This window comes from Arthrobacter sp. B10-11, from assembly GCF_033142195.1.
GTDB classification, from domain to species: Bacteria; Actinomycetota; Actinomycetes; order Actinomycetales; family Micrococcaceae; genus Arthrobacter; species Arthrobacter oryzae_C.
The window spans coordinates 1-456,793 of the sequence record NZ_JAWMTH010000004.1; the positions used below are offsets into that span (position 1 = coordinate 1).

General features: G+C 66.2%; 407 protein-coding genes, 1 tRNA gene, 4 pseudogenes and 3 riboswitches (1 of these 415 cut by a window edge). Of the genes and pseudogenes, 221 read left to right on the forward strand and 191 right to left on the reverse strand.

Going from position 1 to position 456,793, the window contains the following annotated elements; genetic code table 11:
• The first annotated feature begins 820 nt into the window (after window positions 1-820).
• The 4 genes from RW112_RS13125 to RW112_RS13140 all read left to right on the forward strand — a co-directional run bounded on the left by RW112_RS13125 (window position 821) and on the right by RW112_RS13140 (window position 6,496).
• The gene (locus RW112_RS13125; RefSeq protein WP_011693739.1) at window positions 821-1,105 is read left to right on the forward strand and encodes an HU family DNA-binding protein; all 285 of its coding nucleotides are present in this window, start codon (window positions 821-823) and stop codon (window positions 1,103-1,105) included.
• Between the two features lie 135 nt (window positions 1,106-1,240).
• Window positions 1,241-3,412, forward strand: a complete 2,172-nt coding sequence (locus RW112_RS13130) for a cytochrome c oxidase assembly protein (protein ID WP_317782208.1) — start codon at window positions 1,241-1,243, stop codon at window positions 3,410-3,412.
• Window positions 3,412-5,445, forward strand: a complete 2,034-nt coding sequence (locus tag RW112_RS13135) for an NHL domain-containing thioredoxin family protein (protein ID WP_317782209.1) — start codon at window positions 3,412-3,414, stop codon at window positions 5,443-5,445. The genes RW112_RS13130 and RW112_RS13135 overlap by 1 nt, the downstream gene beginning before the upstream one ends.
• 223 nt (window positions 5,446-5,668) lie before the next feature.
• On the forward strand, window positions 5,669-6,496 hold the full coding sequence (locus tag RW112_RS13140) for a DUF559 domain-containing protein (protein WP_317782210.1): 828 nt from the start codon (window positions 5,669-5,671) through the stop codon (window positions 6,494-6,496).
• A gap of 143 nt (window positions 6,497-6,639) precedes the next feature.
• On the opposite strand, the gene RW112_RS13145 is transcribed toward RW112_RS13140, so the two are convergent.
• From RW112_RS13145 to RW112_RS13160, 4 genes are all read right to left on the reverse strand, one after another.
• Entirely contained in the window at window positions 6,640-7,632 is a 993-nt protein-coding gene (locus RW112_RS13145) for a hypothetical protein (RefSeq protein ID WP_317782211.1), read from the reverse strand.
• Between the two features lie 143 nt (window positions 7,633-7,775).
• A complete protein-coding gene (locus RW112_RS13150; protein WP_317782212.1) occupies window positions 7,776-9,515 on the reverse strand; it encodes a helicase HerA-like domain-containing protein in 1,740 nt (579 codons plus the stop codon).
• 9 nt (window positions 9,516-9,524) lie between these two features.
• Window positions 9,525-10,055 carry a GNAT family N-acetyltransferase gene (locus RW112_RS13155; protein ID WP_317782213.1) on the reverse strand — a complete coding sequence of 177 codons (531 nt, stop codon included), beginning with the start codon at window positions 10,053-10,055 and terminating at the stop codon, window positions 9,525-9,527.
• Window positions 10,043-12,031 carry an FAD/NAD(P)-binding protein gene (locus tag RW112_RS13160; RefSeq protein ID WP_317782214.1) on the reverse strand — a complete coding sequence of 663 codons (1,989 nt, stop codon included), beginning with the start codon at window positions 12,029-12,031 and terminating at the stop codon, window positions 10,043-10,045. The genes RW112_RS13155 and RW112_RS13160 overlap by 13 nt, the downstream gene beginning before the upstream one ends.
• Window positions 12,032-12,319: 288 nt before the next feature.
• Between RW112_RS13160 and RW112_RS13165 the strand changes: the two genes are divergently transcribed.
• The 6 genes from RW112_RS13165 to RW112_RS13190 are packed head-to-tail and all read left to right on the forward strand — an operon-like array spanning window position 12,320 to window position 17,931.
• Window positions 12,320-13,378: an amino acid ABC transporter permease gene (locus RW112_RS13165; RefSeq protein ID WP_317782215.1), complete on the forward strand. Its 1,059-nt coding sequence runs from the start codon at window positions 12,320-12,322 to the stop codon at window positions 13,376-13,378.
• Entirely contained in the window at window positions 13,375-14,217 is an 843-nt protein-coding gene (locus RW112_RS13170) for an amino acid ABC transporter ATP-binding protein (RefSeq protein ID WP_317782216.1), read from the forward strand. The genes RW112_RS13165 and RW112_RS13170 overlap by 4 nt, the downstream gene beginning before the upstream one ends.
• 11 nt (window positions 14,218-14,228) lie before the next feature.
• Window positions 14,229-15,278 (forward strand): transporter substrate-binding domain-containing protein, encoded by a 1,050-nt coding sequence (locus RW112_RS13175; protein ID WP_317782217.1) that lies wholly within the window; start codon window positions 14,229-14,231, stop codon window positions 15,276-15,278.
• The gene (locus tag RW112_RS13180) at window positions 15,275-15,442 is read left to right on the forward strand and encodes a hypothetical protein (protein ID WP_317782218.1); all 168 of its coding nucleotides are present in this window, start codon (window positions 15,275-15,277) and stop codon (window positions 15,440-15,442) included. Before RW112_RS13175 ends, RW112_RS13180 begins: the two co-directional genes overlap by 4 nt.
• Complete coding sequence (locus RW112_RS13185; RefSeq protein WP_317782219.1) at window positions 15,439-16,512, forward strand: LLM class flavin-dependent oxidoreductase; 1,074 nt, start codon at window positions 15,439-15,441, stop codon at window positions 16,510-16,512. The genes RW112_RS13180 and RW112_RS13185 overlap by 4 nt, the downstream gene beginning before the upstream one ends.
• A gap of 9 nt (window positions 16,513-16,521) precedes the next feature.
• On the forward strand, window positions 16,522-17,931 hold the full coding sequence (locus RW112_RS13190; protein ID WP_317782220.1) for an NtaA/DmoA family FMN-dependent monooxygenase: 1,410 nt from the start codon (window positions 16,522-16,524) through the stop codon (window positions 17,929-17,931).
• 106 nt (window positions 17,932-18,037) lie between these two features.
• On the opposite strand, the gene RW112_RS13195 is transcribed toward RW112_RS13190, so the two are convergent.
• The 4 genes from RW112_RS13195 to RW112_RS13210 form a co-directional block, all read right to left on the reverse strand.
• On the reverse strand, window positions 18,038-18,448 hold the full coding sequence (locus RW112_RS13195) for a VOC family protein (RefSeq protein ID WP_317782221.1): 411 nt from the start codon (window positions 18,446-18,448) through the stop codon (window positions 18,038-18,040).
• A gap of 9 nt (window positions 18,449-18,457) precedes the next feature.
• Window positions 18,458-18,916, reverse strand: a complete 459-nt coding sequence (locus tag RW112_RS13200; RefSeq protein ID WP_317782222.1) for a helix-turn-helix transcriptional regulator — start codon at window positions 18,914-18,916, stop codon at window positions 18,458-18,460.
• A gap of 91 nt (window positions 18,917-19,007) precedes the next feature.
• On the reverse strand, window positions 19,008-19,988 hold the full coding sequence (locus RW112_RS13205) for an ABC transporter substrate-binding protein (RefSeq protein ID WP_317782223.1): 981 nt from the start codon (window positions 19,986-19,988) through the stop codon (window positions 19,008-19,010).
• 178 nt (window positions 19,989-20,166) lie between these two features.
• The gene (locus RW112_RS13210) at window positions 20,167-20,868 is read right to left on the reverse strand and encodes a type 1 glutamine amidotransferase domain-containing protein (protein ID WP_317782224.1); all 702 of its coding nucleotides are present in this window, start codon (window positions 20,866-20,868) and stop codon (window positions 20,167-20,169) included.
• Window positions 20,869-20,975: 107 nt separating this feature from the next.
• Between RW112_RS13210 and RW112_RS13215 the strand changes: the two genes are divergently transcribed.
• The 10 genes from RW112_RS13215 to RW112_RS13260 all read left to right on the forward strand — a co-directional run bounded on the left by RW112_RS13215 (window position 20,976) and on the right by RW112_RS13260 (window position 34,665).
• Entirely contained in the window at window positions 20,976-21,782 is an 807-nt protein-coding gene (locus RW112_RS13215) for a hypothetical protein (protein ID WP_317782225.1), read from the forward strand.
• Window positions 21,783-22,087: 305 nt separating this feature from the next.
• Window positions 22,088-24,316, forward strand: coding sequence for a PxKF domain-containing protein (locus RW112_RS13220; RefSeq protein WP_317782226.1), 2,229 nt, complete (start codon window positions 22,088-22,090; stop codon window positions 24,314-24,316).
• Between the two features lie 197 nt (window positions 24,317-24,513).
• On the forward strand, window positions 24,514-25,503 hold the full coding sequence (locus RW112_RS13225; protein ID WP_317782227.1) for an LLM class flavin-dependent oxidoreductase: 990 nt from the start codon (window positions 24,514-24,516) through the stop codon (window positions 25,501-25,503).
• Between the two features lie 384 nt (window positions 25,504-25,887).
• Window positions 25,888-26,907, forward strand: coding sequence for a LacI family DNA-binding transcriptional regulator (locus tag RW112_RS13230; RefSeq protein ID WP_317782228.1), 1,020 nt, complete (start codon window positions 25,888-25,890; stop codon window positions 26,905-26,907).
• Window positions 26,908-27,004: 97 nt separating this feature from the next.
• Window positions 27,005-28,306 (forward strand): sugar ABC transporter substrate-binding protein, encoded by a 1,302-nt coding sequence (locus tag RW112_RS13235; RefSeq protein WP_317782229.1) that lies wholly within the window; start codon window positions 27,005-27,007, stop codon window positions 28,304-28,306.
• Window positions 28,307-28,319: 13 nt separating this feature from the next.
• Window positions 28,320-29,300 (forward strand): sugar ABC transporter permease, encoded by a 981-nt coding sequence (locus RW112_RS13240; RefSeq protein ID WP_317782230.1) that lies wholly within the window; start codon window positions 28,320-28,322, stop codon window positions 29,298-29,300.
• 1 nt (window position 29,301) lies between these two features.
• Complete coding sequence (locus RW112_RS13245; RefSeq protein WP_317782231.1) at window positions 29,302-30,243, forward strand: carbohydrate ABC transporter permease; 942 nt, start codon at window positions 29,302-29,304, stop codon at window positions 30,241-30,243.
• Window positions 30,244-30,246: 3 nt separating this feature from the next.
• Window positions 30,247-31,329, forward strand: a complete 1,083-nt coding sequence (locus RW112_RS13250; RefSeq protein WP_317782232.1) for a glycosidase — start codon at window positions 30,247-30,249, stop codon at window positions 31,327-31,329.
• Window positions 31,330-31,334: 5 nt separating this feature from the next.
• Window positions 31,335-33,431 (forward strand): hypothetical protein, encoded by a 2,097-nt coding sequence (locus RW112_RS13255; RefSeq protein WP_317782233.1) that lies wholly within the window; start codon window positions 31,335-31,337, stop codon window positions 33,429-33,431.
• A 133-nt stretch (window positions 33,432-33,564) separates the two neighbouring features.
• The gene (locus tag RW112_RS13260) at window positions 33,565-34,665 is read left to right on the forward strand and encodes a fused response regulator/phosphatase (RefSeq protein WP_317782234.1); all 1,101 of its coding nucleotides are present in this window, start codon (window positions 33,565-33,567) and stop codon (window positions 34,663-34,665) included.
• Between the two features lie 147 nt (window positions 34,666-34,812).
• Here RW112_RS13260 and RW112_RS13265 read toward each other — a convergent pair whose 3' ends face one another.
• Complete coding sequence (locus RW112_RS13265; protein WP_317782235.1) at window positions 34,813-36,036, reverse strand: transposase family protein; 1,224 nt, start codon at window positions 36,034-36,036, stop codon at window positions 34,813-34,815.
• Between the two features lie 244 nt (window positions 36,037-36,280).
• On the opposite strand from RW112_RS13265, the gene RW112_RS13270 reads away from it, so the two are divergent.
• A complete protein-coding gene (locus RW112_RS13270; RefSeq protein ID WP_317782236.1) occupies window positions 36,281-38,908 on the forward strand; it encodes a trehalase-like domain-containing protein in 2,628 nt (875 codons plus the stop codon).
• Here RW112_RS13270 and RW112_RS13275 read toward each other — a convergent pair.
• From RW112_RS13275 to RW112_RS13285, 3 genes are all read right to left on the reverse strand, one after another.
• Window positions 38,905-39,828: an AEC family transporter gene (locus RW112_RS13275; RefSeq protein ID WP_317782237.1), complete on the reverse strand. Its 924-nt coding sequence runs from the start codon at window positions 39,826-39,828 to the stop codon at window positions 38,905-38,907. The two genes, RW112_RS13270 and RW112_RS13275, sit on opposite strands and share 4 nt — an antisense overlap.
• A 178-nt stretch (window positions 39,829-40,006) precedes the next feature.
• A complete protein-coding gene (gene panD, locus RW112_RS13280; protein ID WP_305942670.1) occupies window positions 40,007-40,435 on the reverse strand; it encodes an aspartate 1-decarboxylase in 429 nt (142 codons plus the stop codon).
• A gap of 64 nt (window positions 40,436-40,499) precedes the next feature.
• Entirely contained in the window at window positions 40,500-41,435 is a 936-nt protein-coding gene (locus RW112_RS13285) for a LysR family transcriptional regulator (protein WP_317782238.1), read from the reverse strand.
• Between the two features lie 141 nt (window positions 41,436-41,576).
• Between RW112_RS13285 and RW112_RS13290 the strand changes: the two genes are divergently transcribed.
• Together RW112_RS13290 and RW112_RS13295 are read left to right on the forward strand one after the other, a co-directional pair.
• Entirely contained in the window at window positions 41,577-43,040 is a 1,464-nt protein-coding gene (locus tag RW112_RS13290) for an amino acid permease (RefSeq protein WP_317782239.1), read from the forward strand.
• Between the two features lie 334 nt (window positions 43,041-43,374).
• Entirely contained in the window at window positions 43,375-46,920 is a 3,546-nt protein-coding gene (locus tag RW112_RS13295; RefSeq protein ID WP_317782240.1) for a bifunctional proline dehydrogenase/L-glutamate gamma-semialdehyde dehydrogenase, read from the forward strand.
• A gap of 104 nt (window positions 46,921-47,024) precedes the next feature.
• Here the strand turns inward: RW112_RS13295 and RW112_RS13300 are convergent, their stop codons facing one another.
• On the reverse strand, window positions 47,025-47,405 hold the full coding sequence (locus RW112_RS13300; RefSeq protein WP_317782241.1) for a hypothetical protein: 381 nt from the start codon (window positions 47,403-47,405) through the stop codon (window positions 47,025-47,027).
• A gap of 229 nt (window positions 47,406-47,634) precedes the next feature.
• Window positions 47,635-48,489, reverse strand: a complete 855-nt coding sequence (locus tag RW112_RS13305; RefSeq protein WP_305942665.1) for a LysR substrate-binding domain-containing protein — start codon at window positions 48,487-48,489, stop codon at window positions 47,635-47,637.
• A 140-nt stretch (window positions 48,490-48,629) separates the two neighbouring features.
• Between RW112_RS13305 and RW112_RS13310 the strand changes: the two genes are divergently transcribed.
• Window positions 48,630-50,126, forward strand: a complete 1,497-nt coding sequence (locus RW112_RS13310; RefSeq protein ID WP_317782242.1) for an MFS transporter — start codon at window positions 48,630-48,632, stop codon at window positions 50,124-50,126.
• Here the strand turns inward: RW112_RS13310 and RW112_RS13315 are convergent.
• From RW112_RS13315 to RW112_RS13325, 3 genes are all read right to left on the reverse strand, one after another.
• Window positions 50,059-51,219, reverse strand: coding sequence for a N(5)-(carboxyethyl)ornithine synthase (locus tag RW112_RS13315; protein WP_317782243.1), 1,161 nt, complete (start codon window positions 51,217-51,219; stop codon window positions 50,059-50,061). The two genes, RW112_RS13310 and RW112_RS13315, sit on opposite strands and share 68 nt — an antisense overlap.
• Window positions 51,216-51,365 carry a hypothetical protein gene (locus RW112_RS13320; protein WP_305942662.1) on the reverse strand — a complete coding sequence of 50 codons (150 nt, stop codon included), beginning with the start codon at window positions 51,363-51,365 and terminating at the stop codon, window positions 51,216-51,218. Before RW112_RS13320 ends, RW112_RS13315 begins: the two co-directional genes overlap by 4 nt.
• 101 nt (window positions 51,366-51,466) lie before the next feature.
• Window positions 51,467-51,540, reverse strand: a tRNA-Gly gene (locus RW112_RS13325).
• Between the two features lie 266 nt (window positions 51,541-51,806).
• On the opposite strand from RW112_RS13325, the gene RW112_RS13330 reads away from it, so the two are divergent.
• Window positions 51,807-52,253: an SRPBCC family protein gene (locus RW112_RS13330; RefSeq protein WP_317782244.1), complete on the forward strand. Its 447-nt coding sequence runs from the start codon at window positions 51,807-51,809 to the stop codon at window positions 52,251-52,253.
• A gap of 26 nt (window positions 52,254-52,279) precedes the next feature.
• Here the strand turns inward: RW112_RS13330 and RW112_RS13335 are convergent, their stop codons facing one another.
• The gene (locus RW112_RS13335; RefSeq protein WP_317782245.1) at window positions 52,280-54,040 is read right to left on the reverse strand and encodes a CAP domain-containing protein; all 1,761 of its coding nucleotides are present in this window, start codon (window positions 54,038-54,040) and stop codon (window positions 52,280-52,282) included.
• A 189-nt stretch (window positions 54,041-54,229) separates the two neighbouring features.
• Between RW112_RS13335 and dcd the strand changes: the two genes are divergently transcribed.
• Window positions 54,230-54,805, forward strand: coding sequence for a dCTP deaminase (gene dcd, locus RW112_RS13340; RefSeq protein ID WP_305942659.1), 576 nt, complete (start codon window positions 54,230-54,232; stop codon window positions 54,803-54,805).
• A 135-nt stretch (window positions 54,806-54,940) separates the two neighbouring features.
• Here dcd and RW112_RS13345 read toward each other — a convergent pair whose 3' ends face one another.
• From RW112_RS13345 to RW112_RS13355, 3 genes are all read right to left on the reverse strand, one after another.
• Complete coding sequence (locus tag RW112_RS13345; RefSeq protein ID WP_317782246.1) at window positions 54,941-56,128, reverse strand: cation:proton antiporter; 1,188 nt, start codon at window positions 56,126-56,128, stop codon at window positions 54,941-54,943.
• A 5-nt stretch (window positions 56,129-56,133) separates the two neighbouring features.
• Window positions 56,134-56,616 carry a cation:proton antiporter regulatory subunit gene (locus RW112_RS13350; RefSeq protein WP_305942657.1) on the reverse strand — a complete coding sequence of 161 codons (483 nt, stop codon included), beginning with the start codon at window positions 56,614-56,616 and terminating at the stop codon, window positions 56,134-56,136.
• A gap of 64 nt (window positions 56,617-56,680) precedes the next feature.
• Window positions 56,681-58,084 carry an MFS transporter gene (locus tag RW112_RS13355; RefSeq protein ID WP_317782247.1) on the reverse strand — a complete coding sequence of 468 codons (1,404 nt, stop codon included), beginning with the start codon at window positions 58,082-58,084 and terminating at the stop codon, window positions 56,681-56,683.
• A 215-nt stretch (window positions 58,085-58,299) separates the two neighbouring features.
• On the opposite strand from RW112_RS13355, the gene RW112_RS13360 reads away from it, so the two are divergent.
• The 6 genes from RW112_RS13360 to mnhG are packed head-to-tail and all read left to right on the forward strand — an operon-like array spanning window position 58,300 to window position 64,842.
• The gene (locus RW112_RS13360; protein WP_317782248.1) at window positions 58,300-61,353 is read left to right on the forward strand and encodes a Na+/H+ antiporter subunit A; all 3,054 of its coding nucleotides are present in this window, start codon (window positions 58,300-58,302) and stop codon (window positions 61,351-61,353) included.
• Window positions 61,350-61,940, forward strand: a complete 591-nt coding sequence (locus RW112_RS13365) for a Na(+)/H(+) antiporter subunit C (RefSeq protein WP_305942654.1) — start codon at window positions 61,350-61,352, stop codon at window positions 61,938-61,940. The genes RW112_RS13360 and RW112_RS13365 overlap by 4 nt, the downstream gene beginning before the upstream one ends.
• The gene (locus RW112_RS13370) at window positions 61,937-63,601 is read left to right on the forward strand and encodes a Na+/H+ antiporter subunit D (RefSeq protein WP_317782249.1); all 1,665 of its coding nucleotides are present in this window, start codon (window positions 61,937-61,939) and stop codon (window positions 63,599-63,601) included. Before RW112_RS13365 ends, RW112_RS13370 begins: the two co-directional genes overlap by 4 nt.
• Complete coding sequence (locus RW112_RS13375; RefSeq protein ID WP_317782250.1) at window positions 63,598-64,143, forward strand: Na+/H+ antiporter subunit E; 546 nt, start codon at window positions 63,598-63,600, stop codon at window positions 64,141-64,143. The genes RW112_RS13370 and RW112_RS13375 overlap by 4 nt, the downstream gene beginning before the upstream one ends.
• Entirely contained in the window at window positions 64,140-64,418 is a 279-nt protein-coding gene (locus tag RW112_RS13380; protein ID WP_305942651.1) for a monovalent cation/H+ antiporter complex subunit F, read from the forward strand. Before RW112_RS13375 ends, RW112_RS13380 begins: the two co-directional genes overlap by 4 nt.
• Window positions 64,408-64,842, forward strand: coding sequence for a monovalent cation/H(+) antiporter subunit G (mnhG, locus tag RW112_RS13385; protein WP_317782251.1), 435 nt, complete (start codon window positions 64,408-64,410; stop codon window positions 64,840-64,842). The genes RW112_RS13380 and mnhG overlap by 11 nt, the downstream gene beginning before the upstream one ends.
• A 93-nt stretch (window positions 64,843-64,935) precedes the next feature.
• Here mnhG and RW112_RS13390 read toward each other — a convergent pair whose 3' ends face one another.
• Window positions 64,936-65,199, reverse strand: coding sequence for a DUF4235 domain-containing protein (locus RW112_RS13390; RefSeq protein ID WP_305942649.1), 264 nt, complete (start codon window positions 65,197-65,199; stop codon window positions 64,936-64,938).
• 151 nt (window positions 65,200-65,350) lie between these two features.
• Window positions 65,351-65,493, forward strand: a riboswitch (TPP riboswitch).
• Between the two features lie 75 nt (window positions 65,494-65,568).
• On the opposite strand from RW112_RS13390, the gene RW112_RS13395 reads away from it, so the two are divergent.
• The 7 genes from RW112_RS13395 (at window position 65,569) to RW112_RS13425 (ending at window position 73,206) form a co-directional block, all read left to right on the forward strand.
• Complete coding sequence (locus RW112_RS13395) at window positions 65,569-66,201, forward strand: ECF transporter S component (protein WP_317782252.1); 633 nt, start codon at window positions 65,569-65,571, stop codon at window positions 66,199-66,201.
• A 16-nt stretch (window positions 66,202-66,217) separates the two neighbouring features.
• On the forward strand, window positions 66,218-67,807 hold the full coding sequence (locus RW112_RS13400; protein ID WP_317782253.1) for an ABC transporter ATP-binding protein: 1,590 nt from the start codon (window positions 66,218-66,220) through the stop codon (window positions 67,805-67,807).
• On the forward strand, window positions 67,804-68,604 hold the full coding sequence (locus RW112_RS13405; protein ID WP_317782254.1) for an energy-coupling factor transporter transmembrane component T: 801 nt from the start codon (window positions 67,804-67,806) through the stop codon (window positions 68,602-68,604). The genes RW112_RS13400 and RW112_RS13405 overlap by 4 nt, the downstream gene beginning before the upstream one ends.
• A gap of 109 nt (window positions 68,605-68,713) precedes the next feature.
• A complete protein-coding gene (locus RW112_RS13410; RefSeq protein WP_317782255.1) occupies window positions 68,714-70,237 on the forward strand; it encodes a UDP-N-acetylglucosamine 1-carboxyvinyltransferase in 1,524 nt (507 codons plus the stop codon).
• A 106-nt stretch (window positions 70,238-70,343) separates the two neighbouring features.
• A complete protein-coding gene (locus RW112_RS13415) occupies window positions 70,344-71,570 on the forward strand; it encodes a glutamate--cysteine ligase (RefSeq protein ID WP_317782256.1) in 1,227 nt (408 codons plus the stop codon).
• 29 nt (window positions 71,571-71,599) lie between these two features.
• A complete protein-coding gene (locus RW112_RS13420) occupies window positions 71,600-71,923 on the forward strand; it encodes a hypothetical protein (protein WP_317782257.1) in 324 nt (107 codons plus the stop codon).
• Window positions 71,924-72,477: 554 nt separating this feature from the next.
• Entirely contained in the window at window positions 72,478-73,206 is a 729-nt protein-coding gene (locus tag RW112_RS13425) for a hypothetical protein (protein WP_317782258.1), read from the forward strand.
• A gap of 136 nt (window positions 73,207-73,342) precedes the next feature.
• On the opposite strand, the gene RW112_RS13430 is transcribed toward RW112_RS13425, so the two are convergent.
• Genes RW112_RS13430 through RW112_RS13440 form a run of 3 tightly spaced genes read right to left on the reverse strand, consistent with a single transcriptional unit; the run spans window position 73,343 to window position 75,291 of the window.
• Window positions 73,343-74,551, reverse strand: a complete 1,209-nt coding sequence (locus tag RW112_RS13430; protein WP_317782259.1) for an O-succinylhomoserine sulfhydrylase — start codon at window positions 74,549-74,551, stop codon at window positions 73,343-73,345.
• Window positions 74,552-74,962, reverse strand: a complete 411-nt coding sequence (locus RW112_RS13435; RefSeq protein WP_317782260.1) for a rhodanese-like domain-containing protein — start codon at window positions 74,960-74,962, stop codon at window positions 74,552-74,554.
• Window positions 74,959-75,291 (reverse strand): DUF1737 domain-containing protein, encoded by a 333-nt coding sequence (locus RW112_RS13440; RefSeq protein ID WP_411709918.1) that lies wholly within the window; start codon window positions 75,289-75,291, stop codon window positions 74,959-74,961. Before RW112_RS13440 ends, RW112_RS13435 begins: the two co-directional genes overlap by 4 nt.
• A 34-nt stretch (window positions 75,292-75,325) precedes the next feature.
• Window positions 75,326-75,440, reverse strand: a riboswitch (SAM riboswitch).
• A gap of 231 nt (window positions 75,441-75,671) precedes the next feature.
• On the opposite strand from RW112_RS13440, the gene RW112_RS13445 reads away from it, so the two are divergent.
• The 5 genes from RW112_RS13445 to RW112_RS13465 all read left to right on the forward strand — a co-directional run bounded on the left by RW112_RS13445 (window position 75,672) and on the right by RW112_RS13465 (window position 81,626).
• Entirely contained in the window at window positions 75,672-76,967 is a 1,296-nt protein-coding gene (locus RW112_RS13445; protein WP_317782261.1) for an NtaA/DmoA family FMN-dependent monooxygenase, read from the forward strand.
• Window positions 76,968-76,971: 4 nt separating this feature from the next.
• Window positions 76,972-78,573, forward strand: coding sequence for an aromatic amino acid ammonia-lyase (locus tag RW112_RS13450; protein ID WP_317782262.1), 1,602 nt, complete (start codon window positions 76,972-76,974; stop codon window positions 78,571-78,573).
• Window positions 78,570-79,604 carry a cysteine synthase family protein gene (locus RW112_RS13455; RefSeq protein ID WP_317782263.1) on the forward strand — a complete coding sequence of 345 codons (1,035 nt, stop codon included), beginning with the start codon at window positions 78,570-78,572 and terminating at the stop codon, window positions 79,602-79,604. Before RW112_RS13450 ends, RW112_RS13455 begins: the two co-directional genes overlap by 4 nt.
• Before the next feature lie 253 nt (window positions 79,605-79,857).
• A complete protein-coding gene (locus tag RW112_RS13460) occupies window positions 79,858-80,898 on the forward strand; it encodes an EAL domain-containing protein (protein WP_317782264.1) in 1,041 nt (346 codons plus the stop codon).
• 143 nt (window positions 80,899-81,041) lie between these two features.
• A complete protein-coding gene (locus RW112_RS13465) occupies window positions 81,042-81,626 on the forward strand; it encodes a DinB family protein (RefSeq protein WP_317782265.1) in 585 nt (194 codons plus the stop codon).
• Between the two features lie 89 nt (window positions 81,627-81,715).
• Here RW112_RS13465 and RW112_RS13470 read toward each other — a convergent pair whose 3' ends face one another.
• The gene (locus tag RW112_RS13470) at window positions 81,716-82,660 is read right to left on the reverse strand and encodes an aminodeoxychorismate lyase (protein WP_317782266.1); all 945 of its coding nucleotides are present in this window, start codon (window positions 82,658-82,660) and stop codon (window positions 81,716-81,718) included.
• A gap of 103 nt (window positions 82,661-82,763) precedes the next feature.
• On the opposite strand from RW112_RS13470, the gene cls reads away from it, so the two are divergent.
• Window positions 82,764-84,239, forward strand: coding sequence for a cardiolipin synthase (gene cls / locus RW112_RS13475; RefSeq protein ID WP_317782267.1), 1,476 nt, complete (start codon window positions 82,764-82,766; stop codon window positions 84,237-84,239).
• A gap of 1 nt (window position 84,240) precedes the next feature.
• Here the strand turns inward: cls and pabB are convergent, their stop codons facing one another.
• Together pabB and RW112_RS13485 are read right to left on the reverse strand one after the other, a co-directional pair.
• Window positions 84,241-86,325: an aminodeoxychorismate synthase component I gene (pabB, locus tag RW112_RS13480; protein WP_317782268.1), complete on the reverse strand. Its 2,085-nt coding sequence runs from the start codon at window positions 86,323-86,325 to the stop codon at window positions 84,241-84,243.
• The gene (locus RW112_RS13485) at window positions 86,322-86,870 is read right to left on the reverse strand and encodes a low molecular weight protein-tyrosine-phosphatase (protein WP_305942633.1); all 549 of its coding nucleotides are present in this window, start codon (window positions 86,868-86,870) and stop codon (window positions 86,322-86,324) included. Before RW112_RS13485 ends, pabB begins: the two co-directional genes overlap by 4 nt.
• A 161-nt stretch (window positions 86,871-87,031) precedes the next feature.
• Between RW112_RS13485 and RW112_RS13490 the strand changes: the two genes are divergently transcribed.
• Window positions 87,032-87,382, forward strand: a complete 351-nt coding sequence (locus tag RW112_RS13490) for a DUF3846 domain-containing protein (protein ID WP_317782269.1) — start codon at window positions 87,032-87,034, stop codon at window positions 87,380-87,382.
• Window positions 87,383-87,423: 41 nt separating this feature from the next.
• Here RW112_RS13490 and RW112_RS13495 read toward each other — a convergent pair whose 3' ends face one another.
• Genes RW112_RS13495 through RW112_RS13520 form a run of 6 tightly spaced genes read right to left on the reverse strand, consistent with a single transcriptional unit; the run spans window position 87,424 to window position 92,310 of the window.
• Window positions 87,424-87,810 carry a hypothetical protein gene (locus RW112_RS13495; protein ID WP_317782270.1) on the reverse strand — a complete coding sequence of 129 codons (387 nt, stop codon included), beginning with the start codon at window positions 87,808-87,810 and terminating at the stop codon, window positions 87,424-87,426.
• Window positions 87,811-87,818: 8 nt separating this feature from the next.
• Complete coding sequence (locus tag RW112_RS13500) at window positions 87,819-89,423, reverse strand: radical SAM protein (protein ID WP_317782271.1); 1,605 nt, start codon at window positions 89,421-89,423, stop codon at window positions 87,819-87,821.
• A 1-nt stretch (window position 89,424) separates the two neighbouring features.
• On the reverse strand, window positions 89,425-89,799 hold the full coding sequence (locus RW112_RS13505) for a hypothetical protein (protein WP_317782272.1): 375 nt from the start codon (window positions 89,797-89,799) through the stop codon (window positions 89,425-89,427).
• Window positions 89,796-90,554 (reverse strand): prolipoprotein diacylglyceryl transferase, encoded by a 759-nt coding sequence (locus RW112_RS13510; protein ID WP_317782273.1) that lies wholly within the window; start codon window positions 90,552-90,554, stop codon window positions 89,796-89,798. Before RW112_RS13510 ends, RW112_RS13505 begins: the two co-directional genes overlap by 4 nt.
• A gap of 24 nt (window positions 90,555-90,578) precedes the next feature.
• Entirely contained in the window at window positions 90,579-91,886 is a 1,308-nt protein-coding gene (locus RW112_RS13515) for a Y-family DNA polymerase (RefSeq protein ID WP_317782274.1), read from the reverse strand.
• Window positions 91,879-92,310: a translesion error-prone DNA polymerase V autoproteolytic subunit gene (locus RW112_RS13520; protein ID WP_317782275.1), complete on the reverse strand. Its 432-nt coding sequence runs from the start codon at window positions 92,308-92,310 to the stop codon at window positions 91,879-91,881. The genes RW112_RS13515 and RW112_RS13520 overlap by 8 nt, the downstream gene beginning before the upstream one ends.
• A gap of 187 nt (window positions 92,311-92,497) precedes the next feature.
• On the opposite strand from RW112_RS13520, the gene RW112_RS13525 reads away from it, so the two are divergent.
• Both RW112_RS13525 and RW112_RS13530 read left to right on the forward strand, forming a co-directional pair.
• Window positions 92,498-92,902, forward strand: coding sequence for an SHOCT domain-containing protein (locus RW112_RS13525; protein ID WP_317782276.1), 405 nt, complete (start codon window positions 92,498-92,500; stop codon window positions 92,900-92,902).
• 12 nt (window positions 92,903-92,914) lie between these two features.
• A complete protein-coding gene (locus RW112_RS13530) occupies window positions 92,915-93,496 on the forward strand; it encodes a dihydrofolate reductase family protein (RefSeq protein ID WP_317782277.1) in 582 nt (193 codons plus the stop codon).
• A gap of 10 nt (window positions 93,497-93,506) precedes the next feature.
• Here RW112_RS13530 and RW112_RS13535 read toward each other — a convergent pair whose 3' ends face one another.
• The 8 genes from RW112_RS13535 to RW112_RS13570 all read right to left on the reverse strand — a co-directional run bounded on the left by RW112_RS13535 (window position 93,507) and on the right by RW112_RS13570 (window position 98,787).
• Complete coding sequence (locus RW112_RS13535) at window positions 93,507-94,136, reverse strand: dihydrofolate reductase family protein (RefSeq protein ID WP_317782278.1); 630 nt, start codon at window positions 94,134-94,136, stop codon at window positions 93,507-93,509.
• A gap of 109 nt (window positions 94,137-94,245) precedes the next feature.
• On the reverse strand, window positions 94,246-95,655 hold the full coding sequence (locus RW112_RS13540) for an MBL fold metallo-hydrolase (protein ID WP_317782279.1): 1,410 nt from the start codon (window positions 95,653-95,655) through the stop codon (window positions 94,246-94,248).
• 116 nt (window positions 95,656-95,771) lie between these two features.
• Entirely contained in the window at window positions 95,772-96,155 is a 384-nt protein-coding gene (locus RW112_RS13545; protein WP_317782280.1) for a rhodanese-like domain-containing protein, read from the reverse strand.
• A gap of 11 nt (window positions 96,156-96,166) precedes the next feature.
• Window positions 96,167-96,529: a thioredoxin gene (gene trxA / locus RW112_RS13550; protein ID WP_317782281.1), complete on the reverse strand. Its 363-nt coding sequence runs from the start codon at window positions 96,527-96,529 to the stop codon at window positions 96,167-96,169.
• A 61-nt stretch (window positions 96,530-96,590) separates the two neighbouring features.
• The gene (locus RW112_RS13555; protein ID WP_317782282.1) at window positions 96,591-96,887 is read right to left on the reverse strand and encodes a rhodanese-like domain-containing protein; all 297 of its coding nucleotides are present in this window, start codon (window positions 96,885-96,887) and stop codon (window positions 96,591-96,593) included.
• A 33-nt stretch (window positions 96,888-96,920) separates the two neighbouring features.
• A complete protein-coding gene (locus RW112_RS13560) occupies window positions 96,921-97,262 on the reverse strand; it encodes a rhodanese-like domain-containing protein (RefSeq protein WP_317782283.1) in 342 nt (113 codons plus the stop codon).
• The gene (locus RW112_RS13565; RefSeq protein WP_317782284.1) at window positions 97,253-98,140 is read right to left on the reverse strand and encodes a sulfite exporter TauE/SafE family protein; all 888 of its coding nucleotides are present in this window, start codon (window positions 98,138-98,140) and stop codon (window positions 97,253-97,255) included. Before RW112_RS13565 ends, RW112_RS13560 begins: the two co-directional genes overlap by 10 nt.
• Window positions 98,137-98,787 carry a rhodanese-like domain-containing protein gene (locus RW112_RS13570; protein WP_317782285.1) on the reverse strand — a complete coding sequence of 217 codons (651 nt, stop codon included), beginning with the start codon at window positions 98,785-98,787 and terminating at the stop codon, window positions 98,137-98,139. Before RW112_RS13570 ends, RW112_RS13565 begins: the two co-directional genes overlap by 4 nt.
• Before the next feature lie 132 nt (window positions 98,788-98,919).
• On the opposite strand from RW112_RS13570, the gene RW112_RS13575 reads away from it, so the two are divergent.
• From RW112_RS13575 to RW112_RS13585, 3 genes are all read left to right on the forward strand, one after another.
• On the forward strand, window positions 98,920-99,177 hold the full coding sequence (locus RW112_RS13575; protein ID WP_317782286.1) for a metal-sensitive transcriptional regulator: 258 nt from the start codon (window positions 98,920-98,922) through the stop codon (window positions 99,175-99,177).
• 63 nt (window positions 99,178-99,240) lie between these two features.
• On the forward strand, window positions 99,241-99,660 hold the full coding sequence (locus RW112_RS13580) for a DUF302 domain-containing protein (protein ID WP_317782287.1): 420 nt from the start codon (window positions 99,241-99,243) through the stop codon (window positions 99,658-99,660).
• A gap of 167 nt (window positions 99,661-99,827) precedes the next feature.
• Window positions 99,828-100,100 (forward strand): hypothetical protein, encoded by a 273-nt coding sequence (locus RW112_RS13585; RefSeq protein ID WP_305943497.1) that lies wholly within the window; start codon window positions 99,828-99,830, stop codon window positions 100,098-100,100.
• A 167-nt stretch (window positions 100,101-100,267) separates the two neighbouring features.
• On the opposite strand, the gene RW112_RS13590 is transcribed toward RW112_RS13585, so the two are convergent.
• Window positions 100,268-100,963, reverse strand: coding sequence for a metalloregulator ArsR/SmtB family transcription factor (locus RW112_RS13590; protein ID WP_317782288.1), 696 nt, complete (start codon window positions 100,961-100,963; stop codon window positions 100,268-100,270).
• Between the two features lie 131 nt (window positions 100,964-101,094).
• Between RW112_RS13590 and RW112_RS13595 the strand changes: the two genes are divergently transcribed.
• Complete coding sequence (locus RW112_RS13595) at window positions 101,095-102,384, forward strand: MFS transporter (protein ID WP_317782289.1); 1,290 nt, start codon at window positions 101,095-101,097, stop codon at window positions 102,382-102,384.
• Window positions 102,385-102,398: 14 nt separating this feature from the next.
• On the opposite strand, the gene RW112_RS13600 is transcribed toward RW112_RS13595, so the two are convergent.
• The gene (locus RW112_RS13600; protein ID WP_317782290.1) at window positions 102,399-102,887 is read right to left on the reverse strand and encodes a MarR family winged helix-turn-helix transcriptional regulator; all 489 of its coding nucleotides are present in this window, start codon (window positions 102,885-102,887) and stop codon (window positions 102,399-102,401) included.
• 125 nt (window positions 102,888-103,012) lie between these two features.
• On the opposite strand from RW112_RS13600, the gene RW112_RS13605 reads away from it, so the two are divergent.
• The 7 genes from RW112_RS13605 to RW112_RS13635 all read left to right on the forward strand — a co-directional run bounded on the left by RW112_RS13605 (window position 103,013) and on the right by RW112_RS13635 (window position 112,481).
• Window positions 103,013-103,981 carry an SDR family NAD(P)-dependent oxidoreductase gene (locus RW112_RS13605; RefSeq protein ID WP_317782291.1) on the forward strand — a complete coding sequence of 323 codons (969 nt, stop codon included), beginning with the start codon at window positions 103,013-103,015 and terminating at the stop codon, window positions 103,979-103,981.
• 2 nt (window positions 103,982-103,983) lie between these two features.
• Window positions 103,984-104,877, forward strand: a complete 894-nt coding sequence (locus RW112_RS13610; RefSeq protein ID WP_317782292.1) for an amidohydrolase family protein — start codon at window positions 103,984-103,986, stop codon at window positions 104,875-104,877.
• A gap of 1 nt (window position 104,878) precedes the next feature.
• Window positions 104,879-106,102 carry an acyl-CoA dehydrogenase family protein gene (locus tag RW112_RS13615; RefSeq protein ID WP_317782293.1) on the forward strand — a complete coding sequence of 408 codons (1,224 nt, stop codon included), beginning with the start codon at window positions 104,879-104,881 and terminating at the stop codon, window positions 106,100-106,102.
• A gap of 134 nt (window positions 106,103-106,236) precedes the next feature.
• A complete protein-coding gene (locus RW112_RS13620) occupies window positions 106,237-106,692 on the forward strand; it encodes a MaoC family dehydratase (protein ID WP_003798928.1) in 456 nt (151 codons plus the stop codon).
• Window positions 106,693-106,747: 55 nt separating this feature from the next.
• A complete protein-coding gene (locus RW112_RS13625) occupies window positions 106,748-108,124 on the forward strand; it encodes an MFS transporter (RefSeq protein ID WP_317782294.1) in 1,377 nt (458 codons plus the stop codon).
• Between the two features lie 42 nt (window positions 108,125-108,166).
• On the forward strand, window positions 108,167-109,759 hold the full coding sequence (locus RW112_RS13630; protein WP_317782295.1) for a long-chain fatty acid--CoA ligase: 1,593 nt from the start codon (window positions 108,167-108,169) through the stop codon (window positions 109,757-109,759).
• Between the two features lie 130 nt (window positions 109,760-109,889).
• Complete coding sequence (locus tag RW112_RS13635; RefSeq protein ID WP_317782296.1) at window positions 109,890-112,481, forward strand: ATP-dependent Clp protease ATP-binding subunit; 2,592 nt, start codon at window positions 109,890-109,892, stop codon at window positions 112,479-112,481.
• 66 nt (window positions 112,482-112,547) lie between these two features.
• On the opposite strand, the gene RW112_RS13640 is transcribed toward RW112_RS13635, so the two are convergent.
• The 3 genes from RW112_RS13640 to RW112_RS13650 are packed head-to-tail and all read right to left on the reverse strand — an operon-like array spanning window position 112,548 to window position 116,151.
• A complete protein-coding gene (locus tag RW112_RS13640) occupies window positions 112,548-113,030 on the reverse strand; it encodes a DUF3237 domain-containing protein (RefSeq protein WP_317782297.1) in 483 nt (160 codons plus the stop codon).
• Window positions 113,027-114,784 carry a CocE/NonD family hydrolase gene (locus RW112_RS13645; protein WP_317782298.1) on the reverse strand — a complete coding sequence of 586 codons (1,758 nt, stop codon included), beginning with the start codon at window positions 114,782-114,784 and terminating at the stop codon, window positions 113,027-113,029. Before RW112_RS13645 ends, RW112_RS13640 begins: the two co-directional genes overlap by 4 nt.
• The gene (locus tag RW112_RS13650) at window positions 114,781-116,151 is read right to left on the reverse strand and encodes an MFS transporter (RefSeq protein WP_317782299.1); all 1,371 of its coding nucleotides are present in this window, start codon (window positions 116,149-116,151) and stop codon (window positions 114,781-114,783) included. The genes RW112_RS13645 and RW112_RS13650 overlap by 4 nt, the downstream gene beginning before the upstream one ends.
• Before the next feature lie 179 nt (window positions 116,152-116,330).
• On the opposite strand from RW112_RS13650, the gene RW112_RS13655 reads away from it, so the two are divergent.
• Entirely contained in the window at window positions 116,331-117,260 is a 930-nt protein-coding gene (locus tag RW112_RS13655) for a PaaX family transcriptional regulator C-terminal domain-containing protein (RefSeq protein WP_317782300.1), read from the forward strand.
• Between the two features lie 59 nt (window positions 117,261-117,319).
• Here RW112_RS13655 and RW112_RS13660 read toward each other — a convergent pair whose 3' ends face one another.
• Window positions 117,320-117,943 carry a LysE family transporter gene (locus RW112_RS13660; protein ID WP_317782301.1) on the reverse strand — a complete coding sequence of 208 codons (624 nt, stop codon included), beginning with the start codon at window positions 117,941-117,943 and terminating at the stop codon, window positions 117,320-117,322.
• Between the two features lie 108 nt (window positions 117,944-118,051).
• On the opposite strand from RW112_RS13660, the gene RW112_RS13665 reads away from it, so the two are divergent.
• The gene (locus tag RW112_RS13665; RefSeq protein WP_317782302.1) at window positions 118,052-118,807 is read left to right on the forward strand and encodes a hypothetical protein; all 756 of its coding nucleotides are present in this window, start codon (window positions 118,052-118,054) and stop codon (window positions 118,805-118,807) included.
• A gap of 34 nt (window positions 118,808-118,841) precedes the next feature.
• Here RW112_RS13665 and RW112_RS13670 read toward each other — a convergent pair whose 3' ends face one another.
• A complete protein-coding gene (locus RW112_RS13670; protein WP_305942596.1) occupies window positions 118,842-119,657 on the reverse strand; it encodes a methyltransferase domain-containing protein in 816 nt (271 codons plus the stop codon).
• Window positions 119,658-119,720: 63 nt separating this feature from the next.
• Window positions 119,721-120,302: a MarR family winged helix-turn-helix transcriptional regulator gene (locus RW112_RS13675; protein WP_317782303.1), complete on the reverse strand. Its 582-nt coding sequence runs from the start codon at window positions 120,300-120,302 to the stop codon at window positions 119,721-119,723.
• Between the two features lie 182 nt (window positions 120,303-120,484).
• Here RW112_RS13675 and RW112_RS13680 point away from each other — a divergent pair, with 182 nt between their 5' ends.
• Window positions 120,485-122,701, forward strand: coding sequence for an MMPL family transporter (locus RW112_RS13680; protein ID WP_317782304.1), 2,217 nt, complete (start codon window positions 120,485-120,487; stop codon window positions 122,699-122,701).
• A 121-nt stretch (window positions 122,702-122,822) separates the two neighbouring features.
• Here RW112_RS13680 and RW112_RS13685 read toward each other — a convergent pair whose 3' ends face one another.
• Entirely contained in the window at window positions 122,823-123,752 is a 930-nt protein-coding gene (locus tag RW112_RS13685) for an NAD-dependent epimerase/dehydratase family protein (RefSeq protein WP_317782305.1), read from the reverse strand.
• A gap of 159 nt (window positions 123,753-123,911) precedes the next feature.
• On the opposite strand from RW112_RS13685, the gene RW112_RS13690 reads away from it, so the two are divergent.
• From RW112_RS13690 to RW112_RS13740, 11 genes are all read left to right on the forward strand, one after another.
• On the forward strand, window positions 123,912-124,637 hold the full coding sequence (locus RW112_RS13690) for a TetR/AcrR family transcriptional regulator (RefSeq protein WP_317782306.1): 726 nt from the start codon (window positions 123,912-123,914) through the stop codon (window positions 124,635-124,637).
• Window positions 124,638-124,817: 180 nt separating this feature from the next.
• A complete protein-coding gene (locus tag RW112_RS13695) occupies window positions 124,818-126,149 on the forward strand; it encodes an extracellular solute-binding protein (RefSeq protein WP_317782307.1) in 1,332 nt (443 codons plus the stop codon).
• Window positions 126,150-126,261: 112 nt separating this feature from the next.
• The gene (locus RW112_RS13700) at window positions 126,262-127,188 is read left to right on the forward strand and encodes a sugar ABC transporter permease (protein ID WP_317782308.1); all 927 of its coding nucleotides are present in this window, start codon (window positions 126,262-126,264) and stop codon (window positions 127,186-127,188) included.
• A 2-nt stretch (window positions 127,189-127,190) separates the two neighbouring features.
• The gene (locus RW112_RS13705) at window positions 127,191-128,090 is read left to right on the forward strand and encodes a carbohydrate ABC transporter permease (RefSeq protein WP_317782309.1); all 900 of its coding nucleotides are present in this window, start codon (window positions 127,191-127,193) and stop codon (window positions 128,088-128,090) included.
• A 66-nt stretch (window positions 128,091-128,156) separates the two neighbouring features.
• A complete protein-coding gene (locus tag RW112_RS13710; protein WP_317782310.1) occupies window positions 128,157-129,692 on the forward strand; it encodes an alpha-N-arabinofuranosidase in 1,536 nt (511 codons plus the stop codon).
• A gap of 83 nt (window positions 129,693-129,775) precedes the next feature.
• Complete coding sequence (locus tag RW112_RS13715; RefSeq protein WP_317782311.1) at window positions 129,776-130,168, forward strand: hypothetical protein; 393 nt, start codon at window positions 129,776-129,778, stop codon at window positions 130,166-130,168.
• A gap of 301 nt (window positions 130,169-130,469) precedes the next feature.
• Window positions 130,470-132,338 carry a molecular chaperone DnaK gene (gene dnaK / locus RW112_RS13720; protein ID WP_317782312.1) on the forward strand — a complete coding sequence of 623 codons (1,869 nt, stop codon included), beginning with the start codon at window positions 130,470-130,472 and terminating at the stop codon, window positions 132,336-132,338.
• 2 nt (window positions 132,339-132,340) lie between these two features.
• Window positions 132,341-133,033, forward strand: a complete 693-nt coding sequence (locus RW112_RS13725) for a nucleotide exchange factor GrpE (RefSeq protein ID WP_317782313.1) — start codon at window positions 132,341-132,343, stop codon at window positions 133,031-133,033.
• 94 nt (window positions 133,034-133,127) lie between these two features.
• Window positions 133,128-134,114: a DnaJ C-terminal domain-containing protein gene (locus tag RW112_RS13730; RefSeq protein ID WP_317782314.1), complete on the forward strand. Its 987-nt coding sequence runs from the start codon at window positions 133,128-133,130 to the stop codon at window positions 134,112-134,114.
• 49 nt (window positions 134,115-134,163) lie between these two features.
• The gene (locus RW112_RS13735) at window positions 134,164-134,586 is read left to right on the forward strand and encodes a heat shock protein transcriptional repressor HspR (RefSeq protein ID WP_305942583.1); all 423 of its coding nucleotides are present in this window, start codon (window positions 134,164-134,166) and stop codon (window positions 134,584-134,586) included.
• A gap of 122 nt (window positions 134,587-134,708) precedes the next feature.
• Window positions 134,709-135,542 (forward strand): alpha/beta hydrolase, encoded by an 834-nt coding sequence (locus RW112_RS13740; protein ID WP_317782315.1) that lies wholly within the window; start codon window positions 134,709-134,711, stop codon window positions 135,540-135,542.
• 33 nt (window positions 135,543-135,575) lie between these two features.
• Here the strand turns inward: RW112_RS13740 and RW112_RS13745 are convergent, their stop codons facing one another.
• Window positions 135,576-136,523: a ketopantoate reductase family protein gene (locus RW112_RS13745; RefSeq protein ID WP_317782316.1), complete on the reverse strand. Its 948-nt coding sequence runs from the start codon at window positions 136,521-136,523 to the stop codon at window positions 135,576-135,578.
• 278 nt (window positions 136,524-136,801) lie between these two features.
• Between RW112_RS13745 and urtA the strand changes: the two genes are divergently transcribed.
• The 6 genes from urtA to RW112_RS13775 all read left to right on the forward strand — a co-directional run bounded on the left by urtA (window position 136,802) and on the right by RW112_RS13775 (window position 142,293).
• Entirely contained in the window at window positions 136,802-138,067 is a 1,266-nt protein-coding gene (gene urtA / locus RW112_RS13750; protein ID WP_317782317.1) for an urea ABC transporter substrate-binding protein, read from the forward strand.
• 46 nt (window positions 138,068-138,113) lie between these two features.
• Entirely contained in the window at window positions 138,114-138,998 is an 885-nt protein-coding gene (gene urtB, locus RW112_RS13755; protein ID WP_317782318.1) for an urea ABC transporter permease subunit UrtB, read from the forward strand.
• Window positions 138,995-140,167 carry an urea ABC transporter permease subunit UrtC gene (gene urtC, locus RW112_RS13760; protein WP_317782319.1) on the forward strand — a complete coding sequence of 391 codons (1,173 nt, stop codon included), beginning with the start codon at window positions 138,995-138,997 and terminating at the stop codon, window positions 140,165-140,167. The genes urtB and urtC overlap by 4 nt, the downstream gene beginning before the upstream one ends.
• A complete protein-coding gene (gene urtD / locus RW112_RS13765) occupies window positions 140,164-140,967 on the forward strand; it encodes an urea ABC transporter ATP-binding protein UrtD (RefSeq protein ID WP_317782320.1) in 804 nt (267 codons plus the stop codon). Before urtC ends, urtD begins: the two co-directional genes overlap by 4 nt.
• Window positions 140,967-141,659 carry an urea ABC transporter ATP-binding subunit UrtE gene (urtE, locus tag RW112_RS13770; RefSeq protein WP_317782321.1) on the forward strand — a complete coding sequence of 231 codons (693 nt, stop codon included), beginning with the start codon at window positions 140,967-140,969 and terminating at the stop codon, window positions 141,657-141,659. Before urtD ends, urtE begins: the two co-directional genes overlap by 1 nt.
• Before the next feature lie 247 nt (window positions 141,660-141,906).
• Window positions 141,907-142,293 (forward strand): hypothetical protein, encoded by a 387-nt coding sequence (locus RW112_RS13775; protein WP_317782322.1) that lies wholly within the window; start codon window positions 141,907-141,909, stop codon window positions 142,291-142,293.
• Between the two features lie 31 nt (window positions 142,294-142,324).
• Here RW112_RS13775 and RW112_RS13780 read toward each other — a convergent pair whose 3' ends face one another.
• Window positions 142,325-145,771 (reverse strand): DEAD/DEAH box helicase, encoded by a 3,447-nt coding sequence (locus RW112_RS13780; protein ID WP_317782323.1) that lies wholly within the window; start codon window positions 145,769-145,771, stop codon window positions 142,325-142,327.
• A gap of 178 nt (window positions 145,772-145,949) precedes the next feature.
• Here RW112_RS13780 and RW112_RS13785 point away from each other — a divergent pair, with 178 nt between their 5' ends.
• Both RW112_RS13785 and RW112_RS13790 read left to right on the forward strand, forming a co-directional pair.
• Complete coding sequence (locus RW112_RS13785) at window positions 145,950-146,798, forward strand: hypothetical protein (RefSeq protein WP_317782324.1); 849 nt, start codon at window positions 145,950-145,952, stop codon at window positions 146,796-146,798.
• A gap of 124 nt (window positions 146,799-146,922) precedes the next feature.
• A complete protein-coding gene (locus RW112_RS13790; protein WP_317782325.1) occupies window positions 146,923-148,896 on the forward strand; it encodes a glycoside hydrolase family 32 protein in 1,974 nt (657 codons plus the stop codon).
• A gap of 30 nt (window positions 148,897-148,926) precedes the next feature.
• Here RW112_RS13790 and RW112_RS13795 read toward each other — a convergent pair whose 3' ends face one another.
• Window positions 148,927-150,156 carry a pyridoxal phosphate-dependent aminotransferase gene (locus tag RW112_RS13795; protein WP_305942571.1) on the reverse strand — a complete coding sequence of 410 codons (1,230 nt, stop codon included), beginning with the start codon at window positions 150,154-150,156 and terminating at the stop codon, window positions 148,927-148,929.
• Window positions 150,157-150,221: 65 nt separating this feature from the next.
• Between RW112_RS13795 and RW112_RS13800 the strand changes: the two genes are divergently transcribed.
• Both RW112_RS13800 and ppsA read left to right on the forward strand, forming a co-directional pair.
• A complete protein-coding gene (locus RW112_RS13800; RefSeq protein WP_305942570.1) occupies window positions 150,222-151,040 on the forward strand; it encodes a pyruvate, water dikinase regulatory protein in 819 nt (272 codons plus the stop codon).
• 151 nt (window positions 151,041-151,191) lie between these two features.
• A complete protein-coding gene (gene ppsA, locus RW112_RS13805; protein WP_317782326.1) occupies window positions 151,192-153,597 on the forward strand; it encodes a phosphoenolpyruvate synthase in 2,406 nt (801 codons plus the stop codon).
• A gap of 66 nt (window positions 153,598-153,663) precedes the next feature.
• Here ppsA and RW112_RS13810 read toward each other — a convergent pair whose 3' ends face one another.
• A complete protein-coding gene (locus RW112_RS13810; RefSeq protein WP_317782327.1) occupies window positions 153,664-153,948 on the reverse strand; it encodes a hypothetical protein in 285 nt (94 codons plus the stop codon).
• Window positions 153,949-154,155: 207 nt separating this feature from the next.
• Between RW112_RS13810 and RW112_RS13815 the strand changes: the two genes are divergently transcribed.
• From RW112_RS13815 to RW112_RS13825, 3 genes are all read left to right on the forward strand, one after another.
• Complete coding sequence (locus tag RW112_RS13815; RefSeq protein WP_317782328.1) at window positions 154,156-154,815, forward strand: protein tyrosine phosphatase; 660 nt, start codon at window positions 154,156-154,158, stop codon at window positions 154,813-154,815.
• Window positions 154,816-154,945: 130 nt separating this feature from the next.
• A complete protein-coding gene (locus tag RW112_RS13820) occupies window positions 154,946-155,497 on the forward strand; it encodes a sigma-70 family RNA polymerase sigma factor (protein WP_317782329.1) in 552 nt (183 codons plus the stop codon).
• A complete protein-coding gene (locus RW112_RS13825) occupies window positions 155,490-156,221 on the forward strand; it encodes a hypothetical protein (protein ID WP_317782330.1) in 732 nt (243 codons plus the stop codon). Before RW112_RS13820 ends, RW112_RS13825 begins: the two co-directional genes overlap by 8 nt.
• 35 nt (window positions 156,222-156,256) lie before the next feature.
• Here RW112_RS13825 and RW112_RS13830 read toward each other — a convergent pair whose 3' ends face one another.
• Complete coding sequence (locus tag RW112_RS13830; RefSeq protein ID WP_317782331.1) at window positions 156,257-156,775, reverse strand: hypothetical protein; 519 nt, start codon at window positions 156,773-156,775, stop codon at window positions 156,257-156,259.
• A gap of 268 nt (window positions 156,776-157,043) precedes the next feature.
• Here RW112_RS13830 and RW112_RS13835 point away from each other — a divergent pair, with 268 nt between their 5' ends.
• Genes RW112_RS13835 through RW112_RS13845 form a run of 3 tightly spaced genes read left to right on the forward strand, consistent with a single transcriptional unit; the run spans window position 157,044 to window position 159,450 of the window.
• Window positions 157,044-157,544, forward strand: coding sequence for a sigma-70 family RNA polymerase sigma factor (locus tag RW112_RS13835; RefSeq protein WP_317782644.1), 501 nt, complete (start codon window positions 157,044-157,046; stop codon window positions 157,542-157,544).
• The gene (locus RW112_RS13840) at window positions 157,541-158,236 is read left to right on the forward strand and encodes an anti-sigma factor family protein (protein ID WP_317782332.1); all 696 of its coding nucleotides are present in this window, start codon (window positions 157,541-157,543) and stop codon (window positions 158,234-158,236) included. The genes RW112_RS13835 and RW112_RS13840 overlap by 4 nt, the downstream gene beginning before the upstream one ends.
• A gap of 41 nt (window positions 158,237-158,277) precedes the next feature.
• Window positions 158,278-159,450 (forward strand): pyridoxal phosphate-dependent aminotransferase, encoded by a 1,173-nt coding sequence (locus tag RW112_RS13845; RefSeq protein WP_317782333.1) that lies wholly within the window; start codon window positions 158,278-158,280, stop codon window positions 159,448-159,450.
• On the opposite strand, the gene RW112_RS13850 is transcribed toward RW112_RS13845, so the two are convergent.
• Both RW112_RS13850 and RW112_RS13855 read right to left on the reverse strand, forming a co-directional pair.
• Entirely contained in the window at window positions 159,447-159,926 is a 480-nt protein-coding gene (locus RW112_RS13850) for an SRPBCC family protein (protein ID WP_317782334.1), read from the reverse strand. The two genes, RW112_RS13845 and RW112_RS13850, sit on opposite strands and share 4 nt — an antisense overlap.
• A 32-nt stretch (window positions 159,927-159,958) precedes the next feature.
• On the reverse strand, window positions 159,959-160,765 hold the full coding sequence (locus RW112_RS13855) for a DUF1206 domain-containing protein (RefSeq protein WP_317782645.1): 807 nt from the start codon (window positions 160,763-160,765) through the stop codon (window positions 159,959-159,961).
• Between the two features lie 260 nt (window positions 160,766-161,025).
• Between RW112_RS13855 and RW112_RS13860 the strand changes: the two genes are divergently transcribed.
• Window positions 161,026-162,603, forward strand: coding sequence for a hypothetical protein (locus RW112_RS13860; RefSeq protein WP_317782335.1), 1,578 nt, complete (start codon window positions 161,026-161,028; stop codon window positions 162,601-162,603).
• A gap of 60 nt (window positions 162,604-162,663) precedes the next feature.
• Window positions 162,664-163,110 (forward strand): hypothetical protein, encoded by a 447-nt coding sequence (locus tag RW112_RS13865; protein WP_317782336.1) that lies wholly within the window; start codon window positions 162,664-162,666, stop codon window positions 163,108-163,110.
• Window positions 163,111-163,132: 22 nt separating this feature from the next.
• Here RW112_RS13865 and RW112_RS13870 read toward each other — a convergent pair whose 3' ends face one another.
• Window positions 163,133-163,540, reverse strand: a complete 408-nt coding sequence (locus tag RW112_RS13870; RefSeq protein ID WP_317782337.1) for a hypothetical protein — start codon at window positions 163,538-163,540, stop codon at window positions 163,133-163,135.
• A 6-nt stretch (window positions 163,541-163,546) separates the two neighbouring features.
• Window positions 163,547-164,518 (reverse strand): tRNA (guanosine(46)-N7)-methyltransferase TrmB, encoded by a 972-nt coding sequence (trmB, locus tag RW112_RS13875; RefSeq protein WP_317782338.1) that lies wholly within the window; start codon window positions 164,516-164,518, stop codon window positions 163,547-163,549.
• A gap of 141 nt (window positions 164,519-164,659) precedes the next feature.
• On the opposite strand from trmB, the gene RW112_RS13880 reads away from it, so the two are divergent.
• Entirely contained in the window at window positions 164,660-165,253 is a 594-nt protein-coding gene (locus RW112_RS13880; protein ID WP_317782339.1) for a class I SAM-dependent methyltransferase, read from the forward strand.
• Between the two features lie 31 nt (window positions 165,254-165,284).
• Window positions 165,285-166,619, forward strand: a complete 1,335-nt coding sequence (locus RW112_RS13885; RefSeq protein WP_317782340.1) for an MFS transporter — start codon at window positions 165,285-165,287, stop codon at window positions 166,617-166,619.
• Window positions 166,620-166,673: 54 nt separating this feature from the next.
• Here RW112_RS13885 and RW112_RS13890 read toward each other — a convergent pair whose 3' ends face one another.
• Window positions 166,674-167,867 carry an ABC transporter substrate-binding protein gene (locus RW112_RS13890; RefSeq protein WP_317782341.1) on the reverse strand — a complete coding sequence of 398 codons (1,194 nt, stop codon included), beginning with the start codon at window positions 167,865-167,867 and terminating at the stop codon, window positions 166,674-166,676.
• Between the two features lie 224 nt (window positions 167,868-168,091).
• Window positions 168,092-169,384 (reverse strand): MFS transporter, encoded by a 1,293-nt coding sequence (locus tag RW112_RS13895; protein WP_317782342.1) that lies wholly within the window; start codon window positions 169,382-169,384, stop codon window positions 168,092-168,094.
• 159 nt (window positions 169,385-169,543) lie between these two features.
• On the opposite strand from RW112_RS13895, the gene RW112_RS13900 reads away from it, so the two are divergent.
• Both RW112_RS13900 and RW112_RS13905 read left to right on the forward strand, forming a co-directional pair.
• Entirely contained in the window at window positions 169,544-170,017 is a 474-nt protein-coding gene (locus RW112_RS13900) for a MarR family winged helix-turn-helix transcriptional regulator (protein WP_317782343.1), read from the forward strand.
• Window positions 170,018-170,102: 85 nt separating this feature from the next.
• On the forward strand, window positions 170,103-171,566 hold the full coding sequence (locus RW112_RS13905) for an MFS transporter (protein ID WP_317782344.1): 1,464 nt from the start codon (window positions 170,103-170,105) through the stop codon (window positions 171,564-171,566).
• A 51-nt stretch (window positions 171,567-171,617) separates the two neighbouring features.
• Here RW112_RS13905 and RW112_RS13910 read toward each other — a convergent pair whose 3' ends face one another.
• The 3 genes from RW112_RS13910 to RW112_RS13920 form a co-directional block, all read right to left on the reverse strand.
• Window positions 171,618-171,956 (reverse strand): hypothetical protein, encoded by a 339-nt coding sequence (locus RW112_RS13910; RefSeq protein WP_305942552.1) that lies wholly within the window; start codon window positions 171,954-171,956, stop codon window positions 171,618-171,620.
• 183 nt (window positions 171,957-172,139) lie between these two features.
• The gene (locus RW112_RS13915; protein ID WP_317782345.1) at window positions 172,140-173,432 is read right to left on the reverse strand and encodes an MFS transporter; all 1,293 of its coding nucleotides are present in this window, start codon (window positions 173,430-173,432) and stop codon (window positions 172,140-172,142) included.
• A 26-nt stretch (window positions 173,433-173,458) separates the two neighbouring features.
• Entirely contained in the window at window positions 173,459-174,682 is a 1,224-nt protein-coding gene (locus RW112_RS13920; protein WP_317782346.1) for a M20 family metallopeptidase, read from the reverse strand.
• A gap of 143 nt (window positions 174,683-174,825) precedes the next feature.
• Between RW112_RS13920 and RW112_RS13925 the strand changes: the two genes are divergently transcribed.
• Window positions 174,826-175,857, forward strand: coding sequence for an Lrp/AsnC family transcriptional regulator (locus RW112_RS13925; protein ID WP_317782347.1), 1,032 nt, complete (start codon window positions 174,826-174,828; stop codon window positions 175,855-175,857).
• Here the strand turns inward: RW112_RS13925 and RW112_RS13930 are convergent.
• Genes RW112_RS13930 through RW112_RS13950 form a run of 5 tightly spaced genes read right to left on the reverse strand, consistent with a single transcriptional unit; the run spans window position 175,854 to window position 180,880 of the window.
• Window positions 175,854-176,465: a TetR/AcrR family transcriptional regulator gene (locus RW112_RS13930; protein ID WP_317782348.1), complete on the reverse strand. Its 612-nt coding sequence runs from the start codon at window positions 176,463-176,465 to the stop codon at window positions 175,854-175,856. The two genes, RW112_RS13925 and RW112_RS13930, sit on opposite strands and share 4 nt — an antisense overlap.
• Before the next feature lie 28 nt (window positions 176,466-176,493).
• A complete protein-coding gene (locus RW112_RS13935) occupies window positions 176,494-177,699 on the reverse strand; it encodes an FAD/NAD(P)-binding oxidoreductase (RefSeq protein WP_317782349.1) in 1,206 nt (401 codons plus the stop codon).
• A 14-nt stretch (window positions 177,700-177,713) separates the two neighbouring features.
• A complete protein-coding gene (locus RW112_RS13940; RefSeq protein WP_317782350.1) occupies window positions 177,714-177,908 on the reverse strand; it encodes a ferredoxin in 195 nt (64 codons plus the stop codon).
• Window positions 177,905-179,077 (reverse strand): cytochrome P450, encoded by a 1,173-nt coding sequence (locus RW112_RS13945; protein ID WP_317782351.1) that lies wholly within the window; start codon window positions 179,075-179,077, stop codon window positions 177,905-177,907. Before RW112_RS13945 ends, RW112_RS13940 begins: the two co-directional genes overlap by 4 nt.
• A gap of 51 nt (window positions 179,078-179,128) precedes the next feature.
• Window positions 179,129-180,880 (reverse strand): MFS transporter, encoded by a 1,752-nt coding sequence (locus RW112_RS13950; protein WP_317782352.1) that lies wholly within the window; start codon window positions 180,878-180,880, stop codon window positions 179,129-179,131.
• 253 nt (window positions 180,881-181,133) lie between these two features.
• On the opposite strand from RW112_RS13950, the gene RW112_RS13955 reads away from it, so the two are divergent.
• The 8 genes from RW112_RS13955 (at window position 181,134) to RW112_RS13990 (ending at window position 190,927) form a co-directional block, all read left to right on the forward strand.
• Window positions 181,134-182,144: a phosphotriesterase gene (locus RW112_RS13955; RefSeq protein WP_317782353.1), complete on the forward strand. Its 1,011-nt coding sequence runs from the start codon at window positions 181,134-181,136 to the stop codon at window positions 182,142-182,144.
• A 49-nt stretch (window positions 182,145-182,193) separates the two neighbouring features.
• A complete protein-coding gene (locus RW112_RS13960) occupies window positions 182,194-183,147 on the forward strand; it encodes a phosphotriesterase (protein ID WP_317782354.1) in 954 nt (317 codons plus the stop codon).
• Window positions 183,148-183,232: 85 nt separating this feature from the next.
• On the forward strand, window positions 183,233-184,390 hold the full coding sequence (locus RW112_RS13965) for an NAD(P)/FAD-dependent oxidoreductase (protein ID WP_317782355.1): 1,158 nt from the start codon (window positions 183,233-183,235) through the stop codon (window positions 184,388-184,390).
• A 5-nt stretch (window positions 184,391-184,395) separates the two neighbouring features.
• Entirely contained in the window at window positions 184,396-185,328 is a 933-nt protein-coding gene (locus tag RW112_RS13970) for an alpha/beta hydrolase (RefSeq protein ID WP_317782356.1), read from the forward strand.
• A complete protein-coding gene (locus RW112_RS13975) occupies window positions 185,325-186,293 on the forward strand; it encodes an MBL fold metallo-hydrolase (protein ID WP_317782357.1) in 969 nt (322 codons plus the stop codon). Before RW112_RS13970 ends, RW112_RS13975 begins: the two co-directional genes overlap by 4 nt.
• Window positions 186,286-188,028, forward strand: coding sequence for a CocE/NonD family hydrolase (locus RW112_RS13980; protein ID WP_317782358.1), 1,743 nt, complete (start codon window positions 186,286-186,288; stop codon window positions 188,026-188,028). The genes RW112_RS13975 and RW112_RS13980 overlap by 8 nt, the downstream gene beginning before the upstream one ends.
• On the forward strand, window positions 188,025-189,407 hold the full coding sequence (locus tag RW112_RS13985; protein WP_317782359.1) for an aromatic acid/H+ symport family MFS transporter: 1,383 nt from the start codon (window positions 188,025-188,027) through the stop codon (window positions 189,405-189,407). Before RW112_RS13980 ends, RW112_RS13985 begins: the two co-directional genes overlap by 4 nt.
• A gap of 104 nt (window positions 189,408-189,511) precedes the next feature.
• Window positions 189,512-190,927 (forward strand): MFS transporter, encoded by a 1,416-nt coding sequence (locus RW112_RS13990; RefSeq protein ID WP_317782360.1) that lies wholly within the window; start codon window positions 189,512-189,514, stop codon window positions 190,925-190,927.
• Here the strand turns inward: RW112_RS13990 and cycA are convergent.
• Entirely contained in the window at window positions 190,924-192,441 is a 1,518-nt protein-coding gene (gene cycA, locus RW112_RS13995) for a D-serine/D-alanine/glycine transporter (RefSeq protein WP_317782361.1), read from the reverse strand. The two genes, RW112_RS13990 and cycA, sit on opposite strands and share 4 nt — an antisense overlap.
• 415 nt (window positions 192,442-192,856) lie before the next feature.
• On the reverse strand, window positions 192,857-193,024 hold the full coding sequence (locus RW112_RS14000; protein WP_317782362.1) for a hypothetical protein: 168 nt from the start codon (window positions 193,022-193,024) through the stop codon (window positions 192,857-192,859).
• A 420-nt stretch (window positions 193,025-193,444) separates the two neighbouring features.
• Between RW112_RS14000 and RW112_RS14005 the strand changes: the two genes are divergently transcribed.
• Window positions 193,445-195,346 carry a DEAD/DEAH box helicase gene (locus tag RW112_RS14005; protein ID WP_317782363.1) on the forward strand — a complete coding sequence of 634 codons (1,902 nt, stop codon included), beginning with the start codon at window positions 193,445-193,447 and terminating at the stop codon, window positions 195,344-195,346.
• Window positions 195,347-195,438: 92 nt separating this feature from the next.
• On the opposite strand, the gene RW112_RS14010 is transcribed toward RW112_RS14005, so the two are convergent.
• The 5 genes from RW112_RS14010 to pulA all read right to left on the reverse strand — a co-directional run bounded on the left by RW112_RS14010 (window position 195,439) and on the right by pulA (window position 203,294).
• Window positions 195,439-196,089: an MBL fold metallo-hydrolase gene (locus RW112_RS14010; protein WP_317782364.1), complete on the reverse strand. Its 651-nt coding sequence runs from the start codon at window positions 196,087-196,089 to the stop codon at window positions 195,439-195,441.
• A 21-nt stretch (window positions 196,090-196,110) separates the two neighbouring features.
• Complete coding sequence (locus tag RW112_RS14015; protein WP_317782365.1) at window positions 196,111-197,130, reverse strand: aldo/keto reductase; 1,020 nt, start codon at window positions 197,128-197,130, stop codon at window positions 196,111-196,113.
• 80 nt (window positions 197,131-197,210) lie between these two features.
• Window positions 197,211-199,373, reverse strand: coding sequence for a putative bifunctional diguanylate cyclase/phosphodiesterase (locus RW112_RS14020; protein ID WP_317782366.1), 2,163 nt, complete (start codon window positions 199,371-199,373; stop codon window positions 197,211-197,213).
• 174 nt (window positions 199,374-199,547) lie between these two features.
• Window positions 199,548-200,198, reverse strand: coding sequence for a nucleoside/nucleotide kinase family protein (locus RW112_RS14025; protein ID WP_317782367.1), 651 nt, complete (start codon window positions 200,196-200,198; stop codon window positions 199,548-199,550).
• 21 nt (window positions 200,199-200,219) lie between these two features.
• The gene (gene pulA, locus RW112_RS14030; protein WP_317782368.1) at window positions 200,220-203,294 is read right to left on the reverse strand and encodes a pullulanase-type alpha-1,6-glucosidase; all 3,075 of its coding nucleotides are present in this window, start codon (window positions 203,292-203,294) and stop codon (window positions 200,220-200,222) included.
• Between the two features lie 197 nt (window positions 203,295-203,491).
• Here pulA and RW112_RS14035 point away from each other — a divergent pair, with 197 nt between their 5' ends.
• Window positions 203,492-204,577 carry a LacI family DNA-binding transcriptional regulator gene (locus tag RW112_RS14035; RefSeq protein WP_317782369.1) on the forward strand — a complete coding sequence of 362 codons (1,086 nt, stop codon included), beginning with the start codon at window positions 203,492-203,494 and terminating at the stop codon, window positions 204,575-204,577.
• Here RW112_RS14035 and RW112_RS14040 read toward each other — a convergent pair.
• Window positions 204,519-204,860 (reverse strand): DMT family transporter, encoded by a 342-nt coding sequence (locus tag RW112_RS14040; RefSeq protein WP_305943494.1) that lies wholly within the window; start codon window positions 204,858-204,860, stop codon window positions 204,519-204,521. The two genes, RW112_RS14035 and RW112_RS14040, sit on opposite strands and share 59 nt — an antisense overlap.
• Complete coding sequence (locus tag RW112_RS14045) at window positions 204,860-205,183, reverse strand: DMT family transporter (RefSeq protein ID WP_317782370.1); 324 nt, start codon at window positions 205,181-205,183, stop codon at window positions 204,860-204,862. The genes RW112_RS14040 and RW112_RS14045 overlap by 1 nt, the downstream gene beginning before the upstream one ends.
• Before the next feature lie 9 nt (window positions 205,184-205,192).
• Window positions 205,193-205,258: riboswitch (guanidine-III (ykkC-III) riboswitch) on the reverse strand.
• Window positions 205,259-205,365: 107 nt separating this feature from the next.
• On the opposite strand from RW112_RS14045, the gene RW112_RS14050 reads away from it, so the two are divergent.
• Window positions 205,366-205,815 carry a DUF5956 family protein gene (locus RW112_RS14050; protein WP_317782371.1) on the forward strand — a complete coding sequence of 150 codons (450 nt, stop codon included), beginning with the start codon at window positions 205,366-205,368 and terminating at the stop codon, window positions 205,813-205,815.
• Here RW112_RS14050 and RW112_RS14055 read toward each other — a convergent pair.
• The gene (locus RW112_RS14055) at window positions 205,789-206,916 is read right to left on the reverse strand and encodes a LacI family DNA-binding transcriptional regulator (protein ID WP_317782372.1); all 1,128 of its coding nucleotides are present in this window, start codon (window positions 206,914-206,916) and stop codon (window positions 205,789-205,791) included. The genes RW112_RS14050 and RW112_RS14055 overlap by 27 nt on opposite strands.
• A gap of 240 nt (window positions 206,917-207,156) precedes the next feature.
• Between RW112_RS14055 and RW112_RS14060 the strand changes: the two genes are divergently transcribed.
• Entirely contained in the window at window positions 207,157-209,127 is a 1,971-nt protein-coding gene (locus tag RW112_RS14060; protein WP_317782373.1) for a glycogen debranching N-terminal domain-containing protein, read from the forward strand.
• Here the strand turns inward: RW112_RS14060 and RW112_RS14065 are convergent.
• The gene (locus tag RW112_RS14065) at window positions 209,120-209,749 is read right to left on the reverse strand and encodes a HutD family protein (RefSeq protein WP_317782374.1); all 630 of its coding nucleotides are present in this window, start codon (window positions 209,747-209,749) and stop codon (window positions 209,120-209,122) included. The two genes, RW112_RS14060 and RW112_RS14065, sit on opposite strands and share 8 nt — an antisense overlap.
• Window positions 209,750-209,839: 90 nt before the next feature.
• On the opposite strand from RW112_RS14065, the gene RW112_RS14070 reads away from it, so the two are divergent.
• The 3 genes from RW112_RS14070 (at window position 209,840) to RW112_RS14080 (ending at window position 212,207) form a co-directional block, all read left to right on the forward strand.
• Complete coding sequence (locus RW112_RS14070; protein ID WP_317782375.1) at window positions 209,840-210,436, forward strand: phosphoribosylanthranilate isomerase; 597 nt, start codon at window positions 209,840-209,842, stop codon at window positions 210,434-210,436.
• Window positions 210,437-210,493: 57 nt separating this feature from the next.
• Window positions 210,494-211,576: an LLM class flavin-dependent oxidoreductase gene (locus tag RW112_RS14075; protein ID WP_317782376.1), complete on the forward strand. Its 1,083-nt coding sequence runs from the start codon at window positions 210,494-210,496 to the stop codon at window positions 211,574-211,576.
• Window positions 211,577-211,661: 85 nt separating this feature from the next.
• On the forward strand, window positions 211,662-212,207 hold the full coding sequence (locus RW112_RS14080; protein ID WP_317782377.1) for a YceI family protein: 546 nt from the start codon (window positions 211,662-211,664) through the stop codon (window positions 212,205-212,207).
• A 16-nt stretch (window positions 212,208-212,223) separates the two neighbouring features.
• On the opposite strand, the gene RW112_RS14085 is transcribed toward RW112_RS14080, so the two are convergent.
• Together RW112_RS14085 and RW112_RS14090 are read right to left on the reverse strand one after the other, a co-directional pair.
• Window positions 212,224-213,339, reverse strand: a complete 1,116-nt coding sequence (locus RW112_RS14085) for a serine hydrolase domain-containing protein (RefSeq protein ID WP_317782378.1) — start codon at window positions 213,337-213,339, stop codon at window positions 212,224-212,226.
• Complete coding sequence (locus RW112_RS14090) at window positions 213,330-214,346, reverse strand: magnesium and cobalt transport protein CorA (RefSeq protein WP_317782379.1); 1,017 nt, start codon at window positions 214,344-214,346, stop codon at window positions 213,330-213,332. The genes RW112_RS14085 and RW112_RS14090 overlap by 10 nt, the downstream gene beginning before the upstream one ends.
• Before the next feature lie 247 nt (window positions 214,347-214,593).
• On the opposite strand from RW112_RS14090, the gene RW112_RS14095 reads away from it, so the two are divergent.
• Both RW112_RS14095 and RW112_RS14100 read left to right on the forward strand, forming a co-directional pair.
• Window positions 214,594-216,030 carry a TrkH family potassium uptake protein gene (locus RW112_RS14095; RefSeq protein WP_317782380.1) on the forward strand — a complete coding sequence of 479 codons (1,437 nt, stop codon included), beginning with the start codon at window positions 214,594-214,596 and terminating at the stop codon, window positions 216,028-216,030.
• Between the two features lie 77 nt (window positions 216,031-216,107).
• Complete coding sequence (locus RW112_RS14100; protein ID WP_317782381.1) at window positions 216,108-216,509, forward strand: YccF domain-containing protein; 402 nt, start codon at window positions 216,108-216,110, stop codon at window positions 216,507-216,509.
• 26 nt (window positions 216,510-216,535) lie between these two features.
• Here the strand turns inward: RW112_RS14100 and RW112_RS14105 are convergent, their stop codons facing one another.
• Window positions 216,536-217,288, reverse strand: a complete 753-nt coding sequence (locus RW112_RS14105; RefSeq protein ID WP_317782382.1) for a 2-phosphosulfolactate phosphatase — start codon at window positions 217,286-217,288, stop codon at window positions 216,536-216,538.
• Window positions 217,285-218,154: a DUF4031 domain-containing protein gene (locus RW112_RS14110; RefSeq protein ID WP_305942525.1), complete on the reverse strand. Its 870-nt coding sequence runs from the start codon at window positions 218,152-218,154 to the stop codon at window positions 217,285-217,287. Before RW112_RS14110 ends, RW112_RS14105 begins: the two co-directional genes overlap by 4 nt.
• An 81-nt stretch (window positions 218,155-218,235) precedes the next feature.
• Between RW112_RS14110 and RW112_RS14115 the strand changes: the two genes are divergently transcribed.
• Window positions 218,236-219,183: an alpha/beta fold hydrolase gene (locus RW112_RS14115; RefSeq protein ID WP_317782383.1), complete on the forward strand. Its 948-nt coding sequence runs from the start codon at window positions 218,236-218,238 to the stop codon at window positions 219,181-219,183.
• 62 nt (window positions 219,184-219,245) lie between these two features.
• Window positions 219,246-220,853: an HNH endonuclease signature motif containing protein gene (locus RW112_RS14120; protein WP_317782384.1), complete on the forward strand. Its 1,608-nt coding sequence runs from the start codon at window positions 219,246-219,248 to the stop codon at window positions 220,851-220,853.
• Window positions 220,854-220,895: 42 nt separating this feature from the next.
• Here the strand turns inward: RW112_RS14120 and RW112_RS14125 are convergent, their stop codons facing one another.
• Window positions 220,896-222,230 (reverse strand): FAD-binding oxidoreductase, encoded by a 1,335-nt coding sequence (locus RW112_RS14125; protein WP_317782385.1) that lies wholly within the window; start codon window positions 222,228-222,230, stop codon window positions 220,896-220,898.
• Window positions 222,231-222,399: 169 nt separating this feature from the next.
• Between RW112_RS14125 and RW112_RS14130 the strand changes: the two genes are divergently transcribed.
• Genes RW112_RS14130 through RW112_RS14145 form a run of 4 tightly spaced genes read left to right on the forward strand, consistent with a single transcriptional unit; the run spans window position 222,400 to window position 225,525 of the window.
• On the forward strand, window positions 222,400-222,810 hold the full coding sequence (locus tag RW112_RS14130; protein ID WP_305942521.1) for a molybdopterin-binding protein: 411 nt from the start codon (window positions 222,400-222,402) through the stop codon (window positions 222,808-222,810).
• Window positions 222,807-223,613: a molybdate ABC transporter substrate-binding protein gene (modA, locus tag RW112_RS14135; RefSeq protein WP_317782386.1), complete on the forward strand. Its 807-nt coding sequence runs from the start codon at window positions 222,807-222,809 to the stop codon at window positions 223,611-223,613. The genes RW112_RS14130 and modA overlap by 4 nt, the downstream gene beginning before the upstream one ends.
• 2 nt (window positions 223,614-223,615) lie before the next feature.
• Window positions 223,616-224,470, forward strand: a complete 855-nt coding sequence (locus RW112_RS14140; RefSeq protein WP_317782387.1) for an ABC transporter permease — start codon at window positions 223,616-223,618, stop codon at window positions 224,468-224,470.
• Complete coding sequence (locus tag RW112_RS14145) at window positions 224,467-225,525, forward strand: ABC transporter ATP-binding protein (RefSeq protein ID WP_317782388.1); 1,059 nt, start codon at window positions 224,467-224,469, stop codon at window positions 225,523-225,525. Before RW112_RS14140 ends, RW112_RS14145 begins: the two co-directional genes overlap by 4 nt.
• Before the next feature lie 29 nt (window positions 225,526-225,554).
• Here RW112_RS14145 and RW112_RS14150 read toward each other — a convergent pair whose 3' ends face one another.
• Window positions 225,555-226,097, reverse strand: coding sequence for a carboxymuconolactone decarboxylase family protein (locus RW112_RS14150; protein WP_317782389.1), 543 nt, complete (start codon window positions 226,095-226,097; stop codon window positions 225,555-225,557).
• Window positions 226,098-226,435: 338 nt separating this feature from the next.
• On the opposite strand from RW112_RS14150, the gene RW112_RS14155 reads away from it, so the two are divergent.
• Window positions 226,436-227,221, forward strand: a complete 786-nt coding sequence (locus tag RW112_RS14155; protein ID WP_317782390.1) for a S1 family peptidase — start codon at window positions 226,436-226,438, stop codon at window positions 227,219-227,221.
• Window positions 227,222-227,395: 174 nt separating this feature from the next.
• Complete coding sequence (gene clpB / locus RW112_RS14160; protein ID WP_317782391.1) at window positions 227,396-230,065, forward strand: ATP-dependent chaperone ClpB; 2,670 nt, start codon at window positions 227,396-227,398, stop codon at window positions 230,063-230,065.
• A gap of 24 nt (window positions 230,066-230,089) precedes the next feature.
• On the opposite strand, the gene RW112_RS14165 is transcribed toward clpB, so the two are convergent.
• Window positions 230,090-230,704 (reverse strand): septum formation family protein, encoded by a 615-nt coding sequence (locus RW112_RS14165; protein ID WP_317782392.1) that lies wholly within the window; start codon window positions 230,702-230,704, stop codon window positions 230,090-230,092.
• A gap of 389 nt (window positions 230,705-231,093) precedes the next feature.
• On the opposite strand from RW112_RS14165, the gene RW112_RS14170 reads away from it, so the two are divergent.
• Together RW112_RS14170 and RW112_RS14175 are read left to right on the forward strand one after the other, a co-directional pair.
• A complete protein-coding gene (locus tag RW112_RS14170) occupies window positions 231,094-231,327 on the forward strand; it encodes a DUF3073 domain-containing protein (RefSeq protein WP_043484564.1) in 234 nt (77 codons plus the stop codon).
• A gap of 319 nt (window positions 231,328-231,646) precedes the next feature.
• Window positions 231,647-232,438 carry a VOC family protein gene (locus RW112_RS14175; RefSeq protein ID WP_317782393.1) on the forward strand — a complete coding sequence of 264 codons (792 nt, stop codon included), beginning with the start codon at window positions 231,647-231,649 and terminating at the stop codon, window positions 232,436-232,438.
• A 70-nt stretch (window positions 232,439-232,508) separates the two neighbouring features.
• Here the strand turns inward: RW112_RS14175 and purM are convergent, their stop codons facing one another.
• From purM to uraD, 5 genes are read right to left on the reverse strand one after another with little or no spacing between them, the layout of a single operon-like run.
• Window positions 232,509-233,681 carry a phosphoribosylformylglycinamidine cyclo-ligase gene (gene purM / locus RW112_RS14180; protein WP_317782394.1) on the reverse strand — a complete coding sequence of 391 codons (1,173 nt, stop codon included), beginning with the start codon at window positions 233,679-233,681 and terminating at the stop codon, window positions 232,509-232,511.
• Window positions 233,678-235,327 carry an amidophosphoribosyltransferase gene (gene purF / locus RW112_RS14185; protein WP_317782395.1) on the reverse strand — a complete coding sequence of 550 codons (1,650 nt, stop codon included), beginning with the start codon at window positions 235,325-235,327 and terminating at the stop codon, window positions 233,678-233,680. Before purF ends, purM begins: the two co-directional genes overlap by 4 nt.
• 47 nt (window positions 235,328-235,374) lie before the next feature.
• Window positions 235,375-235,725: a hypothetical protein gene (locus RW112_RS14190; protein WP_317782396.1), complete on the reverse strand. Its 351-nt coding sequence runs from the start codon at window positions 235,723-235,725 to the stop codon at window positions 235,375-235,377.
• Between the two features lie 32 nt (window positions 235,726-235,757).
• Entirely contained in the window at window positions 235,758-236,099 is a 342-nt protein-coding gene (uraH, locus tag RW112_RS14195) for a hydroxyisourate hydrolase (protein ID WP_028272621.1), read from the reverse strand.
• The gene (gene uraD, locus RW112_RS14200; protein ID WP_317782397.1) at window positions 236,096-236,593 is read right to left on the reverse strand and encodes a 2-oxo-4-hydroxy-4-carboxy-5-ureidoimidazoline decarboxylase; all 498 of its coding nucleotides are present in this window, start codon (window positions 236,591-236,593) and stop codon (window positions 236,096-236,098) included. The genes uraH and uraD overlap by 4 nt, the downstream gene beginning before the upstream one ends.
• 277 nt (window positions 236,594-236,870) lie before the next feature.
• Here uraD and RW112_RS14205 point away from each other — a divergent pair, with 277 nt between their 5' ends.
• Complete coding sequence (locus tag RW112_RS14205) at window positions 236,871-238,127, forward strand: GAF domain-containing sensor histidine kinase (protein WP_317782398.1); 1,257 nt, start codon at window positions 236,871-236,873, stop codon at window positions 238,125-238,127.
• Window positions 238,114-240,690 (forward strand): OpgC domain-containing protein, encoded by a 2,577-nt coding sequence (opgC, locus tag RW112_RS14210; RefSeq protein WP_317782399.1) that lies wholly within the window; start codon window positions 238,114-238,116, stop codon window positions 240,688-240,690. The genes RW112_RS14205 and opgC overlap by 14 nt, the downstream gene beginning before the upstream one ends.
• Here opgC and RW112_RS14215 read toward each other — a convergent pair.
• The 3 genes from RW112_RS14215 to RW112_RS14225 form a co-directional block, all read right to left on the reverse strand.
• Complete coding sequence (locus RW112_RS14215) at window positions 240,687-241,493, reverse strand: IclR family transcriptional regulator (RefSeq protein ID WP_317782400.1); 807 nt, start codon at window positions 241,491-241,493, stop codon at window positions 240,687-240,689. The two genes, opgC and RW112_RS14215, sit on opposite strands and share 4 nt — an antisense overlap.
• Before the next feature lie 89 nt (window positions 241,494-241,582).
• Window positions 241,583-242,839: an aminopeptidase P family protein gene (locus RW112_RS14220; RefSeq protein ID WP_317782401.1), complete on the reverse strand. Its 1,257-nt coding sequence runs from the start codon at window positions 242,837-242,839 to the stop codon at window positions 241,583-241,585.
• A gap of 61 nt (window positions 242,840-242,900) precedes the next feature.
• A complete protein-coding gene (locus RW112_RS14225; RefSeq protein ID WP_317782402.1) occupies window positions 242,901-244,304 on the reverse strand; it encodes an MFS transporter in 1,404 nt (467 codons plus the stop codon).
• A 423-nt stretch (window positions 244,305-244,727) separates the two neighbouring features.
• Here RW112_RS14225 and RW112_RS14230 point away from each other — a divergent pair, with 423 nt between their 5' ends.
• The 3 genes from RW112_RS14230 to RW112_RS14240 are packed head-to-tail and all read left to right on the forward strand — an operon-like array spanning window position 244,728 to window position 248,817.
• A complete protein-coding gene (locus tag RW112_RS14230; RefSeq protein ID WP_317782403.1) occupies window positions 244,728-245,870 on the forward strand; it encodes an S-(hydroxymethyl)mycothiol dehydrogenase in 1,143 nt (380 codons plus the stop codon).
• A complete protein-coding gene (locus tag RW112_RS14235) occupies window positions 245,867-246,487 on the forward strand; it encodes an MBL fold metallo-hydrolase (RefSeq protein ID WP_317782404.1) in 621 nt (206 codons plus the stop codon). The genes RW112_RS14230 and RW112_RS14235 overlap by 4 nt, the downstream gene beginning before the upstream one ends.
• Before the next feature lie 5 nt (window positions 246,488-246,492).
• Window positions 246,493-248,817, forward strand: a complete 2,325-nt coding sequence (locus RW112_RS14240; protein WP_317782646.1) for an FdhF/YdeP family oxidoreductase — start codon at window positions 246,493-246,495, stop codon at window positions 248,815-248,817.
• Here RW112_RS14240 and RW112_RS14245 read toward each other — a convergent pair.
• Window positions 248,756-250,453, reverse strand: coding sequence for an alkaline phosphatase D family protein (locus tag RW112_RS14245; RefSeq protein ID WP_317782405.1), 1,698 nt, complete (start codon window positions 250,451-250,453; stop codon window positions 248,756-248,758). The genes RW112_RS14240 and RW112_RS14245 overlap by 62 nt on opposite strands.
• A 33-nt stretch (window positions 250,454-250,486) precedes the next feature.
• The gene (locus RW112_RS14250) at window positions 250,487-251,851 is read right to left on the reverse strand and encodes an alpha-amylase family protein (RefSeq protein ID WP_317782406.1); all 1,365 of its coding nucleotides are present in this window, start codon (window positions 251,849-251,851) and stop codon (window positions 250,487-250,489) included.
• A 161-nt stretch (window positions 251,852-252,012) separates the two neighbouring features.
• On the opposite strand from RW112_RS14250, the gene RW112_RS14255 reads away from it, so the two are divergent.
• Window positions 252,013-252,255 carry a hypothetical protein gene (locus RW112_RS14255; RefSeq protein WP_317782407.1) on the forward strand — a complete coding sequence of 81 codons (243 nt, stop codon included), beginning with the start codon at window positions 252,013-252,015 and terminating at the stop codon, window positions 252,253-252,255.
• A 112-nt stretch (window positions 252,256-252,367) separates the two neighbouring features.
• On the opposite strand, the gene RW112_RS14260 is transcribed toward RW112_RS14255, so the two are convergent.
• Entirely contained in the window at window positions 252,368-254,875 is a 2,508-nt protein-coding gene (locus RW112_RS14260) for an FAD-dependent oxidoreductase (RefSeq protein WP_317782408.1), read from the reverse strand.
• Between the two features lie 38 nt (window positions 254,876-254,913).
• Window positions 254,914-255,909 carry a formyltetrahydrofolate deformylase gene (gene purU / locus RW112_RS14265; RefSeq protein WP_411709907.1) on the reverse strand — a complete coding sequence of 332 codons (996 nt, stop codon included), beginning with the start codon at window positions 255,907-255,909 and terminating at the stop codon, window positions 254,914-254,916.
• A 297-nt stretch (window positions 255,910-256,206) separates the two neighbouring features.
• On the opposite strand from purU (RW112_RS14265), the gene RW112_RS14270 reads away from it, so the two are divergent.
• Window positions 256,207-256,329, forward strand: coding sequence for a hypothetical protein (locus tag RW112_RS14270; RefSeq protein WP_317782409.1), 123 nt, complete (start codon window positions 256,207-256,209; stop codon window positions 256,327-256,329).
• Window positions 256,330-256,358: 29 nt separating this feature from the next.
• On the opposite strand, the gene RW112_RS14275 is transcribed toward RW112_RS14270, so the two are convergent.
• From RW112_RS14275 to RW112_RS14300, 6 genes and pseudogenes are all read right to left on the reverse strand, one after another.
• Complete coding sequence (locus RW112_RS14275; RefSeq protein ID WP_305942498.1) at window positions 256,359-257,159, reverse strand: IclR family transcriptional regulator; 801 nt, start codon at window positions 257,157-257,159, stop codon at window positions 256,359-256,361.
• Between the two features lie 287 nt (window positions 257,160-257,446).
• Window positions 257,447-257,548, reverse strand: a pseudogene (locus tag RW112_RS14280) (formate dehydrogenase accessory sulfurtransferase FdhD); the annotation flags it as partial.
• Window positions 257,549-257,624: 76 nt separating this feature from the next.
• A complete protein-coding gene (locus tag RW112_RS14285; RefSeq protein ID WP_317782410.1) occupies window positions 257,625-258,896 on the reverse strand; it encodes a molybdopterin molybdotransferase MoeA in 1,272 nt (423 codons plus the stop codon).
• Between the two features lie 12 nt (window positions 258,897-258,908).
• Complete coding sequence (gene fdhA / locus RW112_RS14290; RefSeq protein WP_317782411.1) at window positions 258,909-260,126, reverse strand: formaldehyde dehydrogenase, glutathione-independent; 1,218 nt, start codon at window positions 260,124-260,126, stop codon at window positions 258,909-258,911.
• Between the two features lie 417 nt (window positions 260,127-260,543).
• On the reverse strand, window positions 260,544-262,871 hold the full coding sequence (locus tag RW112_RS14295; protein WP_317782412.1) for an FdhF/YdeP family oxidoreductase: 2,328 nt from the start codon (window positions 262,869-262,871) through the stop codon (window positions 260,544-260,546).
• 12 nt (window positions 262,872-262,883) lie between these two features.
• The gene (locus RW112_RS14300; protein WP_317782413.1) at window positions 262,884-263,756 is read right to left on the reverse strand and encodes a methylenetetrahydrofolate reductase; all 873 of its coding nucleotides are present in this window, start codon (window positions 263,754-263,756) and stop codon (window positions 262,884-262,886) included.
• 190 nt (window positions 263,757-263,946) lie between these two features.
• Between RW112_RS14300 and RW112_RS14305 the strand changes: the two genes are divergently transcribed.
• Entirely contained in the window at window positions 263,947-264,624 is a 678-nt protein-coding gene (locus RW112_RS14305; RefSeq protein WP_317782648.1) for a GntR family transcriptional regulator, read from the forward strand.
• Here RW112_RS14305 and RW112_RS14310 read toward each other — a convergent pair.
• The 4 genes from RW112_RS14310 to purU (RW112_RS14325) are packed head-to-tail and all read right to left on the reverse strand — an operon-like array spanning window position 264,621 to window position 269,607.
• Window positions 264,621-265,493, reverse strand: a complete 873-nt coding sequence (locus tag RW112_RS14310) for a bifunctional 5,10-methylenetetrahydrofolate dehydrogenase/5,10-methenyltetrahydrofolate cyclohydrolase (protein WP_317782414.1) — start codon at window positions 265,491-265,493, stop codon at window positions 264,621-264,623. The genes RW112_RS14305 and RW112_RS14310 overlap by 4 nt on opposite strands.
• Window positions 265,490-266,116 carry a cyclodeaminase/cyclohydrolase family protein gene (locus RW112_RS14315; RefSeq protein ID WP_317782415.1) on the reverse strand — a complete coding sequence of 209 codons (627 nt, stop codon included), beginning with the start codon at window positions 266,114-266,116 and terminating at the stop codon, window positions 265,490-265,492. Before RW112_RS14315 ends, RW112_RS14310 begins: the two co-directional genes overlap by 4 nt.
• 32 nt (window positions 266,117-266,148) lie before the next feature.
• The gene (locus tag RW112_RS14320) at window positions 266,149-268,638 is read right to left on the reverse strand and encodes an FAD-dependent oxidoreductase (RefSeq protein ID WP_317782416.1); all 2,490 of its coding nucleotides are present in this window, start codon (window positions 268,636-268,638) and stop codon (window positions 266,149-266,151) included.
• 54 nt (window positions 268,639-268,692) lie between these two features.
• Window positions 268,693-269,607, reverse strand: a complete 915-nt coding sequence (gene purU, locus RW112_RS14325; protein WP_317782417.1) for a formyltetrahydrofolate deformylase — start codon at window positions 269,605-269,607, stop codon at window positions 268,693-268,695.
• Between the two features lie 121 nt (window positions 269,608-269,728).
• Here purU (RW112_RS14325) and RW112_RS14330 point away from each other — a divergent pair, with 121 nt between their 5' ends.
• Window positions 269,729-270,409, forward strand: coding sequence for a GntR family transcriptional regulator (locus RW112_RS14330; protein WP_317782418.1), 681 nt, complete (start codon window positions 269,729-269,731; stop codon window positions 270,407-270,409).
• 218 nt (window positions 270,410-270,627) lie between these two features.
• On the opposite strand, the gene RW112_RS14335 is transcribed toward RW112_RS14330, so the two are convergent.
• The 3 genes from RW112_RS14335 to RW112_RS14345 form a co-directional block, all read right to left on the reverse strand.
• Entirely contained in the window at window positions 270,628-272,568 is a 1,941-nt protein-coding gene (locus tag RW112_RS14335; RefSeq protein ID WP_411709908.1) for a BCCT family transporter, read from the reverse strand.
• A 630-nt stretch (window positions 272,569-273,198) separates the two neighbouring features.
• Window positions 273,199-273,771, reverse strand: coding sequence for a GNAT family N-acetyltransferase (locus RW112_RS14340; RefSeq protein ID WP_317782420.1), 573 nt, complete (start codon window positions 273,769-273,771; stop codon window positions 273,199-273,201).
• 53 nt (window positions 273,772-273,824) lie between these two features.
• Window positions 273,825-275,114: a LuxR C-terminal-related transcriptional regulator gene (locus tag RW112_RS14345; RefSeq protein WP_317782649.1), complete on the reverse strand. Its 1,290-nt coding sequence runs from the start codon at window positions 275,112-275,114 to the stop codon at window positions 273,825-273,827.
• A 185-nt stretch (window positions 275,115-275,299) separates the two neighbouring features.
• Between RW112_RS14345 and hxlB the strand changes: the two genes are divergently transcribed.
• From hxlB to RW112_RS14360, 3 genes are all read left to right on the forward strand, one after another.
• Window positions 275,300-275,902 (forward strand): 6-phospho-3-hexuloisomerase, encoded by a 603-nt coding sequence (hxlB, locus tag RW112_RS14350; protein WP_317782421.1) that lies wholly within the window; start codon window positions 275,300-275,302, stop codon window positions 275,900-275,902.
• A gap of 47 nt (window positions 275,903-275,949) precedes the next feature.
• Window positions 275,950-276,573 (forward strand): 3-hexulose-6-phosphate synthase, encoded by a 624-nt coding sequence (gene hxlA, locus RW112_RS14355; protein WP_317782422.1) that lies wholly within the window; start codon window positions 275,950-275,952, stop codon window positions 276,571-276,573.
• A 485-nt stretch (window positions 276,574-277,058) separates the two neighbouring features.
• Window positions 277,059-277,625: a hypothetical protein gene (locus tag RW112_RS14360; RefSeq protein ID WP_317782423.1), complete on the forward strand. Its 567-nt coding sequence runs from the start codon at window positions 277,059-277,061 to the stop codon at window positions 277,623-277,625.
• 232 nt (window positions 277,626-277,857) lie between these two features.
• On the opposite strand, the gene RW112_RS14365 is transcribed toward RW112_RS14360, so the two are convergent.
• Window positions 277,858-278,529, reverse strand: coding sequence for a GntR family transcriptional regulator (locus RW112_RS14365; protein WP_317782424.1), 672 nt, complete (start codon window positions 278,527-278,529; stop codon window positions 277,858-277,860).
• A gap of 157 nt (window positions 278,530-278,686) precedes the next feature.
• Between RW112_RS14365 and glyA the strand changes: the two genes are divergently transcribed.
• From glyA to purU (RW112_RS14400), 7 genes are read left to right on the forward strand one after another with little or no spacing between them, the layout of a single operon-like run.
• Window positions 278,687-280,054 (forward strand): serine hydroxymethyltransferase, encoded by a 1,368-nt coding sequence (glyA, locus tag RW112_RS14370; RefSeq protein ID WP_317782425.1) that lies wholly within the window; start codon window positions 278,687-278,689, stop codon window positions 280,052-280,054.
• Window positions 280,051-281,271, forward strand: coding sequence for a sarcosine oxidase subunit beta family protein (locus tag RW112_RS14375; protein ID WP_317782426.1), 1,221 nt, complete (start codon window positions 280,051-280,053; stop codon window positions 281,269-281,271). The genes glyA and RW112_RS14375 overlap by 4 nt, the downstream gene beginning before the upstream one ends.
• A gap of 27 nt (window positions 281,272-281,298) precedes the next feature.
• Window positions 281,299-281,736, forward strand: coding sequence for a sarcosine oxidase subunit delta (locus RW112_RS14380; protein ID WP_317782427.1), 438 nt, complete (start codon window positions 281,299-281,301; stop codon window positions 281,734-281,736).
• Entirely contained in the window at window positions 281,733-284,696 is a 2,964-nt protein-coding gene (locus RW112_RS14385) for a 2Fe-2S iron-sulfur cluster-binding protein (protein ID WP_317782428.1), read from the forward strand. Before RW112_RS14380 ends, RW112_RS14385 begins: the two co-directional genes overlap by 4 nt.
• Window positions 284,689-285,324: a sarcosine oxidase subunit gamma gene (locus tag RW112_RS14390; RefSeq protein ID WP_317782429.1), complete on the forward strand. Its 636-nt coding sequence runs from the start codon at window positions 284,689-284,691 to the stop codon at window positions 285,322-285,324. Before RW112_RS14385 ends, RW112_RS14390 begins: the two co-directional genes overlap by 8 nt.
• Window positions 285,324-286,697: an L-serine ammonia-lyase gene (locus tag RW112_RS14395; protein WP_317782430.1), complete on the forward strand. Its 1,374-nt coding sequence runs from the start codon at window positions 285,324-285,326 to the stop codon at window positions 286,695-286,697. The genes RW112_RS14390 and RW112_RS14395 overlap by 1 nt, the downstream gene beginning before the upstream one ends.
• Window positions 286,698-286,700: 3 nt before the next feature.
• Window positions 286,701-287,600, forward strand: coding sequence for a formyltetrahydrofolate deformylase (gene purU, locus RW112_RS14400; protein WP_317782431.1), 900 nt, complete (start codon window positions 286,701-286,703; stop codon window positions 287,598-287,600).
• 267 nt (window positions 287,601-287,867) lie between these two features.
• Here the strand turns inward: purU (RW112_RS14400) and RW112_RS14405 are convergent, their stop codons facing one another.
• Window positions 287,868-289,442 (reverse strand): PucR family transcriptional regulator, encoded by a 1,575-nt coding sequence (locus RW112_RS14405; RefSeq protein ID WP_317782432.1) that lies wholly within the window; start codon window positions 289,440-289,442, stop codon window positions 287,868-287,870.
• Between the two features lie 108 nt (window positions 289,443-289,550).
• On the opposite strand from RW112_RS14405, the gene RW112_RS14410 reads away from it, so the two are divergent.
• Together RW112_RS14410 and RW112_RS14415 are read left to right on the forward strand one after the other, a co-directional pair.
• Entirely contained in the window at window positions 289,551-291,104 is a 1,554-nt protein-coding gene (locus tag RW112_RS14410; RefSeq protein WP_317782433.1) for a cytosine permease, read from the forward strand.
• 14 nt (window positions 291,105-291,118) lie between these two features.
• On the forward strand, window positions 291,119-292,084 hold the full coding sequence (locus tag RW112_RS14415) for a polysaccharide deacetylase (protein WP_317782434.1): 966 nt from the start codon (window positions 291,119-291,121) through the stop codon (window positions 292,082-292,084).
• Between the two features lie 168 nt (window positions 292,085-292,252).
• On the opposite strand, the gene bcp is transcribed toward RW112_RS14415, so the two are convergent.
• The 7 genes from bcp to RW112_RS14450 all read right to left on the reverse strand — a co-directional run bounded on the left by bcp (window position 292,253) and on the right by RW112_RS14450 (window position 299,795).
• Window positions 292,253-292,732, reverse strand: coding sequence for a thioredoxin-dependent thiol peroxidase (bcp, locus tag RW112_RS14420; RefSeq protein ID WP_317782435.1), 480 nt, complete (start codon window positions 292,730-292,732; stop codon window positions 292,253-292,255).
• 74 nt (window positions 292,733-292,806) lie between these two features.
• Window positions 292,807-293,493, reverse strand: coding sequence for a winged helix-turn-helix domain-containing protein (locus RW112_RS14425; protein ID WP_317782436.1), 687 nt, complete (start codon window positions 293,491-293,493; stop codon window positions 292,807-292,809).
• A gap of 11 nt (window positions 293,494-293,504) precedes the next feature.
• Window positions 293,505-294,848, reverse strand: coding sequence for an allantoinase AllB (gene allB, locus RW112_RS14430; protein WP_317782437.1), 1,344 nt, complete (start codon window positions 294,846-294,848; stop codon window positions 293,505-293,507).
• Window positions 294,841-296,031, reverse strand: a complete 1,191-nt coding sequence (locus RW112_RS14435) for a glycerate kinase (RefSeq protein WP_317782438.1) — start codon at window positions 296,029-296,031, stop codon at window positions 294,841-294,843. Before RW112_RS14435 ends, allB begins: the two co-directional genes overlap by 8 nt.
• 2 nt (window positions 296,032-296,033) lie before the next feature.
• Window positions 296,034-297,824 carry a glyoxylate carboligase gene (gene gcl, locus RW112_RS14440; protein WP_317782439.1) on the reverse strand — a complete coding sequence of 597 codons (1,791 nt, stop codon included), beginning with the start codon at window positions 297,822-297,824 and terminating at the stop codon, window positions 296,034-296,036.
• Between the two features lie 166 nt (window positions 297,825-297,990).
• Complete coding sequence (locus RW112_RS14445) at window positions 297,991-298,869, reverse strand: 2-hydroxy-3-oxopropionate reductase (protein WP_317782440.1); 879 nt, start codon at window positions 298,867-298,869, stop codon at window positions 297,991-297,993.
• Window positions 298,870-298,994: 125 nt separating this feature from the next.
• Entirely contained in the window at window positions 298,995-299,795 is an 801-nt protein-coding gene (locus RW112_RS14450; RefSeq protein WP_317782441.1) for a hydroxypyruvate isomerase family protein, read from the reverse strand.
• 343 nt (window positions 299,796-300,138) lie between these two features.
• Here RW112_RS14450 and RW112_RS14455 point away from each other — a divergent pair, with 343 nt between their 5' ends.
• The 7 genes from RW112_RS14455 (at window position 300,139) to RW112_RS14485 (ending at window position 307,753) form a co-directional block, all read left to right on the forward strand.
• Window positions 300,139-301,137: a LacI family DNA-binding transcriptional regulator gene (locus tag RW112_RS14455; protein ID WP_317782442.1), complete on the forward strand. Its 999-nt coding sequence runs from the start codon at window positions 300,139-300,141 to the stop codon at window positions 301,135-301,137.
• A 203-nt stretch (window positions 301,138-301,340) separates the two neighbouring features.
• Complete coding sequence (locus tag RW112_RS14460) at window positions 301,341-302,702, forward strand: ABC transporter substrate-binding protein (RefSeq protein WP_317782443.1); 1,362 nt, start codon at window positions 301,341-301,343, stop codon at window positions 302,700-302,702.
• 2 nt (window positions 302,703-302,704) lie between these two features.
• Window positions 302,705-303,637 carry a sugar ABC transporter permease gene (locus tag RW112_RS14465; RefSeq protein ID WP_317782444.1) on the forward strand — a complete coding sequence of 311 codons (933 nt, stop codon included), beginning with the start codon at window positions 302,705-302,707 and terminating at the stop codon, window positions 303,635-303,637.
• On the forward strand, window positions 303,634-304,533 hold the full coding sequence (locus tag RW112_RS14470) for a carbohydrate ABC transporter permease (protein WP_305942461.1): 900 nt from the start codon (window positions 303,634-303,636) through the stop codon (window positions 304,531-304,533). Before RW112_RS14465 ends, RW112_RS14470 begins: the two co-directional genes overlap by 4 nt.
• 64 nt (window positions 304,534-304,597) lie before the next feature.
• A complete protein-coding gene (locus RW112_RS14475; RefSeq protein WP_317782445.1) occupies window positions 304,598-305,701 on the forward strand; it encodes a Gfo/Idh/MocA family oxidoreductase in 1,104 nt (367 codons plus the stop codon).
• A gap of 1 nt (window position 305,702) precedes the next feature.
• On the forward strand, window positions 305,703-306,452 hold the full coding sequence (locus RW112_RS14480) for a ThuA domain-containing protein (RefSeq protein ID WP_317782446.1): 750 nt from the start codon (window positions 305,703-305,705) through the stop codon (window positions 306,450-306,452).
• A gap of 44 nt (window positions 306,453-306,496) precedes the next feature.
• Window positions 306,497-307,753, forward strand: coding sequence for a Gfo/Idh/MocA family oxidoreductase (locus tag RW112_RS14485; RefSeq protein ID WP_317782447.1), 1,257 nt, complete (start codon window positions 306,497-306,499; stop codon window positions 307,751-307,753).
• Between the two features lie 124 nt (window positions 307,754-307,877).
• Here the strand turns inward: RW112_RS14485 and RW112_RS14490 are convergent, their stop codons facing one another.
• A complete protein-coding gene (locus tag RW112_RS14490; RefSeq protein ID WP_317782448.1) occupies window positions 307,878-308,054 on the reverse strand; it encodes a CsbD family protein in 177 nt (58 codons plus the stop codon).
• A gap of 147 nt (window positions 308,055-308,201) precedes the next feature.
• Here RW112_RS14490 and RW112_RS14495 point away from each other — a divergent pair, with 147 nt between their 5' ends.
• A complete protein-coding gene (locus RW112_RS14495; RefSeq protein WP_317782449.1) occupies window positions 308,202-309,065 on the forward strand; it encodes a hypothetical protein in 864 nt (287 codons plus the stop codon).
• Window positions 309,066-309,072: 7 nt separating this feature from the next.
• Here the strand turns inward: RW112_RS14495 and RW112_RS14500 are convergent, their stop codons facing one another.
• The 3 genes from RW112_RS14500 to RW112_RS14510 form a co-directional block, all read right to left on the reverse strand.
• A complete protein-coding gene (locus RW112_RS14500; protein WP_317782450.1) occupies window positions 309,073-309,627 on the reverse strand; it encodes a mucin-associated surface protein in 555 nt (184 codons plus the stop codon).
• Window positions 309,624-310,757 carry a serine/threonine-protein kinase gene (locus tag RW112_RS14505; protein ID WP_317782451.1) on the reverse strand — a complete coding sequence of 378 codons (1,134 nt, stop codon included), beginning with the start codon at window positions 310,755-310,757 and terminating at the stop codon, window positions 309,624-309,626. Before RW112_RS14505 ends, RW112_RS14500 begins: the two co-directional genes overlap by 4 nt.
• A 185-nt stretch (window positions 310,758-310,942) precedes the next feature.
• Window positions 310,943-311,344 carry a hypothetical protein gene (locus RW112_RS14510; RefSeq protein WP_317782452.1) on the reverse strand — a complete coding sequence of 134 codons (402 nt, stop codon included), beginning with the start codon at window positions 311,342-311,344 and terminating at the stop codon, window positions 310,943-310,945.
• A 421-nt stretch (window positions 311,345-311,765) separates the two neighbouring features.
• Here RW112_RS14510 and RW112_RS14515 point away from each other — a divergent pair, with 421 nt between their 5' ends.
• Both RW112_RS14515 and RW112_RS14520 read left to right on the forward strand, forming a co-directional pair.
• Window positions 311,766-312,005 (forward strand): hypothetical protein, encoded by a 240-nt coding sequence (locus tag RW112_RS14515; protein WP_317782453.1) that lies wholly within the window; start codon window positions 311,766-311,768, stop codon window positions 312,003-312,005.
• A gap of 153 nt (window positions 312,006-312,158) precedes the next feature.
• A complete protein-coding gene (locus RW112_RS14520) occupies window positions 312,159-313,562 on the forward strand; it encodes a cation:dicarboxylate symporter family transporter (protein ID WP_317782454.1) in 1,404 nt (467 codons plus the stop codon).
• A 3-nt stretch (window positions 313,563-313,565) separates the two neighbouring features.
• Here the strand turns inward: RW112_RS14520 and RW112_RS14525 are convergent, their stop codons facing one another.
• Together RW112_RS14525 and RW112_RS14530 are read right to left on the reverse strand one after the other, a co-directional pair.
• On the reverse strand, window positions 313,566-316,253 hold the full coding sequence (locus tag RW112_RS14525; RefSeq protein WP_317782455.1) for a Tat pathway signal sequence domain protein: 2,688 nt from the start codon (window positions 316,251-316,253) through the stop codon (window positions 313,566-313,568).
• 186 nt (window positions 316,254-316,439) lie between these two features.
• Entirely contained in the window at window positions 316,440-317,321 is an 882-nt protein-coding gene (locus tag RW112_RS14530; RefSeq protein ID WP_317782456.1) for a helix-turn-helix transcriptional regulator, read from the reverse strand.
• Window positions 317,322-317,461: 140 nt separating this feature from the next.
• Here RW112_RS14530 and RW112_RS14535 point away from each other — a divergent pair, with 140 nt between their 5' ends.
• Entirely contained in the window at window positions 317,462-318,652 is a 1,191-nt protein-coding gene (locus RW112_RS14535; RefSeq protein WP_317782457.1) for an MFS transporter, read from the forward strand.
• Between the two features lie 14 nt (window positions 318,653-318,666).
• Here RW112_RS14535 and RW112_RS14540 read toward each other — a convergent pair whose 3' ends face one another.
• The 4 genes from RW112_RS14540 to RW112_RS14550 form a co-directional block, all read right to left on the reverse strand.
• Window positions 318,667-319,032: a VOC family protein gene (locus RW112_RS14540; protein ID WP_317782458.1), complete on the reverse strand. Its 366-nt coding sequence runs from the start codon at window positions 319,030-319,032 to the stop codon at window positions 318,667-318,669.
• A 251-nt stretch (window positions 319,033-319,283) separates the two neighbouring features.
• Window positions 319,284-319,886: a hypothetical protein gene (locus RW112_RS14545; RefSeq protein ID WP_317782459.1), complete on the reverse strand. Its 603-nt coding sequence runs from the start codon at window positions 319,884-319,886 to the stop codon at window positions 319,284-319,286.
• A gap of 183 nt (window positions 319,887-320,069) precedes the next feature.
• Window positions 320,070-320,453: a DUF416 family protein gene (locus RW112_RS20880; protein WP_411709909.1), complete on the reverse strand. Its 384-nt coding sequence runs from the start codon at window positions 320,451-320,453 to the stop codon at window positions 320,070-320,072.
• On the reverse strand, window positions 320,450-321,208 hold the full coding sequence (locus RW112_RS14550; RefSeq protein ID WP_317782460.1) for a DUF4241 domain-containing protein: 759 nt from the start codon (window positions 321,206-321,208) through the stop codon (window positions 320,450-320,452). The genes RW112_RS20880 and RW112_RS14550 overlap by 4 nt, the downstream gene beginning before the upstream one ends.
• A 132-nt stretch (window positions 321,209-321,340) precedes the next feature.
• On the opposite strand from RW112_RS14550, the gene RW112_RS14555 reads away from it, so the two are divergent.
• The gene (locus RW112_RS14555; RefSeq protein WP_317782461.1) at window positions 321,341-322,261 is read left to right on the forward strand and encodes a 2-hydroxyacid dehydrogenase; all 921 of its coding nucleotides are present in this window, start codon (window positions 321,341-321,343) and stop codon (window positions 322,259-322,261) included.
• Window positions 322,262-322,317: 56 nt separating this feature from the next.
• Here the strand turns inward: RW112_RS14555 and RW112_RS14560 are convergent, their stop codons facing one another.
• Complete coding sequence (locus RW112_RS14560) at window positions 322,318-323,175, reverse strand: aldo/keto reductase (RefSeq protein WP_317782462.1); 858 nt, start codon at window positions 323,173-323,175, stop codon at window positions 322,318-322,320.
• 132 nt (window positions 323,176-323,307) lie between these two features.
• Here RW112_RS14560 and RW112_RS14565 point away from each other — a divergent pair, with 132 nt between their 5' ends.
• Window positions 323,308-324,189, forward strand: coding sequence for a helix-turn-helix transcriptional regulator (locus tag RW112_RS14565; RefSeq protein ID WP_317782463.1), 882 nt, complete (start codon window positions 323,308-323,310; stop codon window positions 324,187-324,189).
• Here the strand turns inward: RW112_RS14565 and RW112_RS14570 are convergent.
• The gene (locus tag RW112_RS14570) at window positions 324,158-324,928 is read right to left on the reverse strand and encodes a nuclease-related domain-containing protein (RefSeq protein ID WP_317782464.1); all 771 of its coding nucleotides are present in this window, start codon (window positions 324,926-324,928) and stop codon (window positions 324,158-324,160) included. The two genes, RW112_RS14565 and RW112_RS14570, sit on opposite strands and share 32 nt — an antisense overlap.
• A gap of 122 nt (window positions 324,929-325,050) precedes the next feature.
• Between RW112_RS14570 and RW112_RS14575 the strand changes: the two genes are divergently transcribed.
• From RW112_RS14575 to RW112_RS14605, 8 genes are all read left to right on the forward strand, one after another.
• Window positions 325,051-326,337 carry an MFS transporter gene (locus RW112_RS14575; RefSeq protein WP_317782465.1) on the forward strand — a complete coding sequence of 429 codons (1,287 nt, stop codon included), beginning with the start codon at window positions 325,051-325,053 and terminating at the stop codon, window positions 326,335-326,337.
• Window positions 326,297-326,674 carry an ArsR/SmtB family transcription factor gene (locus RW112_RS14580; protein ID WP_305942434.1) on the forward strand — a complete coding sequence of 126 codons (378 nt, stop codon included), beginning with the start codon at window positions 326,297-326,299 and terminating at the stop codon, window positions 326,672-326,674. Before RW112_RS14575 ends, RW112_RS14580 begins: the two co-directional genes overlap by 41 nt.
• Window positions 326,675-327,210: 536 nt before the next feature.
• A complete protein-coding gene (locus RW112_RS20885) occupies window positions 327,211-327,660 on the forward strand; it encodes an HIT family protein (protein WP_411709910.1) in 450 nt (149 codons plus the stop codon).
• Window positions 327,661-328,040: 380 nt separating this feature from the next.
• Complete coding sequence (locus RW112_RS14585) at window positions 328,041-328,964, forward strand: hypothetical protein (protein WP_317782466.1); 924 nt, start codon at window positions 328,041-328,043, stop codon at window positions 328,962-328,964.
• Between the two features lie 91 nt (window positions 328,965-329,055).
• Window positions 329,056-330,246 carry a hypothetical protein gene (locus RW112_RS14590; RefSeq protein ID WP_317782467.1) on the forward strand — a complete coding sequence of 397 codons (1,191 nt, stop codon included), beginning with the start codon at window positions 329,056-329,058 and terminating at the stop codon, window positions 330,244-330,246.
• A gap of 328 nt (window positions 330,247-330,574) precedes the next feature.
• Complete coding sequence (locus tag RW112_RS14595) at window positions 330,575-330,802, forward strand: ANTAR domain-containing protein (protein ID WP_317782468.1); 228 nt, start codon at window positions 330,575-330,577, stop codon at window positions 330,800-330,802.
• Between the two features lie 12 nt (window positions 330,803-330,814).
• On the forward strand, window positions 330,815-331,210 hold the full coding sequence (locus tag RW112_RS14600; RefSeq protein ID WP_317782469.1) for a hypothetical protein: 396 nt from the start codon (window positions 330,815-330,817) through the stop codon (window positions 331,208-331,210).
• A gap of 108 nt (window positions 331,211-331,318) precedes the next feature.
• Entirely contained in the window at window positions 331,319-331,639 is a 321-nt protein-coding gene (locus tag RW112_RS14605; RefSeq protein ID WP_317782470.1) for a YegP family protein, read from the forward strand.
• Between the two features lie 7 nt (window positions 331,640-331,646).
• On the opposite strand, the gene RW112_RS14610 is transcribed toward RW112_RS14605, so the two are convergent.
• Window positions 331,647-332,495: a PhzF family phenazine biosynthesis protein gene (locus tag RW112_RS14610; RefSeq protein ID WP_317782471.1), complete on the reverse strand. Its 849-nt coding sequence runs from the start codon at window positions 332,493-332,495 to the stop codon at window positions 331,647-331,649.
• Window positions 332,496-332,655: 160 nt separating this feature from the next.
• Here RW112_RS14610 and RW112_RS14615 point away from each other — a divergent pair.
• Window positions 332,656-333,466: pseudogene (locus RW112_RS14615) on the forward strand (SDR family oxidoreductase).
• Here the strand turns inward: RW112_RS14615 and RW112_RS14620 are convergent.
• The 5 genes from RW112_RS14620 to RW112_RS14640 all read right to left on the reverse strand — a co-directional run bounded on the left by RW112_RS14620 (window position 333,463) and on the right by RW112_RS14640 (window position 335,763).
• Entirely contained in the window at window positions 333,463-333,657 is a 195-nt protein-coding gene (locus RW112_RS14620; protein WP_317782472.1) for a hypothetical protein, read from the reverse strand. The pseudogene RW112_RS14615 and the gene RW112_RS14620 sit on opposite strands and share 4 nt — an antisense overlap.
• A 238-nt stretch (window positions 333,658-333,895) precedes the next feature.
• Window positions 333,896-334,333: a hypothetical protein gene (locus RW112_RS14625; RefSeq protein ID WP_317782473.1), complete on the reverse strand. Its 438-nt coding sequence runs from the start codon at window positions 334,331-334,333 to the stop codon at window positions 333,896-333,898.
• Between the two features lie 87 nt (window positions 334,334-334,420).
• Window positions 334,421-334,741, reverse strand: a complete 321-nt coding sequence (locus tag RW112_RS14630; RefSeq protein WP_317782474.1) for a DMT family transporter — start codon at window positions 334,739-334,741, stop codon at window positions 334,421-334,423.
• Window positions 334,738-335,094, reverse strand: coding sequence for a DMT family transporter (locus RW112_RS14635; protein WP_317782475.1), 357 nt, complete (start codon window positions 335,092-335,094; stop codon window positions 334,738-334,740). The genes RW112_RS14630 and RW112_RS14635 overlap by 4 nt, the downstream gene beginning before the upstream one ends.
• A 30-nt stretch (window positions 335,095-335,124) precedes the next feature.
• Complete coding sequence (locus RW112_RS14640; protein ID WP_317782476.1) at window positions 335,125-335,763, reverse strand: isochorismatase family protein; 639 nt, start codon at window positions 335,761-335,763, stop codon at window positions 335,125-335,127.
• Window positions 335,764-335,897: 134 nt separating this feature from the next.
• Between RW112_RS14640 and RW112_RS14645 the strand changes: the two genes are divergently transcribed.
• From RW112_RS14645 to RW112_RS14660, 5 genes and pseudogenes are all read left to right on the forward strand, one after another.
• On the forward strand, window positions 335,898-336,848 hold the full coding sequence (locus RW112_RS14645) for a GlxA family transcriptional regulator (protein ID WP_317782477.1): 951 nt from the start codon (window positions 335,898-335,900) through the stop codon (window positions 336,846-336,848).
• Between the two features lie 123 nt (window positions 336,849-336,971).
• Window positions 336,972-337,124: pseudogene (locus tag RW112_RS14650) on the forward strand (IS110 family transposase); the annotation flags it as partial.
• 86 nt (window positions 337,125-337,210) lie between these two features.
• Window positions 337,211-337,711 carry a hypothetical protein gene (locus RW112_RS14655; protein ID WP_317782478.1) on the forward strand — a complete coding sequence of 167 codons (501 nt, stop codon included), beginning with the start codon at window positions 337,211-337,213 and terminating at the stop codon, window positions 337,709-337,711.
• The gene (locus RW112_RS20890) at window positions 337,680-337,781 is read left to right on the forward strand and encodes a hypothetical protein (protein WP_411709919.1); all 102 of its coding nucleotides are present in this window, start codon (window positions 337,680-337,682) and stop codon (window positions 337,779-337,781) included. The genes RW112_RS14655 and RW112_RS20890 overlap by 32 nt, the downstream gene beginning before the upstream one ends.
• Before the next feature lie 38 nt (window positions 337,782-337,819).
• Complete coding sequence (locus RW112_RS14660) at window positions 337,820-338,203, forward strand: hypothetical protein (protein WP_317782479.1); 384 nt, start codon at window positions 337,820-337,822, stop codon at window positions 338,201-338,203.
• A 114-nt stretch (window positions 338,204-338,317) separates the two neighbouring features.
• Here the strand turns inward: RW112_RS14660 and katG are convergent, their stop codons facing one another.
• From katG to RW112_RS14675, 3 genes are all read right to left on the reverse strand, one after another.
• Window positions 338,318-340,612: a catalase/peroxidase HPI gene (gene katG / locus RW112_RS14665; protein WP_317782480.1), complete on the reverse strand. Its 2,295-nt coding sequence runs from the start codon at window positions 340,610-340,612 to the stop codon at window positions 338,318-338,320.
• Window positions 340,613-340,778: 166 nt separating this feature from the next.
• Window positions 340,779-341,102, reverse strand: a complete 324-nt coding sequence (locus RW112_RS14670) for an antibiotic biosynthesis monooxygenase (protein ID WP_317782481.1) — start codon at window positions 341,100-341,102, stop codon at window positions 340,779-340,781.
• Between the two features lie 71 nt (window positions 341,103-341,173).
• A complete protein-coding gene (locus RW112_RS14675; protein ID WP_317782482.1) occupies window positions 341,174-342,241 on the reverse strand; it encodes an LLM class flavin-dependent oxidoreductase in 1,068 nt (355 codons plus the stop codon).
• A gap of 161 nt (window positions 342,242-342,402) precedes the next feature.
• On the opposite strand from RW112_RS14675, the gene RW112_RS14680 reads away from it, so the two are divergent.
• From RW112_RS14680 to RW112_RS14690, 3 genes are all read left to right on the forward strand, one after another.
• Entirely contained in the window at window positions 342,403-344,151 is a 1,749-nt protein-coding gene (locus tag RW112_RS14680) for an ABC transporter ATP-binding protein (protein ID WP_317782483.1), read from the forward strand.
• Window positions 344,148-346,145, forward strand: a complete 1,998-nt coding sequence (locus RW112_RS14685; RefSeq protein WP_317782484.1) for an ABC transporter ATP-binding protein — start codon at window positions 344,148-344,150, stop codon at window positions 346,143-346,145. The genes RW112_RS14680 and RW112_RS14685 overlap by 4 nt, the downstream gene beginning before the upstream one ends.
• Before the next feature lie 167 nt (window positions 346,146-346,312).
• Window positions 346,313-347,197, forward strand: a complete 885-nt coding sequence (locus RW112_RS14690) for a hypothetical protein (protein ID WP_317782485.1) — start codon at window positions 346,313-346,315, stop codon at window positions 347,195-347,197.
• 459 nt (window positions 347,198-347,656) lie between these two features.
• On the opposite strand, the gene RW112_RS14695 is transcribed toward RW112_RS14690, so the two are convergent.
• The 3 genes from RW112_RS14695 to RW112_RS14705 form a co-directional block, all read right to left on the reverse strand.
• Entirely contained in the window at window positions 347,657-349,927 is a 2,271-nt protein-coding gene (locus RW112_RS14695; RefSeq protein ID WP_317782486.1) for a S8 family peptidase, read from the reverse strand.
• Between the two features lie 314 nt (window positions 349,928-350,241).
• Window positions 350,242-351,231, reverse strand: coding sequence for an ATP-binding protein (locus RW112_RS14700; RefSeq protein WP_317782487.1), 990 nt, complete (start codon window positions 351,229-351,231; stop codon window positions 350,242-350,244).
• Window positions 351,232-351,579: 348 nt separating this feature from the next.
• A complete protein-coding gene (locus tag RW112_RS14705) occupies window positions 351,580-351,963 on the reverse strand; it encodes a hypothetical protein (RefSeq protein WP_411709920.1) in 384 nt (127 codons plus the stop codon).
• A 1-nt stretch (window position 351,964) separates the two neighbouring features.
• On the opposite strand from RW112_RS14705, the gene RW112_RS14710 reads away from it, so the two are divergent.
• The 5 genes from RW112_RS14710 (at window position 351,965) to RW112_RS14730 (ending at window position 360,798) form a co-directional block, all read left to right on the forward strand.
• Entirely contained in the window at window positions 351,965-352,144 is a 180-nt protein-coding gene (locus RW112_RS14710) for a hypothetical protein (protein ID WP_411709913.1), read from the forward strand.
• Window positions 352,145-352,264: 120 nt separating this feature from the next.
• Window positions 352,265-352,570, forward strand: a complete 306-nt coding sequence (locus tag RW112_RS14715; RefSeq protein ID WP_317782488.1) for a hypothetical protein — start codon at window positions 352,265-352,267, stop codon at window positions 352,568-352,570.
• 238 nt (window positions 352,571-352,808) lie between these two features.
• Complete coding sequence (gene metH, locus RW112_RS14720) at window positions 352,809-356,459, forward strand: methionine synthase (RefSeq protein ID WP_317782489.1); 3,651 nt, start codon at window positions 352,809-352,811, stop codon at window positions 356,457-356,459.
• Window positions 356,460-356,958: 499 nt separating this feature from the next.
• A complete protein-coding gene (locus tag RW112_RS14725) occupies window positions 356,959-358,338 on the forward strand; it encodes an MFS transporter (RefSeq protein ID WP_317782490.1) in 1,380 nt (459 codons plus the stop codon).
• Window positions 358,339-358,638: 300 nt separating this feature from the next.
• Window positions 358,639-360,798 (forward strand): glycogen debranching N-terminal domain-containing protein, encoded by a 2,160-nt coding sequence (locus tag RW112_RS14730; protein WP_317782491.1) that lies wholly within the window; start codon window positions 358,639-358,641, stop codon window positions 360,796-360,798.
• 210 nt (window positions 360,799-361,008) lie between these two features.
• Here the strand turns inward: RW112_RS14730 and RW112_RS14735 are convergent, their stop codons facing one another.
• Together RW112_RS14735 and RW112_RS14740 are read right to left on the reverse strand one after the other, a co-directional pair.
• Window positions 361,009-362,373 carry an MFS transporter gene (locus RW112_RS14735; RefSeq protein ID WP_317782492.1) on the reverse strand — a complete coding sequence of 455 codons (1,365 nt, stop codon included), beginning with the start codon at window positions 362,371-362,373 and terminating at the stop codon, window positions 361,009-361,011.
• Between the two features lie 117 nt (window positions 362,374-362,490).
• Complete coding sequence (locus RW112_RS14740; protein ID WP_317782493.1) at window positions 362,491-366,357, reverse strand: hydantoinase B/oxoprolinase family protein; 3,867 nt, start codon at window positions 366,355-366,357, stop codon at window positions 362,491-362,493.
• Window positions 366,358-366,801: 444 nt separating this feature from the next.
• Here RW112_RS14740 and RW112_RS14745 point away from each other — a divergent pair, with 444 nt between their 5' ends.
• A complete protein-coding gene (locus RW112_RS14745) occupies window positions 366,802-367,575 on the forward strand; it encodes an N-carbamoylsarcosine amidohydrolase (RefSeq protein ID WP_317782494.1) in 774 nt (257 codons plus the stop codon).
• A gap of 208 nt (window positions 367,576-367,783) precedes the next feature.
• Window positions 367,784-368,596, forward strand: a complete 813-nt coding sequence (locus RW112_RS14750; protein ID WP_317782495.1) for an IclR family transcriptional regulator — start codon at window positions 367,784-367,786, stop codon at window positions 368,594-368,596.
• Between the two features lie 99 nt (window positions 368,597-368,695).
• Here RW112_RS14750 and RW112_RS14755 read toward each other — a convergent pair whose 3' ends face one another.
• Genes RW112_RS14755 through RW112_RS14765 form a run of 3 tightly spaced genes read right to left on the reverse strand, consistent with a single transcriptional unit; the run spans window position 368,696 to window position 373,049 of the window.
• Complete coding sequence (locus RW112_RS14755) at window positions 368,696-369,592, reverse strand: IclR family transcriptional regulator (protein ID WP_317782496.1); 897 nt, start codon at window positions 369,590-369,592, stop codon at window positions 368,696-368,698.
• Window positions 369,593-369,606: 14 nt separating this feature from the next.
• Entirely contained in the window at window positions 369,607-372,495 is a 2,889-nt protein-coding gene (locus RW112_RS14760) for an ATP-binding cassette domain-containing protein (RefSeq protein ID WP_317782497.1), read from the reverse strand.
• Window positions 372,492-373,049 carry a hypothetical protein gene (locus tag RW112_RS14765; RefSeq protein WP_317782498.1) on the reverse strand — a complete coding sequence of 186 codons (558 nt, stop codon included), beginning with the start codon at window positions 373,047-373,049 and terminating at the stop codon, window positions 372,492-372,494. Before RW112_RS14765 ends, RW112_RS14760 begins: the two co-directional genes overlap by 4 nt.
• Window positions 373,050-373,162: 113 nt before the next feature.
• Here RW112_RS14765 and RW112_RS14770 point away from each other — a divergent pair, with 113 nt between their 5' ends.
• Window positions 373,163-374,443 (forward strand): wax ester/triacylglycerol synthase domain-containing protein, encoded by a 1,281-nt coding sequence (locus RW112_RS14770; RefSeq protein WP_317782499.1) that lies wholly within the window; start codon window positions 373,163-373,165, stop codon window positions 374,441-374,443.
• A 91-nt stretch (window positions 374,444-374,534) separates the two neighbouring features.
• On the opposite strand, the gene RW112_RS14775 is transcribed toward RW112_RS14770, so the two are convergent.
• From RW112_RS14775 to RW112_RS14795, 5 genes are all read right to left on the reverse strand, one after another.
• On the reverse strand, window positions 374,535-376,115 hold the full coding sequence (locus tag RW112_RS14775) for an APC family permease (RefSeq protein ID WP_317782500.1): 1,581 nt from the start codon (window positions 376,113-376,115) through the stop codon (window positions 374,535-374,537).
• Window positions 376,116-376,239: 124 nt separating this feature from the next.
• Window positions 376,240-377,895 carry a GMC family oxidoreductase gene (locus RW112_RS14780; protein ID WP_317782501.1) on the reverse strand — a complete coding sequence of 552 codons (1,656 nt, stop codon included), beginning with the start codon at window positions 377,893-377,895 and terminating at the stop codon, window positions 376,240-376,242.
• Window positions 377,896-379,434, reverse strand: coding sequence for an aldehyde dehydrogenase family protein (locus RW112_RS14785; RefSeq protein WP_317782502.1), 1,539 nt, complete (start codon window positions 379,432-379,434; stop codon window positions 377,896-377,898).
• Between the two features lie 97 nt (window positions 379,435-379,531).
• Complete coding sequence (locus tag RW112_RS14790; RefSeq protein ID WP_317782503.1) at window positions 379,532-380,158, reverse strand: TetR/AcrR family transcriptional regulator; 627 nt, start codon at window positions 380,156-380,158, stop codon at window positions 379,532-379,534.
• 114 nt (window positions 380,159-380,272) lie between these two features.
• A complete protein-coding gene (locus RW112_RS14795) occupies window positions 380,273-381,856 on the reverse strand; it encodes a phospholipase D family protein (protein WP_317782504.1) in 1,584 nt (527 codons plus the stop codon).
• 149 nt (window positions 381,857-382,005) lie between these two features.
• Here RW112_RS14795 and RW112_RS14800 point away from each other — a divergent pair, with 149 nt between their 5' ends.
• Both RW112_RS14800 and RW112_RS14805 read left to right on the forward strand, forming a co-directional pair.
• The gene (locus tag RW112_RS14800) at window positions 382,006-382,998 is read left to right on the forward strand and encodes a helix-turn-helix transcriptional regulator (RefSeq protein ID WP_317782505.1); all 993 of its coding nucleotides are present in this window, start codon (window positions 382,006-382,008) and stop codon (window positions 382,996-382,998) included.
• Window positions 382,991-383,872: an SDR family oxidoreductase gene (locus RW112_RS14805; RefSeq protein WP_317782506.1), complete on the forward strand. Its 882-nt coding sequence runs from the start codon at window positions 382,991-382,993 to the stop codon at window positions 383,870-383,872. The genes RW112_RS14800 and RW112_RS14805 overlap by 8 nt, the downstream gene beginning before the upstream one ends.
• Window positions 383,873-383,933: 61 nt before the next feature.
• On the opposite strand, the gene RW112_RS14810 is transcribed toward RW112_RS14805, so the two are convergent.
• The 6 genes from RW112_RS14810 to RW112_RS14835 form a co-directional block, all read right to left on the reverse strand.
• A complete protein-coding gene (locus RW112_RS14810; RefSeq protein ID WP_317782507.1) occupies window positions 383,934-385,475 on the reverse strand; it encodes an FAD-dependent oxidoreductase in 1,542 nt (513 codons plus the stop codon).
• Entirely contained in the window at window positions 385,472-386,929 is a 1,458-nt protein-coding gene (locus tag RW112_RS14815; protein WP_317782508.1) for an FAD-dependent oxidoreductase, read from the reverse strand. The genes RW112_RS14810 and RW112_RS14815 overlap by 4 nt, the downstream gene beginning before the upstream one ends.
• A 30-nt stretch (window positions 386,930-386,959) precedes the next feature.
• Complete coding sequence (locus RW112_RS14820) at window positions 386,960-388,345, reverse strand: flavocytochrome c (protein ID WP_317782509.1); 1,386 nt, start codon at window positions 388,343-388,345, stop codon at window positions 386,960-386,962.
• A gap of 93 nt (window positions 388,346-388,438) precedes the next feature.
• On the reverse strand, window positions 388,439-389,272 hold the full coding sequence (locus tag RW112_RS14825) for an SDR family NAD(P)-dependent oxidoreductase (RefSeq protein WP_317782510.1): 834 nt from the start codon (window positions 389,270-389,272) through the stop codon (window positions 388,439-388,441).
• A 2-nt stretch (window positions 389,273-389,274) separates the two neighbouring features.
• Window positions 389,275-389,649, reverse strand: coding sequence for an NIPSNAP family protein (locus tag RW112_RS14830; RefSeq protein WP_317782511.1), 375 nt, complete (start codon window positions 389,647-389,649; stop codon window positions 389,275-389,277).
• 3 nt (window positions 389,650-389,652) lie between these two features.
• A complete protein-coding gene (locus RW112_RS14835; protein ID WP_317782512.1) occupies window positions 389,653-391,062 on the reverse strand; it encodes an MFS transporter in 1,410 nt (469 codons plus the stop codon).
• A gap of 180 nt (window positions 391,063-391,242) precedes the next feature.
• Between RW112_RS14835 and RW112_RS14840 the strand changes: the two genes are divergently transcribed.
• Complete coding sequence (locus RW112_RS14840; RefSeq protein WP_317782650.1) at window positions 391,243-391,998, forward strand: IclR family transcriptional regulator; 756 nt, start codon at window positions 391,243-391,245, stop codon at window positions 391,996-391,998.
• A gap of 63 nt (window positions 391,999-392,061) precedes the next feature.
• Here the strand turns inward: RW112_RS14840 and RW112_RS14845 are convergent, their stop codons facing one another.
• Complete coding sequence (locus RW112_RS14845; RefSeq protein ID WP_305942398.1) at window positions 392,062-392,985, reverse strand: LysR family transcriptional regulator; 924 nt, start codon at window positions 392,983-392,985, stop codon at window positions 392,062-392,064.
• A gap of 192 nt (window positions 392,986-393,177) precedes the next feature.
• Here RW112_RS14845 and RW112_RS14850 point away from each other — a divergent pair, with 192 nt between their 5' ends.
• Window positions 393,178-393,618 carry a CBU_0592 family membrane protein gene (locus RW112_RS14850; protein ID WP_317782513.1) on the forward strand — a complete coding sequence of 147 codons (441 nt, stop codon included), beginning with the start codon at window positions 393,178-393,180 and terminating at the stop codon, window positions 393,616-393,618.
• A gap of 77 nt (window positions 393,619-393,695) precedes the next feature.
• Entirely contained in the window at window positions 393,696-394,484 is a 789-nt protein-coding gene (locus tag RW112_RS14855; RefSeq protein WP_317782651.1) for a GOLPH3/VPS74 family protein, read from the forward strand.
• Window positions 394,485-394,506: 22 nt separating this feature from the next.
• Here RW112_RS14855 and RW112_RS14860 read toward each other — a convergent pair whose 3' ends face one another.
• The gene (locus RW112_RS14860; protein ID WP_317782652.1) at window positions 394,507-395,247 is read right to left on the reverse strand and encodes an IclR family transcriptional regulator; all 741 of its coding nucleotides are present in this window, start codon (window positions 395,245-395,247) and stop codon (window positions 394,507-394,509) included.
• A 181-nt stretch (window positions 395,248-395,428) separates the two neighbouring features.
• Between RW112_RS14860 and RW112_RS14865 the strand changes: the two genes are divergently transcribed.
• From RW112_RS14865 to RW112_RS14900, 8 genes are all read left to right on the forward strand, one after another.
• Window positions 395,429-395,932, forward strand: coding sequence for a tripartite tricarboxylate transporter TctB family protein (locus RW112_RS14865; RefSeq protein WP_317782514.1), 504 nt, complete (start codon window positions 395,429-395,431; stop codon window positions 395,930-395,932).
• Between the two features lie 2 nt (window positions 395,933-395,934).
• Window positions 395,935-397,437: a tripartite tricarboxylate transporter permease gene (locus RW112_RS14870; protein ID WP_317782515.1), complete on the forward strand. Its 1,503-nt coding sequence runs from the start codon at window positions 395,935-395,937 to the stop codon at window positions 397,435-397,437.
• A gap of 52 nt (window positions 397,438-397,489) precedes the next feature.
• Window positions 397,490-398,497, forward strand: coding sequence for a tripartite tricarboxylate transporter substrate binding protein (locus RW112_RS14875; RefSeq protein WP_317782516.1), 1,008 nt, complete (start codon window positions 397,490-397,492; stop codon window positions 398,495-398,497).
• Window positions 398,498-398,528: 31 nt separating this feature from the next.
• Window positions 398,529-399,158, forward strand: coding sequence for a methyltransferase (locus RW112_RS14880; RefSeq protein ID WP_317782517.1), 630 nt, complete (start codon window positions 398,529-398,531; stop codon window positions 399,156-399,158).
• 21 nt (window positions 399,159-399,179) lie between these two features.
• Complete coding sequence (locus tag RW112_RS14885) at window positions 399,180-399,968, forward strand: NAD(P)-dependent oxidoreductase (protein ID WP_317782518.1); 789 nt, start codon at window positions 399,180-399,182, stop codon at window positions 399,966-399,968.
• A gap of 81 nt (window positions 399,969-400,049) precedes the next feature.
• On the forward strand, window positions 400,050-401,387 hold the full coding sequence (locus tag RW112_RS14890; RefSeq protein WP_317782519.1) for a TRAP transporter large permease subunit: 1,338 nt from the start codon (window positions 400,050-400,052) through the stop codon (window positions 401,385-401,387).
• Between the two features lie 13 nt (window positions 401,388-401,400).
• Window positions 401,401-401,658 carry a hypothetical protein gene (locus RW112_RS14895; protein WP_317782520.1) on the forward strand — a complete coding sequence of 86 codons (258 nt, stop codon included), beginning with the start codon at window positions 401,401-401,403 and terminating at the stop codon, window positions 401,656-401,658.
• Entirely contained in the window at window positions 401,655-402,644 is a 990-nt protein-coding gene (locus tag RW112_RS14900; RefSeq protein WP_317782521.1) for a cyclase family protein, read from the forward strand. Before RW112_RS14895 ends, RW112_RS14900 begins: the two co-directional genes overlap by 4 nt.
• Before the next feature lie 17 nt (window positions 402,645-402,661).
• Here RW112_RS14900 and RW112_RS14905 read toward each other — a convergent pair whose 3' ends face one another.
• Both RW112_RS14905 and RW112_RS14910 read right to left on the reverse strand, forming a co-directional pair.
• Window positions 402,662-403,399, reverse strand: coding sequence for a VOC family protein (locus RW112_RS14905; RefSeq protein ID WP_317782522.1), 738 nt, complete (start codon window positions 403,397-403,399; stop codon window positions 402,662-402,664).
• Window positions 403,400-403,459: 60 nt separating this feature from the next.
• Window positions 403,460-403,999 (reverse strand): TspO/MBR family protein, encoded by a 540-nt coding sequence (locus RW112_RS14910; RefSeq protein ID WP_317782523.1) that lies wholly within the window; start codon window positions 403,997-403,999, stop codon window positions 403,460-403,462.
• 356 nt (window positions 404,000-404,355) lie between these two features.
• On the opposite strand from RW112_RS14910, the gene RW112_RS14915 reads away from it, so the two are divergent.
• From RW112_RS14915 to RW112_RS14940, 6 genes are all read left to right on the forward strand, one after another.
• Window positions 404,356-405,384, forward strand: a complete 1,029-nt coding sequence (locus tag RW112_RS14915) for a TerC family protein (RefSeq protein ID WP_317782524.1) — start codon at window positions 404,356-404,358, stop codon at window positions 405,382-405,384.
• A complete protein-coding gene (locus RW112_RS14920; protein WP_317782525.1) occupies window positions 405,381-405,707 on the forward strand; it encodes a winged helix-turn-helix domain-containing protein in 327 nt (108 codons plus the stop codon). Before RW112_RS14915 ends, RW112_RS14920 begins: the two co-directional genes overlap by 4 nt.
• A gap of 148 nt (window positions 405,708-405,855) precedes the next feature.
• The gene (locus RW112_RS14925) at window positions 405,856-406,740 is read left to right on the forward strand and encodes an aminoglycoside phosphotransferase family protein (protein ID WP_317782526.1); all 885 of its coding nucleotides are present in this window, start codon (window positions 405,856-405,858) and stop codon (window positions 406,738-406,740) included.
• Window positions 406,741-406,798: 58 nt separating this feature from the next.
• A complete protein-coding gene (locus tag RW112_RS14930) occupies window positions 406,799-408,277 on the forward strand; it encodes an HNH endonuclease signature motif containing protein (protein ID WP_317782527.1) in 1,479 nt (492 codons plus the stop codon).
• A gap of 66 nt (window positions 408,278-408,343) precedes the next feature.
• Window positions 408,344-409,054, forward strand: a complete 711-nt coding sequence (locus RW112_RS14935) for a hypothetical protein (protein ID WP_317782528.1) — start codon at window positions 408,344-408,346, stop codon at window positions 409,052-409,054.
• 211 nt (window positions 409,055-409,265) lie between these two features.
• Window positions 409,266-409,643, forward strand: coding sequence for a GAF domain-containing protein (locus tag RW112_RS14940; protein WP_317782529.1), 378 nt, complete (start codon window positions 409,266-409,268; stop codon window positions 409,641-409,643).
• Between the two features lie 977 nt (window positions 409,644-410,620).
• On the opposite strand, the gene RW112_RS14945 is transcribed toward RW112_RS14940, so the two are convergent.
• The 3 genes from RW112_RS14945 to RW112_RS14955 all read right to left on the reverse strand — a co-directional run bounded on the left by RW112_RS14945 (window position 410,621) and on the right by RW112_RS14955 (window position 412,959).
• Window positions 410,621-411,448 (reverse strand): PRC and DUF2382 domain-containing protein, encoded by an 828-nt coding sequence (locus RW112_RS14945; protein ID WP_317782530.1) that lies wholly within the window; start codon window positions 411,446-411,448, stop codon window positions 410,621-410,623.
• Window positions 411,449-412,093: 645 nt separating this feature from the next.
• Complete coding sequence (locus RW112_RS14950; protein WP_317782531.1) at window positions 412,094-412,405, reverse strand: putative quinol monooxygenase; 312 nt, start codon at window positions 412,403-412,405, stop codon at window positions 412,094-412,096.
• An 80-nt stretch (window positions 412,406-412,485) separates the two neighbouring features.
• Window positions 412,486-412,959, reverse strand: coding sequence for a GNAT family N-acetyltransferase (locus RW112_RS14955; RefSeq protein ID WP_317782532.1), 474 nt, complete (start codon window positions 412,957-412,959; stop codon window positions 412,486-412,488).
• A gap of 124 nt (window positions 412,960-413,083) precedes the next feature.
• On the opposite strand from RW112_RS14955, the gene RW112_RS14960 reads away from it, so the two are divergent.
• On the forward strand, window positions 413,084-413,782 hold the full coding sequence (locus tag RW112_RS14960; protein ID WP_317782653.1) for a GOLPH3/VPS74 family protein: 699 nt from the start codon (window positions 413,084-413,086) through the stop codon (window positions 413,780-413,782).
• Between the two features lie 28 nt (window positions 413,783-413,810).
• Here the strand turns inward: RW112_RS14960 and RW112_RS14965 are convergent, their stop codons facing one another.
• Both RW112_RS14965 and RW112_RS14970 read right to left on the reverse strand, forming a co-directional pair.
• Window positions 413,811-415,079 (reverse strand): amidohydrolase family protein, encoded by a 1,269-nt coding sequence (locus RW112_RS14965; RefSeq protein WP_317782533.1) that lies wholly within the window; start codon window positions 415,077-415,079, stop codon window positions 413,811-413,813.
• Between the two features lie 98 nt (window positions 415,080-415,177).
• Complete coding sequence (locus RW112_RS14970) at window positions 415,178-416,629, reverse strand: DUF3100 domain-containing protein (protein WP_317782534.1); 1,452 nt, start codon at window positions 416,627-416,629, stop codon at window positions 415,178-415,180.
• Window positions 416,630-416,797: 168 nt separating this feature from the next.
• Here RW112_RS14970 and RW112_RS14975 point away from each other — a divergent pair, with 168 nt between their 5' ends.
• The 4 genes from RW112_RS14975 to RW112_RS14990 all read left to right on the forward strand — a co-directional run bounded on the left by RW112_RS14975 (window position 416,798) and on the right by RW112_RS14990 (window position 421,546).
• Window positions 416,798-418,288 (forward strand): amidohydrolase family protein, encoded by a 1,491-nt coding sequence (locus tag RW112_RS14975; RefSeq protein WP_317782535.1) that lies wholly within the window; start codon window positions 416,798-416,800, stop codon window positions 418,286-418,288.
• Between the two features lie 189 nt (window positions 418,289-418,477).
• Window positions 418,478-419,818, forward strand: a complete 1,341-nt coding sequence (locus tag RW112_RS14980; protein WP_317782536.1) for an amidohydrolase family protein — start codon at window positions 418,478-418,480, stop codon at window positions 419,816-419,818.
• On the forward strand, window positions 419,815-420,801 hold the full coding sequence (locus RW112_RS14985) for an ornithine cyclodeaminase family protein (protein ID WP_317782537.1): 987 nt from the start codon (window positions 419,815-419,817) through the stop codon (window positions 420,799-420,801). Before RW112_RS14980 ends, RW112_RS14985 begins: the two co-directional genes overlap by 4 nt.
• A gap of 76 nt (window positions 420,802-420,877) precedes the next feature.
• On the forward strand, window positions 420,878-421,546 hold the full coding sequence (locus RW112_RS14990; RefSeq protein WP_317782538.1) for a GntR family transcriptional regulator: 669 nt from the start codon (window positions 420,878-420,880) through the stop codon (window positions 421,544-421,546).
• A 150-nt stretch (window positions 421,547-421,696) separates the two neighbouring features.
• On the opposite strand, the gene RW112_RS14995 is transcribed toward RW112_RS14990, so the two are convergent.
• The 5 genes from RW112_RS14995 to RW112_RS15015 all read right to left on the reverse strand — a co-directional run bounded on the left by RW112_RS14995 (window position 421,697) and on the right by RW112_RS15015 (window position 427,856).
• Entirely contained in the window at window positions 421,697-423,073 is a 1,377-nt protein-coding gene (locus tag RW112_RS14995; RefSeq protein WP_317782539.1) for a DUF3100 domain-containing protein, read from the reverse strand.
• The gene (locus tag RW112_RS15000; protein WP_317782540.1) at window positions 423,070-424,296 is read right to left on the reverse strand and encodes a M20 family metallopeptidase; all 1,227 of its coding nucleotides are present in this window, start codon (window positions 424,294-424,296) and stop codon (window positions 423,070-423,072) included. Before RW112_RS15000 ends, RW112_RS14995 begins: the two co-directional genes overlap by 4 nt.
• Before the next feature lie 56 nt (window positions 424,297-424,352).
• Window positions 424,353-425,900 (reverse strand): aldehyde dehydrogenase family protein, encoded by a 1,548-nt coding sequence (locus RW112_RS15005; RefSeq protein ID WP_317782541.1) that lies wholly within the window; start codon window positions 425,898-425,900, stop codon window positions 424,353-424,355.
• A gap of 44 nt (window positions 425,901-425,944) precedes the next feature.
• Window positions 425,945-426,892, reverse strand: coding sequence for an NAD(P)-dependent oxidoreductase (locus tag RW112_RS15010; protein WP_317782542.1), 948 nt, complete (start codon window positions 426,890-426,892; stop codon window positions 425,945-425,947).
• Window positions 426,893-426,956: 64 nt separating this feature from the next.
• Window positions 426,957-427,856 carry a MurR/RpiR family transcriptional regulator gene (locus tag RW112_RS15015; RefSeq protein WP_317782543.1) on the reverse strand — a complete coding sequence of 300 codons (900 nt, stop codon included), beginning with the start codon at window positions 427,854-427,856 and terminating at the stop codon, window positions 426,957-426,959.
• Window positions 427,857-428,001: 145 nt separating this feature from the next.
• Here RW112_RS15015 and RW112_RS15020 point away from each other — a divergent pair, with 145 nt between their 5' ends.
• Window positions 428,002-428,670, forward strand: a complete 669-nt coding sequence (locus RW112_RS15020; protein ID WP_317782544.1) for a GOLPH3/VPS74 family protein — start codon at window positions 428,002-428,004, stop codon at window positions 428,668-428,670.
• Here RW112_RS15020 and RW112_RS15025 read toward each other — a convergent pair.
• Complete coding sequence (locus RW112_RS15025; protein ID WP_317782545.1) at window positions 428,660-429,070, reverse strand: VOC family protein; 411 nt, start codon at window positions 429,068-429,070, stop codon at window positions 428,660-428,662. The genes RW112_RS15020 and RW112_RS15025 overlap by 11 nt on opposite strands.
• Window positions 429,071-429,215: 145 nt before the next feature.
• Here RW112_RS15025 and RW112_RS15030 point away from each other — a divergent pair, with 145 nt between their 5' ends.
• Window positions 429,216-430,001: an alpha/beta hydrolase gene (locus tag RW112_RS15030; RefSeq protein ID WP_317782546.1), complete on the forward strand. Its 786-nt coding sequence runs from the start codon at window positions 429,216-429,218 to the stop codon at window positions 429,999-430,001.
• Between the two features lie 4 nt (window positions 430,002-430,005).
• Here the strand turns inward: RW112_RS15030 and RW112_RS15035 are convergent, their stop codons facing one another.
• The 10 genes from RW112_RS15035 to RW112_RS15080 form a co-directional block, all read right to left on the reverse strand.
• Window positions 430,006-430,434 carry a hypothetical protein gene (locus tag RW112_RS15035; protein ID WP_317782547.1) on the reverse strand — a complete coding sequence of 143 codons (429 nt, stop codon included), beginning with the start codon at window positions 430,432-430,434 and terminating at the stop codon, window positions 430,006-430,008.
• Window positions 430,435-430,689: 255 nt separating this feature from the next.
• Window positions 430,690-432,183: an aldehyde dehydrogenase family protein gene (locus tag RW112_RS15040; protein WP_317782548.1), complete on the reverse strand. Its 1,494-nt coding sequence runs from the start codon at window positions 432,181-432,183 to the stop codon at window positions 430,690-430,692.
• A 22-nt stretch (window positions 432,184-432,205) separates the two neighbouring features.
• Window positions 432,206-433,093, reverse strand: a complete 888-nt coding sequence (gene dapA, locus RW112_RS15045) for a 4-hydroxy-tetrahydrodipicolinate synthase (protein ID WP_317782549.1) — start codon at window positions 433,091-433,093, stop codon at window positions 432,206-432,208.
• 65 nt (window positions 433,094-433,158) lie between these two features.
• On the reverse strand, window positions 433,159-434,553 hold the full coding sequence (locus RW112_RS15050; RefSeq protein WP_317782550.1) for a protoporphyrinogen/coproporphyrinogen oxidase: 1,395 nt from the start codon (window positions 434,551-434,553) through the stop codon (window positions 433,159-433,161).
• A gap of 156 nt (window positions 434,554-434,709) precedes the next feature.
• The gene (locus tag RW112_RS15055; RefSeq protein WP_317782551.1) at window positions 434,710-436,047 is read right to left on the reverse strand and encodes an MFS transporter; all 1,338 of its coding nucleotides are present in this window, start codon (window positions 436,045-436,047) and stop codon (window positions 434,710-434,712) included.
• 264 nt (window positions 436,048-436,311) lie between these two features.
• Window positions 436,312-437,037: a cache domain-containing protein gene (locus RW112_RS15060; protein WP_317782552.1), complete on the reverse strand. Its 726-nt coding sequence runs from the start codon at window positions 437,035-437,037 to the stop codon at window positions 436,312-436,314.
• Window positions 437,030-437,806, reverse strand: a complete 777-nt coding sequence (locus RW112_RS15065) for a FadR/GntR family transcriptional regulator (protein WP_317782553.1) — start codon at window positions 437,804-437,806, stop codon at window positions 437,030-437,032. The genes RW112_RS15060 and RW112_RS15065 overlap by 8 nt, the downstream gene beginning before the upstream one ends.
• 295 nt (window positions 437,807-438,101) lie before the next feature.
• Complete coding sequence (locus RW112_RS15070) at window positions 438,102-438,485, reverse strand: RNA-binding S4 domain-containing protein (RefSeq protein ID WP_305942358.1); 384 nt, start codon at window positions 438,483-438,485, stop codon at window positions 438,102-438,104.
• A gap of 59 nt (window positions 438,486-438,544) precedes the next feature.
• The gene (locus RW112_RS15075) at window positions 438,545-438,844 is read right to left on the reverse strand and encodes a DUF4193 domain-containing protein (RefSeq protein WP_305942357.1); all 300 of its coding nucleotides are present in this window, start codon (window positions 438,842-438,844) and stop codon (window positions 438,545-438,547) included.
• Window positions 438,845-438,935: 91 nt separating this feature from the next.
• Window positions 438,936-439,859, reverse strand: coding sequence for an AraC family transcriptional regulator (locus tag RW112_RS15080; protein ID WP_317782554.1), 924 nt, complete (start codon window positions 439,857-439,859; stop codon window positions 438,936-438,938).
• Between the two features lie 277 nt (window positions 439,860-440,136).
• Between RW112_RS15080 and RW112_RS15085 the strand changes: the two genes are divergently transcribed.
• From RW112_RS15085 to RW112_RS15125, 8 genes are all read left to right on the forward strand, one after another.
• A complete protein-coding gene (locus tag RW112_RS15085; RefSeq protein ID WP_317782555.1) occupies window positions 440,137-441,489 on the forward strand; it encodes a sugar ABC transporter substrate-binding protein in 1,353 nt (450 codons plus the stop codon).
• Between the two features lie 20 nt (window positions 441,490-441,509).
• Window positions 441,510-442,478 carry a carbohydrate ABC transporter permease gene (locus tag RW112_RS15090; protein WP_305942354.1) on the forward strand — a complete coding sequence of 323 codons (969 nt, stop codon included), beginning with the start codon at window positions 441,510-441,512 and terminating at the stop codon, window positions 442,476-442,478.
• A complete protein-coding gene (locus RW112_RS15095; protein ID WP_317782556.1) occupies window positions 442,475-443,389 on the forward strand; it encodes a carbohydrate ABC transporter permease in 915 nt (304 codons plus the stop codon). The genes RW112_RS15090 and RW112_RS15095 overlap by 4 nt, the downstream gene beginning before the upstream one ends.
• Before the next feature lie 35 nt (window positions 443,390-443,424).
• Window positions 443,425-444,486: an NAD(P)-dependent alcohol dehydrogenase gene (locus tag RW112_RS15100; RefSeq protein ID WP_317782557.1), complete on the forward strand. Its 1,062-nt coding sequence runs from the start codon at window positions 443,425-443,427 to the stop codon at window positions 444,484-444,486.
• A 2-nt stretch (window positions 444,487-444,488) separates the two neighbouring features.
• On the forward strand, window positions 444,489-445,439 hold the full coding sequence (locus tag RW112_RS15105) for a carbohydrate kinase (protein WP_317782558.1): 951 nt from the start codon (window positions 444,489-444,491) through the stop codon (window positions 445,437-445,439).
• Window positions 445,440-445,442: 3 nt separating this feature from the next.
• Window positions 445,443-446,921 carry a mannitol dehydrogenase family protein gene (locus RW112_RS15110; RefSeq protein WP_317782559.1) on the forward strand — a complete coding sequence of 493 codons (1,479 nt, stop codon included), beginning with the start codon at window positions 445,443-445,445 and terminating at the stop codon, window positions 446,919-446,921.
• A gap of 87 nt (window positions 446,922-447,008) precedes the next feature.
• Window positions 447,009-448,034 carry an LLM class flavin-dependent oxidoreductase gene (locus RW112_RS15115; protein ID WP_317782560.1) on the forward strand — a complete coding sequence of 342 codons (1,026 nt, stop codon included), beginning with the start codon at window positions 447,009-447,011 and terminating at the stop codon, window positions 448,032-448,034.
• 215 nt (window positions 448,035-448,249) lie between these two features.
• Entirely contained in the window at window positions 448,250-448,648 is a 399-nt protein-coding gene (locus RW112_RS15125; protein WP_317782561.1) for a DUF6221 family protein, read from the forward strand.
• A gap of 84 nt (window positions 448,649-448,732) precedes the next feature.
• Here RW112_RS15125 and RW112_RS15130 read toward each other — a convergent pair whose 3' ends face one another.
• Complete coding sequence (locus RW112_RS15130; RefSeq protein WP_317782562.1) at window positions 448,733-448,906, reverse strand: CsbD family protein; 174 nt, start codon at window positions 448,904-448,906, stop codon at window positions 448,733-448,735.
• Window positions 448,907-449,099: 193 nt separating this feature from the next.
• Between RW112_RS15130 and RW112_RS15135 the strand changes: the two are divergent.
• The 3 genes and pseudogenes from RW112_RS15135 to RW112_RS15145 all read left to right on the forward strand — a co-directional run bounded on the left by RW112_RS15135 (window position 449,100) and on the right by RW112_RS15145 (window position 451,784).
• Window positions 449,100-449,688 (forward strand): annotated as a pseudogene (locus RW112_RS15135) (adenylate kinase).
• Between the two features lie 143 nt (window positions 449,689-449,831).
• Window positions 449,832-450,047: a hypothetical protein gene (locus RW112_RS15140; RefSeq protein WP_317782563.1), complete on the forward strand. Its 216-nt coding sequence runs from the start codon at window positions 449,832-449,834 to the stop codon at window positions 450,045-450,047.
• Between the two features lie 138 nt (window positions 450,048-450,185).
• Entirely contained in the window at window positions 450,186-451,784 is a 1,599-nt protein-coding gene (locus RW112_RS15145) for an HNH endonuclease signature motif containing protein (protein WP_317782564.1), read from the forward strand.
• Between the two features lie 52 nt (window positions 451,785-451,836).
• Here RW112_RS15145 and RW112_RS15150 read toward each other — a convergent pair whose 3' ends face one another.
• Window positions 451,837-452,409 (reverse strand): MOSC domain-containing protein, encoded by a 573-nt coding sequence (locus RW112_RS15150; RefSeq protein ID WP_317782565.1) that lies wholly within the window; start codon window positions 452,407-452,409, stop codon window positions 451,837-451,839.
• A gap of 104 nt (window positions 452,410-452,513) precedes the next feature.
• Between RW112_RS15150 and RW112_RS15155 the strand changes: the two genes are divergently transcribed.
• The gene (locus RW112_RS15155; protein WP_317782566.1) at window positions 452,514-452,891 is read left to right on the forward strand and encodes a nuclear transport factor 2 family protein; all 378 of its coding nucleotides are present in this window, start codon (window positions 452,514-452,516) and stop codon (window positions 452,889-452,891) included.
• A 69-nt stretch (window positions 452,892-452,960) separates the two neighbouring features.
• Here the strand turns inward: RW112_RS15155 and RW112_RS15160 are convergent, their stop codons facing one another.
• Both RW112_RS15160 and RW112_RS15165 read right to left on the reverse strand, forming a co-directional pair.
• Window positions 452,961-454,223 carry an alkaline phosphatase family protein gene (locus RW112_RS15160; RefSeq protein WP_317782567.1) on the reverse strand — a complete coding sequence of 421 codons (1,263 nt, stop codon included), beginning with the start codon at window positions 454,221-454,223 and terminating at the stop codon, window positions 452,961-452,963.
• A 14-nt stretch (window positions 454,224-454,237) separates the two neighbouring features.
• The gene (locus RW112_RS15165; protein WP_317782568.1) at window positions 454,238-455,890 is read right to left on the reverse strand and encodes an alkaline phosphatase D family protein; all 1,653 of its coding nucleotides are present in this window, start codon (window positions 455,888-455,890) and stop codon (window positions 454,238-454,240) included.
• A gap of 268 nt (window positions 455,891-456,158) precedes the next feature.
• On the opposite strand from RW112_RS15165, the gene RW112_RS15170 reads away from it, so the two are divergent.
• Window positions 456,159-456,793, forward strand: the 5' portion of a protein-coding gene (locus RW112_RS15170; RefSeq protein WP_411709921.1) for a phosphatidylinositol-specific phospholipase C/glycerophosphodiester phosphodiesterase family protein. 205 nt of this gene lie beyond the right edge of the window; 635 of the gene's 840 nt are visible here — the first part of the coding sequence; it begins with the start codon at window positions 456,159-456,161; its stop codon lies off the right edge, out of view.

A 456,793-nucleotide genomic window follows, 5' to 3' on the forward strand; every position in this document is an offset into this window, starting at 1 on the left:
CTGCACCCGGGAGGGTGTGGGAGAGTAGGTCACCGCCGGACAACCATTAAAGCTCAGGCCCCGACAAGGAATGTCGGGGCCTGAGCCATTTAACACCCGCTCCCGGGACCCTCTCTCACATCCTGCACCCACACCCGGGACCCTCTCTCACATCCTGCAACGAATCCCTGGACCCTCTCTCACATCCTGCAACGAATCCCGGGACCCTCTCCCAGTACCCGCACCACTCCAGGGACCCTCTCCCACCCGGACCGGAACACGGCACAACCCACCCGGCCCGCCCGCCGTCGAACACCGGCAGGAACTGAGAGAACGTCCGGGGAAACCCGGCAGGAACTGCGAGAGCGTCCGGCGGAAACCCGACAGCAACTGCGAGAGCGTCGCAGGGGAAGCCCGGCAGCAACTGCGAGAGCGTCCGGCGAAACCCGACAGGAACTGCGAGAGCGTCGCAAGGGGAGGCCGGAAGGCTAGGGAAGGTGCCACGCCGTCCCCGCCCCCGACCCCGGCGGCTGCCGCGCACCCCCGACGCCCGACCCCACCGCACACCGCGACCCCCGGCCCCCGACTCCGGCGCCAGCCCGGCAGCAGCGCCGGCCCGCCCGGTACCCGACCGCCCCTCCTGGCGGGAGCTTGGACGGCCGTCCGCTGATGGCGAAAAACGGGGCCAAAAGGCCTCAAAACCGGTGATTTACCTCAAAAAATGGCGGAAACACGCGGAATTTGCGGACCTGACCGCGGCAAGCTGGTAAGTTTTCGAACAGTGGCTTGTGCGCATGCCGCGTTCAGGCTCCAGAAATCATGACCGTCCAGGAGGACATAAATGGCTAAGAACCGTAGTGAACTTGTTGCAGAGGTAGCAGGCAAGGCCGGCACCAGCCAGGCAGCCGTCAACTCCGTACTCGATGCACTGTTCGAGGTTTTCGAGACCTCTGTCGCCGCGGGCGAGAAGATCACCATCCCGGGCTGGCTCGCAGTTGAGCGCACCGACCGTGCAGCCCGTACCGGCCGCAACCCGCAGACCGGCGAGACCATCCAGATCGCCGCTGGCCACAGCGTCAAGCTGACCGCTGGCTCCAAGCTGAAGGCCGCTGTCTCCAAGAAGTAGCATCCGGCGTCCAACGCTCGAAAGGGAGCGGCAACCTGAGGGTTGCCGCTCCCTTTGCGTTAACCCGCCCTCCAGGGAGCCTTTTGGCGCAGCCGCCGATTCGCGGCGCAGGCACCCGTAGCGGACAATGGATAGGTGCCCTCAGCAGCAAAATCCCGCCCCACCCATCCTCAGCCTTCCCCCACGCCGGGAAAGACTGGGGTGTCCGGCGGTGCGGCGGGTATTTCCCGGCCGTGGCAGTTCGCCGGCCTTGCGGCGCTCATGCTGGGCCTCGCAGCAGCCCTCCTGTTCTCCGGAGCGGCCGCCGCACGCGAGGTGTCCGATCCCGGGGCGCTGATCCGCTGGGGCCTGCCCGTTAGCAAGGCCCTCCACAACGTCTCCCTGGCCACGGTGATCGGCGGCCTGATCTTCGCTGTCGGCATCCTCCCGCGTAACGCCGCTGGTTCCCGCGCCAAGGACTCCAGCGCGCCCGAGCACCCGGCATTCTCACGTGCCCTGGCTGTGGCTGCGGGGGCAGGTGCTGCGTGGACGCTGTCAGCGATCGCAGTGCTGGTGCTGACCTACTCCGACGTGGCTGGCCAGTCGCTCTCCGGGGATGCCGAGTTCACCCGCGCGCTGGTCTATTTCATGACCGACATCGAGACCGGCCGCGCCTGGCTGGCCGTGACCATTGTGGCCGCAGTGGTGACCACTGCCCTGTTCGGGGTGCGGTCCCTCACCGGCCTGACCATCACGCTTGTGCTGTCGCTGGTGGGAATGGTCCCGATCGCCCTCATCGGCCACTCCTCAAGCTCCAGCGACCACGAAGGGGCCATCAACTCCCTTGCCCTGCACCTGGTGGGCGTATCCGCGTGGGTGGGCGGCATCATCATGCTCGCCGTCCTGTCGGGCATGCTGACCGGCGCCAAAGCCGGCGCTGGCGCCAAAGCCAACGCAGGCGGCAAAACCGACATCACCGAGCCCACGCTCCGCCGTTTCTCCTCGCTTGCGGGGTTTGCGTTCATCCTGGTCTTTGCGTCCGGTGTGATCAACGCGAGCATCCGGATCACCAGCTGGAATGACCTGCTGGGATCCGCCTACGGCCAGATGGTCCTTGCCAAGGCCGCGGCCACGCTGTTGCTGGGCGGCATCGGCCTGATGCACCGCCAGTGGGTCATCCCGCAGCTCAACCGCAAGGGCGCCGCCCTGTCCTCGCGGCGCGTACTGTGGCAGCTGGTCATCGCGGAACTGCTGATTATGGGCGCGACGTCGGGAATCGCCGTCGCGCTGGGCCGTTCCGCCCCGCCGCAGCCCACCACCTTCGCCCCTGATGCCTCACCGGCGTTCATCCTCTCCGGCTACGAACTGCCGCCTGAGCTGACTCCGGAGCGCTGGCTGACCGAATGGCGGCTGGACTGGCTTTGGATCGCCGTCGCTGCCTTCGGCCTGGTCTCCTATTTCCTCGGTGTGGCCAAGGTCCTGCGCCGCGGCGACAAATGGTCCTGGTTCCGCAGCGTCAACTGGGTGATCGGACTGGTGGTGCTCACCTACATCACCTCGGGCCCGCCGGCAGTCTACGGCCGCGTGCTGTTCTCCGCGCACATGGTGGACCACATGGCGCTTACTATGGTGGCCCCGATCTTCCTGGTGCTCGGTGCCCCGGTGACGCTGGCGCTCAGGGCACTGCCGGCTCGCGGAGACGGCTCGCGGGGCCTGCGCGAATGGCTGCTGTTGTTCGTACACTCCAAGTTCTCCCAGCTGGTCACCCACCCGCTCTTCGCCGCGGCCAACTTCGCCGGTTCGATCGTTCTGTTCTACTACTCGGACGCGTTCGGCTATGCCATGCGCGATCACGTGGGCCACGAACTCATGAACCTGCACTTCGCCCTAACCGGCTACATCTTCGTGCTGACCATGATCGGCACGGACCCGCTGCCCCGCCGCGCGCCGTACCCCATGCGGCTGTTGCTGCTGCTGGCCACCATGGGCTTCCACGCCTTCTTCGGGGTAGCGATCATGGGCGGCACCAACCTGCTGGCCGCTGACTACTTCGGCAACCTGGGCCGGACCTGGGGACCCTCCGCGCTGCTAGACCAGCAAATGGGCGGCGCAGTCGCCTGGGGGATCGGCGAAGTACCCACGCTCCTGGTGGCCATCGGCGTCGCCATTATGTGGTCCCGTTCCGATGCGCGGGAGTCCAAACGGTCCGACCGCGCGGCGGACAGGAATAACGACGCCGATCTCACTGCTTACAACGATATGTTTGCCAAGTTGGCTGAACGCGACGCCAAGCTGGCTGAACGCAACTCAAAGCTGGAAGGACGCTGATGAGCGAAACCGTACGCACCCACCTCCGGGTCCGCGCCTCCGAACTGGTGGGCCGTAACTGGCTGAACACCGGCGGGAAGTCCCTGGACCTGGAAGCCCTGCGCGGCAAGATCGTGCTCCTGGACTTCTGGACCTTCTGCTGCATCAACTGCCTGCACGTCCTCGATGAGCTGCGCCCGCTGGAGGAGAAGTACTCCGACGTCCTGGTGACGGTGGGCGTGCACTCGCCGAAGTTCGAGCACGAGGCCGACCCCGTTGCCCTCGCCGCCGCCGTGGAGCGCTACGAAATCCACCACCCCGTCCTGGACGACCCCGAGCTGGAGACCTGGAAGGCCTACACGGCCCGCGCCTGGCCCACCTTGGTGGTCATCGATCCCGAGGGCTACATCGTGGCGCACCTTTCCGGTGAAGGCCACGCGGACGGCCTGTCCGTGCTGATCCCGGAACTCATTGCCCAGCACGAGGCCAAGGGCACCCTGCACCGCGGCAACGGCCCCTACGTTGCCCCGGAGCCGACGTCGGGCACGCTGCGCTTCCCGGGCAAGGCCCTCTTCCTCCCTGCCGGCCGCGGCGCCCGCTCCAACGGAGCGTCAGGCGCGGAAGCTTCCGACGGCGGGACTTCCGACGGTGCCGCGCCCGACGCCGGTTCCTGGCTCGTCACGGATACCGGCCACCACCGCCTGGTGGAGCTGGACACGGACTTCCACACGGTGCTGCGCACCTACGGTTCCGGAACGAAGGGCTACGCCGACGGCCCCGGCGCCGACGTCGACTCCGTCAAGCCCACCGCACAGTTCAACGAACCGCAGGGTCTGGTGCTCCTGCCGGAAGACGTGGCAGCGAAGACGGGCTACGACGTCGTGATTGCAGACTCCGTCAACCACCGCCTGCGGGGGCTGTCCCTCGCAGACGGAACCGTCACCACGCTTGCCGGCAGTGGCGTGCAGCGCCTGCTCGAGACCGGGCCGGCGCGGGTGGACGAGGATGCGGCCGGATTCACCGGACGACTCAGCGACCATCCCCTGGACGTCGCGCTCAGCTCGCCATGGGATGTTGTCTGGTCCGCCAAGCTCGACGCCGTGGTGGTCGCCATGGCCGGTGTCCACCAGATCTTCAGTTTCGACCCGGTTTCCGGCGCGGTGTCCATCCTGGCAGGAAACGGGCTCGAGGGACTCCTTGACGGACCCGCCCATGAGGCCTGGTTCGCCCAGTCCTCCGGCCTGGCCGAGGACGCCGACGGCAACATCTGGGTGGCGGACTCGGAGACCTCCGCACTCCGCAAACTGGTCATCGACGACGACGGTACGGTCACCGTGGAGTCAGCCGTCGGCAAGGGCCTGTTCGACTTCGGCTTCCGCGACGGACCGGCCGCCGAGGCGCGCCTGCAGCACCCGCTCGGCGTCACCGTGCTGCCGGACGGCTCCGTGGCGATCGCCGACACCTACAACGGCGCCGTGCGCCGCTACGACCCCGCCACCGGAACGGTGTCCACCCTTGCCCGGGGACTGTCCGAGCCGTCCGACGTGATTGTGGACCACACGCACACCGCCGGTTCCGAGCCGCTGCTGGTGGTGGTGGAAGCCAACAAACACCAGCTGATCTATGTGCCCATCCCCAAGGAAGCGCAACAGGTGGACGAGGGCGCGGTGCAGACACACCGGCCCAAGAGCCCTGTTGCCCCCGGGACGCTGGAGCTCACCGTACGCTTCACGGCGCCCACCGGGCAGAAGCTCGACGACCGCTGGGGCGACCCCACGCAGCTGAAGATCTCCTCCACCCCGCCCGAGTTGCTGGTGGCCGGCGGCGGAACGTCGGTGGGCCTGCAGCGAACGCTGGAGCTCTCCTCCGACATTCCCGACGGCGTGCTCCACATTACGGCGCGCGCGGCGGCCTGCGACGGCCCCGAAACGGCCGACGGCGAGATCCCGGACCACGCTGCCTGCCACCTGTACCAGCAGGACTGGGGCATCCCTGTGGTGCTGCAGGCCGACGGCGACACCGAGCTGGTCCTGGACCTCCGCGGCATGGACTGAGCTCCTCCTTAACCACCGCTGAAGACTGCGGCGCGTGACCAGGCGTCACGCGCCGCAGCCTTTTGGCGTTAAGGAAGCCTGCAGACGCCGCGGATCCAAGGCGACGTTGACGGTCCGACCGCAAGAGTCTGCAGGGCGTGACGCCGGATGCGGACGCGGCGGATTTCCACATAGCCTTGTCCGCAGCTGCCTAGTGGGCTCCAGGCGCGTGCAATATGGCGGCATGGATGTGAAGTCAGCGCTTGCCGCGTGCGGGGGCGCGGCGCGGCGGCCCGTTCTTGCCCGGCTCGGCGTTGACGATGCTGCGCTGCGTCGGGCTGTACGGGCTGGCATACGACAGCCTGCCCGCGGGCTCTATGCGCTCCAGACGGCCAATCCGGACACGGTGGGCCTGCTCCTGCGCCGCCAACTCCTCACCTGTGTCAGTGCCGCGCCCTTCTATGGGCTGTGGACGCTGGGCCCGTCAGCCCCGGCCCATGTGTATCACCCACGGGGCGATGCGTTCGACGGTGACGTGCCGCACGGCGGGCTGCTGCTGCCACCTCACCCCACCAGGCCCGTAGCGTCTCTCGGCGACGTCCTGATCCACGCCCTACGGTGTTTGCCGCTGCGGGAGTCGCTGGTCATGGTGGAATGTGCCGTGGGACGCGGAGACATGACCTTGGAGTTTCTCCGGCACCGTCTGCCCGGGCGCAGGAACGGCCGTGCCCGCGAGGTCCTGCAGTGGGTGGACCGCGGGGCGGACTCGATGCTGGAAACCCTGGCACGGACGTGCTTCCGGCAGGCCGGGATCCAGGTCGAGGTTCAGGTATATATCGACGGCGTCGGGTACGTGGACCTGTTGCTGGATGGCTGGCTCGTGATCGAGTTGGATGGGCGCCAGCACGGCGAATGGACCCAGGTGAAGAAGGACCAGCGCCGGAACAACCGGTCTGTTGTGAAGGGCTACACAGTGCTTCGCTACTACTACGCCGACGTGGTCCACAGCCCTGGACAAATGCTGGCCGAAGTTCTCGCGGTGCTTGCCGGGCACCGTCGTGGGCAGCCCTGAACTGCCGTCACTGCACGCATGCTTTTGAGCCGCTAAGGCAGGAAGTGCCGCGGGATTCCGGGCAGATGTGCTCCGCCTCAGGGTGAAAGTCTGCGCTGCGTGACGCGTGACGCGTGACGCGTGACGCGTGGCCACGACGGCGCCTAGTAGCTGAGCAGCGGGGTGACCCTGATGGTGTCACCGTCAACGTCCAGGCGGGTGGTGAAGCTGAAGTCGTGTTCCACATCCAGATTGGTCACGGCGCCGGTGAACAGGTCGGTTTGCTGCGCCTTCAGCCGGGCCTTTCCGTCCAGCGGGGCCACCACCCAGCGGCCGCCGAACGGCTCAATGGACACCTTGGGGTACTCACTGATGCTCCAGTCGATGGTCCCCAGCGTCACCCGGTTGAAGGTGGCGTGGTAGAACGGGCAGTCCGGCTGAAGCTTTTGCTCCTTCACGGCCCCCGCGGCGCAGGTGTCCAGGAATTCCTTGACCTTGGCCCCCACCGCGTCCTTCAGTGCCGGAGTGGCTTCCGTCAGGAGGCTCAGCGGGGCAGTCGGCACGTCGCGGCCGGACACGGTGGCGCGGCTGGCCGGGGCCGAGAAGAATTCGCCGTTCAGGCTGGCCTCGTACTCGCCGGGATAGAACACGGCAAAGGAATTGCGGCCGTTGGGCATGTTCACAGGGATGCCGTTGAGGGTGGCCTGGTTGGAGTTGACCACCGTGACATCCAGGACGGGCAGCGCGGCGGGCACGAAGGCCCACTTGTTGAAGAAGAGCCACTCGGTCCCGGTCCGCTCCAGCAGGAACTCGGTGCTGAGCCGGCTGCCGTCAATGGAGTACTCCATGGGCACCATGACCTGGTTTCCGGCCCGCTCCTGGGTCTCGCCGAACTTCACGTTCGTCACCCGGGAGGCGGCGGTTTGCAGCGCCGTTCCATCCAGCATGGCGGCATCGCTGTCCGGCACGGAGGCGCGCAGGAGACCGAGTGCTTTTTCGCCTTCGCCCTTCTGCAAGGCGTCCAGGTATTCACGGACGGGCTGCTCGGGACTCGCCACGGAGGCGTTCACCAGGTTCACTGCCACGACGGCTCCGGCGATGGCAAGCATAAGGCCCAGCAGCCACCCGGCCGCGATCCTCACCAACGCTTGACTCATCTGCACGCACCTTACGTTACCTGCAAGGCGCGCGAAAGCAGGTGTAGCGGATGCCCCGCATGACGCTTGTGAGCCGTTGTCAGACAGTCCGACGGCGGGTTGCCGGCCCCCGGGACCACCCCGCCATGTACCCCGCCGAACTTCTAGCGGCGGCGCCTGGAGGAGGTGCCGAACACGCCCCGCAGCAGCTCGCGGCCCAGCTGCGTACCGAGGGACCGCGCCATGCTCTTGAGGCCGCCGCCGAGGGCACCGCCCAGGGCTCCGGCCAGGTCGTCCACCATGCCTCCGCCTGATTCCTGCCGTGACGGGGGAGCCTGGCGCCCTCCGCTGCGGGGCCGTTCCGGCTCCGGAGCAGGCCTGCTGCTGGGGCGCCCCAGGATCTCTTCCTCGATGCGGCGGGCATCGGCGTCGATCGCGTCACGGTCCACGGCTCCCGGAACGGGGCTGCCGGGAAGCGGGCTGCCGGGAACAAAAACCTCCGCGGCCGGCGTCGGAGGCTGGCCGGGGGCTGCCGCTCCGGTGGGCGCGGCAGCTTTCCCTGAGATCTTCTCGTAGGCGGAGACGTTGTCCACCGCGGTGCCGTACTTGACGAGCAGTGCGGAGCCGGCAACGGTGCTCTTGACGAGTTCCTCGGTGCTGGGGCCCATGACCGATTCCGGGGCCCGCAGCCGGGTCAGGGCCACCGGGGTGGGCGCGCCTTTCTCATTCATTACCGTGATGACGGCTTCGCCAATGCCTGCCGAGGTGAGGGTTTCTTCGAGGTCGTAGTCGCTCATGGGGAAGGTGGATACTGTTGCCTTCAGGGCCTTGGCGTCTTCCGGTGTGAACGCGCGGAGGGCGTGCTGGATGCGGTTGGCCAGCTGCCCCAGGACATCGGCCGGCACGTCCTTCGGCGTCTGGGTGACGAAGAAGATGCCCACGCCCTTGGACCGGATGAGCCGGACAGTGGTGGTGATGGCTTCGAGGAAGGCCTTGGAGGCATCGTTGAACAGCAGGTGGGCTTCGTCGAGGAAGAAGACCAGCTTCGGTTTGTCGAGGTCCCCGGCTTCGGGCAGGTCCTCGAAGAGGTCCGCGAGCAGCCACATCAGGAAGGTGGAGAACACCATGGGCTTGGTCTGCAGCGTGGGCAGCTCCAGGCAGGTGACGACGCCGCGGCCGTCAGGGGCCGTGCGCAGCAGTTCGGCGGTGTCGAATTCGGGCTCGCCGAAGAAGGCCTCCATGCCCTGGGCCTCCAGCGTCACCAGTTCGCGGAGGATGACGCCGGCCGTCGCCTTGGAGAGGCCGCCCAGCGCCTCGAGCTCGTCCTTGCCCTCGTCCGAGGTAAGGAACTGGATGACGGCCCGGAGGTCCTTGAGGTCGATCAGTTCCAGGTTGTTCTTGTCCGCAAAGTGGAAGATGAGCTGCAGGCTGGATTCCTGCGTGTCGTTCAGCTCCAGAATGCGCGAGAGAAGAATCGGGCCGAAGGAGGTGATGGTGGCACGGACGGGGATGCCGTTGCCGTCTCCGCCGAGCGCCAGGAACTCCACGGGAAATGTCTTGCCTGACCAGGCCTGGCCGATGCCGTCAGTGCGCGCCTTCAGCTTCTCGCTGCCCGCGGCAGCGGTGGCCAGCCCGGAAAGGTCCCCTTTGATGTCGGCGAGGAACACCGGAACCCCGGCCGTGGACAGCTGCTCCGCCATCATGTGGAGCGTCACGGTCTTGCCTGTGCCCGTTGCGCCGGCCACCAGCCCGTGCCGGTTCATCATGGAAAGCGGCAGCCGGACGGGCGCGTCCTTGTGGACTTCGCCGTCGACGATCGCGGCTCCCAGCTCGATGGTGGCGCCTTCCAGGGTGTAGCCCTTCTGGATGGTGGCGACTTTATCTGCGGTGGATTTGATGGCCATGCCGATAGCTTAGCCGCGGGGCTCCAGATCTTTGCTGAATGCCAGGAACTTGATGGTTTCCGGATCCGCCGCCAGGTCGAACAGCGGCTCGTATCCCGAGTTCAGGTAGAGGTGCTTGGCCTCGGGCTGCCGCGGGCCCGTGGTCAGGTACACCCGGCTGTAGCCGCGGCGGGCGGCCAGCGCCTCGAGTTCGGCCAGGACGAACCGGGCCAGGCCGCGGCGGCGGTGGGCCGAGTGCGTCCAGATGCGTTTGAACTCTGCCGTCTCCGGACCGTGCCGCCGGAACGCCCCGCCGGCCACGGATTCGCCGTTTTCCTGGACGATCAGCAGTGCCCCGCCCGGTGCGGCGAATTCGGCTGCCGGGTAGCGGTTGAGCTCCTCGGCGGCCGCTTTCCGACCGAACAAATCGCCGTACCGGGAGTCGTACTCGCGGGCGAGTTCGTCCAGCAGCGGCCGGACCCGGGGGTCATGCATGGGCAGGTTAAGCACGGTCAGTGCCGACGCCTGCACGCGCGGCGGCGGGATGATCAGTTGTTCCATGATTCAGCTTTTCCCGCGGCGGACGGGACAGCCGCTGCTTCAACACCACTGCGTCCAACTCCACTGAGTTCGACTGCACCGCCCGGATCCCCCGCCAGCACGCCCAGGATCCGCCGCGCCAGCGCATCGTTCTCCCGGAACGGCGCGGCGTTCGTTCCGGGGCGGGCAAAGGCACCGGCGCCCCAGCCGGAGGTGTTGGGCCCGACGGCGAACAGGGTGCGGTTCGGTTCGCCCAGCGGGCTGACGAGCTCGTTGGCGGCGGACACCAGCAGCCGGCCCGTCGCGTGGAGGCCGTCGGCGGTGAGGACTGTCTGCTCGCTGCCGAGCCCTGAGCTGTGCAGGTGCTGCAGCAGCGGATTCAGGGAGCCTGCCACTGCCGGGGCGGGCAGCCGGGCCTCGATCAGGGCCTTGGCCGAGACGCGCACCCGGCCCCTGGCGGCCATAGCCACAAACTGTCCGGATGCCTTGTCGGCGGTGATTTCCAGTCCGGGGCCGAGGAACTGCAGCAGCCCTGCCCGGTGGAGCGCCAGCAGCTCCCGCAGGCGCTGCGGCGGAGGACCGGAGTCCACGAAGCTGAAGAAGCCGTGCCACCAGCCGTGCACCGCCTGCTGGGACCGCGCATTGAGCCGCTCCGGCGGCACCAGCCTGCCCAGGTCCATGTACACCTTGAGCAGCGCGATGAACAGGGCGAGCGTCTCCGAGTGGTCCGGGCTGGTCCGCAGCCGGAGGTCGTGCTCGATGTAGGCCGCGACGGCGCGCTGCACGTCCTCGGGCCCGGCGGTGTCCAACCCCGCAAGGGGGTGGTCCAGCTGCTCGAAGTCCAGGTGGAACTCCCTGTCCGGCACCGACTCGAGCACCAGCCGTTCGCGTTCGGGGCTGTACCAGTCCAGCCCGGCGAAGCGGTCCGAAAACTCGTCCCAGCCGATGCTCACGCGTTCGGGGTAGCCCGTGAAGAGCTCGCGGTAGTAGCCGTAGCCTGCGTCTTTGGCGATCAGCGGCCACAGATGGGTCCGGAAGTCCAGTTCGCCGTGCCGCGCCAGCAGGTCCTGGACGACGGCGGCCGTGAAGAACCGGGGATCTCCGGCCGCTTCGCCGCGGAGGGTGGAGGAAATCTTGGAATGGTACGGAACCCCGCGCCGCGAACCTGCCCAGAGCCGCGGTTCCGCGCCGGACGGAACGTACGCCAGTCCGCCGTCGGGCGTTTCCTGGAACCGGCCGCCCCGCCCCTCCGTCAGCAGGACCACCAGGTCCACGAACGCGAGCCCCATGCCCGAGACGATCACGTCCTGGCCGGGGGCCAGCGCTGAATAGTCGACGTCGGTGGTGTAGCTGGGTGCCGCGTGGAACCCGCCGTGCCGGGCAGCAAAGCCGGCAAGGCCGGCGGACGCCTCGTCCGGCAGCGAATCAGTGTGCCCCAGGGCGGAAACCACGACGTCGGCGGCAACCGTAGCGCCGCCGCCAAGCCGCACGCGGTACCCGCCGGCGCCGTCGGCATCGATCCGGACTGCGGTGTCGCGGTGCACGGTGACCCGGACGTCCGGGCCAAGCGCGGCAACAGCCCGGCGGAAGAACCACTCAAGGTAAATGCTTTGAAGCTGGCGCGTGGGGAACGTGGCGCCGGTCAGCGCACGCAACTGACGCTGCAGCTCCGGCGTGAGCGGGGGGACGTCCGGGATGGTGCCGTGGAGTACGCCGGCAGCCCAGTCGGCGAGCCCGGGACCGTCGGAGGACGGGCCGGCGCAGGCGACGGAGGTGTCGGTGAACATGGTGATGTCCGCCGCTGCGGAGTTGAGCAGCAGGCCGGGGTGCTGGTCGAAGCGCCAGATCCTCCCGGAGCCCGGAGCGTGGGGCTCAATGACATGGATGGACAGCGGGCGGGCGAACAGCTCCGGCTGGTTGGCCGCGAGGCGCTCCAGGATGCCGGCTGTCCTGGGACCGCCGCCCACAAAGGCCACGGAAGGGATGTTCGCTGGCACGGCTGGCTCCTGTTCAGGCGGGACGGGTTCAGGCGGGACGGCCGGGGACCGGCATTTCGTCTCATGCTAGGCAAGCGCCCAGTGGCCGGTCGAGGCTCCGTTCACAGCCGTTCACGCCGCGTAACGCCGCGTAAATCCGCGCAAGAAAACGACTCATGACGCCGTGAGAACCCCCGTGAACCAATGCAACATGCCGCCTTGCTGCGGGTTTCCGGCGTCCCTAGATTTGCTGCCAACCCGACCTGGAATTCCGATCCGGGAAACCGACAAGAAGAAGCGAGGTGGCGCATGAGTTCGACAGCAACCCGGGCAGCGCAGTCCGCAGCAGGGCCGGCGTCCGCCGGTACTGACGGTAGTGTCCCCCCTGCCGGCCCGTCCGGGGAACCGGAGGTCCGCCCCGTGCCCGAACCCCGGCAGGCCGCCACCGATTACGCCGAGTACCGGCTGGTCCCGTCCCGCCACCCGTGGCGCTGGGTGGGCACGGCAGTGGTGGCGCTCGGCGTCGCCGCGGTGGCCTGGTCCCTGGCCACCAACCCGCGCTGGGAATGGGGCGTGGTGGCCCAGTGGTTCACCGCGCAGTCCGTGGTCAACGGGCTCCTGGAGACCCTCAAGCTCACCGCCATCTCCGGTGCGCTCGGATTCATCCTTGGCTTCGTCCTCGCCCTGATGCGGCTTTCCGCGTCGCCGCTGCTGGTTTCGGTGTCCTGGACCTTCTCCTGGATCTTCCGCTCCACCCCGCTCCTGGTGCAGATGCTCCTCTGGTACAACCTGGGCTACCTCTACGAGAAGATCAGCCTGGGGATTCCGTTCACCGACGTCCGCTTCTTCGAAGTCCAGACCACCACCCTGATCAGCCAGTTCGCGGCAGCAGTCCTCGGCCTGACCCTGAACCAGGCGGCATATTCGGCCGAGATCATCCGCGGCGGCATCCTCTCCGTGGACCAGGGCCAGCTGGAAGCAGCCGCCGCGCTGGGCATTCCCGCCTGGCGCCGCTCCACCCGGATCGTCCTGCCCCAGGCCATGCGGGCCATCCTGCCCACCGCCTTCAACGAGATCATCGGCCTGGTGAAGGGAACCTCCATTGTGTACGTCCTGGCGTACTCGGAGCTGTTCTACACCGTCCAGGTCATCTACAACCGCACGCAGCAGGTCCTGCCGCTGCTGCTGGTGGCCACGCTCTGGTACGTGGTGATCACCTCCGTGCTCAGCGTCTTCCAGTACTACATCGAACGGCACTATTCGAAGGGCGCCGTGCGGACCCTCCCGCTGACTCCGCTCCAGAGGGCCCGCCGCTTCTTCGCCACGCACGCCGCCGTCACCGACAACCGAGCAAGGAGCACCCGATGAGCACGGCCGTCGCCGCACCCGAACATCCAACGGCACCCGCAGCAACCCGCGGGCTCGTGGAAATCACCAAGGTCCGGAAATCCTTCGGAACCACTGAAGTCCTTAAAGGCATCACCCTGACGGTGGAGCCGGGCGGCGTGGCCGTCATCGTGGGGCCGTCCGGGTCCGGCAAATCCACGCTCCTGCGCACCATCAACCACTTGGAAAAGGTGGACGGCGGCTTCATCGCGATCGACGGCGAACTGGTGGGCTACGAGGTCCGCGGCAAGCGTCTCCATGAACTGCGCGAGAAGGACATCCTCAAGCAGCGCACCGAGATCGGGATGGTGTTCCAGAACTTCAACCTCTTTCCGCACCTCACCGCACTGGAGAACGTGACCGAGGCCCCGGTGGTGGCACCGCGTTCCGGCAAACCCCGCCTGACCAAAGCCGAAGCCCGTGACCGCGGCCTGGAACTGCTGGACCGGGTTGGCCTCAAAGACCGCGCCGATGCCTACCCGCGCCAGCTCTCCGGCGGCCAGCAGCAGCGTGTGGCCATCGCACGGGCACTGGCCCTGGACCCCAAGATCCTCCTCTTCGACGAACCCACCTCCGCGCTGGACCCCGAGCTCGTCAACGAAGTCCTGGATGTGATCAGGGAACTGGCCACGTCCGGGACAACACTGATCATCGTCACCCACGAAATGGGCTTCGCCCGCGACGTGGCGGACACCGTGGTCTTCATGGACCAGGGGCAGATCGTAGAACAGGGCGCACCCCAGGACATCTTCACCAAACCGCAGGAAGAGCGCACCCGGAGTTTTTTCTCCAAGGTCATCGAACCCGCCTTCAACATCTAAAGGAACTCCCCATGGCACCCTCCACCTTCCGGCACACCAGCAGCGGACGAACGCGCACGCTGGCGGCACTGCCCGCCGTCGTCCTCCTCGGAACTCTCTCCGGCACCCTGGCGCTGAGCGGCTGCGCCGATCCGGGGGCAGCCGCTTCCGCGGGCGCAGCATCCGGCAGCCCGGGGACGACGGCGGTCCGCAACGGCGTCGTCTACAACACCTCGCCGGACCAGCAGCGGATCCGGGCTGAGAAGGATGCGGCGCTCGCCGCCCAGGTGCCCGAGCTGATCGGCAGGGACGGCAAGCTCACCGTGGCCACCACCGCCGGGTCCATCCCGCTGTCCTTCCACGCCACGGATGACAAGACGCCCATCGGCTCCGAGCTGGACATCGCCCAGCTGGTGGCGGACAAGCTGGGACTGGCGCTCGACATCCAGGTCACTTCCTGGGAGAACTGGCCGCTGAAGACCCAGTCCGGCGACTTCGAGGCCGTCTTCTCCAACGTGGGCATCAACGCAGCCCGGGTGAAGCTGTTCGACTTCGCGAGCTACCGGGCCGCCTACATGGGCTTCGAAGCCAAGAAGAGTTCGATCTATGACATCAAGGGCGCGGACGATATCTCCGGCCTGAAGATCTCGGTGGGCTCCGGAACCAACCAGGAGAAGATCCTGCTTGCGTGGAACACGGAACTCGAGGACAAGGGTAAAGCCCCGGCCATCCTCCAGTACTACTCCTCCGACGCCGACACCATCCTGGCGCTGTCCTCGGGCCGCACCGACCTGAACATTGCGCCCTACCCGTCCACGGCGTACCGCGAGAACACCCGGGACGACCTGAAGATCGTGGGCAAGGTCAACGCCGGCTGGCCGTCCGAAACCCTGGTGGCCGCCACCTCGCTCAAGGGCAACGGGCTGGCGCCGGTCATCACGGAGGCGCTGAACTCCGCCATCAAGGACGGCTCCTACGGCAAGCTGCTGGAACGCTGGGGCCTGTCCGAGGAAGCCCTGCCGGAATCCAAGACCGTCACCGAGGCAAACTTCGGGACCGCCCAGGCAGGGAAAACACAATGAAATTCCAGGTCCTCGACATCCTGGATCGGACGCCTCCGTCACCGTCACCGCCAACCATGACAACTACAGGAGCGATCATGCCCGCGTCTACGCCGGCCGAGAACCGGCTCCCCGTACCGGTCGAAGCCGGCGAGCAGACCCCCACCGAACGTCAGGAAGCATGATGGGCAACGCAAACAACACCGACTCCAACAACACCGCCGGAGGCCGGGGTTTCCTGGCGCTGGAACTCGACGGCGTTGCCGGGGGAGCTTCGGCGCTCGCCGCCGCCGTGCTGGCCGCCGAATCGGCTGGTTTCCACGCCGTGACATTCCGGGACTCCCCGGCGGAAGGGCGGCTGAACGCGCTACAGCGTGCCGCATACGCTGGCCCCCTGACCCGGCAGATCGCCCTGATTCCGGAAGTGGACACGGCGTACACGGAGCCTTTCCACGTCTCCACCCAGCTGGCCAGCCTGGACTACGTCAGCGGCGGCCGGGCCGGCTGGATCGCCACCGCGGAGGACGACCCCGCGGCTGCCGCCGCCGTCGGACGCCTTCACATGACGGGTGACGGCCTGGTGCAGGAGGCCGGTGCCGCCATCGAGGTGAGCCGCAGGCTGTGGGATTCCTGGGAGGACGACGCCGTGATCCGCGACGTCGCCAGCGGCCGCTACCTCGACGCCGGAAAGCTGCATTATGTCGACTTCAACGGCCCCGGATACTCGGTCAAGGGCCCGTCCATCATTCCCCGTCCCCTGCAGGGCCAGCTGCCGGTATTGGTTTCGGCGTCCCTCGTGGGCGACGGCCTGATTGAGCCGTCGGCCGTGGACGCGGTCCTGGTCACAGCGCCCACACCCGAACTACTCGCGGAAGAGGTCCGTGACGTGCGGGAACGGCTGGGCGGCCGGGCGCCCGCCGTCGTCGTGGAGCTCGACGTCGTGCTGGATGCCCGCGGGCAGGACGCCGCCCAGCGGCTCGGGGGAGTGGAACCTGACGGTGCACAACGGGCACGTTTCGCCGGACCGGCAGCCGAACTGGCCGATCTGTTGAGTGAAGTGCTGGAAGTGGCCGACGGCGTCCGGCTGCACCCGGCCAGGCTCGATATTGACCTTGAGGAACTGGCCCGCCTGGTGCTGCCGGAACTCCGGCTCCGGGGTGTGCTCGCCCCGGTGCCGCAGGACGGCACCTTCCGGGACCTGCTGGGCCTGGAACGTCCAGCCAGCCGCTACGCCGCAACCGCCGCCGGAAACTAGGGGAAAACCATGACACAGCACAGCCGTGCTAAATACCAGCCGAGCGGAAAGCTCCAGTTCGGCATCTTCTTCCAGGGCGTGAACTCAGGGACCATCTGGAAGGCGGCCGAATCCGGCTCGCAGACGGACTTCGAATCATTCCGGCGCATCGCCCAAACGGCCGAACGGGGCCTGTTCGCCGCGTTCTTCCTGGGTGAAGGCCTCCGCCTCCGCGAGCACCTCGGCCGGCCGCATGAGCTGGACGTTGCCGGACGCCCCGATGCCCAGGCCATGCTCGCAGCGCTGGCCGCAGTGACCTCCAACATCGGACTCGTTGCCACCCAGAACACCACGTACAACGATCCCGCTGACCTGGCGCACAGGCTGTCCTCACTGGACCTGCTCTCGGGCGGACGCGCGGCCTGGAACATCGTGACCACGGACAACGCCTGGACAGGCGCCAATTTCCGCCGCGGCGGGTACCTGGACCACGCCGACCGCTACACGCATGCCGAAGCCTTCGTGGAGACCGCCAAGCGGATCTGGGACTCGCATGACCCCGAGGCCGGGCAGTGGCGGCGGGTGGTGCACAACGGGAAGCACTACACCGTGGACGTCACTCCGCGGCTGCGTCGCAGCGCCCAGTACCGGCCCGTGCTGTTCCAGGCTGGCGACTCCCCGGAGGGCCGGAACTTCGCCGCGCGGCAGGCCGACGTCATCTTCTCTGCCCACCCCAAGCTCGACGACGCCCTGGACTTCCGGCGCGACATCGTGGAGCGGACGCTGAACGCAGGACGCGGGGCGAACGACGTCAAGATCATGCCCGCCAGTGAGTTCATCCTTGCCGCGACACCGGAGGAAGCCCGGGACAAGAAAGCCTGGGTCCGCAGCCTCCAGATCGGTCCGCAGCAGGCCATTGCCTACCTTGAACAGTTCTGGGGGCGCGAGCTGGGAAGCTATGATCCGGACGGTCCGCTGCCGGAAATCGATCCGATGGTGGAGGAAACCTCCGAGACCCGCGGCAGCGGCTTCCACGGGGCCAAGGCGCGGCAACTGGCCGACCAGTGGCGGGCCGAAGCCCAGGAAAAGGGACTGTCCATACGCCAGTTCGTCTCCGCCAAGACCAGCCGCGTGGATGCGACCTTTACAGGCTCCTATGCCGAAGTGGCTGACCGGCTGGTGGATTACGCCCGAACCGGGGCAGTGGACGGCTTCAACATCTCGCCGTGGCTGATCCCCACCGGCCTGGACGACCTCGTCAACCACCTGGTGCCCGCGCTCCAGGAACGCGGTGTCTATCCCACCGAATACGCGGGCAGCACTCTGCGGGAAAACCTGGGGCTGGCGGCACCGGAGCGTCCCGGGGCTGACGTGGCTGCGGAGTCAGCCCGCACGGAGTCGGCCCCTTCGAAATCTGCACCCTCGGGATCGAGGGTCTGAGCCGATGCGCGGGGCAGTGTCCGGCACGGACGGGGGAGATGCTGACCGGGAGTCAGCTGCGGACACCATCAGGCTGCAGCTGACTGTCTGGCAGCAGTATCTCTAGTCAGTCCTTCGGCGCCTGGTTGATCCGCACCATGTTGCCCGACGGGTCGCGGAAGGCGCAGTCGCGCGGACCCCACGGCTGGTCGATGGGCTCCTGCAGGACCTCGGCGCCGGAGGCGCGCACCTTTTCAAAGGTTGCGTCGAGGTCATCGGTGCGGAAGACGAGCATCGGCAGGACTCCCTTAGTCAGGAGCTCCTGCATCATGTCCCCGTCCTCCGGGGACCGGCCGGCGTGCGGTTCCGAGAGCACGATTTCCAGGCCGGGCTGGTCCGCGCTGCCGAGCGTGATCCAGTGGAATCCTACGGAGGCCACGTCGTTGCGCAGTTCGAGGCCGAGGGCATCGCGGTAGAAGGCGAGGGCCTTCTCGGTGTCATCGACAGTGATGTTGCAGTACTGGAGTGAAATGTTCATGCCACCAAGCTATTCGGCCGGCGCCGGCTCCGCTTCTCGAATCCTGCTCACTTGTCCGCCAGCGCCCGTGCTGTGCCGGGCAGGTCGTGTGCGGATCTTTGCCACGCACGCGGGCATGGCCTCCACCGCGCTGTGTTCGCGGGCCCGGTAGGCGCTGGGCGTTTCCCCCACGAGCTCCGTGAACCGGGAACTGAAGGATCCCAGCGAAGTACAGCCCACCGCCATGCAGGCATCGGTGACGGTCATGCCGCCACGGAGCAACGCCATGGCCCGCTCAACCCGGCGGGTCATCAGGTAGCTGTAAGGGGTTTCGCCGTAGGCGGCCCGGAACTGCCGCGAGAAATGGGCCGGTGACATCAGTGCTTTCCGCGCCATAGTGGGCACGTCCAGGGCGCGGGCGAAGTCCCTGTCGATCAGGTCGCGCGCCCGGCGCAGGTGCGCAAGGTTGGCAAGCTCTTGCGGGGTCATGCCATGAGCGTACGCCGCGGTGCGGACGTTTGCCACGACGAAGTGCAGGGCAGCCGCCGCTGCCCTGCACATTCCCCATTGAAAGCCCGGGCTACTTTTTGGGCAGTCCCGCTGGGTTTAGCTCCGACTTCTGGACGGCCTCCGCGGTGAGGCCCCAGCGGTCCAGGATCTTGGCGTAGCTTCCGTCTTCGATCAGGTGGTTCAGGCCCGCCTGGGCTGCGGCGGCAAAACCGTTGCCCTTCTTGGTGGTGGCAGCGATGCTTGCCTTAAGCGGCCAGCCGCCGTCCACCAGCCCGACCAGCTTGGTCTTGGCGTCGGAAGCCGCCTTGAAGACCGCCGTCGCATTCGGCCCGAACGTCAGGTCCGCCCGGCCGGACTGGAGGGCGAGCGAGGAGGCGGAGTCGTCGTCGTAATACTGGAACTCCACCGGGGCCAGGCCGTTCTTCTTGTTCTCCTCATCCCAGCGCAGCAGGATGGATTCCTGGTTGGTACCCGAACCCACGATCACCCGTTTTCCGGCAACGTCCGGCGCGGATTCAACCTTGGTGATGGAGCTGTCGCTCTTCGCGTAGAAACCCAGCTTGTCGTCGCGGTAGCTGGCAAAGTCGAACTTGAGCTTCCGCTCCTCAGTCACCGTGACATTGGACAGCACGGCCTCATACTTGCCGGACTCCACGCCGAGGGGCCAGTCGGCCCACGCGGTGGGAACGATGTCAGCTTCCAGTCCCAGCGTCTGGGCCAGCGCGACGGCGATATCCACCTCGTTGCCCACCGGCGTCTTGTTGTCCGTGGCGTAGACAGCCAGCGGTGCCGCGAACGGGCTGACGGCGACTGTCAGCTTGCCATCCTTCTTGATGGCTTCCGGCACCAGCGCCGCGGCTGCCGGGTCCACGGCAGCCGCTACGCGGTCCTGCTGCGGCGAGAGGTTGAACTGCTTGACGCCCGCGGCGGACGTGGCCGGCCCGGACGCCGGAGCCGCCGCCGCGCCGGGGTCGGAGCACCCTGCAAGCCCCAATATCGTTGTGGCGGCCAGCGCCGCGGTGACGCCGGGTTTGAGTGCAAAACGGGCCATGGTTTCCCCTTCGGGGTGTCGGATTTCCTGCTTGTGGCAGCAACTATCCGGCAGCGGGAAAACCCGGTCAAAGCGCGTTGAAACCCTTCGATACAGGGGGTAATCGGGGTTAATCCGGCGTCCGCGGACGTCACGGAACCTACGGCCGTGACGCTGCGGCCCGTCGGGGGAAGCCGGCTTACTCCACGAGGGCCTTGATGACTTCCTTCGCCACGTCCTCGCTGGACTGCGGATTCTGCCCGGTGATCAGGTTGCGGTCACGGACCACGTTGGAACCCCAAGCGGCGCCGTTTTCCACGATCGCTCCCTTTTCCTTCAGCACATCCTCGACGAACCACGGGGTATTGGGTCCGGTGCCGCCGTTGAGTTCCTCCTCATTCGTGAACACGGTGAGGCGGCGTCCCGCGAAAGTGAACTTCCCGTCGTCGTCAACGGCGCTGAGGAGGCCCGCCGGGCCATGACAGAACGGGGCGATGACCTTGCCGGCCTTGTCGGCCTCGGCCAGGATGCGGCCCAGATCGGCGTCCTGGTACAGGTCCGCCATGGGGCCGTGGCCGCCCGGCATCACCACGGCGTCGTAGGCGGCGGGGTCGACGTCGGCGAGCACCAGCGGCGCGGAAAGCTCGGCGTCGATGCTGGCCAGATAGTTACGGAAGCTGTCCGCGCGGTCCTGGCCGCCGGCCGACTCCGCCGCGAGGCTCACCTCGTCCACGGTGGGTTTTGCGCCGCCGGGCGTTGCGATGTGCACGGTGTGTCCGGCGTCGAGCAGGGTCTGGTGCGATACCACCAGCTCTTCCGCCCAGTAGCCAGTAGGGTGCTGGGTGCCGTCCCGCATGGTGAGGGAATCGGCGCCGGATACGACCATCAGAATGTTTGCCATGATGTAGCTCCTGTCCTGCCGACCCGTCCGGACCGGCTCATAGGGGCGGCAACACGGTAAGTACGCTGAGTATTCCTCGCCGGCAGGTCTCCGCAGTAGACTCTGGCATGGCCTCGTCACTGTTGAAGATGGTTCTGTCCGTTGCCACCACGCTTACCCTGGCTCTGATGGGCGGCGGCCCGGCGACGGCAGCGCCTCCGCGTCCGTCTGATTCCCCGGGCATCGACGTCTCCTGGCCGCAATGCGGGCAGACCCTTCCCGAAGGGCTTGCCTTCGCGATCGTGGGCGTCAACAACGGGCTCGCGAACACCACGAATCCCTGCCTCCAGGAACAGCTGGACTGGGCCGAATCCACCATCAGGTATCCGCAGGCAACCAGCCAGCCGCGCGTTGCCCTGTACGTGAATACCGCCAACCCGGGGCTGGCCGGTTCCTGGTGGCCCTCCTCCGACGTCTACATGGGGACATCCGTGGATAACCCTTACGGGGACTGTGAGGGTAAGAACGATGCAGCGTGCGCCTACATGTACGGCTATGCGAAGGCTTATGACGACGCCGTGCTGCGCGGCGTGGAGGACCCGGAAACGTACTTCTGGTGGTTGGATGTTGAGACGGAAAACAGCTGGCAGCCGGACACGGCAGCCAACCGGGCCGACCTGGAAGGCATGACCGCCTACTTCGAAAGCATTGGCGCCGACGTCGGGATCTACTCCACCGGCTACCAGTGGGGCAGGATTGCCGGAACCGTTCCCTCAACCAGCAACCTGGCGGGACTTCCCAGCTGGCTCGCCGGTGCCCGAACCGTGAGGGGTGCCAAGTCGAACTGCTCCCTTCCGGGCCTGACGCCGGGCAGCCGGGTGGCCCTGACGCAGTACGTCTCCGGCGGCCTCGACTACAACGTCGCCTGCAAGTAGGCGGCGCGTAAGCGGTGTGACAGCTGTGCACTAATTATTGCCAGAGTTAACTAGAGTGCAAAAGCGAGTACTACGGATAAAAAACAGGTATAAAACCACCGAAAGTCGAGTGGAATCTACTGGTGTTTTTCTAAGCAGCCCGCCCTAGCATCGGGACTACATTTGCGGCCAAGGACGGCCGCATTGTTGCGATGGGAGGCGCTGCAGTGAACAAATCAGGGAGAAGGGGCCCCGGGCGGGGACCGAAAAGCGGGCAAGAAACGGCCCGGGGGCCCGCGTGGTCCGCGGGCGGTGCAGGCCGGAAAGTGCTGGCCGCTTTGACGGCGGGCGGGATGCTCCTCGCCGCGGCCGGTGTGGCGCAGGCGGACATTATTTACAACGACCTTGACGGGATAATTGACGCAGTGGCCGAGAACATGCCGTTGAATGTGGGCGGGGCTGCGGGAACTACCACGCTGGCACTTCGGATCACTGGCTTAGACGGCAAGAGCGGCTGCAACCTGACCGGCAGCACCGTCCTGACATTGGACCTGCTATCGAGTAACCCTTCGGCAGCCACCGTCAGTCCCTCATCCGTCACTTTCACAAGCTGCGGGTACACGGAGCTTCTGACCGTCACGCCTGTGGCTGCCGGCACCGCCACCATAAGCGCCCGCCAGACCGCCAACACCTCCGGTGGATCCTTTGATCTTGCCCCGGCGACGTTCACCGTCAACGTGGTGGCCCCCGCCCCGGCCAACACCGCACCGACCGTGTCGGTCGCAGGAGTGGCTACGGGTGCCTCCTACGACAAGGGCTCAGTCCCTGCCGCCACCTGCAACGTCGTGGACGCTGAAGACGGCCCCAAATCGTTCGCCGCAACACTGAGCGACATCACCGGTCCATACTCGTCGGACGGCATCGGCGAGCGGACGGCGAACTGCAGTTACACGGACCTTGGCGGTCTTACCGCCAGCGGCTCCGCGACCTACAACATTGCTGACCCCAGTGGGCCGCAGATCAGCTACACCCTGACCCCGGGGACCCCCAACGGCCTCAGCGAATGGTTCACTGTTCCGCTGAACCTCAGCTGGACGGTCACCGATGTAGAGTCGCCAGGTTCCCTGACGCTCACCGGCTGCGAGGATCGGTCCATTACTGCGGACCAGGTAAAGATTGCCTATCCGTGCTCTGCAACCAGCGCGGGCGGGACGGCTTCCGTGGATACCGTGCCGCTTGGACTTGATGCCACCGACCCCGAAGTCAGTTACACGGGAGCGGAAGGCCTTGCCGGCAACAACGGCTGGTACAGGGGACCCGTCACTGTAACCTTCACAGCAACCGACGCAACGTCCGGTCCGGCGTCGCAAACGGCAACCGCAACAACTGCCGACGGCGCGGAGGGCGAATCGATTGAGGTCAGGAGCCCGGTGTTCAGCGACACCGCCGGCAACTCGTCCGCCCTTGGTGCGGTGATCCAACGCTTCAGCATCGATGGGACAGCCCCGTCCGTGGCCTACACGCAAGCCGACCGGGCGCCCAATGCCAACGGCTGGTACAACGCTCCGGTCACGGCGACGTTCACCGCGACCGACGCCGTCTCCGGACCGGCTCTGGCGACGCAGACCGCAACGTCCGTCGGGGAGGGATTTGGTGTGGTCGTTGACAGTCCTGCTTTTGTGGACGTTGCGGGCAACACGGCAGAGGCCGGTGCGGCGTCGGCTAACTTCGATATCGACGTCACGGCGCCTCTCGTTTCCTTCACCGGGTTGAGCGGGCTCGAGGGCTCCAACGGCTGGTTCACCGGCCCGGTCACCGCGACCTTCACCGGTACGGATGAGCTGTCCGGCCTCGAGTCGCCTACAGGGACCGCGGTATCCAGCGGCGAAGGCACAGGCCTGGTCCTGACCAGCCCGGCCTTCACTGACAGGGCGGACAACACCATCCCCGCCGGCGAAGCGTCCAGCCCCGAGTTCAACGTGGACCTGACCGACCCGCTTGCAACGTTCGATTCCCTGCCTGCGGACGCGTACTTCGGCTTCGTTGGCGCCGAGCCCACCTGCACGGCCTCTGATTCGGGCTCCGGCCCGGCCGGCTGCGTAGTGAGCGGATATTCTTCGCTCGCAGGCACCCACACTCTGACGGCCACGGCGACCGATATCGCGGGCCGCACGTCCGCCACCACGCACACGTACACGGTCAAGCACTGGGAAACCAAGGGGTTCTACCAGCCCATTGATATGGGGGCGAATGTCGTCAACACGGTGAAGGCGGGCAGCACGGTTCCTGCCAAGTTCGAACTGTTCGCCGGTGCAACGGAACTGACGGACACGAGCTTCGTGGAGATGAAGATCCGGCAGATCGCGTGCAGTCCGCTGGCGGTCCAGGACAACATCGAGATCACGGCCACCGGGAACACGTCGCTGCGGTACGACTCGACGGGCGGCCAGTTCATCTACAACTGGAAGACACCGAACCTGCCCGGGGCCTGCTTCCAGCTCTCGACGCTACCCGACGACGGTTCCGTCATCGCCGCCAACTTCAAGCTGAAGTAGGAGTGGTAGACGCCAAATAGCACAAGTGAGCTAAAAAGGAGCGGGGCTGCCGGAATCGGCGGCCCCGCTCCCGCGTGTCCGGCGCCACGGTGGCCTGCAGAAATAACCCGGGCGCCGCCGTCGTTGTCGCCAGTGTGCCCGTTCCGCCACCGGAGCGGGCCGCCCGCTACGCACCGCTACGAAAGGCCGGCTCCTCCGTGACTGTTCCGCTTTCCATCCTTGACCTGGCCACCATCGCTAAGGGCCAGACGGCGGCCGAAAGCTTCGCCGGGAGCGTGGCAATGGCGCAGCGGGCGGAAGAGCTGGGTTATCGGCGGGTCTGGTACGCGGAGCACCACAACATGTCTTCCATCGCGTCATCGGCCACGAGCGTCCTGATCGCCCACATCGCGGCTAACACCAGCAGCATCAGGCTGGGTGCCGGCGGTGTGATGCTGCCGAACCACTCCCCGCTGACCATCGCCGAGCAGTTCGGCACGCTGGAGACGCTTCACCCGGGACGCATCGATCTGGGCCTGGGCCGCGCCCCCGGCAGTGACCAGAACACCATGCGCGCGCTCCGCCGCGACCCGATGTCCGCGGACAGCTTCCCGCAGGACGTCCTGGAACTGCAGGGCTACCTCACCGGCCCCACACGCATCCAGAGCGTGGAGGCGACGCCGGGCAAGGGCACCAACGTGCCGCTGTACATCCTGGGGTCCTCACTTTTCGGGGCCCGGCTGGCAGCGCAGCTTGGCCTTCCCTACGCCTTTGCGTCCCACTTCGCGCCCAACGCCCTGCAGGACGCGGTGGCCATCTACCGCCGGGAATTCAAGCCTTCGGCCCAGCTGGACGCACCGCACGTGATCGCCGGTGTCAACGTGATTGCGGCAGATTCCGCCACCGAGGCGCAGGAGATGTTCCAAGCCACCAAACGCGCCCGCGTGTCCCTGTTCTTCGGGAACGGCAGGGTGTTCACGGACGATGAAGCGGACATGATCCTGGACTCGCCACAGGGACAGCACGTGGCCCAGATGATGAAGTACTCGGCGATCGGTACACCGGATGTGGTGATGGACTACCTGGACGAGTTCACCGCCCACGCTGACGCGGACGAACTGATCGTGGCCCACCAAAGCAACGGAACCGAGGCCCGCCTGCGGTCCGTGGAACTGCTCGCCATGGCTGCGGGGCTGGTCCGCGCCTGACGCCGCCATCCGCACGCGAGTGGCGGCGCCATCCGCACGCGAGTGGACTAGTCCCGCCGTCGGGCGTTCTGTCCCGGCGGGCGGGCGGCCGGCGTCACGCACGGCAAACTTTCGGAACGTACGACGGCGGCCGGCCGCGGAATTCCGCGGCCGGCACCGTTCTGTGGGGCCAATAGCCTGTCCTGCGTGACAGTCAGCTCCGCCGTCGACCCACAGTCGACCCGCCGTCAAGCCGCCGGCGGGCCCGCCGCTGAGCTGGCCCAAGGGGGCCCTCCTTCGCGGGCGGTCCTTGACAACTCCGCACTGAACCGGTTTAGTAGTTATCACTGAACCGGTTCAGTGAGTTGCATCACTGGGCCGCCCGATCGAACGAAGGCAGGCTCCATGGCAGTCACCATCAGCGACGTCGCCCACGCGGCAGGCGTCAGCAAGGGTGCTGTCTCCTATGCCCTCAACGGCCAGCCGGGAGTGAGCGAGGGGACCCGCGAACGGATCCTCCAGGTCGCCAAAGAGCTCGGTTGGAAGCCCAGCCTGCGGGCCAAGGGACTTTCCTCCGCCAAGGCCTACGCGCTGGGGCTGGTGGTAGCCAGGGACCCTTCCCAGCTCGGAACGGACCCCTTCTTTCCGGCATTCATCGCCGGTATCGAAACGGCCCTCGCCGAGCACGACTACACCCTGGTGCTCAGCGTTGCCACCGGCGCCGGGGCGGAGGAACGCTGCTACCGCAAGTTGGCCGAGAACGGGCGCGTTGACGGTTTCCTCCTCACCGACGTCCGCCACGACGACTCCCGCATCCCGCTGCTGCAGGAACTCAAGCTCCCGGCCGTCACCCTCAACCGGCCCGACGCCTATTCGCCCTTTCCTGCCGTGTCGATGGACGACTGCGCCGGAATCACGGCGGCCGTCGAGCATCTGGTGGGGCTGGGCCATACCCGCATTGCGCATGTGGGCGGCGGCCAGGAGTACATCCACGGCCGGAGCCGACGCCAGGCGTGGGAGGATGCGCTGGCCACTGCGGGGCTCCGCGCCGACCTGTTCGCAGAGGCTGACTTCACCGCAGCCGGCGGCATGGCTGCCACCGCTGAGCTGCTTCGGCGGGCCGACAGGCCCACGGCGATCGTCTACGCCAATGATTTGATGGCGACGGCCGGCCAGTCGTACGCCCAAACCCAGGGGCTCAGTGTGCCGGGCGATCTTTCCGTCACCGGCTATGACAACGCCGACTTCACGCAATACCTGAATCCGCCCCTCACCACAGTCTCCACCGAGCCGATGCTCTGGGGCCGGGTGGCCGCCCAGGTGCTCCTCAACCAGCTCAGCAACGCCCACGACGGCGAAGACACCGTCCTCAAGGCACCGAGCCTTCTGGTCAGGGCCTCCACCGGCCCGGTGCCCGCGGGCTAGTCCGACCCAAGCCCGCCGGCCTGGCCACCCCCACGCCGCCACTGAACTTAGCCCTACCCCGTACCTACCCCTCTGTTTCCCCTAAATAGGAGTCGCAATGAAGCGCTTTTCAACAGCCACGCGCGTACTGTCCGTGGCCGCCCTGACCATCATGGGCGCAGGCCTCGCAGCCTGCGGCGGGGGAGGGGGAGGCAGCTCTTCCGATTCGGCCACGGCCGCCAAGGGCCCCATCAAGATCTGGTACTCCAACAATGAGTTCGAGGTGAAGTGGGGCAAGGCCATGGTGGAGTCGTGGAACGCCGCGCACCCGGACGAGAAGATCGACGCCCAGGAGATCCCGGCAGGCAAGAGTTCCGAGGAAGTCATCGGAGCGGCCATCACGGCGGGCAACGCCCCGTGCCTGGTTTTCAACACCGCCCCGGTGGCCGTCCCGCAGTTCCAGAAGCAGGGCGGGCTCGTAGCGCTTGACTCCTTCCCGGACGGCGCGCAGTACATCAAGGACCGCACCGGCGACCTCGCGGACCAGTACAAGTCCGCGGACGGCAAGACGTACCAGCTGCCGTGGAAGTCCAACCCGGTGGTCCTGTTCTACAACAAGGACATCTTCGCCAAGGCCGGCCTGGACGCCGAGAACCCCAAGCTGGGCTCACATGCCGAGTTCCTGGACACCGCCCGGACCCTCGTGAAGTCCGGCGCCGCGGCCAACGCCGTGTGGCCGTCCCCGGCAAGCGATTTCTTCCAGTCCTGGTTCGACTTCTACCCGTTCTACGCCGCCAACTCCGAGGGCACCCCGCTCCTGAAGGACGGCAAGGCCACCTTCAACAGCGAGCAGGGCAAGCAGGTCGCCACCATGTTCGAGACCCTCTACAAGGAGAACCTGGCTTCCAAGGAGGTCTTCCAGGGTGACGCCTTCGGCGAGGGCAAGGCGGCCATGGCGATGGCCGGGCCGTGGGCCATCGCGGCTTACAAGGACAAGGTGAACTGGGGTGCTGTGCCGGTCCCGGCTGCTGAGGCCAAGGCCGAGACCTCCACGTTCGCCGATGCCAAGAACGTCGCCATGTACTCCGCCTGCGAGAACCAGGGCACCGCCTGGGAGGTCATGAAGTTCGCCACCAGCCAGGAGCAGGACGGCAAGCTGCTGGCCGACACCGGCCAGATGCCCATGCGCAAGGACCTGACTACGGCCTACGCCGACTACTTCACCAAGAACCCGCTCTACACCCAGTTCGCCGAGCAGGCCGGGCGCACCGTCGAGGTGCCCAACGTGCCCAACTCGGTTGAGGTGTGGCAGACCTTCCGCACCGCCTACGCCAAGTCCGTGATCTTCGGCAACGAAAGCATCGACTCCGCGTTCAAGGGCGCTGCGGAAAAGATCGACCAACTGGCAGCCCAGAAGTAACGGGTGATCCCCAATGTCACTCCGCTCTTCTGACGGCGGCCCCGCTGCGGGCAGTCCCGCAGCGGGAGCGCCGGTTGGGCGAACGGCGGACCGGCGGCTGGCGCCCAGGAAACGCAAGAACTTCCTGGGCCGCCAGCCGCTGGGACTGCTGTTCAGCGCTCCGTACGTCATCTACGTCCTGGCCGTCCTGGCCTATCCGCTGGGCTACGCCGTCTACATTTCCTTCCACGACTTCTTCTTCACCGCGCCGCGGGTCAAGGTGGACCGTCCCTTCGTCGGCCTGGACAACTACATTGCCGTCCTGTCCGATCCCGCCGTCCAGCGTTCCTTCGCCAACATCGGCGTGTTCCTGGTCATCAATGTCCCGCTGACCGTGGGGCTGTCCCTGGTCCTGGCCAACGCCCTCAACCGCGTGACGAAGCTGCGGACGTTCTTCCGGGTCAGCTACTACGTCCCGTACGTCACGGCGAGCGTCGCCGTCGTCGGCGTCTGGCTTTTCCTGTTCCAGCAGAACGGGCTGGTCAATGCGCTGCTGGGGCCGCTGGCCCCGAACCCGTCGTGGCTGACCAACTCCTGGCTGGCCATGCCAACGGTGGCGCTGTATGTCACCTGGAAACAGCTGGGATTCTTCATCCTGCTGTACCTGGCGGCGTTGCAGAACATCCCGGATGAGCTGTACGAATCCGCCTCGGTGGACGGCGGCAACAAATGGGTCCAGTTCTGGAACATCACGGTTCCCGGTGTGCGTTCGGCCAGCGTGCTGGTCACGCTGCTCGCCACCATCACCGGCGCCAACCTCTTCACCGAGCCCTATCTCCTCACCGGCGGAGGCGGCCCCGACGGCGCCTCGACCTCACCGGTGTTCCTGATGTACCAGAAGGGCATCCTGCAGGGAAACCCCGACGTGGCTGCGGCGCTGGGCGTCGTCCTGGTGATCGGCGTCCTGCTGATCGCCCTGATCCAGAAGCGCCTCGTGGGCGGAAAGGAGGACTGACATGTCTGTCATCGATGCGGCCACCGCCGCCAACAATGAAAACGGAAAGAACGACGACGCCGGGCGGCCGGGTGCCCTTCCTCCCGGGCACGGAGGTTCCACGGTGGAAAAGCGCAGGAACCTCGGCATTGGCAGCTTCGTGCTGCTTGCCGTGGGCGCCTTCGTGTTCCTGTTCCCCTTCTACTACATGTTCATCGGCTCGCTGCAGGCGTCCCCGGACACCTCGGTGGCAGGCGCGTTTCCCAACCCGGCCAACCTCACCGGCGAGAACTATGCCAACATCAACGCCTCCATCGACCTGCTGAAAGGCCTGGTCAACTCCGGAATCTTCACCGGCGGCGTCATTTTGTTCACCGTGGTCTTCGGCCTCCTGGTGGGCTACGCCCTGGCGCAGATGCACTTCCGCGGCAAGGGCTTCGTGTTCGGCATGATGCTGCTGGTGCAGATGATCCCGTTCCAGCTGCTGCTCATCCCGCTCTACGTGATGATCGTCCGGGATTACGGCCTGGCGGACAGCTACATCGGCATGATCCTGCCGTTCGCCATCAACTCCACCGCGGTGTTCGTTTTCCGCCAGTACTTCATGCAGCTGCCGTCCACGCTGTTTGAGGCTGCCCGGATCGACGGCGCCTCCGAGCTGCGGATCCTGTGGCAGATCGCCGTCCCGCTGGTCCGGCCCGCGATTGTCACAGCGGTCCTGCTGACCTTCATCGGGCCGTGGAACGAATTCCTGTGGCCCTTCCTGGTCACCAAGGACTCGTCCATCCAGCCGCTGGCAGTTTCCCTGGCCAACTACATTTCCAACGTCGCCGCCACGGCTTCCAACCCGTTCGGCGCCATCCTTGCCGGGGCCTGCGTCCTCGCTGCACCTGCCATCGCGCTATTCATCTTCTTCCAGCGCCAGTTCATTTCCACCAATATCGGATCAAGCGTAAAGGGCTAATTCATGACTTCCCCCAACACTTCTGCACTCCCCACCGTTCCCTTCACCCTCACCCGCGCCGGGGTCATCATGTCCCCTGAAGCGGGCAACGACTTCGAGGCCGAGGGCGTCCTCAACCCCGCCAGCGGCCGCGGCCCGGACGGCGAGCTCTACCTGCTGCCCCGCCTGGTGGCCAAGGGCAACGTGTCCCGCGTGGGCCTTGCCAAGGTTGTTATCGAGGACGGCGTTCCCACCGGAGTGGAACGCCAGGGCGTGGTGCTCGCCCCGGACGAGGGCTGGGAACGCGGCCTGAACAACGCCGGTACCGAGGACCCCCGCACCACCTGGGTGCCAACCCTTGGCAAGCACCTGATGACCTACGTCGCCTACGGTCCGCTGGGCCCGCGCCTTGCTTTTGCGCATTCCGAGGACCTCCGCAGCTGGGAACGCCTGGGCCCGTGCTTCTTCGAGTACAAGGCCGAGCTCTCCATGGACCTGAATCTCTTCCCCAACAAGGACGCCGTGTTCTTCCCGGAACCGGTCAACGACCCCGACGGCGTTCTCTCCTACGCCATGCTGCACCGCCCCATGTGGGACCTCGGCTGGATCCGCGACGGCGAAGGCGAGCACCTGCCCGCCGGCGTCACGGACAACCGTCCCGGCATCTGGATCTCCTACGTGGCCGTGGCAGACGTGGAGAAGGACATCCGCAACCTGGTGCACATGGGCAAGCACACCCTCGTGGCACTCAGCGAGTTTCCGTTCGAGGAACTCAAGATCGGCGGCGGCCCCGCACCGATCCGCATTGACGAAGGCTGGCTGCTCATCCATCACGGCGTGGCCGGTGCGCTGGAGAAATCCGCGTTCGACCACCAGCAGAAGGTCAACTACACCGCGGCCGCCATGATCCTGGACGCCAACGACCCCTCCAAGGTGATAGCCCGCAGCGACAAGCCTCTCCTCGCTCCGGAAACCGAAGACGAAATCTCCGGCATCGTGCCCAACGTGGTGTTCCCCACCGCCATCGAAGAAGTGGACGGCCAGCTGTTCGTGTTCTACGGCATGGCTGACTCGAAGATCGGCGTCGCCCGCCTGGACCGGGTCTAAGGCCCGTGGCGTATTCATCCAAGGCCGCGCGTCCGGTGGTCGCTGCGGCGGCCGTGTCCATGCTGGCTGTTTCGCTGCAGGCGGGCGCCGTGACAGCGGCACCGGCAGCGCCGCCGTCGTCCGCCAGCGCACTTACCGCGCCGGCGGCACCCGTCCTGGCCGACGGCGGCAGCCTCACCAACACGGCGCACCTGGACTTCCTGATGGAGACGGTCCCGCTCACGCCGGTGCCGGGCCACACCACCTACAAGCTGGATGAGATCCCGTCCGCCCAGGCGCCGTGGACCTACGCTGACAAAAAAGCGGACGGGAGCTACGGCCGCGTTGGCGGCGGGAACCTGGACCCCGCCACGGGGCACTGGACCCAGGGCGCCTACAACGCCGATGACATCGCACGCACTGCGGTGGTGTACCTGCGGCACTGGCAGCAGACCGGTGACGCCGCCAGCAGGGAGCGGGCATTCCAGACGCTGCGTTCGCTGACATACCTTCAAACCACGGACGGTCCGAATGCCGGCAACGTGGTGCTGTGGCAGCAGGAAGACGGAAGCCTGACGCCGAGCGCCAAGCCGGTGGAGCTGCCGGACCCCTCCGATTCGGCCGAGTCCTACTGGCTGGCGCGCACTGTCTGGGCACTCGGGGAAGGCTTCACGGCATTCCAGGACGAGGATCCGGAGTTCGCCGGGTTCCTGCAGGACCGCCTGCGCCTCGCCCTCGGCTCACTCAACCGGCAGTCGCTGGCAAAGTACGGCACGTATGACACTGCCGACGGCGTGCAGGTGCCGGCCTGGCTGATCGCCGGCGGCGCCGACGCGTCGGCCGAGGCCGTGCTGGGTCTCTCCTCCTACGTGACGTCCGTTCCGGACGATGAACTGGCGGCGACTGCGCTGGACCGGCTCAGTGAAGGCGTGGCCGCCATGTCCTCGGGCACCACCGGCCAATGGCCCTTCGGCGCCATCATGCCGTGGAACAAATCGCAAACGCTCTGGCACGCCTGGGGCGGCATGGCCCCCGCCGCCGTCGCCACCGCCTCCGAGGTTCTGGACCGTCCTGCGCTGCTCGAAGCGGCGGTCAAGGACACAGCCCAATTCACGCCCCAGCTCCTCGCGGCTGGCGGACCGGACAATGCGTGGAGCCCCGCCCCCGGCGAAGCCCAGATCGCGTACGGCGTGGACTCCCGGGTCCAAAGCCTGGTGGCGACCGCCAGGGCGGCTGACGCTCCCGGCCTGCGGGACCTTGCCGCGATCACGGCGGGATGGTTCTTCGGAGCCAATCCCAGCGGTGCCCCGGCCTACAACCCCGCCACGGGAACAGCCATCGACGGCATCGAACCGGACGGGCGGGTCAACCCCAACTCCGGCGCGGAATCCACCATCCATGCCCTGCTCACCATGCTGGCACTGGACGAGGACCCGGCGCTGAAGACGGCTGCCCTGGGCATCAGCCGGACGGTCTCCACGCATGGCCTGAGCGTGGTGGAAGCCGAATCCGGCACCGTCACCGGCCCGGGATCGGTGGTGAAGCCGGCCTCAGCCTGGACCGGCGAAGCCAACCTTTCCGGCGGCGCCTATGTGGATCTGAAGGCAGGCGCCTCCCTGGACATTCCGGTTCCGGCATCGGATCAGCCGCACAACATTTACCCCATCGTGAACCGCGGGACCGCCCCGGCCGGCACCACCGCCTGGACGTCCGCCAAGGGGCCGCTGGGCACCACGGAAAACGGCGGGGCAGGGGAACAGGGCATCACCGATGCCCCGGGCATCCTCTTCCCCTACTCCCTCAAACGGGCGTTGTCCGCCGGGCTGGCCGCCGTCGTCGGCACCACGGACGGCAACGTTGCCCTGGACGCCCTGCTGCTTCAGCCGCAAATCTCCACGGTGTCGGTATCCGGGGCCGGCGGCGATTCCACGCTCTACGTCAGCGCGGCCGGGTCCACCACGGTGGAAAGCGTCGCTGTACCGGACGGTTTCACCATGGTCCAGCGCCAGTACGATTCTTCTGGTCAGCCGGTGGCTGGCGGGAAGAACGACGCCGGTGCCCGGTCCGGGCAGGTGGCGGTGGCGCCCGGGGGCTTCACCATGGTGACGTTCCTGGCCCGCTGAACGCCGCCCGGTGAGGGGTCCGGCGCCGACGGGGCGCCGGACCTGGATCACCGCGCGGTGCGGGAATGGTGTTACAGGACCCCCTGGCTGGGACCGATGTGACAACGAAGCCCGCACGGAGTCTAATTGGTGCATGACTGATGAGCCGGACGTACGCCGTGCCCTGGTCATTGAGGACGATGACGATATCCGCGGCCTGCTGGTCCACATCCTGACCAAGCAGGGTTTCCAGGTTTCAGCCGTGTCGTCGGGGCGGGCCGGCGTCGAACTGATGCAGCGCGACGGCGCCGAACTGGTGACCCTTGACCTGAACCTGCCGGATATTGACGGCGTTGAGGTCTGCCGCCAGCTGCGCCGTTTTTCCGACGCCTACATCCTGATGATCACTGCCCGCGGTGAGGAACTGGACCGGCTCAGCGGGCTCGATACAGGCGCGGATGACTACATCACCAAGCCCTTCAGCCCCCGGGAACTCGGCTCGCGGATCACCGCCCTGTTCCGCCGGCCGCGAGCCAGTGCCGTCCACGAAGCCGCCGCCCAGGACGAACTGCGCCGCGCCGTCGAAGTCCAGCGAAGCCTGCTCCCGGCAGAGGGCCTGTCCACGAACGGGTTCGACATCGCCGGATCCTTCCGGCCCTCCCGCAACGTCGGCGGCGACTTTTACGACTGGTACCCGAACGACGGCGGGCTGCAGCTGACGCTGGCCGACGCCATGGGAAAGGGTATGGGTGCCGCACTGATCGCGGCCACCGTCCGCGCCGTCATGCGGTCCGTGGCGTACCGGACGCCGCTGGGCGAAGCCTTCAGCTCGGCCGGCCGGATCCTGGAAGCCGACCTCGAACAGTCGGCCTCCTTCGTCACGCTCTTCCACGCCCGCCTCGACGCAGCGGCCGGAATCCTGCACTACGTCGACGCCGGCCACGGCCTGGCGCTGCACATCAAACCGGACGGAAGCTGCTCGCGGCTGATCACCGGCGGACCCCCGGTGGGTGCCTGGCCGGACCAGGAATGGGACGCCCACCAGGTTTCACTGGAGCCCGGCGATTGCCTGGCGGTGGTCAGCGACGGCCTGCTTGATGTGTACCCCGACGTCGACGTCCTCACGGCCGTGGTGGCCGGCACCGTCTCCGGCAGTCCCAGCGCCCAGGCTGCCTGCGACGCCGTCCTTGCGCTGGCCTCGGGCCGCGACGTCTCCGACGACGCCACTGCTGTTGTGCTGAAGCGCGCGCTGTAGCTGAAGGGCGCTGGCTGCAACGGACGCGGTACGTACGCGGGTGGTGCCCGCGCCCGCCGCCCGGAAACCGGGTCTCCGCACACGCCTGTTGCCTCATTGCAATACCTTCGGGAACAGTGATTCGTTGCCTCATTTGAAAACCTCCGGCTAGATGGTGTCGTTGTGGCGGCGAAGGTGTGCCGGGAAGGTCGGGTTCCAGGCGCTGTTGACGGGTCTGAGGGGCGCGGATTTCTTGGCCAGGGCGAGGACTTCCAGTTCCGCGGTGAGTGCCAGGATCTGACGGGAGAGGGCTGCCGGCCTGATCCGTTTGAAGGCTGCATCCATCCGGATGATCGACCTTTCGGGCATGTCCCTGTGCCGGATCGCCCGTTGATGCGGTGTCGCCGGGGCGTCGTGGTGTTTGGTGACTTTCGCGCCGTGCCGTTGTTTGCTGATGAGTTTTTGTTGGGGCAGCAGGTAGTTGGTGAAGACCCGGTCCAGTTCCCAGATCGCGTTGAGTTTATCCAGCTCGGCGGCCGTGTCGTAGCGGAGGTAGCCGACGAGTTCCCGGACCCGGGCCCAGTTCTTCTGCTCCACGTGGGCGCCGTCGTTCTTGTTCCCCGGCCGGGACCGGGTGAACGTGATCCGGCGGGCCTGGCAGTAGGCAAACAGGTGATCGTTAATGAACTCCGAGCCGTTGTCCGAATCGATGCCTATGATCGGGAACGGGAACACCGCGCTGATGTGCTCCAGAGCTTCCAGGACCCATTTGGCGGCCTTGTTCCGCACGGACCGGTTCACCGTCCAGCCGGTGGCAATGTCGGTCACTGTCAGGGTGAAGCAGAACTCGCCGACGTTGGTGCCGCCCTCATGGCCGACCAGGTCGATCTCCACAAACCCCGGGACCGCGTCGTCCCACTCGGCCCAAGTGCGGATCGGGATCTGGGACTTCAGCAGCGTGCCCGGTTTGGTATGGGACCGGCCCCGCGGGAGCATCCTCGCCCGTTCCCCTGCCAGTTTGCGGTCGATCGTCGCCGCGCTCATCCGGGTCAACAGAAAAGCCTGCTCATCGGTAAGCGTCAACTCCCGCTCGGTGCGCAGCAACGGCAGGAGCACGGGCAGGATCGGGGCCAGCAGCTTCCCTGCCGGCGCCCGGAGCACCGCCCAGCACCTGATCAGCGCCGGCAGCAGGTCCGGCCCGTATACCGGCGTCCTGCCCGGCCGGGGTCTGGCGATCCTCAGGACCAGGGCATCACGCAAGGCCGCCCGGGCATAGTCGCGGTGCCAGCCGGTCAACTCGACCAGCTCATCAAGGATCCGGGACTTCGCCTTCCGGGACGCGCCCTGATACGCCAGCGCCTTCTTCTTCGTCACGGCCTGCCGCTGGGCCATCGTTAGCTCCATGAAAACGGGCATAGCCGGGAACGCCGCCACCGACAACCCGACCACTACGCGGAGGTTTTCAAATGAGGCAACGTATCCCGCTACGCGGAGGTTTTCTATGAGTCAACGCGACACGTTACATTCCGGCAATGACGGGGATATTCTGGTGTAACGACGGCATCGGAAACTGGGGGTATGTCCCTCGCCGGACTTTTCTCACGCATCATTGGGGATTATCCGAAGGACGTCGCCTGTGCCTACTCCGCTCAACCAGTCCGTGGCCGATTCCGCCCTCCTGACCCGTTCCCTGCCGCTTGGCCTGCTCCGCGCTTTTGTGCAGTCCGATGCCGCGGACGACGGCCTCACGCCGCAGCTGCTCGCTGAACTCAAGATCCTGGCCCGCACCCCCGGCCTGCTGGTGGCCTGCAACTATGGCGGAACGCTTTGCGACGCGGAGGGGATCTCCACCGAAACCCTGCCGCTGGGCAGCGCCGCAATTGCGCTCAGGGCGCTGGCCGCCCTGCCCAACACCCACGCCGCGGTCATCTCCGGCCGGTCGCTGCGGGACCTGGCGGCCGTGTCCAGGCTCCCGGCGGAGGTGCACCTGGTGGGCTCCCACGGCGCCGAGTTCGACATGGGCTTTGCCCACGGCCTGTCGCTGGCCACCGAGTCGGTGCTGCAGCAGGCGAGCCAGGCCCTCGTGGAAACCATCGGCGCCTACAAGGGGATCAGCATCGAGCGCAAGCCCGTGGCGGTGTCCGTGCACACCCGCCCGGCCTCGGCCGCTATCGTCGCGAAGGTGTTGGAGAAGGCTGAGGAAGTGGCACGCGCCCACGGCCTGTTCTACATCGTGGACGGCTCCGTGCTGGACCTCTCCGTGGTGGAACCGTCCAAGGCCGACGCCCTGGAACACCTCCGCGCCCGCCTCGGAGTGAGCGCCGCCCTCTTCGCCGGGGACGCCTCCAGCGACGAACTGGCCATGGCCACCCTGCGCGGTCCGGACATGGGCATCAGGGTGGGGGAGGGCCCCACCGCGGCGGCCCACCGGCTCCGCGACCCCGAATCCTTCGCCCGGGTTCTGGCCATCCTGTTCGAACTGCGGCGCGCCTGGCTCTTCGGCGAGGATGCCGTCGGCCTGGAGCGGCACTCCATGATCGGCAACGGCTCCTCCACCGCCCTGATCACCCCTGAAGCCAAGGTCTGCTGGATGAGCCACCCGCTGCCGGACTCGGGGTCCCTGTTCGCCCACATCCTGGGCGGTGACGCCGCGGGCCACTTCTCGGTGGAACCGGTCAAGGCGTCCCAGGTCCTGGGCCAGCGCTACGTGGACAGCACTATGATCGTGGAAACCCGCTGGGCCGACGTCACCGTCACCGACTACCTCGAACCGGCCCCGGACGGGATCACCAGCCTGGTCCGGGTGCTGTCCGGGAGCGGCGCGGCGCGGATCGTCTTTGCGCCCCGGCCCGACTACGCCAACGCACCGTTCAGCATGGAGGCCCGGGGCGATCAACTGCACGTCGTGGGCACGTCCGATCCCATCATCCTGCTGGCCCCCGGCGTCAGCTTTTCCATTACCTCGGACGGCCGGCATGCCACCGCCACCGCCGACGTCAACCTGCAAAATGGTCCCGTGGTGCTCAACCTGCGCTGCGGTGACACCGAATTCACCCACGCCGGGGTGGGCGGCGAGACGGAGCGCCGCGCCGCCGTCGCCCATCACTCCCGGCGGTGGGTCCAGGATTTGGAGCTGCCAGGCGTCAAGCCTTCGCTGGTGCGCCGCTCGGCGCTGGTGCTCCGCGCGCTGGTGCACGAACCCACCGGCGCCGTGCTGGCCGCCCCCACCACCTCGCTGCCGGAGGGAATCGGCGGCACCCGTAACTGGGACTACCGCTATTGCTGGCTACGGGACGGTTCCATGACGGTCAATGCGCTGGTGGACCTGGGCTCCACGGCGGAGGCGTACGGATTCCTGCGCTGGCTGGGCCGGATCCTGGACAACGCGCCCGGTCCGGAATGGCTGCACCCGCTGTACTCGGTCACCGGGGCGCCGCTCTCCACGGAGGCCATCATCGAAAGCCTGCCCGGCTACGCGGGATCGCGCCCTGTCAGGATCGGCAACGCGGCGGACCACCAGGTACAGCTGGACGTCTTCGGGCCCATCGCGGAACTGATCTGTGCGGTGAGTGAACGCCAGGACGGACTGGACGATTCGCACTGGGAACTCATGGTCCAGATGGCCTCCGCCGTGATGGCCCGCTGGCACGAGGCGGACCACGGGATCTGGGAAGCACGCCGGGCACCCCGGCACCACGTGTACACCAAGGTGATGTGCTGGGTGACGCTGGACCGGGCGCTGCGCACCGCCGCCCGGCACGGCAGGGCACCGGAGCCCGCGTGGGCGCCCACCGCAGCGACCATCCGAGAGGAAGTCCTCCGCGAGGGCTGGGATGACGGCGCGGCGTCCTACACCGTGGCCTACGACAGCCCGGACCTGGATGCCGCCGTGCTGCACATCGGCCTGTCCGGCCTGCTGGATGTGAACGACCAGCGGTTCCTGGACACCGTCACCGCCGTGGAACGTGAGCTCCGGGTGGGGCCCACCGTTTTCCGGTACAGGTACGACGACGGGCTGCCGGGTTTGGAGGGCGGCTTCCACATTTGCACCACCTGGCTGATCGAGGCCTATGTGGCGGTGGGCAGGATCGAGGAGGCGTGGGACCTGTTCGACCAGCTGGTGAACCTGTTCGGCCCCACCGGCCTGCTCCCGGAAGAGTACGATCCCGGCACGGAGACCCACCTGGGCAACCATCCGCAGGCGTACTCCCACCTGGGTTTCATCCGCTGTGCCCGGATCCTGGACCAGCACCAGAAGAACTAAGCCAGGAGAAGCGCCACGCCGATCATGGCCGGCACTGCGACGATCGTGGTGATCAGGACGGTGTCCTTGGCCACGGTGATGCCCGTGCGGTAGCGGCTGGCGGCTACGAATACGTTCTGGGCGGTGGGCAGGGCGGACGTCACCACGACGGCAAACAGGGCCTGCCCCTCCATGCCGATCAGCCGGGCGACCAGATAGGCGATGGCCGGGTGGACCACGAGCTTGAACGCGCTGGCTAGGAGCGTGTCGATGCGGCGGCCCGCGGCTGCCTGCAGCGGCCGGGATCCGTTCAGGCTCATGCCGAAGGCGATGAGCATGGCCGGGATGGCTGCCCCGCCAATCAGATGGATGGGTTGCATGACCAGCTCCGGCACCTGCCAGCCCGTTCCGGCCACCACCAGGCCCAGCGCGGACCCCACGATCATCGGGTTCTTGAGGATCATGAGGGCAAAGCCGGCGGGGGTGGTCCGGTGCGAGCTGGTGGTGGCATCCAGGGCCATCAGGAAGAGCGGCGTGAAAAAGGCCAGCTGGAAGATCAGCAGCGGTGCCACGTAGCTGGCGTCACCGAGCACGTACACGGCGATGGGAATGCCCAGGTTGGCGGAGTTCGCCAGTGATGCGCTCATGGAGGACATCAGCGATTCGGGCACTGTCCGTTTCAGCAGGAACCGGACCATCACAAAGAAGATCGCGGCCGTCACCACGGCGCCGACGGCCGTCACCAGCAGGGGTGCGGCAAAAACGTCGTGGAGCTTGGCCTTGCTGAGGGTCTCAAACAGGAGGGCAGGGCTGGCCACGAAGAAGGTCAGTGCGCTCAGCACGGAACGCGCGTTTTCTCCGAGGACGTTCCGGCGGCCCACGAACATGCCCACCAGGATGATGGACCACACCACGAAGAAGCCCGCGAGAACGCCTAGCACCAGGGTGTCCCTGGCAGTTTCCCGGGCAGGTTTTCCAGGGAGCCGGGCACGACGGCGTTTCGGGCGTAGGCGGTCACCCACCCAGCCTAATCAGATTTATTCAGCCTCAAGCTGCAGCGTGGGCAGGATCTCGGTATCCGGACGGACCTGATCCCCGGCTGCGTGGCTGCCCCGGCGCTTAGTTCAGGGCGGAGTTGTTCAGCGCATACGGGGGCCGCATGAGGCCGCGGGTGTGCCCCTCGGCGGGGTCGTTGCCGATCTGGACAATCTTGTTGTCCTTGTCCACGTGGACCACCTTGGGCGTATACGCACGGGCCTCTTCGGTGGTCATCTCGGCATAAGTGATCAGGATGACGATGTCGTTCTCATGCATCAGGTGCGCCGCTGCACCGTTGATGCCGATAACACCGGAACCGCGCTCGCCGGCAATCGTGTACGTCTCCAGGCGGGCGCCGTTGGTCACGTCAACGATCGCCACGAGCTCGCCCGGGAGAATGTCAGCAGCCTCCAGCAGGTCCAGGTCAACGGTGACCGACCCCACGTAGTGCAGATCGGCATGGGTGACAGTGGCCCGGTGGATTTTGGACTTAAACATTGTGCGATTCATAACGTGCCCAGTCTAACGCCCGGCGCAGTTCCGCGCTGTGACGTAGGGAACTTCCGCCGGGGGCCTATGCGGAGATTGACTCCGGAGGCACCGGCCCGGCCGGGGCAATCGAATCGGCTGTGATGGCCAAAACCTCGCGGGCGGCCAGGATGGCGGGGCGCTTGGCGCTGGACCGTCGCACGGACGTGAAGACGGTCCGGTGCGGGTTGCCTGGCAGGAGCAGCAGCTGCGCCGATGTTCCCCGTCCGGTCCAGACGAGGTCGGGCATCAGGCCTACGGCGTTGCCGGACTCGATCAGCCGGATCTGCGCCTGCAGGTCAGCCGTTTCATACCTGACGTCGGGCTCGAACCCTGCGCTGCGGCAGGCCTGCTCAGCCCAGTGCCTGGATGCCGCGCCCCGTGGCTCCATCACCCAGGCAAGCTCGGCGGTGTCCTCGAGCGAACGGATGGGCGGAAGGCCCTTGTCCGGTCCGGGGACCGCAAGCCGGATGGCATCGCCGGTCAGCCGGAGGCGGTCCAGCTCCGCGTACCGCGGGGCGGCGTGGCCGGGATACTGCTCGGCGATGACAAGGTCAAAGTCCCGGGCCCAGGTTTCGTGCAGTGCCGTTTCCGGTTCCCGCTGGACCATCTCGATCCTGACCTCGGGGTAGGCAGCCGCCATCCGGGTGAGGGTGCCTGGCATCAGCGCGAGGGCTGCGGATTGGAAGACGGCGATCCGGACGGTGCCGGAAACGGTGGTGAGGCTAGCTGCCAGGTCGGCCTCGGCCTGCTCAATCGTTTCGAGCAGGTGGGCGGTGTGCGCCACCAGGACTTCAGCCTGCGGAGTCAGCTGGACGCGGCGCCCGGTCTTGCGCAGCAACTGGACCCCGGCCTCCTTCTCGAGCAGGGCCAGCTGCTGGGAGACCGACGACGGACTGTACTGGAGTGCCTCCGCCACCTCGGCGAGCGTTCCCCGGATTTTGAGTTCACGGAGCAGCCTCAACCGCCGGACGTCGAGCATGCGTGTTCCTTCGCTAAATCTAATGAATATTAATTAGGAGAATTCACTTTATCTAATGCAATGAGGCTTGCATACTAAACAGACTGAGTAAGTCCCATCACAGGGCGGATTGATGGGTCCACATCTATGCAGGAGTCCCTGATGAGCACTAAAGATTTATCCCAGTCGATCATGCGGCGAAAACCGATTGACGACATCGAAGAAGAAAACAAGCACAGCGGGCTGATGAAAAGCCTGGGTCTCTGGCAGTTGACGGCAATCGGCGTCGGCGGCATCATCGGCGTCGGCATCTTCTCCCTGGCGGGCCTCGTTGCCCACGGCAGCGAAACCGAGCCCGGCGTGGGGCCGGCAGTGCTGTTCTCCTTCCTGATTGCCGGCCTCGCTTCTGCAGCCGCCGCCTTGTCCTATGCGGAATTTGCCGGGATGATTCCCCGCGCAGGTTCGGCCTACACCTACGGGTATGTGGCACTCGGCGAGGTGATCGGCTGGTTTATCGGCTGGGACCTGCTCCTCGAGTACATAGCGATTGTGGCCGTTGTTGCCATTGGTATTTCCGGCTACTTCGACGCGTTCCTCACCGGTATCGGCATCCAGATGCCCGTGTGGATGACGTCCACGCCGGATGAAGGCAAGGGCGGCATCGTCAACATCCCGGCGATCGTGGTCTGCCTGATCGTGACCTGGATCCTGTCCCGCGGCACCCGGGCGTTCGGCCGGTTTGAGCTGGTGGCGGTGGCCATCAAGGTTGTCCTGATCCTGTTCATCATCGGCCTGGGCATCTTCTACATCGACACGAACAACTACAACCCGTTCATGCCCAGCGGCTTCGGTCCGGTGCTGGCAGGTTCGGCCACTGTGTTCTTCGCGGTCTTCGGGTACGACGCCATGAGCACCGCGGCCGAGGAAGCGACCGACGGCAAGAAGCACATGCCCAAGGCGATCATCCTGTCCCTCATCATCGCCATGCTGCTCTACGTGGCGGCCACCCTGGTCCTTACCGGTATGCAGAACTACCAGGACATCGACCCGAAGGCCGGCTTCGCCTCCGCGTTTACCGGCGTCGGCCTGCCTGTGATCGCCACCATCATCTCCGTGTTCGCGGTCCTGTCCATCCTCACCGTGATGCTGACCTTCCTGCTCGGCGTCACGCGCGTCTGGTTCTCCATGAGCCGCGACGGCCTGCTCCCGGGCTGGTTCGCCAAGACGGACCACCACGGAACCCCGCAGCGCGTCACCTGGATCGCGGGCGTTGCGTCTGCATTGCTGGCTGGTGTCTTCCCGATCAAGGCCGTGGCCGACCTCACGAACATCGGAATCCTCGCCGCGTTCGTGGTCGTCTGCCTCGCAGTGATCATTTTCCGCTACAAGAAGCCGGATGCTCCGCGCGCCTTCCGCCTGCCTTTCATGCCGCTGGTGCCGGCGTTCGGCGTTCTGGCCTCGGCCTTCCTGATGTTCCAGCTCCACTGGGAAACCTGGGCCCGTTTCGGAGTCTGGCTTATTGTCGGCCTGGCGATCTACTTCGGGTATGGACGCAAGCACTCGCTGATGAACCCGGACAGCCCCCGGCACGAAGAGGCCGTCGAGATGCACCGCCCCCTGGCGTAGCCAGCGGACGCTCTCTCACTTCCTGCCACACCTAACCGGACGCTCTCTCAGATCCGGTGCCATATCGACGAACCCTCTCTCACTCCGGTGGGAGGGGGTTTGCCGCTTAAGCCGGGAGGTGGGAGAGCGTCGCCGGGGAAGCGGCAGGGAGTGGGAGAGCGTCGCCGGGGAAGCGGCAGGATGTGAGAGAGCGTCGGAGGTGGGTTTGCGGGACCGCAGAATCATCGGTTTTTCTAATCTGTATTGCTCAGAAAACGTCGCTTTATCTTAAGTGACGGGAGGCCCATACTGATGGAAAGAAGGTCCTCACCAACGGAAAGAACGAGTGTTAGCCATGACCCACATTTCGACGGAGCCCGGTGTCCGCACCGGAAAGCCGGCCACCGAATCGGCCCTCGCGGGCGGTTCCCACGTCCCCGAAGCCCAGGCCCTGGCCGGGGAAACCATCGGACTGGTGCGCCACTGGTTGACGGAGGCCGCGAAGGTTCCCGTGGACGCCTCCGCTGAACAGCTCGCCGGCGTCCTGAAAGACCCGAACGGGCTCGACTTCACCGTCGGATTCGTCGACGGCGTGGTCCGCCCTGAAGACCTGCACGTCGCCGCGCGCAACCTGGCCGCCCTGGCCCCGAAGGTCCCGGCGTTCCTGCCCTGGTACATGCGCAGCGCGGTCCGCCTGGGCGGCACCATGGCCCCTGTCCTGCCGCAGGTGGTCATCCCCATGGCCCGGAAGGTGCTCCGCGAAATGGTGGGCCACCTGATCGTGGACGCCACGGATGCCAAGCTGGGTCCGGCCATCGCCAGGATCCGCAAGGACGGCATCAAGCTCAACGTCAACCTCCTCGGCGAGGCAGTCCTGGGTGAGCACGAAGCATCCCGCCGGCTGGAGGGAACCCACACCCTGCTGGCCCGCCCGGACGTGGACTACGTCTCGATCAAGGTCTCCTCCACTGTGGCCCCGCACTCCGCCTGGGCCTTCGACGAGGCCGTGGAGCACGTGGTGGAGAAGCTCACCCCGCTCTTCACCCGTGCAGCGTCCTTCGCAACGGACGGAGGCAAGGCCAAGTTCATCAACCTGGACATGGAAGAGTACAAGGACCTGGACATGACCATCGCGGTCTTCACCCGGATCCTGGACAAGCCCGAGTTCAAGAACCTGGAAGCCGGCATCGTCCTCCAGGCCTACCTCCCGGACGCACTCTCTGCGATGATCCGGCTGCAGGACTGGGCCGCGGAACGCCGCGCCAACGGCGGCGCCGCCATCAAGGTCCGCGTGGTCAAGGGCGCCAACCTCCCCATGGAACAGGTCGAGGCCTCACTGCACGACTGGCCGCTTGCCACCTGGCACACCAAGCAGGACTCGGACACGAACTACAAGCGCGTCATCAACTACTCACTGCACCCGGACCGGATCAAGAACATCCGGATCGGCGTGGCCGGCCACAACCTTTTCGACATCGCCTTCGCCTGGCTCCTGGCCAAGCAGCGCGGCATCGCGGATACCGCACAGCAGAGCATCGAGTTCGAGATGCTGCTGGGCATGGCGCAGGGCCAGGCTGAAGCCGTCAAGAAGGACGTCGGCTCACTGCTGCTTTACACACCGGTGGTCCACCCGGCCGAGTTCGACGTCGCCATCGCCTACCTGATCCGCCGCCTCGAAGAGGGGGCAAGCCAGGACAACTTCATGTCCGCGGTCTTCGAACTCAGCGAAAACGAAACGCTCTTCGAGCGCGAGAAGCAGCGCTTCCTCGCTTCCCTGGCAGAGCTCGACGACGAGGTTCCCGGCCCCAACCGCCGGCAGAACCGCAGCCTCCCGGCCGAGCCGATGCCGCACGACTCCTTCGAAAACACGCCGGACACGGACCCGTCCCTGCCGGCCAACCGCGACTGGGGCCGTGCCATCCTGGAGCGCGTTCCGTCCTCCACGCTGGGCAACGCGTCCGTGGAGGCCGCCACGATCACCGACGTGGACACCCTCAACAGGGTGATCGAAACCGCCGTCGAAAAGGGCAAAACCTGGGGCTCCCTCAGCGGTGCCGAGCGCGCCGCGGTCCTGCACCGCGCCGGCGACATCCTTGAAGCCCGCCGCGCCGACCTGCTCGAGGTCATGGCCAGCGAAACCGGCAAGACCATCGACCAGGGTGATCCCGAGGTCAGCGAAGCCGTGGACTTCGCCCACTACTACGCAGAGTCCGCCCGCAAGCTGGACGACGTCGACGGCGCCACCTTCGTTCCGGCGAAGCTCACCGTGGTGACCCCGCCGTGGAACTTCCCGGTGGCCATCCCGGCCGGCTCCACCTTGGCGGCACTCGCCGCCGGCTCCGCCGTCGTGATCAAGCCCGCCAAGCAGGCCCGCCGCAGCGGTGCCGTGATGATCGAAGCGCTCTGGGAAGCCGGCGTGCCCCGGGACGTCCTCACCATGGTCCAGCTGGGCGAGCGGGAACTGGGCAAGCAGCTGATCTCGCACCCGGCCGTGGACCGCGTGATCCTTACCGGCGGCTACGAAACCGCCGAACTGTTCCGTTCCTTCCGCAAGGACCTGCCGCTCCTGGCCGAAACCAGCGGCAAGAACGCCATCATCGTCACGCCCAGTGCGGACCTGGACCTCGCCGCCAAGGACGTTGCCTACTCAGCCTTCGGCCACGCCGGGCAGAAGTGCTCCGCCGCTTCGCTGGTGATCCTGGTGGGCTCCGTTGCCACCTCGAAGAGGTTCCACAACCAGCTGATCGACGCCGTCACTTCCCTGAAGGTGGGCTACCCCGAGGATCCGGCCAGCCAGATGGGGCCGATCATCGAACCCGCCGGCGGCAAGCTCCTCAACGCGCTCACCACCTTGGGCGAAGGCGAGAATTGGGCCGTCGAACCGCGGCAGCTCGATGAGACCGGCCGGCTCTGGAGCCCGGGTGTCCGTTACGGCGTGCGCCGCGGATCCTACTTCCACCTCACCGAGTTCTTCGGTCCGGTGCTCGGCGTCATGACGGCGGACACCCTGGAAGACGCCATCGCCATCCAGAACCAGGTGGAGTACGGCCTGACTGCCGGCCTGCACTCGCTGAACACCGAGGAAGTGGGACTCTGGCTGGACAACATCCAGGCAGGCAACCTCTACGTGAACCGCGGCATCACCGGCGCCATCGTGCAGCGCCAGCCCTTCGGCGGCTGGAAGAAGTCGGCTGTCGGTGCGGGCACCAAGGCGGGTGGGCCCAACTACCTCGCGGGCCTCGGCGACTGGGTCAGCAAGGCCAGCAGCGCCAGCGGTTCCGGCGCCTCAGCAGCCGTGACCAACCCCGGGGTCCGCCGCCTCGTGGGTGCCGCGCAGGGCGCCCTGGACGCTCCCGCCGTCGAAGCCCTGCAGCGCGCAGTGGCCTCCGACGCCGTCGCCTGGGCAGAAGAGTTCGGCACCGCCAAGGATGTTTCCGGACTGAGCGCGGAACGGAACATCTTCCGCTACCGCTCCCTGCCCGTGACGGTCCGCCTTTCCGAAAACGAACCGGTCGCAGACCTGGTCAGGACAGTAGCCGCCGGCGTACTGGCCGGCTCGGCCCTCACGGTGTCCGCCGCCGTCGAACTTCCCGCTGCGCTGCAGGCAGCGCTCGCCGCCCTGGACATCACGGTCACGGTGGAGGACGACGCCGCCTGGCTGGCCGCCGCGGGAAGGCTCGCTGGCGCCGGACAGCTGTCCGGCGGACGGATCCGGCTCCTTGGCGGTGACGCGAAGGCCCTGGCCGAAGCCACCGGGGGACGCCCGGACCTGGCCGTTTACGCCCACCCGGTCACCGAAGCCGGCCGCGTGGAGCTGCTGCCGTTCCTGCATGAGCAGGCCGTCAGCATCACCGCGCACCGCTTCGGAACGCCCAACCACCTCTCGGACAGCCTGATCTAGGGGCAGTTCAAGGGCGGTTCACAGCAATCGCCGCCGGTGTTCACCTTGGGTGAGCGCCGGCGGCGATTGCTGTTTCGCTGTTAAAGGGTTGGCAGGAAAGTTGGCTAGCCCAGATACCAGCCGGGCGGCACCCACGAGGCCGGGACCGAGTGTGCCGAGAAATCTTCGCATCCGGTGCAGAAGTACGTTACTTCGCCCGGCTTCCGGAGCGTGCCGTCGTGCCGGAACTTTGCCGGGACGAAGGTCTCCAGGTAGATGAATTCATCCGTTCCGCATCGCTCGCAATAGGGGCTGCCTACGAACTCAGTGTCCACCAGGGTGGCTGCGGGGTGCGGTTCGCGCTGACTGACCGGGTCAGCGTGTGCGTTTGTTTCGTGATGTGCCGGCGTGTTGCGGTGCGTACCGACGGTCAGCGGGCGTACCGTTTTGAACGAGTGGACTGAATTTGAGACTGAAAGATGCGGGTGGTTCGTGGTTGGCGTCATCGCGTGCCTGTCCCGAACGTTGTCCGTCAGGAGCCCCCTAGGCAGCGGCGGCGGACACGGTTCGTCATCGAATCGTAGTCATCGGCTTCTGCTTAACCTTTAACAGAATTCAAGCATAATTTACGCACGTAATAACTTCAATCACTTACGTGCCATAATTACCCGCGTGCGGTCGGTACCTACTTGATTAATAAGGCTCCGACCCCTTTATTCGAATCTTCGAACGGCCCTAGCCAGTGCGCTTAAGGGTGCGGCCCACAATTGACTGGGTGAGCGCTTCGATCACTTCGGCATTGGCCAGCGGGTTGCGGATCAGGGTGAAATCGACGTCTCCCACCGGCGGCAGGTCAAAGCGGCGGGTGATGATCTTGAGGTCGTCCGGAACCAGCGACGATGGCATCACGGCCACTCCGATGCCGGCCCGGACGGCCGCCAGCACACCGCTGATCTGGCGGGTGGTGCAGGTGATGCGCCAGGTCCTGCCGCGGGATTCGAGGGCGTCGATGGCAAGCTTCCTGCTGAGGCTGGGTGAGGGGTAGGCGATCAGCGGAACAGGATCGCCGGGTTCCAGCGCAGTTTGCTCCAGGCCAACCCACGCGAAGGCGTCATGCTGGACCACTGTTCCGTCCTTGGCCCCGGCGACCCATTTCACGAACACGAGGTCGAGCTGGCCGGCGTTCAGCTTCCGGTAGAGCTGGTCGCTCTGGCCCACCGTGAGTTCCAGGTTGATCTGGGGATAGATCTGGCGGAACTCCCGGAGGATGCGGGGGAGCCCGGTGATCGCGAGGTCGTCCGCCGTCCCGAAGCGCAGCCGGCCCCGCATCGCCGACCCGGAGAAGTAACGGGATGCTGCATCATGCGCGGCGAGGATGGTACGGGCGAAGCCGGCCATGGCATCCCCGTTGTCCGTCAGCCGGACGTCCCGGGTGTCGCGGGCAATCAGGACCCGCTTTGCCGCCGCCTCCAGCTTGCGCACATGCTGGCTGACGGTGGGCTGGGCCAGCCCCAGGCGCTCAGCGGCCTTGGTGAAGCTGAGGGTTTCGGCGACCGCCAGGAAGGAGCGGAGCTGGGCGGGTTCAAACATGGCACTCCCGGGCTGGGCTGGACTCTATGCGCTGATATTACGCTTCGCAATGTTAGTTATAGGAACAATACGCTTCCATAATCCATCGCGGCCACCATAGCGTGGACATATCCCGCCCCCCCGCACCTTGAGGATTCCCTGTGGCACCCCCTCCGCCTTCCACGGCAACTGTCAGCCAGCCCGTCATCGACTCCGCAGCCTCCCCGCCACCCACGTCCCCGCCGTCCCGGACATCGTCACCGACATCGCCACCGCAATCGCCACCGCGTGACGTGACCCAGCCGCTCGCCGTCGTCAGTGAACGGCTCCCTTGGCGCCACACCTTCATTTCCCTCCGCGTCCCCAACTTCCGCATCTTCGCCATCGGACACTTCATCGCGGTGATTGCCCTCTGGATGCAGCGGATCGCGCAGGACTGGCTGGTGCTGCAGCTTTCCGGCTCCGTGACCGCCGTCGGCATCACGGTGGCGCTGCAGTTCCTTCCCTCGCTGGTCCTGGGTCCGTGGGGCGGGATGATGGCCGACAGGTTCCCGAAACGGAAGATTCTGGTCCTCTGCCAGGCCGTTGCCGCCGTCCTTGCCGCGGCCCTCGCCGTCCTCGCGCTGAGCCAGCGCATTGAGGTGTGGCACGTCTACGCCATCGCCCTGGCCCTGGGCCTCGTCACCGTACTGGACCAGCCTGCCCGGCAGGTGTTCGTCAACGAGCTCGTCGGCCCCGCCTACCTGCGCAATGCCATCAGCGTAAATTCCACAACGTTCCAGCTGGGCGGCCTGATCGGCCCCGCCCTTGCCGGGCTGCTGCTCACCGCCGTCGGTGCCGGCTGGGCCTTTGCCGCGAACGCAGTGGCCTGCTGTTCCACGGTGGCCATGCTGCTGCTCCTGCGCAAGGACCAGTTGTTCATCAGCGCGCCCGCGCCAAAGCGCAAGGGCATGCTCCGGGAGGGGCTGCAGTACGCGCTGAGCAAACCGACCATTTACTGGCCGTGGCTGATGGCCGGTTTTATTGCGGTTTTTGCCATGAGCCTGCCGGTGCTGCTGGCCGCCTTCGCGGACCACGTGTACGACGCCGGCGCCGGCGGCTACGGCCTGCTGAACGCGCTGGTGGCGCTCGGTGCGCTCGCCGGAGCAGTTACCTCGACCCGCCGCCGGCACCTGCGGCTGCGGTCAGTGGTCCTGGGCGCCGGAATGTACGGGCTGATGCTCTGCCTGGCGGCCCTGGCGCCGTCCATGGCCTGGTTCGGCGCGGCCATGGTGCTGTCCGGCTTCTGGTGCCTGATGTTCCTGACGGCGTCGAACCAGCTGGTGCAGATCAGCTCCAACATGGGAATTCGCGGCCGCGTCATGAGCCTGTACATCATGGTGCTGATCGGCGGCCAGGCCATCGGCGGTCCCATGATCGGCTGGATCGCCGAACACCTGGATCCGCACACGGCCATCCTGGTGTCCGGCGGGGTCCCGGTGCTTGCGGCGGTGACTGTCGCCGTCGTACTGGCCCGGCGCGGTGCGCTGACCCTCAAAGTGGACCTCAAAGACCGGCGCCACCTGCTCCGGATTGTCAGCCGCGCAGCGGCTACGCGTCCAGCGGGGCGTGCGGGTATTCCGCCTGCCGCTGCTGGAACTGCAGCACGTCCTTATTGAGGATCTCGCCGTCGCGGATCTCGATGGCCCGGGCGATCGTCTCATTTCCGGCCCACGCCTCGGGGCCGGAGACCACGGTGTCCAGGAAGGGGAGCAGCGCTTCGCTGATCTCCCAGCTAGAGGAGTTCCACAGGTAGGACGGACTGTGGTCCACTGCGTAGTAGTCAATGTGGTCGCCCACAGTCAGCATGGGCTCGGCGAAGGTGGTGGTCTTCGCCCAGCTGAAGCCCATCCCCTCGTCGCAGGAAACGTCCACGATCAGGCTGCCGGGACGGAACGCCCCGAGGTCCTCTTCGCGCAGGTACGTCAGCGGCGCGTTGGGATCCTGCAGGGTGCAGTTGACCACAATGTCGCTCTCGGCCAGGAACGGAGCCAGCGGCACCCGCCCGCGTTCGGTGATGACCTGGCTGAGGAACGGCGCCTTGTCGTCATGGTCGAACTGCGCGATCCGCACTGAATGGATGGGAGATCCGACGGCGGCAACGCCCCGGTTGGTCAGCACCTGGACGTCGTGGATGCCGTGGGCGTTCAGCGCCGTCACGGCGCCGCGGGCTGTAGCGCCGAAGCCGATCACGACGGCGGTGAGCCGCCGGCCGTAATCCCCCGTGGAACCGGTGAGTGCCAGGGCGTGAATGACCGAGCAGTAACCGGCCAGTTCGTTGTTCTTGTGGAAGACGTGGAGGCCGAAGCCGCCGTCGCTGGCCCAGTGGTTCATGGCCTCGAAAGCGATTAGCGTGAGCTTCTTGTCGATGGCCAGCTGGGTGACGGCGCGGTCCTGGACACAGTGCGGCCAACCCCAGAGGACCTGGCCGTCGCGGAGTTCTGCAAGGTCTTCGGGCTGCGGTTTGGGCAGCAGCACGACGTTGGCTTCGGCAATGATCTCGGTACGGGTGGCAATCCGTCCCACGAGGGTGGCCAGATGATGGTCCGAGACGCCGAACCGTTCGCCGTAGCCCTCTTCGAGGATGATCTGCTGCCGCACTTCCGGTGCGATGCGGTCAAAATGCAGGGGGTGCAGCGGGAGGCGGCGTTCGTCCGGCTTCCTTGTGCTGGCAAGGACTCCGAGGATGAGGTGGTTCGCGGAACCGGTCACTTCTTTTTGGGGCTCGCTGCCTTGGCGGCCGTTACCTTGTCGAGGGAGCTGGGCGGCGCTGCCGCGGCCCTCTTGTCGGCACGTTTTTCCTTGATGGATTTGCCGGATTTTGCGGATGCTGCTTGACGCGGGGACTTGTCAGCCATGATTGCTCCTGTAGCGGAACCGAGGGGGTTCCTGACTCCTGACGATACAGGTAGCAACCTAATGCCCCGGCGGAAGGGCGGAGGAAGGCCGGTGGAAGAAATGGAGCGGCTGACGGGAATCGAACCCGCGTATCAAGCTTGGGAAGCTAGCGCTCTACCATTGAGCTACAGCCGCAAGGGGTCCCGCCAATACCTCGGCCAGGTCCCGGTTGCGTCAACCGGATTTACTTTACCCCAGCCGTGCACCCTCCTTGAACAGGGACACGTCCGTCTGGCAGCAGGACCCTTTCGGTAACGCTTGGGTCCGTTCGATAACTGTTCGGTTAAGGCGCGCCCGCAGCCGCCCGGGGGATGCTTGGGCTGACTATCCTATGTGGGTTAGCTGCAGTATCAGGGGAAACGGGCTACGCCAGAAAGCTGTCCGACAATCAAGGGATCCCCGTGGCATTTGCAGAGTACGAGGTCGTCGTGAAACGCGATGCCATGACCGTGTACCGCTTCCTGCAGGACGGGCTGAACCTCCCCTCATGGCGGGAAGGCATCCGGAACATTGAACTTCGTGGGGGCGCCGTCGGTGCGAAGGGCGCGGTCTACCAGCAGACCCTCACGGGCCCTGCGGGACGCCCCATTGCCGCGGACTTCCAAATCACGCACCTGCGGCCCGGTGCAGAGATCCAGTTCCAGGTGGTTGCCGGCCCCGCCCGCCCGCACGGCGGCTACTACCTGAGCAGCGAGGGGACCAACACCAGGGTCCGCTTTGCGCTGGAGTACCGGCCTAAGGGGCTCGCCGGACTGATGGACTTCATGATCCAACGGACCATGAAGGCGGAAGTGGCCCAGCTGGAACGACTTAAGCAGGTTCTGGAAGCCCGGCCGGCTGAGTCCTAGCGGCGGGCCGAATACTGCCTGCTGGGTTACTGCGCGAGCCTCTGGCCCGCCCACGCACCCGTGATGGACGACGGCGACGCCAGGCTTCCGCTGCTGAGGTCCCAGTACTGCACCACGTCGCCGGCGCGCCGAAGGGCCAGCCCCCTCGAGTTCAGCCCCGTGACATCCCGGAGCGAACGAATGGCGGTGACGTCCGTCCATCCGCTGGCCACCACGGCCCGGGCTTCGGCCCGCGGTGCCGGCGCCCCCGAGCCGCGGTAGAGACGGACGTTTCCGTCCGGCTGCCGGGCCAGCAGGTCCTGGAAGCCGTCGCCGTCGTAATCCGCCATGGCCAGCCGGTTGGCTGTTACTCCGGATGCCATCAGCGTCCGTTCCACCAGGTCGACTTTCCCGCGGTTCGGGTACAGCCAGAGGTTTCCGGAGCCGTCCAGGGCCACCAGTTGCGGGAGCCGGTTGTTGGCGCACCAGCCTCCCACTGCCACCGTCATGCCGGCCCAGCCGGACCGTCCCAGCGTTACGGCGGTGAGGAACCCGCCGCCCGCCGCACCTGAGTGCAGCGTGACGCGCCCGTCAGTCCACTGGACCAGGACGTCAAAGACACCGTCCCGCTCCCAGTCCGTGACAAAAAGCTCCTTGGCGGAACCGAAACCGGTGCCGATGACCTGCTGTGCGCCGTACTGCCGGTTCCCCAGCGACGGGCGGTTGAGGAGCTGGCCGGACGAGTCAACTGAGACAAGGTCGCCGGGACCCTTGATGGCTGCCGCGGCCAGGGAGGCCGTCGGCGGCATGTGCCGTGACAGGGGGTCGCACACACTCGCGGGCTGCACCGGCAATGTGCTGCTGCCGCCCGGGCTGGACGTGGTGCCCGCGGGCAAGGAGCTGTACCCAAAGAAGTTCACCACGCCCCACATGGTGTACCGGTTGGGAGTGGTCTGCCAGTTGCCGTCCGTGAAGGTGATGCCGATGCCCATCACATTGAACCGCGGGTCTTTCAGAATCGCATTATGGGCGGGTGAGCCCTTCCACCACTCCACAAGCTGCGCGGCATCGCGGTCCCAGCGGACGGCAATGACCTCGCCGGCACCGTTCGTGGGGCTAAGTGCCCGCGAGTCAGTCCAAAAGCTAGAGCGGTGTTCGATGACTTCCCGGGACGCGATGCTGTCCGACCACTCCTGGGCCATCCCGGCCACGGTGGCGTGGTACTTCACGGCCGCCAGGCCGAATGATGCCCGGTAGCTGTTGATGGCGTTGAACACCGCATTGATCTGTGCCGACGCGTCGTCGCGGACCAGCGCCTGGGTTGTCAGCGACTCGCTGCGGAGGGATTCCGTTCCCGTCGCGGGAGCCGTTTGATCCGGTGACGCCTGGGTGAGTGCCGCCAGGTCTGACTCCGTGGCCGACAGCGGGGGAATGGACGCCGGTTCGGGCGCTGGGTCCGAAGCCGGTTCCTCGGGTGACGCCTCGGTGGCGGGAGAGGCAGGCTGTGCCTCGGTGGAGAGCGTGCCGGCGGCTGCGACGGCGTCCGCTGTTCCCGAGGTGTCGGCCAAAGCGGACGCGGGGCTGCCGGGGTCCCCTTCGGTAATATCAGGGTCCACGGCGGGGGCGAGCCGCTGGTCCGGCGACGCATCAGCGGCGTCCGTTCCGTCGTCGTACACGGCCGACGGCGGGCCGAGCGTCACGCTCTGCGTTTGACCGCCCGCCACGGAAGACGCGGCGGGGTCCGGGCTTGAGGAAGATCCCCCCAACTGGCCGGCGGCAGGCGGGATGAGCGCCAGAACGCAGATCATGGCCGCGAGTGCACGTGCCGAAATTTTCCTCAAGCCAACCCCAGATCCGATCGGCGCCGCCTCCTGGAGAGGGGGAACCACTGTCACAGCAGCAACTTCACGCTCATCCTTTATCGGAGATGACGTTCCTTAACAGCAGTAACAGTAACCCCGGACCGCGGGCTCGGCAATGGTGCGGTATTTTTGAGTGTGCTGATCTCCGACCGCGATATTCGTGCCGAAATTGATTCCCAACGGATTGTCCTGGACCCGTACGATCCGGTGATGGTCCAGCCGTCTTCCGTGGACGTCCGGATTGACCGGTTCTTCCGGTTGTTCGACAACCACAAGTACGCCCACATCGACCCCGCCGAGGACCAGCCCGAGCTGACGCGGCTCGTGGAAGTGGACGCCGGCGAGCCGTTCATCCTCCACCCGGGCGAATTCGTGCTGGGGTCCACGTACGAAACCGTCACCTTGCCGGACGACATTGCGGCACGCCTCGAAGGCAAGTCCTCACTTGGCCGGCTGGGTTTGCTGACGCACTCCACCGCAGGGTTCATCGATCCCGGATTCTCCGGCCATGTCACCCTGGAGCTGTCCAACATGGCCACGCTGCCCATCAAGCTGTGGCCGGGCATGAAGATCGGCCAGTTGTGCTTCTTCAAGCTGAGTTCGGCGGCTGAATTCCCCTACGGATCCGGCGAGTACGGCAACCGCTACCAGGGCCAGCGCGGTCCCACGGCCAGCCGGAGCCACCTGAACTTCCACCGCACCGAAATCTGAGGGAGCGTCGCCGGGAAGGCGGCAGGATCTGAGGGAGCGTCGCCGGGAAGGCGGCAGGATCTGAGAGGGCGTCGCCGGGAAGGCGGCAGGATCTGAGGGAGCGTCGCCGGGAAGGCGGCAGGATCTGAGAGGGCGTCAGATGGGGCGGGCGACGGGTCGGGCCCGGGCCGGACGCAGCATCTTGACGATCGGCTCCACGTAGCGGGCCGCCAGCGGCCCCATGATCGCCATGATGAGCACGTAGGCGGTGGCCAGCGCTGCGAGGTCTTGCGGCACCACGCCGGAGGCCACTGCCAGCCCGGCGATCACGATGGAGAACTCGCCGCGGGCAATCAGCGCTGCCCCCGCGCGGAACCGGCCGGGCAGCGCAATCCCTGCGCGCTTGGCCGCCCAGACTCCGGTGATCATTTTGGTGGCGGCCGTCAGGACCGCCAGGAGCAGCGCCCAGCCGAGCACCGGCGGGATGGATGCGGGGTCCGTGTTGAGGCCGAAGACCACAAAGAAAAGCGCTGCGAACAAATCCCGCAGCGGCTCGAGGACCCGGGTTGCACTGTGCGCAGTGGCTCCGGAAATGGCGATTCCCAGCATGAACGCCCCCACTGCGGCCGAGACCTGCATGGCGGCGGCGAGGCCGGCAACGAGGAGCGCAGCCCCGAGGAGATTCAGCAGGAACACCTCTGAGTTTTCGCTGTGTACCGCCTTGGACACGTGGTGCCCGTGCCGGAGGGCCACCACCAGCACCACCGCCACCACGGCCAGCGAAATCCCCACGGTCTGCAGTCCCATTACGAAGCTGACCCCGGCCAGGGTGGCTGTAAGGATGGGCAGGTAGATGGCCATCGCAAGGTCCTCGAAAACCAGGATGGAGAGCACCACCGGGGTTTCGCGGTTACCGATCCGCCCGAGGTCCGTGATCACCTTGGCGGCAATGCCGGATGAGGATATGTAGGTCACCCCGCCCATCACCATGGCCCCCACCAGGCCCCAGCCCAGCAGGACGGCCAGCCCGGCGCCGGGAAGAAAGTTCAGCAGGAGGTCAAGGACGCCGGCTTTCCAGGACCGGCGCAGCCCCGTGACCAGTTCGGCGGCCGTATATTCCAATCCGAGCATAAGCAGCAGAAGGATGACGCCGATTTCGCTGGAGATATGCGCGAACTCGTGCATGCCCTCGAGCTTGACCAGGCCGCCGGCGCCGAAGAACAGCCCGCCCACCAGATACAAGGGAATGGGGGACATCCCGATCCGCCCGGCCAGCCTCGCCAGCAGGCCCAGGCAGAACACGACGGCCCCCAGTTCGATGAGGGTTAGCGCGAGCGGGTCCATGCCGCTCAGCCGTTGCGCAGGATATCGGCCGCCGTATCGAGGCCTTCTTGCGTTCCCACCGCCACGAGCAGGTCGCCCGGGTGAAGGACGACGTCAGGCCCGGGGGAAGGGAGGACTTCGCCTTCCCGCATGATGGCGACAATTGAGACGCCGCTGCGGGTGCGGATGCACGCCTTGCCCATGGGCTGGTTATGGAACGGTGATTCCCCGCCGATGGAGAACTGGCGGGTGACGATTCCGGGAATTTCGCGGTGCTCTTCGGAGAGCTGCATGGCCAGCCGCTGCCCGCCCAGCAGGTTCCCCAGGGCCGCGGCTTCTTCGGCAGTCAGGGGAATGGACGCCTGGCACGTGTCCGGATCGTCCCAGGTGGAAACGATCAGTTCGGTCTGCCCCTCGCGGTACTCCACCACGCCGATCCGGCGCCCGGAAGCGGTCATGAAATCCTTGCGCCTGCCGAGGCCAGGGAGGTCTGTCTCATCCACGTTCATGGCACCAGCCTAGTCCGCGCCGAGGCAGTTGTAGCGTTGAAACAGCTATTTCCCCGCCGCCCGCTCAGGCGGCCGGAACCACGGCGATTTCAACCTTCCCGGGCGGCTTGACCGGCAGCAGCACCAGCAGCCCGGCCAGCAGCACCACCATGATGCCGAGGATTCCCCAGCGCTGGGCTTCCCCTGGCGCCACGAGCGGCGAGGCCACCGCGATGCAGAGTGTGAAGAGGGTCGGCGCCAGGAAGCTGACGGCGCGGCCGGTGGTGGCGTACAGGCCGAAGAGCTCCCCGGACTCCCCGTGCGGCGCCAGCCGGGCAAGGTACGCGCGGGATGACGACTGGGCCGGACCTACGAAGAGGCACAGGAACAAACCGAATACCCAGAACGTGGTGGTGCCGGCCCAGGCCTGGCCGAAGAAGACGTAGCTGCCGTTGCCCAGGACCAGGATGACAGTACCCGCAACCAGCAGTCCCACGAGCGAGCCGATGATGACGGCCTTGGGCCCGATCCGATCGTCCAGGAAGCCGCCGATCATGGCTCCCACAGCTGCGACGATGTTGCCGAAGATCGCGAAGAAAATGACTTCCTTCAGTTCAAAGCCGAAGGTTCCCGCCGCGATGATTCCGCCAAATGTAAAGACAGCGGCCAGGCCGTCCCGGAAGATGGCGCTCGCGAGCAGGAAGAAGATGGTGTGCGGGCTGGTCCGGTAGATCGCCTTGATGCGGCGCACCAGCAGGCCGTAGGAGGCCCCGAATCCCAGTTTGGCGCCTTGCTGCGGCCTGGGCAGTTCCGGTACGGCGAACAGGACAGGCAAGGCAAAGATGAAGAACCAAAGGGCGGAGAACACCGCCACGAGGCGGATGTTGAGGCTGTCCTCGGTGGAGGCGCCGAACCACGCGAAGCTGGGCTGGACGAACAGCTGCAGCACGATCAGCAGGGCGACGATCCCGCCGAGGTAGCCCATGCCCCAGCCGAAGCCGCTGACCTTGCCGATGTTCTTCGGGGTGGAGATCTGCGCCAGCATGGCGTTGTAGTTCACGCCGGCGAATTCGAAGAAGACATTGCCTAGGGCGATGAGCGTGACGCCCAGGAGCAGGAACTCGGGGCGCGGAAACACAAAAAAGCACAATCCGGTCAGGACCGCGACGGCGGCCGTGTTCACACCCAGCCACAGCTTCCTGCGGCCGCCGGTGTCTGACCGCTGGCCCGTCACGGGGGCCAGGAGGGCGATGGCGGCGCCGGCTATCGCCAGGGCTCCGCCGAGCACCGCTGAGGCCTGGTCCTCGCCGCCGAAGGCGTTGGAGGTCAGGTACACGGTGAACACGAACGTGGTCATCACCGCGTTGAAAGCCGCTGAACCCCAGTCCCAGGCGGCCCAGGCAAGGACCTTTCCCTTGCTGGCGGCCTTCGTGCCGGACTCCAGTTCGGACGGGGGATGGGTAGCCGGGGAGGCGGCGACACGGTTCATAGGCTGAATGGTATCCGCCCCTGGCGATACGGCGGGCGATTTGCGAATGAACGAACGGTGGAACCTTCCCGGCGTCACAGGGATTCCGTGCTGCAGGCCGGGGAGCCATGTCAAAAGTGTTTGCAACCGCTTGATAAACTGTGGGCACTGAACCTGACGAATGACCGCCTGCTCCAACTTTTGACAATCGAATCCCTGACGTTGCGGAGATACCAGTGATCACAGTCCTTGCCGTGCATTTCGCGGTGGCTGCCGTGGCGCCGTTCTTCTTCAAGAAATTCCGCAGGAACGCGTTCTACGCGCTGGCCTCGGTCCCCGCAGGTTCGTTCGTCTGGCTTCTCCTGCAGCGTGAGGCCGTCTATTCCGGCGCGGCCGGCCAATCCTCCGGGGCACACTCGTCCACGGGAAGCGCGGTCACGGAGATCATTCCCTGGATCCCCGAGCTGAAGATCGAGCTCGCCTTACGGATGGACCCGCTGGCGTGGATCATGTCCCTGCTGGTGCTCGGAGTGGGCGCCTTGGTGCTGGTCTACTGTGCTCGCTACTTCAAGAACAAGGACAGCAACCTGGGCGGCTTCGGCGCCCAGCTCCTGGCCTTCGCCGGGGCGATGTTCGGCCTGGTCACGGCCGATGACCTGCTCCTGATGTTCATCTTCTGGGAACTCACCACCATCCTGTCCTACTTGCTGATCGGCTACGCCCGCACCAGGCTCTCCGCGCGGCGCTCGGCGCTCCAGGCGCTGATGGTCACCACGGCGGGCGGCCTGGCCATGCTGGTGGGCCTTATTGTCCTGGGCTCCAGCGCCGGAACGTACCGGATCTCGGCCATCCTGGAACAGGCTCCCGTGCTGGCCGCCGGGCCGGCAGCGGATGCCGTGGCTGCCGCCGTCGTACTGATCCTCATCGGTGCCGTGACGAAGTCGGCGCTCATCCCGTTCCACTTTTGGCTCCCCGGAGCCATGGCGGCCCCCACCCCCGTGAGTGCCTACCTCCACGCCGCGGCGATGGTCAAGGCCGGCGTCTACCTCGTGGCGCGGCTGGCGCCGGGGTTCGCCGAGACGGCGTACTGGCTGCCCATGGTGCTGGGGCTGGGCCTGGCCACGATGCTGGTGGGCGGGTACCGGGCGCTCCGGCAGACCGACATCAAGCTCATCCTCGCGTACGGCACGGTCAGCCAGCTGGGCTTCCTCACCATGGTGGTTGGCCTCGGCAAACCGGACGCAGCGCTGGCCGGGCTGGCCCTGCTGCTGGCGCACGGACTCTTCAAGGCCACCCTGTTCCTGGTGGTCGGCATTATCGACCACCAGTCCGGGACCCGTGACCTCCGCAAGCTGTCCGGCGTCTACAAGTCCTCCCGTGCGCTTGCTGTTGTTGCTGCGATCGGTGCCGCCTCGATGGCAGGCATCCCGCCGCTGGCAGGCTTTGTAGCCAAGGAATCGGTGTTCGAGGCCTTCGTGCACTACGGCACGTCCCCTGATTCCAGCGGGCAGCCGGGTCCCTGGGGCCTCGTGGTGCTCGTGGGGCTGGTCCTGGGGTCCATCCTCACGTTCGCCTACAGCGCGCGTTTTATGTGGGGCGCCTTCGCGTCGAAGCCGGGCGTCGACCCCACGCCGTTCAAGGCCATCAAACCGTCCTTCCTTGCCGCCCCGGCCGTGCTGAGCCTGCTCACCATCGTCTACGGGCTGTGGCCGGCACCGGTGGACGCGTGGATCCAGCCGTACGCTGCGGAATTCGTGCACGACGGCGGCGACCCGGCCGCTGCCGCGGGCCACCTTGCGCTGTGGCACGGGATCACTCCCGCGCTGGGCCTGACGGCCATCACCTTCGCGCTCGGCCTGGCCATGTACTACGGACGCAACCTCGTGGCCCGTGCCCAGGGCAGGGTCCCGGCGTGGGTGGACGGGGACCGCGCCTACCAGATGACGATCGGCGCCCTGGATGACATCGCTGTATGGGTCACGGGGCGCACGCAGCGTGGTTCGCTGTTCTTCTACCTGGCGGTGATCCTCACCGTGGCGTTCGCGCTGCCGCTCACCGCCCTGCTCATTGCCGGCAAGCCCCTGCCGGACAACCTCTATTTCATCGATCCGAACTCCCCGCTGCAGCTGGTGGCGGGCGCCGGCATAGTCATCGGTGCGCTGGCCGCAGTGAAGGCCAACAAGCGGTTCCTCGCGGTGCTGATGGTTTCCGTGACCGGCTACGGGATTGCCCTGATGTTCGCCCTGCAGGGCGCACCGGACCTGGCCCTGACGCAGATGCTGGTGGAAACCATCATCCTGGTGGCATTCGTCCTGGCCATGCGCAGCCTGCCGGCCGAGCTCCGGGACCGCACCGGCGGCAAATACCGGGTGATCCGCGTGATCATCGGGGCGGCCTTCGGCCTCACCATGATCTTCGTGGCCATTTACGCCATGGGCGCGCGGGTCGCGACGCCCGTGTCCCTGGAGTTTCCGCGGCTCGCGTATGAAGGCGGCGGGGGACTGAACATCGTCAACGTCACCCTCGTGGACATCCGGGCGTGGGACACCTTCGGCGAGATCTCCGTGCTCGCCCTGGCCGCCACCGGCGTGGCCAGCCTCATTTTCGTGAAGGGGCGCGGCGACGGCATCCGGGCCTCGTCCTCCGTGGCCGAGGGGACGGTGGGCCGGCGGTCCGGCGCCGGCCAGAGCTCGCGGGACAGTGCCGCGCTGGCCCTGAGCCGCAAGTTTGCCGCCTCCACAAGGGACGCCTGGCTCGTGGCGGGACGCACCCTGGCTCCCGAGCGCCGCTCCATCATCTTCGAAGTGGTCACCCGGCTGGTGTTCCACTCGATGATCGTCTTCTCCATTTACCTCCTGCTGGCGGGCCACAACCTGCCGGGCGGCGGGTTCGCCGGCGGCCTGACCGCCGGCCTTGCCCTCACCATCCGCTACCTCGCGGGCGGCCGCTTCGAACTGCGGGAGGCCACTCCGGTGGGTGCCGGGACGCTCCTGGGCATCGGCCTGGCCACGGCTGCGGCGTCGGGGGTGGTCCCGCTGCTGCTGGGCGGCCAGGTGTTCCAGAGCGCCATTATCGAGCTGTGGCTGCCCGTGTTCGGCGACATCAAGTTCGTCACCTCCACCATTTTCGACATCGGCGTCTACATCGTGGTGGTGGGACTGGTATTGGACGTGCTGCGGAGCCTGGGCGCGGAGATCGACGAGCACTTTGAAGAAAACCCTGAAGCCGAGACCCCGGCGCAGGAAGCGGATGAAGTTCCCGCCGAAACCACCGGGAGGGGGAAGGCATGAGCGTCAACCTGACATTGCTGACCGTCATGGGTGCGCTCTATGCGTGCGGTATCTACCTGATCATGGAACGCAGCCTCACCAGGGTGCTGCTGGGCCTGATGCTGCTGGCCAACGCCACCAACATGCTGATCCTGGCCACCGGCGGCTACGCAGGCCTGGCCCCGATGTTCAGCAAGGACACTGACCCGCGGGACTACAACGACCCCCTCCCGCAGGCCCTGATCCTGACATCGATCGTGATCTCCTTCGCCGTGACCGCGTTCATGCTGGGCATCATCTACCGGACCTGGGTGCTGGCCCGCCGCGATGAGATCCAGGACGACGTCGAGGATATCCGCGTTGCCGAAACCCCCAGCTTCGATGCCGAGGACGATTCCGAGATCCCCGTCGAAACGTCCGAATTTCCGCTGACCATGGTGGGCTCCGACGGCCGGGGAATATCCAATTCGGGCATGTCCGGCTCCGGAGACTCCGAGACCGGCACCGTGAAGGCGGGCGACCACAAGATCAAAGCCAAGGACGCGGCCGCCGAAGAGCAGCCCGGCTCCCAGAACGTGACCCCCGGCCCGGAAGGAGGCGTGAAGTGAACATCGCAAGCTTTGCCCCGCTCGCCGTCGTACTTCCCATCCTCGGTGCCGCACTGACGTTCGTGCTGATCCGGCACTCGCGGGCCCAGCGGGCCGTCAGCATCACGCTCCTGTCGCTGACCCTCCTGCTGGAGTGCGTGCTGCTGGCCTCGGTCTGGGACGGCGGGACCGCAGCCGTCAATATCGGCGGCTGGCTGCCGCCGTGGGGCATCGTGATGGTGGTGGACCAGTTCTCCTCCCTGATGCTGGTGGTCTCCTCCACGGTCAGCCTCGCCGTCCTGGTGTACGCCACCGGCCAGGGAATGGCCGACGGCGACCAGGACGCGCCGCTGTCGATCTTCCACCCCACCTACCTGATCCTGGTGGCCGGGGTGTCCAACGCGTTCCTCTCGGGAGACCTCTTCAACCTCTACGTGGGGTTCGAGATCCTGCTGACGGCAAGCTACGTGCTGATGACCCTCGGAGGCACCGGCCCCCGCATCCGCGCAGGCGTCACGTACGTGGTGGTCTCCGTGGTGTCGTCCGTGCTGTTCCTGATCGCCATCGCCATGATTTACGGTGCCACCGGAACCATCAACATGGCGGACCTCGCCATCAAGCTCGCGGACCTGGATTCCGGGACGCGGATGTTGCTGCACGTGATGCTGCTGGTGGCCTTCGGCATCAAGGCGGCTGTCTTCCCGCTGTCCTTCTGGCTCCCTGACTCGTACCCCACCGCACCGGCCCCTGTCACGGCGGTGTTCGCCGGCTTGCTGACCAAGGTGGGCGTCTATGCAATGGTGCGCACCGAGACGCTCCTGTTCCCGGGGGACTCGCTGAACACCCCGCTGATGGTGGCGGCACTGCTAACCATGGTGGTGGGAATCCTGGGTGCCCTGGCCCAGAGCGACATCAAGCGTCTGCTCTCGTTCACCCTGGTGAGCCACATCGGCTACATGGTGTTCGGGCTGGCCATGTCCTCGGTGGCCGGCCTGGGCGCCGCCGTGTTCTACGTGGCCCACCACATCACCATCCAGACCAGCCTCTTCCTGGTCACCGGCCTGATCGAACGGCGCGGCGGAAGCTCGTCGATCGACCGCGTAGCCGGACTTGCCAAGCTGTCCCCTGTGCTTGCCCTGCTGTTCTTCATCCCGGCCATGAACCTTGCCGGCATCCCGCCGTTCTCGGGCTTCCTCGGCAAACTCGGGCTGATGCAGGCCGGTGTCGAGCTCGGCACACCGCTTGCCTACGCCCTGGTGATCGGCGGTGTCCTGACCAGCCTGCTGACGCTGCTGGCCGTTGCCCGCGTGTGGAACCGAGCGTTTTGGCGCAAGCCCGAGGACGCCGAGAACCCCGACCCCGTGCTGCTGGCGGACCCCGAGGACGCCGACACGGGCGACCGTGCGGGCAAACGCAATGTCACGCTGCTGCCGCGGACCATGGTGGGATCAACGATGGGGCTCGTCGCCTTCGGCGTCGCGCTTACCGTTTTCGCCGGGCCGCTGTTCCGGGTGGCGGACCAGTCCGCCGTGGACATGCTGGACAGGTCCTCCTACATCCAGGCGGTACTGGGCGAGAACGCTCCCGTGCCCCCGCTCGCGCAGCCTGAACCTCCCCAGCCTGAACCTGCGCAACCGGTGGACTCGCAGCCGGAGGACTCGCAGCCGGGGGGGCAGAAATGAGCCGCCGGCGGATCTCCATCCGGCAGGAACTGCCCCTGCTCGTCTGGCTGGTCTTTGTATGGGGTGCGCTCTGGCAGGACTTCAGCCCCGGAAACCTCCTGTTCGGAGCCCTCATCGCCGTGGTGGTGGCGCGGCTGTTCTACTTGCCCCCGGTGGAACTGGGGGGCCGGTTTAGTGTTCTGCGGGCCGTCCCGTTCGCGATCGTCTTCCTGGGCAAAGTGGTGGCCGCCAGCTTCCAGGTGCTGTACCTTGCCGTGGCCCGCGGACCCAAGGTGACCAACGCCGTCGTCGCGGTCCAGCTCCGCAGCCATTCGGATCTGATGGTCACCGCCACCGGACACGTCATCTCGCTGATTCCAGGCTCACTCGTGGTGGAAGTGGACCGCTCCACCTCCACGCTCTACATTCACGGACTGAACGTCCGGAGTGGAGAGGACATTGTGAACCTGCGCAAGGAGGTCCGGGATGCCGAGGCGGCATTGATCCGGATCATGGGCACCAGAGAGGAACTGGCCGCACTGAAACAGGAGGTGGACGCATGATGGACATCGTGCTGACCGTAACGGCCGTGATCCTGTCCTTGGCGGCAGCCGGGGCCATCGTCCGGATCGCCATCGGCCCGTCCCTGCTGGACCGCGTGCTGGCCTCGGACGTGCTGCTGGCCATCATCGGCGCCACGCTCTGCATCGACATGGCCGTGAACAGGCATCTGAACAACCTGATGCTGCTGGTGGCGCTGTCCATCATCGGGTTCATCGGATCAGTGACCGTGGCGCGCTTCGTGGCCGACCGGCGGGAGCAGCCCAATGAATCCTGAACCATCCGCCGTGGACACCATCATTGACACGGTGTCGGCTGTCTTTATGGTGGTGGGCGCCGTGATGTCCCTCGGCGCGGCGATCGGCCTGCTGCGCTTCCCCGACCTGATGAGCAGGATGCACGCCGCCACCAAGCCCCAGGTGCTGGGGCTCTTCCTGCTGCTGGCCTCGGTGGGCCTGCAGCTGCGGACCTGGTGGGTGTGGCCGGTGCTGTTCGTGGCATGGATCTTCCAGGTGCTCACCGTTCCGGTGTCTGCGCACATGGTCGGAAGAGCCGGCTACCGCACCAAGCACCTGCACAGGGAGCTCCTGTCGGTGGATGAGCTGGAGGCCGTGGTGCTGAAGGCCGCCGACAAGAAAGCTGCCGAGCCGCAGGACCCAGGCGAGCGGCCCGGGGACGACCACCAGCACGGATCAGCCTAGGGATCACTTTTCAAGGAGTTTTTGTCCAGATAACGCGACGTGGAGGCCGGTTAGCTCGCGTTATCTGGACAAAAACTCGGGTTGGGTTGGGACCTAGACGATGTCCTGGCTCTTGGCGAAGCGGGTGATCGCACGCTGGGTGCCTCGGTTGGCCAGAACCTGGATGATCGCGCTGACAGCCGCCGAGATCAGCGCGAAGGTCAGGGCGGTGCGCAGGGTGGTGGGGACGTCGTCCTTGTCGCCCTTCGGGGGCTTCCGGCCGGTGACCTTTTCCCAGACCACGTCGACTGCCTTGGTGCCGGCGAACCCGGCCAGCAGGCTTACTCCGGTCCCAAACAGCTTGATGAAGAAACTCATATCCAGTACCCCTTACAGGTGGGAGACGGCGGAAACAGGACTTCCCCTAGCCTAACCGCATCAGCCCCGCCGGATCACCGCCGAATGTGACACCGACCCCGGGATTCGGCGGGCCCGCGGGTGTAAACTTATCCACGCCCACAAGGGCGAATTGATACGACAGGGGAGCGTCGCCGTCGGGCATCACTGGAACAGTCCAGGGAACCGGAGGCGGGCGCTGAGAGTGCGGACAGCCGCAGACCCTCGAACCTGATCCGGTTAGTACCGGCGCAAGGGAGTCGAGTTCTCAGAGTGACCGGCAGCAGGCGGCGGAAGCCGCGGCCCCGCCGGCAACCACTCTCCCCTCCTGTACCTCAGGAGGAAGACATCATGACTGATATTTCTGCAAAGCAGACACTGCCACACAGCAAGCGCAGCTGGCGTGTGGTGGACATTGTGGTTGCCGCGTTGATCGCAGTGGCCGGCGGCGTCATCTTCTGGGCCTGGTCCCAGGGTGCGGCCGCGGTTTCACCGGCCATGAACGCCGTGTACCCGCCGCTGACCGGCCTCATTGCCGGCGGCTGGATGATTCCCGCCGTCCTGGGCATGCTGATCATCCGCAAGCCGGGCGCCGCCCTGTTCTGCGAAACGGTAGCCGCCACCGGCGAACTGATCATGGGCTCGCAGTACGGTGCGTCGGTGCTGTTCTCCGGCTTCGTGCAGGGGCTCGGCGCGGAGATCATCTTCGCTGTGTTCGTGTACAAGAAGTTCAACCTGCCCGTTTCGCTGCTGGCCGGTGCCGCTGCAGGCCTCTTCTGCGGCCTGAACGACTCGTTCGCTCCGTGGGGCTGGAACATCGCCTACGCCGCCGGCGACAAGCTGGCGTACATCATTTTCACCGCCATCTCCGGAGCCGTCATCGCCGGTGCACTGTCCTGGATCGCCACGCGAGGCCTGGCCAGAACCGGTGTGCTGAGCTCCTTTGCCTCCCGCAAGGCAGCATCGGAGCCGGTCTTCTCCTGACGAACGCACCCCGCTCATGACATCTTCGGACAACGTCCGCCCGGCAGCGGTCACGGCGCGCGGCTGGGGCTGGCGGCACGCCGGCCGGTCCCTGCCAGCCGTCCGCGGCCTGGACCTGGACATCCGGCCGGGCGAACGCGTGCTGCTGCTCGGTCCGTCCGGTGCCGGCAAATCCACCCTGCTGCACGCCCTCGCCGGCGTGCTCGGAGACAGCGACGCCGGAGCCCACCACGGGGGCACACCGGACGCCGAGGACTCCGACGAGACCGGGACCCTGCTGATCGACGGCGCCCCGCCGCGTGCCCGGCGAGGGTCCGCAGGCCTGATGCAGCAGGACCCGGAGACGCAGGTTGTCCTCTCCCGTGTGGGGGACGACGTCGCCTTCGGCGCCGAGAACCTTGCCGTGCCCCGCGCGGACATATGGACGCGCGTAGGTGAGGCGCTCGACGACGTCGGGCTGGCGCACCTGCCGTTGGACCACCCGACGTCGGCCCTGTCCGGCGGGCAGAAACAGCGCCTGGCGCTCGCAGGCATCCTCGCCATGCGCCCGGGACTGCTGCTCCTGGACGAGCCCACCGCCAACCTTGACCCGGCCGGAGTGCTGGAAGTCCGCGACGCCGTGGGCCGGTGCCTGGACAAGACCGGGGCCACGATGGTGGTGGTGGAACACCGCGTCGGCGTGTGGAAAGACCTTGTGGACCGGATCGTGGTGCTGCAGCCGGGATCCGCCACGGATTCGGCAGTGCTCCTGGACGGCGCCCCGGACCAGGTCCTGGCACAGGCGCGGGACCTGCTCATCGCCGCCGGCGTCTGGGTGCCCGGGTACGTCCCGGCGACCCGGACGCGGAGCAACGTTGCGGAATCAGGCGACCTCCTGCTGGCAGCGGAGCACCTGGCCGTCTCCCGCGAACGTCCCCGCCGGCGGGGCTTTAAGGCCGTCCCGCCGGTCCCGGTGCAGTCCGGCATCACGGCGCAGGTCCGGGCCGGGCAGGCGCTGACCATCACCGGCCCCAACGGTTCCGGCAAGTCCACGTTTGCGCTGACCCTGGCCGGGCTGCTCCAGCCCGTGGAGGGCAGGGTCTCCGCGACGGTGGACCTCAGCGAGGGCGCGGGCATTGACCCGTACAAGTGGAAGGCGGAGCAGCTGATTTCGCGGATCGGCACCGTGTTCCAGGAGCCGGAGCACCAGTTCGTCACCGGCCGGGTGCTGGACGAGCTGATGTTCGGCCCGCGGCACCTGGGGCACGGCGAGGAACGCGTGGATGAACTCCTGGAACGCCTCCGGCTGGGCAAGCTGGTGGACGCGAACCCGTACACGCTCTCGGGCGGGGAGAAGCGCAGGCTGTCCGTCGCCACCGTGCTGGCCGCCCATCCCCGAGTGCTGATCCTCGACGAACCCACCTTCGGCCAGGACGCCAACACCTGGGCGGAACTGGCATCCTTCCTGTCCGAGCTCCTCGACGCCGGCACCGCTGTGGTGTCCGTGACGCACGACCAGGAGTTCAGCGACGTCCTGGGCGGCACCGAGCTGACACTTGGTGCGCCTGAACTCAAACTTGCGGCGCGGGAACCCGGCCTGCACAATCCGGAGGTGACCGCGCCGTGAGGGAAGCGTTGACCCTGGGCACCAACCATGCCCTGCTCACACGGGCCAATCCGCTGGCCAAGTTCGCCATCGTGATGCTGATGACCGTGGTGCTGGCGCTGTCCATCGACTGGGTGTCCGCTTCTGTTGCGCTTGCCTTTGAGCTGCTCCTTTTTCCGCTGGCCGGGCTGACCGTCGTGCTGCTCTGGCAGCGGGGCTGGCCGTTGATCCTGGCGGCGGCGCTGGGCGGCTGGAGCACCTCGATCCTGGCCCCGGACACGGGAAGGATCCTGGTCGACGTCGGGATCTGGTCCATCAGCGAAGGTTCGCTGGAGCTGGGGCTGGGATTCCTGCTGCGGGGCGTGGCGATCGCCCTGCCCGCGGTGCTGCTGATGAGCTGCACTGATCCCACGGACCTGGCGGACGCCCTCGCCCAGAAAGCGAAGCTGCCGCACCGCTTTGTGCTGGGCACGCTGGCGGCCATGCGGCTTGTGGGCTTGATGGCTGAGGAATGGCAGACCATCGGCATGGCCCGGCGTGCCCGCGGTGTGGGCTCGCACGGGAGTCCGGCGCAACGGCTCCGGGCCACGCTGGGGCAGAGCTTCGGACTCCTGGTCCAGGCCGTCCGGCGGGCGTCCCGCCTCGCCGTCACCATGGAGGCGCGGGGGTTCGGCGGTGCGCAACGGACCTGGGCGCGTGAATCAACGTTCAGCACGCTGGACATCTGGGTGGTGCTCGGCGGGCTCCTGATTGCGGCTTTGGCTGTGTCCGCGGCAGTAGGGGCGGGCACCTGGAACATGGTGTTCCTTGAGCAGTAAACTCCTTGGCCCGCGCCGCCATATCGCATCAGGAGAATAATCTGTGACCTTGGCGGCAGTCCTGGGTGATTTGCAGGCTGAAATAGCTCATGCGTGATATTTTTTTCATATGACTCAAGAGACTGCTGAACACGTAGGCCTGCTGCTCCGCGATGCCCGCGGCGAGAAGGGCTGGACCCAGGGACAGCTGGCCGCCGAGCTGGGCACCAGCCAAAGCGCCATCGCCCGGATGGAACAGGGCAAGCAGAACCTCAGCCTCAAAATGATCCAGCGGCTCGAAGCCATCGTGGGCCGGAGCATCGTCAAAGTGGGCAAGCGGCAGATGACGCACCTCCGGGTGGAAGGCGGCCGCACGCTGTCCGGTTCGGTGGACGTCAACAGCAGCAAGAACGCCGGAGTGGCGCTGCTCTGCGCCAGCCTTATCAACCGCGGCACTACCACGCTGCGCCGGCTGGCCCGGATCGAGGAAGTGAACCGGATCGTCGAAGTCCTCACCAGCATCGGCGTCGAATGCACCTGGCTCAACGCCAATGACCTGCAGATCCGCCGGCCCGCCGTCCTGGACCTGGATTCCATGGACGTGGAGGCCGCGCGCCGCACCCGCAGCGTGATCATGCTGCTGGGGCCGCTCCTGGACGAGTCCGCCGAGTACCGGCTCCCGTACGCGGGCGGCTGCGACCTGGGCACCCGCACCGTGGAGCCGCACATGCAGGCCCTGCGCCAGTTCGGCCTGTCAGTGGAGGCCACGTCCGGCTTCTACTCCGTGCAGGCACCGCCGGCCGACGGCGACAACCGCACCTTTGTGCTGAGCGAACGCGGTGACACGGTCACCGAAAATGCCATCATGGCGGCTGCGCACCGCCGCGGCACCACCGTGATCCGCAATGCCAGCCCCAACTACATGGTCCAGGATCTCTGCTTCTACCTGCAGGGCCTGGGCGTGCAGATCGACGGCGTCGGCACCACCACGTTGAAGATCACCGGGCTGCCGTCCATCGACGTCGACATCGAATACTTCCCGTCCGAGGACCCCATTGAGGCGATGAGCCTCATCACCGCCGGCATCGTCACCAACTCGGAGGTCACCATCCGCCGGGTCCCCATCGAATTCATGGAGATCGAACTCGCCACCCTGGAACAGATGGGCCAGGAACTGGAAATCTCCGGCGAGTACTTTGCCCGCAACGGGCGCACCAGGCTGGTGGACGTTACCACCAAGCCCTCAGCGTTGCATGCTCCCGCGGACAAGATCCACCCCATGCCGTTCCCCGGGCTGAATATCGACAACCTGCCCTTCTTCGCCGTCATTGCCGGCAACGCCGAAGGCCAGACCATGATCCACGACTGGGTCTACGAGAACCGTGCCATCTACCTGACCGAGCTGAACAAGCTGGGAGCCCGCGTCCAGCTGCTGGATCCGCACCGGATCTACGTAAATGGGCCCACGCGGTGGCGCGCCGCCGAGGTGGGCTGCCCGCCGGCCCTCCGGCCGGCCGCCTGCATCCTGCTGGCCATGCTGGCGGCCCGCGGGGTTTCAGAGCTGCGCAACATCTACGTGATTGAGCGCGGGTACGAGGATCTGGCGGAGCGGCTTAACACCATCGGTGCGAAAATCGAGTACTTCCAGGACTGACCGTACGGTGGCTGGATGACGGCTCCGTTGCGGCGCCGCTCCAGTACCCGGCCCTGTCCAGTCGCGGCTCCTGTCTAACAGCGCGTCACGGGGGCACAATGTATGCATGCGAACTTTCGGGGTTGAGGAAGAGCTGCTGATTGTGGACCCCGTGACCGGGGAGCCGCTGGCGCTGGCGGACGCCCTCCTGACAGGGCGGAAGCTCGCTGCCGACGACGCGCCGGACAAGCCGCGGATTCCGGACCCCCACGATCCTGCCCGGCCCGACGGCGACACCGGGCTGACGGCCGAGCTTAAGCTCGAGCAGATCGAGACCCAGACCCGCCCGTGCCTGGACTATGCGGAGCTGCTCCTGCAGATCCGCCAGGGCCGTGCCCTGGCGGACACCGCCGCGAAGAAGCACAATGCGCGGGTGGCCGCGCTGGCTACTTCGCCGATTGCCTCCACGACGCACACCACGCCGAACCCCCGCTACGCCACCATGCAGGAGCGCTTTGGCCTGACCGTCTATGAACAGTTGACCTGCGGGTTCCACGTCCACACGTTCGTCGAGTCCCCCGAAGAAGGGGTTGCCGTCATCGACCGGATCCGGGACAAGCTGGCGGTCCTCACTGCACTGAGCGCCAACTCGCCATACTGGAACGGCGTGGAGACCGGGTTCGAAAGTTACCGCACACAGGCCTGGAACCGCTGGCCGACGTCGGGTCCGTCCCAGATCTTCGGCACCCACTCCATGTACCGGCGCGTGGTCACCCGGCTGCTGGACAGCGGCGTGCTTCTGGACGAGGGCATGATCTATTTCGATGCGAGGCTCTCCAGGAACCACCCCACAGTGGAGGTCCGCGTGGCCGACGTCTGCCTGCAGGCCGAGGACGCAGCCCTGATTGCCGTCCTGGTGCGCGGACTGGTGGAATCGGCCAGCCGGGAGTGGCGGTCCGGAGTGGACCCGGCCCCCGTACCCACCGTGCTCCTTCGGATGGCCGCGTGGCAGGCCAGCAATTGCGGGCTTCGCAGCGACCTGCTCGATTTCGGCACCTTCCGTCCGGCTCCCGCCGCGGAAGTGGCGGAGGCCCTGGTGGACTACGTGGCGCCGGTCCTGGCCGAACAGGGCGAGCTGGAACTGGCCCGGGAAGGGGTGCGGAGAATCCTGGACCGGGGGACCGGTTCGGAAGAGCAGCGCCGCGCCATGCAGGAGAACCTTGCCGCGACGTCGGACGCTGCCTCCGGGCTGTCCGCCGTGGTGGCCCATGCAGTGGATGTCACCATGCGCCAGGCCGAAGCCGCCGCCACGCGCGAGGCGGCGCCGGTGCTGTTGCGCGTCCGCCAGTCCTGACCAGGTTCCTACTATCCCCGGAGTGCGCCATGGAAACCGAATTCGCACAAGTCACCGGCCACGATGTCACCACCATTACCTGCGTCTGCGGGAACACCGTCAGCGACGAAGGACTGATCCAGGCCAACGCCGAAGGCATGCCCGTCCACCTGGGTGACGACACTCCCGTTCCTGCCGGGCTGGCGGCGTGGCCCGGGGACGAGGACCTCTACACGCTGTGTCCAGCCTGCGGCCGCGTCTATCACGACACCATCATTGAAGAGACCGGAACCGCGCCGGTGGCCTTCACAGTGGACGTGGCGGCCGGTCCCATTGTCGAAGCGATCCGCCTGCACTGGGAGCTCGACACCTAACTCATCGACAACCGAGGCACGGGAGTTCTTCCAGGACACCGCGAAAGGCGACGCATTCTGGGGCTAGCCGGACCTACTGCGAAACGCACGAAGTGTGACCCACAAAGGCCCCCTCCAGCGCGAACGGGCAGTTAAGGCCCCTTTACGCAGGGCCGTATCTGTCCGTTCGCGCTGGTCCGACGGGCGCGGTTCGGACCTGCGCAGGTTCCGGGGCCGGGGCGCGTGCTCGGAACGGCAGCGCACAGGGAACCACCATCCGCCTGCACTGGGAACTCGACACCTGGGTGCGGAACGAAAACAGGTAGTGAACACTCTGTTTGGTCCGGCCGCAGTACCGTAGCTTGGCGATATCGCGTCAGTCAGCGGTGCTCGAGGGGGATCGAACGCACCGGAGGACCAGCCGGATCAGGCCGTCCGCCAGACACGATCCCATCCACCACTTGCGCGCGCAGCAGCACGCCGCATCAGCCTGGCGCCTTCGCCTTGCTGGTCCGGTTCCGGAACGCGCCCCGGAAACCCCGGGGCGGACCGGTTCATCGAACGGGGATCAGTCCATGCAAAGGCGCATCACACCAGCAGCCCTTCTCATCACGGCGTTCCTGGCCCTCACCGGGTGCGGAACAAACACCGGCACGGAACCCGCAACATCATCGCCGCCGCCGTCCAGCGCCACGGCCAGCCCCACGCCCAGCCCGGCCAAAACGTACACCGATGCGGACCTGAGCAGCCTGCTGTCCACCCTGAAGGATGCTGAGGGGCGGCCGCTCACGGTTGTCCCCGCGGCGCAGATCGACCAGGGCATCATCAAGGCCAAAGAGGTGCTGAAGAGTGCGACCTTCACGCCGCCGGAGTGCAATGTCTTCGCCGACAGCAACTCTCAGGTCCCCGAGGACAGCACGTATGCGGCCGGAACCAGTGTGTCGGCCGCGGACAAGACCGCCATCGTGGTCACTGTCATTGCCCTCAAGGATGCCAAGGAACTGCGGGACCATCTGGACGCATCCAAGAAAGCCTCGGCCGCGTGCCGCAACTTCACCGTTGAGCTGGCAGGGCAGAAGATCACCACCGAGGTCCAGGAGGTAAACGCCCGGACCAAGGGTGACCAGTCCTTCGCGGCGCTGGCCAAGCAGAGCCTGTCCACGGGGGAAAAACAGACGGCGCTGCCCATGACCGGCATCAAGGGAAACCTGGCCGCCACGGCAGTGAAGGCCGGACCGGATGTGACCCCGAACGCCGTGGCGGAGCTCGCCCAGCTGATCGACACCATCCTGGCCCACGGCTGATTCGCCCACGGCTGACGGAGCGGGCGGCGGGCTAACGACTTGGCAGTGTAGCGCCAACGGACAGATGCGGCCCCAAAATGCAGGGCCGTATCTGTCCGTTCGCGCTGTTCTTACCCGCGCCGGTCAGGGGCGCCGGTCAGATCTGCTTGAGCGCCTGCTCCAGGTCGCGGATGAGGTCGTCGACATCCTCGAGCCCAACTGACAACCGGACCACGCCGTCGCTCAGCCCGATGGCAGCGCGCCCTTCCGGCCCCATGGCGCGGTGCGTCGTGGTGGCCGGGTGCGTGATCAGCGACTTGGCATCGCCCAGGTTGTTGGAGATATCGATGATCCGCAGCGCGTCCAGCAGCGCAAAGGCCGCCTCCTTCGCCGTGCGGCCCGCCGACGGCGAAAGCTCCAGCGTGAGCACGGTGCCGCCGGCCTTCATCTGCTTGGCGGCCAGCTCGTACTGCGGGTGCGACTTCAGCAGCGGGTACTTGACCCAGCTGACAGCCGGCTGCCCCTCCAGCCATTCGGCCAGGCGGAGCGCCGAGGCGGAGGAATGGTTGACGCGCAGCGCCATGGTTTCCAGGCCCTTGGTCAGGACCCAGGCGTTGAACGCCGACAGTGCAGGCCCGGTGTGGCGCATGAGCTGCTTGACCGGGCCGTCGATGAACTCCTTGGTGCCCAGAATGGCGCCGCCGAGGACCCGTCCCTGGCCGTCAATGTGCTTGGTGCCGGAGTACACAATCACGTCCGCGCCGAGCTCGCCGCAGCGCTGCAGCAGCGGAGTGGCAAAGACGTTGTCGACGACGACCGTCGCCCCGGCCGCGTGGGCCAGTTCGCTGACGGCGGCGATGTCCACGATCTCCTGCATCGGGTTGGACGGCGACTCGAAGAAGACGGCGGTCGTCGGCTCCGCCAAAGCGGCCCGCCACTGGTCCAGGTCAGGGCCGTCCACGAACACCGTTTCGACGCCCCAGCGGGGCAGGATCTCGTTCAGGATCACAAAGCAGGAGCCGAACAGCGAGCGGGCGGCCACCACGCGGTCGCCGGCAGCCAGCAGCGCACCGAGGGCCGTGAACACGGCGGACATGCCGGACGCCGTCGCAAAGCACGCCTCCGTGCCCTCGAGCAGGCGCAGCCGCTCCTGGAACGTGGCCACCGACGGGTTGCCGTAGCGGGAGTACACAAACCGTTCGTCTTCGCCGGTGAAGGCGCGTTCGGCCGCTGCCGCGGATTCGTACACAAAGCCGGAGTTGAGGAAGATCGGCTCCGCCGTCTCCTGGAAGTTGGTGCGGTCAAGGCCGCCGCGGACAGCCTGGGTATCGGGGCTCCAGCCGGCGGCGTCGGGATTGAAAGTCACTTAGTTCTTTCCGAGGTTGGTGGGCAGTCCGCGGTTTTTCCAGCCATTGACGGTTCGCTCGCCGTAACGGTCCGGTTCGCCTTCAAAGCCTTCGAGGACGTTGTAGGCGGTGAAGCCGGCCTGTGTGGCAGCGATTGCCGCGGCGACCGAGCGGACGCCTGAACGGCAGAGGAACACCAGTTCGACGCCGGTGTCCTCCGGTGCCTGCTGCTTCAGCTGGTCGACAAAATCCGGGTTGGGGATGCCGCCCGGGAAGGTCCACTGGATGAAGAGGGGATCGTTGTCCGTAGCCTTCGTGTCCGGGATGCCGATGTGCGCCCACTCGCCTTCGGTGCGGACATCCACCAGGACTGCGCCCTGCTCCAGCTTGGCCCAGGCGTCCTGCGGGCTCAGGTCTCCGGCGTAGCTCACGCGTGCCCCTCGAAAGCTTCGTCCTCGAACCCGTCCGCCGGGAATTCGGCGTCGAACTCAAGTTCGTCCACCGCGGTTGCCACTGCGGCATCTGAGCTGGCGATGGCTGCCGGCAGGACCACGGCCTGTGCCACGATCACGCTGCTGCCGTTGAACGTGGCCGCCGGGCTCCCGTGCAAAACATAGCCGTCGGCCAGGGCCGCGGAGATGCGCTCGCAGAACGAACGGTCATCGGGGCCGGTGATGAGCCGGTACGCCAGCTTTTCCTGGGGCAGGTCCTGGGCCGGACGTTCCTGGCCGGCGGGGGCCGGTTCGGTAGCCGGGGCCAGTGATGCGGGTGCGTCAGACACGACGGATCTCCTTCTCTCACGCTTGCAGGTCGAATGGTTCGATATGCCGAGTATTCACCTGAGGCACCCCGCCGCGGAAGGAGGGTTGCCGACCGGCCAGTCAGGGCTTGTCACCGGTTCTCATTACTCCCGAAAAACGTAACACTTACGACGGCGGCCCGCACCGCCGTCGTCGTCATCTTCCGTAACGGGACACGGCATTGCCGCGCCGCCGGTGCCCTGTCCCTGCGCGTGCGCCCGGCGCCGCGGTGCAGTTACAAAAACCCTTGCCGGGAGGATAATGACGGGAAATGAACCGCTGTAACGCCGGATGAAATCAGGCAGCCGTGAATGAATCCAACGGGAATACAGTCAGTCCCATGCTGCACTTCGGTTGGTTTGTGGGCCACGGCTTTGGCGTCCAGGGCTGGGGCACGCCCGGCTACGGCATCGGGTACGACTGGAAGAAACCGGCCGTGTACCAGCATGCCGTGCGTGAATTCGAACGGGCCGGGCTGGACCTGTTCATCATCGAGGATTCCCTCACGGTGCCGGACACGTACGGCGGAAGCGCCGAGGTATCGCTGGCACAGGCGTCGTTCGCGCCGAAGCACGATCCGCTGGCACTGGTCCCGTACCTGCTCTCCGCCACGGAACACCTCGGCATTGTCCCGACGGTGAGCGCGTCCTTCTACCCGCCGTTCACCGCGGCACGCCTGCTGGCCACCCTGCAGCACTTCTCCGGCGGCCAGTTGGGCTGGAACGTGGTGACCTCCGGAAGCGACCTCGCCGCGCAGAACTACGGACTGGACCAGCAGATCGAGCATGACCTCCGCTACGAAAAAGCGGAGGAATTCGTGGACGTGGTGCGCAAGCTCTGGCGCAGCTGGGAGCCGGACGCCATCGTGGAGGATGCCGACGCCGGTATCTTCGCGGACCATACGAAGGTCCACCCGATCAACCACGACGGCCGGTTCTTCAAGGTCCGCGGTCCGCTCAACACCGCGCCGGTGCCCGAGGAGCCGGTGCTGGTGCAGGCCGGCGCGTCCCCGCGGGGGAAGGCGTTCGCGGGCGGCAACGCGGATGTCGCCATTGCCCTGGCGAGGGGTGCGGACGGCATGAAGGCCTACCGCGATTCGATCCGGGCCGAGGCGGCCGCTGCAGGGCGGAACCCCGACGACGTCAAGGTGCTGTACGTCCTCAAGCCCACCGTGGTGGGCTCCCGCGCCGAGGCGGACGAGCTCGGGGAGCAGCGCCGCCAGCTGACGCAGCGTGACATCGACAGCCAGCTGAACTCCATCTCCTACCTCTCCGTCATCGACTTCAAACAGTTCGACCTCGACGCCCCGCTCCCCGAACTCACCACCAACAGCAACCAGGGCACCTTGGACCATTTCACCAAGGCCGGTCCGCCCGGCTCCACGCTTCGCCAGCTCCTGGCGGCCCGCAGCGGAGGCGCAGGGGACAGCATCATCGGCACCGCCGAAGACATTGCCGACTACCTCGAGGAAACCGGCGCCCGGGTGGGCGGGGACGGGTTCCTGTTCTCCGGCTTCGTTGACCCGGCCACCGTCCATGGTGTGCTGGACCGCCTGGCCCCGGTGCTGCGGCGCCGCGGGTTGCTCCGGACTGGCTATGGCGACGGCGGCTTCCGCCGGAACCTGCTGGACTTCTAGTGCCATGGGCAACGGCAGCGGGAACTTCCTGATCGGCACGGCCCACCTGCGCGCCCGGGACATCGCCGAGGCCGCGGCTGACCCGGACGTGAAATTCGTCCTCAGCGCGGACGCCCTGGAGCTGATGGGGCGCTCGCGCGAGGTGGTGCAGCGGGCCATCGACTCCGGCCACCGCGTCTACGGCCTCAACACCTTGCTGGGGTCCGGGCGTGACACCGCCGTGGATGAACAGGCGATCCTCGCGTACCAGGTGCAGGTAGTGCGATACCACAACAGCGGGGTGGGCGAGCTGCTGGGCGCTGATGAGGTCCGTGCCGTGATCCTGGCCAGGCTGGTGGGCTTCAGCCGGGGCGGCTCCGGAGTCCGGCCCGAAACGGCGCGCTTTTACGCCGAGATGCTCAACCGCGGCGTGGTCCCCGCCGTTCCGCGCGACGGCTCCGTAGGCTCCGCCGACCTGACCCACCTCGCCGCCGTGGCCGCCGTCGCCATCGGGGAGGGCCAGGCGGTGGCGGCGGACGGGCAGCTGCTGCCCGGCGGGCAGGCCCTGGCCGACGCCGGGCTGGCACCGCTGGAACTGGCGCCCGGGGAAGCCCTTGCCCTGGTCAGCTCCAACTCATACTCCATCGGTGTGGGCGCGCTGGTGCTGCACCGCATCCTCCGGCTCGCCGACCTTGCGGACACCGCGCTTGCGCTGTCGCTTGAGGCGACGGCACGGCACGACGGCGGCGGCAACCTCAGCCCGTTTTCGCCTGCTGTGCAGGCGGCCAAGGCGGTGAACGGGCAGGCGGTCACGGCGGGCCATGTGCTGCGGCTCCTTGAGGGTGGCTGGCTGGAGGACCCGGCGAGGGAAGTGTCCGTCCAGGACGCGCTCTCCTTCCGGGCGGCACCCCAGACGCACGGCGCCATCCGCTGGCAGGTCGCCGCGTTGGAAGATGCCCTGGAGGTGGAACTCAACGGCCGGGGCGACAACCCGCTCACCGACGTCGATTCCGGGCGGATGGTGTCCGGCGGAAACTTCCAGCCCATGCAGCTGGCGCTCGCCTTCGAGGCGCTGCGCCTGGGGCTGGCCCACCTGGGGATCAGCAGCGAGCGGCGGATCGCCAAGCTGTACCCGCCGCAGCGGCAGATCCGCCAGCGGCACCTCGAAGCGGCCAGGCACGGAGCCCCGCTGCAGCCCGAAGAGCTGCCCGGACTGCTGTGGTATTCCGCAGCCGGCCTGCTGGCCGAGCTCAAAGTCCTCGCGGCGCCGGCGACCCTCGGCGCGCCCACGCTGTCCGCCGACGTCGAAGACCACTCAACGCTGGCACCGCTCGCCCTCCAGCAGTTGGAGCGCTCGGTGGATGCCGCCGAGAAGCTGTTCGCGATCGAGGCGCTGACAGCCGCCTACCTGCTGGGCGCGGCGGAAGCGCGTGCGGTGCGGCCGCTCGGCAAGGGAACGGCCGCCGTCGTCGACCGTCTTTCGGGCCTGCTGACCCGGCACCTGCCGGCGGCAACGCTGGTGGACCAGGCCCGCGTCGAATTGCACGGCTTAGGGGACGGAGTCCGGATCGGCCCTGCCGATCACACTGCCGACCACACTGCCCGCCGTGCGGAAAGGCAACGATGAGCATCATGACAGGCAGGCACGCGGTTCACGACGCCGATATTGCGGCGGACGCCGCCGCTGTCCTGGCGCAGGTGGGAAACACTCCGCTGGTGCCGCTGGACGTCCTGGGAAAGGGACTGGGCAGCAGGGTCTACGTCAAGCTCGAATCCGACAACCCGGGCGGGTCCATCAAGGACCGGACCGCCCTGAGCATGGTGCGCGCGGCTGAGCGCAGCGGCGAGCTCAGGCCCGGCGCCACCATTGTGGAGAGCACGTCGGGGAACACGGGGATCGGGCTGGCACTGATCGGCGCGCTGACCGGGCATCCCGTGGTGGTGGTCACCGGGGACACCATCTCCTCCGAAAAGCTGGCCGCACTGTACCGTTATGGCGCCAGGGTGGTGGTGACGGACTGGACCGCGCCGTCGGAGTCGCCGGAGAACGCGCGGGCCGTCGCGGCACGGATTACGGCGGAAAATCCCGGCGCCTGGCGGCCGCAGCAGTTCGACAATCCGGCCAATCCGCTGGCCCATTACGAGGGGACCGCGCCGGAGATCTGGCAGCAGACGTCCGGGAAAGTGACGCACTTCGTGGCCGGGATCGGCACCGGCGGGACCATCAGCGGCAACGGCCGTTACCTGAAGGAAAAGACCGGCGGCCATGTTGAGGTGATCGCCGCCGATCCGGCCGGCTCCGTGTACAGCGGCGGCCACCCGGGCGAAATCCTGGTGGACGGGGTGGGGAACTCGTGGCCGGAGGCCGAGTGGCCCAAAATCTTCGACCGCAGCATCGTGGACCGTTTCCTGCGCATTCCCAACGACGAGGTGTACACCACCGAGCACCGGCTGCTGAACGAGGAGGGACTCTCGCTGGGTCCTTCCTCCGGGCTTGCGGTGGCCGCCGCCCTCAGGGTGGCGCTCGCCGCTCCGCACGGATCCGTGGTGGTGGCAATCGCGCCCGACGCCGGCAGCAACTACCTGAGCAAAGCCTTCAACCCGGTGTGGCTGTCGGACAACCACATCCATCTGGCCGCGGAATTCGTGGAGGAATAGTCCGCCTGCTTAGCATCACGAGTCGGACACAGCTACAGACAGACAGACCGGTCTCGTTGTACGCTTTTGAAACGTTCGCGGTTCCCGCATCCTCGAATCAGAATGCGGTGTCTCCACGGCCGGGTCCCGGGCTCAGCCGGGACCAGCACTTATAAAGGAATAGACCATGTCAATGGATGAGACTTCTTTTCCAGCATTGACCGATGGGGAATCGACTGTGCACCGGGGACCCCAGTCGAACCCGCCTTCGGACGTGGGTGATCCGACGATCCGTGGACAGGCGCGGGACATCATCGAGTCTGTGCTGGATGACACCACTCCGCAGAGCGAGTGGGCGCGTGAGCAGTTGCGCAGCCGGCTGGAATCCCACCCGGGGAATCCGGAACGTGCGCTCCTGGAGCACCTCATGGCCACCCGGAGCATTACGGACGCGCAATCGGACGACTCCGAGCCGAACCTGCCCAGCCCCGATCTGCCGCTGCCGGATGAGGACTACGGCAACACCGTGCTCTTCACCCGCCGGAGCAGGCGCCGCATAGAGGCGATCCTCGGCGACCGGATGCTCCTCACCGCATTCCAGCCCATCCATGAGCTTTCCAGCCGGAATGTGGTGGGCGTCGAAGCCCTGACGCGTTTTGTCAGCGACGACGGTGCCAGCGCGGACCACTGGTTCAACGAGGCCGCCGCCGTTGGCCTCGGATCGGACCTTGAATTCGCGGCCCTGCAGGCAGCCCTTACTGCCGCGGAACAGTTGCCGGCGCACGTCTACGTGGCGCTGAACCTCTCGCCGGCCACCTGCCTCGACCCCCGGCTCCGGGCGTTCGCGGAGCATTCCCAGCTGGCGATGGACCGGATCGTCATCGAGCTGACGGAGCGGCTTGCCGAGGACGAATACGAGCCCGTTGTGGCAGCACTGGCCCCATTGCGGCTGCGCGGACTCCGCGTGGCTGTTGACGGCGCCGGAGCGGGATTCGGCTCAATGAGCCAGGTCACGCACCTGAGTCCCGACATCATCAAACTCGACCGCAGCCTCATCGCGGGAATCGACCACGCCGCCGGCCAGAAGACCCTGGGCGCGGCCATGGTGGCTTTCGCCCGGCAGGTCGGGGCGGACCTTGTCGCGGAAGGGATCGAAACCCAGGCCGAACTGACTGCGGTCATGGACCTCGGGATGACCTTTGGGCAGGGGTACCTGCTGGGCCGCCCGTCCGTCCAGCCGCTCGATTGGGCAGCATGGCGGACCTCGGCCGATCACGAGGCATCCACCTCGGGATCCAACGGCCCGGCTACCTAGACCCTCTCTCACTTCCCGCCGCGCCAGTCCGGACGCTCTCTCACTTCCTGCCGCCTATTTCCGGACGCTCTCTCACTTCCTGCCGCCTATTTCCGGACGCTCTCTCACTTTCGGACGGTGGGGGAGTCGGTATAGTGCCCGCTATGGACGACAAGGCAGTTCTGCACCGCTACCTGCGCACCCGCCGCGCGGACCTCCTCGGCAAACTCGACGGGCTGGGCGAGTACGACGCTCGCAGGCCGCTGACACCCACCGGCACCAACCTGCTGGGCCTCGTCAAACACGTGGCCAGCGTGGAACTCGGCTATTTCGGCGTAGTCTTCGGGCGCCCCGGTCCGCGCGCTTTGCCTTGGGATGCCAATGACGCAGAACCGGACGCCGACATGTGGGCAACGCCTGACGAGAGCCGGCAGCAGATTATTGAACTCCATCACTTTTCCGCGGCGCACAGCGATGCGACCATTGACGCTCTCCCCCTGGACGCGACGGGCATCGTTCCGTGGTGGCCTGAGGAGCGCAGGCATGTGACCCTGCATCAGATCCTGGTGCACATGTGCGTGGAAACGGCCCAGCATCTGGGCCACGCGGACATCCTCCGCGAGCTCATCGACGGATCGGCTGGCCAGCGGCCGGGTGACCCGAACCTGACCACGCGAACCGCCCGGGAATGGGCCGCGCACCGGGCGCGGATCGACGCCGCGGCCCGCACAGCAGCCGGCGGGAAGTGAGAGAGCGTCCGGGGGGAGGCGGCGGGAAGTGAGAGAGCGTCCGGAAAAAGGGGCCAGGAAGTGAGAGAGCGTCCGGGGGGACGGGAACGCTATTCGATGGTGGCGAACAGTTCGTTGAGTTCGTCCGTCAACTGCTTCCGCAGCGCGGGCGTGCCGATCTCCTTGCCGTCGATGTGGTTCACGGGAGCCAGCAGCCGGATGCTGGAAATCAGCCACACGGCGTCGGCATCGAAGAGGTCCCGCGGTTCCAGCGGGCCGTAGCCGAGTTCCCAGCCCGCCGCCTTGGCGGCCGCGAACAGCGCGCCCTGCGAGGTGCCCGGAAGGATGCCGCTGTCGAGCTGCGGCGTGATCAGGCGGCGCACTGTGCGGGTGCCGCCGGCGCCGTCGTCGGACGTCTCAAGGTGCGCCAGCAAGACCGTGGACGTGGGGCCTTCGAGGACACGGCCGTCTGACGACGTGAAGATGACGTCGTCCGCGCCCTGGCCGTGGGCGTACCGCAGGGCCGCCATGTTCACGGCGTAGGAGAGTGTCTTGGCGCCGAGCAGGAGCCACGGCGCGCGTTCGCCCACTTCGCTGTCGTACCCGCGGTCCAGCAGGATGACGTCGATCCCGGTCTCCCGCTGCCGGCGGCCGGCCGCGGGAACCGGTGAGGCCTGGACCCAGCACGTGGGGGCTGCGCCGCCCTCGGCGCCGCGGGTGCAGATCAGCTTTACTACCGCCTCGTCCTCTTTGGGGGTGCCGGCGGGGTGCTGGGAACGGTACTCGCTGACCGCCGTCGCGATGGCCCGGCGCCAGGCGTCCTCGCCCGGAATCGACAGTTCCAGCGCAACAGCGGAACCCTGCAGCCGCCGCAGGTGGGCGTCGAGCTTCCGGGGCGTCCCGCCCACGGCCAGCATGGATTCGAAGACGCCGTCGCCGCGGGTGGCGCCCTGGTCCGTGGCCATCAGCTGGGGCTGCGACGCATCGGCGATCCGGCCCTCTTCGAACCGGGGGTCAAGGAATACGAGCACGGTGGCCGGGGCAGCAGCAGTCATGCCTCAAGCTTAGCCGCGGCACCGGAGTCCGGCCGCGGGATAGGCTGTGCTGAATGCCTCTCCGGAACCGGTCCGGCGGGCGAGTTACCGTGGGGGTTCCTCTGTGTTGTGGCCGTTTCCGCTGGTGGGCACCGCGCCCTACTGGCTGGTGCTCACGTTGAGCGTTGTTGACCTGGTCATCCGGGTGCTGGCGCTCGGCATCATCCCGGGCAACCGCCGTCCCACCACGGCCATGGCCTGGTTGCTGGGAATCTTCTTTGTGCCCGCCCTTGGCTTGATCCTGTTCCTGCTGTTCGGAAACTTCAAGCTCTCCCGCAGGCGCCGGGCGCAGCAGGATGCCGTGAACAAGCGGGTCCGGGCCGGCACATCGCAGCTGGCCGCCGTCGAAAGCCGCTACAGCGGCCCGGAATGGGTGGCCTCGGCCGCGGAACTGAACAAGACCCTCGGCTCGCTGCCCATGGTGGACGGCAACAGCGTGGAGCTCCTGCCCGGCTACCCGGACTCCATCAAGGCCATGGCTGAAGCGGTGCGCGGGGCCAAGGACTTCGTCAACGCCGAGTTCTACATCATGAGCACGGACCACATCACCGAGGATCTGTTCGCGGCCCTGGAGGAGGCTGCGGAGCGGGGCGTGGAAGTCCGTGTGCTGTTCGACCATCTGGGAACCCTGCGGATCAAGGGCTACCGGAAGCTCATCAAACGCCTCAAGGCGAGCAAGATCCAGTGGCGGCCTATGCTGCCGCTGCGCCCGGTGCACGGCCAGTGGCGCCGTCCCGACCTGCGCAACCACCGCAAAATCATGGTGATCGACGGCGAAATCGCCTTCACGGGTTCACAGAATCTGATCGAGCCCTCCTACAACAACCCCCGGCACCGCAAAGTGGGGCGCGAGTGGGTGGAGCTCATGGCCTGCCTGCGCGGGCCGATCGTCACCACCCTCAACGTGGTTTTCGCCACGGACTGGCTTAGCGAGACGGACGAGTCTCTGGAGGACCAGCTGGCCCACCGGCCGGAGCTGGCCCCGGGCGCCGTGACCGCCCAGGCCGTGCCCAGCGGCCCCGGCTTCATCACCGAGAACAACCTGCGCCTGTTCAACACGCTCATCTACTCAGCCCAGCACAAGATCTCCATCTGCAGCCCGTACTTCGTCCCCGACGATTCGCTGCTCTATGCGGTGACGACGGCGGCGCAGCGGGGCGTCGACGTCGAACTTTTCGTCTCGGAAAAGGGGGACCAGTTCCTGGTCCACCACGCCCAGCAGTCCTACTACGAGGCGCTGCTGGAAGCGGGCGTGCGGATCTACCTGTACAAGGCGCCGTTCGTGCTGCACGCGAAGCACTTCACCATCGACGACGAAGTGGCCGTCCTGGGCTCCAGCAACATGGATATGAGGTCCTTCTCGCTGAACCTGGAGGTTTCCGTGATGCTCCTGGGCGCCGACATCGTGGCCAAGATGCGCGCCGTGGAGGACACCTACCGGGACATTTCCCGCGAGCTGACGCTGGAGGACTGGATGGAGCGGCCCATGGCGGTCAAATACGTGGACAACGTCGCCCGGCTCACGGCCACCCTGCAGTAGGTCAGCTTTCCGGGAACTCCGCGCCCAGCGCGGACAGGACCCCGTATGCCTTCGTCCGGATTTCGTCGTATTCCTCCTGCGGGGAGGAATCCGCCGTGATGGCACCGCCGACGCCGAGACTCAGTTCCGCGCCACCGGCGCCGTCCGCGCGGATCACCAGCGTCCGGATGGCCACCGCCGTGTCCATCGCCCCGCTCAGCGAGAAGTAGCCGATGGCACCCGAGTAGACGCCGCGCGGCTCCCCTTCGAGCCGGTCCAGGATGGCCATGGTGCTGATCTTCGGAGCCCCGGTCATGGACCCGGCGGGAAAGCAGGCGGCAACGGCTTCGGCGCGCGGCAGCCCCGGTTTGAGCCTGGCGTCGATGGTGCTGACCATCTGGTGCACCGTGGCGTAGCTTTCGATCGCGCAGAGCCGGCTGACGGTGACGGACCCCGCCACGGCGAAGTGGCTGAGGTCGTTGCGGAGCAGGTCCACGATCATGATGTTCTCGGCGCGGTCCTTGGGGGAGGACTCAAGATCCCGCCGCAGCTCGTCGTCGCGGGCAGGCTCCGCGGCCCGGGGGCGGGTGCCCTTGATCGGCTCGGCGCGCATGCCGCCGTCGGCCGCTATCCGCAGGAAACGCTCCGGTGACGTGCTGGCCACCGTCAGCTCACCGAAGCGCAGGTAGCTGGCGAACGGGGCGGGGTTCTTCCGGCGAAGGGCAAGGTACGCCTGCCAGGGATCCAGCGCGTCCGTTCCGTCCTGACCGGCCGTTGCGTCCGGGCCGGCCGGCACGGCGGCGCTGACGGCGGTGGTGAGGCAGACCTCGTACGTGTTCCCCTCGGCAATTTCATGCTGCGCGTCCGCGATCTTGCGCTTGTAGGCTGCCTCGGTATCGCGGCCGGTGAAGGCGGGGGCAGGTTTTGTTCCGGGTACGACGGCGGTGCTGGCGCCGCGTTCCGGTGCTGCGGCTGGCGCCGCGGCCGCCGTGACTGCCGTGCGGGCGCGGGCCAGCCAGTCCGCGGCGTCGGGTGACTCCAAGGCAAGCAGCCATGCGCTGCCCTCACGGTGGTCGAGCACCACGGCCCGGCCGGCAAAGATCAGGGCGGCGTCGGGCGTTCCGGAGGCAACGTCGCTGCCGCCGGTTTCGCGCTTGAGCTCGTAGCCTAGGTAGCCCAGCCAGCCGAGCGTGAATTCGCAGGGGTAGCCTTCAGGCGGGCGGAGTGCGCGGCGGCCCCAGACGCCGTCCAGCCAGCGGAAGAACGGTCCCGCGGTGGAAACCGTGGCGGTGCCTGTCGTCAGGCGGGTGACGCCGGACCGGTGCCGGACGTCCTGGCCGAACCTGCCGCCGTCGTCCGCCAGGATGCTGAAGCGGCTGCGCTCGCCGGCCGTTCCCTCCGTCCGAAGCGAGGAGTCCAGCCACACGGCATGTGGCGAACGGCCGTAGAGGGCGTCGAAGAGCCGGGCGGGGTCGGGATCGCAGTCCAGCCGCTCGGCGTGGAGCCGAAGGCCGCGGCGGGCCGAGAGCTCGGGCAGCATCACTGCGGCGAGGGCGGGAAGGTACTGGAGCGCCTGGAGGACGTCATCAGGGGCCGTGCCGTCGGCGCGGTTGAGCACCCGGATGTCGGCAGTGTCCTGCACCGGGTCACTTGCCAGCCATTCGTCCTCCTGCGCGGCCCACTGATCCCAGAAGGGTTCGTAGGTGCTGCCGTCACGGGCCAGGGCACGGATGCGGCGGTCATCGTCGGAGGACTCCGCCCAGACGACCGCGTCCAGGTGCGGGCGGGCGGCGGCGGCCGCGGCGCCCACACCCTCCACGATCACGATCTCCGCCGGCAGGGTGATGCGCGTTGCGCCGTCGTAATGCTTCTCCCAGTCCCAGCTGACCCATTCAGCGGCCTCCCCGCGGTGCAGCGGAGCCAGCACGGTGCTGACATAGCGTTCGACGCCGGCCGCCAGCCCGTTCCAGCCGGGATAGATGTCCTCCAGATGGAACAGCGACACCTTGTGGTGCTCCCGCAGCCGGGCGGCAAGTTCGATCGCCAGAGTGGTTTTTCCTGCACCGGACCGGCCGTCGATGGCGATGATCACGGGTGCAGGGGTCATGAAATAGAGCGTACCTGCTGCCCGGACTGGTTCTGTTGCGGCGCTTCCCGGCGGACGTGGTCCACGATTCCCGGAATGGCGGCCTTGATGAGGTCCCACGTCACGTCAAAGTCCGCGTGGCCGCCGTACCAGGGGTCTTCGATGCCCTGGTCCAGGAGGTCGCGGCCGGATACGGCGGGATCGAAGCTGCGCAGCATCCGGATCCGGGCCAGGGCCTCCCCGTCAGGGGCGGTGGCCCGCAGCCAGCCGTAGTGGTCCACGTCCAAGGCGAGGATCAGGTGGCGGTCGCGGAACCATTCGGGCCGCCACTCCCGCGCAACATGCCGGTCCGAGGTGAGCTGGTGGGCAGCCAGTTTGCGGGCGGCCCGGGGATCGATGGGGCGGCCGGCCTCATAGGCTGTGGTTCCGGCGGAATCAACGACGACGGCGCCGGCGAGCCCCGCTGCTGCGAAGGCCTCGGCCAGCATCAGCTCGGCCATCGGGGACCGGCAGATGTTTCCGGTGCAGACCGCGATGATCCGGTATGGGCTCGACATTGAGGACATGGAGCAAGCATGGGGGATGGCGGGCCCTCTTGGCTAGTCACGGGCTGTCCGCATTACGGTTCCGTCAATGCCGTGTCGGATTCCGTCATATTTGGCGTTCGCAGTGAGCGATCGGGAACAGATTGAGGCAGCTCCCAGTTACTAGTACTGAGGAAGAAATAATGAGCACCACATGTATGGCATTGGTCATCCCGGCCCGGCTGGGTGAGCCCCTGCGGACCATGACCTTTGAGGCGACAACCGATACCCTTCAGGGCCTCGTCGGGGGACACCTGGAATCCGTCAGCCGCGGCGACTGGCATGTCTACCTCAACGCCGAAGGCCACTTTATGGACCTGCCGCCCAACATCCGCGCTGCCCAACTTATCCGTGAGGCCGGGCTCGACCTGTCCGATGCCGCCCGGGGCACAGCGGTGTTCCTGGGCCGTACCGGGCGCGGCGGCGAAGCGGACGTTCCGGAGCACCTGTTGCGGCGTGCAGCGGAAATGTTCGGCTCCCCGCTGGCGGCGTAGGTGTGACTGGCCCGCGAGGACATGCGCCACTTTAGCCTGCTTCAGAAACCCAACAGACGAGCCCCGAGCGCGTACATCCCCCACAGGCCGGCGGCCAGGAGGACGCCCAGATAGCCGAGCACGAGCCGGGTGTCGCGGAGGTAGCAGTTCGACTTCTTCAGGCCCCTCCGGCGCGCTTTCCAGTACCCGGTGAACCCGATGGCCGCGAACACGGCCAATGCCACCGGGCCGGCCAGCCAGCCCAGCAGTGCGATCGTGGCGAAGATGCAGAGTCGCAGCGGATCGAACGGGGCAGCCTCCTGCGGTTGCGCGTCGGACTCGGGCTGGCCGCCGGCCGGGGCGGCTGGGCCCGCGCCGTCCCGGGGTGGCACGAGCTGCGAGGGCAGGGGGCCGGCTGCGATGCGCCGGGCGTCCGAGTCGGAACCCATGGTCGTCCCTAAAGCTGCCGCACCGGGAGCAGTTGCTGACCCGTTGCAGTGCTCATCCGTTGCCTGGACAGGGCCGGCCAGGCCTGCACGGCGCAGAAGGGGGCGCACTGGTGACCGCCTGCGTCGCTCTTGGTTCCCACATGGACGCAGCACTGAGTGAGCCGTTCTTCGATCATGGTGGAAATGTCCATGAACGGCTTGACCATGATGCGGGTGACGCGTTCGGCGAGGAGCCTGCGCAGCCGTTGCTGCTGGCCCGGAAGCTTGCCGGCGGCCAGAGTGGTGAGCGTCCCGATGCCCAGGTCGCACTGGGTGCAGATGTTTTTCCAGAGGTCAGCGGTCCGTGGGTGGGACAGGGACGACTGTTCGCTCAGCAGGTCGAGCAGCGAGGACTTCATCAGGCTGCGCAGTTCGAGCGGGATCGCGCTGTCGGCGATGCGGTTGGCGAGGCTGTCCGGGTTGAGTTCCAGCCAGGCGAGCAGCTGGTCGTGCCCGATGAGGGCAGTCAGCGAGCGCCAGACACCGGAGTCGTCCTTCAGCATGTAGCCCACGGACGCGCAGTGCGGATGCGAGCAGGGCAGTGCTGTCAGGTCATGCCACGAGACCACCCCGTTGGTTTGCTCCGCCAGCCTTTCGAGGACGCCCGTGTGGGTGAGCCGGTCCAGGGGATCGATTCCGTGCCCGCGGCCGGAACCGAACACCGGCTGCAGCGCTACTCCGCCCACGAACGGGGTTTCCAGGGCGCGCATGACGACGGCGCCCACCTCGCCGTCGTTGACGCCGAGGGTCGCCGTCATCGTCAGGGTGGTGAAGATGCCCGCCTCGGACAAACGTGAGATGGCCGCATCCTTGAAGCGCGTCAGGTCCCCGCCGCGGTGGTGGATCGACGCTTCCTTGGAGGGGCCGTCGTATTGGAGGTACACCTCCACCCGGTCGCGATGCCTGGCCAGCAAGGCGAGCAGTTCGTCGTCGGTCGCGATCAGCATGCCGTTGCTGTTCACCATGATCCGGACGATCGGCCGGGCAACCAGTTCCTCCAGCAGTTCGGCGAGATGGGGGTAGAGCGTGGGCTCGCCGCCGGAGAGCATCAACACATCAAGGCGCCCGTTCTCCCGGGCAAGGCGTGCATCAATATTCGCCAGCACTTCGCTGAGCGGCGCGACCCCCTGCAGTTGAGGGCCGGATGAGGTGAAACAGGTGGGGCAGCGCAGGTTGCAGTGCTCGATGATGTCCTGCAGGAGGATGCACGTGTGCTGCGTCTGCATGGCCGGAAGCCCGTAGGCGTAGGCTTCGGGTATCGGGCGGTAGTTGTCCGCCTGGTCGGGGATGTGCTGTTTGGTGGGCGCCTGCCATTTCTCCAGGTAGCGCAGGATTTCCGGCGATTCGTCGTACAGGGTGCGCACCAGTCCGTGGTCGGGGCAGCCGCGTTCAAGCCATACGCGGTCATCCCGGATGAGCAGCACCCCGGACAGGCGCCGCACCTGGGCAAGCGGAGGGTTCGTCTCGTGGCAGCGGGGGCAGAACGCAGTGACATACCGGTGGATCCGGTCACCGCGCAGGGGCTGGCCGGGGCCGGGCAGCGCCCGTCCTGCGGCTAAAGGTGAAGGATTCATATCAGGCGCCCATCTGGGTGAGGGCGCCGACGCAGAGTCCGCCGCCGAACAGGACAAAAATTCCAAGGCCAATCAGGAGTCCCGCACCGAACCGCGAGGTGCGGCGCCTGACGGCCAGCAGGATGGCCACCAGCAAGTAAATGACGATCGGTATGAAGCCGGCCAGGCCGCCGAGGCCGAAGGAGCCCCATGCGTAGGGTCCGGCGGCCATAAGCGATCCGACATAGACCACGTAAAGGACCAAGGCGCCGAGGACGGCGCCGAGCGCCATGGAGCCTCCTGCCGGCTCTTGGGGCGTCCCGTGCCCGTCCGCCGGGGGCGGCGGAGGTTGGGGCGGGCGCGGGTTCCGGGGAACATCAGGGTTGTCCTCGCTCATGCCACTCTTCCTTTCAACTCAGGACGGACCGGTTTCCCGAACACCCGCCGCATGCGCCAGATCAACAGGGGGAGGACAGCCAGCAGGAACCACTGCGGGCGGCTCATTCCCAGCCAGAGCACCTCGTTGCCGCGGACAAACTCCACGCCGAACCTGAAGAGCGCGTAAGCGGTCACGTAGCAGATGAAGAGGTCGCCGGGGTGTGCGAGGCGATCGCGAAAGCGCCACATGACGGCGAACGCCACCGCATGGAAGACGATTTCGTAGGCAAAGGAAGGATGGAGCCCGGCCCCGGAGGGTCCGCCGATCAGTGCGGCCTGCGCCGGGGTGAGCACGATTCCCCAGGCACCGCCGGTCGGAGTACCCGGCAGTTCGGTGAGGAGGCAACCGACCCGCCCGAGAACCATCGCCAGTGCAACGGCGGGAGCCAGCAGGTCGCCGGTGGACTCACGGTAGCCGGTCAGCCGCTTGCCAAGATGGACTCCGAACCAGGCGCCCACCAGGCCTGCGAGGATGCTTCGGTCGCCGTTGCCCCACCAGTCCGCCAGGGAAACCTGCGTGGAAACGTCCCAGGTGAGGACGCGGGATCCGATGGCCCCGAACGCTACAGCGAAGCCTGCGATGGGCCATAGCCGGGGATCGGTGAGGCCGCGGCGGCGCTTTTCATGGGCGTAAAACAACAGGGCCGCGACAATGCCCAGCCCCGTCAGGATGCCGTGCACAAGCCCATCTCCCGCGAAGGGAAGCCCGATCATGAGCAGAGTGTAACAGGCGCCACTTTAGGCAGCTTTGACCACGGGGAGCTCGTCCCAGTGAGTCGTGTACCGGGGCGAGAGCATGGTGCGCTGCATGGACCAGTCCGGGCCTCCGCGGATGCCTGCGTGTCCGAGCCCCACGGAACCCCGGCCGTACCGGCGGCTGATGTCTTCCAGCAGCGGTCCGATGCCGCGTTCCTCGTGCGGGTTCGCAAACACCTCCAACGGTGACTGCAGTCCCGTGGGCCGCAGGTCGGTGACCACGATGCCGGCACGGACGTACTTGGTGCCTTCCTGGATCCGGGGCAGCAGGGCGTGCGAAGCCTTGGTCAACAGCACGGGGTCGGCAGTGGGTGCGGGCAAAGTGACGCAGACCGACGGGTAGGACGTGTCCAGCGGGTTGTAGTGCGACGTGCCCGCGAACGCCGTGAGGACCTTGGCCTGCAGATTGTGCTTGGCCAGGCGTGCACTGGCTTGCTGTCCGTAAACACTCATGACCTGCCTCAGGTCCGCCGCGGTGGTGATGGGTGTTGCAAAGGACCGGCTGAAGATGAGTTGATCACGGCCGATGCGTTCCTCCTCCAACGGGATGCACGGAGTGCCCTGCAGTTCCAGCACCGTCCGCATCAGCACAACGGAGAAGCGGTCCCGGATCCGCACCGGATCGGCGCGGGCGAGGTCAAGGATCGAAAAAATGCCCTGGCTGTTCAACCGCTTGGTGAGCCGGGAAGCCACGCCCCAGAGTTCAATGACGGATACCCGGCCCATCAGGGCTTCGCGGGCGGGCGGAGGCATGGCGTCCCAGTGGCAGACGCCGTTGAGGCCGGGATTGTTCTTCGCCCACTTGTTGGCCAGCTTCGCGAGGGTCTTGGTCCCGGCGATTCCCACGCAGACCGGCACGCCGACGTTCCGGCGGACGGCTGACTTGATGGTTTGGCCGAGCTGCAGGAGCTCGACGGGGGTGCCTTTGACCCCGAGGAAGGCTTCGTCGATGCTGTACACCTCCAGCCAGGCCGAGTAGCGGCCCAGGAGCTCCATCACGCGGGCGCTGATGTCCCCGTACAGCTCATAGTTGCTGGACTTTGCCACCAGCCCCCATTCCTTCGCCCGCGGAGCAAGCTTGAACCACGGCTCACCGACGCTGATTCCAAGCGCTTTGGCTTCAGGGGACCGGGTGACCGCGCAGCCGTCGTTGTTGGAGAGGACTACGAGGGGACGGCCTTCCAGCGAGGGATCGAAGGCCCGTTCCGCCGAGGCGTAGAAGCAGTTGACGTCCACCAGGGCTATCTGACGGCCAGTGTCCGGTGCGCGGGTGTCCCGTGTTTCAGACATGGTGCAGGCACCGCGTGGCCACACCCCAGATGACCAGGTCCGACAACGCAGGAACCCTGATGTCCGGATACCGGGGATTGTCCGCCTCCAGCACCACTCCGGACGCCTTGATCCGAAGCCGCTTGATGGTCAGTTCGCCGTCCAGGACCGCAATGACCACCGATCCGTCCTTGGGGTCCAGGGCGCGGTTGACTATCAGTTCGTCGCCGTCACTGATCCCGGCGCCTTCCATTGAGTCCCCGGAGACCCGCACGATGTACGTGCTGGTGATGTCCTTGATGAGGTGTTCATTGAGGTCGATCCTGCCGTCAAAGTAGTCCTGCGCCGGCGAGGGATAGCCCGCAGCGACCGGCACCGGGGAGATCAGCACCGACAGCAGGGACGCACCCGCCTCTATCACGCGGGGACCGATAACTATGCCCACAACACACCCTTATTCGAATATATGTTCGATAAGTTCAGTGTAGACCCTGGCCCCGACATCGGATATTCCCCACCATGTTCACCTTCCTGCGCACTGCTTACGGGTGGGCGCGGCGCCGGCCGCGCCGCAGTGCCGGCGGGCCACTCCGGGGATGTTCAAGGAGCGTTCGCAGCGCTACTCTCGGCCTATGGACGAACATGCGGTTTCGGCCGGGGCCGGCGGGTATCTATTCGCATTCAGCGTCAGCCGGATGTCGCTGCGAGTAGCCGGGTGGGGTGCAGTCGCTGCCGGGCTGATTATTGCTGTCGTGGCGAACGCGACGGAACCCTTCCGAGTCCCGTTGGGAATCGCGTTGGGTGTCCTGGCCGTCACCCTGCTGATTGCATACGCCGTCAGCAGTTCCTCGCGGCGGCAGAAGCCGGAGCAGGCGCCGCCGGCAGCCCGTGCCGAAAGGCATCAGGTGGTGTTTGGCAGGATGCGAGGCAGGAACTCCCTGGCATCAGAGCTTTCCCTCCTTGCGGACCTTCATGCGAAAGGCGCGCTTTCTGATGAGGAATTCAAAGCCGCCAAGCACCGCATCCTTGGAGACTGATATTCCGGGGGAGTGCTTCACCCGAAGCTACGACGACGACGGCCGCGCCGCCTTCAGCTGCCACCGGAGGTCGAGGGGCCGGGCCGGGACATCAGCTGGCATCTGGTGAACGAGGAGTTCCTCCGTTATCTGAACGAGCAGTTCCGCGGGATGGGAGCGTTCATGTACGGGCGGGTCACCTATGAACTGATGGCCGGTATCTGGCCTACGGCCGACAGGAATCCGGACCTCCCGTCGCCTCTGGCCGAGTTCGCCGGGATCTGGTGCGACATGCCCAAATTCCTCTTCTCGCGGACCACTACGGAGGCGGGCTGGAATACCACGGTGATTCGCGACGTCGTGCCTGAACATATAGCGGAACTGAAGGCGCAGTCCGGCGGCGACATCGTCCTGAGCGGCGTCAATTTGGCTGCCACCTTCATGCGGCAGGGTCTGATCGACGAATTTCAGATTTTCATCCACCCCGTGGTCCTCGGGCAGGGCAGGCCGCTGTTCGAGGCTCCTGATGTCCGGATAAACCTGAACCTCGAGGGGACGCGAACCTTCAGCAACGGCGTTGTTTCGCTCCGCTATTCGAACGACCGCGGCTATTAGTCCACACTGCCTACGAGGCCCGCCCGCCGGAGCCGGGTTGCTCGCTGCCGGTGACCCGATAGCGAATGTGGGTGACAAGGCTGGTACCGCTCACTTCCGTCGGCTCCAGCTTCAGGTTTGCGACGCCGTCCAGCAGCCGCTCGCCTGCCCCCAGGACCATGGGCGCGATGTGGAGGCGCAGCTCGTCGATCAGCCCTGCTGAAAGGTATTGGCGGGCGGTCTGTGCCCCTCCGGCAATGGCGATGTCCTTGCTGCCGGCGGCCTTCCGCGCTTGCGCCAGCGCCGATTCGATCCCGTCGGCCACGAAGTTGAATGTGGTGCCGCCCTCCATCACCAGCGGATCCCGGGGATGGTGGGTGAGTACGAACACGGGCGCGTGATAGGGCGGCTCCGCACCCCACCATCCCCGCCATTCCTCAGCCCATGCCCCGGGACCGGGCCCGGCGAACATGTTCCGCCCCATGATGAAGGCGCCTGCTGCGAGGATACCTTCGCGCGCCGCTGCGTTGGACTCGGCTTCTTCGAACTGCCACCTGTGCAGGAGCTCCCCGCCCTCGCCCAGCGGTTCGGCCAGGCTTTGGTTCGGGCCGGCGAGGAATCCGTCGAGGGAGATGGTCAGATCGCACGTGACTCGGCTCATGCGCCCATGCTACGGGGGTCCGCCGGCAGGCGCGATGGTGCCCCGGGCAAAAGGCCCCCGCCCGGAGAAAATCCGGACGGGGGCCTCTGCGGTGGAAGTCAGCTCGTGGTCAGCGTGCCGACGTCGTCTGCAGCGACTGTTCCCGGGCGGTCCAGGCGGCGTAGCTGCCGTCGAGTTCCACGACGTCGTAACCGGCGTGGCGCAGCGCGCTGGCCGCCACCGAGCTGCGGACGCCGCTCTGGCAGTAGGTCACGATGGTGCCGCCGGTGGGGAGCTGGTCCAGGTTCCAGAGGACCCGGCCGCCGCTGAGCTGCTTCGAACCCGGGATGTGCCCGGCCGTGTGTTCGGTGCGGTTGCGGACATCCAGGACAACCGCAGCATCGAAGCCTTCGAGTTCCTCGGGCTGGACCAGGCGCGGAGTGGCTGAGGGCAGGCCGTCAATGCTAGTGACGAAGCCGCCCACGTTGTCGATGCCGACGCGGACCAGGTGGTCCCACATCTCCTGCGCCTGCTCCTGTCCCGAGGCCAGCAGCACCAGCGGACGGCTGTCCCGTTCCGGGTCAACGGCCCAGGCGCCGAAGCTGGCAACTGACTTGCCTGCGGGGATGTTCAGGGCCCCTGCCACGGTGCCCTGGTGCACCTCGGTGTTGGGTCGCGTGTCCACGAAGGTCACCTTGTTTGCCGCCAGGTCACGGACGACGGCGGCAGTGTCCAGCTCTTCGAGCGGGGCGCGTTCGCCCATGACGGCCGGGCCCTGGCGGTTCTGGCGCTTCATGCGGCCGAAGTAGGCGTGCGCATCCGGCTGTCCGTCGAGCAGTTCGTCGATGAAGCCCTGCTCGTCGTTGGCGGCCAGGTAAGGGCCCCACCACGCGTACAGCCGCTCGTAGCCGACCGTCGACGACGGGATGGCGCCGAGGGCCTTGCCGCAGGCACTGCCGGCGCCGTGCCCCGGGTAGACCTGGACGAAGTCGGGCAGGGTGAGGAACTTGTCACGCAGGCTGGAGAACAGCTGCTTGGCGCCTTCGAAGCGGGTGTCCACGCCGCCCGCGGCCTCGTCCAGGAGATCGGGGCGGCCAAGGTCACCGGAGAAGACGAAGTCGCCGGAGAGCAGGTAGCCGGGCTCGGAGCTGAATGCGCCGTCGGTGATCAGGAAGGACAGGTGTTCGGGCGTGTGCCCCGGGGTGTGGAGCGCCTGGACGGTGATGTTGCCAATGGTGATCTTGCTGCCGTCGAACAGGCGCTCGCCGTCGAACCCGTACTGCCAGTCCGGGCCGCCTTCGCCCGAGACGTAGATTTTGGCGCCGGTTGCGGCGGCCAGTTCACGGGTGCCGGAAAGGTAGTCGGCGTGGATGTGGGTCTCGGTGACGGCCACGATCTTCATGCCGTTGGCCGCGGCGAGGGAGCGGTAGGTGTCGATGTCACGGCGGGCGTCGACAACAACTGCCTCCCCCTTCCGCTGGCAGCCGATGAGGTAGCTGGCCTGGGCGAGGTCTTCGTCGTAGATGCGCTCGAGAAGCATGGGGTTCTCCTTCGTGAAGTTGGTGGGGTTCCTGGTTGGTCCCCGTTGGTCTAGTCAAAATCATAATACCCCGGGGGGTATATCGCAAACGGTCGACCGCCGCGGTTTGGACGGGGTTACCGGGTGCTTCGGCGGTGCCATTTCGGGAGTTTTTGCATCAGCAATCTCCACCGCCCGGCCGGAGGCTCCTCCGGAACTGCCGGTGCGTAGCTCACCGGATGGCCCTCCCTGTACCACTCCGTGATGCCCCCGGCAACGTTGACGGCATCGTGGCCCCGGGCCGTGAGGGCTGCAGTGGCCTGGCTGCTGCGTTTGCCTGAACCGCAGAGAACGTAGAGGGTGCTGTTCGGCAGGTCCTGCTGCCGCAGCGGCAGTTCATCGAGCGGGATGTTCAGGCTGCCTGGGACGTGGGCGACGGCGTATTCCTCCCGGCCCCGCACGTCCACCACTATGGCGCGGGGCCAGACTGCCGCGAGCTCGCCGGGCGAAATGGTCCGCATTGCCCTGCGTGTCAGGACTGCCGTTGCGCTGCCTGCGCACGGACTGCGGCCATGTCCAGGTTCTTGACGCCCTGGATGACCTGTTCCAGGCCTGCCGCGTTGAGGGCGCCGGGCTGGGAGAAGACCAGGGTCTTGTCCCGGAAAGCCATCAGCGTGGGGATGGACGTGATGCCGGCAGCGGCCGCCAGGGCCTGCTCGGCTTCCGTGTCCACCTTGGCAAAGGTGACGTCCGGGTGCTTCTGGGAGGCGGCGTCGTAGGTGGGGGAGAACATGCGGCAGGGGCCGCACCAGCCCGCCCAGAAGTCAATGAGGACAATGTCATTGTCCTCAAGCGTCCGGGCAAGCGATTCTTCCGTGATGTCGATGGTTGCCATGGCTGGATTCCTTACTTGTGGCTGGTGAAGCGGGGGAACGGGTGGGGGGTGGATAGCCGGGTTAGGCGGCAGGGAGTCCTTCGCGGCCCCAGGCGATCATGCCGCCGGCCATCGTGTCGGCGCTGAATCCGGCGGCGTTGAGGGCATCCGCCACGCGGGCGCTGCGGTTGCCGCTGCGGCAAACCACGATGACGGGGACGCGGGGGTCCAGCTCGGACAAGCGGGCCTGCAGCTGCCCCATGGGGATGTGCAGGGCGCCGGGGATCATGCCCTCGGCGACTTCGAAGTCTTCGCGGACGTCGAGGATCTGCGCGCTGGTGCGCCGCTGCTCGGCTTCGGTGACGGTGATTTCTGCCATGACGGGGTTTCCTTTCCGGATTGGGTGAAATGTTTAGCGGACCGGTTCGCCGGCCTGGCGCCAGGCGCCGATGCCGCCGCGGAGCGAATACGCCTCGTAGCCCTGGCCCGCCAGTAGCCGTGCGGCCGATGCCGAGCGGACTCCTGACTGGCACATTGCGACGACCGGCCGGCCCTTCTGCAGGCCGGACGTGCCGCCCTGGAGCCTGTCGAGGGGCAGGTGCTTGGCCTGGGGTGCGTGGCCGCTGCGCCATTCCTGCGCGGAGCGGACATCAATCAGCACCGCCCGGGAAGCGAGGAGTTCCTTGGCTTCGGCCACTGAGACGGTTTTGTAGGGTTTGCTGAAAGCCTTCTTCAGCGAGTCGATCAGGCCCATGAGATTCTCCTTTTGATCGGGCACGAGGTGACGAAGAACCAGCAGATTCCGGCGGCGGCTGCTGCGAGGACGGCGACGGCGGCCGCTATGACCCAGCGCAGGTCCGCAGGTGCCTGTTGAATCAGCACGAAGGCGCCCATGGCCAGCACGAACCAGCCGAATGCCTTCCGCAGCGCGGCCTCGGGGATCCTGCCTGCGATCCTGGATCCGATCAGGGTTCCCACGATTGCGGCGGCAGTGACGGCGAGCGTCACTCCCCAGTCGAGGTGGACCGTTGTGAGGTATCCGGCAAGTCCGGCGAAGGACTTCATGGCGATGACTACCAGCGATGTGCCCACCGCAACGGACATCGGGAGGCCGCCAAGGAGAGCCAGTGCGGGAACCACCAGGAATCCTCCGCCGGCGCCAACCAGCCCGGTGACCAGGCCGACCACGGCGCCGTCGAGCAGCACCCGGCCCAGGGGAAGTTCGGCGTGGCGGGTGGAGCCGGAGGAGGGATCCGGCGTCGAGCTCTTTTTTCGGCCGCGGAGCATGGCCACGGAAGTGGCCACCATCATCAGGGCGAAAGCAATCAGGAGGATCTCGCCGGGGATGTGGCCCCCGAGCAGCCCGCCGACGAATGCTCCGGCCATGCCTGCCGCGCCAAAGACAAGTCCGGTCCGCCACATCACGCGCTTGCCGCGGGCGTGGCTGATCACGCTGACGGCGGAGGTGACTCCGACGACGAACAGGGAAGCGGCGATTGCCTCCTTGGCCTCGAACCCGGCCACGTAGACCAGGATCGGGACGGTCAGGATCGATCCGCCGCCGCCGAGGACACCGAGCGAGAGCCCGATGACCACGGAGAGCGCAAGAACGAAGATGAGCGTGACGGTCATGAGGCCTTGGCCTCCGGGGTTGCCTTGCCGGCGGCGGGGAACTGCAGGATGGCGGATTCGCGGGTAGGCTCCTTCGCCGCCTTGTTCCACGGCATCGCCGAGATGGCCTGGCCCATGGCGCAGGTGTTGGTGGCGGCCGAGAAGGTCAGGCCCGTGCCGATGGCGCCGGCGAGCAGGCGGATCTTGGGCGAGACGAATTTTCCGCCGGCCAGGCCCAGTACCACCAGGGAACCGGCTGCAAGGCGGACCTGGCGCTCCAGGTCCCAGCGTGCCTTGCCCCGGACAACGTTGCCGCCGGTAGCTGCGAATCCGGGGACCCCGCCGGTCAGGACGTAGGCAGTGCCGATCCCGGCCCCGCCGAGGCGCTGACGGGCCTGCTCGGCCCGTGCCCCCGATTGGCAGACCAGCACCACGCGGCTCCCCAGCCGTTCGGCCAGTTCGTCCGTGTGCTCGGAAAGAAGCGGGAGCGGCACGTTGTACGAACCCCGGATGTGCATCGACTCGAATTCAGCGGCCGAGCGCACGTCGATCACCACGAGGTCCTGGTGTTCCTGGAACCAGCCCTTCAGTGTGTCCGGATCCAGGGCGGTGACTGAGGGGGCGTCCGGTGAAACGGGAGCGGGGCCTGAGGCGGTGGAGCGTGTCATTGGTGTCCTTTCAAGACGGATCATGCGAAAGCTGAATACCCCACCGAGTATTACAGATACCCCCCGGGGTAGTCAAAAACACCCCTGGGGGTATATTCTGGACACCAAGCGAACCATCTATTCGGAGGCATCATGGAACTCGATTCAACCGACCTCGCCCCGGTCATTAACCGGCTCAAGCGAGCCCAGGGGCAGCTGTCCGCAGTGACCCGGATGCTGGAGGAGGGGCGCGATTGCAAGGACATCGTCACGCAGCTCGCAGCAGTCTCGAAGGCGCTGGACCGGGCGGGCTTTGCCATCATTGCCAGCGGACTTGAGCAGTGCATCGTCCGCAAGGATGCAAGCATGGACACGAAAGACCTGGAAAAGCTCTTCCTTTCCCTGGCCTGAGCCGCATTCAACCGCCAACCGCCAACGCGCCATTCGCCAACCCAACGCATCAAGGAGACCCCCATGACTTACACCCACACCGTGACCGTTCCGCTGTCCTGGAGCGACGCCGTCGAACGGACGCGTGAGGCGCTCGCCGGGCAGGGTTTCGGCATTCTGTCCGAAATCAACGTCCGCGCGACCTTCGAGGCCAAACTTGGTGTCGACGCCGCTGAAGCGCTGGGTGACTACGTCATCCTGGGTGCCTGCAACCCTGGGCTGGCCAGCCGCGCGCTGGCCGCTGAACCGGACCTTGGCGCCCTGCTGCCCTGCAACGTCGTGGTGCGCCGCGGCCGGGGCGCTGATGTGACCACCATCCAGGCCATTGATCCACAGACGATGGTCCAGCTCAGCGGCAGTCCTGAAGTGCGGGAGGTGGCTGACGACGCCGACGCCCGGTTGCGTGCCGCGCTGGCCTCCCTGGATGCGCACACGGAGGCCTAAGGCCCCGCCATGAACGGGCTCCGCCTGACCGGGCCGGTGCACGGGCTGAGGTTATTTTCATCACGGTTTCTGCGTCCTGCCGGAATCCGAGTTTGGCTGCCCCCATACTGAGATTGACGCGGTGATGTCCGGCGCCAAACCAGTCAGGAGGAAGAGCCTTGAACACTGTGATGAACGTTGTGACGAATGAGTATTTCCCTGCTGCGGCGGTGCTCTTTGGAGTCGTGCTTTTTTGGACGGTCGCCTTCTTTGGCGGACTGTCGCTCCTGAGCACCAACCAGCCGCCCATCGCGACCCTCACGTGGTTGCTCTTCGTCTACGCCGCGGCGGTCCTTTCGCCCCTCGCGGGACTGCTGGCCATGGTTGACCTCGTCCGCCGCTGGTGGCGGAACCGTGCTGCCCGCGCGGCCGGCCGCGTGGCCGGAACCAAATCCGCCTGACGGAACCAGGGGAAAACGGGTAGCGTCCACTCGCACGCGGCGGGGAGGAATCTCCTAAAATTGTTATGGGGCCGGCGGCGAAAAGCCCGCTGAGACCCGGGCTGTCCCCAGTCGCCGTCGGCCCTTCTGAACGGCGCACTTCCTCCGCGGAGCGGGACGCCCGGACATCACGCTGCGCGCCCTGTATCTACGGGCAGTCCGCTCAGGCGCCATTCCAGCATTCCGTCGTGCAGGCGCAACGAGCGCCGGCCCTTGGCCTGCAGGAGTTCCACGGCCTCGTATGCCAGCACGCAGTATGCACCGCGGCAGTAGGCCACCACCTCGCTGCCCGGAGGCAGCTCGCCCAGCCGGCTGCTGAGCTCCTCAAGCGGGATCGACAACGCGCCGGGAATATGGCCGGCACGGTACTCCTCCGCAGGGCGCACATCCAGCACGGTGACCGTTCCGGCCTCCACCCGTTCCAGGAGTTCCTCCCTGGTCATTTCTGCAGGCAGCCCTGGGCCGTCCTGTGCTGAGTTGCCGGTGAGGCCAAGGTAGTCCGCGCGCTTCTGTTCGACGTCGGCAACGCGCGACCGGGCCACGCTGCGTACCAGGCTGAACAGGGAGGCGACGTCCGGCCCGGCCAGGTCATAGTAGATCCGGGCGCCATCCCGGCGGGTGGCCACGAGCCCCGCCTGCTTGAGGGTCTGCAGGTGGGCCGATGCGGTGCTCAGGCCAAGCCCGGCTGCCTTGGCAAGTGACTCGACGCTCCGTTCGCCCTGCGCAAGCAGGTCCACCAGCTCCAGGCGCTTGCCGTGGCCCATGGCCTTCCCCACCCTGGCGAACTCTTCGAACAACGCAGCCTTCTTTGCACTGTCGCCCATTTGTACCTCCAATATTCCATGTAATACTGGAATTAAGAATATTCCACGTTTTCGTGGAATGCCAGCCTTGCCGCGAGCGGGCCCCGTGAAAACGGCACCCGGAAACCCGGCGAATACAAGGAACGCACCCCATGACACCAGGAAGCACCTCTCGCAAGCATCTCCACCACACACGGGGCGCCATAACCCTCGGCCTGCGGCAGAACCTTGCCCAGTTCATGATCCTCGTGGCAGTCAACGCCCTGGTGGGCGGAACACTGGGCCAGGAGAGGACCGTCCTGCCGCTGCTGGCCAGCGAGGTCTTCAGGCTGGACCTGTATACCAGCGCTTTGACGTACATCCTGGCCTTCGGCGTGGCCAAGGCGGCCACCAACTATTTCGCCGGAACCCTGTCGGACCGTTACGGCCGCAAGCCGGTGCTGGTGGCGGGCTGGCTGATAGCCCTGCCCGTCCCGCTGATGCTGATCTTCGGGCCGTCATGGGGGTGGATCGTCGCAGCCAATGTCATCCTCGGCATCAGCCAGGGGCTGACCTGGTCCACCACCGTGATGATGAAGATGGACCTGGTGGGCCCGTCCCGGCGCGGCCTGGCCATGGGTCTGAACGAGGCGGCCGGCTACCTCGGTGTGGCCGGAACCGCGCTGGCCACCGGCTACATAGCGTCCACCTACGGCCTGCGCCCGGGTCCTTTCCTGCTCGGCGCAGCCTTCATTGCCGTCGGCCTGGGGCTCTCCGTGCTCACCGTGCGGGAGACGCACCACCATGCCAGGGCCGAGGCCGCCAATCATGTTGCGGTCCACGAGGGGGCGCACGCCCAGCTCAGCAACCGCGAGGTGTTCACGCTGACCAGCTTCCGCGACAAGTCCCTCTCCTCCGTGAGCCAGGCGGGCATGGTGAACAACCTGAATGACGGCCTGGCCTGGGGCCTGTTCCCTGTACTCTTCGCGGCCGCCGGATTGAGCATTGAACGCATCGGGATCCTGGCGGCCGTGTACCCGGCCGTGTGGGGTGCCGGCCAGTTGGTGACCGGGGCACTGTCGGACCGGATCGGGCGCAAGCCCCTGATCGTGGGAGGCATGCTGGTGCAGGCGGTGGCGCTGGGCATGGTTGCCTTTGGGGCCGGCTTCGAAGCGTGGCTGGCCGCGGCGGTGCTGCTCGGAGCGGGCACTGCCATGGTCTATCCGACACTGCTGGCAGCCATCGGGGATGTGGCCCATCCTGAATGGCGGGCGAGGTCTGTGGGCATCTACCGGCTGTGGCGGGACGGCGGCTTTGCCGTCGGCGCCTTGCTCTCCGGAATTATCGCCGACGCCTATGGCATCCCGGCGGCAGTCGCCGTCGTTGCCGTCCTGACGGGTGCCTCCGGTCTTGTGGTGGCTGTCCGGATGCGGGGCGCCGACCACAAGCCCTCGTCCCGCTGACCCGGACCCGGCTCTCAGTCCGACGTCCCGGCGCCACCCCACAGCGCTTTGCGGAGGAGCGCCTTCAGCTGGGCCGATTCTTCCGCGGCCAGCCCCCCGAGCACCTCCGCTTCTGCCTGTTGTGCAGCCTGGCTGGCCTGCTGCAGCAGCTTTTCCCCCTTGGCGGTGGCTGTGACAGTCTTTGCCCGGCGGTCCTGCTTCCCCGGCGCCCTCACCACGAGCCGCCGTTTTTCCAGCTCATCCACCAGGGCCACAATCTGGCTGGGGTCCAGGCTGAGGAAGTCCGCCATTTCGCGCTGCGTCGGCTCCAGCCCGCTGTTGGCGAGGATCAGCACGGAGTACGAGCGCTCCTTGAGGTCGAACTCGGCCAATGCCCTGTTGTTCAGTACGGACCCGGTGGCGTGCAGCTTGGCCAGCAGGAACCCCAGGTCGCGGCTGATGGACGCGGCGACAAGCTTGTGTGCCTGTTCGGTCCGCTGATCGCCCTGTGTCTCGATCGTCATGGCCGACTCCAATAATCATCAAAATAAATCGTTGACATTTTCAACTATCCATCATTTCATGGATACAGAACAGCATCCCACGCCGAGAGCCGGGATGCACAAGGTCAGCTAGCAAAGGAGCAGCCATGAGCCTGTCAGGCAAAGTAGCAATCGTCACCGGAAGCGGCAGGGGCCTTGGCCTGGCCTACGCCCGGGAGCTCGCCCGGCAGGGTGCCGCCGTCGTCATCAACGACGTCGACGCCGAGGTGGCCGCGGAAGCAGTCCGGACCATCGGGGCCGACGGCGGGAAGGCCGCCGCCGTGGTGGCTCCCGTGGGAAGCACTGAAGTTGCCAAACAGCTGGTGCAGGCCGCCGTCACGGAGTTCGGCCGCCTCGACATCCTGGTCACCAACGCCGGCATCCTCCGCGACAAGAGCCTGCTGAAAATGACCGACGAGGACTTCGACGCCGTCATCAACGTCCACCTCCGTGGCACCTTCACCTGCGTCCGGGAAGCGTTCGCCTACTTCAAGGAGAACGGCATCGCAGGCCGGATCATCACCATCGGCTCGCCCACCGGCCAGCGCGGAAACTTCGGCCAGACCAACTACGCAGCCGCCAAGGCCGGCATTTTGGGCATGGTCCGAACCTGGGCCCTGGAAATGAAGAAGGCCGGCGTCACCGCCAACGGCGTTATCCCGGTGGCCGCCACCGCCATGACCAAGACCGTCCCGTACTTCCAAAAGGCAGTCGAGGCGGACGAGCGCGGCGAGGCCATGCCGGCTTTCTTCCGCCATGACCTCGGTTTCGGAACGGCCGACGACGTCTCCGGGCTGGTCGCGTTCCTTGCCTCCGATGAGGCAGCCGGCATTACCGGCCAGGCCATCGGGGCCGGCGGTGACCGGCTGCAGCTCTGGACCCACCCCGAAGCTGCGGCCACCGAATACCGCGAGGGCGGCTGGCGGTACGAGGACCTGGTGGAGAACTTCGGCCCGCTCTTCGGCAGCAGGCTGCAGTCAGTCGGCGAGGAATTCCTCCCGCTGCCCGAAGGCTTGGAGCCCGAGGCGCAGCCCGCACCCGCACAGCCTGCCGCAGCCCCTGTGAAGGTGGGCTAGCAATGGCTGCCACCCGCTACGAACTCGGCATCGACGCCTCGAAGCTCGACGCGATCGACATGCACGTCCACCTCGAAGTGGACGGCCACGGCCACGAGTCACTGCCGCCGGCGCTGACCGAGGCGTCAGCCAAGTACTTCAAGTCCGAGGACCGCACACCGTCGCTGGACCGCATCGCCGAGGTGTACCGGGAACTGAACATGGCCGCCGTCGTGTTCACCGTGGACGCACGGACCCAGCTCAAGCACGAACCCAACAGCATTGAGGACCTGATCGCCGGCGCGGCCAGGAACAACGACGTGCTGATCCCTTTCGGCAGCGTGGATCCGCGCACCGGCGCCGACGCCATCCAGGGCGCCAAGCGCCAGGCCATCGACCTGGGGGCCCGCGGCTTCAAGTTCCACCCCAGCCTGCAGGGCTTCGACCCGTCGAACGAACAGTTCTATCCGCTGTGGGAAGCCCTGCAGGAACTGGGCCTGCCGGCAATCTTCCACACCGGACAGAACGGCATGGGAGCGGGGCTTCCCGGCGGGTACGGCATCAAGCTGGCCTACTCCAACCCGCTCCTGCTGGACGCCGTGGCCGCGGACTTCCCGGAACTGCGGATCATCATGGCGCACCCGTCCGTGCCGTGGCAGGACGAGGCGAACTCGATCGCCACGCACAAGTCCAACGTGTACATCGACCTCTCCGGCTGGTCGCCCAAGTACTTCCCGGAATCGCTGGTGCGCATGTCCAACTCGGTGCTGCAGGACAAGGTCCTGTTCGGCACGGACTTCCCGCTCATCACGCCGCAGAAGTGGCTGGCCGCGTTTGCCGACCTGCCGCTCAAGGACGAGGTCCGGCCCAAGATCCTCAAGCACAACGCCGTGCGCCTGCTCGGACTGGACGGCTGAGATGACCACGACGACGGCGGAACCCACCGTGGGTGCCGCGGAACGCCTCTACGAAGTGGCCGACTACTACGACGCGGAGTCCCTCCTCACGGAGGACGAGCGCCGCGTCCTGGGCAGGCTTCGCAGCTTCCTGGACCGGGAAGCGCGGCCCCTGCTGGCCGATTACTGGGAGCGGGGCGAATTCCCCACGCAACTGGCACAGCCCCTGATCGACCTGGACCTGATGGAACCGGCGGACCTGACGGGTGGTCCGGGCAGCAGGCCTGCGCGCGGCATCTACCAGGGCTTCCGGATCTTCGAACTGTCCCGCACGGACGCCTCGCTGGCCACCTGGTACACGTCCCAGGCCGGGCTCTTCCGGACCGCCATCCGGGTGGGTGCCTCGCCGGAGCAGCAGGCCGCGTGGATGCCGAAGGTTATCGACTTCTCGCTCAAGGGCGTCTTCTCGCTCACCGAACCCGACTCCGGCTCGGACATCGCCGGCGGACTCTCCACAACGGCCCGCCGGGAGGGGGATTCGTGGGTCCTGGACGGTGCCAAGCGCTGGATCGGCGGGGCGGTCAACGCTGACGTCCTGGCGGTCTTCGCCAGGGACCAGGAAGACGGCCAGGTGAAAGCGTTCCTGGTGGACCGCGAATCGGAGGGCGTGACGCTGGAGAAGATCCACGGCAAGACCGCCCTGCGGATGATGCAGAACGCCCACATCACCCTCGAGGGCGTCCGCGTGCCGGAAGCCATGCGGCTGCACAACGTGAACTCCTTCAAGGACGTGGCCGCGATGCTCCGGGCCATGCGCTCGGACGTTGCCTGGATTGCCACCGGCGTCCAGGCGGGCGCGTTCGAAGCCGCCCTCCGCTACGTGACGGAACGCCGGCAGTTCGGCCGCCCAGTGGGATCCTTCCAGCTGGTCCAGGAAAAGCTGGCCCGGATGCTCGGCAACGTCACATCCTCGCTGTCGCTGGTGGTCCGGCTGACCGAGCAACAGGCCAAGGGCATCTACCGCGACCAGGATTCCGCCCTGGCCAAGATGCAGACCTCCCTGCTGATGCGCGAAACCGTGGCGCTGGCCCGCGAAGTGGTGGGCGGCAACGGCATCACCCTGGAAACGGACGTCGCCCGGTTCCACGCCGACGCCGAAGCCGTCTACTCCTACGAGGGCACGCACGAAATCAACGCGCTCATCGTGGGCCGCGCCCTCACCGGCGAAAGCGCCTTCACCCGCTGAGCGGCCCGAACTGAGGCGCCCGAACTAAACCGCGCCAGCACGCACCCAACCGAACAGCAACTGAAACCCGACGGCGGAAGCACCGCGCCGCCGTCGTAATTCCCCACACCCAAAAACCGCCCCAGGAGGCAAAGATGCCCAATCTCGTCGTCGACTTCGACAAACTGCTCACGCTCGCCGGGACCGACCTCGGCGTCACCGAATACCGCGAAATCACGCAGGAACAGATCAACAAATTCGCCGACGCCACCGGCGATGACCAGTGGATCCACGTGGATCCGGAACGCGCCAAGGACGGCCCGTTCGGCGCCCCCATCGCCCACGGCTTCCTGACGCTCTCGCTCATCATCCCGTTCTGGGGCGAGCTGTTCGACGTCGACGGCGTCACCACCAAAGTGAACTACGGCCTGGACAAGGTCCGCTTCACCTCACCGGTCAAGGTGGGCTCGCGGATCCGCATGCGGGCCACCATCGCCGAGGTCACCGAGGTCAAGGGCGGTGCCCAGATCAAGGTGTCCAACACCATCGAGATCGAAGGCCAGGAGCGCCCGGCCGTCGTGGCCGAATTCCTGGCCCGCTTCTACAAGTAAGCCGCATTTTCACGTCCCAAAACCCGTTTTGTCCCTCTGTCCTAAAGGAACAGCCATGTCTGGACTCACTCAGCTTCACGCCATGGGTACGGCCGAACGCCGCAAGGAAGCGCGCACGGTCATCGCCTCCAGTTATCTGGGCAGCACCATCGAGTACTACGATTTCCTCCTCTACGCCACGGCCGCCGCCGTCGTCTTCCCCAAGGTCTTCTTCTCCGGAATGGACGACTGGGTGGGTGTGGTGGCCGCCTACGGCACGTTCGCTGCCGGCTACGTGGCACGCCCGCTCGGCGGGGTCATCTTCGGCCACTTCGGTGACAAGTTGGGCCGCAAGGGAATGCTCATCGTGTCCATGCTGGTCATGGGCGTGGCCTCCACCCTGATCGGCCTGGTCCCGGACGCCTCCGTGGCCGGCCCGTGGGGCGCCGTGATGCTGGTGATCCTCCGTGTCTTCCAGGGTATCGCCGTCGGCGGTGAATGGGGCGGCGCCGCCCTGATGGCGCTGGAACACTCGGAGTCCGGCAAGCGGGGCTTCGCGGCGTCGTTCGTGAACGCCGGAGCCCCCACGGGCGCCGTGCTGGGCACCTTCATCATGGGGGCATTTTCCTCCCTGCCGAACGAGCAGTTCCTCGCCTGGGGCTGGCGCGTGCCGTTCCTGCTCTCCTTCGTACTGCTGGGCGTGGGCATGTTCGTCCGGCTCAAGGTTTCCGAGAGCCCCATCTTTAAGGCCGCGCTCGAGCAGGAAAAGCGCGAACAGGCTGAAGGTTCGCAGGCACAGGATTCCCAGCTGACCGGTTCCGCCCCGGCCCGCCGCGAAATTCCCCTCCTGCAGGTGCTCCGCCGGCCAAAGACCCTGATCTTCACCATGCTGGCCGGAGCGGCAGGGTTCGCGCTGCAGGTGGTGCTGGCAACGTTCGCTGTGACCTTCGCCGTCTCCAAGGGCGCGGACCGCCAGGGTGTGCTCTATGCCTACGCGGCGGCGTCCCTGATCTCCATCGTCTTTGTTGTCCTGGGCGGAAGGCTTTCGGACAAGCTGGGCCGGCGGCCCGTGATGGTGGGCGGACTGGTGGTGTTCATCGCCTACCTCGTACCGATGTTCCAGCTGCTGTCCTCCAACAACATCATGCTGATCTTCGTGGCGTTCGCAGTGGGCCTGATGATCCACTCCATGCTGTTCGGTCCGCTCGCGGCCTTCGTCTCCGAACAGTTCGGCACCACCTCCCGGTACACCGGCGCCTCGCTGGGCTACCAGCTGGCAACGCTGCTCGGGGCCGGCTTCACCCCGGGAATCGTGGCGCAGATCTTCAAGGATTCCGGCCAGAACACCGGTGCGGTGGTTTGGTACCTGGCCGTCATGTCCGTGGTGTCGATCGTCTTCATCCTGCTGACCAGGGAACCCAAGAACAACGATCTCCAGACCGTCCGGCTCTGATCCGGCCGACAAGTACTACCGTTTTATTAGAAAGGACTTGCCGTGGAAAATTTTGGCATCGGCTCGTGGCTGCAACGGCGCCGCCCGAAGTCGGGCAACAAGGCAGCAATCATCGCCGGAGACCGGGAGGTCAGCTACGAGCAACTGGCGGAACGTTCCGTCCGGCTCGCCAACGCCTTCCGTGACCGCGGCGTCTCGCGCGGGGACCGGGTGGCATACCTGGGGGAGAACGATCCGTCCTTCCTGGAGACGCTCTTCGCCTGCGGCCTTGCCGGAGCGGTCTTCGTTCCGCTCAACACCCGGCTGGCGCCGCCGGAAATCCAGTTCCAGCTCAGGGACTGCGGCGCTGCGCTGCTGGTGCATGCTTCGAGCCTTTCCGGCCTGGCGGTCCGCGGCGGCGAGGGGACGGCGGTGGGCCGGCGGATCGCCGTCGACGACGCCGCTGTGACAGGAGATCGCACCGCTCCGGCGGGAAGCGGGACGGAAGGCACGACGGCGGCGGAGGACTATGAGGACGTCGTCGCCTCCGGCTCGACGACGGCCCCGGACGAGCCGGTGGGCCTGGACGACGGCGCCATGATCCTTTACACCTCCGGAACAACCGGACACCCCAAGGGCGCCCTGCTGACCCACGGAAACATCACCTGGAACTGCCTCAACGTGATTGTCGACTTCGACTTCGCCTCCACGGATGTGGCCCTGATGATCTCCCCGATGTTCCACGTGGCGTCCCTGGACATGGGCGTCCTGCCCACCCTGCTGAAAGGCGGGACCGTGATCCTCGAACCCAGGTTTGACCCGCTCCGCACGCTTCAGCTCATCGAACGGCACCGGGCCACCACCATCAGCGGGGTGCCCACCACGTACCAGATGCTCTGTGAACATCCCGCCTGGGACGCCACGGACCTCAGCTCCCTGAACAAGCTGACCTGCGGCGGATCAGCCGTGCCGCTGCGCGTGCTGGATGCCTACGAGAAGCGCGGGCTGCGGTTCTCCAACGGCTACGGAATGACCGAAACGGCGCCGGGGGCCACCACGCTGCCGGCGGCGCGGTCCCGGGACAAGGCCGGATCCTCCGGCCTGCCGCACTTCTTCACGGAGGTCCGGGTCGCGGACCTCACCGATCCCGGTGCGGGCGCCGCGGCCCCGGGCACCGTGGGGGAGATCCAGATCAAGGGCCCCAACGTCATCCCCCAGTACTGGAACCGGCCCGACGCGACGGCCGACTCCTACACCGGCGACGGCTGGTTCAAGTCCGGCGACATGGGCTACAAGGATGACGACGGCTTCGTGTTCATCTCGGACCGGCTCAAGGACATGATCATCTCCGGCGGCGAGAACATCTATCCGGCCGAAGTGGAGCAGGCGATCACCGAGCTGGATGCCGTGGGGAGTGTGGCCGTGATCGGCGTGCCGGACGACAAATGGGGCGAGGTGCCGCGGGCCGTAGTGCTCCTGCGGGAAGGGGCGCAGCTGAGCGAAGAGCAACTGCGGGCCCACCTGGACGGCCGGCTGGCCCGGTACAAGATCCCCAAGTCGGTGGTGTTCGTGGAGGAGATGCCCAGGACTGCCAGCGGCAAGATCCGGAAGGCTGACCTGCGCAAGCTGGCGCCGGCGAACGGCCAGCTGCAGTAAGCGCGAACGGGCAGTTGCGGCCCGGGGGCGGGGCGCGAACGTGCAGTTGCGGCCCCGCCGCCGGACCGGGAATAATCTCCGTAGCTAGAGACTTGAGTCAATTGCACTCAACTTTACCTACGGAGGGTACATGCCAACGTTTTTTGGACCTGCCGGTACCGGCAGCGGATCGTTTGACGAGTTCCTTGCGCGCTACCTGCAGGGCCAGCGCGCGGCCCGGTCCGGGCGCCCCACGGACATTACCAGGCTGCTGAGCCGCCGCACCCACGAACTGCTCTCGCTCGCGGGCCAGTTCGCCGTGGACCTCGGACACGGCGATGTGGATGCCCTGCATGTCCTGCGGACCATGGCAGGGGCTGAGCCGGCCGTCAGCTACGTGCGCCGCGCCGGGGCCGACCCCGCGGCCGTGGCCAAGGCGGCTGAAGAACGGCTGCCGGAGAAATCCGCCCGGGCGGTGACGGCAGCTCCTGCGCTGACGCCGTCCGCGCAGCGGGCCCTGCTCGATGCCTACCAGGTTGCGCGGGCGTTCGGTTCCACCTACATCGACCCGGAGCACCTGTTCTTCGCCCTGGTGCTGAACCAGGACGCTCCGGCGGGGCAGGTGCTCGCAGCGGCCGGCGTCACGCCCGAATCCTTCCAGGCCGGGGCACGCGAGGCGGACAGCGGTGAACAGCCCGGAAACGGCCGCCCCGGAACTGCCCCGGCAGGGGAACCGGGAGCCGCTTCTGAGACCCCGACGCTGGACACCTACGGGACGGACCTCACCGCCCTGGCGCGTTCAGGCGGCCTGGACCCGGTCATCGGGCGGGCCGACGAGACGGCCCAGACCATCGAAATCCTGGCCCGGCGCACCAAGAACAACCCGGTGCTGATCGGCGAAGCCGGCGTAGGCAAGACGGCAATCGTGGAAGGCCTGGCCCAGGCCATTGCCAACGACACCGTGCCGGAACAGCTCCGCAACAAGCGGGTCATTTCGCTGGACCTTCCCGCCATGCTCGCAGGGACCCGCTACCGCGGGGACTTCGAAGAGCGCCTGACCAAGGCGATGGACGAAGTGACTGCCAACGCGGGCCGGCTCATCCTGTTCATCGACGAGCTGCATATGGTCCTCGGGGCCGGCGGCGCGGGCGAGGGCGGCATGGATGCAGGCAACATCCTGAAGCCGCGGCTGGCCCGCGGCGAACTCCACGTTGTGGGTGCCACCACGCTGAACGAGTACCGCAAGGTGGAGAAGGATCCCGCGTTTGAGCGCCGCTTCCAGCCCGTCCAGGTAGGGGAGCCCGCCATTGAGGACGCCGTGCAGATCCTCTCCGGACTGCGCCAGCGGTACGAGGAACACCACGGCGTCCGCTACACCGACGAGGCGATCAGGGCCGCCGTCGAACTGTCCGCCCGTTACGTGGCGGACCGGTTCCTGCCGGACAAAGCGATCGACCTTATCGACCAGGCCGGGGCAAGACTGAGCCTCAAACTCGGTGCCCGGCAGGACGTCGCGGCCCTGCGCGAACAGCTTGCGGCGCTCGAGGAATCGAAGAACGCCGCCATAGCCGCCGAGGACTTCGAAGAAGCCTCCCGGCTGCGCGACGAGGCGAAAGCGCTGAAGGAGAAGCTCGACGGCGGTGCGGCCGGCCAGGAAGCCCGCGGTGACGTTTCCAGCGACGCTGCCGCCGCCGTCGTCGGCGAACCGGAAATTGCCGAGGTCATCTCGCGTGCAACGGGCATCCCGGCCAGCCGGATCACCGAGGGTGACCGGGAGCGGCTGGCCAGGCTGGAAGAGGACCTGCACCAGCGGGTCGTCGGCCAGGAGGACGCCGTGAGCCTGATTGCGAAGTCCGTCCGGCGGAACCGCACGGGCATGGGCGCTGCCGGCCGGCCGATCGGGAGCTTCCTGTTCCTGGGCCCCACCGGCGTCGGCAAGACCGAACTCGCCAAGGCCCTGGCGGGCTCGCTGTTCGGAAGCGAAGATTCCATGATCCGCTTCGACATGAGCGAGTTCGGCGAGCGGCACACCGTGAGCCGCCTTGTGGGTGCCCCTCCGGGGTACGTAGGTTACGACGAAGCCGGCCAGCTCACAGAGCGGGTACGGCGCAATCCGTACTCGATCGTGCTGCTCGACGAGATCGAAAAGGCGCATCCGGATGTGTTCAACCTCCTGCTGCAGGTGCTCGACGACGGGCGCCTGACGGACGGCCACGGACGCACAGTGGACTTCCGCAACACGGTGGTCATCATGACCTCGAACCTCGGCTCGGAGTTCCTGGCCAGCAAGGCCGGGCCCACCGGGTTCACCGCTGCCGGCGAGGGGAGCGCCTTCGGCTCGGAGAAGGCCCTGCGCGGCCGTGTCCTGGCACGGCTGCGGGAATCGATGCGGCCTGAGTTCCTGAACCGCATCGACGAGATCGTGCTGTTCCGCAAGCTGGACCAGGCCCAGTTGCGCCAGATCGTGCGGCTGATGCTCAACGACACCGAAGCCCGCCTGCGCGCGCAGGGGATCGCGCTGTCCGTCAGCGAGGACGCGGTGGACTGGATCGCTGAGCGGGGCTACGAGCCCGAGTACGGTGCCCGGCCCATGCGCCGCGTGATCCAGCGCGAACTCGACGACCGGATCGCCGATCTGCTGGTGGGCTCCGGCCTCACGGCCGGAGGACAGGTCACCGTCTCCGCGGACGGGCCTGAACTCGTGGTGGTTGCCGGCAGCCCGGAGGTTCCGCTGGCCGCGTAGTGCGGGCAGCGCGAACGGACAGTTGCCGGCCGGGCCGCGTCCTGCCTCAGGCGATGACGTCCGGCCTCAGTCGATGAGGAAGATCCGGATCAGCACGCGGTCCGGATGCCGTTCGCCGGTTCCCACCGCGAGTCGCCCGTTCAGCCATTCCCATTCAGGAGCGGCCGTTGTGAGCCGGGGCCAGCAGCGGAAATAGATGCTGCCGGCGTCAACGGTTTCGCCGCGGTTGAGCCGGGCAATGTCTTCAGCGCTCCCGTGGCGCAGCGCCGAATTGTGCACGTAGATGCGGTGGCCGTCGCGGGTCTCCAGGACGTAGCGGGCATCCAGCTCCGTCAGCGTTGGGCTGCGGAGGAGCTGGTAATCCGCGCCGCCCGGAATGACGCGCCCGTTCAGGGAGGGGCCGGTAACGGTTCCGCCGGTGATGGGTATGACGCGCCGGTGGCCTTCAGGTGTTGGCCCGACGTCGATCGGCTCACCGACCGTGACCGAGAGTTCCGCCAGGAAGGTCAGCCCCGGAGCTGCGGGAGTTTCCGGCGGCGGCGCGCTCACAGGATTTCCGCCGTCAGCCGGCTCGGGTGGTCCGGGCCTAAGAGGACGGTCTGCCGGGCGACCAGGGTGTCCGCGGAATCGTAGGCCAGCTTGCCGGTGTTGAGGTTCCGGTCCCAGCGCGGATGGCAGCTTGACGTGACCTGGACGCGGAGCCGATCGCCCGGGGCAAACGTGTAGGCGGTCTGCCACAGGTTCACGGTGTATTCGTACGTCTTGCCGGGCTCGATCAATGACGGCTCATGGCCCTCCTGGAACAGGCCGGTCCCGGCGTGGCTGTCCCGCCAGGACGCACGGATGATTCCGTCGGCAATGCCCAGCGAGGTCCCGTCCGGCGCGACGCGGCAGAGCCGCACCACAAAATCGGTGTCGACGGCGGTGGAGGCGGCGAAGAACGTGGCGGTGACTTCGCCGAACAGGGTGACGGGTTCCTCGAACGCTTCCGTGGTGAAAGTGAGGACGTCCGCGCGGGCCTCGACGGCGTGCTGCACGGCGGGACCCGCGGGAAATGCCCCGTGGATCATGGTTGCGCCGCCCGCGGTGGGGACCGGGTCCAAGGGGTCATAATCGTAGTCCGCGGAGCCGCCGAGCCCCGGGGTGTCCCGCAGTGACCCGTCCGCACCGAGGAACCAGGACCTGTGGCCGCGCGGCGCGGGAAGCTCGTCGAAACCGCGCCACTGGTTCTCGCCCATGAAATACAGCAGCACGGGCGGGACGTTCCTGATCCGCCCGGGCTGGTCCTTGAGCACGGCGTCGAACCAGGCCGTGTGGAGCCCGGAAAGGTCGCCGAGGCCGTTCATCACGCCCCCGGCCGCGTTCAGCCCGAAGCTCACATCGGGGTAGCTTCCGGAGAAGTTCGTGTGGGTCCACGGGCCCACGATCAGCCGGGGTTCGGGTGCAGCGCCGGTCCGGCTATGCTCCAGCTGCATTGCGTACTGGGAGAGGGTGCTGGGGCAGAAGATATCGAACCAGCCGCCGATGTGCATAGTGGGCAAAGGCACCGGCCCCCTGGAAGCTTCGTCCCACAGCTGCGCAAAGCTGTTCCCCGGTGATTCTCCGGCCGACGGAAGAACGTGGCGGTTCATAAAAGTGCCAAGCCGTGCGGAGAGGTCCCGGAGTGGCAGTGTGCCGAATGCGCTGCCATCGGAAAACGAGCGGTCCAGGTCCAGCCACGTCTGGAACTCCTTGTCCCGAAGTTCAGGGTCGCCGGCAAATTCGCGCAGGACTTCGTTGGCCGAGGCCGAGGCGTGGCCCCAGCTGAAGCGGCTGCCGAGCTCGTACGCGCCGCCACGATACAGTGAGCCGTTGTTTGCGTTGGCCCCGGCGGAGATGCCGGGTGAGAGGGCGGCGAGGCCGTCCGGTGCCAGGGATGCGGCACGCCACTGCGTCTCCGCGAAGTAGGACCTGCCCCACATCCCTACGGCACCGTTGGAGTACGGCAGCCGGGCTGCCCACCCGACCGTTGTGGCGCCGTCGGACGCTTCATTGGCGGACGGGTCGAAGACGCCGTCGGAACCGAAGCGCCCGCGGCAGTCCTGCATGATCACGGCGTAACCCGCTGCCGCGACCGTTACGGGGTTGAAGTAGGCGGAGTTGACGGCGAGGTCGCGTCCGTAGGGTGTCCTGGTGAGCAGGACCGGGCACGGTTTCCCGTCCGCCGGGCGGTACACCGTGGACCGCAGGATGACGCCGTCCGGCATCGGGGTTTCGACGTCGTGTTCAATGAGCACTGGTTTTAGCGCGGTGCGCGGTGTCACGGACGGTCCCCCGCAATTCCCAGTGCCTCGGTGGGGACGTTGTAGGTTTCCTTGACCCAGATGGCGGTGACGGCCGCCGAAGCGAGGCAGCAGGCCGCGGTGAAGGCGGCCACGGGAATCCAGCCGGTGGGGCCGGGCTGGACAATGGCCGCTGCGATGGCCGGTGCGAAACCGGTGACAACGAGGCCCAGCTGCGAGGCTGTGGCGGCACCGGAGTAGCGGATCTTCGTTGGGAACATTTCAGCTGTCATGGCCGGGCCGAGCGGGTTGACCATTCCGTAGCCCACGGTCATGAAAAGGATGCCGCTGGCGTAGATGAGCGGCACCGAGGCGGTGCTGATGGACCAGAAGAAGACGAAGGCGGCCACGGCGCAGATGAGGTTGCCCGCGATGAAGACCGGCTTGCGGCCGATCCTGTCGGCGAGGATGCCCGCGGACGGCTGGGCGACAACGGCCAGCCCCGCCGTGAGGATGGTGACCCCCAGCATCGCCGGCGCCGGGACGCCGAACTTGCTCGTGGCGTAGGCGAGGCCGAATGCGGCGAAGACGGACGAAACCACGCTCCAGAGCCCGAAGAAGATGACCTTGATGATGGTCCGCCAGTGATCGCGGAGGACCACCTTGATGGGCAGTTCCTTCTCGGTCTCCGCTTCCTTTGCGGCTTCGAACACCTCCGATTCGGGCAGCCGGGCGCGGATGTAGAGTCCGACTCCGACCACGAGGATGCTGGCCAGGAACGGCAGGCGCCAGCCCCAGCTGAGCAGGTCCTCCTGGGGGAGCATCGACACGGCCAGGAAGGCCAGGGAAGCCAGCATGATGCCGGCAGCCGCGCCCGTGTTGACCCAGCTGCTGTAGAAGGCCCGCTTATTGCTCGGGGCGTGTTCCATGGTCATGGTGACGGCACCCACCGATTCGCCCGCAGCGGATGCTCCCTGCAGGGCCCGGAGGACAACCAGGAGGATCGGGGCCGCCGCGCCGATGGCGGCGGTCGGCGGCAGGCAGCCGATGAGGAAGGTGGCTACGCCCATCACCACGAGCGTCAGCACCAGCATCTGGCGGCGTCCGATCCGGTCGCCGTAGTGCCCGATCACGCTCGCGGCCAGCGGACGGACGACATAGCCGATGCCGATGGTGGCCATGGACAGGATGGTGCCGAGGGCGGGGTCGATCCCGGGGAAGAAGATCTTATTGAAGATCAGCGCCGAGGCCGACCCGTAGATGAAGAAGTCGTAATACTCCAGGGTGCTGCCGATGAAGCTGGCGGTGGCGGCACGGCGGGCGTGTTTTGTTCCCTGGTGGGAATCTGGGCGGGCCTGTTCCGGGGGCGGCGTCAACGGCGTCGGCGGAACGATGGGACCAGCGGTCATTGCGGATCTCCTAAGAGGACAAGGGGAGGAAAGCTCTGGGGGCTCGCATGCTGAGCTGAGCGACGGGGTCGGCTGTGGCCTCCGTCACGCTCTGGATAGATAGTATGCACTTGAATCAGCGTCCGTCAATAAACGTGCAAGCTTTAATCGACTGCCCCTGCTGGCATGATGGAGGCGTGATGAGCAAGCCCCCGGCCTCCGGACCCGGCATGGATCCGGACATGGCCATTGATTTTCCCCGTCCCCTGAAGGGTCCCTCCAGCCAGCACCAGCTGGTGACGCTGCTGGTGGACTACTGGTTTGCGAGCGACGCCTGGCTCCCCTCGCGGCTCATCGCCGCCCTGGCCGCGGACCTTGGCATTACCGGCTCCGCCTCAGCCACGGCACTGAGCCGCCTGGCCTCCCGGGGCGTGTTGGAACAGTCCAGCGCGGGGCGGACCTCCCGCTACCGGATCACCGAAGGTGCACGGAAACGCCTGCGCGGCGGACTGGAGCAGGTTTCGGCTTTCGGGGAACAGTCCCGGCATTGGGACGGCAGCTGGACGGTTATTGCTTTCTCCATCCCCGAGACGTCACGGGACGTCCGTGAGCTGTTCCGGTCGCGCTTGCGGTGGCGCGGATTCGCACCGCTGTTCGGCGCCGTCTGGGTCTCGCCGAGGGACCACGCTGCCGAGCTCGAAACCACCTGCGAGGCCTTCGGCGTGGATGACTACGTCATTTTCCGGACCGCCGATTCCAGCCTGCGCGGCAAGAAGCTCATTGACGCCTGGTCGCCGCAGGAGTTCAGGGAGCAGTACCAGCCGTTTATTGACAGGTTCAGGCCATGGCTGGAAAGGCTCGACGCCGGGACCGTGGCTCCGGCGGACGCCCTGCGGGTCAGGACCGAGCTCATGGATGCCTGGCGGGCTTTCCCGTGGAGCGACCCCGACCTCCCCGCCGAGCTGCTGCCCGAGGCCTGGCCGCGGACCGAAGCGCGTGACCTGCTGGTCCGCCTGTATGACGGGCTGGCGCCTTCCGCCCTGGCCTTCGTTGAAGAGGCCGTCGCCAGGGAGGCTCCGGAGCTGGCGGGTTCCGCCCGGGCCGTGTCGGTGCGCTCCGGCAGCTACTGAGCGCGAACGGACAGTTGCGGCCCTCTCGGTGAAGCAGGCAGCGTTCCCGGGCCGCCGGACTAGTGGATCAGCGCCAGCATGACGCCCACGGCCACGAAGAGCACCCCGAACGTCCGGTTCAGGATCTGCTGCCCGTGGGCGTTGTGCGTGAAGCGCTGGAAGGACTTGGCTGCGGCGGCAAAGAAGAACCACATCACCACGATGTCGATGACCACCACCGTGGCCGTGAGGACCAGGTACTGGGGCAGCAGCGGCTGCTCCGGCATGATGAACTGGGGCATGAAGGCCAGGAAGAAGACCACGGCCTTGGGGTTGAGCAGGTTGACCCACAGGCCCCGGCGGAACATGGAGCCGGCAGGTTCGTTGCGTAGCTCGGCCGCTTTCTCCTGGTCAAGGTCCGGCTTGTGCAGGAACTGGCGGATGCCCAGGTAGACCAGATAGGCCGCCCCGGCGTACCGGATCACATTGAACGCCACGGGCGAGCTCGCCACCAGGACGCCTACGCCCAGTGCGACGATCACCACGTGGACCACCAGTGCGGCCTGCTGGCCCAGGATTCCCCAGATGGCGCGCCGGAAGCCGGAATTCAGCGAGTTGCTCATGGTGTTGATGGCACCCGCTCCGGGTGTGAAGCTGATCAGGACGCCGGCGCCGGCCAGGGCCAGCCAAAGGGAGGGTTGCACCCATCCAGTTTAGGGGAGCTACGATGCAGTCAGCCGTACCCTTGGTTTGCCGGGGCCGCGGCACGAGGCTGCTTCATCCGGGAAGCAGTCCATGGCTTGGGGGAGTCGATGAACAGGATCGTCAGTACGGTTTTCGCAGGGGCGGTCCTGATGACGGCGGCCTCCTGCGCGGCGCCCAACCCGGCTTCCGGGCAGCGCGCGGCGGCTTCGCAGAGTCCGGCTTCGTCGCAGAGTCCGGCTGCTTCACAGAGCCCGGCTTCGCAGCCCGCGGTCGCACCGGCTGCTTCGCCACCGGCCACGTCCCTCCCGAAGGGGGCGTTCAGCCATCCTGACTACTACGCCATGCCGGGCCAGGAGATCACCTTCAACGTCTCGGCGTCGCTGCCCCGGGGTGTCACCGTTGCGCAGTACGAATGGGACTTTGACGGCGACGGCGTGACTGACGAAGTCGGCCCCATCCCCGTGGCGGCGCACACGTTCCATGAGGTGTTCGAAGGAACCGTGGAAGTCAGGATCACTTATTTCACGGGCGGTTCGACGACGGCCTCGGCCGCCGTCCATATCGGGCGCGGACCATGGGACGGGTTGCCGGCAGCGCCTCGCAACGTCACGGTTGTGGTGACGGCGGAGTTCGACGGCGTGAGTACAGTTCAGGTCTCTTGGGAGCCCAGCGAAGCGGAGCCGTACCGTTGGGGCTTGACCGTGGACGGCATTCCGGCGGGACTGGTGGAGGGCAGTGCGCGGACCGCGACCATAACCGATGTCCACAGGGGCCGCGCGGTCGAAATCGGCGTCGTCGGGTTCACAGCCGGCCAAGCCATGGGAGATTCCGCCAGCGTCACACTTCCCGCACGGGACGGCTGACCCGATCCGTCGGTAGCCGGACTGCCGGCGAAGCTCAGGCCCGTGCGATGACCTCGCCGTTGGGGATCAGGAACCAGCCGTCGTCGGTGGAACCCCAGCGGTGCCAGCCCGCGGAGATCCTGGCGAGGTCAGCGGCGTTGGCGAAGCCGTACTCCAGTGCCTGGTCCGCGAAGGCGGAATGCAGGACGCGTTCACCCCAGACCCTGGCCTGCCAGCGGCGCTGCTGTCCTGTGGCATACAGCCAGTTGCTGCTGGTGGGGGCCACGTCCGTAAATCCTGCGGCCTGCGCCCACGAGACCAGACGCCGGCCGGCGTCCGGTTCGGCGCCGTTGCGGCGGGCAATGCGCTGGTACAGTTCCATCCATTCGTCCAGTTCCGGGATGGCGGGGTACCAGCTCATGCCGTGGAAATCGGCGTCGCGCACTGCCACGATGCCGCCGGGCTTGGCCACGCGGCGCATTTCGCGCAGGGCCTCCACCGGGTCCGTCAGGTGCTGAAGCACCTGGTGGGCGTGGACGACGTCGAACGTTTCGTCATCGAAGTCCAGGTCGTAGATATTCCCGGCCACGAACTCGACGTTCTCCACCCCGCGCTCGGCGGCAAGCTCGGTGGCGTGGGTGATCACATCCGGGGAACGGTCCAGCCCGGTCACGTGTCCGGGCGCCACAAGGCCCGCGAAGTCGCACGTGATGCTGCCCGGCCCGCAGCCCACGTCCAGCACGGACGTGCCCGGGGTGAGGTACGGGATCACGAACGCGGCGGAATTCTCGGCCGTCCGTGAGGCATGGGCGCGGACCACGGACTCGTGGTGACCATGCGTGTACACGTCTTCAGGCTGCTGTGCACTCATAAGGAAACGCTACCGCTCCGGCGGGAAAATGCGCGGCAATCCGGCTGACCAAAACAGGGCCGGTTAGTCCTGCCCCGCCGCTTGCTGTGCCGCCGCACCCGGCCCGGCCGCACCAGGCCCGGCCGCACCAGGCCCGGCCGCACCCGGCCCCGCCACACCCGGTCCCGCCGCTTCCTGCGCGGCGCGGATGGTGGCCCGGGTCATGGACTCCATGAAGCGGGCCGCCACCTCCAGCTCCTCGGGGGTGAATTCCGCCATGGCCGCGCCCATGTGGCGGGCCAGCGGCAGGAACATGGCCCCGCCGTCGCGGTAGGCCTTTTCCGTCATGCGCAGCTGGACCTGCCTGCGGTCCGAACCCTGTCGTTCGCGCACCACGTGTCCGGAGGTGTGCAGCCGGTCGATGAGCGCCGTGGTGGCGGGGGAGCTGAGGTTGAGCTCCTTCCGGAGCACGCCCGGGGTGACCACTTGGTCCTTGGCAGCATGCCGCATGATCACGGCGAGTGCGTTGAGGTCCGTGCGGTGCATATCGTTGCGCCCGCCGGCCGCGTCCACGTAGCGGTTGGCCTCGAGCGTGAACTCCTGCAGCAGCCGGACCAGGCCCGGGGGTGCAGCCGGTCCGGGGCGCTCGGCAAGGTCTCCCGACACGGCGTCCCTCCTTGCTGCGTGGTTTCGCAGGCTCCTTGCCTGCGGAAATCTGTTGGCTCCGCCAAGATTCTCTCACCGACGGAAAGTTAATCGACTATTTACGTCCCGCTATTTATCTCCATAATAGAGATAGTCTACGATAGAGTAGATTCTACTCCTCCGAGGAACCACCAGAAGGACACATGAAACAGAGACATCCCGGCACTGCGCGCGTTCCGTTCTGGCTCCGCTGGCTGGTCCCCGTATTGCTCGTGATTACCTGGCTTGCCATTGCGGGGATTGGCGGCCCCACCTTCGGCCGCCTGGAGGAAGTGTCCTCCAATGACCAGGCTTCTTTCCTGCCCGCCAGTGCGGAGGCTACGGAGGCCCAGGACTGGCAGGCCAAGTTCAGGGACTCGGATGAGATTCCGGCCGTGATCGTCGTCGAAAGCGAAACCGCCTTCACTCCTGCTCAGCTGGGGGAGGCGGCTGCCCTCAAAGCCAAGCTCGAGGAGCTGCAGGCGGGCAGTGCGGTCATCGGACCCATCCCGTCGGAGGACGGCGAGGCCGTCCAGTTCGTGGTGCCCATTTCCTCCTCGGGGGAGGTCAAGGAGATCGTCCAGGAGCTCCGCGACGAAGTCCAGGCGTCGGCGCCGGAGGGTATGCAGACGTTCGTCACGGGTCCGGCGGGGCTGACAGCGGACCTGGTGAGCGCCTTTGCGGGCATTGACGGCATCCTGCTGCTGGTGGCCCTCGCCGCAGTGTTCATCATCCTGCTGATTGTCTACCGTTCCCTGCTCCTGCCCATCGCAGTGCTCTTCACCTCGGTGTTCGCACTCTGCGCGGCCATCCTGCTGGTGTTCGGCATGGCCAAGCTCGGCTGGATCCAGCTCAGCGGCCAAAGCCAGGGCATCCTCTCCATCCTGGTGATCGGCGCAGCCACGGACTACGCGCTGCTGTATGTGGCCAGGTTCCGTGAAGCGCTGACCCACACCACCAACCGCACCGCGGCCGTCCTCACCGCGTGGAAGGCCTCCTTCGAGCCCATCCTGGCCTCCGGCGCCACGGTGATCATCGCCCTGCTGTGCCTGCTGTTTTCCGACCTGAACTCCAACAAGGCGCTGGGCCCGGTGGCTGCAGCCGGCATCCTCTGTTCGCTCTTTGCGGCACTCACGCTGCTCCCGGCGCTGATGGCGCTGCTGGGCCGCACGGCCTTCTGGCCGTTCCGCCCCAAGCTGGTCCCCGACGCCGAACGGGAACCCCGGTTCGTCACCGGCCTCGAAGGCCAGAAGGGACTGTGGCGCGCCACCGGGTCCCTTGTTGCCCGCCGGCCCCGGGCCGTCTGGGTCGCATCGGTGCTCCTGCTTCTGGTGGCCTCCGCGGGCATCCTGCAGCTCAAGGCCAACGGTGTGCCGCAGACCGATGTCATCCTCACCGCCTCCAATGCCGTGGACGGGCAGGACGCGCTGGCGCGCCATTTCGACGCCGGATCCGGCAGCCCTGCGGTGATCGTCACCGACGAAGCGAAGGCGCAGGAGGTGCTGGACAAGACCAAGGCGACGGGCGGCGTCGGTGATGCCTACCTTCTGGCGGAGGGGAGTGTCCCGATCACAGGGGCCCCGGGCGCTCCAAGCACGCCCGATGTCCGCGAAGGAAGAGTGCTCATCAACGCAACCCTGAACTACGCGGCGGACTCCAATGACGCCGAGAACGTTGTGGTGAAGCTCCGCGAGGAACTCAAAAAGATCGACGACGGCGCGCTCGTGGGTGGCGTGACCGCGACGGCCCTGGACACCAACACCACAGCCCAGCGGGACCTGCTGGTGATCATCCCGGTGGTGCTCGCCGTCATCCTGCTGATCCTCATGCTGCTGCTGCGCTCCGTGCTGGCCCCGGTCCTCCTGGTGGCCTCGGTGGTTCTCTCCTACGCCGCCGCGATGGGCGTTTCGGCGCTGGTGTTCAACAACATCTTCGGGTTCCCGGGCGCGGATGCCACGGTGCCGCTGTTCGGCTTCGTGTTCCTGGTGGCGCTGGGCGTGGACTACAACATCTTCCTCATGAGCCGGGTCCGGGAGGAATCCCTCAAGCACGGCACCAGGCCGGGGATCCTGCGCGGCCTCGGTGTGACGGGCGGCGTCATCACGTCCGCCGGGGTGGTCCTCGCCGCAACGTTTGCGGCGCTGGGCGTCATTCCCATCATGTTCCTGGTGCAGCTCGCCTTCATCGTCGCCTTCGGGGTGCTGCTGGACACTGTCCTGGTCCGTTCGCTGCTGGTCCCGGCGCTCTCCTACGATCTGGGCCGGCGGATCTGGTGGCCCAGCAGGTTGGGGCGGCTGGCCGACGACGAGCGGGCGATTGCCGGATCACGCGGCGACGAGGCCGGTCTGGAAACCGATCTGGAGGGCGCTTCGCGCAGCTAGGCGGAGCGGCGGCGTCACGCCACGCGCACTTTGAGGACTCCGCCCAGGGTGCGGCCGCGAATTTACGCGGCCGCACACTCTCTAGTTGGCTAAAAGCCTGCTCTGCGTGACGTCCCGCCCCTCAGCCCCGCGCCCGCCACCAGGCCACCGTGGCCGCGGCCGCTTCCGGCAGCGGGGTCGGGTGCAGCCCCAGGGCGGCCTCGCTGGCGTGCGAATCCATCACAAACGGCCGCTCGAACTGGTACAGCATCTCGGCCACCTCCCGGGTGCCGGAGGAGACGAGTCCCATGGCGCGGAGGAGCCAGCCCGGCACGGCGCCGATTTTCGGGGCAGGCACCCCGCCGGCTTCCGTGAAGGCCGTGGCGAGCTGGCGCTGCGTGAGCGCCGGGCCCGTGGGGGCGTGCCACACCCGGTTCCAGGCGGACGGCGTCTGCGCCGCACGGATCATGGCCGCGGCAAGGTCGGGCACATACGTGAAAGAGTGCGGCTGGTCCGCGCTGCCAACCACCAGCAGCCTCTTTCCGGCCAGCACGGCAGGGACCATTCGCTCGCCGGCGTGCGAGTTCAGCACCCGGGGGCCGAAGAAGTCGCCCGCCACGACGCTCACGGTGTCCGTGGGGGAGGAGTCCCGCGCCTTCAGCAGCGCCGTGCGGACGCCACGCTTTCCGCACTGGGCCCCCCGCGGGCTGTCCTCCGCCATGACGGCATCCGGCCGACTGTAGGAGTAGAGGCTTTCGGGAAAAACGACGACGGCGCCCGCCTCGCCGGCCGCAGCCAGCACCACTTCCTCAGCCCGCGGGAGTTCCCGCTTCCATGCGTCCGCGGCGTAGGCGGAGCCGTGGATGCAGTGGAAGACGGCCGACGCCCCGGCGATGGCCTCGCCGAGCAGTCCGGCATTGGAGACGTCCACGGGCATCCTGTCGATGAGGGGGTGCGCCGGGCCGCTCCCCGAACGGGTCAGGACCCGCACCCGGTTTCCCTGGCCGGCCAGCTGCTCCGCAACGGTCCAGCCGACAGGACCTGCGCCGGTGACTACATACAGTTCAGGCATCGGATTCTCTTTTCTGGGGCGTTCAGTCGGCGCCTGCTGGTTCTGCGCCTGTTCGTAGAGAGCGGTGCTCTCGGAATAAGGATGCTCTGAAGGGCAGGCAAAGTCAAGAGCACTGCTCTCCAATGTTGACAGTGCTCTGAATCATGGAATGCTGGGGGAATGCCGGCCGCACCTTCCCCCAGTCCGATGCCCCGCACTCCGCGCGAGCGGGCCAGGGCGCAGACCGTCGCCGATATCGTCCGGCTGGGCAGGCAGCATCTGGCCGTCCACGGGGCCGCGGCGTTGTCCCTGCGGGCCGTCGCCAGGGACCTGGGGGTGGTGTCCTCGGCTGTGTACCGGTACGTGCAGAACCGGGACGAACTGCTGACCCTCCTGCTGATCGATGCGTACGGCGAGCTGGGCGACGAGGTGGATGCCGCCGTCGGGCGCGTGGCGGAAGCGGACTTCGCCGGGCGATTCCGGGCGCTGGGACGGGCCGTCCGCAGCTGGGCTGTCCGCGAGCCCGCACGCTACGCCCTGCTCTTCGGCAGCCCCGTGCCCGGGTACCGGGCGCCCGCGGAGCGGACCACGGGTCCGGGGACGCGGGTCATCAATGCCCTGATGGCCATTTTCGACGGCGCCTGGCGGGCCGGCGCCCTCCGTGCGGAAACCCTGCCAGCTGCCGTGTCCGGGCCGTTGGCGCAGGACCTGGCGGTGATCCGCGAGGAGCTAGGCCTGGCGGTCCCGGACGACCTCTTGGCGCGCGGGGCTCTGGTCTGGACGTCGCTGTTCGGCACAGTCAGCTTCGAGGTGTTCGGCCAGTACGGAGAGGGCACCTTCGCGGCCAGGGATGAGCTTTTCGAGCACTACCTCCGGGTGCTGGCGGGCGTGGCCGGACTCGACTAAAGCGAAGGCGCCAAGGGGTGCAGGCTCTTACTTTGTGAGCGCTAACAAATTTTCCTTGTAACTGCATTTACAACGATATAAAGTGTGTTTCAGCCCACAGCCGCCGGGCCCGGTCCACATGACCGGCAGTAGCCGGGCGGCAGGCGGATTTTTCCAACGGCTACGTCCAAAGGAGTGACGGTGAAGCAAGTTGATTCACGCCCGATGCAGATGACCCGAAGGCAGCTGCTGCTTGGGGGAGGTGTGCTCGCAGGCAGCCTTTCGCTGGGAGCAAGCCTGACCGGATGCGGGGGAGCGGCCCAGGCGGCCGGCAATGACATCCGCTTCTGGCATCTGCTCTCGGGCGGAGACGGCATCAAGATGATGGCCATGATCGACAAGGCCAACGCGGACCATCCTGACTTCAGGATCAAGCCCACGGTGCTCGCCTGGGGTGCGCCGTACTACACCAAGCTGGCCATGGCCTCGGCCGGAGGGCGCCCGCCCGAGGTGGCCGTCATGCACGCAGCAAGGGTCCCCGGCTATGCCCCGGGCGGGCTGCTGGATGCGTGGGACCTGGACCTGCTGGCGGAGTTCGGGGTGCGCCCGGAGGACTTCGGCTCCAGGATCTGGGAGAAGAGCCAGTTCAACGGCCAGGTTTTTTCGCTGGCGCTGGACTCGCATCCGTTCGTCATGCTCTACAACACGGAAGTGGCGGACAAGGCCGGCGTCCTGGGGAGTGATGGCCGGCTCGCGGACATTTCCTCGCCGTCGCAGTTCCTCGAGGTGAGCCGTGAACTGCAGCGCGTCACCGGCAAGCACGGGCTCTCCTACGGCTACCTCGGCGACGGCGCGCAGATGTGGCGCCTCTTCTACACCCTGTACCGCCAGCACGGCGCGGACTTCGTCCTGGATCCCGGCAAGCCCGCACAGGTGGAGCGGGATGTGGCCATCGACTGCCTGGAGTTCATCACGTCGCTGCTGGACAACACCATTTCCACGAGAAGCGGCGACGGCGGCACGGCCATTGCGGAGTTCGCCGGCCAGGGGTCTGGGCTGCTTTTCACCGGCGTCTGGGAGTTGCCCACGATGAAGACGGCGGGTGTCCCGTTCGGTGCCAGCACCATCCCCACCCTCTTCGGAACGCCGGCGGCCTTCGCCGACTCGCACTCGTTCGTGCTGCCGCATCAGGCCTCACTCGACGAATCCAAGCGCCGCGGCGTGTACCAGTTCGTTGCGTCCATGCTCAAGAACTCACTGAGCTGGGCCGAAGCCGGCCACATTCCGGCGTACCAGCCGGTGGTGAACTCACCGGAGTACGCGGCATTGAAGCCGCAGGCGGACTATGCCCACGCAGCGGACATCATCAACTACGACCCCGTGGCTTGGTTCACCGGTTCCGGATCCGATTTCCAGGGCTATTTCGCCGAGAACGTCCAGAACGTGTTTCTGGGGCGGGACAAGGCCGCGGACGGCTGGGATGCCTTCATGAAGCGCATCAACACGGTGCTTGCCATGCCGAACCCGGTATGAGCACCGGACCCGGCATCACTGCCGGAGAACGCATTGCCGAACCCCGCTTGAGCACCAACGTGAGCACCGACCCGCCCGTGACAATCGACCCGCCCGTGACAAAGGAGTCCTCATGAGCATCGCCCGCACCACAGCGCCCGCGGCAAAATCAGCGCCCGCCGCGACATCGCCGCGCTCCCGGCGTGACAACATCCACGGCTGGGCCTTCTCCGCCCCGTTCCTGGTCTTCTTCCTGCTGTTCCTGGTCTGGCCCATGATTTCCGGCGCCATCATGAGCCTCACCGGCAAGTCCCTCACCGGCGCCAACAGCGGGGTCATCGGCCTGGCCAACTACTCCGAGGCCTTCGCCGATGCGGACATGTGGCGCTCCCTGGGGAACACTCTCTACTTCACGCTGATCAGCACGGTGCCCCTGGTGGTCATTGCTTTGGCGCTGGCAGCACTTGTCAACATGGGCCTGCCGGCGCAGTGGCTGTGGCGGCTCTCCTTCTTCTCCCCGTTCCTGCTGGCCTCCACCGTGGTCTCGCTGTTCTTTGCCTGGATGTACAACCCGGAGCTCGGCCTGTTCAACGATTTGCTCGCAAAGGTGGGCATTCCGCCGGTGGCGTGGCTCAACGATCCCGCGGTGGCGATGTGGGCCGTGGTGATCGCCACGGTCTGGTGGACCATCGGCTTCAACTTCCTGCTGTACCTGGCCGCGCTGCAGAACATCCCGCAGCAGCACTACGAGGCAGCCTCGCTCGACGGCGCCGGCGGCTGGCGCCAGTTCTTCTCCATCAGCCTTCCCCAGCTGGGCCCCACCACGGTGATGATCGTGATCCTGCAGATCCTCGCGTCCTTGAAAGTCTTTGACCAGATCTACCAGATGACCGAAGGCGGACCGGGCGGAGCCACCCGCTCCATCGTGCAGTACATCTTCGAGGCAGGCTTCACGGGCTACCGGCTGGGTTATTCCGCCGCCATTTCCTACATCTTCTTCGGCCTGATCCTGCTCATCGCACTGGCCCAGGTCTTCGCCACCCGGAAAAGGAGCGCCTAGCCATGGCCACCACCACACTTTCCAAGCCCGCACTCCAGCCAAAGGGGTCCGCGGAAACCATGCCAAACCGGCGCCCGAAGACGCCCCTGTCCCGCATCCTGGCCACCGTCATTGTGGCGGTCCTTGCCGTGGCATGGCTGGTACCTTTCGCCTGGGCCACGGTCACCGCCCTGAAGAGCGAAACTGATGCTGCCTCCACCCCCATCAGCTGGATACCGGCGTCGGGCTTCACATTTGACGCCTTTGCCAAAGTCCTGCAGAGCGGCAACATCCCCACCTGGACGCTCAACTCGCTGTTCACGTCCGCCGCGATCACCGCCATCACGCTGGTGATCTCCGCCTCCGTTGCCTACGCCATTTCGAGGATTGATTTCCGCGGCAAGAAAATGCTGATGGGCGTGATCGTGGCATCCATCATCGTTCCGCCGCCGGTCCTCATCATTCCGCTGTTCCAGCAGATGCAGTCGCTGAACCTGATCGACACGTACTGGGCGCTGATCCTGCCCCAGGTGATCCACTCACCGATGGTGTTTGTGCTCAAGAAGTTCTTCGACCAGATCCCGCGGGAACTCGAGGAGGCCGCGCTGATGGACGGCGCCGGAAGGCTGCGGATCTTCACCACGATCGTCCTTCCGCTGTCCCGGCCCATCCTGGCCGCCGTCGCGATCTTCGTGTTCATCGGCGCCTGGAACAACTTCCTCTGGCCGTTCATCGCCACCAACGAGAGCTCCCTGCTCACCCTGCCGGTGGGCCTGCAGACCATCAAGAGCGCCTACGGCATCCAGTACGCCCAGAACATGGCGTCCGCGCTGCTTGCAGCGCTGCCCCTGATCGTGGTGTTCCTGTTCTTCCAGCGGCAGATCATCAGGGGCGTGGCCACCACCGGCCTCGCCGGCACCTGACCCGGCAGGCCGCAACCCCAACCCCGCCACCCGAATCAAGCCAACCCCACCCAGGACAGGAGCAAAATGTCCCGCGCACGCATCACCATTGACCGCGACTTCACCGTAGGTGAGGTTCCCCGCCGGATTTTCGGATCCTTTGTTGAACACATGGGCCGCTGCGTCTACACCGGCATCTACGAACCCGGCCATCCCGCGGCCGACGAGCGCGGTTTCCGCCGCGACGTCATGGACCTCGTCAAGGAACTCGGCGCCACCGTGGTCCGCTATCCCGGCGGCAACTTTGTGTCCGGCTACAACTGGGAGGACGGCATCGGGCCGGTGGCCGACAGGCCGCGCCGCCTGGACGGCGCCTGGCACACGCTCGAAACCAACGCCTTCGGCCTGCACGAATTCGTTGACTGGTCCCGTGAAGCCGGCGTTGAGGTCATGGAGGCAGTCAACCTCGGCACCCGCGGCGTGGACGCCGCCCGCGAGCTGGTGGAATACGCCAACATTCCTTCCGGCACCCGGCTGTCCGACCTGCGCCGCAAGAACGGCCACGAGGACCCCTTCAACATCAAGCTGTGGTGCCTCGGCAACGAGATGGACGGCCCGTGGCAGATCGGACACAAGACGGCCGAGGAATACGGCCGCCTGGCGCAGGAAGCGGCGAAGGCCATGCGCTTCGTCGATCCGGACATCGAGCTCGTGGCGTGCGGCAGCTCCAACTCCGGAATGCCCACCTTCGGGGCCTGGGAGCAGACCGTCCTGACGCACACCTACGAGCAGGTGGACTACGTCTCGCTGCACGCCTACTACCAGGAGCACGACGGCGACGCCGGCAGCTTCCTCGCCAGCGCCGTGGACATGGACTACTTCATAGAATCCGTGATCGCCACGGCGGACGCCGTCCGGGCCAAGGGCAAGCACAAGAAGCACATCAACCTCTCCTTCGACGAATGGAACGTCTGGTACACCCGGCCCGGGGACGCCGACAGCCCTGAACAGGTGGGCAAGCACGGCTGGCGTGAGCACCCCCGCGTCATTGAGGACAAATACAACGTGACGGACGCCGTCGTCGTCGGAACGTTCCTGAACTCCCTGCTCCGGCACGGTGACCGCGTCAAGATCGCCAACCAGGCGCAGCTGGTCAACGTGATTGCCCCCATCCTCAGCGAGGAAAACGGTCCGGCGTGGAAGCAGACCATCTTCCATCCGTTTGCCCGCATGGCCGAGCTGGCGCACGGGCAGATCCTCCGGCTCGCCGTCGACTCGGACAAATACAGCAACGCCAAATTCGGTGACGCCGACCTCGTGGACGTCAGCGCCACCTGGAACGAGGAAACCGGGCGCATCGCCTTGTTCCTGGCCAACCGCGGGCTGGAAGAAGCCGCCGACGTCGAAGTGGTCCTCCGCGGATTTGATGCCCGGCAGGTGGTCCGGGCCGACGTGCTGCGCATTCCCGACGGCGCGGACCGGTTCGTCACCAACACCCGGGACAACCCCGGCGCCGTCGGCCTGACCGCGCTGGAAGGTGTCAAGGCTGCCGGCGGCGAAGTCCGCGCCAGCCTGCCGGGACTGTCCTGGACGGCCATCGAGCTGGAGGTCGTGCGCAGCTGAAGCCCCTGTTGAAGCATCGGACGGATGGATAGACTGCCCCTGCGCCCGTCCGGGCGTCCGATGCTTCCAGGAGGGAACCGTCAGTGTCAGAGAACAGCGAATTTTCAGAAAAAGAAGCAGAAGAGCGGCGCGCTGCAGCCGCGCCGGCAGTCGAAGGTGACAGCGGCCAGTACGTCGACGGCGACTACGGCAAGGCGGGAACTGCGCACGAGGACCAGGCGGCAGCCGACGACGGCGAATATCCCGAGGGCAACTACGGAGCGGCCGGGGCTGTCGAGGAGCCTGCCGGGGCAGTTGAAGGGGAATACGAGGCCGGTGACTACGGCAAGGCGGGCACCGCGGGAGAGAACCTGGTGACCCTCGACGAGTCCGAGTACCCGGACGGCGATTACGGGACTGCCGGAACTGCCGGCAAGGAACGGCCGGCCGGTGCCGCAGGGACCCCGGGGGCTGAAGAGCCCGGCCGCACTCCCTGACCGGCTTCCGGCCACCCCGGCTGCGGTTTCACGCACAGCGAAACCGCAGCCGGGGCGTCTCCGCGTCCGGCGGATTCTGCGGATTGGCGGGCTTTGGCTGCTCCTCGCGGAGCTAAAGATCTGCGCCTCCAGCTAAAGTTGAGCGTGGTTGACTCAACCTTGGATTGACTTAAATCCGGCCATGGGTAAAGTTGAGTGTAGATCGCTCAATGAGTGGGCGTGCCTGAATTTCGACCAGCCTGAACCGGCCAGCCCGGCAACCCGGCGCACGGTCGTTTCCAAGGAAAGAAGGAAGCAACACATGTCACGTGCAGTAGGTATCGACCTCGGAACCACCAACTCCGTCGTCTCCGTTCTCGAAGGTGGCGAGCCCACCGTTATTGCCAACGCCGAGGGCGGCCGCACCACGCCGTCCGTCGTTGCGTTCTCCAAGTCCGGCGAAGTCCTGGTCGGCGAGATCGCCAAGCGCCAGGCCGTCAACAACATCGACCGCACCATCGCTTCCGTCAAGCGCCACATGGGCACTGACTGGAACGTGTCCATCGATGACAAGAAGTACACCGCGCAGGAAATCTCCGCGCGCATCCTGATGAAGCTGAAGAACGACGCCGAGTCCTACCTCGGCGAAAAGGTCACCGACGCAGTGGTCACCGTTCCCGCGTACTTCAACGACGCACAGCGCCAGGCCACGAAGGAAGCAGGCGAAATCGCAGGCCTCAACGTCCTCCGCATTGTCAACGAGCCCACCGCCGCAGCCCTGGCCTACGGCCTGGACAAGGGCAAGGAAGACGAACTCATCCTCGTCTTCGACCTCGGCGGCGGAACGTTCGACGTCTCCCTCCTGGAAGTGGGCAAGGACGAAGACAACTTCTCCACCATCCAGGTCCGCGCCACCGCCGGTGACAACCACCTCGGCGGCGACGACTGGGACCAGCGCGTTGTCAACTACCTGCTGAACCAGCTCAAGGTCAAGGGCATCGACCTCTCCAAGGACAAGATTGCCCTGCAGCGCATGCGCGAGGCATCGGAGCAGGCCAAGAAGGAACTCTCTTCCTCCACCAGCACCAACGTCTCCCTCCAGTACCTGTCCGTCACCCCCGACGGTCCGGTCCACCTGGATGAGCAGCTCACCCGCGCCAAGTTCCAGGACCTGACGAAGGACCTCCTGGACCGCACCAAGAAGCCGTTCCAGGACGTCATCAAGGAAGCCGGCATCAAGCTCTCCGAGATCGACCACATCGTCCTCGTGGGCGGTTCCACCCGCATGCCCGCCGTGTACGAGCTCGTCAAGGAACTCGCCGGCGGCAAGGAGCCCAACAAGGGCGTCAACCCGGATGAGGTCGTCGCCGTCGGCGCCGCACTCCAGGCCGGCGTGCTGAAGGGCGAGCGCAAGGACGTCCTCCTGATCGACGTCACGCCGCTGTCGCTCGGCATCGAAACCAAGGGCGGCATCATGACGCACCTGATCGAGCGCAACACGGCCATCCCCACCAAGCGGTCCGAGACCTTCACCACGGCTGACGACAACCAGCCGTCCGTGGCCATCCAGGTCTTCCAGGGCGAGCGCGAGTTCACCCGGGACAACAAGCCGCTGGGCACGTTCGAGCTGACCGGCATCGCGCCGGCTCCGCGCGGCGTTCCGCAGGTCGAGGTCACCTTCGACATCGACGCCAACGGCATCGTCCACGTCTCGGCGAAGGACAAGGGCACCGGCAAGGAACAGTCCATGACCATCACCGGCGGGACCGCGCTCTCCAAGGAAGACATTGACCGCATGGTCAAGGACGCCGAGGAGCACGCAGCCGAGGACAAGGCCCGCCGCGAGGCAACCGACACCCGCAACACGGCCGAGCAGCTCGCCTACTCCGTGGACAAGCTGATCGCGGACAACGCGGACAAGCTGCCTGAAGAGGTCAAGACCGAGGTCCAGGCCGACGTCGACGCCCTCAAGAAGGCCCTCGAAGGCACCGACGATGCCGCTGTGAAGACCGCCTTTGAGAAGCTGCAGGCTTCCCAGGGCAAGCTCGGCGAAGCCATCTACGCCCAGGCCGGTTCGCCGGACGGTGCAACGGGTGCCGCAGGCGCGGAAGGTGCCGCCGGCACCGAAGGCACCAAGGCCGATGAAGACATCGTCGACGCCGAGATTGTTGACGAAGACGAGAAGAAGTAGTCATGCCGCATCACGGTAACGAAGAAGAGCACAGCTCTTCCAAAGACCAGCAGCACGAGCGCGACAACCGCGAGCACGAGCGCCAGGAGAACGAGCCGCAGAAACCGGTCATCCACGACAACCGCAAGGTTGATCCGAAGACCGGCCAGGCCCGCCACCCTGACCAGGAGCACGCCGCCGCAGGGGGCTCCGGTTCCGGGGACGCACTGTCCCAGGCCGAGGACATCCTCAACAGCGTTGAGGTTCCGGCCGAGGAATCGGTGGCCCAGGGCGTCGGCGCGGAGGAGGCGGAGGAACTCAGGAACGATCTCCGCCGCCTGCAGGCTGAGTACGTCAACTACCGCAAGCGCGTGGAGCGCGACCGCGCCGTGGCAGGGGAGATGGCCGTCATCGGCGTCCTGAACTCGCTGCTTCCGGTACTGGACGACGTCGACGCCGCCCGCCAGCACGGCGACCTGGCCGACGGTCCGTTCGCCGCGATCGCCGCCAAGCTGGAGAACGCGCTGAAGACCTACGGCCTGGTGCGCATCGATGAGACCGGAGTGGAGTTCGATCCCACGATCCACGAGGCCCTCATCCAGCAGCCCGGCCAGGATGTCGAAATCGACACCGTCAGCCAGGTCCTGCGCTCCGGCTACAAGTCCGGCGAGCGGGTCCTCCGGGCAGCACAGGTTATCGTCGCAGTTCCGGCTTAGCATTAGCCCATCGAGATGGCAGTTCGCAGCAGTGGTTCGCAAGAACATTGCCGCGAACTGCCATCTCGGCACAAAGATTTGAAAGGAAACGCCATTGGCTAGCCAGGACTGGGTCGACAAGGACTTCTACAAGATCCTTGGAGTCGCCAAGGACGCTTCCGACGCCGATATCAAGAAGGCTTACCGGAAGCTTGCGCGGCAGCATCACCCGGACACCAACGCGGGGAATGTTGCGTCGGAGAAGAAGTTCAAGGACATCTCCGAGGCGTATTCCGTCCTCTCGGATCCGGACGAGCGCCAGCAGTATGATGCCATCCGTGCCATGGGCGGCGGTGCGCGCTTTGCTCCCGGCGGCGGGGGCGGCGGGGCCGGCAACGCCGGTTTCGAAGACCTCTTCGGCGGCCTCTTCACCGGCGGCGGCGGACGCCACTCCGGGGGCTACAGCACCTCCGGCGGCATTCCGCCGGAGTTCGCCGACCTCTTCGGCGGGCAATTCGGCGGTCCGGGTTCCGGAGCGGGGTTCCAGCGCGGCCCGCAGAAGGGCGCCGACCGCACGGCGACCACCACCATTTCCTTCGCCGGTTCCATCCGGGGCACCACCATCGGCCTGCGTGAACCGGACGGGGACGTCATCGACGTCCGGGTTCCGGCCGGAATCAAGGACGGCCAGAAGGTCCGTGTCCGCGGCAAGGGCCAGTACGGGCCGGCCGGCAACGGCGACCTGATGGTCACCGTCAACGTCAAGGGCCATGACTTCTACACGCGCGACGGCGACAACCTCCGGATCCATGTACCGGTCACCTTCCCGGAGGCTGCCCTGGGCGCCGACATCGAGGTGCCGACGATTGACGGCGAGAAGGTCAAGGTCCGTGTTCCGGCGGGGACCCCGTCCGGACGCACCCTCCGGGTCAAGGGCCGCGGAGTCAAGCACGCGAAGGCCACCGGTGACCTGCTGGTGACCATCGACGTCGTGGTTCCGCAAAAGCTGACCAAGGAAGCAGAGGAAGCCGTGAAGGCGTTCGCCGCAGCCACGGACGGGCACGACGTGCGGGCCGGGCTGGCCGCCAAGGCACGTCTGTAGGAAACGCACGTGCGCGGACTGGGACTGGGACTAGCGGGAGGAGCCGGCCATGGACATTGATTTCGATCAGCCGATCTTCGTTATCTCGGTAGCGGCTGAGCTGGCGGACATGCACCCGCAGACGTTGCGGCAGTATGACCGCCTGGGCATCGTCTCGCCCAGCCGCGCGCCCGGAAAATCCCGGCGGTATTCCCAGCGGGACGTCAACGTGCTCCGGGAAGTGCAGCGGCTCTCGCATGAAGGCGTGTCGCTGGAGGGCATCAAACGGATCCTGCAGCTGGAGAACCAGGTGGCCGCGCTGCAGCGGCGGGTGAGTGAACTGACCGAGGAACTGGGCCGCCGGCGCAGTCCGCTGGATTCGCGGATTTTCGCGGCCGGGGCAGCCGGGGACGTCGTGAGCCTGGCCCGCGGCCAGCGGCCCCGGGCCCGTTCCCAGGCCGTGGTGGTGTGGCGGCCCCGCTCCACGGAGTGAGCACTTCGGGGTGAGCCGAAACGCCGGCTGGCGCTGATTCCTTGACACGGCAGGCCCGCCGGAACAGAGTGGATGGTCAGCCTGTTCACGGCCCGTTGAACTGCCACGGAAGGAACGCCCTCATGGCCTTTGTCTCTGTCGGAAAAGAAAACAGCACCACTGTTGAGCTTTACTACGAGGACCACGGACAGGGAGAGCCGGTGGTCCTCATTCACGGTTACCCGTTGGACGGTGCCTCATGGGAACGGCAGACCAGCGCTTTGCTGGAAGCAGGCTACCGGGTCATTACGTACGACCGCCGCGGCTTCGGCAAATCGAGCCAGCCCACCGAGGGCTACGACTACGACACCTTTGCCGCCGACCTCAACACGTTGCTCACCGAGCTTGATCTCGACGACGCCGTGCTGGTGGGCTTCTCGATGGGCACCGGCGAAGTGGCCCGCTACCTCGGCACTTACGGATCCGACCGGGTTTCCAAGGCGGTGTTCCTCGGCTCCCTCGAGCCCTTCCTGCTCAAGACGGAAGACAACCCCGACGGCGTCCCGCAGGACGTGTTCGACGGCCTCCTCAGCGCCGTGAAGGAAGACCGGTACGCCTTCTTCACGGAGTTCTTCAAGAACTTCTTCAACACCGATGACACCCTTGGCAGCCGCCTCAGCGAAGAAGCGCTGCGCGCCAACTGGGCCACCGCCAGTAAGTCCTCGGCGCATGCCTCCGTGGCTGCCCAGCCCACGTGGCTGACGGACTTCCGCGCGGACATCCCCAAGATCGACGTTCCCGCCCTGATCGTCCACGGAACGGCGGACAACATCCTGCCCATCGACGTCACCGGCCGACGCTTCAAGGAGGCCCTTCCAGCGGCTGAGTACGTGGAGATCGAAGGCGCACCGCACGGAATGCTGTGGACCCACGCGAAGGAAATCAACCAGGCCCTTCTCGGCTTCCTGAAGAAGTAGCCCGGGAGAAGGAGTACCAGGAGCCGGCCGCCGTTAGGCGGTCGCGGCGCTGACCCTCAACTGCATCAGGGCCAGGTCGATCAGCGGCGTGTCCGCGCCCAGGAGCCGTGCCCGGCGGGTGAAATCGCCCAGCAGGTGCTCGGTCTCACCGGGGAGCCCTGCAACGACGTCGCGGTAGAGGGACGACGTGAAGGTCGACCCCGGCTGCGTCAGCATGTCCACGGACAGCTGCTGTTCCTGTGCCGGAACCGGGTGGCCGGCGGCGGCCGAAACGGCGCCGGCTTCCGCCAGCACCGAGTGCACGAAGTCCGTGCCGCCCGGCACCGCCACGATGGCGCCCACCGGTCCCCGGAGCAGGCAGGTGACGGTACCTGCCGCGACGATGAAGGCCCATTTGTGCCACATCGAGGCCAGGGCATCGGCCGTGGCCGAGGCCTTGAACCCGGGCACGGTGAGAGTCTCAACGGCCCTTAGCACGCGCTCGCTCGGCGGCCCGGACAGTTCACCGACGGTGAGGGTGGCCAGCGGATTCATTTGCAGGATGTCGCCGTCGTCCGTGACGGTGGTGACCACCTTGACGATGCCGCCGAGCACCCGGTCGGCCCCGAAGGCGGCTATGAGCGCGTCCACATGGGCCATGCCGTTGAGGAAGGGAACGACGACGGTTTCCGGCCCGATTGCCGGCGCCAGGTCTGCCAGGGCCCGGGGCAGGGCGGCGGCCTTGACTGTCACCAGCACCAGGTCGTACGGGCCGTCGAGGTCCGCCGCGGTGACCAGCTTCGGTTCAATGACGTCCTCGCGGCCCATGCCCGTGATGCGCAGGCCGCGCCGGCGCAGGACGGCTGCCCGCCCCTCCCGGACCAGGAAAGTCACGTCCCGGCCGGCCTGCGCCAGGCGCGCGCCAAAGTATCCGCCGGTGGCTCCCGCTCCGACAACCAGGATCCGCCGGGCGTCCGGCTGGGCGTTCTGCTGGCTGGTCATGCTGCTCCTAGGGCTATGTGTCGCCGCCAATCCGTAGATGACGGCGGGGAAGTTTCCTTCAGGTTAACTTTGCCGTCCGCATTTTCCGCCATTTTGCCAGCAAACTTAGTGTCCCTGCGCGTGGCCGCGGGGGAGAAGGCCCGGCCGGAAATAGTGCGGAAACGAACCACCATGCCTCCGGAAACAATTCGCTCCTAGATTGAGCCGCACGGGTCCCCGTCAGGACCTTGGAGACCAGCCGCTGTCGTCAGGCAGCGCGGAGCGAGAAGCAGGTAATCATGAGGGTTTCAGTAACTAAGCGCGCTTTGATCCCCCTGGCCGCGGCGGCAATGGCGACTGTCCTGGCCGGCTGCGGAAGCCAGATTTCGGATCCGGCGTCCGCCAATTCCACCACCGGCAGCGGCAGCTCCTGCGTCGATACGTCGGGCAGCAGCGTCAAGGTCGGATTCATCAACTCGCTCTCCGGCACCATGGCCATCAGTGAGAACACCGTCTTCGATTCCCTGAGCCTGGCGGCCGAAGAGATCAACGCCGCCGGTGGCGTCATGGGCAAGCAGCTTCAGGTGGTCAGCGAGGACGGCGCCAGCGAACCCACGAAATTCGCCGAACGCGCCGGGAAACTGATCCAGCAGGACTGCACGGCCGCGGTCTTCGGAGGCTGGACCTCCTCCAGCCGCAAGGCCATGCTCCCCGTCTTCGAAGCCAACGACGCCCTGCTGTTCTACCCGGTGCAGTACGAAGGCCTCGAAGCATCCAAGAACATCTTCTACACGGGCGCCACCACCAACCAGCAGATCATCCCGGCGCTCGACTACCTGGCCGAGCAGGGCACCAAGTCCATCTTCCTGGTGGGCAGCGACTACGTCTTCCCGCGGACGGCCAACAAGATCATCCAGGCCTACGCCAAAGCCCACGGCATGGAGGTACTTGGTGAGGAATATGCCCCGCTCGGGTCCACGGAATTCTCCACCATCGTGAACAAGGTCCGCGACTCCAAGGCAGACGCCGTGTTCAACACCCTCAACGGTGACAGCAACGTGGCGTTCTTCCGGCAGTACAAGAGTGTTGGCCTGACCGCGGAATCCATGCCCGTGGTTTCGGTGTCCATCGCCGAAGAGGAAGTCCCCGGCGTCGGTCTGGAAAACGTGGAAGGCCAGCTCACCGCCTGGGACTACTACCAGACGCTGGACACCCCCGCCAACCAGAAGTTCGTCGCCGCGTTCAAGGCGAAGTTCGGCGCCGAACGCGTCACCAGCGACCCCATGGAGGCGGCGTACACCTCGCTGTACCTGTGGAAGGCCATGGTGGAAAAGGCCGGGTCCTTCGAAGTGGACAAGGTCCAGGCGGCCGCCGGCGGAGTGACATTCGAGGCGCCTGAGGGCACAGTCACGGTGGACGGCGAGAACAACCACATCACCAAGACTCCCCGGATCGGAAAGATCAACTCCGAGGGCCTGATCGACACGGTGTGGTCCTCGCCGAAGGCCGTAGAACCCGATCCGTTCCTGGCCAGCTACCCCTGGGCCAAGGACCTGGCCAAGTAGCCGCTTCCACCACCCCTGCATCAACCCGGAGGAAAGGCCCCCTGGAATGGAACTGCTGATTGGACAGATGTTTGCCGGACTCAGTCTCGGCTCGGTGCTGCTGCTGGCAGCACTGGGGTTGTCGCTGACTTTCGGCCAGATGGGGGTCATCAACATGGCCCACGGCGAGTTCATGATGGCCGGTGCATACACGGCCTTCGTGGTGCAGCGGAGCATCTCCGATGCCGGTGTCTCGCTGCTGGTTTCCATTCCAGTGGGCTTCCTCGTGGGCGGCCTGCTGGGGCTGGTGCTCGAGGCGGTGCTGCTCCGGCGGATGTACCACCGGCCGCTGGACACCCTGCTGGTCACGTTCGGGGTGGCGCTCATCCTGCAGCAGGCGGCGCGGGACATCTTCGGCGCCCCCAGCGTGGACGTCCGGGCACCGGCCTGGCTGCAGGGCAACATCGAACTGCTGGGGGCGCCCATCCCGCTCACCCGGCTCTTCATCCTGCTGCTGTCCCTTGTCTGCCTGGCGGGACTCGTGCTGATCCTCAAGGCGACTCCGCTCGGACGCCGGATCAGGGCGGTGGTCCTGAACCGGGACCTGGCCGAAACCAGCGGCATCTCCACCCGGCGCACCGACCAGCTGACGTTCTTCATCGGGTCGGGCCTCGCCGGAGTGGCGGGCGTGGCCGTCACGCTGATCGGCTCCACCGGACCCTATCTGGGCACCAACTACATCGTGGACGCCTTCCTGGTGGTGGTGGCCGGCGGAGTCGGCCAGGTCAAGGGGGCCGTGATCGCCGCCTTCGCGCTGGGCGTGCTGCAGTCCGTCTTTGAATTTTCGACGACGGCGAGCATCGGCAAGGTGCTGATCCTGGTGCTGATCGTGGTCTTCCTGCAGCTTCGGCCGCAGGGCATCTTCAGCCTCAAGACAAGGAGCCTGGCATGAGCACTTTCCTGCAATCCCGGTGGGGCGTGCTGGCCGGCTTCGCCGTAGGCGCGTTGCTGCTGCTGGTGGCGGCTCCTGCAGCGCTCTCGGCCTTCAACCTCGCCCTTCTGGGAAAGTTCATCTGCTTCGCGATCGTGGCGGTGGGGATCGGCCTGGCCTGGGGGCGAGGCGGCATGCTGACCCTGGGCCAGGGAGTGTTTTTCGGGCTCGGCGCCTACATCATGGCCATGCACCTCAAGCTGGCGGACGCCTCCCTTTTCGGCGGGACCGGGGTGCCGGACTTCATGTCGCTGTACGGCAGCGGCGAGGTCCCCGGCTGGTGGGAGCCGTTCCGGAGCCCGGTGGTGACCCTTGCCGCCGTCGTCCTTGTTCCGGGGCTGGTGGCGCTCCTCCTTGGGCTCGCGGTGTTCAAACGGCGCGTCAAGGGCGCCTATTTTGCGATCCTCAGCCAGGCCCTGGCGGCCGCTTTCGCCGTGTTCCTGATCGGCCAGCAGGCCACCACCGGCGGCTCCAACGGCCTGAGCGGCTTCCGCTCGTTCTTCGGGTTCGACCTGAAGGACCCCGCGAACAAGCTGATGCTGTATTCGATCGCCGCCGTGGTGCTGCTGCTGGCCCTTGCCGCGGCCCGGCAGCTGATGCACAGCCGGTTCGGCGAGCTCCTCGTGGCCGTCCGGGACCAGGAGGAAAGGGTCCGGTTCCTGGGCTACGATCCGGCCACCATCAAAACCGTGACCTACGTGATCGCAGCCGTCATGGCGGGGATTGCCGGTGCTCTGTTCGTGCCCATTGTGGGGATCATCTCGCCGGCCGATGTGGGCGTGATTCCGTCCATCGCCTTCCTGATCGGCGTGGCCATCGGCGGCAGGGCAACGCTGCTGGGCCCCATCCTGGGAGCCCTCAGCGTGGCCATCGCGCAGACCAGCCTGGCTTCCACCTTCCCGTCTTTCTGGGTGTATTTCCAGGGCCTGCTCTTCGTACTGGTCATCGGGTTCATGCCCGGCGGCCTTGCCTCACTGCCGCATATCGCTGCCCGGCTGAAGCAGCGCGGGGCAGGGCAGCGCAAGATAGGGCAGGGCAGTCCGGGGCGGCGGCGCACGGCACCTGCACCGGTTCCCGCGGCAGCCTCCACGCCCGCAGCATCCACCATCCCGGAAGAGGCAAGCCGATGACCACCCCCACCCTGCTGCCCGACGGCGAGCCACAGGCCGGCGGGCTCCGGCACGGCCGGCCCAAATACCTGGAGATCCGCGACCTCACCGTGGCGTTCGACGGTTTCGTCGCCGTGGACAAGGTCAACCTCGACGTCATCCAGGGCGACCTGCGGTTCCTCATCGGCCCCAACGGGGCAGGCAAGACCACCATCATCGATGCCATCACCGGACTCGTTCCGGCCACCGGATCCGTGAACCACACCGGCACTGAGATCCTGGGCCGCAAGGTGCACAAGATCGCCCGGCTGGGCGTGGGGCGGACCTTCCAGACGGCGAGCGTTTTCGAGAACCTTTCGGTGCTGCAGAACCTGGACATCGCCGCCGGTCCCGGACGGAAGGCCCGCGAACTGCTGCGGCGCCGGAGGGGCGTGGAACCGGCCGTGCAGGAGGCGCTGGAAATCATCGGGCTGGAGCAGGCCGCGGACAAGCAGGCCGGAACGCTGGCCCACGGCCAGAAGCAGTGGCTTGAGATCGGCATGCTGCTGGTCCAGAACTCGGACGTGCTGCTCCTGGACGAGCCCATCGCCGGAATGAGCCAGGACGAGCGGGACGAAACCGGGCAGCTGCTCCGCCGGATCGCCGCCAGCCGCATCTCCCTGGTGATCGAACACGACATGGACTTCGTGCGGGAGTTCGCCACCTCGGTGACCGTCCTGGCGTCCGGCAAGGTCCTCAGCGAGGGCAGTGTGGCACAGGTCCAGGCGGACAGGAAAGTGCAGGACGTCTACCTCGGCACGGCCGGAATGGAAGGGCACTGATGCTGGAAATCACGGATCTGCAGACCGGATACGGGCGCACCCAGGTCATCTCCGGAGTGGATATCACGGTGCCCGACGGCTCGCTGGTTTCCATCCTGGGCCACAACGGTGCGGGCAAGACCACCCTGCTGCGCGCCGTCGTCGGGCTCCTCAAACCCACCCGCGGCACCATCACGCTGGACGGGGAGGACATCTCCGCCCTCCGGCCGTACCAGCGGGTGGCACGCGGCATGGCCTACGTTCCGCAGGGACAGCAGTCGTTCGGGCAGCTGACCGCTCTTGAGAACCTCCAGCTCGTGGCTGACGGACGCAGGAACGCCAAGGAACGCGTGGCCGAAGCGCTGGACATGTTTCCCGCGCTCAACCCGCTGCTGGCACGCCGGGCCGGCCTCCTGTCCGGCGGGCAGCGGCAGCAGCTGGCCATTGCCCGGGCACTGATCACCGAGCCCACGCTGCTGATCCTGGACGAGCCCACGGAAGGGATCCAGCCCAACGTGGTGGCCGAAATCCAGGAGACCATCATCAAGCTGTCCCAGCGCAGCGGCATGAGGGTCCTGCTGGTGGAACAGCACATCGGCTTCGCCCTGAACGCCGCCGACAGCTACTACGTACTGGCCGCCGGACGGGTCAGTTCGCGGGGCAGCGGCGGAGCGGAGTCGGCCGGGCAAGTACGTGAAGCGATGCTGATCTGAGGCCGGCACCCTGCCCGGACCGCCCGGCGGGGGACTGAGTACCCAGGAGTCCGCCCGGTCACCCCGGCCGCCAAAATAGAGTACACACTACTCGTGACGGGCCGGAGCGGCAGCGGCTTGAATGGAGCACAGCTGGGTCTCACAGCTGTGGTCTCTGGTCTCTGGGGGTTATTCCTATGCGTGTCTTCTGCAATCCTGCGACTGCCCTGTCCCGTGCGGTAGGGAAGAGTGTCCGATGAGCCCGGGGATGGAATCCGTTGCCGTGTTCGCCGGCTCGATGGCCGGCCTGGTCATCCTGTCCCTGGGGCAGGCGATGGTGGTGGCGTGCCTCTGTTTTGACATGGTCCGCGCCCTGTCCGTGCCCAGGTCCCACCGGCGCTACGTGGCCAGCACCGTCTTCCGGTCGCTGGCGCTGCCATCGGTCCTGGTCATGGGGGTCAGCGTCCTCATTGACGCCGTCTTCTCGTCCTGGCTGGACGTTGCCATGGGCGTCTTCGTGATGGTGATGATCATCTTCCGCCTGCACCACGACAAGGAGGAGGACAACTGGTGGAAGGGCAAGGGCAAGAAACTCGCCCGCTGGGCCCGGAAACAGATGTCCTCGGGAAGGTCCCTGGCCCCGGCCATGGGCTGACCGCCATGGGCTGACCGCCTTAAGCTGACGCTCAGTCGTTGAACAGGCCGGCCAGGTCTTCCGCCGTCAGGGAACCGCCGGAGAGGGCATCGCCTTCCATCACATCCGCGAACAGCTGCGATTTCTTGGCCTTCAGCGCCATGACCTTCTCCTCGATGGTGTCCTTGGCCACCAGCCGGTACACCATCACGTTGCGCGCCTGGCCGATCCGGTGGGTGCGGTCCACGGCCTGGGCCTCGGACGCCGGGTTCCACCACGGGTCCAGCAGGAACACGTAGTCCGCCTCCGTCAGGTTCAGGCCGAAGCCGCCGGCCTTGAGGCTGATCAGGAACACGGGCGCGGAGCCGTTCTTGAACTCGTTCACCACATCGGAACGGTTGCGGGTGCCGCCGTCGAGGTAGCAGAACTCGATCCCCTCCTGCACCAGCCGTTCCCGGACCTTCCCCAGGAAGCCGGTGAACTGGCTGAAGATCAGCGCCCGGTGCCCCTCCGCCACCAGGTCCTCCAGCTGTTCGAACAGCACGTCCAGCTTGCTGGACCGGACCCCGGACAGGGACGGATCCACCAGGGACGCGTCCAGGCTGAGCTGCCGCAGCAGGGTGAGCGACTGGAAGATGGTGAAGCGGTTCTTGTTGACGTCTTCGATGAGGCCCAGGATCTTCTGCCGCTCGCGCTGCAGGTGCGTCTGGTAGACCTTCTGGTGCCGCGGGTTCAGCACCACCTCGAGGATCTGCTCCTGCTTGGGCGGCAGGTCGTGGATGACCTGCTCTTTGGTGCGGCGCATCATGAGCGGACGGACCCGACGGCGGAGCTTGTCCAGCTGCCCCTTGTCGCCGTTCTTTTCCACCGGCTTCTGGTAGTACTCCGCGAAGCGGCTGGGGCTCGCGAAGAGGCCCGGCGCCACAATCGAGGTGAGCGCCCAGAACTCCATCAGGTTGTTTTCCAGCGGGGTGCCGGTAATGGCCAGCTTGAATGCCGCCGGAAGCTTGCGGGCGCACTGGTAGGCCTTGGACTGGTGGTTCTTCACGAACTGGGCCTCGTCCAGCACCAGGGCGGCCCACTCCCGCGACGCGTAGGCTTCGTAGTCGATCCGGAACAGGGCGTAGGACGTGATCACGATGTCCACGCCTGCCATCGCCTCGGCCGGGTCCATGCCGTTCTTCGCGAACGTCTCGCCCATGGCGCGGACGGTGAGCCCGGGCGCGAACCGCGCGGTTTCGGCCTCCCAGTTGCCCACCACGCTGGTGGGGGCCACCACCAGAAACGGTGCGGAGCCCGGTGCCGCCGGTGCGGAGGAGTGCTCCTTCGCGGCGCAGATCAGCGCCAGCGCCTGGACGGTTTTGCCCAGGCCCATGTCGTCGGCCAGCACCCCGCCCAGCCCGTGCCGGTAGAGGAAGCTCAGCCAGTTGAAGCCCTCCAACTGGTACGGACGCAGCTCGGCGTTCAGCGTTGCCGGCAGGGGCAGTCCCTTGATGCCGCCCTCCAGCAGCCCGCCCACGGCGTCGCGCCAGGCGGATGCCTGCTGGTCCACGATGCCAAGATGTGCCAGTTCGTCCCAGAGCCCGGCCTGGAAACGGCTGATCTGGAGCGGTGCGTCCTTGTTGTCCTGCAGCGAACGGGCTTCCTCGATGAGGTCGCGGAGCTGGTGCAGTTCCGGAAGGTCCAGCGAGAAATAGGCGCCGCTGGGCAGCAGCATCTTCGTCTGGCCCGCGGCGAGGGCGGAGAACAAGGCCGCAAAGGACACCGGCTGGCCCTCGAGCGTGATCACAATGCCAAGGTCGAACCAGTCGCGCTGTTCCGTGGCCTTGGTGGAAATGGAAACCACCGGGGCCTCCTCGGCCTCGCGGTAGTCGGCGATGTCACCCGCCGTGTCCACCACGACATCCGGGGTGTTGCGGAGCCGGGGGAGTACTTCCTCGGTGAAGGCAAGGGTATCCAGCCCGCTGAGCTCCGCCGAGGCTGCCAGCCGCGGAGTGCCCCAGCCGCCGGTGGCGGACTCGCCCAGCTTCGGGACAACGTCCCAGGGCTGGCCCACGGCCTCGAGGATGCGGGCTTCGGCGGGGTCGTCACGGTAGCCGTGGTCGCCCGGGTGCCGCCACAGCGGCTGCGCCGTGACCAGGTTCCCGGACGTGTAGTGCCATTCCCAGTGCAGCCGCACCTTATGGTCGGCGCCGTAGTTGGCCAGGAGGGACAGGGTGGGCACGGCAAGCGCGGGCAGCTCCACGGACTCGTCCGAGGCAGTGACGCGGGCGGCCTGCTTGAGCTTGGGATAGAAACCCGTGAGGAAGCGCGTCTCGTCCCGCGCCGGAATGTGCAGGGTGCTGCCGGCGGTCACGAAGGTCAGCAGTTCCTCGCTGAGTCCGCTTTCCAGCGGAGCCAGCGTGATGATTGATCCGGTGCCGACGCCGGGCAGGGCGTCTGCGCCGGACGTCAGGAAAATCCCGTGCGCGGGCCGGCCGATGGTCCCCACGGACGCCGGATCAACCACTTCCCCCTCAACGGTGATGGTGGGCGCGAGGGTCAGCCCGCCGTCGTCGGACTGTGTGGCGATTTGGCCGGCGGTGCCGGTCTCGACGGCGGCACTGCCGCTTTCAGCCGCGCCGGAACTGCCGAAGCGGGTCAGGTTAAGTCCGACGGCGGCCGGCTCCTCCACGAACCGCACGGGTTCCTGGCTGCCGGCGTGGACCAGCGCGACGCCGATCTTCCGGGCCTGGGCAAGCAGGCTCCACAGGTTCTTTCCGGCATAGGTGTTCAGTCCCAGCCATGGCGCGGTGGAGTTGTGCTGCCGGTTGGCCAGGGCGGTGTGGGACGCCAGGAATTCCTGCATCCATTCCACGTGGGCCTCGTTGCACTCGCGCCGGTAATTGAGGTAGCTGAGCGTGTTCCAGGAGACGTCGCCGCGGATCCACTTGCCTTTTGCGCCCATGATGACGGGCCTCGCCTTGAGCTGGCGGACGCTGCGGAGCGGATCACGCCGGCCGGTGTAGGAGAAGTGCGGGGCGGGCTCTTCGATGTCGAACTGCAGGGCCAGCGGGATGCCGTTGGTGGACGGAGTGATGCCCGGCCGGGCAATGAGCGGGCCCAGGGCCTGTTCCCAGTCCGGCATGTCCTGGACCAGCGGCTCGCGGGACAGCCGGGTGGACTCGGCAGGGGCCAGCAGCTGCACCCGGGTGGCCGGATTGTCCTCCGCCGCGAACAGCAGCGCGGCCACGTGCTTGCAGTCCTTCCGCACCGGGCAGCTGCACACTCCGACGGTGCAGCTCCAGCCGCCGGTCTTCCGGACCAGCTTGGCGGTGGTGGAGTAGGGCGCGTCCGCCCCGCCGCGGACCTTGCCGAGCATCAGGCCGGTGGCGGCATCGAAGGAGATCCCCGAAACCCGGCTGCCCATGGCGTAGGCAAGCCCGGCCGCAAGGGAACGGTCGTTGATCGCGGGGGTCTGAATCGCCAGTGCCGCACTCTCGTCCGGTTGGGATGGCATGGTGCGCGCTACTTTCAGCAGGTCAAAAATCTGCAGGTTATCTGATCCATCTTAGCGAGCCGGAAGGGGCCCTGAAACTTCGCCCAACGTTCAACTGTTCCTCGGCCTGCCGGCCCGTTCACCCGCATAGCGTGGAAGGGTCCTGAGTAACACCCGCTTTCAGCAGTGAGGATTTCCCATGAGCACCGGTCAGACCGCCAGCAAGCACCCCGTCGTCCTGGCAACCGAAAGCGCCGAGGCAGCCAACGAGGACGTTGTCGACTCCAACGTGACGGTGGTCAACGCCATGTACGCTGAGCTCCTCGACGCCCCGGAAATCGCGCCGAACGCCCTGCGCAGCTACTACGTCGACTTCTACCTCACCCAGGCACTGGCCGGCGGCTTCGCCCAGTACGTCTTCACGGTGCCGGAGCGCGAGGAGATCGACGCCTACGTCCGCGAAGGCCTGGAAGGCATGGGCGCCACCGCCCACCTGGCGCTGTTCAACCGCACCGCCGAGGCATTTGATGCGCTTTCCGAGGATGACGCCGACATTTACCTGGACGGGGATACGGACGGGGAGACTGCCACCCCCGAGCCGGTCCGGGAACTCGAAGAGCTCGATGAAGCCTTCGAGTCGCTGCTGGAGACCGAGGACATCCTCGCGCTCAACGCCGCCTGGCTCCGCGGCCAGGAGGGCCTGCTGCTGCTTGACGAGGAGCAGCTGGAACTGCACATCGCCGAGCGCGTGGCCCAGATTCCCAACCTCGCGGAACGCCAGGCCGAGGCGGCCGAAGAAGCCCTCGAGAACGCACCGGAGTTTGAACTGATCATCCGCGAACTGTGCGACGTCGCGGGCCAGGAACTGCAGAAAATCACCATGGGCGATCCCAACTACGAGCACAACGGGGAGACTGTCCTGGCCTGGCACTTCACCACGGACCAGGGCGAGTTCATCATGGTGGAAGAGGACGAGGAAGCCTTCATGATCAGCCCCTCGACCAAGGAAATCGTTGCCGCCGTGGAGTTCGAAGAGGCTGACGCCTAGAGACCCCGCGGGGCCGCGAAAGCCCGCACCCTGTAAAATTGAGCGGAAGCAGACCAACTTGCTGAACGCCGGCGCCGGTTATAAGACCGGCGCCGGCGTTTGTGCATCACGATGATCGGTGGACATGTCGCTCAGGTTCCTTCCCAGTAAACTCACGCCCCGCGCCCTGTGGGCGGCGGTGGCCGCTGCCGTTGCGCTGGTGCTGGTGGCCGTGGCCATCGTGGTGGGTGCGGGGTCGCAGCAGGACCCGGACGGCCCGGCCGAGGAAGCCCTGGCCGACGTCGCCAGCGCCCAGGCGGAAGCCAAAGAGGCGACGGGCCGCTACGGCTCGTTCTGGCTGGCCGGGGGAGACCGCAGCCTGGAAAACCTGGCGCGCCCGCTGCGGACCGGAGGGGTGTCCGACCTCCGCGCCATCGAATGCGCCGACGGCTGGGTGGCCGCCGCCAGGGCGGGGCAGGACGTCATGGTGCGATCCAGCGGGCAGGACTCCGCCGTCCAGGCAAAGGCAGCGCCGGCAGGTTCCACGGACATTGCCCGCCCGGACTGTGTCACGCCCGAAGCGGTGGATGCCATGCTGGCAGACCTGGGTGCCGGGCCCGAACTGCCCGCGCCGGCGGAGTCCGCCTTTGCCCGGCCGGACGGGGCTTCCGCCTACCGGCCCAGCTACCACATCACGCCCCGCGAAAACTGGATGAATGATCCCCAGCGGCCCTTCTGGCTCGACGGTCAGTGGCACTACTACTACCTCTACAACGCCGGCTACCCTGAGGAGAACGGCACCGAGTGGTACCACCTCACCAGCACCGACCTGGTGCACTGGAAGGACGAGGGGGTGGCCATTGAAAAGTACAAGAACGGCCTCGGCGACATTGAGACGGGCAGCGCCGTGGTGGACCACGGGAACACCGCCGGGTTCGGCGAGGGCGCCGTCATCGCCGTCATGACGCAGCAGGACGAGGGCATCCAGCGGCAGTCGCTGTTCTATTCCACGGACAAGGGCTATTCGTTCAAGCCCTACGACGGCAACCCGGTGATGGACAACCCGGGGGAGCAGCACTGGCGCGATCCCAAGATCATCCGCGATGAGGCGAACAACCAGTGGGTGATGGCCCTGGCGGAGGGCGAAAAAATCGGCCTGTATGCCTCCGCCAACCTGAAGGAATGGCGCTACCTGTCCGGCTTTGAGCGCGAAGGGCTGGGCGTCCTCGAGTGCCCCGAACTCTTCCAGCTCGACGTCGACGGCGACCCCGCCAAGCGGACCTGGGTACTGGCCACCAGCGCCAACGGGGCCGAAGAGGGAAAGTCCACCGGCGTGGCGTACTGGACCGGGACCTGGGACGGTACCCGGTTCGAACCCTCGGACCAGCAGCACCAGTGGCTCGATGACGGGTCCGACTTTTACGCGGCCGTGACCTGGGACGATCCCCGGCTCACGGAAAGCCAGCGGATGGGTTCCCGCCACGCCATCGCCTGGCTGAACAACTGGTCCTACGCGCGCAAGCTGCCGACCGAGGACTGGCACGGCGGCGCCGACACGGTGGTGCGGGACATCCGGCTGAAGACCGTCTCCGGAAAGCCCACGCTCGTCTCCGCGCCCACCGGTGCGCTCAAGGCCCTGGACGGCGACACAACCACGGTGACGGACCGGAAAGTGACTCCGGACGGTGCCGGCGACCTCCCCGCCGCAGGCGGCGGCGCGTACCGCCTCGACCTGACGCTCGAACGCGCGGCAGGCGACGAGGGATCCGAGGCCAAGGTGGAACTGCTCGCCGAAAACGGCGTCTTCGCCACGGTGGGCTATGACTTCGAGTCGGAAACCGCGTTCGTCTCCCGGGACGGCGCCGCCAAGGAGGCCGCCGGACTCGCTCCGGACTACGGCACCGTCCGGCGGGCGGAGTCGGCTCCCCGGGAGGGCCGGGTCCAACTGGCCATCTATGTGGATTACAGCTCCGTGGAAGTGTTCGTCAACGGCGGCGAGAGGACCCTCAGCTCACTCGTCTTCCCCGCGGGCGCACCCAAGGGCCTGAAGGCGCTGACCAAGGACGGGACGCTAACCCTGAAATCCTTCAGCTACACGCCGATGGCCGCCACGTCCTGAGCGCCGTCCTGGGCCGCTGCACGTCCTGATTCAGTCGTCCTCCACGCCGGTCCGGTACGAGGCGAGGAAGGCGGCGATCCGGCGCACTGCTTCCTCGATATCCTCGACCGACGGGAGGATGACGAAGCGGAAGTGGTCCGGCCGGGGCCAGTTGAACGCAGTCCCGTGCGAGATCAGGATTTTCTGTTCCCGCAGGAGGTCCAGGACGAACTGTTCATCGCTCTTGAAGGGGTAGAGCTCCGGGTCAAGGCGGGGAAAAAGGTACATGGCCGCCGCCGCCGGAACGCACGTGACGCCGGGAATGGCCGTGAGCAGCTCATAGGCGCGGTCCCGCTGCTCGCGAAGCCGGCCGCCGGGCCGGACCAGGGCTTCGATGCTCTGGTAGCCGCCAAGGCACGTCTGGATGGCATGCTGGGCGGGCACGTTCGGGCACAGGCGCAGGGATGCCAGGAGTTCCAGCCCTTCGCGGTACGCCAGGGTTGCCGCGAGCGGGCCGGTCACGGCCACCCACCCTGCCCGGTACCCCGGCATCCGGTAGGCCTTGGACAGGCCGCTGAACGTCAGGACGCAGATGTCCTCGGCCACCGAGGCGGTGTGGATGTGCCGGGCATCCTCGTACAGGATCTTCTCGTAGATCTCGTCCGAGAAGAGCACCAGGTGGTGCTTACGCGCCAGCGCCGCAAATTGCTCCAGGACGTGCCGCGGGTAGACCGCGCCGGTCGGATTGTTCGGGTTGATGATCACGATTGCCTTGGTGCGGCGGGTGATCTTTGATTCGACGTCGGCCATGTCCGGCCACCAGTGCTCGTCCTCGTCGCACAGGTAGTGCACGGGCTTGCCCCCGGTCAGCGTGACGGCTGCTGTCCACAGGGGGTAATCCGGGGCGGGAACCAGGACTTCGTCGCCGTCTTCCATGAAGGCCTGGAGGCACATGGAAATAAGCTCGCTGACGCCGTTGCCGATGAAGATGTCCTCGACGCCGATCTGCATCAGGCCGCGCGTCTGGTAGTACTGCGAGATGGCCGTGCGTGCCGAGAAGATGCCTTTGGAATCGCTGTAGCCCTGGGCGCCGCGCAGGTGGTGGATCATGTCCACCACTACGGACTCGGGGGTTTCCAGCCCGAACGGCGCGGTGTCGCCAAGGTTCATCTTCAGGATACGGTGCCCTTCGGCTTCCATCTCCTTCGCCGCCTGGAGGATGGGCCCGCGGAGTTCGTAGCGGACGTTCTGGAGCTTGCTGGAGTGCTGCATGGGACGCATGCTTGATCTTTTCACAGCGCGGACACGACACGGCAAGCAGGTCCGTCTTAGTGCAGAATGCGTTCATGACCAATGACGATCTTCGGCCTGTCTACTTCCTTTCGGACAGCACCGGCATCACCGCGGAAACGCTCGGCAACACCTTGCTGACGCAGTTTCCGGCTAATCATTTCGACCGCATCACGGTCCCTTTCATCACTACCGTCGAACAGGCCAGGACAGTCGTCGGCACCATCGACAAACTGGCCGCCAGCGGTCTGCGGCCGATCGTCTTCTCCACAGCGGTCAGCAGCGACATCCGCCAGACCCTGGCCACGTGCCAGGGGATCATCGTGGACCTGATCGGGACGCATGTCGGACAGCTGGAGCAGGCCCTCGGCTCGCCGGCCAGCGGCGAGCCCGGCAGGGCGCATGGTCTGGGCAATGCGGAGCGTTATCAGTCTAGGATGGCCGCGGTCGAGTACGCCATGGAACACGACGACGGGCAAAGCCTGCGTGCGCTGGAGAAGGCCCAGGTCATCCTGGTGGCGCCGTCCCGCTGCGGAAAAACTCCCACCACCATGTACCTGGCGCTGCAACACGGAATCTTCGCCGCGAACTTCCCCCTGGTGGACGAGGACTTTGAGCGGGAGGGGCTCCCCAAGCCGCTGAGGCCTTTCGTTGAGAAATGTTTCGGCCTCTCCTCCAACCCCCTGCGCCTGAGCCAGATCCGCACCGAACGGCGCCGCGGTTCGCCCTACGCGTCGCTTCGGCAGTGCGGCTTCGAGTTGCGCAGCGCCGAGCAGCTGTACGTCTCCCACCGGATTCCGTACCTGAATTCAGCAACAGTCTCCGTGGAGGAAATGGCTGCGACCATCCTGCAGCGCATGAACCTCAAGCATTAGGGAAAAGTTTCACAATCTCAGTGTGGCGCACATCATGTGGAAAGAGCGCCCGAGACCTGTCACTGTGGACAGGATTCGCGCCCACCAACCGGCTATCGCCGCGAGCGGGGCGGCACATCTGCATGCCATCATCTGCAAAGGAGCAGCAACTATGACGACAGACATCCTGTGGTTCTCAGAACTCGGACTCAAGGACCTGGACCGGGTGGGCGGAAAGAACGCGTCCCTCGGTGAGATGGTGCAGAACCTGACCTCTGCCGGCGTCCAGGTTCCCGACGGTTTCGCCACGACTGCGGACGCGTACCGGACCTTCCTCGCAGACTCCGGGCTGGACCAGAAGATCGCCGACCGGCTCATCGGCCTGGACACCGACGACGTGACCGCCCTCGCCTCGGCAGGCCAGGAAATCCGCACCCTCATGCGCGAGACGCCGTTCCTGCCGGACTTCGAGGCGCAGATCAGGAACTCGTACCAGCAGCTGGTGGAGAAACACGGAGGCTCCGAGGACCTCTCCTGGGCCGTCCGTTCCAGCGCCACCGCGGAAGACCTGCCGGACGCCTCCTTCGCAGGCCAGCAGGAGACCTTCCTGAACGTGCGCGGCATCGAGAACATCCTGCTCGCCATCAAGGATGTGTTCGCGTCGCTCTACAACGACCGCGCCATCGCGTACCGCGTGCACCACAAGTTCGAACACGCCGAGGTGGCACTCTCTGCCGGCATTCAGCGGATGGTTCGCTCCGACGTCGGGGCCTCCGGCGTCATGTTCACCATGGACACCGAATCGGGATTCAACGACGCCGTGTTCGTCACCTCCTCCTACGGCCTCGGCGAAGCAGTGGTCCAGGGCGCCGTCAACCCGGACGAGTTCTACGTCTACAAGCCGGCCCTGCAGGCCGGCCGCCCGGCAATCCTCAAGCGCGGCCTGGGTGAGAAGGCGCTCCAGATGACCTACACGAGCAACCGCGAAGTGGGCCACACCATCGATTTTGTTCCGGTTGAGGCTTCGTTGCGGAGCCGCTTCAGCCTTACGGACGACGACGTCGAGCAGCTCGCCCGGCACGCCGTGGCCATCGAGAACCACTACGGCCGCCCCATGGACATCGAATGGGGCAAAGACGGGATCGACGGCGGACTGTACATCCTGCAGGCGCGCCCGGAGACCGTGCAGTCCCGCCGCGCCTCCGGCAGCCTGAGCCGTTTCCGGCTCAACGGGACCGGCCGGGTACTGGTCGAAGGCCGCGCCATCGGCCAGCGCATCGGCGCCGGCACCGTCCGCATCCTCAGCTCGATCGACCAGATGGCCGCGTTCCAGACCGGAGACGTCCTGGTGGCCGACATGACCGACCCGGACTGGGAACCGATCATGAAGCGTGCCTCCGCCATCGTGACCAACCGCGGCGGACGCACCTGCCACGCGGCCATCATTGCCCGGGAACTGGGGATTCCCGCCGTCGTCGGTACCGGGGGCGCCACGGACGTCCTGTCCGACGGCCTCGAGGTGACCGTTTCCTGCGCCGACGGCGAGACCGGCGTGATCTACGAAGGGCTCCTGGACTTCAGCGTCGAGGACACCGAGATCACCCAGCTGCCCGAGGCCCCGGTCAAGGTCATGATGAACGTTGGCACCCCGGAGCAGGCGTTCACCTTCGCGCAGCTGCCCAACCACGGAGTTGGCCTGGCCCGGCTCGAATTCATCATCAACCGCCAGATCGGCATCCACCCCAAGGCGCTGCTGAACCTGGACGAGCAGCCGGCGGACGTGGCCGCGGTGATCCGGGAACGGATCGCCGCCTACGGCAGCCCGCGCGACTACTACATCAAGCGCCTGGCCGAAGGGGTGTCCACCATCGCGGCGGCCTTCGCGCCGGAACCGGTGATTGTGCGCATGTCCGACTTCAAGTCCAACGAGTACGCCAACCTGATCGGCGGACCCGCCTACGAGCCGCACGAAGAGAACCCGATGCTCGGTTTCCGCGGCGCCTCGCGGTACTTGGAACCGTCCTTCCGGGACTGCTTCGACCTCGAGTGCGAGGCCCTGTCCTTCGTCCGCAACGAGATGGGGCTGACCAACGTCAAGCTCATGATCCCGTTCGTGCGGACCCTGGACGAGGCCCGCGGCGTCATCGAGCTGCTGGCGGAGAACGGCCTGGTGCGTGGCGAGAACGGCCTCGAGGTGATCATGATGTGCGAGATTCCGTCCAACGCGCTGCTCGCCGACGAATTCCTGGACCACTTCGACGGGTTCTCCATCGGCTCCAACGACATGACCCAGCTGGGCCTGGGCCTGGACCGCGATTCGGCGATTGTCTCGGGTGGCTTCGATGAACGCGACCCCGCCATCAAGAAGCTCCTCAGCATGGCCATCAAGGCGTGCAAGGCGCGCGGCAAGTACGTCGGCATCTGCGGCCAGGGGCCCAGCGACCACGCGGACTTCGCCGAGTGGCTGGTCGGGGAAGGCATCGATTCAGTTTCCCTGAACCCCGACACCGTGGTGGACACCTGGCTCCGGCTTGCCGGTGCCGAGGTCGCTGCCACGGCCGGTGCAGCAGCGAAGTAGCGGGGCATTCCGCACCGACAAGGGGGAACCCGCCGCGTGCAGCGGCCGGTTCCCCCTTGCACGTCCTCAGCTGTTCTGGTGGAGCGCTTTCGCCAGGAAGTCCAGGACGTCGTCGTCCACTTCTTCAACTGACGTCAACCGCACCTTGCGGTCGAAGAAATCGCCGGCGCGGACTTTGACGGCAGTAAGCCGTCCCGCGGGCGGCGCGTCAAGCCGCAGCCCGGCCGCGCGGGCCAGCTCAGCCCACCACCCGGCGTCGTGGCCGGACTTGCGCAGGAGCAGGGCGTGGTTGTTGTCCACCATGGTCTGCCAGGTCCTGGCCGCGTTCTTCAGGTCGGTCGGGTTGCGCATGTGCTGATCCTAGCGCCGCCGCCGGCCCGTCTCCGGTCCCCAAAAAAGCGGCGCCCCAAACCGCCCCCGAAAGAATTTCCGGAACCGCGTAACCTTTCCGGACCCCGCATCGATGTAAGGGGAGTGCGGACCGCGTCCGCACCGCTTGAGTGGCCGGATCCAACCTGGCCGTTACTGACACTGTTGTATATGTTTTCGGAGGGTTTCATGTCCTTGTTCACTATTTTTGCCACAAGTAAGGTTGCTGCGAGCGCATTGGCGGCCGGCACGCTGGCGGTCGGTGGCACCGGCGCAGCCGCATTTGCCGGGGCCCTTCCCTCTGACATTCAGCAGAGCGCCCACGAACTGCTCGGCGCCCCCGCTCCGCACGTCGGCGGCGTTTCCGAGACCGCCGCGTCCGGCGCCGCTGAGGCATCCGCTTCCGCCACGCCGTCCGCCTCCGCCGACGCAGCCGGCTCCGTTGATGGCGAAGACGCCAGCGCCGAAGCCTCGGCCGCCGCCGCCGGCCCGGACGCCACCGGCCCCGCCGCTTACGGCCTGTGCACCGCCTTCACCAAGGGCGGCCTGGAAGCATCCTCCACCGCTTTCAAGTCGCTGGCCATCGCAGCCGAGGGCGAAGCCAACATCGGAAGCTACTGCGATGACGTCGTTGCCGCCGGCAACGCAGGTGCCAATGCAGCCGCTAAGGCTGACGGCAACGAGGCTGAGGTTGCCGGCAACGGCAACGCCGCCGTCGACGTTGAAGCCCCGGAGGTTCCCGAAGCACCGGAGCTGCCCACCCAGGCAGCTGTTCCGGCCGCACCGGAGATCCCCGCCGAAGTCCCCACTGAGCTCCCGGAACTGCCCACCTCGGCTGGCCGTCCGTAAAGCAGTTACCTATGGTGGACCGCGGGACTCCTTCCCTTGGCAGGAGTCCCGCGGTGCAACAGCGGCCGGTCCGCAGCCTTCCGAACCCGGAAATTTGTGACCGCGCTCCGCAGGATGGAGGAGCCTGAGGGTGCTCGACACTTTGGCAGATGAATACGTGCACACGGACGGGACCGACCCCGCCGTGCTGTTCACCCTTGTCTACCGCAAGTTCTCCGGCGCCGTCCTCGGGTACCTGAGGGCGCGGGGAGTGGACGATCCGGAAGCGGTCACCCAGGACGTGTTCCTGGCCTTCTATCCGAAGCTTGACGGCCTGAGCGGCGGGCTCCAGGGTGCCAAGTCGCTCGTCTTCTCCATCGCCCACGCACGCATGGTGGACCACTACCGCCGCAACGAGCGCACCCCGGCACTGAGCCCCTACGAGTCGGACCTCGACGCCCGCAGTACGGCATCCGCCGAGGAACTGGCGCTCGAGAATGTGCACGGTGCGGGAGCGCTGCTCGACGGTCTCAGTCCGGACCACCAGGAAGTCCTTGCCCTCAGGGTGGTTGCGGACCTGTCGGTGGAACAGGCCGCCGAGGTCATGGGCAGGACCACGGGGGCAGTCAAACAGTTGCATCGCCGGGCGCTGAGCGCCCTCAGGGAACGCGCCTCAATAGGAAGCCAGGCACATCATGAGTGACACCTCCTCATCCCGGAACCAGCAAATCATCGACGAACTGCTGGCCGACGCCGGCATGGAAGACGCCGGCGACCTTCGCCCCGTCCTGCTGGAACTGCGTGCCCTGGCGGCGGACAGCCCCCGGCCGTCCGCCGCAGTGGAAGCCCTGATGGCGCCAGCGGTTGAACAGCATGCCGTGGAACAGCCGGCCGTTGACGAACTGGCTGCCCGACGACGCCGCAAACGCCGCCTGCCGCTCACGGCCTTTTCGGTCGCCGCTGCCCTTGCCGCCGGCGGTGCCGCCGCGGCCGCCTCCGATGAGAACTTCCGCCAGACCTTGGGAAATGTCCGGCATGCCGTGACGGTCGTCGTAGGGACCCTGACCTCCGGAACAGGGACGACTGGCCAGCCCGCGCCGGAAAACGGGGAAACGGTGCCCGGTCCGCCGGCGACTGCCCCCACGACGCCGGGAGCTACTCCGGCGGACGGCGGCTCAAGCCCGGGCGGTCGGGCCGGCGGCACCACGGCCGATCCCGCCACGCCATCACCGGGCACGGCCGGCAACCCGGGCCACACGCTGCCCGACAAGCTCGATCCGCGGGACCCGGGCACCATCCCGGACCCGGGCCAGCCGCTCACCGGGAAGCCGCTTCCCTCTTCCCCGGTGGGCCCCGATCCCTCCGAGCTGATTCCCACACCGCCGATCGAGCTGCCTGACGTGCCCGGTCCCTTGCCGTCCAAGTAGCCGGCCGGCCAGCACCCGGGATAGCGTCCTCCGGCCTAGTAGCCTGCCGAGGGGGCTTTCACCATCTCTCCCGCCGGGCTGACCAGGTACCAGACGTCGTTGACGCCCTGGCCGGTAACGTCGCCGGCAGCCTTGTCCTTGATGTAGTAGTACACCGGCAGGCCGCTAATGGTCACCTGCTTCTTGCCCTCCGGCGTGGAGATGGTTCCCACGGTGCCCGTGATGCCCTCGACGGCAGGCTCGTCGGATTCCGTGAGGACCGGAGGCCACGCGGCAATGCACGCACCGGTGCAGGCGCTGGTGCCGGAATCCTTGACGTCCTTGGTGAAGAAATAGACGCTCATGCCTTGCGCGTCCACCACAACCTGGCCGGCGGCTGTTGACGCGGTCTTCAGTTCCGCCGGGGCGGAGGCCGCCGTCGTGCTCTCCACCGTGGTGGGTGTGCCGGTGGCGGGAGTACCAGTGGTGGGTGTGGTTCCGGTCCCGCCGCCGCAGGCGGTCAGGGCAGCGGCCAGCGCCACGATGGACAGCCCGGCGCCCCATTGCTTTTTCATGTCCAGCTCCTTGGATTCGTGCCGGCCAAAACGGTGGGGTCCGGCGCTATCCGGTACGACGTGCAAGGAAGCAGAATGGTTCAGAACGCAGAATGGTTCAGAACGCAGAATGGTTCAGAACGCAGGATGGTTCTGCCGGGTGAACCGTTTAGGCCCGGGCGGCGTCATAAGGGGGAACGGAGGGCGTCCGGCCCGCCGCGGCAGCACCAGGCAGCACGAGGCAGCACACACAATGCATGGCACCATCAGCACGGCGGGAGGGGCACGGATGCCGCTCGATGAGGAAGTGGTGGCAGCGATCTACCGGGAACACGGCCCGGCGCTGCGGCGCTTTGTGCTGAGCGCCTCGCGGGATCCGCAACTGGCTGACGACGTGGTCCAGGAGACGGTGCTCCGCGTCTGGCAGCAGGCTCCGGAAATCACCGGCAGCCTGCGGAGCTACCTCTTCCGCACCGCCCGGAACATCATGATCGACAACTACCGCAAGGCCCAGCGCCGTCCTGTCGAAGCGACGGAGCGGGACGTGGCGGATCCGGCGGAAGCCAGCGAACGGGTTGATGAGCTGCTCAACCGCGTCTTGATGGAGGAAGCCCTGCTGCGGCTCAGCACCGAACACCGCGATGTCCTGGTGGCGCTGCACTACCGCCGCCGCACCGTCGCGGAGGCGGCCGTCGAACTGAACATCCCGGCGGGGACGGTGAAGTCCCGTGCGTTCTACGCGGTGCGGGCGCTGCGGACCATCCTGGACGAAATGGGGGTGCAGCGGTGAACAACGCAGACCTGCACCAGCTGTTGGGCGCCTACCTGCTGGGCGGCCTCGAGCCGGCCGAAGCGTCGCTGTTCGAACAGCATCTGGGCGGGTGCGCGGACTGCCGCCGGGAAGTGGACGAACTCGCCAGCCTGCCGGCGCTGCTGGACGCCCTGCCTGTTGCCGACGCCGTCGCCCTGACCGGAGCACCATCCGGGCCAACAGCACCCGCGGAAGCTACATCGTTGGGGGTAGCTTCCGCGGGGGAGCCCGACGCCCTGCTGGATGAGCTGGCGGTCAGGCGCCGGAAATCACGACGGCGGCGGGCGGCTTTCGCCGCGGCCGTGGCCGCCGCGTGCCTCGCACTGGGAGTGCTCGCGGCTCCGGTGTTCAACCCGCCGCCCCGCCCGGATGCCAGCTACTCGGTGGAGGCCCCGGGCGGGCTGCAGGTCCAGCTTGCCCTCATGAAGAAAGCATGGGGGACTGAGGTCTCGTTCTCCGGCACCAGGCTGCCCACCGAGGGCACGCTGTCCCTGTGGGTCAAAGGCCAGGACGGTACCGAGGACCGGGCCTGCAGCTGGTCTGCGACGCCCGGGGGCCGGTCCAGGATCACCGGAGCAACGCCCACCCAGATCAGCAGTATCAGCAGCGTGGAACTGCGCGACGAAGGGCAGCAGACTGTGGCCGTCATTTCCATGGTGGAAGGCCCGTAGGGCCCATTGACGCGTTCCGCACCCGGTGGGACGCTGGGCACATGGTCCGCGGCAGGACAGGGCGGTTCGCCCGGATTCAGCCTTTCGGCATCGATAAGGTGGCAGCCGCCGTCGGTGGTGATCCCGATGTGCTTCGCATGGAGAACCTGGACACGGATGTCGCGCCGCCGCCGTCGGCCGTCATCGCAACGCGGGAAGCGGTGGGAAACAAGGCCGCCAACAGCTGGCTCCCGTTCACGGGCACGCTGGCCCTCCGGCAGGCCGTGGCGCACCGGCTCCGGCAGCAGACCGGGCTCGCGTACGATCCGCGCTCCGAAGTGGTGATCACCGGCGGTGCGCTCGCGGGAATGCTCAGTGTTCTCCTGGCGACCGTGGACCACGGCGACGAGGTGATCCTCACGGATCCAACTTACGCGGGAATGATCAACAGGGTCCGGCTGGCGGGGGCGGTGCCGGTGTTTGTCCCGCTGGTTGTTTCCGGCGGGCGCTGGCGGCTGGACACGGCCCGGCTGGCCGCGGCGGTGTCTGCCCGCACCCGAGCCATCCTGTTGATGAGCCCCGCGATGCCCACCGGCCACGTGCTCAACGACGCCGAATGGGGCGCCGTCCGTGACGCCTGCCTGCATGCGGACTGCTGGCTGCTTTATGACGCCGCCATGGACCGGATCCTGTTCGACGGCCTGCCGTACCGCCATCCGGCCTCCTTCCCGGAACTGGCCCCGCACACCATCACCCTGGGCGGCGTCTCCAAGAATTACCGCATGATCGGCTGGCGCGTCGGGTGGGTGGCCGGGCCGCCGGAGGTGATGGGAGATGTGGCGCTCGCTGCGATCTACAACACCGCCGTGGCCAGCGGCTTCAACCAGGCCGGGGTCCTCGCGGCGCTGACCAACAGCGATGACGGGATCCCCGGCGCCGTGCGGGAGTGGCAGGCGCGGCGGGACCTGGTGGTGGAGGAGCTGGCCGGGCTGCCTGTCGTGGTGCCGGAGGGCGGCTGGTCGCTGCTGCTGGATGCGGAGGCGCTGGGGATGGGTGCACCGGAGCTGTCGCGGCGGCTCCTGGCTGCCGGCCGGGTCGCCGCGACCCCCATGACGGCGTGGGGAGAGGACGTGGCGCCGCGGTACGTGCGGCTGGTCTACGCCACCGAGCCCCTGGACAGGCTGCGCGGCGTCGGGGTGCGTGTCAGGGCAGCCCTCGACGGCGGGCGGTCTTAGGACTGCAGGGCGCGGAACTCCTGCACCAGCTGCGGATCCTCGCACGCCCGTGCGAAGGCTTCGATGCGTTTCTCGATCTCGCGGCCCAGCAGCCAGCTTCCCACCCTCTCCGCCACGGGCCGCAACCACGCCGGCCGGCACGAAAAGGTGTACTTCCAGACTGCCCGGGTGCCGCCGTCGGCCGCGGTGAAACGCCACCCGCCGCCAAAGTTGCCGAAGAACCACGGGCCGGACACCATGGTCATGCCCACGTTCCGGGGCGGTGCGTAGGAGACGTACTCGCTCACCATCACCAGCCCCATCTTCGAGACCGTCCGGGTGCGGACGCCCTTACCCGCGGCCCTGGCGCCGTCCAGCCAGCCCTGGGCCGAAATGAAGGGATCCCACTTCAGCCGGAAGTCGCCGGTGGTCTGGGAAAACGCAAAGGCGGTCTCCGGATCGAGGCGGATGAAGCGCTCGGCGCGTACCTGGGGCATGCGTCCACCCTAGCCGGGGGGCCGCGCCGCGCTCACATTTTGGCCAGTTTGGCGCGCACCATCTGGAACACGCCATAGCAGATCAGCCCGATTCCGACGGCGGCCAGCAGGTAAAGCCCGAACGGCTGGTCCCGCAGGGCCTTCAGCCCGCCGTCGAGCCCGGTGGACTCCTCCGGATGCGCCTGAACGGTGGCAACGACAATGAGCAGGCCCACCAGCAGGAGCGCAAACCCCTTGGCGACGTAGCCCACCACGCCCAGGACGGTAACCCCGGTGCGCATCGTGCCCGGGGCAGGCATGCGAAGGTGCTTTTCGAACGACTTCCGGATGCCGCGGATCCCGTACACGACTCCGGTGATGGCAACGGCTGCGCCGATGACGATCAGCAGTGCGATCCCGCCGGGGGCCTTGATCAGGGCGATGGTGAAGTCGCTGGTGGACTGGCTGTTGTCCTTCCCGGTGCCCACGGCGAAGGAGACGAGCGTGAGGGCGAAGGCGGCAAAGACCACTGCCTGGCCGGCCGCCTTGAGCTTGCGGAGGACTTTCTCCCGGGTCGGCAGGTGGCTGTAGTCGAAGATTGCATCGCTCGTCTGCCAGACGGCCAGGGCCACGCAGGCCGCGAAGCTGCTCCACAGCAGGATGGGGCCGGCAGGCTGGCTGGCAAGTTCCTGCACGGCGCCGCTGACGTCCGCCTTGCCCTCCCCGCCCATGGCCAGGCGGATGGCGATGGCGCCCACCAGGAAATGCAGGATGCCGCTCACTCCGAACCCGGCCCGGGCCATGAGCTCCAGCGGCCGCGAGTTGGTGACTTCCTCAGCCGTCCCTGCGGCCTCTCTCAGTTCTTTTTTGATGTCCGGATCCTCGTGCAGTTCTCGTCGCCGCGGGACTGTCCCGCCGTAGTGTTAAAGGCCAATCGTGCCACGGGAACGGGTTCCGGAACAGTTCCCGGCCCGGCGCCTGGTGCGGCAGTAGTCTGGAGGGGCAGCCGCCGGTTCCGGTGCTGCATGGGGAGTGATGCCCATGGCACCCCCTGCTGCAGGATGGCACGATATGGACCAGCCACCAGTTTCGTAGCTGCACCATTCTCCGGGGAGACTCCATGACTTTTTACGGTGCTGACGTCAGTCAGCTTCGCGCCTTGGCCAAGGCCGCAGACAAGGCTGCTTCGCTGCTAAGCACCAGGGCTTCCTCGCTTCAAAGCCAGATCATTGCCGCTCCCTGGAAAGGCGGCGACGGCGAGCGCTTCCGTCAGGAGTGGACCGGCAGCCACCGGCCCGGCATTGAACGGGTGGTGGCGAGCCTCCGGCAGAACTCGAAGCTCCTGCTCCAGCACGCCGCGGAACAGGAGCGGTCCTCGGCTGCCGGTTCCGGCGGCACCGGTTCAGGGCAGGGCGGGCTGACCGGACTGCTCGGGCAGCTGAAGAACTGGGCGCAGGAAAAACTGGAGGCTGCCCGTGAAGCCGCCGAGCACCGGGCCGAACTGCGGGGGCAGCTGGAGGCGATGGCCGGGGCCAGTCCCGAGGAACAGGCCACATGGTGGGACGGGCTCTCGGCCGCGGACAAGAAATACCTGATCGAGGGTGAGGGCCCGGACGGTCCGCTGGCACACGACCTGATGGCCATGGACGGCGGGATCCCGAAATCAGCCCAGAACCTCGCCCGGGAGCACCTGCTGGAGCTGGCCAGGGAAGACATCCCGGTCTATACAGAGACGGGCAAGGCCACTATCGACGCCCGTGTGCTGTGGATCCACGGCGGCGCGGAGGTGGGTACGGAAGTGGTGGAAAACGCAGACGGCTCGGCCACGGTGAAGGTCTACGGCAACATGGGCCTGGGCGTGAACGACACCACCGGGTCAGCCGGCGCCACCCTCAGCGGCGAAGTGGCGCGGGAGTACACGTTCGACAGCATTGAAGAGGCCGTGGCGGCCCGGAACCAGATGTACGCGGACCTCCCGCCGGACAGCGTGGGCGATATCAAGGACGTGGCCGGCAACCCGCCGGACTACATCCTGGACACCCTTAATGATGCAGCGTCGGATAACGGGTCCAGCGGCCATGAGGACAAAGCCAAGGGGTCGCTGAGCTTTGAAGCGGGGGCCGACTCCGCCGATGCCGAAGGCTCCGCCAAGCTGGAACTGGCCTACGAAAAGAACCTGAGTGACGGGACGTCCAAGGGCAGCGTGGAGGTTTCCGCACAGGGCAGTTTGGACCTGGACGGCCGGACGTTCGAGGCCTCCGGCAAGGGCGGGCTGGAACTGAACATGGACAGGGACAACAACCTCAGTTCGGTGTCGCTGTCCATGGAGGGTACCGTGGCGCAGGGCGTCAAGGAGGGCCTGGACGTGAAGGCCGGCAGCATCGAATCCAGCGTGACGGCCGGCACGCAGGGCAGCGTCAAGATCGACATCGATTACACGCCGGAGAACAGCGCCGTGATCGACAGCTACATGAAGAATGTGGCTCTGGGGAACGAAGCGGCAGCTGCCCGGGACGCCGCCAGGCTTTACGAGGCCGGCTCGGCCACCATTCAGGTGAACAGCGTGGTCACGGCGTCCAACGAGGCGGGATTCGACGTCAAGGCGGGCGAGGTCAAGGTCAGCACGGAAAACCAGGTCAGCACGAACGTCAGCACGTACCAGAAGGTCCCGAACGACACGAGGCTGTCCCGGCTCTAGTACCGCCTGCCCTACGAACCTGCAAACACTGCGTTACCGCTGAAGGAGCAATCGCCAGCCATGACAGTTCACATCGAATCCCCGCTCGGTTTCACCGCGGACTTCCCCGACCACACCCTCATCCTGGATGACTCCACCGCCGGTCCCGGCACTGAGCAGTACGGGCTGCTGGGGGACGTCCTCGTCACTGTCATCAAGGACGATACCTCCGTCGAGGGTCCGGCGCAGGCCAACGGCTGGGCGCACCTGATGTCAGCGCACTACCTTGACGAGCGCGGCGGCAGCCTGCTGACCGAAGGCGAACTGAACCTCCCCGGCAAGGCCGCGTACGCCGTCGTTGTCGGTTATGACGACGCACGGGGTGACGCGAAAGCCGCCGCCACCGTGGGCGTGTGGGAAAACGACCGCTTTATCGGTGTGGTGGTGATCTGGCCGTATGCCGACCCGCAGCTCGAACCGCGGATCGGCCTGCTCAAGGAAGTGGTCGGCGCCATCCGGGTGAGCTGACGCCCGGCCCGGCACCCGGCGCTTAGCCGAGGAGGGGCCACGGTCCGGCCAAGCCGGCCCAGGTCCAGAGGCCGCCTGTCATGTTGAACGCAGTAAATGCCAGGCCCAGCATGCCGGTGATCCTCCCGGCATTCATCCGCTGTGAGCGTCTGATGGCCACGATTCCCGTAATCACCGAGGTCAGGACCAGCCCCGCCAGGAGGCCCACCAGGACCGTCAGCAGGACCCAGTATCCGCTGGTGTCAGGCAGCGGGACGTTGGCCAGGAGGGGCTCCGCGGCCGCCATGATGAACGTTGAGAGGCCGAACATGGCCGCCACCGGTGCCAGCACTGCGGTGACGAGGCTGGTGATGCCTGCCGCCAGGCCGCGCGAGTCAGCCGACCGGCGCTCCGGGGCGTGCGGCGGTACGGGCGGCTGCGCGGATGCCATGGTGCATCATAACCGCCGGTAGCACAGATCGAAGATGAGCCGGCCCGCTTCGTGCGCCTTGTTTTCGAAGCTCGTCCGGATCCGGCCCTCGAACCGCGGCGCCCAGCCGCCGGTTTCGTCCACGCCCTCGTTGGGCCCGGTGTGTTCGGTGCTCACCGGGGCGCGGCCCTCCTTGACCGGCGCGCCGCCCACCAGGGCTTCGACCCCGGACTGCCACACCTGCGTCAGCGGGCTTTCGGGACCCCTGCGCTCGCCGTCGTGCAGGTTCACGAAATCGGCGGAGCCGGCCATCACGTCGCGGACGTGGACGGCGTAGTTTGACCAGTCGGTGGCCACCCGGAACAGGCCGCCGGGTTTGAGGGCCGCGGCAACGAGTTCGGCGAACTCGGGCTGGATCAGGCGGCGCTTATGGTGGCGCGACTTGTGCCAGGGGTCGGGGAAGAAGACCCAGACCTCGCTGACGGAACCTGCCGGCAGCATGGTGGCCAGGACCTCCGGCGCGTTGGCCTCCACCACGCGGACGTTGCTGAGCCCGCGGCTGTTGATCTTGATCATCGTGTTGGCGAGCCCGGGCGTGTAGACCTCCACGGCCAGGAAATCCCAGTCCGGGTTCTCTTCGGCCGCGTGGCAGACGGCATCGCCCAGGCCCGAACCGATCTCCACGATCAGCGGAGCCGTGCGCCCGAACTCCGCCGCGGCGTCGAACACGTAGTCGGGGTGCACGGAAGTGTTGGCGATGTGCCGCGGGACGTCCACCGCCCAGCGGTCCGAGTGCTCCTCCCAGGCCACCTGCCGGCGGCCCTGCAAACGGGTTCCGCGGCGCACGAAGCTGACAGGCCGGCCGCCGTAGGTACCGAACGAGGCCTGGCTGCCAGGGGTCACCGGCCGGGTCGCCTGCGGCTGGTCGGCGGCTGAACCCGGGGCGGCCTCCGGCGTCTGGGCAGGTGCGGACTCGGGGGTTTCTGGGGATTCACTCATCCCATCCAGAATAGTTGAGTTTTTGTCCAGATAACGCGGGATGAGAGCGCTCCAACTCTCGATAAGTGGACAAAAACTCCCCTGGCCCGGGGGTGTCTCCTGGCCTTTCGGGCCGGCGCCGGACGTGCGAGACTGTCCCGCATGACTGATGCCGTGCGCAGCTATTGGGATAACCAGGCGGAGACGTTCGACGACGAAGCGGACCACGGTCTCGCCGACCCTGCCGTCCGCGGAGCATGGGAGGCGCTGCTGCTGCCGCTGATCCCGGAACCCTGCAGCGACGTGGCTGACCTTGGCTGCGGGACCGGCAGTCTTTCGCTGCTGCTGGGCAGGGCCGGGCACCGGGTCCGGGGCATGGACTTGTCAGGGAACATGGTGGACATCGCCCGGGCGAAGGCTGCGGCCGCCGGGGTGCCTGCGGAGTTCATGGTGGGGGACGCCTCTTCCCCGACGCTGGCGCCGGGCTCCTTCGATGCGGTGCTTGCCCGCCACGTGCTGTGGGCACTGCCGGATCCGGACGCGGCCCTGGCCCGGTGGATTGGGCTGCTTCGCGATTCGGGCACCATGATCCTCGTGGAAGGACTGTGGGGGACCGGTGCGGGGATATCCGCTGAACGCTGCCTGGAGTTGGTTCGCGGCCACCGCAAGAATGCCACCTTGACCAGGCTGGGGGACCCGGCGTTGTGGGGCAAGGAGATCACGGACGAGCGCTATTTGATCGTCAGCACGTCCTAGCGGCGGCGGTTGCGCGCCGCTGCCTGCAAGAATGGGGCTCGTGACCGAAGCCCAGAACACAGCCAGGAACACGGCCCGGAACGCGCCAGCGAAAACCATTGCCCCGGCGCGGGTCCGGCGTGCCGACGCCGGCACGCTGGTGGACGCCGAAATCGATGAGCTGCCCCCCGCCGAGCCCACGCACGTCAGCAGCCGCCGCGGACTGGTCTACCTCGGCGTGTGCCTGGTCCTGATCGGGCTGAACCTGCGCACGGTGTTCTCCAGTTTCGCCGCGGTGCTGCCGGAAATACGGTCCGACGCCGGGCTGCCCGGCTGGGCGGTGGTGGTCCTCACCACCGTGCCGGTGACCCTGCTGGGAGTATTCGCGCCGCTGGCGCCCGTCCTCGCCCGGCGGTTCGGTGCCGAGCGGGTGCTGCTCGGAGCCATGGGCGTTCTCACCGCCGGGCTCCTGCTCCGCCCACTTGACCTGCCGGGCGCCGGCCATCTGCCCGCACTGCTGGCCGGAACAGCTGCCTGCGGCGCCGCCATCGCCCTCTGCAACGTGCTGCTGCCCGGCCTGGTGAAGCGCGACTTCCCGCACCGGCTGGGGCTGATGGGAGGCCTGTACACCACCGCGATCTGCGCCTCGGCCGCCCTGGGCGCCGGCTTCACCTACCCCGTGTTCGCTGCGTCGGGGGAGTGGACAGCGGCGCTGTGGTTCTGGGCGCTGCCCGCCGGGGTCGTCCTCTTGCTCTTCCTTCCGCTGGCCGTCCGGCAGCGGCACCCCCGGCACCAGGCCGTTGCCGACGGCGTCAACGTGTGGCGTTCGGCGGTCGCCTGGCAGGTCACCATCTTCATGGTGCTGCAGGCCATGATGTCGTTCAGCGTTTTCGCCTGGCTGGCGCCCATCCTGCGGGAGCGCGGTGTGGACGGCGGGACCGCGGGGTTGATCGTCTCCGCCTCCATCGTCCTGCAGATGCTCGGCTCGCTGTTCGCGCCGGCGCTGGCGGCACGGTTCCGTGACCAGCGGGCCATCAACACGGTGGTGGCGCTGATGACCGGCGGCGGATTCGCATTGAGCATCTTCGGGCCGCTGGACTTCATCTGGGTGTGGACCGGGCTGCTGGGGCTCGGCCAGGGCAGCCTGACCGCGGTGGCACTCACCATGATCATGCTGCGGACCCGGGACGGGCACACCGCAGCACACCTGTCCGGCATGATGCAGGGCGTGGGCTACGGCGTGGGCTCCACGGGCACGCTGATGGTGGGACAGCTGCACCAGGCCACCGGATCGTTTGCCGCAGCGGGGGTGCTGTTCCTGGTGGTGGGCTCGCTCGCTGCCGTGTTCGGGTACCGGGCCGGACGGGACCGTTTCATCGGGGGTTAAGCCGGAGAAGGGACGGCCGTCGCCGCCCCCTCAGCACCACGGCAGTGGCCTGCGTCAGTCCTTGCCAAGCCCGGCGGCGCTGACTTTGCTGCCCCCGGTTTCCGCGGTGACGCTGTTCAGCGCGGTGAGGTCGAAGATGCCGCTGATGTCGGCCTGCTTGGTGGTGCCGGCGTCCACGCCGTCCTGCAGCAGCTTCTTGTACGCGCCGGCCAGCGGGTCCACGGTGAACACGATGTTCTTGAGGGACCGCTCAATGACGTCGGGCTTCAGTTCTGCGCCGGAGGCTTCCTTCAGGGCGGCGTTGATGACGGTGGATTTCTCGTCAGCGGCGGCGGAGTTGAGCCAGGTGACGGATTCGGCGTGGCCCTTCAGGAGCGCCTTGACGGTCTCCGCGTGCGCCGCGGCGAACTTCTTGTTCACGATCAGGATGGTGGTGGGGAACTCGCCCGGCTTGCCCGTCAGCGACCCGTCCCACAGGTCCTTCTCGTCCACCAGGACCTTCGCGCCGGCCTGCAGCACCAGCCGGGAAGCCCACGGCTCCGGCAGCCACGCGCCGTCGAGCTTGCCGTCCTGGAACAGCTTCAGCGTCTGCGCGTTCTCGGTCGGGTTGATGGCAACGTCGCCGCTGCCGTCGGTGTTGGTCTTGTAGCCCTGCGCGGCGAGCCACGCCCGCAGCGCCACATCCTGGGTGCCGCCCAGCTGCGGCGTGGACAGGGTCTTGCCCTTCAGGTCCGCGGCCGTGCCGATCCCGGGCTTGACCACCAGCTGCGCACCGCCGGCCGCGGCACCGGCAATGATGCTGACGGACTCGCCCTGGCTCTTCACGAACGAGTTGATCGCCGGATTCGGGCCGATATACGTCGCATCAATGGCCCCGGCGTTCAGCGCCTCAATCGCAGCCGGCCCGGCGTTGAACACCTGCGTGCTCAGCTTCGTCTCCCCCAGGCTCTTCGCAATAAAGCCTTCCTTGACCCCCACCAGGGCCGGGGCGTGCGTGACGTTGCCGAAATAGCCCAGCCTCAACTCCGCCGCGGGTGCTGCGGCTGCGGCCGCCGGCTGCGCGGATGTATTGCCCGTAGTGCCGGACAGTGACGATGCCACTGCCGCGCCGCCGGCGATGAGTGCCACGAGGCCCGCGGCGATGCCGATTCCTAGGGTGCGCCTGCGCTTTGGATTGGAGCTTTGGGGTTTGGCGGTTTGCCCCGCAACGATGCGGGTGGATCCTTCGGGGTTCTGATGCGATGACATGGGGATTCCTTCACGATTGCGGCGGTCCCCGCAGGGGCTCCACCGCAGGTCTGCGGTCGATTGGACTGAGACTACGGTCCGGCCTGTTGGACCATCAATGGCCCGCGTCGCGCGCGTTCACCCGCGTTAATCCAGTGACTCAAAGCGTCATCGGGGAACCCGAACGGGAGGCGCCGGGCGTGTCAAAGGTAACGGGGCGTCACGCGAGGTAACTGCCGCCGTCGTCATTGTTTGGGTTGCAGGAAAGTCCAGATGATCACGGCGGCCACCAGGGCGGTGGAAAGGAATCCAAGCCCGGAGTACCCGACGGCGGCCAGCACCGGACCGGCCAGCGCGCCGCCGGTTGCCCCGGCCGCGTTCATGCTCAGGTCCGAAACACCCTGGATCGCCGGCCGGTCCTGCACATGCGCGGACTCGGCCACCAGCGCCGACCCTGCCACCACGGAGGCGGACCAGCCCAGCCCCAGCAGGATCAGGCTAGCGGTGACGGCCGTGCCGGAGTCCGGAGCCAGCCCGGCCAGCACGAGTGAAACCAGCAGCATGGCCTGGCCCAGCAGGATGGTGCGCAGCCGGCCGGCTTTATCCGCCATCCAGCCGAAAACGGGAGACAGCGCGTACATGCCGGCGATGTGCAGGCTGATCGTCAGGCCGACCACCGTGAGGCTGGCCCCGTGGTCTTTCAGGTGCACCGGCGTCATGGACATCAGCGCCACCATGGCGGCGTGGCTGAGCGCGACAGCGGCCACGGCATACCGCGCCCGCGGGTTGCGCCGCAGAATCCGCAGGCCGCTTTGTGGCCGGGGCGCCGCGAGGTCAGGCACTCGTGAGGCCATGGCGGTGAGCAGGGGGTCCGGCCGCAGGCCGGTGGAATAGACGACGGCGGCAGCCAGCTGGGCGGCGACGGAAAAGGCGAAAGCGCCGGTCAGCGGGGGAAGGCCGAGGGCTGCGCCGACCGTCTCGCCAGGGCCAAAGAGATTCGGCCCCAGGACCGCACCGATGGTTGTGGACCATACGACAATGGAGAGGTCACGGCCCCGGGACCCCGGGCGGGACAGGTCGGTTGCGGCGAAACGTGCCTGCAGGTTCACTGCGGAGCCCGCGCCGAGGAGCATCAGGCCCAGCAGCAGCAACGGAAAAAGGCTCAGTGCGGCGGAGCTGATGGCCAGGACGGCTCCGGCTCCGGCGACCAGGGCGCCGGTGGACAGCGAGATCCGCCGGCCGCGTGCCTGGGCGAGGCGGGCCAGCGGGACAGCGGCGAAAGCGGCGCCGAGGGTGCTCATGGTGGCAGCCATGCCGGACCATGCGTTGGACCCGGAGAGCTGTGCCGCCAGCAGCGAGCCCAGGGAGAGGGTTGCCCCCATGCCGATGCCGCCGAGGACCTGGCCGCCGACGAGAACGGACACTACGCGGCGTTGGAGGCGGTGGCCATCCAGGCGGGCCCGGTCCGCTGCGGCCGCCGTTCCCGGCGTGGCGGACTCGTCTAGCTGCAGGCCTTCCGGCCGTTCCTCTGCGTTCATCCTGATCCTTCGGGGCTTCCTGCATGGCTTCCCGGTGGCCGGGGACACGCCCAATATACCCTAAGGGGTATTGTCACCGGAATCATGCGTGGCGTCCGGAGCGCCCCGGTCTTGGAGATCATAACCGGCCGGGTCCCTTCCCGCGCCTATGCTGAAGGGATGGAAAATGTTGGCCCAGGTGACCGTCAGGCGCAGGCAGTGGACCTCCGCGCCCTCGCTGTGGCCATCCTTGATATCTCCGCGGACGTCAAGCGGAAGTCCCACCAAGCGACCGGAGTCCGCCCGCTGCCCAACGGCCAGCTGGAGATCCTCCGGGTGATCGAGGACCACCCCGGGATCACTGTTGCCGAAGTCGCCGGCCGACTGGGCCGGCAGTTCAGCAACGTGAGCGTGCAGGTGCGCGAGCTTGTCACCGGCAACCTGGTGACGCGCACGCGTGACGCGGCTGACAAGCGTTACGTCGCCCTGCACCCCACGGCCGAGTCCCAGCGGATCAAGACCGTGCTGGAGGCCGCCTGGGCGGAATCGCTCGACGCGGCCAGCTCCCGGCTTCTTCCGGCCGAACGCGCACACATCGCAGCGAGCCTCCCGGCGCTCCAGCGCCTCGCCTCGATTCTCGACGGGTCCGCGTAGCCAGCATCGCACCCCGCATGCGGCGCCGGGGCCGGCCTAGATAGTTATACTTTTATAAGTATTACTACTTGGAGGGTATGACGGAATGGCACTAGCTACTGCAACAACGCAGGTGCGGCAGGAGAACAAGCCGCAGAAAGCGTGGTGGGCACTGATCTTCCTGGCCCTTGCGCAACTCATGGTGGTCCTGGACGGCACGATTGTGAATCTGGCCCTCCCGCGGCTGCAGACCGAAATGGGGATCAGCGATTCGGCGCGGTCCTGGGTGGTCACGGCCTATGCCCTGGCCTTCGGCGCGTTCCTGCTGCTGGGTGGAAGAATCGCTGATTTTTGGGGCCGCAAGCGGACCTTCATCGTGGCCTCCGTCGGTTTCGCCGCGGCGTCGTTCGTCGGCGGCATCGCGCAGCAAACCTGGGAGCTGATCGGCGCGCGCGCCCTGCAGGGTGTGTTCGCCGCGCTGCTGGCGCCTGCCGCGCTGGCGCTGCTGACAGTTGCGTTCCCCGGCGGCAAGGACCGCGGGACGGCCTTCGCGATCTTTGGCTCCATCAGCGGCGTGGGTGCAGCCATTGGCGTCCTTCTGGGCGGCTACCTCACGGACTACGCGTCCTGGCGGTGGTGCTTCTTCGTAAACATCCCCATCGCCATCATTGCCTTCATCGGCGTCTGGCTGACGGTGCGCGAAAGCAAGGCTGAAGGGTCCACCAAATACGACTGGCCCGGCGTCGTCCTCGCAGCCCTCGGCCTGGGGTCACTGGTCTACGGCTTCACAAATGCCGAACACGGCTGGGGTGCCCCGGAAGCCTGGGGCTTCATCCTGGCAGGCGTGGTGCTGCTGGCCCTCTTCGTGCTGGTGGAGAAAAAGGTGAAGCATCCCTTGCTGCCGCTCCGCGTTGCCACGGAACGCAACCGGGCAGCAGCGTTCTTTGCCTCGTTCCTGTCCGGCGCAGTCTTGATTGGCGGCATCCTGTTCATCAACTACTACATCCAGATCGTGCTCGGTTTCGCCCCGTTCCCGGCCGGCATTGCTTCCTTGCCCATGACCGTGGTGCTGATCGCCACCGCCGCAGTGGTTGCGAAGAACCTGCCGAAACTCGGGGCGAAAATCCCCACCGCGGTAGGCCCGGTCTTCATGGCGGCTTCCATGCTGTGGCTGACCCGGGTCAGCGCCGAGGGCAGCTATGCCGTGAACATGCTGCCTGCCCTGATCCTGATGGGGATGGGCCTGGGCATGGTGTTTGTTCCGATGCAGAACCTTGCCCTTTTCGGCGTGGACAAGGATGACTCCGGGGTTGCCAGTGCCCTGGTGAACGCCTCACAGCAGATCGGCGGTTCCCTGGGCATCGCACTGTTCAGCTCCATCGCCGCCGCAGCCACGGCCGCCGCTGGAGGCGCCTCCATGGCGGCCCTGACAGCCGGCTACTCGGCTGTGTTCCTGTGGGCTGCAGCCGTGGCAATCCTGATCATCCCGATTGCACTGGTCCTGATCAGGATCGACCGGACGACGTTCAGCGGCTCCGACGCCGACGCCGCTCCCGTCCACCTGGGCTAACCGCCGATAGGGACAAGGGCTGCGTCCCGCCGAAACAACTGGTGGCAGCAACTAGTTGCAGAACTGCCCGAATGTAGCGCCGGCCTTCTGGTAGTCGGCCTGCAGCTGGGCCATCTTTTCAGCGTCGGGCGACTCTTTCGCGTTCTCATCGGCGTAATCCAAGATCGCCTGCACGGCGGGCTTCATCTCATCGGAGGCACCCCCGACGAGCGGGCGGAGCCGGTTGCCCAGGATGATCATCCCGGTCTTGCCGGCGCTGGTGCTGGAGTCCGTCACAACGATCTTGAGCCGGTCGCAGGTTTCCGCTGTGGTCAGCTGTGCCGGTGCGGAGCAGGCGGAAGCGGAGATGATGAGCCCGGCGGCGAGCAGGGCCGTGGTGAGTTTCTTCATGGTTCCCTTGGTAGATGGCTGTCGGTCGATTGTACGCAGGTCCGGCGGGGCATCCGGTGTGCGGGCCGGGCTTGTGACGCTCCAGACGCGACCATAACCAAGGCCGGGCGGCAGTGCCGCCCGGCCTTGGCCGTTCCTCCTCAGTTGGCCTCTCAGGCGGACTATGCCGCCGGCCGGTGACCGCTAGTGCGTCAGGTCCTTGCCCTTGGTCTCAGGGATGGTGAAGACGAACGCGATGCCCACCAGCAACAGGAGCACGGCGTAGACGTTGAACAGGTTGGCCTGTCCAATGGTGCCCAGCCAGGTCTGCAGGTACGGGGCAGTGCCGCCGAAGGCCGCGACGCAGATGGAGTAGGGGACCCCGACGCCGACGGTTCGGATCTTGGTGGGGAAGAGCTCGGCGTAGACGGCCGGAACGATGGCCGCGCTGGCGGCAATGAAGAACAGCATCACGGACATCGTGACGGCCAGCTGCCAGGGGGAGTCCTTCAGCAGCCAGGTCATGGGGAAGTGGAACAGCGCGGCGCCGGCTGAACCCGCGATCAGGACCGGCTTGCGGCCGATGCGGTCCGACAGTTTGCCCCAGAACGGCAGGGCGGCGATGAAGACGATGTTGGCGATCACCCCGGCCCAGAGGGCTTCGCCGCGGTCCATCTTCAGTGCGGTGGCGGCGTAGCTCGGCGCCACGACGCCCCAGATGTAGTAGCTCACGGTCAGGCCGACGGTCAGTCCGATGACCTGCAGCGCCTGCTTGCGGTGCCGGTAGATCTGCGGCCACATCGGCTCGTGCTTTTCCTTGGGCGTTTCGGCTGCGAAGGCCTCGGTTTCCCTCATCCGTGCCCGCATCACCAAGGCATAGACACCCAGCGCGCCGCCGATCAGGAACGGGATGCGCCAGCCCCACGCGTTCATGTCGGCCTGGCTCAGGACGTTGGACAGGACGGCCCCGAGCAAGGTTCCGGCCAGGATTCCGGCGGTGCCGGAGGTGTAGATCAGCGTGGCCCAGAAGCCGCGCTTTTCCTTCGGGGCCATCTCGGAAAGGTAGGTCTGTGACGACGGCAGCTCGCCGCCGTGGGCCAGGCCCTGGATCAGGCGGGCCACCAGCAGCATCACGGACGCGAAGGCTCCCACGGCTTCGAAGGTCGGGGCAATGCCGATCAGCAGGCTGCCCAGTGCGGCGAGCCCCACCGCGAACGTCATCGACGTCTTGCGGCCGATCCGGTCACCGATCCAGCCGAACACGAAGCCGCCGAACGGACGGGCGACGAATCCGACGGCGAAGATCGCCAGGGTGGCGAGGAAGGCCGACGTCGGATCCGCCTTGCTGAACAGGGCGCTGGCGATGAACGGTGAGAACGTGGCGTAGATGGCCCAGTCGTACCATTCAACGGCGTTGCCGATGCCGGTTCCGATGAGGGTCCGGAGGTGGGACTTGTGAACCTGGACCTCGGCTGGCATGCCTACGGTGGAAGTCATGTGGGGCTCCAAAAGTGAAGGGAAGGTCAGTTGCCTGCAGCCGCGAGGGCTGCGATGCGGGAAACGGCAAGCTCTGCGTAGAGCGCCGCGCCGTCGGAGAGAACGCCGTCATCGAAAGTGGCGTAGGGGGAGTGGTTGAACGGGGTGGAGGTGTGGTCCGCGCCGGGGGCAACGGCGCTGAGCCCGATGAACGTGCCGGGCACCTCGGCCATGACCCGGGAAAAGTCCTCCGAGCCGCTGAGCGGGGTGGCCCAGCGGGTGAGGCGCGAATCGCCAAAGAGCTTCTGGATGGTCTTTTCGGCGGTGTGTGTCTCGTCTTCATCCGTGACGCTGAGCGGGTACTCGGAGCGGTAGTCGACGTCCACCTCGAGGCCGTGGGCCGCGGCGATGCCCTTGAGCAGGACCGGACTGGCCGTCATCATCCGTTCCCGGGATGCATCGGAGAACGTGCGGATGGTGGCTTCGAAGCGCGCGGATTCAGGGATGACGTTGCGCTTGGTGCCGGCCTGCAGGAGGCCGACTGTGAGGACTACGGGATCGAACATGTTGAACTGGCGCGTGATCATCACCTGCAGGGCTGTCACCATTTCGGCAACCGCCGTGACCGGGTCCTTCGCGGAGTGCGGCGCGGAGCCGTGGCCGCCTGCTCCCAGGACGGTGACGAAGAGCCCGTCCGAGGCGCTCAGGATGACGCCCGGCTTGGTGCAGAACTGGGCGTACGGTTCCAGGGCGGAGAACACGTGCATGGCGTAGGCGGCGTCCACGCGGCGGCCGGCCGCGTCCAGGACGCCTTCGCGGATCATGTGGGAGGCGCCGTCGAAGCCCTCCTCACCCGGCTGGAACATCAGCACAACGTCGCCGGCCAGCTGATCCCGGCGGTCGGCCAGGAGCCGGGCGGCGCCGGCAAGCATGGACGTGTGGAGGTCGTGGCCGCAGGCGTGCATGGCTCCGTCGATCCGCGAGGTGAAGTCGACGCCGGTGCGCTCCTGGACGGGCAGGCCGTCCATGTCCGCGCGGAGCAGGACCGCCGGCCGCTCGGCCGACGCGTGCGGCGCGCCGCCGCGCAAAACCGCAGTGACCGACGTCGTGCTCTCGCCGAGGGTGATCTCGTACGGCAGGCCCTCAAGTTCCCGGAGGACCTTTTCCTGGGTCCGGGGGAGGTCCAGGCCGATCTCCGGCTCCCGATGCAGCTCCTGGCGGAACCGGGCAATGTCGCCCTGCAGTTCCCTGGCATCGGCGGTGATCGACATATGTTCTCCTCTTTCCCGAACGATCGGTTTGTGACCTGCAACCCATTGTGGAGTGAGGTGGTTCACAAGCCTGGAAATAGCAGGAAAAAATCACAACTATGCTTGGAGTTGCAGGATTCGTGCATGAAGGGGGCCGCCGCCGCATGGAAATCAGTGAGGACGATCTCCAGCTGATCAACGCGCTGCAAATCGCCCCGCGGGTCAGCTGGTCCGATGCTGCCGGAATCCTGGGCGTGCACGCCACCACGCTGGCGGCGCGCTGGGACCGGTTGCGGGCCGCCGGCGCTGCCTGGACCACCGCCCACCTGATCGGCGATCCCAAGCAGATGTGCCTTGCCCTGGTGGACGTAGACTGCGAAATGCGGCAGCGCGCCGGAGTCACCGCCGCGCTCGCGGCCATCCCCGAAGTGGTCACGGTGGAGGAAGCTGCCAGCAACCGCGACCTGATGCTGACAGTCATCACGCCCACCCTTGGCCGTTTCAGTGAATCAGTGGTGCCGCAGTTCAAGGAGATCCCGGGCCTGCTCAAGTATCGGACCGCGCTCTGCACCCGCCTGCATGTGGGCGGCTACGCGTGGCGGCTCAACGTCCTGGACAAGGCGCAGCAGAACGCCCTCAAGGCGCTCGCCGGGCCCGAAGCGTCCGGCTCCGCCCCGCCCGCCGTTCCCGGCGCCCCGCTGCCGCAGAGCCACCTGGACCTTATTCCGTTCCTTGCGCGGGACGGAAGGGCGACGGCGGCGGACATCGCCCGCAGCCTGGGCCGCAGCCCGGCAACTGTCCAGCGGCAGCTCAACCGGGTGTTGTCCAGCCGGATGCTCTCGTTCCGCTGTGAGATCGCGCAGAAGTACTCCGGCTACCCCGTCACGTGCCAGTGGTTCGCCAACGTGCCGCCGGGCCAGCACGAGGCCGCGGCGGCCGAGCTGCGCGGGTTCCGGAACATCCGGCTGGCCGCCTCCACCACCGGGCGGACGAACTTCGTGGTGATCATGTGGCTGCATTCCCTGGCGGACGTGATGAATGCCGAACTGGCACTCCAGCAACGGATCCCCGGAATCGAGCTGGCCGAGAGCGTGGTGGTCCTGAGCTCCGCCAAGAGGGTGGGCTGGATGCTCAACCCCGATTCGACCGCCACGGGAGCCGTGGTTCCGTCGGCAGGGCTGCGGCTGGAGGCCTAGTCGTCGCAGAGCAGGTGGTACCAGTTGTCAGCCAGTACCTCCAGCGCGTGTTCTCGGTTTGGTTCAAACTTCCGTCGTGTCCAGAGCGTGGCCACGTAGTCCAGCGAGGTGAAGGCAAGTGTTCCGCGGATGTGGTGCGTCTCCGGTGAAAAGCGCCCGGCCAGCTGCATTCCCCGGACGAGGTCGGAGATGACCTCCTCATGCCATCCCTCCACCATGGCGCGCACTTCGCGGTCGACGGCGGCGGCCTCGTCGAGCACGTCGAGGTAGGGGCGGAAGACCGGCCAGAGCGCCGCCCGCGATTCCAGCCAGGCCAGGATGCCCGTTAGCTCGCCTGCACGCACCACGTCCACGAGGTCGGGAGCAGTGGAGCCGCTCTCCGGTCCGTCCGCACGGTCCAGCACCGCGTTGACGCGCGCCATGAAGTCCTTCATCAGGTCACTGCGTGACGGGTAGTACGCGTAGAAGGTCACCCGGGTGGTGCCGGCCGCCGCGGCGATCTCGTCGATGGTGGTCGCGGCGTAACCCTTCTCGGTGAAGAGCTCGAGCGCGCGCTCCACAATCATGTCGCGGGTGAGCTTCTTCTGGGCTTCTCGCAACGACGACATGCATCAATCCTAACGGTGGCGTGCGTCGTCAGACCCGGGCGGGCGCCGCCGGACGCAGCGCCGCCGGACCGCCGTCGGCCAGCTTGCGCAGTTTCGGGACCGGGATCCGGTAATTGATCGCAGCGGCAGTCCCGGACCCGTCCGGGTTGTCCCAGCGCAGCAGTACCGAGTCGGCGCTCCCGCCAGGCTCGCAGTAGTCGGGAGCCCCGGCAACCGGGGTGAAGCCCACAGACTTCAGCGACAGGCCGAAGCCCTCCGTCCAGAAGTACGGCTGGAAGTCGAACTCGGGTGCGGTATCGCCCTGAAGCAGTCCGACGGCGGCGACCTTGGCCTGGTCGATGGCGCTCGTCCACAAGGGGACCCGCTGCACGCCGCGCCGCGTGGGGAAGGACGCCACGTCGCCGGCGGCCACGATGTCCGGCCGGAGTCGTCCGCGCGAGTCGACGCGCAGCGATCCACCCGTGAGGAGGCTGGAGCCGGCCAGCCAGCCGACGTTCGGTTCATCGCCGACGGCGGTGACCACGAGATCCGCTTCAAGTTCAGTGCCGTCGACGAGGACGACCCGTGTCCCGGAACCGTGATGGGCAAGCCTCGCCTTCCCGCCGCCAACCACCCGCAGGCCGCGCCCGATGGCAGCCGAAGTGAACAGATCGGACAAATGCTCGCCGAGCTGGCGCGAGAGGGGCCCGACGTCGGAAACGAGGGTGACCTCACAGCCGGCCGCGAGGCAGCCTGACGCGACCTCCATGCCGAGCGGTCCGCCGCCGATCACGATGACCGAGGGACGCGATGCGACGCGCTCCTTGAGGAGGATCGCATCCTCAAGGGTGCGCAGGGTGAGCTCCCGGGGGGAGCCGTCCTGGTGCGGTCCGCCTGCTCCGTCCTGTTGCGGTCCCGCAGCGAGGCGCTTCGCCCGGGAACCGGAGGCGATGACCAGGCCGTCGTACGGCAGCTCACCGCCCCCGTCCAGGCGAACCAGGCGGGCGTCGACATCGAGTCCGGCGGCGCTGACGCCGAGCAGCTCCGTTGCGTCGTGGCTCGGCTCGGGGAGCTCGTGCGCCCGCAGGCCGTCCTCGCTGCTTCCTTGAACGCTGTGCAGCAGCGCCTTGGACAGGGCGGGCCGGCTGTAGGGATGGTGGCGCTCGGCGCCGACGACGGTGAGTTCGCCGTCGAAGCCCGCAGAGCGCAACGAGTCGCAGGCCGTGAGCCCGGCGATGCCGTTGCCAACCACCACTATCCTCCGCATCGTCATGCCGCGGCCAACCGCAGTGCGGCGACCGGGCAGACCCTGACTGCGGCCTTCGCGGCGTCCAGGTCAGCCCCTTCCGCGTCCGGGACGTCGATCACCAGCTCACCGTCATCGTCGAGGTGCATGAGCCGGGGCGCGGCTTCCTCGCAAAGGCCGTGTCCTTCGCAACGGGGACGGTCCAGTTCGATCCTCACGCCGCCACCACCTTTTCGACCCGGAGCAATTCGAAACTCCGCGTGATGTTGCTGGGCTCCCGGACCTCATCCGAAACCGTCAGTGTCTTCACCCTGCGGGCAAGCGCCTCGATGATCGCATGCCCTTCAAGTTTCGCGAGGCCTTGGCCTGCGCAGCCATGCGGTCCGTAGCCGAAGGAAAGGTGGTCCACCGGGTTGCGCCTGATGTCAAAGGTGTCTGGATTCGCGTAATGCCGCGGGTCCCGGTTGCCGGCACCGAACAGGATGCCCACCTGGGCACCGGCAGGAATGGTGACTCCGTCGATTTCGACGTCGCGGGTTGCCTTGCGGCCCCAGATGTGGACCGGTGCCCAGTAGCGCAGCACTTCGGCGAACGCCGCGGGGACGAGGTCCGGGTTCTCCCGGACCAGTTCGAACTGCCCAGGGTGGTGGCCGAACAGCGCAACAATGTTTCCGATGGAGGCGATGGTCGTGTCCACACCCGCCCCCAGGTACTGGTGGATGATGTGCCCTGCAGAGCCCTGGGGGATGTCGCCGCGTGCCTCGGCGTCGAATATTCCGCGGCCGATCGAGCCTGGCGTGAGGTCGTCGGCGGTGACCGACGAACACCAGCCGTAGAGCTCGCCGGCGATCGGGAAGCTCTCCTGCGTGCGCTGGTTCAACGGCCCGATGACCTGCATTGCGGCCTGGCCCCAGCGCAGCATGTTGTCCTTGACGTGCCCCTGGAAACCAATGAGGTCGGCAACGATCTCGATGGGGAAGGCCCGGGCCAGGGAATCGATGGCTTCGAAGCTGCCGCTGGCGGCGAGCTCGGCGACGAGCTTGTCCGCCTTTTCGTCGATGATCACCTTCAGGCCGCGGAGTGCACGGGGGGTGAGGTTCTGTGACAGCGTGGCGCGGAGCTGCGTATGGATGGGCGGGTCGGAGGCGAGTGAGGTGCCCTGCAGTGCCTCGTTCACCATGGGGTTGAAGCCGATGCTGGTGGACGAGAAGGTTTCCGGATCACCGAGGGCGTCCCGGATGGTGTCGTAGCGCGTCAGGACGTACAGGTCGTTCTTGGGAAGGTGGACCACTGCTGCTTGCTCGCGGAGCGCGGCATACGTGGGGTAGGGATCGACAAGGATGTCGTCATCCCAGATGTCGATGTCTGATTCGAGGGGTGCAGTCATGGTGTTCTCCTTGCAGATGGTCGGTTGTGTTGGCTAAGGGGCCGAAGGGCGTCAGGCCTGGACGGCGGCTTCGGCGTTTGCTTCTGTGGTCTCCGCGGGCCCCGCGATGGCGTCGGCTGACGGCGCCGAGGACCGTGCGGAGATGAAGAGGGTAAGGATGGCGGAGAGAATGGCCGCGATGCCGGCCGCGAGGTAGACCGCCTGGAAGCCCTGGCCGAGGGAGGTCCCCGCCGCGCCCTGGATTTGCGGCTGTGCGGTATTGAGTGCCTGGACCATGCCTTCGACGGCGGGAGCGGGTGCGCCGCCGGCCGCTGCCTGGCCGGAGAACTGGGCGATCACGCCGTCCCAGCCGGAGAGGAAGCCCAGTGGCGGCACGTTCGCCAGCCCGCTGACAGCCTCTGCGGGCAGTCCCGCCCCGCCGAGGATGCCGGCCAGGGGACCTGCGAAGGCCGTGGCTCCGATGCCGAAGGCGATGGCCGAGCCGATAACCGGGCCCAGGGCGAATCCGAGGTCACGCAAAAGGTTCGTCGTGGCCGACGCCATGCCGATCTGCTGGGGCGGGACGGTGTTGATGGCGACAGCGGTCACGGAACTGACGGTAAGGGCGAATCCGATGCCCAGCACCAGAAGCGGCGGGACGAAGGCCGTCCAGGGGGTGCCGCCGTAGGCCTCCGGCGTACCGAGGGCGAAGGTCGAGAGCCAGAAACCGGAGACAGCCATGAGGGCGAAACCGGCGGTGAGCACCCAGCGCGGGGCCACGTGGTGGATGAGCCATCCCACAACCGGGATGAAGGCGAAGGCGGGACCCTGGATGAAGACGAAGAGCACACCGATCTTCCAGGTCTCGGCCAGGGCGAGCCCGCTGACGGCCACGCTGGTGCTGAAGCAGATGGCGAGGAAGGCGAACATGCCCGTGACGGCCACAATCCCGGTGATCGAGTAGGCGCTGTTCTTGAACAGTGACAGGTGGATTAGCGGCTGCGTGGTGCGTGGTTCGATGACGACGAAGGCCGCCAGGAGAATGACACCGGCGACGTAGCTTGCGATCACCTGGGCACTGCCGAAGCCAGCATCCACGGCGGTCACCGTGGCGTAGAGGACGGCGATGAGGCCGAGGGCGAGCGTGAACTGGCCGGGCAGGTCCAGCTTGCGCCCCTCGGCGGCCGCGGAATCCTTTGCCCGGAGCGCGACGAGGAGCACGATCACGGCGATGGCGGCGGCAATCAAGTAGGCCGCCCGCCAGCCGCTGAACTCGTTCGGCGCACCCGGCGCAGCGCCCGGCACGGTGAAGAACTGCGCCGTGAACCCGGCGAGCACCGGCGAGATCACGGCGCCGAGGGAGAGGAACCCGGCCCACGTGGCGATGACTTTCGCCCGGGCACGGTGGTCCGGCGTGATTGCCGCGATCATGGACAGCGAGATGGGGAACAGGATGCCGGCCCCGATGCCGCCGACCGCCTGCGCGAAGATCATCATTTCGGTGGTCTGCGCCAGTGCGGCCAGGACCGAGCCGGCAACGCTGACCACGGCACCGACGTAGAGCAGCTTCTTGCGTCCGAACATGTCACCCAGGAGCCCCCAGCTGAGCTCGAAGACCACGATGCCCATCAGGAACATGCCCGCAATCCAGGTCAGGCCTGCGCCTGAGGTGTGGAACTCCCCGGCAAAGGTGCCGCTGAGGGCACCCGGCAGAGCATTGGTGATCTGGGCCAGTGTGACCGCGCTGTAGGCGGCAACGAAAGTGGCCCGTACCGAGCCGCGGCTAGACGGTGTGCTCGTCTGCGCAGTGGTGGTCTGACTCATCGATGAAACTCCTTTGTTTCCGAAGTAGATGTGGCGCTAACCACAGTCTGTCTGGAAGCTTTACATGATGTCAAGAGGATTTACGTTCCGAGGTCTTCTCGATAGTCCGGATGTGCGAATCACATACGTTGCGATTATTTCCTTGACATGCTGTAAAGAAATATGTGATGGTGGCTACACCGCAACGGAGCGACGGCAACGTCAGGCTCCGCCGCCCCTGCATTCCGTACCCGAACTTAAAGGGAGAAGCCCCGTGAGCCACCCCGCACCCGTCGCTACCGCTGACACGTCAGATGCCCCAGCCGGGCAAACCGTCAACACGGTCCTGGGTCCCGTACCTGCTTCTGAACTGGGCGTCGTCGCGGTCCATGAGGCCCTGTTGTCCGTCCTTCCCGGCGCCCAGTACGCCCCGGACATCTCGATGGACAGGGCGGAGATCTTCGAGGCCCTGGCCGCGAAGCTCACGGACTTCCGCGAGCATGGCGGCCAGACGATCGTCGACAGCACCGGCATGTTCCACGGCCGCGACCTCAAGCTCTACGAGGCGCTGTCCCGCTCCACCGGCGTCCACATTGTTGCCTCCACGGGCCTGGGCCCGGAGGAAGAACTCGGCGGATACTTCCTGACGCCGCAGACCAACCCGCCCACCCCGTGGCCGGCCGAAAAGTTCAGCGATCTCTTCGGCAAGGAGGTCACTGAGGGGATGGTGATTCCCCGCGTGGAGCGCCGCGCCGCCGCCGGCATCGTGGCCACCGTCGCCGATCGCGCCGGCATGACGCCGACCGAAGAAAGCCTGTTCCGCGGGTCCGCCCGCGCCGCCAGGGACACCGGCATCCCGGTCTCCATCCGCTTCGGCGCTGATGCCCTGCACGACCTGGACATCGTCCTGGACGAACAGATCGGGGCTGACAGGGTGCTCGTGGGCGACCTGGACCGCAAGGACGCCGCCGGCTCCGCCGTTGTGGTGGCTGGCCGCGGAGCCTTCGTGGGCATCGACCACGTGGGCCTCAACGACCACCCTGACTACCTCAGCGACCACGAACGCGCCGAACTGGTGCTCGAGCTCGTCGAGGCCGGCCATGCCGACAAGATCATCCTGTCGGGCAACTCGATCGGAGTGGCCAAGGGCCTGCCGGAGTACAACCTGCCCTACAGCCACGTCCTGACCACGTTCGTGCCGTTCCTCCGGGCCCGCGGCCTGGGCGAAGACGACGCCCGGCGCATCCTCGAGGACAACCCGCGCAACCTGCTGACCGTGCGCTAAGCACGCAGCGGCCCACCCACAACAAGCTTTAGAACCCTGAGGTGAACGAATGACCAAGGTCAACACCGTGCTGGGAACCATCCCGGCCGAAGAACTGGAAATCGTGGCGGTCCACGAGCACATCGGCTACGGCATGCCCGGGTCCGAACTGGACACCAAATGGTGGAAGTCGCCGGAGCAGGCCTACGAGGAAACCGTGCCGAAGCTGCGGAAGTTCCGCGAATACGGCGGGGGTACTTTCGTGGACGCCACAGGCATCTGCAACGGCCGCGACGTGGACTACTACAAGTCCCTGTCCCGGAAGACGGGCGTGCACATCGTGGCCTGCACCGGCTTCGTCGGCGGCGACACCGCACTGCCGCACTTCTCCCGCGCCACCGTGGACTACCTCACGAAGGTGTTCATCCACGAGATCACCATCGGCATAGGCAACACGGGCGCCAAAGCCGGCGTCATCAAAGTCGGCGTGAGCCGCGGCGGACGCATGACGGACCTGGACAAGCGCATCTACCGCGCCGCCGCCCGCGCCGCCGTCGTCACCGGCGCACCGATCCTCACCCACCTGGCCATCGACCCCGAACCGGCAGTGAGCATCTTCAACGAGGAAGGCCTCCCGCTGGACCGCGTGCTCTTCGGCCACGCCGACGACGGCTTGAACGCACCGGTCACCCCGCACGACTGGATCTACGAGCAGGGCGGCCGCATCGGCTTCGACACCTTCGGCTACGATCTCGAACTGCCGGATCCGCCGTTCTGGGGCCGCAAGCGCGCTGAACGCATGGAGCACTTCGTCAAGCTCGTGAACAAGGGCTACGCGGACAAGCTCCTCGTCTCGGCCGACGCGAACTGCAGCCCGCTGGGCTGGCCGGGCGTGAAGGGCCACACCATCAACTACATCTTCGAGGACATGATCCCGGACATGCGTGCGTCCGGCATCGACGATGCCACCCTCAAACTCCTCCTCGAGGACAACCCGGCCGATTTCCTGTCGCTGGGCGCCTGACCCCGGCCCGGCCAGGCCGCTACAACCCGCCCCTTACCCCCGGAGATGGCCCGGGCCACGAAGCAGTCCAGAAAGAGATGAAACTATGAAGGCTGAAGACATCAAGAACCTCAAGATCGCCATCGTCGGCGCAGGCTATGGCGGCGCCGCGGCGGCCAAGGCGCTAAGCCTGCTCGGTGCAGACGTCAACGTGTACGAGCAGGCTCCGCAGATGGGGGAGGTGGGCGCCGGGATCGGCCTGCGTCCCGCCACCATGGCCCGGTTCCGACAGTGGGGGATCTTCGATGCGATCGCCAACGTCAGCTCGCCCAGCGACTATTTTGAGATCCTCACCGCCACCGGTGATCCGATCATGAAGGACACCTGGCCGGAGTTCGGCGACGAGAAGCAGACGCACCTCATCCACCGCCGCGACTTCATCGAGGCGCTGCTTGGCGTGCTCCCCGAGGGCATGGTGCACCTGGGCCACCGGTTGGAGGCCATCGAGGACAAGGGTGATCGCTCCGTCCTGACCTTCTCCAACGGGGAGACCGTGGAGGCGGACCTGGTGGTCGGTGCCGACGGCATCAAGTCCGCGGTGCGTGAGCAGCTCTTCAGTGACAAAGGCCCCGTGTTCTCCGGCGAGCACGCCTACCGCGTAGTGATCTCTGCCGACGACGCCCACGGGATGGTGGTCGATGACAACTTGCGGATGTACATGGGCAGGGGCACGAAGGTCTACCTGCTGCCGCTGCGCCACCGCAACCAGATGTCCTTCGATATCACCGCCCTTAACCCGGACGGCACCTGGGCACCCGCAATCACGAAGGAACAACTCCTGAAGACCGTGGAAGGCTTCGATGAGCGGATCGTGAACATTGCCCGGGGCCTGGACATGAATGCGGTCAACATCCGCGCCGTCTACGACATCGACCCGGTTAACACGTGGCACACGGACTCCGTGGTCCTCATGGGCGATGCCGCCCACTCCATGCTGCACCACCAGGGACAGGGCGCGAACTCGGCCATCGAGGACGCCGGCGCCCTCGCCGATGCCCTGGCCCGGGCCGGCTCGGTGAAGGAGGCCCTGGCCCTGTTCCAAGCGACCCGCAAGCCGGTGACGGACGAGCTGCAGCGCATCTCCCGCCAGGGCTGGACCGAGGATGAGGTCAACGACGTCTTCCCGGGCCAAAAGCCCACAAGTCAGAATGCACAGCCCCAGAAGCCCTCGAGCGACAACATCCCAGCCGACGCGAAGGCCTGAGCACCATGACCATCCATCCCGAAATCGCCAAGATCCTGGCAACCCTGCCGGCACCCGACGGTTCTCCCTTGAACCCCGGCGCCATGCGCGGCGGCGAGGCCGCCCAGGTCCCGCCGCTGGAGGACCGCCTCCCGCTCCACTCCGTCGAGGACGCCACCGCAGTCACGCCGTCGGGCGAGGTCCCGGTGCGGATCTACACCCCGGTGGAGGCGGACGCGTACGGCCTCCTGGTCTACTTCCACGGCGGCGCGTTCTTCCTGGGCAGCCTGGATACCCATGACCACGTGGCGCGGGCTTTGGCCAAGGAAACCGGCCACAAGGTCATCTCGGTGGGCTACCGGCTGGCCCCCGAGGCCGCGTTCCCTGCGGGCCTCGACGACTGCTATGGAGTGGTCCGCTGGGCCGCCGAACAGGGGAGCAGCCTGGGCTGGAACCGGAAGAACCTCGCTATCGCCGGCGACAGCTCAGGCGGCAACTTCGTCGCCGCCGTCGCCGCGAACGCCCACGACGACGGGTTCAACCGCATCACGCACCAGGTCCTGTTCTACCCGTCGCTGGACCTGGATTTCGACGTCGACCGTTACGCCTCGCTGCGGGAGAACGCAGAAGGGTACGGGCTGGAGACGGCGGGACTTAGGCCGTTCAACTCCTTCTACCTCGAGAACGGGGCGGACCCGGCGGATCCCCTCGTCTCCCCGATCAAGCGGGCGGACCTCGCCGGACTGCCCGCAGCCCTGGTCATCACGGCCGAGCACGATCCCCTGCGGGACGAAGGCGAACTGTACGGCCGGCGGCTCAAGGAGGCCGGCGTCGATGCAACAGTCAGCCGCTATGAGGGGGCCAACCACGGTTTCGTGCAGAATTTCTCCTGGATCCCGGAGTTCTATCGGGCGTTCGAGGAGACAGGTGAATTCCTGAACGCGGGGGGCCGAAAATGACGACGCCAGTCGCCGTCCATCCCATGGTCTCCCCGTGGGGCCGGTTCGGTCTCTACAGTTTCTTCATCGACGCCCCGGAGCCCGCGATTGTGGACACGGGAATCGCGTCCTCGCCCGCCGAAGGCATGGTTCCGGCGCTGGAGGCGATCGGCCGCCGGATCGAGGACGTCCGCTGGATCTTCCTCACCCACGGCCATATCGACCACATCGGCGGCGCGTACGCCCTGTGGGAGCTCACCGGGCGGCGCGCGCAGGTGGTCATCCACGAGGCCGACGCACCAATGCTCCGCTCGCGCCGGGCCCATGTGGATGAATACCTTGCCGGACGGGCGCAGTATTTGCAGGATCCCGACGGCGAGGCGAAGCTGACCACCGCCGCGAACGCCGTCATCTCGGGCGAGATGGAGCCGACGCTCCTGGTGCGGGGAGGTGAGACCATCTCCCTCGGCGGTGATGTCACGGTCTCCGTCCACTCGATTCCGGGCCACACCCGCGGGTCGGTCGCATACGTCCTTGACGGACAAAACGACGTGTTCGTTGGCGACGCCGTGCAGGTCCACGGTGCTGCCAACGGATTCCCCGGATTTGTCGATCCGGCCGCCTACCGCTCAAGCCTGCGGTACCTCAGCGATGAGATCCGCCCGCGGCACCTCTACCTGGGGCACCCGTACCGCCGCGCGGACGGGACACCGTACGGCGTGGAGCTCGACGCCGGGCAGGCCCGGGAAGCGCTTCAAGGGAGCCTTGACATCGAAGCCCGCGTCAACAATGCGGCCTGCGAGTGCCTGGCTGCCGGTCTGCAGGACACGGACTCGCCCTACTCGCCCTTCGCCCGAGTCGCCGAGGAGCTTGGGTATGCGGGGGACCCCGCCCTGGAGCCCTCCCCGTTCTTCACGACGCTCCACGGCTACCGCACAACGCTGGACCATTTGACCAAAGATGAGGAGATAAGCACTCATGGCTGATTTCACGACGTGGAACGCCGGCGGCGCGGCGATCGCCATCCGCAAGGACCTTCGGGTCCCGATGCGCGACGGCGTCGAGCTCGCCGCGGACGTCTACCACGGCACCGAGGACAAGCCGCGCCCGGCGCTGGTGGCCCTCAGCCCGTACGGCAAGGAACTGCAGGCACTTGCCCTCACCACCCCGCCGCAGCGGCGCCCCAGCCCGATGTGGGACGGCTGCATCGAGGCCGGCGACATTGCCCGCATCGTCAAGGAGGATTACGCCCATGTCATCGGTGACCTGCGCGGGTCCGGCCACTCCGGCGGCGAGCACATCGGCAATTACAACGCCGGCGGGGTTTCACTCGGCCAGGATGCGTACGACTTCATCGAGTGGGTGGCCGAGCAGCCGTGGTGCGACGGCAACGTGGGCATGGTGGGCATCTCCTACTTCGGCTCCATGCAGGTGCTGGCCGCGGCCGAGCGTCCGCCGCACCTCAAAGCGATCTTCGTCTCCGGGGGCCATTACGATTTCTACGAGACCACCTACCACGGCGGCGTGATGTGGTTCATGCCCCGCGCAGCCCGCGAGGGCCGCGGCGGTGACTCCGGCTGGGCGTTCACCGACGGCGTGAAGTCCCGCATGATCGAAAAATACCCGCCCGGGGAGCTGCAGAAGCTGGTCGCCCAGCGCCTCGAGGATCCGGACGTGGCCGCCTGGCCCAACCTGGTCCACGTGCTGAACTACCCCAAGAACCATGAGGCCTGGTTCGACATCGTCATGAACGAGCTGGACGGGGACTGGTACGAGGAGCGCAACCCGATCACGCTGGCCCCGAACATCGACATTCCCGTCTACCTGCAGCTCGACCAGGGCCGCGGCTGGACCCTGGACGGCACCATCGAGCTCTTCAACGAGCTCAAGGGCCCGAAGAAACTGGACATCGGCCCGTACCCGCCCATGCAGTCGCGGCCCTTCATCGAGGAGCACGACAAGATGTTCCGGTGGTACGACTACTGGATCAAGGGCATCGAAAACGGCGTCATGGACGAGCCTGCCGTGAGCGTCTTCGTGGAGGGTTCGCGCGAGGTGGTCACGGCCGATCAGTGGCCTCCGAAGAACGTGGAATACACCCCGCTGTACCTGCGCCCCCGCCACAAGCTGTCCACCGAGCCCGAGCCGATGGGCACGGAATACGCAGCCCCGGACGGCTTCTACCAGGCGCCCCTGACGGTGACGGACAAGGTGGAAATCATCAGCTGGTCGACTCCGGTCTTCGAAGAGGACACGGAGATGATCGGCGCGGGTGCAGCCCACATCTTCGCGGAGATCGACCAGCCGGACACCAACTTCATCCTGCGCCTGTGGGACTACGCACCCAACGGCAAGCGCCAGCTCATCACCAGCGGCTACCTCAAGGCCTCGCACCGCGAGCTGGACGAGCGGACCACCGAGGGCAGCCCGTACCACCCGCACACGCGTGCCGTGCCCGTGGAACCGGGGAAAATCGAGGAGTACGTGCTGCGCCTCTACCCGTTCGCGAACACCTTCCGGCCGGGCCACAAGCTGACGGTGGAGTTGTCCAACGATGAACCGCTGGCGGACGAGCACAATGCGCTGCTGCCGCCGGACGCCTTCCACCTGCCGGTGGGCCGGCCGGTCACCCACAAGATCTACCGCGACGCCGCACACCAGTCCCGGCTGGTGCTGCCGTTCACCACAAACGGCAAGACGGCAGAAAGCCAACTGACATGACAACCATCAATATCCGCAACGTCATCGGCGAAGCGGGCTTCAACCGCTTCCAGGCCGGCATGCTGTTCTGGGCCTGCTTCATCATCACCTTCGACATGTACGACCTGGTGGTCTACGGATCGGTGCTGCCGGTCCTGATGAAACAGTGGTCCCTCGGACCAGTCGAGGCCGGCGCCGTCGGCAGTTACGGGCCGGTCGGGATGATGGTGGGCGCCATCCTGTTCGGGATCCTCGCGGACCGGTTCGGCCGGAAGAAGGTCCTCACGGCCAGCGTCATCCTCTTCAGCGCCGCCACGGCACTCAGCGGATTCGCCGCGGGACCGGTTGAGTTCTCGATCCTCCGGGCCGTGGCCGGCCTGGGGATCGGCGGCATCCTTCCCAGTGTCATCGCCATGCTGACCGATTACGCGCCGAGGAAGCGCGCCAACACCATGGTGGCCGTGGTGATGTGCTTCTTCTCGGTCGGCGGCATCCTGTCAGCCTTCGTCGCCATGCTCCTCCTGCCGGCGTTCGGCTGGCAAAGCGTCTACTGGGTTGCCGTGATTCCGCTGCTCTTCCTGCCGTTCATGATGAAGTACTTCCTGGACTCCCCGGCGATGCTCCTGGAGAAAGGGAAGTTCGAGGAGCTGCGGTCCGCCTTGTCGAAGATCAACAACCAGGCCGCCCTTCCGGCAGCGGCGGAATTCACCGGACTCCACGAGAAGGAACCTGGCAGCCCGGTAGGTGCGTTGTTCAAGAACCGCCGCGCGCTGGGAACGCTGATGATCTGGGTTGCCTTCTTCATGTGCCTGCTGATGGTCAACGGACTGACCACCTGGCTACCCAAGCTGATGGTCGACGCAGGGTACGCCCTGAACTCAAGCCTGACCTTCACGATCGCCCTGAACGTGGGTGGCATCGTCGGCACCCTGGTCCTGGGCAGGCTCGCGGATGCCTGGGGAGTAAAGCGGGTGCTCATTCCCATGTTCGTGATTGCCGCGGTGTCGCTGACCCTGCTGGGATTCGGCGATAACATGGCCATCCTCCTGCTGCTCGTTGCGGTCAGCGGGGCCTGCACCATGGGAGCGCAGAATATCTCCTACTCCTTCGTGTCCCAGTACTACCCGTCCTTCATGCGCTCGACGGCGATCGGGCTGGCATCCGGTGTTGGACGGATGGGTGCCATCGTCGGGCCGACGTTTGGAGGCATTCTGCTGACCCTCAAACTTCCGCTTGAGATGAACTTCCTGTTTTTCGCCATCCCGGGGATCATCGCAGCACTGGCCTTCCTGTTCGTTCCGCTGGCCGCAAAGCCGAGTGGCGGGCGGGCAGGGCAAAAGGGTCAGGACGAAAGCAACGCGGATCCGGTCGGCGGGGACACGGTGACGGCGGCCCGCTAGGCCACAGCAGCCCCAGGCCGTGATGTTCAGGATGACCCCGGACATCACGGCCTGGGGTGTTTAATGGCAGGCACGCATCCGAAACGACTGATCAGGCCACCACCGTGCAACGTAGCGCCCCCGCCGCCGCCCCCGAAGCGGCAGGAATTCTGCACCGCCACTACCTGCTGGTGACGTCCGGGGCGTGCGCCTTGGTGTTCCTGGCTGCCTTTGAATCGCTGGCCGTGACCACCATCATGCCGCTGGTCAGCCGCGAACTGGACGGCGCGGACCTGTACGCCCTGGCTTTCGCCGGACCGCTCGCCACCGGCGTGATCGGCATGGTGGCGGCCGGGAACTGGTCCGACCGCCGCGGACCGGTGGGGCCGCTGTACGCTTCTGTCGCCCTGTTTGTGCTGGGCCTGCTGATCGCCGGGACGGCCGGAAGCATGGCGTCCCTGGTGGCGGGGCGGCTGGTGCAGGGACTGGGCGGCGGAGCCCTGACCGTGGCGCTGTACGTTGTGGTGGCGCGCGTTTATCCGCCCGTGCTGCATCCGAAGATTTTCGCCGCGTTTTCCGCAGCGTGGGTCATCCCGTCCCTGGTGGGACCGTTCGCGGCCGGCATCGTGGCCCAGGCGGCCAGCTGGCACTGGGTGTTTCTCGGGGTGGTGGGGCTGGTGGTTCCGGCGCTCCTGATGGTCGTTCCGGCGCTGCGCGGACTCCGCGGCGCCCCGGCCGGAACAGGCGCCCCGGAGGGAAGTTCGGACCCGGGACGCTGGTCCTATGCCAGGCTCGCATGGGCCGCCCTCGCGGCGCTGGCCGTCCTGGCGCTGAACCTGTCCGCGCAGGTTCCCGTGGCCGGCGGCATCCTGGCAGCGGCCACCGTCGTCATGGCCCTGGTTGCGGTGCGCCCGCTGGTGCCGCGCGGCACTCTGCTGGCCCGCCGCGGACTGCCGAGCGTCATCCTGGCGCGCGGGCTGGTCTCGGCGGCGTTTTTCGGAGCGGAGGTTTATCTTCCGTACCTGCTGGTGGAGCGATACTCCTTTTCGCCCACGTTCGCGGGCCTCACCCTCACCGGCGGCGCCCTTGCCTGGGCCGGTGCGTCGGCCGTCCAGGGGCGGATGGGCGCTAAACTCAGCAACCTCCGGGCCATGGTGATCGGATCGTTGATGGTGCTTGCCGCCGTCGTCCTTGCCCTGGTGACCACCGTTCTGGGCTGGCCTGCCGCCGTCGCGATTGCCGGCTGGATTTCCGCCGGCGGCGGCATGGGGCTGATGTATCCGCGCCTGAGCGTGATGACGCTGGCCATGTCCACGCCTGCCACCGAGGGATTCAACAGTTCGGCCATGTCCATTGCGGATTCCCTGGGCGGGGCACTGGCGCTGGCCGCCACCGGGATCGTCTTTACTGCGTTAACCACGACGACGACGGCGGGCGGGGTGCCGGGCGGCTCCTTCGCAGGAGTCTTCGCCCTCACGGCCGCCATCGCCGTCGTCGCTGTGGTTGTCGCGCCGCGGGTTGCGGCGCGCAAGGCGTCCTAGCCCAGGGCGCCTGCGCCTGACTTGCCGGCGGCAGCCTTCTGCGCCGCGGCCTGGTCCGAGGCGGACTCAGCCTTCCACTCCTCGATCCGCGCCTGCTGGAGCGGCGTCTTCCGGTTGAAGTGCCAGGCAGCGCCCAGGATCAGGAACCAGAGGGGAGCCACCACCAGGGCGAGGCGCGTGTCCTCAGCCTGGGCCAGGGCAACCAGCATGAACACGAAGAACGCCAGCACCACGTACGGCATGAACGCGCCGCCGGGCATCTTGAAGGCGGACGCTGCGTGCAGTTGCGGCCGGCGGCGGCGGAACACGATGTAGCTGACCAGGATCATGGACCAGACGAACATGGTGAGCACGGAGGCAACCGAGGTGACCACGGTGAACGCGCCGATCACGGAGTCGCCGGAGTAGAGCAGCACCAGGCCGGCCAGCAGGAAGATGCAGGAGAACAGCAGGGCGTTCTGCGGGACCTTGCGGATGCTCAGCTTGCCGAACGCCTTCGGAGCGTTGCCGTCCTGCGCCAGGCCGTAGACCATGCGCGAGGTGGAGTAGATGCCGGAGTTGGCGCTGGAAGCTGCGGAGGTGAGGACCACCAGGTTGATGACCACTGCCGCGATGCCCAGGCCGGCCAGGGTGAACATGCCGATGAACGGGCTGCTGGCGGCATCGATGGTCCGCCACGGGTTGACCGCCATGATGACCACCAGGGCGCCTACGTAGAAGAGCAGGACGCGGATCGGGATGGAGTTGATGGCCCGCGGGAGGTTCTTCTCCGGGTCCTTGGTTTCGGCTGCCGCCGTGCCCACCAGTTCAATGCCGGCGAAGGCGAAGATGGCGATCTGGAAGCCGAGGATGAAGCCGAACATGCCGTGCGGGAACATCCCGCCGTCGTTCCAGATGTTGGCGAGGCCGGCCACGGCGCCGTTGGGGGAGGTGAAGTTCGTGGCGATCATCACGATGCCGGTGCCGATCAGTGCCAGGATGGCCACCACCTTGATGATCGCGAACCAGAACTCTGCTTCGCCGAAGGCCTTGACCGTGGGGAGGTTCAGGAGGATCAGCACTACGGGGGTGATGAGTGCGGGGATCCACAGCGGGGTTCCGGGGGCCAGCTTGTCCACGTAGCCGGCAATCGCCACGATGTCTGCCACGCCGGTGACAACCCAGAAGAACCAGTAGGACCAGCCCGTGAAGAATCCCGCCCACGGACCCAGGAGGTCCCCGGCGAAGTCGCTGAAGGACTTGTAGTTCAGGTTGGACAGCAGGAGTTCGCCCATGGCCCGCATCACGAAGAACAGCATGAAGCCGATGATCATGTAGACGAAGATGACGGACGGGCCGGCGAGGGAGATGGTCTTGCCGGAGCCCATGAACAACCCGGTACCAATGGCGCCGCCGATGGCCAGCAGCTGGATGTGGCGGTTGCCCAGCGCCCGGGCAAGGTGCGGTTCCTGGCTGTGGCTGCTGGCGGATTCCGTTGCAGTGTTCCTGGCAGCCGTAGTGGTGCGTTCAGACATCTGTGCTTCTTTCCTTATCTCAGGCGGACTGCGCCGGCGGCCTGCCTCTGCAGGCAAAGTGCCGCGCCGCTGTCCGCACGGAGCCGCCACGAATGTGACGGAGGTAACAGTTGGGGTGGATTAAGACTAGGTCGGTCCGGGGCCTGTCATGCGACGTGCCGCTGCCGGCGCCGCAGGGCGGAACGCAGGAAGGTCGACGGCGGGTGGCCTCGTGGCGCCACTGGTTCCCGGCAGCGGGAAAGGGCATGCCCCGGCGTGGTGCCGGGCTGTGCTGCCATGGCCGGGCCTGCCCTTCGTCGTCTCCCGGGACGGCGGATCAGCCGCTGTCCGTGCCGCTTGCGACTCGACAAACGTCGAGCCTCAGGGCATCAACTGTAGTCCGTTGTTGGACGTCACACAGGCTGCCCCAGGGTGGCTACGTGGAAGCTTCGGCGTCCTCGGCGGTTTCCGCGGGCTTGGCCGGGGCGCGCTCCGGCAGGCCGGTTTGCGGGAACCCGAGGCTGGCGACCGGCCGGCCTGCTTGCTCCCTGGTGCCGCGGAGATGGTTGATGACGACGTTGCGTCCGTTGTCTTCGGGTCCCATGGAATGTCCTTTCGGGTAGATCGTCCCGGTGGGGATTCGGAGCAGGGCGGGAACCGGATGGGTGGCGCCATGTCGCGCGGTGAAGTCCGGCACCGTTTTCCGGGCCGAAACGGGACCGCGGGCCGCTAATGCTAGACTGGTGGAACTTGATGTGCAGTGATGCCCACTTCGGTCTTGATTGACCAGTTTCGGTTCATCAACCGGATCCCCCGAAGGATTTGTCCGGCAGGGAGTGGGTTTTTTTCATGTGAGAGGCACATCCTGCGTCGATGAACGCGTTCTATTTGGTCCCGGCCGCCGCTACCGCAAGGTTTGCAGCAGCCCGGTTGATCACCTGACTTTTCTTCGGCGAACCCCTGGGCCAACCGGCACCGGGGGCCGATATCCGCACGGATACCGCCTGAAAGACCTTTGAAACACATGACTACTTTTGCTGCCCTCGGCACGCCCAAAGAACTTGCCGATACCCTCACCGCACAGGGAATCACCGAGCCGTTCCCCATCCAGGTCAAGACCCTCCCGGACACCCTGGCCGGACGCGACGTCCTGGGCCGCGGCCGCACCGGCTCCGGCAAGACCATCGCCTTCGCCATCCCGCTTGTAGCACGACTCGCTGAGCGGGAAGCCAAGCACTTCCGCAAGCCCGGCCGCCCGATGGGCCTGGTCCTTGCACCGACCCGCGAGCTGGCCACCCAGATCAACGCCACCATCGAGCCGATGGCCAAGGCCATGGGCCTGAACACCACCGTGATCTACGGCGGCATCTCCCAGGCCCGCCAGGAAAAGGCCCTGCGCGCCGGCGTCGACATCGTCATCGCCTGCCCGGGCCGCCTGGAGGACCTGATCCGCCAGCGCATCCTGACCCTCGAGGCTGTTGAGGTCACCGTGCTCGACGAGGCCGACCACATGGCCGACCTCGGCTTCCTGCCGGTGGTCAAGAAGCTCATGGACATGACCCCGAGCCAGGGCCAGCGGCTGCTGTTCTCCGCCACCCTGGACAACGGCGTGGACAAGATCGTCCAGCGCTACCTGTCCAACCCGCTGACCCACTCCGTGGACGATCCGCAGGCCGCGGTGACCACCATGGAACACCACGTGCTCGTCGTCAACGACCAGACCGTCAAGAAGCAGCTGATCGTCGAACTCGCTTCGGGTTCCGGCCGCCGCGTGCTCTTCATGCGCACCAAGCACCACGCCCGCAAGCTGGCCAAGACCCTCACGGACGCCGGCATTCCCGCCGTCGACCTGCACGGCAACCTCTCGCAGAACGCCCGTGACCGCAACCTCGCCGAGTTCTCCTCCGGCGACGTGCGCGTCCTGGTGGCCACCGACGTCGCAGCCCGCGGCGTCCACGTGGACGACGTCGAACTGGTCATCCACGTTGACCCGCCCACGGAGCACAAGGCATACCTGCACCGCTCAGGCCGTACCGCCCGTGCAGGTTCCGACGGCACCGTGGTCACGCTGACCCTTCCGGAGCAGCAGTCCGACGTCAAGAAACTCATGAAGGCCGCAGGCGTCGAGGTCAACTTCGAGCGTGTCACCGCCAATTCGCCGCTGGTTGCCGAACTGGTGGGCGAAATGGCCGACAAGATCGATCCGCGCACCCGCGCCGCCCTGCTCGCGGCGAAGGCTGCACAGCACGGCGGCGGCACCTCAACCGGTGCCAACGCCGAGCGTAAGCGCGCCCGCCGCCAGGCTGCACCCACCGCGGGTGGCCGCGGCGGACGTGGCGGACGCGGACGCGTTGGCGCCGAGGCTCCCCGCACTGATCTTCCCCGCGCCGAGCGCCGGGCCGTGGCCTACGAAGGCCAGGCCGCAGCCCGCAACGCCGCCGAACGCGTGGCGGAGAAGAACCAGGACCGTGCCGATGCAGAGCGCGCCGAGCGCCGCAATGCCCGCGGCCGCGGCCGTGCCACTGCTTACTCGCACCACAACGACGTTCCCGCAGCAGGCGGCCGTGCATCGGCCGGCCGCGGGTCTGACGCACGTGCAACCGACGGCCGTGGCGATGCCCGCGGCGCTGCTACCCGCACCAGTGCACCGCGCAGCGCGTCAGGCCGTGGCGGCGCACCCCGCACCGGCGGCGCAACGGGCGGCCAGCGCAGCGGACGTCCGGCAACGGGCCAGCGTGCTGCTGCCGGCAGCAAGACCGGCTCGGCCGGCGGCAACGCCGCTGTCTGGTCCTCCAACACCGGCGGCACCTCGGGCGGATCCTACTCCGGCGGCGGCAACGGCCGTTCCGGCGAAGGCCGTCCGGCACGCAGCGGCGGCCCCCGCCGCGCGTCAGCTCCGGCGTCGAACGAACGCCGCAGCCGCTAAGGTCCCTTAACCGACATCGAGTGCTCCGTAACCGCCGTTTAGAAGGTTCATAACGGCGGTGCTGGAGCACTCGATCGGTGGTTAACTCCGGATCACCAGCCGCGGGCGCGCCACTCCCCAAGGTGCGGACGCTCCGCGCCGAGGGTGGTGGGCCTGCCATGGCCCGGATGCACCACGGTGTCATCGGGGTAGGCGTCGAACAGCCGGTAGCTGACGTCCGTGATCAGCTGGTTGAACCGCTCGGGATCCTGCTGGGTGTTGCCCACGCCTCCCGGGAACAGTGAATCGCCGGAGAAGATGTGCGCGGGACCTTCCGGGTCCTGGTACACCAGGGCCACCGATCCCGGAGTGTGGCCGCGAAGGTGCACGGCGGTCACGTCGAAGCCGTCGAAGTTGCCCACGTCCCCGTGGTCCAGCAGCACGTCCACCGGCACCGGCAGCCCCGGGGCGTCCTCCGTCCCGGCCGCCGTCTTCGCTCCGGTGGCTTCCACCAGGCCCGGCAGTGCCCGGACGTGGTCCCAGTGCTGGTGGGTGGTGGCAATCAGCGCCAGCTTCGGCGTCGCGGACGTGTCCGCGGCGGCGTCGGAAAGCAGCCCCTGGATGGCGGCCAGATCATCGGCCGCATCGATCAGGAGCTGCGCGCCGGACGCCTTGCTGGTGAGCAGATACACGTTGTTGTCCATCTCGCTGACCGAAATCCGGCGGATGGTGATGTCAGGCAGGTCGTGAATGAGGGAATCCATGGACGCCAGTCTACGGAAGCCCTATTCGCGGCCCTGGGACACCCACTTCGGGTCCGCTGAACGGGAGCCGACGACGGCGTCCGCGGCGGCGTCGAGCATGTCCAGTTGCGCAGTGGTGAAGTTCAACGCCAGGGCGCCCAGGTTCTCGTCGATCCGTTCCGCCTTTCGCGTGCCCGGGATGGGGACCACGGGCAGGCCCAGCTTTTTGCCCTGTGCGAAGAGCCAGGCCAGCGCCACCTGGGCCGGTGTTGCCGGTTCGCCGGCGACGGTGAGCTCGGCTGCGACGGCCTGGACGGCGGCCACAACTCCCTGGTTGGCGTCCGCTGCGTCCGCAGCGAACCGGGGGATGTTGCGGCGGAAGTCGCCGCTCCCGAGCGTTGAAGCGTCCACTGTTCCGGTGAGGAATCCCCGGCCCAGCGGCGAATAGGGCACAAAACCCACGCCCAAGGCGGCTGCCGCGGGAACAACGTTGCGTTCCACATCGCGGCTCCAGATGGACCATTCGCTCTGGACGGCGGCGATCGGGTGGACGCTGCTGGCCTCCCGCAGTTCCTCGGCGGTCACTTCCGACAGGCCGAGGTGCCGCACCTTGCCTTGCTGCACCAGCGCCGCCATGGCCTCCACGGTTTCCACAATCGGAACGCGGAGGTCGCGGCGGTGCATGTAGTACAGGTCAATGGTGTCGGTACCCAGGCGGCGGAGGCTGGCGTCCACTGCCTGCCGGATGTAGGCGGCGTCGCCGCGGATGTCCGTGTAGCCGGCCGACGGCGTGCCCACCAGCCCGAACTTGGTGGCCAGCTGCACGTCGGCCCGGCGTTCCTTCAGCAGTTGTGCGATCAGTTCCTCGTTGCTGCCGCCGCCGTAAATGTCCGCGGTGTCGATGAAGGTCACGCCCGCATCAACCGCGTGGTGCAGCGTGCGCAGCGCCTCTCCCTGGTCCACGTCGCCATAGACCGGGGTGAGGGCCATGCCGCCGAATCCGAGGGGACTGACGTCCAGCCCGTCGCCGAGGCGGACCGATGGTGCGGATGCGGGTGCCATAGGGGTCTCCAATTCGCTGCTTTGCGTATTCCGGAAAATGCCGTCCTAGCCAAGAACTCCCGTGGGAAGGCCAGTATTCCTCATGAATCGACGGCCTGCTCAAGCTCCGCCGGGCCGGCCTGAAGGCGGGCACCCGAGGCCAGGAGCGATTCGATCGCCTCGGCGGAAGCCGGCCGGGCCAGGAAGTAGCCTTGGCCCATCCGGCAATCCAGCGCACGGAGGAGGTCCAGCTGTCCGGGCTCCTCTACCCCTTCGGCAATCACTTCGAGGGAGAGCATGCGGGCCAGCCCCAGGATGCCTTCGAGCATCGCCGCCGATTGCGCCTCGGACGATTGCCGCCCCAGGAACGAACGGTCGATCTTGAGGATGTCCGCCGGAAGCACTGCCAGGGAACTCAGCGAGGAATACCCCGTCCCGAAGTCGTCGATGGCCACACGCACACCGGATTCCTTCAGGGTCTTGAGTGCGGCGATCCCGCCGTCCATGCTTCCCGCAAGGGCTGTTTCGGTGACTTCGAGCACCACCTTGTCCGCCTGCGCCGCGGGGTCGGCAAGGATGCGTTTGATGGCGGCCAGGTTCCGCGGGTTGGGTAGCTGGATGGTGGAGAGGTTGATGGCAACCCAGAGCCCTTCGCACTGCGGCAGGGAAGTCCGCCAGCTGGCCGCCTGGCGGCTCGCGTTGTCCAGCACCCAGCAGCCGACGGCGTCGATGTCGCCTGTCTCTTCGGCGAGCGGAATGAACTCCGACGGCGCCAGCAGCCCCAGCGTTGGGTGCTCCCAGCGCACTAGCGCTTCCAACCCGAGGATGGCTCCGCTGTTCAGGTCGGCAATGGGCTGGTATTCGAGGCGGAGCTGACCGGCGGGCACGGCGGAGGCCAGGTCCCGTTTGAGGGCGGCGCGGTACGTCATATGGTCGTAGCCCTCGGCGTCAAAAAGCTGGAAACGGGCCTTTCCGCCGTGCTTGGCCAGATACATCGCGAAGTCCGCCTGCCGCAGCAGCTCCGCAGCGTCTGTGGTTTCCGGACGGCGTTGCGCCGCACCCATGCTAGCGGTGACGGTCAGGCGGTCGTCGCCGACGAAGAACGGTGCGCGCAATGCCCCGTGGATCCGTTCGGCGATCCCGGCGGTGACCGAGCCGGCGTCGTCGTCCATCACCACAATCGCGAACTCGTCCCCGCCGAGCCGGGCAACCACGTCGTCGGAGCGTACGCAGCCCTTGAGCCGGGCGGCCAGCTGGATGAGCAGCGCATCACCCCGCTCGTGTCCCAGTGAATCGTTGACCTCCTTGAAGTCATCGATGTCGATGAACAGCAGTCCCTCGTTCCGGTTCCTGCGCGTGCTTCCGGTCCCAAAGGATGCGGTGAGGGGGTCGTGCGTCGCCCGGTGGGTGAGGGCCTCGTGGCTGCTGTGGACAGCGGCGGCCATGCCGTTGAACGCGTCAGCCAGCTCGCCGAGTTCGTCGCGGCGGAAGACCTCGATGCGGTGTTTGTAGTTGCCGGCCTGCAGCTTGCGGACACCCTGGTGCAGGCTTCCTACCGGGCGCATGAGGTCCTTGACCATCCGGCGGCGGAAGTACACCGTGGCGCCCACTGCCACCACGAAAAGGATGCTGCGCGCGATAACCAGGAACCGTTCGAGTTCGGCGCTGTGCGCGAGTCCGTTGTCCATTTCCACCAGGGAGTAGCGCCGGATGTCCGCCAGCCGGTTTCGGATTTCTGCGCTGGAGGCGGCCAATGCGGGGGTCTCCTCCACGTGGCTGCCCTGGAGTGAAAGCACCGTGCTGCCCCACAGGCCATGTTCCGTCAAGGCTTCCTGCCAGAACTGCCGGGCGGCGACAACCGTTGCCCGCCCTTCCGTTTCAGCCGGCAGAACGGCGGCCACGTCCTCGAAGAGGAGGGAGATTTCCTCCTGCTGCCGGAGGAACGCGGAGCGGTCCACGGGTGCGTTGGAGAGCAGCTGGTGCCCCAGTTGCTCGTGGCCGTCGAGGGCTGACCTGAGGATTTCTACTTTTTCGAGTTCGAGCTGGAGCCGGCCGGATGTGTCCTGCACCTGGTCCATCAGGCCGCGCACACCCACGATCGTGACCACGGCGCCGATCAGCAGTGCGGCGAGCATGAGCAGGAACGCCCTGGACCATTCGCGCCTGAGGCTCCAGGTGCGCCCCGGCGCGGCAGGCCCGGCGGCGGGGTCCTTCGGTGGTGCGGCCGCTGTTCCTGAAGCAATGACCGGCGCTTGCGCATCCATGTGCTGTTGTCCTCTGCGTCCAGGAGCCACGGGGGATCCAGCCACCGGCTGAGACCCGATGATGGTCCGGTGATCCTAGGAGCAGGCTAACAGGGTGCACGGCCTTGGACGGTTTGCCACTGAAAAAAGACCAAGGGAAACTCCGGTCCGGCCAGCGGTGAACGAACGGGAACCCTAGGACCAGGGGATGATCCGGTCTGCCGCAGGACGGGTGGATTCGATGAGAAGGGAGTTGGCCTCGTCGGAGCCGGCGGCCCATGCCTCCGCGGCGGGCCGGTCCATGCCGAACTCCACATGCCGGTCAACCAGCCGGGCGAGGCGCAGGTCCGGGGGAGTGTCCATGAACCAGACCTCATCCAGCTGCGCCCGGACCTGCTTCCACACGGTGTGGCCGGCCAGGAGGTAGTTCCCTTCGGTGATCACCAGCTGCACCGAGGCCGGAACGGCGATGGAAGCCGCCACGGGCTCGTCGATCTGGCGGCGGAAATCCGGTGCGTAAACCACCGGCTCATCCCGCCGCCTCAGCCGCTGCAACAGCGAGAGGTAGCCGCCGACGTCGAACGTGTCGATTGCCCCTTTGCGCTGCCGCAGCGGCGTGCCGTCGATGATCGCATTGCCCAGGTGGAAGCCGTCCATGGGGATCACGACGGCGGTGCTGCCGCCGAAGACCGCCTGCAGCCCGGCCGCGAAGGTGGACTTCCCGGACCCCGGCGAACCGGTGATGCCGAGCAGCATCCGGTTCCCGGCTGCGAGGCGGGCCCGCAGGTCCGCCACGGCTGCCGCCACGTCGGGATGCCGGAACGGGGCCGGCGGAGAAGTTGCCATGCCCACCAGCCTAAATCGCCCCTACCTGGCCTGGAACACCGCCACGGTGCGGGCGGGGACGGTGAAGGTACCGGATGCCGCATCATGGGAGGCCGTCTTGACCACGGAGTCGACGCCGCCGGCCTGGACGGGGTGCAGGGCGTACGCTTGGCCCGCCGCTTCGGCCACGGTCTGGCTGGTGGCTTCATCCGAGGCGTTGAACACCACCACGAGCCCGCGCAGGTCCGGGTCCACGTCCGGTCCGACGGAGTCGTCAATACGCATCACCACAACGCCCGGGGTCTGCTCGGGGCCGCCGGGGAAGGATACCTTCTGCTGCACCAGGGCCGCCTCGCCAAGATGGAACAGCGGTGTGCCCTTGCGGATCTGCAGCAGTTCCGCGGCCCGGCTGCGGGCTTCTGCGATCTCGGCGGAAGCAGGCTTCTGCGCCGGATCTGCCAGCAGCGGGCGCATGTAGCTGTACTTGTCCTCGTTGTCAGCCTTGGGCGGCAGGCCGCGGCCGAAGCCGTTGGTGGCGTCCGTGTGGTCCAGGACGTTGAACCAGTCGCCGGAATCGTAGCTGTTGCGGTCCAGCGACTTGCTGCGCAGTGATTCTCCTCCTGCGTGCCAGAACGAGATTCCCTGCCCGAAGGCGGTGGTGCTGAGCGCGAGGGTCTGCATGCGGGTCCGGTCTGCCATGGCAGTGTCCTGCGGCAGCTTCAGGGCCAGGGCGTCGAACAGCGTCTCGTTGTCGTGGGCCTCCACGTACGTGATGGCCTCCTGCGGATCACTGGTGTACCCGGCGGGGGCGCCGTTGTACGGCACGTCGGAGCCCTTGACGGTGGCGCCGGTGCGGTCAACGAAGGAGTAGTCCTTCAGGTTGCCGGTCAGGCCCACCTTCATCAGGTCCTGGGCGAGGAGGAGCGCGGCCTTTTGCTGTTCCGGGGTTCCGTTGGCGGGGGACTCGTTGGGGTCCGTGAACAGGCCGGAAGCGAATCCCTGGACCCGGGGGTCCGGGTCAAAGGGGCCCCCGCCGCGGACGGCGTCGCGGAGGCGGTCGTTAAACGTTCCGATCCCGGTCCCGGCCATGTTCGCCTGGGTGGCCTGGACGAACCGTGCGTTGTTGGCCACTTCGCCGAAGTTCCAGCCCTCGCCGTACAGGGTGATGTTTTTGCCGTCCACGCCGTCCCTGGGCACGGTCAGCTCATCGAGTGCCGCCCTGACGTCCAGCATGTTCTGCTTTGAGTGGTGCCCCATGAGGTCAAAACGGAAGCCGTCGAGCTTGTACGTCCTGGCCAGCGTCACCAGGGAGTCGACCATGAGTTTGCCCATCATGGCGTTCTCCGTGGCCGTGTTGGCGCAGCAGGTGGACGTCTCCAGCGATCCGGTGGCGGGATTCAGGCGGTGGTAGTAGCCCGGGACAATGCGGTCGAGGTTGTTGCTTCCGGACTGGCCCGCACTGGACGTGTGGTTGTAGACGACGTCCTGGATCACCCTTGCGCCGGCAGTGTTGAGTGCGGCAACCATTTCACGGAATTCCGTGATCCTGGTGGCTCCGTCCGGGTCGGTGGAGTATGAGCCTTCCGGCGTTGTGTAGTGCAGGGGGTCGTAGCCCCAGTTGAAGCCGTCCCTGGCAGCCGTCTCCGCCACGCATGCCTGCTGCTCTTCCGAATCGGCCGGCAGGGCGGCGAGGTCACAGAGGGGTTCGCGCTGCTCGCTGCGGCGCTCTTCAATGGTGCCGATGTCGTTGACGGGCAGCAGGTGGACCGCGTTCATCCCGGCGTCCGCCAGTTCCCGCAGGCGGTTCATGCCGTTGCTGCCGGTGTCCGTGAACGCCTTGTAGGTGCCGCGGTGCTCGGCGGGAACGGAGTCGTCGGTGATGGAGAAATCGCGGACGTGCAGTTCGTAGAGGGAAAGGTCTTCCGGCTTGCTGAGCGCAGGCTTCTGCAGTTTGGCCCAGCCGGCCGGCGCCAGCGACTTGTCCCCGAGATCCACGAAAAGGCTGCGTTCGGAGTTGGCCGAGAGCCCCACGCTGTAGGGGTCTGTGACGAGGTTCCGCTCAACCTTGCCGGTTTCCGGGACGAAGACCTCCACTTCGTAGAGGTAGTAGGCGCCGTTCCAGTCCTTGTCCCCGGTGACGGACCATACGCCATCCCCGGCGGCTTCCATGGCTTTGCTGGCCACGGGCTCCCCGCCGGAACCGGAGCCGTAGGTGTGGACGGTCACGCTGCGGGCCGTGGGGGCCCACAGGGAGAGTTCCGGGCGCTTGCCCTTCCACGTCAGGCCGAGTTCCTGCTCCGCCGCCCCGGGGTGGAGCGAGTCCAGGACGCCGGGTACCTGGACGCCGGTGGCGGCGGTAACCGTGCCGTCCGACCCGATGGCGGCTACGAGCAGCTGGCCTTTAAGCAGTTCCTTGGCCCGGAGGGCGTCCGCTTCCGACAGGCGGAGGGAGGCATAGCCCGCAAGGTGCGGATACTTGGCCGCGAGGCCGGCTTCCAGGCCCTGGGCAACAGGCTCCAGCGGGAGGGAGGAACCCCCGGTGACCTCTCCGTCAGCAACTGCCAGTCCGCCGTCGGGGGCGCTAAAGAGCCGGTACGTGGTGCCTGCGGCTGCGGGGGCCTGCCAGGCGATGGTGTCTGCCGTCAGCCAGTGTGCGCCCGCCTCGGCTCCCAGCGCATCCGGAACGTTGTCAGTGAGGGTGTGGCTTGCGTGGTCGTAGGTGAACGTCACGGGTCCGCCCGGCGCATTGAGCACCATGTCACCGCCACCGGCCACTCCGCCGGCACCGTAGTTCTCGTCCCAGGAATTGTTGAGGGCAACCTTCATGCCGTACGTGCCGGCGGGGACATCGAAGGTGGCCTTGAAGAGGGTTGCAGAGCCCTCCACCGGCAGCAGCCTGCTGGCGGGGCACTCGGGCTGCCAGTCTCCGGGGCAGCCGATTTCGGACTGCAGCGATCCGACGAGTGCCACAGTCCGCGGCGAGGCAGTGTGGTCCGCAAAGGCGGGGAGGGCGAGGCCGCCGAGGGCCAGGGGCGTGACGCAGGCGGCCGCCAGGGCAACCAGCAGTTTCCGGTTGAAGGCGGGCGGGGACCCGGGCAAGTGGGCGTGGCGAATCATGGGAGACCTTCCTTGGCAATGCCCCAGAACGGCATCAGCGGTGAGCGGGGATAGTGACGAGCCTAGGGACCTGTTGTGACACACGTCAACAGTTTGCTGAAAATTTTGCGTCTTGTTTTCGCATAACGCGTCGCGCAATTTACGTACACTGGAAACACACCATGACTTCCGGACGGCCGTTCCGGTGAAGGAGCGCTATGAGCACGACAGCGGGCCGGGCAGAACACGCCGCCCCGGACAGGCCGAAGCTGGAGGACCTCGCCCGGAAGGTCGGCGTCAGCATCGCCACCGTGTCCCGCGTGGTCAACGGCCGGAAAGGCGTTTCGCGGGAGGTGCGGCAGGCGGTCCTCGCCGCGATGGACGACCTTGGCTACGAGCGGCCGGACCGTGCACGCAGCACCGTCCGCGGGCAAGTGGGAATCATCGTCCCGGACCTGACCAATCCGATTTTTCCGGCCATCGCGCAGAGCATGGTTTCGCTGCTGTCGCAGGAGGATTTCATCCCGATCCTCTGTGCCCTGCCGGGCGGTGGCCGCTCCGAGGACGAGTACATCGAGATGCTTGTGGCCCAGGAGGCCTCCGGCATTATTTTCATTTGCAGTTCACACGCGGACGGCCAGGCAAGCCTGGAGCGCTACCACCGGCTGCTGGGGCGCGGCATCCCGTTCGTCCTGGTCAACGGCGCCCGCCCGGAACTGGCGGCCGCCTCCGTATCCAACGATGATGCGGCGGCAGTCAGCACGGCCGTGCAGCACCTTGCCAGCCTGGGCCACCGGAAGATCGGACTGGCGATCGGCCCGCACCGCTTCATTCCCAGCCGGCAGAAACTGGCCGGGTTCCGCTCGGCACTGGCCGAGTACCTTGGCGCCGAGGATCCGGAACCGCATACCGCCACCAGCATGTTCACGGTGGAAGGTGGCCAGAGCGCGGCCAACGAACTCCTGGACTCCGGCCACACGGCCATTGTGTGCGCCTCCGACGTCATGGCCCTCGGCGCCATCCGGGCGGCACAGTCCAGGGGATTGCGCGTGCCCGAGGACGTGTCCATCGTCGGCTTCGATGACTCACCGCTGATGGCCCTCGCCAATCCGCCGCTCACGACGCTGCGGCAACCGGTCGCTGCCATCGCGCATGCGGCAGTCCATGCCCTGGCTGCCGAAATTGCCGGCGAACATGCCAGCCGCTCGCCGGTGGTCCTGGCCTCCGATCTTGTGGTGCGCGGTTCTACCGGTCCTGCGGCAGCAGCTTCAGCCCCGCCGCACAGCCCACGATCCCGGCGATGAACAGCAGCTTCAGCGGGCTGGCGGGTTCCACCCCGGTGGCCATGGCCCAGCCCACGGTCAGGGCGGCGCCGATGCCGACCCACACGGCGTAGGCGGTCCCCAGCGGGATGGTCTTCACGGCAATCCCCAGTCCCACCATGCTCAGCGTGGCCGTGACGGCAAAGACGGCGGTGGGCAGCGCCTCGGAGAAGCCGTCGGACAGCCCCAGGGCGGTGGCCCAGACGGCCTCCAGGACGGCGGAAGCAAGCAGGATCAGCCAGGCTGCGGCGGATTTCCCCAACATCACGCCACCACCTTCAGGCCCACCACGCACGCGGCGATGCCGGCGAGCAGCAGCAGCCGCGCCGCCGTCGCGCGTTCCACGTTGGTGACCATCGCGTAGGCGGAGGTCAGCACCACGCCCACACCCACCCACACCGCGTAGGCGGTGCCCGTGGGGATGGACTGCATGGCGACGGCGAGGCCCCCGGTACTGGCGATGACGGAAATGAGGAAGAGCGCTGCGGGCATGATGCGACGGCGGCCCTTGGCCTGGGAGGTCCGGTGCAGGGCGGCGGCCCAGACGGCCTCGAGCGCCCCGGAAAGAATGAGGATTAACCACGACATGACAGATCCTTTGGCCAGTCTTGTCGCGTGCCGGGTACTGAACCGTCGTCCGGAGGCTCCGGAGCGGAACCTTGATTCCAGCGTAGCAACGCACGACGTCGGGAGGCCACCGTTGGTGGCTAAGGTCACCGGTGGTCCCGGTTCGGTTTACTCACTTCCGCCGGCGATGAAGAATGTCCGGTATGAACCAGGACCCTTGGGCATCGCCGGAAGTTGCCACAGCACCCGGCGGCTGGATCCCTGCCACCGAAAACGGTTGGGGCGCCCTTGTTGTGTGGGCGGCAGGCCGCGGCAACTTTGTCCGGGTCCCTGCCGCTGGACACAATCGCTCCGGCACCGCCGTCAACCGTTCCCCGGGCGGAAGTGAACGACGTGCCCCGTTCCTGCTGACGGAGGCCGACCTGGCTTCCATTGACGACGACATCGATACCTACCTTGCCGATGCCGGACTCCCTCCCCGGCCGAGGGGCTATGACTGGTACATCCGTCCCCCGGTGAATGCGGAGGGAGAGGACGCCTTCTGGAGCGCCGTCTGGGCCGGGACCACTGGCGATATACCCCGTGATGAAGTGCGCCCGTCAACGATGAAGGGCCCCGCAAAGGAGCTATTGGCCAGGATGTATCTTGGCTGAAGCCCCGCGGGGCCGTGCCGCCAGGGGCAGCGGAACCCGTTCCACCACCTGAGGTTCCAGGAGGAGCTGCTTTTCGGGCGCGACGGCGGTCCCGGCCGCCGCGGCCCCGGCCGGGGGCTGACCCGGGTCACGTGCCAAGACGTGCGCCAGCACCCGGATGATGTGCCGTGCGGCTTCCTCCACCGGCTGGGCCACGCTGGAAAGACCCAGCGCGGCAGCCACCGGCGTGTTGTCGAAGCCCACAACCGCCACCGGCCGCTCCGGCTGACCGGGCCGGACAGCGCCGGACTGTGACTCGCGGATTTCCCCCAGGGCTCCCAGGGCAAGCGAGTCGCTGGAACAGACCACGGCCGTGGCTCCCCGTGAAACGAGCAGGGCCGCTCCGGCCGCTCCGCCGGCAACGGTGTCCTCCACTTCCACACACAGGAAACCCGTGTCGGCGCCATATCCCGCCGGGCCCATGGCGCGCTCCCAGCCGCGGCGGCGGTCCGCGCCCACCGGATCGCCCGTGTACCAGCCCACGAAGCCGATCCTCGAGTGGCCTTGTGCCAGCAGCATCCTTGCCGCCGCTTCCGTTCCCGCCGCCCCGTCCACGTCCACCCAGGGATGCGCTGCCACAGCCGGGTGCCCGGCCGCATCCCAGGGCCGGCCGAAAACCGCGAAGGGCGTGCCGCGCTCCGTCAGCCAGCGGGTCCGTGCGTCGTCGGGAGTGCTGGAAGTCAGGATGAAACCGTCCAGCCCCGCGACGTCGAGAAGCTGTTCGTAGTGGAGGATTTCGTCGTCGTCCGAGTCGGCGCAGAAGAGCGTGAGGCGGTACCCGGCCGCCTGGGCGGCTTCCGTCAGCGCGTGCAGGAAGCGGTCAAGGACGGCGCCGTTGATGCCGTCCGTGGCGGGAAGCAGCCGCATGCCCAGGTTCATGGACCGTTGCGTGCGCAATTGGCGGGCGGCGGCGCTGGGCCGGTAGCCGGCAGCCGTGATGGCGGCCTGGACGCGCTCGCGGGTGGCTGGCCTGACCTTGTGCGGGGCGTTCAGCACGTTGGAAATGGTCTGCCGTGATACGCCAAGGTCGCTGGCCAGGCTGGCGAGGGTGGGCCGGGACAAACGGGGCTCCTTGGCGTGCGGGCGGGCAGGGGTGCAGGGGCAGGGGTACAGCGCGGGTGCGCAACCACCGCTGGCGGGCCGGACGGCAGGGCGAAGCCGGACTTTTCCTTCCTACCGTAACGTGTGAGACGATTTAACCGCGCAAATTTGATCGATCAAATCTGTGCGCCAAGGTTCTCGCCCGGTAATGCGGACGCCAGCCTCCGCACCGAAAGCCAGCAGCACAGGAGTTGTTTCACCGTGGCCTCTGAACAGCCGTACCTGCACAATCTTTCCGGCGTTTTCAGCGCTCCCATCCAGGCGTGGTCCGACGCGCACGGGCAGATCCGCCACACCGGCGCGCAGGGGATCTACTGCGGCGACGACCGCGTGCTCGACACTGCCGTCCTCACCGTGGACGGGCGGGAGCCTGAATGGGTGTCCACCCAGCTGCGTTCCTCCAAGGAAACCGACTACATCTACTTCGTCCGTGCCGACGCAGAAGTGGCGGACCCCCTGCTCTCCCTGGTGCGCACGCGCTCGGCCCACTCGGGCCGCATCCGCCCCGGGCAGGACACCGAGTTCCTCACCGGGTGCACCGGCCGGGTAGCTGAGGAACTGCGCCTCGAGTCAGCCATGCGGGAGCCGGTCACGCTGACGGTCCGGATGACCCTCCGGGCGGACAACACCACCATGGAAGACATCAAGCAGGGCGCGCGCGGCGCAGCCGCGGTCGAGCCGCAGGGGCCCGCCTGGTCCTGGCGGGACAAGGACACCGCCCTGGCGCTGACGGCGGACAACGCAACGGTCAGCTTCAACGGCAGCACGGTGGCCATCGAATGGGCAGTGGAGGTATTTCCCGGTAAGCCCGTGCACCTCGCCTGGTCCGTGGACTTGACCGATGCGGACTCGCCGATGCTCGCGGCGGACGGTGAGCCCATCGCCGCCCCGGCGTCGAAGGATCCCCGGCTCAGCAGGCTCCTGGAGCGGTCCGTCAGCGACCTCAACAGCCTCCGCCTTGCCCACTACTCGCATCCGCATGACACGTTCCTTGCCGCCGGCGCCCCGTGGTTCTTCACCATGTTCGGCCGTGATTCGATCATTGCGGCCCGAATGCTGCTGCCCATCAACACGGCCATCGCGGGCGGAACGCTGCGCGCGCTGGCCGGCCGGCAGGGTACTGAAACGGACCACACCACCGCCGTCCAGCCCGGCAAGATCCTGCACGAGGTCCGCCGGACCGTCCTGACCATGGCCGAGAGCGGCCATGCGCTGCGCCTGCCGCCGGTGTACTACGGCACCATCGACGCCACCCCGCTGTGGATCTGCCTTCTGCACGACGCCTGGAAGGCCGGAATGCCGGACGCGGAGGTTGAGGAACTGCTGCCCAACCTCCAGGACGCCCTCGAATGGCTCAGGGACCACGGCGACCTGGACGGGGACGGCTTCCTGGAATACCTCGATGCCTCGGGCCAGGGCCTGGTGAACCAGGGCTGGAAAGACTCCGGCGACGCCATCCGCTGGCATGACGGCTCACTGGCGAAGGGGCCCATTGCGCTCGCCGAAGTCCAGGCCTACGCCTACGAAGCAGCGGTGGTGGGTGCGGAGATCCTGGACGCTTTCGGACGTCCGGGCGCCCAGGAGTGGCGCGACTACGCGGCAGGCATGGCCGAACGCTTCCGCGCCCAGTTCTGGTGCGAGGACGAGCTCGGGCCGTATCCGGCGCTTGCCTTGGATGCCGACAAGCGCGCGGTGGACGGCGTGACCTCCAACATGGGGCACCTGCTCGGCACCGGAATCCTCAACGAGGACGAGCAACGGATCGTCGTCAACCGCGTCATGGATCCCACCATGTTCTCCGGCTACGGCGTCCGGACCCTGTCCACCACCAACGGCGGCTACTGGCCCACCCGCTACCACGCCGGCGCCGTCTGGAGCCATGACACGGCCCTGATCATTAGCGGAATGCTGGCGGACGGCTTCCCGGAGGAAGCGGCGCAGCTCGCCGCCGGGCTGCTGAATGTGGCCGAGGCCAACGACTGGCGGCTGCCGGAGCTTTTCGGCGGGCATGGTGCGGACACGATGCGCACCCCCGTTCCGTTCCCGGCGAGCTGCCGTCCACAGGCGTGGGCTTCCGCGAGCTCGGTGGTGATCGCTGCCGCTCTCACCCCGGCGGGGCCGGCACAGGAGGAACTCCTGCAGGCATCCGTCGCCAGTGGCGTTCTTAGGTGACCCTGTCGATCGACACGACGGCCAGAAAGCCCCGGCCCAGGATTTCCGGCGTGGCGGAATCGGAACCGACGACGGCGTCATAGCGGCCCAGCGTCTCCGGCTCGCCGGGCACGGAAACTGCTTCGGTTGCTTCGCCCTCGCCGGATGAGTCCCCGCCGCCGGCGTTGCCGGGGCTGACGGTGGCTTGACCCTGCAGCAGGATGCCGAACTGGCCCTCGAAGACGGGATGCGCGCGCTTCTTCGAGAGTTCGATGATGGACGTGTAACCCTTGAACGCACCGTTTCGCGTGATCACGTTCAGGTCGCGGATATCGCCCGTGGGCAGTGCGCCGGCTGCGTCCGCATCACCGGAAAACCGGAAGGGCCGGTACTTCTCCAGCGGGTGCTCGGCGCCGTCCACCGTCAGCAGCAGGAGTTCGCCCTCCACCACGGTGAGCACCCGGTCCATGCCGGGAAAAGCTGAGAACTGCCCGGCTTTGGACACCTCGGCGATGCTCACCCGCCAGTCCCACGCGCCGTCCTGGGAGGAGGCAGCTTTCGGATGGCTGGCCAGTTCGCGGGTGACCCCGCCCTTGTTGCGCCACGGTTCGGCCCTGAGCTCGGCATAGCGGATGATCTCCATCCGCCCAGCCTAGCGGCCGGTGTAACGTCGGCGCGGACTTCGAGGGCTTGCTAACGTCAGGAAGAGGAAATACTGCAGGAGGAGCCTGGAATGTTCGTCAAGGTGTGTGGGCTGAGTACGCCGGAGTCGGTCCGGGAAGCGGCCGGTGCCGGGGCGGACGCCGTCGGATTCGTCCTGACCAAGAGCCCGCGCGAGGTCACGCCGGAGCAGGCCCGTGAGCTTCTTGCCCACGTGCCGGCCGGCACTCCCGCCGTCGGCGTGTTCCGGCACGAGCCGGTGGCGGACGCCATCGCGCGAGCCCGTGAGGCGGGCCTCGAGTGGATCCAGCTCCACGGGAACCGCACGCCGGAGGACGTGAAAGCAACGCACGACGCCGGCATGAAGGTGATCCGGGCCGTCACCATGAGTGCCGCGCCGGAAGCGTTCGGCCACTGGGGCGAGGAACTGCTGCTGATTGACGCCGCCGTGCCCGGTTCCGGAGAGGCCTGGGACTACGCGTCGGTGCAGGCCAAGGGGCTGGCCGGCCGGAACTGGCTGCTGGCGGGAGGCCTCGACCCCCTGAACGTCTCCCGGGCCGCGAAGGAAGCCGGGGCGTGGGGAGTGGACGTCTCGTCCGGCGTCGAAAGTTCCCGTGGGGTCAAGGACCTGGCGAAGGTCCGGGCGTTCGTGCTAGCCGCGAAGGCCTAGCACCCTGCCGGAATTAACGGCCGGAATGGATAGCGGGCGGTTCTTGTTGCCGCAGTCATGAAGCGCATCGGATTTCTTTCGTTCGGCCACTGGGGCAACGTTGAGGGGTCCCGTACCCGCACGGCCCGGGACGCCCTGCTGCAGGGCATCGAGCTGGCGGTGGCAGCCGAGGAATTGGGAATCGACGGTGCCTTTTTCCGTGTGCACCACTTCGCCCGGCAGCAGGCGTCCCCGTTCCCGCTGCTGGCCGCCATCGCTGCCCGCACCAGCAAGATCGAAATGGGCACCGGCGTGATCGACATGCGCTATGAAAACCCGCTGTATATGGCGGAGGAAGCGTCCGCCACGGACCTGATCAGCGGCGGCAGGCTGCAGCTCGGCGTCAGCCGAGGCTCACCCGAACCGGCCCGGGATGGCGCCGCCGTGTTCGGCCATGTTCCGGCCGAGGGCGAGAGCCCCGCGGACATGGCACGCCGCCACACAGCGGTGTTCCGCCACGCCATTACCGGCGCCGGGGTGGCCGAAGGGGATCCTCGCTACGGCGGGGGTACTGGCCGGCTGCCGGTCCAGCCCAACTCGCCGGATCTTGCCCGGCGGATCTGGTGGGGTGCCGGATCGCGCGCCACCGCGGTGTGGACCGCGGAGCAGGGGATGAACCTGATGAGTTCCACCCTGCTGACGGAAGACACGGGTGTGCCGTTCGACGAGCTGCAGGCGGAGCAGATCAGCATGTTCCACAGCGCCTGGGCAGCGGCTGGCCACCAGCACACGCCGCGGGTTTCGGTCAGCAGGAGCGTGCTGCCGATTGTCGATGACGAGGACCGCCGCTACTTCGGACTTGACGCCCTGCGGCCACGGCGGGACCAGGTGGGCATCATTGACGGTCTGGTGGCACGGTTCGGTAAGAGCTATGTGGGCGAGCCTGAGGCGATTGCCGAAGAGCTGGCTGCAGATGCCGCGGTGCAGGCTGCCGACACGTTGCTCCTCACCGTCCCCAACCAGCTGGGAGTGGACTTCAACGCCAAGCTGCTGGGCAACATTGCCCGCCACATCGCCCCCGCCATCGGCTGGCAGCCGAAGTGGTCCGCGGCCCCGTCGGCCGGTCTTCCGCTGCCCGGTGCGAAGGCTAGCCGTGGCTGAGGGTCTTCGCTAGCATTCAGCTGGGGAGCATCCCCGAAGAACCGGCGGGCCAGGAGCCCGCCAACCGAGTCGAAGGAGACCCGTTGTGACTCTGCCCCAAGGTATTACCCCCGGCAAGTGGACCCTCGACATGTCCCACAGCGAAATCGGGTTCACCGTCCGCCACGCCGGCATCAGCAAAGTCCGCGGCCGCTTCACCGACGCTTCTGCGGAGGCGCACGTTGGCACCTCCCTGGCGGCGTCCAGCCTGCATGCCACTGTCAAGACGGCAAGCTTCGACTCCGGCGACGCCAACCGTGACGCCCATGTGCGCGGAGCGGACTTCTTCGACGTGGAGCAGTTCCCGGAGATGACCTTCCGGGCCACGGGCATTGAAGGCGACGGCGAGGACTACACCGTCACCGGCGACCTCACCATCCGCGGCATCACCAAGCCCGTCGAGCTCGAAGTGGAGTTCACCGGCGTGGCGGTTGATCCGTTCGGTGCCACCCGGGCGGGATTCAGCGCCGAAGCCGAGATCAGCCGCAAGGAGTTCGGACTGACCTGGAATGCTGCCCTGGAAGCCGGCGGGCTGCTGGTCAGCGACAAGGTCAAGATCAACGTGGAGGCGGCCCTGGTCAAGCAGGCCTAGGCGCTCGCGCCACGGCTCATGTCCAGGGCAAGCGGAGGACCAGCGAAAACAGTGCGTCGTAGTCGTAGCTGGTGGTGCTGTTGGACATGATCACGATTCCCCTGCCCCGCTCCGGGTAGAGGCGCATGATGTTCCAGAATCCCAGGCCTGTGCCGAAGTGCTCCACGTAGGATCCGTGGGGACCGTTCGCGTGCTTCCGGAACCATCCGGCGGAGTGGTCAAACTGCCTTCCTTGGACGTTGATGTCGCGCATTGCCCGCGCCGTGGACTCCTGCAGGATGCGTCGCCCGTTCGGTTCAGCGGGAGCGTTGGCGGTTCCGGGCGGAACAGCCAGCCCGTCGTTGAGGTGCAGCCGGGCAAACTCGGCTGCGTCCCGGACGGTTCCCACCAGGCCCCCGTAGCCTGCGCCGTCCACCAGGAACCGGTGGAGCGACGAGTAGCCGTCATGCCTCGGGCCCATCGTGCCGGACGGGAGGATTCCCGCGAGCACGGGCGTGAACGGGCGGGGAATGCGGACATAGCCGGTGGCCGCGGTATGGCCCGGCGGATACGAGAAGCCGGTTGAATCCATCCCCAGCGGACCAAGGATTTCGCGCCGGACATAGCTTGGGAACGGCTCGCCGGAGACCTGGCTGATGACCTGGGCCGCCACAAGGTAGCCGACGTTCGAATAATGTCCGGCGCGCCCCACGGTGTAGCGGAACGCGCGTCGCCGGGCTATCAGCTGCCGCAGCATGTGCTCCTGGTCCGGCCCCGGGGCGTCCGCGGGATGAATCCATTTCACAGGCACGGGATTGCCCAGGCCGGACGAGTGGGCCAGCAGTTGCCGCACACTGGGCTGGGCGGAACCAGGGGCGCGCAGCCAGTCAAGGTATTCGTGCACGGGTGCGTTCAGGTCCAGGCGCCCCTGGTCGGACAGCCGCAGGGCGGCGGTGGCTGTCACCGGCTTCGTCATCGAAAACCACGGATACACCGTGTCCGCGGTGGCCGGCGTGAGCGTCTCCAGATCCGCATAACCTGTCCCGCCGAGATGGAGCACCCGGTCCCGCGACACGACGGCCAGTGACATTCCCGGAACACGGCCCCTGCGCGCTGTGTCCGCGAGTGCGGCCCGGACTGCGGTCAGATCCATTTGTTGTGCTTGAACGTCGCGTACAGGGCCACGCCCATGACCAGCATCAGGCCTAAGGCCATGGGATAGCCGAAGACCCAGTCGAGTTCGGGCATGGTGCGGAAATTCATCCCGTAAATGGTGCCGACCAGCGTGGGCGCGAAGAGGATGGCAGCCCAGGAGGAGATGCGCTTGACCTGCTCGTTCTGCGCGAAGCTGGACTCCGTCAGGCGCCGCATCTCATCGTTCTGGCGCTGGGCCACCAGCGCGGCATTGACCGTGAGCGCGTTCTGCAGCAGGGCCCTGAAAGAGGCGGTCCGCTCGCCAAGCCGCAGCACGTGGTCCAGCACGTCGCGCAGGTGGTCCTGCAGCTCCGGGCCCGGCTGGTGCTCGGGTGTTCCGGCGAGCAGGGCCTGCAGGATCCCCGCCAGCGGACTGGTCCCGCGCTGGAACATGATGACCTGGCGCGAGAGTTCATAGATCCTGCGTGACACATCGGGGTCGCCGCCAAAGAGGTCATCCTCGATCTCGTCGATGTCGTTTTCCAGCCCGGCAGCCACCGGCTCGTATTCATCCACCACCTGGTCCAGGATGGCGTACAGCACTGCGTCCGGTCCCAGCGCCAGGAATTCGGGCTGGGACTCCATCCGCCGGCGGACGCGGGCCAGGTCCGGTGATTCGGCATGCCGGACGGTGACCACAAAGTCGGTGCCCACAAAAACATGGATCTCACCGAACTCAACCTTTTCGACGTCGTCGAGGTAGCGCGCCGGGCGCAGCACCAGAAACAGGGTTTCGCCGTAGTGCTCAAGCTTGGCACGCTGGTGCCCGCTCAGGGCGTCCTCCACGGCCAGGTGGCTGAGGTCGAATTCGTCTGCCACGGACCGCAGTTCCTGCGAGTCAGGCCTGTACAGCCCTATCCAGGCCATCCCTTGGCGTTGCCGCAGCAGGAAGTACGTCTCCTCCAGCCCTTCCGGGTCGGTGGTCCGGAGGCCGTTCACATAGACGGCATTGTCAACAATGGTCATGCTGCGCCTCCTTCCGGCACCGGCCCTTGCTGTGACGGTAGCCCTTGGCCGACGCCCTGCCAACAGTTTGCGCCTTCGCGGCCGTGAAGCTGTGAAGCCGCGAAAAAGGGCCGCGTAAGGATTTCGTAAAGACCGGGTTCTGCCGGAATCGCGCGGTGTTAGTCTCCGGGAAACGTTGAACTGTGGGCCCGGTCTGCGGGCGCGAGGCCGGAAGGGCTTCGCATGCCCGCCGATGAGAGGATGTCCGATGGCGGTACCGCTGAAGGGGCGGCCCAAAGCATCCGAGAGGGCCGGGCCGAAGAACCTTGCGGCGAACCAGCGGCCCGGGAAGCTCAGCCCGAAGGGCAGCCGGATCAGGCGCCTGCTGCTGCACCCGGTCCGGTCGGTGCCGGTGGCCTTCCTTGCCGTGATTCTCCTGGGGGCCGGCCTGCTCCTGCTTCCCGCCTCGCATTACCCCACGGAGGCCGACACGGTCATGCCGGCCCTGTTCACGTCGGTCTCCGCCGTCTGCGTGACCGGACTGATCACCGTGGACACCGCCACGTTCTGGACGCCCTTCGGCCAGGCCGTGATCCTCGCTTTGATCCAGGTGGGCGGCTTCGGGATCATGACGCTGGCAACCCTGCTGGCACTGCTGGTCCGCAAGAACCTCGGCCTCCGCGGACAGCTCGTGGCCCAGTCCGAAACACACACACTAAATTTCGGAGATGTCCGCTCCGTCCTGGTGCGGGTCGCGAAGATCATGGCCACACTGGAGGCCGTCACGGCGGTGGTCCTGACCCTCCGGTTCTGGATCGGCTATGACGCCAACCCGGCGACGGCACTCTGGCACGGTGTCTTCCACGCCGTGTCCGCCTTCAACAACGCCGGCTTCTCGCTGTACAGCGACAACCTCGTCGGTCTCGCCGAAGACCCGTGGATCATCGTCCCCATCTGCGCAGCAGTCGTGGCCGGCGGGCTGGGGTTCCCCGTGATCATTGCCCTGATGCGGGACGGGCGCCGGATCAAGGACTGGACCGTCCATGTCCGACTGACCGTCTACGGCACACTGCTGCTTCTGGCGGCCGGGTTCGTGCTGTTCGCGGCCTTCGAATGGAACAGGCCCGAAACCCTGGGGCCGCTCAGCACCGGAGGCAAGTTCCTTGGGGCACTGGCCGGCAGCGTGTTTCCCAGGACTGCCGGTTTCAACAGCATCGATTACGGCGCAGCCACACCGGAAACGCTGATGGTCACCAACATCCTGATGTTCATCGGCGGCGGGAGTGCAGGGACTGCAGGCGGAATAAAAATCACCACGTTCCTCATTTTGGGATTCGCCATCTGGAACGAGGTCCGCGGCCGCGAGCAGGTCACCATTGCGCACCGCTCCATCAGCTCCTCGGCCCAGCGCCAGGCGCTTTCCGTTGCGTTGCTGGGTGTCGCCACCGTCGTCGCGGGAACACTCCTGCTCCTGATGTTCACCGACTACAGCCTCGAAAAGGTGCTCTTTGAATCCATTTCCGCGTTCGCAACGGTGGGGGTGAGTACGGGCATCACGTACCATCTGCCGGCCAGCGCACAGTGGGTGCTGATGGCTCTGATGTTCATCGGCCGGATCGGGACCATCACCGTCGCCTCGGCGCTGGCACTGTCCGCGCATCCGAGGCTCTACCATTTGCCTGAAGAGCGGCCGATTATCGGCTGATCGGCAGACCGGAATTCAGGGCCGGGTCAGGGCAATCCCCGACGCCGGATGACTCGCGCGCGGGGGAGAATGGCCGTATGAAGACATTGCTCAACATCATTTGGCTGGTCTGCGGCGGGCTTTGGCTGGCGCTGGGGTACTTCCTGGCGGGCATTATCTGCTGCCTGCTTATCGTGACGATTCCCTGGGGCATCGCCTCCTTCCGGATTGCGGCGTACACGCTGTGGCCCTTCGGCCGCATGGTGGTGGACAAGCCGGGCGGCAACGGGGTGTTTTCGCTCCTCGGAAACGTGATCTGGCTGGTGGTCGCCGGTATCTGGATCGCGATCGGCCATGTGGTGACGGCCTTCGCCATGGCCATCACCATCATCGGGATTCCGCTGGCCATCGCCAACCTGAAGCTCATCCCGGTCTCGCTGATGCCGCTCGGCAAGCAGATCGTGCCCACCGACCGGCCGTTCGTCACCAGCTACCGCTAAGCCGGCCGCCCGCCTGCGGCACACCGCTACGCCCGGCGGAACGCGCCGTCGTCGAGAAGTGCGACGGCGGCGCTCTGGTTGAGTTCCCCGGCGATCTCCACGTCCTCCTGGTAGCCGCCGAAAACGAGTTCGCGCCCGGTGGAGCATTCCAGCAGCATGTCGCCGAGCCGCGGTTCGGCAGTGGTGAAGGCGTCCATGGCCCACCGTGCCTCGGGGGAGAAACCAGGCCGGCGCTGCTCAGGAAGCGCGGCCAGGAAAGCCCCCGCCCCCAGCTGGTCCTCAAGCGCGGGCCGGAGTCCGCCGTTGGGCCATTTTTCGCCGGCGGCGATGACAGCGACCACCGCGGCAGGCGGAAGGTTCCGGGCCGCCCACTCGGCCGTTGCCCGGGCATTGCGGAGGCACACCGCGGCGACACGCGGCACCGTTCCTGACAGGGCATGGGCCAGCGCCGACCCGTTGGGCGAGGGCAGGACCAGACGTTCCAGCAACGGTGCCGAGCGCAGGCTGGCGGGGGAGAGGCTCACGCCGTTGCCGCCGCGCCGGCCGGCGAGCACGGCGTCCTTCCCGGCGGCGAAGCCGGCTGCCCCGCCGTCCTTCCAAGCGTACGGAAATACGTCGGCGCCGCGGTCCACGGCGACGCTCACGCATGTGGTGAAACACAGGACGTCCACCACCACGGCGAGTTCGGCCCCGGGCGCAACGGCCATGGCGCCGTCGTGCCCCCAATCGAAGCGGACCGTAAACGGCAGTTGCCGGTGCGCGGCCTGAACCTCGCTCACGCGAGTTCGCCCGCCAGGTTGCGCCGGGCTGAATCCAGCCACAGCTCACGGCCCCGGGGCGTGTTGAACAGCGGGTCCAGTTCCAGGAGGTGACGGACGACGGCGGCGCGTCCGGCCGCGAAGTCGGCGTCGCCGATGTGCGCGAAGTCTTCCCGGACGGCGCTGAGGTAGCGGCCGTAGGCCTTCGGATCGCCGCCGAGAACCGACAGGTCCGCGTCGCAGAGGAGGGCGCCGTCGTCGTCCCCGGCCTCCGGGCGGTGGTCGGCAGTGAGCCGTACCAGCCGCCCCACCTCATACGCGTCGTCCTCGGACAGCCCGGCGTGCAGGAGCCTGTCCTCCGCCAGCCTTGCTGATTCCTCCTCGTCCTGTCCGGCAATGCCGCGGTACACGGCGTCGTGGAACCAGGCCGCGAGGACCACGGTGCGCGGCGGGTCGGCCGGCTCGGTGAGCAGGTCCAGCGCTTCTAGGACGGACAGCAGGTGGGTGCGGCCGTGGTATTTCCGGTGTTCCTCGCCCCAGCGGTCCAGGAGGTCAAGGAAGAGGGCGTCATGGCCGGGAAGGACGGCGTTCCAGCGGTTCAGCAGCGGCAGTTTGAGGGCCTTGCCGCGTTCGCGGGCAGGGATGCGGAGCCCGCAGGCGATGAGCTTGCGGACCAGGACCCGGGCCTCCACGGGGATGGCGCCGGCCTCCACCAGGGCGCCGTACCGGGCTTCGGAGACGTCGTAATGGTCGCCGTCGAACGCCCGTTCCGGGATGCCGGCGGCCTCTGCGAAGCGGTGCAGTTCGTCGAGCGACGTGTCCGAGATCAGGTGCGAGAAGTGGGTTCCGTGGGCAGGCCAGAGCGGCGGATCGAGGTAAACGGCCATGGTGGAAATTCTAGTGCCGCGGTGCCGGGTCGCGGCGGCGCCAGGACGCCGGGCCGGCTGGAGCAGGCATATTGTGGGCGGGTGACGGGCGAGCAAACGGAGACAATCAGCGGATGGGTGAAAGTGCCCCATGCCAGGATCTACTGGGAATCGACCGGCGAACCTGCCGGCATTCCCGTCCTGTACCTTCACGGTGGCCCCGGCGGTTCCCTTGGCAAGGGCGGATACCGTAAACGGCACGACCCCACCCGCTTCAGGATCATCGGGCTGGATCAACGCGGGTGCGGCAAGAGCACTCCGGCCGTCCAGGACGACCTTGACCACCTGTCCGGGAACACCACGCAGGCCCTCATCGAGGACATTGAGGCGGTGCGGAAGCACCTGGGTATCGAAAAGTGGATCGTCACCGGAGTTTCCTGGGGCAGCACGCTTGCCCTCGCCTATGCCCTCAAACATCCCGGCCGGGTGCTCGGGATCGCTCTGGTGGCAGTGACGACGACCAGCCGGAGCGAGGTTCAATGGATCACTGAGGACGTCGGACGCATCTTCCCGGAAGCATGGAGTGAGTTTTCCGAGGCATGCCGCGCCAACCCGGGCGAACGCCTTGTGGAGGCCTACGCCCGCCGGCTCGCCGGGGAAGACCGCGATGACGCCCGACGGGCCGCCCTGGCCTGGGACCGCTGGGAGTCCACGCATGTATCCCTGGACCCCAGCTGGGTTCCTGGCGCACTGTTTGACGATGAGAATGAGCGCATGACGTTCGCCCTTCTCGTGACGCACTATTGGGCACACGACGGATTCCTGACCGACGGACAGGAAATCATGCCCCGGATTCACGAGCTCAACGGCATCCCGGGATACCTCATCCACGGGCGGCGAGACATCAGTGGTCCTGCTGCCACCGCGTGGCACTTGCATCGGCGATGGCAGTCGAGCCGGCTTGCGGTCATCGAAAACGAGGGTCATGGCGGCCCGGTATCCATGGCGGCATTGTCAGAGGCAGTCGAAGACATTGCAGCCATGATCTGAGTTGCTTCTGGACAGGGGGCTGCGAAGGGTAAATTGTCGGTGCCCTTTGGCAGAGTTATCCCATGGACGCCGTTGGGGAACGCGAAGCAACAGGAGGGGTGTTGCGGTGGGCCACGCTGCCCGCTGTCCCTGACAATGCTTCGGCGGCCGACGACGGCGTGTTCAGTGATCTGGCCCGGAGCCTTCAGCTGTTGAAGGCTATTGGGGCGGCGGCGGTGGGGGATGCTGCGGGTTTCGGCGTTAGTGAGGCTGCTGACTTCGCCGCCGGAGTTGAGGAGATCTCCCGGACGGCGGAGTTTTTGCAGGTGGTGGCAGCCGGAGCCGTGGACCGGACCCGGCGCCAGGCCCAGCGGTCGGTTAGCTCGGGGGCTGCCGTCGGCTGGACCACCGGGTGGGGCGAAGCGACTGCTGTGCACGGACCCATCGGCTGGGCAGCCGGCCAGGTTCAGGCTATCGCGCCGGCTCCGGACGAACCGGACCCTGCTGATGACGGGTACCGGAATGCTGCCGAGTTCCTGCGGGGTCGGTTGCGGATCGGTGCCGGCGAAGCCAGACGGCGGATCAGCCTTGCCGAAGCCCTGTTGCCCAGCACGGGGATCTCCGGCCACCACGAGGAACCGGCACGGCCCGTCCTTGCCGCCGCCGTTGCCGCAGGGACTGTCGCGTCCCGCGCCGCGACCATCATCACGCTTGCCCTGGACCGGGTCCGGCACCACGCCCCCGAAGAGACCGTTGCCCGTATGGAACACATGCTGACCCGCCAAGCTGCCGAGAGCGATGCCGATCTGCTGTCCCGGGTCGCCCGGCACTGGGTCGACGGGCTCGACCAGGACGGGTCCGAACCGTCCGAGGAAGAACTCCGGCGCCGCCAGGGGGTGTTCGTCCGCAGGCCCCGCAGAGGTCTCTACCACTTGGAGGTCTTCGCCACCGAGGACCAGTACGAACCCCTCCTGACCGTGATGAACACCGCCACAAACCCCCGCACCCAGGGCAAGACATCCGGAGGAGGTGACTGCGAAGCTGAGGGGAGCGCCCCGGCAGACCACAACCTGGACCGGCGGACCCGCCCGCAGCAGCTGCTGGACGGCCTGGTCGGCGCCTGCAAAGTGGTCCTGACCACCGATTCGCTCCCGGCCGCCGGCGGGATGCGGCCGCAGGTCATGGTCACCATCGACTACCGCGACCTGTTGCAACGGTTGGACCGGCCGGACAGTGTGGAATCGTCAGGCACCGGGACGTCAGCCATCCCCGGCACGGGCTTGTTTACCTTCACCGGACCCGTCACCGCCTCCACCGTCCGGAAGATTGCCTGCGACGCGGACATCATCCCCGTCCTGCTCGGCAGTCAGGGCCGCGTCCTGGACATCGGCCGGACCACCCGGATCTTCCCGCCCCACATCCGCAAAGCCATCACGGCCCGTGACCAGGGCTGCGCCTTCCCGGGCTGCAGCATCCCGGCCCCCTGGTGCGAAGCCCACCACATCACCTACTGGTCACACGGCGGAGCCACCAGCACAGACAACGGCACCCTGCTCTGCAGCCATCACCACCACCTGATCCACAAGGAACAGTGGCACATCCAGGTCAAAACCGGGATCCCGTGGTTCATCCCGCCACCCCACATCGACCCACACCAAAAACCGCAAAGGAACCGCTACTTCCGGTGCTGAGCGGCGGCAGTCGAATGTTGCCGGCGCGGCTTGCCGGCACCCCTACGCCGGGGCAGGCGGGATGTTCTGGTTGCCGCGGAACACGTTGTCCGGATCGTATTCGCGTTTCACTTGCGACAGCCGGATGAAGTTCTCGTTCCCGAACGCTGCCCGCACCCTGGCCTGGCCTTCGTCACCGATGAAGTTCAGCCACACGCCACCGGTGGCGTAGGGCGCGATGTCGTGGCGGAAATGCTTGACCCATGCCTTGGCTTCCTGGCCCTCTGCCGGTGTTTCGCCCAGCCCGAACGGGTGGCTGACCCAGTTAGCGTTGCGGTTCTGCAAGGGTGTCAGTGCTGCGGCCGGTCCGCCCACCGCGCCACCCCAGCGAGCAATCAGCTGCTGGGAGTGCTGGCCCGGCAGGTTGCGGGCAGAGTCGATGACGATGTCCAGGGCGTCGTCGGAAAGTTCGTTGTGATAATCGGCGCTCCAGTAGTTGTACAAGCCTGGCGGATCATCCAGTGAGCACTGGAAGTCGGCGTAGTTCGTATCCTCCACCAGGTCAACCGCCGGACCGAGCGCCCGGTACGGCTTGGCACGGTCCGCGCCGACGCCGGCGTCACCGGCGTAGATGTACACCACACCGACGGCCATCTTGCCCACCATCTCCGGCGGCATGAACGGCTCGGGCGGCGCAGTGAAATAGAGCAGCGTCGCGCATTCCTCGTCGGGGGCCGCGAGGGCGAGCTCCCGGAATCCGCGGCTGATGTCGGTGGCTGCCTCCCCCGGCCAGACCATCAGGCCGGCATGGACTTTTGGACCCAGCTCACGAAGCGCGAAGGTAAAAGACGTGGCCACACCGAAGTTTCCGCCACCGCCGTGCAGTGCCCAGAACAGCTCGGGATTCTCCTGGGCACTGGCCGTCACCTGTTCGCCGTCGGCCGTGACCAGGTCCACCGAAATCAGGTGGTCACAGGCAAAACCGAAGGCCCGCTCCAGCCATCCCGAGCCGCCGCCCAGCGTAAAGCCTGCCAGCCCGGTGGTGGACACCCGTCCGCCGGTCAGGGCCAGGCCGTGCTCCTGCGTGGCACGGTCAAACTCGCCGCACGTGAGCCCGGCGCCGGCAGTGACGGTGCGGTTCTCCGGGTCCACACGGACAGACTTCATGGGCCGGACGTCCACCACCAGGCCGCCGTCGTTCATGGACATTCCGGCCACCGAATGCCCGCCGGCACGGACAGCCACGGCCAGTTCGTTGTCGCGTGCATGCTGCAGGGCCTGGGCGACTTCCGCAGGGGTGCTGCATTGGGCTATGACCGCCGGGTGCCGGTCGATCATTGCATTGAAAAGCTTCCGGGACTCGTCATAATCCGGACTGTCAGGCCTGATCCATTTCATTGCAACGCTCCTCAGCGCCGGCGGCTCCGCCCCCATCGAAAATCGTACTGCCGTGGCGAACGGCAGGCTATGGCCGGCGCTACAGCAACCAAAGGTAGGACGTGCGTATTGCCGATTTTGCGGCTGGAGTGACCTTCCAGATCCGCATATGAGGTATTAGGCTGAAGAAATGCCAACCATTCGGATCGCGGAAGCTGCCAGGTTCCTGGGCGTCAGCGACGATACCGTCCGCCGCTGGACCGAAAACGGCAGCCTCACCCCGGTGAAGGATGACTCCGGGCGCCTGGCCGTGGACGGGTTCGAGCTGGCCACCCTGGCCCGCGAGCAGGCGCAGCTGCCGGAGGACCCCACCCGGGTGGGCAGTTCGGCCCGCAACAGGTTCGTGGGACTGGTCACGGGCATCACGGCGGACAAGGTCATGGCCCAGGTCGAACTGCAGTGCGGGCCGTTCCGCGTGGTGTCACTGATGAGCAGCGAGGCCGTGCGGGATCTCGGCCTGGAGCTGGGCTCCGTGGCAACGGCCGTGGTCAAAGCCACCACGGTGATCATTGAAACTCCGCAGGGAAAGGGCATCGTGTGAGCACCGGGAAACCTCGGATCGCAGCGCTGCTGGCAGCGGCCGTGCTCACCACGGGCCTGACTGCCTGCGCGCCATCGGCGCCGACCGGCCCTGGCGGAGGCGCGTCCTCGGACGCGGCCGGTCAGCTCACCGGAACGGTCACGGTTTTTGCTGCCGCCTCGCTCAAGGCCAGCTTCAGCGCGCTGGCGGACGATTTCGAAGCGAAGAATTCCGGGGCCACGGTGGCGCTCAGCTTCGCCGGCTCCTCGGACCTGGCCACGCAGATCACCCAGGGTGCGCCCGCTGATGTGTTTGCTTCGGCGGACCCCAGGAACATGGCCAAGCTCGCCGACGCCGGGCTCCTCGACGGCGCGGCCACGAACTTTGCCACCAACCACCTGCAGATAGCCGTTCCGCCGTCCAACCCGGCCGCCATCGCTTCCCTCGCGGATCTCGCCCGGCCCGGCGTTAAAGTGGTTGTGTGTGCCGGCCAGGTTCCCTGCGGTGCCGCAACGGACGCCGTGGAAAAGGCGGCGGGTGTGACTCTTGCCCCGGTCAGCGAGGAATCGTCCGTTACCGATGTCCTGGGCAAGGTGGCCTCCGGCGAGGCCGACGCCGGCCTGGTCTACGTCACCGACGTCAAAGGATCAGGCGGCAAGGTGAAGGGAATCCCGTTCCCGGAAGCAGGCGAAGCCGTCAACACCTATCCCATCGCCACCGTTGGCCCGAGCAGGAACAAGGAACTCGCCGCGGCTTTCATCGCCATGGTGACGGGTTCCGAAGGCCGGAAGACGCTCGCAGACGCCGGTTTCGGGGCTCCCTGACCATGGGTCCGACCAAGGGAGGCGGATACCACGGCATTCCGCCCTGGATCTACGCCATCGCAGCCGCGGGCGGACTGTTGGTGCTCCTGCCGCTGGCGGCGATGGCGGCCCGGGTCAACTGGCCGCAGTTCATCCCGCTGGTAACGTCCGAATCCTCCCTGACCGCCCTCGGCCTCAGCCTGCGGACCTCTGCAGCGAGCACCGCCCTCTGTATCGTTTTCGGCGTCCCCCTGGCCCTGGTGCTGGCGCGTGCACGCTTCCCGGGCCAGCGGCTGCTGCGCGCCTTCGTGTTGCTGCCATTGGTCCTGCCCCCGGTGGTGGGCGGCATCGCCCTCCTGTACACCTTCGGGCGCCAGGGCCTCCTCGGCAGGAGCCTTGAGGCTGCCGGGATCCAGATTGCGTTTTCGACGACGGCGGTGGTGCTGGCGCAGACCTTTGTGGCACTGCCGTTCCTGGTGGTGAGCCTGGAAGGCGCACTGCGCACAGCCGGCGGACGGTATGAGGCAATGGCCGCAACCCTCGGAGCCCGTCCCACCACCGTACTGCGGCGCGTCACCGTGCCGCTGGTGCTGCCCGGACTGGCGTCCGGCGCAGTGCTGTCCTTCGCCCGGAGCCTGGGCGAATTCGGTGCAACGCTCACCTTCGCGGGAAGCCTGGAGGGGGTGACCCGGACGCTGCCGCTGGAAATCTACCTGCAGCGGGAAACCGACGCCGACGCCGCCGTCGCGCTTTCCCTCGTGCTGGTGGCGGTGGCCGTGACGGTGGTGGGACTGACCTATCGGCGGCCGGGGGAGCAGGGCCGGCGCAGCGCCCCGGCGGGCAGCACCGGCGCCGCGCGGCCGGAGCGTGCCCGGTGACCTTCCACATGCAGGCAACCGTGCGTGCCCGCGGATTCGACGCCGGGCTGAGCCTCGCAGCAGGCGAAACCGTGGCGGTGCTCGGCCCGAACGGGGCCGGAAAATCGACCCTCCTCAACGTGCTTGCAGGACTTCTGCGGCCTGATTCCGGCCGGGCCGAAATCGACGGAAAAGTGCTGTTCGACCTCGACGGCGGTGCCGCCATCTGGACTGCCCCGCACCGCCGCGGCACAGCCCTCCTTGCGCAGGAGCCGCTGCTGTTCCCTCACCTGAGCGCACTGGAAAATGTCGCCTTCGGGCCGCGCAGCGCCGGGATCGCGCGGAAATCTGCCCTGGAGTCGGCCCGGACCTGGCTGGCCGCGGTGGATGCCGGGGACCTCGAAGCCCGGCGGCCTGCTGAACTCTCCGGCGGCCAGGCCCAGCGGGTGGCGGTGGCCCGGGCGCTGGCGGCCAACCCCGAGGTGCTGCTGCTGGACGAACCCATGGCGGCCCTGGACATCCACGCCGCCCCGCTGCTCCGCAGGCTCCTCAAGAAGGTCCTGGCCGGTCGCCGCGCCATCATCATCACCCACGACGTCCTTGATGCGCTGATGCTGGCCGACCGGGTCATCGTCCTCGAAGACGGCAGGATCACCGAGGAAGGGCCCACCCGGCAGGTCCTGGAACGGCCGCGGAGCCGGTTTGCCGCCGGGCTGGCCGGCCTCAATCTCCTTCCTGGAACGCTCACGTCCACCGGGATTCGGACCGAAGAAGGCCGGGACGTGGCGGGGCACCAGGACGAGGAAGCCTTCGCGGCAGGTTCCGGGCAACCCGGGGTGGCGGCCTTCCCGCCGTCGGCCGTCTCTGTGTTCCTCACGGAAGCGCACGGCAGTCCGCGGAACTCCTTCCCCGTGATGGTGACGGACCTTGAGCAGCACGGTGACCAGATCCGGGTCCGGGCAGGCGGGATGTCCGCCGACATCACCCCGGCAGCGTCGGCGGACCTTGGACTCGCCCCCGGCATGACCGTCTACTTCGTGATCAAAGCGGCCGCAGTGGCCGTCTATCCGGCCTAGCAAACTCCCTCAAGCTGCCGCGGACGGCACTACTCCTGCGCTGCCTGCTCCTGTACCCCCCGCTCCTGCGGCGCAGCCTGTTCCTTGGCCTCACGCCGGACCGGGTGCTGGCTGGTGATGGACACGCGGTTGAACGCGTTCATGGTGATGACCAGCCAGCTCACGGCCGAGTATTCGGCCGTACTCAAGAACTGCCGGGCGTAGGCATCCTCCCGTTCACGGGTGTGGGCGTCGGGCAGCGTGGTGATGGACTCAGCCAGAGCCAGTGCCGCGCGCTCCTTTTCGGTGAACAGGGCGGTGTCCCGCCAGGCGGACAGCACGGCCAGCCGCTGCGTGGTTTCGCCCTTCTTGAGGGCGTCGGCAACGTGCATGTTGAGGCAGTACGCGCACCCGTTGATCTGCGAGATCCGGACGTTGAGCAGTTCGGTCAGCGATCTGCTGATGCCGGCTTCATCGGCGGCTTCCCTGGCCTTCAGGCCGAGGCCGTTCAGCGCGCGCCAGACGGCCGGGCTCTCCTTGTCGATGAAGATATGCTGCGTAGTCGGCTTTCCGGCTTCCTGGGTCTGGTCCATGGCTCCCAGAATACCCATCGACGCATGACTGGTTTTGTCATATTCGTGACACGATCACAAAAGCGCTGTAGGGTTTTCACCGGACCGCCTGCCTGCCTCACGGCGGGCGGCGGTCCACCAAAAGAAGTCTCTGCATGGAGGCTGCGCAAGTGCGATGCGCAGGCTACCCGCGCCAGCCGGAGGGCGGTTCCTTGGGGGAACCGCCCTCCTGCGCGTCCGGACGCACTTGCCCGGCGCCCCGGCGCCCCGGAGCCCGGCACCCGGAGCCCCGACGCCCGGGGCCGCGCGCCTGCTGCCGGGGGCTAACGTTTCCGGAGCCGGAGTCCTACCATGTGAAAATGCGAAGTCGCCTGAAGGGCAGGGGTCGCCGCGCGTGGCGGGTGATTGCCGTCGCCGTGCTTCTCGTTTCGATGCTCTTCGCGCCATCTATACCGGGGTTCGCGGCCGATCCGGCAGGCCCGGGGCCGGTGGAAACGGACATCGCCGGAGGCGAGGCGGCAGCCGCTTCTGAGGCACCCTTTGCAGTCCAGATCGCCTACGACTCCGCCGGCATCAGCGTGCGGTGCACCGGCAGTCAGATTTCGGCGGCGTGGGTGGTCACGGCCAGGCATTGCGACTCCGCGAGCCTTCGGTCCGTCCGGCTCGGCACCCCCCACCTGGGCGCCGGTGGAACGGTGCGGTCGGTCGCTGCCCGGTACGCATCGCCGGACGGCGACGTGCTGCTGCTCAAACTCTCCGTCCCGCATGCCGGATCGTATGCGGGCCTGTCCCGGACCATCCCGTCGCCCGGCACTGCCGCCCGCGTGTTCGGCTGGGGTGACCAGTCCGAGGGGTCCGGGGCCATGTCGTCCAGGGTCAAGGCTGCCAGCGTGGCCGTGTGGGGGCCGGGCTCGGATGCGTTCGGCGGACCCTCCGTGCGGACGCAGTCCCGGACGGGGCACCCGCTGTCCGGAGACTCCGGCGGGCCCCTCATCGTGGGCGGGAAGCTGGTTGGCGTGCTGTCGACGTCGAGCGTCCTGCCGGGCGGCAGTCCGCCCAGCTTCACCGGCTTCTACAACGACCACGCCGCGATTTCCCACCACCTGAAGTGGATCGCCGACGTCGCCGGCGTCAGGGCGTCCTGACCGGCGATCTGTTAGGCAGTGCCGCCCCGGTGGCGGGCACTGCCGCACCGGGGGCCTATCGCCCCTAGACAGCCATTTCGCCGTGGGCAAACATGGACCTTAATGCTGATCCCGCAAAGTTGAGTCATGTACACTCAACTTTAAGAGTTGATCTATCCCCGAAAGGAGCTCTCTTTGGACGCCAAGTTCACCACCAAGAGCCAGGAGGCTCTTTCGGCGGCAGCCATGAACGCCTCCACCGCAGGCAATCCCCAGGTGGAGCCTGCCCATTTGCTCAAGGCGCTCATGGACCAGCGCGAGGGTGTCGCCGTCGCGCTCCTCCGCGCCACCGGAGCCGATCCGGACGCCGTCAGCGTCCAGGCAAGCACCGCCATCAAGGCGCTCCCGGCGACGTCCGGCACCTCTGTGCAGCAGGCGCAGCTGTCCCGGGCTGCCCTCCAAACCATCAAAAACGCCCAGAATGAGGCGGACAAGATGGGGGACACGTATGTCTCCACCGAGCATCTGCTGCTGGGAATCTCGGCCGGCAGTGATGCCGTCGGCAAGCTGATGCGCGACGCCGGAGCCTCCCATGAGGCCCTGCTCGCCGCCCTGCCGGGTGTCCGCGGCGACCGCAAAGTCACCAACGCCGACCCTGAGAACACTTTCCAGGCCTTGGAGAAGTTCGGCACTGACCTCACTGCCATTGCCCGGTCCGGCAAGCTGGACCCCGTGATCGGCCGCGACGCCGAGATCCGCCGGATCATCCAGGTGCTGAGCCGCCGTACCAAGAACAACCCGGTGATCATCGGCGAGCCCGGCGTCGGCAAGACCGCCGTCGTCGAAGGACTGGCCCAGCGGATCGTCGCCAATGACGTGCCGGAAAGCCTGCGCGGCAAAACCCTGATTGCCTTGGACCTTGCTTCGATGGTGGCCGGGGCCAAGTACCGCGGAGAGTTCGAGGAGCGGCTGAAGGCCGTGCTGGAGGAGATCAAGAGCTCCGAGGGGCAGATTGTGACCTTCATCGACGAACTCCACACCGTGGTGGGCGCAGGCGCCTCCGGGGACAGCTCCATGGACGCCGGCAACATGCTCAAGCCCATGCTGGCCCGCGGTGAACTGCGCCTGATCGGCGCCACCACCCTGGACGAGTACCGGGAGAACATCGAAAAGGACCCTGCCCTGGAACGCCGCTTCCAGCAGGTCTTCGTGGGCGAGCCCAGCGTGGACGACACCATCGGCATCCTCCGCGGCCTGAAGGAACGCTACGAGGCCCACCACAAGGTCTCCATCGCCGACTCCGCCCTGGTGGCTGCAGCGACTCTGTCCAACCGCTACATCTCCGGCCGCCAGCTGCCGGACAAGGCGATCGACCTGGTGGATGAGGCCGCGTCCCGGCTTCGCATGGAGATCGATTCCGCACCGGAGGAAATCGACCAGCTGCGGCGGCAGGTGGACCGGCTGACCATGGAGGAACTGGCCCTCGCCAATGAGAAGGACGCTGCCTCCGTGGAGCGGCTCGCGGCGCTGCGGGCGGACATGGCGGACAAGAAGGAAGCATTGTCGGCACTGAACGCGCGCTGGGAAGCTGAGAAGGCCGGCCTCAACCACGTCGGTGACCTCAAGGCGCGGATCGACGAGCTGCGCTCGGCCGCGGAGAAGCACCAGCGCGAAGGAGACCTCGCGGCGGCATCCCGCATCCTGTACGGCGAACTTCCCGCACTGGAGCGCGAGCTGTCCGCTGCAGCCGAGGCTGAGGCAGCCCGGGTAGCAGGCGGGGGCGCCAAGCAGGAACTCATGGTGGCGGACGAGGTCACGGCCGGTGACATTGCCGAGGTGATTTCCGCCTGGACGGGCATCCCGGCCGGTCGCATGCTGCAGGGCGAGAGCCAGAAGCTGCTGCACATGGAGGAGGAGCTCGGCAGGCGCCTGATCGGCCAGAAGAAGGCCGTCACCGCCGTGTCCGACGCCGTGCGCCGTGCACGTGCGGGCATCAGTGACCCGAACAGGCCCACGGGCTCCTTCCTGTTCCTGGGCCCCACCGGCGTGGGCAAGACCGAGCTGGCGAAGGCCCTGGCGGACTTCCTGTTCGACGACGAGCGGGCCATGGTGCGGATCGACATGTCCGAGTACGGCGAGAAGCACTCCGTGGCCAGGCTGGTCGGCGCACCTCCGGGCTACGTGGGCTACGAGGAAGGCGGCCAGCTGACTGAAGCCGTCCGCCGTCGTCCGTACTCCGTGGTGCTGCTGGACGAAGTGGAAAAAGCCCATCCCGAGGTGTTCGACATCCTGCTCCAGGTGCTTGACGACGGCAGGCTCACCGACGGCCAGGGGCGCACGGTGGACTTCCGCAACGTGATCCTGGTGCTGACCTCCAACCTGGGCAGCCAGTTCCTGGTGGACCAGACCCTGGATGACAACGCCAAGCGCAGCGCCGTGATGGCCACGGTGCACGCGTCCTTCAAACCGGAGTTCCTGAACCGGCTGGATGAAGTGGTGCTGTTCGATGCCCTGAACGTTGAGGAGCTGGCCCGGATCGTGGAACTGCAGGTCTCGGAGCTGGGCAAGAGGCTGCACGATCGCCGCCTTGACCTCGAAGTCACTGAGGGAGCCCGTGCCTGGCTGGCCATGACGGGCTTCGATCCCGCCTACGGTGCCCGTCCGCTGCGCCGGCTGGTGCAGCGCGAAATCGGCGACCGGCTGGCCAAGGCCATCCTGGCCGGGGACATCGCAGACGGCGACACCGTGCTGGTGGACACTGCGGCCGACGTCGAGGAACTCACCATTGCCAGCCTGGGCGGGCAGGAAGGGCCCGACGGCGGCGCCCTCGCGGGAAGCGGCCTGTCCGTGCGGCGCAAGGGCTAGGGCGGCGCAAGGGCTAGTACGTCGCTAGGGGATTAGGGATTCCATGATGATGTTTCCCTTGTCCGCAGTGACGTAGCAGTCCACCCGCCGGTCGCCCTGCGCCCAGCTGGTGTCGCTCGGGTAAGCGTTGCGCTGCATGAGGACGTAGTTGGCCACGGCGTCGGTCAATCCGGCGCCCTGGCAGATCTCACGGCCCTTCTGGCGCAGCGCGGCAATGCCCGGGTAGGAATCCGACTCCGGGTACCGGTGCACGGCAACCAGTTGCGCGGAGTGGCCGCTGGTGCAGGCCACCACGCGCGACTCCGTAGCTTCGGGGTCGAAGTTTTCGAAGCAGTCGCCCAGCTGATAGTCCAGGGCGCCCACACCATCCATGGGCAGCTGGCTGCGGGTTGCCTGCGGGGACGGGGACACCGGCGCGGTCCCGGCCGACGTCGGGGCCGGCGGTTGTTTGGCGGCCTGTTCGTTGCCGCTCGCGATCAGCGTGGCCAGCCACCAGATGACCAGGCCCAGCAGCACCAGTCCGCCCGCGACGAAGGCAATCTTGGATAATGTCTGCTTGCGCTCGTCCGGGTCGGGAGTGGCCCGGCCAGTCACTGTGGCCGGAGCCGGCTTCTCTGCAGCCGCCGGTTTCTCCGACACAGCCGACGGTTTTTCCGCCGCAGCGGGCGGCTGGACAGGGAGGCTGCTGGTGGGTGGCCGGGCGGGCGGAGGCGGCACGACCGGCGGGCTTCCGGGGCCCGGGGATGCCTTCTGCTCCCCGGAGCGGGTGCCCGTTGCGTTCTGGTCTTTCACGTGAGGATTTACCCTTCCCGGCGTCGTCTTCCCCGACTCTACCGAAGAAAAACTTCCGACCGGAGAAGGCCGGGACCTGCGCAAACGTGCCCGCTGCCCTCCGGAGGCCCGATCCGGGGCGCAGTTACCGCTGAAAGCATGTAATCTAGGTGTACGACAAATTGACCAAACATTCCGGGGCCTCACTAACGCCAATGGTGACCACCTCCGGTCCGAGTACAAAAGGGGGTCACGCCATGGGGCGCGGCCGTCAAAAGGCAAAAGCTACCAAGCAGGCTCGGGATATTAAGTACTATTCCCCGAACACTGACTACACTGCGCTTCAGCGTGAGCTGAAGAGCGCTGAGGGTCGTGCACCGAGCCGTTTCTCGAGTGAGCCGGTTGAACCGGATTATTCGGCTTATGTGGATAAGTACGCGGATGATTTGGAAGAAGACGACGACGAGGTTGACACCCGTCGAATCGGATAGTTGTCGCCCGCTGAGCATGCCGTAAGGCACTCAGTGGCGTGCCGCCGTCGTACCTTTCACCACAGTGATCCGTACGATCATTCGGCTCTTCTTTTCCAGCACCCCGGGTGCTGACCATAGATATCAGGCCCGTCAGGGCGCGCCGGTTTCCGGCGCGCCCTGACGGGCCTTTTTGGCTTAAGTCCGACGCCCGGTTGGATGGGCCCTTTGTTGTCAGCGTCTGAGCCCCGTACTAGGTTGATCGTGGCGGATCCGAACTCCAGCGGTCGAAAGGGAAAATTTCCATGCCAGCAATCGAGACCCTCAAGCAGGACGCACCATGACCGGGCGCACCACTTTCGACGCCGGCGAGATCTGCTGGGTGGACCTGCAGGCCCGGGATGTGGAGGCGGCCAAGTCCTTTTATGCTGCCGTGTTCGGGTGGCGGTACGAAGACCTGCCCACGCCGGACGGGCGGAGCTATTCGAAGGCCTTCCTGGACGACGACCTCGTCACTGTCATTGCGCCCCAGAATCCCCTCCAGGAAGCGTCCGGGACTGCAGCGCAGTGGAACATCTACTTCGCCGCCGCCGATGCCAAGGCCATCGCCGAGGAAACCCCGCACGCCGGCGGCACCGTGGAGTTCGGCCCCGAGGAAGTGGCGGACACCGGGGTCATGGTGTTCGTGGCACCGCCAGGGGGCGGCACCACCGGGGTGTGGCAGCCCGGAACCCATACCGGCACGGCAAGGTACAACGAGCCCGGGGCGTTCGCCTGGGCGGAACTTTTGACCCCCGAGCCGCAGGCCGCCGTCGGGTTCTTCCAGCAGTTGTTCGGGCACGAGGTCACGGAATACCCGCAGGACGACGGCGGAACGTACACCGCACTGATGGTGAACGGAGCCGAACTGGCCGGGATCGCCGCAGCTCCGGAAACGGGGCCGGAGGACCAGCGCAACCTCGAGGCAGGCTGGCAGGTGTATTTCGGCGTCGCCAGCGTCGCTGAGGCAGTGGCGGCGGCCGAGGCGGCGGGTGCTGCCGTGCTGGTCGAACCGCACGATATCGAAGAGGCCGGCACGATCGCCACGCTCAGGGACCCGCAGGGCGGGGTATTCAGCCTCCTGGCGGTTTAACAAAACGAGTGCTCCGCAACCGCCGTTTTGAACTCTCTAAACGGCGGTTGCGGAGCACTCGATGACTTACTTAGGCGTAGGCGTTCACCAGTCGGACTGCGCCGCCGTCAACACCCTTGGCACCCTGGACGTAGTCCGGGCCGGTCTTCACGATCGAGTCCGAGTTCTCCTCGACGGTGCCCATGATCCAGGACGGCAGGCCGCGGTCGTTGAGGCGGTTCACGGCGGCATCGGCGGCCTCCGGGGAGACGATGGCCACCATGCCCACGCCCAGGTTCAGCGTGCGCTCGAGGTCGGCAAGCGGGACGTTGCCCAGTTCGGAGACCAGCTTGAAGATGGCGGGCAGTTCCCAGGTGGCGCGGTCCACCGTGGCGACAAGGCCCTGGGGGAGGACCCGGGCCAGGTTGGCGGCGAGGCCGCCGCCCGTGACGTGGCTGAAGCCGTGGACCTGTCCGCCGGCAACCGCAGCGCCGTTCACCGGGAAGGTGCGGGCCAGGTCCAGGCAGTCGGCGGCGTAGACGCGGGTGGGTTCGAGCAGTTCCTCGCCCAGCGTGCGTCCGAGTTCGGAAACCTGGCGGTCAAGGGCCCAGCCCGCGTGGTTGATGACGCGGCGGACCAGCGAGTAGCCGTTGGAGTGCAGGCCGGACGAAGCCATGCCAATGACAACGTCGCCGGCCCGGACACGGTCCGGACCCAGCAGGGCGTCGGCCTCGACAACACCGGTGGCTGCACCGGCGACGTCGTATTCGTGCTCGCCCAGCAGGCCGGGGTGCTCAGCGGTTTCGCCGCCCACTAGGGCGGTGCCGGCCACGGAGCAGGCTGCTGCGATGCCGCGGACGATGTCCGCGATGCGCTCGGGAACAACCTTGCCGCAGGCGATGTAGTCGGTCATGAAGAGCGGCTCGGCGCCCACCACCACGATGTCGTCCACCACCATGCCCACGAGGTCGAAACCGATGGTGTCGTGAATGTCCATGGCCTGGGCGATGGCCACCTTGGTGCCCACACCGTCCGTGGACGTTGCCAGCAGCGGGCGTTTGTAGGTGAGGAGCCTCGAAACGTCGTAAAGGCCCGCAAAGCCGCCCACTCCGCCGATCACCGAGGAATTGTGCGTGGCCTTGACGGCGTCCTTCATCAGTTCAACGGCGCGGTCTCCTGCTTCGACGTCAACGCCGGCGGAGGCGTACGTGATGCCCCGGGCTGTTTCTGGGGAGTTACCGGCGGAGGAAGATGCGGAAGTCATACGGGCTCTTTCTTGTCAGCGGTCAGCTTGTCGGCGTCGGTCAGCAGGTTCTCGAACTCGGCGTCCGGTCCAGGATCGCAGCCCGTGGCGCCGGGCTTTTCGGCAGGGTCCTCATCGGTGTCAACAGCAACGGCCGAACCAGCGGTTCCGGCAGAGGTTCCTGCCGCGGGCAGGCCGCCCAGGTCCGTGCGCTCCAGCAGGTTCTTGCCCAGCTTGTCCGAGCCCGGAAGCTCGATGGGGTACTTGCCGGTGAAGCAGGCGGTGCACAGGCGTTCGCGCGGCTGCTGGGTGGCTCCGATCATGCCGTCTTCGGAGATGTAGGCCAGCGAATCGGCGCCGATGGCCTGCGAGATTTCCTCGATGGTGGCGCCGTTGGCGATCAGCTCCGCACGGGAAGCGAAGTCGATGCCGTAGAAGCACGGCCACTGCACGGGCGGGGACGAGATCTTGACGTGCACCGCGGCGGCACCGGCTTCCCGGAGCATCCGGACGATGGCGCGCTGGGTGTTGCCGCGGACGATCGAGTCGTCCACCACCACAACGCGCTTGCCGCGGATCACGGATTCGAGGGCGTTGAGCTTGAGCCGGATGCCCAGCTGGCGCAGGGTCTGCGACGGCTGGATGAACGTGCGGCCCACGTAGGAGTTCTTGACGAAGCCGTGCGCGAACGGGATGCCGGATTCCTCGGCGTAACCCACGGCTGCGGGGGTTCCGGACTCGGGCACCGGGATGACGATGTCCGCTTCCTGGGTGTTTTCCCGGGCAAGCTGGCGGCCCATTTCCACGCGGGACTCGTAGACGGAGCGCCCTGCGATGGAGGCGTCCGGACGCGCGAGGTAGACGTATTCGAAAACGCAACCTGCCGGCGTCGGCTCCGCAAAACGCTGGGACCGCACGCCTTCTTCGTCGATGGCGATGAATTCGCCGGGTTCGATTTCGCGGATGAAGCTGGCGCCCACGGTGGCCAGGGCCGACTGCTCGGAGGCGACCACCCAGCCGCGCTCCAGCCGGCCGAGGACCAGCGGGCGGATGCCGTAGGTGTCGCGTGCAGCGTACAGGGTTCCTTCGTCCATGAAGACGAAGCAGAAGCCGCCCTTGATCTTGGGCAGCAGCTCGATGGCGGTCTGTTCGAGGGACTTGCCCTCTTCGCCCTCCAGCAGTGCCGTGACCAGGGCGGTGTCCGAGGTGTTGCCCTGCTTCATTTCGCCGCTGAGCTGGCCGCCGTTGCGATCGATGATCATGGCGTTGAGCTCGGCAGTGTTGGTGAGGTTGCCGTTGTGGGCCAGTGCCACGGTGCCCGTGGCGGTGGCGCCAAGCGTGGGCTGGGCGTTGGCCCAGTGACTGGCGCCGGTAGTGGAATAGCGGCAGTGGCCGACGGCCAGGTGCCCGGTCAGGGTGTTCAGCGTGGTCTCGTCGAAGACCTGGGACACGAGGCCCATGTCCTTGTAGACGTTGATCCGCTTGCCGTCGCTGGTTGCTATGCCAGCCGACTCCTGACCGCGGTGCTGCAATGCATACAGCCCGTAATAGGTGAGTTTTGCTACTTCTTCACCTGGTGCCCAGACCCCGAAGACGCCGCAAGCGTCCTGGGGGCCCTTTTCGCCAGGGAGAAGATCATGAGAAAGTTTTCCATCGCCGCGTGCCACTGGTCGATTATCTCACGTGATGGGGTAGGACTTTTCCGGCCGCCCGTTTATGACTGACGGCCGGTCCCGGTCCCGCTGTCGTCATCGTCGACCGGATCGGTGCCTGGCGCATCCTCCGGCACGGCTTCGACGACGGCGTGTTCAGCCCGGCGGACACTGAGCCGGTCCAGCAGTAGTGCCACGATAGCGCCCAGGATCACGCCGCCGGCGCCGAAAAGGACCATGAAGAAGCCAAAAACGGAGTTGGGATCGTAACTCGGGTCCCCGGGCAGGGCAAAGGCAATGACCGCCGCCACGATGATGCCCACGAGCCCTCCAAGTATGAGGAAGGGCACGTATTTGGGTGCGCGGCGCACGGTGATTTCGCGCCGTTCAACGGGGGTGTCTTCAGAAGCCATGCCATCTAGCCTACTGCCCGGGGTTGGGTGGATCAGCTGCCGCGGTACGTCGAGTAGGCAAAGGGGCTCAGCAGCAGCGGCACGTGGTAGTGCTCGCCGGCGTCGGACACGGTGAACACCAGGTCCACCTCCGGGAAGAAGGTGGCCGTGCCCAGTCCCTCGTAGTACGCGCCCGTGGCAAAGTTCAGCCGGTATGTTCCGGCCGGGAGGAGCTCCGGACCCAGGTCCTTCGCCCTGCCGTCCGCATCGGTGGTGCCCGAAGCGACGAGGTTCCAGCCGCCGCCGTCGCGCGCGTAAAGCACGACGGCGACGCCGGCAGCCGGGCGTCCGGCCCCGGTGTCCAGGATGTGGGTGGTTACCTGTGAAACGGTCATTCGCTGATCACTCCTTCGAGCCGGAGCAGGGCGATTTCGCGCAGCTGCTGGGCCACTATGGCATCTTCTTCGCCGGCTGTGTGGTTGAGGCGCTCGTGCAGCGCCGCCAGGATTTCCGGTGCGGTCCGCCCGGCTGCGCGGATCAGGAACACCCTGCCGAACTTTTCCTCGTAGGCCCGGTTCCCCTCGGCCAGGGCCGTAGTGATGTCCCGGTCCGCGGGATCCACGCCGGCCTGTTCGGAGCGGGACATGGACGCCTCGGCGGTGGAGGCGGTGGGCCGTTCCCCGATCCGCGGGTGGTGGGCCATGGCCGACTCCACCTCGTCCGGAGTGAACGGGGCGGCGGCGTTGCGGGCGAAGTCCAGCAGCGCCTCGCTGCTGGCAAACGGGCGGGCATCCGCGATCTGGTCCACCCAGCGCTGGACGTCGATGCAGGGGCGAAGTGCCGCGGTGACTTCCGCGCGGTCCGCCCCGTTGAATACGGCAAGCTGCATGCTTGTTCATCCCTCGTGCAAAATGCTGGCATCCATGGCGTCGGCTATGCGGAAAAGGGAAATGCCCCGCTGCAATGGGGTGCGGATCATTCCTGGCCCGCATTCCGATTGCATTCCACATCATGGAACTGTTATTTCAGCATGCGTAATAGTCAACCTGAGACTTGCGGCCAGTGTCAAGAGAGTACCCCACGCCGGACCCGGGCGATCCGCTCCGCTAGACTCCTCCGGGGACTATGGCGCTGGCCGGCTGTCCTTATGGGTGGGAAGGACTCCTGTGGCTCAAGCAGATGGGCACATTCTAACTAGCGCTGACCGTGAACGGCGTTCCGTGCTGGACGAGTACGGACTGTTGCCGCAGGAACCGGCGGCCTCGCCATCGGATAGTGCGAATGCCACGGCCGCGCGCGCCCTGAACTTCCTGGTTGACCTGGCCGCAAAGCTCTGCGGCGTGCCTTACAGCGTCGTCAACATCGTCACTCCCGAGCATCAGGTCCAGCTTGCGGCGGCGGGCCTGGAGCCCGGACTGTGCGCACGCGAGGACTCGATGTGCGCCAAGGTATTCCAGCAGGGCCAGACCACCGTGGTTCCCGATGCCTCCGCCGACCCGCGATTCGCGGCCAACCCGTTTGTGACCGGAGAAATCGCCAGCGTCCGCTTCTACGCCTCTTCGCCGCTGCAGACCAGTTCCGGTTTTGTGCTGGGATCCCTGTGCGTCTTCTCCGATGGTCCGGCCGTAATCTCCGCGGAACAGGTCGCCATGCTGGATGTCCTGGCGGCGCAGGTCGTGGAAGTGCTGGAGCTGCAGCACCGCACCCTGCAGCTCCAGCAAGCACTCGAAGAACTGGGGCGCAGCAACCGCAAGCTTGCGGAGTTCGCCGGCCGGGTCAGCCATGACCTGCGCATCCCGCTCACCACGATCCTTGGCTATGTGGAACTCAGCGAGGACGACGAGGACATCCGTCCGGGCGGCCCGGCGGCAATGTACCTTCAGCGCATCGGCGGCAGCGGGCGGCGCATGCTCTCCGTGCTCGACGAGGTCCTCAGCTACTCCCAAGTGGGCGGCATGCTGCGTCCGCAGCCGGTTTCCCTCCGGGCCGCTGTGGCAGCGGCGGTCAGCGACCTGGGCGACGGGTTCGGCAACACCGCGCTGGACTGCGAAGACTCCGAACTGACCGCCGATCCGGCGCAGCTCCGGACCCTCCTGCAGAACCTGCTGGGCAATGCCTTCAACTACCGCCGCCCCGGGCACGACCTCAAAGTCAGGGTCTACACCCTGGCGGACGACCGCGGCGTCACCCTCAGGGTGTCGGACAACGGCAAGGGCATCGACGCCGCCGACCGCGAACGGGTCCTGGAACCCCTCGTCCGGCTGCATCGACCCGGTGATGCTCCAGGCTCTGGCCTGGGTCTTGCCACGTGCGTGCGGATCGTGCGGTCGCACGGCGGCGAACTTTCCCTCACCGAAACCCCCGGCGGCGGAACAACGGTTTCGGCCCTCTTCCCGAAAGGCGGCCCGGGTGGATCCGATTAAGGTCTCGCTCAGAGCCGTGCTGCTGTTCCTCGCCCTGCTGCTTTTCCTGCCGGCCGGAGCCGCGCAGGCTGTTGGGGAAGCGCAGGGTGCGGTGGCGGCGCAGGGCGCCGTCCCGCCGTCGACCATTAACGGCGGTGAGGACCTCCTCGGTGCCTCCTCCGGAAAGCCGCTCCTGGGAAGCGTGCTGGAGTGGGGCGAGGATGACGCCGCCGGGTTCGCCAACCGGCTGCAGGCCACCCCCGCAGTCCTGGGCCACGACGTTTCCTTCCCCGTCCAAGCCGCCGAAAAAGGCTACCTGCGGGAGTTCCTGGCCCAAAGTGCCGCTTCGGGCGCACACGCCCTGATCACCGTGAATCCCACAGTGCCCCTCTCTGACGTCAACGACGCCGGCGCCGCTGATTTTGCCGGTCAGCTCGAGGAACTGGCGCAGGGCTTTCCCGGGAAGCTGCTGATCCGCTTCGCCCCGGACATGAACTCCAGCTGGGTGTCCTGGGGCCAGCAGCCTGGGGATTATGTGCCGGCGTACCGGGCCGTGGCCCAGGCATTCGCATCGGACCCGGACGCGGTGATGGTGTGGCAGCCGTTCCAGGCGCGGGACTATCCGTTCACCAGGAACCGCGACGCCCCGGCTCCCGGCACCGCCGGTTTCGCTGCACTGGACACGAATTCCGACGGTGACTGGAACGGTTCGGACGAGCCGTACGCCCCGTACTACCCGGGGGACGACGTTGTTGACTGGGCGGGCCTGACGGCACTGCATGACGACACCGGCGGGGGAGCCGCCCGCAACACAGTGCCACGGGAGGGGGAGCTTGCCTCGCTGCTTGACGGGACGGCCGCCGGGGCTGCCTCCGGCCCGGACGCTGCTTCCGGTCCGGACGCCGCCTCCGGTGGCAGTGCGCCGGCCGGCTCCGATTCCGACGGCGGTGACGCCAACTTCTACGAGTCCTACGCGGTTAAGCGGGACAAGCCCCTGCTGCTTCAGACGGCGGCATATTTCTGCCCGTCGGCGGGCGGCCCTTCCGAAACCGGGATCAAATCGAGTTGGTGGAACCAGGTCCTGGCCGAGGCCGCCCCGGGCAGGATGGAACGGATCGCCGCCGTCGTCTGGGACGAGACGACGGCCGTGGGGGACGCCGGCAGCACCGTCATTGACTGGCGCCTCACCGGGAATGCGGACGTGGCGGCTGCCGCCGGTGCCGCCGTCAAGGACTCCACACTGGTCACCGGACCGGTTACCAGCACCGTGCGGGGGCTAGGCGGAACGTCAGGCAACACACTGTCCGGCATTCCGGCGGGGGTCGCCGCAGCCGCCTTGCTGGCCGGCGCGGTCCTGCTCTGGCTGGTGCCGGTCCGCCTGCGCCCGGCCAAGGGCTGGACGTACTCGGACAAGTCCTCGCGCGATGCCAGGGTTGACCTGATGCGCGGCGTGGCCATCCTGTTCGTGGTGGTGAACCACGTGGGCATGACGTCCCTCTTTCAACTTTTCACCCAGGAAACCGTCGGATTCGTGTCCGGCGCGGAGCTGTTTGTGCTGCTGTCCGGGCTGGTGCTGGGAATGGTCTACGGGCCCAAGACGCAGGACAACATTGGCGAGGTGACGCAAAAAACCGGCCGGCGGGCGGGCAAGCTATACGTCACGGCACTGGCAGTTGTCGTCCTGGTGTTCCTCCTCAGCCTCATCCCGGCCTTCAACTCCGACGTGCTGACCACGTTCACGGACCAGGGGACAGGCGGTGCCGGCAGGTCCGGGGCGGGCCGGAGCTACGACCTCTACACCGGCATGCAGGGCCTGCTTCAGTTCCCGGTGTCCGGGGCTGTCATCCCCGCGGTGCTGCTCCTGCAGTTCGGCCCGTGGCAGTTCAACGTGATGGGGCTCTACGTGATCATGCTGCTGGTCAGCCCAATGATCCTGCTGGCGCTGGCCCGCGGCAAGGCTGTCTGGGTCCTGGCTGCCACCACCGCCGTGTACATTGCCGGCACGGTGTTCCGCTTCCGGATCCTGCCGTCGCAGTTTGAGGATTCCTTCCCGCTCATGGTGTGGCAGGTCCTGTTCGTGCTGGGGCTGGTGGGCGGGTACTACCGGCGGACCATCGTGGCCTGGCTGAGCGCGCACCGCTGGGTGGTGGGCGCTTGTGCAGCCGTCACGGTTGCCTTCGCCCTCATGTCCTGGGCCAACCCGTACCTGGCCAACGAGTTCGATGTGCGGCTCGCGCTGACCTCGGATGCGACCTACCGCGCTGTTTACGACCAGTTCTTCGGGCGGACCTACCTGGAACCCGGCCGGCTCCTGAACGTGATTACCCTGCTGGTGACGGCCTACGCGCTCCTCACGGCGTACTGGAAGCCGATTGAACGCGCGGTGGGCTGGCTGTTGATCCCGCTGGGGCAGGCCACGCTGTACGTCTTCATCATGCACGTGGTGCTGATCGCTGTGGTGGCGAACATCCCCGCACTGCAGCAGGGGAATATCTGGCTCAACACCGCCGCCTACGCCGCGATCGTGGCACTGCTCTGGGTGATGGTCCGGACCCGGTTCCTGTTCCGCATCATCCCCACCTAGCGGGCGGGGGCGGAGCCGCCGAGGCGGGCAGTGACCCGGTCTGCGGCTGCCTTGCAGGATTCCCCGAGGCGCTGCAGCGTGTCCGGGGATACCCGGAAGCGCGGTGCCGGGATGAGGACTGCTGCCACGATGTCGCCGCGGTGGTCGTAAACGGGGGCGGCCAGACCCACTTCGTCCAGCGACGACTCGCCGTAGTTGGTGGCCCAGCCGCGCCGGGCCACGTCACCGAGCCGGATCAGGTAGGCCTCGAGGCTGGGGTCGTCCAGGCCGGGATGGGCAATTTCGCCGCTGCGGAGCAGTACCCGCACCCGCTCGGCAGGCTCGGCGGCGAGGAAGACCTGCACCGAAGCACTGAGGGCATCCCTGTACCGCGCGCCCAGCGGGGTGGTGTGCTTGATCTGGTGATGGCTGGCGATCTGCTCCACGCACATCGACTCGGACCCGTTCCACACCATGAGGGCGCTCGTTTCGCCGGTCTGCTCCGTGAGTTCACGCAGGACGGGGTAGGCCACGCGGCGCTCTTCAAGCTCGGCCAGGAGCGGCCCGGCGACGGCGATAAGCCCAAGGCCCAGGCGGAACCTTCGGGTTTCCGGATCGCGCTCCACCAAGTGTTCCTGCTCGAACGTGGCCAGGATGCGGGAGACCGTGCTCTTGTGCAGGCCTACCCGGTTGGCGATCTCGGTAACGCCCAGGAGCGGCTCGTCAGCGGTGAAGCTTCGCAGCACGGCGATGGCGTTGACGATGACGGACGTGCCCTTGGCGTCGCCGTTGCTGCTGGGTTCGGGAGCATCTGCAGGGGTCATGGTGTCCACCATCATTCCGTATGTAAGCCGGAAAGCGGCGCCACGAAGTACGTGGCGCCGCTTTCGGGTGAGGGCAAAACCAGCGCCGGCTATGCGCCGATGATGTTGTATTCCGGACCGAACGGGAACTTGGTGATGTTTTCCGCGCCGTCCTCGCCGACCACCAGGATGTCGTGCTCGCGGTAGCCGCCGGCGCCGGGCTCGCCGTCCATGACCGTGATCATCGGTTCCATGGAAACCACCATGCCCGGTTCCAGCACCGTGTCGATGTCCTCGCGGAGCTCCAGCCCTGCTTCGCGGCCGTAGTAGTGGCTGAGGACGCCGAAGGAGTGGCCGTAGCCGAACGTGCGGTTGGCCAGGAGGCCGTAGCCGACGTAGATCTCGTTCAGTTCAGCGGCGATGTCCTTGCAGACGGCACCGGGCTTGATCAGTTCCAGGCCGCGCTTGTGGACTTCCACGTTGATGTTCCACAGTTCCAGCGAGCGGGCATCCGGTTCGCCGTAGAACAGGGTGCGTTCCAGCGCCGTGTAGTAGCCGGAGGTCATGGGGAAGCAGTTCAGCGACAGGATGTCGTGTTCCTGGATCTTGCGGGTGGTGGCCCAGTTGTGGGCGCCGTCGGTGTTGATGCCGGACTGGAACCAGACCCAGGTGTCGCGGATCTCGGAATCCGGGAAGGTCCGGGCGATCTCGTGGACCATGGCTTCGGTGCCGATCAGGGCGACCTCGTACTCAGTGATCCCGGCGGTGATGGCATTGCGGATGGCCTCGCCGCCGAGGTCGCCGATGCGTGCGCCGTGCTTGATGACCTCGATCTCTTCGGCGGACTTGATCATGCGCTGGCGCATGGCCGCCTGGGCCACGTCCACAAGGGTTGCCGAGGCGAAGGCGGCCTGGATCTTGTTGCGGTTGTCCAGCGGCAGGGAATCGTCCTCGACGCCGAGACGGCGGGGGTTGATGCCGCGGGTGCGCAGCACTTCCTGGATGGCGAAGATGTAGTTGTCCCGGCGCCAGTCCGTGTAGACGATGTTGTCGCCGAAGCTGCGGCGCCAGGGCATGCCGGCGTCGATGTTTGCGGTGACGGTGACGTTATCGTCCTTGGTGACCACCATGGCGTAGGAACGGCCGAAGGTGGTGAACAGGAAGTCGGAGTAGTACTTGATGGAGTGGTAGCTGGTCAGGACGACGGCGTCCAGGTCCTTCTCTGCCATGATGCGGCGCAGGCCTGCGAGGCGGCGCTCAAACTCCGTGTCGGAGAAGGTCAGCTTGACCTTGTTGCCGTTCTTGAGGACTTTGAGGCGCTCCAGTTCGGCGACGGACGTTGCGTTCTCGGATGCTGTGGTGGTCATTGTGGTGGTGCCTTTCTGTGGTGCAGTTACTTGAGATGGGAGAAGTGGAAAGAATCTGTGGTTACTCGTGGCGCAGCGGTTCTTTGCAGGTTTCCCTGGAGAGCGCGACGGCGACCAGGGAGATGACTGCCGCGGCAACGAGGTACCAGGCCGGCGCCAGATCGCTGGCGGTGGCCGCGATCAGGAGGGTTGCCATGAACGGGGCTGTGCCGCCGAACAGGGCGTTGGAGAGGTTGAAGCTGACAGCGAAGCCGCTGTACCGGACCCGGGTGGGGAACATTTCGGCCAGGAAGCTGGGGAGTGTCCCGTCGTTGAGCGTGAGCATGGCGCCGAGCAGGATCTGGACCAGGACGATCACCAGGAAATTTCCGGTTCCCAGCAGTGCAAACGCGGGCACGGTCAGCAGGATGAAGCTGACGGAGGCAGAGATGAGCACCTTCTTGCGACCGTAACGGTCCGAAAGCATCCCCGTCAGGAAGATGAAACCGATGTAGGTCAGCAGCGCGATGGTGGTGGCCAGGAAGGATTCGGTCTCGCCGAGGCCCAGCTCCGAGGACAGGTACGTGGGCATGTAGCTGAGGATCACGTAGAAGCCGACGGCGTTCAGCAGCACAGCTCCGACCGCCTGCAGCAGCTGCCGCCAGTGGTTCCGGAAGAGGCTGGAAACAGGCGCCTTGACAGCCTCGTCCTCCGCTGCCATTTCGCGGAAGACGGGTGTGTCCTCCAGCTTGGTGCGGATGTAGCGTCCGATCAGGCCCATCGGGGCCGCCAGCAGGAACGGCAGGCGCCAACCCCAGCTATGCATCGCGTCGGAACTGAGCAGGACCGTCAGCAGGCCCGCCATCAGGGAACCAAGGAGCAAGCCTGCTGCGGTGCTCGCGGGAACCACTGCGGCGTAGAGGCCGCGCTTGTTGGCGGGGGCGTACTCCACCAGGAATGCCGAGGCCCCGGCGTACTCGCCTGAGGCTGAGAAGCCCTGGATGACCCTGATGATCAGAAGCAGGACCGGGGCCCAGATGCCGATGGTGTCGTAGCCCGGAATGAGGGCGATGCAGAAGGTCGCACCGGACATGATCAGGATGGAAAGCGAGAGAGCCGTCCGCCGGCCCACCCTGTCACCGATGTGGCCCCAGACGAATCCGCCGAGCGGGCGGACCAGGAATGAAATCGCGAACAGCGCGAAAGTCAGCAGGAGCCCGGTCTGGGGATCTGATTCAGGAAAGAAGACCGTCGCGATCGTGACGGCGAGGTAGCCGTATACGGCGTAGTCGAACCATTCAACGAAGTTGCCGATGAAGCTGGCCGCGATGACCCTGCGGCGCGTTTCCTTGCTGACGCCAGTGTCAGCCGGTTCGAAATTCTGGCCGCTCAACGTGCTGCGGCGGGCGGGGCGGTCCTCATGCATGCCATTGGGCTCCGCGCCCAGGTCTCCCGCAAGAGCGGGAGAGGAAGTTTCGTTACTCATGTATCCACCAAGGTTGTTGTGGTTGCATTCAGCGCAACGCTGTTGCACCAGACTAGGCGTGACGTGTAACACAGTCAATACCCCCGCGTTTCGGGAGTGTGAATTTTTAGCCGGACGGGCGCCCGGGGCGGCTACAGTAAGGATGGCCAGGCTCCTGCGGATTTGTTGCGCTGAATGCGACCGGGTTGCGGGTTGCGGAGTGAGGCGGTGACCCCTGCCAGGGGATGAATGCATCAATGCGGAGATCTCTTGACGCCCTCGTGCGGCGACTGCCATATTTCAAGTACGCGCTCTGTGCATCGTGTTGTGTAATGCGCAATTCAGGAACGCATTGTCCCCGCGGGGCGTGCTGAACGAGCTAGATTGGCAACGGGTGCCGTTGCCAACGAGTCCTCCCGGGCTCAGGAAAGGAACACACGAATCATGGTTCACAAAGTAAAAGCCGTCATCGCCAAGGAAAAGAACGCTCCGGTCTCGGTGGAGACCATCCTGGTGCCGGATCCCGGCCCGGGCGAGGCCCTGGTGGACATCCTCACCTGCGGCGTCTGCCACACTGACCTGCACTACAAGCAGGGCGGAATTACCGACGATTTCCCCATCCTGCTGGGCCATGAGGCCACCGGTGTGGTCAGCGCCGTCGGCCCGGACGTCACCGAAGTGGCCCCCGGCGACCGGGTAATCCTGAACTGGCGTGCGGTGTGCGGCGAATGCCGCGCCTGTGCCAAGGGCCAGCCGCAGTACTGCTTCAACACGCACAACGCCACCCAGAAGATGACGCTCGAGGACGGCACGGTGCTGTCGCCTGCTCTGGGCATCGGGGCGTTCGCGGAGAAGACGCTCGTCGCCGCCGGGCAGTGCACCAAGGTAGACGACGACGCCGATCCGGCCGCCGTCGGGCTCCTTGGCTGCGGTGTCATGGCAGGCATTGGCGCCGCGATTAACACCGGTGAGGTCAAGCGCGGCGAATCCGTGGCCGTGATCGGCTGCGGCGGCGTGGGCATCGCCGCGATCGCTGGCGCAAAGCTGGCCGGCGCCACCACCATCATTGCGGTGGACATCGACGCGAACAAGGTGGAAATGGCCAAGTCCCTGGGCGCCACACACGGCGTGGACTCCAGCAAGGAAGATCCCATCGAGGCAATCCGAGCACTCACGGGCGGCAACGGCGCCGACGTCGTGATTGAAGCGGTGGGCCGCCCGGAGACGTACAAGCAGGCGTTCTACGCACGCGACCTCGCCGGCCGCGTGGTGCTGGTGGGCGTTCCGACGCCGGACATGAAGCTCGAACTGCCGCTGCTGGACGTCTTTGGCCGCGGCGGATCCCTGAAGTCCTCGTGGTACGGCGACTGCCTGCCGTCCCGTGACTTCCCCATGCTGGTGCAGCATTACAAGCTGGGCAACCTGGACCTGGACGCCTTCGTGACCGAACGCATCACCATCGACCAGGTGGAGGAGGCCTTCGGCAAGATGCATGAGGGCAAGGTGCTGCGGTCCGTCGTGGAAATCCACCCGGGCGCTGAAACCGTCACCGCCACCGGGGCCGCCCAGGAAGAAGCGGCCGTATGAGCTTCACCATCGAGAACCTGGTCACCTCGGGAACGTTTTCGCTCGACGGCGGCACCTGGGACGTGGACAACAATGTCTGGATCGTGGGGAACGGTGACGAATGCGTGATCATCGACTCCCCGCACGACGCCGAAGCGATCATCAACCAGGTCCGCGGCCGGAAGGTCCTGGCCATCCTGCTGACGCACGCCCACAACGACCACATCGGGGCGGCACGTGCCGTGGCCGAGGCCGTGGACGCGCCGATCTACCTGCACCCTGACGACCTGGTGCTGTGGGAGCAGGTCTACCCGGACGTCAAACCGGACCGCGAGCTGGCGGACGGCGACGTGTTCCAGGTGGGCGGGGCCACGCTGCGCGCCCTGCACACCCCCGGGCATTCGCCGGGCTCCACGTGCTTCGTCCTGGGGTCCGAAAGCACCGTGTTCACCGGGGACACCCTGTTCAACGGCGGCCCGGGTGCCACGGGCAGGTCCTACAGCGACTACCCCACCATCCTGGCCTCCATCCGCGAACGGCTGCTGACGCTGCCTGCCGAAACCGTGGTCCGCACCGGCCACGGCGACAACACCACCATCGGGGCCGAGCGCGAAACGCTGGCCAAGGTGGACCAGTGAATCCCTTGAAGTTCGGCAGGCAGCCCGCCCCGGTCGAGGACATCAACGAGGACAACCTCGAAGTCCACGCACCGAAGAAGGAAGCCGCAGGCGTCAAGGCAGTGATGGTTGCGCTGGAGCGCGCCGTGGCCCAAGCAGGGGTGTCGCGGACCGTGCATTCGATGCTTCGGCTGAACCAGCGCGGCGGCTTCGACTGCCCTGGCTGCGCCTGGCCCGAATCGGACAAGAAACGCAAGACGGCCGAGTTCTGTGAGAACGGCGCCAAGGCCGTGGCTGAGGAGAACACCCTCAGGACGGTGGGCGCCGAGTTCTGGGCCAGGCATTCCATCGCCGAATTGTCCGGGAAGACGGAGTACTGGCTGGGCAACCAGGGCAGGCTCAGCGAACCGGTGGTGATCCGCGAAGGTGAAACCCATTACTCGCCGATCTCCTGGGCGGACGCCTTCGAGCTGATCGGGGAGCACATCCGGGCCAGCACACCGGACCGCTGCGTCTTCTACACCTCCGGGCGCACGGCGAATGAGACCGCGTTCATGTACCAGCTTTTCGCGCGGGCCCTGGGCACCAACAACCTGCCCGACTGCTCGAACATGTGCCACGAATCCTCGGGCTCCGCGCTGAACCCGACCATCGGCATCGGCAAGGGCACGGTGTCACTGGATGACATCCACGACTCGGAGCTCATCTTTGTGGTCGGCCAGAACCCGGGCACCAACCATCCCCGCATGCTGTCTGCGCTGAAGGAGTGCAAGGACAAGGGCGGCAAAGTGGTGGCGGTGAACCCGCTCCCTGAGGCCGGTCTGTTCAATTTCAAGGACCCGCAGACCGTCTCCGGCGTGGTGGGGCACGGAACGCCCCTTGCCGACGAGTACCTGCAGATCAAGGTGGGCGGGGACCTGGCGCTGTTCCAGGCGCTGGGCCACCTGCTCCTGGCGGAGGAAGAACGCAACCCGGGCACCGTCGTCGACCGTTCCTTTGTTGACGCCCAGACTGACGGGTTCGACGCGTACCGCGAGGCCCGCCGCAAGCTTGACTGGGACGAGACCGAGAAGGCCACCGGCCTGGCCCGCAAGCAGATCGAGGACGTGGCCGGGATGCTGATCCGGTCCAAGGCCACGATCTTCTGCTGGGCGCTCGGCGTCACGCAGCAGCCGCACTCGGTGGACACCATCAAGGAAATGGTCAACGTCCTGCTCCTGCAGGGCAACTTCGGCAAGCCCGGAGCCGGGGCCTGCCCGGTCCGCGGGCACTCCAATGTCCAGGGCGACCGGACCATGGGCATCTGGGAGAAGCCCAAGGAATGGCTCCTGGCGGCACTGGACAAGGAGTTCGGAATCCAGTCTCCGCGGGGCCACGGCTTTGACGCCGTGGAGGCCATGGAGGCCTTTGAGCGCGACGACGTTGACGTCTTTGTGTCCATGGGCGGCAACTTCTCCCTGGCCTGCTCCGACACGGAAACCCTGGAGGCCGGGATGCAGCGCATCGGCCTGACAGTGCACGTGTCCACCAAGCCGAACCGTTCCCACGTGGTGCACGGCCGCACCTCGCTGATCCTGCCCACGCTGGGCAGGACGGACACGGACGATAAGCACCCGAACGGAGCCCAGTTCCTGTCCGTGGAGGACTCCATGTCCGTGGTGCACTCGACGCAGGGCAGGCTCCACCCGGTGTCCGATCATCTGCTCGCCGAACCGGTGATCATCGCCCGCATGGCCGACGCCACCTTCGGCGACGGCCACGTTGTCGACTGGAAGGCCATGGCCGCGGACTACGACGTGGTCCGGGACCACATCTCCCGTGTCATCCCGGGCTTCCAGGACTTCAAGGAGCGGATCCGGACCAAGAACGGCTTCGTGCTGCCCAACCCGCCGCGCGACACGCGGTCCTTCAAGACGGACATCGGCCGCGGACGCTTCACGGTCAGCCCGCTGGAGTACCTGACGCCGCCGGACGGGCACCTGGTGCTCCAGACCATCCGCAGCCACGACCAGTACAACACCACGTTCTACGGCGTGGATGACCGGTACCGCGGCATCTCGGACGGGCGGCGCGTGATCCTGGTGCACCCGGAGGACCTGGCCGAGCTCGGCTTCCAGGACCGCGACCTGGTGGACGTGGTCAGCACCTTCCGCGGGCACGACCGGCAGGCGGACAAGTTCCGGCTGGTGGCCTACCCGACGGCGAAGGGCTGCGCCGCGGCGTACTTCCCCGAGGCCAACGCCCTGGTCCACAAGGAGAATGTGGCGCGGGAATCGAACACCCCGGGGTTCAAGGCAATGTTCGTCCGCTTCGTGCCGCACGCTCCTGCGGACTCCGGGGGGCCACAGTAACGGAGGCCACGCGTTCGAGCCTGGGATGAAGGTGGTCCCCGCCGTCCACCACGCCGGTCTGCCACCACAGGTCCAGCCCTTCCGGGGTGACCTCCAGGCTGGCCAGGTTGTTGTCGAACCAGGGCCCTTTGACGCCGGACCAGCGGAACGGCGGGTCGGGGACCTTTGCCGAGCGCGCCACCAGGGCGCCGACCGGCGTGGCCAGGCCGTAGGACATGATGGCGGCGAACGACCTCATGAGCCGGGGCAGCGGGTTGCGGATGGGGGAGCAGACGGCCTGGATGATCCGGCTGCCCGAGGAGCGCTCCACCTCTGAAACGTAGGAATAATGGACGTCTCCGGAAAGAAAGGCGATGGTGTCCGGTGCCGGGCCCCGTTTGCCGTCGGCGACTTCGGTGGCCATCACCGCCACTTCCCGGAAGCTGTTCTGGAAGGCGCCCCAGTGTTCAAGGTCCACCGCCTGGCGCAGCTTCTCACCGGCACGGGCGGCCGTCTTCCCCCATGCACCCTGGGAGATGGCCTCGTTCCAGGACTCGACGTAGTGCAGGCCCATCGGCAGCAGGAACGGCAGCGACGTCGCCACCAGCAGGTGGCGGAAACCGCCGCGCATCCGTCCGTCCAGCCAGGCCATTTCCGCCTTGTCCACCAACGCGCGGCGGTCCGGCGCCAGATCCCGGGCCGCCCGCGAATCCACCACGATCAGCCGGGTATCCCCGAAATCCCGGCAGTAGCTCCAGCGGTAGGATTCCGGGTCCCGGTCGGCCCGGTCCGCGAAACTGTCCAGCTCCGCGCTCAGATCGATCTCGTCCCCGCCGGTGTGCCCGGCGATCCGCTTCCAGACGGGATCTGCGGCACGCTCCTGCGGCGAAAGGTTCCCCAGATGCTGGTAGACCCAGTAGGAGGCGAGACCGGCGACAATCCGGCCATGCCACCAGGTGGTGGCCTCCATCTCCCTTTTCCAGCTGAGTGAGGTGTTCCAGTCGTCGCGGATGTCATGGTCATCGAAGATCATGGCGCTGGGCAGGGTGGACAGCAGCCACCTGTTCGCCGGATCGGACCAGGCCAGAAAGTAGAGGTGGGCGTACTCCTCATAGTCCTTGAGTTCCTCGCCCGGCGGTGCCTCGATGTCACGGCGTGCCCGGATGAAATCCTGCATCTGCTCGCTGGTGAGGTCGGCGTACACCTGGTCTCCGAGGAAGGCCACCAGATCCGGCCACCGCAGATCGTCGCTGGAAGCCATCGCCAACGCGTAGGCACGGAGTGAGTCGACGCCGTGTGACCGGTTGCCGGATTCGTCGTGGGGGACACTGGTGCGGCACGAACCGTAGGCCAGGCGCAGCGGCTTGCCCGGCTTCAACGTCGCAATCACCGGCGGCGGGAACTCGGAGGCGGGCTCGGGCCAGCACTGTGTTCCGTTGATTTCCACGGTGTAGGGCAGCACCGTTCCAGGCTCCAGTCCCTCCGCCTCCACCAAGGCATAGTGGTGGCCGTGCACAGCGAAGGTTCGGGCTTCCCAGCTCCGGTTTCCGGCCCGGACGGTGACCGGGGAATCACTCCGGGTTTCCACCCAGATGCTCGCCGAGGTCTCATCCACGTACCGGATCATGGGGCCGAGCACCAGGGATGAGGTTGTCATGACTTAGTTGTACCCGCTCCGGCCCGCGGCGGGCTAGCTGTTTCCGAGGACGGCCCACCCGTAGCCGGGCACGGTGAGGACACTGTGGCCGGGGTGCTGCCGGGCCTGCCCGGCCAGCAGCCCGCCGGACCCGGACGGCAGCGGCAGGTCCGCCGGCGAGCCGGAAAGATTCAGCGCGACCGTCAGCGCACCCCCGTCGCCTGTACCGCCGTCGGCACGGACCTGGTAGACGAGGTGCTCATTGCTGAGGGTCAGGACGGTGGTGCGTGCCGTGTGCAGCCAGGCATGCCGCCGGCGGAGGCCGATCAGTTCCTGGTGCAGGTGGTAGACGGGCCAGCCGTCCCCGGCCAGCTCCGCGGGGGCTGCGGGGAAAGCCGGACGGACCGCGTCGTCTCCGCCGGCTCGGTCCTCCTTGATGCCGCGGAAGGCCTGCTCGTCGCCGTAGTAAATGCACGGTGTCCCGCCCACGGTCATCAGGACCGTGAGCGCAAGCGCCAGCTGCTCCGGGTTTTTCAGCTTGCTGGCAAGGCGGGTGACGTCGTGGTTGCCAACGAACGTGAGCGGCACGAAGGTGTCCAGGAACCCGTTGTGCCGCTCCAGGGCGGATGCCAACTCGTAGAAGTTGGCATCGTTGAGTGAGCTCCAGACCGCTTTCCACAGTTCGTACTGCGTCACCGAGTCCAGGGTGCCCCGCTCCACCTCGTCGGCGAAGTCCCCGTGGATGTACTCGCCCACGAAGTAGGACTCCGGATAGTCCCGGCGCACCTCCGCCAGCACGGGCGCCCAGAACGACGGCGGTACGGCGTACGCCGCGTCCAGCCGCCATCCGTCCGCGCCCCGGCCCAGCCAGTGCTTCATCACGTCCGTGACCAGGGCGGCGACCCCGGGGTCGCCGTGGTTGAGCGCCACCAGGTGGTGGTGGCCCTCGAAGTCGTCGTAGCCGGGCTCGGTCCCGGGCGACCACCCGGAGTCCGGCCACTGCAGGCGGAACCATGAGGCGGCAGGCGCTCCGGGCCCGTCGGCGAGCACACCCTGGAACGGCCCGAAGCTGCGGCCCACGTGGTTGAAGACGCCGTCCAGCAGAACCTTCAGCCCCCGGGCGTGGCACTGGGCGATGAGCTCGTCAAAGTCCGCGTCTTCGCCCAGCCGGGGATCGATCCGGAAGTAGTCCGTGGTGTCGTAGCCGTGGGTTTCCGAGGCGAAAACCGGCCCCAGAGCGAGACCGGAAGCACCGAGTTCCAGCACGTAGTCGAGCCAGGGAACCAGCTGGCCCAGCCGGTGCGCCACGGGCCGCCCCGCCTGGGCCGAATGGTCCGCAGCAGTCTGTTCCGCGCCCACGAAGCCGATCGGATAGACCTGCCACCAGATAGCGTGTTGGACCCAGTCCGGCTCCGTCATGGAGATCCACCTTTCGTCGGTTTCCCAACATACTCCGTCAGCTCCGTGGACGGGACTTGAGCAAATCCTCAAGCATCCTTGACCGGATGCTGAGGCACTTTAGCCACACTCGAAGGGAAGGTCAGGTAGAAGTCTGCGCACCGGGGATGGTGAAGGTCCGCATGGAAACAATTGAAACAGGGCAGAAAATGCTGGCCGCAGCCGTGGCACAAGCCCTCAGCCACCTGAAGCACTCCTGGAAGGTCTACTTCCTTTCCCGGGCACTGGCCAAGGCACTGGAGGACTCCCGGGAGGCCTCCGGCTGGCCCGGCGACCGGCTCCAGGTGGGCTCGTATATGTCTGAACGGGTCGAAAAAGTCACGCGGCTTATTCAGCGTGAAGCCAAAACCTACGCGGCCAGCTGACCCCGTTTTAGCCGCGAACGACGGCGACACTCCGGGCTCGCCGGTGTGTCGCCGTCGTTCTGGCGTAGTAGAGGGTCAGGACGGCGGGTGGCCGTCCTGACCCGCCGTCGAACTAGCCGCGCAGCCGCTCCATGCCGGGATCGAACAGCGGTTCGGCCGTGACCGTGGCCGCGATGCGCTTCCCGAAGTACTCGAGCTCCACGGCGTCGCCCTCGGACACCGACGCCGGCAGCCAGGCGTAGGCGAGCGGCTTGCGGACCGTGTAGCCGAACGCTGCGCTGGTGACATAGCCGGCAGGCTCCCCGTTGACGTACACGGGTTCCTTGCCCAGGACCATGGATGTGCCGTCGTCCACGGTCAGGCAACGCAGCACCTTGTCCGGCTGCTGCTCCTTCCGCGCCGCCAGGGCGTCGCAACCCACGAACCCGGTCTTGTCCTTGGCCACCGAGAAGCCCAGGCCGGCCTGGTACGGGTGGTGCTCCGAGGTCATGTCCGTGCCCCACAGCCGGTAGCCCTTCTCGAGCCGCATGCTGTTGAACGCGCCGCGCCCGGCCGCGATGATGCCCTGTTCCTGGCCCGCCTCGAACAGCAGGTCCCAGAGCTTCAGTCCGTATTCGGCAGTGGTGTACAGCTCCCAGCCGAGCTCGCCCACGTAGGAGAGCCGCATGGCCGTGACGGGGATGCCGCCCACCGAGATTTCCTTGGTGCGGAAGTACTTCAGGCCGTCGTTGGAGAGGTCGTCCGTGCTGACCTTGCCGATCACGTCGCGGGCCAGCGGCCCCCACAGCCCGATGCAGCAGGTACTGCCGGTGATGTCGCTGACATGGACCCACTGCGCCGGATCCGCAGCCGACTGCTGCCGGGCCTCGACGCGCAGGTAATCGAAGTCCACGTTGCTGTTCACGCCCAGCTGGAACTGTTCCTCCGCGAGGCGGGCCACGGTCACGTCGCTGCGGATGCCGCCGTCGTCCGCCAGCAGCAGGCAGTAGGTGACCGCTCCCGGCTTCTTGGCGATGTTTCCGGTGCTGAGCCGCTGCAGCAGGGCCTGCGCGCCGGGGCCGGTGACGGCCAGCCGCTTCAGCGGCGTCATGTCATAAAGCCCGACGGCGGTGCGCGTCTTCCACGCCTCCGCTGCGGAGATGGGGGAGGAGAACATGGCTGCCCACTCGTCCCGTTCCGGCGCCCGCCACTCGGCCGGAAGGTCCTCGAGCAGCGCGCGGTTGGCTTCGAACCAGTGCGGGCGCTCCCAGCCGGCGGACTCCAGGAAGAACGCCCCGAGCTCCTTCTGCCGGACGTTGAACGGGCTGACGCGCAGGTCCCGGGGGGATTCCTTGGGCTGCAGCGGGTGCAGGACGTCGTAGATTTCCACGAAGTTCTGCTGGGATGTTTCGCTGACGTACTCGTCGCTGGTCTGGACCTCCTCGAAGCGGGTGAGCTCGCAGCCGTGAAGGTCGGTGCGGGACTGGCCCTCGATGAGCAGTTCCGCCATCGCCCGGGCAACACCGGCCGAGTGGGTGACCCAGACAGCCTCGGCCACGAACAGGCCCGCAACATCAGGGGCCTCACCCATCAGCGGCCCGCCGTCGGGAGTGAAGGAGAAGATGCCGTTGAAGCCGTCCTCGATCTGTGCGCCGCGCAGGGCCGGAAGGAGGTCCTTGCTGTCCTCCCAGGCGGGCAGGAAATCCTCCATGGTGAAGTCCAGCCGGGAGGGCATGCGGTGGTCGGACATTTCGCCGGCGCCGACGCGGGGCAGCTGTTCCATGTCCACGGGCATGGGGCGGTGAGCGTAGCTGCCGATGCCGATGCGCTCGCCGTGCTCACGGTAGTAGAGGTCCCGGTCCTGGTAGCGGAGGATGGGCAGGCGGGCGCCGTTGGGCAGCTCGTTCAGGCCCTTCAGCTCGGGCAGGGCCGTGGTTTTCACGTACTGGTGCGCGAGCGGCAGCAGCGGCACCTTCAGGCCCGCCATCTTGCCGAGTTTCCGGCCCCAGAAGCCGGCACAGGACACCACGATGTCCGCGGGGATCACGCCGTCGGCCGTTTCGACGCCGGTGACCTTGCCGCCGGACTGTTCGATGCCGGTGACGGCGGTGGAGCCAAGGTAGGTCACGCCGGCTTCGCGGGTGCGGCTGATCAGCAGCTGGACGGCGCGGGCCGCGGAGGCCAGGCCGTCGGAGGGGACGTGGAGGCCGCCCAGGACCGTGCGTCCGTCCTCGAAGGAGCCGGTGTTCAGCAGCGGATAGTGTTTCTCGCACTCGTCGGGGTCGATGATCCGGCCCTCGATGCCCCAGGAGGTGGCGTATCCCAGCTTGCGCTTCAGGTCCTGGAGCCGTGCTTCGGTGGTGGCCAGTTCCAGCCCGCCCAGCTGGTTGAAGCAGGACACTCCGTCGGCGCTGAGGGAGAGCAGCTTGTCCACCGTGTAGCTGGCGAATTCGGTCATGGTCTTGGACGGGTTCGTCTGGAACACCAGCCCGGGGGCGTGCGAGGTGGAACCGCCGGCCAGTTCCAGCGGCCCCTGTTCGACCACCGTGATGTTGGTCCAGCCCCGCGTGGCGAGTTCGTCCGCGAGGTTGGTGCCGACGATGCCGGCGCCGATGATGACGACGCGTGGTGATGCGCTCATGAATTGTTTCTCCTGGCTTTGCGTGAGGGGCGTCCGCGTTAGCGGAATACGACGGTACGGGTGTTGTTGAGCAGGACGCGGTGCTGGCAATGCCACCGGACAGCCCTGGACAGGGCCTGCGATTCGGCGTCGCGGCCAACCGTGACCAGGGCGTCCGGATCAAGGCTGTGGTCCACGCGGAAGACCTCCTGCTCGATGATCGGACCCTCATCCAGGTCCGGGGTCACGTAGTGCGCTGTGGCACCGATCAGCTTCACACCGCGGTCATAGGCCTGGTGGTACGGCTTGGCCCCCTTGAAACCGGGCAGGAACGAATGGTGGATGTTGATGGCGCGGCCGCGGAGCTGGGTGCAGAGATCGTTGGACAGCACCTGCATGTAGCGGGCCAGGACCACCAGGTCCGCGTCGTACTCGGCCACGAGTTCCAGCAGCCGCGCCTCGGCTTCCGGCTTGGTTGCGGGGGCCACCGGAACATGAATGAACGGCAGCCCGGCGTTTTCCGCCATGGGGCGGAGGTCCTCGTGGTTGGAAACCACGACGGCGATCTCGGCACCCAAGCTGCCTGCCCGCCAGCGGTAGATCAGGTCATTGAGGCAGTGCCCGAACTTTGAGACCATGACCAGCAGACGCTGCGGGCGGCCGTCATGGAAGGCAAAATCCATACCGAATTCGGCGGCCGTCGGGTCGAACTCTGCTGTAAGGAGCGCATTGGTCTGCTGGCTGAGCGTTTGGGGATCAGAGCCTGTGAAGTCCTGATCGGCCCGGTCACGTGCTTCCGATCCGCTGCGCGTGAAGGCGGTACGCAGGTACAGTTTGCCGCTGATGTGGTCATCGAACTGCTGATGCTCCACGATGTCGAAGCCGCGGTCGGCGAGGAAAGTGGTGACCGCCCGGACGATGCCCGGCCGTTCGGGGCAGGCCAGCGTGAGGACGAATTCTGCGGTGCGGCTCCCGGGTGCGGAACGTGCGGCGGTGGCCTCGACCAGTGCGGCCGGAACGGCGCCGCCCGGGCGGGCGTCAAGGGTGGTGGTCACGGTTCTCTCCTAGTTGGTGCGGCGCTTGAGGCATGAAGCGGGCAGGCCGTGTGCATGTGATGACCCCATGTTCGGTCGCGGTTCGGTTCGTGCGACCGCCGTTTAGACGTTCCGTATTGAACAACTGCAATCGCCATAAGCAACAGCGTGCGGTGGCTCACACGCATTGTCAAGAGTTCGTGTTCTATTGCGGGACTATTTCCCGCCATGAGGCAGGCCTTGACAGCAGAACTGGCATCCACCACGCTGTTGCATATAACGCTATTTGTTGCGCTTTAAGCGATGAAGGGAGCGTCGATGGAGACGCTTGTGATGGTGGGAGCCTCGTTGGCGGGCATCCCTGGAGGCCTCTCCTTGGCGGCTGAGACTGACGACCTGCAGGCAGGATGGCTGCTTGGTGCTCCCAGGTCCCTGGAGTAAGCGGTAGGCCTGGCCCGTCGGGGCGGGGCCTACCGGCGTCTGTAGCCCATTTTGGCGCTGATGGTCAGGCCTGCCTCGCGGAGGCCGTCAATGAGCCCGGGCTGTTCCTCCGGCGCGAACCGGAAGGCCGGGCCGGAAATACTCACCGCAGCGATAACGTTGCCCAGGTGGTTGTAGATCGGCACTGCAATCGCGGTCAGCCCGATCTCAAATTCTTCGTTAACGACGGCGTAGCCATCGCGGGCGACGTTCAGCAGCTGCTTTTCCAGCACCGCACGGCTGGTGATGGTACGCGGAGTACGGGCAGGCAGGCCGATCCGCTTGAGGATCGCGTCCCTTTCATCGGCTGTCAGTGCAGCGAGCAGCACCTTGCCGCTTGAGGTGGCGTGCAGCGGCGTCAGGCTGCCCACCCAGTCATAGGTGGCCAAGGTCGACGGACCCATGGCCTGGTCCACGTTGACCGCGTAATTCGATCGCAGGACGGCAAGGTTGACCGTTTCCTTGTACTCTGCGGCGAGGCTCTCCAGGACTTCCCTGGCCTCGTGCACTACGCTCAACCGGCCGGGGATGGATGATGCCAGGCGCAGGATGCCGAAGCCCAGCTGGTACTTTCCACGTTCGCTGTTCTGGCGGACCAGTTCGCGGCCGACCAGGGATCCCACCAGCCGGGACACGGTGGATTTGTGGATGCCCATCTCCTCGGCGATTTCGCTGACACCAGCGTCGCCCTCCCTGGCGAGGATTTCCAGGATCTGAAGGGCACGGTCCACCGATTGGACGCCCCCAGCCTGTGCGTCTGCGTCCTTGTCAGGGTCATTGTGTGCGGCCATCGTGCCTCGTGTCGTTATCCATGCAGGGTGCTTGAGCCCGGAGGTTCCAGCCGCCCTGCTCCCACATCTTCTTTCATCCTAGACCGACGCAGCACTGGCCCTCTCAATCGGCACATCGTGGGGAAACGCAGGACACCCCGCCGCGGAGGATCCGTGGCGGGGTGTTCGGGTTGGCGCAGGGCCGGCCAGGGGGCAGTGAGGTGTTAGCCGATCTTGTTGGCTGCTGCTCCCGCTACGTCGCCCTCACTCGCCGTCTGGCGGGCCGGTGAGCCTGTCCCGGCCGGCGTAACGGTGCCGCTCAAAGGCAGAACGTCCTGGCGCAAGGCCCATCCCACCACTTTGTCCACTGCATTGTGTCGGCCCACGTCTTCCCGAAGGCATAGCAGGTCCGTCGTCGCTCGATGGTGGACAACAGCTTCGGGTGGCCGAGTCCGTCCGTTGTGAGTGCCATGCCTGCCAGGCACGTCACCGCAGGGAAGCTGCCAGGGCGGAGGAACTCCACGGCAAGGGCACGACAGGAACCCGCTCCCCCGAACAGACCCCGCGAGGGGGAACGGCCATGATGCAGTCTGCCCATGCCAGGCCTCGCATCATGCCCGGGCCCGTATGGGATGCGGGGAACGCCAGCCCATGGAGAATTCTTGCGGGAATGAGACGTGTCCGGCCCGCATCCGGTCCGATGTCATTGCCCGAGATAATGTGATCGACCGGGTGCAGCGGCCTGTTTCCAAGTGCGGCCAACAGCGGGGCCCCGATTGTTATGAGGGCCATCATGGCGGCCAACGGATTTCCGGGCAGTCCGACGACGAATCGACCGTCCGGGAGTTCGGCCAGCACGGCCGGGTGGCCGGGACGCATGGCGATACCGTCCAGCAGCACCTGCCCGCCGCAGGCGGTCACGGCAGTCCGGAAATGGTCCGTTCCGGACCGGCCTGTACCACCTGTGGTTATGATCACGTCCGCTCGTTGTCCGGAAGGTCCGGAAACATCTGCAAGGGCCGCAAGCCACTCTTCGTAGGAATCCCCGATCCTGAGGGGGCTGCCGGGAATTCCGCCCAACAGGGAAATAACGGTCCCCAACTGCGGACCGAAGGTGTCCCTGACCTCTCCCGGAGCGGGAACGCCCGACGTCACTACCTCGGAACCGGTGAGTACGACGGCGATCACCGGTTTGCCCTGGACCTGCACCTCGTCATGCCCTGCCACCGCCGCCAAGGCGACGTGGGCCGGGTTGAGGATGGTGCCGGCCGGGATGAGCACGTCACCGGCTCCGGCTTCTTCGCCTGCCGGACGTATGTGCTGACCCAGTTGCGGCTCGCCGTATTTCGCGTCGGCAGTGGGCGTGAGGAGGGCCTTGCCGGCCGGACCTTCGGAGACACGGCCGCTCTCCTTGCGGAGGATGGCCTCCGCACCGTCAGGTACAAGTCCGCCGGTGGCAATGACGCCGGCCTGGTCCGCGGAGAGCGCGTGTCCGGGTTCTGCAAGGATCCAGGGTCCGCTGCCGTTTACTGCCCAGCCGTCCATTGCGGAAGAGGCATAATGCGGAAGGTCTTGCAGCGCCGTCACATCCCGGGTCAGCGTGCGCCCGGATGCTGCCGCGAGGGGGAGGTTCACCGGCGGGAGGGGGCTGGCGCAATCGAAGGCCATTTGCCGGGCTTCGGGCCAGGCGGGAGACGGCGCGGGGACAGGCGGGTGCCGGGAAGCGTGAGCGCTGACGGCGGTGTCATGGGGGATCATCGATGCCGCCTTCTAGGCCTTGACGTAGCCGTTCGGGTTCAGCACGAACTTCGTTGCCGCTCCGGCGTCGAACTCGGCGTAGCCGCGGGGCGCATCCTCGAGCGGAATGGCCTTGGCATTTACTGCCTTGGCGATCTGGACCTTGTCATGCAGGATGGCCATCATCAGCTGGCGGTTGTAGGACATGACGGGGCACTGCCCGGTGGTGAAGGACAGGGACTTTGCCCATCCGGTGCCCAGTGACAGCGAGAGGGAGCCGTGCTTGGCTGCCTCGTCGATCCCGCCCGGGTCGCCGGTGACGTACAGGCCGGGGATGCCAAGGGCCCCACCCGCCGCAGTAATGTCCATGAGGGAATTCAGCACTGTGGCCGGGGCTTCATGGGATGCATCCCTGCCGTGGCCGCGGGCTTCGAATCCAACAGCGTCGACGCCGCAATCCACCTCGGGGACGCCCAGAATCTGCTCGATCTGGTCCTTCGGGTCTCCGTTGGAAACGTTCACCGTTTCGCACCCGAAGGAGCGGGCCTGCGCCAGGCGGTCTTCGTTCATGTCGCCGACAATCACGACGGCGGCGCCAAGCAACTGTGCGCCGACGGCGGCTGCCAGGCCCACCGGGCCGGCGCCGGCGATGTAAACGGTGGACCCGACGCCGGCTCCGGCGGTGACGGCGCCGTGGAAGCCGGTGGGGAAGATATCGGAGAGCATGGTCAGGTCCATGATCTTTTCCAGGGCCTGGTCGCGGTCCGGGAACCTGAGCAGGTTCCAGTCGGCGTAGGGGACCAGCACGTATTCTGCCTGGCCACCCACCCAGCCGCCCATGTCCACATAGCCGTAGGCGCTGCCCGGACGGTCCGGGTTGACGTTCAGGCAGATGCCGGTCTTTCGTTCCTTGCAGTTTCGGCAACGGCCACAGGAGATGTTGAAAGGTACCGAGACGATGTCTCCTACCTTGATGAACTCCACATCCGGACCAACTTCCACCACTTCGCCGGTGATTTCATGGCCGAGGACGAGGTCCTGGGGAGCGGTGGTGCGGCCGCGTACCATGTGCTGGTCCGAGCCGCAGATGTTGGTTGTTACCGTGCGAAGGATCGCACCGTGGGGTACTTTCCGGCCCACATTGGCTGGGTTGACGCCCGGCCCGTCCTTGAGTTCGAACGTCGGGTAGTCGGTATTGATGATTTCGACGACACCGGGTTCCTTGTAGGCGACGGCTCTGTTTCCTGACATGGACACTCCTTGGGCTGCGGGGGTGGTGCTGGGGTTTGGTGCCAGGCTTGCCGTGTTGGATTGCCTTGCACTGGTCCGGCAAGTTGCCGGCGCTGCCCCTTTGCCCGAGAGCGGTGCTTCGATGAGGATACCTCCCCAGGTGTCAGGCCACCGAAGCACCATTCACGGGAACGGGACAGCTCATCCTTTGTGAGGACGGAGGCTGTCACCGGGATGCCGTGCCAGCGGGCTCGGCATCCCGGTTCTGTTCAGCCCTGGGCGGCCGCGCCCGCGGAGGCTACGGTACGGGCTTGAGTGATATCAGACATTGTTTCTCCGTTGATCGTGTCTGTGGGTACTGATATTTTTAATCCCTCAGTAAAGATATATCAGTTACATCTCCTTTGGCAACGGTCGCTTCAGTCGTCAGGGCGGCGCTCACGCTTGGGCCCGCTCAAGCCGCACGATAACGGACTTGGAGGTCGGCGTGCCGCTGGTGTCGGCGACGGAATCAAGCGGCACGAGGACGTTGGTTTCGGGGTAGTAGGCCGCCGCGCAACCCTTGGGCGTCGAGTAGGACACGATGCGGAAGTTTTCGGCCCGCCGTTCGGTCCCCTGGAATTCAGAGATGAGGTGGACCATCTCGCCGTCAGCAAATCCCAGCTCAGTAATGTCGTCCGCGTTGACCATGACTACGCGGCGCCCGCCGTGGATGCCGCGGTAGCGATCATCCTTGCCGTAGATGGTGGTGTTGTACTGGTCATGGGAGCGCAGGGTCTGAAGGACCAGCCGACCCGCAGGGACCCTGATGAATTCCAGTTCGTTGCCTGTGAAGTGAGCCTTGCCCGAAGCAGTATCGAACTTCCTGGCGTCCCGGGGCGGGTGGGGAAGGACGAACCCGCCAGGGTTCCGGATCCGCTCCTCGAAGTTCTCAAAGCCGCTGAGGACCGCTTCGATATGTTTCCGGATGATGGAGTAGTCGTCCTTCATGGCGGGCCAGTCGGCTTTGGGGGTATTGGGCAGCGGGAGGTTGTCGCTGCCGGTGAAGATTTTGTGGGCGATGTTGCACACAATGGCCACCTCGGAGTGCAGGTGCTCGCTGGCGGGCTTCAGGCGTCCGCGGGAGGCATGGACTGCGCTCATGGAGTCCTCCACGGTTACCCTCTGGTCGCCGGTGCGCTGGGTGTCCTTCTCGGTGCGTCCGAGCGTCGGAAGAATCAGCGCACGACGACCCGTCGATACGTGGGAATGGTTCAGTTTCGTAGAGATCTGCACCGTCAGGCGGGTGTTGGCCAGCGCCTGTTCCGTGACCTCGGAATCCGGGGCCGCCCGCACGAAGTTTCCGCCCATGCCGATGAAGACGCGGACCTTGCCGTCCCGCATGGCGCGGATGGCGGCCACGGTGTCGAAGCCATGCGCCCTGGGGGACAGGAACTGGAACTCGTGATCAAGCCGGTCGTGGAAGCTCTCCGGCATCTTCTCGAAAATGCCCATGGTCCGGTCGCCCTGGACGTTGGAGTGGCCGCGGACGGGGCAGACACCGGCTCCGGGCTTGCCGATGTTGCCTTGGAGAAGCAGGACGTTGACCACGTCGCGGAGGGTGGGAACCGAGTGCTTGTGCTGGGTCAGGCCCATGGCCCAGCAGACGATGGTGGCGCTCGAGGCCAGCAGGCGCTCGCCAGTGGACTTGATCTGTTCCAGTGTCAGTCCGGTGGCTTCGACGATGTCGTCCCATTCGGCCTTTTCGAGGTACCGCAGGTATTCGTCGATGCCAACAGTGTGGTCCTTGATGAATTCATGGTCCAGCACGGTGGGGAGGCCGGGGGTCTTGCGCCCTTGCGCTTCGGCTTCGAGAAGGTACTTGCCGAGCCCCTGGAAGAGGGCCTGATCGCCGCCGGCGCGGATTTGGAGGAAGTCGTCAGTCAGCTGTGTGCCCACCACCATGCTGGAAATGTTCTGCGGATTCTCGAACCGCAGAAGCCCGGCCTCGGGAAGCGGGTTCACGGAGATGATGACGGCGCCGTTCTTCTTCGCCTTCTCCAGCGCGCTGAGCATGCGCGGGTGGTTGGTGCCGGGATTCTGGCCCGCCACGAAAATCAGCGACGCCGTCTCCAGGTCCGTGAGGCTGACGGAGCCTTTGCCGATGCCGATCGTTTCGACCAGGGCTGAGCCGGACGATTCGTGGCACATGTTGGAGCAGTCGGGCAGGTTGTTCGTCCCGATGCCCCGAACGAGGAGCTGGTAGGCGAAGGCTGCCTCGTTCGATGTCCGACCGGACGTGTAGAAAACCGACTGGTCGGGGTGCTCCATGTCCCTGATCTCTTGGGCGATGAGCTCATAAGCGTCGTCCCATTCGATGGGCTTGTAGTGGGTTGCGCCTTCTTCGAGGAGCATCGGATGCGTCAGCCGGCCCTGCTGGCCCAGCCAGTAGTCGTCCCGCGTTTTGAGGTCCGCAATGGAGTGCTTCGCGAAGAATTCAGGCGTGACGCGGCGGCGCGTGCCTTCTTCGGCCACCGCCTTGGCGCCGTTTTCGCAGAATTCGGCAGCATTGCGCTTTTCGTGCTCAGGCCAGGCGCAGCCCATGCAGTCAAAGCCGTCAACCTGGTTGACTGCCAGGAGTGTCTGGAGGCTGCGCAACGGGCCCATTTGCTCAAGGGAAATTTTCAACGCGTTTGCAACAGCCGGAAGGCCGACGGCAGTCGTTTTCGGCTTCGACAGGGTCAGCTTTGACTCATCGATATTCTCGCGGGGGGCTTTGGAGGCCATGCGATCTTCCCTTCAGATCTTGGCAGGAGATAGAGCCTGCGGGCGGTTGATGCCGGGTGTGGAGCGAGGCTCCAGCAGGGGAAGGCTGTCCAGAAGTCCCGGCAGCCGGTCGAAGTCGTTGAAGGTGTAGACGTGGAATCCCGCAAACAAGGGGTCGTTTGCCAGTTTTTGCTGCACTTCCCGGATGAGGCGGGCGCTGTCAAAATCCAGAACGTCGCCGCGTCGCCAGAGGGCTCCGGCCATGCCCGTTCCGCGCGCCAGTTTGAGTGATCGGCCCACTCCCAAGCGAGCGCCCATCGCGAGCAGTTTTTTCACGGAGACCGGACCGGGGACACCGACCCATACGGGGAGCCGGACCCCGCTGCGGCGGAGTGCCCCAAGATATTGGCTGATGGCATCGGCGGAGAAGCACATCTGCGTTACCAGGGAGGTGGCCATGGGCGCCTTGGCCTCCAGGCTGTTCCTCAGCTGCTCCGCGCTGAACTGCGGGTGGCCTTCCGGGTATCCGGCGACACCGACAGACAGTTCCGGGGCGAAGGCCCTTACCTCTTCCATGAGTTCGCCGCTCCAGGAGTAGGGGCCTGCAGGCGTGCGGCGGTCACCTGCCACGAGGAACAGTTCGTTGATGCCCTCATCGATCAGGCGCTGCAGCAGTGCGTGCAGTTCGGCTTGGCTGCCGATGCTGCGGGCGGCAAGGTGGGGGACCGGCCGGTAGCCGCGCCGCACAAGCTCGATCGAAGTTGCTACCGTCTTCTCGGGCCCGTGGTGCGGAAGGCACGTGACGCTTACTGTGCCTGGTGCCTCGAAGATGAGCGGAAGCCGGCTGAGCAGATCGGCAGAGGGAACAACTTCCAACCGCATTTGTGCGGCAGCTTCCGTGTTCATGGTTCTCCGTTCATTGGCAACCGTCCGGCTGCCCGGTTGCGGCAGTTGTCCGCAGCTGGAAGGGAAATGCTGACATTCCTGTTCCGATTTACTGATATATCAGTTCTAGGAATAGTATGTTCATGGAGCGGTTCGCGTCAAGGCTCCGGCACGCAGCGGAAGGGACCCGAAAGTGACACGCAGCGCCGAGATACCGGTTGAAACCGGGAATGCCGATGTACCCGCGCGCCAGGACGACGAGACATACGCCGACTATGCCTATCGGGTACTGTGCGACGAACTGATCGTCCTCGACATCAAACCCGGGGAACCGCTCAATGACGAGTCCCTTTCCCGACGGCTCGGAGTCGGCAGGACGCCCATCCGGGAAGCCATGAAGCGTCTTGAGAGTGACCATTTGGTGGTGGCCTACCCCCGCCGGGGGACGTTTGCCTCCAGCGTGGATATTACGGACCTGGCCGAGATTTCCGAGATACGGCAGCTCCTGGAACCTGCTGCATCAGCGCGTGCCGCCCGGGTGGCGTCGCCCCGGACGAAGCAGGAGTTGAGGGAGTTCGCCCGGGAAGTGGAGCAACTCCTGGCCGGCCGGCTGGCGCAACGGGACCTCATGCGGTTGGATATGCGGGTTCACCGGGCGATTTACCGGGCGGCGGGTAGCCGGCACCTGGAGGATGTCCTGATTCGCTACGACAACCTGGCGACCCGGATCTGGAGCCTCGTCCTGGAAAAGCTGCCTCCGGTCTCAGAGCACATTGCGCAGCACATCGAATTGCTTGAAATCATCGCGGACGGCGACCCGGAGGCGGCCGCCCGGCTGACCTCCAAGCACGTCACCGAATTTGAGAACCTGATCCGGGCCGTCCTCTAGCCCACGGGCAACCTGCCGGCCACTGACTGTTCACGCGCGGCCTCGGCAGTGTGCAGGATTAGCAAGGCTGTGGTCACTGACCCGACGCCCCCCGGGACCGGAGTCAGGGCCGCTGCAACTCCGCGGACGCTGTCCGCGTCCACATCTCCCACGAGGGAACCGTCCGCAAGGACGTTTGTGCCGACGTCGACTACCACCGCTCCGGGTGAAACCTGGCTGCCGGTCAGAAGTCCGGTCCGCCCGGCAGCGACAACCACGATGTCGGCAGCACGGGTGTACTTCTCCAACGGGCCCGACCTCGAATGGCAGACAGTGACGGCGGCGTCCCTTTCCAGAAGCAGAAGGGACAGCGGCTTTCCGACGACGGCGGACCGGCCCACCACGACGACGTTCCGGCCCGCCACCGGGATATCGTAGTGGTCAAGGATTTCAACGACAGCGCGGGCCGTAGCGGGAGCAAAGGCAGGCTGGCCCACTGCCAGCCTGCCAAGGCTCAACGGATTGGCTCCGTCGATGTCCTTCTCCGGGGCGATGTGACCCACCAGCTCATCCGTCCGGACATTGGGAGGCAGCGGGGTCTGCAGGATGATGCCATTGATTGCCGGTGCCGCGCTCAGGTCCGTCAGTACGCTGGCCAGGACTTGCTCTGTAGCGTCGTGTCCCAGGTCGATGATTCTGCAGCCGACACCAGCACGTTCTGCTGCCCGCTCGATCGACCGGACGTACCAGAGCGTGGACTCGTCGTCCGTTGCAACGACTACGGCCAGGGTAGGGCGCAGGCCGTCGTTTTCGAGTGCCCGGGCCTCGTCCGTGGCCCTCTCCTGGATGAGGCCGGCCAGCGGCTTGCCGGACAGCATTGCAGTGTTCAACTGAGGATCCTTTCGCGTACACGTGCCGTAAGGGAGTCCGCTGCCAGGACCACTTTGTCCTCGAGTCCGTCTGTTTGATGGGCCAGCAGCGTGCGTGCCTCCGGGTCCTTGATGGCCACCACGTTGATGTCGATGTTCACGCGGGCTGTGGTCGCAGCTGCCCGGGCGGCATCGGCGGCAGCTGCGACGTCGCTGATGACATTCGGGTTGGCAACGTCGAACAGTTCGGTAGCCAGGTCCACCACCGCACCGGCAACTTTTATGAGCTGCGCGGGAGTCTGCGCTGCGTGAACGAGGGCATCCCTAATGGCCGCTGCCCGTGCGGTTTTGAGTTCGTCCGTCCCGGCAGCGAGCTTGTAGGCATCGATGACGCCCTGGAATGCACGCTCGTCGGCGTCGGCGAGGCGCAGGGCTTCATCTATGAGCTCGTCAGCGGCCTGGATGATTCGCTCCACTGTTGCGGCGTGCTGCTCGAATTTAACGCCGGTAGTGTATCGGCCAACCATGGCGACGAGCGCGGCGCCCTGGGCGGCATGCAGGGCAGCAGCCGCACCTCCGCCGGGAGTGGGCTGGCGGGAGGCAAGCCTCGAGAGGTAGTCGCTAATTGTTTCTGAACTGATCATGGGTCTGTTCCTTGCTGGGGGCCTGCGGAATGTCAGCCGCGAAGCCTGGTCATGGTGGGGTCGTAAAGCGGATCCTCCGTGACGGTGGCTTGGATACGCCGGCCGAAGTACTCAATTTCCACGGAATCACCCAATGAGACTGCACTCGGCAGGTAGGCGTAGGCGATCGGCTTTGAAACGGTGTAGCCGTAGGCCGCGCTGGTGACATAGCCCACCGCCTGGTCCTTGTAGAACACCGGTTCCTTGCCCAGCACGATGCTGCGACCGTCGTCGACCGTGAGGCAGCGCAGGCGGCGTGCGGCATTCTCCTCGGTCCGGCCTTCCAGTGCTTCCTTGCCGACGAAGTTTTCCTTGGTCATCTTCACGGCGAAAGCCAGTCCCGCTTCCAGGGGATCGTGCTCCGTGGTCATATCAGTGCCCCACGAGCGGTAGCCCTTTTCCAGGCGGAGCGAACTGAACGCTGCCCGCCCTGCTGCGATGACTCCGAATGGCTGCCCGGCCTTCCACAGTGCATCCCACAGACGCTGGCCGTTGTCGGCGCTTGTGTACAGTTCCCAGCCCAGCTCTCCGACGTAGGACAGGCGCATGGCAGTGACCGGAACGCCGCCGATGACGACCTTCTTGGCACGGAAGTAGCGCAGGCCGTCGTTGGAGAAGTCGTCGCTGCTGACGGTGCTGACGAGGTCGCGTGCCAGTGGTCCCCAGAGGCCGATGCAGCATGTCCCGCCGGTGGTGTCGCGCACCTGGACCCAGTCGCTGGCGCTGCCATTTTCCGTCTGGTGCCGTGCGGCCCGCTCAAAGTAGGCGGTGTCGAGGTTTCCGTTGGCGCCGAGCTGGAAGGTGTCTTCGCTCAGCCGCGCCACCGTGATATCGCTGCGAATGCCGCCGGCATGGTCCAGCAGGAGGGTGTAGGTGACGGCTCCGGGCTTCTTGGACATGTCCGCGGTTGTCAGCTCCTGCAGCAGCTTGAGGGCGCCGGGGCCGGAAACCTCAAGGCGCTTGAGTGGAGTCATGTCATACATGGCCACCGCGGTGCGCGTCTTCCAGGCTTCGGCGGCGGCGATGGGCGAGCTGAACATCCCGGACCAGGCGTCGCGTGCCGGGGGCTGCCATTCCGCCGGCATCTCTTTGAGGAGATCCGCGTTGGTTTCGAACCAGTAGGGGCGCTCCCACCCGCCGCCCTCCAGGAAGAAACCGCCCAGCTGCTTGTGGCGGGCGTGGAAGGGGCTGACGCGCAGGTTCCTCGGCGAGAGCTTGGGCTGCAGCGGGTGCAGGACGTCGTAGATTTCCACGAAGTTTTGCTGGGACGTTTCGCTGACGTATTCGGGGGTCAGCTGGACTTCTTCGAAGCGGTGGATGTCGCATTCACCGAGGTCGATCTGCGACCTCCCCGTGGTCAGGAGTTCGGCGACGGCACGGGCCACGCCGGCCGAGTGGGTGACCCAGACGGCTTCGGCCACGAAGAACCCGTCGAGTTCCTTGGACTCGCCCACCAGGGGTCCGCCGTCGGGGGTGAAGGAGAAGATGCCGTTGAAACCGTCCTCAATTTCGCTTTCGTGCAGGGCCGGCAGCAGCTGCTTGGTGGCCTCCCACGCCGGGAGGAAGTCCTCCAGGGTGAAGTCGAGGCGCGAGGGCATGTTGTGTTCAGTGATGCTGTTGGGGTCGTAAGAGCCCAGTTCATCAAGGTCCACGGGCATGGGGCGGTGCGCGTAGGAACCTATGCCGTAGCGGTCGCCGTGCTCGCGGTAGTAAAGGTCCTGGTCCTGGTGCCGCAGGATCGGCAGGGAGGCATCGTTCAGTTCGTTGCGTCCCTTCTGCGCCGGCACCGGAGTGGTCTTCACGTACTGGTGGGCCAACGGCAGGAGCGGAACGGACATCCCGATCATCTCGCCGATCTTGGCGCCCCAGAAACCGGCACAGGAGACCACGATGTCGGCGGGGATGGTGCCTTCGGCCGTGTGGACGCCGGTGACCCGGTGGTCCGACTGTTCGATGCCCGTCACCGTCGTGTTGCCCAGGTACTTGACGCCTGCGGCTTCCGTGCGCTTGATCAGCAGCTGGACGGCGCGGGCGGCACGTGCCAGGCCGTCGCTGGGAACGTGTAGGCCGCCAAGGATGTCTTCCTCGTTCAGGAGGGGGTAGAGCTCCTTGCACTCGGCGCGGGAGAGGATCCTGCCTTCGATGCCCCACGCGGCGGCATAGCCGAGCTTCCGCTTCAGGTCTGCGAGGCGGGTTTCGGTGGTGGCGACTTCCAGGCCGCCGACCTGGTTGAAACAGCTGACGCCGTCCTCAGTCAGGGACAGGAGCTTCTCAACCGTGTACTTGGCGAAGGTTGCCATGGTCTTTGAAGGGTTCGTCTGGAAAACGAGGCCCGGGGCGTGGGACGTTGAGCCGCCGGGCATGTTCAGCGGTCCCTGATCCAGGACAGTGATGTTGTTCCAACCCCGGGTGACAAGTTCGTCGGCCAGATTGGTGCCGACGATTCCAGCTCCGATGATGACAATGCGTGGCGTCGATGCCATGTGGTTTCTCCTGCTGATGTTTCGTGCGTGGACTCTGCTGGTTTGCGGTTGTGGCTACCGGAACACCACGGTGCTGGTCTGGTCCAGCAGCACTCGGCGCTCGCAATGCCACCGCACAGCGCGGGACAGGGCCAGGGCTTCCGCATCCTGGCCGACGGTGGAGAGGGTGGTCGGGCCGTACGTGTGATCGACCCGGATGACTTCCTGCTCGATGATGGGACCCTCGTCAAGGTCCGCAGTCACGTAGTGCGCCGTGGCCCCCACGAGTTTGACTCCGCGATCGTAGGCCTGGTGGTAGGGGCGCGCACCCTTGAATCCGGGGAGGAAGGAATGGTGGATATTGATGGCCCGTCCCTCCAGGGCCCGGCAAAGGTCGTTGGAAAGCACCTGCATGTAGCGCGCCAGCACCACGAGGTCGATGTTGTGCTCGTCGATCAGGTCGAGCAGTTGACGCTCTGCGTCTGCCTTGGTCTCGGACGTCACGGGAATGTGGACGAACGGGAGGCCCGCGGCCTCCGCCATCGCCCGGTGGGTTTCGTGGTTGGAAACCACCAGAACGAGATCCCCGCCGAGGCTGCCGCCGCGCCAGCGGAAGATCAGGTCATTGAGGCAGTGGCCGAACTTGGACACCATGACGAGGACGCGTTGTTTGGTCTGGTCGTGGACCTCGAACTTCATCCCGAAACGGTCCGCGATCGGACGGAACTCTTCTTCGAGCTTGTCCCGGGAGTAGGCCGAGGAACGGGAGAACGCAGTGCGCAGGTGAAGTGTTTGTCGGAGGCCGTCGTCGAACTGCTGGTGCTCGTCGATGTTGAAACCCCGCTCAAACAGGAATGTGGTGACAGCCTGAACGATGCCAGCGCGTTCGCCGCACGACAGTGTGAGCACGAACTTCTGCGCGGGCTTGTCCGCTACTGCGAGGGACTGGGCCTGGGTGTTGGGAGCTAAGCCGGTATCAACGAGAGTCATAGTGCCTCCTTTAGATATATTCTTGTGATTGACACTGATATATTAGAATTCCCACCTAGCGTATACTGGTCATTGGGTGAGGTCAATAGCCGTAAATGGCGTGATGGAAGGGGTTGCTACCGTGGCATTTGAATCTTTGGCCTTTACGGATGCTGCGGCTGGAAAGTCCCTGGCGGACGTTGCGTACGCGAGCATCCGGGACCGGCTGCTGATGCTGGACATCAAGCCAGGCGACCTCCTCAATGATGAGGTCCTCTCCAAGGATCTGGGCGTGGGGCGGACGCCCGTGCGGGAAGCCCTCAAGCGCCTTGAGCTGGACCGACTCGTGGTCACCTACCCCCGTCGCGGAACTTTCGCCACCCGGGTCGAGGTGACCGACCTTGCTTTCATCTCTGAAATCCGCGCCCAGCTGGAGCCATTGGCGGCCGCCCGGGCCGCGCGCGTGGCTTCGCCGGGAACCAGGGCGCGGTTACGCAGCGTGATGGAGGAGGTTGAGGCCTTTGACGTGAGCGCGGCCTCGGTCGTCGAAACCCTGCGCCTCGACGCCAGCGTGCACCAAGGTATTTATGCGGCTGCTGCGAACCCCCACCTGGAAGACGTCCTCATTCGCTACGACAACCTTGCCACCCGGATCTGGTGCATGGTTTTGGACCGGCTTCCGGATCTCTCCCACCATGTCCGCGAGCACCTCGACCTCCTGCGTGCAGTCATTGACGGCGATGAGGCACGGGCTGCGGAGCTGGCGCGCGTTCACGTCAGCGGTTTCGAGCATGCTGTCCGCCAGGCCCTCTTTGCCGCCTAGCCTCCGGCAAAGGGCGGCAGGACGTCGATGACGTCGTCGTCCGCCCCGCCCCGCAGGAGGCCCGGGAGGTCGAACTCCTCGCGGGAAAACAAGCAGCTCATGATCTTTCCCTCGGTTCCTGATGCTGGGACATGTCTGTTTAGCCTTTGCTGGTGCGATAAAAAAGTTCTGTCCCCGGCGCCAAGGGGTTGCCGCCGGGGACAGAACTAGGGGATTAATTAGTTGAGGTTGGTCTTTGGCTTGGTATCGTCGCTGCCGGGCTTCCCGACAGTTGGGATACCGCCGGTTAGGGTCCCGCCGTGGCAGTCCGAGTCCGAGCATTTCTCGGCGCAATCGTGCCTGGTGACGAGGTCGAATTGGACGCCGCCATGCTGTTCCACACCGGTACGAATGGCCCGCTCCACCACGGAGGTGGCCAGGCGCCGGCGCAAGGACAGCGGGTCGCGTCGGAGGTCCTTAGCCAGGGCGAAGCACAACAGCAGCATGACCAGCACGAACGGCAGCGCGGCCACGATGGTAATCCGCTGCAGGCCGGACAAAGCCGCCGAGGGCTCATCGCCGCCGGCAAGGAGCATGACCGCCGCCACTGCACCTGTGAGCGTGCCCCAGAAAATGACCACTCCCCGCCGTGGCTCCTCGGCGCCGTTGGAGCTAAGCGATCCCATCACAATGGAGGCCGCATCGGCACCCGTGATGAAGAAGATCCCGACCAGGACCATCGCCAGGACGATGACCGCTGCTGTCAGCCAGTCCGGCATCGACAGGTTCTTGACCAGGTCGAAGAGTGCTCCGTCAAAATTGATGGACGGACTTCCGTCGACCATCGTTACCAGGCCCGGAGTGTTTGCCTTGTCGGCTTCCTCCTGGACACGGAACGCCGTGCCGCCGAAGATCGAGAACCAGATGACGCTGACGATGCTGGGGACGAGCAGGACGCCGGTGACGAACTGGCGGATGGTGCGGCCGCGGCTGATCCGGGCAATGAACAAGCCCACGAAGGGCGTCCAGGAAATCCACCAGGCCCAGTAGAAGATGGTCCAGCCGGACATCCAGGTGCGCAGGGCCTCGTCGCCGACGGCTTCCGTGCGGGAGGACATCTCGGCGAGGTCCCGGGCGTAGTCGCCAACCGCGGACGGGATGAGATTCAGGATGAACAGGGTGGGACCGGCAACGAACACGATGAGGGCGAGGACCACGGCCAGGACCATGTTGATGTTCGAGAGCCACTGGATGCCGCGGCTGATGCCTGAGACGGCGGAGGCGACGAAGCAGGACGTGAGGATCGCTACGATCACCACGAGCACCGGTGTCCCGATTTCCCCCACCCAGCCGTTCGATGTCATTCCGCTGCCGATCTGGAGGGCGCCCAGGCCCAGCGATGCGGCGGTGCCGAAGAGGGTGGCAAAGATGGCCAGGATGTTGATGAACTTGCCCACCGGTCCTTCCACCATCCTGATGCCGAACAGTGAGGTGAAGGCTGCCGAGATGAGTTGCTTGCGGCCCAGCCGGTAGGTTCCGTAGGCCATGGCGATTCCCACCACGGCGTACATGGCCCAGGGGTGCAGGGTCCAGTGGAAGATGGATGTTGCCATGGCGGTCTGAATGGCTGCGGGCGTGCGGCCGTCGACGGTTCCGGGCGGGGGAGCGACGTAGTGGTAGAGAGGTTCAGCGACGCCGTAGAACATGAGTCCAATACCCATTCCGGCCGCGAACATCATGGACACCCAGGAGACGGTTCGGAATTCCGGCTTCTCACCGTCCTTGCCCAAAGGGATGTTTCCGAACTTGCCGAGGGCCAGCCAGAGGACGAAAACAACGAAAAGGGAGGCCAGCACCATAAAGAGCCAACCGGTGTATTCCATCACCCAGTCGAGGGCGTCCTTGGAGGTGCTGGACAGGCTGTCCTTGCCGACAAAGCCCCAGATCACGAAAGCGATGGCAATGGCGCCTGTGATCCCGAAGGTGACCTTGTCGAGGGTTAGTTTCTGGTTCCGGCGTTTGGAGACGGCCTGCTCTGTTTTGCTCTGGCGAAGTTCCTCAAGGATTTGAGCGTATTCTTCTTCATCCGGCAGGCTTGCGGTTGTGCCGTCCTCTGGTTCGAGGACTGAGGGTGGAATTTCATCAGTTGAGATGCGGGTTGCTTCGCGGGAGCTATCCATGCTTTCAGCATCCGGGTTGTCGGGAGAATCCGCCGGACTGCTGTCGGTAGGAGCCTCGTTGGGTTTAGGGGATGTTACTTCACTATTAATAGCCATGAGCGGGTCCTTATCTCGGCGAGTCATGGGCTTGCGTTTAAACATGGCCTTCGGGAGCTAGACCGGGCGGAAGGTTGGGGGCTTCGTCCGATTCGATGACCATGATGTTGCCGTCGACGATCTTGACGTTGTGTGTGCGGACCGGCAGTTTGGCCGACGGAACACCAGCTCACCTTCGTCCGTGTGGAAGACGGCGATAGGCGGAGCGGTTTCGAGCCATAGTGCCTCCCCGGGAGCGGGTTCCCTGAGCGGGCAGGCCTTGTGCATGGTGCACCTCTTTAGAGTTCAGGGACTGGATTCGCAAACGGTCTACCTTAGGCTTCGGAGATTGTTCCGCAAGAGTCAACACAATTCGCGGTAAGCAACAGAGTGCGCTAGGTCACGCGCAAAGTCAAGGTATTTCGCATGTTCCGGCAGCACCTTGACACCGATCGCGGCATGCGTCACCCTGTTGCATATCGTGATGCTTGTTGCGTAAGGCGACGCTGAAGCCCTGGCGCCGAAGCTCGTGTCAGACGCGATCTTTCACAGATATCAACGCAGGAAACGGCGCATGACCACGCGGGGGAAGCCGTTGATCACGGAACCGGTGTCGGCGGCCTTGGCGAATCCCGCCTGTTCGAAGAGCGAGCGGGTACCCACATATGCCATGGTGAGGTCCACTTTCCTGCCCTGGTTGTCCACCGGGTAGCCCTCGATGGCAGGGGCGCCATAGCTTCGGGCGAACTCGACGGCGCCCTGCACCAGGAGGTGCGAGATGCCCTGGCCGCGGTGCCCGGGCCGGACGCGGATGCACCACACCGACCACACGTCGACATCGTCCACGTGGGGAATCTTGCGGTTGCGGGCAAAGCTGGTGTCGGCGCGCGGATGGACACCTGCCCAGCCCACCACGTCGTCGCCGTCATAGGCCAGCACGCCCGGTGGTGGATCCTGCCGGACCAGTTCCCTCACGAGGTCCCCGCGTGCCGGGCCGCGCAGTTCCACGTTCTGCTTTGAGGGGATCCGGTAGCTCAGGCACCAGCAGACGTTGGCCCCGGGGCTCTTGGGGCCAACCATCGTTTGCACATCCTCGAACTGCGTCGCCGGACGGATTTCGATTGCCATGCCGCCACCCTGTCACCGGCCGGTCGCCGGGGCAAGGGCGCAAAAAGGCCCGGCTAGCGCAGGCCGCTGCTGTGGGCCATGGCGATAGCTTCCGTGCGAGAGGATGCGCCAACCTTCCGGTAGATGTTGCGCAGATGGAACTTCACGGTGTTCTCGCTGATGTGCAGTTTCGCCGCGATGGCCCGGTTCCGCTGTCCCGCGGCCAGCAGCTGCAGCACCTCCAGTTCCCGCTCGGCGAGCTTCCAGCCTGAGACATCCGCCAGTGGGCCGGCCGGCCGGTCGAGGGGAATTGACACGGCCACGTCAGCTCCCCAGCCGGACATCACATCCACCGACATGCGGCCGTTGAGGGCCTCCACGCGCTGGCCCAGGCGGGCCATGTTCGGTGCGGCCGCGGACAGTTCGCCGGGGCCGTCGTCGCGGACGTTGACCAGGAGGCTCTCGCCGTCGCAATCCCATTGCGTACGGATCCGGCGGACTCCTGTCTGGTCCACCATGGCGAGCACCAGCCCGCGGACGATCGCCCGCGCAGCGTGGGCCACTTCGCCGGGCAGGGCGCGGCCGTTGACGGGAGGCTCGACGAACTGGACGTCGATCCCGCTGAAATTCATGAGCGGCTTCAGGTCCTCGCGGAGTCGCTGGAATGCGGTGGCGACGGGTTCCTCCACGAGTTCCGTGGTGCGGTCGTTGAGGGTGCGGAGTCCCACGAGTGCTTTTGCGGCGACATCGGTGGCGGACTTCCGCGCCGCGTCGTCGCTCAGTGCGGGCGACCGCAGCGCGGCCAGCAGGGTTTCGAGGGTGGTGGAGTGGTGGTCCACCAGTTCGGCGGTCACCCTGACCCGCTCGGCCGAGGCCGCGCGGGATTCAATGAGGTACGACGGCGGCGCATCAGCCACCTTTTCCCGGATCCGTTCGGCTGCGAGGGCCCACAGGTAGCGGAGCATCCCCTCTGCCGCCGCATGCTCCGCCGGATCCGGACGAGGCTGCGGGTCTGCGAACACCAGCAGCGCGTTGCTCGGCGAGGAAAGGGCCAGAACCGGGCGTTCCTCACCGCCAAGGACGGCGTCGCCCTGCCACGCCCCGCCCGGCGAAGCTCCGCCCTCAGGCAGGGCGGCGCGGATGTGGTCGAGTTCGGCGATGGATACCCGGCTGATGACGGCTTCGTCGCCGGCTTTCTTCTGGGGCCGGCCCGTGCAGTCCTCCGTGAAGATCACCAGCGCACTACTGCCCAGATACGGGTCAACGGCGTCCCGCAATCGCTGTGCAATGGTGGCCAGCGGCGCGGTGGACAACGCGGCTACCGCGCCGAGCAATGACTGCGCCTCCTCGACGGTCCGGGGCAAGCCGGGGTTGGGGATAACCAGGGCAGCATAGGTGTCGGAAGGTTTGCTCACCTGCCTATTCTACGGATTTCCTTCCCCATGCCTACCCTTTTGGGTAGGAAAGACCGTTCGATCATGGCGTTGGACCTACCCTGCAGGAGAGTCAGGATGGATATGTAACAACTCTCGTACAAGGAGTGGAGCCAATGAGCGTCATCACGGAAACCGATCGGGCCGCCCATGCCGATACATCCCGGGCCTTCATCCACAACCGGATTCTTGTCCAGGACGAAATCAGAGAAGTGTTCCAGCGCGTTGATCCGGCGCAGGTGGCGTCCCTTGTAACCGAACTGCGTCTGGCCGACAGGATCTTCGTGACGGGTGCCGGCCGAAGCGGCCTCGTCCTGAAAATGGCGGCCATGCGGCTGATGCACCTCGGGCTGACGGTGCACGTGGTCGGCGAGACAACCGCGCCGGCCATCCGCCCGGGCGACCTGTTACTGGCAGCCTCCGGCTCCGGTACCACTGCCGGCGTCGTCAAAGCGGCCGAAACCGCGGCCGGCCAGGGTGCCCGGGTGGCCGCCTACACCACCAACACCGGTTCCCCGCTCGCGGCGGTGGCTGCCGCCGTCGTACTCATCCCGGCTGCGCAAAAAACTGACCACGGCACCGCCGTCTCCCGGCAGTACTCGGGCAGCCTCTTCGAACAGGTGCTGTTCGCCACCACCGAAGCAGTCTTCCAAAGCCTCTGGGATGAGGACGCGGCCGCCCCGGAAGAACTCTGGGAACGCCACGCCAACCTCGAATAACCGCCGCCCGCCCAGATACCACCCAAACAACCCCAAGGAAGAAACACATGAAACTGCAAGTCGCCATGGACGTCCTGACCGTCGAAGCAGCCCTCGAGCTCGCCGGCAAAGTTGCCGAATACGTTGACATCATCGAACTCGGCACACCGCTGGTGAAGAACGCCGGGCTGTCCGCCGTGACCGCCGTCAAGACGGCCCACCCGGACAAGATCGTCTTTGCCGACATGAAGACCATGGACGCCGGCGAACTCGAAGCCGAGATCGCTTTCAGCGCCGGAGCAGACCTGGTCTCCGTCCTGGGCAGCGCCGACGACTCCACCATTGCCGGCGCCGTCAAAGCAGCCAAGGCCCACAACAAGGGCATCGTTGTTGACCTGATCGGCGTCGCGGACAAAGTTACCCGCGCCCAGGAAGCCCGCGCCCTGGGCGCCAAGTTCATCGAGTTCCACGCCGGCCTGGACGAGCAGGCCAAGCCGGGCTACAACCTGAACGTGCTGCTCACGGCGGGGGAGGAAGCCCGGGTGCCGTTCTCCGTGGCCGGCGGAGTGAACATTTCCACCATCAATGCCGTGCAGCGCGCCGGTGCCGATGTCGCCGTCGTCGGCGGTTCCATCTACAGCGCCGCTGATCCCGCGCTGGCCGCGAAGGAACTGCGCGCCGCGATCATCTAGCAAGTATTGCCGCGACCCGAGGTGCGGAACGGCGGCCGGATTCGAGTAGTGACCGCCGTTCCGTCCGGGCCGCAGCCGTGCCACACTTGGTGGACTAATCGATTGACTGGGGGGATCCACGTCAGGAGATTGTCATGGGCACTGTGATGCAACCCCGTACCGCCGGCCGTCGGGTGGCGGTGAGCACCCCATGATGATCGGCTGGGCCTACCTCACAGCGGCCATCGTCACCGTGGACTCGCTGCTGCTGGGACTGCTGTTATTGAATATCCGCTGGCCCAGGCGCTGGAAGAAGCACGGCTGACGGACTGCACTTCAGCGTTTTCGGCGAGTGGCCTGACCTCCCGGCAAGCATTCACAGCATGCCGACAGGATCCGAACAGCCGTGCCCTATGTTGGCGCTGCATCTTTGAGTGAAGGACGGTGCAAACCGGCCGTTCTTCCCCAAAGAGCCGTTTCATACGGCGGATCGAGGAGATATCAGAATGTCACGCACGAAGAGAATCACGCTCGGCCTGACGGCCGGGGCACTTGCACTGGGCGCCGGACTCGGAGTCACCGGGATGGCCTCGGCGGCAGAGACCCCCACCCCCAGCGCCACGGCGTCAGCCAGCACCGACGGCTCAACAGCCACTGAGGGCGGAAAGCGCGGCGGGCACAAGGGCGGCGGCGACCGAGGACAGCTCGCAGCAGACCTGGCAACGAAGCTCGGCGTCGAGGAAGCCAAGGTGACCGAGGCCATCCAGGCGTTCCGGGAGGCCAACAAGCCCACCGAGGCGGCGGACGGCACCAAGCCGGCCGAAGGCACCAAGCCGGACCGCTCCGCCATGGACGCGGAGATGGCGAAGTCCCTGGCTGAAGCGCTCGGCGTCGAGGAATCCAAGGTCACCGCAGCCCTGGAGGAAATCCGCGCGGCCAGCCAGGCCGAACGGGCAGCAGCCCTCAAGACCCGGCTGGACACCGCCGTCACCGACGGAAAGCTGACCCAGGCAGAGGCGGATGCCGTCACGAAGGCCGTGGAAGCCGGCGTGATCGGGGGCGGCGGCCGGTAGCGCTGCCACCTCCCTCGGGACGCTCTCTCACTACCGGGCGGCTCAACCGGGACGCCCTCTCACTTCCGGGCGGCTCAACCGGGACGCCCTCTCACTTCCTGCCGCTTCAGGCGAAACGCTCTCTCACTTTCTTGAGGAAAGTGAGAGAGCGTTTCGGTTTTATATGCGAAAGGTGAGAGAGCGTTTCGGTGTTAATTGCAGGGAGTGAGAGAGCGTCCGGGGGGCAGGCGGCTTAGAGCACCTTCCGGATGGTTTCCTCGAAGCTCGTGACATGGTGCAGTGCCAGCTTGGCGGCCCTGTCGGCGTCGCCCTCCGCAACCGCTTCGAGGAGTTCCACATGTTCAGTGATGTGGCCGCTCACTGACGGCACCTTGTCCAGGACCACGCACCAGATCCGGGTTGCAAGGTTGTCGTAGCGGATCAGGGTGTTCTCCAGGTGCGGGTTCGCGGCCGCCTTGTAGATGAGGCGGTGGACCGTCAGGTCGTACCGCATGAGTTCACGCGACTCCGCGGGACTGGGGTCCAGCTCGGCGATGGTCTTGGCCACCTGCAGCAGTTCGCGGCGCATGGCCGCACTAGCCCTGGTGGCCGCGCGCCGCGCCGCCAGCGGTTCGAGTAGCTCCCGGACCTCCGACACATCGGCCAACTCCGTGAAGTCCACGTTGGTGGCGAAAGTTCCCCGGCGGGGATAGGACACCACCAGGTGGTCCACCTCCAGCCGCTTGATCGCTTCGCGCACAGGAGTGCGGCCGGATCCGAACTCGGCCGCCAGCTGGCCATCATTGATGGGTTCGCCCGGGCGGATCTCCAGCATGATCAGCTTGTCGCGCAGCTGCCGGTACGCGGCCTCCGCCTGGGACGGGGCCTCGTCCTCGACGGAAGCCAGGGCGGGAAGTGCATTCAAGGCGCCGCTCCATTCATCGCTACTTAGAATCCGGGTTCCAAGCGGAAGCTCAGTGTCACTTTGCTTCCACCCCTTGACTCTCTTGTGATCCCAATCATACCATTGCACTCACACTAATATATTAGTTTTGCAGCAATAGTATTTCAAAGGAGCAACCGTGGTTGAGCAGTTGAACGAGCGACTTTCCGCAGTCGATCCCGAGGTCCAGCAGGCCATTGTCCGCGAGCTGGACCGCCAGCAGTCAACGCTGGAAATGATCGCCTCGGAGAATTTCGCCCCCGCGGCCGTCATGGAGGCGCAGGGCTCAGTCCTGACCAACAAGTACGCCGAGGGTTACCCGGGCAAGCGCTACTATGGCGGCTGCGAGCACGTTGACGTGATCGAGCAGCTGGCCATCGACCGGGTGAAGGCCCTGTTCGGCGCGGAGTTCGCCAACGTGCAGCCGCACTCCGGCGCGCAGGCCAACGCCGCCGCCATGTTCGCCCTGCTGAACCCGGGCGACACCATCATGGGCCTGAACCTCGCCCACGGCGGGCACCTCACCCACGGCATGAAGATCAACTTCTCCGGCAAGCTCTACAACGTGGTTCCGTACCACGTGCGTGAATCGGACCTCAGGATCGATATGGCCGAAGTAGAGGCCCTCGCGCTGCAGCACCGCCCCCGGCTGATCGTGGCCGGATGGTCCGCGTACTCCCGCCAGCTGGACTTCGCCGAGTTCCGCCGGATCGCCGACCTGGTTGGCGCCTACCTCATGGTGGACATGGCCCACTTCGCCGGCCTGGTCGCCGCAGGGCTGCACCCGAACCCGGTGCCGTACGCCGACGTCGTCACCACCACCACCCACAAGACCCTCGGCGGACCGCGCGGCGGAGTCATCCTGGCCAAGGAGGAATTCGCCCGCAAGATCAACAGCGCAGTGTTCCCGGGCCAGCAGGGCGGCCCGCTGGAGCACGTCATCGCCGCCAAGGCCGTGGCCTTCAAGCTGGCCGGCTCGCCGGAGTTCAAGGAACGCCAGGAACGCGTCCTGCAGGGCTCCAAGCTGCTGGCCGAACGGCTCCTCCGCGACGACGTCGCAGCAGCCGGCATCTCCGTGGTCAACGGCGGCACCGACGTGCACCTGGTCCTGGTTGACCTCCGCAACTCTGAACTGGACGGGCAGCAGGCCGAAGACGCCCTGCACCGGATCGGCATCACGGTCAACCGCAACGCCGTCCCGTTCGACCCGCGCCCGCCAATGGTTTCCTCCGGCCTCCGGATCGGCACTCCCGCCCTGGCAACCCGCGGCTTCGGCGCCGTGGAGTTCGCCGAAGTAGCGGACATCATTGCGACGGCGCTCATCGCCGCTGCCGGCAACGAAACCGCCGGCAGCGAAACCGCCGGCGTATCGCTCAGCGAGGATACCGCCGTCGAACTCCGCGCCCGCGTCACCGCCCTCGCCGACCAGTTCCCGCTCTACCCCCACCTCATCAACGGCACCGAGATTGCCGCCTTCGAATCAGACCTGATTGGAGCAGCCCAGTGAGTGCAGATCTCCTCCCCGAGCACCCGGATTTCCTCTGGCGCAACCCGGAGCCCAAGTCCTCCTACGACGCCGTGATTGTGGGCGGCGGCGGACACGGCTTGGCAACGGCCTACTACCTGGCCAAGAACCACGGCATGACCAACATCGCCGTCCTTGAAAAGGGTTGGCTGGCTGGCGGCAACATGGCCCGCAACACCACCATCATCCGTTCCAACTACCTCTGGGACGAGAGCGCGGCCATCTACGAGCACGCCCTGAAGCTGTGGGAGATCCTGCCGGAAGAGCTTGAATACGACTTCCTGTTCAGCCAGCGCGGCGTCATGAACCTGGCCCACACCCTCGGTGATGTCCGCGAAAGCATCCGCCGCGTCGGAGCGAACAAGCTCAACGGCGTGGACGCGGAATGGCTGGAGCCGGACCAGGTCAAGGAACTCTGCCCCATCCTGAACATCAGCGACAACATCCGCTACCCCGTCATGGGCGCCACCTACCAGCCCCGTGCCGGCATCGCCAAGCACGACCACGTGGCCTGGGCCTTCGCCCGCAAGTGCGACGAGCTCGGCGTGGACATCATCCAGAACTGCGAAGTCACCGGCTTCCTCAAGGACGGTAACCGCGTGGTGGGCGTCAAGACCAACCGCGGCACCATCCACACCGAAAAGGTGGGCCTGTGCGCGGCCGGCCACAGCTCGGTCCTGGCTGAAATGGCCGGCTTCCGGCTGCCCATCCAGTCGCACCCGCTCCAGGCCCTGGTCTCCGAACTGCACGAGCCGGTCCACCCGACGGTGGTCATGTCCAACCACGTGCACGTCTACGTCTCCCAGGCGCACAAGGGCGAACTGGTCATGGGCGCCGGCGTCGACTCCTACAACGGCTACGGCCAGCGCGGCTCCTTCCACGTGATCGAACACCAGATGGCCGCCGCCGTCGAACTGTTCCCCATCTTCGCCCGGGCACACGTGCTCCGGACCTGGGGCGGCATCGTGGACACCACCCTGGACGCCTCGCCCATCGTGGGCACCACACCGGTGGACAACATGTTCGTCAACTGCGGATGGGGAACGGGCGGTTTCAAGGGCACCCCTGCTGCAGGCCTCACCTTCGCCCACACCATCGCCACCGGGGCACCGCACCAGCTGAACAAGCCGTTTGCGCTGGAACGCTTCGAAACCGGTGCCCTGATCGACGAACACGGCGCAGCCGCCGTCGCCCACTAGCCGCCGTCCCATAGAAAGAAGACGCACATGCTGCTTATCTCATGCCCCAACTGCGGCTCGCGCGACGAGACCGAGTTCCACTACGGCGGCCAGGCCCACGTGCCCTACCCGGAGAACCCGAACGAACTGAACGACCGCGAATGGGCCGAGTTCCTTTTCTACCGCGACAACACCAAGGGCATTTTTGCCGAACGGTGGCTCCACAGCACCGGCTGCCGCCAGTGGTTCAACATGCTCCGCGACACCGTCAGCTACGACATCCAGGCCGTCTACCCGATGGGCACGCCCCGTCCCGCAGCCGCCGCCGCGGCCGCCGAATCCGGCACCGCCAGCCTCGCCGCTGACAGCACCACCACCGGCAGCGCCGCGCCCAGCACCTCGGCAACCAGCATCGCTGAAACCAGCACTTCTGCAACAAGCACCAACGCCTCCAGCACCACCGCCCCGGAAGGAGCAACCAAGTGACTTCCCAGAACGCCCGCCTCGCCGCCGGCGGACGCATCGACCGCAGCATTTCCTGGCGCTTCACCGTGGACGGCGAAGAGTTCACCGGACACCCCGGCGACACCCTCGCCTCGGCGCTGCTTGCCAACGGCCGCATCGCCGCCGGCAACTCACTCTATGAGGACCGTGCCCGCGGCATCATGTCCGCCGGTGTTGAAGAAGCCAATGCACTGGTCAAGGTGGCACCCCGGTTCCCCGGCCACGTGGCCGAATCCATGCTTCCCGCCACCACGGTCACGCTGGTGGACGGTCTCCAGGCCGAGCTGCTCAACGGCCTGGGCCGCCTGGACCCGGAGGAAGACCGCGCCGAGTACGACAAGAAGTACGTGCACACGGACGTCCTGGTAATCGGTGGCGGCCCCGCCGGCCTGGCAGCGGCCCGCGAAGCCGTCCGCACCGGCGCCCGCGTGATGCTGCTGGACGACCAGCCCGAACTCGGCGGCACGCTCCTGTCCGGATCCACCGCCCCTGACCTGGCCGAGGCCGTCGAAGGCAAGCCCGCGCTGGAATGGGTGGCCGACGTCGAAGCTGAACTCGTGTCCGCTGCCGAATGCACCGTCCTGAACCGCACCACGGCCTTCGGCGCCTACGACGCCAACTACGTCATCGCCGTCCAGAACCGCACCGACCACCTGTCCAGCCCGGCCGCCCCCGGAGTGTCCCGGCAGCGGATTTGGCACATCCGTGCCAATCAGGTGGTCCTGGCTCCCGGCGCCCACGAACGTCCGCTGGTCTTCGAGAACAACGACCGCCCCGGCGTCATGCTCGCCTCCGCTGTCCGCAGCTACCTCAACCGCTACGCAGTTGCCGCCGGCCAGCGCGTTGTCATCAGCACCACCAACGACAGCGCCTACGCCCTGGCTTCGGACCTGCGGGCTGCCGGCGTCAAGGTCGCCGCCGTCGTGGACGCCCGTCCCCGCCTCACGGAGGTGGCTGCTGCCGCCGTCGAATCCGGCACCCGCGTGCTGATCGGCAGCGCAGTGGCCAACACGGCTGCTGATGAGTCCGGCGACGCCGGATCAAACGACGGCCGGCTGACCTCCGTCACCGTCCGCAGCATCAACGACGACGGCGAACTCACCTCCGGCATCGAAGAGATCGCCTGCGACCTGCTGGCAGTCTCCGGCGGCTGGAGCCCGCTCGTCCACCTCCACTCCCAGCGGCAGGGCAAGCTGCGCTGGGACGAAGACCTGGCGGCCTTCGTGCCGAGCACCGTCGTCCCGAACCAGCAGACCATCGGCTCCGGACGCGGCAGCTTCGACCTCGCAGACTGCCTGGCCGAGGGCATCTCCGCCGGTGCGGCGGCAGCCATCGCCGCCGGCTTCGCCTCCGAAACCAAGCCGTCCGTCATCGGCGAACCGAAGGCATCCGCCCCCACCCGCCAGCTGTGGCTGGTCCCGGGCCAGGCGGGCACGCCGGATGACTGGCACCACCACTTCGTGGACTTCCAGCGCGACCAGTCCGTGGCTGACGTGCTGCGGTCCACCGGTGCCGGCATGCGGTCCGTGGAGCACATCAAGCGCTACACCTCCATCAGCACCGCCAACGACCAGGGCAAGACCTCCGGCGTCAACGCGATCGGCGTCATCGCCGCAGCACTGCGCACAGCCGGCGAAGCGTCCCGGGGCATCGGCGACATCGGCACCACCACCTACCGCGCACCTTTCACCCCGGTGGCATTCGCGGCCCTCGCCGGACGCCAGCGCGGCGAACTGTTCGACCCCGCCCGCGTCACCTCGATCCACCCGTGGCACGTCGCCAAGGGCGCCCTGTTCGAGGACGTGGGGCAGTGGAAGCGTCCCTGGTACTACCCGCAGGCCGGGGAGGACATGGACACCGCCGTGCTGCGTGAAGGCGCCGCCGTCCGCGAGTCCGTGGGCTTCATGGACGCCACCACGCTGGGCAAGATCGAAATCCGGGGCAAGGACGCCGGTGAGTTCCTCAACCGGATCTACACCAACGCCTTCAAGAAGCTCGCCCCGGGTTCCGCCCGCTACGGCGTGATGTGCATGGCCGACGGCATGATTTTCGACGACGGCGTGACCCTGCGCCTCGACGAGGACCGGTTCTTCATGACCACCACCACCGGCGGCGCCGCGAAGGTGCTGGACTGGCTGGAGGAATGGCTGCAGACCGAGTGGCCCGAGCTGGATGTGCACTGCACCTCGGTGACCGAACAGTGGAGCACCATTGCCGTCGTCGGACCCAAATCCCGCGCGGTGATCGCCAAGGTGGCGCCCGAACTCGCCGCCGGCGGCGGACTGGAGGCGGAAGCCTTCCCGTTCATGACCTTCCGCGAAACCACCCTCGCCTCCGGCGTGCAGGCCCGGATCTGCCGGATCTCCTTCTCCGGCGAACTGGCCTACGAAATCAACGTGCCGTCCTGGTACGGGCTGAACACCTGGGAAGCCGTGGCAGCCGCCGGGGCCGAATTCAACATCACCCCCTACGGCACCGAAACCATGCACGTGCTCCGCGCCGAAAAGGGCTACCCGATCGTCGGGCAGGACACCGACGGCACGGTCACCCCGCAGGACGCGGGGATGGAATGGGTGGTCTCCAAGGCCAAGGAGTTCATCGGCAAGCGCTCCTACGCCCGGGCCGACGCCCAGCGCGAGGACCGCAAGCACCTGGTCAGCGTCCTTCCCGTGGACGGAACGCTGCGGCTGCCGGAAGGCACCCAGCTCGTGGAGAAGGGCGTTACCACCAACCCCGCCTACGGACCCGTTCCCATGCAGGGCTTCGTGACCTCGAGCTACCACAGCGCCGCCCTGGGCCGGTCCTTTGGCCTGGCACTGATCAAGAACGGCCGCAACCGCATCGGCGAGACCCTCGTGGCCGCCGCCGGTGACCAGCTCGTTGACGTAGTCGTCGCAGAAACCGTACTTTTTGACCCCGAAGGGACCCGCAAAGATGGCTAACACAGCAGCACTCGAAGGCATCAATGGACTCCGGGACATCCGCCGCAGCCCGGCTTCACACCTGGCCGCCGCGCTGGAGGCCGGCTCCGTGGAAGGAACGGTGGTCCTGAAAGAGGGCCCGTTCCAGACCATGGCCGGGATCCGCGTGGCCCTCAACTCCGAGGAAGGGGCACGGGTCGCGTCTGTCATCGGCGGACTGCCGGCACGCTGCGGCGAGGTCCGCGGCACGGAGGACGTCAGCGTCCTCTGGCTCGGCCCCGCAGAGTTCCTGGTGGTGGCACCGGAAGAAGCGCACGACTCCCTGGGCGGCGACCTCATCCGCGCACTCCACACCGCGCTGGGCGACGCCCCGGGCCAGGTGGTGGACCTGTCCGCCAACCGCACCACGTTCGAACTCTCCGGACCCCGCGCCCGCGCCGTCCTGGAGAAGGGCTGCGCCTTGGACCTGCACCCACGGAGCTTCACGCCCGGAACTGCCCTGAACACCGAGGTGGGCAACATCCCGGTGGTCCTGCTTAAGTCCGGCGAGGACAGCTTCCGGCTCTTCCCGCGGGCTTCGTTCGCGGACTTCCTGGGCCGCTGGCTCCTGGACGCCATGAGGGAATACGCCTCCCCCGAGGTGCCCTGATGGCGCTGAGCGCCCTGGACCTCTTCTCCGTTGGCATCGGGCCGTCGTCGTCACACACGGTCGGCCCGATGCGGGCGGCGAAACTGTTCGCCGAAGGGCTCAAAGGTGACGGCCACCTGAGCGCCACCACACGGGTCCAGGCCGAACTGTTCGGATCGCTCGGCGCCACCGGCCGGGGCCACGGCTCCGACAAAGCCGTGGTGCTCGGGCTCCAGGGCCTGGACCCGGAAACCGTGGACACCTCCACCGCCGACGACCAGGTGGCGGCCGCCGCCCTGGACGCCGAACTCCGGATCGGCGGGGACCACCGGGTGGACTTCAACTGGGACGAGGACGTGGTGCTGCACCGCCGCAAGTCCCTGCCCGCCCACCCCAACGGCATGACCTTCCGGGCGCTGGACCACACCGGCGCCGTCCTCAGCGAACGGAGCTTCTATTCGATTGGCGGCGGCTTCGTGGTTGACGGGGACGCCGACGCCGGAGACAAAGTGGTGGCGGACGACACCCCGCTGCCGTACCCCTTCACCACGGCCGACGAACTCCTCGAGATCTGCCGCCGCGAAGGGATGTCCATCTCCGACGTCATGCTCGCCAACGAGCTCATGTGGCGCAGCGAAGCGGAGCTCCGCGCGGAGCTGCTGAAACTCTGGGCCGTCATGCGCGAATGCGTGGACAACGGCTGCGCCGCGGAAGGGATCCTTCCCGGCGGGCTGAACGTAAGGCGCCGGGCGCCGTCGTTGTTCAAGACCCTGACCGCGGACACCGGCGTGACCGACCCGCTCCGGGCGATGGAATGGGTGAACTTGTTCGCGCTCGCGGTGAACGAGGAAAACGCCGCCGGCGGGCGGATCGTCACGGCTCCCACCAACGGCGCGGCCGGGATCGTTCCTGCGGTGCTGCACTACTACACCAAGTTTGTTCCCGGAGCCGACGACGACGGTGTGGTCCGCTTCCTGCTGGCCGCGGCCGCCGTCGGGATCCTGTTCAAGATCAACGCCTCCATCTCCGGCGCGGAAGTCGGCTGCCAGGGCGAAGTGGGCTCGGCCTGCTCCATGGCCGCGGCCGGTCTGTGCGAGGTCCTCGGCGGCACACCCGAACAGGTGGAGAACGCCGCCGAAGTGGGCATCGAACACAACCTCGGCCTGACCTGCGACCCCGTCGGCGGCCTGGTGCAGATCCCCTGCATCGAACGCAACGCCATTGCCAGTGTGAAAGCCATCAACGCCGCCCGCCTTGCCCTGCACGGGGACGGCAGCCACAAGGTGTCCCTCGACAAAGCCATCAAAACGATGCGCGAAACAGGAGCCGACATGAAAACCAAGTACAAGGAGACCTCCCGCGGAGGCCTCGCCGTCAACGTGATTGAGTGCTGAGCCATGACTGCTATCCAGACTGAAACGTCATCCCGTCCCGAATCGGCCACCACCGTTGAGCACGTCCTGACCCTGGACTGCCGCGAGTCACCGGGCATCGTCCACGCCGTCTCCGGTTTCCTGCTGGAACACGGCTGCGACATCATCGACAACCAGCAGTTCGGTGAACGTTCCGAAGGGCACTTCTTCATGCGGGTGCACTTCGCGTCCGACGGCGACGCCTCCACCGCGGATACGCTGCGGACCGCTTTCGCCCCGGTGGCTGAACGCTTCGGAATGAGCTGGCGGCTGGAGCCGAATGGCGCCAAGCGCAAGGTGCTGATCATGGTGTCCAAGTTCGGGCACTGCCTCAACGACCTGCTGTTCCGCGCCCGGATCGGCGAACTGCCGGTGGACGTGGTGGCAGTGGTCTCGAACCACACCGACCACCAGACATTGGTGGAATGGCACGGCATCCCGTTCTTCCACGTGCCCGTCACCGCGGCCACCAAGCCCGAGGCCGAAGCGCGGCTGCTGGAACTGGTGGACGAGTACGACGTGGAGCTCGTGGTGCTGGCCCGCTACATGCAGGTCCTCAGCGACGGCCTGACCCGCAAGCTGGACGGGCGTGCGATCAACATCCACCACTCGTTCCTGCCCAGCTTCAAGGGTGCCAAGCCGTACCACCAGGCCTATGCCCGCGGAGTGAAAACCGTGGGTGCCACGGCGCACTACGTCAACGGCGAACTGGACGAGGGACCCATCATCGCCCAGCAGGTGGTGGAAGTGGACCACACCTACGGCCCGGAAGACCTGGTGGCCGCCGGGCGCGACACCGAGTGCAAGGCGTTGTCCAACGCGGTCCGCTGGCACTGCGAAGGCCGGGTCATCCTGCGCGGCAACAGGACGGTAGTGCTCCGCTAACCACGCCCTGTCGGTCCTACCGGGACGCTCTCTCACTTCCTGTTGGTCCTACCGGGATGCTCTCTCACTTCCTGTCGGTCCAACCGGGATGCTCTCTCACTTCCTGCCGGTTCAACCGGGACGCTCTCTCACTTTCTGTCGGTCCAACCGGGATGCTCTCTCACTTCCTTGGGGGAAGTGAGAGAGCGTCCCGGGTTTTTCTGCGTTAAGTGAGAGAGCGTCCCGTTTTTTCGTGCAGTAAGTGAGAGAGCGTCCTGCCGTGCCCGGCTACAACGCGGCCAGCCTGGTGGCCAGGTGCAGCGCGGCGAGCCGGCCGGTTCCGCGCGGATCGCCGCCGCACAACTCAAAAATCCGCTGCAGCCGGTGGTGCATGGACTGCCGCTCCACATGCAGCTCCCGGGCGGCCTGCGCTGTATTGCAGCCCGAGTCGAGCCAGATGGACAGGGTCTGGAGCAGCCGGGAGTTCCGCCGGGCGTCGTGGTCCAGCACGGGTCCCAGCTGCCGGCGGACAAAATCCTGCCGCGCGTCCTGGTCCAGGTGCTGCGCCGCCAACCGCTCCACGGCGAGATTTTCGACGTCGAGCACCACACTGTCAGTGTCCGACGGCGGCACCGCCGCCGGCAGCGTCCCGTTCGACGCAAGGTCCAAGGCGACCTTCGCCTCCGACAGCGACCAAGGCGCGTCTTCGATTCCGGCCGCCAGCGGGCCAACCGCCGTCATCGTTCCGGGTTCAACCGGCAGTTCCTGCAAGGCGGCCACGAGTTCGGTCCGGGCCGCCGCAGCCCCGTCAAACGGCAGGGCCGCAAGCGCCAGGAGCTCCGCGTTGTCAACGTAGCTGGCGCTCTGCTGTGCCGTCCTCTTCAGGATCTTGTCCATGGCTGCCCGCAATTGCTGTGACGTGGAGGTCCGGACGACGACGGCCACCATCGTTGCGGCGGCCGGAATCCCGGCGGCGGGGGAGAGCTGCTGGAGCCGCCACGGCTGGCTGCCGGAACTGACTGCCCGCAACAGCGCCGTCCCCGCCACTTCCTTCAGCCCCGGGGGCATCCGCTGCAGCAGCGCGAGCGAAAGGATATCCACGCACCGGCCGCCGGCGACGCGCGCCAGGTTGACGTCGCCGTCGGCCGGGACGTTGATGATCAGCCTGGCCGACGGCACGCCGCGGACCGGCACATCGATGTTGATCAGGGCGCCGTCAGGTCCGTGGCCGTCTGTGCCGGGCTGGTGTTCGGAGACCGAACCGGGGCCGGTGTCCTCCGGCCGTGATCCGGCGCCGTCGGGGCCGGCGCTGCCGAGCGTCACGCCGGACACGGACGTAAGCTCCAGCGTTGCGCCGATGATTCCGGCCAGTACGGCAAGGATCTGGTCCAGGCCGCTGCCGTGGGCCAGTTCAACGGCCATTTCGTGGCTGGCCTCGTCAGCGCGGCGCAGGTGCGTCACTGATTCGCTGACCAGCATGGAGTTGATGGCCTGCATGATGCCCACGAACGGCACCACTTTGCGGAACTCAATGAGGGGCAGCCCGGCTTCCTCCGCTGCCCGCACCATGGAGGACGGAAGGGAAGCGAGCCGTTGGCCTGTTTCCACCACCAGCGCGCCCACCCCGCGCTCAGCGAGCTGCCGCACGTACTCCACGCGGCGCGCGTCCGAGGCCGTGACCAGCGCATCGCCGCCGGTGAGGAGCAGTTCGCCTCCGCTAAGTAAAGGTGCGATGTCCAAAACCTCACTGGAGTGGACCCACCGCAACTGCGTACCGGCCACTGCCGCGGCACCGGCGCGGATCACCGGATCCGCGGCTGTGAGGCTGGCGTGGTTGAGGACTTCATCGAGCTTGATGGGCATGACGCTCCGTAATGCAAAGGGTCGTTCTGATATACACATCGTATCTTGTTGGGTGTGGCTTGGAACACATAATCTGGATGTATCCCCTTTCCCCCTACGGAGGCCCCCATGCATAACAACTCCACTGCAGCACCGGCCGGCCAAGCGCCCGTAGCCGGCGAAGACGTCGAAGCCTGGCTTCAGCCCATCCCCGAATCCCAGCGGACCCGGAAGGTGTCCGGGCAGTTCTGGATCTGGGCAGGCGCCAACCTCGCACCCATCAACTGGGTGCTCGGCGCACTGGGCATCCACCTGGGCCTTGGCTTTGCCGACACGGTCACCGTTCTGGTCTTGGGGAACCTGATCGGAATGCTGCTGTTCGGCTGCTTCGTCCTGCTCGGCCAGAAGACCGGGGCCACCGGCATGGTGCTCGCCCGGGCAGCATTCGGCAGGCGCGGAAACTACCTGCCCGCCGCCATCCAGGCGCTGCTGGTCATCGGCTGGTGCGCCGTCAACACCTGGATCATCCTTGACCTGGTCATGGCCCTGTTCGGCACCCTTGGCTGGGTTGATCCGACAGCGCAGAACTATGCGTGGAAGATCGGCGTGGCCACCGCCATTATGGCCGCACAGGTAGCCATCGCCTGGTTCGGCTACAAGGCCATCGCAGCGTTTGAAAAGTGGACAGTGCCGCCCACCATCATCATTCTTGCTGTCATGTCCGCCGTCGCCTGGTTCGGCATGAAGATCGACTGGGGCTACGCCGGTCCTGCCGGCAACATCCTTGAAGGCTCTGAGCGGATCGCCGCGATGAGCGCTGTCATGACTGCAATCGGCATCGGCTGGGGCATCACCTGGTTCACCTACGCCGCCGACTACTCCCGCTTCGTGAGCACCGAAGTGCCCAAGAAGAAGGTCTACCTCGCCTCGGTCCTGGGCCAGTTCATCCCCGTCGTCTGGCTCGGCATCCTTGGTGCCAGCCTGGCCACCAACAGCGGCGAGATCGACCCCGGAAAGCTCATTGTCCAGAACTTCGGTGTCCTGGCACTCCCTGTCCTCCTGATGGTCCTGCACGGACCCATCGCCACGAACATCCTGAACATCTACACCTTCTCCGTTGCGACGCAGGCACTCGACATCACCATCAGCCGCCGCAAGCTCAACCTCTTCGTCGGCGTCTTCTCGCTGATCGCCGTCGTCTTCTTCATCTTCCAGGAGGATTTCGCCGCCGTGCTGGACGCCTGGCTGATCGGCCTCGTGGCTTGGGTGGCTGCCTGGGGCGGCGTGATGCTGGTGCACTACTTCTGGATCGAGAAGCGCTGGCCCGGCGAAACCGCACGCCTGTTCGACGGCGTGGGCACCAAGCGCCTCCCCGGCGTCAACTGGGCCGGTATCGTGTCCCTCCTGGTCGGCATCTTCTCCACCTGGCTGTTCATGTACGGGCTTGTCCCCGCAATGCAGGGCCCCATCGCCGTGGCCCTGGGCGGCTGGGATCTGTCCTGGCTGGCCGGCGGAGTCAGCAGCGCCGTCAGCTACGCGGTTCTCGGGCCCCGGGTCCACCGCAAATTTCTGGCCGACGCCGGATCCGCTCTGGTCCCGGTAGCCGCCCAGGACGCCGCTGCGTCTGACGCGGCCGCCCCTGAAGCGGCAGTCCGCCCGGCGCCCACCGCCATCTCACTCTAGAAAGGAAAAGGACCATGGAATTCCCCGCTTTCCCGGACTCCGCCCATCCCATCTCCTGGCCCGAAGGTTACCGGGCGGCCGCATCCTTCACGTTCGATGTGGATGCGGAGTCATGCACCATCGCGCACGATCCCACCAGCACGCGCCGGATGTCCCTCATGACCCACCAGTCCTACGGGCCCAAGGTCGCGGTGCCGCGGCTGCTGCAGATCTTGGACCGCCAGGACGTGCAGGCCACCTTCTTCATCCCCGGATTCACGGCCGAAAGCTACCCGGATGTGGTGCGCCGGATCGTGGACGCCGGGCATGAAATCGCCCACCACGGTTACCTGCACGAACCCATGCAGGGCATCGACGCCGCCACCGAGGCGCGGTACATCGACCGCGGGCTGGAGGCACTGGCCAAGGTCGCCGGCGTCCGGCCGGTGGGCTACCGCGCTCCCTGGTGGGAGCTGAACTGGCACTCGCCGGCGCTCCTCGCGGACCGCGGCTTCCTCTACGATTCCAGCCTGCTCGACGGCGACGCACCGTACCGTTTCAGCGTCGCCGAGGGCGATTCCCGGGACCTGGTGGAAATACCGGTGGACTGGGCGCTGGACGACTGGGAGCAGTACGCCTTCTACCCCGGGGTTACCGGCAGCGGAGTGATCGAAAGCCCCGCCAAGGTCCTGGAAATGTGGATGCTGGAGGCTGAGGCCCACCATGCGGCCGGTAGCTGCTTCGTGCTGACCAACCACCCGTTCATCTCCGGCCGGCCCTCCAAGGCCGTGGCCCTGGAACAGCTGATCAGCCGGGTCAAGGCCATGGACGGCATGTGGGTCACCACCATGGCCAAGATCGCCGAGCACACGCGGGACACCGTCACGGAGGTCCACACCCACGCCCGCATCGAGGTGCCTGGCTTCCCCGACGCGGGAGCCCGCTTCACCCCGGCCCAGGTGCGCCAGTCGGCACTTGCCTCGGACCGGTCCCGCCTCTAACCCCAGGGACGCTCTCTCACTTTTGATCCAAAATGCCGGAACCCTCTCTCACTTTCGTCAAGACAGTGAGAGAGGGTTCCGGTTTTTGTTGCGGTAAGTGAGAGAGCGTCGCCCCGAAACGGGTCAAAAGTGAGAGAGCGTCCTGGGGGGGGGAGGGGTGGGGGAAAGCTAGACGCCCAGGGCTTCCTTCAGTGCCGCCACGTGGCCCTGGGCCTTGACCTGGTACTGGGCCAGCTTGACCCTTCCTTCGGGATCGAGCACCACGGTGGAGCGGACGATGCCCTCGGTGACCTCGCCGTCGCGAAGCTTTTCGCCCCACGCGCCGTAGGCCAGGGCAACGGAATGGTCCTCGTCGGCCAGGAGCGGGAAGGTCAGTGCGAAGTCGCCCGTGAAGTGGGCCAGCTTTTCGGGGGCGTCGGGGGAGACGCCCAGCACCTCGTAGCCGGAGCCCTGCAGCGACTCGAGGCTGTCACGGAAGTCGCAGGCCTCGGTGGTGCAGCCGGGGGTGGCCGCTTCCGGGTAGAAGTACACAATCACGTTCTTGCCGCGGTAATCGGCCAGGGACGTCGGCTTGCCCTCCGCATCGGGCAGGGTGAAGTCCGGTGCCTGGGTTCCGGGCTGGAGCTTGGTGGTCAGTGTGTGGCTCATGGTGATCCTTCGGGAGTCTGGTTTCTGACAAAAGCGTGTTGGGAAGCGGACGTATTACTGGAACAACCGCCGGTTCAGATGCAGTATTCCGCGGGTCCGCGCACTTTCGTGTGGGGGCCGGGGACGAACTGGTAGCCGCCGCCCCGCACCGTGGCGATCGCGTGCCGGCCGCGGCGCAGCTTCCGCCGCACCCTGCCCACGTACACATCGATGGAACGCGAGGCCGCCGCCGGTGAATCGAACGATTCCAGGAACAGCCGCAGTTCCTCCCGGCTGATGGCCCGCGAACAGTTCTCCACGAGGTAGCGCAGCAGCTTGAACTCGACGCCGGTCAGCGCCACCTGCATCCCGTCCAGCCTGACCTCGCCGGCGGCAAGGTCCACGGACACCAGGCTCGCCGGACCGGCCGACGGCAGGACGTGGGTTGTGCCGTCGTCGCCCTCTTCCGGGGAGTCCTCCGGAACGGACGACGACGGCACGGGGGTTCCGCTGCCGGTGGCCCCTTGCGGTCCCCCCGGCGGGGCAGCATGGGCAGCGGAGGTTGGAGCTCCGGCGGCGGGCCGGACGTGGACTTCCGCCTCCGGAGCAATCTTCAGGGCACGCGCCAGCAATAGTTCCGCAGCGCGCGCCATCACGGCGTCGTCAATGTCCTGCACGTCGTCCGGAGTTACCCAGACGGCCAGGCCATGGGCTTTGAGCTGCGGCCCCGGCTCGGCCGGGCTGGCACATATGCCGCGCGGGGAATGTACCTGGACTGCCATAGCGTGGTGCCTCAGACGCCGCCGCGGCGGATGAGCTTGCCGCCGGGGGTCTTGCCGTCGATTTCATGACCGCGCAGGAATGTCTTCCGCACCACACCGGAAAGCGCCTTGCCGTCGTAGGGCGTGATCGGGTTCTTGTGCTTGAGCTTGGAGACGTCCACCACGAAGGCCTCGTCCGGGGCGAACACGGAGAAGTCCGCGTCGTAACCGAGCGCCAGCTGGCCCTTGTTGGAGAGGCGCGCCAGGGCGGCGGGCTTCTCGGCCATCCAGGACACCACCTGCTCCAGCGGGATGCCGCGGTGCCGTGCTTCGCTCCAGATCAGGGACAGGCCCAGCTGGAGTGAGGAAACGCCGCCCCAGGCGACGGCGAAGTCGCCGTTTTCCAGGTCCTTCAGGTCGAGGGTGGACGGGGAGTGGTCGGAGACGATGCAGTCGATGGTGCCGTCCTGCAGGCCCTGCCACAGCAGCTCGCGGTTGGAGGCCTCGCGGATGGGCGGGCAGCACTTGTAGGCGGTGGCGCCGTCCGGAATCTCTTCGGCCATGAGCGTGAGGTAGTGCGGGCAGGTTTCCACCGTGAGGTGCACGCCGTCGCGCTTGGCGGACGCGATCATCGGCAGCGCGTCGGACGAGGACAGGTGCAGGATATGGGCGCGGGCGCCGGTCCAGCGGGCCCGTTCGATCACCTCGGCGATGGCCTTGTTCTCGGCGCCGCGCGGGCGGGAGGCCAGGAACGTGGCGTAGTGGTCGCCGCCCGGGTGCGGTGCGCGGTCGATTGCGTGGGAGTCTTCCGCGTGGACGATCATGAGCGAGTCGAAGGACTTGAGCTCGGCCATGTCCTCTTCCATCTCGTCCGCTTCCAGGTGGGGGAACTCGTCCACGCCGGAGTGCAGCAGGAAGCACTTGAAACCGAAGACGCCCTCGTCGTGCAGCGGGCGCAGGTCCGCCTTGTTGCCCGGGACGGCCCCGCCCCAGAACCCGACGTCCACAAACGCCTGGTCCTCGGCCACCTCGCGCTTGAGTTTGAGGCCTTCCACCGTGGTGGTGGGCGGGATGGAGTTCAGCGGCATGTCGATGATGGTGGTGACGCCGCCGGCTGCCGCGGCCCGGGTGGCGGAGGCGAACCCCTCCCACTCGGTGCGGCCGGGCTCGTTGACGTGGACGTGGGTGTCCACCAGGCCGGGGATGAGGGTTTCGTCGTCGGCGAGTTCAATCAGGGCGTCGCCGGACAGGGCGTTGCCGAGCGGTTCGATGGCGACGATCTTGCCGCCGCGCACGCCCACTTCACGCGCGGCGATGCCGGCGGTGGTGAGGATGCGCTGGCCCCGGATGACGAGGTCAAAGCGTTCTTCAGACATTGAGGGGCTCCTTAGTGCGGGCGCTGTTCTCCGGTGCGGTGGCCGCCTGGGTCAGGTCCGCCAGTGCCGCGCCGATGTGCTTTCCCAATTGTTCAAGCAGGGGTCCTGCTTCGGCTATACATATTTCTACCTTGGCCTCCAGCGAGGTCAGCGGGTAGACCTGCCGGAATCCTGAATCCGTCTGCTGCGACGGCGTCAGGGTGGTGCGGCCGCAGACGGCCACCACCGGGACACCGGCGCGGGCGGCCGCGCGGGCCACGCCCATGGGCGTTTTGCCGAGCAGGCTCTGTTCGTCCAGGCTCCCTTCGCCGGTAATCACCAGGTCCGCGCCAGCCAGCCGGTCAGCGAGCCCGGTGAATTCAAGCACGACGTCGATGCCCGGCCTGCGCGTCGCGGCCAGGACCGCGATGGCGGCGTAGCCCACGCCGCCCGCCGCCCCGGCGCCCGGTGCGTCCGCGGCCTTCAGCGCGCGGGGTCCGATCTCTGCGGCGAGGACGTCCACGAAGTGCTGCAGTGCGGCGTCCAGGGTTGCCACGTCCTCCGGTGTGGCGCCCTTCTGCGGGCCGAAGACCGCCGGGGCGCCTTCGGTTCCCAACAGCGGGTTGTCCACATCGCTGGCGAGGACGAAGCGTGCCTCGTCCAGCCGGGCGTCGAAGCCGGAAAAGTCGATCCGGTGCAGCCTGGCCAGGGCCGCACCGCCGGGCGGCAGTTCGTTGCCTTCCGTGTCCAGGAGCTGTGCGCCGAGTCCCTGCAGGACGCCGGCGCCGCCGTCGGTGTTGGCGCTCCCGCCGACGCCCAGGATGATCTGCCGGCATCCGGCGTCGAGCGCTGCCCGGATCAGTTCCCCGGTGCCCAGGCTGGTGGCTCCCTTGGCGTCCAAGGTGCCGCCGGGGAGGACGGCGAGGCCGGACGCCGCAGCCATTTCGATGACCGCTTCCCGGCCGCGGACCGCAAACTCTGCCCGGAGCGGCTGCCCGGTGGGGCCGCTGACCACGGCGCTCCGGCGGGTGAAGCCGGAGCCGACGGCGGCGTCGAGGGTGCCCTCGCCGCCGTCGGCCACCGGAATCCGGAGGACGTCAAGGTTGTGGCCGGTTGCGGACTGCAGCCCGGCATCCAGGTGCCGGGCCACGTCCGGGGCGGACAGCGAGCCCTTGAACTTGTCCGGGGCGATCACGATCCGCATGATTAGGCCTGCATTGCCAGGATGGCGGTGGGCGCGTCGGCGCTGGACTCGGCCAGTTCCTCGAACTCGTTCACCGCGTTGATTTCCACGCCCATGGAGATGTTGGTGATCTTTTCCAGGATCACTTCCACCACCACGGGAACCTTGAACTCGCCGGCCAGCGCCTTGGCCTTGTCGAAGGCGGACGCCAGGTCGCTGGGGTCCTCCACCCGGACGGCCTTGCAGCCCAGGCCCTCGGCCACCTTGATGTGGTCCACGCCGTAGCCGCTGGCGGTGGCCGAGAGATCGGTGCTGTTGATGTTCTCGAAGGCCAGAGAGACGTTCTGCTCCATGTTGAAGCCGCGCTGGGACTGGCGGATCAGGCCCAGGTAGGAGTTGTTGACCACCACGTGGATGTACGGCAGGTTGAACTGCGCGCCCACGGCCAGTTCCTCGATCATGAACTGGAAGTCGTAGTCACCGGACAGGGCCACAACGGTCTCGTCCGGCCTGCCGCGGACCACGCCCAGGGCGGCGGGGGCGGTCCAGCCCAGGGGGCCGGCCTGGCCGGCGTTGATCCACCTGCGCGGGCCGAACACGTGCAGCATCTGGGCGCCGGCGATCTGGGACAGGCCGATGGTGGACACGTAGGTGGTGTCCTTGCCGAAGGACTTGTTCATCTCCTCGTACACGCGCTGCGGCTTGATGGGGATGTTCTCGAAGTGCGTCTTGCGGTGCAGGGTGGCTTTGCGTTCGGCGCATTCGGCTGCCCAGGCGGAGTAGTCCGGCAGGGACCCGGCCTCACGGCGTTCGCGGGCCAGCTCGATCAGCCCGGCCAGCGCCGCACCGGCGTCGGACGCGATGCCCAGGTCCGGGGAGAACACACGGCCGATCTGGGTGGGCTCGATGTCAATGTGCACGAACGTGCGGCCGGCCGTGTAGGTGTCCAGCCCGCCGGTGTGGCGGTTGGCCCAGCGGTTGCCGATGCCGATCACGAAGTCGCTGCGCAGGTAGTTCTCGTTGCCGTAGCGGTGGCTGGTCTGCAGGCCCACCATGCCGGCCATCAGGGGGTGGTCGTCGGAGATGGCGCCCCAGCCCATCAGGGTGGGGATGACCGGAACGCCCAGCAGTTCGGCCAGTTCCACCAGCTGCTCGGAGGCGCCGGCGTTGATGATGCCGCCGCCGGCAACGATCAGCGGGCGTTCGCCGGCCGTCAGCATGTCCAGGGCCTTTGCCAGCTGCTTGCGGGAGGCCTTCGGCTTCTCCACGGGCAGCGGCTCGTAGGTGTCGATGTCGAATTCGATCTCGGCCAGCTGCACGTCGATCGGCAGGTCCAGCAGGACCGGGCCGGGCCGGCCGGAGCGCATCAGCTGGAAGGCCTTCTGGAAGGCGCCGGGAACCTGGCCGGGCTCCAGGATGGTCATGGCCATCTTGGTCACGGGCTTGGCGATGGACTCGATGTCCACGGCCTGGAAGTCTTCCTTGTGCAGCTTGGCCACGGGGGCCTGGCCGGTGATGCAGAGCATGGGGATGGAATCGGCCCAGGCGGCGTACAGGCCGGTGATCATGTCCGTGCCGGCCGGCCCGGAGGTGCCGATGCAGATGCCGATGTTGCCGTCGGCGGCACGGGAGTAGCCGTCCGCCATGTGGCTGGCGCCTTCGACGTGGCGGGCCAGCGTGTGGCGGATGCCGCCGTGGTTCCGCATGGCCGAATAGAAGGGGTTGATCGCCGCGCCTGGCAGGCCGAACGCCTCGGTGGCGCCCTCCTTTTCCAGGATCGCGACGGCAGCGTCTACGGTGCGCATCTTGGTCATTGGGTACTCCTTGGGAAGTCTGTTTTTGGGTGTGCTGAAGGAAGGCCCGGCGTCCGAGCCTGTCCGGACTGTTTTTGGTGTGCTGAAGCGAGTTTTTGTCCAGATATCGGGAGATAGAGGGCCGTTTCGACCGATTATCTGGACAAAAACTCCGGGGGCGGCTGGCTTACTTCCGGCCGCTGAGCTGGAGGACCTGCTTGAAGAGTCCCGAGTGGTCCAGGCCGCCGTCGCCCTGGTTGACGGTGGCGGCGACGAGCTGTGCGACGACGGCGCCGAGCGGGATGGCGACATTGGCTTCGCGGGCGGCCGAGGTGACGATGCCGAGGTCCTTGTGGTGCAGGGCCAGGCGGAAGCCGGGGTCGAAGTTGCGGTCCAGCATCTTCTGGCCCTTCTGGTCCAGGACCTTGGAGCCGGCCAGGCCGCCGCCGAGGACCTTGAGGGCGGCGTCGGTGTCCACGCCGTAGGCCTCCAGGAAGGCGATGGCCTCGCCGAGGACCTCGATGTTCACGGCCACGATCAGCTGGTTGGCTGCCTTCACGGTCTGGCCGGAGCCGGACGGGCCGACGTGGACGATGGTCTTGCCGACGGCGTTGAGGACGTCCTGCGCGGCCTCGAAGTCTGCCGCGTCGCCGCCCACCATGATGGAGAGTGCGGCGTCGATGGCGCCCTGTTCGCCGCCGGAAACCGGGGCGTCGAGCGGGCGGATGCCGGCTGCGACGGCGTCCTCGGAGAGCCGCTTGGCGACATCGGGGCGGATGCTGGACGCGTCGATCCACAGGGTGCCCTGCTTGGCGTTCGCGAACACGCCGTCCTTGCCGCTGACCACACCCTCAACATCGGGGGAGTCCGGCACCATGGTGATGACGACGTCGGCGTCCTTGACGGCGTCCGCGATGCTGGTGGCGCCCTTGCCGCCTTCGGAGACCAGCTTGTCGATCTTGTCCTGGCTGCGGTTGAAGCCGGTGACGGTGTGGCCGGCCTTGACGAGGTTGATGGCCATGGGCAGGCCCATGATTCCGAGGCCGATGACTGCAACGTTGCTCATTGTGTTTCTCTTTCTGAAGTCTGGGGGAGGCTTACCCAACTAACTCGCAGTTAACGTCGTCAAAACGGCTCTTCGCGACGTTAAATGCCAGTCAGTTGGGCGGGTGGTGCGGGTGGGGGCGAAAGCTACTTGGAGACGCGTTGGCGGATGGCCCAGCTGAAAGCCGTTTCCTGCGGTTCCTTGTATTCGAGGCCGATGTAGCCCTCGTAGCCGAGTTCGCGGCTGCGGGCGATCCATTCGCCGAGGGGAAGCTGCCCGGTTCCGGGTGCCCCGCGGCCGGGGTTGTCGGCGATCTGGATGTGGCCGAAGTCCTTGGCGTGCTTTTCGATGACCGCTGCGACGTCGTCGCCGTTGACGGCCAGGTGGTAGAAGTCGGCAAGGAGCTTGATGTTCTCCGCGCCTGACTCCGTCTTGACCCGGGCGATGACATCGAGGGCGTCCCGGGCCTTGAGGAGCGGGTACCTGGGGGCGCCGCTCACGGGTTCCAGGAGGACGGTGCCGCCGATGCGGGCCACTCCTGCTGCGGCGGCAGCCAGGTTCCTGGCGGCCAGTTCGTCCTGCTCCTCCGGGGTGAATTCGTCCTGGCGGTTGCCGTAGAGGGCGTTGAAGGCCTTGCAGCCGAGGCGCTCGCCGATTCCGGCGACGACGTCGATGTTGTCCTTGAACTCACCTTCACGGCCCACCCAGGAGACCAGGCCGCGGTCGCCGCCGGGCATGTTGCCGGCGTTGAAGTTCAGGCCGGTGAGCTGAACGCCGGCGTCCTTGATGGCGTTTTCAAACTCGGTGACCTGGGTGTCGGTGGGGACGGAGGTTTCGAAGGGCCACCAGAATTCGACGGCGTCAAAGCCGGCGGCCTTCGCTGCGGCGGGCCGCTCCGGGAGCGGCAGTTCCGTCAGCAGGATGGAGCAGTTCACTGTGTACGTCATCGTAGGTGTCCTTCCGGGGGAGGGGCTTTGATCTATCTTCCCCTTGGATTGCCTCTGCCGGTTCGGCTAAACATTCCGCTTTGTGGAATTTAGATTCTGCTTTATGAAAAGTTTAGGGAAGGTGGGGGTGCGAGTCAAGGGGGACCGGGCGGGTGCGGGCATGAGGCATATGGAAAAGGGGGAGTTCGGGGCCGCAACCGCGGCGCCGAAACCTGGGCCATGCCCGATCCGCTTGACTCTGATATCGCCGCTCGCCCCTGCGACTATGCTGAGGAACGCCGGTATGGCACGGCAGTGGTATGGCGGCAAGGACCATTGTCACTGGTCGCGGAAGGACAATCGAATGGCTCGGCCGACAGTACAGGACGTCGCCAAAACGGCGGGAGTGTCTGTGGGGACGGTGTCCCGCGTTTTGAACGGAAGCCCGGCTGTCAGCGAGTCGAGCAAGGAAAAGGTCAATGCCGCGATCCGTCAGCTCAGCTATCGGCCGCTTGCCTCGGCCAGGGACCTTCGCCGCGACCGGACCATGCGCGTCCTCGCCCTCGCCAAGAACCTGGACTCTTTGGTGATCAGTGAAGTTTTCCGGGGTGTGGGCGACGCCGCCGCGGACTCGGGCTATGTCAGCCTCATCGCAGCGACGTCCGGGGACCTGGATCGCGAACAGCAACTGGTGGACATGCTGCGGAATGGCTCCGTGGACGGACTGGTGCTGTTTTCTCCGACGATGTCGGATCAGGAGGTTGATGCCGTTGCCGAGCAGATGAGTGTCGTTCAGGTCTGTGAGATCGTCGACGCCGAATCGGCTTTCGGCGTGTCCATCGACGACCGTCAGGCCGCTTATGACATCACCCGACACCTGATCGACACCGGCGGCAAGAGGCTGGCCATGCTCGCCCACAGAGGCGCCCGCTCGGGCCGGCTGCGCGAAGAAGGCTTTCGTCAGGCGCTAACCGAGTCGGGCTTGGCACCGGACCGAATCCTGTTCGCCGAAGGCAATTTCGGCTTCCACTCCGGTCGCACCCTTGCAAGGAAGCTCCTGGAAAAAGGAAGCCTTCCGGATGCGGTGTTTTGCGGCACTGACATCGTTGCGGCCGGGTGCGTCCGTGAACTCACCGACGCCGGGTTGCGGGTTCCTGGCGACATCGCTGTGGCAGGTTTCGATGACTCGGCCCAGGCCGAAATGTGCGTCCCGGAGCTGACCACGGTCCGGCAGCCGGCCTATGAGATGGGCCGTGTGGCATTCGCCGAACTCCTCGAACGGATGACCGTGCCTGGCGCCCACCGCCGCGGCCGGACTTTCCTCCCGCATGAGCTCGTGGTGCGGGACTCCACCAAGACCTGAAGAAAGAGGGTTGACAGCCTCGCGTGGTCCCTGTCACACTATTTTGGAATCGATTCCACGGCCGCAGGGCCCTAAATTTTTCGCGTTTTTGGAATCGATTCCAAAATTCAATGAACCATCGGCAAAGAAGCCCTGTTCAGCGTGCGCGGCAGCCGCCGCCCCTTGGCCTTCCCACCGCCCACAGACCCCCAAAGGAGCCACTTGTGGACTTGAATCGACCTGCTTCTCCGCTCCAGGAGGACACCGCAACATCACAGACATCCGCACACATGACCGAACTGCGCGCAGGTTCCCTGCGGGCACGCCTGGTGACTGTCGCCGCAGCGGCCATCGCCGCGGGCCTCCTGATCAGCGGTTGCGGCGGGGGAGCCGCACCCCAGGGTGCGGAACAGGCGGCAGCTGCCGATCCGGCGTCGGGCGCTAATGCCAGCGGCAGCGTCAACATCTGCGGCGTCAAGGACGCGTCGGGTATCTACAAAGGCACTGCGGAGGCATTCACCAAGGCGAACGGCAAGGTCACGGCCAAGTACACCGAGATCGGCGCCACCACAGACGAGGCCCGCACCCAGATCGTCCAGCGGCTCGAAGGTAAGTCCACTGAATGCGACATCTTCCTCACGGACGTCATCTGGACCTCCGAGTTCGCCTCCCAGGGCTGGCTGCTGGACCAGACCAAGCTCGTAGAGGCCAACAAGGACCGGCTCATTCCTTCCACGGTGGAGACCACCAAGTACCAGGACAAGTACTGGGCCTCGCCGTTCTTCACGAACGCCGGATTGGTCTACTACCAGAAGGACAAGGTGGCCAAGCCTGAGACCTGGCAGCAGCTCTACGCAGAAGCAGCCAAAGCTCCCGGCAACGGCTACGTCTACCAGGGCAAGCAGTACGAGGGCCTGACGGTGAACTTCCTCGAAATGCTCTACAGCGCAGGCGGCGAAGTACTCGACGACAAGGGCGAGGTGGCGATTGATTCGCCGGAGACCCGCGAGGTCCTCGACTTCATGAGCAACGGGCTCAAGGACGGCGCAGCTGACCGCGCCGTCCTGACCTACAACGAAGACCCCGCCCGTCTCGCTTATGAGTCCGGCGACTTCGGCTACCAGCGCAACTGGCCGCATGTATACCGCCTGCTCAACGCCACCTCCCTGGCCGGCAGCTTTGGCGTGGCACCTCTGCCGGCATGGGAAGGCGGCAAGGCATCCGGCGTGCTGGGTGGCTGGAACCTGGCTATCTCCGCCCACGCCACGAACCAGTCCGGGGCCGTGGCGTTCATCGACTTTGCCACCACGCCGGAATGGCAGAAGCACGTGGCCATGGACTACTCCCAGGCCCCGGTCAATGAAGCCGCCTATTCTGATGCAGCGGTTCTCCAAAAGATGCCCTTCGCCACCGAACTGCTCGCGTCCGTCAAAGGTGCCAAGCCCCGCCCGATCTCCCCGGTCTACCCGCAGATCTCCCAGGCGATCTACAAGAACGTATATGCCGTCCTTTCCGGAACTGCCTCGGCCGAGGACGCCGTGAAGAAGATGGCCGAGGAGATCACCACCGCCAAGGCGAGCTTCTGAACATGGCCTTCAAAACACTTGTTCCCGGTCGCGGAGTCAACGGCCGCGACCGGGCCGAGCGGCGGCTAGCGGTCGGCATGACCGCCCCCTCCCTGGTCATCATGGCCCTGGTGGCGGCGGTCCCCATTGGCTACGCGATCTGGCTCTCCCTGAACCAGTACAGCGTCCGCACTGCAGGCCTCTCCCGATTCGTCGGTCTGGAGAACTACATCTCCGCCCTGAGCAGCCCTGAATGGTGGGCTGCCTTCGGCCAGACTTTCCTCTTCGCCGGACTTTCGGTCTCCTTGGAGTTGGTGCTCGGTACGGCCATGGCCTTGCTGCTCAACCTCGCATTCAAGGGCCGCGCCCTCCTGCGCACCGTGGTTCTGCTGCCCTATGCCATCATCACCGTAGTCAGCGCCATCACTTGGCAGACGATGTTCCAGCCAAACATGGGTCTGGTAACCAACGTCCTCGCCGCCCTCGGCCTGCCCGGCGGCGACGTCGTCTGGCTCGGCGAGCACGGATACGCCATGGCCGTGATCGTTCTGGCCGACGTCTGGAAGACCACGCCGTTCGCGGCACTCATCATCCTGGCCGGCCTGCAGGTCATCTCCTCCGAAACCTACGAGGCCGCAGAACTCGACGGCGCCAGCAAGTGGCAGACGTTTGCACACATCACCCTGCCGCTCTTGCGTCCTGCAATCGTCCTCGCGGCGATCTTCCGCACCATGGATGCCCTGCGCGTCTTCGACCTGCCGTTCGTGCTCACCCGCGGCGCCAACGGCACCGAGTCCATGTCGATGCTGGCCTACACCCAGCTGCGCGAAAACCGGCTGGTGGGTGAAGGATCGGCGCTGTCCATCCTGACCTTCCTGACCGTCATGGTGGTCTCCGTCATTTACGTCCGCTTTGCCGGCGGCAACATCCGCGAAGTAGCCAAGGAGGAACAATGAGCACGCTGACTGCAGAACGCCCGACGGCGGAACCCGCCACGCGCCCCAGGGCACCGAAGCGTCGGCTCCGGGGCGAAGCGAAACTGCACCCCCTGGTGTGGGTGTTCGTCGTAGCCGTCATGGGCTTCTCGCTCATCCCGTTTTACTGGCTGGTCAACACCTCGCTCAAGAAGGGGGCGAGCCTGTCCCGGGGCGAGCTGTTCCCGAGCCAGCCCACCTTTGAGAACTACCTTGTGGTATTCCAGAACCCCGAGTTCCTCCTGGCCCTGCGCAACTCGGTGATTATCGCCGTCGTCACCACCACAGTGGCACTGGTGTTCGCATCTTTCGCTGCTTATGCCCTGGCCAGGCTGAAGATGCGCCGCAAGGCCTTGATCCTGACGCTGATCCTCTCGGTGACAACCTTCCCGGCCATCGCCATCGCGGCCCCGTTGTTCTCCATCTGGCGGGAAATCGGCCTGTACGACACACTCCTTGGCCTCATCATCCCGAAGCTGACGTTCGCCTTGCCGCTGGCGATTTACACGCTGACGTCCTTCTTCAAGGAGATCCCGCGGGAACTCGAGGAATCCGCGTACATGGATGGCGCCACGCCTTTCACGGCCTTCCGCAAAGTCATCCTGCCCCTGGCGGTCCCCGGCCTGGCCACGACAGCGATCCTGGTGTTCATCTCGGTCTGGAACGAATTCCTCCTTGCCGTCACCCTGACCACCTCGCCGGAGGCCCGCCCGGTCCCGGTCGCGATTGCCTTCTTCAGCGGAACCAGCGAGTTCGACCAGCCACTGGGCACCATCAGCGCCGCGTCAGTGATCATCACGGTCCCGCTTGTCATCCTTGTGCTCGTGTGCCAGAAACGCATTGTTTCGGGCATGACGGCCGGCGCCGTCAAGGGCTAACCACCACTGGCTGCCAGACCCATCCACAGACTTCAACCAGAATCACAGAAAGAACAGGAACAACGTGAGCATTCAGCAGCAGGCCCCGTCCGCAACCCTCAAGGTGGGAGTTGTAGGCATTGGTTGGGCCGGCCAGCAGCACCTCAAGGCGCACAGCAACATCGACGGCGTCGAAATTGTCGCCGTCGCGGGCATGGAAGCAGAACTTCTTGCCCGGCTGAAGGAGGAGTACAGCATTCCTCATGCTTTCGCCCGCTGGGAAGACATGATCGAGCTTGAGGGCCTCGACGCCGTCAGTGTCGCCGTGCCCACTTTCCTGCATGCACCGATCTCGATTGCAGCCTTGGGGCGCGGGTTGCACGTGCTGAGCGAAAAGCCGCTGGCCCGCAATGGCGTGGAAGGGCAGGCGATGGTGGACGCAGCCCGCGAGGCCGGGCGGGTCCTGGACGTCGCGTTCAACCACCGCCGCCGCGGCGACATCCAAGCCCTCAAGGAAGTGATCGACGACGGCACGCTGGGCCGCCCGTACTACGCCAAAGCTTCCTGGCTCCGCCGCAAGGGCATTCCGATGCTGGGCAGCTGGTTCACCAACCCGGAGCTCGCCGGCGGAGGTCCGTTGGCAGACATCGGTGTGCACGTCCTGGACTACGCACTGCACCTCCTTGGCGAACCCAAAGTCCTGGCTGTCTCGGCCTCGACCCATTCCGAACTCGGTCCGCGCGGCCTTGGGGGCAACGCCCGCTACACCGCCTCGAGCTCCAGCCACAAGTTCGAAGTGGAAGACTTCGCGTCCGCCTTCATCCGGCTGGAGGGCGGCGGGACGCTGATCCTGGAAGCCGGATGGGCCAGCTACCGCGACGAGCGGGACCTGATGGACTTCACCGTCTACGGAACCGAAGGCGGTGCCGAGCTTCGCTCTGTCGGCGCTTCCGAGAATCCCGTGGCCGACGTGCACGTTTTCACTGAAAAGGACGGCGAAAATGCCGACTTTGAAGTGGTGGCCGAACCCGGCCGCGCCCATCAGGCCGTCGTCGACGACTTCGTTGCCGCAGTGCGTGGCGGCGAGACAGTGTGGGGAAGCCACGATGGGTCACTTGCCCTCAGCCGCGCCCTGATTCTTGATGCCTGCTATAAATCCGCCCTCGAAAAACGTGAAGTGGTGCTCTGATATGTCTGACAAGAAACTGAACATCGTCGTCTGGAACGAGGCCGTCCACGAGGCCCGTAACGAGCCGGAAACCATGTCCGAGATGTACCCGGAAGGGATCCACGGCGCTATTGCCGCCGGGCTCCGTGCCTACTACCCGGACTCCGAAATCTCCACAGCCACCCTGGCCGACCCCGAGCACGGGCTCTCCGAGGAAGTGCTGGAGCAGACCGACGTCCTGCTGTGGTGGGGGCACATCGCCCACCAGGAAGTCAGCGACGAAGTGGTGGAACGCGTGCAGCGCCACGTGCTGGGAGGCATGGGCCTGGTGGTGCTGCACTCCGGGCACTTTGCCAAGATCTTTACCAGACTGCTGGGCACCACCTGCTCACTGAAATGGCGCAACGATGGCGAACGCGAGCTCGTGTGGACGGTCAAGCCTTCCCACCCGATCGCGGCCGGCATCGAAAGCCCCATCGTCATCCCCAAGCAGGAGATGTATGGAGAACTGTTCGATATTCCGGAACCCGATGACCTGATCTTCATCAGCTCCTTCGCCGGCGGCGAGGTGTTCCGCTCCGGCGTGACGTTCTCCCGGGGAAAGGGCCGAATCTTCTACTTCAGTCCCGGCGACCAGGAATACCCGGTGTACCACCAGCCGCAAATCCAGAAGGTCATCGCCAACGGCGTTGCTTGGGCGGCCCAGCCGGAGCGGTTCCGGGAGACACCTGAGGTCTCCAACCCTGCACGGGGCTGGTTCGAGGAAGCCTAGGCCCCTCTACTTTCGCAGAATACTCACTCTCTAGGAACGAATACATGACCATCTCCGCACACTCGTCCCAACCTTCCTCGCCGGTTTCGCCCCCGCTCGGCGTGGCCGCCATTGGTTACGCCTTCATGGGAAAGGCCCATTCGAATGCGTGGCGGAACGTGGCCAGTTTCTTCGACGTCCCGGCCATCGAGCAGAAAGTGCTCGTAGGCCGGGATGCCACCCAGGTGGCCGAAGCCGCAGCCAAGTATGGCTGGGCCGAGTCCGCCACGGACTGGCGTGCCGTCATTGAACGGGACGACATCGACATCGTGGACATTTGTACCCCGGGCTGGATGCACGCCGAAATCGCCATCGCTGCACTGGCCGCCGGTAAGCACGTCCTCGTGGAAAAGCCGCTCGCGAACACCATCTCGGAGGCTGAGGCCATGATGGCAGCCGCGGCTGAAGCCCGGGCCCGGGGTGTGCAGTCGATGATCGGCTTCAACTACCGCCGTGTCCCTGCTTTGGCACTGGCACGCGAGCTCATTGCAGAGGGCCGGCTGGGCACTGTCCGGCACGTCCGCGCCGCCTACCTGCAGGACTGGCTCTCCGACGCCGAGTCTCCCATGACCTGGCGGCTCCGCAAGGAAACGGCCGGATCCGGAGCGTTGGGTGACATCGCCTCGCACGCCATTGACCAAGTCCAGCACCTCACCGGTCAAACCGTCACTGAGGTGACCGGAACGTTGAGGACTTTTGTCACCGAACGTCCCGGCCCTGGCGGTGCGGAGAAAGTGACAGTCGACGACGCCGCCTGGGCCACCCTTGGCATGACGGGGAACATCAGCGCGTCCGTGGAGGTATCCCGGGTTGCCACGGGTCAAAAGAACTCGCTCAAGCTCGAAATCTACGGTTCCCTCGGCTCGCTGACGTTTGACCTCGAGAACCTGAACGAACTGAACTTCCTCGATGCCAGACTGCCCGTCCGGGAGCAGGGATTCCGGCGGATTCTCGTGAACGAGCCGGAGCACCCGTACCTCGAAGCGTGGTGGCCGCAGGGCCACATCATCGGGTGGGAGCACACGTTCACCCACCAGATCCGGGACTTCCTCCTTGCGATCCGGGACGGAAGCCAGCCGTCGCCGTCGTTCGACGACGGGCTCCAGATCCAGCGCGTCCTGACCGCGGTCGAAGAATCTGCCAAAAACAGGAGCACCGTCACCGCGGTTGCAGCCTCCACCGAACGGTGCGTCCCGCGCTGGGAGAAAGACGACCTGGACGATCTTTACACGGCGCTGCCGGGCCGCGTTTCCGGCGGCTGAGCTTCTTCCAGGGTTCAGGCAGCAATCCGTGCCCGCCCGCTCCCATGGACAACTGTTGTGTAGGCAGGGCGCAGAAAAGCGGACGGCCCCTTGCCGGAGCCGCCCGCTGTATCTGTTGTGTGTCTTAGTGCCGCTTGAAGGCGTGCCTGATCTTTTCGCCGGCCTGCTTGAGGTCGGCCCTGACTGCGCGGCCCCTGCCTTCGGCCCTCAAGCGCTCGTTGCCGGTGGCTTCGCCAGCGGCCTTCTTTCCCTTGCCGTGAAGCCTTTCCGCGGCGTTGTGGATCCTGTCACCCAAACCCATTGCGGTCCTCCTTGTGGTGCGGCCGGCGCGGCTGGTTGCCGCCCATGCCGCCACTTAAATTGTAGGAAGAATTGGCTCCAGGTCCATGGTCCTTAAGGAGTACCCTAGGAACCATAAGCATGCTTGCTATCTGAAGGGGTGGTTCTCATGAAGAAGATTCCTGCTCTTGGCGTTGCCGCCGCAGCGATGCTGGCCCTGGCCGCCTGTACGGGCGGAGGCGGGCAAAGCCCGTCACCTACCGCCACCGCCACCACCAGCGCGGTGCAGGACAAGGTCTACAGCGAAGATGAACTCCGGGAGCTGATCTCCGGCCGGTCCGACAAGGACGGCAGCGAGCTCAAGCTGTACTCCAAGGACCAGGTGGAGCAGGGCAGCAACATCGCGAACCTGCTGATGAGCGCCGCCACCACCGAGCCCGCGGACTGCAAGGCAATCGCCACGGCCGGCCTGCTGGACCAGGTCGAAAACGGTGACGTGGCCATTGCGATTTCGGAGAGCCAGCAGCCGCGGACGTTGTCCGCCCAGTCGGGAGCCGACGGTCCGGACGCCGTCGCCCTGCTCAATGAAGTGAGCGGAAAGATGGACCAGTGCAGCAACTTTACGCTTTCGGTCCTGGGGCAGCGTTACGAAGTCGCCAGCAAGGAACTGGAGGCCAAAACCGACGGCGAGGAAACTTTTGCGACGGTCAGCACCCGCGGAGGCAACGCTTCGGACATGCTGATGCAGGTTTCCGCGGCCCAGGGCCGCCTGCTGGTGGTGGCCACCAAGGGCGGGGCGGACCTTAACGACGCCGATCAGGAGGAGCTGGAGGAACTGGTCAACGCGGTCCTCGACAAGGCTGAGGGCGGTTCCACCGGAACGGCCACGTCGACGCCGACCGGAACCTCGACGTCGACCGTCACTGTCACTCCGACGGACGGAACCGCAACGCCAAGCGTTACGGAAACGACGACGGCGACTGTCACCGTGACTCCGACCGAGACTTCGGCGACGCCCTCGCCGTCGAACTAGTTACGCCTCAGGGGCCTTTGCCCTTTTGGGCGGCTTCCCCGGACTTGGCCTTACCGTTGCCTTGTCCCGGCGCATGGTCCGGGACGGCGGGGTCTGGCTCGTCCGGGGCGGCGTCGGCTGGTGTCTGGTCGGCAACGTATGGGGCGACGGCGGGCGCCGGTGCGGCCGGAGCGGGCTGCGGTGCCGGTGCGGCTTCCTGCTTCGCGGCTTCCGCGGCCCGTGCGTCTGCCGCCGCCTGGGCCAGGGCCTGGAGGTCGGTGCGCACCAGATCAAGTGCTGACTTGATGCTCTGGAACCTGGCGAAAGTCATCCCGCCGTTGGCGGCCTCACCCTTTACGTGTTCTTCGAGGCGTTCCAGTTCGCGCAGGGCGCCGTCCGGGTCGCTGGCTGCGGCCGCTGCGCGCACGGTGGCCAGGCTGCTGCTGAGGGCTGCTGCTGAATCGGCTGAAAGCTCCGATGCTTGCGGGCTGCAGCCGGGAAGGAAGGCCAGGAGGCCGGCCAGCAGAATCGTCTTCAATACGGTGGGCAGGGTGCGGGGTGAGGCAGTGGTGCGCAGGGTCATGGCGTCAGTGTCTTTTCCAACTCGTCCAGATGGTAATCGAGGGGATTCGTGTGGAGGGATCCTGCCGGCGGGGCCGGCGCCGCGGGAGCGCCTCCGTAGGTGGCGGTGGTGAAGCCGAGGAGGAGCGAGCCTGCCAGTATGGCCCCGGCGGCTCCCCTTACCCGTTTGCTGAGCTTCCGCCGCCGAGGGGGCTGCGTGAGGCTGGCGTGACGGGCGGTGTGCCCGCCGGGCGGGGTGGCGTGCCGGGCGACTGAAGCCGGGTGGAAGGGGGTCTCCTGTGCCAGTTCGCGCAGCAGTGCCGAGGCGTCTGCCGGCGACGGCCTGTCTTCCGGGCGCCTTGCGGTCATGTGGGCCAGCACCTGCTGCCAGCCCCTGCTGAGGGTTTCCGGAATGACGGGATCCCGCTGGAGCCTGGCAATGCCGGACTCCACGTGGTTCCCGGGGAACTCCACCTGCCCGGTGAAGCACTCAAGCAGGACGAGACCCAGCGAATACACATCGCTTGCTCCGGTGAGGGCTTCCCCCATGGCCTGCTCGGGGCTCAGGTAGGCGGCTGTTCCCACGGTTCTGCCGGTAACGGTCAGCCGGTCCGCTTCCAGCATCCGTGCAATGCCGAAATCCGCCAGCTTGGCCCGCCAGCGGCCGGTGCCTGCGGTGGCCGTCGGCTCGAACAGCAGGACATTTCCCGGCTTGACGTCCCGGTGGATGACGCCGTGGCTGTGCACATAGTCCAAAGCGGAGGCAAGGTCCGCACCGATGGTTGCCACCTGCTCCATGCTGAGCGGGCTGGTGCGGATGAGGCTGCGAAGGTCGGGGCCGGCAACGTACTCCATGACCACATATGCCCGCTCATCCCCGGAGTCCGGCGACTCGGACCCGGCATCGAACAAGGTCACCAGGGACGGATGGTTCAGCGATGCAAGGATCCTGATTTCGGCCTGCTGCCGGGCAAGCACGTCCGGGTCCGCGCTTTGGCGGTTGAAGAGCTTGACGGCCACCTCACGCCCCAAGGACTCATCGCGGCCGCGGTAAACGCCCGCCGCGGCCCCCCTGCCTACGAGTTCGAGCAATCGGTAACGGCCACCCAAAACCAGCTCCGTGGTTTGCTTTTTCGCAACTTCTGTCATCATCCATCGCTCCTAGCCACTTACAACTCCTGGCCATCGTCACGGACAATCCGCTGGCCTGTGCACGTTAGTTACTAAGCATACTGATAATTCTCTGATTGGCATCAGTGCGGCTGGATTTTGTAGCGCGGAAGAGCCAGGGGCGGCGTGCCCCTGGCTCATCAGTGTGAATCGCGAAAAGGATCAGTTCACCGACCGCGGTGAACCTCAACGACGTCGCTCTTCTCCCACTTGGTCCAATCGGTCCATTCGCCGTTGTTCTTCTTCACGCGGAAGGAAACGATGTGGTAGACCTCTTCGGCGCCCCTCTTGTCAAGGTTGCGCACACGGTCAACACTGTGGATGGTCCTGGCGCCGTCGCGCCAGCCGAATTCTTCGGTGAACCGAGATGCGCCGAGGAAATCGTCACTGCGCCGCGGGCCGCGCTCGTCTTCGTAGCGCTGCTGGCGGATCTGGACGGTCTTCTTGCCGTCGCAGTCAACCTTGATCCTGAAATCGACCCTGTTGCCGCGCAGGTCACGTGGATCCAGGGGGTCCACGGTACAGCCGTGCCGCTCAGTTTCCGCCTGCACCGGGGCAGCCATTGCCACGGAACCCCCAAGCAGACCTAGTGACACGATCGGGACAAGAGCGATTCTTGCCCGGATGCCGGCTTTCATTGTTGGAGTGATGGACATTTCTTTTGCTCCTAGGAAGGATGCGAACCATTTCGGGCAGCGCCAGCCGGCCACGATCAAAAAACTGGTTGCGGCCGGGCCTGCCCATCCCATTTTCAAACAGCACACCCGGTCCCTGCGGGGGCTTGACTCCGGGCGCTGCCAACGGCTTTTCGTGGCCCGGTAGTACAATCCTCCCCCCTGCTATTGCACTAACGCCAGAGCCGATGTACACCTATTTTCCCGCGAATTCACGCAAAAAATGCGGACTTATTCGGGATGTTGAACGTCCGGAATCTGGCCGGCATGAAGGCGGCGGCATAGGCTGGATTTTCCACGAATGAAAGGTGCCATCATGACCGAACCCCAGGACGCAGCATCCGATCCGGCGGGCCTCATCGGCCCCGGCGACCCGGAGACCGTCGGGCAGCAGCCCCACCCGGAGAAGGGCGCGGCGAAGAACATCCGCGAAGAACAGCAGACGCAGGCCGGCGGCACCGTCCCGGCGTCGTACGTTGGCAGTGGCGACCCGGACGCGGAACGCAAGCCCGAGGAGGCGGCGCAGGACGCCGGCACGTGGGATGACGAGGTGTAACGCGGCGTAACCGCGGGCGTGAATTTTGATTCCATTCTGCGGTTAAACAATTCCGCAGTACGGATTTAGCATTCCGGAAACACGGGGATCCTAGCGTTGCCTATGACCTTCAGGCGTCCAGTGCGCCGTTTCCCCGTTGATTGGCAGCCCCTGATGAAACTTCCCTCGCCCCTGGCGCCCGACGCAAGCAGCACACCGCTGAAGAAGCCGCTGTACAAGTCGTTGTTCGTCCAGATCCTCGTGGCTGTGTGCCTCGGGATCGGGATCGGCCACTTCTGGCCTGACCTCGGCTCGGCGCTGCGGCCGCTGGGCGACGGTTTCATCCAGCTGATCAAGATGATCATCGCGCCGCTGATCTTCCTGGTGATCGTCACCGGTATTTCGGCCGTGGGCGACGTGAAGGCCGTGGGCCGTGTGGGCGTAAAGGCGCTGCTGTACTTCACCGGGGCCACGCTCTTCGCCCTGGTGTTCGGGCTGGTGGTGGGCAACATCGTGCAGCCCGGCGCCGGACTGAACATCGACCCGAACACGCTCTCGCAGGACGCCCTCAACGCCAAGACCGGCACGGCGCCGCCCAAGGATGCCGGCGCATTCCTGCTGGGCATCATCCCCGCCAGCGTGGTGGGCGCGTTCGCCTCCAACAGCCTGCTGCAGGTGCTCTGCTTCTCGGTGTTCTTCGGGGCGGCCATCGTGGTGGTGGGCCGGGAACGCTGCCTGCCCGTGGTGAATCTCCTCGAGACGGTGCTGGAGCTGTTCTTCAAGATCATGGGCTGGGTGATGCGTGTGGCGCCGGTGGGTGCGTTCGGCGCCATGGCGTTCATCATCGGCCAGTACGGCCTCGGTTCGCTGAGCACGTATGCGCTGCTGATCGCCGCCTGCTACGGGGCCGCCATCATCTTCATCGGCCTGCTGTTCGTGGTGGCCTGGGTGTACCCGCGCGTCCCGCTGTGGCAGTTCATCAAGTACAGCCGTGAGGAGTTCCTGCTGGCGCTCGGCACGGCGTCCACCGAGTCCGTGCTGCCGCGCATCATGACCAAGCTGACCAACGCCGGCTGCTCCCGCGCCACCACCGGCCTGGTGGTGCCCACCGGCTACTCGTTCAACCTGGACGGCGCCGCGCTCTACCTGTCCATCTCCCTGCTGTTCCTGGCGCAGGCCTTCGGGTACAACCTCGACCTGGGCCAGCAGCTCGCGGCCCTGGGCATCCTGATGCTGACGTCCAAGGGGATGGCGGGCGTCCCCGGATCGGCCTTCCTGGCGCTCTCGGCCACCGCGGCCGCGCTGGGCATCTTCCCGGTGGCCGGTGTGGCCCTGCTCCTCGGCGCGGACCGCCTCATGGACTCCATGCGCGTCTCCGTGAACCTGCTGGGCAACTGCGTGGCCACCTTCGTGGTGGCCAAATGGGAGGGCCAGTTCGACCGCGACGCCATGCTCCGCGCCTTCCGCGGTGAGGTCACCGAAACATCGGAAACTCCGGAAAGCACGACGGCGGAAGGTCCGACGGCGGCCGGCGCACCGGCGGCTGATGCCGCCGTCGAACCCGTGGCAGTCCGGTAACGCTCAGGGGGCGGGTTCGAGTGCCGGGAGGTGCTCGCCGATCAGGGCCAGGTTCTGGATCACCGCCAGGCCGAACTGTGCGGCGTCGTTGGTGGACACCGTGGCTGCCTCGTCCACGGGGGTGAGGACGTACGGCGGTTCGATCTTCCGCAGCGTGAACGCTTCCGCGTGGTTGAGGTGTTCGCCGCCCTCCGCGAAGCTGAGCCAGGCGCCGGCGGCAAGCCCGGCATCGCCCAGCCGCGAGGCTGCGTAGGCGGAGAGCCGGCTGTGGGCCTGGGTCAGGTAGATGCCGTCCAGCGGCCGGCCCACCTCGGCAACCTGTTCCTCCGGCGAGGCCAGGAACAGCCGGCAGTACTGCAGCCACGCGCGTTCGAAGGCGGCGTCCGGCACCAGGCTAACCAGTTCGCTGCAGATTTCCACCAGTCCGAACACCGCGGAGAGATGCGAGACGCTGATGGCTTCGCGGCCGGCGTCGAACCTTCCTTTATCCAGGTCGTACAGCGCCTCGCCCGTGAGGAAGCCGTATTTGAGGGCGCCGATGTCCGCCATGGTGCCCAGCAGCCTGTCCCGCGAGCGGGGGTTGCCGGTGCGCTCCCAGTCGGTCAGCCACGTTGCTGCGAGGGACCCCCAGTCAGTTCCCAGGCTCACGGCCAGCGCGCTGCGGTCCGGCCGGTAGGTGGCGGCGTCCGGGCGCACCTTCCGCGTGGGGTCCAGGCCCAGGAAGTTCCGGTCGCTGTCCACGAGCTCGGAGAGCAGGTCGCCGGTGCGTTCATCGGCCGTCAGGTAGTAGTAGAAGCGGCGGTAGGCAGGGGTGCTGATGCGGAGCTGCTTGGCGCTGCAGCCCCAGTGCTGGACGTTGTGCCGGGAGCCCAGGCCCTGCCAGGGGCCCGCGTGGTAGGTGTCCACTTCACCTGTGTGGCGGGTCATGGCCTCGGCAAAGCGGAACACGTCCGCCCGGCCGGACCGCAGGTACATGTACCAGAGCCACAGGTCGGGGGAGAGCTCCGAGTTGTCCCAGGCGTACCCGCCCACGTCATAGCGCCAGGCGTGCCGGTCGCCGTCGTAGGTGTGCATCACGTCGCCGTAGTTCCAGAAGCCGTACCAGCGGCGCTGCTCCACCTGGCCGGCGTAGAAGTCGAACAGGAAGTCCAGCTTGTCCTCCAGCCCGGCCCGCTCCGGCGTGCTGCGGTCCACGGGCGACCAATCGCCGAACACTCCGGCTGAGTGCAGGTACTCCGGGGTGGCCTGCAGGAGGGGCGGCGTGGAGGATGCCTCCACGTCGGCGGCGAGGGCGCGGGTGTCCGGCGTGGATGCGTAGGCGAACAGCGTCAGCTCGTGCGTACGGGCGATGCCGTGGGGATTTCCAAAGCCGGGCTCGTAGTCCTCGTAGGTGATTTCCAGGCCTTCGAGCTGGTCCTCGAAGGTGTCCTGGCCCAGGCCGTCGTGGTAGAAACGCAGGTCCATGGGCTGCGCCTCGGGGGAGTAGAACCAGGCTGTCACTTCCGCCTGCGCCGTGGCGGCGCTGCGGATGTCCAGCTGGCCGGGATGGGACTGCCAGAAGTTGCGGACGCCGATGCCGAAGCCCCCGCCGGGAGTGCTCAGGGAACAGAACCCGGCCGCCCGGGTGCCGCCGGAGATGCCCACCCAGCCGTGGCCGGCAGCCGTGCGCTTGCGTAGCTCGAAGCCGTCCGCGCTCAGCTGGGTCAGGGTGTAGTCCCCCCACGCGGGGATCAGGTGGAGCCGCGTGGAGACAAACTCGCTCCACTCCTCCAGCGGCGGGGTTGCCTGCCCCGCGACCTGGGCTCGGCGGACGTCGTCGCCGGGGTCCCGGCGCAGCCCGGTCAGGCCGCGCACCGCCTCTGTGAGGAAACCGCCGCCGGCCCCTGCGATCCGCACATGCCTGTCGTGGAGCTGGCCTTCCAGCGGAACTGTGAAGCGGACGCCCAGCCCGGCCAGGAAGTCGCGCTCCGCGTCACCGTCCCAGACGAAGGAGTGGACCATCCGTACGCTGCGGGCGCCGGCGTGGAAGTAGAACCGGACCACGAACGGCAGCCAGCTGCGCTGCCTTCCGTCTGCGGGGGCGTCCGGCCGGTGCGCGCCTTCCAGCCGGACCACCGCGCGGACCGGGCCGCGTTGTTCAAGCACGACGGCGGCCACCTCGCCGGTGAACGCGTGCCGGCTGGCGTTGCCAGGGCCTTCCGGGACACCGTCCTGGAGCAGGCTGACCAGCCGGGCGTCCTCTGCCACCACCGTGCCGCCGCGGGAGAGGGAAGTAAACAGGGCTGATCCGGTGCGGCTGATGACCATGTCCAGCGTGCCGGTGGACACCGTGATGGTGTCCTCCGTTTCCGTCACGGCGACCTGCGGTGCGGGCTCAGGCGCCGGCGAGGCCTCAGGCGCCGGCGGGCGTCCAGCCGCCGGCGGGGTGCCGACGTCGGACATTACCCGGTAGTGCGCGGAGGGGGAATCGGTGGCCGGCAGGGCGATGCCGGCCCACTTCAGCGAGCCGTCCGGCCAGGTGGCCAGCGGCCAGGCCTGTGAGGGGACGGTCCGCCCGTCGGCATCCGAGACGGAGATGCCGCCGGCGCCGGCAACTGCGCCGCGGGCGAACGGCATGCCCCACGTGGTGCCGCCGGAAATCTCCGCGGGCGCGCCGCCGTCGAGCCAGTTGAGCTGTGCTTCGGGGGCCATGCTTCTCCTTAGAAACGGGATGGGTCGCGGCCATTGGTTTGGGCTTCCGCGTGGTTGGATCGTTTCAAACTGCGCGGAGGCCGACTCGGTGCTGAATTGTGGAAGGGTGGCCGCAGTGCGTGGGAAAACGTTTTCCATTCTTTCTAACAGCCGAGAGCGTCGGAAGTCAACGCCCGCAGGGCTTCATCACTCCGCGACAGGCTGCGGGGGTGCGGCCACGGCGCCGCGGGCCGGCGCAGTCCAACTGGCGAGCAGATTAAGGGCTGCCGCTGACGGCGATCCAGGTTCGACCGTAAGGACGGTCAGCAGCTGTCCTGGATCGGTGGCGATTTCGAACCCCTCGAACCCGAAGCTGAGGTCACCCACCAAGGGATGGTGGTAGCGCTTGACGCCTGAGCGGTATCTCAGCACGTTGTGCGATGCCCAGAGGGTCCGGAAATCCGTGGACTGGGTGGATAGTTGCCCGATCAGGTTGATGAGGTCCTGGTCCTGGGGATCACGCGCCGCAGCGGCGTGCAGCAGGGCAACACTGTTGCGTGCCGTCTGCTCCCAGTTGTAGTGGAATTCGCGGGCACGGGGATCGAGGAAATTGAAGCGGGCGAAGTTCGCCTGGCCGGTAGTATCCTCGAGCATTTGTGAGTAGACGGCGCGGGCAAGCTGGTTCGCGCCGAGCAGGTCCATCCGGCCGTTCTGCACGTACGCCGGGCCGGTGACGGAGTCGAGGACCATCTGGATGGCCGGGCGGACGGACTTCCGGCCCGGGTTGGCCGAGGCCCGGCGTTTGGGGCGGCTGGCCTGGGCCAGATGCATGAGGTGCTCGCGTTCGGCGTCGTCGAGCTGGAGGGCCTCGGCAATGGCCTCGAGTACCTCCGCGGAAGCGCCCTTGGTCTTCCCCCGTTCCAGCCGGGTGTAGTAATCCACGCTCACGCCGGCAAGCTGGGCAACCTCTTCGCGGCGCAGCCCGGGGACGCGTCGGGCACCGGAATGGAAGGGCACTCCGGCCTGTTCGGGCGAGAGCTGGGCGCGGCGGGAGACAAGGAAACTCCTGATCTCCGACTGGTAATCCATGGATCGATGGTAGCCCTCCGGACCTGCGCTTTGGGGGGCCCTGCCAGTACCCGGGTACGCCGCACCCGTGGTTAACCGCGGCCTTCCCGCCCGTCGAAACCGTTGCTTGACTGGTCTGACGAGATGGAGAGGACCACCCTTTGAGCACCACAGACAAGACTGATTCAACGCCGCAGCTGATGAGCCGGGGGCTGACCCTGTTGTTCGCTGTGGCTGGAGGTGCCGCTGTGGGCAACCTCTACTGGTCGCAGCCCTTGCTGGAGTTCATAGCCCGCGATTTTCAGTCATCCGCGGCAACCGCCGGCTGGCTGGTGACTCTCACGCAGATCGGTTACGTGCTCGGCATCCTGCTGGTGGTGCCGCTGGGGGACGTCCTCAACAGGAAGCGCGTTGTCCCGCTGATCCTGCTGTGTTCCGCCGTCGCACTCGCTCTTTGCGCGGCGGCGCCATCAGTCGTTGTTCTCCAGACAGCGCTGTTTGCCGTCGGGCTGAGCACCGTTGCCGGCCAGTTGCTGGTTCCCCTGGCGGGCGACCTTGCCGGAGCTGGCGCGCGGGTGAAGGTGGTGGGAACCGTGACGGCGGGCATGCTCACCGGCATCCTGCTCTCCCGGACCATCAGCGGCTTTATTGCCGGCCTTCTCGGGTGGAGGGCCGTCTACATTGTCGCGGCGATCGCCGCCGTCGTTTTCGCCGTGGTGCTGCGAAGAGCCATTCCGCAGCTGGAGCCCAAGACGTCGATGCCGTATGCAGCCCTTCTGGCATCGCTGGGGACCATCCTTGCGCAGCACCGGATGATCCGGTGGACCTTGCTCCTGGGAGCCACCGCCTTCGCCGTCTTCACCATGTTTTGGACGTCGCTGACCTTCCTGCTCAGCGCTGCTCCCTTTTCCTACACGGTCCCGGTCATCGGACTGTTCGGTCTCGCAGGACTGGCCGGGGTCATCACCGCGCAGCGGGCCGGCTGGCTGTACAACCGAGGCTGGGGGTTCCCCGCGACCGGTGCCGCCTGGGCCGCGACGTTACTGACTCTGGTGGCCGCGGCCCTGGGCGCCGGTTCCGTCGTGGTCATCGTTCTTGCCGTCATTGTCATCGACATCGCCATCCAGGTGATCAACCGGATCAATCAGGCCAGTTTGTTCGAAGTCTCCCATGAGGCCAGGAGCCGCCTGAACACCCTTTTTGTGACCGGCAATTTCATCGGCGGTGCCGCGGGATCCGCGGCCGTGGCCGTGCTCTGGCCGATCGGCGGCTGGACGGCCATCATGGTGGCCGGATCGGGACTGTGCCTGGTCGGACTCCTGCTGTGGTGGCTCGGCAGGCGGACCGCTTAGCCGTTCCGTCCCGCTTAGCCGTTCCGTCCGGCGGTGTTGATGACGCAGAAGCGGTTGCCTTCGGGATCGGCCATGATCACGTAGTCCGCGTCCGCGGGCCGTTTGCTCCACTCGACCCGGGTGGCGCCGAGGCCCAGGAGCCGCTGCACTTCGCCGGCCTGGTCCTCGGTGTAAAGGTCCAGATGGATGCGCGGCGGGATTTGCACTGCCGCCGGGACGCGGTCCAGCGAGATGCAGGTGCCCGCACCGCCCGGCGGCTGCAGGATCACAAAGTCGTCGTCAGGTTCATGCCGAGGCTCGAAGCCGAGGGCAGCCTGCCAGAAGGCCATCTGGGCCTGGAGGTCGTCAACCCGGAACACGATCGAGCCAATGCTCAGCATCCGGCCAAGGTACACCGACGCACACAGCCCCGCAACGCTGGCGGGACGCGTCCTATCATTTGGCCTTGCAAAACAGATCCTGACTCTCCAGGAGCATATGGCCCAAAACCACGCAGAGCTGGAGACCCTTGTGCAGCGAGTTCGGTGTGACTCGAGCCCGCCCCTACTGACAAGGCAAAGCTGCCTCACCAACAGCTTCAAACCTGGAGCGGCTCGTCAATGGTTGACCAATTTAGACGAGACGAAAGAGGCTATCTCTTAGGAATGCGGGGCTTCTTGGCCAAGATCATGTCGGCAAGCGCCATTCCGGTCTCCCTGTTCTGCCTTCCGGAAGGCACCAGCCGAATGACTGCGACGTAGGGTGTGTTCCACGAATCGATCTCGATGACCAACATTGGACGGCGACTCAGTGGCCTCCTGAGTGTTTCCATTCTTACTGAAACGACCTGCTCCCACGGCACCAAACCGAAAAACACAGGTTGCCTTCGTTGTCGGACCAACTGCAGGCCACGGGCATCTGCGACCAAATCCAGGATGAACCCCGTCCCCTTCGTCTTTGAAGTCAACGGACCCTTCTTAAGGAACCTTCCGAGTTCCTTTCCTGTCCAAAGGGTGTCGACGACCAGGCCTCCGGGATGGTTTAGCTGCAGCCACGTCTTGAACGTTCTCGCTTTATAGAACAGCCACACTAACCATGACGGTATGACAATCGCCATGATGAGGAGGGCAACCCCGAGAACCTTAAGACCGTCCGGGTAGCTAAGGGATTCGTCGAGTTGAACTAGGAATCTGACCAATAGGACTGCGATGCCGATGAGCCCTATGGATGTACCCAGCTGGCGCTTCTTATTCATCAGACATCCCCCAACTTGCCACCACACTGCCGTGCTACTGCTTACCGTACTTCTTGTCTACAAGGTAGCGGGGGACCGCTGCTTGACGAATATAGAAGCACCCAAGAGTACTCGTCGGTAGGAGCACCTCGGGGCCCTGTAGGGGTGCAGTTCCTCCGGGTCCGTGCCTTTCCCCGGGCCGACTCAGGGAAATGTCGCCGCCCAGATTCGCCCTTCAATCCCCGCGCTCTGCCGGAGTTGAAGCCATGAGGGTGGAGACGACTCAGCAGTCACGAGGTACCGGTCGATGGCCGATAGGGCAGCTTGCACGAAATCGGAGTCCACAGCTTCGTCCTCGCGGGCCCTGGCCGCCGCCGCATTCTCCACGCGTCCAGAGGTGACGTCCCAAGTGCATGAGAGGATCTCGGCCAATCTTCGGGCTTTTGCCGTTGTTTGAGCCGAACGCGCATATCGCTCATAAAGGGGATAGAGCCGTTGGGCGCACGCAGTGGCGAAGGCTGTCTTCGCCCAGCGGTCCAGCCTGTTCAACCTCACTAGCAGTGCGCGCTCGTCATACGCCCGCATCATCGTCCGAGCAGCCGTCCGAACCAGCGCCTTTTTCGAGCTACCGGCGCCGATTCGGGCGCGGCCGGTTCATTCGCCGTGATTGGTCCCGCCGTTTCCTCGTCGAATTTTCCAACCACGCGCAGGTCGACATGTATGCCAGTGACATGTCCGTCCGCGGCCCTTGTCTGTAGGAGTGGATAGAACCCGTCACCCCATCCGGAGTGAGCAAGCACGACGTTTTCCCCGGCCGTTGCCCTGGGCATCACTATGTTGGCCAAACCGGCGGGAAGAGGCGCCTCGGCGTCCATGAGGGAAAACCAAGAGTCCGGTTCGTCGGAATCGTAGACATCCTCGTACCAGTTCGTGCCTTCGGCTGGCATGCAGCGAGCGACGGAGTCGGCGTCAACAAAGGCAACTGTTCCCGCATCCACTCCGACGCCAAAAAACTCCCCTTCACCCGGGGGTCCGCCAAGTCCCGGAGCGAGCTCGACTGTAGCTGGCTCTGCGTCGGACAATATGACGGACAAATAGGCCTCACGCTTGTGTGATCCGTCCTGCTCTTCGGAAACATCGGCGATGGTGACACTGACCGGATAATCTCCTGACGGAACGAGCACCACCGTTGGCTGCTCAAGTTCGACGAACGGATCACACGCGCCGAGCCGGCCCGAGGGAACTCGGAGGATGCCCAGACTTTGGACGCTCAACGATGCGAACGAACCATTTGCCAAGGGCGCAAAGCCTGTCTTCAGGGCGTAGTGATCAACGATATCCATGCGGTTATCTTCGGCGCGTTTGCTCAAGAGAACGTCCCGCGACACCCGCCAATCCCTTGGACCAACGCGGGTCCGTCCGGAGGCCGGACACCAGTTCCTGTCACCTACCGTCCCTCCAATAGGCTGGCAATCATGACCCGGAAGATCACTGTCAGCCTGCCCGATGCCGTACTTCGCGAGTACATGACGCCGCACCCGGACGTCACCGTTGTTGAGTGGGACTTTGCGGGGGAGCCGCCGCAGCCGCAGATCGACATCGTGGTCCCGCCGTATATGGGCGGAACGCGGGTTCTCCGGAACCTTGAGGCGGTGGAGACCGCCCTGGTGCAGAGCCAGTCAATCGGGTACGACGGCGTGGCCGACTCGCTCCCGGAAGGCCGGGTTTTCGCCAACGCGGCCGGCGTTCACGAGACATCCACTGCCGAGCTGACGCTGGCCATGATCCTGGCCAGCCAGCGGGAACTTCCGCGGCTCATGAAGAGCCAGCAGGACGGCGTCTGGGACGCCCGGCCCACCGCCAGCCTGGCCGACCGCCGCGTCCTCATTGTGGGCTATGGCGGCGTGGGCAAGGCAATCGAACAGCGGCTCATCCCGTTCGAAACAAGTGTCACCAGAGTTGCCAGCCGGCGGCGGACGGACGAAAACGGCGTCATCCACGGCATAGACGAACTGCCGGCGCTGCTGCCGGAGCACGACATCGTGGTGGTCGGTGTTCCCCTCAGCGACGCCACCAAGCACCTGATCGACGACGCCTTCCTTGCGGCAATGTCCGACGGCGCGCTGCTGGTCAACGTGGCCCGCGGACCGGTGGCGGACACGGAGGCGCTGGTCCGCCACACCGGCTCCGGCCGGATCCGCGCCGCGCTGGACGTCACCGATCCCGAGCCGCTGCCCCAAGACCACCCGCTGTGGGGCACGCCCGGCGTCATCATCACCCCGCACGTGGGCGGAGCAAGCTCCGCGATGCGTCCGCGCATGGGCCGGCTCCTGCAGCGGCAGATCGACCTTATGCTGGCGGGGGAGCCGCCGGTCAATGTGGTGCTGGGCGGCTAGTCCGGATCGCCCGGCCAGGGGCCCTCTCCGCAAGCTCTCCGCAGGGGCGGGACGGCTCAGTTGAAGCGCCGTCCGCCCAGCCAGCTGACCATTGCGGGGTCGCGGTGGTCGAAGAAGAGGCTGGCGCCGGTGTCCAGGGCGGCGATGCGGCCCATCTGCTCGTCCGTGAGGGCGAAGCTGAAGACGTCAAGGTTCTGGGCCATCCGCTCCGCACGGACCGACTTGGGGATGACAACTACGTCGCGCTGGATCAGCCAGCGGAGCACCACCTGGGCCACGGACTTGCCGTGTTCCTCCGCGATGGCGCTCAGGAGCGGGTCGGTGAACAGGTTGTTCTTTCCCTCGGCGAACGGACCCCAGGACTCGATCTGGACGCCGCGTTCACGCATCAGCTCCTGGTCGGCGGCGCGCTGGTGGAAGGGGTGGGTTTCGATCTGGTTCACGGCAGGGGCGATCTCGTTGTGGTCGATGAGGTCAACGAGCCGGTCCGGGTGGAAGTTCGAGACGCCGATCGCACGGACCAGGCCCTCCCGGTTGAGCTCCTGCATGGCCCGCCACTCGCTGTAGTAGTCGCCGAGCGGCTGGTGGATCAGGTACAGGTCGAGGTAGTCCAGGCCGAGCCTGTTGAGCGAGTTGTCGAAGGAGCGCTTGGTGTCGTCCTGGACGTTGCCGGTGGGAGCGTGCTGGATCCAGAGCTTGGTGGTGATGAAGAGATCCTCACGGGCGATTCCGCTGGCCTTGATCGCGGCGCCGACGGCTGCCTCGTTGCCGTAGGAAGCTGCAGTGTCCAGGTGGCGGTAACCGGCGGCGAGGGCGGCCTCGACGGCGGTCTGGGTCTCTTCGTCGGGGATCTGGAAGACGCCGAAGCCGAGGATGGGCATCTGGACGCCGTTGTTAAGGGTGACGTTGTTCATGGGGTTCCTTGGGGCTGGATCAATGCGGGCTATTACAAGAGAACCAGCCCCTTCCCGCGCGTGGGAGTGCCTGTTGTGCGGTGTACTGCCAGTTCCTGTTAGGAGGCTCCAGGGCGCCGTAGCGTAGATCCCATGGACAACAACAAGGACGTCCGCGAGTTCCTGATGAGCCGGAGATCGCGGATCACGCCCGCCCAGGCAGGCCTCACGGCATTCAGCGGCACGCGGAGGGTGGCCGGTCTCAAGCGGGAGGAAGTGGCCATGCTGACCGGTGTCAGCACGGAATACTACTCCCGCCTGGAACGGGGAAACCTGCGTGGCGTCTCCGATTCGGTCCTCGACGCGTTGTCCCGCGCCCTGCAGCTCGACGAGGCAGAACGTGCCCACCTGCTGGACCTGGCCAAGGCGGCGGCGCCAGCCAGGGCGGCAGGCTCACGGCGCCCACGGGCGGAACTGCTGCGCCCCAGCATCGAACGGATACTGGCCGGGATGACAGGAACTCCCGCCTACGTCCGGAACTCCCGCATGGACGTGCTGGCCGCGAACAGCCTCTGCTTCGCCCTGTACAACGGCATCTTCAGCCCGGCCACGCTGCCCGTGAACCTTGCCCGGCTGATGTTCCTGGACGAGCGTTCACGGGACTTCTTCGTTGAATGGGAAACAATCGCCGACGATCTCGCCGCCGCGCTCCGGGTCGAGTCCGGACGAAACCCCCGTGACCGCGCGCTCAACAGCCTCATCGGAGACCTCGCCGCCGGGAGCGCCGAGTTCTCCACCCGCTGGGCACGACACAACGTCCGTTTCCACCGCACAGCCCGGAAAACAATGCGGAACCCGCTCATCGGCGAAATCGAACTTACGGGCGACGCCCTGGAACTGCCCGGCGAGGGACTGACCCTCATCGCCTACACCGCTGACGCCGGCAGCCATGCCCAGGAACAACTCGACTTCCTCGCCAGCTGGAACACCAGCCAGGCGGCGGCTACAGAAACACGTTCCCAACCGTCACCGTAAAAAATCCGACGAAGGCGGCGAGCACCCACAGGAGGCGCCGCCGTCGTGCCCGTTCCACAACGTCCCGGAGTGAATTGAAACGGTGCTGGAGCTCTACCGGATCGCCTTGCGGCACAGGATTCCGGTGCCAGGTCCGCGGCGCCCGGGCGGCGGACACAAGCCTGAAAACTTGATCGGCGGGGAGCGCAGGCGGCAAACCGCGGAGCCAGCGCAGCAGCTGCCGGTCGGTGAGAACTTTGGCACCGTCGGGTTTCTTCTTGATGGTCAGACTCCTGGGTGCGATAACCACCACCACGCCCGTGGGGTTCACCGGAACGCCTGATGCCGCAGCCAACAATTTGCCCGCCCGGGCCGCCTCATGCGCTGCATTGGGGATATGGCGAGTTCGCTGTCCAGCCACCATCAGCGTCCGTCCGGCCACCCATACGGGCTGGTCGGAATGATTCTTGGTGTTGAGGGTGAAGACCCCGGCCGGCCCGATCAGGACATGGTCGATGTCCGAATTGCCTGTACCGACCGGCACGGCGTGAAGGACTGTCCATTCCGGCCCCAACGCCGCAAGCAGCCGTCCCACGGCCATTTCGCCCAGAGCGCCGCGGTACCAGGGCAGGGAGTCCGCGCTGAGCGGATTGGCGCCGAAAAACCGCCCTAGCAGGGAACGCTCGGCGTCCTGTTCGCGAACGTCCAGCAGTTTGGTGATGACTGCCTGCCCGGGCACGCGGTCGCTTAGCTCATGCATGCGACCGATCGTAATCCTTGGGAGCCAGGGAAGCCGTTTCGCCGCGGCTTGATGTGCTCGTCCCCACCACTTAGGCTATTAAGTGCACACTCATGCACTTATGCACACTGGGAAGTTGGGCCATGCTTACGGTTTTGCGGGACAGCACCTACCGCCGGTTGTTTGCCGCGCAGGTGGTCGCCCTGCTGGGAACCGGGCTTTTGACGGTGGCGCTGGGCCTGCTTGCGTTCGATCTTGAAGGCAGCAACGCCGGCGCCGTCATGGGCACGGCCTTGCTCATCAAGATGCTCGCGTACGTGGCGTTCGCGCCGGTGGTCAATGCCCTGGTGGCGCGGTTGCCCAAGAAGCCGGTGCTGATTGGGGCGGACCTGGTCCGCGCGGGTATGGCGTTGTGCCTGCCGTTCATTACGGAGGCCTGGCAGATCTACGTCGTGGTGTTCCTGCTGCAATCGGCGTCCGCGACCTTCACTCCCGCGTTCCAGTCCCTGATCCCCAGTGTGCTGAAAGATGAGCGCGACTACACCCGGGCCCTCTCACTGTCCCGCCTGGCGTACGACATGGAAGCGCTGGTCAGTCCCGCGGCAGCAGCCCTGCTGCTGACGGTGGTCAGTTACAACAACCTGTTCCTGGGCACAGTGTTCGGGTTTGTTTTCTCCGCCATTATGGTCGCCCTGACAGTCCTGCCGCAGGCTATGGCCCCCGCGGGGCCGGTGACGTCGCTGTGGCACCGGACCACGCTGGGTGCGCGGATCTTTTGGCGCACCAGCCGGTTGCGGTCCCTGCTGGCGCTGAACGTGGTGGTTGCGGCGCCCACCGCCCTGGTGTTGGTCAACACCGTGGTCTATGTCCGTGACATGCTGCACCGCCCGGACGCGGACCTTGCCCTTGCGCTCGCGTGCTTCGGGGTGGGCTCCATGGTGGTGGCCTTGTCCGCTCCCGCTGTGCTGGAGCGGTTCGGGGACCGGGCGTTGATGCTGACCGGCGCCGTCGTCATTCCCGTGGCGCTGTGCGGTGCCACCGCAACCATGTTCCTGGCGCCGCCCGGTGCGGGGTGGTGGTGGCTGCTGGGGCTCTGGTTCCTGCTGGGGGCGGGCAACTCCACCATCCTCACGCCGTCGGCGCGGCTGCTGCGGGACGCCTCCACCGAGGAGACCCGGCCCTACGTTTTCACGGCGCAGTTCTCCCTCTCGCACGCCTGCTACATCGTGGCCTATCCGCTGTCCGGATGGATCGGGGCGGCCGCCGGACTGGGCTGGGCGGCGCTGGCGGTGACAATCCTTGCGATACTGGGAAGCGCAGGAGCCTTCCTGTCCTGGCCCCGGCGCAGCAGCCCCGAGGCAGTCCGGCCCGAGACCGAGGAGCAGCCCGTTGAGCAGTCAACCGAGCATCCCGCTAGCCGCGTCCGCTGACGAACCCTCGCTCGTCCACGCTGTAGCGCCCGGAGCGGAACTGCTGGAAACGGCCGCCGGCACGCTGCGGATGCTCGCCGAGCCCACCCGGCTGCATCTGCTGTGGCAGCTTGGCCAGGGACCGAAGACCGTCACCGAACTCACGGACCGGGCGGGCGTGCCCCGCACGGTCGTCAGCCAGCACCTCGCCAAGCTCCGCCTCAGCGGGCTGGTGGATACGAGGAAAGACGGGCGGCACGTCATATACTCCCTGCGCGACGGGCACCTGATCCGGCTCATCCAGGAGACAATCAACCACGCGGACCACCGGGTCACCGGTGAACCCGTCCACGAGTAGCACCCTCGGCCGCGCTGCGGCGTGGGCGAGAGGTGCCTGCAAAAATGGGGCATGCCTCGGCATAACTATCCGATCAGACGAGGATGGCAACATGGGAAGGCGGGAAAGCTGAAACAGCAAGAATGGGGCATCGTCGTTCGCAAGAACGATGGCGAGATTCTCTACTACTGCTTGCCCACCGGAAGTCAAGGACCAGAGCGGTGGAGCTATCGAGAAAACGAGGCTTTGCGATTTGGATCTCAGGACGCGGCGTATTCTCTCAGCCAAACGTTTGCGACGAATGCGGTCGCGTTGGATTATCGGGTCGCCCCGCTGACCCCTTTGAAGGCATAATCCATCAAGCGGTGCTGCGGCATAGCGCCGAGTTCAAGAAGTGCTCGCCTCGAACAACCGCAATGGAGCGGACGTAGGCGGCAGCTCGTCGAAAGGGTCCCCCCAAACACAAAAACCTCTCGCTGCATTACACTCTGCGAATCGTCCCTTTCGGGGTTCCTAAAGTGCAGCGGTGGCAGCATTCCACAGGGCAGGATGGTTGCATGAGCTGTGTATTTTGTTCCTTGCTGCTAGGGGCCACATCTGCTGATTGGGTCGCGAGAGAGGAGCATGCCGCTGCGTTCCTACCCCTGCCAACGAGCTCATTAGCCCCCGGACACACTCTGGTGATCCCCACGGCGCATGCATCGGGAGTCCATGAAGCGGGTTTTTCTTCGCTAATCGCCACAATGGCGCTTATCCAGAAAGTCAGTCTGGCCATGCGCCACGCCTTGGGCGCCCCAGGCGTGAATATACTCAGCGCCAGTGGTCCAGGATCCGAGCAATCCGTATCCCATCTTCACTTCCATGTCGTTCCTCGATGGGAAGCTGACGGGTTGACAACATGGCCGAGTCAGCGCTCGCTGAAGAAGATTTCAGAGAGCCCTGCGCGTTTACTCGCCGACGCTATCCGCGGGTTTGATGCTGGTGAACTAAGCGGCCCGCGCGGCTGAGACGAACGCTGGCCCATTCGAGAACGGCGCGGGGACGACCGTTGATCTCTTCCATCTTTTTACCGCCGGTTCACCTGTATTCCGGTGAATCTCGAGGATTGTGCAGGGGGGCCGAGTTCGAATGTTCCTCTAGCAACAGCTGAACATATCGCTCGCGCTTGTCCGTAAGCCCCGACGGCCCAACCTTCCGCGTACCGCGTCGCGAACGTCCCGCAAAACACCCCTTCCGGTCAGATGTTGCGACGCTCAGGAGAAAGCAGTAACCACCACAATTCAAACTTTTGTGAACCTGCACCCATCCACCTCCCCGGCCGGCCACGAATGGCTTGTAAGTCCTGCGGTAATCGATGATGTCCGGCCCCGATCGGGAGGTGAAGCAAATGCGCGCCAGTGCGTCCTGGCTTCCCTCCGCCCTGCGTAGCCTCATTTTGGGTGCGCTGCTTGCGGCTGCCTGGGTCATTTTCGGGGCCGTCTCGGCGCAGGCTTCGTCCCTGCTGCCGCCTGTCACGGACACAGTCACGTCTGATGCCGCGACTGACTCCGTGACAGGCGGGCAAGCCCCCCTGGCCGCGGTGACTGAACCTGTCGCCACCGTGGCAGCCCCGCTGGCGCCCCAGATCCAGGCCATCGCCGAACCTGTTTTGGCTCCCGTTGACGACGCCGTGGCTCCCGTTGCGGCGCCGGTCACCGCCGTCGTCGAACAGGTCACCCAAGCGGCTGCGCCGGTTACGGCGCTCGCGTCCGACGTCGTCGCCCCCGTCACGCAAACGGTCGCCGCCATCACGGCGCCGGTCACCGGCCTGGCGGCTGAGGTCACGGCACCTGTGCTGGCCCCGGTCGGGTCTGCCGCCGGTGATGTTGCCGCCGCCGTCCCCGACGTCGTCGGCGATCCTGCCCAGCTGCCCGCCGCGGTCGCGACACAGCAGAGCCCTGCACCTGCCGACGCCGCCGGTTCTGCCGCTGACCCGGCCCCTGAGGGCCTGGCCCAGACTTCCCTGACGACCGCCATGCCGGACGTCGCGCCTGCCCAGTCGGCAATTTCCGACGGCGGCAGCACCGTTGTCATGACGGCGCGGACTCCCGCTCCCGAGCGTCCCGCAACGCCAGCTCCCGCTCCGCCGGCAACGGCCCCGGCGGGTTCCGGCTCCATGCTGAGGACGGGCGGCGACGGCGGATCCGCCGCTGCAGCCGACGTCCCTGCCTTCCAGTTTTCCTTGACGCAGATCTCGCTCAAGGATGTCCGCGACTCCTCCGACGAGCTGCCCGGTTCGGTCAGCCTGGACCACGGCTTTTCCCCCGACTAGTGAGGCCGGCACCGCGCCCTCTGCGCGGACGGCACTTCGCCACGCACCTCCCGTGCCTGGCTCTCATTTCACTAGTAAGGAACCAATTGTCATGAAATCTTTCGTACGCACCACCCTGTGCAGCGCCGTTTTCGCCGGCGGAGTACTCATCCTCGGCGCCGGCGCAGCCTCCGCCTCCGATTCCACCACCACGACATCCGACCTTGGCCTCGGCTCGGGAACCAGCATCGGCCTGAACCTGGGCGCCAGCCTGGATGCCGCCGCTTCTGCGGTGTCTGAAGGTTCGGTAGTGAACGACGGCGGGTCCTCCACTTCAGGGCACGGCACCACTGACGGCAGTGTGGTTTCGGACCTGAGCGCGGGCCTTGGCCTCAACCTGGACGCCGACGCCAACCTGCACACGGCCACCTACACCGTGACCGAGGGCTCGGTCGTGAACAACTCTGTTATGAACGACGGCGGCACCTCCACCTGGAGCGAAGGCTCGACTGAGGGCAGTGTTGTGTCGGACCTGAACGCCGGTCTGAACCTGGATGCTGACGCCAGCCTGGATGCCGCGGCCACCGCGGTGTCTGAGGGTTCGGTTGTGAACGACGGCGGCACCTCCACCTGGAGCGAAGGCTCGACTGAGGGCAGTGTTGTGTCGGACCTGAACGCCGGTCTGAACCTGGATGCTGACGCCAGCCTGGATGCTGCGGCCAGGGCGGTGTCTGAGGGTTCGGTTGTGAACGACGGCCATGGCACCTGGAGCGAAGGCTCCACTGAGGGCAGTGTTGTGTCGGACCTGAACGCCGGTCTGAACCTGAACGCTGATGCGAACCTGGATGCTGCGGCCAACACCGTGTCTGAGGGTTCGGTTGTCAACGACGGCGGGTCCTCCACTGAGGGCAGCATCGTCTCCGACCTGAACGCCGGTCTGAACCTGAACGCTGATGCGAACCTGGATGCTGCGGCCAACACCGTGACCGAGGGTTCGGTTGCCAACGACGGCGGCACCTCCACCTGGAACGAAGGCTCCACTGAGGGCAACATTGTCTCCGACCTGGACGCCGGTCTGAACCTGGATGCTGACGCCAACCTGGAGGCCGCGGCCACCGCCGTGTCTGAGGGTTCGGTTGTCAACGACGGCCACAGCACCTGGAACGAAGGCTCCACTGAGGGCAGCCTCGTCTCCGACCTGGACGCCGGTCTGAACCTGAACGCCGACGCCAGCCTGGATGCCGCGGCCAAGACCGTGTCTGAGGGTTCTGTTGTCAACGACGGCAGCGACAGCCTCCTCTAAGTAGACAAGTCTGTCTCGCGATGAGCGCGGCTGACTAAAGAGCCGGGGTGCTGTCCTATGACAGCATCCCGGCTCCTATCTTTTAGGAGGAAGACATCAATGCCACTTACAAGGACGGCGTCCTCGAAGTCCGCACACCCGTTCCGGAGCGGGAGCTGAGCGAGTCCAAGGGGATGAAGCTTCCCATCACCCGCGGCTAGCTGCCGAGCCCTGCGCCGCGCACGCCGACGGGTTTAAGCTGAATGCGGGAACGAAATTTTACCCGCACACGATTTCTCCGGATGGCCGCCCGACTCGGATTGTCCGGTGACTGGCCCCAGGACGTTCCATGGCTGAGAAACTTCCACTGGATGAGCTCTCGGGCGCAATCGGCAGGATCCGCCGCCTGCTCCTGAGGGACATGGTGAACCGTGCCTGCGGCATCCTGATGCAGCGGCAGGGCTTCGGATGCGAGCGGGCCTTGGAGGAACTGATTCGCCTGGCCAAGCGGGGCCGGATGACCCTTGCCGAGGCCAGCTTGGAAATCATTGCAGCCATGCCGGGCGGCAGGGATTAGGGGTTCGTCATCATGGGCTTCGATCTCAACGAACCTGAGCAACGCCGGCAGCTCCGGGCAGCGCTGATGGCCGCGGACCTCACGGCGGGGGAACTCTGGCTGAACTACTTCAGCATCGGCGGCGGCGTGGGCGAATACGAAGTCGAAGCGTATCTGCAAGGTTTGCTGTCGCTTCCGCCGATCCAGCGGGACCTTCTCGCCATGGCCGCCAACGAACTCATCGAGGCCGTTCCGCGCCAATATGCGCCGTACTCCGACGACCCGGACCTGGCCGGTTCCGCCCCGGAACCGGCGCAGCACCCAGCCCAGGAAACAGCCCAGAAATCAGGACAGGACGACGACGGCGATCACGGCGCTCGCGGCATGCGCGGCTCTGACGAACCGACGGATCCGACCGGCGACGACTAGCAGCCCTGACCGCGATAGGGAGGGGCCTTAATGCTCTGATGGCCGCACCAACCCGCAACTAGGCTGGAAACCGTGAACTCATGACCTAGAGAGTGGAGGCTGACAACGATGTCCGGACACTTCGAATTGATAAGCGCACCCGACGGCGGGTACAGGTTCCAGCTCATCGGCAAGTCGGGGGAACTTGTGGCGATATCGGTAAAGTTCCCCAGCAAACGGGCGGCCGCGGCAGGGATCTATCGCGTACGTGAGATCGCCGGGACCGGGCTGATCCGCGACCTGACAGAGAGCCGCCGGGGCGAACCCTCCCATCGGATCAGGCCCTCGCAGCCCGTGCCGGTCCATACCGGCACCCAGAGGGTGCGCGCGCGGGCAGCCCACCCGCATCTTGACCTGGAACACACGAAGATCGGCAGTTCCGTCCACTAAAGCGGACCTACAGCGATACGCTGCCGCTCACCACGGACCGGCTCACCCCGCCGATCCAGATGGCGTCATCCTCGACCGTGACGGTCAGCAGGCCGCCGCGTCCCAGTGCAGTGCCTTGCTGGACGGTGTAGTTCCCGTCCACCACGCCTTCGTGCAGGAGCCATTGCGCCAGCCCGGCGTTGAGGCTGCCGGTTACCGGGTCCTCGGGAACGCTCAAACCGGGAACGAAGGCCCGCACTTCGAAGTCCGCGGGTCCGCCCTCCGGGTAGCGTCCGATGACGCCGATGCATAGCTCATCCATCAGTCCGAAGTCGGGCTGCAGCTGCAGAACTTCTTCGGCGGAGTCCAGCCGGATTCCCAGCCAGCCCGGGCCGTTGTCCACCCAGTTGCTTCCGAGGACCTGGCCGGCGTCGAGGCCCAGGCTGATGAGGGCCTGTCCCAGTACTTCGGGTTCAACCGGACCGGAGCGGAGCAGCGGCGGTGCTGCGAAAGCGAGATCGGTGCCCGAGCGGCGGATCCTGACCAGCCCTGCCTCGCATTCCTGCACCAGCTCCCCGTCACGGCGGGGCTGCCCGCCTTTTTCCAGCCACGCGTGCGCCGAGCCGAGGGTGGGGTGCCCGGCAAACGGCAGTTCGGTCGCGGGCGTGAAAATACGCAGCTTGTAGTCCGCTTCCGGGTGCGACGGCTCCAGGAGGAACGTGGTCTCGGAGAGGTTGGTCCAGTTCGCGAAGTTTTGCATCTGTTCCGTGGACAGGCCGTGGGCGTCGTGCACGACGGCGACCGGGTTGCCTGCCTTCGGCCCGGGGGCAAAGACGTCGACCTGGGAGAAGGGATATTCGTTTGCAGTGGTGGGCATGCTGGTCATAGCAACCCACCGTAGGTGGCCAGCGCGCCCCGGCACCATAGCCAATTCCGGAAAGTGGCCTTGCCCGGAAGACCGTTGCACCCGGCAGCCGGCAATGCCTACCGTGGAAACCGTCCTGGTTTGACCAAAGATCGTCATCAAAGGAGGCATCATGAAAGGCACAACCGGGTTCTCACCCTCAACCGCAATCGTCACCGGCTCCGATTCGGGCATCGGCCGCGCCACGGCAGTCGCGTTGGCCCAGGCCGGCATTGATGTCGGAATAACCTGGCACTCGGACAAGCAGGGCGCCGAGGAGACCGCCGAAGAGGTGCGCAAGCTCGGCCGGCGGGGCATTGTGCGGCAGCTGGACACCACGGATCTGCACGGTGCAGCGGCAGTCATCGATTCGCTCGCAGAGGAGCTCGGCGGCCTGGACGTCTTCGTCAACAATGCCGGCACCGGCGACGCGACCAAGTTCCTGGACCTGGACATTGCCACCTGGACCAACACGCTGGATACGAACCTCAACGGTGCCTTCGTGTGCCTGCAGGCCGCGGCGCGCCGCATGGTCAAAGCAGGCAAGGGTGGGCGCATTGTTGCTGTCACCAGCGTTCACGAATTCCAGCCGCGGGTTGGCGCCGCCGCATACGACGCCTCGAAGCATGGGCTCGGGGGGACTGATCAAGACCATGGCCCTGGAACTCGCCGAGTTCGGCATTACGGCCAACAATGTTGCGCCCGGAGAAATCGCCACGCCAATGACCGGCCAGGAGGATCAGGATCCGACGACGACGGACCGGCCGGGGGTTCCCTTGGGCCGGCCGGGCGACGCCCGGGAGATCGCAGCCGTCATCGCCTTTCTGGCATCTCCGGCGTCCAGCTATGTCACAGGTGCTTCGTGGCCGGTGGACGGAGGAATGCTGCAGATGGGCCCGCAGGCCGGATCACACATCACCGGGCACGACTGGCGGGAGGGCTAGTCCGGCCCGTGCCAGGACCACGTCGGGATGCGCAGCCCGTCCGGCACCTCATCCGCGGAATGCTCGTACCGGGACATCGATGTGGTGGCCCACGCGAAATAGTCGTGCAAAACCCGGTAAAGCCGGGTGTCGGACGCAAGCCCGACGTCGGTCAGCGCCTGGTCGAAGCAGGTGATCGCTCTGCGGTCCATCTCCTAGTGCGGTCCGTTGCCGCTGTGGATCCGCACTACTGACGTCTCGTCGCCATACGAGCCGGAAAACCGAGGCGGGCCGCCCAAAGCCTCCGCCCAGTAGGCAGCCAGGCGTTGGCCAGCGAGAGGAAAAAGTCGTCGCCGCCGGCGGCCTCGTACACGGTCTGCATGCAGCAACCATGGCACGGCGCACCCGCAGGTGGAAGAAGCGTCCCCGCCGTTAGCTGAGCCCTGTGCTTTATCTGCCGGCTTGTTGATCGGAAGCCGACAACTCCTTCTGCGGTTGGAAGAACGCGTTGGTTGCGGGCTGCCACATCAGCACGCTTCCGGCCACGGCGAGGATGAGGCTCACCATGGGAAGCACGGACCAGTGGTTGTTGACGGCGCTGGAGACGTAAAACACCGCGACGAGCGTTAGGACGACCCTTGCCCAGTGGGTGCCCCTGAGCAGCCGCAATGCCGCCCAGACCTGAAGAGCGGCGAAGGGAGCGCCGAACACTACGCCCACCAGTTCGAGCCAGCCCCACTCGGCCTGGTGCATGCCGATCCGAACCAGTGTGATGATTCCGGGCACCGCCCAGGAAGTGAAAGTGCTGGCGATCCAGAACGCCGCCGACGCTCTCACTGCCGACGGCGTCGTGGCCGCTCCGCCAAAAATGAAACGCTGTTCCCCCATGGAATTCCCCCCACTACACCGTGTATTTCGCGGCACAAAGGTGCACCGAAACTTCAGCCTAGCTGGAACCTCCGCTGCACTTCCTGCCTAGTGGACGGCGCCAAGCTCGATGAGTAGGACGCCGCCGATGATGAGGCCGAGCCCCAGCATCATGACAGGGGTGATGGGCTCCTTGAAGAAGACGCGGCTTCCCAGGGCGGTCAGTGCGACGCCGGCGGCGGCCCAGATGCCGTAGGCAACCCCCAGGCTCATTCCCTGGTCCAGGGTTAGCGTGAGGAGCGTGAACGCCAGGACGTACCCGACGCCGACCGGTATGAACCAGAGGCGCTTGCCGGTGGACGCGACACGCAGGAACAAGGTGGCGGTCACCTCGGTGAGGATGGCCCCTGCCAGCAGAAGCCACATCATGAGCTGGCCATCTCCTTTGCCGGCTCTCCGGCCGGCGTTTTGTGCGATCCCAGTTCAACGCAGAGGACCCCGCCGATCACCATGGCCACCCCGACCAGCATGACAGGGGTCAGTGCTTCGCCGAAGATGAGGGCCGCGAGCAGCACCGTGAGGGTTACGCCCAGTGCAGCCCAGATGCCGTAGGCGACCCCCAGACCAAGGCCTTTGCGGAGTACCCCTGCGAGAAAACCGAAAGAAGCGGTGTAGCCGAGGACAACAACAATGAAGAAGGCAGGATGATCCAGGGCAGCCTTCAAGGCAAGGGACGCCGTCACCTCACTGAGGATCGCGCTGGCCAGAAGAATCCACTTCATTCAATGATTCCTTGAGAGTTGTTGGGCTGGTTATGCCTGGGGGAGCAGCTTGGAACCGGCCACCGCGGAGCTGCCGAGGTCACTCCTTGTCAGGGCCTGTCGGCTGTCCAGCGCCCTGGTCCATGCAGCAGTATCCGCCACCGCTGCCCAGTTCGAGTTCAGCAACGCCAGGAGTGTCGTGTGGACCGTCTTTGCGTCAGCGAAACCTGCGTCGTTGGCGAGGTTGATGGCGCCGGTGGCATCTGAGAGTACCTCGGTGGTGAAGCCAAGGAACTCTGCCTCCACGGCTGAGGCGAGCACGCAGTTGTTGGTCATGTAGCCCACCAGGGTGACCGTGTCGACGTCGTGCTGGCGCAACCAGGCGGCGAGGTCCGTGCCGGCGTACACGGACCCGTAGTCCTTGACGATGGAATGCCAGCTGCCGGTCTTGCGGCGTTCAATCTCAGGGTGCAGCTCGAATTCGGGCGTGCCGGGCGCAAAGACGGGTGCACCTTCGCCAGCGGAGTGCTGGATCGCGACGATCGGAATGCCCGCTGCGGTGGCGGCGTCGACTGCCTTCGAAATCATGGGCAGCGACTTCTGGTGCGGCGGGTACTGGATCTCGAGCGGGCCGCCGAAGTACTGCTGCTGCACGTCGATGAGGATAAGGGCGCGGCGGGGGCTGGTCATGTTCTTGGTTCTCCCTGGGGGTTTTCTGGGCTGCCTTCTGGCAACCGTTTCAGTCTTCCTGCTGCCGACGAGTGCCAACAGTGGCACGAAGGCACATATACGATGGAATCGGGCCAATCAGGAAGAGGTGCAGCATGAGGATCGCCGTCTACGCCTTCGATCGGGCGACCATGTTTCACCTAGCTGTCCCACAGATGGTTTTTGACGAGGTTGCCCGCCAGGGCATTGCCGGGTGGGAGACGATTCTCTTTTCTGACCGGGCCGGCGGGATAACAACCGCTGAGGGGTATCGGCTGGGGGAGGTGAAAGGACCCGAAGCCGCCGAAGAGGCAGACGTTGTGGTGGTGCCCTCATGGTTCGACGACGGGCGAGCCCCCAGCGATTCATTGCGGCGGGTGCTGCAGGGAGCGCACGGGACGGGTGTGGCCATCCTGGGGCTGTGTCTTGGTGCCATCCCGGTAGCGGACGCAGGATTGCTGTCCGGACGCCGGGCCGTCACGCACTGGCAGGCGTTCGATTCCCTGGCTGAGCGGCACCCCGACGTCACCCTTGACCAGTCCGTTCTCTATGTCGATCACGGTGACGTCCTGACCTCGGCCGGCACCGCCTCCGCGCTCGACGCCTGCCTGCATCTGGTGCGTGCCCGGCTGGGAGCAGAAGCAGCAAACCACGTGGCACGCAGCCTCGTCATTGCCCCGCACCGTGAGGGCGGACAGGCGCAATACATTGAGCACCCCATGCCACCGCGCTCCACCGATGACCCGATCTCAAGGTTGCTCGAGTGGGCCCTGGGGCACCTGGCCCAACCCCTCACTATTGACTATCTCGCCGCACGGACACACCTGAGCCGCCGCACTTTCGTCCGGGCCTTCCGGGCAGCAACGGGCACTACACCGGCAGCGTGGATTCGTGCCCGCCGGCTCGACGCAGCACGGCGCCTGCTCGAGACCACAGACCTGTCGATAGACCAGATCTCGGCCGACTGCGGATTCGGCAACGCCGTCACCCTCCGCCAGAACTTCGCGGCCGCCTTTTCCACGACACCAACGGAATATCGTCGCCGTTTTGACGTCCGCGGCTCATGAAGGAAAGCGTGCGACGTTCCAACGGTAGATCGTCGTGCTGCTCGGTAGGTAAGGCGCTACTCCGGTACGTCCAGTGCGACGGCGGGCGGCGGCAACAGACTCTGCGCCGCAGCACGATACTGCCCCCAAGGCCGGACCTACTACCAACGCAAACGCAGCGAAGGAAAAAACCACAAACAAGCCGTCTTGTCCCTCGCCAGACGCCGCCTCGACGTCCTCTGGGCCATGCTCCGCGACGGGACTCCGTATCAACAGCCCATGATCCAAGTCATCTAACCCACGAGCAGGAACCCGACTCCAACGCGCTCTGCAATGGGAAAGCCCTAGGCTATAGGGGGCCTAGTACAGCAGGGGGTAAAGACTTGGGCAGCGTAAAAGCGGTGGATGCTCACTACGAGACGCATTTTGGCGGAGAGCCAGAATATTGGAAGTTCGACAACAGGCCCGGCACGATTGGCGTGCTCGAGTGGCCGAAAGGAACATCCCGACACCGAGTTCACCTGTATGCGACGCTTGGACTTCACGCGCTGGTGCCAGCTCCCTTGAACCACGAGCACGGGTTTGAACTCTATACGCGTGTCTCTGCTGGGAGTGAGACCTTCAGGGCTGCTTTCGGCATGATGGCCAATGATTTGATCACAGACGGGCTTTTCTTGGAGCATGGCCATCTGGTGACTCCAAGCAATGGCCATATCGTTGAGGGTTTGCCCTTCAGGTCTTGGCTGATGCTCGAAAGAATTGACGACTTCATGCCGAAGCTGCACCTCGACAACGGGCACCACGTAAGTCTTCATGGACGCCACACCAGTCTTCGCCGAAGAGGCACAGCGCGTGAAGGAACACGGCTTGGACGGGCTCTTTGATCTTTGGGATGAGGACCCGCCCATCCTTTCCGATCTGAATCGCACCCTCCCTGGCCCCCTAAATGTGTGATGGGGTCGTATGGCGAAACAACCTGGCAGGCTAAGTCCATGAAGCTTCAGCCCACGCCTGCACAAGCCATGGCCCTATTGGCCTCCGGGCTATTAGAAGTCGACGACTTCCCTGACGTTGCTGCTCAATGGCTGGCATACGGCATGGATTCGGAGAGCCTTCGTATGCTTGCTGGCGCCGACCAAGAGGATCGTGCCGACATCCGCGACTTGTGGACGGCAGCCCTAGAGGAACTGGATATTCAGCCCATTCCAGTCGAAAACCGGTGGCCGCTGATCTGGGCATATGAACTAGCGACGTGGAAAGCTGGCGAGCGAACCAAGGAGCAGGGTGAGCGGTGCCGGGCTGATGTTGAAGGATTCGTTGAAGCCGCACGAAAGGATATCCAGGCAGGCATCAGGGGACGGGGATCAGCTTCATAAGGAATCGGCGACTCATGAAGTGTCGCGTTATTGGCGCGGCGGGCCCGCGTTCCGGACTGCTCCGGGCCGGCCGCGTCTGCAGCCGGCCCGGAGCCATCAATCAGTAACCCGAGCTCAGGACAGGTCGAAGCGGTCCAGCTCCATGACCTTCACCCAGGCGGCCACGAAGTCGTTGACGAACTTCTCCCGGCCGTCATCGCTGGCGTAGACCTCGGCCAGTGCCCGGAGCTGGGAGTTGGAGCCGAAGACCAGGTCCACGGGCGTGGCGGTCCACTTCAGCTCGCCGGTGGTGACATCGCTGATCTCGTAGACGTTCTCCTCGCCTTCCGATGCCTTCCACTTGGTGCCCGGCGAGAGCAGGTTAACGAAGAAGTCGGTCGTCAGGACCTGCGGCCGGTCGGTGAGGACGCCGTGCTTGGAACCGCCGATGTTGGTGCCGAGGGCGCGCATGCCGCCGACGAGGACTGTCATCTCCGGCCCGGAGAGGTCCAGCAGGTACGCCTTGTCCAGCAGGAGGGTCTCCGGCTGGAGCTTCTCGCCGGGGCGTACATAGTTGCGGAACCCGTCCGCCCGCGGCTTCAGGTACTGGAAGGATTCGACGTCGGTCTGGTCCTGGGCGGCGTCGGCCCGTCCCGGACGGAACGGCACGGTGACGGCGAAACCGGCGTCGCTCGCGGCCTTCTCCACTGCCGCGCAGCCGCCGAGGACGATCAGGTCCGCCAGCGAGACCTTCTTTCCATTTGCCTGGGCGGAGTTGAACTGCTGCTGCACCCTCTCAAGTGCCTGCACCGCCGTCGAAAGCTGCTCGCTTTCGTTGATTTCCCAGCTGCGCTGGGGCTCCAGCCGGATGCGCGCACCGTTGGCGCCGCCGCGCTTGTCGGTCTTGCGGAAGGTGGACGCCGATGCCCACGCCGTGCCGGCGAGCTGCGAGACGGTCAGGCCCGAGTCCAGCAGCTGCGCCTTGAGCGAGGCGATGTTCTGCTCGTCGATCAGCTGGTGGTCTACCGCCGGGACAGGGTCCTGCCAGAGCTGGGCCTCCGGGACCCACGGTCCGAGCATGTGCGGACCGACGGGACCCATGTCGCGGTGCAGCAGTTTGTACCAGGCCTTCGCGAACGCGAGCTGGAACTCGTCCGGTTTCTCCAGGAAGCGCCGCCCTATTTCGCCGTAGATCGGGTCGAAGCGCAGCGACAGGTCTGTTGTCAGCATGGTGGGGCGGTGCTTTTTCTCCGGGTCGTGCGCGTCCGGGATGATCTCGGGGGCATCCTTGGCAACCCACTGGTGCGCGCCTGCCGGGCTCTTGACCAGCTCCCACTCGTATTCGAACAGGATCTCCAGGAAGCGGTTGCTCCACTGTGTGGGCCGGTCCGTCCACGTGACCTCAAGGCCGGAGGTGATCGTGTCGCCGCCCTTGCCGCTGCCGTACGTGCTGATCCAACCGAGGCCCTGTTCCTCCAGGTTTGCGCCCTCCGGCTCGGGGCCGACGTGCGCGTCGGCGTCGCCGGCGCCGTGGGTCTTGCCGAACGTGTGGCCGCCCGCGATTAGCGCGAACGTTTCTTCGTCGTTCATGGCCATGCGCTTGAAGGTCTCGCGGATGAACGCTGCCGCGAGTTTGGGATCCGGGTTGCCCATCGGCCCCTCGGGGTTGACGTAGATCAGGCCCATTTCCGTGGAGCCGACCTCCTCCGCCATGTGTCCTTCGCCGATGTAGCGCTCATCACCGAGCCAGGTGTCCTCCGGCCCCCAGAAAATCTCCTCGGGCTCCCACACGTCCTCGCGGCCGAAGGCGAAGCCAAAGGTCTTGAAGCCCATGGATTCGAGCGCGACGTTGCCGGCGAGGACCAGCAGGTCGGCCCAGGACAGCTTTTGGCCGTACTTCTGCTTGACCGGCCACAGCAGCCGACGGGCCTTGTCCAGGTTGGCGTTGTCCGGCCAGCTGTTCAGCGGGGCGAACCGCTGGCTGCCGTCCCCGGCGCCGCCGCGGCCGTCGTGGACGCGGTAGGTGCCGGCCGCATGCCAGCTCAACCGGATCATCAGACCGCCATAATGGCCGAAGTCCGCGGGCCACCAGTCCTGGGAAGTGGTCAGGACCTGGGTGATGTCCTGCTTGAGGGCCTCGACGTCGAGCTTCTGGAACTCCTCGCGGTAGCTGAACGTGGGACCGAGCGGGTTGCCCGCCTGGTTGTGGGCGTGGAGCACGGAGAGGTCCAGCTGGTTGGGCCACCAGTCTGCGACGGTCCGCGGCCGGTGACCCTTGGGCTGGGGCGAATCAATGGCCGGGTTTTCGCTCTCGCTGCCGTGCGAGGTCACGCTGCCATGGTCCACCGGGCATCCACCCTCAACCTTGCGGTCCAGGCCTTGGGCACTTCCGGGTGTGGGGACCGGGGGATGGTCCTGGTGATCGGTCATGTGCTTCCTTCCATATGGCCGAGGCCGTGGTCGGACTCGGGCGGCCGGTTCAACCTTCCCATTTGATCACGGGGACGGCCATGAGAGGAGGGGGATAGGAGTCTTCTCCTGCACCATTAGTCAGGCCTGCCCTGGTGGCGGGAACCGAAGCAGCCGCTAGGCACTGTCACATGTCGGGGGAGCTGCCCGGACGAGGGACCGAGGCGACCAGGTTGTAGTGCTCGACGACGGGAAACGGCTCATAGAACCGGTGCAGGAGGGCGCGCCACTCCTGGTACTCAGGGGATTCCCGGAAACCAACAGTGTGGTCCTTCAGCGAGTCCCACTCCACGAGCAGAAGGTACGTGTTGGGGGACTCGATGGACCGCGAAAGCGACAACGTGAGGAACCCAGGCATGGAGGCGATGATGGGGCGGGCGCGGGCGAACGCCGTTTCGAATGCGTCTTCCTGGCCAGGAATCACAGGCAGCAGGGCGTGTTCAGTGATCATCCCGCAAGTCTTCCAAACTTCCGGCCCGGGGAATTCCAGTCAGCCTCCACCCGCTGCCTGCCCGACCCCAATTACGTCGCACTGACTTTCGGGGCCTCCCCGGCCTCAGCCGGAGTCCATCCCAGGGCGGGGCCCAGTTTGCCTGCGATGTCGGTGAGGATCTGGACGTAGTCCTCGTGGTCAAAGCTGAAGGGCAGGGCGAATGCCACCTCGTCGACTTCCTGGAATCCTGCGTGGGCGTAGAGCTGCTCGGCAAGTTCCTCGCTGGTGCCGATGAGGTCCGGCGCGAACAACATGCCTTTCGGCCCCTGCGGCGCCCGGGTGCGGGGAGTGCGTTCATCCACGTAGCGTTGGTACTTCTCCCGCTGACCCGGCGACGCCGAATCGGTGGGGATCACCACCAGGCCCTGCGACACCCTGGCCGGCCCGTGCGCTTCTGACGCAGCGGCGGCCTCACGGTAGGCGCGGATCTGCGATTGCTGAACGAGGGCAAAGTCCGGTTCCTGGCCGGTTTCGGGGAAGACAACACTGCTGGAGAGCAGATTGAAGCCGTTTGCTCCGGCCCAAACGGCCGACTTTTTGCTTCCCGCCCCATACCAAAGCCGGTCCCGCAGCCCGGGCGAGTGCGGCTCGACGCGGTTGGAGAACTCCTCGGTCACTCCTTGCCTGCCGGAAAAGTCGCGCACCTTTTCCCCGGCGACCAGCCGGGCAAACCGCTCCACGCGGGCGTAGCTGAAGTCCTCCAGCTCGGCCGAATCCGGATTCAGCTCATGTTTCACGGTGTCGTAGTGCATGGGTTCCCCCACGCTCAGCCCGGGATGGATGCGTCCCCCGGCGAGCAGATCCACAGTGGCCAGGTCCTCGGCGAGACGCAGCGGGTTTTCCCAGCCGAGCGGGGTGACGGCGGTGCCAAGGTGGATCCGGGACGTGCGCTGGCTGGCGGCGGCCATGACTGCCACAGGGGAAGAAATTCCGAACTGCAGATGGCGGTGCCGCAGCCAGGCGCTGTCGAATCCAAGCCGCTCGCCAAGTTCGATGATCTGCAACGTGGATTGGTGGCCCGGCGCGGGATCCGCCGGATCAAACAGGCCGATGGTGAGGAATCCAAGCTGGCGTAAGGGGCGGGTGGGCTCCGGCATGGGCTTCCTTCAGCGTCGGGGTGCGGCTGCTTCCCAGAGTATGCCAGTACGCCCTCCGTGAACCGGCCGAATTTCTCCCCTAACAGCCCGCTGAACTCCCAGCCTGCGGACGTAAACTGACCTTCGCATCACGTTCCGTGAGCCCTGGACCAGGAGCCGCCATGCTCTGGAAACTGCTTGTTGAATACCTGCGGCCGCAGCGGCGGCTGCTGATCGCCGTCGTGATCTTCCAGCTGGCGCAGTCCATCGCGTCCCTGTACCTGCCAACGCTGAACGCGGACATCATCGACGAGGGCGTGGCCAAGGGGGACACCGGCGTCATTCTCAGCCTGGGCAGCCTCATGCTGGGGATCACCCTGCTGCAGATCGCCTGCGCGGTGGTGGCCGTGTACTTCGGGGCGAAGGCGGCCATGGCGCTGGGCCGGGACCTGCGCGGGGCCATCTTCACCCGGGTGGGGGAGTTCTCCGAGCAGGAGGTCACCCGGTTCGGGGCGCCCAGCCTGATCACGCGCTCCACCAACGACGTCCAGCAGGTCCAGCAACTGGTGCTGATGTCCGCCACGATGATGGTGGCCGCGCCCATGCTGGCCATCGGCGGCGTGATCATGGCCGTCCGGCAGGATGCGCAGCTGTCCTGGCTGATCGCCGTCAGCGTCCCGGTGCTGATGCTCGCCGTCGCCCTGATCATCACCCGGATGGTGCCGCTGTTCCGCAAGATGCAGGTGCGGATCGACACCGTGAACCGGGTGCTCCGCGAGCAGCTCACCGGCATCCGGGTGGTGCGGGCGTTCGTGCGCGAGGACATCGAAACCGCCCGGTTCGCCCAGGCCAACGAGGACGTCACGGACACCGCGCTCCGGGCCGGCCGGCTCATGGCGCTCGCCTTCCCCGTGGTGATGCTGGTGCTGAACGTCTCCAGCGTGGCGGTGATCTGGTTCGGCTCGTTCCGGATCGAGGACGGCTCCATGCAGGTGGGCACGCTGATCGCCTTCCTCAGCTACCTGCTGCAGATCCTGATGTCCGTCATGATGGCCACGTTCATGGCCGTGATGATCCCGCGTGCCGCGGTCTCGGCGGACCGGATCGGCGAGGTGCTGACCACGGAGTCCAGCGTGCGGCCGCCGGAGCATCCGGTCACCGCCGGCACCGGCCGGGGCGGGCTGGGCAGCGGCGAGCTGGAAATGCACGACGTCGGATTCGCCTACCCGGGTGCCGAGCAGCCGGTCCTGTCCGGCATCAGTTTCACCGCCCGGTCCGGGCAGACAACGGCGATCATCGGCAGCACCGGCTCCGGCAAGACCACCCTGGTGAACCTGCTGCCGCGGCTTTTCGACGCGACGTCCGGTTCGGTGAAGTTCGACGGCGTGGACGTCCGCGAGCTGCAGCCGGACCAGCTGTGGGGGCACATCGGCCTGGTGCCGCAGCGGCCGTACCTGTTCTCCGGCACCGTGCGCAGCAACCTGCTCTACGGCAAGCCGGACGCCACCGAGGATGAGCTGTGGCGGGCGCTCGCCACGGCCCAGGCGCAGGAATTTGTTCGGGAGATGGAGGGCGGGCTGGATGCGCCCATTTCACAGGGCGGCACCAACGTCTCCGGCGGGCAGCGGCAGCGGATCGCGATCGCCCGGGCGCTGGTGAAACGGCCCGAGCTCTACATCTTCGACGACTCGTTCTCGTCGCTGGACACCGCCACCGACGCCCGGCTGCGGCAGGCGCTCAAGCACGACACCTCCGGCGCCACTCTGGTGATCATCGCCCAGCGGGTGTCCAGCATCGCGGACGCGGACCAGATCCTGGTGCTCGACGACGGCAGGATCGTAGGGCACGGCACGCACCATGAGCTGCTGGAGACGTCGGAGACGTACCGCGAGATTGTGTCCTCGCAGCTGGCAGCGGAGGAGGCGGTATGAGCACCCCCAGCAGGCCGGCAGCCGGGGCACCCGGCGGGACTGCCGCCGTCGAACGCATCCCCAGGCCGCGCGGCGGTCCGGGACACGGCGGACCGTTCGCGGGGATGAACATCCCGGCGGAGAAGGCGATGAACTTCTGGCCGTCCGCCAAACGGCTGCTGGGCACACTGCGGCCGGAGCGGCTGTGGCTGGTGCTGGTGATCGCGCTGAGCGTGGCCGGGGTGGCGATGTCCGTGATCGGGCCGCGGCTGCTGGGCGAGGGCACCAACATCATCTTCGCCGGCGTGGTGTCCAAGGAGCTGCCGGCCGGGATGACCAAGGCGCAGCTGATCGCGCAGCTGCGGGCCGCGGGGGAGAACCAGAAGGCGGACATGCTCAGTCCCATGGCGCTTACGCCGGGGACGGGGATCGACTTCATGGCGCTGGCCAACGTGCTGCTGTGGGCGCTGGTGCTGTATGTGCTGGCGTCGGCGTTCATGTGGATCCAGGCGTACATCCTCAACGGGGTGGTGCAGCGGACCGTGTTCAGGCTGCGCGAGCGGATCGAGGCGAAGATCAACCGGCTGCCGCTGCGGTATTTCGATTCGATCCAGCGCGGTGAGCTGCTCAGCCGGGTGACGAACGACGTCGACAATATTTCCCAGAGCCTGCAGCAGTCCATCAGCCAGGCGGTGATGTCGCTGCTGACCGTGCTGGGTGTGCTGCTGATGATGTTCCTGCTTTCGCCCACGCTGGCGCTGATTGCGCTGGTGACCGTTCCGCTGACGCTGGTGACGACGGCGCTGATCGCCAAGCGCTCGCAGAAGCTGTTCGTGGCGCAGTGGAAGCACACGGGTGAGCTGAACGGGCAGATCGAGGAGACCTACACCGGGCATGCGCTGGTGAAGGTGTTCGGCCGGCAGCAGGAGGTGGGGGAGCGGTTCCGGCAGAAGAACGCGGAGCTGTATGAGGCGAGCTTCGGCGCGCAGTTCATTTCCGGGCTGATCATGCCGGCCATGACGTTCATCGGGAACCTGGTGTACGTGGGAATCGCCGTGGTGGGCGGCCTGCAGGTGGCGTCCGGGGCGATGCAGCTGGGCGATGTGCAGGCGTTCATCCAGTACTCGCGGCAGTTCACCCAGCCCCTGGCGCAGCTGGGGTCCATGGCCAACCTGCTGCAGTCCGGGGTGGCGTCGGCCGAGCGGGTGTTCTCGCTCTTGGATGAAGACGAGGAGTCGCCGGAGGCTGCCGGTTCCGTTCCGGCCGGCGGGCGGGGGCGGCTCGTGTTCGAGAACGTCTCGTTCTCCTACTCGCCGGACAAGCCGCTGATTTCGGATCTTTCGTTGGTGGCGGAGCCGGGGCAGACGGTGGCGATCGTGGGTCCCACCGGGGCCGGGAAGACGACGCTGGTGAACCTGATGATGCGGTTCTACGAGATTAATGCGGGGCGGATAACGCTCGACGGCGTGGACGTCACCTCGGTTTCGCGGCGCGAGCTGCGCTCGCGGATGGGGATGGTGCTGCAGGATACGTGGCTGTTCGGCGGGACGATTCGGGACAACATTGCGTACGGCCGGCCTGACGCTACCGAGGTGGAGATCCTCGAGGCCGCGAAGGCGACGTACGTGGACCGGTTCGTGCACTCGCTGCCGGAGGGCTATGACACCGTGCTGGAGGACGAGGGTGGGAACGTGTCCGCTGGCGAGAAGCAGCTGCTGACGATTGCCCGGGCTTTTTTGGCGAGGCCGTCGGTGCTGATTCTGGACGAGGCGACTTCTTCAGTGGATACGCGGACCGAGGTGCTGGTGCAGAAGGCGATGAGCGCTTTGCGGAGCGACCGGACGTCGTTTGTGATTGCGCACCGCCTGTCCACGATCCGCGACGCCGACCTCATCCTGGTAATGGAGGCCGGCCAGATCGTGGAGCAGGGGACGCACGCTTCGCTGCTGGCTGCGGGTGGGGCTTACGCGCGGCTGTACGAGGCGCAGTTCGCGGCTCCTGTGGCGGAGGTTTAAGGGCATCGCAGACACTGCGCAAGCCGACTGCCATGCATAACTCGAGGACTACGATTCAGCCAGAGCTGGATTTACTCCTAGATGCTGTAACCGGGGCCAAAGAGCGGCGAAGCTTTCGCCACTGCATGTGACGTGAGCATGCTTGCGGTGGCTGCAACAATTAGCGAATGACAACCTCTGATTTCTACTCGGACCGCGCAAACGGTCCGATTCCGCGGACGCATGACGTGCTTCCGAAAGCGACCGCCGAAGGCCTGTTCAGCCTATTCAGGTCAAAGGCACAGGCGCATTGGCTCGCTCAACACTTTCCGGAACACTGCGTCGATGGCAACGCAATCAGCGGCACTGATCAAAGTGCGCTGTGGAGCAATGTGCGAGCTGTGATACCTGAACTCAAGGAAGACTCTCTCTTTGGGGTTAGAGAACAGCAGTCTGACGACGTTTTGTTTGACTTAATGGAATATGCGGCGGCCAGAATTGCGAAGCCCGTCCAAGGCCGATGGCATGAATACATGAAGCACTTCGAGTTGGACTTTGCTGAAGCCCTCGGCAAAAGGGAATTCCGCCAGGAGGTCAACCAAATCCTTCAGCGCGGAGGGACCATGTACGAGCTGGGCCCAGGGGGGCGCATTGTTCGGATCGGAACCACTGAGGTCCAGCAGATTATCCAACAAATGGTGCCCGCAAGCGGCGATGCCACGCTGGACGGGCTTCTGCAGTTGGCAAAGGGCCTCTACATCTCCCGGAAGGATGACGACCGGGTTTTGGCACTGGATAAGCTGTGGGATGCCTTCGAACGACTAAAGACGATAGACGTCTCAGGAAACAAGAAACAGAGCTCAAATGTGCTCCTAGATAATATCACCAGTGCCGAGTTCCGCGAGGTTGCCCGAGCCGAAATGGTTGCACTTACGGCTTTGGGAAACCAATTCATGATTCGTCATCACGAGACTGACAAGCATCCAGTTCCTGAGGTAGCACAGGACTACCTTTTCGCTCGAATGGGTTCGCTAATCGTCTTTCTCCTTAAGGTGAGCAATCGCCTGAGCTGAGTGGACCTGTACGGCACAGCAATCCGGGATAAGGGAGCACGGTTAGACGACTGAAGAGAATTACCGCTGAGCAGCTCCACAACATGACCCGCATGAAGGTCTGGTTCATCACCGGCGTGGGGCGGGCATCGCAGCGGCAGCCCTTGCCGCTGGTCACGCTGCCGCCACCCACGTTGGTGCCCTCTTGCTCCGGCGCGATGTCACAACTTCCGTCATGTTGTAAAGCTGCGGACGCACGCTAGCTGATGACTGCCGAGTGGGGCCTACTTGGCTCTGCATGCCGCCCAGTTCGCGGCTCCTGTGGCGGAGGTTAGGCGCGGCGACGACAAGGTGGTTCTCGTCCGATTCTCCAGTTGAGGTGGACCACGAGTCAGGAGCGGCTCACTTGCGAGCAGACGTGCGGAAGCGGAATTTCCTCACGTGCTTATGCTGTCGCTAATCCACTCTGCGCCGTTGACTTCACGCTTCAATTTCAATTGTCGAAACGATCTGCTGATACACCGGAGTCCAAATGTCGGTATCAACACCCGGCGTTTCAATGCTGACCAAGAGCGCATACGGAACCCCAGGATCGCTTCTATTGAGTCGCTTGTTGTGTTTCCACCATCCCGACACTGGATAGACGGCAAGTACGCCCCGACTGGCTAGATCGGCTGCAGTTCCGGTCCAGATGTCCGTATGAAGGGAGCCAGCCGACTGTTGCTGGTTGCTTCCGAAAAACCACTGTGGAGAATCGCTAGTTGAAGAAAGTATCTTCTCGTCGTTGGCTCTCGCTCGCTTGTTAATTCGCTTGCGAAATTCATCCGTGGACTCCGATGCGCGCTTCACCGCAAACCTCAAACCGTGGGAAGGATACTGGTAGCGTCCGGTCCATCCTCGATTGGACGGATTGGGTTCAATGAAGTAAGACAGGGTAACCCGCATCTTGACCTCAGTGTCGCCGAGCCCCTCAAGAACCTCGTTCGGCCACGGCAGGTCGTGTAGGTTCATCTCCCGTACCCTGCCCTCTGCCCCCTTACCATCTTCGTGCTCGAAAGGTCGGATAGTTGACTGTGCCACCAAAGTTAGTGAGTCTGCCGCACTATTTGTGGCCCGGACGAGGTCAGGGACACCCATTCCGTAGCGGCGCAGTAGCTTTGCCCTGCTTTCTCGGAGGTTCTCGGCTTCCAGGTTCGCCAGCATTGGCCCAGTCCACTGAGCCGAATGGACAACTAGTGCCCGGACCGTCTCGGGCCAGAAGTTCGGATATCGTGCCATGATATTTGCGGCGATCGAAGCTACTTGTGCAGTGGCTGCGCTCGTATCGCGAGTGGTCGTAAAGGCGCCCTGTCCGGGATGGTGACGTCGAGTCGTGAGCAGGGCCAGATTGTCTGGTGTGTCGAGGCTGGTTTGTTCCGGGGACAATGCGTAATTTCCACCCTCAGCTACTACATCAGGCTTGACCGGCCATTTCTTCGAGTCGAATACCACTGACGTCCTACTCGACGGCGAAAGTTCGCCCCGAGGGGCAACGGGTGTGTAGCCCGTGAAAGCAGGGTGCGTCCCAGACATATCATCCATATTCGTGAATGCACCTACAGTGATGCTGTTCCAAGCCTGGGCCGGATCTTCGACCGGTTCCACATCGCTTCGCGAAAGGTGGTCATCGGCTGGTTCGAGGTTACGGATATTTCCTGCGGATACAACAAATAGGCGCCTCGGAGCCCGAATGTCGGGGTCTAAATACGTAAATTTTGGATCTGTATCGTCGATGGATCTGCCAGCTGCCATAGCGTCGATTGCCGCGGACCACGACGTGGGCTTGCCTGGGTCTTGGTTCTTGGCGTTAGTTGCCGATGTAATGCGCCGGGCTGTGGTGGCTATAGAAAAAACACGACGGCGGTCTGGTGCCTGGATTTCGGGACGGTCCACAGCTCTAGCCGTCACGGCACCATAAAGATCCTTGTCGTGTGCGCTTGCGGACGTAGGGTCCGGAAGGAACTTCACCGATTCGAGTTTATGGTTGAGCACAACGGGAAGGGTACTGACAAGCATTTCACCGAGATCGCCAAAGAGTGCAAGTCCAGCCATCTCTGTCCCGTGCCCCGTCCGATCATCCGGTGACCAGGCGGCATCAATAGCATGTGCGTCATCTGTGTGAAGGGAACCGGCGAACAATGGATGATTGACCTGAACGCCGGTGTCGATAATGCAGGCCGCCGGGGCATTGTCAGGTGCCAGACTTATGCGCTCTAGCAGATCATTTACCCACTCGGATTGTTCAGCGGCGGAATCCAGGGAGATCATTGAGGCCACATCGTGCGGTCGTCTCAACTCCGCGAGATCGTCCAGAGAATTTAATGCAGTTCCGAGTTCGGCTGCACTTGCTTGGACAAGTGCTACTGTTCGATCCCCGAATCCGAGATGGTGCTTTCCCATTCGGATCCCGTTAGATTCTGCATAGGCTGTTAGTCGCTCTAACTCCCTACCATCTCGTTTCCGTAGCCAGACTTCCCACCATGTCCTGCCTGGTCCGTCCGGAAAATCCTCAGGATCGTCAGTCCATAACTCTCGAATTGTCGCTCTTCGAACGGATTGGATGGAGTCCAGTAGGGCAGAGTGTTTTGTCTTCGGCTGCTCAGACGTTTCAAGGTAAGCATCAAGCCGTGAGAGGAAATACTTCTTCTCGCCATCTGGAATGAATACCGTAGCCCATTCCACTATCCCGTCACTTGTGTCTTCGTGCGCCACTGCTACAAGTTCGGGGTGAGGTCTTGAGCCTCTGGGATCCAAGCTCTCGAGTGCCAGTTCCAAACCAGGGAAGGAGCCGAAAGTCAAATACGTACCTTCATGCTGCTCGTCGCTTGTGTTCGGCCCGGAGGGGGTTGCGGATGCCTCCTCGATTGAAGCTCTTAAGGCAGCGCCATGCTCCTGCCTGTCGCCATCGAACGGACGCCGCGGCGTACTTCCCCCTGCCCCGCTCAGTGTGAAAGGTTCCGGCAACGGCCCGCTGGGCACCAGTATGTGAGTCTTGTTCCGTTGTGCCATCTGTGAAGTTGTATCCCCTACTTGCGAAGTTGTCCCCGTTGAGCACGGTCGCGGAGCGCCGTAACAATGTCCTGTGTTGTCAGTTGTTCGCTATTGGACAGGATCGCCTTCCTCGCTGCAGCTTCCGCAGCTGTTGCGATTTCTGCATGGCTAAGACCCTGGCTAGCTTCGCCTATCTTTACCCAAGACAACCGGGCCAACCGCATTGAGGTCAGGCGATTTCGTATCACTGACTTGGCAATAGCGGCGTCAGGAAGTGGATACGTAATGACGGCATCGAATCTTCGAAAAAGTGCTGCATCGAGAAGTTGCGGATGGTTGGTGGCAGCGACGAGGAGGCTCTCGGAGTTGTCGTTTTCAAGGAATTGCAAAAATGAGTTCAATACGCGTCGGATTTCTCCGACATCATTGGACGCCGCACGCTCGCCTGCAAGAGCATCGACCTCATCAAAGAGGTATACCCCCCGAGTCTCACCAAGAGCGTCGAAGATGAGTCTCAATTTGGCTGCTGTCTCACCCAAGAATTTAGTGATCAATCCGTCCAGGCGGATAGTGAATAGCGGGATGCCGAGTTCGCCCGCAAGGGCCTGTGCCGACAATGTTTTGCCCGTTCCCGGAGGACCCACTAGAAGGATTCTGTGAGACGGTTTGAAACCAAACTGACCTAGTCGCTCACGTTGACGTTGCTCGATCAACAGATGCTCGAGCCTTTGCTGAACATCGTCAACTAAACAAAGATCCCTCAGACGTGCTTCAGGGTAGGAGACGCTCAACAGGGACGCAAGGTCTCCACGTGGTTGAGATACAGGTATGACCGAGGCAAGCCTTGAGGTCTGGCTCTGATGTGAACGTAGCGAATCAACGAGGTCGCGGAGGTCCTGGGCAAATTTTTCCTGCCCTGATCTGGCCGCTTTGGCTGCTACCTGCATAGCGACGGAATAGAAACGAGAGTCGTCACCTTCGCCGTGGCTTTTGACGAGGGCTTTGACCTGATCAGCAGTAGCCATCAGCGACACCTCCCGTTAGATCTAGAAAGGACTCTTAGAGGTCCCGATCGTTTCATCGTATCTCTGTCGCCGCCCTGTGACTTACGGCTCCAAGCCTTTTGCTCAAATCAAACAAGTCAGTGGCGCGTCTTTGCGAGGCTATATAGAAAGGAGCGACGCTGTGCCGGCTCTTATTTGAGGGGAAGTCACTTGGTGAGGTGGCGGCGGTGATAAGGGCTCGAGGGACGGTTGAGAGTGCCTCCGCGAAGACCTCGTTCGCTGTCGAGTATGTAAGGAGTATTTCGACCTCCATGGCTGGCCGATGGCTTTGGAACAGAGAGTCCGTGACTTGGGGAACTGGATGCGAGGCTAAGCCTCCGGCACCCGCAGCACCCCAACCGCCGCGTCCAGATACGGCACCGGATCCGGATCCGGTCCCGCGGCCCACTGCATCCAGGCCTCGAATGTCGCGCCCATGAACGCGGCGCACAAATACCCAGCAACATCCTCAACAACCCCAGCCGAAACCAGATACGCCCGCGCCCGCTCCCGCTGCGGTGCCAGGGATTCGTAGCTCCGGCTTGCCAATTCGGGGTGCTCGGCGATCAGCCGCAGCCGGCCCCGCGTGACCGCGAGGTCCGGCAGGCCAGCAACCCCTGCGACAGCCGCCTCCCGCAGTCCCGCCAGCACGTCGCCGTCGGACGCGCCGTCAGCCTTCAACGCCGTGGCCCCCGGCCCCACCATCACCAACATCGTGGCCAACTGGGGATCCCAGCTCGCGGCCGAACGCCTCGGCCCGCTGATGCAGGCCACCGTCCCCACACCCGCCACCGCAGCGCAGCTCGCCGCCTCCATCACCTTCCTGCTCAGCGACGACGGCACCAACGTCAACGGCGCCATCCTTGCGTCCGACGGCGCCTGGTCGGCGCTGTAAGGGACCGGATATACACGTTAGGGCAACGCAGCAACGGTTCAAGGCCGCCCTCCGGCCCTACCGGGATGACGCTGGAAGGCCTATCTTTGACCTGACACAGCCCGAGGGAAAGGAACGACGATGTTCACCTTGCAGATCAGCTATCCAGTCCGGGACTACGAGGCTTTCAAGAAAGTATTCGACACCGATCCTGCAGGCCGCGCTGCCTCCGGCGCCAGGTCTGTCCGCCTGTTCCGGGATACAGAGGACCAGAACAGCGTGGCCGTGCTCCTTGACTTCGACACCAAGGATGCTGCGAACGGCTTTCTGGAACGGCTCCGCAGCGAGGTGTGGGACAAACCGGAGGTGATAGGGCAGCTGATGACGGCAGCGCCCACAGCCGGGATTCTGGAGGAGGTGGCCCGCGAGGGCCAGGGCGCGGGCTGACCGCTGAGAATCCGGTGCTCCACGCCGGATGTGTTGGCCGCAAATTAAAGCCCACCGTCCCTACACGGCGGCTGGTCCGCCCTGTAGGGGAGCGGCATCCAATGCAAACGGACGACGGCGGGAGGTCCCGCCGTCGTCGGCTCCGTGGCGGAGGTTTGGGCGCAACTGCACACCACCCGCCGTCGTAGTACATGGAAATACAGCGCACTGCATAGGGCGCCGCCCGTAGTCTGTTTAGATGCCTCGTTTTGCGCTTGATATTGAGTCCGTTCCCCGTCCCGTCCGCGCCCAGGCGCTTCTGGATGCGGTGAACCACCGGGTCGTCATTGCCGACGGCGCCATGGGCACCATGCTGCAGGGCCGGGAACTGTCCCTGGAAAAAGACTTCCTGGGGCTGGAAGGCTGCAACGAGATCCTCAATGACACGCGCCCTGACGTCCTCGCGGACATCCACGACGCGTACTTCGCCACGGGAATCGACGCTGTCGAAACCAACACCTTCGGCGCCAACTGGTCCAACCTCTCCGACTACGGCATCGACGACCGCATCGAGGAACTCGCCCGCAAGGGTGCGGCCATTGCCCGCGAACGCGCAGAAGCGGCGGAAAAAACAGACGGACGCATGCGCTGGGTCCTGGGCTCCATGGGGCCCGGCACCAAGCTCCCCAGCCTCGGACACACCAGCTACGACTACCTCAAGCAGACCTTCGCCCTGCAGGCCGAGGGCCTGATCGACGGGGGAGCGGACGCCTTCCTCATCGAGACCAGCCAGGACCTCCTGCAGACCAAAGCCGCCGTCAACGGCTGCAAGCAGGCCATCGTGACCCGCGGCGTACGGCTTCCCATCTTCGTCGAGGTGACAGTCGAGACCACCGGAACCATGCTGATGGGATCCGAAATCGGCGCCGCGCTCACAGCACTCGAGCCGCTCGGCGTCGACGCCATCGGCCTGAACTGCGCCACCGGGCCGGATGAGATGAGCGAGCACCTCCGCCACCTCTCCAAGCAGTCCTCCGTGGCCATCGCCTGCATGCCCAACGCCGGCCTCCCTGTGCTCGGCCCCAACGGCGCGCACTATCCGCTGTCACCCAGCGAACTCGCCACCGCACACGAGCAGTTCGTGCGGGAATTCGGCCTGGGCCTCGTGGGCGGATGTTGCGGTACGACGCCGGAACACATGGCCGCCGTCGTCGAACGCCTTGAGCCCTTCCGCACCAGCGCCACCGTCACCGGCGGTGGGAGAGGAACCGACGGCGCCCGCGTCCCCACCGAACGCGAAGCAGGCATCGCTTCCCTCTACCACCACGTCCCGTTCGACCAGGAATCCGCCTACCTCGCCATCGGTGAGCGCACCAACGCGAACGGTTCGAAGGCGTTCCGCCAGGCGATGCTGGAAGAGCGCTGGGACGACTGTGTGGACATCGCCCGCGAACAGGTCCGCGTTGGCGCGCACCTGCTTGACGTCTGCATTGACTATGTGGGGCGCGACGGCGTGGCCGACATCAAGGAGATCGTGTCGCGTTTCGCGTCGGCCTCTACCCTCCCGCTGGTCATCGACTCCACCGAACCGCCGGTGCTGCAGGCCGGCCTCGAACTCATCGGCGGCCGCCCGGTGGTCAACTCCGTCAACTATGAGGACGGCGACGGCCCGAACAGCCGCTTCGCGCGCATTATGCCGCTGGTGAAGGAACACGGCACCGCCGTGATCGCCCTGACCATCGACGAACAGGGCCAGGCCCGCACCACCGAGGGCAAGGTGGCCATCGCCTCCCGCCTGGTCGACGCCCTGGTGGGTGAATGGGGCATGCGCGTCGAGGACATCATCGTGGACGCCCTGACCTTCCCCGTCGCCACCGGCCAGGAAGAAACCCGCCGCGACGGCATCGAAACCATCGAGGCCATCCGCCAGATCACCACCAAGTACCCCGGCATCAACACCACCCTCGGCGTCTCCAACGTCTCCTTCGGCCTCAACCCGGCAGCGCGCGTGGTGCTGAACTCCGTGTTCCTGCACGAAGCCGTCCAGGCCGGCCTGTCCAGCGGCATCATCGACGCCGCCAAGATCGTGCCGCTCGCCTCATTGCCGGAGGAACAGCGCAAAGTGGCCCTGGACCTCGTTTATGACCGCCGCGAATACGATGCCGACGGCAACGTCACGTACGATCCCCTGGCCATCATGCTGGACCTGTTCGCCGGCGTCGACACCGCAGCGCTCAAGGACCAGCGCGCGGCGGAACTCGCCGCCCTGCCCACCGGCGAACGCCTGCAGCGGCGCATCATCGACGGCGAAGGCAAGGGCCTCGAAGCTGACCTGGACCTTGCCCGCAGCGAAGGCATGTCACCGCTGGCCATCATCAATGACCAGCTGCTCGAGGGTATGAAGGTGGTGGGTGAGCGCTTCGGCGCCGGCGAGATGCAGCTGCCGTTCGTGCTGCAGTCCGCCGAGGTCATGAAGAACGCGGTGGCCCTGCTCGAGCCGCACATGGAGAAGTCGGACGCGTCGGGCAAGGGCACCATGGTGATCGCCACTGTGCGCGGCGATGTGCACGACATCGGCAAGAACCTGGTGGACATCATCCTCACCAACAACGGCTACAAAGTGATCAACATCGGCATCAAGCAGGGGATTGCCGAGATCATGGCCGCAGCCGAGGAGCACGACGCCGACGTGATCGGCATGTCCGGGCTGCTGGTGAAGTCCACCGTGGTGATGAAGGAAAACCTCGCCGAACTGCAGTCCCGCGGCCTCGCGAAGAAGTGGCCCATCATCCTCGGCGGCGCAGCCCTGACCCGGGCCTATGTGGAGCAGGACCTGGCGGAGCAGTTCGAAGGCACCGTCCGGTACGCCAAGGACGCCTTCGAGGGCCTCGCACTGATGGAACCGCTGGTGGCGGTGGCCCGCGGCGCCGACCCGGACGCCGTCGGCCTTCCGCCGCTGAAGAAGCGGATCCACAAGGGAGGCCCGAAGTTCACGGTGACCGAACCGGAAGCCATGCCCGGCCGTTCCGACGTCGTCGCCGACAACCACGTGCCTGCGCCGCCGTTCTGGGGCACGCGCATTGTGCGCGGCGTGGCACTCCACGACTACGCGGCCCTGCTCGACGAGCGCGCCACGTTCATGGGGCAGTGGGGCCTCAAGCCCGGCCGCGGCGATGACGGCGCCTCCTACGAGGAACTGGTGGAACTCGAGGGCCGGCCGCGCCTGCGGTACTGGCTGGACCGCATCCTCGCCGAGGGAATGCTGGACGCGTCCGTCGCGTACGGCTACTTCCCGGTGGTCTCCGAGGGGGAACAAGTGGTGGTGCTGCACCACGGGGAGGATCACGACGGCGTGCTCGGCACCGCGGGACTGCTCGCCCCCGACGGCGGTTCAGGCGGTCCGATCGGCACCGAGCGGCTGCGTTTCGATTTCCCGCGCCAGCGCCGGGACCGGCACCTGTGCCTCGCCGACTTTGTACGCTCGCGCGAATCGGGGCAGATCGACGTGCTGCCGGTGCAGCTGGTCACCGCCGGCTCGAAGATCGACGAGGTCACGTCCGAGCTGTTCAAGGGCAACCACTACCGCGATTACTACGAGCTCAACGGCCTGGTCATGCAGCTCACCGAGGCACTCGCGGAATTCTGGCACGCACGCATCCGCTCCGAGCTGGGCTTCGCGGCCGAGGAGCCCAAGGACAAGGCCGGGTACTTCAAGCTCGATTACCGCGGTGCGCGGTTCTCGCTCGGCTACCCCGCGTGCCCCGACATGGAGGACCGCCGCAAGGTGACGGAGCTGCTGCGTCCCGAGCGGATGGGCGTGATCCTTAGCGATGAGCTGATGCTGCACCCCGAACAGTCCACCGACGCCTTCGTGTTCCACCACCCGGAGGCGAAGTACTTCAAGGTGTGAGTTTGGAGCGGTACCGCTTAGGCCAAAACGCCTGAGCGGACATCATGCTGCCGCGCGTCCGGCTGGGTGTTCTCTAACTGGACATGAACTCGGCACACTAAGCAGGTTTCCGGGCTTGAAGCTTCCACCTTCTCACGGGGCTGATCGCCACAACCTTGATCTGACCGGTCCTACACCGTTGTGCAGGAAGCTCGACCAGTTCGAAATCGGATGAGCACGCGTACCAGTAATCGTCGCGCCGGTCCACGGACTTGGCGGCCGTGGCCGATACGGGAGCGATTCACATCGGCCTGGCGTAAGGCCGGCACTCGCATATCCCCGTAGGTCTTCCTATGACAGGAAGAGTCATCGCTTTATCCTTGACTTGTTGCTACTAGAGGAAATAGGTTGTTGTATGACCAACGGTGATCTGGATCATATGTGCGACGCATTGCCCTAGTGGCTAGGCTGAAAGTGAAGCACCTCGCGGTCTTGGCACCATCCCCTGAATGGAGACAACATGGAACGCGACCTTGCAGATAATTCCTTGGAGAAGGTGAGTCCGGAGCGCCTGCGTAAGGTGGTGCGGGCCTCTTTTGCCGGAACCGTGGTGGAGTGGTTCGACTTTGCCATCTACGGCTACATGGCAACCCACATTGCCGCCACCTTCTTTTCATCCACGGATCCGGTGACGGGTCTGCTGGAGACATTCGCCGTGTTCGCTGTCGCGTTCGCGCTGCGGCCCTTGGGCGGCATCTTCTTCGGACGCCTGGGCGACCGTCTTGGACGTAAAAAGATCCTGGTGCTGACTGTCCTGCTGATGTCCGGATCCACGGCCGCAATCGGGCTCATCCCAAGCCACGAGACGATCGGCATCTGGGCCGCCGTCCTGCTGGTGCTGGCCCGGTGTTTGCAGGGCTTTTCCGCCGGCGGCGAATACGCGGGCGCCACCATCTACGTCGTCGAGCACAGCCCAGACGGCCACAGGGCACGTTACTCGTCCGCCATGTCCGCGGCGACGTTCTCCTCATTCGCCCTCGCTGCTGGACTCGGAGCGCTGCTCAGCTTCTTCCTGCCCCCCGAGGCCATGGGCGATTGGGGCTGGCGCATCCTCTTCCTGCTGTCAGTACCGATGGGTCTGATTGCCTTCTACATTCGCGCCAAACTCCACGAGTCCCCCGAGTTCCAAGCGATGATCGATGATTCCGCCGCCCGGCCCGCCCCGTCTTTGGGAGCCGTCTTCCGCACCCAGTGGCCAGCGATGCTGCGCCTGGGCGGGTTCGTCATGCTCACGGCGCTCTCCTTCTACATTTACTCCACGTACATGTCGACCTTCCTGATCAAGGTGGTCGGCCTGCCCCCGCACCTTGCCCTGTTCTCGAGCTTGATCTCGCTGACCCTTGCAACGGCGCTGGCCCCCGTCATGGGCCGTGTCTCAGATCGCATAGGGCGCCGCCGCACCATGCAGACTGCCGCCGGCCTCCTGGCCATTCTCACCATTCCGGCGTACATGATCGCCGAGCAGGGAACGTTCGCTACCGCCGTTGTCAGCCAACTGCTCATTGGACTCGGTGCCGTGACCGCTAATGTGGTGACCTCGGTCCTGATGTCTGAAATGTTCTCGACTGACGTGCGCTTCGCGGCATCGGGCACCTGTTACAACATCACCTACGCGGTATTCGGCGGTACCGCACCCTTCGTGGCAACGTGGCTTGTCGCGGGGACCGGATACTCGCTCTCCCCCGCCATTTACGTCTCAGCCATCGCCGTCGCATCATTCCTCGTCGCCACCTTCCTCATACCTGAGACCGCAGGACGGCCTCTGCGCCGATACCACGACGACCCAATGTCCCCAGAGCCTGCGCCCGCCGTGGCCTCAGAATCGGTGCGCGGGGCCTGAGGTTCCATGGCAAGCAAAATGGTCGGCCGCTGTCCGGACCTGTGTAGGTCCAGACAGCGGCTCGCCATGCCGTGGGCGATCGCGATGGCACAGATCCGCCGGTGGATGAAAGGGATGGTTTGAGTAAACTTGGCCTAATTATTGCCGCCGTATTCAACTCTTTCGTGATCCGCAGAGGCCCTGCTCTGGCAACCTTGAACCGACGGGCGTAGCGTTCGAATTGAACGACGGCGGTGGCCGCAACCTGACCAAGGACCGGCACGCTGGCCGTATGGTGCCAATCCGTTCGAGGAGCCGGAAATGGCTGGATGGAATGCCGATACGGCGGCCGGGCCACTAGGCGCCGGGACAATCACGTTGGTGGAAGGTTCATCCTTCTGCATCTCCCTGCCGAACGGGGACATCCAACCCGAACTCCCGCACGGGGTCTTCTTCCAGGACACGCGAATCCTGTCCCGCTGGAGCCTGACCGTCAACGGCCAGGTGCTGGAGCCGTTGGCGGCGGAAACCAAGGAACCCTACCGGGCGCTGTTTGCGGGCCGTGTTGCCCGTTCTGACGGGTATGCGGACAGCCCGCTGCTTGTGGAGCGGCTGCGCGAGGTGGGTGTCGGCATCACGGAGGAGATTACGGTACGGAACTACTCGCTGGATCCGGTCGAATGCGTGGTCTCCCTCACCGTCGAAGCGGATTTTGCCGATCTGTTCGAGGTCAAGGAGGCGCGCGTCCAGCGGCACTGGGACGAAACCCGGCAGCCGGACGCAGGTTCACTGACGATCAGGGGCACTTGGCAGGATGCCCGCAAGGGGATCGTCATCAACGCGAGCGGCGCCGACCACGTTGGTGCGGACGCCCTGAGATATCGCACAGTTGTCCCACCGCACGGCCACTGGAGCACCGTGCTGAGCGTGATGCCTACCGTGGACGGGACCGGAACGGCGGCACCGTTTGTTCATGCGGCACCAGGCGATATTTCTCCGCGGGACCGACGTCGGATGGAGTGGGTGGCGAGGATTCCGGCGCTGCAGATGGGAAACCGTTCGATCGAACGAACCCTTCAGCGCAGCTACGACGATCTGGGTGCGCTCAGGATCGAGGATCCGGCACATCCGGACAGGGTGGTGGTCGCCGCCGGAGCGCCCTGGTTCATGACTCTGTTCGGCCGCGACTCACTGTGGGCCTCGGAAATGGCACTGCCCGTGGATCCGTCTCTGGCCCTGGGCACGTTGCAGACGCTGGCCGACCGGCAGGGCCGGGTGGTGGACCCGATGAGCGAGGAGGAGCCGGGCAAGATCCTGCACGAGGTCCGGCTCGGCGTCTCCAGCGGCCTGTCCTTGGGCGGTAAGCCGGAATATTATGGCAGCGTCGATGCGACCCCGCTGTTTGTGAGCGTGCTCGGGGCCGTCAGCCGCTGGGGCTTTGCCAAGGAGACCATTGCCGCCCTGTTGCCCAACGCGGACCGGGCCATGGACTGGATCCGGGACTACGGGGACCGCGACGGGGATGGCTTCGTCGAATATGAACGACTGAATGATCGGGGGTTGATCAACCAGGGCTGGAAGGATTCCTGGGATGGGATCAACTTCGCGGACGGCACCTTGGCGGAATCGCCGATCGCCCTGTGCGAGGTCCAAGCCTACGTCTACTCAGCGTACATGGCGCGTGCTTGGATGGCCTACGACGCCGGCGACACGGCCGTCGGCGACGAGCTCACCGACCGGGCAGTAGAGCTGAAAAAACGGTTCAACGAACAGTTCTGGCTGCCCGATCGCGGATACTACGCGATCGCGCTGGATAAGGACAAGCGCCCGGTGGACGCCTGCGCCTCCAATATGGGCCACTGCCTCTGGTTCGGTCTCGTGGATGAAGACAAGGCGCCGCTGGTAGCCGAGAAGCTGATGTCCCCGCAGATGTTCTCCGGCTGGGGCGTTCGCACCCTGGCTACCGACATGGGGGCTTACAACCCGGCGAGCTACCACAACGGCTCGGTCTGGCCGCACGACAACGCCATTATTGCGGCCGGCCTGGTGCGCTACGGTTTCGTGGAAGAAGCGCAGCAGATCGCCACGGCTCTGCTGGAGGCCGCCGAGTACTCGGACGGCCGGCTGCCCGAGCTCTTCTGCGGTTTCGACAGGGAACGGTTCACCCAGCCCGTGCCGTACCCGACGGCGTGTTCGCCGCAGGCCTGGGCAGCGACGGCGCCGATCCTGCTGGTGACCAGCCTGATGCGCTACGACGCGCACGTATCCCGTGGTGGTATGTGGCTGGACCCGGTACTGCCGGAGGCCTATGGCGACCTGCACATCACCAATGCGCCCATGGCCGGCGGCCGGATTACCATCGACATTTCCGGTTCCACCACCTCCGTCCAAGGACTGCCCAAGGGCATGGCGCTCCACCGCGGGCACCGGCCATGGATGACCGAGCTGGTGGAACAGGCCAAGCTGCGCAAGAAAGCTTAAGGGAGACAGCGGGCCCGTCAGCCTCAGCGGCAACCTCGGCATGCCAGCTCCTGCTCACCCAGGCGGGGAGGAGTTGCAGCAGCAAACCGCCACCGCAGTCCATCGATACGGAACCTGCTTATTAAAGTCATCCGCACGGCGGGATCTCCCTGATGTTCAGGGAGATCCCGCCGTGCGGATGGTGTTGTGGTGCGGGGTTTCAGGGACCTGTCAGTCCGTGCGGACCTTGCTGGGGTCCACGTTCCGGGCGGCAAAGATGAGCAGGCCGGAGGCGAGGATGGGGAGGACGCCCCACCAGAGGGTGGCGTTGATCCAGCCGGCGCCCGCGGCGAGGGCGGCGGTGATCAGCAGGCCCCCGATGATCGCTCCGACCTGGCCGGAGGCGTTGATGATGGAGCTTCCGGTTGCCCGGGTGTGGACGGGGAAGCTTTCGCCGGTGAAGAACAGCAGGGCGGAGAAGGGCCCGATGAGGAAGAACAGCCCGGCACTGTACAGCCCGATGATGAGCGGGAAGTTCCCGTTCGGTGCCTGGAGCATGGTGAAGAAGGAGGCGGCGCACAGGATCCAGCCGATCCCGATCGCGTTGCGGCGTCCGATCCGGTCGCCGAGCCAGCCGTGGAACAGGTAGCCGGCGAAGGCGGTGGCGTTGGAGATGATGAGGACCAGCAGGGCGTTGTCGAACTCGATGTTCTTGCCGTCCGGTGCCGTGAGCAGCGACGTGCCGAGGATCGCGAATGCAAGGACGCCCAGCCAGTTCAGGAGGAAGGCCCCGCCGATCGTCAGGGTGGACCGCAGCGATTCTCCGCGGAAGACCGAGACGAGCGGACTGGCCTTCTCCGAGACGTCAATTCCGTATTTCTCCCCGAGCTGCTGTGCCTCTTCGATCCTGCCGTCCTTGATCATTTTGTCGATCTGGTGACGGTGGGCGAACTGGGGGCTTTCTTTGAGCCAGCGTCCGGCGAGGACGATGAAGACGGCGGGGAGTGCGGCCACGGCGAAGCAGAGCGCCCACCCGCCGATGGGGAACAGCAGGTAGACGGACCCGGCGGCCAGGACGGAGCCGACCGGCCAGCCGGACTGGACGAGTGAGTAGACGAGACCGCGGCGGCGTGCCTTGGCGGGATCGCTGTTGTGGGCAAACATCTCGTTGAGGTAGGCAGCGTTGATGGACTGTTCGGCGTAGCCGAGGCCGGCCAGTGAACGCACCAGGACCAGGAAGACGAGTCCAAGGCCGGCAGCGAGGCCCACAACCCAGCCGACAGTGGCGGTCAGCAGTGAGGCGACGGCTGCACCAACGACGGCGATCAGGATGCCCTTGCGGCGGCCGATCCGGTCGACGATCGGGCCGATCCCGAAGGCCACGAGTGCAGTTCCTGCGGTCACCCAGGTATTGATCCCCGTGGACTGGGCCGCGCTCCAGCCGAGGTCTGAGGCCAGCATGGGCAGGAGGTTGCCGAACAGGACGAAGTCATAGACAGCGAAGGTCCAGGCGAAGAAGCAAATCCAGGTGGCCAGCCGGACGTCCTTGGGCCTGACATCAGACTCGACAAATTGAAAGGTTGGGGCAGTGGTCATAACGGTTCCTAATTCACGGGGACGGTGGGGATGTGATCAGTAGGGAACGAAGGGGGCGGCCCGGAGGCCAGCGTAAATAGCTGGCTCCAGGCCGCCCCTTTTACTGCGGCTAGTGGCTTAGGTTGCCGAGCTGAGCTCGGCGACCAAAACCTCGCGGCGTTCAGCGGTTGACCTCAGATCGACCGTGAGTTGGCCGTTGACCTCCTTGAGGACCACACCGTAGTCACGGTCGGCCGCCTCGGCGGTCGTAAAGCCGTCCAGCACGTCCTCGAGGACCTTCAGCGGGTCCCGCTTGTGCGGGTCACCGAAGCCGCCACCGCTGGGCACGGTGATCTGCAGGGAATCACCGGCCAGCAGTTGACGTCCGGTGACCTTGGACGGCCAGGACTCCTCGCCCGCCCGGCCGACGTTCTTCACGAGCGAGCCGTTGAGGCCGTCATGGCCGCCGAAGGCTCCCCATGGCACGTCCGACTCGTGGCGTTCACCCTCGCAGGTGATCGCGGTGTCGGTCAGGAAGGTGTTCTCCCGGACGATGCCGATGCCGCCGCGGAATTCACCGGCGGCCGCCGGCTCGGAGCGTAGTTCGTAGCGGTCGGTGCGCATCGGGAACCGCCACTCGAGCTCCTCGATCGGGTTGTTGCGGGTGTTGGCGATGAGGTTGTCCACGGAGTCCGGCCCGTCGCTGGTGGCGCGGGCGCCGTAGGAGCCCTCGTTGACTTCGAGGTAGACCCAGTACTCGCCCTGTTTCTCGTCCCATCCTGAGTAGGAGATGAAGTGGATGTGGGCGGAGTTGCCTGCGGTAACGCGCTCGGGGATGACGGGGGCGAGCGCCCGCAGAGCCAGGTCGACGGCCCGCTGTACCTGGGAGAACCGCGAGAAGGTCGCGGCCGGATACGTCGGGTTGAAGATGGTGCCCTCCGGGGCGATGACCTTCAGCGGTTTGAGCATGCCCTCGTTCTGGGGCACAAACACCGGGAAGGCGACCTCGTCCAGGAATATCATCCGGGTGATGAACGTGAATGCCGAGACCGTGGTGCCCTCGAAAGCGCAGTTATAAGCGGTGGGCACCTGTTCCGAGGATCCGGTGAGGTCGTACGTAATCTCGTCACCCTCGATGATCACCTTCACGACGATCGGCAGCTTCTTGCCGTAGTTGCGGCCGTCGTCGTCCAGGTAGCCGACCTCGGTCTCGTAGACGCCGTCGGGGATCTTGGCGATCTCCTGGCGCAGCATCCGTTCCGAGTAGTCGATCCAGCTCTGGCCGGCCTCGCGGACCGCGCCGAAGCCGTACCGCTCAATGAGGGCGATGTAGCGGGACTTGGCCAGCTCGCAGGCGGCGATCATCGCCTGGAAGTCGCCCTCGTTGGAGGTGGGTGTCCGGGTGTTGTTGAGAATGTGCCGGATCAGCGATTCCTGGCGGACGCCCTTCTCGGAAATCTTCACCGCCCGGAAGATGGTGCCTTCGGACTGGATGTCCTGAATGTCCACCATCAGTCCGGAGTACGCGCCGCCGTTATCGATGAGCTGGCCCGAGGCTCCGGCGAAGCCGACGAGTTCCCCGTCGTGGAAGATCGGTTCGATGATCGCGACGTCGGGGGAGTGCGTGGCGCCCAGATACGGATCGTTGTGCAGGATGATGTCACCGTCGTGGATGTCGTCGCCGAGGACCGAGATCACGCCCTTGACGATCTTGGGCATGGAGCCCATGAACATGGGCGTGGAGTCGGACTCGGCCAGCACGTTGCCGTCCTTGTCGAAAAGCCCTGCGCCGAGGTCCTCGGACTCGCGGATGATCGAGGAATAGGCCATGCGGAACAGCACCGAGGCCATTTCCTTGGCCGCCGAGTTCAGAGCGCCCCCGATCACGCGCATCAGGATCGGCGTGGCCAGTTTCTCGGCACTCTGGGTCGCGGCCGGGCAGTCGATGACGAGGTTGCCGGCTGCGTCCACCGCTCCGGAGAATCCCGGAGGAATAACGGTGGTGGAGTCGTACTGTTCGATGATGGCGGGACCGGTGAAGGTAATTCCCACGCCCATCCTGTCGCGGTCGTAGAACCTGGTGTCCAGGGTCACCGGCTTGCCATCCTGTTCGAAGGTCACCGGACGGGTTTCCACCAGGGCGTCTTTGAGGGAACCGGACTTGATCGCCTCAGGCGTGGGCAGGTCATCCATCACGGCGCTGGCCTCCACGCGGATGTTGATGACCTCCACGGTGCCGTTCTTGAAACGGTGACCGTACTCCTCAAAGTGGGCATCGTGGAAGGCTGCCTCGGCCTTTTCCAGCCAGGCTTCGTTGACTGGTCCTGCGGGGGCGTCGAAGCGGATCTCGTACCCCTGGCCCTCGTAGCGCGCGTCCGCGAGCCATTCAAGCTTGCGGCGTTCGGCCGGCACGTCCTCGGCATCCAGCTGGGCATTAGCCTCGCGTTCCAACTGCTCGAAGGAGGCCTGGATGGCGGCGGGGTTGGCGTTGGCGAACGTGAACCGGCTGGTGGCGACGAACTCGTACTTCTCGTCGGTAGCCAACAGGCCGGTGGCAGCCATGATGCCGGGGTGGGCCGGGATCAGCACCTTCGGGACCTCCAGCTCCGCGGCGATCTCGCAGGCGAACAGGGCGCCGGCACCGCCGGCAGCGACGAGGGTGAAATCGCGCGGGTCGTAGCCCCGGCGCACGGAGTTCTGCTCGATCGCCTGGGTCATGCCGAACTTCTGGATCTGCAGCGCGCCGAGGGCGGCCTGGTCCACAGACATGTTGAGCTTTTCTGCCAGACCTTCCATGGCCTTTCGGGCGCCATCAAGGTCCATATCCATACCTGAGCCTGCCAGAACGCGGTCAGGACGCATGCGGCCCAGCAGCACCTGGGCGTCGGTCGATGTCGGTTCCGACCCGCCGCGGCCGTAGCAGACCGGGCCCGGGACGGCGCCTGCAGATTGAGGACCCACGCGGAAGACCCCGCCAGCATCGACGTAGGCGATGGAACCGCCGCCGGCACCAATGGTGTCGATGTCCACCATCGGGACCATGGCCTGGTGATCGCCGATCTTAGTGTCCAGCAGGTGACGCATGCGCAGTTCACCCTTATAGGCCACGCCGATGTCCGCCGACGTACCGCCGATGTCCAGGGTGACAACGTTCTCGAACCCGGACTGGCGGCCGGCCCACATGCCGCCGATCAGGCCGCCGACCGGTCCGGACATCATCAGGGTGACGGGCCGCTTGGCAGCCTCCTTGATCGGAACCATGCCGCCGGAGGACTGCATCAGCAGGATCTCCCGCTTGTAGCCCAAGCCTTCGGCCTGCTCCTGCAGACGGTATAGGTATTTCGAGACCCGGGGCCCGACATAGGCATTGAGCGCGGTGGTGGAGAACCGCTCATACTCCCGGTAAAGGGGCACGATCTCGCTGGACAGGGACAGGTAAGCCTCGGGGAACTCCTCCGCGACGATTTCCCCGATCCGCTGCTCGTGGGCGGAATTCAGATACGAGTGCAGCAAGCAGACGGCGATGGCTTCAACTCCGGCCGCCTTCAGCTCGCGCACGCGCTCACGGACCTCTTCCTCGTCCAGGGGGACCAGGACGTCACCGTTCGGTGCGGTGATGCGCTCCTTGACCGTGAGCCTATGGCGGCGCTTGATCAATGGCTTGGTCTGCCACGGCAGTTCCTGTTGGAGGGAAAAGTTGTACGGCTTCTTGTGCCGGGCGATGTGCAGGATGTCGCGGAAACCCTCGGTAGTGATCATCCCGACCTCCGCACCGGTGTGCGTCAGCGCGGTGTTCGTAGCCACCGTGGTCCCGTGCACCAGCTGGTCGATCTCCGCAAGCGAGACACCGGCCTTCTCGCAGAGCTTCTTGATGCCGGAGATAACGGCTTCTGACGGATCGTGCGGTGTGGAAGGGACCTTCTCCACAACGGCAATGCGCTGGGCGTCGTCTGAAAAATACAAGTCGGTGAAGGTGCCGCCGACGTCTACTCCGATGCGCTTCATGCTGGGGTCCTTTCGGAAGTGAGGCTCAGGACTGCGTTGAAGGGAAGCTTGCGTGGGCCTTTCGGCCATTGGCAACCCCCGTTTGGAGTCCGCTGGGGTTAGACCGCAAATCTATGTGCCATAGGTCACAAGTTGCTTAGTAAGCAATGTAGTTCCCGTGGAAGCAACACGCAATGGCTGATGGTTCTTTTTTTCAGGCGGCCCCCTTCGCTTGTGGGCCGGATGGTGGGAGTGGTAAAAGGTTGACCCCCGCTCGGCTTTGGATAAATCGCCTTGCTCCGAGTTCATGCTTTTTGGAAGGCGCCGGCCCCCGGATCCCATGGGGGCGCGATTCCGGCAAATCTCAGAAGGGGGTTGTGCGTTGCGCAAACAGCAACTACTGTGATGACACAGCAACAAAATGCGGACAGGGAAAGCCCGGTCCCCGAGAGAGTGGAGACAGCCATGACAACAGTGACGTTCAACGACATCGAAGCCCGCCTGGCAGCAGTGCTGGAGGAGGCGTTCGAAGCAGGCACGGATATCTACAACGAGCGAGGCTTCAAGCGTCGGATCGGCTACGGCAACCGCCCCGCCGTCATCCACATCGACCTCGCGAACGCTTGGACCCGTCCGGGCCATCCGTTCAGCTGCCCGGGCATGGAGACGATCATCCCGAACGTCCAGCGGATCAACGAGGCTGCGCGCGCCAAAGGTGTCCCGGTCTTCTACACCACGAACGTGTACCGCAACCGCGACGCCACCTCCGGGACGAACGACATGGGCCTGTGGTACTCGAAGATCCCCACGGAGACCCTTCCGGCGGATTCCTACTGGGCGCAGATCGACGACCGTATTGCTCCCGCGGAAGGCGAGGTCGTAATCGAGAAGAATCGCGCCTCGGCGTTCCCGGGGACGAACCTCGAGCTCTTCCTGACCTCCAACCGCATCGACACCCTGATCGTGACCGGTGCGACCGCGGCCGGGTGTGTGCGCCACACCGTCGAGGACGCGATCGCGAAGGGCTTCCGCCCGATCATCCCCAGGGAGACCATCGGCGACCGCGTCCCGGGCGTCGTGCAGTGGAACCTCTACGACATCGACAACAAGTTCGGTGACGTGGAGTCCACGGATTCGGTGGTGGATTACCTGAACCGCCTCCCGCAGTTCGAGGACACGGTCCCGAAGACCCTCTCGGATCCCCAGCCCGAGGTGGCGTGCCCTGCGGATCCGGCCTAGGCCGCACCGCACTCTCGGAGCCCCGCGGTCCGGCATCCCCGGGCCGACCCGACGACGGCCGTCACCCCTCAACGGGTGCCGGCCGTCGTCGGGCCTCGCTCCCGCGTGCCGGGTGAGGTGTGACCGGTCCTCCGACATTAGGTTGAATGGGCACACCGTAGGATGGCTGCTACGGTGACTGGACTTAGCGCCTGGAGAGGGAGAACTCATGCTGGACCCACAAACCACCACTGATAAACCGCAAGGGGCGGCAGCATCGCTGCTCAACGGTCTGACGGTCCTCGAAGCCTTCTCCGTCGCCAAGCGATCCCTCCTGGGCGTCACGGAGATCTCCGAACTCGTCGGCCTGCACAAGAGCACCGTCTCCCGGATGCTTACCGGCCTGGACGAAGCCGGATACGTGCAGCGCGACGAAGACACCGGGCGATACCGCCTCGGACTCGGGATGATCGGCCTGGCAGGACCGCTGCTGGCCGAACTCGGCGTCCGCCGTACCGCCCTGCCCCACCTCGAAGAACTCACCGAAGCCACCGGCGAGACGGCCGCCATCGCCGTCTGGAACGGCACCAACGCGATCGTTGTGGAACAGACGGCCTCCCCCCATCAGGTCAAACACAGCGCGGCGATCGGCACGCGCTACAACAAGTTCGCTAGCTCCTCAGTCCGCGTGTTTCTCGCCGAGCTGCCGCGCGAGGAGACCGACCGTCTGCTGGCCGGTCGGATCGTGCTGCGAGAGGCCTACCGCGGTCTCGAGGACCCGGTCTACGAACAGCTGGCCGCCGTGCGGGACCACGGGTACGCCGTCAACGACGGCGAGACCACTTACGAGGAATACGGCGTGTCCGCCCCCGTGCGGGACTACCGGGGCGAAGTCGTCGGCTGCATCACAGCCAGCGCGCCCCGGTCCCGGGTTCAGCACCTGAAGAGTCAGTCGAGCCTGCGCGAAGCCGTGCTACAGGCCGCTGAGCGCGTTTCGACTCGGCTGGGCAGCCTCCCGGGGGAAACAAATCCAGTGCGCTGACGGGCGATTAGGTCTCCTCCGGGAAAGCAAACCCTGCCCTTGCAGCCAGGAGCCACTGTGCGGTTAATTCTGCGAAGGCCGGCCGGATGCGTGGGTGAATCAGCCCGGAAGTGAAGCTGACCAGCCCAGGCGGGTGGATACTTCCGAGGCAGCATGCTGTACGGCTTGAACCAGAGCGTCCCTGGTGGCCTGCTTGTGCACGCGGGAACGGGGAGCGGCTGCAGTGATGCACCCAACCACCTTGCTTCGGTAATCCCGGACGGGAGCGGAGACCCCAAACTCTTCCTCTGCGGTTGCACCGTCGTTGACGGCGTATGCCTGACGGGCGACTTCCTGCAGGTGGGTGGTGTGGTCCTCCGGCAAACCATCTCCTGCCTTGCGTAGTATCTGCCCGGATCCGATAAGTTCGGTTGCGAGGGCCGGTGCCAGCTCCGCCAGGAAGACCCGCACCGAGGAACTTTCGAATGCGTTGTACCGGGTTCCAATGGAGGCAGTGTGTTTGACCTGAAAGGGGCTGGCAACCTGCTCCACGACGATGGCCTCATGACCATTCCAGACCGAGATTGCGCTGGTCTCTTGGGTGCTTTCGGTTAATTTCTCCAAATAGGGAACCGCGGCGCGGCGGACATCCAGGTCCGCCAGTAAAGGGCCGGCCAACGCAAGGAGGCCCAGCCCGAGGCGATACCGCCCCGTCTCCTCATCCCGCTGGACATATCCAGCTTCTGTCAGACCGCTCAAAATGCGTGACACCGTGCTCTTGTGGAGGCCAACCCGGTGAGCAACCTCAGTCACACCAAGAACCGGATTTTGCACCGAGAAGGCTTCCAGTACAGCAAGACCATTCAATAGCGACGCCGCAGCTCCTTGGACTTGGCTGTTGTCCTGCCTCGGCCTCCCCGCCATCTGCATCCTCTCGTGCAACGTGACCGTCCCGCCACTCTTTTGGGCCATCATATGCCGTACTTGGGCGCAGAAACGGAAGATGCGGCGCGGCACTGCCAGCGGTGTCCTTAGACCCGGATTTGAAGCCGGTCCCTGTCCTCGGTGGAGTGCGCCTGCGCGGCGTGCCCGGCGTGCCCGCCCCCGCTGGAGACCGGCTTCACCCGCCGGAACGCGGCGAGGATGGCCCGGCCCACCACAACGATTCCGATGATGGTGGTGACGGCACGCAGGGTGTCCCAGCCCGCCGTCGACGTCACCAGCGAGTAGAGCAGGAAGCTGCTCAGGTTGGTGGCCAGCGGCGCGCCGGGAACGTAGGAGATGCCGGTGCCGGCACCCACCGCGAAGGGCCAGAACCACAGGTTGGTCAGCAGGCCGAACAGGTAGGAGGCCACGGCGCCGTAGCCGCACAGCATCCACAGTTCGGCCCGGCCGCGCACGCGGCGGGGGAGCAGGCCGGCCCCCGCGCCCACCCACGCGCAGGCGAAGATCTGGAACGGTGTCCAGGGCCCGATGCCACCCCACAAGGCACTGGAAACGGCGATGGTGGCGGCGCCGAGGAGCATGCCGAAACGGGGCCCGAACGCCCGGCCGGCCAGGATCAGCAGGATAAAGACCGCCTCCACGCCCCCGACGCCGGTGCTCGCCACCCGCACCGCCGAGCCGACCGCGGCCAGGACACCGAGCAACGCCACCGTATGTGCGGAGCTGACCGAGCCGTCGAGGGATATCACGATGGCAACGACGGCGAGCGGCGCAATGGCCAGCGCCGCGTAGGGGAGGGCCGCGGCGGCATCCTCCGGGAATGCCGCAGCGAGCAGCGGCCAGCAGAATGCCGCGAGGGCCACGAGGTTCGCGGCGGCGAGAACTGCGAGTTCGACGCCTCGAGGCATCCGGATGCGGCGGGATGTTTTCGCGGCTGGAATGTCTGTTCCGCGGACGCTGAACCGTGGTGGTGCGATGCGCTGTGCTGTTGGGACAGCAGTGGGGGCTGCTTCAGCCGGGACGGCTTCTGTCACGGCCGCGGGGGCGACGCCTTCACGTATCGGGAGGATCCGGGCGCCGAGGCCGTGGGCAAAATCGTGGTCGTGGGTGGCGATCAGCACCGCCGCGCCGGCGTCCGCCGCGGCCCGCAGCGCCGCCGAGACTGCCGTTCGCGCCGCGGGATCGAGTCCGCGGGTGGGCTCATCGATCAGGAGCACCTGGGGGTCGTCCATGGTCTGAAGCGCGATGGCGAGGATCCTGCGTTCCCCTGCAGAGAGGTCCCGGGGATGCTCGTGGCCAATGGGAATGCTGACGTCCCCCCGCAACCGGGCAAGGTGCGACTCCGCAGACCGTGGGGGCAGCTGGCCGCCGCCCCGGCCTGACTTACGCACCGCGCGCGCCTGACGCCGCTCGGCCGCGCGGAGCTCTGCTGCGACGGTATCCCTCGTGAAGAGGTCGTCCGAGGCGTCCGGGACGAGGGCGACGCGGCCGCCGTCGACCGTTCCTTCACCAAGCGTTCCCTCACCGCCCGTTCCCTCACCGCCCGTTCCCTCACCCAGGGCGAGCGCCACCAGGAGGGACGACTTCCCGGCCCCGTTCGGCCCCACGAGGGCCACCACTTCACCGCGGCGCAGGGTCAGGGACGCCTCGCGCACCAGCGGCGTGCCCTTGCGGTGCACCGCGAGATTTGTCGCGGTCAGCACGGGCGCGTGCCCGGCCGGCTGTGCCAGCGTCGGGCGGAGAACGGCAGCGGGCGACGGCGACGGCGCAACACCGGGCACCAGGGCGCCGTCGTCGATGGTCCACCACGAGTCGGCCACCGGGACGAGCCCTGACGCCCGGTGCTCTGCCACGATGACGCAGACACCGGCCTCCCGGGCGAGGGCGTTGAGCACGGCGATAACGTGTCCGCGGGCTGCGGTGTCAAGGTCTGCGAGGGGCTCATCAACCAGGAGGAGTGCCGGTTGCTCCACCACCGCAGCGGCGATGGCCACGAGCGTTGCCTCACCCGCCGAGAGGGTGCTGATATTCCGGTCCAGCAGCGCCGACACTCCGATGCTCTCCGCGACCTCGAGCACCCGGGCCTTGGCGGTACCGGAGGCGACGCCGCGCAGTTCAAGGGCAAGCGCGATTTCGTCCCGGACCCGGGTGGTGGCGAACGCGGCGCGGGGATTTTGCAAAACGACGCCGACGACGCGGGCGGTATCGCGCGGCGGCGTGGCGGCACGGTCCGTTCCGGCGACGCGCAATGTGCCGGAAACTTCTCCGCCGTCAACGTGTGAAAGGAGGCCCGCGATGCCCCGCAGGATGGTGGACTTTCCGGAGCCCGTCGGCCCGGTAATCACCGCAATTGACCCGCTCGACGGCGCGAACTCCGCCACGTGCACCTGCACGTCGCCGATGCGGAATTCTGCATCGCGGACGAGGACCGGTGCGTCGGAACCCTGGCCGGGCGGCTGTCCCGCCCGGCTTCCGAAGCCGCGCAGCTCCAGGGCCGCGGCAACCCGGCCGGCGTGCTCAAGGGTGCGCTCGAGCACGGGCACCAGGGCGCGGGGTCCAAATTTTTCGCCCCGCAACCGGAACGCCAAGCGGACGGAGGTCACGGCGTCGGCAAGTGCCGGAAGCGCCGCCCAAGCCACCACCAGCATCCGGGCAATGCCCTGCATGGGGCCGCGGCGGGCAAGGTGCACGAAGCCGCGGGCCACGTCCACCCAGGCGTTGAGCAGGCCGAAGCCAAGGAACATCCCGGCGATCGGCAGGGCGGACAGGACCGCCGCCCACAGGCCGGGTCCCGTGACCGGGCCGAGGAGGACCACATGGGAGTACGGGGCGGACAGCCGGATCGCCGGCAGGTCGAGCAGGACCGGTTCGCCGATGCCCGTCCCGTTGAAAAGGATGCGGTAGATGACCCGCGCCGCGATGAAGACGACGGCGAGAGCCGCCGCGGCTCGTAACGGCGCGGGTCGGAAGGTCATGCCGCGGGGGCGGCCGGTTCGCCGTCGACCGTGAACAGCAGTTCGAGGCTCTCGCCGGGGCTCACCTTGAGGGTGGCCAGGCCTTCCTGGGCGTAGGCCCAGTCACCGGAGGCCGGCTTCACCCAGAGGGCCCAGTAGGCAAAGGCGGCCGGCATCTTGCCGCATTCTTCCCGGTACGTGCCTCCCTTGTGCTTGATGTCGAAGTCGGCGGCGGGCACGCCGTTGACGCGGCATACGAGTTCATTGGGGTATTCGGTGGTGCCCTCGGTCTTGATGTTGGCCTCGTCCAGCACCTTGGAAGCGACGGTGGGCTCGTCCACGGGCACGCAAACGGAGGTGTCGGCGGCAGCCTGCTTCAGGGCGCCCGAATCGACGATGACCTTCACGCCGTCGCAGGGCTCGGAGGCGCTGGTGGATGAAGCCGTTGCCGAGGAAGCCGGCGCAGAGGTGGATGGCTGGGTTGCGGCCGGTGTGGAACAGGCGGCGAGGGAAAGCAGGAGACCGGCGGCGGCGAGGGAGCTCGCGGCGGCGGTGCGCATCTTAGTCAAAGTCACGTGTTAAGGGTAGGGCGTTGCCTGTCCGGATCCGGATGCCGTCGCGTTATGTGACGTGAGGTCTCCAACAAATCCGACTGACACGCAGGCTGATTCACAGTTACTGTCGAAGCATGCACCCGGCGACGCAAAAGCTGGCCCCTGCTGATGAGGCGAACCTGGTGCTCGACCACGTCGGCCAGGTCAACGTGTTCCTTGTCGCTGGCCTGCTCGGGCCGGGCGGTTTCCTGGCTCCGGACGGCACCCCGGACATGGCACGGCTGCGGGCGGTCCTCCGCGAGCGGATTGCGGAGTTGCCGGCGCTCCGCAAAAGAGCGGCCCGGGTGGGCCGCCGGCATCGCTGGATCGAATCCAGGCCCGACGTCGAGCATCACGTCCGCCTCGTAGAGCCCGTCGACGGTCTTGCCGGACTTCAGAACAGATGCGCCGAGCTCATGCGCCAGCCGCTGGCAGCGGACCGTCCGTTATGGGAGATCCTGGTGGTGCCGGGGGCCACGGCTAGGGGACCCGGTGTCGTGTTGCGCATTCATCACGCGGTGGCCGACGGCATGACGGCAGCAGTGATTGTCCAGCAGCTCTTTGATCCGGGTGAACCGGGGGAGAAGGCGGGGAACGAGCCGCAGACGCACGGGCTGGCGGAGGCACCGCGAAGCCGTCCGCGGGACGATCCACGCCGCACTCTGCGTCGGCTCAGGATCGGCCTGCGCCGCATACGCAAGACCTTGTGGGGCCATGCCGTGGGCGGCACCGTGCTGCTCGGGGAGCGCAGCGCGAACCACGGCGTCGCTTTTGTGCGTGCAGAAATCGAAGCCCTCGAGTCGACGGTGCGTCCGCAGGGTGCCACCGTAAACGATGCCCTGCTCGGCTCAGTGGCGGCCGGCTTCCGGGCGGTCTTGATTGCTGCCGGTGAACCGGTTCCCGCCTGGCTGCCGGTGTCGGAGCCGGTGGCGTTGCGGCGCCGCGGGACTGCAGGAAACCAGGTGGGAGTCATGCTTGTGCGGCTGCCGCTCGGCGAGCCCGACCCCGATGAGCGCCTGCGGCTCATCGCCGCCCAGACCCGTGAGGAGAAGCGGCTGGCGAGGGACCAGGGCACCCTGGAGTTCATGCGTGGCCCGATCGGCGCGCGCATCATGGACCGCCTCGCCCGGCGGCAGCATCTCGTTGGCGGTTTCGTCACCAACGTGCCGGGTCCGGAAGGCAAGTTCCGGCTTGCGGGGGCCCCTGTCGTCGCGCTCTGGCCGGTTGCGGTGCTCGCCGGCAACGTGCGTTTCGGTGTTGCGGCTGTCTCATACGCGGGCAACCTGTGCTGCGGCATCCACTTCGACGCGTCGAATGTGCAAGGTGACGTGTTTGCGCAGGCCATGGGGGAGGAGCTGGCACGGCTGGGCAGGTGAGCAAAGTGGGACCTAGCGGCAGGACGGCAGGACCCATTCCAAAGCAAAGCGGTCGACGGCGGGAGGTCCCGCCGTCGACCGCTCAGGGTTGTTACTTGGCTTCCGACGCGGCCACCAGCGCATCCTCCGGGGCTTCGCGCTGCGCTGTTTCGTACTGCGCGGCGCCCGACGACGGATGTGCTGCGACTGCCGCGGCGTGCTCGGCCAGCACCCCGGTCTGGTGTCGGATCTTCAGGCGGTAGAGCAGGGTCCCGCCAATGATTACGGCCCCCACGAAGATCACGCCGCCCCACTGCAGGTACCACTCGAACGGCGGCACCGAGTTGTAGATCTCAGGCCGTGGCCAGACCAGGTTCACCGTCATGGCCCCGCCCCACAGGACCGCCAGGATGTTCACGGGCAGGCCCCATTTGCCAAGGCTGAATCCGGGCTCGGTGCCGTCTGCGGCGAGCGGCCACTTCTTCAGGAGCCGGTTGCGCAGCAGGGGAACAGTGACCAGGAGGTAGGAGAGGTAGATCAGGACGATACTGATGCTGGACATGATCGTGAAAATCGCCGGCTGCATGACGTTGATGAGCAGGGGCATGATGGCCAGGATGCCGATCACGATCGCCGCAACAGTCGGTGTCCTGCGGACCGGATCCACTTTGCTGAGCTGCCGGCTGAACGGCAGGTTGTTGTCCCGGGCCATGGCGAACATCATGCGGATGGCGGCGGCATGGACGGCAAGGGTGCACACCACCACGGCAACCACGATGCACGCCAGGAAGGCCTTCCCGAAAGGTCCGCCCAGTACGGAGAGCACGATGTACTGCAGGCCGCCGTCGGCCGATCCCACCTTGGGATCGGCCAGGTCCGGTGCGGCCAGGATGCCAAACAGCAGGATCAGGCCGCCCAGCACGAACGAGGCCGTAATGGCCCGCAGGATGGCCTTGGGTGCCGTGCGTTTAGGGTCCTTTGTCTCCTCACCCAGGGAGCTGGCCGTGTCAAAGCCGTACATCACGTAACCGGACGCCATGGCGCCGATCAGGAAGACGCCGAAGAAACCGAGGTCGTGGCCTTCGCCGAAGCCGGCGGTGTCGAAGAAGACCTCAGGGCCGCGCACCACGTGCCAGCCCAATGCCAGGATCAGGAGCACGGCCGCGCTCAGCTCCACAAAGACGCCGATGCTGTTGATCCGGGTCATCAGCTTCACGCCGAACGCGTTGATGAGTGTGGAGATGGTGATCATGATGGTGGCCAGCACCACGCCGTTCATCGCGAAGTCGTAGGGGCCCGTGCCGTCGCCGACGAACTGGAAGCCGGACCACAGCTGGGGCAGGGTGAGCTGCAGGGCAAGTGCCACGGAGCCCAGCGCCACGATGGAGGAGAGCATCAGCAGCCAACCCGCCAGCCAGGACGAGGTCCCCGACGAGAGCCGCTTGGCCCAGTTGTAGACCGATCCGGCCACGGGGTAGCGGCCGGCCAGCTCGGCGAAACAGAGCGCCACCATCAGCTGGCCGACGAAGACGATCGGCCAGGACCAGGCGTACGCCGGGCCGGCCATGGAAAAACCAAAGTAGAACAGTTGGAAGACGCCGGTGAGGATGGAAATGTAGCTGACGCCTGCGGCGAAACTGGCAAACTTGCCGATGCTCCGGTCCAGGGTCTGGGTGTAGCCAAATTCATCCATGCCGCTTGAATCAATACTCTTGCTGGGTTCCAATGTGTGAACTCCTAAGTCAGAAAAGTACGACGATGCACCCCGCGGCCGCGAGGGGGCGCGGGTGAAATCAATAGCCTCCGGAACTTGCCTCTCAGGCGAAGGACGGGCTGAGCTCCTCCTCTTTCCTTGCCGCGACTTGCCCTGCAGCGCCGCCGGTGTGGCCGGTGCGGATGAGCTCGGCGCAGCGCTCGCCGATCATCATGACGGTGATGTTGGGGTTGACGGTGACGTGTTCAGGCATCACGGAGGCATCCGCCACGCGCAGGCCGGTGACGCCCTTGACCCGCAGCTCGGGGTCCAGCGGTGACATCCCGTCGTCGGCCGGACCCATCCGGACTGTGCCCACCGGGTGGTACACGGTGTTGTGGGTCTTGCGGATGTAGTCCCGCAGTTCCTCGTCCGTCTGCGCCTCGACGCCGGGCGAGAGCTCGCGGCCGGTCCATTCGGCCATGGCGGGCTGGGCAGCGATTTCGCGGGCCTTGCGGATGCCGGCCACCATGACCCGCATGTCGTGGCCTTCAGGATCCGTGAAATAGCGCGGATCCACCATGGGCTTGTCGCGGAAATCGCGGCTGCGCAGCCTGACGGAGCCGCGGGAGCGGGCGTGCGTGACGTTCGGGGTGAGGCTGAAGCCGTTCTCCGTGGTGGGGTAGCCGTGCCGCAGGGTGTTCATGTCGAACGGGACGGAACCGTAGTGCATCATCAGGTCCGGGCGGTCCAGGCCGTCCTCGGTGGGCGTGAAGATGCCGATCTCCCACCACTGGGTGGACGTCTGCACCATCGGCTGCCTGGCCTCGAACTGCACAACGCCTTCGGGGTGGTCCTGCAGGTTCTCGCCCACGCCGGGGGAATCCACCAGGACCTCGATGCCGTGCGCGGCGAGGTGCGCGGCCGGGCCGATGCCGGAGAGCATCAGCAGCTTGGGGGAGTCGATGGCGCCGGTGGACAGGATGACCTCGCGGTGCGCCGAGAGCCGGTGGGTCCGGCCGAACGCGGAGTCCACCACGTCCACGCCGGTGCAGCGCTTCTCCGTATCGAACACCAGCTGGCGGGCGCGGAGGCCTGTGAGCAGCGTGAAGTTGGGGCGGTCGACGATCGGGTGGATGTAGGAGACCGAGCTGGAGGCGCGGGTGCCGTCCGCGCGGCGGTTGATCTGGAAGAAGTTGGCGCCGTTGACCACGGTGGTGCCGGAGTTGAACTTCGCACGGGGAATGCCCGTCTGTTCGCAGGCGTCCAGGAGCGCGACGCCGGCAGGATCCACCGGGGGCACGTTCATCAGGTGCACGGGGCCTGAGTCCCCGTGGTGGGACGCGTCCGGCCCGGCGTCCTCATTCGTTTCCAGCCGCTGGTAGAGGGGCCAGGCGGCGTCGGCGTTCCAGCCGGTGGCACCGTACTTGGACTCCCACTCGTCCAGGTCCTCGCGCGGGGCCCAGAAGGCGATGCACGAGTTGTGGCTGGAACACCCGCCCATCACCTTGGCACGGGCGTGGCGCATGAAGGAGTTGCCGTTTTCCTGCGGTTCCACCGGGTAGTCCCAGTCGTAGCCGGATTCGAGCAGCTCCATCCAGCGGTCCAGCTGCAGGATTTCGGGGATGTTGCGGTCGTCCGGGCCGGCTTCCACCAGGGCCACGGTGACGTCCGGGTCCTCGCTCAGCCGGGCCGCGACGGCGGCACCCGCGGATCCGCCGCCGATGACGACGTAGTCGAACCCGCGCTCGCCGAGGTCCTCGATGTTGTCGTAATGCATCTAGTTCTCCTTGCTGTGGTCAGCAAACCAGCCGGTTACCTGCGGGCTGGTGTTCTGGTAGATGTGCTTGGCTTCCTGGTATTCGGCCAGGCCCGTGGGGCCCAGCTCGCGGCCGACGCCGGACTGGCCGAAGCCGCCCCACTCGGCCTGGGGGAGGTAGGGGTGGTAGTCGTTGATCCAGATGGTGCCGTGCCGCAGCCGGGATGCCACGCGCTGCGCCTTGCCGGCGTCCTGGGTCCAGACCGCGCCGGCCAGTCCGTAGACGGTGTCGTTGGCGGTGGCCACCGCTTCGTCCTCGGTGCGGAACGTTTCCACGGTGACCACCGGGCCGAACGCCTCGTCGATGACCACGGACATTCCCCTTTGGACGCGGTCCAGGACGGTCGGCTGGTAGTAGAACCCGCCGTCGTACTTTTCTCCTTGCGGCGCAGCACCGCCGGTCCGCAGCCGCGCACCTTCCTGGATTCCCCGCTGGACATAGGCATGGACTTTGTCGCGGTGGGCCGCGGAAATCAGCGGCCCGGTTTCGGCGTCGTCCTCAAAGGGGCCGCCCAGCCGGATGTCCCGGGCACGGCGGACCAGCTCGTCCACGAAGCGTTCGGCGATCGATTCCTCCACCACTAGCCGTGCACCGGCGGAGCAGACCTGCCCGGAGTGGACGAACGCGCCGTTCAGGGCATTGTCGACGGCGGCGTCGAAGTCCGCGTCCGCGAACACCACGTTGGGGTTCTTCCCGCCAAGCTCCAGCGCCACCTTCTTGACGGTTCCGGCGGCGGCGGCCGCGATGCGCTTGCCGGTTTCCAGCCCGCCCGTGAAGGAGACGAGGTCGACGTCGGGATGTTCCGAGAGCGGTGCGCCCGCCTCCGCGCCGGCTCCGGTCACGAGGTTGGCGACGCCATCCGGGAGGCCGAGGTCCTGCAGCAACTGCATGGCCAGGATGGCTGTGGACGGGGTCAGCTCGGAGGGCTTGAGGACGAAGGTGCAGCCGGCGGCCAGTGCGGGCGCGATCTTCCATGCCGCCTGGAGCAGGGGGTAGTTCCACGGGGTGATCAGGCCGCAGACGCCCACGGGTTCGTAGACGATTTTGCTGACGACGGCGGCGTTCCCGGCGTCGACCATGCGGCCCGCCTGCTGCCCGGCGAGCCTGCCGAAGTACTCAAAGCAGGCGGCAATGTCGTCCATGTCGATGCGGCTTTCGACCATGCGCTTGCCGGTATCCAGCGACTCGGCGCGGGCGAATTTTTCCCGGCGTTCGCGCAGTCCGGCGGCGACCTTGAGCAGGAAGGTGCCGCGCTCGGGTGCGGGGACGGAGGACCAGACGCCGGAGTCGAAGGCTGCACGGGCTGCGGCGATGGCTCGTTCGGCGTCCTGCCGGCCGGCCTCGGACACGGTGGCCACCAACTCGCCGTCGGCGGGATTGCGGATTGCGCGCACAGCGCCGGAGGAAGCTGGCTCCCAGGCACCGTTGACGAACAGGGTGGATGCTGTTTCAGTTTTTTCGGTTTGAGCTGCGTCCCGTACGGGTGTGGCGTAAGTCATACGAGGGACAGTAATGCAGATTGAACGAGTGTTCAATACTTTTCTTGAACACTCGTTCAATGTTACTGAGGGGGCTTAACCTGCCCCATGCCGGGGTTCAGGACTCGTGCAGCTCGTGGTCCTTGATGGTGTGGTCCTGAAGCGGTGCGAAGGCTATTTGCTCCGTGCGGGCAATGCTTCGCTGGATGGAGGCCTCATCAATGCCCAGAAGCGCGGTCAGCCACATGCCGTTTTGGATGACGACAATGTCCGCGGCCCGCCCCCGGCACGCCTCCCAGGAAAGAGCAGGCTGGGCGTTGGAAACCAGCGCAGCAAGGCCGTCGAGATAGCGGTCGAACGCCTCGGCGTTGATCTGCGCGTAGCCTTCGTCCGCCTGAGCGAGGGCCCAAAGGTGCAGGCGCAGGGACAGGTAGCGGGTGGTCAGCAGGTCGGCGGCCGCCACTCGCCGCAGGGCCTTGCGCAGCTGCTCCTCCGGGTCTAACGACGGGTCGGGCGCCACGAGCAGAAGGTCGTGCTCGTCGACCCGGCGCAGGGCGGCCCGTATCAGGCTGGTCTTGTCGTCGTAGTAGTAGTTCACCAGGCCGAGCGCAACGCCGGCTTCGCGGGCCACGGCCCGCATGCTCACCCCCGAAATCCCATGGCGGGACAGCAGATCCAGCGCCGCCTCGAGAATGCGCGACTGCCTGTCCATCTGTTCGCCGGAGTTCACGGCACTGGTCCCCATCTGGCCAGACTATTGCCTAACCCGTACGAGTGCACTTTCGGGGGCGCCGCATGACCACAGCGGACGACGGCGGGACGTCCCGCCGTCGTCCGTTCCACCGGGGGACTTGCCCGCCTAGAACCGGGTGGTGCCGCGGATCTTCCGGGGGCGGCCGTCCGGGTCCACGAGAAGGCGGTTTGCCGGATCCGCCCAGAGGCGCTGAAGGCGGGTCACCGGTTCCGTGCTGTGGTGCCGCACGTGTCCCTTGGGGCGGGGCGGGCGGCCGCCGGTTTCATGCCACTGGTCCAGGGCGTCGGCGGCGGCATTCCACAGCTCGAGCCCGGCCGCCGGGTCCTGAAGCCGGGGGTCACTCTGGTCCAGGCCCAGGTGTTCGGCCCAGAGCTGGAGCCGGAGCTTGTGGGGCAAGGGACGGGAATCCTCCGGACTGGCAGTGGTGTCGATGACCGCGCAGGTCAGCTCGCTGTCGGTGGTCCAGGACCGACGGTTGAAGTTGTCCGACCCGCACGTGAACCAGGTGTCGTCGATGATGCAGATCTTGGCATGGACGTAGATCGGTGTCCCGGCTCTGTTTTCCAGATTGAACACGCCGAACCTGTCCGGTGCGACGCGGTTGATCGTTTCGATGGCGCGCAGTTGCCCCAGCCGCTTGGGCGGCCCTCCCAGCGGACCGTCGGAGTCGGGGTAGCGGGGCACCACGGCGATCACGTTCAACCCGGGGTTCTGCTCGAGGGCAGCTGCGATTCCGGCGGCGACCTCTGCCGACCACAGGTACTGGTCCTCGATGTAAATCAACGAACGTGCCAGGGCAAAGGCTTTCGTGTAGGCCTGGGCGACGCTCCGCTCACCGCCCGGGGCGAACGGGAACGGCGGATGCTTCACCCCGTAGGTGCGCAGCAGCTGCACGGCGTGGGGGCCGGCCGGCGGCGGTGGCGGCGCAGTCTCCGGCAGGGGCCTGGGGTGCCGGGGCATATCGGCCAGGCGCTGCAGCATCATCCGGTAGGGAGTACGCCGGTCAAGGGGATGGGGGTCATTCCACCTTTCCGCGAACAACTCCAGCACATCTGCCACAACCGGGCCACGAAGTTCGAGGGCGGCGTCGTGCCACGGAGGCTGTTTCCCGTACCGGGGATCCATGTCTACCGCCTGCGGATCTCCCGCGTGATCGGCGTCGTCCCGACGGCTGTGGGAAAGGTCGATTCCGCCGACGAACGCGATGTCCCGTGAAGGGTCGTTACGACTGCGGATGACGAACAATTTCTGGTGATGGCAGCCGAAGAGGCGCACCCGCTGATCCAGCAGCACCTCGCCGCCGGCGTCGTTGATCTGGCGGCTGAGGAGTTCATTGGACCGGTTGCTCATGGGGGCAGACAGGCGCTCGCCATGGGATCTCCAGATCAGGCCGCGCACTTCCACTCCCGCCCGGGCCAACCGTGCCAGCAACTCGCCGATCGTCGGCCCGTCCGGCGTAAGCCGCTCGTCGCCGTCGCCCCGCCAGTCGGTGAACCACACACGGTCGCCCGCTTGAAGAGCCGACAGCTCCTCATGCAGGCGGGCGAAGTACGTTGCCCCATGGATCAGGGGCCGCACGAGGTTGCCCTCAGACCAGGACGGCGATCCCGCACCGGCCGCGTGCACGCTGGTGGCTGCATGTCCCCGCTCAGCACCACTCAAGAACCAGTAAGAGGCACTATTGTCCACCCGATGTTCCCTTCAGGGCCCGAGGCCGCCCTCATTGTCCGGCCTACTCAGTAGCCTACGACTTTGGCCAACATCCGTGCTGACCGGCAGCTCTGGGGGTGTCTGACGGACACTGCCACCGGCCGGTCAAGCTGCGTAGCGTGTTGACCGTGGACAGAAAAGATGACATCCGTGAGTTCCTGATCTCGCGCCGCGCGAAGATCAGCCCGGAGCGGGCCGGTATCCCCAGCTACGGGGAGCTGCGCCGGGTGCCTGGCCTGCGGCGCGAAGAAGTGGCGCAACTGGCCGGTGTGAGCACCGATTACTACACCCGGTTGGAACGAGGCGCACTCCGCGGCGTCTCGGACTCGGTGCTCGAAGCTGTGTGCTCAGCACTACAGCTGGACGATGCCGAGCGCGCGCATCTGATGGACCTGGCCCGGACGGCCAATGCACCCTCGAGCCGGACGCCCAAGCGCCCGCCGCAGCAGCGCGTCCGTCCCGGAGTCCTGCGCCTGTTGGACGGGATGACCGGCGCGGCAGCTCTGGTGCAGAACGGCCGCTCGGACGTCCTGGCCGCCAACCTGTTGGGCAGGGCACTTTACGCGGACGTATTTAACTCAACCGTGTCGTTCGGGCCGGACCGTCCAAGCATGGTGCCGAACCAGGCGCGCTTCCTCTTCCTCGACCCGGGCGCCGGAGACCTGTACCCCGACTGGAACGCGGTGGCGGCCACCACCGTTGCCATGCTGCGCTCGGAGTCGGGCAGGAACCCGCACGACCGGGCACTGAACGAGCTGGTGGGGGAGCTGGCCACCCGCAGCGGCCTGTTCGCAGGGCTGTGGGCCGGACACGACGTAAGGATCCACACCGCCGGAACCAAGCGCTTCCACCATCCCGTCGCTGGCGACCTGTCCCTGCAGTTCGAGACGTTGCACCTCCCCGGCGACGAAGGGCAGACCCTGTTCACGTTCACCGCAGAGCCCGGTTCCGCGTCCGAAAACGCGCTGGCCTTCCTCTCCAGCTGGGCATCATCGCCGTCCACCACGGCAACAGACACAGCCCCCGCCGGCGATCCTGCCGGCGAATCAACCATCCCCGCGCGCTCCCACGCGCTGCCACCAACGCGCAACGTAGGAAAGACAGAACAACCACATGACTGAACAGATCATCCCCGCACAGCAGAACACCAACACAATCGGCAAGAAGGTCTGGTTCATCACCGGCGCCGGCCGCGGACTGGGCACCGACATCGCCAAGGCAGCCCTGGCCGCCGGACACGCGGTGGTCGCCACCGGACGCAACCCCGAAAAGGTCACTGAGGCCGTCGGCGGCCACGAGGACCTCCTTGCCGTGAAGCTCGATGTCACCATCCCCGCCGACGCGGCCGCCGCCGTCCAGGCAGCAGTGGACCGGTTCGGCCGGATCGACGTGCTGGTGAACAATGCCGGCAACTTCTACGCCGGTTTCTTCGAGGAAATCACCCCGGAGGATTTCCGGACCCAGATCGAAACCACCATGTTCGGGCCCATGAACGTCACCCGCGCCGCCCTGCCGGTACTGCGCGCCCAGCGCTCCGGCCTGCTGGTCACCATCTCCTCAACGGCCGGCATCGTTGGCGGGGAGTTCCTGACCGCTTACGCCGCCTCCAAGTTCGGCGTGGAGGGCTGGGCCGAGTCCCTGGCGCTCGAGGTTGCCCCGTTCGGCATCCGGTCCATGATCGTGGAGCCGGGATTCTTCCGCACCGAGCTGCTCACCCCGGAGTCAACGAGCTACGCGGAGTCCGCCATCGGGGACTACGCCGAACGCACTGCGCAGACAGTCAAAGCATGGAAGAGCATGGACGGCCAGCAGGGCGGGGACCCGGCCAAGCTGGCCGGCGCGCTGATTCAGCTGGCTGAGCTGGAGGAACCGCCCCTGCACTTCGCCGCCGGCGCCGACGCGGTGGGCACGTTTGAGACCCGGGCCAAGCTGCTTCAGGACCAGGCCGACGCCCACCGCGCCCTCTCCAGCAACCTGGCCTTCAGCGACGCCTGACAGACGGAAGCGGACGACGGCGGGACGTCCCGCCGTCGTCCGCTCACCTCTTCCGGACCCCTCAGTCAACCGGGATGTACTCAGCCGGCTTGAGGTCCGAACGGTCCTGCGCCTGGGCCGCGTGGCGGCCGGCCAGGCGTCCGGAAACCATGGCCCAGCCGATGTGCAGGCCGTGGTTGAGCAGCTGCAGGCCGCCCTGGCCGGTGGACCCTGCGGCCCACAGCCCGGGGATGGCCTCGCCGTCCGCCGTTGTTACCCGCAGTTCGGTGTCAACGGCCAGGCCGCCGTCGGCAAGGGTGATGAAGGCGTTCATCGGACCGAGCGCATAGAACGGCCCCTCGCTGACACCGCGGCCGAGACTCTGCCGGCCAAACCGGCTGTCCGTTCCGGCGGCGACATCCGCGTTCCACTCATCGACGGTGGCCCGCAGGACGGCGGGCTCCAGGCCCGTACTCTGGGCGAGTTCCTCGATGGTGTCGGCGCGGTGGTAGACGTCCGGGCGGTACCGCCGGTAGTCCTCCACGTAGGCGTAGGCCACGCCCGGGAACGTGGAAACCGGGTTCGGCCAGGCGGAGAACTTCCGTGCCACCCGTTCGTCGAACACCATGAAGGCCGTATTCTTCCCATCGGCGGCTGCGGCGCGGGCCATCAGCTTGTCGGAGTCCTCGTTGGCGATCCGTGTCCCGGCATGTCCCACCAAGATGGCCCCCGACTGGTACATCGTGTTGTTCGGGCCCACCCAGCTGGTCAGGGCGCCGCGGATGACCACTGCCAGCAGGTTCTTGGGCAGCCGTTCCACAATGAGCCGCATGGCCTTGGACAGCAGCGGGTGCGAGGGCAGGAGCTTGATGGGGTCCGGATGCTTGGAGGGGGCGAAGCGCAGCCCCTCATAGAGCCGGTCCATCTGCAGCATGACGCCGCCCACGCTGGCCCCCATCTTGAAGCCGTCGCCGGTGTTGTTGGGGTTGACCGGCGGAATTTTGGCGGCAGCTTCCCCGACGAACTCGGCCTTCATTTCCGTGGACGCGGAGTAGTCGCCGGTGGCCAGGACCACGCCGCGGCGGCCGAAGAAGTCGATGCCATTGGCCCTCGCCCCGATGATCTCCCCGGCGGCGTTGCGCAGCAGTTTCTCCACGTTCCTTGAGGTCCGGATCTCGACGCCGCGTTTCCGGCATTCCCTCAGCAGGGCCTGCGCGTAGGCGGACGAGTTCGGCAGCACGTTGTGCATGCGTGGCTTTTCGTACGGCGGCTCAGGGGTGGGGCCGAGGAATTGCACGCCGATGCTGGAGAGCCACTCCACTGTGGCTCCGGCATTCTCCGCCAGGATCCGGCGCAGCGCCTTGTTCTCCCGTTCCTCGAATTCGCCGTTGGCCACTTTCATGTCGGCCACGAAGAGGTCGATGCTGTCGTTGACTCCGGCCCGGTACTGGTACGACGTGTTGGCCGCGGTGAAGGAGCCCACGGACATCGCCGTGCTGCCGCCCACTTTGGGGCACTTTTCCAGCACAATCGCGCTGGCGCCACTCGTGGCTGCCGAGATGGCGGCGCACATACCTGATCCGCCGCCCCCGATGATCAGGATGTCTGCTGTAGTGGTGGTCACGATGCTTCCTTGTCTGTGGCCTTACGGCCTGCGTAGGTCAGTTCCGGAGCGCGGCTCAGTTCGGATGCCCCGCGGGTCCAGGAGGGGGTTGCGCGTTCCGCCGCGGCGCGGCCCGCCCACCGGCCGGTGATGTATCCGGGGGCCAGGCCGCCGGCGTACCCGTAGTTGGACAGGCCGCCGATGTCGGCGCCGGCCGCATACAGGCCGGGGATAGGCCGTCCGTCGTAATCCAGTGCCTCGCCGTTGCTGTTGGTGCGCACCCCGCCGAACGTAAAGGTGATGGAGGGCTGGACCATCAGGGCGTAGAAGGGCCCGGTGCGCGGAGCCCTGGCCGTGGACGAGACCTGGACGCCGAGGGCAGTGCCGCCGCCGTTGCCGGCCACGGCGGCGTACTGCTGGAGGGTGGCACAGAGGTTGTCCCGGTCCACGCCCCAGGCCGAGATCTTCCCCACCAGCTCGTCCAGCGTCTGCGCCTCCGCATATGTTCCGCCCGCTTCGACGGCGATCGCGAAACGGTCGATCGACCCGAGGCCGGGAAACGGCTCCTGGATAACCTCGGTGGTCCGGACGTGGTCGTCAAAAATCAGGATGCCCCGGGCTTCCGGCTGGAACGCAACATCCTGGTTGAGCAGCTCATCGCCCTTGGTTTCGTCCGCAAAGCGTTCGCCGCGGAGGTTCACCATCACAGTGGACCCGGAGTAGTACTGCGAGTACGGCAGGTAGTCCTCCGCTTCGAACCGGTGCACCGGGTAGGGCAGCAGATGGCCATAGAACGTGCTCATCGCCGTGGTCCCGCCGGAGCCCGCCGCGCGTGCGAGCCGCAGTCCGTCGCCAACGCTGCCGGGGTTGGAGCGCAGGAGCAGCCTGTCCGCATTCGGGCCGATATGCCGGGCAAGTTCATCGCGGGCGCCCTGGAACCCGCCGGTTGTCAGGACGACGGCGGGTGCGGTGTAGCGGATCAGACGGCCGCCGGCGTCGCGCGCCGTTACTCCGGTGACGGAGCCGCCGTCGTGCTCCAGACCGGTAACGGCAAGGCCGGTGAGCACGTCGCCGCCGGCAAGGCGGACTTCCTGCCGGCACCATTCCAGGATGGCGTGAATGTCGGTGGAATACCCGATGCCGAAGGTCATGATGTTCCGCTTGGGTTCGGCGGCCACCCGCGCCCCCGACGCCCGCAACTCCGCCAGTGCGTCCTCATAGTCGTCCACCAGACGGGCGCCCAGCTCGAGGTTCCCCAGCGGGATCCGTGCCTTGTAAGCCTCCACCGTCGGCGCGGTCCAGAACATGCCGGCCGAGAGGGCGGCCGAGCCGCCAAGAGTCTCTTGCTTCTCCAATAATGCGACCTTGGCACCCTGCCGGGCGGCCGTCATGGCTGCGGCCGACCCGCTGATGCCCGAGCCGACAACAACAACGTCCACCTGACGGGTCTCGTCGACGTTCTCTGAGAATGACATTGCAGTACTCCTCTGTAGCGAATCGGGCGGTCAGGCCCGGACGAGGGGCAGGTTGGCGCTGGCGTGCTGGGCGACGACGCGGCCGAACACCGCTCCCTTGCCCAGTGACGTCCCCGTCATGTAGGCCGCGCCGTGGAATCCGCCGGTAACCTCACCGATGGCGTAGAGGCCGTCAATCACGTCGCCGTCGATGTCCGTCACCTGGGCGTCGGTGTTGATGGTGAGCCCGCAGTACGTGGTGGTCATCAGGGACTTGGCCGGGTAGGCGTAGAACGGCGCCTGGTCCAACGGCAGTAGGTCACCGACGCCGTTGCACAGGTTGGTCCGGCCCACCTCGTCCGTCTGTTCGCCGGCAACGGAGGCGTTGTAGCGGGATACCGTCTGCAGCAGTCCGGCCGCGTCGATGCCGGCGGCCTCCGCGAGTTCTTCAAGACTGTCCGCCTTGTACACGTGGCCGATGTCCTCGAGCATGTCGATGTCGTTCAGCGGAATCCCGGGGTGGGATTTTGCGCGGACCTTCGCATCGAAGATCTGGAAACCAAGACCCTCGGCCTGTTTGAGGACCTCCCTGCCCAGGACCTTGTACGACTGGGACTCGTCCATAAAACGCCTGCCGGCAGTATTCACCACAATCGCACCCAGGTAGTAGGCGGTGAGGAGTTCATGGAACTCCTCACCGGTATCCGGATGCGAACCATACGTGGCGGTCACGTAGGCCATGTCAGCCATGCCCGCCCCGAGCTTCCACGCCATCTTGAGCCCGTCACCCGTGTTGCCTTTTCCGCCGTACGGGATCGCTGCGAGCTGCTCCGGGGCGAAAGTCCGGAGCAGGTCCGTGCTCCGGCTAAACCCGCCGGTGGCCAGCACTATCCCGGCCCGGGAACGGAACAGCGCCTCACCCTCGGGGGATTGGACGACGACGGCGGTCACCCTCCCGGAGTCCTCACGGACCAGCCTGGTTGCGCGGTGGTTAAGCCGGGTTTCGCCGCCCTGGGAGGTGAAGTTTCGGTGGAGTATGCCGAGGACTTCGGTAATGACGGAATTGTGGCTGCGCGGCGCCGACTGTCCCGAGCTGATTTCCAGGGCCCGGAAAACCACGCCCTGGTTTTTGAGCCAGTGATAGGTCTCCGTCTGGTGCTCCAGGTAGGTCTCGAGCAAGGCGTGGTCGCTTGCGCCGCCACCTGCCGTGACCATGTCGTTCAAGAAGAGTTCGGCCGAGTCGCGGACACTTTCCGCTGCCTGCTCATCGGTTCCGGAGAAGGCGAAGAACCCCCCGCTCATCGCCGTCGAGCCTCCGAGTTTTTCGGTCTTTTCCAGCAGGACGACGCTAAGTCCGGCCTCGGCCGCGGCGGTGGCGGCCGCCTGCCCGGCGATGCCGGAGCCGATGACGACCAGGTCAAAAGAGTATTCGGGCATGGACATTGTTGCTCGCTTTCAGGTGTTTCTGGGAATCGATCTGGGTGCTCCGAGGGCTCTTACGAAGGCCGGACGGACACACTGGATCCGGAGTCAGCAGGTGACCCAGCCGCCGTTGACGTCGAGGCTGGTGCCGGTGATGTAACTCGCCCGGTTGCTGACGAGGAAGGCGACGGCGTCGGCGATTTCTTCGGGCTGGGCGAAGCGCTTCATCGGGACCTGACCCAGGAGCCTTTCATCGATGGGGACGCTGGACATCATGGGCGTCTGCACGAAGCCGGGGGCCACGCCGTTGACCCGGATCTTCCGGTGGGCCAGTTCGTGCGCGAGGCTTGCGGTCAGATTCTGCAGGGCTGCCTTCGACGCTCCGTACGCCACGGAACTCGGCAGGAAGAGCCCGGAAGCGGCATCAGCCGGACCGCCCGTGCCCAACTTGGAGGTAATGGAAAGAAGGTTCACGATGCTCGCGCTGCCGTCCGTGGGCATGTACCGGTAGGCCTCGCGGATCAGGAAGAACGGGGCGCTGGCATTGACGGCCATGACATGGTTCCACTCTTCGTCGCCAAGCTCGTGGAAGGGGATTTTGGCGCCGTTGCGCTTGGGGGAGATGCCAACGGCGTTGATCAGGACGCCGATGGGCGCGATCCGGGCGGCAAATGCTGCCAGTTCGCGGTTGGCTTCGCTGCTGGTCAGGTCCCCGGCGAAACCGCTGTGGGCTGCGCCGCTGGCTTCGGGGAGGCCTGCCACGGCCAGGTCCGTTGCCTCCTGGTCCCTGTCAGCGACGACGACGGCGTAACCTTCCGCCGCCAGCCGGTGGCTGATGGCCCGGCCGATGCCTCCGGCGCCGCCAGTGACGATTGCCGTCTGGGTAAGGGTCTTTTGTGCAGGTGAGGCGAGGCCGGCGGCCTCGGTAAGGGTGACTCCCATGGTCAGCCTCTCAATTCTTCGGCGAACGCCGTGTTTGTATCTGCGATGGAAACGGGCAAATTCCGGATGGGTGAGAACGACGTGGGATACATGATTTTGTTTTCCATCGTCATGATCATGGGGCGGATGATGGCCAGACATTCCTGCCACTGGGTGTTCTTGGCCAGCTCGGCCCGGCGCGCCCGGCGATCCTCAAGGTCCCTGTAGGCCCAGAGATGGTTCAGCTCGTTCTGGCGGCCGAACTCGGTGACGAAGTAACCGAGGAAGCCCCCGAGGATCGGTTTCTGCGCCGGCAGTCCGATCTGTTCATAGGCGGCCAGGTAGTCCGCGAGGCTGGCCCCGGTGTGTAGGACGTAGGTGCGTTGTTCGACGATCACGGATCAGTTCACCGCCGCTTTGGCCGCGGTTTCGGTTTCGGTCTCATCGGCCGGCGCCGGGACGGGCACATGGCGTCCGAACCGCTGCTTGTGGCCCTCGAGGGTCTTGCCGTCGCCCATGAGCAGCATGTTGACCAAGGCCGCGACGATGATGACCACCCACGCAATGGTGATGGAAAGGGTGCTGCCCCCGCTGATGCTCAGCAGCCATGATGCAAGGAATGGTGCAGGGGCTGCGAACACTAGGTTGGAACCCGTCAGTGCCAGTGCGGAACCCGTGTAGCGCATGTGCGTGGGGAATGCCTCGGCGAAGAGTGCACCCTGTCCCGCATTTCCGAATTGGGCTGAGACCAGCGCGAATGCGACAACCGCCAGCGTCAGCGGGAAGCTGTGCAGGTCCACCACCTGGAAGAAGACGAAGGCAGCCACCAGGGTGAAGAACGATCCGATCATGAGAATCTTGCGCCGCCCGTAGACGTCGGCGAGGCGGCCGCCCCACCAGATCGCGACGACGGACAGGAGATTCGAAATCATGATGATGGTGAACGTCTCGCTTTGGGCGTACCCGTGCGTGGTGAGGTAGCTGATGCCGAAGACACTCACAATGTAGAAGGTGACGACGATCGGGGCGAAGGCCAGCATCAGCCGGAGGATGGTCACGCCGTGGGTCTTGATCACGATTGCGGGGTTGGTCGACTCGGCGCCCAGTTCCTCCATCCCCTTCTTGAATACGGGGGTCTCCTCGACTTTGAGGCGGATGTAGATGCCCACGGCTACCAGCAGGATGCTGAGCAGGAACGGCAGGCGCCAGCCCCAGGCGAGGAAGTCCTGCTTGCTCAGCACCCCGGAGAGCACTGCGAGCATGAGGTTCGCCAGGACCTGGCTGATGGGTGATCCCATCGCCATGAGGGCTCCGTAGAATGCACGCCGGTCTGCGGGGGCGTGTTCCATGGTCATGAGCTGGGCGCCGGTGGCCTCGCCGCCAAGGGCGATTCCCTGGATGAAGCGCATTAGGACCAGGGCAAGCGGTGCGATAAATCCGATGGCCGAGTAGGCCGGCAGCAGCCCGATGACCATCGATGCGGCGCCCATGAGGATGAACGTGGTCAGCAGGATCTTGCGGCGACCGAAGCGGTCTCCCAGGTGGCCGAAGAGGATCCCGCCCAAGGGCCGGGCGAAGAAGCCCACGCCGAAGGTGGCGAACGAGGCCAGGAGTCCCATTGCCGGGCTGAGTTCATTGAAGAACACAACGGGGAAGACGGTGGCCGCCATGGCACCGTAAACAGCGAAGTCGAACCATTCGAGCGCTGAGCCGAAGGTTCCGCTGAGGACGGCGCGCCTGGCCTCGGCAGGGGCGGGCGTGCTGGGGCGCAGCGGGCGCCGGGCAGCCTGGGTCGAGGGGGATTGAATCATCGGGACTCCTTTGTCGGATGATGCGTGTCGGATGACGATGCGAGGAGAGGGAACGGGAGGGGGAGTGCAGTCGCCGCCGGAGAAACCGGGGGACCGGCGCTGGGATTCCGGCGCCGCCTGACGATGTGAGTTTAGGCATGGGCTTGTGTGATGCGCAATACCCAATATACTTATTGCGTGATGCGCAATAATAATGTTTCCCGGGTCGAGTCAGTCCACCGAGCGCTGATGCTCCTCAAGCTCATGGTTCAGGAGGGCTCGCTCAGTGTGACGGAGGCGGCGAAGGCGCTGGACGTCGACCCGTCCACCGCCCAGCGGCTTCTGGCCACGCTGACGAGCGATGGTTTCGCCGAGCAGGGTGAGCAGCGGCGCTACCGCCCCGGCCCGGAACTCCTGAGGGCGGGAGCGATGGTGTCGGTTCCCTCGCTGCGGGTTCGCGCCAGGCCGTATTTGGAGCGCCTCTTCGAGCGGGTGGGGGAAACCGTCCACTTGGCCACGCTCGTGGGTGCGACGATCCATCACCATGACGGCATCGAGGCCGCGACGCACGCGCTGCGGTTCGGGCTTCGGGTCGGCGTCGTCCTCCCCGCCCACGTCACGTCGGCGGGCAAGGCCATGCTGGCGGACCTGTCGCCGGAAGAGGTGGAAAGCCGCTACCGGAGCGTGCCGTCCGTTGCGGGCGGACCCGCTACCGAGGTGGACTTCGAAAAGCTCCATCGGGACCTGGCCGAGGCCCGCCGGCGCGGAGTGGGCATGAACTTCGAAGAGAGCGAGGACGGCGTGGCCGCCCTGGCCGTATCACTCGGCGTCATCGACGGCGAGCATGCCGCTTTCAGCATTGCGATGCCCATTGCGCGGTTCGGATCCGGCGATGCCGAGCGCCTCGCGGGCCACCTGTTGAGGACAGCAGCGGAATTCAAGGAAGGCATTTTGTAGACAGGGAGGGAAGCGGACGACGGCGGGACGTCCCGCCGTCGTCCGTCACCCGAACGCACCCGGTCAGGAAGTCGACCGTGTGTCGAACGCCGCGGCCGATTCCCGCAGAAGGCGTGCCACGGTGTCCGCAGGCATGCTGGTGGACCGCCGTCGGTCGAACCGCCGCAGGACAATGCGGCGCGTTCCGAGCCCGGGGACGTCCAGGATGTCGACGCCGTCCTGGACCACGCCGCTCAACGCCAGGGTGGGTACGATCGCAATGCCCTCGCCCGCAGCCACGAGTGCGAGGGCGGTCAGTGTTTCCTGGTACTGATGGACAGTCTCCATCCGGGCGCCTGTTGACTGGCGAAGCCGACCGAGCACCGCCGCGTTGGCGGCCGACGGCTCGACGCCTAGCCACGGAAACGGCAGCCCGGCGAGGTCAAGATTTTCGGTGCTGAGCAGGGCGCCCGAGGGAACCACCAGCTTCCATGGTTCGTCGAGGAGGGGCTCTTCGATCATTCCGGCGGAAAGGGAACGCTGCTCGGCCGTCGTCGAGTCCAGCTCGACCACGACGGCGTCCAGCTGGCGCTGACGTAGCAGCCGCATCAAGGCAGGAAAGTCGTCCTCAACGATCCTGATCTCCAATTGCGGGTACTCGACGCGCCACTCGGGCAGGCGCGGGATCACCACTGTCCGAACAAAGCTGGTGAATCCGCCCACGCGCACGACTCCTGCGACCGTGGCCCCGCCTTCGATCCGGGCGCGGGCAACGCTGAGTGCGCGTTCAATCTCCTCGCCTGCTTCGGCAACTGCCAGGCCGGCGGGGGTCAAAACCGAGCCCTTGGGTGTACGCACCACCAAGGCGTGCCCCGTCTCGTCTTCCAATTTGTTGAGCTGCTGCGAGACGGCTGAAGCCGTAATTCCCAGCTCGTCAGCCGCGGCGAGGACCCCGCCCGTGCGGGCAATCGCAAGGAGGACGCGCAGCCTGCGCGGATCGATATCCATGTTAAGTAGTTCTAAACCATGCCTTCAGTGGAATGCAATTGCTCTAAAGGTGTGCCTTCCTCATAATTGCTGTTGAAACGACGGTCCGCGGGAGGCATCCAGGCCGTACGTCCAAGCCAAAACACACACATAGCCCGCCATCTATACTCCGCCCAGCGGACGGCAGCCGGGCACCACCTCTGAAAGGACATCATGGAACTGCTGTGGGAAATCGCAGGTTGGTCGGGGGCAGTTCTGATCCTGTCGGCATACCTGTCTGTCTCCATGGGTTGGTTGAAGGCCGGCAAGCGCTTCCAGGTGGCCAACCTCATCGGTGCATGCGCGTTCATCGTCAATGGTGCCGTCCACGAAGCGTGGCCCTCCGTGGTCACGAACGTTGCCTGGTGCCTTATTTCCGCCATCGCAATTCTTCGTATGCGCGCCACGCCCGAGTCGCCGGTGGCCGCCGTCGAGGCCCCGCAGGTGCAATTCCCCGGCGTACCTGACACAACCGGCCAAATCGCAGTTGTCGAGGCAATTACTTCTGCCGTTCACGGCGACGTCGCCGGGCGCGCCGCTGAGTGCCAGGCCAGCCTGCGCGACGGGCGGGCAGCGGATTCGGCGCTCCTCAGTAGCGCCGCGGGGAAGTGCTAACGACGTTCCCCAGACGTAACCGTCGACGCTTGCAAATCCTCATTGTGGTGGATGCCGAACTGGGCCACCATGATCCTATGGATGCTGAATCAGCCCAAGCGGTGGAACCGAGCCTTCCCCAGGCTTTCCTGCTTTTGGCCACAAACGACAAGAACGGCAAGCCCGAAGTGCCCTTGTTCGCACTCAGGACCACAGTGGCAGGGGCAATACTGGCCGAGCTGGACCTGCTCGGTGCGGTCGAGTTGGAGGGGAAGCATGTCAGGGCCACCGGCACTGCCCCCGCTACGGACTTCCAGGACGAGCTGGAGCTCATCCGCGGCAAATCCCGGGCCCGCACTCCCAAGTGGTGGGTCTCCGTGCTGGACAGCCGCGCCGAAGTGCAGCGTGTGTACGAGGGGATGGCGTCCTTGGGCACCGTGGAACATGTCGGCGAAAAGCACCTAGGCAGGTTCCGGGCCGTGCGGTACCCGGAGAAGGACCACGCTCCGAAGGCGGCGCTCCTGAAAAAGATTGAGGCTGCCCTCAGCGGTGCTCCGGCGGATCTCGAAGTGCCGGACACAGCGGCGACCGATGCGCCTGCGGCTGCCGCGCCAGCGACCGCTCCCGGGGCGCCTTCAGCGGCGGCCGATGCCGGGGCGCCGGAGTCAAAAGCGGCTGAGGCCGCGAAGCCCGGCGCCAAGGCACCCGACGTCAGAACCACGGTGCTGATCGCCCTGCTTCAGGCGGCCGGATTGCTCGGCAAGCTCTTCCCGGCAGCAGATCTAGCCCGGGCCAGTGAGTTGTCCAGGGACTATTGGCCGACCCGAGCCGTGGAGGACGAACTTCGCCTGATCAGGCTGGCGGAAGAAGAAGCCGCAACTTTGTGATGGTGCGGATCGCCTGGATGCCCTAGTACACGGAGCCTTCCAGCAATTCCGAGAGCCTTGCCGCGGCACGCCGAAGCTCGGGGACCCCGGCTTTGAGTGTGGCTTCGCTGGCTGCCTCCACCGGACTGGTGAGCGAAATGGACTCACTTGGCCGTCCCGCCCGGTTCGGCACGGCGACGGCGACAGACAGTACGCCGGTAGCGCGCTCATCGGCCGAGTAGGCGTAGTCGGCTTCGGGCTCGGGCAGCCGGGAGCGGAGCACCTTGGCGGTGAACGTGGAGTCCTCAAGGCCGGCCGCTATCGCCGCCGCCACTACTTCCTGGAGCTCTTCGTCAGAGGCCGAGGCGAGCAGGATCTTGCCTGCGGCGCCGAGGGTGAGCGGAAGCCGCTTGCCCAGCGGGAGGTCATATCGGAGCGGAGCTTCACCGTCCACGCGGGCCACAAGGATCCGTTCGAATCCGAGCCGCGTATACAGCGACGCCGTGAGCCCGGTCTGCGACGCCACCTGCTGAAGGACGGGACGGGCTGAGACAACCAGCGGATCATTTTCCAGGTAGCTCCGGGCCGCCGGCAGCACGGCCGGCCCGATCCGGTAGGACTTGTCGGTCTGACTCACCATGCCGAAGTCCTGCAGGACCCGCAGGATCCTCAACGTGGTGGGCGAGCTCATGCCGCATGCCCTGGCAATGTCACTGAGGCGCTGGGGGCGCTCTGCCCGCTGAAGCTCCGCGAACACTTCCAACGCCCGGGAAAGAGACCGCATATTCGAGGCCTTCGGGCCGTCCTCTGCGGAGCTGCCTGAATGTGTGGAAGTCGCGGTCGTCATTCTTTCATTCTATGTAACATCCTTCCGCTTGACAGCTCACTGTGTCTCCTGTCACTATTTCTCTGTACGCAATATAGTTTCACTGTATGAAATAGCACAGGCGAGTAAGAAGGAAACGATGACAACGGAGTCACTCATGACGAAACCGGAGAGCGCCGCCCGGGTGGCGCCCTCCGTGCTGGTGGGCATCGGCGCATTTGCCGCCGTCGGCGTCTATGTCCTGGTCAGCTCAACTGACCTGGGCCTCTGGACGTCCCTCGGCCCGGGACCGGGCCTGTTCCCCTTCGCGATGGGGGCAGTCCTTGTTGCCATGGCTGTTCTCTGGCTGATCCAGGAGCTGCGCCGCCCGAGTGACACCGTCGACGGCGTTGACCGCGCCCTGGTGATCGCCGTCGTCCTGAGCCTGACAATCCTCGCGGCCGTGATGGACCTGCTCGGCTTCCAGCTGAGCATGTTCGTGTTCCTCATGTACCACCTGAAGCTGCGCGGACGCAGGTCCTGGCTCTCGTCGCTGATCACGGCCTTCGCAGGCAGCGTGGGAGCGTTCTACGCCTTCAACTACGGCCTGAACGTGACGCTGCCCGTCTCGGCCTTCCCCCTGCTGAACGCGATCGGACTCTAGACGTGGATATCTTCAACGAACTTATGGGCGGCTTCGCGGCCGCCATGACCTGGCAAAATCTGCTCTTCGCCTTCCTGGGCTGCCTGCTCGGCACCATCATCGGAGTCCTGCCCGGCATCGGCCCGGTGGCCGGCGTCGCACTGCTCATCCCCCTCACTCTGAACCTGGATGCCACCGGCGCGATCATCATGCTGTGTGCCATCTTCTATGGCACCGCCTACGGGGGAACCATCACCAGCGTCCTGTTGAACACTCCCGGTGAAGCTGCCTCGGCAATCACCACGATCGACGGCTACGCGATGACAAAGATCGGCAAGGCGGGAGCTGCCCTGACCATCGCCGCCGTCGGATCCTTTGTGGGCGGAACGATAGCAACCATCGGCCTGGTGGCGGCAGCCAAACCCCTCGGGGAACTGGGCCTGCTGGTCGGACCACCCGAGTTCTTCGCCCTGATGGTTGTCGGCATTTCCCTGCTTGTCGCGCTGGCCGGCAAGTCCATGGTCAAAGCGGTCATCTCCGGCGCCCTGGGCCTGCTGATCGCCATGGTCGGCATCGACCCGGTGGCCGGCGCCCCGCGGTTCACCTTCGGTATGGACCGGCTCCTGGACGGGGTCAGCTTCGTGGCCGTGATCGTGGGTGTCTTCGGCCTCTCGGAACTTCTCTCCTACCGCAAAGACACCGCCACCCCCACTGTGCACGCACCGAACCTGCGTTCGCTGCTCCCCACCGGCAAGGAATGGCGCCGCAGCGCGCCGGCCATGGCCCGCGGCACTGGCATCGGCTTCGGCCTTGGGCTCATCCCGGGCATGACGGGCTCCGTGTCATCCCTGCTGGCGTACGGCGCCGAAAAGAAGTTCTCCCGCCACCGGAACCAGCTGGGCAAGGGCGCCATTGAAGGTGTCGCCGGTCCCGAGACGGCCAATAACGCCCACGCAAACGCCGCACTGATCCCGTTGTTCACGCTCGGAATTCCGGCATCACCGACGATCGCCGTACTGATGGGAGCCTTCCTCCAGCAGGGCCTCACCCCGGGGCCCACCCTCTTCACGGAACACTCCGAGATCGCCTGGGCCATCATCGCCAGCCTCTTCATTGGAAACCTGCTCCTGCTCCTGCTGAACGTTCCGCTGGTCGGGCTTTGGACCTCCATCCTGCGCGTGCCGTCGTCGATCCTGACCGCCCTCATCCTGCTGTTCATGGTCATCGGCGCCTACACGATCAACTTCAGCGTCTTCGACGTTTTCGTGATGATCGGATTCGGTCTCCTCGGCCTCGCCCTGCGCCACCTGCAAATCCCGCTGGCCCCCATGGTCCTGACCCTTGTCCTTGGTCCGCTCATGGAGCGCTCCCTGCGGGAGTCCCTCGAAATCTCGCAGGGCGACTTCGGCATCTTCACCAGCCGCCCCATCTCCGCGGTCCTGATCGGCCTCGGCATCCTGATCGTCTTCAGCCCGCTGCTCAAGCTCCGCAAGCCCAAGGCGCTCAACGAAGACCCCGAAACCTAAACACCACCCTTCCACGCACTGCCCCCAGCACGCACTTCAAAGGAGAAGAACCATGTTCACCCGCTCACGCATCGCCGCTGCCTTCGCTGCAGCCACCCTGATCGCACTGACCGGCTGCGGCGCCAATGCCGGATCCACCAACGCTGCCGCCGCTGACGACTTCCCGAAGAAGGGCAAGTCCATCGACCTCGTCGTCGCCTTCTCCTCTGGCGGCGCCGTCGACACCGCCGCCCGCCTCATCCAGCCGATTTTGGAAAAGGAGCTCGGCACCAACGTTGAGGTCGTCAACAAGCCGGGCGCAGGCGGACAGATCGGCTACACCCAGCTGACCAGCGCCAAACCTGACGGATACACCATCGGGGCGACCGGTTCGCCGTCCGTCGTGGTCTCACCCCTGGATCCTGCCCGGGGCGCCAAGTACACCCGCGAGAGCTTCCAGCCGCTTGGCCGGCAGGTCATCGACCCCACCGTCATCGCAGTGCAGCCGGACAGCCCCTACAAAACACTGAAGGACCTCCTCGACGCGGCCAAGGCCAACCCGAAGTCCATGACAGCCAGCACCACCGGATTGCAGACCGGTGAACACTTCGCCCTGGCCCAGATCCAGGAAACGATCGGCGCCGAATTTGCGCCGGTGCACTTCTCTGAAGGCGCATCGCAGGCCACCACGGCATTCCTGGGCAAGCACGTGGACATCCTTGTTGCCAACGTCAGCGACGTGACGGACCTGACCAAGCAGGGCAAGGCCCGGGTCCTGGGCGTTATGACCCCGGAACGCGCACCCTCGCTGCCGGACGTTCCCACGTTCCAGGAATCAGGCTACGACCTTGTAGCCGGGACCGCCCGTGGCTACTCCGCCCCGGCAGGGCTCCCCGATGCCGTAGCAAAGAAGCTCGAGGCCGCCATTCAGAAGGCCATCGAGGACCCGGCCGTCGCGCAGAAAATGACCGACCTCGGCCTCCAGACCAGCTACCTCTCCTCGGAGGAGTACAAGCAGTTCTGGGCCGCGCAGGAGGAGGACTTCAAGAAGGTCCTCCCGCTCGTCCAGAAGACCGACTAACCCCCGCACTCACTCCACGGAAGAAATCACCATGACTACCCCAGCAATTGACACCATCGACGCCGACTTTCCCCGACCCGACAGGGACGTCGTGGAACGGCTCGCCAAGCTGCCCGCTGCCAACATCGGTGACGCCATGGACCGGCTCGGCGTAGCGAACTCAGCGATCCAGGCCATCTGGCCGGGAGCCCTCCTCGCCGGGCCCGCCTTCACCGTCTGGACACGGCCGGGAGACAACCAGGGCATCCACCGGGCCCTGGAGCTCGCGCGGCCCGGGGACGTCATTGTTGTTTCCGGCGGCGGGGATGAATCCCGCGCCCTCCTCGGCGAACTCATCGGTGAGCGGGCGATCAACCTCGGCATCGCCGGCTTCGCGCTGGACGGTGCAGCCCGCGACGCGGAAGCCCTCGCGGAGATCGGCATGCCGGTGTTCGCCCGGACCACCACCCCGGCTGGCCCCTACAAGAACGGACCCTTCCGCCTTGGAACGCCGCTCGCCTTTGGCGGCGTCCCCGTCCTTCCCGGCGACGTGATCATCGGCGATTCAGACGGCGTAGTTGTGGTTCCCCGCGAGCAGGCAGCTGCCGTCGCTGAGGCGGCGGAAGCAGTCTTCGCTGATGAAACCAACCGCCGGCAAGCCATCGTCGCGGGCCGCCGCTAAAGCAAGAAAGACAGAGAAATCATGACAGCGTGCACCGTTATCGGCCTCGGCGAAGCCGGAGCCACCTACGCCGCGGCACTCACCGCCGCCGGCCACACGGTCAGCGGGTTTGATCCCGTTGCCCCATCCACTCCGGCCGGCGTGAGCCGTGCAGCGACTGCCGCGGAAGCCTGCGCCGGCGCCGACATCGTCCTTGTCCTGACCGGAGCTGCCGCCGCGCGAAGCGTCGCACAGGAATGCCTGCCGGTCTTGCAGGAGGGCAGCTGCTACGCGGACTTTACGTCATCCTCCCCGGGCGTCATGCGCGAACTCGGACAGCTCCCCAGCAAGGCGGAATTCGCCGACGTCGCCATCCTTGGACCCGTGTCCGCGCTGGGAGAAAAGACACCCCTGATGGTGAGCGGGCCCGGGGCTCAGGCCCTGGCTGATCTGCTGGCACCGCTCGGTGTCGACCTAGCAATCACCGAGGGGGAGCCCGGCGCTGCCATGGCGCATAAGCTCCTGCGGAGTGTCCTGATGAAGGGCCTGGCCTCGGTGGTTGTCGAGGCCGTCACCGCGGGGCGGGCGGCAGGGCTTGAAGAGTGGATCCGGGCCCAGATCGCGGGGCAACTGGCCGGCGACGGCCAGGCGGTCATCGACAGGTTCCTCGTTGGTACAGCCAAGCATGCCCAGCGGCGCTCGAAGGAAATGCAGGACACCGCAAGCTACCTTGCTGACCTCGGGGTACCGGCCGAGATGACCGCCGCCTCGGCCACAGCCCTGTCACGGATGGCCCAGGAAACGGTGCCAACGGCTCCGGCCTTGCGCTGACCCCGTCATCAGGAAGAATCAGGGACAAGAATCAACGATGAACTTCCCCGCAGCAGTAAATTCCCCGTCAGGAGCGGCACCATGATCGGCATTTGGGCCCTTGCAGCCTACCTGGCCGTCATCCTGCTATGGACAACACTGGTCAAGCGCAGCGTCGGGGAGGCCATGATCCTCGGATTCCTTGTGGTGCTCCCGTTCACCGGGACCTCCGCGGCGCAGATCGGCGGGGAAGCGCTGATGTCGGCCATGACGGACGAAATCGTCTACGCCACGATGGCCTTCGTCTTCATGGGATACCTGCTGGACAAAACCGGGGTGCTGGACCGGCTCATCGACCTGCTGAACTCCCTGATCGGCGGCGTAAAGGGTGGTCCCGCCTGGGTCTCGACGGTAGCATCGGCGGGCCTCGGCGGAGTCGTCCATAACCAGGCTGCCATTGCCGCGACCGTGGGCTCCGTGACCATCCCCTGGATGGAGAAATCACGGCTGGACAAGCAATCAGCCGCCACGCTCGTCGCGGGAAACGCCGGAATGGGCATCACCTTCCCGTTCAGCGCGTCGATGTTTGTGCTCGTTGGATCCGCCACCGTCGGGCCCCTGCTGAACGTCAACGAGCTTGTCCTGCCCCTGCTCATCGGGGGACTGTGGTGCTTCCTGCACCGGCTGATCGTCACCTGGCTGCTGATCCGCAAGAGCGGAATGGCACCCCTTGATGCTGCACACCGCCTGCCCGTCCGGGCGGCATTCAGCCGGGGCTGGGCCACGATGCTGTTGTTCGTTGTGGTTGCTATCCCGCTGGTCATCACCTCCGGGGCCATCGCCGCCGCCTTGTCGGACTGGACAGGCGGGGACGTCGCCAAGTCCGTCAGCGTCATCGTCTGGATCCCGGTGGTCCTCATCATCACGGGCGCGGTGCTGGGCAGGAAGCAGTTGCCCGGCACCGGCCGCGCATGGTGGGCACTGCTGCAGAATTCCGCCCCGAGGTTCGGCGTCGTGGGCATCACTGTGGTCTTCGCCTTCGCGGGGGCCAATGCCCTCGCCGCCACCGGCCTGCCCCAGCAGATGACGGCCCTGCTCAACCAGCTGGACCTGCCACTGTGGCTACTGGCCATCCTGATCGGGCTGATTGTCATCGCTGTCGCGGCCCCGTTGTCGGCAACGGCCACCATGGCCGCCGTTGGAACGGTAGGCGTCGCCACACTGGTTGCCGCCGGTGTTCCGGCGACCACCGCGGCCGTCGCGGTGCTGGTTTTCTCCTCCTGCGAAGCGGCTGTCCCGCCCGGGGGCGCGCCGCTGTATGTCGCCTGCGGCATCGCAGATGTGGACCCGATCAAGACTTTCGCCCGCCTGCTCACCCACTACGCCCTGCCGCTGCTGGGCATCGGTGTGCTGATCATCGTCGGCGTCCTGCCGATCTAAGGAACCCAGACCAATGCATCAGATCAGACGGACCACCGAGGTCATCTTCGTCCTGACCCTCGGAGCCCTCCTCCTCGGCGGAGTGGTATTCGTGGCCGGCCAGGCACTCGCACTGATCGCAGGCGAAGGAACCTGGCTGGAATTCATCAATGAATCCATCAAGTCCCCCATGTGCATCGCCGCCTCCGTCTGCGCGGTCGCAGGATTCCTCCTCAGCTACAAGCCCCACCAGAAACAAGGGCAGACGCGCCAGGAAGCAACCACGCGATGAACGTGAACACCTACGGCGGAACCTACCCGACCTTCACCGAACTCCTTGACCGGGAGGGAAGACTCGCAGGCACGTCCTGGGGACTGTTTCCCGAGCCGGACCGCGGAACGCCCTCCTTCATCACACAGGACGCCATCCTGGAAGCCAGAAAATCCATCAGGACCGGCGCAGTATTCGGCCTGGACTACCCGGCCGACGCCTTCGACCCCGGAATGTCACTGAAACGCGGCGCTCCCCGGCATACCATCTACTCCTCCCATCCGGCCCACCGCGATGACTACCTGGACGGCTACTACCTCCAGGGATCCACCCAGATCGACGGGCTCAGGCACCGCCGGGCCGACGATGTCGGCTTCTACAACGGCACCCCGGATGGCCGGGTAAAGGAGGGCACACCGGATCTGGGAATCCAGGAATGGGCAGAGAATCCCATCGTCGGCAGGGGAGTGCTGGTTGACCTCGACGGCTACCGCACCGGCCAGGGCTCTCCGATCGACCACGAGGGAGGAGAACCGCTCAGCCTGGATCTGATCCAGTCAGCCTTGACCGCCCAGTCAGTCAGCATCCGCCCGGGGGACATCCTCATGCTCCACACCGGCTGGTGCGAATGGTTCCTGGGGCTGACCGCCAGAGATAAAGAGCAGACCCGCGATGGCCGGCGCGCCACGGGGATTGCCCAATCGGAGGAATTCGTTGCCTGGGCGTGGGACAACAGGCTTGCGCTTCTCGCCGCCGACAATTTCGCCCTCGAATGCCTGCCCGTCGTGCCGGGTAGCCCTTTCCTCAACTCCGCCCCGAACGACCGCGGCATGATGCACCAGCAACTCCTCGCCAAACTCGGCCTGCCGCTCGGGGAGTTGTGGCGGCTTGGACCGCTCTGCCGGCACATGCGGACCACCGGCAGCTGGGACGCCTTCATCAGCATCAAACCGCTCAACATCACAGGAGGCACGGGGTCGCCCGCTAACGCCACCTCGGTGGTGTGAAACGGGGCTAAGCAGCGTCAGCGCGGGGCGAGGACGCAGAACTCGTTGCCCTCTGGGTCGGCGAGGCATACCCATGGCACATTGCCTTGCCCGACGTCGGCGACCGTGGCGCCCAGGGCCCGCAGCCGGGCCACCTCTGCCGCTTGATCGTCGCCGGGGTACGGCATCAGGTCGAGGTGGATACGGTTCCACACGGTATCCTCGCCGGGCGTACGGAGTAGCTCCAGGTACGGCCCGACACCCGAGGGCGAACGCAGCCTCGCATGGTCGTCGGTCACCTCGTGGAGGCTCCAGTCAGTAGCCTCGCTCCAGAACCGTGCCATGGCCCGCGGATCCGTGCAGTTGACCACCACCGTGGCGATCGGCCCGGTGTCCCGGTAGATCTCCCGAGGCTCCAGCACACAGAACACATTGCCCTCCGGGTCAGCCAGGACCGTCCACGGCACATCACCCTGGCCCACATCTGCGGGCGTTGCACCGAGCTCCAACAGTCGCGCGACCAGCTCCGCCTGATGCGCCTCAGAAGTGGTAGCGAGATCGAGGTGCGCGCGGTACCTCACCGTTTCGGGGTCCGGGACGGTGACGACGTCGACGCACACGGCGGCGGGGTCCGGCCAGGCGAAGCCCACGGGTTCAACATTGGTCACACCGGGTCCCTCGCTGGAAACACCCCAGCCGAGCGCCTCCGCCCAAAACCGGCCCAGCGCTGAGTCATCCCTAGCTTTGAAATTCACCTGAACAAGTTGCAACGCCATACCGCCAGACCCTACCCGAGTTGATACCCGATACGGGAGGCCGCTAGTTGTTCAGGGCCGCTAGTTGTTCATGGCCGCGTACAGGTTCAGGCTGGCCGAGAACACCAGCCACGAAACGTAGGGCAGCATCAGCACCCCCGCCGTCGTACTGATCGGTCCGAAGTGCAGTACTGCAAAGGTCGCGATCACGGAATGGACCGCGATCACCAGCAGCGCCAGCCAGAGTGCGGCGGTACCCATCACCGGGTACATGCCGAAGAACACCAGCGGCCACGACAGGTTCAGCAGCAGCAGGCCGCCATAGGCCTTGAGCGCCTCCCGGCGCGGGGAATGCCGCTGACGCCACACCAGCCACGCCGCCACCGCCATGGCTGCGTACAGCACCAGCCACACAGAGCTGAACATCCACCCCGGCGGCGTCCACGGCGCCTTGTCCGCAGCCGCGTACCAGGCGCCGTTCATCCTGATCGGCAGCGAGCCCAGCGCCGAAACAGTCCAGGACGCCGCCAGAAAACCGAGGAGGGCCGCAATCTGCCGCCGCCGCGGCCGTGTGCCGGGGGCGGGAGTGCCCGGGGAGCTATGTTCAACGTTCAAGAGCACCGACTTACTGTGAACAACCGCGGGCCTTCCCGTCAAACCACGACGGCGGGACCGCCCGCCGTCGTCCGCTCACCGTCCGCCCGCCGTCGTCCACCCGCCGCCGTCCGCCCGCCGTCCGCCCGCCGTCGTCCGCCCGCCGTCGTCCGCCCGCCGTCGCGCTCCGCACCTTCCCGGACTGGCAAAACTCACCCATTGTCCCAACAGGTGAAATGTGTTTCACTATTTCTCACGGAGGGGAGTATCCCCTGAATGTTCCGTCGTCAGTCCGGTCGTCCCTGAACGGCCCGGCGGGACAGGTCCCCAGGGACCGGGAAAGACCTCCAGTTGGTTGAACTGACTGGAAGCGGGTTTCACTGATGAATGTTCCCCTCTGGGCCTGGCTGGCCGTTCTTGGCGTCATTGTCCTCATGCTGGCCGTGGACCTTTTCGCGCATCGCCGGGCGCATGTGATCGGGGTCCGGGAGGCGGCCGTGTGGTCAGCTGTCTGGGTGGCCTTCGGAGTTGGTTTCGGCGCCCTGGTGTGGCGGATCTACGGGGCGGAGTTCGGCCAGCAGTACTTTGCCGGCTACCTGATCGAGAAGTCCCTCGCCGTGGATAACGTGTTCATCTGGGCCATCATCTTCACGTACTTCGCGGTGCCCCGGGAGTACCAGCACCGCGTATTGTTCTTCGGTGTGCTCGGCGCCCTGGTGTTCCGGGGCATCTTCATCGCCGCCGGCTCCGCGATCATCGCCAGCGCCGGGTGGGTGTTGTACCTGTTCGCAGCTTTCCTTCTCTACACGGGCTACCAGATGATCCGCCACCGCAATGAGCACCTGGACCCGGAGAAGTCGAAGGCCCTGGCGCTCTTCCGCCGTCGGGTGCCCATGACGGAGAACTTCCACGGCCAGCGGTTCCTGATCCGCAGGAACAGCGCACTCCTTGCCACCCCGCTGCTTGCCGTCCTGGTCCTGGTGGAGGTCACGGACATCATCTTCGCGGTGGACTCCATTCCGGCGATCTTCGCCGTCACCGACGAAGTCTTCCTGGTCTTCACCGCCAACGCCTTCGCCATCCTGGGGCTCCGCGCCATGTACTTCCTGCTGGCCGACCTGATCCACCGGTTCATCTACCTCAAGATCGGACTCGCCTTGGTCCTGATCTGGGTGGGTATCAAGATGCTCCTCAAGATCGACGTTTACTACATCCCCACCCCCGTATCCCTTGCCGTCATCGCCACGATCCTCGGCGTATCCGTGGCGGCAAGCCTCTGGGCCACCCGCGGGCAGGGACGCCACGCGCTCCCGGCACCGCAGAACCCGCCCTTCGGGACCGCCTCGGATGAGGAGATCGACGCCCTGGAACCCTTGTGGCGGCGCCCTGGTAAGAAGCCGATCCGGACATGAACCTGGACGAAGCGCCCCTGCCTGGCCCGCCCGCCTCCGGGCGGGCAGGCTGGACCTTCCTCACCAACCACGGGCACGTGCTGCTGTCCGTGGCGGCCGACCCGGACATCCGCGTGGCGGACATCGCCGACAGGGTGGGCATCACGCCACGGGCAGCGCTCCAGATCCTCAAGGACCTCGAAGACGGAGGCTACGTGCACCGCACCCGGGTGGGACGCCGCACCCGCTACAACATTGAGCCGCACCGGCATTTCCGGCACCCTACCGAAGCAGCCCGGGAAATCGACGGGCTGATCCGCCTGTTTGCAGAGCCGTCACCGTAAGAACGCTGCCCGTCCTCCAACGCGAGCGGACGACGGCGGGAAGTCCCGCCGTCGTCCGCTGCCCTTTCCCCGCGGTCCGGGCAGTTCTGGCCCGCAAGCGTGTCAGTCATAGACTTCATCGCAGAACCAATGGAAGGCGGATCACTGAATGGCGGGAATGCCACCGGCCACGGTGGAAGTGAGTGACGCCGCGGTCCAGCGTCTCGTCCGGGAGCAGCGGCCCGACCTCGGTGACCGTCCTCTGACGCGGGTTGCCAATGGCTGGGACAACGCGACCTTCCGGCTCGGCGACGACCTTGCCGTCCGGCTGCCGCGGAGGACGGAGGCCGTTTCGCTGATACTCCATGAGCAGCGCTACCTTCCGGACATAGCCCGCCGCTCCCCGGTGGCCGTTCCTGTCCCCGTCCATGCCGGCCGGCCGACGTCGGACTTTCCCTGGCCGTGGAGCATCGTGCGGTGGGTACCCGGAGCCGCCGCGGCCGACGTCGGCCCGGCAGGCCGTGGCCCGGCCGCCGAAGGCCTGGCCGAATTCCTCCGGGCCCTCCACGTGCCCGCCGAAACCGGCGTCCCGGTGAATCCTTTCCGCGGTGTGCCGCTGACGGACCGTGACATTGCGGTAGTGGAACGGCTCGGGGACCGCGAACGCTACCCGCAGGCTGCAGCACTGAGAACGGTGTGGGCGCAGTCCCGTGCCGCTAAAGCCTGGGATGGTCCGGCGATGATGCTCCACGGGGACCTTCACCCGGCCAATATCCTGCTGGCGGAGAGCGGCTCCCTGGCCGGCGTCATCGATTTCGGCGACGTCGGGGCGGGGGACCCGGCTGTTGATCTCGCGGCGGGATGGCTGATGTTCGACGCCGGCGCCCGCCGGCGCTTCATGGGCGCCTTTGGCCCCGCAGTGGACGGGGACACCTGGATGAGGGCCCGGGGCTGGGCCCTCATCCTGTCCACAGCCATGCTGAGCAACTCGGACGACAACCCGCGGATGTTCGCCGTGGGAGAGTTCGGCATCAGGCAGATCCTGGAAAGCTGACCTTTGCCCGCAACCTGAAGCGGCGTTTATTGTCGGTGCCTGCTGGGATGCTGTGGGTATGGATAGCAGGGCAGTTGCGGAGACGGTGGAGGCCATGGAGGCTTCCCTTGCTGCGTTGGCTGCTGTGGCCGGTCGCGGGGCCGGGGATGGTGCCGTGGCTGGTGCTGATCCTCTTCGGGATGAAGCGGACGCGTGCCTGGACGGTCTGGGCGTGGCGGGCCGGATGGAAGCCATGCTGGCCGGGTTGAAGGTGCATTTCGCTGCGGGGTATGCCCGCGCTGCCGCCGCCGTGGCGGTCCCGGCTGTTTCCCCGCAGGAGTGCACCGCCCGGGAAATGGCGGTGACGGCAGAGGTCGCCTGTGTCCTGACGGTGAGTGAACGGTCTGCGGCGGCATTCCTGGCGGAGTCGGCCGCGCTGACCACGTCCCTGCCGTTGACGCTGTCTGCGCTGGGGTCAGGGAGTATTTCGTGGCAGCACGCGCGGGTGATGTGTGATGAGACCGCCAACCTGGACACGGGTGGTGCTGCTGCGTTGGAGGCGCATTTCCTGGACCCGGACGCTCCGTTTGCTGCGCGTGGCTGCCCGGCGGGGGAGCTGGTGCCGGGCAGGTTCCGGGCGAAAGCGCGCAGTTGGCGTGAGCGGCACCATCCGGTGAGCATCGAGGAGCGGCACCGCAAGGGCGTGGAGGACCGGCGGCTGGAGTATGTCCCGGACCGGGACGGCATGGCCTGGCTTTCGGCCTACGTGGCTGCGGATGTGGCAGCGGGTGTGTGGTCCCGTGCCACGGAAGCGGCGCGTGCCCTGCAGGGGCCGGCGGAATCCCGGACCCTGGCCCAGTTGCGGGCGGACGTTGCTGCTGACTGGCTGCTGGCGGGGGTGGTGGAAGGTATCCCGTCGCCGAGGGCGCAGGTTTTGGTGAGTGTTCCGGTGTTATCGCTCCTGGGCGCAGGCGAGGAACCGGCCACGCTGGATGGGTATGGTCTCGTGCCGGCGAGTATGGCCCGCCGGCTTGTCGGGGATGGCGCAGAGTCGTTCCTGCGGGTGCTGACCGATCCGCGGACCGGGGCGCCGCTGGAGATCGGACGCGAGAGCTACCGGGTTCCGAAGGCGATGCGTCAGTGGCTGCGGCTTCGGGACGGCCGGTGCCCCTTTCCGGGCTGTAACAACTTTTCCCTGGATAATGAAGCGGATCATCTGCTGGCGTGGTCCGAGGGAGGCGGCACCGGGATCACGAACCTGGCCCAGCCATGCCGGAGGCACCACCGGCTCAAACACACCACGGCGTGGAAACCGGTCGGTGCGACCCGGGACCAGCCGCCGGGCTGGATCTCACCGGCGGGGCGCTCCTATCCGAGCGGCCAACCGGACTGGGAACCGCCACACTGGCCCGACCTTCCCGGCCACGCGGGCGACGACCAAGACCGGGAACCGCCTGACTGGCTGAATGTCCTTGCCAGTGCCGCCGGTCTCGACGAGACCGGGCCGCCACTACCGGTGGATCCCTTCCCTGACTGGGCACTCTTCCTCGCGGCGTAAGGGTGGACGGCGTGCACCGGACCTTATACTCAAGAGTCCAATCCGGACGGCCTAAGTGGGGGAGACATGGACGACGGAACTATTGTGCGTGCACAGGAAACGCAGGGCTTGCCGCCGGTGTACCTGGAAGTGCCGCACCACTCCGGATTGCAGGGCGCTGCGGCATCCAAACTCCTGAACACCGGGCTCACTGCGACCGAAGCCCTCATCGTCTCCGAACCAGCCCCCGTCCAGTACGCCACGAGATCGCAGAAGCGCACCCGGGATATCTTGGGTGTTACGTGGATCCTGGCCTGTATTGCCGCAGGCGTGATGCTTGGCATTTACGGCGACGCGGCAGAGGGACCCAATCCGGCGGAAGCGGACTGGGCGCTTGTGGTTCTAGGAATCATCGCGCCCTTCGCCGTCGTCTTCAGCTTCTACCCGCATTGGCAGGGATGGCGGCACAAAAAGCTGCACAAGGCCTGGCTTGCCCGATTCATCGCATCATGGCCGCTGCGCGAAAAGCTGGCGAGCGTGGAGAGCATTCCCGATGTGTGGCAGCGCATCACGGTGGGCACCATGGCTGACACGCTTGCGGCTGATCGTGAGGCCATACTGCTGCAGGGCGGCGGTGCCTCCGGAGAAGCCGCCCGGCTGCTCATCGACGCCCTTGCCGCCCTGGGCACCTATGCCCGGGCTGTTTCCTCGGATCCGGAGTTGCAGTCGGCGGCCCAGCAGGCTGTTGACCGGTTTAGCGAGCTGGCCGGACGACGGCGGGAACATCTGCCGGAATAGCGGATCACCTGCTACCGGCACCGGTCTCCCGCTCCGCGCAAGGCCGATGGACGGGCCGGATTGCGCGGCGCGGACTTATGCTTTACCTACAGGTTTTGCAGTGAGCCGGAGCGTCTTGATTCGAGCGTGGAACATGGCCGAAGCTACCCCGTCGCACATTGCAGCGGAACAACCCGCTGATTTCCACTCTGCCATCTTGGACACTCCCGGCGTGCATCAGTTCCTTAGCGAGGCCGCGCAGGTATTCATGGACGACGTCGGCGGTGCGGCCCGTGATTTCCAGTGGGCCATCGCGCTCCTCGTCCGGGGCGACGTCCGGAACTTTGCGTCGGGCTCGGCCAGGGCCAGGGAAATCGACGCGTTGCAAAGCCTGTTCGAGGACGGTCCTGCCCGGGCCGCGGTGGCGAGTTCGGAATTCGTTCACATTCCCGATACCGCCCTCGATGGCCGCTGGTCCGGGTACTCTGCTGCCGTTGCCAGTCAGGGCGTGGGATCGGTGCTGTCCGTGCCCATGATTGTTGAGTGGGACGTCAGGGCTGCGCTGACGCTTTACAGAACCTCTGCCCACGCGTTCACAGCGAGGATGTAATCCGGGCGGTTGAAGCAGCGCGACGCATAACCAAACTATGTCAGCTGTTGCTGAAGCTTGGGTTGAGAGTGGGTGCCGTCATCACCCAGATTCCGCTTTCCATGATTGAACTGGACGTGTGGTCCTTGATCCGCGAGTACGGCCTGACAGAGGAAACGGCCATGCGGTACCTGCAGGCAGTGGTGCATCATGCGGCACTAGGTTCCGCGCCAGGTACTCCGGCCGACACGGCGAGTGCGGCCCCGCCAGCCGTGTTGAGTTACGGGCACGCAGACTCTTTGCGGGACCCCCATCCTTATCCAAGGACAGGGTGAGGCCTCGGATGGTTCTCTGCTTCGCCGCAGAGCAACGGGACCGGCCCCGTGGGGGCCGGTCCCGTTTGCCATCTTCGAGGCCCGCGCTTCCGGACGTTCCGGGTAGTCTGCGTTGCCCGTGGGCGGATTGTCCGGGCTGGTAGCGGCCGCCGCCTTTATAGCGGATTGACGTCTGCGCCACAGCATCACTCCGCAAAAAGCCGCTGCCGCCGCGACTCCTGCAGCCCACCACCGGTAAAGCGATTGCGCCCCGCCTCGGGTTGCACCCTTGGCGGGCTCGGTGGTTAACGCCGCAGCCTTAGGCGTGATCCTCGTGATCCCCTCGTGTACACGGGGGACGACGGCTTCGACTCCGCCTGCCAGTTCGTCGGCTATCGCACGAAGGCTGGCTTGGATTCGGGGGGACGCGGCCTCGATGCCGCTGTCGAGCCCGGAAAGCGCCCGCTGCAAAGCCGCCTCAATTCCAGGTGTGGCCCACTCCCGCCCCCTGGCCAGTTGAGTGACGAGGCTTTCCTGAAGCTGGCGGGCCTGGGCTATGCGGGCGGTCTTTTCTGACGTGTGCATTGGAACCTCCACGGTCGGACAGTGTTGGGCAGACCAAGTGATGAGGGGCAGAGTGCCAAGCCACGAATCTGCATGGGCCTTGGCACTCTGCCTTAGTTCTCAGCGGCGGTCGTCGCGCAGACCGTCAGTTTCGATGCGCTCCTTGCGCACCTCTTCATCAACTGTGACCTCGTCGGTCACTGTGTCCTTGTTGAGCCGCACGCGCTCTACCGGAACGGTTTCCTTCTCGACCACGGGCCGTTCCTCGTGGAGGACAACCTCGTGCTCCTCTTCGCTGATGTCGGGCCCGCTCATGGCAGCACCGGCATTGGAATCCGTGATCGGTTCGCGTTCGATCCGAACTTCTTCGCGCTGCACCGGAACGGTCTGCGTGACGTTCTCGGTGGTCACATACTTACGCAGCCTGGCCCTGCCGGTGGTCTGCCGCTCGGTGCCGACGTTCAGGCGCTCCTCGGAGCGGGTCATGGCGTCGTCCGTCGTGGGACCTGACGTGTCACGGCCCACCGTGCCGCGGTCCTCCGAGTCTTGCCGGAATCCCGTGCCGGCCTGGCCTTCAGTGCCGGGAAAATCCGCGCTCCGGCCGGTATCTGCCTCTGTGCGGCCCCTTGCTCCGTTGAGCTGGTAGTGGCGGTAAAGGCGCTCTTCTTCCGAGGGCTCGAGGTGCCCGTCAGTGTCCACCCTGGGGGCGTCCTTAACCTGGTCCTTGCTGTAGGGAAGAACGATGTTGTCGCCGTCGACGCGTGCCCCCTCGAGTGGTACGAAAGACTCGGACGTGCCGAACAGACCCGTCTTGACGGTAACCCATGTGGGCTGGCCGCTGTCGTCATCGGTATAGATCTGGCCGATGGAGCCGATCTTGTCCCCTTCGGTGGACAGAACCTTTCCATCGCGGGTCAGCAGGTCGTCGATATGTTCCTTGGCGAGCATGGTGTCTCCTTGGAGTATTTCGGTGAAACGGGGATGACAACGCCTCACTGCAGGACATTGCACGCCACTACAATAAGCACGCTTACTATTCGCTTGGCAAGCATGCTTACTAAATTTTTTGGCGCACGACCAGAGGGATATTCGACCTTGGGGACGTGCTGGAAAGCGTGGTTACCGTCCCTGGTTAGTTAGTGGGAGCCGGCTAAGTCGGCGGGAAGCGCGAACCACGGCACAACAAAATGCCGGTTACGCCTCGATGGTCACGCCGGGCCAGCACAGGCGGCCGCCGTCGTCCGTGTCCTACTCAGGCGAGTGGCAGAAACACTGACCCCGATCGCACTGTGTGTCGTAAGGTCCCACGAACGTGTAATCAGCAGGAGGATCGGCGTCCTCGGAACGTGAAGCGGCAGTCTCCTGGGCATTTCCGGAACGTGATTTCACGGCTCATTCCCCAACTTAGGCTCAATGGCCGCCCCAGATACGAGCCAAAAATGTTTCCCTTAACGGGACGTTGGAGCCAGCGTACGACCCGCACGTTTCCGCTGCCGATCCACGCCGTTTCGCCTGTGTTACAAGGCAGCACTTAACGAAAGCGGACGACGGCGGGAGGTCCCGCCGTCGTCCGCTGGCAGGTGTCCGGTACTGCTAGAGCGCGCCCTGGTGGGGAGTCCCGGCGGGGATCGGTACCAGTCGGGTGACGTCCACCGGCTTTGCCAGCAGCCCGTCGAGTGAGGCGTTGAGGCGCTTGACGGCGTCGCCGGCACCGTGGGCGTCGAGCAGGTCCGCGCTTTCCCATTTTTCAATCATCATGATCTGGCCGGTGGGCGATTCATGGATGGCATAGAGCAGGCATCCGGGTTCTTCGTGCACTTCAGCAATGGCGGGGGAGAGGGCGGCGACCACCTGGTCGTAGGCGCCCTCTTTCGGAGTGAATTCTGCGGTGACAATGATGGTCATCGGGTGTGTTTCCTTATGCGTAGATGAGATTGAAAGTGGCCTGAACTGCCAGCGTACGGCTGGCGGGGTGGCCCTGGCGTTTAAAGGCGGAGTTCCATAAAGACGCTGCTTGGATCCAGGACGTAGCTGCCAAAGGGAGGGCACTCGGTGAAGCCGTGGCGGACATAGAGCCTCCGTGCAGGCGCGAAATAGTCCTCGGTTCCTGTCTCGAGATAAATGCGCTCGAAGTCCCGGGTCCGGGCCACATCCAGGATGTTCCTGAGCATCAGGGTGGCCACGCCTCGCCCCCGCGCGCTCGCCGTGGTGCGCATGGACTTGATTTCTCCGTGCCTCGCTGAGCCGTCTTGGGAATCGAGGTGCTTGAGCGCGCCGCACCCCAGGAGCACGCCGTCCTCGCGGGCCGTCCAGAACGTGATCGACGGGGTGGACAGTGCGGAATGGTCCAGCGCGTGCACACTTTCCGCCGGCGAGGTGGCGAACATGTCCGCCAGGTGCTCGCTCAGGAGTTGGCTGACATCCCCCCGCGCGGGGTCATCTTGGTCAATGTGAATCATCGGCTCAAATTTACCGGGCTGCCGAGCCCGTACGAAAGTTGCCCTTGCCGCCGCCGTTGTGGTGGCCGCCCAACTGCGCCACCATGATCGTATGGATGCTGAAACACCGAATGGTGAGGAACGGATGGCCGGGGAACCGGCCGAACTGGCCGGGGAACCGGCCGAGGAGCCGGCGGAGGAGCTGAGCGTTCCGCAGGCTTTCCTCCTGCTCGTTACGAACGACGCGGACGGAGAACCCGAGGTGCCGGCCTACATTCTCAGGACCACGTTGGCGGGGGCAATCCTGGCTGAACTGGAATTGATCGGGGCTATCGGCCTGCAGGGGAAGCATGTCCGGGCTACCGGCGCTGCGCCGCAGACGGAGTTCGATCACCAGTTGGAACTCATCCGCCACAAGTCCCGGCCGCACACTCCCAAGCGGTGGGTCTCCATGCTGGAGGGGCGCGCGGAAGTGCAGCGTGTCTACGAAGGGCTGGCGTCACGGGGCATCGTGGATCATGTCGGCGAAACGCATCTGGGAGTGTTTAGGACCGTGCGGTATCCGGAGAAGGACCATGCTCCGGAGGCGGCGATCCGGCGCAAGCTCAATGCCGCGCTGGAGGGTAAGCCGTCCGGTGCCAGGACCACGGCCCTCGTTGCCCTGCTTGAGGCGTCCGGGCAGCTCGACAAACTCTTCCCGGCAGCGGACCGACGACGGGCAAGGGAACTGGCGAAGGACTACTGGCCAGCCCGCGCGGTGGCTGACGAACTGCGCATGATCAGGCTGGCGGAGGACGAAGCGGCAATACTGACCGACCCGGTTCGTGCACGGCACCCTGAGTGACTTGCGCCGGGGGTGCCACCCCGGCGAACTACTTTGACGGGTCGGGAAAAACGACCAACCGGTCGGCGACCAGCCGGCCGTCGTGGATGACCGTGCGGTCGGTGCCGCGGTCCATGACGGTGCTCGTGACGGTCTCGCCGTCCACCAGGACAATGTCGGCCCGATCTCCGGGAGCCAGGCCGGGCCGGTCGTCGGGGCCGGCGAGGCGCTGGACGGTGCGGTCCATGATGGAGGCACCCCCGATCGTGGCGATCGCCGCACAGTGTTCGATCAGCCGGTCCTTGCGCAGCCGGTGCGTAAAGGCCAGTTGCCAGGTGCGGTCGAGCATGTCGCAATTGCCGTACGGGCTCCAGTAGTCCCGCTGGCCGTCCTCGCCCAAACCGACACGGATCCCGGCCTCGGTCATCCGGGCCAGGTCGAACTGCGTGCCGCCGGTTGCCGGGGCGACAGTTGCCCAGGCCACGTCCAACTCGGCCATCTGCTCCACGAGCCTGGCGGTCACATCCGGGTGGACGTTGGCCAGGTCATAAGCGTGGGACAGTGACACGCGTCCCTGCATGCCCAGCGCGCGGGTCCGCTCGAAGACGAGTTCCGCGCTGAAGACCCCCAGATGGCCAGGCTCGTGCAGGTGAATGTCCACGTCCACACCGTACTTCTCAGCCAAGCCGAACACGATGTCCAGGTGGCGGACCGGGTCGCGATCCAGCTGGCACGGGTCAATGCCCCCGATGGTCGTGGCCCCCGCACGCAGGGCCTCCTCGAGGAGCGGGACCGTGCCGTCCTCCAGCAACAAGCCTGCCTGGGGGAAAGCCATGATCTCCACGTCGGCAGCGTGGGCGAATCGCTCCTTTGCGGCCACCACTGCCTCGAAGCGCTCAAGCTTGCAGTCCACGTCGACCTGGGCGTAGGAACGGACGCGGGTGGTGCCCCGCGCAATCATTCGTTCCAGCGTTCCGGCCACCACATCCTTGTAGGGGATGGGGGTGTCGCGCCAGTTTTCCCGGTCATTGCACATCATGTTCCACACACCCGGCGAGGCGGTGTGCTCCCGGAACGGCAGCCCGATCCGGGTCGAATCGAGGTGGACGTGCACGTCCGTGAACGCGGGCAGCGCTATCCGGCCCCGTCCGTCCACCGCCCCGCCGACTTCGTCTGCGGCCCTTCCGGCGGCGTCTGCGGCTGCGGTGTCTGAAGGGACGACGGCGGTCCCCGCGGGATGGACGGCCGCAATCTTCCCTTCGCGAACCTCGAGGTCAACGGCGTCTCCGCCCCAGGGGCGGACGTTGGTAATGAGCATTGTTCATTCCTTTCGGCTGGGCGGTGTTGACAGTGCTGGGAACGACGGCGGGAAGGCGCCGATCCCGGGAACCGGCGCCTTCCCTACCGCAGCATGCATTAGAACTGGAAGGCAACCTGCGCGATGACTGCCGCGGCCAGGAAGCTCGCGGTGAAGGTCATCAGAGCCACGATGACAATCTTCCAACTCAATGAGCGCAGTGCCTTCACGTCGCGGCCGAGCGACATGCCGATCAGGGCGATCATGGGCAGGCCCGCGAAGAGGACGTTGATGTGCTGCGTGGTGGAGGCGATGAAGGGGCCGATGGGCAGGAACGTCGCGGACGCAATGGTGGCCAGGGCCAGGACCCAGATGCTGGACGGGACAGCCGGGACGAGCTTCGCAAGCACCAGCGCGACGGCGGTAAGGGCCAGGAGGATGAGCACGCCAGTAACGTCTACCGGTAGCGCTGAACCGGTTCCGAGGGCATTCAGCAGGAAGCCAGCCGCTCCGGTGGCGGCGAATGCGATGAGCCACGTCCTGGGGGTGCGGACAACAGCGGGGTCCTCTTCGATGCCGTAGACGTCCACCGTGTCGGATGCCTCCCCAGGTTCATTCCTAGCCCGGTCCAAGGGTGCCGCATCTGCGCCGCCCGGCTTGGTTCCCTGCGCAGCGTGAACGAGAGCGCCGCGGCGGACACGGCGGCCGAGGTCGTCCCGTCCAAAGATGCGGGACCACATCCTGTAGAGCTTCTGACACATGGGCAGCGCGACAAAGACTCCGGCGTAGAAGCCGACGATGTTGGTGACCAGGTTGGAGAGGGCCGCGAGGGCCATGATTTCGCCTGCCATCTCCGGGTACAGGATGGACAGGGCGCCCACGCCGCCGAGCATCATGGAGGCGGACCCGAGTCCCAGGCCCAAAGCGAGGGCGCGGGGATCAAAGAAGTCCAGTCCGCCCAGGAGGCCGGCCAGGAGGGAAATGAACACGGCTCCGAAAACGCTGCCCAGCACCCACACGGCGAACACGCCGCGGTACTCGGGGGAGCGGACACCGAAGCGCTGGATGGCAAAGGCGAGGTAGGACTCACGGTCGATCGACCAGGTGGCACCGATGGCCGTGCGGCCCAGGCCAAGCGCAACTGCCACCGGGAGGGCGAGGATTACTGTGCCCACCACGTGGCCCACCTCCTGCAGGAGGATGGCGGGGCCGATGTTGGTGAACTTCGTCAGCGACGGGCCGATCTGCGTGCCAAGGCCTGCCAGGAAGAAAACAATAGAGACGTCCATCAGGTGCGTGGACACCGCCCGGGCACGCCCTCCGATGGGTTTCCATCTCTGGACGCCGAGGAATCCGCCGATAAGCACGGTCCACAGGATGGGCATCAGGACGATGGCGGCCGGGCCGAGGTGGAACTTGTGGGTTCCGATCATGATGGCAACGGCGCAGATGGCGGTGGAGAGGGCGATCATCGCGATCCACTGGGCAGGACGGGCACGGAAAGAACGTGAGGGCGGCGCATCCACGAGGGCGGACACGGTACTGCCTGTGGTCTTCGCTTCATTGGGCATGGAGCAGGCCTTTCCAAAGGGGGAGTGAGGGGATCAGAACAAAGACGTCTCGCATATGCGGAATCAAGCTTTGGTATACCAAATGACTGTATACTCGTACCCATTGAGAGGCAAGTCACATTTTTTAGCCGCCGGTTACCTGCCCCGCGGCTGCCCAAGGAGGCCACGTTGTACAAGAAAATCTCGGCACGCTACGTTTTGGGTTTTGACGGAACACGGCACACGCTCATCGAGGACGGCGAAGTCGTCTTCGAGGGGGATTCCATCGTCTTCGTCGGGCGCGACTACGACGGCCCGGTCGATGAGGATCACGACTACGGCCAGAGCCTGGTGATGCCCGGCCTGATAGACCTGGACGCCCTCGCCGACATTGACCACCTCATCCTGGATTCGTGGCCTTCGCCCGAGGTCGCCGCCGGCCATCTTTGGTCGGACGACTACTTTGCCAACCGGCGCCGGGACGTGTTCACGCCGTCAGAGCGCGCCACGGTCCGCGAGTTCGCCCTGGCGCAGCTCGCCCTCCACGGCATCACGACCTACATGCCGATCGCCTCGGAGATCCACAGTTCCTGGGCTGAGGGCCTCGATGAGCTGGTGGGCATGGCGGAGACCAGCCGGCGGATCGGGCTGCGCGGTTACCTTGGGCCCGCCTACCGGTCCGGGGTCCATGTCACCACTGCCGCCGGCGGCCGGGAGGTCCGCTTCGACGAGGCGCGGGGGCTTGCCGGCCTGCGCGACGCAGGGCGTTTCCTGGATTACGCCGCCGGCCTCGATGACCCGCTCGTCACCGGGGTCCTGCTGCCGTGCCGCATCGAGACGCTGTCCGAGGACCTCATGCGGGAGACGGCGCGGATTGCCCGGGAGCGGGACGCGATTGTCCGGCTGCACTGCCTCCAGTCCCCGCTTGAGGATGAGCTCCTGCAGCGTTCCGCCGGCCGCGGCGTCATGGAACTGCTCGAATCCACGGGCCTGTTCGGCACGCGCCTGCTCATCCCGCATGGTGTGGTGATCGACGGGACGGACCCCGCCGCGTCAGCGCCGGGAGGTCCGCTTGATGTGCTCGCACGGCACGGCGTCAGCATTGTCCATTGCCCGCTGACGTCGTTCCGCTACCAGAAGCAGCTGGTTTCGTTCGACCGTTTCCGTCAGGCTGGCATCAACCTGTGCCTGGGTACTGACTCCTTCCCGCCGGACCTTGTCCGCGGCATGGATGTCGGCATGCACCTGACCCGGCTGGTTGAGGGGCGTCCTGATGTCGGAAGCCTGGCCGACTACTTCGACGCCGCGACCCTCGGCGGCGCGCAGGCTCTCGGGCGGACGGACCTGGGAAGGCTTGCCCCCGGCGTGCAGGCCGACATCGCGGTGGTCTCCCTGGGCCACTTCGGCGACGGCGTGGTCGAGGACCCGCTGCGCACGCTGGTGCTCAACGGAACGGCGCGCCAGGTGACCGATACCTTCGTGGCCGGGCGCCCCGTCGTCGTCGGCGGTGCCCTTCCCGGCGTTGATCTCGCATCGCTGCGGGATGAAGGGCAGCGGCTCTTCGACCGGATGCGCGCTGCCTATTCGGAGCGGGACCTTCGAAACCGGGAGCCCGACGAGCTGTTCCCGCCCACCTATCCGCGCGCTGAAATCTGGCAGCCGATCGCTGTTCCACGCTGACCGGAGCTGCCGGCTCATCATCCGCCCGCTCTTGGCTTGGTATACCAAAAGCGGTAGAGTGGATGCATTGCGCGGCTCCCAGCCCATCGTGGGGGATGCTGATCCGCCCCAGATGGAACCACGACTTTTGACCCATTAGCATCGGCGCCCGCACTGCCGCGGAGCGGCCCCTTCCCCTTGGAGAGAACCATGTGCCTGCACGACCACACCCCTGCTGCCCTGCCGCCAACTGCGGTTCCACGCCGCGGCATTCTTGCCGGGGCAGCCGCCCTCGCCGGAATCTCGGTGGCAAGCCTTGCGGCCCAGTTGGGAAGTGCCCCGGCCGCGAAGGCGGGCGGCAACCCGGTAAGTGCCAACTACCCTGGCCGCCCCGTTTCACCGCAGCCCTTGATCATCGAGGGCGGAACCATCGTTGACCCCAAAACGGGCGATGCAGTGGCAGACGGCGTCCTTGTCCTGGAGGGAGGCAAAGTGACCGCGGTGGGCACCCGGGACGAAACCCGGCGCGCTGTGGCCGCCCTTGCAGGACGGGCCCGCATCGTGGACGCCTCGGGGCGCTGGGTCCTTCCCGGCCTCATTGATGTGCACGTTCATGCGAACGCGCTGTCCGATGCCCGGGCCATCCTGCAGGGCGGAGCCACCAGCGTCAGGAGCGGTTCGAGCAGTTTCTACCAGGACGTCGCCCTCGCTGCGCTGCCGGCCTGGGCCGCCGGTGCCTCACCCCGGATGAGCCCGGCCGGTCTGTTCATTTCGCCTCAGCTTGGGGATTCCCTCCTCGCAGACCCGGACCTGGCACCGCTCGCACCCTTGGCCGGGGGAGTGACGGAACCGACGGACCTTGGATACCTGACCCGGGTCAACCTGAAGCGCGGCGCCCAGGTGATCAAGACAAGGGCCAACCCGCGGGCGGGCCTGCCTGAACAGGACCCCCGCGAACTGGTCTACAACTACGAGCAGCTGTCTGCGGTGGTCAAGGCCGCAGGCAAAGCGGGCGTGCTGTGCCATGCCTACAGCGCGGAAGGGATCGACGGCGCGGTCCGGGCCGGCGTGCGCAGCATCGAGCACGGCGTCTTCGTCAGCGAGGAGACCATCTCCCGGATGGCCAGCCAGGGGACCTACTTCACTCCCACCATGGATGCCATCACCAGCATGGCAGGCTCCGCCAACCCTATCCTTGCCGCCCGGGGCAAGGAGTACACACCGATCATCAAGGCGGCAGTGAAAGCCGCCCACGAAGCCGGCGTGACCGTCGTCGCAGGCACGGACTCCTTCGGATCCGACGTGACCCCGATCGGCACGGAGGTGCGCCTGTTGACCGAGGCCGGGCTCTCACCCCTGGACGCGCTGAGGGCCGCGACAGTAAATGCCGCCGCCTTGCTCGGCTGGAGTGATAACGCTGGACGCCTGGTGCGCGGTTCCTATGCAGACGCCGTCATCGTGGACTCCGACCCCTTGAGCAGCGCCTCCGCCCTCGAACAAATCAAGGCCGTGGTGGCGCAGGGAGTCCTGGTCCGGAACGACCTGCCATGACCCTGATTCTCACAGCCTCCGAGCTCGATGCCCTGGCCGATATGCCTGCGACCATCGCCGCCGTCGAACGCGTTTTTGCCGGCCTCAGCCGGGGCACCGCTGTCCAGCCGGCGCCGGACTCCCTCCTGCTGCCGTCCTCGGACGCGAGGTTCCTGCCCATGGCGGCGCTGTCCGGCGCCGAGGGGCTGGCATCGGTGAAACTGCTGGCAGACATCCCGGCAAACCGGGAGTCCAGCCTGCCCACACAGCGGTCCACCATCATGCTTGTCTCTCAGCTGACCGGCGAGACCCTGGCCATCCTGGACGGCAAGGTCCCCACCCGGGTCCGCACTGCCGCCGCCAGCGCCGTGGCCACGAAGCTCCTGGCCCGGCCCGGCAGCACCACCCTGGGACTGGTCGGTGCGGGCGCGTTGGCCGTGGCGCATGTGGAAGCCATGCTGGCCGTCCTTCCGATTGAGAACGTGGTGGTGTGGTCCCGTTCCGCGGACACCGTGGCGGCCTTCTGCGGGGAGATTTCCCGTCACGGCCTTACTGTCACGCGGGCGTCCAGCGTCCGGGACGTCGTGGAGGCCGCCGACGTGCTCTGCACCCTGACGCCGGCCGTTGAACCGTTGGTTAGGGGTGAGTGGTTCCGCCCCGGACTCCACGTGAACGCAGTTGGTTCCCGTCCCCGGGCGGACCACCGGGAAATTGATTCGGCAGGCATGGTGCGGGCACGGGTTTTCGTCGACAGCCTGCCCACTGCCCGGGCCAAGTCCGGCGGGCTGATTATCCCCGTGGCCGAAGGTGTGATGAGCTTTGATGACGTGGAAGCCGAGCTGGGGGACGTGGCGGCAGGGAAGAGCGCAGGACGCCTCGGCGATGAGGACATAACCTTGTTCAATTCGGTCGGCATCGGTCTGCAGGATCTTGCCATCGGACGGCTCCTGTACGACGCCGCGCTCACCCAGGGGGTAGGCACCCGCGTGGCGTTGAACAACTGAAGGGTTCAACAACTGAGAGGGTTGAACAACTGAGAAGGCGCGGCAACGAGGCGTCCCGGTACTAACGGAGGCATGAATGACAGTCCAGGCGGAATCCCTCGCGTCCTCGGCGGACACTGCCAGGGCTCGGATCCGGGAACTGATCATCTCTGGTGACTTTGCGCCGGGGGCCCGTCTCCGGGAGCGCGAGCTGTCCCAGACGCTGGCTGTTTCCCGGGTGCCCGTCCGGGAGGCCCTTCAGCAGCTGGAAGCGGAGGGTTTCATTGACACCTCCCCGCGGCGTGGTGCCACTGTCAAACAGATCACCCTGCGCGACGTCAACGAGCTCTTCGATGTGCGGCTCAGCCTGGAGGTCCTGGCCGCGCGCCTCGCAGCCAGCGCCGCGGCACGGGGCGAGTCCTCATCGAGGCTGCAGCAGATGATGGACCAGGCGGAGGAAGCCACCCTCCGCCATGACCACGCACAGATTCCGGTGATCAATACCGCGCTGCATGCGGAAATCGTGGCGTTGGGCGGCAACTCACTGTTGGAGTCCGCCATGAAGCCCCTGCTGGGCAGGATGCAGTGGCTCTTCACCTTGACCGGGCATCGTGACCCCCAGGTTCAGTGCGCGGAGCACCTGAGCCTGTGCAAGGCCATTTACGACGGTAAAGCGGAGCTGGCTGCGGCGCTGGCCTTTGCGCACGTGGAGCTGGGCCGCGAACCGTCGCTCCAAGGGCTCGCAGGCCGCCTGCCCGAAAGCTGACGGGACGCAAGCGGACGGGACAGAACGGACGACGGCGGGAAGTCCCGCCGTCGTCCGTTCCTTCTGTTCCGAAACAGCCCGGGGAGTTTTTGTCCAGATAACGGGAGTTGTCGGCCTCATAAGTCGCTGTATCTGGACAAAAACTCCGTATCAGTGCCAGAGGCCCAGGGCGAACTCCGCGATCACGGTGGAGAGCAGGAAGGATGCCGTGATGGCCACCAGGCCCACCGGAATAATCTTCCAGCCGATGTTCTTGAGCAGCGGGATGTCCTTGCCGAGGGACAGGCCTGCGAGCGTCAGCATGACGGTGGCGATGGACAGGAAGTCGACAGTCTTGATGAACCCGGTGAGCGCCTCGGCGCCGAAGAACCACGGGCTGGAGATGTAGGCGCCGATGGTGGTGATGTACACGATCGCCGAGATCTTCCGGGTGACCTTCGCCAGCGCAATGCTGACCAGGACCAGGGCCAGCATGATTCCGTACCCGGCAACGATGGACAGGCTGAACCCCTTGGCCGCGACCGACGCCGTACCGATGCCGAGTACGGTCAGGACCGACAGGGACAGCCACAGCGGGAGCTTGATGGCCGCCGAGGATTCAGCCACGCGCTCGCGGAACCGCCGGTTTTCCTCTGCCTGCGCCTCGTCCCGCTCAATGTCCGCAGTGCTGCGCTCAGCTGTGGCGCCTGCCGTGACGGCGGCATTCTCGCGGGCCGATTGTTTGCGGGTGAGGGCCTTGTAGAAGCGGTCGGCCAGCGGCAGCGCAATGTAGATGCCCACGTAGACGCCCAGGACGGTGGTGATCAGGTTGGAGACGGCTGCCATGCCCAGGATGGCTTCCTGGTCGGCAGGGTAGGCGGCCACGATGCTGGCCGCCGAGGCCGCCATCATGGAGCCGGAACCCACGCCGGCGCCCATGGCCAAAGCCAGCGGATCAAAGATCTTCCAGTTGGCCACCAGGGAGGTGAGGAGCGTGATGAACACGGCGCCGAACAGCGTGCCGAAGACGTACATGGCCAGCACGCCGCGGTACTGGTCCGAATCCGGCCCGTACTTTTCCGAGACCATCGCAAAGGACGGTTCCCGGTCCAGGGAGAACGTGGCGCCCACCGTGGCCTTGCCCATCCGGAGCAGGACAGCCAGGGGGAGTGCCAGCACGATGGTGCCCAGCAGGTGGCCCACCTCCTGAAGGAGCAGCGCCGGGCCCGCCTTGATGAGGCTGGGCAGGCTGGGCCCGATGTTGAAGGCCAGCCGGGCCACCAGGAGCAGCACGGCGACGCCCACCAGGGCAGCGGCGACGCGCTGGAGGTCAAGACCGAGCGGCTTGAACTTCTGGATGGAGACGAGCAGGCCCACAATGAGGCCCCACACCATGGGGAAGATGATGATCGCGCCGATTCCGACGTCGATCTTCGCCTGGCCGATGAACTGGACCGCCACGGCGATCACAAGGGCCAGGGCGGCAATGGGGATGGTCAGCTTGGTGCCGGCCTTGTCTATCCGCGCTGTTTTGGTGGTGCTGCTCATGATGTGCCTTCCTGGGTGACAGTCCGACGGCGGTATGCCGCTGTGATGAAGCGTTCTCTTTGGGCGGGGGTTGAGGCTGCGGCGGCGATGGTCCAGGCCAGCGCGGTGGCTGCCTCGAACATCACTCCGTAGGCCTCGGGGGTGTCGGCAAGCGCGGCGAACGCATGCGAGTGGATGGGAACATCAGCCCCCGGGATGCTCAACCAGGGATGCAGGGACGGGATGACCTGGGAGATGTTGCCCATGTCGGTTGAGCCGCCGCTCAGGCCTGACGAGTGGGAGGTGTCCTTGCCGAACGCATCCATTGCACCGGTCCAGTGCGCGGCCAGGTCGTCGTCCTGGAGCAGGGGCTCGTAGAGGGGCTCGGTTGCCTCGATGGCCAGCGTTGTTCCGGTGGCCAGGGCGGCGCCTTCGAAACAGCGGCGGACACGCTCCAGCAAGGCCTCGTATGCAGGCAGCGTGAAGGCGCGGCATTCAAACTGGACCACCGCCCGCTCCGGAATGATGTTGGTGACGTGTCCGGCCTCCGCAACGAAGCAGGCGATGCGGTGGTCCCCGGGGATCTGCTGGCGGAGCAGTCCGATGGCCACCTGGCTCAGGACGGCCGCGTCCGCGGCGTTCACACCGAGGTGCGGCGCCGCCGCAGCATGCGCCGCCTTACCGGTGAACGTTGCCTTGTAGCGGCCCACGGCCTGGGCGCTGGTACCGGCCGGGTTGTAAGTCAGGCCGTCCTGGACGGGATGGACCATCAGCGCCAGCCCGACGCCGTCGAACGCTCCCTGCTCCAGCATGAGCACCTTGCCGCCGCCGTGTTCCTCGGCCGGCGTTCCGATGGCCTTCAGCGTGATGCCCAGTTCGTCCACATAGGGTCCCAGGGCCAGCGCGGCGGCGACGGATGCGCCCGCGATCAGGTTGTGCCCGCACGCGTGACCGATATCGGGGAGCGCATCGTATTCCACGCACAATGCCACCGTCAGTTCGCCGCTTCCGGCGCTCGCGGTGAAGGCCGTGGGGAGGCCGCCGGAGCCGCGTTCAACCTCGAAGCCGCCCTCGGCCAGCAGCGCCGCGGCCGCCTCGGCCGAGCGCACCTCCTCGAAAGAGATCTCCTTGGCGGCGTGGATTTCCCGGGCCAACGCCTGGACCCGGGGCTTCCAGTTGTCGACGCCTTCCGCAAGGGCCGCACGGAGCGCCGCCAGGGCGGGTGGTGTGTCAGTCAGTTCCATGAACATCTGCCTGTTCTCGTAGGACGTTTGGGTAAGCCGCTGTCAGTAGGCCGCTGTTAGTAGGAAAGGGACGGGAAAGGGGACCCTGCCGCCCGCGTGGGAACCCAGACGGCTTTGGTCTGGGTGTATTCATCCAGGACACCGGGGCCGGACGAGCGCCCGTGGCCGGAATCGCCGAAGCCGCCGAACGGGACCGCCACGTGGATGGTCTTGTAGGAGTTGATCCAGAACGTTCCCGCCTTCACTTCGCGGGCAATATGGTGTGCGCGGGAGATATCGGATGTCCACACCGCGCCGGCCAGGCCGAAGTTGGTGTTGTTGGCCCGGGCAATGGCCTCAGCCTCGGTGTCGAACGCATCCGCGCCCACCACGGGACCGAAGACCTCGGTGGTTTCCAGCCGGTTGGCGGGGGAGACGCCGTCCAGCAGGGTGGGCATGACCCAGTGCCCGCCGGACAGCGCGGACCCGGCGAGGGCATCCGGAAGCGCCGCCCCCGTGACCCGGCGTCCGCCGTCGTGCATTCCTGCCTCGATGAGGGTGTTGACCGTGGCGAACTGCTGCGCTGTGATGATCGGGCCCACCTCGGTGTCCGCGCTGAGCGGGTCGCCCACCCGCAGCCGCGCGGCCTTCGCCGCGACCATCTCGATGAACTGCGCGTGCACGCTCCGCTCCACCAGAAGCCGTGATCCGGCCACGCAGGACTGCCCTGCGCCGGAGAAGATGGCCGAGATGGCGCCGTCCGCGGCGCGGTCCAGGTCGGCGTCGGCGAACACGATGTTGGCGCTCTTGCCGCCGAGTTCCAGCAGCGCGGGTATCCCGGCCTGCGCGGCCGCGACGGCCACCCGGCGTCCGGTCGGGACGGAGCCGATGAAGCTGACCTTGCCGACGCGGCGGTCGCTGGTGAGGGCAGCGCCCACGGTCTGGCCCAGCCCTGCGGCCACGTTGAACACGCCTGCCGGCAGGCCTGCCTGGTGCGCCAGCTGGGCCAGCCGGACCGACGACGCGGGAGTGAATTCGCTGGGCTTGATGATCACGGCATTGCCGGCGGCCAGCGGGGCGGCGGAATTCCAGCCGGCGGTGAACAGTGGGGCGTTCCAGGGCGTGATGGCGACGACGACACCCCAGGGGACACGCTCGGTGTACGTGTGCCACGGCCCGGGAACCGGAATGGTTAGCCCCGTCAGCTTGTCCGCCCAGCCGGCGTAATAGCCGAACATTTCGGCCACCTTGGCTGCTTCGACCCGGGCGTCGCGGATGGGCTTGCCGGTGGTTGCTGACTCAAGGATGGCAAGTTCCTCGGCATGGGCTTCCACCACCCGGCTGACGTTGCGCAGGATGGCTGCCCGTTCGAAACCGTTCAGGGCCCCCCACGCTGCTGCGCCCGCCGTCGAGCTTTCCAGGATGGCGTTGGCGCCTTCGGTGCCAGGGTCCGAATAGGTGGCAAAGGCTTCGCCGGTGGCGGCTGCAGTGAGGGTGATGCCCTCGCCGCTGCCGGTGACAACGCGGCCGTCAAGGAAGGCGCCGAGGCCGGCCGGAAAGGCTGCGTCCAGGACTGCACGGGCGGTGGCTGCCGAGGAGGAGGTAGGTGCTGTGGTGATGCTCAATGTGGTGTTCCTTGTGGGCTCGGGAGGCTTAGGGGGCTGGGGGATCAGGCGACGGCGGTGGTGCCGTTTTCGGTGCCGTCTGCGGTGCGCGGTGCGGCGTCCGGTGCGCCGGACGGCGTGATGGCGGGGGCGACGGTCCGGGCGATTTCGGTGAAATCCGCGCGGGGTCCGAGGACGGCCAGGGCGTCCTGCCACTGGCCGGCGACTGCTGCCAGCAGGGCGGGGCTTTCGCCGATCTGCCCGGCGACATCCACGGCGAGGGCGGCATCGCGGGCCATCAGGCCGAGGGAGAAACCTGAGTCGTGCGTGCCGGTGAGCACCCAGTTGGGATACATGTTGGCCGAGACTTTGCTGCCGCCGGAGGCTTCGCTGATGCTGGCCGCAGCCTTGGCGGGATCGATGCCGTAGGCCTTGGCGACGCCGAGGGCCTCACCGACGGAGACCAGGTTGGCCGCTGCCAGGACGTTGTTGAGGAGCTTGACCACGTTGCCGCTGCCGGGGCCGCCGATGTGGCTGTACTTGCCGCCGGTGAGGGCGAGCAGGACAGGTTCGGCGGCTTTCAGGGCGGCTTCCGTTCCGCCGACGAAGGCGCTCAGCGATCCGGTGGCTGCACCGTCGCGGCCACCGGAGACCGGAGCGTCCACGAAGGCCGCGCCCTGGGCGTCGGCAAGGCCGGCCATCTGCTTGCTGGTGGCCGGTTCGGAGGTGGTGGTGTCAATGATCGCCACGGTTCCCGGTGCCGCCAGGAGCAGGGGAACGGTGGTTTCCACGATGCTGGCCGCCGGCAGGGAGAGGACGGCGTACGGGGTTCCGGCGAGGTCTTCAAGGCTGGCGGTGGTGGCGATACCGGTTTGGTCGGCGGCGGACCGGGCTGCCTCGGAGGGGTCGAAGCCGGTGACGTTCCAGCCGGCTTTGTGCAGCGTTGCGGCCATTGCCCCGCCCATGGCTCCGAGGCCAATGACGGCTATGCGGCGGTCTGTGCTGGTGTTCATGAACTGCTCCTGGGGTATGCGTGTGGGGGTATGCCTGTGGGGGAGGCGCGTGTCTGGGGTGGGATCAGTCGAGGTAGATGTCCAGGTCTTTCCACAGTTGCTGGGTGCGGCGGATGGCGGCGCGGCTGCGTTCGGGATGCGCCGCTTCCATGCCTGCGAGCAGGCCGTAAATCACTGAGTTTGCCGCTGTCACGGACTGGAAGAAGGAGATGCCTTCCGAGGCCACCACCAGGAGGTGGTCGGCGGCAGCGGCAAGGCGGCCGCGGCGCATGTCGCTGATCGCAATGACCGTGGCGCCTGCCTGTTTGGCGGCTTCGGCGGTGACAATGATCTGCCGGATGGAGCGCCACATGTTGACGACCACCAGGACATCGCCTTCACCGAGGGTGTTGGTGCTGGAAGCCAGGTGGACGCCGGCGCGGTTCTCCAACGTGATGGGGTAGCCCATGGTTGAGCCGAGGTGGGCCATCACGCTGGCCGGGCCGGCGAACGAGCCAAGCCCGACGACGGTGATGGACTTCGCGGCCGCCATGGCCGCAATGGCGGCCTCGGCGTCGTCTCCGGTGTTGGAGTCCAGCGTCAGGCGCAGGTTCTCGATGTCATGGTTGAGCGCGTCATGGAGGGGACTGCGGTGTACGCCGTGCTCGGTCAGGGTGTCTTCGGTGGAGATCATGACGAGGTAGCGCGAGCGTAGTTCCCGCTGGAGGTCGGGCCAGCCGCGGTAACCCAGGTGTTGGGCGGTACGGACCACCGTGGAGTTGTTCACGTCGGCCCGCTGGGCGATTTCGGCGATGTCCGCGTAGGAAGACAGCTGCGGATTGCGGGCGATGACATCCACCACCCGGCTCTGGGCTTTGGACAGCGGAACGTCCGGCAGGGCGTCGCCTAGCCATGCCGGGGAGGCGTTCCCGGCGCCGTTGGCGCCTGCCCCGCCGGCTTCAGAATCGACCGCGTTGGTGTTCAAGTCCGGACCTCTTCCGTAATGCAGATCACTCTGCAAGGCTGATTGCAATAAATGTACTATGCAATCTTGTTTGCGAATAGGCTTTTTGGTTTCCGGCTTGTAAATCCTCATTGTGGTGCCCGCCGCACTGCGCCACCATGATCGTATGGATGCTGAAACACCGAACATCGAGGAACCGACGGCGGAGGAACCGAACGCCGCGGAGCTGAGCGTTCCGCAGGCTTTCCTCCTGCTGGTTACGAACGACGCGGACGGCGAACCCGAAGTGCCGGCCTACATACTCAGGACCACGCTGGCAGGGGCAATCCTGGCCGAACTGGAACTGCTCGGGGCTATCGGGCTGCAGGGGAAGCACGTCAGGGCTACCGGCGGCACCCCGCAAACGGAGTTCGAGCACCAGCTGGAGCTCATCCGTCACAAGTCGCGGCCGCATACTCCCAAGCGGTGGGTCTCCATGCTCGAGGGGCGCGCGGAAGTGCAGCGTGTTTTTGAGGGGCTGGCGTCACGGGGCATCGTGGATCATGTCGGCGAAAAACACCTGGGAGTGTTCAGGACCGTGCGGTATCCGGAGAAGGACCATGCGCCTGAGGCCGCAGTCCGGCAAGAGATCCAGGCGGCTCTGGACGGTAAGCCGACCGGGGCGAGGACCACGGCCCTCGTTGCCCTGCTTGAGGCCTCCGGGCAGCTGGACAAACTCTTCCCGGCAGCGGACCGCATACGGGCAAGGGAGTTGGCGAAGGACTACTGGCCTGCGCGTGCGGTGGCGGACGAACTGCGCATGATCAGGCTCGCGGAGGCCGAGGCTACGACCTAGGCCGGCTCTCTTCGCCGGCGGGCTGGAACAGCTCCACCACATTGCCGGCCGGATCTGTCAGCAGGATCTGCTGGCCGCCCGGGCCCTTGACGATGTCGTTCCGGAACGTGACGCCGGCGGCGTGCAGCCGGTCCACTTCTGCCGCAATGTCGCCCACGATGAGGTGGATGCGGTTCCACCCGCCCGGTGACGGGACTTCGCCATCCGGCATTGGCCGGCCTGCCGAGCTGGTCGGGCCGCTCAGCAGGAGCCTCAGGTTGCCGCGGGCGACGTCGGCGAACGCCGGTGCGGCGCTCATCCTGAGGGTGAATCCGAGGTGCTTGGTGTAGAAGTCGACGGCGGCCTCGACGTCGTCCACCATGTACCGGACGCTGACCATGTCCGAAGGGTCGTTGGTCATTGCTGGCTCCTTTCCGAACCCGCGGAAATACTCGATGAGGTGAAGCAGGACCCGCCGCTCCATGTATCCAGTGTGCTTGTTTTGAGGGTCCGTGGGGCTGCCCAGCAGCCCTTTTCTGCGGAGACGCCCGGGGTTAGGATGCCGTGTGACCTTCACCCACGGCTATGCGGACAATGGCGGCCTTCGCATGTACTACGAGGTCCACGGGGAGGCGGCGCCCGGCCAGCCGCCGCTGCTCCTGATCCCGGGCGGCGGCTCCACTATCGGCACCAACTTCGGCGGGCTCATACCGTTGCTGGCCGGACACCGCCAGGTGATTGCCGTGGAGGAGGAGGGCCACGGCCGCACGCAGCCCACCAGCCGCCCGCTCACTGCGGAGAACTCCGCCGGCGACATCCTTGCCGTTCTGCGCCAGCTCAAGGTGGACACGGTGGACGTGCTGGGATTCAGCGCCGGCGGCCACACCGCCGTCGCCCTGGCACTCGGGCGGCCCGCTGCTGTCCGGCGGCTCATCATCGCCTCCACGTTCGTGGGCCGCGACGCCGTGCCCGAGGGGTTCTGGGACGGCATGGCGCAGGCCACCCTCGCGGACATGCCTGACACCTACAAGGACGCCGACCGCCTCCTCAACCCTGAACCCGGCCACCTCGAGCGGCTCTTCGAGCTGGACCGCCGGCGCATCCTGGACTTCCCCGGCTGGTCCGACGAGCAACTGGGCGGCATCACGGCATCCACGCTGGTGGTAAGCGGTGACCGCGACATTGTCACCGCCGGGTATGCCGCGCGGATGGCCGGCGCCATCCCTGGCGCCCGCCTGCTGGTGGTCCCCGGCGGCCACGGCGACTACCTCGGCGAGGAAGCCGCAAGCGGCGGGGACCTGCGGACCATGCACGCGACCGTCCCGCTACTGCTGCGGTTCCTCGACGGGTAGGGGCTTAGGTGTCTGGATTGGCGAGCATTATTTCGGTGTGGACAATGATGCCTGAGCACTGGAATTGCGCACTGCAGGATTGCAGGTATACCGAAGCTGCTGCTGCGCCTTCGTTGAACGCCATCATGTTCGGAATTACTCGTATGGTGACTGTTTGGCTTTGCTTGGTGCAGCTGAGCTGATCGTTTCCGCCGCCCCCGGCAATTCGTCCGTCGCTGACTCTTTGGGTAATTTGCACTATCGGTATAGCCACGATCAACGCGGGATCGGTATCGCACACGAAGGTGACGGGAACATCCACCGCGGCACCGTCGGCCACTAGGACTCCCGGCCCCAGGCTGACGAGCGCGCCGGGGGCTGCTTGGGCGGGGGTAGCAATGGTCACGAGGGTGGCGGCAAGTGCGATTGCGAGGCAGCTTCTTGTGCCTAACATCAGGTTCTCCCTTGAATGGAAGCGTGGCGTCCTGCGTTCCGCATTGTCGGCCAGTGCGGTGACTGGGCGCATTTAATGTACGGGGCCGGGGCCCCTGACGACAGCGCCGTACCGGGTGCCGCCTGATGCGGCCGAATATCCGGTAGGCCGTAGATTACTCAGCACCTGCCTGTGTGACAACAGTTAACGCAAGCGGACGACGGCGGGACCCCTCCCGCCGTCGTCCGTTCCGGTGACGCGTTGCCTTGACGTTAGTCAGCCGTGGTTGTACATGACGTGCTTGGTGCGGGAGAAGTCCTCAAGGGCGTAGACGGAGAGGTCCCGGCCGTAACCGGAGCCCTTGAAGCCGCCCCACGGCATTTCGTTGGCAATGACCAGGTGCGAGTTGACCCAGACCGTGCCGAAGTCCAGCCGGCGGGGAACGGCCAGCACACGGGCAGCGTTGGTGGACCACACCGAGGCAGCCAGCCCGTAGACGGTTTCGTTGGCCCGTGCCACGGCCTCCTCGTCGGTGCTGAACGTCTCCACTGACACCACCGGCCCGAAGATCTCCGTGCTCGCGATCGCGGCACCGGCAGGGACATCTGTCACGACCGTAGGTTCGATGAAATAGCCTGGGCCCTCCAGGGCGTTGCCGCCGACGGCGATCGTCAGGCCGTCCTTGCGGACGTCGTCGAGGGCAGCCAGGACCCTCTCGTAGTGGGCTTTGGAGATCATGGAACCGATTTCGACGTCGTCACCCGCGCCGGGAGTGCCGACGGTGATCTCGCTGACCTCCCGGACCAGTAGTTCGGTGAACTTGGCGGCCACCGATTCGTGGACGAGGACCCGGCATGCCGAGCCGCATTCCTGCCCGCCGTTCCAGAACCCGGCCGAGCGGACCCCCTTCGCGGCGGCTTCCAGATCGGCGTCCTCGAAGACGACGACGGGTGCTTTGCCGCCAAGTTCGAGGTGCACGCGTTTGACGGTGTTGGCTGCACTTGCGGCGACCTTCTGGCCGCTGCCCACGCTTCCGGTGATGGCGACGAGGTCGACATCCGGGTGTTCCGAAATCCTGTTTCCCACCACCCGGCCGGGGCCGGTGACGATGTTCAGGACACCGGCCGGAACCTCGGCGGCGATCAGCTCGGCGAGCTTGAGCGTGGTCAGTGGCGTCTGCTCGGAGGGTTTGAGCACCAGGGTGTTCCCGGCGCCCAGAATCGGGGCGATCTTCCAGGCAGCCATCAGCAGCGGGTAGTTCCACGGAGTGATCACGCCCACCACTCCCACAGGCTCGCGGAGGATCACCGAGGTGTGGTTCTCCGCGTAGTCGCCCGCGCCGGGTGCGGTGAAGGCGCGGGCAGCGCCGGCGGAGAACCTGAAGGTATCAATCGCGCTCGAAATGTCGTCTTCAGCCACGGCGGCCGGCTTACCGGTGTTGGCGGCTTCGAGCGTTTCGAAGAGCTCGCGGTTGGCCTCGATGATGTCCGCGATACGAAGAAGGACCGCGGAACGATCCTTGGGCGTCTTCGCTGCCCAGTCCGCCTTGGCCGCGACGGCAGCCGCCACGGCGGCGTCGACGTCCTCCACGGAACCGGCGGGGACCTGCATCAGGACTTCTTCGGTGGCCGGATTCACCACATCGACGGTTGACGCCGAACTGGACGGAATGAACGCCCCGCCTATGAACTGGCCGAAGGGAGGCAGGGATGCTGCGTGCGTCGCTGCGGCTCGGCGGACGGTGAACAATGCTGTGTCTGTCGCGGTCATGGCTATTCCTCGAGTCCTGTCTTTACTTCTGGTTGAGGGCGGACAGGGCGTGCTGAACCCGTGCGAAGTCCTCGGCGTTCAGCTCGGCCGTGGGGCGCCGGGGCGAGCCCGCGGGAAGGCCCTGCAGGGCGAGGCCGGCCTTGACGGACGGGATGAACGGCACGGAGAGCAGCGCGTCGATGACCGGGTACAGCTGCTTCCACAGTTTGAGGGCTCCGGTGAGGTCGCCTTCGGCGATGCGGCGGCTGACGGAGACGATTTCGCCGGGTACGACGTTGGCGGTGCCGGCCATCACGCCGGCGGCCCCTTCGGCCAGGGCGCTGTAGATGTAGGCGTCCCAGCCGATGAAGGTGCCGATGACGTCGCTGTGGTGGTGGATCAGCTGCAGGGCCTGTTCCCAGTTCGCGCTGGAGTCCTTGATGTACAGGATGTTTTCGACGTCTTCGGCCAGTGAACGGACCGTTGCCGGGTCGAGGTTTACGCCGGTGACGGACGGGATGTTGTAGAGCATCACCGGGATGCTGACGGACCCGGCCACGTCCTTGAGGTAGGTGACCGTTTCCGCCAGGGACAGCGGCTCGTAGTACGGCGTGATCAGCATGAGCACGTCCGCGCCGGCCTTCTCGGCCGCCTGCGAGAGCCGGATGGCCTCGGCTGTTGACGTGGCTCCGGTCTGGGCGATGACCGGGACGCGGCCGTTCGCCTGGTCGATGACTGTCTCGATGAGGAGCAGGCGCTCCTCCGAGGACAGCGCGCCGACCTCGCCCGTTGATCCCGCAGCCACGACGCCGTCCACCCCGGCGTCGATGGAGCGGTCGACGATGCGCCGCAGGGTCTCGACGTCGATGGCGCCGTCCTGGTCGAAGGGGGTGGACAGGGCGGTGAGGACACCGCGGAGATTCGTGGACATGATGGTTCCTCTTCTTCAGTACGTTCTTGGATGCAGTTCTTGGTGACGCTGGTTCAGGCGGTGAATCAGGTGCCTGTGGCCAGGTGCAGGGTGGTGGGTGCCGGGGCGCTTTGGCGCTCCGTGGCAAGGAGGCTGGCGGCTTCCTGGGCTGCCGAGAAGCCGGTGGTGATGGAGCTTTCGGTGTAGAGGGTTCCAAGGAAGTCGCCCGCGAGGAAGACACGGTCCGTGCCCCGCATGAGCGTCGACTGGAGCTTGGCCCGGCCGGGGAAGCAGTAGGGCGAAGCGTTCTTCCACCGGTCGGTCTTGGCCTCGACCACGCTGTCAGCGAATCCGTGGCCGAGGACCTGGTCGAGATCGGCCAGGTGGGTGGCGATGACTTCCTCATCGCTCTTCTCCAGCAGTGCGCGCCCCAGGCTGGCCGGTGAGAAGGTCATGAAGGACCCGCCGGGCTTCCGCACGGATTCGGAACCGCGGACGATGCTGGCCTGGTTCAGGGCGATCGCGAACGAGCGCTTGGGAGCTGCGATGGCGTAGATGTCGTCCCAGGGCCTGGCGGTTGTCTCGTTGGTCAGGAAGGCGGTGCTGACGTGCGGGCCGTACTTGACCTGGCTGAGTGCACCACGCAGTTCCTCCGGAAGGTCCACACCGATTTTGTGCGACACATCAGCGGTGGTCGCCAGGACCACGGCGCGGGCTTCGACCTGGCGCTCCACACCGTCCTGGCTGTACCGGACAACGACGGAGTTCTTCCGGTGCACAACTTCCTGCACGGTGGCTCCGAGCTGGACCCGGTCGCCCAGCGAGACGGCGATCGATTCGGTCAGGGTGGACGGCCCGCCGACGATGCCCCGGTTGAGCCCCTGGCCGATGCCCAGGACCAGGCTGAAGTACCCGATCCCGGCGCCGGCAGAGATCTCGTCCATGTCACCGGCCGAGCGTGTGACAGTGGTCTTGAACAGTGCGGCCGCGTCCTCTGAGAGGTTGCCGATGAAGTCCTGGAACGTGGTGTCGTTCTCGAAGTCATAGATACGCTGCTGCCGCATCGCGCCGGATTCCCCCGAACGCTTTTTCACGACGCCGGTGTACTTGGCGACGCCGCTGACCACCTTCAGACCGGCCTTCAGTGTGTCGATGCGGGAGGAAAGGGACATCGGAATACGGAACGGGTAGGTCGCGATGTGTCCCTCGCGAATGAACTTGCCGTTCATGGACAGGGCCTGCAGCGATCCGGGGATCTGAACGGCCGTCACGCCGACTTCGTTGAGCAAGGCATCGGTGGAGGATCCGGGGCCGGCGAACACGTGCCCTCCCCAGTTCAGCCAGTAGGCGCCACGGCGCTCCGAGCGGATCCGCCCACCGACACGCCCGTCCGATTCCAGCAGCAGGGTGTCCCAGTGCCGAAGCCGCCAGGCTGCCGATAGTCCGGCGAGGCCACCTCCGACAATTACTACATCTTTCATGATCTTCCTTCTTTGTGGCGGATCCGTCGGATCCGTCACCCCCGTTCGCGGCGTCACGGCCGAGTGGGGGTGCGAGATTACGTTTGTGTGCTGTTTACTTCGCTGGCCAAGGGCGTCAACGGCCTGGCCGGAAGTTGATGTCGGTGACGCGTCGCTTTAGTGCGAGTAGCCAGATGCCGCCTCGGTGAGGGTCTTTCCCTTCGTTTCCGGAGCCAGCCACTGGGAGAGCGCTGCGCCGACGAGGGCGACTCCGGCGGCGATCAGCATGGTGGGACCGGCTCCGAGGCTCTCCATCGACATCGGGAGGAGGAAGATGCCGATGCCTGCTCCGACCCGGCTGACGGCGGCCGCGAAGCCTGTTCCGATCCCGCGGATCTCGGTCGGGAGGACCTCACCCGGGTAGACGTTGGTCAACGTGTTGTACCCCGCGTTGAAGAACGAGAAGACCAGGAAGAGGATGAGCACCACGAGCGCCGGCGCGCCGGCCCACAGTCCGATAATCGCGAGGACGACGGCGCACAGCCACTGCGGCGGGACGGTCAGCGTGCGGCGGCCCACCTTTTCGATCAACAGGAACGTGACCACGACCCCGGCCAGGGCGACGGCGGAGAGGCCGACTCCGCCAGCGAGTCCGCCGGCGAGGCCGTACTGCTGCAACACGCTGTCGGCAAAGGTGGCGATCGCGAAGTACGGTGTCACGGCACAGAACCAGAACGCCGAGATGAACAGTGTGGAGCGCCAGTACTGCTTGGAGAACAGCATCCCGAAGCTGCCCTTGCGAACGTCCTCGTGCTGGACGTCGTCGAGCGCGTCATCGGGCATGTACTTGGCGGCGAGGGCGCGGGCCTCATCCTTGCGGCCCACGCTCCACAACCAGCGCGGTGACTCCGGCATGCCGAGCCGGGCGAGGAACAGGGCCACCGCGATGAAGGTGCTCGTACCCAGGATGAAGTGCCAGCTCAGGTCGGTGTACTCATTCAGCAGATGGCCGATGACGAAGGCGATCATAAAGCCGGCGTACCAGGCGATCCCCATCGCGGCCATTAGCCGCCCGCGCAGGCGGGTGGGGGAGAACTCGGCCATCAGGGGCCAGCCCACCGCGTACTCGGTGCCGATCGCGATGCCCATCATCAGCCGCACCACAATGAGTAGTACCGGTGAGTCGACGAAGAACTGCATTCCCGACGCGACAGCGAATAGACCGATGTCGAACATGAAAATTGGCTTGCGGCCCCACTTGTCGGCGGCCCAGCCACCGATCGGTGCGCCGATCAGAATGCCGATCAGGGCGGCCGCGGCGATCAGTCCCTGCCAAAAGGCGGTGAGCTGCAGGTCCTCGGCCATCCGTCCCGACACCGGTCCGATGATGCCGAGGACGTAGCCGTCCAGGACCATGCCGCCGATCAGGACGGTGACCATCCTGATCAGGAAGCGTCGCTTATTTACGGCTGACGCGCCCCCTCGATGCCCGATTGCATTATCTATGGCTGACATTTGTCACTCCTGACGATTGGGGTGGATGACATGGGTTGTGTCGCGTTCATCAGTGCTCCTGATTCGCCCGCAGCGGGCTGTATCTGACAGCGGAAAGAAGGGTCCCCGACCCGAAAATCTGCTTGGCGGTACACGCCTTGTTTATTGGAAAACGTGACTCACACCACTAAAGATACATCATTGTATGATTAATGCAATAGCTTTTGTGGAGGCAAAAAAAGACCGCGCCGGGATGGCGCGGTCTTCGACGGTCCTTTGGGCCTTCTATGTGAGGCTGATCAGCTTCCAGGGCAGGCGGGTGGGGCTGCCCTGGGAGACATCGAGCGAGGTCTCGGCTCGCTTCAGGTCTTCGTCCAGGAGCAGGGTGCCAGTGGCGATGCGCGCATTGTTGGAAGCGATGACCCGGCCATTTGGTCCGAGCAGGACGACGGCCGGGTCGCGGAGCTGGAGCGCCCGAAGGAACACTCCCTCAAGCTTCGCGAGGGGTAGGTCGCATCCGAGGACATGGATGCCCTGTGCGGTTTGGGCGGGAACGCAGAGGGTGATGATGCTGACGTTGATGCCGCCGAAGTCGACGTAGGGACCCACTGCCACCGGCTGTCCGGTGGAGGAGGGGAGTGTGAACCATTCCCGGCCCGTGTAGTCGTAGTAGTTCAGCGAGTCAGGGTTGAGGTCGTGCGTGACAAAGCGGGGTTCAGCCTTGGGCTGGGCCCGCCACCATTCGAGCCAGTGCGGCGCTTCCGGGAGGCTGCCGGGGGCGTAGGCGATGCCGGCGCCGATGATGAGGTCCGAATGAGCGTTGATGAAGGTGGCAAGTTCATTTCGCAGGAACAGGAAGTCGCTGCGGCGGGGAACGCCGGGTACGGCCTCTGCCGCTGCGGTGACCGCGGCGGCAACGCCCTCCAGGTCCGCGAAGACCGCGTTGATGCTGGAAGAGAGCATGTCAGCAGTCCGTTGGAGGGCTTCGCCTACGGCTTCCACGTCACGCACGTCCTTCATCCTGCATCGTCAGCCTGAGATGCTGTTCGATCAAATGTTCTGTCTCGGTCCGGCTGTGATGCTCCGCCGCGATGGCCGCAGCGTCGGCGTCCCGCTTCCGGATCGCATCCACGATCGCTGCATGCTGGTTCGCCAGTTCGCCCTCCCCGCCGGGCAGGCCGGGGTCGCCCCACCACAGGGTCATCAGCTCGGCTTCAAGTTGAAGGGCTGCGGAGGTCAGCCTGCTGGATTGCGAGGCGATGCTGACGGCCACGTGGAACCGGGCGTCCATCCGGCGCCGCGCACGTCCGTCAACGGTGTCCCGGTGGAGGTTGACCAGGTTTTCCAGATGCTCAACGTTTTGGGGGTCGGCGCGGCCGGCGGCAAGCCGGGCGGACATGGCCGAAATGGCAGCCGCGAGGTCCCCCAGGTCCCTGAGGGCTTCGGTGCTGGTGTCGCGCAGCTTGTGCCGCAGCTGCGTGTCCGTGAGTTCGATCTGGCGGCGGATGACGCTCCCGCCGCTGCGGCCGCGGCTGGTTTCAATGAGCCCCTTGGTCCGGAGGGCCGCGAGGGACTGGCGAAGTGTGATGGGGGAGATGCCGAGTTCCGCCGCCAGCACGGATTCGGTGGGAAGCCGGTCGCCTTCGGTCAGGATGCCCATCAGGATCGCTGTTTCAATCTGGTAGGAAACCTGGTCGGCGCGCCCCAGGCCTTCGGGCTCACTGCCCCTCAACAGCAGCAGGAGGTCCAGTGCACGGGTGGAAATGGCGGTGCTCTGCATTCCCGGTTCCCTTCTGCTGCTGATGCATCTGAGAAGGGACGTGGCCAGTGCGGGTCTTTCCCTATTACCTTCAATCTTTGCACATTCGGAGTCGGGGTTGCGCCCCGCCCGCGCCGGGTCTGACGAGTTCGTAGTATTAAACCGTGCGGGCCTGAAACGGCGGAGAACAACCTGGACTACTGCGCTGGCCGTGTTGGGCGCATGGCTCCCGGGAGTCATACCAGTGGCTCAGGTGGCCCGCACCCAACGCAAGCGGACGACGGCGGGAGGTCCCGCCGTCGTCTGCGTCCGTCTCCTAAGCCGGCCCGCGCAGCCGTTCCATTTCGCGGCGGTCCTTCTTGGTGGGCCGCCCGGTTCCGCGGTCGCGCTGGGGAAGGCCCAGTGCCGGTGCGGCGGGCCTGGGCGGGGTGTGGTCGGTGAAGCAGTGCCCGGCCGCCTCGGCGCCCACACGCTTGGCAATGAGCCGCCGGACTTCAAGGATCCGTTCGTATCCCGGCTGGCGGACCCGGACGGTATCTCCGGGCACCAGCGACTGCGAAGCCTTGGCCGGGTTTCCGTTGAGGCGGACATGCCCTGCGCGGCAGGCCGCGGTCGCCGCCGAACGTGTCTTGTAGGCGCGGATGGCCCACAGCCACGCGTCAATGCGGACCGTAGCGGGGGATGCTGGAAGGTTGCTCATGAGTGCTGACGAGTATAGCGGGACGCCCGCCTGTCAGCCGTGCACAGCTTGTGCCGGCCCTAGCCTTCGCAGTCCTTGCAGTACATTTTGCCGTCCTTCTCGCGGGCCAGCTGGCTGCGGTGGTGGACCAGGAAGCACGACATGCAGGTGAATTCGTCCTTTTGGACGGGAATGATCTGCACGAGGAGTTCCTCGTTGGACAGGTCGGCTCCCGGTAGCTCGAAGGAATCGGCCAGGTCGGACTCATCCACGTCGATCTGTGATGTTGCCGAAGCGGAGCGCTCAGGCTTGAGCACGTCCGAGGCCTCGTTTGCCTCATCCTCGGTGGACACCCGGGGTGCGTCGTAGTCGGTTGCCATGGGCCGGTCTCTCCTTGGAGAAGACGGAGACGGAGTCTGCACACCGTCTGAAGAAGAAACATACTAGCCACTCATGGGCGAACTTGAAAGGTCAGCCCTGGACCCGCTGGCGGTACTGCCGCGGGGTTTCGCCCGCGTCGTTGAGGAAATGCCGGTTGAAGTTGGAGAGGTTCGAAAACCCCACCTCGTAACAGATCTCGGAGATCGCTTTGTCACTGCGCTCCAGGAGCCGCCGTGCGTGGGCCAGCCGGAGCTTGCGGACCAGGTCGCTGAAGTTCTGGCCGGTGGCACGTTTGAAGTATTTCGAGAAGGTGGGTTCCGGCATGCCCACCAGCGCCGCTGCCTCCGCCATCGTCACGCTTCCGGCGTGGTTGGTGAACACGTACTCCAGGACAAGATCGACGACGGCGGCGGCCTGGCTGTCCAGCTGCGGCCGGAACCACTCGTCCGCCAGATAGCGCCGTTCCTCCTGCGGTGCATGGGCAAGAACCGCAAATAATTCAAAGAGGTGGTGGAGCCGTTCCAGGCCGGTGGAGGCGCCCATCGCCTCGATGGCTGCGGCCGCATTCCCGGCTGAGCGGCCCAGGAATTCGATCCCGCGGGCGGACTGCTCCAGGAGGGGCTTAACCTCAAGCATCTCCGGGACAAGGGACGCGGTCTGTTCGACCCATTTTGCGTCGAACTGGATGACGGCGTCCCGGTTCTCCAGCACTTCACCGGGCTCAAGGTCACTGACCCAGTCGTGCGGCAGCCCCGACCCCACAAGCGCCACGTGGCCGGCCTCGAAAGTGCCGATATGGTCTCCGACGATGAACTTCCCGGTGCCCTTCCGGATCAGGTGGATCTCGTATTCGGGATGGTAGTTCCACCGTGCCACGGGGCTGGGGTAGTCGTGCTGGTGCCACCGGACGGAATGGTTGGGATCGGGCGGAATGATTTCCCGGTTGGCACGCATCCCCAGCAGCCGTTCGGCCAGCCTGGCCGTTGCTCCGTCAGTAGGCTCGGCGGCAGTCATGGTGGTTCTCCGTGGGCTGGGTGGTTATGAAAAATGGACGGCTCCAAGGAGCCTTCCCCAAGGTTAGCCCCTGCCAAGGTGGAACGGCACGGAAAATAAGTATCAGATTTGGGCAAGCAGGACGCTAGTTGTGCCCTACCGCACACACCTACAGTTGAGGAACATCAGCGCGGCACATCGGGTCTCCGATGCCAAGCCCCGCACCAGTCCGGTACGTCGACGCAGCAGTCGGGGTGCGGCGGCTGTGCACCCCCATGAAGAACAAAGGAGTCCTTGAATGCGCACAAAAATGCGTGCTGCGACCCTGGCCGCCGGAGCCTTGTGCGTCGCCTTGAGCGCCTCGGCCTGTGCCGGTGCCGGCGGAGGCAATTCCGCCAGCGATCCGAACACCATCAATGTCCTGATGGTGAACAACCCCCAGATGGAGGACCTCCAGCGGCTCACCGCGGATAACTTCACCAAGGAAACCGGCGTCAAGGTCAACTACACGATCCTTCCCGAGAACGACGTCCGGGCCAAGATCAGCCAGGAGTTCTCGAGCCAGGCCGGCCAGTACGATGTTGCGTCCCTGTCCAACTACGAGATCCCCTTCTACTCCGCCAACGGCTGGCTCGCACCGCTGGACAGCGTGGCCAATGACCCCGGTTTTGACCAGGACGACATCCTTCCGGCCTACACGGCGTCCCTTACCGGCGAGGACGGCAAGCTTTACGGCGAACCGTTCTACGGCGAATCATCCTTCCTGATGTACCGGAAAGACATCCTCGAGGCCAAGGGCCTGACCATGCCGGAGAAGCCCACCTGGGATGAGGTCGCGGACATCGCTGCACAGGTCGACGGCGCGGCCCCGGGCATGAAGGGGATCTGCCTTCGTGGCCAGCCCGGCTGGGGCCAGGTTTTCGCACCGCTGACAACTGTGGTGAACACTTTCGGCGGCACCTGGTTCGACAAGGACTGGAACGCGCAGGTTAACTCCCCGGAATTTACCGAGGCGGTCGAGTTCTACACCAAACTGGTCCGCGAACACGGTGAACTGGGCGCTGCCCAGGCCGGCTTCACCGAGTGCCTGAACAACATGAGCCAAAGCAAAGTGGCCATGTGGTACGACGCCACCTCGGCCGCCGGAGCCCTGGAAGCCGACGCCTCCCCGGTGAAAGGCAAGATCGGCTACGCCCAGGCCCCGATCAAGGAGACCAAGTCCTCCGGCTGGTTGTGGACCTGGTCCTGGGCCATGCAGGCTGCCTCGAAGAAGCAGGATGCTGCCGGGAAATTCATCGCCTGGGCCAGCTCGAAGGAATATGAAGAACTGGTCGCGTCCAAGCTCGGCTGGGCCAAGGTTCCGTCCGGCAAGCGCATCTCCACCTACGAGAACGCCGAGTTCCAGAAGGCGGCGCCGTTCTTCGAGGCCGAGCGCTTCGCGATCGAGAACGCCGATCCGAAGAATCCGGGAGCGCAGGAACGCCCGGCCGTCGGCATCCAGTTTGTGGGCATTCCCGAGTTTGCTGCGCTGGGCACCAATGTCTCCCAGGGCGTCAGCTCCGCCATCGCCGGCCAGGGCACCGTGGCCGACGCGCTGGCCAAGGGCCAGGAAGCCGCACAAAAAGTCGGCAACAAGTACAAGCAGCCTTAACCGAACCGCAGGAGAACATCATGACTACCGCAACGGCGCGCATCTCCCGCCCGGGACGCAATGCAGCCACACCGACACGAAACGCACGGTCGCGGGAACGCGCCCTGGCCTGGGCACGGCGCGCACCGCTGCTGCCGGCACTGATCTTCCTCATCATCGTCACCCAGCTTCCGTTCGTGGTGACCCTGATCATCTCGTTCATGAACTGGAACAGCCTGAGCCCGGACAAGACCGCCTTCGCCGGCGTCGAGAACTACGTCACCGTCCTCACGGATCCCGACCTGCGCCAGGCGATCTTCACCACCATCCTCCTGACCGTCTCCGTGGTCCTGGCGAGCCTGGTCATCGGGCTGGGCCTGGCCCTGCTGCTGGACAAAAAATTCATCGGCCGCGGACTGGCACGGACCCTGCTGATCGCACCGTTCCTGGTGGTGCCCGTGGCCGCGGCCCTTATCTGGAAGCACGCCCTCCTCAACCCCACCTACGGGTTGATCAACGGAATCCTGACCTGGGTCTGGTCCCTCTTCGGCAGCACCACGCCGCCGCAGCTGGACCTCTTGTCCCAGGCGCCGCTGATGGCAGTCATCATCTCGCTCGTCTGGCAGTGGACACCGTTCATGATGCTCATCCTGCTGGCGGGGCTGCAATCCCGGCCCATGGACACCGTGGAAGCCGCCCAGATGGACGGCGCCACCCCGTGGGCGATCTTCCGCCACCTCACGCTGCCGCACCTGCGCCAGTACCTGGAGCTCGGAGGCCTGCTCGGAGCGATCTACATCGTGCAGAACTTCGACGCCGTCTTCACGCTCACCGCCGGCGGACTGGGCACGGCCAACCTGCCCTACGCCATCTACCAGACGTTCTACTTCGCCAACGAATACGGACTGGCCTCGGCCGCCGGAGTCGTGGTGGTCATCGGCACCATCATCGTGGCGACCTTCGCGCTCCGCACCGTATTCTCGCTCTTCAAGAAGGAGGCAGCACGATGAGCACCCTCACCCCCGCCGCACCCCGCAAGGCAACATCGCCCGCCGCACGTGCCACGGGACCCGTCCGCAGCGGCAAGTCCCGGATGGACCCGACCCGCAACAACACCGCAGCCGGAATCGCGGCCTGGCTGCTGGCCCTGCTGTTCGCGGCCCCGGTTCTGTGGATGATCCTGACGTCCTTCCACTCCGAAACGGACGCCGCCACCAATCCACCGTCCATCGCTGCGAACCTCACCCTGGACGCCTACCGGGAGTTCTTCGGCGAGGCGTCCGGCGTCAGCCCCTGGCCGGCGCTGATCAACTCCGCCACCGCCTCGATCCTGTCCACGGTCCTCGTCCTCGTCCTGGCCATTCCCGCGGCGTATGCCCTCTCCATCCGGCCGGTGAAGAAGTGGACCGACGTGATGTTCTTCTTCCTCTCCACGAAAATGATGCCGGTGGTGGCGGCAATCCTTCCGCTCTACCTGTTCGCCAGGACGGTCGGGGCCCTGGACAACATCTGGTTCCTGATCCTGATGTACACGTCCATGAACCTGCCGATCGCCGTGTGGATGATGCGGTCCTTCCTCGCCGAAGTGCCGGTCGAAATGCTGGAAGCCGCCCAGATCGACGGCGCCAACCTCCTATTGACCCTTCGCAAGATCATCGCCCCCGTAGCCATGCCCGGCATCGCCGCGACCGCCCTGATCTGCTTCATCTTCAGCTGGAACGAACTGCTCCTGGCCCGGGTCCTCACCGGGGTGGTGGCAGGCACCGCCCCGGTGTTCCTGACCGGCTTCGTCTCAGGCCAGGGCCTCTTCCTCGCCAAGGTCTGCGCGGCCGCCGTCGTGATCTCCCTTCCGGTGCTGTTCGCCGGCTTCGCCGCCCAGGACAAGCTCGTCCAGGGTCTTTCCCTCGGCGCCGTCAAGTAACGTCATTCCCCTTCGATTCCCAGAGGATTACCCAGATGACAACATCAACCGCCCAGACCGCAGCGCTCGGGCAGCCTGAAGTGCCGTCCACCATGCGCGCCGCCATCCTGAAGAGCCAGGGCGACATGGCCATGGAAACCCTGCCCGTCCCGCAGCTCGATGCCGACCAGGTCCTGGTGCAGGTGGCCGCGGTCGGCGTCTGCGGCAGCGATGTCCACTACTACGAGCACGGCCGGATCGGCGACTACGTGGTGGACCACCCGCTGATCCTCGGCCACGAACTCTCCGGCCGGATCGCCGCCGTCGGAAGCGCCGTGGACCCTGCACGCATCGGCCAGCGGGTCGCCGTCGAACCCCAGCGCCCCTGCCGCAAATGCAAGCAGTGCAAGGCAGGCCGCTACAACCTCTGCCCGGACATCGAGTTCTACGCCACCCCGCCGATCGACGGCGCGTTCGCCGAATACGTCACCATCCAGAGCGACTTCGCCTACGACATCCCGGACAGCGTCAGCGACGAAGCAGCAGCCCTCATCGAACCCCTCTCGGTGGGCCTCTGGGCGTGCGAACGTGCCGGGATCAAGCCCGGCAGCCGGGTCCTGATCGCCGGCGCCGGCCCGATCGGCATCATCGCCGCCCAGGCCGCCCGGGCCTTCGGCGCCACCGAAATCTACATCAGCGACATCGCCGAGGACCGCCTCTCGTTCGCCCTGGAACACGGGGCCACGCACGCGCTGAACGCGAAGACGGACAGCGTGGAAGGGCTCGACGTCGACGCGTTCATTGACGCTTCCGGCGCACCGCAGGCCGTCCGTTCCGGGATCAAGGCCGTGGGGCCCGCCGGCAGGGTCATCCTGGTCGGGTTGGGGGCGGACGACGTCGAACTCCCCGTCTCCTACCTCCAGAACCGGGAGATCTGGCTCTCCGGCGTGTTCCGCTACACCAACACCTGGCCGCTGGCGATCCAGCTGATCGCCGACGGAAAAGTGGACCTGGACATCCTGGTCACCGGAAAGTTCGCCCTCACCGAATCCGAAGACGCGCTCAAGGCAGGCAAGCAGCCCGGCCAGCTCAAAGCCGTGGTCTACCCGGGCCGCTGACCATGATCACCGTCATCGGCGAATCCCTCGTGGACATCATCAGCGACCCGCGCCGGCCGCAGGAAGTCCAGGAACACCCCGGCGGAAGCCCCCTCAACGTGGCGGTGGGGACTGCGCGGCTGGGCCTGGCAACCAACCTCGTGACGCACTACGCGGATGACCGGTACGGGCTCATGATCGAAGGGCACCTGCACTCCAACGGGGTGACGGCGGTCAGGGGCGGCAGTGCACCCACATCAACGGCCACCGCCACGCTCATTCCCGACGGCGCCGCCAGCTACGTCTTCGACATCAGCTGGGACTTCAACGGGGCATCGCTTCCCGCCCTGGCCGCCGCCGAGGGGTCCGCCCACGTGCATACGGGATCGATCGCTGCCGTGTTGCCGCCGGAGGCCCAGGCCACGCTCGCGTTGGTGCAGGCAGCCCGGGAGCACGCGACGGTCAGTTTCGACCCGAACTGCCGTCCGGGGATCAGCCCTGACGCGACCGCGGCACGCACGCAGGCGGAACTCTTTGTGGCCGCGAGCGACGTGGTCAAGGCCAGCGATGAAGACCTCGCGTGGCTCTACCCGGACAGGGCCCTGGAGGAGAGCCTGCAAGCATGGCTGGAACTCGGCCCGGCAATTGTTGCCCTGACCCGCGGCGCGAACGGACCGGTCATCATGACCCGGCAAGGACGCGTGGAAATGCCGGCGGAAGCCGTCACTGTGGCGGACACTGTGGGGGCGGGGGATTCGTTCATGGCCGGCCTGGTCTCAGGACTCGCGCAGCTGGACGCGCTGGGCGCCGGTGGACGGCAGCGTCTGCGGGACATCACTCCGGGTGAACTTCACGCCTTGGCCGCCTACGCGAACAGGGCCGCGGCCATCACCTGTTCCCGGCCGGGTGCCAACCCGCCCACGTCAGCCGAGCTGGGTTCCTTGACCGGCTCCCTCACCGCAATGGAAGGTTAGACAATGCCTGCACTCGAGCCCAGCGTACTTTCCGGGTTGTCCGCTTCCGTAGCAGTGCCCTCCTACGACCGCTCCGGCCTGACCGCCGGGATCGTCCACTTCGGCGTCGGCGGTTTCCACCGCGCGCACCAGGCCATGTACCTGGACCGGCTAATGAACGCCGGCAACGCGCATGACTGGGCCATCTGCGGGGTGGGGGTCCTGCCCGGGGATGCCCGCATGAAGCAGGTCATGGACAGCCAGGACTGCCTCTACACGCTGGTGGTGAAGAACCCGGACGGTACACGGGACGGCCGGATCATCGGTTCGATCATCGAGTACCTCTTTGCTCCCGAGGACCCCGAGGCCGTCATCGAGAAGATGGCCTCCGAGGCGATCCGCATCGTTTCGCTCACGGTCACCGAGGGCGGCTACAACTTCCACCACGTCACCGGCGAATTCGACGCCGGAAACCCGGACGTGGTCCACGACCTCCAGCCCGGCGCCGCACCGCGGACCACCTTCGGCCTCGTCACCGAAGCACTCGCCAGGCGGCGGGCACGCGGACTTACCCCCTTCACCGTGATGTCCTGCGACAACATCCAGGGCAACGGCGACGTGGCCCGGAAAATGTTCACCGCGTATGCCACCCTCAAGGACCCTGAACTCGGGAGCTGGGTGGAGAACAATGTCCCCTTCCCCAACAGCATGGTGGACCGCATCACCCCGGTGACCACCGACGCCGACCGCGAGGCCATCGCGGCGGAATTCGGGGTCGAGGACGCCTGGCCCGTGGTGTGCGAACCGTTCGAACAATGGGTGCTCGAAGACCACTTCAGCCTGGACCGGCCTCCCTTCGAGGACGCCGGAGTCCAACTGGTGGCAGACGTGGAACCGTACGAATTGATGAAGCTGCGCCTGCTCAACGCCAGCCACCAGGGCATGTGCTATTTCGGCTACCTCGCCGGCTACCGCTACGCCCATGAGGTGGCCCAGGACCCGCTGTTCGCGCAGTTCCTACTCGGTTACATGGACAAGGAAGCCACCCCCACACTTCATCCCGTCCCCGGCATCGACCTCGATGGCTACCAACAGACCCTGATTGAGCGGTTCTCCAACGAGCACGTCAGGGACACCCTGGCCCGGCTGTGTGCCGAAAGTTCGGACCGGATCCCCAAGTGGTTGGTGCCGGTCATCCGCATCAACCTGGAACGGGGCGGGGAGATCGCCCGCTCCGCGGCGATCGTCGCCAGCTGGGCGCGCTATGACGAAGGCGCCGATGAACAGGGAAACCCCATCGACGTGGTCGACCGCCTGAAGGAACCGCTGATGGCTGCGGCGGCACGGCAGCGCGAGGAACCGCTCGCCTTCATCTCCAACCGTGAAATCTTCGGCGACCTGATCGACAATCCGGTCTTCGTGGCGGCCTACACCCAGGCCCTTGATGACCTCCACCGGGTCGGCGCCCGGGCTGCCCTGGAATCGCTGGCGGCCCGTTCGTAGCGGTTTGCAAGTGTACGACGGCGGGAGGTCCCGCCGTCGTACGCTTCACCATGGAATGAATCCAGAAGGTTGAATGTTCAATAAAATATGGACTTTGGCATCTTCACCTTCGGCGAGCTTTCCCGCGACATCAGCACCGGCAGCGCGCTGTCACCACGTCAGCGCCTCACGGAGATCATCGAGCTGGCCAAGCTGGCGGACCAGGCGGGTCTCAGCTTTTTGGGCCTGGGCGAGCATCACCGACGGGATTTTGCCCTGTCGGCTCCCGAAATCGTCCTCGCTGCCATTGCGCGGGAAACCACCAACCTTCGGCTCAGCACCGCCGTCACCGTGCTGTCCACGCAGGATCCCGTGCGGCTCTTCGAGCAGTTCGCCACCCTGGACCTGATCTCCGATGGCCGTGCGGAAATCATCGCCGGCCGCGGGGCGTTCATCGAGTCCTACCCGTTGTTCGGCCACAACACCGACGACTACGACGGCCTCTTCGACGAGAAACTGCGCATGCTGCTCCAATTGCGGGACAACGCCTCCCTGAGCTGGAAGGGGACCCTGACGCAGAGCATTCCCGGTATGGACATCGTGCCCCGGCCGGTGCAGGAACAACTTCCAGTCTGGGTGGGCGTGGGCGGGACCCCGGCAAGCTTCGCCCGGGCAGGCCGGCTTGGCCTCCCGCTGTTCATCGCCCTGCTCTCCGGGCCCCAGCGGTTCCGCCGGCTCGCGGAGCTCTACCGGCACAGCGCCGACGAAGCCGGACATGATGCGGCAAGCCTGCCAGTTGGTGTGGGCGGACACTTCTACGCGGCCGCCACGTCACAGCAGGCGCGGGACACCTTCTACCCGCACTACCGGGCCTACTTCGAACAGAACATGCCCCGCCCGGTGGACCATTTCCCGCGCTCCACCTTTGACGACTGGTCAGAGCCGGGCGGCGGACTGCTGGTGGGCAGCCCGCAGCAGATCACCGAGAAGCTCCTCGAAATCCACCAGACCCTGGGCAACAGCCGCTACATGGCGCAGATCGGCTTGGGCGGCCTGCCGTTTGCCGAGACCGCCCGCTCCATAGAGCTTCTGGCCACCGAGATCATGCCGGCGGTCAACCGGGAGATCGGTTAAGCCGCAGATCTTCCAGTGGTTCATGCCCTCGCCAACCTGGGTGATGACGCCGGCGATTTCGTGGCCCATGGTGCGGGGCAGCTCGGGGAACAGTGGCATCCATCCGGCGTCGTCAATGGCGGTGACGTCTCTACTCCCGCTCGGAAGCGCGGCTATCCCGTTTCGCAGGCCGGACCGGTTTTCGGGGAAGGATGCCGACGCAGAAGTATGGGGGCATGGCGGACATCATCGAATTCCTGGAAGCCCGGATTGCCGAGGACGAGGCGGCCGCGGTGGAGTTGGCCGCAGCCGAGGCGGCCGCTGCCGAGTTGGAGGCTGCGAGTGCCGCTGCGGCTGCCGCCGAACTCGAGGCGAGGCACGGGGGTGGCGGCCCGGGGCCGGGCGCGGGCGGCCAGGGCCAGCCGGTGGTCCGGACCGGACTCGAAGTTTCGCCGTTTACTGCCGCGCGGGTGCTGGCCGAGTGCGCTGCCAAGCGGAAGATCCTGGCCAACGTGCCGCTGGTGACCGACATACCGTCGCAAATGGGCGGGACCAGCGAGTATGTGCTGATGTGCCTCGCCTCCGTGTATGGCTGGCACCCCGAGTACCAGGAAGGCTGGGAAGTCACGGGGTAGGACTTGCCGCAAAGAAGGGTGCCACCCGTTAGCCGGATGGCACCCTTCCTGTAGTTAGCTTGCCTTGTGGCAGCGTCCTGGCGCTTATTCCTTGAAGGCGTCCTTGACCTTCTCGCCAGCCTGCTTCAGGTCCGCTTTGCTTTGGTCAGCCTGGCCTTCGGCCTTCAGGTTCGGATCGCCCTTGGCCTCGCCGGCGGCTTCCTTGCCCTTGCCGCCAAGCTTCTCGGCAGCATTCTCGATCTTGTCATCCAGACCCATGGTGAAACTCCCTCCGGTTGGTAGCCGCCTGCGGTCCGCCTGCGGCTCACAACTTCATCGTAAACCCGACACCCGCCCGATAGTAAGCATGCTGACTGAATTTGTTCGGAGGGTCGATGCAGCCTGCCTGCAACCTTTGAAGTCCTAGCATGGGCGCAAAGGTCCACGAATGACACGACGAAGGGTCAGTCGAATGACGAGAATGTTGATTATCGGCCCGCCCGGTTCCGGCAAGGGGACACAGGCGGAGCGCATATCGGAGCGGCTCAGCGATCTCCACGGGGGACATCTTCCGTGCCCATGTGAAGGGCGGGACGCCGCTGGGCGTCGAAGCCAGGAAGTACATGGACGCCGGGGATTTTGTTCCGGACAGCGTCACCAACGAGATGGTGCGCAGCCGCCTCAGCCAGGACGACGTCGAAACAGGCTTCCTGCTGGACGGCTACCCGCGCACTGTGGCCCAGATCGACTACCTGGACGGGGTCCTGGCTGCCGGCGGGTTGACGCTCGACGTCGTCCTGCAGCTCACCGCTGACGACGAGGAACTGGTCCAGCGCCTCCTGGGCCGCGCCCGGGAAACCGGCCGCAGCGACGACAACGAAGCCGTCATCCGGCACCGGCTGGACCTTTACCACGAGCAGACCGAGGCCGTGGTGGCCACGTATGCCCGGCGCACCATCCTCACGCGGGTCGACGGCATCGGCGCCATCGATGAAGTCACGGACAGGGTGATGGACGCCATCGGGGACCATGGCACGGCGGACCTGGTCAGGGCGCCGTGACTGCCTCAACGGCCCCCGTCGCGCTCCTGCGGCCCGCGCGAACGGAGGCGTCGGCGTCGCCGTCGTCCGGCGCCCCTCGCTGACCACCGCTTCGCATCTACGCTCATTGGAACGGAGTTCCGGTTGGTGCAGGGCGTCGACGAATGGCTGACCCTCATCTCCACGGGACGGGGCCATCGGAATTTCCTCGGGCCACGGCAGCGCAGAATCCGCGGCCGGGGATCACGTACCGGCCTGTCCGCGACGCCCCGCCCATTTCGGTTTTCCTGGCGTCCTGGAAGGACGACCCCTCCGTCCTCATCGCTGATTTCACCCGGCTGGCGCAGGAAGCGTTCATCCCGGATCAGCCGGAGCTGTAGGGGGTCGCGCCCGGGGGGAGCGGCGCCAAAAAGCGAAGTGGACGACGGCGGGAAGTCCCGCCGTCGTGAGCTTGCGTTTGGGCACGGGCAGCCGACGTATGACTGAAAAATGTCAGTGCCTGCTGGGATGCTTTGGGTATGGATATCAAGGCGGTTGTGGAGACGATGGAGGCCGTTGAGGCGTCCTTCGCTGCGCTGGCTGCTGTGGTCCGGCGCGGGACTGGCGCTCCGGGCGTGGATGGTGCTGACCTTCTTCGGGACCGGGCGGATGCGTGCCTGGACGGGATGGCTGAGCTCGCCCGGATGGAAGCCGGAATGGCCGCCCTGAAAGTCCACCTCGCGGCCGGATACGCTGAAACAGCCGCAGCCCTCGCGCCGCCGGCCGTGTCCCCGCAGGAGCACACCGTCCGGGACATGGCGGTAAGGGCTGAGGTCGCGTGCGTTTTGACGGTCAGTGAACGCACCGCCGGGGCGCTGCTGTCCGAGGCGCATGCCCTGACCACCGCCTTGCCGCTGACGCTCTCCGCGCTGGGGGAGGGGCGTATTTCGTGGCAGCACGCCAGGGTGATGGTGGATGAAACCGCGAACCTGGACCGGGCTGGAGCCGCTGGCTTGGAGGCACATTTCCTGGACGCCGACGCACTTAACCCTGCCCGCGGCTGCCCGGCCGGGGACCTTGTCCCGTCCCGGTTCCGGGCCAAGGTCCGTACCTGGCGGGAACGGCACCACCCGGTCAGCATCGAAGAACGCCACGTCCGGGGCGTCGCGGAGCGGCGGGTGGAGTACACCCCGGACCGGGACGGGATGGCCTGGCTCTCGGCCTACCTCCCGGCCGACACCGCTGCCGGGATCTGGGACCGGACCACCAGTGCCGCCCGTGCCCTCCAGGGCCCGGACGAGTCCAGGACCCTCACCCAGCTCCGCGCCGACGTCGCCGCGACCTGGTTGCTGACGGCCGGCCGGGGACAGGCTCCGGACGCTGTTCCGGGCGGGGATGTCCCGTCCCCGGCGGCGCAGGTCCTGATTACCGTTCCGGTGTTCTCGCTGCTCGGCGTGACCGGGGAACCGGCCGTATTGGACGGCTACGGTCCGGTGCCGCCGTCGATGGCGCGTGCGCTCGTGGCCGACGGGGCGTCGTCGTTGCTGAGGGTGTTGACTGACCCGCGGGACGGTGCGCCGTTGGAGATCGGCCGGGCCGGCTACCGGATTCCCAAGGCGCTGCGGCAGTGGTTGCGGCTGAGGGACGGCAAATGCCCGTTCCCGGGCTGCAGCAACCATTCCCTGGACAACGAGGCAGACCACCTCCTCGCCTGGGCGAACGGCGGGACCACCGGGATCAGCAACCTCGGCCAGCCCTGTCCCAGGCACCACCGACTCAAGCACGCCACGGTCTGGACTCCCACCGGGGCCAGCGCCATCGATCCGCCCGGCTGGACCTCACCAACGGGCCGCTCCTACGCCAGCGAACAACCCGACTGGGAACCACCGCACTTGCCAGAACTGGCGGATGACCCCGACTGGGAACCACCCCACTGGCCACCCGAAGCACCGCTGCAAGACGTCCCGTGGCCCGAAAACCTGCTGCCCGAAAACCTGCTGCCAGAAAACCTGTTGCCCGAAAACCTGTGGCCAGAAAACCCGCCGCCCGACCTCGAACTGACAGATCAACCATTACCCGAGGACCCGTTCAGCGACTGGGCGCTCTTTCTGTCCTCCGAGGCAAGCGCGGCCGCCTAGGCGTGTCCGCCGCCGCGCCGCCGTCGACCTTAATCCGTTGGTGCCGGCCGTCCTACGGCAACCGCGATGGCCTGAGCAGGGCCGGCACGCCGGCCTGCCCGGGGTCCAGCGGCACGGGGCTGACCAGCACCGCCGGCCCGCGGTGCAGGATGCCGCCCGAAATAACCTGGCAGCGGACCCCGCCACGTCCCCGCATGGCCTTGTGTGCGCCCGGCGCGAGCATCTGGTCCATCCAGGCGCAGGGGTGGGCCGGCCGTCCGGCCTTGAGCCGGACCACGTCGCCGCGCGATTCCACCGCGAACTCACCGCCCAGCAACGGGGCTAGATGGGCGCCCCTGAGGACCACGTTGCGCCGAGTCAGCAGCGGATCAAAAGGGCCGGCACCCAGCTCCGCGGCCATGGCTTCGAGGGCCTCCACCGCTAGCAGGGTGACGGCGGCATCCATGTGGGCGGCCTTGCCGAAGAACCTGTCGCCCACAATCCCCTTGCCGGCCACGAGCTCCACATGGTCGGCGTCCGTGGTGGGGACGTCGGCGGCACCCTCGCGTGCTCTGCCGAAGTAAGCGTGCGCCGGAGACACCAGCAGATGCAGGACCTCCACGTCGTACCGGTAGCTTTCCGTCATTCCCCAAAGCTACCGCCCACCGGAGGGACCGGCACACGGGCCAACTGCTGGCATGTACTGACAGGTCCTCCCGCCACTCGACCGGGGCCAATACCGTTGATGGCATGACTGAAGACGAACAGGACCGGGCCGAGATCCTGGAAAATTACCGGGCCCAGTTGGAGGCCATGGTTGCCGGCGACACCGAGGAACTGGGGGAGCTCCTGACGGAGGACTTCTCGCTGACGCACATGACGGGCTATTTCCAGCCGAAACAGGAATGGCTGGCGCAGATGCGGGCCGGGCAGTTCGTTTACCACGCTGCCCGGGAGAAAGATGTGTCCGTTCACCTCAGCGGCGACACTGCCCGGCTGATGGGCAGGATCATCACCGATGCGACCGTCTACGGGGCACGGGCCAAGTGGCCGCTTCAGCTCAGCATGGACTTCATCCGCGTGGACGGGGAGTGGCTCGCCTCGCGCTCGGAGGCCACCACCTGGTAGCCCCGGGGGGACAAAGAAAAGGCGAGCGGACGACGGCGGGAAGGTCCCGCCGTCGTCCGCGCGTCTAAGTCACAGCTGCAGCGAGCCGGACCTGGAAGTTCCGTCGTACCCGCCGTCCGGGGCCCTCAGGCCGTAAATGTCGCCGATCGTCGGGGCGACATCGGCAGTCCTTGCGGGGTCGGAGGACACCGTCCCTGGGACCACCAGGGGGCTGCCGCCGGTGATAAAGAAGGGGATGGGCTCGGTGGCGGGGTGCCCGTGGTTACCCGGGATGGGGTTGGAGGCCACATAGGGGTCGGAGAACCGCCAGCCCGCCCGGCAATAGGCTACGAGGTCGCCGGCTTCGGCCCCCAGCCGGAGACCGGCCGGCCTGTTGACGGACAGCACGCCTTGATGCGCACCCACGAGCTGTTCGACGGCGGCCAGGCCGGCTTTGCGGTCCGCATCGGGCCCGGTCCAGTAGAGCAGGTCAGCTCCGCCGTTTTGGGCGATTTTGATATTGTTCCGCAACTCCGGGCGGGACTGCAGGATCAGATCGACCGAAATCACGTTCGTCGGGATGGACCAGTCCATGGAGTGGTCGGCGAGCACCATCACCACGCTGGACTCCCACTTGCCGGTGCTCTTGAGGTGGCCGATGAAACGGCCCACTTGCAGATCCGTGTCCGCCAGGGCGGCCTCCCGGGCAGCGCGCAGCGTGGTTCCGGAAAGGTCGGAATGGCCCGCGCGGTCAATGTCGCCGAGGTTGGTGAACACGAAGTCCGGGTCCGGGCCGCTGACCATCGCCAGCAAGGCGTCCACGGTGGCGGCATCGGGCGCATGACCAGTCACCGGAAGGACCGGCTGGGGTTCCCAGCGGTAGCTGGCCCGGGTCCCGAAGATTCCGTAGAGGTACTGCTTGCTCAGCACCGACCCGGTGGTCAGTCCGCGCGCCTGCAAACGCTCGAGGAGCGTCGGGAACCGCAGGTCGGTGGGCCGGTCGAGGTCGCGGACCACGCCCTCGGCGCGGTCGAAGATGGAGTTGGCAGGAACGCCTGACCGGTCTGGCCGCACTCCCGTCATCATCATCACGTGGTTGGGAATCGTCTCCATGACGGGGAGCGAGCGCGCCGCCGGGAAGTTGGTGCCGGCTGCACGCAGGCCGGCCAGCCTGGGAGTCAGGGCGGCGGTGATCTCGTCCGGGCGGCAGCCGTCCACTACGAGCACATAGCTCCGCGTCCGTCCCGCCGCCGGGGCGGCCCATGCCGTTCCCTGTGCGGCGGAGAGCACGACGGCGGCACCGCCGGCGGCGGCAAGTTGGAGGAACTGGCGGCGTCCCGGCGTCGAACGCATAGTTGCTGAGCTCCTCACAGGAGTCCTCCCTGGGCCGGTGTGACTTTACCCGTATTGGCTTGAACGTTCAACGATGTGGACAGCGTGGATCCTGAGCCGGGGGAGGTGCGTTCGGCGAGGACGTACCAGTCCATCCGCACTCCGGCGGGCGTCACGTCGAGGACGGAGTAGCCGTGCGAGTCGAAGTCGAGGTATTTCACGTGGGGGTTTGCCGCCTTGATGGCGTTCTCCACGGCGACGGATCCAGTCCGGGGCGGAACGTTGAGGATGTCGTCGAGGTTGTCGCTGGTGACGGACGTGCAGACCAGTTCCGCGGCCACTGAATCGCCGGTTGCCGGGTAGCTGGCCGGATCCGCGGGGATGTCGCAGGCCCAGCCGGAGTGGATGTCGCCCGTGAGGAAGACGGTGTCCTTGACCGCGTTGTCCCGCAAATGGCCCACAACCCGGTTACGGTCCGCTTCGTAGCCGTCCCACTGGTCCACGTTGTAGGGCACGCCGCTGATGCTGGTGCCGCCCATCAGCTTCTGGACGGCGGCCAGTTCGGCGGTGCTCAGCGTCGAGGGGACCCGGACGGGGGCGATCATGACGGGGTTGCCCACGAGCTTCCACTGCGGGCCGGTGGATTCAAGGTTGCCCAGCAGCCAGTCCATCTGGGCGGCGCCGGTGATGGTGCGGGCGGGGTCCTTGACCGCGCCGTCAATACCGCTGGCGGCCTGCTGGTCCCGGTAGGAGCGCAGATCCAGCATGGACAGGCTTGCCAGGGAACCGAAGTCCAGCCGGCGGTAAATCCGGCCGCCCGGTTCGTAGCGTACGGGCATCCATTCGGCGTAGGCCTGGTGCGCGGCGGCAAACCGTTCGCTCCATGCCCCTTCGGTGCCTTCAGTGTGGTTTTCGGCGCCGGATTTCCAGGCGTCATTTGCCGATTCGTGGTCGTCCCAAGTCACGATGAACGGCGCGGCAGCGTGCAGCGCCTGCAGGTCTGGATCGGACTTGTACTGGGCGTGCCGGCGGCGGTAGTGGGATAGCCGGGTCATCTCGTGCGCGGGCTCGTGGGGCCGGACCACCACGTCGCGCGCCTGGTATTCGCCCGGCCCGTATTCGTAAAGGTAGTCGCCGAGGTGGAGCACGGCGTCGAGGTCGCCGCGGGCGGCGAGGTGGCGGTACGAGGAGAAATAGCCGGCCTGCCAGTTGGCGCAGGACACCACTCCGAACTTCAGCCGGTCCACCGGGGCGCCGGCCGCCGGAGCCGTTCGGGTTCGACCCGCAGGGGACACTGACTGGCCCACGGTGAACCTGAACCAGTAGGTGGTGGCGGGCGAAAGGCGGCCGGCGACGACTTTGACCGTATGGTCCCGGGCAGCTCCTGTGTTGGCGGTGCCCCTGGCCGCCACCTTCCTGAAGCCGGGATCAGCCGCGACTTCCCAGCCCACCGGGACATCCGGGCCCAGTCCGCTTCCGGGCAGTGCCTCCGCCGACGGGGTGACCCGGGTCCACAGCAGCACACTGTCAGGCATGGGGTCGCCGGAGGCCACGCCGTGGGCAAAGACTCCCGTGCTTGCCGCGGTGGCGGCGACGCCGGGCGCGGCGGCCACCACGGTGCCCGCGGCTCCGGCTGCGGCCACCGCTGCGGCAGAACGCAGAACTTGACGACGAGTAAAGATGTTCATGGTTTCCAGTATTCCTACCGGCCAGTAGTGGATTGGGCTTTCCCGGCCGCTGTTTCCCGGCTGTTCGCCTAGTGTTTGCTCTTTTGGCTGATGGTCCACGCCTGTTCACGGGCCCGAAACCGTCCCGTCCTCGCGCGTTATTCCGCGGCGGGCACTCTTTTCAGGCACCCTCGCTCAGCGCCAGATCGCCTGAGCTGACACCCGTTGATCCGCACCAAGGAGAACCTCCGTGCTCGTGAAATGCGCTGCCACCGCCCTCGTGGCCCTCATGTCCCTGACCGGAATCGCGGGCGCTGCCGTCGCTGAACCGGCCGCCGCGCCCTCCGCCGAAGCACGGCGCGCCGCACCAGCCGTTGTCCTCGGGGAGCCCCTGGCATCCGCGCACGCGCACAACGACTACGAACACGCCCGGCCGCTTTTCGACGCCCTCGAGCACGGGTTCACCAGTGTGGAAGCGGACGTGTGGCTGGTCGACGGCGAACTCCTGGTGGCCCACGACCGCGAAGACGTCAAGCCCGGGGTGACCCTTGAGAGCCTGTACTTGGATCCGCTGGAGGAGCTCGTGCGGAACCAGGGCCACAGCGTGTATCCGCAGTGGGACGGCAGCCTGCAGCTGCTGATCGATATCAAGAGCGAGGGCGAATCCACCTACGCGGCCATTGAACAGGAACTGGGCGAACACCGGGCCATCATGAGCCGCTACAGCAACGGCACCGCCAAGACCGGACCGGTCACCGCCGTCATCAGCGGCAACCGTCCGCTGGCCACCATGCAGGCACAGGAAAAACGGTTCAGCTTCTACGACGGACGCTCCGCGGACCTCACCAGCGGCATGCCGGCCGCGCTCATGCCGCTGGTGAGCGACAACTGGACCAAGCTGTTTACCTGGCAGGGTGTCGGACC

Excerpts from the sequence above, each read along its gene's own strand:
- RW112_RS14640 (WP_317782476.1), bottom strand. The coding sequence starts at position 335,763 with ATGACCAGCCCCCGCCGCGCCCTTATCCTCATCGACGTGCAGCAGCAG.
- RW112_RS13335 (WP_317782245.1), bottom strand. The coding sequence starts at position 54,040 with ATGATCTGCGTTCTGGCGCTCATCCCGCCTGCCGCCGGCCAGTTGGGG.
- RW112_RS14190 (WP_317782396.1), bottom strand. The coding sequence starts at position 235,725 with ATGGCTTCTGAAGACACCCCCGTTGAACGGCGCGAAATCACCGTGCGC.
- RW112_RS15070 (WP_305942358.1), bottom strand. The coding sequence starts at position 438,485 with ATGAGCAACCTTCCAGCATCCCCCGCTACGGTCCGCATTGACGCGTGG.
- RW112_RS14360 (WP_317782423.1), top strand. The coding sequence starts at position 277,059 with ATGTCACGCACGAAGAGAATCACGCTCGGCCTGACGGCCGGGGCACTT.
- RW112_RS15035 (WP_317782547.1), bottom strand. The coding sequence starts at position 430,434 with ATGTTAGGCACAAGAAGCTGCCTCGCAATCGCACTTGCCGCCACCCTC.
- RW112_RS14570 (WP_317782464.1), bottom strand. The coding sequence starts at position 324,928 with ATGCATGAGCTAAGCGACCGCGTGCCCGGGCAGGCAGTCATCACCAAA.
- RW112_RS13195 (WP_317782221.1), bottom strand. The coding sequence starts at position 18,448 with ATGAACATTTCACTCCAGTACTGCAACATCACTGTCGATGACACCGAG.
- RW112_RS13445 (WP_317782261.1), top strand. The coding sequence starts at position 75,672 with ATGCTGCACTTCGGTTGGTTTGTGGGCCACGGCTTTGGCGTCCAGGGC.
- RW112_RS14985 (WP_317782537.1), top strand. The coding sequence starts at position 419,815 with ATGACCCTGATTCTCACAGCCTCCGAGCTCGATGCCCTGGCCGATATG.
- RW112_RS14495 (WP_317782449.1), top strand. The coding sequence starts at position 308,202 with ATGAAGAAGATTCCTGCTCTTGGCGTTGCCGCCGCAGCGATGCTGGCC.
- RW112_RS15110 (WP_317782559.1), top strand. The coding sequence starts at position 445,443 with ATGCCTGCACTCGAGCCCAGCGTACTTTCCGGGTTGTCCGCTTCCGTA.
- RW112_RS14070 (WP_317782375.1), top strand. The coding sequence starts at position 209,840 with ATGTTCGTCAAGGTGTGTGGGCTGAGTACGCCGGAGTCGGTCCGGGAA.
- RW112_RS14920 (WP_317782525.1), top strand. The coding sequence starts at position 405,381 with ATGAACCTGGACGAAGCGCCCCTGCCTGGCCCGCCCGCCTCCGGGCGG.
- RW112_RS14675 (WP_317782482.1), bottom strand. The coding sequence starts at position 342,241 with ATGCCGGAGCCCACCCGCCCCTTACGCCAGCTTGGATTCCTCACCATC.
- RW112_RS14050 (WP_317782371.1), top strand. The coding sequence starts at position 205,366 with ATGAACCAGGACCCTTGGGCATCGCCGGAAGTTGCCACAGCACCCGGC.
- RW112_RS14340 (WP_317782420.1), bottom strand. The coding sequence starts at position 273,771 with ATGGCAATCGAAATCCGTCCGGCGACGCAGTTCGAGGATGTGCAAACG.
- RW112_RS15165 (WP_317782568.1), bottom strand. The coding sequence starts at position 455,890 with ATGAACATCTTTACTCGTCGTCAAGTTCTGCGTTCTGCCGCAGCGGTG.
- RW112_RS14785 (WP_317782502.1), bottom strand. The coding sequence starts at position 379,434 with ATGACTTACGCCACACCCGTACGGGACGCAGCTCAAACCGAAAAAACT.
- RW112_RS13610 (WP_317782292.1), top strand. The coding sequence starts at position 103,984 with ATGGCTGCCACCCGCTACGAACTCGGCATCGACGCCTCGAAGCTCGAC.
- RW112_RS13825 (WP_317782330.1), top strand. The coding sequence starts at position 155,490 with ATGAGTGACACCTCCTCATCCCGGAACCAGCAAATCATCGACGAACTG.
- RW112_RS14575 (WP_317782465.1), top strand. The coding sequence starts at position 325,051 with ATGCTTACGGTTTTGCGGGACAGCACCTACCGCCGGTTGTTTGCCGCG.
- RW112_RS14390 (WP_317782429.1), top strand. The coding sequence starts at position 284,689 with ATGGCTAACACAGCAGCACTCGAAGGCATCAATGGACTCCGGGACATC.
- RW112_RS13175 (WP_317782217.1), top strand. The coding sequence starts at position 14,229 with ATGGCACCCTCCACCTTCCGGCACACCAGCAGCGGACGAACGCGCACG.
- RW112_RS14560 (WP_317782462.1), bottom strand. The coding sequence starts at position 323,175 with ATGAACAACGTCACCCTTAACAACGGCGTCCAGATGCCCATCCTCGGC.
- RW112_RS13145 (WP_317782211.1), bottom strand. The coding sequence starts at position 7,632 with ATGAGTCAAGCGTTGGTGAGGATCGCGGCCGGGTGGCTGCTGGGCCTT.
- RW112_RS13215 (WP_317782225.1), top strand. The coding sequence starts at position 20,976 with ATGGCCTCGTCACTGTTGAAGATGGTTCTGTCCGTTGCCACCACGCTT.
- RW112_RS13605 (WP_317782291.1), top strand. The coding sequence starts at position 103,013 with ATGAGCCTGTCAGGCAAAGTAGCAATCGTCACCGGAAGCGGCAGGGGC.
- dnaK (WP_317782312.1), top strand. The coding sequence starts at position 130,470 with ATGTCACGTGCAGTAGGTATCGACCTCGGAACCACCAACTCCGTCGTC.
- RW112_RS14130 (WP_305942521.1), top strand. The coding sequence starts at position 222,400 with ATGCCAACCATTCGGATCGCGGAAGCTGCCAGGTTCCTGGGCGTCAGC.
- RW112_RS13925 (WP_317782347.1), top strand. The coding sequence starts at position 174,826 with ATGGAAATCAGTGAGGACGATCTCCAGCTGATCAACGCGCTGCAAATC.
- RW112_RS13305 (WP_305942665.1), bottom strand. The coding sequence starts at position 48,489 with ATGTTTGAACCCGCCCAGCTCCGCTCCTTCCTGGCGGTCGCCGAAACC.
- RW112_RS13635 (WP_317782296.1), top strand. The coding sequence starts at position 109,890 with ATGCCAACGTTTTTTGGACCTGCCGGTACCGGCAGCGGATCGTTTGAC.
- RW112_RS14855 (WP_317782651.1), top strand. The coding sequence starts at position 393,696 with ATGGATGCTGAATCAGCCCAAGCGGTGGAACCGAGCCTTCCCCAGGCT.
- RW112_RS14335 (WP_411709908.1), bottom strand. The coding sequence starts at position 272,568 with ATGGATAGCTCCCGCGAAGCAACCCGCATCTCAACTGATGAAATTCCA.
- RW112_RS15020 (WP_317782544.1), top strand. The coding sequence starts at position 428,002 with ATGGATGCTGAAACACCGAACATCGAGGAACCGACGGCGGAGGAACCG.
- RW112_RS13180 (WP_317782218.1), top strand. The coding sequence starts at position 15,275 with ATGAAATTCCAGGTCCTCGACATCCTGGATCGGACGCCTCCGTCACCG.
- RW112_RS13830 (WP_317782331.1), bottom strand. The coding sequence starts at position 156,775 with ATGAAAAAGCAATGGGGCGCCGGGCTGTCCATCGTGGCGCTGGCCGCT.
- RW112_RS14995 (WP_317782539.1), bottom strand. The coding sequence starts at position 423,073 with ATGAGCAGCACCACCAAAACAGCGCGGATAGACAAGGCCGGCACCAAG.
- RW112_RS14085 (WP_317782378.1), bottom strand. The coding sequence starts at position 213,339 with ATGGATCTGACCGCAGTCCGGGCCGCACTCGCGGACACAGCGCGCAGG.
- RW112_RS13690 (WP_317782306.1), top strand. The coding sequence starts at position 123,912 with ATGCCGGCCGCACCTTCCCCCAGTCCGATGCCCCGCACTCCGCGCGAG.
- pabB (WP_317782268.1), bottom strand. The coding sequence starts at position 86,325 with ATGACCCCTGCACCCGTGATCATCGCCATCGACGGCCGGTCCGGTGCA.
- RW112_RS14275 (WP_305942498.1), bottom strand. The coding sequence starts at position 257,159 with ATGGCCGCACACAATGACCCTGACAAGGACGCAGACGCACAGGCTGGG.
- RW112_RS13525 (WP_317782276.1), top strand. The coding sequence starts at position 92,498 with ATGGACGAACATGCGGTTTCGGCCGGGGCCGGCGGGTATCTATTCGCA.
- RW112_RS14485 (WP_317782447.1), top strand. The coding sequence starts at position 306,497 with ATGACCATCTCCGCACACTCGTCCCAACCTTCCTCGCCGGTTTCGCCC.
- urtE (WP_317782321.1), top strand. The coding sequence starts at position 140,967 with ATGCTGGAAATCACGGATCTGCAGACCGGATACGGGCGCACCCAGGTC.
- RW112_RS13470 (WP_317782266.1), bottom strand. The coding sequence starts at position 82,660 with ATGACTGCTGCTGCCCCGGCCACCGTGCTCGTATTCCTTGACCCCCGG.
- RW112_RS14540 (WP_317782458.1), bottom strand. The coding sequence starts at position 319,032 with ATGCTGAGCATTGGCTCGATCGTGTTCCGGGTTGACGACCTCCAGGCC.
- RW112_RS15065 (WP_317782553.1), bottom strand. The coding sequence starts at position 437,806 with ATGCAGAGCACCGCCATTTCCACCCGTGCACTGGACCTCCTGCTGCTG.
- RW112_RS13920 (WP_317782346.1), bottom strand. The coding sequence starts at position 174,682 with ATGTCGATCACCGCCGATGCCAGGGAACTGCAGGGCGACATTGCCCGG.
- RW112_RS14585 (WP_317782466.1), top strand. The coding sequence starts at position 328,041 with ATGCGCGCCAGTGCGTCCTGGCTTCCCTCCGCCCTGCGTAGCCTCATT.
- RW112_RS13250 (WP_317782232.1), top strand. The coding sequence starts at position 30,247 with ATGACTTCCCCCAACACTTCTGCACTCCCCACCGTTCCCTTCACCCTC.
- RW112_RS13685 (WP_317782305.1), bottom strand. The coding sequence starts at position 123,752 with ATGCCTGAACTGTATGTAGTCACCGGCGCAGGTCCTGTCGGCTGGACC.
- RW112_RS14760 (WP_317782497.1), bottom strand. The coding sequence starts at position 372,495 with ATGACCTTCCGACCCGCGCCGTTACGAGCCGCGGCGGCTCTCGCCGTC.
- hxlA (WP_317782422.1), top strand. The coding sequence starts at position 275,950 with ATGAAACTGCAAGTCGCCATGGACGTCCTGACCGTCGAAGCAGCCCTC.
- RW112_RS15130 (WP_317782562.1), bottom strand. The coding sequence starts at position 448,906 with ATGGGTCTGGATGACAAGATCGAGAATGCTGCCGAGAAGCTTGGCGGC.
- RW112_RS13245 (WP_317782231.1), top strand. The coding sequence starts at position 29,302 with ATGTCTGTCATCGATGCGGCCACCGCCGCCAACAATGAAAACGGAAAG.
- RW112_RS13620 (WP_003798928.1), top strand. The coding sequence starts at position 106,237 with ATGCCCAATCTCGTCGTCGACTTCGACAAACTGCTCACGCTCGCCGGG.
- urtB (WP_317782318.1), top strand. The coding sequence starts at position 138,114 with ATGGAACTGCTGATTGGACAGATGTTTGCCGGACTCAGTCTCGGCTCG.
- RW112_RS13350 (WP_305942657.1), bottom strand. The coding sequence starts at position 56,616 with ATGAACGTGGATGAGACAGACCTCCCTGGCCTCGGCAGGCGCAAGGAT.
- RW112_RS14555 (WP_317782461.1), top strand. The coding sequence starts at position 321,341 with ATGACCCGGAAGATCACTGTCAGCCTGCCCGATGCCGTACTTCGCGAG.
- purU (WP_317782417.1), bottom strand. The coding sequence starts at position 269,607 with ATGACTCTCGTTGATACCGGCTTAGCTCCCAACACCCAGGCCCAGTCC.
- RW112_RS14565 (WP_317782463.1), top strand. The coding sequence starts at position 323,308 with ATGGACAACAACAAGGACGTCCGCGAGTTCCTGATGAGCCGGAGATCG.
- RW112_RS14525 (WP_317782455.1), bottom strand. The coding sequence starts at position 316,253 with ATGGCCCCCGAAGCACAGCTCAACTGGCTCGACGGCGGCGCGCCCGCG.
- RW112_RS13810 (WP_317782327.1), bottom strand. The coding sequence starts at position 153,948 with ATGCGCAACCCGACCGACCTGAAGAACGCGGCCAGGACCTGGCAGACC.
- RW112_RS15125 (WP_317782561.1), top strand. The coding sequence starts at position 448,250 with ATGGCGGACATCATCGAATTCCTGGAAGCCCGGATTGCCGAGGACGAG.
- RW112_RS13780 (WP_317782323.1), bottom strand. The coding sequence starts at position 145,771 with ATGCCATCCCAACCGGACGAGAGTGCGGCACTGGCGATTCAGACCCCC.
- RW112_RS13665 (WP_317782302.1), top strand. The coding sequence starts at position 118,052 with ATGAACAGGATCGTCAGTACGGTTTTCGCAGGGGCGGTCCTGATGACG.
- RW112_RS14935 (WP_317782528.1), top strand. The coding sequence starts at position 408,344 with ATGGACGACGGAACTATTGTGCGTGCACAGGAAACGCAGGGCTTGCCG.
- RW112_RS13185 (WP_317782219.1), top strand. The coding sequence starts at position 15,439 with ATGATGGGCAACGCAAACAACACCGACTCCAACAACACCGCCGGAGGC.
- RW112_RS13455 (WP_317782263.1), top strand. The coding sequence starts at position 78,570 with ATGAGCATCATGACAGGCAGGCACGCGGTTCACGACGCCGATATTGCG.
- RW112_RS15025 (WP_317782545.1), bottom strand. The coding sequence starts at position 429,070 with ATGACCAACGACCCTTCGGACATGGTCAGCGTCCGGTACATGGTGGAC.
- RW112_RS14845 (WP_305942398.1), bottom strand. The coding sequence starts at position 392,985 with ATGGATATCGATCCGCGCAGGCTGCGCGTCCTCCTTGCGATTGCCCGC.
- RW112_RS14065 (WP_317782374.1), bottom strand. The coding sequence starts at position 209,749 with ATGGAGATCATCCGCTATGCCGAGCTCAGGGCCGAACCGTGGCGCAAC.
- RW112_RS14690 (WP_317782485.1), top strand. The coding sequence starts at position 346,313 with ATGACAACCTCTGATTTCTACTCGGACCGCGCAAACGGTCCGATTCCG.
- RW112_RS13700 (WP_317782308.1), top strand. The coding sequence starts at position 126,262 with ATGAGCATCGCCCGCACCACAGCGCCCGCGGCAAAATCAGCGCCCGCC.
- RW112_RS13960 (WP_317782354.1), top strand. The coding sequence starts at position 182,194 with ATGACCAAGGTCAACACCGTGCTGGGAACCATCCCGGCCGAAGAACTG.
- RW112_RS14380 (WP_317782427.1), top strand. The coding sequence starts at position 281,299 with ATGCTGCTTATCTCATGCCCCAACTGCGGCTCGCGCGACGAGACCGAG.
- RW112_RS13785 (WP_317782324.1), top strand. The coding sequence starts at position 145,950 with ATGAGCACCGGTCAGACCGCCAGCAAGCACCCCGTCGTCCTGGCAACC.
- RW112_RS14235 (WP_317782404.1), top strand. The coding sequence starts at position 245,867 with ATGAGCTTCACCATCGAGAACCTGGTCACCTCGGGAACGTTTTCGCTC.
- RW112_RS15090 (WP_305942354.1), top strand. The coding sequence starts at position 441,510 with ATGACTACCGCAACGGCGCGCATCTCCCGCCCGGGACGCAATGCAGCC.
- RW112_RS14250 (WP_317782406.1), bottom strand. The coding sequence starts at position 251,851 with ATGACGGAGCCGGACTGGGTCCAACACGCTATCTGGTGGCAGGTCTAT.
- RW112_RS13850 (WP_317782334.1), bottom strand. The coding sequence starts at position 159,926 with ATGCCCCAGGTACGCGCCGAGCGCTTCATCCGCCTCGATCCGGAGACC.
- RW112_RS15050 (WP_317782550.1), bottom strand. The coding sequence starts at position 434,553 with ATGAAAGATGTAGTAATTGTCGGAGGTGGCCTCGCCGGACTATCGGCA.
- RW112_RS13680 (WP_317782304.1), top strand. The coding sequence starts at position 120,485 with ATGAAACAGAGACATCCCGGCACTGCGCGCGTTCCGTTCTGGCTCCGC.
- urtC (WP_317782319.1), top strand. The coding sequence starts at position 138,995 with ATGAGCACTTTCCTGCAATCCCGGTGGGGCGTGCTGGCCGGCTTCGCC.
- RW112_RS14125 (WP_317782385.1), bottom strand. The coding sequence starts at position 222,230 with ATGAAATGGATCAGGCCTGACAGTCCGGATTATGACGAGTCCCGGAAG.
- pulA (WP_317782368.1), bottom strand. The coding sequence starts at position 203,294 with ATGATTCGCCACGCCCACTTGCCCGGGTCCCCGCCCGCCTTCAACCGG.
- RW112_RS13300 (WP_317782241.1), bottom strand. The coding sequence starts at position 47,405 with ATGACGCCAACCACGAACCACCCGCATCTTTCAGTCTCAAATTCAGTC.
- RW112_RS13835 (WP_317782644.1), top strand. The coding sequence starts at position 157,044 with ATGCCGCTCGATGAGGAAGTGGTGGCAGCGATCTACCGGGAACACGGC.
- RW112_RS13450 (WP_317782262.1), top strand. The coding sequence starts at position 76,972 with ATGGGCAACGGCAGCGGGAACTTCCTGATCGGCACGGCCCACCTGCGC.
- RW112_RS14465 (WP_317782444.1), top strand. The coding sequence starts at position 302,705 with ATGGCCTTCAAAACACTTGTTCCCGGTCGCGGAGTCAACGGCCGCGAC.
- RW112_RS13735 (WP_305942583.1), top strand. The coding sequence starts at position 134,164 with ATGGACATTGATTTCGATCAGCCGATCTTCGTTATCTCGGTAGCGGCT.
- RW112_RS13170 (WP_317782216.1), top strand. The coding sequence starts at position 13,375 with ATGAGCACGGCCGTCGCCGCACCCGAACATCCAACGGCACCCGCAGCA.
- RW112_RS13495 (WP_317782270.1), bottom strand. The coding sequence starts at position 87,810 with ATGGGTTCCGACTCGGACGCCCGGCGCATCGCAGCCGGCCCCCTGCCC.
- RW112_RS14505 (WP_317782451.1), bottom strand. The coding sequence starts at position 310,757 with ATGATGACAGAAGTTGCGAAAAAGCAAACCACGGAGCTGGTTTTGGGT.
- RW112_RS14005 (WP_317782363.1), top strand. The coding sequence starts at position 193,445 with ATGACTACTTTTGCTGCCCTCGGCACGCCCAAAGAACTTGCCGATACC.
- RW112_RS13580 (WP_317782287.1), top strand. The coding sequence starts at position 99,241 with ATGACTTACACCCACACCGTGACCGTTCCGCTGTCCTGGAGCGACGCC.
- RW112_RS14590 (WP_317782467.1), top strand. The coding sequence starts at position 329,056 with ATGAAATCTTTCGTACGCACCACCCTGTGCAGCGCCGTTTTCGCCGGC.
- RW112_RS13535 (WP_317782278.1), bottom strand. The coding sequence starts at position 94,136 with ATGAGCCGAGTCACGTGCGATCTGACCATCTCCCTCGACGGATTCCTC.
- RW112_RS14010 (WP_317782364.1), bottom strand. The coding sequence starts at position 196,089 with ATGGATTCCCTCATTCACGACCTGCCTGACATCACCATCCGCCGGATT.
- RW112_RS13845 (WP_317782333.1), top strand. The coding sequence starts at position 158,278 with ATGGTCCGCGGCAGGACAGGGCGGTTCGCCCGGATTCAGCCTTTCGGC.
- RW112_RS13625 (WP_317782294.1), top strand. The coding sequence starts at position 106,748 with ATGTCTGGACTCACTCAGCTTCACGCCATGGGTACGGCCGAACGCCGC.
- RW112_RS15145 (WP_317782564.1), top strand. The coding sequence starts at position 450,186 with ATGGATATCAAGGCGGTTGTGGAGACGATGGAGGCCGTTGAGGCGTCC.
- RW112_RS14955 (WP_317782532.1), bottom strand. The coding sequence starts at position 412,959 with ATGATTCACATTGACCAAGATGACCCCGCGCGGGGGGATGTCAGCCAA.
- RW112_RS14090 (WP_317782379.1), bottom strand. The coding sequence starts at position 214,346 with ATGACCATTGTTGACAATGCCGTCTATGTGAACGGCCTCCGGACCACC.
- RW112_RS14425 (WP_317782436.1), bottom strand. The coding sequence starts at position 293,493 with ATGGCAGTCCAGGTACATTCCCCGCGCGGCATATGTGCCAGCCCGGCC.
- RW112_RS13365 (WP_305942654.1), top strand. The coding sequence starts at position 61,350 with ATGAGCGTCAACCTGACATTGCTGACCGTCATGGGTGCGCTCTATGCG.
- RW112_RS14970 (WP_317782534.1), bottom strand. The coding sequence starts at position 416,629 with ATGCCCAATGAAGCGAAGACCACAGGCAGTACCGTGTCCGCCCTCGTG.
- RW112_RS14220 (WP_317782401.1), bottom strand. The coding sequence starts at position 242,839 with ATGACCACCACAGCATCCGAGAACGCAACGTCCGTCGCCGAACTGGAG.
- RW112_RS14700 (WP_317782487.1), bottom strand. The coding sequence starts at position 351,231 with ATGGCTACTGCTGATCAGGTCAAAGCCCTCGTCAAAAGCCACGGCGAA.
- RW112_RS13240 (WP_317782230.1), top strand. The coding sequence starts at position 28,320 with ATGTCACTCCGCTCTTCTGACGGCGGCCCCGCTGCGGGCAGTCCCGCA.
- RW112_RS15040 (WP_317782548.1), bottom strand. The coding sequence starts at position 432,183 with ATGACCGCGACAGACACAGCATTGTTCACCGTCCGCCGAGCCGCAGCG.
- RW112_RS14735 (WP_317782492.1), bottom strand. The coding sequence starts at position 362,373 with ATGACCACTGCCCCAACCTTTCAATTTGTCGAGTCTGATGTCAGGCCC.
- RW112_RS13880 (WP_317782339.1), top strand. The coding sequence starts at position 164,660 with ATGACTGATGCCGTGCGCAGCTATTGGGATAACCAGGCGGAGACGTTC.
- RW112_RS13710 (WP_317782310.1), top strand. The coding sequence starts at position 128,157 with ATGTCCCGCGCACGCATCACCATTGACCGCGACTTCACCGTAGGTGAG.
- RW112_RS14980 (WP_317782536.1), top strand. The coding sequence starts at position 418,478 with ATGTGCCTGCACGACCACACCCCTGCTGCCCTGCCGCCAACTGCGGTT.
- RW112_RS14175 (WP_317782393.1), top strand. The coding sequence starts at position 231,647 with ATGACCGGGCGCACCACTTTCGACGCCGGCGAGATCTGCTGGGTGGAC.
- RW112_RS14225 (WP_317782402.1), bottom strand. The coding sequence starts at position 244,304 with ATGAGTAACGAAACTTCCTCTCCCGCTCTTGCGGGAGACCTGGGCGCG.
- RW112_RS13815 (WP_317782328.1), top strand. The coding sequence starts at position 154,156 with ATGTCCTTGTTCACTATTTTTGCCACAAGTAAGGTTGCTGCGAGCGCA.
- RW112_RS14790 (WP_317782503.1), bottom strand. The coding sequence starts at position 380,158 with ATGGGGACCAGTGCCGTGAACTCCGGCGAACAGATGGACAGGCAGTCG.
- RW112_RS14110 (WP_305942525.1), bottom strand. The coding sequence starts at position 218,154 with ATGGCCGTTTACCTCGATCCGCCGCTCTGGCCTGCCCACGGAACCCAC.
- RW112_RS14905 (WP_317782522.1), bottom strand. The coding sequence starts at position 403,399 with ATGGCGTTGCAACTTGTTCAGGTGAATTTCAAAGCTAGGGATGACTCA.
- RW112_RS14880 (WP_317782517.1), top strand. The coding sequence starts at position 398,529 with ATGACTACCCCAGCAATTGACACCATCGACGCCGACTTTCCCCGACCC.
- urtA (WP_317782317.1), top strand. The coding sequence starts at position 136,802 with ATGAGGGTTTCAGTAACTAAGCGCGCTTTGATCCCCCTGGCCGCGGCG.
- RW112_RS14550 (WP_317782460.1), bottom strand. The coding sequence starts at position 321,208 with ATGGATATCGTTGATCACTACGCCCTGAAGACAGGCTTTGCGCCCTTG.
- RW112_RS14635 (WP_317782475.1), bottom strand. The coding sequence starts at position 335,094 with ATGAAGTGGATTCTTCTGGCCAGCGCGATCCTCAGTGAGGTGACGGCG.
- RW112_RS13950 (WP_317782352.1), bottom strand. The coding sequence starts at position 180,880 with ATGAGTCAGACCACCACTGCGCAGACGAGCACACCGTCTAGCCGCGGC.
- RW112_RS14545 (WP_317782459.1), bottom strand. The coding sequence starts at position 319,886 with ATGAATAAGAAGCGCCAGCTGGGTACATCCATAGGGCTCATCGGCATC.
- RW112_RS13140 (WP_317782210.1), top strand. The coding sequence starts at position 5,669 with ATGGATGTGAAGTCAGCGCTTGCCGCGTGCGGGGGCGCGGCGCGGCGG.
- RW112_RS14260 (WP_317782408.1), bottom strand. The coding sequence starts at position 254,875 with ATGAGCGCATCACCACGCGTCGTCATCATCGGCGCCGGCATCGTCGGC.
- RW112_RS14645 (WP_317782477.1), top strand. The coding sequence starts at position 335,898 with ATGAGGATCGCCGTCTACGCCTTCGATCGGGCGACCATGTTTCACCTA.
- RW112_RS14875 (WP_317782516.1), top strand. The coding sequence starts at position 397,490 with ATGTTCACCCGCTCACGCATCGCCGCTGCCTTCGCTGCAGCCACCCTG.
- RW112_RS14300 (WP_317782413.1), bottom strand. The coding sequence starts at position 263,756 with ATGAACACGGAAGCTGCCGCACAAATGCGGTTGGAAGTTGTTCCCTCT.
- RW112_RS13655 (WP_317782300.1), top strand. The coding sequence starts at position 116,331 with ATGAGCAAGCCCCCGGCCTCCGGACCCGGCATGGATCCGGACATGGCC.
- RW112_RS13745 (WP_317782316.1), bottom strand. The coding sequence starts at position 136,523 with ATGACCAGCCAGCAGAACGCCCAGCCGGACGCCCGGCGGATCCTGGTT.
- hxlB (WP_317782421.1), top strand. The coding sequence starts at position 275,300 with ATGAGCGTCATCACGGAAACCGATCGGGCCGCCCATGCCGATACATCC.
- RW112_RS14515 (WP_317782453.1), top strand. The coding sequence starts at position 311,766 with ATGACCGAACCCCAGGACGCAGCATCCGATCCGGCGGGCCTCATCGGC.
- RW112_RS13900 (WP_317782343.1), top strand. The coding sequence starts at position 169,544 with ATGGAAAATGTTGGCCCAGGTGACCGTCAGGCGCAGGCAGTGGACCTC.
- RW112_RS13150 (WP_317782212.1), bottom strand. The coding sequence starts at position 9,515 with ATGGCCATCAAATCCACCGCAGATAAAGTCGCCACCATCCAGAAGGGC.
- RW112_RS13400 (WP_317782253.1), top strand. The coding sequence starts at position 66,218 with ATGACATCTTCGGACAACGTCCGCCCGGCAGCGGTCACGGCGCGCGGC.
- RW112_RS14895 (WP_317782520.1), top strand. The coding sequence starts at position 401,401 with ATGCATCAGATCAGACGGACCACCGAGGTCATCTTCGTCCTGACCCTC.
- RW112_RS13775 (WP_317782322.1), top strand. The coding sequence starts at position 141,907 with ATGGAATCCGTTGCCGTGTTCGCCGGCTCGATGGCCGGCCTGGTCATC.
- RW112_RS14620 (WP_317782472.1), bottom strand. The coding sequence starts at position 333,657 with ATGGACCGCAGAGCGATCACCTGCTTCGACCAGGCGCTGACCGACGTC.
- RW112_RS13740 (WP_317782315.1), top strand. The coding sequence starts at position 134,709 with ATGGCCTTTGTCTCTGTCGGAAAAGAAAACAGCACCACTGTTGAGCTT.
- RW112_RS13165 (WP_317782215.1), top strand. The coding sequence starts at position 12,320 with ATGAGTTCGACAGCAACCCGGGCAGCGCAGTCCGCAGCAGGGCCGGCG.
- RW112_RS14415 (WP_317782434.1), top strand. The coding sequence starts at position 291,119 with ATGGAATTCCCCGCTTTCCCGGACTCCGCCCATCCCATCTCCTGGCCC.
- RW112_RS14095 (WP_317782380.1), top strand. The coding sequence starts at position 214,594 with ATGGCGGTACCGCTGAAGGGGCGGCCCAAAGCATCCGAGAGGGCCGGG.
- RW112_RS13230 (WP_317782228.1), top strand. The coding sequence starts at position 25,888 with ATGGCAGTCACCATCAGCGACGTCGCCCACGCGGCAGGCGTCAGCAAG.
- RW112_RS14900 (WP_317782521.1), top strand. The coding sequence starts at position 401,655 with ATGAACGTGAACACCTACGGCGGAACCTACCCGACCTTCACCGAACTC.
- RW112_RS14320 (WP_317782416.1), bottom strand. The coding sequence starts at position 268,638 with ATGGCATCGACGCCACGCATTGTCATCATCGGAGCTGGAATCGTCGGC.
- RW112_RS13510 (WP_317782273.1), bottom strand. The coding sequence starts at position 90,554 with ATGATCGGGCTTCCCTTCGCGGGAGATGGGCTTGTGCACGGCATCCTG.
- RW112_RS14140 (WP_317782387.1), top strand. The coding sequence starts at position 223,616 with ATGGGTCCGACCAAGGGAGGCGGATACCACGGCATTCCGCCCTGGATC.
- RW112_RS13155 (WP_317782213.1), bottom strand. The coding sequence starts at position 10,055 with ATGGAACAACTGATCATCCCGCCGCCGCGCGTGCAGGCGTCGGCACTG.
- RW112_RS13890 (WP_317782341.1), bottom strand. The coding sequence starts at position 167,867 with ATGTCATCGCATCAGAACCCCGAAGGATCCACCCGCATCGTTGCGGGG.
- RW112_RS13395 (WP_317782252.1), top strand. The coding sequence starts at position 65,569 with ATGACTGATATTTCTGCAAAGCAGACACTGCCACACAGCAAGCGCAGC.
- RW112_RS13380 (WP_305942651.1), top strand. The coding sequence starts at position 64,140 with ATGATGGACATCGTGCTGACCGTAACGGCCGTGATCCTGTCCTTGGCG.
- RW112_RS13970 (WP_317782356.1), top strand. The coding sequence starts at position 184,396 with ATGACCATCCATCCCGAAATCGCCAAGATCCTGGCAACCCTGCCGGCA.
- RW112_RS14075 (WP_317782376.1), top strand. The coding sequence starts at position 210,494 with ATGAAGCGCATCGGATTTCTTTCGTTCGGCCACTGGGGCAACGTTGAG.
- RW112_RS20880 (WP_411709909.1), bottom strand. The coding sequence starts at position 320,453 with ATGATGCGGGCGTATGACGAGCGCGCACTGCTAGTGAGGTTGAACAGG.
- RW112_RS14230 (WP_317782403.1), top strand. The coding sequence starts at position 244,728 with ATGGTTCACAAAGTAAAAGCCGTCATCGCCAAGGAAAAGAACGCTCCG.
- RW112_RS13790 (WP_317782325.1), top strand. The coding sequence starts at position 146,923 with ATGTCGCTCAGGTTCCTTCCCAGTAAACTCACGCCCCGCGCCCTGTGG.
- RW112_RS14890 (WP_317782519.1), top strand. The coding sequence starts at position 400,050 with ATGATCGGCATTTGGGCCCTTGCAGCCTACCTGGCCGTCATCCTGCTA.
- RW112_RS14865 (WP_317782514.1), top strand. The coding sequence starts at position 395,429 with ATGACAACGGAGTCACTCATGACGAAACCGGAGAGCGCCGCCCGGGTG.
- RW112_RS14775 (WP_317782500.1), bottom strand. The coding sequence starts at position 376,115 with ATGGATGAATTTGGCTACACCCAGACCCTGGACCGGAGCATCGGCAAG.
- RW112_RS15160 (WP_317782567.1), bottom strand. The coding sequence starts at position 454,223 with ATGCGTTCGACGCCGGGACGCCGCCAGTTCCTCCAACTTGCCGCCGCC.
- RW112_RS14295 (WP_317782412.1), bottom strand. The coding sequence starts at position 262,871 with ATGGCCTCCAAAGCCCCCCGCGAGAATATCGATGAGTCAAAGCTGACC.
- RW112_RS14925 (WP_317782526.1), top strand. The coding sequence starts at position 405,856 with ATGGCGGGAATGCCACCGGCCACGGTGGAAGTGAGTGACGCCGCGGTC.
- bcp (WP_317782435.1), bottom strand. The coding sequence starts at position 292,732 with ATGAGCCACACACTGACCACCAAGCTCCAGCCCGGAACCCAGGCACCG.
- RW112_RS13125 (WP_011693739.1), top strand. The coding sequence starts at position 821 with ATGGCTAAGAACCGTAGTGAACTTGTTGCAGAGGTAGCAGGCAAGGCC.
- RW112_RS13885 (WP_317782340.1), top strand. The coding sequence starts at position 165,285 with ATGGGGCTCGTGACCGAAGCCCAGAACACAGCCAGGAACACGGCCCGG.
- RW112_RS14705 (WP_411709920.1), bottom strand. The coding sequence starts at position 351,963 with ATGTTGGTGATGGTGGGGCCGGGGGCCACGGCGTTGAAGGCTGACGGC.
- RW112_RS14455 (WP_317782442.1), top strand. The coding sequence starts at position 300,139 with ATGGCTCGGCCGACAGTACAGGACGTCGCCAAAACGGCGGGAGTGTCT.
- fdhA (WP_317782411.1), bottom strand. The coding sequence starts at position 260,126 with ATGTCAGGAAACAGAGCCGTCGCCTACAAGGAACCCGGTGTCGTCGAA.
- RW112_RS15105 (WP_317782558.1), top strand. The coding sequence starts at position 444,489 with ATGATCACCGTCATCGGCGAATCCCTCGTGGACATCATCAGCGACCCG.
- RW112_RS14445 (WP_317782440.1), bottom strand. The coding sequence starts at position 298,869 with ATGAGCAACGTTGCAGTCATCGGCCTCGGAATCATGGGCCTGCCCATG.
- RW112_RS13575 (WP_317782286.1), top strand. The coding sequence starts at position 98,920 with ATGGAACTCGATTCAACCGACCTCGCCCCGGTCATTAACCGGCTCAAG.
- RW112_RS15115 (WP_317782560.1), top strand. The coding sequence starts at position 447,009 with ATGGACTTTGGCATCTTCACCTTCGGCGAGCTTTCCCGCGACATCAGC.
- RW112_RS13865 (WP_317782336.1), top strand. The coding sequence starts at position 162,664 with ATGACAGTTCACATCGAATCCCCGCTCGGTTTCACCGCGGACTTCCCC.
- gcl (WP_317782439.1), bottom strand. The coding sequence starts at position 297,824 with ATGACCAAGATGCGCACCGTAGACGCTGCCGTCGCGATCCTGGAAAAG.
- RW112_RS13320 (WP_305942662.1), bottom strand. The coding sequence starts at position 51,365 with ATGGCTGACAAGTCCCCGCGTCAAGCAGCATCCGCAAAATCCGGCAAA.
- RW112_RS14045 (WP_317782370.1), bottom strand. The coding sequence starts at position 205,183 with ATGTCGTGGTTAATCCTCATTCTTTCCGGGGCGCTCGAGGCCGTCTGG.
- RW112_RS15150 (WP_317782565.1), bottom strand. The coding sequence starts at position 452,409 with ATGACGGAAAGCTACCGGTACGACGTGGAGGTCCTGCATCTGCTGGTG.
- RW112_RS14820 (WP_317782509.1), bottom strand. The coding sequence starts at position 388,345 with ATGCCCGAATACTCTTTTGACCTGGTCGTCATCGGCTCCGGCATCGCC.
- RW112_RS13290 (WP_317782239.1), top strand. The coding sequence starts at position 41,577 with ATGAGCACTAAAGATTTATCCCAGTCGATCATGCGGCGAAAACCGATT.
- RW112_RS14600 (WP_317782469.1), top strand. The coding sequence starts at position 330,815 with ATGGGCTTCGATCTCAACGAACCTGAGCAACGCCGGCAGCTCCGGGCA.
- RW112_RS13600 (WP_317782290.1), bottom strand. The coding sequence starts at position 102,887 with ATGACGATCGAGACACAGGGCGATCAGCGGACCGAACAGGCACACAAG.
- RW112_RS13490 (WP_317782269.1), top strand. The coding sequence starts at position 87,032 with ATGAGCACCACATGTATGGCATTGGTCATCCCGGCCCGGCTGGGTGAG.
- RW112_RS13355 (WP_317782247.1), bottom strand. The coding sequence starts at position 58,084 with ATGAACCGTGTCGCCGCCTCCCCGGCTACCCATCCCCCGTCCGAACTG.
- RW112_RS14020 (WP_317782366.1), bottom strand. The coding sequence starts at position 199,373 with ATGGATGCGCAAGCGCCGGTCATTGCTTCAGGAACAGCGGCCGCACCA.
- RW112_RS13515 (WP_317782274.1), bottom strand. The coding sequence starts at position 91,886 with ATGTCTGAAACACGGGACACCCGCGCACCGGACACTGGCCGTCAGATA.
- RW112_RS14680 (WP_317782483.1), top strand. The coding sequence starts at position 342,403 with ATGCTCTGGAAACTGCTTGTTGAATACCTGCGGCCGCAGCGGCGGCTG.
- RW112_RS13200 (WP_317782222.1), bottom strand. The coding sequence starts at position 18,916 with ATGACCCCGCAAGAGCTTGCCAACCTTGCGCACCTGCGCCGGGCGCGC.
- RW112_RS14150 (WP_317782389.1), bottom strand. The coding sequence starts at position 226,097 with ATGGACCAGACCCAGGAAGCCGGAAAGCCGACTACGCAGCATATCTTC.
- RW112_RS13930 (WP_317782348.1), bottom strand. The coding sequence starts at position 176,465 with ATGTCGTCGTTGCGAGAAGCCCAGAAGAAGCTCACCCGCGACATGATT.
- RW112_RS15100 (WP_317782557.1), top strand. The coding sequence starts at position 443,425 with ATGACAACATCAACCGCCCAGACCGCAGCGCTCGGGCAGCCTGAAGTG.
- RW112_RS13860 (WP_317782335.1), top strand. The coding sequence starts at position 161,026 with ATGACTTTTTACGGTGCTGACGTCAGTCAGCTTCGCGCCTTGGCCAAG.
- RW112_RS14315 (WP_317782415.1), bottom strand. The coding sequence starts at position 266,116 with ATGATCAGTTCAGAAACAATTAGCGACTACCTCTCGAGGCTTGCCTCC.
- RW112_RS13905 (WP_317782344.1), top strand. The coding sequence starts at position 170,103 with ATGGCACTAGCTACTGCAACAACGCAGGTGCGGCAGGAGAACAAGCCG.
- RW112_RS13670 (WP_305942596.1), bottom strand. The coding sequence starts at position 119,657 with ATGAGTGCACAGCAGCCTGAAGACGTGTACACGCATGGTCACCACGAG.
- RW112_RS14500 (WP_317782450.1), bottom strand. The coding sequence starts at position 309,627 with ATGACCCTGCGCACCACTGCCTCACCCCGCACCCTGCCCACCGTATTG.
- RW112_RS14000 (WP_317782362.1), bottom strand. The coding sequence starts at position 193,024 with ATGGGACCCGAAGACAACGGACGCAACGTCGTCATCAACCATCTCCGC.
- RW112_RS14715 (WP_317782488.1), top strand. The coding sequence starts at position 352,265 with ATGTTCACCTTGCAGATCAGCTATCCAGTCCGGGACTACGAGGCTTTC.
- RW112_RS13345 (WP_317782246.1), bottom strand. The coding sequence starts at position 56,128 with ATGGACCCGCTCGCGCTAACCCTCATCGAACTGGGGGCCGTCGTGTTC.
- RW112_RS14610 (WP_317782471.1), bottom strand. The coding sequence starts at position 332,495 with ATGCCCACCACTGCAAACGAATATCCCTTCTCCCAGGTCGACGTCTTT.
- RW112_RS13420 (WP_317782257.1), top strand. The coding sequence starts at position 71,600 with ATGGAAACCGAATTCGCACAAGTCACCGGCCACGATGTCACCACCATT.
- RW112_RS13505 (WP_317782272.1), bottom strand. The coding sequence starts at position 89,799 with ATGAGCGAGGACAACCCTGATGTTCCCCGGAACCCGCGCCCGCCCCAA.
- RW112_RS14470 (WP_305942461.1), top strand. The coding sequence starts at position 303,634 with ATGAGCACGCTGACTGCAGAACGCCCGACGGCGGAACCCGCCACGCGC.
- RW112_RS13945 (WP_317782351.1), bottom strand. The coding sequence starts at position 179,077 with ATGACTGCACCCCTCGAATCAGACATCGACATCTGGGATGACGACATC.
- RW112_RS14630 (WP_317782474.1), bottom strand. The coding sequence starts at position 334,741 with ATGATGTGGCTTCTGCTGGCAGGGGCCATCCTCACCGAGGTGACCGCC.
- RW112_RS13465 (WP_317782265.1), top strand. The coding sequence starts at position 81,042 with ATGGACGACAAGGCAGTTCTGCACCGCTACCTGCGCACCCGCCGCGCG.
- RW112_RS14960 (WP_317782653.1), top strand. The coding sequence starts at position 413,084 with ATGGCCGGGGAACCGGCCGAACTGGCCGGGGAACCGGCCGAGGAGCCG.
- RW112_RS14725 (WP_317782490.1), top strand. The coding sequence starts at position 356,959 with ATGGAACGCGACCTTGCAGATAATTCCTTGGAGAAGGTGAGTCCGGAG.
- RW112_RS14035 (WP_317782369.1), top strand. The coding sequence starts at position 203,492 with ATGAGCACGACAGCGGGCCGGGCAGAACACGCCGCCCCGGACAGGCCG.
- RW112_RS13375 (WP_317782250.1), top strand. The coding sequence starts at position 63,598 with ATGAGCCGCCGGCGGATCTCCATCCGGCAGGAACTGCCCCTGCTCGTC.
- metH (WP_317782489.1), top strand. The coding sequence starts at position 352,809 with ATGCCTCGTTTTGCGCTTGATATTGAGTCCGTTCCCCGTCCCGTCCGC.
- RW112_RS13285 (WP_317782238.1), bottom strand. The coding sequence starts at position 41,435 with ATGCTCGACGTCCGGCGGTTGAGGCTGCTCCGTGAACTCAAAATCCGG.
- RW112_RS13415 (WP_317782256.1), top strand. The coding sequence starts at position 70,344 with ATGCGAACTTTCGGGGTTGAGGAAGAGCTGCTGATTGTGGACCCCGTG.
- ppsA (WP_317782326.1), top strand. The coding sequence starts at position 151,192 with ATGACGACAGACATCCTGTGGTTCTCAGAACTCGGACTCAAGGACCTG.
- RW112_RS14945 (WP_317782530.1), bottom strand. The coding sequence starts at position 411,448 with ATGCTCGCCAAGGAACATATCGACGACCTGCTGACCCGCGATGGAAAG.
- RW112_RS14395 (WP_317782430.1), top strand. The coding sequence starts at position 285,324 with ATGGCGCTGAGCGCCCTGGACCTCTTCTCCGTTGGCATCGGGCCGTCG.
- RW112_RS14750 (WP_317782495.1), top strand. The coding sequence starts at position 367,784 with ATGCTGGACCCACAAACCACCACTGATAAACCGCAAGGGGCGGCAGCA.
- RW112_RS14730 (WP_317782491.1), top strand. The coding sequence starts at position 358,639 with ATGGCTGGATGGAATGCCGATACGGCGGCCGGGCCACTAGGCGCCGGG.
- RW112_RS13590 (WP_317782288.1), bottom strand. The coding sequence starts at position 100,963 with ATGGGCGACAGTGCAAAGAAGGCTGCGTTGTTCGAAGAGTTCGCCAGG.
- RW112_RS13190 (WP_317782220.1), top strand. The coding sequence starts at position 16,522 with ATGACACAGCACAGCCGTGCTAAATACCAGCCGAGCGGAAAGCTCCAG.
- katG (WP_317782480.1), bottom strand. The coding sequence starts at position 340,612 with ATGACCGATCACCAGGACCATCCCCCGGTCCCCACACCCGGAAGTGCC.
- RW112_RS14670 (WP_317782481.1), bottom strand. The coding sequence starts at position 341,102 with ATGATCACTGAACACGCCCTGCTGCCTGTGATTCCTGGCCAGGAAGAC.
- RW112_RS14840 (WP_317782650.1), top strand. The coding sequence starts at position 391,243 with ATGCGCAATAATAATGTTTCCCGGGTCGAGTCAGTCCACCGAGCGCTG.
- RW112_RS13910 (WP_305942552.1), bottom strand. The coding sequence starts at position 171,956 with ATGAAGAAACTCACCACGGCCCTGCTCGCCGCCGGGCTCATCATCTCC.
- RW112_RS13895 (WP_317782342.1), bottom strand. The coding sequence starts at position 169,384 with ATGAACGCAGAGGAACGGCCGGAAGGCCTGCAGCTAGACGAGTCCGCC.
- purU (WP_317782431.1), top strand. The coding sequence starts at position 286,701 with ATGACTGCTATCCAGACTGAAACGTCATCCCGTCCCGAATCGGCCACC.
- RW112_RS14950 (WP_317782531.1), bottom strand. The coding sequence starts at position 412,405 with ATGACCATCATTGTCACCGCAGAATTCACTCCGAAAGAGGGCGCCTAC.
- dapA (WP_317782549.1), bottom strand. The coding sequence starts at position 433,093 with ATGTCCACGAATCTCCGCGGTGTCCTCACCGCCCTGTCCACCCCCTTC.
- purM (WP_317782394.1), bottom strand. The coding sequence starts at position 233,681 with ATGACTTCCGCATCTTCCTCCGCCGGTAACTCCCCAGAAACAGCCCGG.
- RW112_RS13265 (WP_317782235.1), bottom strand. The coding sequence starts at position 36,036 with ATGGCCCAGCGGCAGGCCGTGACGAAGAAGAAGGCGCTGGCGTATCAG.
- RW112_RS14825 (WP_317782510.1), bottom strand. The coding sequence starts at position 389,272 with ATGGGAGTCACCCTTACCGAGGCCGCCGGCCTCGCCTCACCTGCACAA.
- RW112_RS13965 (WP_317782355.1), top strand. The coding sequence starts at position 183,233 with ATGAAGGCTGAAGACATCAAGAACCTCAAGATCGCCATCGTCGGCGCA.
- cycA (WP_317782361.1), bottom strand. The coding sequence starts at position 192,441 with ATGTCTGAACGCACCACTACGGCTGCCAGGAACACTGCAACGGAATCC.
- RW112_RS13295 (WP_317782240.1), top strand. The coding sequence starts at position 43,375 with ATGACCCACATTTCGACGGAGCCCGGTGTCCGCACCGGAAAGCCGGCC.
- RW112_RS20885 (WP_411709910.1), top strand. The coding sequence starts at position 327,211 with ATGAGCTGTGTATTTTGTTCCTTGCTGCTAGGGGCCACATCTGCTGAT.
- RW112_RS13870 (WP_317782337.1), bottom strand. The coding sequence starts at position 163,540 with ATGGCATCCGCGCAGCCGCCCGTACCGCCGCACGCCCCGGAGCGCCGG.
- uraH (WP_028272621.1), bottom strand. The coding sequence starts at position 236,099 with ATGACCGTTTCACAGGTAACCACCCACATCCTGGACACCGGGGCCGGA.
- RW112_RS13595 (WP_317782289.1), top strand. The coding sequence starts at position 101,095 with ATGACACCAGGAAGCACCTCTCGCAAGCATCTCCACCACACACGGGGC.
- RW112_RS13410 (WP_317782255.1), top strand. The coding sequence starts at position 68,714 with ATGACTCAAGAGACTGCTGAACACGTAGGCCTGCTGCTCCGCGATGCC.
- RW112_RS14215 (WP_317782400.1), bottom strand. The coding sequence starts at position 241,493 with ATGACCCCTGCAGATGCTCCCGAACCCAGCAGCAACGGCGACGCCAAG.
- RW112_RS13485 (WP_305942633.1), bottom strand. The coding sequence starts at position 86,870 with ATGTCCTCAATGTCGAGCCCATACCGGATCATCGCGGTCTGCACCGGA.
- RW112_RS14990 (WP_317782538.1), top strand. The coding sequence starts at position 420,878 with ATGACAGTCCAGGCGGAATCCCTCGCGTCCTCGGCGGACACTGCCAGG.
- RW112_RS14780 (WP_317782501.1), bottom strand. The coding sequence starts at position 377,895 with ATGCATTACGACAACATCGAGGACCTCGGCGAGCGCGGGTTCGACTAC.
- RW112_RS15080 (WP_317782554.1), bottom strand. The coding sequence starts at position 439,859 with ATGACTGCCGCCGAGCCTACTGACGGAGCAACGGCCAGGCTGGCCGAA.
- RW112_RS14815 (WP_317782508.1), bottom strand. The coding sequence starts at position 386,929 with ATGTCATTCTCAGAGAACGTCGACGAGACCCGTCAGGTGGACGTTGTT.
- RW112_RS14850 (WP_317782513.1), top strand. The coding sequence starts at position 393,178 with ATGGAACTGCTGTGGGAAATCGCAGGTTGGTCGGGGGCAGTTCTGATC.
- RW112_RS14015 (WP_317782365.1), bottom strand. The coding sequence starts at position 197,130 with ATGGCACCCGCATCCGCACCATCGGTCCGCCTCGGCGACGGGCTGGAC.
- RW112_RS13425 (WP_317782258.1), top strand. The coding sequence starts at position 72,478 with ATGCAAAGGCGCATCACACCAGCAGCCCTTCTCATCACGGCGTTCCTG.
- RW112_RS13540 (WP_317782279.1), bottom strand. The coding sequence starts at position 95,655 with ATGCTTCTCGAGCGCATCTACGACGAAGACCTCGCCCAGGCCAGCTAC.
- RW112_RS15140 (WP_317782563.1), top strand. The coding sequence starts at position 449,832 with ATGGCTGACCCTCATCTCCACGGGACGGGGCCATCGGAATTTCCTCGG.
- RW112_RS14410 (WP_317782433.1), top strand. The coding sequence starts at position 289,551 with ATGCATAACAACTCCACTGCAGCACCGGCCGGCCAAGCGCCCGTAGCC.
- RW112_RS14255 (WP_317782407.1), top strand. The coding sequence starts at position 252,013 with ATGGAAACAATTGAAACAGGGCAGAAAATGCTGGCCGCAGCCGTGGCA.
- RW112_RS14170 (WP_043484564.1), top strand. The coding sequence starts at position 231,094 with ATGGGGCGCGGCCGTCAAAAGGCAAAAGCTACCAAGCAGGCTCGGGAT.
- RW112_RS13980 (WP_317782358.1), top strand. The coding sequence starts at position 186,286 with ATGGCTGATTTCACGACGTGGAACGCCGGCGGCGCGGCGATCGCCATC.
- RW112_RS13985 (WP_317782359.1), top strand. The coding sequence starts at position 188,025 with ATGACAACCATCAATATCCGCAACGTCATCGGCGAAGCGGGCTTCAAC.
- allB (WP_317782437.1), bottom strand. The coding sequence starts at position 294,848 with ATGTCTGAAGAACGCTTTGACCTCGTCATCCGGGGCCAGCGCATCCTC.
- RW112_RS13565 (WP_317782284.1), bottom strand. The coding sequence starts at position 98,140 with ATGACCGTCACGCTCATCTTCGTTCTTGCGCTCTCCGTGGTCATCGGG.
- RW112_RS14520 (WP_317782454.1), top strand. The coding sequence starts at position 312,159 with ATGAAACTTCCCTCGCCCCTGGCGCCCGACGCAAGCAGCACACCGCTG.
- RW112_RS13135 (WP_317782209.1), top strand. The coding sequence starts at position 3,412 with ATGAGCGAAACCGTACGCACCCACCTCCGGGTCCGCGCCTCCGAACTG.
- RW112_RS13975 (WP_317782357.1), top strand. The coding sequence starts at position 185,325 with ATGACGACGCCAGTCGCCGTCCATCCCATGGTCTCCCCGTGGGGCCGG.
- RW112_RS13235 (WP_317782229.1), top strand. The coding sequence starts at position 27,005 with ATGAAGCGCTTTTCAACAGCCACGCGCGTACTGTCCGTGGCCGCCCTG.
- RW112_RS14965 (WP_317782533.1), bottom strand. The coding sequence starts at position 415,079 with ATGCTCATTACCAACGTCCGCCCCTGGGGCGGAGACGCCGTTGACCTC.
- RW112_RS13725 (WP_317782313.1), top strand. The coding sequence starts at position 132,341 with ATGCCGCATCACGGTAACGAAGAAGAGCACAGCTCTTCCAAAGACCAG.
- RW112_RS14930 (WP_317782527.1), top strand. The coding sequence starts at position 406,799 with ATGGATAGCAGGGCAGTTGCGGAGACGGTGGAGGCCATGGAGGCTTCC.
- RW112_RS14490 (WP_317782448.1), bottom strand. The coding sequence starts at position 308,054 with ATGGGTTTGGGTGACAGGATCCACAACGCCGCGGAAAGGCTTCACGGC.
- trxA (WP_317782281.1), bottom strand. The coding sequence starts at position 96,529 with ATGGCAACCATCGACATCACGGAAGAATCGCTTGCCCGGACGCTTGAG.
- RW112_RS14605 (WP_317782470.1), top strand. The coding sequence starts at position 331,319 with ATGTCCGGACACTTCGAATTGATAAGCGCACCCGACGGCGGGTACAGG.
- RW112_RS13210 (WP_317782224.1), bottom strand. The coding sequence starts at position 20,868 with ATGGCAAACATTCTGATGGTCGTATCCGGCGCCGATTCCCTCACCATG.
- RW112_RS14530 (WP_317782456.1), bottom strand. The coding sequence starts at position 317,321 with ATGGATTACCAGTCGGAGATCAGGAGTTTCCTTGTCTCCCGCCGCGCC.
- RW112_RS14625 (WP_317782473.1), bottom strand. The coding sequence starts at position 334,333 with ATGGGGGAACAGCGTTTCATTTTTGGCGGAGCGGCCACGACGCCGTCG.
- RW112_RS15085 (WP_317782555.1), top strand. The coding sequence starts at position 440,137 with ATGCGCACAAAAATGCGTGCTGCGACCCTGGCCGCCGGAGCCTTGTGC.
- RW112_RS15155 (WP_317782566.1), top strand. The coding sequence starts at position 452,514 with ATGACTGAAGACGAACAGGACCGGGCCGAGATCCTGGAAAATTACCGG.
- RW112_RS14480 (WP_317782446.1), top strand. The coding sequence starts at position 305,703 with ATGTCTGACAAGAAACTGAACATCGTCGTCTGGAACGAGGCCGTCCAC.
- RW112_RS14285 (WP_317782410.1), bottom strand. The coding sequence starts at position 258,896 with ATGATCCCCCATGACACCGCCGTCAGCGCTCACGCTTCCCGGCACCCG.
- panD (WP_305942670.1), bottom strand. The coding sequence starts at position 40,435 with ATGAATCGCACAATGTTTAAGTCCAAAATCCACCGGGCCACTGTCACC.
- RW112_RS15075 (WP_305942357.1), bottom strand. The coding sequence starts at position 438,844 with ATGGCAACCGACTACGACGCACCCCGGGTGTCCACCGAGGATGAGGCA.
- RW112_RS13545 (WP_317782280.1), bottom strand. The coding sequence starts at position 96,155 with ATGCGGACCATTTCGCCCGGCGAGCTCGCGGCAGTCTGGCCCCGCGCC.
- urtD (WP_317782320.1), top strand. The coding sequence starts at position 140,164 with ATGACCACCCCCACCCTGCTGCCCGACGGCGAGCCACAGGCCGGCGGG.
- RW112_RS13795 (WP_305942571.1), bottom strand. The coding sequence starts at position 150,156 with ATGCGTCCCATGCAGCACTCCAGCAAGCTCCAGAACGTCCGCTACGAA.
- RW112_RS14740 (WP_317782493.1), bottom strand. The coding sequence starts at position 366,357 with ATGAAGCGCATCGGAGTAGACGTCGGCGGCACCTTCACCGACTTGTAT.
- RW112_RS13500 (WP_317782271.1), bottom strand. The coding sequence starts at position 89,423 with ATGAATCCTTCACCTTTAGCCGCAGGACGGGCGCTGCCCGGCCCCGGC.
- RW112_RS15000 (WP_317782540.1), bottom strand. The coding sequence starts at position 424,296 with ATGGAACTGACTGACACACCACCCGCCCTGGCGGCGCTCCGTGCGGCC.
- RW112_RS14155 (WP_317782390.1), top strand. The coding sequence starts at position 226,436 with ATGCGAAGTCGCCTGAAGGGCAGGGGTCGCCGCGCGTGGCGGGTGATT.
- mnhG (WP_317782251.1), top strand. The coding sequence starts at position 64,408 with ATGAATCCTGAACCATCCGCCGTGGACACCATCATTGACACGGTGTCG.
- RW112_RS14805 (WP_317782506.1), top strand. The coding sequence starts at position 382,991 with ATGACTGAACAGATCATCCCCGCACAGCAGAACACCAACACAATCGGC.
- RW112_RS14685 (WP_317782484.1), top strand. The coding sequence starts at position 344,148 with ATGAGCACCCCCAGCAGGCCGGCAGCCGGGGCACCCGGCGGGACTGCC.
- RW112_RS13800 (WP_305942570.1), top strand. The coding sequence starts at position 150,222 with ATGACCAATGACGATCTTCGGCCTGTCTACTTCCTTTCGGACAGCACC.
- RW112_RS14915 (WP_317782524.1), top strand. The coding sequence starts at position 404,356 with ATGAATGTTCCCCTCTGGGCCTGGCTGGCCGTTCTTGGCGTCATTGTC.
- uraD (WP_317782397.1), bottom strand. The coding sequence starts at position 236,593 with ATGCAGCTTGCCGTATTCAACGGGGCGGACCGCGCGGAAGTCACCGCG.
- RW112_RS13650 (WP_317782299.1), bottom strand. The coding sequence starts at position 116,151 with ATGACCGCTGGTCCCATCGTTCCGCCGACGCCGTTGACGCCGCCCCCG.
- RW112_RS14405 (WP_317782432.1), bottom strand. The coding sequence starts at position 289,442 with ATGCCCATCAAGCTCGATGAAGTCCTCAACCACGCCAGCCTCACAGCC.
- RW112_RS14860 (WP_317782652.1), bottom strand. The coding sequence starts at position 395,247 with ATGCGGTCTCTTTCCCGGGCGTTGGAAGTGTTCGCGGAGCTTCAGCGG.
- RW112_RS14595 (WP_317782468.1), top strand. The coding sequence starts at position 330,575 with ATGGCTGAGAAACTTCCACTGGATGAGCTCTCGGGCGCAATCGGCAGG.
- RW112_RS14770 (WP_317782499.1), top strand. The coding sequence starts at position 373,163 with ATGCACCCGGCGACGCAAAAGCTGGCCCCTGCTGATGAGGCGAACCTG.
- RW112_RS13205 (WP_317782223.1), bottom strand. The coding sequence starts at position 19,988 with ATGGCCCGTTTTGCACTCAAACCCGGCGTCACCGCGGCGCTGGCCGCC.
- RW112_RS14435 (WP_317782438.1), bottom strand. The coding sequence starts at position 296,031 with ATGCGGATCGTGATCGCCCCGGACAAGTTCAAGGGCTCGCTGTCCGCC.
- RW112_RS13555 (WP_317782282.1), bottom strand. The coding sequence starts at position 96,887 with ATGGCAGAAATCACCGTCACCGAAGCCGAGCAGCGGCGCACCAGCGCG.
- RW112_RS13570 (WP_317782285.1), bottom strand. The coding sequence starts at position 98,787 with ATGACACGCTCCACCGCCTCAGGCCCCGCTCCCGTTTCACCGGACGCC.
- trmB (WP_317782338.1), bottom strand. The coding sequence starts at position 164,518 with ATGAGTGAATCCCCAGAAACCCCCGAGTCCGCACCTGCCCAGACGCCG.
- RW112_RS15055 (WP_317782551.1), bottom strand. The coding sequence starts at position 436,047 with ATGTCAGCCATAGATAATGCAATCGGGCATCGAGGGGGCGCGTCAGCC.
- RW112_RS14745 (WP_317782494.1), top strand. The coding sequence starts at position 366,802 with ATGACAACAGTGACGTTCAACGACATCGAAGCCCGCCTGGCAGCAGTG.
- RW112_RS14120 (WP_317782384.1), top strand. The coding sequence starts at position 219,246 with ATGGACGCCGTTGGGGAACGCGAAGCAACAGGAGGGGTGTTGCGGTGG.
- RW112_RS14450 (WP_317782441.1), bottom strand. The coding sequence starts at position 299,795 with ATGACGTACACAGTGAACTGCTCCATCCTGCTGACGGAACTGCCGCTC.
- RW112_RS15010 (WP_317782542.1), bottom strand. The coding sequence starts at position 426,892 with ATGAACACCAGCACAGACCGCCGCATAGCCGTCATTGGCCTCGGAGCC.
- RW112_RS14660 (WP_317782479.1), top strand. The coding sequence starts at position 337,820 with ATGAAGCTTCAGCCCACGCCTGCACAAGCCATGGCCCTATTGGCCTCC.
- RW112_RS13390 (WP_305942649.1), bottom strand. The coding sequence starts at position 65,199 with ATGAGTTTCTTCATCAAGCTGTTTGGGACCGGAGTAAGCCTGCTGGCC.
- RW112_RS14885 (WP_317782518.1), top strand. The coding sequence starts at position 399,180 with ATGACAGCGTGCACCGTTATCGGCCTCGGCGAAGCCGGAGCCACCTAC.
- RW112_RS13915 (WP_317782345.1), bottom strand. The coding sequence starts at position 173,432 with ATGACTTCCACCGTAGGCATGCCAGCCGAGGTCCAGGTTCACAAGTCC.
- RW112_RS13705 (WP_317782309.1), top strand. The coding sequence starts at position 127,191 with ATGGCCACCACCACACTTTCCAAGCCCGCACTCCAGCCAAAGGGGTCC.
- RW112_RS14835 (WP_317782512.1), bottom strand. The coding sequence starts at position 391,062 with ATGATTCAATCCCCCTCGACCCAGGCTGCCCGGCGCCCGCTGCGCCCC.
- RW112_RS15095 (WP_317782556.1), top strand. The coding sequence starts at position 442,475 with ATGAGCACCCTCACCCCCGCCGCACCCCGCAAGGCAACATCGCCCGCC.
- RW112_RS13615 (WP_317782293.1), top strand. The coding sequence starts at position 104,879 with ATGACCACGACGACGGCGGAACCCACCGTGGGTGCCGCGGAACGCCTC.
- RW112_RS13260 (WP_317782234.1), top strand. The coding sequence starts at position 33,565 with ATGACTGATGAGCCGGACGTACGCCGTGCCCTGGTCATTGAGGACGAT.
- RW112_RS14040 (WP_305943494.1), bottom strand. The coding sequence starts at position 204,860 with ATGTTGGGGAAATCCGCCGCAGCCTGGCTGATCCTGCTTGCTTCCGCC.
- RW112_RS14270 (WP_317782409.1), top strand. The coding sequence starts at position 256,207 with ATGGAGACGCTTGTGATGGTGGGAGCCTCGTTGGCGGGCATCCCTGGA.
- RW112_RS14025 (WP_317782367.1), bottom strand. The coding sequence starts at position 200,198 with ATGGCAACTTCTCCGCCGGCCCCGTTCCGGCATCCCGACGTGGCGGCA.
- RW112_RS14245 (WP_317782405.1), bottom strand. The coding sequence starts at position 250,453 with ATGACAACCTCATCCCTGGTGCTCGGCCCCATGATCCGGTACGTGGAT.
- RW112_RS14100 (WP_317782381.1), top strand. The coding sequence starts at position 216,108 with ATGAAGACATTGCTCAACATCATTTGGCTGGTCTGCGGCGGGCTTTGG.
- RW112_RS13560 (WP_317782283.1), bottom strand. The coding sequence starts at position 97,262 with ATGGGCCTGATCGACTCGCTGAAGAAGGCTTTCAGCAAACCCTACAAA.